This is a genomic window from Caballeronia cordobensis (genome assembly GCF_001544575.2).
GTDB lineage: Bacteria > Pseudomonadota > Gammaproteobacteria > Burkholderiales > Burkholderiaceae > Caballeronia > Caballeronia cordobensis.
The window spans coordinates 1-459522 of the sequence record NZ_FCNY02000001.1 but is presented as its reverse complement, the minus strand read 5'-3'; the positions used below and the strand labels follow the sequence as shown (position 1 = coordinate 459522).

Below are 459522 nucleotides of genomic sequence, written 5' to 3'. Positions count from 1 at the left end.
AGCATGTCCGCGACGTTCGACGGATTCACCACCGGCATGTGCCACGAAATCATCGTCTGGTCGCTCTGATGCGGCATCGACGACGACACGCAGCCGTGATCGTCGCCCGCGACGACGAGCACGCCGCCGTGCGGCGACGAGCCGTAGGCGTTGCCGTGCTTGAGCGCGTCGCCCGCGCGATCGACGCCCGGGCCCTTGCCGTACCACATCGCGAACACGCCATCGACGGTGCGTTCCGCGTCCGATTCCACGCGCTGCGTGCCAAGCACGGCCGTGCCGCCGAGTTCCTCGTTGATCGCGGGCAGAAAGCGCACGTCGTGCGACGCGAGCAGTTTCTTCGCCTTCCACAATTGCTGATCGACCATGCCGAGCGGCGAGCCGCGATAGCCGCTGATGAAACCGGCGGTGTTCAGGTTCGCGGCGCGGTCGAGTTCGCGCTGCATCAGCACGAGACGCACGAGCGCCTGCGTGCCGGTCAGGAAGATGCGTCCTTTGGTGGCGGACAGGTTGTCGCCCAACTGGTAATCGGACAAAGCGGGAGGCGAAAAGATATCGGCGGGGACGCGCGCGTTCATGGGTTCTCCGGTCTTTCTAGGTATGCGAGGCAATGCGACATTCTTTGTCGACAAATGCGGAATGTTTTTGCGCACTTGCCCGGATTCCGCGCGCATCGAGAAACATCCGGTCCATTTGGGCGAAGAGCGAGAGGAATTTTCTCGATTCGTCGCGGCTACGCGTATACCCGGATCAGGCGGCGGCGCGCGAAGGGACTAATCTGAACGCCTCGAAGCCGACAAAAAGCGACGCCGATGAAGCTCTTCTACTGGCCGAAGACGCGCGCATTTCGCGCGCTGTGGATGCTCGAAGAAATGCGCGTGCCGTATGAACTGGCGTTCGTGAACATTCGCGCGGGCGCGCAGAACGACGCCAGCTTCTGCCGCGTCAATCCGATGTCGAAGCTGCCCGCGCTCGAAGACGGCAGCGTGCGCGTCGCCGAATCGGGCGCGGTGCTGCTCTATCTCGCGGACCGGCATCCGGAAACCGGGCTCGGCGTGCCGCTGCACGATCCGTCGCGCGGCCGCTTTCTGCAATGGATGTTCTTCACCGGCTCGTGTCTGGAACCGGCAATGGCCGAGCGCATGACCGGCGCGCAGGGCAACTCCGTGAGCTTTGGATGGGGCGATCTCGGGCGCGTCGAGCACGCGATCGAAAGCGCGCTCGAAGAAGGCCCGTGGCTGCTCGGCGATCCGTTCACCGCCGCCGATATCCTCGTGGCGAGCACATTGCAGATCGCGTTCAAGGCGAAGCTGATCGAGCCGCAGGGCGTGCTCTTCGATTACGTCGAGCGCTCGCTCGCGCGCGAAGGCTACGAGCGCGCGTCAGCGATCGACCGGCGCGAGGCGGAGCGGCTCGCGCTCAATACGCACGTGGGCCTCGCGCACCCGTCGAACGAGATTTAGGGAAACGCGCGCGGCTTCGGAATGCCCGCGCCGGCTTCGATATCCGACACCGCGCGCTGGTGCGCGAGTTCGACCGCCTCGGCTTTGTCGGCGAGGCCGTCATCGCCGCCGACGGTCGTCCACGGCTGCACCGCCTTGTCGTGATGACGGATCTCGTATTCCGCGTCCCAGCGCGAGCCTTGCAGCTCGACCGGCCTCACGTGGATGGCGTAGACGCCATAAAGGAAGATCTGCTCCGGCATGATTTCCTCCGATGCATCTAGAGTTCGATTTCGCCGAGGATGCGGTGCGCGAGCGCCCGCGCTTCGTTCAGCGCTTCCTCTTCGTTCCCGGATGCGGCTTCCACTTCGTAGAGCGTCGCATCGGTATCCTCGCCGTCGTCGCGTGCGAGCGAGACGAGACCCTGGAACTTGCCGCCGTCGATGGCGCGCACGCCGATCGTCGCCGTATACAGGCCTTTCGTGTAGGTCGTGTCTTCCATGATGGCTGCGCCTCCCGGCAAGGACGAAATCCATGCTAGCACGCAGTTATTTAACGCGTGCGACAGCTTATTTCAGCAGATCTTCGACCTCTTCCAGCGACGGCGAATGCGCGCCCGAATGCCGGCACGCCGCCGCGCCCGCCGCGAGCGCGAACTTCAGGTGATCCGACCAGCCGCCGTGGCGCGTCATCAGGCTGTAGAGCAATCCGCCGATGGACGCATCGCCCGCGCCGACCGTATCCGCCACTTCGACGCTCGGCGGGCGTGCGCTGAATTGCTCGTCGCCGGCGTAGAGCGTGGCTTCGGCCGAACCGCGCGTGACGAGCACGGTGGCCTGGGGATTCATAGAACGGATTTTCGCGAGCGCGTCGGCTTCCGGCATGCCCTTGAACAGCATGTGCAGATCTTCGTCCGACACTTTGATGAGATCGGCGAGACCCGCCATGTTGCGCAGGATCGGCTCGTAGCCGTGCTCCATCAGATTGCGGTAGTTCGGATCGAAGCTGATCTTCACGCCATGTTCGCGCAACTGCGCGGCGAGCGCGGCGAGCGTGCGCCCGAGCGGCTGGCGCACGAGGCTGATGCAGCCGAAGTGCGCCCATTTCACGCGCTCCATCCAGCCTGGCGGCAGCCGCGACGGATCGAACGCCAGGTCCGCGCCGTTCTCGCCCATGAAGTAATACGTCGGCGGCTGCGTCTTGTGGACGATCGCGAGCAGCGGCGGGCGCTCCACGCGCTGCATGAAGCGCATGTCGAGACCGGATGCGGCGCTCGCTTCCCACAGGTCGTCGGAGAAATTGTCCGTGCCGAGCGAGCCGGCGCAGGCGGTCGGCAGGCCGAGCCGCGCCACGGCGCGCGCGACGTTCCAGCCCGCGCCGCCGGGACGAGAAAGCCAGCTCGACACGTCGGTGCGGATCATGTCGGTGAGGATGTCGCCCGCCGACACGAACTGCGGGAAGTTGGAATGCTCGCTTGCCATGGTGTTCACCGTGAGATTTGGGGCGAAGAAAGCGCGTTCAGCACTTCGTAGCACGCGCCCATCGTGTGATAGTCGGTCTTGCCGGCCGGACTCTTCTCGTCGCCGTACTTGCGGTTGTCGCACGTGAGGATGCGATACCACGCGCCGTATTCGTGATCGACGAAGTGCGCCCAGCTATAGCGCCACAGTTCGTCGTAGCAGTCCCAGAAACGTTCGCGGCCCGTGCGTGCGCCGAGCAGCGCCGCCGCGGCGAAACTTTCCGCCTGCACCCAGAAATATTTGTCGTGGTCGCAGATGCTGTCGTCCGGGCCGAAGCCGTAGTAGAGGCCGCCGTGACGGCTGTCCCACGCGCGGCTGAATCCGGCGTCGAACAGTTCGATGGCGCGGGGGCAAAGCCACGGCAGCGCGCGATGCCGCTCCAGAATCAACAGCAGCTTCGCCCATTCGGTCTGATGCCCCGGCTGAAAGCCCCACGGCCGGAAGATGTTCGAGCTGTCGGATTCGTTGTAGTGCCAGTCCACCGACCAGTCGCGGTGAAAATGCTCCCACACGAGCCCGTGCGACAGCTTCGCCTGCCGCAGCGTGATATTGCCCGCAATCTTTTCCGCGCGATCCAGATAGATGACGTGGCCGGTCGCCTCGTACGCGGCGAGCAGCGCCTCGGTCGCGTGCATGTTCGCGTTCTGCCCGCGATAGGCGGAAAGCTGCCAGTCGGGCGTGGCTTCGTCGGCGTAGAGGCCGGCGTCGGCGTCCCAGAAACGCTTTTCCATGAGCGCGAAGGTTTCGTCGATCATCGGCTTCGCTTCGTCGATGCCCGCCATCGCCGCATGCGCGCACGCGAGCAGCACGAACGCCATGCCGTAGCAGTGGCGCGTGCCGTCGAGCGTGCGCTTCTGTCCGTCGCGCCACTCGATTTCCCAGTCGTAGCCTTCGTTCGCGGCGTCCCAGTGGGCGTCGCGCAGGAATTTGAAAGCGTGGCGCGCGTCGTCCTGATAGGCGGCGTCGCCGAAATGGCGGTAGGCCATCGCGTAATTGAAGACGAAGCGCGTGCTGCTGACGAGATGGCGCGTCGTGCGGTCGTAGACGCTGCCGTCGTCCTTGAAATAATGGAAGAAACCGCCGGACGAATCGCGTGCGTTGGGCGCATAGAACGCGAGCGTGTCGCGCACGTGCGAGAGCAGGAAGTCGCGGCTGCGGAAATCGGTCGCGCGTTTCACTGACACTTCTTCCGCGAGGGCAGGTGAGGCGGTCATGTTCATGGCGTGCTGATGTCCTGTTTCGTGCCCGAGCTCGCGCGCGGAACGAAGGTGACGGCGACGAGCGTGTCGGCCTGGCTCGGCGGGCTCGATTGATCTTCCAGCAGCAACTCGACGCCGCGTCGCCCGAGCGCTTCCTTGTCGACGGTCACGGTCGAGAGCGGCGGCGTGCTTTGCGCGGCGGCCGGGATGTCGTCGAAACCGACGAACGCAATGTCGTCCGGCACGCGCAAGCCGTGCATGAGGCAGACGCGCATCGCGGCGAGGGCTGCTGCATCGTTATAGGCGAAAACGGCGTCGGGCAGCGGAGCGGATTGCGCGCGGGCGTCGGCGATCAGGCGCTCCATCGCATCGGCGGCGGCGAGATCGGCGGGCAGGCCGGGCTGCGTCATGATTTCCAGCGTTGGGTCGAAGAGCAGGCCGGCGTCGAAAAACGCCTTCCGATAGCCGAGCGCACGCTGCGCGATGCTGTGATGCGCGAGCGATCCGCCGATGAACGCGATGCGCCGCCGCCCCTGCGCGAACAAATGCTGCATCGCGAGCGACGCGCCCTTCACGTTGTCGATGTTGACGGAGCGAAAACCCGGCGCGCGAAGATCGATCAGCACGGTGGGCCGCGCGAGCGAATGCAGGTGCGCGAGCAGTTCGGGCTCGACGAAGCCCGCGACCGCGATGGCGTCCGGCGCATGCAGCCGCATTTGCTGCGCGAGATCGTGCGTCGGACCGGCGGTGAGCACCGACGGAACGAGACGCCGCTCGCGGCACGCTTCCTCAAAACCGTGCAGCACGTGCGAAAAAAACGGGCTGACGGCGAAATTGTTGTGCTGCCGGTGCAGCAAAAAAGTCACGCGTCGAATGCGCGTGCGCAACTGTCCCGAGTCATAGCCGAGCTGCTGCGCGACTTCGACGACGCGCACGCGCGTGGCTTCGGACAAACCCGGTTGATTCTTGAGCGCGCGCGACACCGTCCCGATCGAGACGCTTGCCGCACGCGCGACATCGCGAATGGTGGTGGCCATCGTGGTGTTCTCTGTCTCCGCCTGTTTCTCGGCTTTCTACCTCTTTCCCGCGGGGCAATGTTTACCGCGCCCGCCGGATTCGCTTTTCGAGAGCGATTGTATAGTAAAAAACCGGGAAAACAGCCTATATGAGATAGGAGAAAACCAGTAGATCCTTGTTATATATGAGATTCCTTGCGATTTGTTTGTTTAGTAAAAAAGGAGAAACATTAAGCCTCTGATGCTTCCCGGTCGTGGATCGAGCGCGTGTCGGGTGCCCAGACATCGAGAACCAGGTCGTCGTCCCAATAGTGGCAGAGCACGGGCATGCTCATGCGGCCGCGCAGCTTGGCGTGAACGTCGTCGCCGTTCTGACTCCAGCCTTCGATTGGCCTGCGCCAGTGGCACGCGACCACCGCGCCATGGCGCGACAAGCTCTGGTGAATATGCTCGACGATATGCCATAGCTGCGGCTCGTCAAGGTAATAGCCGATTTCGCTGATCACGACGAGATCGACCTTCCCGCTTGGCCATACATCGGGCAACAGCATCTGCTGAACCTCGACGTTCGGACAGTGTGCGACCCGTTGCCGCGTCAGCGCCACGGCATCCTCGGAAATATCGGTGGCGATGAGTTGGTCGCAGCGCGCCGCAAGCAGCGCGGTCAGTTCGCCGTTGCCGCACCCGGGTTCGAAACCGCGCGCGTAGTGCTCGTGCGGCAGTGAAGCGAGCGTGAGCGCGCGCTTTCGCCGTTCATACCAGCGATGGCGGATTTTCCAGGGATCGTCGTTTTCGCGATAAAGATCATTGAAGTACTGCTTAGTATTGTTAGTGTTGTTTTTCATATGAGTACGACTTCGAAAGGCCGCGTCAGCCGGGCCAGCACATGGTCTGGCAGTACTGGCGCCTGACCGGTTGCGGCGTCAGGTTCGAGTTGGCTTCGGAAAGCCTGCACGGCCCGAAGTTTCCGGGCGTGCGTTGCGCCGTCGAGAACGATGCGGCGGGCACGGCTCCATGGCACGCGCGTATCGTCCGGCGACGCCCAGTGCCAGGTCCAGAGCGGCACCTCCACGCAAGGCAATTCGAGCGCTTCGGCCGCTGCATGAACGGCGCGCCCGGCTGCCTCGTGGTCGGGATGCCCATCATAGCGCCAAGTCGTGAAAACGATATCACCCGGTTGAAGATGTTCGGATAGCATTCCTGATAAATTCGCATCGATACCGCCGGGCTCGCCATCCTGAAATCCGAGCCTGACCACCTGGGCATGACGCAGGCGCAGCCGTTGCAGCGCGGACCGCGTTTCCTGCGGCCGCACGCGTGCAAGGCGCTCGGGCGGCCATTCGGTCGAATCCGGGTGGCTCGCGGTGCCGTCCGTCACGGCGATGATGAGTATGTTCCGGCTGATTTCCGAAAGACGCGAGAGCAGTCCGCCGGTGCCGAGGATTTCGTCGTCGGGGTGTGGCGCGACTACGACAGCCCGCCCGCCGAATGGCACGAGTACCGCGGGATCGACTTCGGGCAATGCACCCAGACGCCCCCAACCCTGCCAGGCGGCTTCGGGTGTGCCATCGCCGGAAATGGTTCGATCGATTGCTGTCGGGTCGGCCGGCGCTCGCGTGCTCACACTTGCCATGAAATCCTTTCCTCCTCGATGACGCGTTCGGCGAGCGATGCTTCGTCGCGCTCGGCGTGGCTTTGTCGAATGAATACGGGCAGGTCGGCCATGAGCTGCGCGAAGTGCGCGTCCCGGCAGAGCGGGCCCGCGCCCAGCGCACGGCCCGCGTGCTCGACAACGAACGCCGCCGCACGCTCCGCCGCGAGACGTGCGCGCATGACGGGAAGGAGCGCGTCGGCGGCGGGTTGGCGGTCGATCAACGCGGCCGTTTCGCGCAGCAGCGCCGCCGTTGCGCTGAGCGTCGTGTCGATGGCGCCGAGATGCGCGAGCTTGTGCGGCCCGGCGCGCTGTTTCGCGTCGCGCGCGACGAATTCGGCGATACCGGCTGCCGCGCCGAACCAGCACGCGGCGATGCCTGCTCCGCCGTGCCAGAAGCCCGGACGCTCCAGATAGCCGCGCGGCGGTCCGATCAACCGCGCGCGCACGCGCTCGAACCGGACATCGACGCTCGCGCTCGCTCGCATGCCCACCGCTTGCCAGCCCGCGCCGGTGATTTGCACGCCATCCTCGCTCAAGTCGACGGCTGCGAGCACCGGTTCGCCGCGCTCGTTCCAGGCGGTCACGAGCGCATGCGTGACCGATGCCGCGCCGGAACACCAGAACTTAGTGTCTTGCAGCAGCACGGTCGCCGCGCCGGGGTCGCCCAGTGCCGAAAGACGCGCGTTCGGCGGTTCGGCGGCCCATACGGCCCATGCGCTGCCGTCGTTCGGCCGGTCTTCGTCGAGTTCGGCGAGAATCGCCAGCGCATCCGTATGACCTTCGTACAGCTTGACGAGCGACAAGTCGAAAGCGGCTACGGCGCCGAGCGCACGCCAGCGCTCGCTCGTTCTGCCGTGACCGGGCAAGGGCAGACGGTCCAGACCGGCATCGATCAGCGCGCGCAACGCACGGCCCGTGTCTTCGGCATTGCCGCGCTGAAACAGCATCTCGCCAAGAAAGGCGCGCAACGTGGATGCTGCCGCATGGTCTTCGACTTTATTCATCTTTCGTCCCGCATGACGTGTCCTGTATTCGCTTCCTGGCTTGCTATGAACAGGAGTGTGGCAAGGGACATGCCCGGCCGCCATTCAGCCAGAAGGAGTAGGCCAAAACGTCGGACGCGTGGCAGCGCCGAACCGCGATTCGATGCGAAAAGTCAGGCGTTCTGGCCTATTTCGTTTGGCCGAATCGACGTTGGCGCGAAACCGCGCTCAAATGACACGAAGGCCGCATGTCGCGGCCTTCGTCGGGGGAGGGGAAGGAGGATGAAGCAAGGAACGCCCAGCGTGGGCTGGCGTGAATCAGCGGCGCGCGGGCGCGCCGACGTTTTTGCCGTCGCGTGCCGGTTCGGGCGCGGTTTTGCGCGCACCCCACCGTTGCGCGAGCACGGCGCACACCATGAGCTGGATCTGATGGAACAGCATGAGCGGCAGCACGACCGCGCCCACCGCATGCGAAGCGAAGATCACCTTCGCCATGGGAATGCCGGAGGCGAGGCTTTTCTTCGAGCCGCAGAAAATGATCGTGATCTGGTCCGCGCGCGAGAAGCCGAGACGCTTCGCCACGAACGCCGTGATGGCGAGCGCGGCCGCCAGCAGCAGAATGTTGACCGCAAGCAGGCCCGCGAGCGTGGACAGCGAGATCGAATGCCAGATGCCTTCGTTCACGGCCTCGCTGAACGCCACGTACACCACGAGCAGAATCGAGCCTTGATCCACGAACTTGAGCATCGCCCGGTGCTTGTCGATCCATTTGCCGATGGCCGGCCGCAGCAGTTGCCCGGCGATGAACGGCACGAGCAGTTGCAGCGTGATGTTGCCGACCGTGTGCCACGGCGAGCCGGTCGTTGCGCCGTGATTGCTCACGACCAGCCCGACAAGCGCGGGCGTGATGAAAATGCCGAGCAAGCTGGACGCGGACGCGCTGCACACGGCGGCCGGCACGTTGCCCTTCGCCATCGAGGTGAAGGCAATCGACGACTGCACGGTCGAAGGCAGCGTGCAAAGGAACAGGATGCCGGTATAGAGCGCGGGCGTGACGAGCGGCGTGAGCACCGGCTTGAGCACGAGGCCGAGCAGCGGGAATAGCGCGAAGGTGCTGAGCAGCACCACGAGATGCAGCCGCCAGTGGGTCGCGCCCGCGATGATCGCCTCACGCGAGAGCTTCGCGCCGTGCAGGAAGAACAGCAGACCGATGGCGAAATCGGTGATCCAGTCGAACGCCACCGCCACGCCGCCGCGGCATGGCAGAAAGCTCGCGATGATGACCGTGCCGACGAGCGCCAGCGTGAAATTGTCGGGTAGGAGTTTAGGCCGTGCCATTCAGAGAGTCTCGTGCCTGGGCTTGCCGGGCGTGCTGCTCGGCGTGATGGGCGTCAAGTCGGGAAAAACCATGATTTTCGCTCGTACCCGATTAAATTGGCAAATTCATTTGCTGGATCGATTGATGATCAAAGCGCATGAGCGGCTGAGTTGAGCACTGGAATCGGCGTCTGGCGAGCAACATTCGGACCGTTGCGCATTGTCAAATCACGGGCAGAATTTCATCACATGATTGGGCGTCCGAAACGCCTGCCGAAAGCGAAAAACTCTGACGTAACATGGTGTTACAACCATCGAGCGGGCCTAACACTTTTTGGCTCGACTGCCGCCTCGACGCCCAATAAATTGTTGAATACACCGGTCGGCGGGTTTTTGCATCGTGTCGATGCCATACCTCGAATGCTCCGACTACGGCCGGGTGTCCCGTTGGCTCGCAGCCCCGCTTTCGATGCCACGGACGAGAATATGGGTCGGACGCAGGCAGTTTGGACATGGCGCTCACTGGCTTTCGCAAGACTACCCGGCTTTTCGCATCTGCCGCGCTCGGCGCGCTGGCGGTGGCGGGTTCGCTCGCGCTCGCCGGGCCGCGTGCCGAGTGGCTGTCGTCCACTGTATTCAGCGATACCGCCAGCAGCAGACAATCGCTGCACTACACGCCGGTCGCCGCGAAAGACGGTCTCACGCCGGTCAGCGCCGAAGTGCGCCCCGTACCGCGCGTCGAGCAAGCCGTTCCCATGCGCGGCTCCGGTTCCATTCGCGCCGACATTACGCGCTACAACGAAGAGCGCAGTCTGCCACGCCCGCCCGGGCGCCCGGCGGACGATGGCCGTACACCGGCCAACGCAAGCTACCGCAACTGACCAATTCGTTTCACCGACGACCCTAGTTCGGAACGCAAAAGTATTGGCGCGTCTAGTTCCGCTGTCACGATGACGTAATCTCACCACAGTTACGCATCGAATTTCCTCCAGACATTCCTCTCTTTTTTCCGTGCACGGACAATGCGCCGTGCGCGGCAATTAGCCACTTCCCAGCGTATTTCAAAAGACTTTCGACCTCTTAAAAGGCGCGCCGCTGCTCGCTTTGAAGGACGTCGATGCCGATGAAAATCCGGCGCGCGCGCACAACGGAATCCGCTTTGCCGCGTTTGTCACCGATCAGCATTATCCGAACCGCTATACCCGCAATAACCAAACATATTTTTGACCGGAAAAATGGTCCGTAAAGATGGTGTCGCTCCACACGCGACGCCCTTTCGCCCATTCGACCAACAGGCCCGGTCAGACGAGGCGAGTGCAACGCCCCTCGCCCGCCAAGCTTTCAATTTTCGACAAAGACAGGAGAGTTCATGAAGTCAATCGTCAACCGTGCGCCGAAGACCAGGGTGAAAGCAACGGTCAAGACCACCGTGGTCGCCGCAGCGATGCTCGGCCTCGTCGCCGCGGGCGCGGCACACGCGCAATCGAGCGTTTCGCTGTACGGGCAGGTCGACGAATGGGTCGGCGCAACCAAGTTTCCGGGCAGCGATCGCGCCTGGAACGTGAGCGGCGGCGGCATGTCGACGTCGTACTGGGGCATGAAGGGCGCCGAGGACCTCGGCGGCGGCTACAAGGCCATCTTCACCCTGGAAAGCTTCTTCCGCGCGCAGAACGGCCAGTACGGGCGCTTTCAGGGCGATACCTTCTTCGCGCGCAACTCGTACGTCGGCATCCAAGGGCCGATCGGCACGATCACGGCGGGCCGTCTGACGACGCAACTCTTCGTCTCGACGATTCTCTTCAACCCGTTCGTCGATTCCTACGTCTTCTCGCCGATGGTCTATCACGTGTTCCTCGGCGCGGGCACGTTCCCGACGTACCGGACGGATCAGGGCGTGATCGGCGATTCGGGCTGGAACAATTCCGTGCAGTACACGTCGCCGGACTTCAACGGTCTGTCGGGCAGCGTGATGTACAGCTTCGGCAACAGCGCCGGCGACGGCCGCTCGAAGAAGTACAGCGCGCAGTTCCTGTACTTCCACGGCCCGTTCGCGGCCACCGGCGTGTATCAGTATGTGAACTTCAACAACACGCCTGGCGACCTGACTTCGGTCGACGGTTTCGCCACGCCCGGCTACAAGAGCCAGAGCGTCGGGCAACTCGGCGCGTCCTACGACCTGAAGTACGTGAAGTTCTTCGCGCAGTACATGTACACGAAGAACGACTACGAAGGCCCGGGCACGTTCCACGTCAACACCGGGCAGGGCGGCGTGACGATTCCGCTCGGACCGGGCACGGTGATGGCGTCGTATGCGTACTCGCGCAGCAACGGCGGCCTCGACCAGACGCACAAGAGCTGGGCGCTCGGCTACGACTATCCGCTCTCGAAGCGCACCGACGTCTACGCCGCGTACCTCAACGACAAGTACACAAGCCTGTCGTCGGGCGATACCTTCGGCGTCGGCATTCGCGCGAAGTTCTGAGCCGCATCGATTCAAACGAAACACCGCGCCTTCGAGCGCGGTGTTTTGTTTTCTGCGGCAGAAAAATCAGCCGATCGCGAGGCGCGCTTTCGCATCGTCGTATTCGCGCCTGAGCCGCTGAACCAGTTCGGCGACGCTCGGCACGTCTTCCATCAGTCCGACGCCTTGTCCCGCGCCCCAGATGTCCTTCCACGCCTTCGCCTTGCTCGTGCCTTCGGCAAAATTCATCGCGGTTTTGTCCGACTGAGGCAGCGCGTCCGGATCGAGCCCGGACCTGACGATGCTCTCGCGGATGTAGTTGCCGTGCACGCCCGTGAAAAGATTCGTGTAGATGATGTCGGCGGCGGTCGAATCGACGATCGCGCGCTTGTAATCCTCCAGCGCGTGCGCTTCCTTGGTCGCGATGAAGCGCGTGCCCATGTAGGCGAGGTCCGCGCCCATCGCCTGCGCGGCGAGAATCGAGCCCCCGTTGGCGATCGCGCCCGACAGCACGATGGGGCCGTCGAACATGCGCCGCACTTCGCCGACGAGCGCAAACGGCGACGTGGTGCCCGCATGGCCGCCCGCGCCGGCCGCCACGAGAATGAGGCCGTCGACGCCCGCTTCGAGCGCCTTTTGCGCGTGCCGCAGATTGATGACGTCGTGCAGCACGATGCCGCCATACGAATGCACGGCGTCGATCATCTCCCTGACCGGCGCGCGCAGGCTCGTGATGAAGATCGGCACCTTGTGCTCCACGCACACGCGCACGTCCTGTTCGAGCCGCGCATTCGACTGATGCACGATCTGATTGACGGCAATCGGCCCGATGACCGCATCGGGATGCGCGGCCTTGTGCGCGGCGAGCTCGCCTTGAATCTGCGTGAGCCATTCGTCGAGCAATTCGGTGGGGCGCGCGTTCAGCGCCGGAAACGACCCGACGATGCCCGCCTTGCACTGCGCGAGCACGAGCTCGGGATAACTGACGATGAACATCGGCGAGCCGACGACGGGCAACGCGAGGTGCTGCAAGATGGCGGGCAGGGCCATGGCACGAGTCTCCTGATTGTGTCCGAGCAGCGTCGAGGTCCATTCTGGCACGCACCCTCATTCTGCGGAAAGCGCGTGGCTGTGACCAGCGAACGATCGTTCGATTATAGCCAGAGCATTCGCCGTGACATATCCGTCGAATCCCGAGGAAGTCTTCGGTTTCGGTGTTTGCGCGCATGCCGGCCCCCCGGCGAGCGCGGCGGCGCGCCTACAATCATCCGCAATGCCACGAACAAGAAAACCAATCATGTCTTTCGGAGACTACGCGCCGTTTCGTGTCGACGCGGCGGGCGTCGAGATCGTCGGAATGAAAGGCGGGGATGGGCCGCCGCTTCTGCTTCTGCATGGCCATCCGCAAACGCACGAGATCTGGCACAAGTGCGCTGGCGAGCTGGCGAAGCACTTCACCGTCATCGCGACGGACTTACGCGGCTACGGCGCTTCCGGCAAGCCGCCGAGCGACGCGCGCCACACGCCGTATTCGAAGCGCGCGATGGCCGTGGATCAGGTCGCCGTGATGCGCCACTTCGGCTTCGAGCGTTTTCTCGTCTGCGCGCACGATCGTGGCGCGCGTGTCGCGCATCGCATGGCGATGGATTTTCCCGACGCCGTCGATCGCCTGATGCTGCTCGATATCGCGCCGACACTCGCCATGTACGAAGCCACCGACCGCGAATTCGCGACCGCGTACTTTCACTGGTTTTTCCTGATTCAGCCGACGCCGCTGCCCGAACTGCTGATCGGCGGCAACCCGAATGCGTACATCGACCGCGTGATGGGTAATCGCCACGCGGGCCTCGCACCGTTCGCGCCGCACGCGTTGCAGGCGTATCGGGACGCGCTCGCGTCGCCGGGCGCGGTGTTCGCGATGTGCGAGGACTATCGCGCGTCGGCTGGCATCGACCTGGAGCACGATCGCGCCGATCTCGAACGCGGCCTGAAGCTCGCCTGTCCGTTGCGCGTGCTGTGGGGCAGGGAAGGCGTGATCGAACGATGCTTCGACGCGCTCGAAGAATGGCGGCGCGTCGCGCGCGACGTGAGCGGCCGCGCGCTGCCGTGCGGCCACTACATTCCCGAGGAACAGCCCGATATGCTGCTCGCGGAAATGCGCGCTTTCTTCGAGGCCGATGCGCCTTGAAACCCGCGCCGGCATTGGTTCTTACGCGGGTTCAGGTGAGCGTTGGAAGTTTGTAGGGAAAGCACCGATGCACGTGAAATAGTGTCGCGCTACGATACGCTGGACGTTGATCACGTCCATATGATTCTGCCGCTTGCCGTAGCTGACAAGCGGCTTTCTTTTTGGTTTTCCTGTTTACCGGCGCGTGTGCGTTACGCCGCCGAGACGACGTCGCCGCTCACCTTCACCGAGCCGCCGCGCGCCAGTTCCCCCACGATCTTTTCGACGAGCGCACGGCGTTCGTGAGACGCCGCGAGCGTGTCGGCGGCGGCGCGCATCGCGCGGGCGTGTTCCGTCATCGAGAGGATTGCGTCGAACGGCATGGCGCGCGCTTCCATCAACTTGAAGACGATCAGCACCTTGAGCGCGTTCTTCGCGTTGCGCGCGGGATCGGCCCGCAGATAGTCGAGGCGCGAAGCCGCCGTATCGAGCGCGCGCGCAATGTCGGTGAACGGCGCGCCGTGTCCCGGAATGACGATCTCCACGTCGAGCGTCGCGATGAGATCGAGCACGGCGCGCTCTTCCGCGAAGCCGCTTTCGCCTTCCAGTTCGGGAAAGATCACGCCGAAGCCGTTTTCCCACAACGCGTCCGCGCTGATGAGCACGCGCGTCTCCGGGCAATACAGCATCAGCGAATGCGGATCGTGGCCCGGCGCGCCGAGCACGTTCCAGTCGAAGCCGCCGAGCGCGAGCGTCATGCCGTTTTCGATCGTGCCCGTGAAGCCGAAACGATCGCAGCGCTGGCCGGTCGCGCGGAAAGTGAGCGCTTCTTCGTCCCACGCGCGCACGGCGTGCGCTTCGCTCGCGGGAATCAGCGTGTCGCACGCGTAGGTTTGCTGGAGCAGCGCATTGCCGCCGCAATGATCCGAATGCAGATGCGTGTTGACGATCAGATCGAGCCCGCGCGCGCCGAGCGTGCGCTGCACGAGCGCCAGCGTCTGCGGCGCATGCGACGCATAGCCCGTATCGACCATCGCCGTGCCCGCCGCGCTCGTGAACAGCACGTTGTTCGACGAGAGCCAGCCGCGTTCGAGCACCGTGATCGACTCGGGCAGCGCCTTCATGCGCCTTTCTCCAGTGGCATGACGACGATGGTCGCCGTCGCTTTCATTACGCTTTCGCCGAGCTGGTTGCGCGCGCCGCCTTCGAGCTTCACGAGATCGCCGTTCAGGCTCGGCTTCCACTTCGCTTCGGTGACGCGCCAGTGCATCGTGAGCACGTCGTTCGCCTTCACCGCGCGCGTCAGCCTGATGCCGAACTCCAGGCCGAGCGGTTGCGCGTCGCGTGAGAAATGCGCGGCGAGCATCGCCATCAGATGCGCGGTCGGCTGCGTGCCCGATGCGATCAGCGTGCCGAAGCGGCTCGCGCGCGCATAGGCGTCGTCGTGATGCAGCGGGTTCGTGTCGTTGACGAGCGTCGCGAAGTGCCTGATCGAGTCGGGCGGCAGTTCGAGCGTCGCGTCGAACGATTCGCCGATCGTCACGACGCGCGCGCCTTGCCGGCGGCTCTCGACGCGCGCGAGCACGGCGCGCTTTGCGTCATCGTCGCAGGCGGCCCACGCGGCGATTTCGTCGAGCGTGCGAAAACAGCCGTCGCAGAAGCCGGTTTCCGGATTCATGCGGCACACATCGACGCACGGCGATGCGACGGTCATGACTTCGCGCATTACGACACGACTTCGCGCAGCGCGACGTCCGCGACGGGCGCGCCCGTCAGCTCGATCAACTCCTGCGGCGACAGATTGAACACCGCGTGCGGATGCCCGGCGGCGGCCCACAGGCTGTCGAGCGCGAGCAAGTCTTCGTCGATGAGCGTGACCGGCGTGACCGCGTGGCCGATCGGGCACACGCCGCCGATCGCGTAGCCGGTTTTCTCGCGCACGAACTTCGCATCCGCGCGCGCCAATTCGCCGACGCGCGCCGCGACCTTGGCTTCATCGACGCGATTCGCGCCGCTCGCGATCACGAGCACCGGCGCGTCGTCTTTCTTGCGGCGAAAGAGAATCGACTTCGCGATCTGCGCGACCGCGCAGCCGAGCCCCGCCGCCGCTTCCGCCGACGTCTTGCCGGTCTCGGGCAGCATCACGACGTCGTGCGGATGCCCGCGTTCCTTCAACATGAGCGCGACGCGGCGCGCGGATTCGGGTAATGAATCGATCATCGTGTTCCTTTTCGGCTCAGGCTCAGGCGCAGGCGGCGGCGCCGTCGCGCTTCTTCGTGAGGATCGCACGGCCCGCGCGCGACGAACTCGGCTTGTTGATGGCGCGCGAAATGAAATCGCCGATCTCGACGAGCTGATCGAGATCGACGCCCGTCTCGATGCCGAGCCCGTTCATCAGATACACGACGTCTTCCGTCGCGACATTGCCGGTCGCGCCCTTCGCATACGGACAGCCGCCGAGACCCGCGACCGACGCGTGATAGATCTCGATGCCTTCGAGCAGCGCCGCATAAATGTTGCCGACGGCCTGGCCATACGTATCGTGGAAATGGCCGGACAGACGCTCGCGCGGAAACACCTTCTGCACCGCCGCCATCACTTCGCGCGTGCGTTTGGGCGTGCCGACGCCGATCGTGTCCGCGATGTCGATTTCATCGCAGCCGAGCGCCTTCATCCGCTCGACGACATCCACGACCGATTCGATGCTCACTTCGCCCTGATACGGACAGCCGAGCGCGCACGAGATGCTGCCGCGCAGCCGCATGCCCGCGTCTTTCGCGGCCTTGGCGACCGGCTCGAAACGCGCGATGCTCTCCGCGATGCTGCAATTGATGTTCTTCTGCGAGAACGCCTCGCTCGCCGCGCCGAAGATCACGATTTCGTCCGCTTTCGATTCGAGCGCGCCTTCGAAGCCGCGCATGTTGGGCGTCAGCACCGAGTAGATCGTGCCCGGACGGCGCTCGATGCCGGTCATGACGGCGGCGGCGTCGGACATTTGCGGCACCCACTTCGCCGACACGAACGAGGTCGATTCCACGTTCACGATGCCCGCCCGCGCAAGCCGGTTGACGAGCTCGATCTTGGTTTCGGTGGGCACGAATTCTTTCTCGTTCTGCAGGCCGTCGCGCGGCCCGACTTCGACGATTTTCACTTTTGACGGAATCATGGCTGTCTCCTTTTCCATGCGATGGGTTCAGTATCCGCGCCTGAAATCGACGATGCCGCTGATCGGCTCGCCGCGCGCGAGCGCCCTGATCTTGCCGGCGATCTGCACGATGCTTTCCTCGCGCAGCGTTTCCGCCGAAATGTGCGGCGTGACCGTCACGCGCGGATGCGTCCAGAACGCGTGATCCGGCGGCAGCGGCTCGGTGTGGAAGACATCGAGCGTCGCGGCGGCAAGCTGGCCGCTGTCGAGCGCGGCGATCAGGTCGTCATCGACGAGATGCGGGCCGCGCGCCACGTTCACGAGATACGCGCCGCGCGCGAGCCTCGCGAACGTGCGCGCGTTCAGCATGCCTTCGGTGTCCGGCGTATGCGGCAGCAGATTGACGAGCACCTTCACGCCGTCGAGGAAGGCGTCGAGCTGTTCCGCGCCCGCGTGGACCTGCACGCCTTCGATCGTCTTCGGCGTGCGGCTGTAACCGCGCACGGGCACGCCGAGTTTCAGCAAGCCCTTCGCCACTTCGCCGCCCAGCACGCCGAGCCCGAGCACGCCGACCGTGAACGATTCGCGCGCGTGCTGCGGCAGCTTCTGCCAGCGGCCTTCGCGCTTGAGCGCGTCGTATTCGTCGAAGCGGCGCAGATAGCGCAGCACGCAATACGTCGCGTATTCGACCATCTGCTGCGCCATGCCGGTGTCTTCGAGACGCACGAGCTTCGCGTTCGGCGGCAGTGTGCCGGGTTCCTTGCGCTCGACATCGAGGATCGCATCGACGCCCGCGCCGAGATTGAACACGGCCTGAAGATCGGGGCGATTCGCAAATAGCTCGTGCGGCGCGCGCCAGACGATCGCGTAATCGGCGGGAGCCGTGTCGCCCGGTTCCCAGACGCGCAGGTCCGCATCCGGCAACTCGCGGCGCAGGCCGCCGAGCCAGGCGTCGAGGTCCGCGTTCTGTTCGTAGAAGATGATTTTCATGGCCGCATCGATCGGGTTCAGTTGGCGTGCGTGTGTCCGCAGGCACGCTCCGCCTGCTCGACGCTCACGTTCTGCGCAGCGTCCGCGCGCATGCCCAGACGCTCGATCAGCTTGCGGTCGGCTTCGGCTTGCGGATTGCTCGTCGTCAGAAGCTGGTCGCCGTAGAAGATCGAATTCGCGCCCGCCGCGAAGCACAGCGCCTGCAGCGCTTCGTCCATCTGCTCGCGTCCGGCTGAGAGACGCACCATCGCCTTGGGCATCGTGATGCGCGCAACCGCGATCGTACGCACGAACTCGAACGGATCGAGCGCTTCCGTGCCGGTGAGCGGCGTGCCCGAGACCTGCACGAGATTGTTGATCGGCACCGATTCCGGATACGGCTCCATGTTCGCGAGCTGCGAGATCAGCCCCGCGCGCTCGCGCCGCGATTCGCCCATGCCGACGATCCCGCCGCAGCACACGTTGATGCCCGCGTCGCGCACGCGCTCCAGCGTGTCGAGCCGGTCCTGATACGTGCGCGTCGAGATGATCTGGCCGTAGAACTCCGGCGACGTATCCAGATTGTGGTTGTAGTAATCGAGGCCCGCGTCGCTCAGCGCTTGCGCCTGATGTGCTTCGAGCATGCCGAGCGTCACGCAGGTTTCGAGGCCCATCGCCTTGACGCCGCGAATCATGTCCTTGATCGGTTCCAGATGCCGGTCCTTCGGATTGCGCCACGCCGCGCCCATGCAGAAACGCGTCGCGCCATTGGACTTCGCGACTTCGGCCGCTTTCAGGACTTCATCGACGTCCATCAGCTTTTCGGCCTTCAGGCCCGTGTCGTGATGCACCGACTGCGGGCAATACGCGCAGTCTTCCTCGCAGCCGCCCGTCTTGATGGAGAGCAGCGTGGAAAGCTGCACCGCGTTCGGATCGAAGTTTTCGCGATGCACGGTCTGCGCGCGATACAGCAGATCGTTGAACGGCAGATCGTACAGCGCGACGACATCGGCGACGCGCCAGCGCTGCATCGGTTGCGGCGTGGCCGTGGAAGGGGTCTCGGCAGCGATTTGTTGCGTCATGGTTCAATCCTTTCGATGAAGCGGGTGAGTCAGAACGCCGATATCGAGCGCCTCGGCGGCGCGCTTTGCGTCGTTCGGCGCGAGATGCGGAATCACGCCGATGAGCGGCGCGTCGATGCGTTGTTTCAGTGAAGCGATGTTCTCTTCCGGGTACAGCATGGCCGGATCGATGCGATTCGCGACCCAGCCCGCGAGCTTCAACCCGCGCGAGGCGATCGCTTCGGCGGTCAGGAGCGCATGGCTGATGCAGCCGAGCCGCATGCCGACGACAAGCACCACCGGCAGATTCAGCGCGACGGCGAGATCGGCGGTGTCGTGCGTGTCGGTCAGCGGCACGCGAAAGCCGCCGACGCCTTCGACCACGACGATATCCGCTTTCGTGACGGCAAAGCGATGCGCGTCGACGATCCTTGAAATATCCAGCGTCATGCCTTCGCGCGCCGCCGCGATATGCGGCGCGATCGGCTCGCGCATCATGAACGGCGTGCGAATCTCGTTCGGCAGCGCGACGTTCGCGGCGGCGTCGAGCTGATCGGCGTCTTCGTTGTGCAGCACGCCGTCGCGTTCGATCGCGCCCGAGGCGATCGGTTTCATCGCGGCGGCGGAGAGGCCCGCGCGCGCGAAGCCGTGCAGCAGCGCGCACGAGACGAAGGTCTTGCCGATCTCGGTATCCGTGCCGGCGACGAAGAAAGATAAAGCGCTCATAGGCTGTTCAGGGCGTGATCGAGCCGCGCGAGATCGTCTTCGCTGTGTGCGGCGGAAAGCGAAATGCGCAGGCGCGACGTGTTCTGCGGAACCGTCGGCGGACGAATCGCGGGCACCCAGAGACCGTGCTTGTCGAGCGCGGCGGCAATGGCGAGCGTTTCGTCGTTGCCGCCGATCACGAGCGGTTGCACGGCGGTATGCGAATCGACCGGCATCCAGCGCGTGCGTTTGAGCATCGCACGCGTGGTTTCGATGAGCGACGCGAGATGCGCGCGCCGTTGGTCGCCTTCCTCGCCCGCGATGATTTCGATGCTCTTCGACACCGCATGCGCGACCGCGGGCGGCGACGCCGTCGTGAAGATATACGGACGCGCGCGCTGCACGAGCCATTCGACGACGGTTTCATCCGCCGCGACGAACGCGCCCGAAACGCCCGCCGCCTTGCCGAGCGTGCCGACATAGACGAGATGCGGCGAGCGCAACTGCAGCGCCGCGAGCGCGCCGCGACCTTGCGGGCCGAGCACGCCGAAACCGTGCGCGTCGTCGACGACGAGCCACGCGCCGTATTTTTCCGTGAGCTGCACCAGACGTTCGAGCGGCGCGATATCGCCGTCCATGCTGAACACCGTGTCGGTCACGATCAGCTTCGTCGCGGCTTCATCGCGCGAGGCGTCGAGCATGGCGTCGAGCGCCTGCATGTCCGCGTGCGGATAAATCTGCGTCTCGGCGCGCGAAAGGCGCACGCCGTCGATCAGCGACGCGTGATTCAGCGCGTCGGAGAACACGAGCGTGCCGCGTCCGGCGAGCGCCGTCACCACGGCGAGATTCGCCATGTAGCCGGTGCTGAAATAGAGCGCGCGCGGCGTGTCGACGAAACCGCCCGAGAACGCGGCGAGATCGTCTTCGAGTTGCGCGTGCGCGCGCGAATGGCCGCCGAGCAGATGCGAGCCGCCACTGCCGGCGCCGTAGCGCGACGCGCCCTCGGCCAGCGCCGCGCGGATCGCCTCGTGCGCGGCAAGGCCGAGATAATCGTTGCTCGCGAAGCCGACGATCTCGCGGCCATCGACGGTCATATGCGCCGAGCACGCGCTGTCGATGGTCTTGCGGCGGCGGCGCAGGCCGCGCGCGTCGATATCGGCGAGGCCCTGTTCGAGCGTGTCGTACAGCGCTTGCGAAGTGGCGGTGCTCATGCTGTCTCCGCAAGAGTGGCGTCGAGCGTTTCGCGCATGCGTCGCGCGAGGAGATGGAGTTCGTCGTCGGTGAGGATGTACGGCGGCATCGCGTAGACGGTCGTGCCGATCGGGCGCATCAGCAGTTCGCGCTGCAGTGCCTGAGCGAAGAAGCGGCGCGAGAACGTTTTGTCGGCGATATCGACGTCGAACGCGAAGATCGTGCCGCGATTGCGCAGGTTGCGCACGCGTTCGTGTTGCGCCAGCGGCTTCAGCGCTTCGTTCAACAGCGCCGATTTGCGGCGATTTTCCGCAAGCACGTTCGCGCTTTCGAACAGATCGAGCGTCGCCAGCGCGGCGCGGCACGCGAGCGGATTGCCCGTGTACGAATGCGAATGCAGAAAGCCGCGCGTGACGTCGTCATCGTAGAAGGCGGCGTAGATCGCGTCGCGCGTGAGCACGATCGAAAGCGGCAGATAGCCGCCGCTGATGCCCTTCGAGAGACACACGAAATCCGGCCAGATATTCGCCTGCTCGCACGCGAAAAACGTCCCGGTGCGCCCGCAGCCGACCGCGATTTCATCGGCGATCAGGTGGACGCCGAATTCGTCGCACAAGGCGCGCAGTTGCGTGAGATACGACGCGTCGTACATCGACATGCCGGCCGCGCATTGCACGAGCGGCTCGACGATCACCGCCGCGAGATGCGCCGCGCGTCGCTCGAACAGCGCGCGCATCGCGGCGATGGCTTCATCGACGCCCGCCGCGCCCGGCGACGCGACCACGTGCGCATGGCGAATCAGCGGATCGTAAGCGTCCTTGAAGAGGGCGACATCGGTGACGCCGAGTGCGCCGATGGTCTCGCCGTGATAACTATTCGCGAGACAGGCGAACTCGCGCTTGTCGCTCTGTCCGCGATTGCGCCAGTAGTGAAAGCTCATCTTCAGCGCGATCTCGACCGCCGACGCGCCGTCCGACGCGAAAAACGCATGGCCGAGCGTGTGCTGCGTGAGCGCGGAGAGGCGCTCGGCCAGCTCGACGGCGCTCGTGTGCGTGCAGCCCGCGAGCATCGCGTGTTCGAGCGTGTCGAGCTGATCCTTGAGCGCCCGGTTGATGTCGTCGTTCGCGTGGCCGAAGAGATTCACCCACCACGAGCTGATCGCATCGAGATAGCGCTTGCCTTCGTGGTCGTAGAGCCACGCGCCCTTGCCGCGTGCGATCGGCACGAGCGGCGCGCGTTCGTGATGCTTCATCTGGGTGCACGGATGCCACACGGCTGCAAGCGAGCGGGCAACCCAGTCCTGATTGGCTTCTGTGTTCAAAAACGGCTCCGAGGCCCGCGCGCGATGCCGGACCGGATACTTCGGGCAGGCATCGAAGCGCCTGCGTTGCTGGGAAAACTGCGTGCGTCAATTATCCCTAAAACATGCGCAACCTTCCGTATTCGGAAGGTTTTTGCGCCATGCGTGTGCGCGCAATGGAAATGCGAAAACGCGCTATCGCCTCTAACTTCGCCGATTTCGATGCGTTGTCGCGCGAAAGACGCAAAAACGCCGGCGCGAAGGCCGGCGTTCGAGACGTGCGGGAAAGCGCGTTTCAGCGCGAGGCGGTCTGCGTCTCGGCCGCCTGATCGTTCCAGACGACGCGATTGTTCACCGCATAGAGCTTGCACGGGTCCGCGCTCTGCTTCTGGCAACTCGCGATGGCGACGGCCATCGGATCGTCGCCGCCTTCGGCCCACGACCACGCGCCGGAATCCGACACGGCGAACGCGCGGCTCGAATACTGCGAAAGGAAGTTGCGATAGCCGGCGCGGCCATTGTCATCGAGAAAGGGCACGGACTGCACCGCGTCGAGATCGGCGAAGGTGGTCGCCTTCGGCATGTGCGGCTCGGAAACCTGATATTGCACGGACGTCGGCATGCCGATCTGCGCGAGGAACGCCTTCACGCGCGGCCACCAGACCTGCACGCCGTCGCGATCGCCGACCAGCCGGTGCGCGTCGTTCTTGTAGGTGCCGAAATCGACCATGCTCGAGCGCGCGCCGTGCGACGTGAACGCGGCGTACATCTGCGCGGAGAGATCGCCTTGCCAGACCGAATCGTTGTCGCCGTAAAGCCACAGCGAGGGCAGGCGCACATGCTCGCCGTAAGCGCCGAACGCGTTGACGAGATTCTTCTGCCAGCCCGCGCATTCGTCCTGACGCAGCCCACCCGAAAAGTTGATGAGACCGCGCACGCCGGGCGCCGCGACGGCATCGCGCGCGCCATAGGCGATCGTCGTCAGGCCGCCGTGCGACGTGCCCGCGACCACAATATGCGTCTTGTCCACATACGATTGCGCGCTCATGTACGCGACGGTCGCGGCGACGTCCTGCGCCTGCGCGAAGCCGTTCGCCTCGACGTTGCAGCCGTGACCGGTGTAATCGCCACCCGAGCCCGCGAAGCCGCGGCGGTTCGGCACGACCACCACGTAGCCGTGGCGCACGAACTCACGCGCGAGCGCGACCGGACGATTGCGCGGCTGCGCGTGCGAATCGCCGGGCAGCTTGCCGTGGTTGAAGACGATCATCGGGAACGGGCCCGCGCCGTCCGGCTTGAACACGGTGGTTTCGAGCGCGATATCGCCTTCGGGAATGTCGATGACGCTTTCATTCAGACCGTTGGCGACGGCGGGCAGGCCGGCGTCGAGCGAATCGGGGATGCGCGAGAGCGATTGCGTGAACGCGGGCGCCTGGAGACCTTCGGACTGACGCACGCCGCCGATGGGTTCGGCGCGCGCCGCGGATGTGACGAACGACGTCGCGAGCGAGCACACCATGCTGCATCCGACTAACCAGGTTCTGATCGCCATCCGTTGAACTCCGACCGCGCTTCCAATCAATGCGTTGATACGGCGTGACCCTGACAACTTTTGAAGTCAAACCTATCGCGCTGCTCGTATTGAGCAGTATCGGCTGCGGGTTCCGGGAGTCATGCCCGAATAAGGCATGACAATTGGCTTCAAAACGGGGCATCGCTGCGAACGTCCAGGCACGGAAATGACTGCGCCCTGACGTAACAGAGATTAACCGTTCAAAATTGCACTGCACAATAAGTGCAACCCCGTAACTGTTTAATCTGAAAGGAAATTCTTAGGAAATTACTACCGCGGCGCGGACTATATTTCTGAAGTCCATATTTACTTTTCTTTTATCTGACCATCGACATATATCCATCGTCCGGCGGCGTTGCGCGTGAAGCGGCTGGCTTCGTCGAGCCGATGCGCCCGCCCGCCCGTCTTGTAGCGCGCGACGAACTCGACTTCTTCGTGATCGGCATCGATTTTCGTATGGCGTCTGATTTGCAGGCCGAGCCAGCGCGTGCCGTCGCCGGAAGCGTCGAGGTCGGGCGGGCAGGTCGATTCGGCCCACGTCGCGCGCAGATACGCCGTGTCGCCGAGCACGTAGGCGGTGTAGCGCGAACGCATCAGTTCCATTGCGTTCGCGGGCGCTTCGCCGCGTTCGATGAAACGCCCGCAGCACTCGTCGTAACGCGGTGCGCGTGCATCCGGGCGCTGGCCGGGCGCGGCGCCGCCACAGGGGCAATCCACCGGTTTCATTCAACGACGCCCGGCATCTCGACGTGACGCGGCTGGCTGCGCACGCGATCGAGCCACGCGCGGATCGCCGGATAGCGCGACAAATCGACATTCGCCTGATCCGCGACGTGCGTGTACGCGTACAGCGCGATATCCGCAATCGTGTAGCGTTCGCCGACGAAGAAGGCGCGCGTCGCGAGATGCCGTTCCATCACGTCGAGCGCGCGGTACGAGCCCGCGATCCTGTCGGGCAGGCGGGCGTCGTCGGGCTGCTTCAGGAATTGCAGGATGAAGCGCGCCACCGCGACGAACGGCTCGTGACTGTACTGCTCGAAGAACATCCATTGCAGCACTTGCGCGCGTTCGAGCCGGTCGGCGGGAAGGAGTGGCGAACCGTCGGCGAGATAGGCGAGAATCGCGCCGGATTCGGCGAGCGTGGTGTCATCGTCGATGACGAGCACCGGCACCTTGCCATTTGGATTGAGCTTTTTGAAGGCGTCGGTGCGGGTCGCGCCGTTCATCATGTCGACCTCGTGCCAGACGTAAGGCAGGCCGAGCTGTTCGAGGACGAGGCGAACCTTGTAGCAGTTGCCGGATGCGGACACGCCGTGTACCTGATAAGTCACTTTCGCTCCTCGTTGAGGTTTCACCATTCGATCTTCGTGCCGTCGTACTGCACGAAGGTGCCGTTGAACTGTTCGCGCAGCGCGCCCGCTTCGGCGATGACCGCGCGCATGCCCGAGACGCTGTGCGCAACGTCGATTGCCGCCGACGGCCCGCCCATCTCCGTGCGCACCCAGCCCGGATGCAGCGCGATGCACGCCGAATGGCGCGATTCCAGCGCCGCCGACTTCAGCGCCGAATTGAGCGCCGCCTTGCTCGCGCGATACAGCCAGCCGGTCGTGCCGCTTGCCTCGGCGATGCTGCCCATCTTGCTCGACACGACCGCGAGCACGCCGCCGGCGGCATCGGTGAGCGGCAGGAGCACGGGAATCAGCTGCATCGGGCCGCGCACGTTGGTGTGCATCACCTGATCGAAATCCTCCGCGGCGATGGACTCGACGCCTTCCGTGCGCGGGCCGTACACGCCCGACACGACGATCGCCACGTCGAGCTTTTCTTCGTCGAGCTGCCATGCGAGCGCGGCGATCTGCTCGGGTTGCGTGACGTCGAGGGGGAAGGTTTGCGCGCCCATCGCGTCGAGCGCGGAGAGCGAGGCTTTGTCGCGGGCCGTGGCGAGCACGCGCCAGCCGTCGCGGACATATTCGCGGGCGAACTCGTGGCCGAGACCGCGCGACGCGCCGACGATCAATACCGTTTTCATGAGCGAACCATTCCGTGTGTGGGCGACCTTGCGACTATAGCGCGCGACCCGCTGTCGCGCCGCGTTCGCCGGCGTTTCGGCTATCGTTGTGCGCTTTCGAATACGTAAGACCACGAAGATGATGCATACCGATGTCGTGATCGTCGGCGCGGGGCCGGCCGGCTTGTGTCTCGCGAATGCGTTGAGCCGCACAGGTTTGTCGATCGTGCTCGTCGAGCAGCAGCGTATCGATGCGCTGGGCGAGCCCGCCTTCGACGGGCGCGAGATCGCCTTGACGCAAAAATCCGTCGCGTACCTGAAGACGCTCGGCGCGTGGGAGCGCATCGATGCGCACGCGAAATCGCAGCTTGCCGACGCGCGTGTCTTCAACGGATCGTCGCCGTTCTCGATGAAGATCGGCCACGCCTTGAGCGGGCACGCCGAACTCGGCTGGCTGGTATCGAACCATCTGATCCGGCGCGCGGCGTTCGAGGCGGTCGAGCATCTTCGCGATTCGGGCGCGGCGATTCGCGTGATGGCGTCGGAACGCGTGACCGATGTCGATACCGACGCGTGCGGCGCGCGCGTGCGGCTCGAAAGCGGCGCGACGCTCACGGCGCAACTGGTCGTGGCGGCGGACAGCCGTTTCTCCGCGACGCGCCGCATGATGGGCATCGCCGCCGAGATGCACGATTTCGGCAAGTCGATGCTCGTGTGCTGCATGACGCACGACGCGCCGCACGATCACGCAGCGTGGGAATGGTTCGGCCATCGGCAGACGCTCGCGCTTTTGCCGATGAATGCCGATCCGCAGAGCGGCGCGCATCGATCGTCGGTCGTGGTGACGCTCGGCGCGCGCGAGATCGAACAACTGAATCAGCTCGATGCCGATGCTTTCGATCGCGAGATCGAACGCCGTTTCGAACGACGCCTCGGCGCAATGTCGCTGCGCTCGACGCGGCATGTTTATCCGCTCGTGTCGGTTTATCCGAAGCGCTTCGTGGCGAAGCGTTTTGCGACGGCCGGCGATGCGGCGGTCGGCATGCATCCGGTGACGGCGCACGGGTTCAACTTCGGGCTGGCGGGCATAGAAACGTTGGCGAGTGCGATCGCGGATGCGCGCGCGGCGGGGCTGGATATCGCGAGCGATGCGCTGCTCGCGCGGTATGAGCGGGAACACAGGCAGGCGACGCGGCCGCTTTATCTGATTACGCGGTTCATCACGGAGGTGTATACGCGCGATTCGCTGCCGGCGAGGATTGCGCGCGATGCGATGCTGCGGATCGGCGAGCGATTGACGCCGTTCAAGCGCGTAGTGGCGACGTCGTTGGCGGGGTGAGTGAGATTTAGCCTATTTCGTTTGGATGACTAGGTATCTTTCGGGCGGGTTCGATAGAGTGATGGCTGTCGCAATGTCGAGAAGGAGCCGAATATGTCTGGAAAGATCGTCCAGCAAGAGTACCCTTGGAACTTAACTCCGGAGGAGTTACGCGAGATTCAGGAGCGCGCAGCCAAGGAGCGGGAAATCGAGCTCGAAGTCCGGCGCCGCATGGGGCATAAGGTCGATATCGACGAGGCCGCGTTCATCGACGCGCTTCTGAGTTTTCCAGCGGTCGACGTCGAAGATTGGATTTTCGATCGTAGTCTGGAGCGGGAGTTGATCGCAAAAGGAGCGCTGGATGTATCTCGCTGACACGAACGTCATCAGCGAGACTCGCAGGGAAGAACGTGCGAACAATGGCGTGCGCGCGTTCTTTCGTCGAAGCAGGCTCGAAGGTGAAACCGTTCATCTTTCGGTCGTCACGGTTGCGGAACTCCGGCGAGGCGTCTTTCGCCTGCGCAACAAGGGCGATGCGAAGCAGGCCGCAACGATCGAAGCCTGGACCGAAGGTGTTTTCGAGGCGTACGCCGAAAAAATCCTGCTGGTGAACGTCGAGATAGGCAGACTCTGGGGGCGGCTTCGCGTGCCGCACGCCGAGCCCGCCTTGGATAAGCTCATCGCCGCGACGGCTTTGGTTCACAACCTGACGGTCGTGACGCGCAACGAGAAGGATTTCAAGATCGCGGGCGTCAAAACGCTCAATCCGTTCGATTGAACCGGCCCGGCGTCTCCCGGGCCGCCCAAACAAAGCCTCAAACCAGCTCCACCCCCATCGCCGTAGCCTCCCCGCCACCGATACACAAACTCGCCACCCCACGCTTCAGCCCACGCGCCTTCAACGCCCCGATCAACGTAACAAGAATCCGCGCGCCCGAAGCGCCGATCGGATGCCCGAGCGCGCAAGCGCCACCATTCACATTGACCTTGTCGTGCGGCAGATCGTGCTCGCGCATCGCGGCCATCGTCACGACGGCGAACGCCTCGTTGATCTCGTAAAGATCGACATCGCCCGCGCGCCAGCCGTTCTTGTCGAACAGCTTGCGAATGGCGCCCACGGGAGCCGTGGTGAACAACGCCGGCTGCTGCGCGAACGTGCTATGCCCGACGACGCGCGCAACCGGATTCACGCCGAGCCGCGACGCCGTCGATTCCCGCATCATCACCAGCGCCGCAGCGCCGTCCGAGATCGACGACGAATTCGCCGCCGTCACCGTGCCGTCTTTCGCGAACGCCGGCTTGAGCGAGGCAATCTTTTCGATGTTGGCCTTGAACGGCTGCTCGTCGCGCTCGACGACGACATCGCCCTTCCTGCCCTGCACCGTCACCGGCGCGATCTCCCACTTGAACGAGCCGTCCTCGTTCGCCCGCTGCGCGCGCCGCAGCGATTCGATCGCGAACGCATCCTGCGATTCCCGCGAAAACGCATACGACGACGCGCATTGCTCCGCGAACGTGCCCATCAAACGGCCTTTCTCGTACGCGTCTTCGAGGCCGTCGAGGAACATGTGATCGAGCACCTGGCCATGCCCCATGCGCATGCCGCCGCGCGCTTTCGGCAGCAGATACGGCGCGTTCGTCATACTCTCCATGCCGCCCGCGACGATCACATCGACCGAGCCGGCGAGCAGCATGTCGTGCGCGAACATCGCGGCGCGCATGCCGGAGCCGCACATCTTGTTGACAGTCGTCGAGCCGGTCGAGAGCGGCAGCCCCGCGCCGAGCGCGGCCTGACGCGCGGGCGCCTGGCCTTGTCCCGCGGGCAGCACGCAGCCCATGATCGCCTCATCGATCTGCTCGGGCTTCACGCCCGCGCGTTCGATCGCCGCGGCAATCGCCGCAGCGCCGAGTTGCGGCGCGGTCAGCGCGGCGAAATCGCCCTGGAACGCGGCCATCGGCGTGCGCGCCGCCGAAACAATAACGATTGGATCTTTCTGTGTCTCACTCATGTTTCATCTCCTTGATGACGTCTCGAATGACGCCGGGAACGTCTCCCAGACGGGCCGCATCGGACGCGAGCACGTCGTTTTCCGTGGGATGCGCGCCGCCGCGCGTCAACGCGGCGATGCACGACCGGTACACCGGATCGATCTCCTCCTGGCCGCCGATCATCATGCCCATGTTGCGCAGGCGGCCGTCGTGCACGCCGTAAGTCCAGCCATGCACGGTGAGTTCTTGTCCGCGCGCCCAGGCATCGTTGACGACGGTCGTGCGGCATACGTTGATGGTCTGCTCGATCGTGTTCAGCTCGACGAGCCGGCGATGCCGCGCGTCGCCGATCGGCCAGTCTTCGAGCAGCGCGGCGTGCTTTTCGCGCACGTCCTCGACGTGACGCAGCCAGTTATCCGCGAGACCGACGCGCCGCCCGACCAGCGCCGCGCCCACGCCCGAACAGCCGTAATGGCCGACGACCATGATGTGCTTCACCTTCAGCAGATCGACGGCGAACTGGATCACCGAGAGACAGTTGAGATCCGAATGCACGACCACGTTCGCGATGTTCCGATGCACGAACACCTCGCCCGGAGGCAAGCCGATGATCTCGTTCGCCGGCACGCGCGAATCCGCGCAGCCGATCCACAAATATTCGGGCGTCTGCTGATGCGCGAGCCGCTCGAAGAATTTCGCGTCTTCGTCGAGCTTGTGCGCGACCCAGTTCTGGTTGTTCGCGAACAGATGGGCGAGGGGATTGTTGTCGTTGCTTTCGTTCATGTTCATTGAGTAATGCGGGGACGCACGCGCTCAGGCGGCGCGCGCGTCCGGTCGGCCGGGCAGCTCGAAGCGCTCCGGATAACGGATGCAGAATCGGACTTCCCGGTCATAGGGAAAGAAATCGGCGAGTTCGCCGCGCTGCAGTTGTTCCTTGTGATGCTGCCAGAGCGCGGGGTCGAAGAAATCCGCGTGATGGCGCATGAACGCCTCGCGCACGCGCGGATCGCCGAGCAAAAACGTGCCGTACGTCTCGGGGAAGATATCGTGCGGCCCGACGGTATACCACGGTTCGCCGGACATCTCGTCTTCCTCGAAGCGCGGCGGCGGGACGCGGCGCACGTTGCAATCGGTCAGGTACTCGATTTCGTCGTAGTCGTAGAACACCACGCGGCCGTGGCGTGTCACGCCGAAGTTCTTGTACAGCATGTCGCCGGGAAAGATGTTCGCCTGAATCAGCTGCTTGATCGCATCGCCATACTCTTTGATGCCGTGATCGATTTCGTCGGCGCTCGCGTTTTGCAGAAACAGATTGAGCGGCAGCAAGCGGCGCTCGATATACACGTGCCCGATGACGAGATTCTCGCCTTCGTATTCGATCATCGAAGGCGCTTCGTTTTCGAGTTCGCGGATGAGCGCGTCGTCGAGACGCGCGACGGGCAGCGCGACGCTCGAATATTCGAGCGTATCGGCCATGCGGCCCAGCCGGTCATGCCGCTTCACGAGCTGATACTTGTCCTGGATCTTCTGGCGCGTGGTTTCCTTCGGCGGCGGAAATGCGTCCTTGATGAGCTTGAACACATACGGAAACGAAGGCAGCGTGAAGACGATCATCACGAGGCCCTTGATGCCCGGCGCCACGATGAACTTATCGCTCGAATGCGACAGATGATGCAGCAGGTCGCGATAGAAATCGTTCTTGCCCTGCTTCTGCAAACCCACCGACGTATAGATCTCCGCCTTCGGCTTGCGCGGCATGATGGTGGCGAGGAACTGCACGAACGCCGACGGCACTTCCATGTCGACGAGAAAATACGAGTGCGAGAAGCTGAAGATGATGAGCACCTGCTCGCGCGTCAGCAGCACGGTATCGAGCGCGAGCAGGCCGGGCGACGTGTGCCGGATCGCGATGGCGAAAGGCAGGAGCGCATCGCCGTTGATGATGCGCCCGACGACATACGCCGCCTTGTTGCGAAAGAACAGCGACGACAGCACGTGAATCTGAAAATTCGGCGCGGGCGTGAGATTGCCGAACTCGTCCTGCAGCGCCTGCATCACGCATTGCACGTCGCGCGGCAAATCCTCGAAATGCGGCTCCAGCTGAAAATTGGTGACGATGCGTTCCAGCGTCGCGGCGAGGCCGTCGCGCTCCGGGTAATACGCGCGATACGTGGGCTTCGCGGCGGGCTCGTCGTTCTCGATGTATTCGGTCGAGATCGCCGGCCGCACGAAAATGAAATCGTTGTTGAAATACGAACGATGCAGGATCTTGCAGCACACCGAGTTGAAGAACGTTTCGGCGCATTCCGGCTGGCGGTGCGTCGTCAGCAAGCCGATGTAATGCAGCTTGATCTGCTGCCAGACGTCGTCGTCGATATTCTCGGCGTCGTATTCGTCTTCGAGCAGCGCCACGCACTCCGCGACGCGATCGTCATACGACGTGATGCGGTCGCGCGCAAGCTGCTGCACCGCATGCCATTGTGCGCGCTCGAACAGCGTCTTCGCCTCGATCGCGGCCTCGCGGAACACGCGGTAGTGGTGCTCGAAGCCTTCGAGTATCGTCTTCGCGACATCGAAGCCGATTTGCGACGAGAGCAGCTTGGGAAAGTGATTCATGTCGTCGGCCCTGCGCTTCGTAACGGCGTCGGATCACGCGGCTTTCGGCTTGCGCGTGCGCTTGTCGGCGCCCGAAGCGAGCAGCGCGCGGCCCTGTTCCTCGTAGGCGGCGAGCTCGGCGAGCGTCGTGTTCAGGTCTTCGAGCTGGCGCGTCAGCACTTCGCGATGCGCGGCGATCGTATCGACGAACGCCTGAAGCTGCGTCGCGGTGCCGGTGGGCGAATCGTAGAGATCGAGCAGCGTGCGAATCTCCGACAGCGTGAAGCCCAGGCGCTTGCCGCGCAGCGTGAGCTTCAGGCGCGTGCGGTCGCGCGGCGAATACACGCGCCGCAGGCCGTTCGAGCCTTCGCGTTTCGGCGCGAGCAGGCCCTGATCTTCGTAAAAGCGAATCGCCCGCGGCGTGATGTCGAATTCGCGCGCCAGTTCGGTGATCGTATAGTGCGTCGGTTGAGTCATCGCGGGCGGACAGCGCAAAAACGCGCGCAACGTTAGAATGGACGTTTACGTTATCGTCAACTTAGCCAAATTGCAACGCGGCGCAAACCCGGAGACGGCACCGAATGAACGCACTCGAACACCAGCTCGACTATGTTTTCGCCGATGCATTGCCCGAATCCGGCGGCGTCAGGGAAGTGGCGCCGGGCGTGTTCTGGCTGCGCATGCCCCTGCCGTTCGCGCTCGATCACATCAATCTCTGGCTGCTGCGCGATGAAATCGACGGTGAAAAGGGCTGGACCATCGTCGATTGCGGCATTTCGAGCGACAGCATCCGCGCGAACTGGGAGCGCGTGTTCGATACCGCGCTCGACAGCTTGCCGGTGCTGCGCGTGATCGTCACGCATTGCCATCCGGATCATCTCGGGCTGGCGGACTGGCTGTGCAAGGGCGGCGACAAGGCGCGCTGGAACGTGCGCCTGTGGATTTCGCTCGGCGAATACGCGATGGGCCGCGTGATGGCAGCGGGCGACGGCTCCAACGCGGGCGGCGCGCGCGCGGCGGCGCATTTCGCGGCGCACGGTCTGACGGACGAAGCCTCGCTCGATGCTTTGCGCGGCCGGGACAGCTACTATCCGACGCTCGTGCCGTCGATTCCGGCGGAATACCGGCGTATCCGCAACGGCGATGTCATCAGGATCGGCGCGCGCGAATGGGAAGTGGTGACGGGCTACGGACACTCACCCGAACACACCGCGCTGTTCTCTGCCGCGGACAAACTGCTGATTTCCGGCGACATGGTCTTGCCGCGCATCTCGACGAACGTCTCCGTGTTCGCGGTCGAGCCGGAAGGCAATCCGCTCGCGCTCTATCTGGAATCGCTCGGCCGCTACGAAACGATGCCCGCCGATACGCTCGCGCTGCCCTCGCACGGCAAGCCGTTTCGCGGCGTCGCGACGCGCATCGGGCAATTGCGGGAGCATCATCGCGCGCGGCTGGCGGAAGTGCGCGAGGCGTGCGCGCAGCAACCGTGCAGCGCCGCCGATATCGTGCCGATCATGTTCAAGCGCAAGCTCGACATTCATCAGATGACGTTCGCGCTCGGCGAAGCGCTCGCGCATCTGAATCTGCTCTGGCTCGATGGAACCCTCAAGCGCAAGACCGGCGATGACGGCGTGATCCGCTTCTCGCCGGCCTGATCCTCACTGCACCGACACGCCGCCGAAGTTCACGCGCCCGAACGGACTCACGCTATAGCCGCTGACGTTCGCGCGCGTAAGCGCGGCCGCAGTCGGATACACGAGCGGAATCCACAGCGCCTGATCGTGGATGATCTTCTGCGCGTCGACATACGCTTTCGTGCGTTGGGCGACATCCGCGGTGGCCTTGCCGTCGGCAATGAGCTTGTCGAGCTGCGGATCGCAAAAGCGCGCGAAGTTGATGCCCGACTTCACGGCATTGCAACTGAAGAGCGGCGACATGTAGTTGTCCGGGTCGCCGTTGTCCCCGGCCCAGCCCATGAACAGCATGTCGTGCTGGCCTTGCTTCGCCTCTTTGATCAGTTCACCCCATTCGATGATCTTCACCTGCGCCTTCACGCCGATCTTCGCGAGATCGGCCTGCAGCAACTCCGCGCCGGCCTTCGGATTGGGATTGAGCACGCTGCCGTTCGGACGCACCCAGATGGTCGTGTCGAAGCCATTCGGAAAGCCCGCGTCGGCGAGCAGCTTCTTCGCGTCATTCGCGGAATATTTGTACGCCGCGATGTTCTTGTCGTAGCTCCAGGTATTCGGCGGGTACGGATTCACGGCGGCCGTGCCCGTGTTGTCGAACACGGTCTTCATATACGTCGTGCGATCGAACGCCATGTTGATCGCCTGACGCACCTTCGGATTGTCGAGCGGCTTCTTTTGCGTGTTGAGCGCGACGAACGCCGTCATGAACGCGGGCGCTTCGCTGACTTTCAGCGACGTGTCCTTCTTCGCGTCGATGACGTCCTGCGGCTTGGGCGACAGCGCGATCTGGCATTCGCCGGCCTTGATCTTCTGCGCGCGCACGGCGGCATCGGGCGTGATCGCGTAGATCAGGCGATCGACTTTCGGTTTCGTGCCCCAGTACGACGGATTGACGTCGTAGCGAATGATCGAATCCTTCGTGTAGCTTTTGAGCACGAACGGGCCGGTGCCGATCGGCTTGCTGTTCAGATCGGTTTGCTGGTTCGCCTTCAGCAGCTTGTCCGCGTATTCCGCTGAGTAGATCGATGCGAAGCCCATCGTGAGGATCGGCACGAAGGTCGCGTTCGGCTCGTTGAGCTCGAATTTCACGGTGCGGTCGTCGACTTTCGTCACGGCCTTGATGAGCTTCACGAGGCCCATCGACTGCGCGTGCGGAAAACCGCTCGCGCCCGCGATCTTGTGCCACGGATTGCTGTCGGACAGCATGCGATCGAACGTGAAGACGACATCGTCGGCGGAAAGCGGTCGCGTCGGCTTGAAGTAATCGGTCGTCTGGAACTGAACGTTCGGACGCAGATGGAAGGTGTAAGTCAGGCCGTCGGCGCTCACGTCCCACTTCTCGGCGAGCGAGGGCGCGACTTTCTTCGCGGCTTCGTCGTAGGAGACGAGCGTGTTGAAGACGACGTCCGCGGAGGCGTTCGTCGTCACGAGCGAATTGAACTGCACGACATCGAAACCGTCCGGGCTCGATTCGGTGCAGACCGTGAGCGGCTTGGACATCGCCAGCATCGGCGCGGCGAGGCATGCAAGCGCCGTCGCCGTGGCGAGAATTTTCAAACGCATGAGATCTCCCGTGATCTTCATTCTTGTTCGTGGATAAAGTGGCGCATGCGCAGCAAGCGGCGCGCCCGGCGCGGCTAGGGTAGCGAATGCATCCGTCCGCGACAACGATTCGATCGGCATACGCTTATGCGACGCGCGAATCGCACGCGCGCGGCTTGCCGAAACGAGGCGCATCGGGCTAAACTTGCGCCGTCTTTGGGGAGTAGCCTTCCTTCGCGTGCGAAGGAGAACGCGTCAACATCCTCGGCTCTGCTGCCGTGGCGCGTTCGACCGGACCGGTTTGGCGAGACCATCGATGCGCAACGTCGTTCTTGGCCGGACGGCGCGTGGCGCATCGTGGTTCGCTCGACGTCCGGCCGTGGAATCATCCGTGTCCCCACAACTACAACATTCCTGTCGTTCGCGCACGCTTGCGCGCCCATCGTTTTTTTCGATGCGAGGCGCCGCATGACGATGCTCTTTATCGAACTCGCGCTCATGCTCGTGATCATTCTGATCGCGTCGGAGCTTTTCACGAACGCGCTCGAACATCTCGGCGAGCGGCTCGGCATATCCGAAGGCGTGACCGGATCGCTGTTCGCGGCGGTCGGCACGGCCTTGCCGGAGACGACCGTGCCGATCATCGCGTTGCTCGGCGGCACGCCCAGCCGTGCGGTCAACGAGGAGATCGGCGTCGGCGCGATCCTCGGCGCGCCGCTCATGCTCGCCACGCTTTCCACCTGCCTGATGACGGTCGCGATTCTCAAGTCGCGCGGTTTGCGCGGCCGGATCATGCCGGAGCGCAGCGGCTTCGTGCGCGATCTCAACTTTTTCCTGATCGCGTTTCTGATCGCCTGCGCCGCGATGTTCGTGCCGCATCATGCGTGGCAGGTGCGCGCGATGTTTGCGGTCGGCCTCGTCGCGCTTTACGTCGTGTATGTGATCGCGACGTTCAGGGCGTCGGCGCAGCTCGTCGAGGGCGGGCACGGCACGGAAGCGCCCGAGGCGCTGTTTGCGTCGCGGCTCGGATTGCGGACGTCGTTCGGCTCGATCATGTTGCAGTTCGTGGTGGGTATCGCGCTGCTCGTGGGCGGCGCGAAGGGCTTCATTCACGGGGTCGAGGGCGTGTCGCAGGCGCTGGGCATTTCGGCGCTGTTGCTGTCGCTCATCATCATTCCGATAGCGACCGAGCTGCCGGAGAAGGTGAACAGCATTCTCTGGGCGCGGCGCGGCAAGGACACGCTCGCATTCGGCAACATTACCGGCGCGATGGTCTTTCAAGGGACGCTGCTGCCGGCGATCGGCATCATGCTGACGCCGTGGGAGCCGCGGGTCGAAGTCTTGACCGGCGTGCTGATCACGTTGGCGGCGGCGGCGTGGCTCAGGTGCAATGCGAAGGCGAATGGGGTTGTGTTGTGGGCGCTGCTCGGCAATGGCGTGCTGTACTGCGCGTATCTCGTGCTGACCCTGACGCGCTAAAACCGCGCTGAAAGCCGGAAAGAAGAATGCCCGTCGAAACGGGCATTGAGAGCGAAGCAGCGCGCCGACAGATCGGCGCGTTGTTGTTCTTTGCTGGTTTATCGGCGCGGAAAAAGAAAACTTTAGACACGCGCCGCATGATCTCGCCTTGGGCTTCCGCAGGCAGCGTCATTTGCCGAAACTGGGGCGGTTTCCCGCCTTATCTCCGCGCTTTGAAACCGCGCCGCTGATCGGATAATTCGCCCGATACCGGCAATGCTGCCGCTCAATGAACTCAGCAAGGCCGTGCGACGACTCGCGCGGACGCTCCGGGTAACTCAAGCACACCATGAACAGCCTCGATCTGCCGCGCGCGGAAGCCGCGACGCCTGAACAACAATTCCAGCAGGATGTCGTCGTCATTCTGGAAGCGGCGCAACAGCACCGCCAGAACGGCGAATTCAGCGACGCCGAAACGCTTTACCAGACGATCCTCGAAGCGGTGCCCGGCCAGCCGGACACGAGCTTTCATCTCGGGACGCTGTACATCGAGACGAGAAATCCCTCCAAGGCATTGCCGCATTTCGAAGCCTGCATCGGCGCGATGCCGCAGAACAGTCACTACTGGTTCGCCTATATCAATGCGCTGATCGAGGACAAGCAGGACAAGGCGGCATGGATCGCGTTCGAAATCGGCCAGAAGCACGGGCTGAGCGGGCCGATGGCCGAGCATCTGATTCAACGAATGACGGGCGCGCCCGTTCTCACGCTGGCGCGCGCCGCGCAGCCGGCGAGCGCGCCGGTCACGGAATCGAAGCCGAACAAGGCGGGCATGAAGGGCGTGCGCCGCCCGTCGTCGCAGGATATCAATCGCTTTACGCAGGCTTTCAACAAGGGCGCTTTCAAGGATGCGGTCAAGATCGCGCAGACGCTGACGCAGCGTTATGCGCTGGACGGGGCGAGCTGGCGCTGTCTGGGCGTAGCGCTCAATCGCGATGGCCGGCATGCCGATTCGGTCGCGCCGCTGCGCAAGTCCGTCGAACTGATTCCGGACGATATTCAGACGCGCGTCCTGCTCGCCGATACGCTCGTCGTGTTGCAACAGCACGCCGCGGCGGAAGTGGAATGCCGCTCCATCATCGAAGCGCGAGCGGACGTTGCCGAAGCGCACCGTCTTCTGGGCATCGCGCTGGCGGGCACCGGCAAATTCGAAGAAGCCGCGGCGTCCTGCCGGCGGGCCATCGAGCTGGCGCCGACTTCGCCCGCGACGCACGGCACGCTCGGCATGCTGATGCTCGAAGCGGGCCGAATGACCGAAGCGGCCGAGTGCCTGCGCAATGCCGTCGATCTGAACGCCGACGACGTCGCGTCTCACAGCAATCTCTTGTTCAGCCTGGTGCATCGGATCGATATCGATCAGAAGTCGCTGTACATGGAGCATCTTAAATTCGCGGAGCGCCATGAGGCATCGATCGAAAGAGTGCCGCTGAACCCGAATATCGACCGGTCGACGGACCGGACATTGCGGATCGGTTTCGTCTCGGGCGACCTCTTCAATCACGCGGTCACGTCTTACGTGCTGCCCGTGTTGAAGAGCCTGGCGAACGATCCGAGCCTCCAAATTGTCGTCTATCAGAATCACACCGTCGAGGACGCGCACACTCAGCGCCTGCAAAGCTGCGCGTCGCAATGGCGCCGTGTGGCGAGACTGTCCGACGATCGGCTCGCGAGCACCATTCAGGCGGACGGCATCGATATTCTGGTCGATCTGTCGGGTCACACCGGCCGCAACCGCTTGCTCACCTTTGTGCGCAAGCCCGCGCCCGTGCAGGCGACGTGGATCGGTTATCCGGCTACGACCGGACTCGCGGCAATGGACTATTACTTCGCCGACCGTTTCTGCGCACCGTTCGAACTCGCCTCCGAGCAGTTCCGCGAAGCGCTCGTGCATCTCCCTGCGATCGCGCCTTTCATCGCGCCGGAAAACTGCCCGCCGGTCAATATCCTGCCTGCGTTGCATAACGGCTACGTGACCTTCGGCAGCTTCAACCGGATCAACAAGGTGCGCCCCGAAGTCATCGCGCTGTGGGCGAAGATTCTGCACGCCATGCCGTCATCGAAAATGCTGATCGGCGCCATTCGCAGGGAAGGCGACCGAAGCGACGAGGCGCACTACGCGGACCAATTCGCGAAGCAAGGCATTTCGCGAGACCGGCTGATGTTCGTGCCGCGTTCGGCGACGGCGGTTTATCTTCAGCAGCACCATCAAGTCGATCTGTGTCTGGACGCCTTCCCGTTCTCCGCATCGACCACGACGCTCAACGCACTCTGGATGGGCGTGCCGACCCTCACGATGGCCGGCAATTCGCTCGTCAGCCGCGGCGCGACGACCTGGCTGTCTCACGTCGGTCTCGAGTCTTTCGTCACGAAGGACAAGGATGATTTCGTGCAGTCGGCGTTGTCCATCGTCAGCGATCTTCCTGCGCTGAACGAACTGCGCCTTGGGCTGCGCGAGCGCTGCATTCAGTCGGCGGCTTTCCAGCCGGATGTGGTTGCGCAAGGCGTCGCGCGCGCGTTCAGAACCATGTGGCAACGCTGGTGCGAGGGGCAGCCGGTCTCGCATATCGATGTCTCGACGGCGCCCGGCGCGTGATGGTTTGAATCAATAAGAAAGGCCGTTCTCGTGGTAGAGAGAACGGCCTTACTCTTTGCAAATGCCGTTCAGCTAATCCGAACGGCATTTCACGAATGGCTAGTCTTGCCCGCGCTGATAGAAACGCTGCTCGACCGGCACATAGAATTCGTCGAGCGATTCCGGCACGCGAGCGTTGAAACCCAGCACCTGACGCATCCAGCCATTGCACGTGTCGATATTCGAATAACCGAACTGCCGCGCGTAATCGAGCTGCGGCTTGAAGAACGGGCTCGTGAAGGTGAGCGTCAGCGCCCGTCGCGGAAGATGCGTCACATTGCGTCCCGTGGCGTGCCACAGACGCGAATCGAACATGAGAACCGAACCGCGCGGGCCCGTGGCGCGCGACGATTCCTTGTAGAACGATTCGTCGTCCGGCTTCTCCTGCACATTCTGCGAGTGCGACAGAAGATGGGTCGCGCCGTTTTCCGGCGTGAAGTCGTCGAGCATCACGAGAATATTCAGCATGAAACGGCGGTGATCCGAACCGAAGCGAATGTCGCGATGAACCTGGTGCACATACGAGCGGGAATCGTGTTCGTTGACCACCCCGCCGTATGAGTTGAGGATGAAGTTGCCGCCGAAGTACTGCTTCAGAATCGGCTCGACGACGGAAAGCGCGTCGAGCAGGCCGACATAGCATTCATCGTCCATCAACAGGTGATGCAGCGTGCCGGTGGTGTTGTCGAGCACACCGTTGCGCTGCCTGATCTGGTTGCGCCGCTCGAGCGACGAAGGCAGCGCCGCCACCAGCGAATCGATCAAGTCTGCGCGAACGATGTTCGGCAGGACTGCCCAGCCTTGCGCGGCAAGGGCAGTATCCACTTCATTGATATTCATTGTTTAATCGCCAACGGGCGCGGAAGATGGCTCGGCGAAGTCGGTGGAAAGCAGAGCCATTGAAACGACATTGAGGTACTGGCCGTCTTTGAAAACAGCCTGTCTGTGCAGGCCTTCGGTGCGAAAGCCCAGCTTCTCGTAGAGGGCGATTGCGCGCGCATTGCCTTCCAGCACGTCCAGAGAAACGCGATGCAGATTGAGGTCGGTGAACGCATGCGCGAGTATCGAGCGCGCCGCGGCTTCGCCCATTCCCCGGCCGCGCGCGGATTCCGCGCCGATCTGTATCGAAAATTCGGCGCTTCGGTTGAGCCAGTCGATGCCAAGCAGATACGTCACACCGATGAGCGCGCCCGAACTCGCCATGCAGACGGCGAGCCGCACGTTATTGGCGCGCGAGCCGAGGTAAGCGTCGAACCATTTGTCGTCGATTTCACGGCCGACATGACGGAAGTTTCCGCCAAGAAGACTCACGAGCGACCGGTCGGCGCGCCACGCATTAATGGTGGAAAGGTCGCCGCGCTCCAGTTCTCGCAGGAAGATACCGTCTTTGCTCATGTGAGCTGCTCCAGAACACGTTGCACGATCGGCTCAAGGTCGCGAGGCGTGAGCCTTTGATCGCAAGGCAAAAAGATCGCGGATGCGGCAATGGCGCGTTCGAATTCGGGCGCGTCTTTCGCTTCCGCGACATCGGGCCAATACGTGGGCGTGTAGATGCGCTGTTGCCGCAAGCGATCGCGCAATGCGGCCGGCGCGCCAAAGAAGGGGTAGCAAAGCGGAACAGCCCGCTCGCGCTCGAAGTGCAGCGCGGAGCGATTGTGCGTGTGCAGCCGCTCGTGCAGATAGTTGAAATTCGCGACGCGCCGCGAACGCACAGCATCGAAATCGATGCCGCCGAGCATGCGCTGCGTGAGATCCGACATGCGCAGCGGCTCCTGATTCTTCAGGCTTTCTTCGGCGGCGGCGTAGGCGGCGTAGCCAGCCTCGGCATCGTCCGCGATACGGCGCAGAAGGTGCTCACAGCGTTGTATCGATGATCGATCGCTCGCCTCGGGCATGTCGATGCGCTCGCGCGTCACGAGCAGGCCGCCGTCGGGCACGCCGACGAATTTGCGCGGCGAGTAGATCGTCGCGAGGCAATCGCGAGGCTGCGCGAATAACGCCTGTGCGTTGTCGATCACGACGCGGTCGCGCGGAAAGCGGTCGAGCACGTCGTCGACCTGACGATCGCAGAGCCCGAAATAATTCACGTAGACGATCCATTCGCCTGGCGCCAGATCGACGGATTGCGGGCGCATGTTCCGATCGATCGCGTACCGTTTCACCGGTATGCGCGCCATGCGCAGCGGCTCCAGCATCGCGTCGCACATGAACCAGGGCATCCATACGGCTTTCGGACGCAGCGAACGCACGAGCGCGAGAAACGCGGCGCGCGACGACTGAAACCGCAGCGCGTTGTCATGGAGGAAGGATCGGGCCGGCGGCAGTTCCAGTTCGAAATATCCGCCAACCGCGCGCGGCATCGGAGCGGCGTTCACGAACGAGCCTCTACCGAAAGCATGGCTCTGACCCGGTCTTTGCTATTGAACATGAGGACATCGAGAATGGACAAGCCAGGCTGAAACGCATGATCGAACTGCGCATACGCGCTCAGATTCGGTTCGACGAACGCCAGTTCGACGCCGTTCGAGCGGAACGTGGCGTCATCGTAAAGATCGCGGCCGCCCGGGAGATTCACATAAATCCCGGCGCGCTCCTTCGCGCAAATATCCAGCACCCGATTCACGCCCTTGAGTTCCGAGTTGCCGAACTGCGTCGAGCTGGGGACGAACGCCGTATCGATATCGAGGTAGTGACAGACATCGACGACCGATCGCGAAGCAAGCGCCGAAATCTGCGCGACAGGCGCCGAGAGGCACTGCTCGATCAACGCGCTGACGGCCGCATAATGCGGCGCTTTCGCATACGCGTGCCGGATCGATTCGAGCATCTTGCGCAGCCAGATTTCTCGCGGCTGCACGGCAATGTCCCTGATCTTCAGCGACGGACTCGCGCCCGACAGCGGCACGGTCACATAACGGTTGCGCTCGCCGTCGAGCACGCGATTACGGTTGATCCAGCCGTTCTTGATGAAGTTGACGTCGTCATAGAAAACGAAGCGGTCGACGGCGGCCACGAGCTGAAAATAGCCGATATACGGGAAAAAATAAGGCTGCATGATAGCCAGCCTCATGATCAGCAATCCTTGATGATATCGACGATTCTGCCGATGTTGGCATCGGACAGTCCGGGGTAGATCGGCAGGCACAGCACGCTTGAAGACGCCTTTGCCGCGACCGGCAGATTGTCGCGATGCGCGGACGGCAGGCCGCGATACATCGGGAAATCCGAGATCAGCGGGTAGAAGTAGCGGCGAACCATGACTTCGCGGTCGCGGAACTTCTGATACAGCGCGTCGCGCGTCAGCGGGAAGCCGGACTCGACCAGAATCGGGAAATAGGAATAGTTGGAGACGGCTTCGCCGGCATCGCCGAGGCATCGAATGCCGGGCACGCCGCTCAGCAGTTCGCGATAACTCGCGTCGATGCGCTTGCGCGCGGCCAGCGCCTCATCGATATATTGAAGCTGCAGCAGCCCGAACGCCGCATTCACCTCGCTCATCTTGCCGTTGATGCCGGGCGCCACGACCGTGACTTCATCCACGAAGCCGAAGTTCTTGAGATGGTCGATGCGCTGCTTCGTCTTGGCGTCGGGGCATACGATCGCGCCGCCTTCGAACGTGTTGAAGACCTTCGTCGCATGGAAGCTGAGAACGGCCATGTCGCCGTATTGCAACACGCTGCCGGCGTCGGTCTGCACGCCGAATGCGTGCGCCGAGTCGTAGATCACTTTCAGGTTGTAGTTGTCGGCGATCTTTTGAATCGCCTCCACGTCGCACGGGTGTCCATAACAATGCACCGGCATGATGGCCGTGGTCTGCGGCGTGATCGCTTCTTCGATGCGCTTCGGATCGAGGTTCAGGGTCTTCGGATCGATATCGACGAAAACCGGCTTGATGCCGTTCCAGAGCAGGGAATGCGCGGTCGCGACGAACGAATACGGCGTCGTGATGACTTCGCCGGTGATGCGGTGCGCCTGCAGCGCCGTGACGAGCGCGAGCGTGCCGTTCGCAAACAGCGAGAGATATTTCACGCCGAGATAGTCGCACAGCGCTTTCTCGAGCTGCTGATGAAACGGCCCGCCGTTGGTCAGCACCTTGCTCGACCAGATTTCCTCCAGATACGGAAGGAACTCGTTGAGCGGCGGAAGATGCGGCTGGGTGACGTACAGACGCTCATCAACCAACTCGGCGACGGATTCAAAGGGAAGGCTGGCGGTCATGATAGGTGGGCTCACGCTTCTGCAATTGATCAGAATTATGAGATGCATCCCGCGTGTCCAATGCGGCGATGTGGCGGCCAAATACCCGCCAATTCAAGGCTTGCGGCGCGGTGTGAAGACGAGCGGGGGAGCGAATGAAAACGGGCCGCCGAAAGGCAGCCCGAGAGGGAAGAAGTGCAACGGGGCCGGCGCTCCGGCCCGTTCAGGCGCGGGTCAGAACCGCGCGGCCTGCTGATATCGCCCGGCGGCGTGAGCCTGATCCATCGCGCGCCGATAGCCCGTTCCGAGCAGCGATTGCGCGGCTTCCGCGCGGCCCGTCATCGATTCGATGCTAGCCTGAATCCGGCGGATGACGGCGAGCGCCTCCGCCGACTGATTCTTTTCGATCGCCATGACGAGCGGCGTGCGCGCCTGCGCGAGCTCGGCGGCCTTCAGCCAGTCCTGCGCGCCGACCGCCGCTTCCACGGCCTCCGTGAGCGCCCAGGCGCGCTGAACGATTTCATGCTGTTCCATGAGTCCTCTTCCTTACGACTTGTTGGTGGCCAGCGCGCCCGCGCTGTTCGTGCCGCCGAAGAGCGCGGTCAGATAGCTCGCCTGCGTCGCCATCTGCGACATCAGCGTGTTGAGCGCCGTGAACTGATCGTTGTACTGCGTCGTCAGTTGCTGCGTGTACGTGGTCAGCGCCGTCTGCTGATCGCCGATGCTGGTGAGGTCCTTGTTGAGCGCCGTCGTGCGGGCGTCAATGAGACCGCCCGTCGCGAGAAACGACGTCAGGCTGTTGTTCAGTTGCGCGGCCACGCCGTCGGTCGTGTTGAACAGCGAAGCCACCGCGTTGGTATTGCTGGTGAGGGCGTCGGTCAGCGCGTCTTCGTCGGTCTTCAGCGTGCCGTCCGGTTGCAGCGCAATGCCGATCGACGCGAGATTCACCTTGTTCGCGCCGCTGCCGATGCCCTTGCTGACCGTGCTCGAGATCGTGTTCTTGATCGTGTTCATCATCGAGTCGCCGAGCAGCGCGCCTTGCGAGGTGGCCGTCGCATCGAACGACGTGAGCGACGCCGCCGTGGTGATGAAATTGTTGTACGCCGTGACGAACGCTTCGATCGTGGTCTTCTGGCCGGTCACGTCCTGACCGATGGTCAGCGTTTGCGTGGTGCCGACCGAATCCGCGGTGAGCGTCATGTCGATGCCGGTGATCGAGCCTTTGATCGTGTTCGATGCGCTCGACACCGGCGTGCCCGCGACCGTCAGATGCGCGTCCACGCCCGCCGCCGACTGCGCCCAGCCATTCGCGCCGTCGATGATCGTATGTTCCGGCACCGCGATGGTGTTCAGCGGGTTGTTCGGATCGACATCCGTCGTCGTGGTCGAGGAGTGAACCGCGAGCTTGTTGATGGGCGAGCTGCCCGAACTCGCGTCCGGCGCGACATCCACGTTGATGGCGTTGTCGAGTCCCGTCGACGCGGAGCGCAGCACGAGGTGCGCGCCGTCCGTGCCGGTGACGATCGTCGCCGTGACGCCCGGGTTGTCGGACGCCGAATTGATCGCCGACGCGATGCCCGAAAGCGTGTTGTTGCTGTCGTCGAGCGTGATCGTGCTCGACTTGTCGCCGACCTTGATGGTCATCGTTCCCGAGCCGAGCTTGTCCGTCGTCGAAAAGACGCCGGAAGTCAGCGATTGCGCCGACGCGACGTTCGTCACGTTGACCGCATAGCTGCCCGCCACGGCGCCCTTGCCGGCGGTGGCGGTTAAGCCCTTGCCGTTCGTGGTCGCGGTGAAGGCGGACATCGTCGTGCCGTCGGCGAGTTTCGAGAGCGAGCTCTGCAGGAGCGAGAGCACGGATTTGAGCGAGCCGACCGCGGTGAGCTGCGTGGTGTCGGCCGTTTTCTTGGTGTTGAGCGCGTCGACCTGACCGGCGACCTTCGCATTGACGAGCGCCGAGACGAGCGAGTTCACGTCCACCGTCGAGTTGGTCGAACCGCTGATGATCGACTGCGCGGCCTGCTGCAGGGCGCTGTTCGGATCGACAGCGGCGCCCGATGAGGAGGTCGTGGCTACGGTGGTCATGTGTACTCCGTTCGTTTCGTCTGGCGATCGTCAGAAATTGGGCGGAAAACGCAGGTTTTCCGAAAACGCGAACCGGGAGACGAGCTCCCGGTGCGCTGACTTGCTTCTTTGCCGCGATGTTTCTTGATGCCCGGCGCGCGTTCCGCTGGGTTCGCGCGCCGGCTACTGCACGTGCGTCGTGGCTTAGCCGAGGAGCTTCAGCACTTGCTGCGGCATCGAGTTCGCTTGCGCCAGAACCGAGATACCCGCTTGTTGCAGCACTTGCGCCTTGCTCAGATTCGCCGTTTCCTGCGCGAAGTTCGCATCCATGATCTGCGACTGAGCCGACGACAGGTTCGTCGCCTGCGCCGACTGAGCCGACGCGACCGACGAGAAGCGGTTTTGCGTTGCGCCGAGGCTTGCTTGCAGCGTGTTGATCGTGGCGAGTGCGTTATCGACCGAGTAGATCGCCGCTGCCGCGCCGCCGGTTGCCGACACGTCGATGGCGTTGACGGAAGGCACGTTCGACGCCGTGTTCAGCGAAGCCAGTTCCGTAACTTGCGCGCCCGTCGTCGGAGCCGTACCGCCGCTGAACGCCGCGCCCTTGAGCGTGAAACCGCCAGCCGTTGCCGCCGTGAACAGATTCGTGCCGGTGAACGCTGCGCCGGTGTTGTCCTCGTAGGTGAAGCCGCCGCTGCCGTCGGCCTTGACCGTCACCGAGGTGATGGTCGCGCCGGTGGACGTGTACGCGCCGCTCGAATCCAGCGACAGACCGTCGATGGTGCCGAGCGTGGCGCCCTTGCCCGGGGTGCCGATCGCGCCTGCCGAGACGTTGGCCGTCGACAGATCGACAGAAATGCTCTGACCGACGTTCGCGCCGACCTGGAACGACAGGCTGCCAGCCGAGCCGTCGAGCAGGCTCTTGCCGTTGAACGTCGTTTGCGAGGAAACGCGGTTGATTTCGCTGATACGCTGGCTCACTTCCTGTTGCAGCGCGGACTGGTCCGACGCCGACAGCGAGCCGCTCGAAGCCTGCACGGCCAACTGACGAATACGTTGCAGATTGTCAGCGATTTGCGACAGGCCGCTGTTTGCCGTCTGAACGAGCGACACGCCGTCGTTCGCGTTCGACACGCCTTGATTCAGACCGTTGATCTGAGCCGTCATGCGGGTGGCGATGGCCAGGCCGGCTGCGTCGTCCGCGCCGCTGTTGACACGCTTGCCCGACGACAGGCGGGTGATGGCCGACGACAGTGCGTTTTGCGTGCCGTTGAGGTTCTGCTGGGCAACCAGCGAGTTGATGTTGCTATTGATACCGATCATTTTTTGCTCTCCTGGGAGACTTTGTCTGGCTTAGGCTTTGGCACCGAGTGTTGCCTGGCGGTCCTGCGCTCGGTGATAGCCGGCCGCCTACTTGTGGTTATCGGGCCCCTCGAAAAAAACTTAAGGCCTTCGCAAACGATTTGTGTAATGAATAACTTCGTAAGCCTTCGCTGCCCCGGCCGGCAAGGCTCGCGTTTCGCGCGTATGCTTTCCGGTCCGTTCTTTCGCGCACCCGGAGCACCCATGCAGACACGCAATATCGGCACATCGGACCTGAAAGTTGCGCCGCTCGTCTTCGGCGGCAACGTGTTCGGCTGGACCGCCGACGAGCGCACGTCGTTCTCGATCCTCGACGCGTTCGTCGATCACGGCCTCGATTTCATCGACACCGCAGACGTGTATTCCGCCTGGGTCGACGGGCATCGGGGCGGCGAATCGGAGACGATCATCGGCAAGTGGTTCAGGGACAGCGGCAAGCGGCACAAGGTCGTGCTCGCGACCAAGGTGGGCAAGCTCTCCACGCGCGCGGGCCTCACCGCGGCGAATATCGCGGCGGCGGTGGACGACTCGCTGCGGCGCCTCAAGACCGATTACATCGACGTCTACTTCTCCCATTACGACGACGCGAACACGCCGCTCGACGAAACCCTCGGCGCATATCAGAAGCTCGTGCAGGCGGGAAAGGTGAGAGTGATCGGCGCATCGAACTACACGGGCGAGCGGCTCGGCGACGCGTTGAAGATCGCGAAGGATTCGGGCCTGCCGGCGTATCAGATCCTTCAGCCGGAATACAACCTCTACGATCGCGAAGGCTACGAAACCGATCTCGAACCCGTGGCCGCGCAGCACGGGATTGCCGTCGTGCCGTATTACGCGCTTGCGAGCGGTTTCTTGTCGGGCAAGTACCGGTCGAAGGCGGATACGCAGCACAAGGCGCGCGGCTCGCGCGTCGAGAAGTATCTGAACCCGCGTGGTTTGAAGATTCTCGACGCGCTCGACGAAGTGGCGAAGCGCAATGGCACGACGCCGGCAACCATCGCGCTCGCGTGGATGATCGCGCGCCCGAGCGTGACGGCGCCGATCGCGAGCGCGACCTCGGTGCAGCAGCTCGAAAGCCTCGCCGCCGCGACGCGCCTTCAGCTTGCCGCGGAAGACATCGAACTGCTCGACCAGGCCAGCGCCTGGCAGACGTGAAGGCGGAAATAAATCTGCCGCATCAATGAGTTGGGCACACGCATGAGAGTTGGCAGCGGCGCGGCGTTCTGGTAACATCGCGCCCGAATCGAGAAATGTGCCCGATTTCCTGCCTTCGCCGCCAAGAATGACAACGTCATGACAAACGCGGCGGCGAACGGCTCCGAAATGCGCTTTCAAGTCCTTCTTCGAAGGCGCACGCCGCTCCCGCGGCCGAATCTCAAACTCTCTCTTTTCCGGCCTCCGTGGCCGCTTTGCTCGTGTCCGCCGCGCATGTCGTATCCGGCGGACGATCGGAGTGCCGGGGCGCGGCGCGTTTCGTCGCCGCGCGCTTAGAAATACGTTTAGCAAACAGGATTTACATGACCACTATCGTCCTCAAAGAAAACGAGCCGTTCGATGTCGCGATTCGGCGTTTCCGCCGCACCATCGAGCGCAATGGCCTGATCGCCGAACTGCGCGAGCGCCAATCGTACGAAAAGCCGACCACCGAGCGCAAGCGCAAGAAGGCAGCCGCCGTCGCGCGTCTGCGCAAGCGCCTGCGCAGCCAGATGCTGCCGAAGAAGATGCACTGAGCATCGTGTCCCCGCGAGGCGTCGCTCCTCGCGCCGGACGGCAAAACGGCGGTGCGACCCGTGAGGGCGCACCGCCGTTTTGTATTGATCGCGCGAAATCGCGTGTGAGTCAGACGAACGCGTGACGCTTGCCGAGCGCCGCGAGCAGTTCGGGCCACTCGTCGATCTCGGCGTAGTCGTGAACTTCTTCCAGTTCGATCAGCAGATCGATGATGTTCGGATCGTAAGCATTCACCTGCGACGCATAGAGCGCCCGCAGCAGCGTGCCGTCCTGCGCATGCCGATAGTAGGAAATCCCGACGCCTTCCAGTTCCGGCCGATACACATCGTCGCGCACCAGCGAACCGATCGCGCACTTGCGGCCCTCCGGACTGCGCAGCCGGCAGGAACCATTGTCGTCTTCCGACACCGCGCGCTGCGTCAGCAAATGTTCGCTGACGCGCTCGTAGATGTCCTTCGGGCTCAACATCGTAATGGGGCTCAACATCACAGCACCTGCAATAACTCAAGCAGCCGTTTTCAAAAGCTCGGCGGACAGCCCGAACTGACGCGCGATCGACGTAAGCCGCTCGCGCCACTCCCACTTGCCGAACACGTCGTGCACGTTCTGCAGGCAGGAAAGCAATTCGACGGTATTGGGATCGAACACATTGATGCGCGAACGCAGCAGCGCGCGCCTGAGCGCCGCGACGCCGACATCCATGTACGCCGGAATCTGCTCGGGCGGTTTCGCGATGTAGCGGATGGGCACGCCTTCCATCGCCGTGACATAGTCGCGCGGCTTGATGAAACTGCCGACAGGACAGCCGCCGCAGTAGCCGCGATACGCGCCGCCGCCGCGCGGCAGCAAGACCGCTTGCCCTTGCACGAAGAGATGCTGTACAGCGCTATTGAAAATCTCCTGATGGGTCAGGAAGTTCAGGCTTTTCATGATCTTCTCCCCTGCGCCCCTGCGCAGCGGCCATGCGTTTGAGTTCGAGAACCTGCGCTTGCTTCTCCGGAGCGGCGGCGTCGTTGCGAATGTGGCGCAACCTTGATCGACGCTTTTGCCGCCCGGACACTGCTTCGAGCACGACGGTTTTCCCGGCCTGGGCGTGAGGTCCCCACATCGCCCGATGTGCTCGCGTCGGATTCTCTAACACTCAGTGAACGATCCGTACACCGCCAGTTATAACGGTTCGGCCCGGTAAAAAGGTGCGCCAGCGCACGCGAGGACGCCATTTTTACACGAGCCGCACGTTCGTGCAGTGCGGAAAACCGGCCTGAAACCCTTGCAATTCGCGGCTTCGGGCGTGCTTCACTGCAATAAAAACGCGTTCTATCGGGATATACCCTTATTTTCGCGTTTTGCACTCACGGATGTTGTCGAAAAGCAAAAATCCCCTCCTTAGGAATACCTTCAATGTGAGGATTTCGCGACAGCCTTGCGTTTCGTCTTAGGTTTTCCTCGCGATATGCAACCGACGGCGTGATCGTTGACCATGCCCGTTGCCTGCATGAAGGCGTAGCAAATGGTCGTGCCGATAAACTTGCAGCCGTACTTCTTGAGCGCGCGGCTCATGGCATCGGATTCGGGCGTGGACGCTGGCGTGGGATTGTTCGCGTCGCGCGGGGTGTCGATGGGCGCGCCGCCGACGAACGACCAGACGAAGTCCGCGAACGAGCCGTGTTCCTGCTGGATCTGCTGCACGGCGCGTGCATTGAGCACGGCCGAAGCGATCTTCGCCCGGTTGCGCACGATGCGCGCGTCCAGCACGATTCGCTCGATGTCCTTTTCGGTGAAGCGCGCCACTTTGTCGATATCGAAGCCCGCGAAGAGCGCACGATAACCTTCGCGCTTGTTGAGAATCGTCGACCAGGAAAGGCCGGCCTGCGCGCCTTCCAGTATCAGCATCTCGAAAAGGTGCCGGTCGTCGCGCGAGGGCACGCCCCATTCGTGATCGTGGTACTGAATCATCGCGTCGGTGGTTGCCCAGGCGCAGCGGATGATCGGATCGGTGTCTGCCATCGCGAGTCCTCGTTATTTTCGATCGCGTGAGCATAACGGAATGCCCGCGCCGCGCCACCTCGTCCGTTCGGCTAATTGGCGGGCGTCGCGCGCGCCGGTAAGCTTGCGGCCATGACTCCAATCACCCATTCGGCATCTCAAGGTTTTCTGCTCGGCATCGACGGCGGCGGAAGCGGCACGCGCGTGATTCTGGCCGACGCGCAAGGCAACGAACTCGCGCGTGCGAGCGGCGGACCATCCGGCCTCGGGCTCGGCGTGTCGCTCGCGTGGCAGGCCATCGAGGACGCATGCCGGCGTGCGTTCGACGCCGCCGCACGGCCCTTCGACTGGCGCTACTGCGCGCTCGGCTGCGGGCTCGCGGGCGTCAACAACGCGGACTGGCTCGCGGCATTTCTCGCGGTGGCGCCAGCGGTGCGCGCGCTGAGCGTGAAAAGCGACGCCTACACGACCGTGCTCGGCGCGCATGGCGGCGAAGCGGGCGTGATCGTGGCGCTTGGCACGGGCAGCATCGCGGCGTCGCTGGACGAGAAGGGCGAGTGCCGCATCGCGGGCGGCTACGGTTTCCCGAGCGGCGACGAGGCCAGCGGCGCATGGCTCGGCTTGCGCGCCGTGGTCCACCTGCAACGCGTGCTCGACGGCCGCGCGCAGGAAGACGGCTGGTCGCGCGCGCTGCTTGCGCTGACGGGCGCGACGGATCGTGACAGTCTCGTCGTGTGGCTTTGCAACGCGAATCAGACAGCCTACGCGACGCTTGCGCCCACGGTGTTCGAGTTTCGCGATCATCCGGTCGCGGCGCGGCTGCTCAAGCGCGCGGGATTCGAGATCGAGCGGCTGGTCGCGGCGCTCGACCCCGCGGGCGCGCTGCCCGTCGCGCTGTGCGGCGGGCTCGCCGTGCCTTTCGAACCGTTCGTGCCGGCCGCGTTGCGCGAGCGCGTGCGGGCTGCGCGCGCCGATTCGGCTGCGGGCGCGCTCGAACTGGCGCGCCGCGCGGCGGCCGCGTCGGCGGTCCCCGGCGATCCACCGCGATAAAATAGCGAGCTTTGCGGCATCACAAAGGCAGTCATGTACTCGGTCATCGCTACAGATCTCGACGGGACGCTCCTCAACAGCGACCACCAGCTCGATCCCTTCACCGCTGAAACCGTGCGCACGCTGTCGGCGCGCGGCGTGCCGATCGTCATCGCGACGGGCCGGCATTATCGCGATGTCGCCGGCATCCGCGACGTGCTCGGCGTCGACGCGTATCTCATCACGTCCAACGGCGCACGCGTGCATGCGCCCGGCGACGAGCGCATCTACTCGCGCAACCTCGACCCCGACGCCGTGCGCCGCCTCGTCCAGCCCGAACTCGCGGGCAGCGAGCGCGTCATCGTCAACCTGTTCGCCGACGACGCATGGCTCATCGACCGTCACGCGCCCGAACTGCTGGTCTTTCACCAGGATTCGGGCTTCAAGTACGAGGTGATGGATCTGCGCGAGCATGATGGTGAAAACATCGCGAAAGTGCTGTATATCGGCGATCCGGCGGATTTGAAGGCCACCGCCGCGAATCTCGAGCGCGAGTTCGGCGATTCGCTCTATGTGACCTATTCGCTGCCGGACTGCCTGGAAGTCATGACGTCGGACGTATCGAAGGGACGGGCGCTGCGCTTCGTGCTGGAGCGGCTCGACGTGGATGTCGCGCAGTGCGTCGCGTTCGGCGACAACATGAACGACATCGATCTGCTCGAAACCGCCGGGCATCCGTTCATGATGAACAACGCCAACCCCGATCTCATGAAACGTCTGCCGAACGTGCCGCGCGTCGGGAACAACTTCGAGGCGGGCGTGGCGCACCAGTTGCGCAAGCTGTTCGGCATTCGCGACGAACTTGCGTCGCCGGGACAGACGCCCGACTGAGCGTGGATTGCCGAATGCAACGGGCCGCCCGCCTGCGCGAGCGGCCCGTTGTCACTTATCCGCGATGCGCCCAGTTGTTGCCGTAGCCGCCGTGGTTCCAGCCCGCGCGGTTCCAGCGGCCTTTGTCGTGGCCGTAGCGGCCATGCCAGCGCGGCGCTTCATGGCGATAGTACGGCGCGCCGCGGTAGACCGGCGCAGCGGGGCGCACATACACCGGAGCCGGCGCGACATAAGCGGGCGCGCCGAGATTGACGCCGATGTGCAGATCGCTGTGGGCCTGAGCCGCTCCGACAGCACCGATTGCAAGGCCGGTCGCGACGAGCATATGGGTGACGATGCGCTTCATTGTCTTTCTCCTTTAGGGCGACGTGTGTCGCATGAGTCCAATGTAAGCGCCCGCCGTCTTACACGCCTCGACGACTTGTTACGGTGTGCAAGGGCGGCGTAAGGGACGGAGAAAGCGGATTTCTAAAGCACAAATCGCTGGAAGCCTTGCCTGGCGGGGCTTCGCACGCGCCACCACCGCACGCGGATAGGCGCGTCGCAACAATTCATAAGCATGCTGCGTAATTCGGCATTACATTTGTCGCGCGCGTTTAATCAATCAACTGCGCGGTGTGGCGCAAAAACAAAAACGGGCGCATGGCGCGCCCGTTTTCCTTGCTGCTGATTTCGCTTACTTCTGACGCGTGAGCGACGGATAAAGCACGCCCGCGAGAATCGCGCCGATGATCGGTGCGATCCAGAAAAGCCACAACTGATCCAGCGCCCAGCCGCCGACGAAGAACGCCTGGCTCGACGAACGCGCCGGATTCACCGACGTATTGGTGACGGGAATCGAGATCAGATGGATAAGCGTCAGGCACAGGCCGATTGCGAGCGGCGCGAAGCCCTTCGGCGCGCGTTCGTCGGTGGCGCCGAGAATCACGAACAGGAAGAAGAACGTCATGGCGACTTCGCAGATCAGACCCGCGAGCATCGAGAAATGGCCCGGCGAGTGTGCGCCGAAGCCGTTCGCGGCGAAACCGCTCGTCGCGAAGTCGAAGCTCGGATTGCCCGTCGCGATCAGATAAATGACCCACGCACCGAGTGTCGCGCCGATCACCTGAGCGGCGATGTACGGCACGAGATCGCGCACCGGGAAGCGGCCAGCGGTCGCAAGACCGATGCTGACGGCCGGATTCAGGTGGCAGCCGGAAACGTGGCCGATGGCGTAAGCCATCGTCAGCACGGTGAGGCCGAACGCCAGGGCAACGCCCGCGAAGCCGATGCCGAGTTGAGGAAAGGCCGCGGCGAGAACGGCGCTTCCGCAGCCGCCCAGCACGAGCCAGAAAGTACCGAATAGTTCTGCGCCAAGACGCTTCGACAATTGCATGATCCTGCCCACGAAAAAGATGAAAACCGTTGATTTATAACAAGAACGCGGAGTGCGCTTTGCGCAGCGGAGTTTAAGCGCGGTCTCTTTTGCAAACTGTCAAAAATGGTCGATCGGTTCTCAATTCACGGGCTTTGGGCTGAATCTTCGGATTGCTCCTTGTCGGAGGATAAAAACGCGTCCGGCGCGCCAAAAAAAATGCCGCCCGGCAAGCGGGCGGCATTCCATGCAGTTTGAATCAGAAAGCGCGTGCGATTAGCCCACCGCAACCTGACGCAGCACCGGACGCTTCGCGGCCTGAAGCAGCGCGGTATAGCTCTCGACGTAATTCCGAGCCATCGTCTGCGCGCTGAAGCGACGCTCGAACTGCGCGCGGATTTCCGTGCGCGAGAGTTCGTCGAGGCGTTGCAGCGCGCCGACCGCGCCTTGCACGTCCTCGCAGATGAAGCCCGTCACGCCATGATCGATGACTTCCGGCACCGAACCGCGGTTGAACGCGATCACCGGCGTGCCGCAGGCCATCGCCTCGATCATCACGAGGCCGAACGGCTCGTTCCAGTCAATCGGGAAGAGCAGTGCCTTCGCGCCCGAGAGGAATTCCGGCTTCTGCGCCTCATTGATCTCACCGATGAATTCCACGTGCGCCTGCGAAAGCAGCGGCTCGATCGTCGACTTGAAATATTCCTGATCGACCTTGTCCACCTTGGCGGCGATCTTCAGCGGCAGACCGCTTTGCGCGGCGATCTTGATCGCGAGATCCGCGCGTTTTTCCGGGCAGATACGGCCAAGGAACGCCAGATATTCCGGCTTCTTGTGCGGCTGCGGCGTCAGCAGTTCGTCCGGCAGACCGTGATAAACGGTGTTCAGCCAGTTCGCCTGCGGCAGCGGACCGCGTTGATTGTCCGAAATCGAGACCACGTTCGCCTTCGTGAACGTGTCGAAGATCGGCTGCAGTTCCGGCAGGTCGAGACGGCCGTGCAGCGTCGTCACGAACGGCGTGTCCAGCTGCGTGAACAGCGGAAACGGCATGTAATCGAGGTGGAAGTGCAGCACGTCGAATTCGTGCGCGCGGCGGCGGACGTTTTCGAGCAGCAGCATGTGCGGCGCCAGCGCGTCGCGGATGGTCGGGTCCAGACGCAAGGCGCGCGGCCAGGCCGCTTCGAGCGTCGCCTTGGTTTGCGAATCGCCGCTCGCGAACAAGGTTACATCGTGGCCGAGGTCGACCAGCGCGTCCGTCAGATATGACACGACGCGTTCAGTGCCGCCGTAAAGCTTGGGAGGTACTGCTTCGTGCAACGGTGCAATTTGTGCGATTCGCATAACGTGACTCTCCTTTTGTTGGGCATCGCAGTCACGCTCCGGTCGAGCGCTCAACACATGCCATTCGGGCGGGCCGCGTATGGTATGACGCCGCCCGAGATCGGCCCGGAAATGAAGAAAACATCGCGACCGGGTTATCCCTTACTGCCCATTATCGGGATCGAGAGCGGCATTTCACGTCATTTTTCAATCGCTTATCGTTGTTACAGCGCGAAACATGTGCTGTTACGAAGTCAGAAATTGCACCGATGAGGATGATAGAGACGAGTCTGGTGCTTTGAAGCAGCCGCAGGGCACAGGTCAGCAAGTTTCGAACCCGGCCTCCAATGCCAAATACGTAGTAAGCCGTTAAGTCAGACAAATAAGTGCCGTTAATCATGAAGCGGCCGAATTCGAAGAATCGCCCGCTGTAGGAATTTTTCTTACGTCAAACTTCGCGAATGTCCGTCGCCGCGTCGGAAGCTTTGTCCGACAGGCGCGCCCTGGCGCATCGGCGACAATCGAATCGAAACCAAACCACATGCGCGGGGCCGGATTCGCCTTGTCCGTTGCGAATTCGCGCAAACGTTCCCCGCCGGGCCTGACCAGCCAACGTATCGATTCGGGGAAGAAGATGACGACCAGCAATACGAGTACGCTCGCGGAAATTCGCGAGGTGAATCTGTCGTACTTGCTCCTCGCACAGCGGCTCCTTCAGGAAGACCGCGTTTCGGCGATGTACCGCCTCGGCCTGTCCGAACAGGTCGCGCAAGTCCTGGCCTCGCTCACGCTCGCGCAGACGGTGAAAGTGGCGGCGTCGAGCCATCTGCTGTGCCGCTTTCGTTTCGACGATCACGCGATCCTCGCCTCGCTCGCCGACAAGGACAAGAGCGCGTCGCTCGCGCACGCCCACGCGGCGATCCTGCTGGCCGACGGTCCCGTCGAGCAGATCGGCTAAGGCGCGCGCGACCGTCCGATGGCGACGAAAAGCGTGGTCGCGGAAGTCCGCGAAATCACTCTGGCGATCGAGCTGATCGAGCTCGGCGCGCGCCTGCAACTGCTCGAAGCGGAAACGAGCCTGTCGCGCGACCGCCTCATCAAGCTCTACAAGGAGCTGAAGGGCGCGTCGCCGCCCAAGGGCATGCTGCCGTTTTCGACCGACTGGTTCATGACCTGGCAGCCGAATATCCATTCTTCGCTGTTTCACGCGATTTACCGCTTCATGGCGGACAACGACAAGGCCCAGCCGACGATCCAGTCGATCGTCAAAAGCTACCGCCTGTACCTCGAACACGCGGCGCTGCACGGCGACGAGCCTGTGCTGTCGCTCACGCGCGCCTGGACGCTCGTGCGCTACTTCGAATCCGGCATGCTCCAGACGAACGCCTGCACGCGTTGCGGCGGGCGCTTTGTCGCGCATGCGTACGATCTGCGCGCCGGCTACGTCTGCGGACTGTGCCAGCCGCCGTCGCGCGCGGGCAAGACGCGCAAGGCCGCGCCGCCCGCGAGCGCGGCAAACCAGACACCGCGCATCGCCGCCTGACGCGGCGAGAACGCCATATCTCAAAGTTTTTCAGTCGAGTGCCGTAAACCACTTAACGGCGGTCTTACCGCATCGAAACGTGAGGACTCGACTGTGCTGATTTTCATTGGATCGCTCGTGACATTGCTGTCCGTCTTCGGCGGCTACGCCATCGAAGGCGGGCACCTTGGCGCGCTCATGCAGCCGGTGGAGATCCTGATGATCGGGGGCGCGGGCGTCGGCGCGTTCATCCTCGGCAACAACGTCAAGACGATCAAGGCGACGATCCAGGTTCTCCCGACGCTCTTCAAGGGCGCGAAGTACGACAAGAGCATGTACATGGAGCTGATGGGCCTGCTCTACGTGCTGCTCGCGAAGGCGCGCAAGGAAGGCACGCTCGCGCTCGAAGCGGATATCGAAGATCCGTCGAAGAGCCCGGTTTTCAGCCAGTACCCGAAGATCGTCGCGGATCATCACATCGTCGAATTTCTGACGGATTACCTGCGCCTCATGGTGAGCGGCAACATGAATGCGTTCGAGATCGAAAGCCTCATGGACGAGGAAATCGAAACGCATCACGTCGAGGGCGAAGCGCCCGCGCACGCGCTCACCAAGGTCGGCGACGCGATGCCCGCGTTCGGCATCGTCGCGGCGGTGATGGGCGTCGTGCATACGATGGCCTCCGCCGACCAGCCGCCCGCGATTCTCGGCGAGATGATCGCGCAGGCGCTCGTCGGCACCTTCCTCGGCATTCTCCTTTCTTACGGCTTCATCGGGCCGCTCGCGAACGTGGCGGAACAGCGCGTCGCGGAGCAGACCAAGATGTTTCAGTGCATCAAGGTGACGATCCTCGCGAGCCTGAACGGCTACGCCCCCGCGATCGCGGTGGAGTTCGGCCGCAAGGTGCTCTTCTCGACGGAACGCCCGTCGTTCTCCGAACTGGAAGAACACGTGCGCCGGGTCAAGTCCAAGTGACCGGAGCACGCCAATGAGCAACGACAGCGGACGTCCCATTTTCATCAAGCGCGTGGTGGCCGGCAAGAAAGGGCATCACGGCGGCGCGTGGAAGCTCGCCTACGCGGACTTCATGACCGCGATGATGGCCTTCTTCCTGCTGATGTGGCTGCTTTCGTCGACCTCGCCGGTGCAGCGGCGCGGCATCGCGGAATATTTCCAGATGCCGCTCAAGGCGGCGATGGTCGGCGGCAAGTCCGTCGGCATGGACAACAGCATCCTCATCGGCGGCGGGCGCGACATTTCCAGCAACGAGCCCGGCGCGGCGCGCAGGACCGACGGCAGCACGCAGCTCGCGCAGCGCGCCTCGTCGAACGCGGACGAAGAACTGCTGAAGGCCGCGCAAGGCGAGCTCGAACGCCGTGAACAGGTGCGCCTGCACGATCTTCAGGTCAAGCTCATGGCCGCGATCGAGGCGAATCCGACGCTGCGCCAGTTCAAGCAGCAGATCCGCATCGAATCGACGCAGCAGGGCTTGCGCATCGAGATCGTCGATACACAGAAGCGGCCCATGTTCGCGCTCTCCAGCGACAGCGTGCAGCCGTACATGCGCGACATTCTGCGCGAGATCGGCAAGAGCCTGAACGACGTGCCGAACCGCATCGTCGTGCAAGGACACACCGACGCCGTGAAATACGCGGGCGGCGACAAGGGCTACAGCAACTGGGAACTGTCGGCGGACCGCGCGAACGCATCGCGGCGCGAACTGGTCGCGGGCGGCATGGACGAAGCGAAGGTGCTGCGCGTGCTCGGTCTTTCGTCGACGCAAAACCTGAACCGGAAGGACCCGATGGACCCGGAGAACCGGCGCATCAGCGTCATCGTGCTCAATCGCAAATCCGAAATATCGATGATGCGCGACGACGGCGCGCCAGGGGCCACGCTCGACAACGGCACGGACGCGTCGGGCGCGCCAGCGACGGCGCTCGGCCAGCTCATTCCCGGCATCGCGGCGAACCCCGCGGCGCGCTGAGCAAATTCCCCAAAAACACGCTCAAGACTCGACACGTTTCGACCGTCATCACGGCAAGAGACAAACATGATCAAACACATTCTGGCAATCGACGATTCAGCCGCGATGCGGCAAATCCTCTCGGCGACGCTGGCGACGGCGGGTTACGAAGTGACCGTCGCGTCCGACGGCGAAGAAGGCCTGGAGTGGGCGCTCGCGGAGCGCTTCGATCTCGTTCTGACCGATCAGCACATGCCGGGCAGAAGCGGGCTCGATCTGATCGTGGCGCTGCGCGCGAACCACGCCTACAAGGCCACGCCGATCCTGGTGCTCACCACCGAAGGCGGCGAGCCGTTCAAGGACGCGGCGCGCTCGGCGGGCGCGACCGGCTGGATCGAAAAGCCGCTCGATCCGGACCTGCTGACGGAGCTGGTCGCCGCGCTCTCGGAAGACACGCAGCACTGAACTGAAGTCAAAAGACAACTAGCGCACGCACGCGCCGATGGTGACTCAAGCATGACACTCGACATTACCCAGTTCTATCAAACCTTCTTCGACGAAGCCGATGAACTGCTCGCGCAGATGGAGCAGTTGCTGCTCGTGCTGGATATCGCGAATCCGGACCCCGAAGATCTCGCGGCCATCTTCCGCGCGGCGCACTCGATCAAGGGCGGCGCGGCGACGTTCGGCTTCACCGCGCTCACCGAAACCACGCACATCCTCGAATCGCTGCTGGACCGTGCGCGCAATAACGAGCTCGTCCTGCGCCGCGACATGATCGACACGTTCCTCGCGACGAAGGACGTGCTCTCGGATCAGCTCGCCGCCTACCGCGCGAGCGCCGAGCCGGACGCGGCCGCGGCCGCGGCGATCTGCGCGAAGCTGGAGCGCCTGAAGAACGAAAGCGCCGATGGCGCGCATGTCGAGGCAGCCGCGAAGACGGAACCGCCCTCGCTGCCGGGCGCGCAACACGAAGCGAAGAGCGTGAACGTCGCGCCGGCGTATGAAGGCCCGAACGCCCCGCCCGCGCACGTGCTCACGCAGGCGGCCGACGCCATCGAGGACGACGGCAACTGGGACGGCGCGTTCGAACTCGCCGATACGCATGCAGGAACCGCTGCCGACGCGACGCCGGGACACACCGGTGCGCCCGCGGCGGAAGTTGGACCCCACCTGAAAATTACGCTACGGGGGGTGGGCGAGAAGGACCTGGCGACTCTGATCGAGGAGCTGGGCAATCTGGGAAGCATCGTCGGAGAGAAGAAGACGGATGCCGAGTACGTGGTTTGGCTCGACTCGGACGTCCCGGCCGACGATATCGTCGCCGTGTGCTGTTTCGTAATCGACGAGAAGCAGATCACGATCGGCCGTGGCGACGCATCGGCGCCAGCCATCGAACATGCGCCCGCAAAGGCGCCTGCGATGCAACCCACGCTACACGAGGAACCGGAGCAATCGCAGGCGGCGGCGCCTGCATCCGCTATCGGCAATGAAGCAAGAGAAGAAACGGCAGCGGCGGCAGTGCAAACTGCCGCCCAGCCGTCCAAGGCAGCAGCGAGCGACGCGGACAAGAAAGCGCGTCCGCAAGCCGCCGCATCGGCGGAAGGCAGCTCGATTCGCGTCGGCGTGGAAAAGGTCGATCAGCTCATCAATCTGGTGGGCGAACTCGTCATCACGCAGGCGATGCTCGCGGAAACCACGAGCACCTTCGATCCGGCGCTGCACGACCGTCTTTTCAACGGCATGGCGCAACTCGAACGCAACGCGCGCGATCTGCAAGAGGCCGTCATGTCCATCCGCATGATGCCGATGGATTACGTATTCAGCCGCTTCCCGCGCCTCGTGCGCGATATCGCCGGCAAGCTCGGCAAGGAAGTGGAACTCGTCACGTTCGGTCAGGCGACCGAACTGGACAAGAGCCTGATCGAACGCATCATCGATCCGCTCACGCACCTCGTGCGCAATTCGCTCGATCACGGCATCGAAACCGTGGAAGCGCGCCGCGCGGCGGGCAAGTCCACGACCGGTCAGCTCGTGCTGTCGGCGGCGCATCACGGCGGCAATATCGTGATCGAAGTGAGCGACGACGGCGCGGGACTTCGCCGCGACAAGATTCTCGCGAAGGCGCAGAAGCAGGGCATGCAGGTCAGCGACTCGATGAGCGACGAGGAGGTCTGGCAACTCATCTTCATGCCGGGCTTCTCGACCGCCGAACAGGTGACGGATATTTCCGGCCGCGGCGTGGGCATGGACGTGGTGAAGCGCAACATCCAGTCGATGGGCGGTCATGTCGAGATCATGTCGCGCCAGGGCGCGGGCACGACGACCAAGATCGTGCTGCCGCTCACGCTCGCGATCCTCGACGGCATGTCGGTGAAGGTCGGCAACGAGATCTTCATTCTGCCGCTGAACTTCGTGATGGAGTCGCTGCAGCCGGTCGCCGAAGACATCTACACGGTCGCGAACGGCGAGCGCGTCGTGCGCGTGCGCGGCGAATATCTGCCGCTGGTCGCCTTGCATCGCGTATTCGATGTCGAAGGCGCGCGCACCGAACCGACGCAAGGCATCGTCACGATCATGCAGACGGAAGGCCGCCGCTTCGCCATGCTGATCGACGAGCTCGTCGGCCAGCAGCAGGTCGTCGTGAAGAACCTCGAAACGAATTACCGCAAGGTGCACGGCATTTCCGCCGCGACCATCCTGGGCGACGGCAGTGTCGCACTGATCGTCGACGTGGCCGCGCTCAATCGCGATTCGCGCGCACAGCACGGCGCGCATACCCACTAATACCGAAGGAGTTTTTCATGGCAGACGTCCAATCGATTCATACCGCTGCGCCTTCGCGACGTGACGCGCAACACGCCGAAGCCGCCGGACAGGAGTTTCTCGTGTTCACGCTCGGCGCCGAGGAATACGGCATCGACATCCTGAAAGTGCAAGAGATTCGCGGCTACGACAACGTTACACGTATCGCCAATGCGCCTTCGTTCATCAAGGGCGTGATCAATCTGCGCGGCATCATCGTGCCGATCGTGGATATGCGCATCAAGTTCAACCTCGGCCGCGTCGAGTACGACAACCAGACGGTCGTGATCATCCTGAACGTCGCGCATCGCGTGGTCGGCATGGTCGTGGACGGCGTCTCGGACGTGCTCACGCTCACGCAGGAACAAGTGATGCCCGCGCCCGAATTCGGCGGCACGCTCGCGACGGAATATCTGACGGGCCTCGGCACCGTGGACGGCCGCATGCTGATCTTGATGGACATCGAAAAGCTCATGACGAGCCGCGAGATGGAACTGATCGATTCCGTCGCCGCATAAAACGTAATCTGGAAAGCAGGAAGAAACCATGCTGAAGAAGTTGTCGATCCGCACGACGCTCACACTCGTGGGCCTGATGTTCACCGGATTCGCGGCGGTGATCGGCGCGCTCGCGCTCGTCGGCCTGAATACCGCCAGCACGTCGCTTACCGCGCTCGCGCAGGAAGACATGGTCGCGATGCGTGCGCTCGCGGAAACGTCGTCGTATCTGCTGCGCGCACGTATCACGCTCGACAAGGTGCGCTCGCTCGCCGAAGCGGGCAACGCGGAAGAAGCGAAGAAATCGGTCGATCGCGGCCAGGTTCTGGTCGACAAGAGCAACGAGAACTGGAAGCTCTATCTCGACACGCCGAAGCCGACGCTGCCGAAGGAGGCGCTCGATGCGCTCGTCGCGACGCGCGAGACGCTCGTCCGGAATGGCGTGGAACCGGAGTTCGCCGCGATCCGCGCGAACGACATGGCCGCGTACCACGCGATCGCCGACACGAAGATCAGCCCGATGTTCGTCGCGTTCGATCAGGCCGTGACCGCCGCCGTCGCCGCGCATCAGACGCGTGCCGAAGCGTCGCGCGCCAGCACGGCTTCGTATATCGCGACGCTCAGCGTGACGATCGGCGCGGTGCTCGCGCTCGCGGTGCTGATGCTGATCGGCTCGCGCATGGCGCTGTCGAGCCTGATCGTGAAGCCGATCAACGAGGCTGTCGATCACTTCGACCGCATCTCGCGCGGCGATCTCTCGCAATCGGTGCAGTCGGACAGCAACAACGAGATCGGGCGTCTGTTCGCGGGCATCGAACGCATGCGCGGCAATCTGACCGCGATGGTCGGCGCGGTGCGCCGCGGCTCGGAATCGATCGATGTCGGCGCGCATGAAATCGCGAGCGGCAACACGGATCTCTCGCAGCGCACGGAAGAGCAGGCGGCGTCGCTGCAAGAAACGGCGTCGAGCATGGAAGAGCTCACGAGCACGGTGAAGCAGAACGCCGACAACGCGCGCCAGGCAAGCCAGCTCGCGGTGAACGCATCGGATATCGCGTCGCGCGGCGGCGTGGTGGTCGAGCAGGTCGTCGAGACGATGCACGCGATCGCGTCGAGCTCGAACAAGGTGGTCGACATCATCGGCGTGATCGAAGGCATTGCGTTCCAGACCAACATTCTCGCGTTGAACGCGGCCGTCGAAGCGGCGCGCGCAGGCGAGGAAGGGCGCGGCTTCGCGGTCGTGGCGGGCGAAGTGCGCTCGCTCGCGCAACGCAGCGCCGCGGCGGCGAAGGAAATCAAGGCGCTGATCGGCGATTCGGCCGCGAAGGTGGACAGCGGCACGGAACTCGTCGCGCGCGCCGGTCAGACGATGGGCGAGATCGTGCAGGCGGTGCGCCGCGTGACCGACATCATGGGCGAGATCAGCGCGGCGTCGGAAGAGCAGTCCGACGGCATCGAGCAGGTCAATCGCGCCGTCACGCAGATGGACAGCGTCACGCAGCAGAACGCCGCGCTCGTCGAAGAGGCCGCCGCCGCTGCGGCGTCGCTGGAAGAGCAGACGCGCCAGTTGAAGGACGTCGTCGCGCAATGGCGCATCGACAGCGCGGCGCCGGTGCGTGCTTCGAGCGCTTCGGCCGCGGCGGCGCGCCTGTCGCAGCCCGCGCGCGTCGAGCCTTCCGCGCCTGCTGTCGCGGTCAAAGCCGAAAAGCACGCGAAGCCTGCCGAGAAAGCGAAAGTTGCGCCGGAAGCGGCCGTTATCAAGGAAGTAGCCAGCGAAGCGCCCAAGGCCGCGAGCAAGCCGGCGGCGAAACCGTCGGCGATGGCGAAGCCTGCGCCGCGCGCAAAGGCGACGACCGCCGACGACGGCGACTGGGAAACCTTCTGACACTGACTGGAACGAGACGGCCATGCTGACATCGCGCGGCATCGACACACAGGGAAAGCGCGAGCCCGCATGGTCATCGACTTCAACGCGAGGCGCGCGCGCGACGAACACGCCAAGGAAGCACGAAACATCATGACGGCAACGCGCAACGTGCGCATCGAACTGGCCGGCGGCGTACGCGGTCCGGAAGTCGAGCGCGATTTCGAATTTACGACGGCGGATTTCGCCCGGATTCGCGAGCTGATTCATCGGCGCGCGGGCATCTCCCTGTCGGACCATAAACGCGACATGGCGTATAGCCGGCTCGCGCGCCGCCTGCGCGCCTGCGGCATCGACACGTTCAAGCAGTATCTCGACCGCCTCGAAACCAACGAGGACAACGCCGAGTGGGAAGCGTTCGTCAACGCGCTGACCACGAACCTCACGGCGTTCTTCCGCGAGTCGCATCATTTTCCGATTCTCGCGGACTTCGTGAAGCGCCGGCAGCAGCCGTTCTCGGTGTGGTGCTCGGCGGCTTCCACCGGCGAGGAGCCGTATTCCATCGCGATGACGCTCGTCGAGGCGCTGGGCGAGCACGCCGCGCGCCAGTGCACGGTGTTCGCCAGCGATATCGACAGCCAGGTGCTCGCGAAGGCCGAAGCGGGCGTGTACTCGCTCGATCAGGTGAAGGCGCTGCCCGTCGAGCGGCTGAAGCGCTTCTTCCTCAAAGGCACGGGCTCGCACGCGGGCCTCGTGAAAGTGCGCCCCGAACTGCGCGCGATGGTGAACTTCGGCCGCGTGAATCTGACCGATGCGCGCTATGACGTCAAAGGCCCGTTCGACGCGATCTTCTGCCGCAACGTGATGATCTACTTCGACAAGCCGACGCAAGGGCAGGTGCTCACGCGCTTCGAGCCGTTGATGAAGCCGGGCGCGCTCCTGTTCGCGGGACATTCGGAGAATTTCACGTATGTGTCGCAGGCGTTCAGGCTGCGCGGCCAGACGGTCTACGAACTTGCGCGCGATGTGAAGGTGGCGGGCGCGTCCAAGCGTGTGCTTGCCGGAGAACCGGTATGAGCGCGCTGCCGATGGCGTCGAACCTGTATTTCGACAATCACTTCCAGAAGCCCGGCGTGAAGCTGCTGCCGAACGAGTTCTACATGACGAGCGAAGACATGGTGCTCGTCACGGTGCTCGGCTCGTGCGTGGCGGCGTGCATCCACGACCGCACGGCGGGCATCGGCGGAATGAATCATTTCATGCTGCCCGACGACGGCTCCGATGCGTCGCTGGCCGCGTCCGATTCGATGCGCTACGGCGCGTACGCGATGGAAGTGCTCATCAACGAACTGATCAAGCGGGGCGGGCGGCGCGAGCGCTTCGAAGCGAAGGTGTTCGGCGGCGGCGCGGTGCTCGCGGGCATGACGACCATCAACATAGGCGATCGCAATTCGGAATTCGTGCGGCGCTATCTCGCGCTGGAGAAGATCCGCATCGTCGCCGAGGATTTGCAGGGCGCGCATCCGCGCAAAGTCGCATTCATGCCGCGCTCGGGACAGGTGATGGTCAAGAAGCTCAAGACCGCGCACGACCCGGTCGTGGTCGAGCGCGAGCAGGCGCTCGTGCAGCGCACGCCCGAAGAACGCGCGGAGCGGCTCGCGAAGGCGCGTGCGCGCGTCGAGCTGTTCCAGTCGAATGCTTCGGCGAATTTGAAGCCGCGCGCCGAGTTGTTCTCGACGAACGCTGCGGCGGCCAGGCGCCCGCGCGTCGAGTTGTTCACGTCGCGGCTGAAGACGGCGGAGGAAGCATGAACTCAGCGCAAAAGATCAAGGTGTTGTGCGTCGACGACTCGGCGCTCGTGCGCAGTCTGATGACCGAAATCATCAACTCGCAGCCCGACATGCACGTGTGCGCGACCGCGCCCGATCCGCTCGTCGCGCGCGAGCTGATCAAGCAGCACAACCCGGACGTGCTCACGCTCGACGTCGAAATGCCGCGCATGGACGGCCTCGATTTCCTCGAAAAGCTGATGCGCCTGCGGCCGATGCCGGTCGTCATGGTGTCGTCGCTGACCGAGCGCGGCAACGAAATCACGCTGCGGGCGCTGGAGCTCGGCGCGGTCGATTTCGTCACGAAGCCGAAAGTCGGCATTCGCGACGGCATGCTCGATTACGCCGAAAAGCTCGCCGACAAGATCCGCGCGGCGTCGCGGGCGCGGGTGAAGCAGGCGCATCACGCGCCGGCGGCGCCCGTCGGCGGCGCGGCGAAACCCGCGCCGCACTTCAACAACCCGCTCGTGTCGACGGAGAAGCTCGTGATCGTCGGCGCATCGACGGGCGGCACCGAAGCGATTCGCGAAGTGCTCGTGCCGCTGCCGCCCGATGCGCCCGCGGTGCTGATCGCGCAGCACATGCCGCCGGGCTTCACGAAGTCCTTCGCGCAACGGCTGAACGGCCTGTGCCGCATCACGGTGAAGGAAGCGGAGCACGGCGAGCGCGTGCTGCCTGGCCATGCGTATATCGCGCCGGGCCACGCGCATCTGGTGCTCGCGAGAAGCGGCGCGAACTACGTCGCGCATCTGTCGGATGCGCCGCCGGTGAACCGGCACCGGCCTTCGGTCGATGTGCTGTTCCGCTCGGCCGCGCAGCACGCCGGCAAGAACGCGATCGGCGTGATCCTGACCGGCATGGGCCGCGACGGCGCCGCCGGTCTTCTGGACATGCAGCAGGCGGGCGCGTACACGCTCGCGCAGGACGAAGCGAGTTGCGTGGTGTTCGGCATGCCGCGCGAAGCAATTGCAATGGGCGGCGCAAGCGAGATCGCGTCGCTCTCCGAAATGAGCCGGCGCGTGATGGCGCGGCTTGCCTCGATGGGCGAACGCGTGCAGCGCGTCTGATTTTTCTGGATTGAATACGCGGCCCCGCCGCATTGAGAACTCAAGGGAGTAGTGATGGACAAGAACATGAAGATCCTCGTCGTCGACGATTTTCCGACGATGCGCCGTATCGTGCGCAACCTGCTGAAGGAACTGGGCTACGGCAACGTCGATGAAGCCGAAGACGGCGCGGCCGGCCTTGCGCGTCTGCGCGGCGGCGGCTTCGACTTCGTGATCACCGACTGGAACATGCCGAACCTCGACGGCCTCTCGATGCTGCAGCAGATTCGCGCGGACGCGAACCTCTCGCATCTGCCGGTGCTGATGGTGACGGCGGAATCGAAGAAGGAAAACATCATCGCGGCGGCGCAGGCGGGCGCGAACGGTTATGTGGTGAAGCCCTTCACGGCCGCCACGCTCGACGAGAAACTCACCAAGATTCTCGAGAAGTTGGCCAAAGCCGGGAGCTGATCGTGAACGATCTGACCACTGAACTCGCAGCGGCCGTCGCTGCTGTCGCCGAAGCCGAGGGCGATCCGTCGAGCGATCGCATTCTCGCGCGCATCGGCCAGTTGACGCGCACGCTGCGCGATTCGATGCGCGAGCTCGGCCTCGACAAGCAGGTCGAAGCCGCGGCGCAAGCCGTGCCCGACGCGCGCGACCGGTTGAAATATGTCGCGACGATGACGGAGCAGGCCGCCGAGCGCGCCTTGAACGCGATCGAGCTCGCCAAGCCGATGCAGGAAGCGATGCAGACCGACGCGCAGGCGCTCGACGCGCGCTGGGCCAAATGGTACGACGCGCCGCTCGCGCAGGGCGAAGCGGGCGCGTTGCTTGCTGAAACGAGAACGTTTCTGCAAAGCGTGCCGGAGCGCACTCAGGCGACCAACGCGCAACTGCTGGAAATCATGCTCGCGCAGGACTTTCAGGATCTGACCGGCCAGGTGATCAAGAAGATTACGGACGTCGTGTATCTGATCGAGCAGCAATTGCTCGGCGTGTTGCTGGAGAACATCGCGCCGGAGCGCCGCGAGCAGTTCGCGGCATCGGCGGCGGCGTTGATGTCGTCGGCGAGCGGCAGTCCGGAAGGCCTGCTCAACGGGCCTCAGATCAATCCCGAGGGACGCAGCGATGTCGTGCAGGATCAGTCGCAAGTGGACGATTTGCTCGCGAGTCTCGGCTTCTGACGCCTATTTGCAAATAAACGTCAATTCGACCTGCTCAGCGTTACTGGACAACGCGAAGCGCATACCATTGCGCTTCGCGTTTTTCTTATGTGCGCTTGCGAACGTTAGGACTATTCCGTGTGGCTGGCATACTAGATGGTATTCGCGCCGCAAAAAGCCGCGCGAAAAGCGGTGGCACATCTGTCACTCAATCGTCAAAAGCCGGTTCGCACGCTTAAAGCGCGGGGACGGCCGGCAACCGATAGGAGGCCCAGTGAAGGCACCGAAGCAATCCCGTCATGGGCATCTGGCAAGCGCGCTCGCGATCGTCGCAGGCGCGTTGAGCGTGTGCGCCGCGGCGCCCGCCTATGCCGTGCTCGGCGGCGAGCCGATGACCGCGCCGCAAGGCGCCACGTCCGCAAAAGCCGTCGTGCGTGCGGCCGTCGCAAGCGGTGCGTCGAACGCATCGGCGACATCGGCATCGAACTACACCGTCCGCTCCACGACGCTCGCGAGCGGCACCGTCGTCAACGAATATCTGTCCGCGGAGGGCACGGTGTTCGGCATCGCGTGGAACGGGCCGCGCGTGCCGGATCTCGCCAGCCTGCTCGGCAGCTACTTCCCGCAATATCAGCAAGGCCTCAAGGCGCAGCGCGCCGCGCGCGGCGGACGGGGGCCTGTGAGCGTGCAGGATTCCGGGCTCGTCGTGGAATCGGGCGGTCATATGGGCGCCTTCGCGGGCCACGCCTATTTGCCGCAATCGTTGCCGGCCGGCGTGGCCGCCAGCGATATTCAGTAAGCGACGGGAGACTTCAGTATGCATAGCAAGACACTCGGCCTTCCCGGCTCTTTCCTTCGACGCGGCGGTTTCGCGCGCTGGCTCGGCGTGCTCTGTCTTTCGGTCATGCTCGCTGCGTGCGGCGGTGGCGGCAGCGACAGTTCCAGTTCGAGCGGCGGCGGTTCGTCGGGCGGATCGGGCGGCGGCGGCTCGGGCGGCGGCGGCAGTTCGGGCACCAGCACCGCGAACGCGCAGCCGATTCAACCCAATGGCACGAACGCGGTGCCGATCAACGTCAATGCCGGCGTCGCGAACTTCGTGAACATTCCGAACGTGTCGGTCACGGTGTGCGCGCCGGGCTCCTCGGTGTGCCAGACGATCGACAACATTCAGGTCGATACGGCGTCCTTCGGCCTGCGCATTCTCGGCTCGGCGGCGCAGAACGTGCTCGGCAGCCTGCCCGGCACGCGCGCGTCGAACGGCGGCCAGCTCGCCGAGTGCGCGGGCTTCGCGGACGGCTACACGTGGGGCACCGTGCGCACGGCCGACGTGAAGATGGGCACCGAAGTGGCGTCGGGCGTGCCGATTCAGATCATCGGCGATCTCGACGCATCGGCCGCGCCGACGGGAAGCAACGGCTGCCCGTCCGGCAACGACGAGAACGACGTCGGCGATATCGGCGCGAACGGCATTCTCGGCATTGGCCCGCAGACGGTTGATTGCGGCCCGAGTTGCGCGAGCACGGCGCTCAACGCGATGTACTTCTCCTGCACCAACGGCACGAACTGCACGGGCGTCGCGACGCCGGTCGCCCAGCAGGTCACGAATCCCGTCACGAAGTTCGCGGTCAACAACAATGGCGTGATCGTGCAGTTGCCGCCGGTTCCGGACGGCGGCGCGGCGAGCGCGACCGGCGTGCTGATCTTCGGTATCGGCACGCAGAGCAACAACAGCATCAGCGGCGTGACGAAGTACGGCACGGACCCGTATGGCGACCTCACCGGCACCTACAAGGGACAAACGTACAAGACGTTCTTCGACTCGGGATCGAACGGCAACTTCTTCCAGGACAGCTTCCCGCTGTGTTCGAGTTCGAGCGCGTTCTATTGCCCGAGCTCGGAGCAGTCGCTTTCGACGACGATCCAGGGCACCGAAGGCAACAGCGCGAACGTGCCGTTCCAGCTGGTCAGCGCGCGCACGCTGACGCAAGGCGGCAACAAGTTCGCGTTCAACAGTCTCGGCGGCCAGTTGGGCATGTCCAACTTCTTCGACTTCGGCTTGCCGTTCTTCTTCGGACGGCACGTGTATGTCGGCTTCGAGTTGCCCAACAGTTCGGCGTATGTAGCGTTCTGACGGCTTTGAGCGGTCTGCAAGGAAAAACCGGCTGCGTTTTCGCGCAGCCGGTTTTTTTGCGTCACTCGCTTTCGTTTGCTCGCGGCTTGCGCGGCGCGCGCTCGGCGAGCGCGTCGTAGAGGCGGCGCGGCAGCATGTGCATCAGCATGCCGGCGATGCGCATCTGCCAGGGAAACGTCGCGTAGCGCACCTTGCGGGCGATGGCGTCGGCGGCTTTCGCGGCGAATCGGTCGGCGTCCATCAGAAACGGCATGCGATACGGATTGTGCGCGGTCATCTCCGAGCGCACGTAGCCCGGCGCGATCGTGACGACGGCCACGCCCAGCGGGCGCATTTCGACGCGCAACGACTCCAGATACTTCGCGACCGCCGATTTCGACGCGCTGTACGCGCCGCCGCCCGGCAGCCCGCGCACGCCCGCGACGCTCGCGATGCCGACGAGCGTGCCGTGCCGCGCGGCCGTCATCGATGCGACGAACGGCTCGAATGTCGCGACCATGCCGAAGTAGTTGACGTCCATCACGGTGCGGAAGGTGTCGAGATCGCCGTGACCCGTCAGCGCGCCGCGGCTCATGCCCGCATTGGCGATGACGACATCCGCCGCGCCGTGTTCCGCGATAAAGCGGCGCGCGGCGTCGGCAAGCGCATCGGGGTCGCGCACGTCGGCGGGATAGATCGAAATGGAGTTTTGCGGATGGCGCGCCGCGAAGGCGGCGAGCGCGTCGGCGCGGCGGGCGACGAGGCCGAGCACGGCCCCGCGCTTCACGTATTCCTCGGCCAGTGCGAGGCCGATGCCGCTCGATGCGCCGGTGATGAAGACCTTCAGGCGAACTGCATTCATGCCGGCGCGGGAGAGGAGGTTACTTCTTGTCGCGGGCTTGCTGGACGAGGAAGTCCATCACCTGCGTCGTGCCCGGCAGGCTGTTGGTCATTGCCGGACCGGTCTCGTACTTGCCCTGCACGACGACCGTCGGCACGCCGTCGATCTTGTAGTCCTGCATCAGCTTGGCGTCGCGCTGCACGGCGCTTTGCGTCGAGAACGAGTTATAGGCATCCATGTATTTCTTCGGATCGACGCCCTGCGTCTTGAGGAAGTCCGCCTGCGCCTGCGGCGTGAGCAGATAGTTCTTCTTCACGTGGATTTCGTTGAACACGGCCGGCGTGACTTTCTCCGCGACGCCGAGCGCGTCGAGCGCGTGATACATCTTCGAGTGCGGGATGAAGTCGTCGCGGAACGCCACCGGCACGCGCTTGAACACGACGTCCGGGCCCTGCTTCTTCGCCCATGCTTCCAGATACGGCTCGAACTCGTTGCAGTGCGGGCAGCCGTACCAGAAGAACTCGATGACCTCGACCTTGCCCGCGGGCGCGCCGACCGGCTGCGCGGCCTGCAGCACCGTGTAGTCCTTGCCGGCGGTGGGCGCGGCCATTGCCGTGCTCGCGACGGTCACGGAAGCGGCTGCGATGCCGAGGGAGAGAGCCAACGCGCTAAACAGTTTTTTCATGATGGAAGAATGGACGCAATGGGTACGCGACGGTACGAAAACAGGCCCATAAGTGGGACATACGACGCTTAAGCCACGCTTAAAAACCGTAGGTGCGCCCGCGCTTGCCGTGGAGCAAGCGCGAAGCGCGCTGACCTTATTGCTTCGAGAAACGGATGACGGCGGTATCGACGCCCGCATCGGACAGACGCTGGCGCGCGGTGTTCATGTCTTCGAACTTCGCGAACGGGCCGACGCGCACACGATAGTACGTCACGCCGCCCGCATCGCGCTGCGTGACCCGCGATTCGAAGCCCTGGAAACCGAGCCGCGCGCGCTGCTGCTCCGCATCCGCTTGCGTCTTGTACGCGCCCACCTGCAGGAAATAGCCGGTGTTGGGCTCGCCGGGCGCGGGCGGCGTGGTCTTGCCGGCCGTGGCTGCCGAGCCGCCCTTGGGCGGCGTGGCGTTGGCGTTGCTCGTGACGTTCGGCGCGGTGGGTGCGGCAGGCGCCGTCTCGGGCTTCTTCGCGATGGACGCGCTGCCGCTCTTCGGCGCGGAGGCCGTCGCGCCCGACGGCGGCACTTCAACGATCTGCGGCTCGTCAAGCATGCCCGACGACTGCGTCTGATTGTTGGTCTGGCCCGGCGCGGTGTTGGGCGGCGTGGGCTGCGCGGCTTGCGGGACCGCCTGGCCCGGCGACTTGCCCTGCAGCGGACGATTCGGATCGTAGGGCTGCGCGGCGGGCGGCGCGGAGTTCGCTTCCGACGGCGGCGGCGCGACCTTCGCCACGAACGGCGTGGGCGCGCGCGTGATGTAGAGCGCGACGATCACGGCGATCGCGAGCCCGACGATCAGGCCCAGCACGATGCCGATAAACGTTCCCCCGGTTTGCTTCGACTGCTTCGATGTGCGGCGTGGTTTTGCCATCGTATGAATCACCTGCGAGAGAGTCTTCTGGTTGGGCGACGATTATAGCGGCGGCTCGTGGCGAGCCCGCGCCAGGCATCTGTTCACGCACGCCGAAAAATCCTATTTTCCGTGCGTGCGTGGCAGGTTCACATTTTTTGAGGAGCGGAAACGCCGATGGTCGCGAGCCCGTTTTCGAGAATCTGGCGTGTCGCCGCGAGCAGCGCGATGCGCGCGGTGCGTTCCTTCTCTTCGTCCACGAGCACGCGCTCCGCATTGTAGAACGAGTGAAATTCGCCGGCGAGATCGCGCAGGTAGAACGCGACCGCGTGCGGCGCAAGTTCTTCCGCGGCGTGCGCGAGCATCTCGGGATACTCGGCGAGCTTGTTCAGAAGCGCCATCGCGCGGTCGCTCGACAGCGGCGAAAGATCGGCTTGCGCCGCCTTTGCGATGTCGCCGCCGTAGCGTTCCTTCCAGTCGTTCAGGATCGTGCAGATGCGCGCGTGCGCGTATTGCACGTAGTAGACCGGGTTCTCGTCGTTCTGCTTGAGCGCGAGATCGATGTCGAACACGAACTCGGTATCCGCCTTGCGCGAGATGAGGAAGAAGCGCACCGCGTCGCGGCCGCGGCGGATGGTCTCTTCGTCGATCTGGTCGGGCGCGGTTTCATGGCCGGGAGCCAGGCCGCCCGACCATTCGATCAGATCGCGCACCGTCACGTAGCTGCCGGCGCGCTTGGAAATCTTCACTTCCTCGCCGTCGCGCATGACTGTGACCATCTTGTGCAGCACGTAGTCGGGATAGCCCTTCGGAATGCCCACGCCGAGCCCTTGCAAGCCGGCGCGCACGCGCGCGATGGTGCCGTGATGGTCCGAGCCCTGGATGTTGATGACCTTCGTGAAGCCGCGCTCCCACTTGGTCACGTGGTACGCGACGTCCGGCACGAAGTACGTGAACGTGCCATCGGACTTCTTCATGACGCGGTCTTTGTCGTCGCCGTCGTCGGTGGTGCGCAGCCACAGCGCGCCGTCCTGCTCGTAGGTCTTGCCCGCATCGACGAGCGCCGCGACCGTCTTCTCGACGCGCCCTTCCTTGTAGAGCGACGACTCCAGATAGAACTGGTCGAACTTCACGCCGAACGCGGTCAGATCCATGTCCTGCTCGTGACGCAGATACGCCACGGCGAAATGACGGATGGCGTCGAGATCCTCGACGTCGCCCTTGCCCTTCACGGGCTCGCCATCTTTCGCGGCGACCGTTTCGCCCGCCATGTAGTCGCGCGCGATATCGGCGATGTACTCGCCGTTGTACGCGGCGTCGGGCCAGCCCGGCTCGTTCGGCTTCAGGCCGCGCGCGCGCAGTTGCGTGGAGGTGGCGAGGTTGCCGATCTGCACGCCGGCGTCGTTGTAGTAGAACTCGCGATGCACGTCGTAGCCCTGCGTTTCGAGCAGGTTCGAGAGCGCGTCGCCGAGCGCGGCCTGGCGGCCGTGGCCGACGTGCAGCGGACCGGTCGGGTTCGCCGACACGAATTCGACGAGCACGTGCCTGCCGGCCTCGCGCGCCGAGCGGCCGAACGCGGCGCCCGCGCCCAGCACGGCCGGGATCACGTCTTGCTTCGCCGACGCGGCAAGACGCAGATTGATGAAGCCGGGACCCGCCACTTCGGCGCTCTCGACGAGACCCTTCGCAGCCGGCAGCGCGAGCGCCGCATCGACGATCTGCTGCGCGAGCTGGCGCGGGTTGGCGCGCAGCGGCTTGGCGAGCTGCATCGCGACATTCGATGCCACGTCGCCGTGCGCCGCGACCTTCGGCCGTTCGAGAACGATCGCGGGCGCGACGAAGGCCGCTTCGCTGGCGCCCTGAGTGGCTAGCGCGACCTGCTTGACCGCGTCGGTGAGGAGCGTTTCGAGAGTGTGTTTATGTGCGGGCAGCATGCTGATGTGATCCGATGGAGCGAGTCCGATGGGGTATGGCGAGTGGATGGATGCTGGCGTGCGCCCGGAACCCGGAGGCGCGAGAAAAACGCCGTTCGCCATGTCTGCGAAGCCTCGCGGACATATGACCGTTCGCCGGGTCATATACCTGCAAAGTGGGGATTTTAGCAGGTGCTAATATGTCGAATCAGGGTGTTGTCACGTTGTCAGGGAGACCGGCTCGTCTGCGCGGTTTGTGTTCAAACCGGTTTGCAAACCGCCTATGACCCAACATAAACAAAAGGACCATGCCATGCTGATCACATTCAAAACCCCGGCCGCACCGGATGTCCTGATGCTGGACAATCTCGCCGAGTACCTGCTCGGCATCATCGGCAAGAAGCTTACGGAGCGCGGCGTCATCACGCACGAAGAGCTGCCTTCGGCCATTCAGAAACTCGAAGCGGCCGTCGTCACCGACAAGAAAGAGCGCGCCGAGCACGACGGCCATTTTCACGAGGGCGAGGCGGGGCACGAGCCGCACGAGATTCCCATCGGGCTCGCGCAGCGCGCGTATCCGTTCCTCGACATGCTGCGCCTCGCGCAGAAGGGCAACACGGACATCCTCTGGGGCGTCTGAGATCCGCCGCGCTGGAGCGTCGCGCCTGAAACGAAAAAACCCGCATCGGCGACGACGCGGGTTTTTTCTTCCGATGAAACCGGCTTACTGCGACTGACCGTTCGTCCCGGATTTCGGCGTGGCCGCTTTCTTCGGCTTCTTCGGTTTCTTCTTGTGCTCGGTCTGCGGCACCGAGTACGACGACGCGGTCGTGCTGCTGGCCGGCTGCGCGATCGCCGCCGAGCTTGCGGCGAGAACGGCGGCTGCGATCGCAACGCTTACGGCGGGCGTCAGCTTCTTCATGCGACTTATCTCCGTGACGAAAAATGCGTGTCCGTCCTCGTGACGGCGCATCGCATGAGCAAGTCTACGGAAGCCAAAAAATTCCCGCCTATTGCGTGGCGCTTTTCTTCGGCATCACGCGCCGCGTATGGTTTTTTCCAACGTTCCCGCGAAAGCCCTAGTACCGCCGCGCCTCGTTCAGCGCAGCGGCGCGAGCGCGCGTTCGGCGTCCGACGTGGACATCGCCATGCGTTCGGCATAGCTCGCCAGTTGATCGTCGCCGATCTTGCCCACCGAGAAATAGGTGCTGTCGGGATGCGCGAGGTAGAAGCCCGAGACGCTCGCGGCCGGCAGCATCGCGAGCGATTCGGTCACGCTCATGCCGATCTCCTCCGCCTGAAGCACTTCGAACATATCGCGCTTGACGAGGTGATCCGGACACGCCGGATAGCCCGGCGCCGGACGGATGCCCACGTATTTCTCGGCGATCAGCGCGTCGTTGTCCAGCGTTTCGCTCGCCGCGTAGCCCCACAAATCGCGGCGCACGCGCGCGTGCAGCGCTTCGGCGAAGGCTTCGGCGAAACGGTCGGCGAGTGCCTTCAGCATGATCGCGCTGTAGTCGTCGTGATCGGCTTCGAACTGTTGTTCCTTTTTATCGACACCAAGACCCGCCGTCACCGCGAAGATGCCGATGTAGTCCTTCACGCCCGAGTCCTTCGGCGCGATGAAATCGGCGAGCGAGCGGTTCGGACGCATCACGCCGTCGACGACCGGACGCACGCCTTGCTGACGCAGGTTGCGCCATGTCATCGCGACTTGCGAGCGTGATTCGTCCGTGTAGATTTCGATGTCGTCGTCGTTCACGGTGTTCGCGGGCAGCAGCATGACGACGCCGTTCGCCGTCAGCCAGCGGCCCTGAATCAGACGCGAGAGCATCGACTTGCCGTCGGAGAACACGCGCCGCGCCGATTCGCCCACGATCTCGTCGTTGAGAATCGCCGGATAGGGGCCGGCGAGATCCCACGTCTGGAAGAACGGAGCCCAGTCGATGTAATTCGCCAGTTCCGCGAGGTCGTAGTTCTTGAACACGCGCCGGCCGATGAAGCTCGGCTTCTTCGGCGTATACGCGTTCCAGTCGATCTTCGTCCGGTTGGCGCGCGCCTGTTCGTACGTGACCATCGGCAGCGCCTTCTTGTTGGCGTGCTGCGTGCGGATGCGGTCGTAGTCGCTCTTCAGGTCGTCGAGATACTTCGCCGCGCCTTCGTCCGACAGCAGGCTCGACGCCACCGACACCGAGCGCGACGCGTCCGGCACGTACACGACCGGGCCTTCGTAGTTCGGCGCGATCTTCACGGCGGTGTGCACGCGCGAGGTCGTCGCGCCGCCGATCAGAAGCGGGGTCTGCTTGCCGCGGAAATAGTCGTCGCGCTGCATTTCCGACGCGACGTAAGCCATTTCCTCGAGGCTCGGCGTAATCAGTCCCGACAGGCCGATGATGTCCGCGCCTTCATCCTTCGCTTTCTGCAGGATGGTCGCGCAGGGCACCATCACGCCCATGTTGACCACTTCGAAGTTGTTGCACTGGAGCACGACCGACACGATGTTCTTGCCGATATCGTGCACATCGCCCTTCACGGTCGCGATGACGATCTTGCCCTTCGGACGCACGTCCGCGCCGGCATCGGCGAGACGCTTTTTCTCTTCCTCGATGAACGGAATCAGATGCGCGACCGCCTGTTTCATCACGCGCGCCGATTTCACGACTTGCGGCAGGAACATCTTGCCCGCGCCGAACAGGTCGCCGACGACGTTCATGCCGTCCATCAGCGGGCCTTCGATCACGTTGATCGGACGGCCGCCGGCGGCGTCGATCTTCTGCCGGACTTCTTCCGTATCTTCGACGATGAAGTTCGTGATGCCGTGCACGAGCGCATGCGACAGACGCGCCTCAACCGGCTGATTGCGCCATTCGAGGTTTTCTTCCTTCTTCGCGGCGCCGGTCTTGAACTTGTCGGCGCTTTCGAGCAGGCGGTCGGTGGAATCCTCGCGGCGGTTGAGCACGACGTCTTCGACCATGTCGCGCAGTTCGGCGTCGAGATCGGCATAGACGCCGAGCTGGCCCGCGTTGACGATGCCCATGTCCATGCCCGCCTGAATCGCGTGATACAGGAACACGGTGTGGATGGCCTCGCGCACCGGGTCGTTGCCGCGGAACGAGAACGACACGTTCGACACGCCGCCGCTCACCTTCGCGTGCGGCAGGTTTTGCTTGATCCAGCGCGTCGCGTTGATGAAATCGACCGCGTAATTGTTGTGCTCTTCGATGCCCGTCGCGATCGCGAAGATGTTCGGATCGAAGATGATGTCTTCCGGCTCGAAGCCGACTTCGCTCACGAGAATGTCGTAGGAGCGCTTGCAGATCTGCGTCTTGCGCTCGAACGTGTCGGCCTGGCCTTGCTCGTCGAACGCCATCACGACGGACGCCGCGCCGTAGCGGCGGATCAGCTTCGCGTGATGTTTGAAGGCGTCTTCGCCTTCCTTCAGCGAGATCGAGTTGACGATCGCCTTGCCCTGCACGCATTTCAGGCCGGCTTCGATCACCTCCCATTTCGACGAGTCGATCATGATCGGCACGCGCGCGATATCCGGCTCCGATGCGATCAGATTCAGAAAGCGCACCATCGCCGCTTTCGAATCGAGCATGGCCTCGTCCATGTTGATGTCGATGACCTGCGCGCCGTTTTCGACCTGCTGGCGCGCGACGGCGAGCGCTTCGTCGAACTGGCCGTTCAGGATCATGCGCGCGAACGCTTTCGATCCGGTCACGTTCGTGCGCTCGCCGACGTTGATGAAAAGCGAGCCGTCGGTGACGTTGAACGGTTCGAGGCCCGAGAGACGCATCGTGTGGTCGGTCATTTCCTTGATCTCTTGTTCGATGTCAAGCTGCATCGCGATACTGCGACGGAAACGCGCGCGGCTTCACTTCCGCCAGCGCCTTCGCAATCTCCGCGATATGCTCCGGCGTCGTGCCGCAGCAGCCGCCCGCGATATTCACGAGGCCCGCCGTCGCGAATTCCTTCAGCAATCCGGACGTTACGTCCGGCGTTTCGTCGAAGCCGGTATCGCTCATCGGATTCGGCAGGCCGGCGTTCGGGTAGCAGGACACATACGTATCGCACAGCTTCGCAAGTTCGGCGATGTACGGCCGCATCAAAGCCGCGCCTAACGCGCAGTTCAGGCCGAAGGTCAGCGGCTTCGCGTGACGCAGCGAATTCCAGAACGCTTCGACCGTCTGTCCCGAGAGAATGCGGCCCGACGCATCGGTCACGGTGCCCGAAATCATGATCGGCACGAGTTCGCCGGTATCGTCGAAAAGCTGGTCGAGCGCGAACAGCGCGGCCTTCGCGTTCAGCGTGTCGAAGATCGTTTCGACGAGAAAGAGATCGCAGCCCGCATCGAGCAGCGCCTTCGCCTGCTCGTAGTACGCCTCGCGCAGTTCGTCGAACGTGACGTTGCGCGCGCCCGGATCGTTCACGTCCGGCGAAATGCTCGCGGTTTTCGGCGTCGGCCCGATCGCGCCCGCGACGAAGCGCGGCTTGTCAGGCGTCGAATATTTGTTGCAGGCCTCGCGCGCGAGCTTCGCCGACTCGATGTTCATCTCCGCCGCGAGGTCTTCCATGCCGTAATCGGCCTGAGCCACGCGCGTCGCGCCGAAGGTGTTCGTTTCGAGGATATCCGCGCCCGCCGCCAGGTATTGCTCGTGAATCTCGCGGATGACCTGCGGCTGCGTGATCGACAGCAATTCGTTGTTGCCCTTGATGTCGCGGCCATAGTCCTTGAAGCGCTCGCCGCGATAGGCGGCTTCATCGAGCTTGTAGCGCTGGATCATGGTGCCCATCGCGCCGTCGAGGATCAGGATGCGCTTTTGCAGCAGCGCGGGCAGCGCGGCGCCGCGCGTGTAAGCGCGCGCGGGCGCTTTCGGAATCGCGTTCTCGGTCATGACGGACAAGGCCTGCAGCAAATGTGAAATAGCCTGACATTGTAGCCGCAGCGCGAAGCGGTCGCTGTCGCGCCCCGCGGGGGATGCCAGAGAAAAAAACCCCGCCGTTCATGGGGCGGGGTCTTCGAGAAGCGGCGAGTGTCGCCTTGAGCCGCAGGATCGTGCGGCGGCCGGCGCGGGGCGGCGGGCCGCCCCGCGCAATGCAGATCAGTGAAGCACGACGGGTTGGTTCATCAAGATATCGAACTGGCCGAGGAATTCATCGACATCCTCCAGCGACGGTTCTTCCGCAATCAGTTGCTGCACGTGTTCCCGGAACTTCGCGGCGAGCTCTCCGTCGATGAAGATCTCACGCTGCGTGTTCTTGTCGACGATCTCGTAGCCGCCCGCCTTCATGGCGAGATGGTTGTCTTGCGGCGGAAATTCGACAACGCAATAGTTGGGGCTGTTGTAGATCATTTGCATGGCGACACTCCTTATTCCTTGTTGCTCCTGGCAATCCTGAAGCGTAGTTGGAGCGATTGGGTTGGAATTCAAGGGGTGGCCTCGATGTGATGCCGGTTGTATCGAGGCTTTCTCGTGTGCAGCAAAAACCGGAACAATCAGGCCGTCCCGCGTAAGAAGTTCCCCAGCAATGCGGAAAAGCGCTGCGATTCCTCCACCGGCGACAGGTGCGCTGCGTTGAGTAATTCGAATTGCGCGCCCGGAACCGTGTCTGCGACCACCTTTGAGGCAGCATGCGGCGTGCCAACATCGTGCTGGCCCGCGACGACCAGCGTGCGTTTGTTCACAGAGGCGAGCTTGTCACGCGCATCGAAACGGCTGACCGCCTCCGCCGCGCGCGCAAACCCTTCCGCGGGCGTGCGCGCGATCGATTCCCCGATCTGCTCGACCACTTCGGGATGCGCCTTGCGGAATTCGGGCGTGAGCCAGCGTTCGAGCGTCGCTTCCACGATACTCGCAGTCCCGTTTTCGCGCACGGATGCTGCTCTTTGCGCGAACGTCGGACGCGCCTCCTCGGGGATGAACGCCGGCGCGCCAACGACCGTCAGCGTGTCCACCTTGCCGGGGTGACGGATCGCGAGCTTTTGCGCGACCATGCCGCCGATCGACAAGCCGGCCACGTGCGCCGAAGGCGCGCCGAGCTTGTCGAGCAGCGTGGCGAGATCGTCGGCGAGGTCGTCGATCGTGAAGCCGTCGGGCGAGACGGCTGTGTCGCCGTGGCCGCGCAGGTCGTAGCGCAGCACGGTGAAATCGCGGCGAAAATAGCCCGCCATCTGATCCCATACGGACAGATCGCCCGCAAGCTGATGGATGAAGACGAGCCAGGGGCCGCCGCCTTCGTTGTCGAGAACGTAACGTGTATCGATGCGATTGATCGTCAACTGCATATCGGCTCCGTAAAGAATGCGGTTTGCGATGCTGTTTCCGATGACTGCATTGAATTGCGCGCTTTCGCCGTGCCCGATGTCACGAAGTGTGACAGCCGTGAGACGGCCGTTACGGATTGTCCGCGGGCGGCGCAGTCGGCTCGGGTGGCGCGGCGGGCGCGGATTTGTCTGACGCATCTTGCGTGCCCGGTGCCGCCGGCGGTGCGAGCGCGCCGGCCCAGAGCAGTTCGATCTGCATGCCGTTCGGCTCGGTTTGCAGAATCCGCACGGGCAGCCAGCCGATCGACGGCGCGAGCCAGATATCGAGCTTGCGGCGGTCACCTTCCTTGCGCGGCAGGCGCGTGAAGTGCCGCGCCGTCGTGAAGCCGCCGCGCGCCTGCACGGTTTCGTCGCCGACGGTTTCGATCGGCCAGATTTCGTTGCTGTCGTTATCCGCCACGCTGAACTGGCGCGTGACGCCCGGCTTGTATTTGTCCGGCGCGCCGCGCACGAGGCTCGCCAGTTGCATCACGACGCTGAAGCGGTCCTGCGCGCCGTCCGCGAGCGGCTGGCTTTGCGGCGTCTTCGTGTAGACGATCTGCTTCGTCTCGCGATTAAAGATGGCGATATCGGCGGCGCGGCGGCCGCGCTGCTCGGAATACTGTTCCGGCGCGATGCCGAATCCGTCGAGATGACCTTTGCTCGAATACACAAAGGGTCCGACGAAAGGCACCGGAATCGAAACGACCATCTCGTAATGTTGGCCGTCGTTGATCCAGTGGATGATGCCGGTCTGATTCATCATGCCGTTGACGAGCGTGTCGTAACGCAGCTCGCCGGTCGGCGGAACGCTGAATTTGTCGCCCGATGCGGCCGTGGCGGCGGCGGGCGGGGCGGGCGATGGCGTCGCGGCTGGCGCCGACGCCTCGGATGTTCCTGACGCGGCGACGCCGGAAGCGGAAACGGCGGCGGTCGCGTCGGGTTGCGGAGTCGCGGCGCTCAACACGGGCGCGGGTGCGGCGGGTACGGCGGGTTTCAGCTGAACGTGCGGGGCAGCGGCGGGTTTCGGCGGCGCAGCCGCGGGTGCGGGCGGCTGCGGCGCAGGCGGCGCAACCGGCTTCGGCGTCAGCAATTCGACCTGCACGGGCGGCGTTTCGGGCGGCGTGTTCACCGGCTGCCGGTTCCGGTCGATCCACCGCATCGCGCTCAAGTGCAGACCCGCGACGATCAGCACGGCCAGCGCCCAGCGCCCCCAGCGCCGTGGCGTGGCGGATTCGGCGGCGGCATCGGGCGGCTCGCCCGACGCGGGGCGAGGACGGCGAAAGGGAAACAGTGGCATCGTGCGGAGGTGAAAAGCGCGGAGCTTGCGTCTGGCGAAACGTATCAGACAAGCGCGATCGAAGCGATGTTCCTCACGCCGCCCACGCGTTTCGCAACGTTCGCGAATCAGCGCCCCTGCGCTTTGTACCCCAGTTCATACGACAGCCCGCGCGCGCATTCGCGCAACGCGGAATCGATTTCACCGCCCCAGCGCGTATCGAACGTGCCTTCGTGCCCGAGCGCGATGAGACCGAGCGCAAGTTCGCCCGTCGAATCGAAGACCGGTGTGCAGAACGCGTGGATGGTCGGCAGCAGCATGCCTTCGACGCGCGCCGCGCCATGTTCGCGCACCTCGGCGAATAGCGGTTCGACGTCGGCGATGGTCTGCTTCATGGCAGCGAGTTCGCGATCGAGCATCGGCTGCGTCTTGCTGCGCGGCAGATACGCGGCGAAAAGCAGGCCGGTCGCGGACGTGAGCAGCGGCATGACGTCGCCCAGCCTCAGCGATGCCTTCGCCGGATGGCTCGACTCCATCCAGTGCACGACCGTCGGCCCCTGATTGCCCCATACGGCAATGCCCACCGTCTGATCCAGCCGGTCGCGCAAGTCCGCGAGCGCGATGCGCGCAAGCCGCACGCCATCGACACGCGCGAGCCGCGCGAGACCCATCTGCAACGCGAAACCGCCGAGCTCGTAGCGCCCCGACACCGGGTCCTGCGACGCGACCCCGAGCCGCAGGAAACTCACGAGATAGCGATGCGCCTTCGCCGGGCTCATGCCCGCGCGGTGCGCGAGATCGCGCAGCATCATCGCGCGCGGCTCGTTGGTAAGCACGTCGAGCAGCCGGAAACCGACTTCTATCGACTGGATGCCGGAGCGGGTTTTCTCTTCAGCGGTGTCGTTGAGGTCTTCGTCGTCGTCGGAAGCGGCGGATTGGGTCGATTGCATGAAGCTCGAAGCACAGGCGAGGGATTCACCATCGTAAAATAGATTTCCCTTAACGTCATCTCAAGTCACCGAACCCCGCTCCATGAAACTCGCCACATTGAAGGACGGCACGCGCGACGGCCAGCTCATCGTCGTGTCGCGCGATCTGCGCACGGCGGCCATCGCCGACGGAATCGTATCGACGCTGCAACGCGCGCTCGACGACTGGGCCTTCTACGCGCCGCAGCTCATGGAAGTCTACGAAGCGCTCAATCTCGGCCGCGCGCGCAACACGTTCGCGTTCGATCCGAAGTCCTGCATGGCGCCGCTGCCGCGCGCGTTCCAGTGGGCGGACGGCTCGTCGTACGTGAATCACGTCGAACTCGTGCGAAAGGCGCGCAAAGCGGAGATGCCGCCCGAATTCTGGACCGATCCGCTGATGTATCAAGGCGGCAGCGATGATTTCATCGGTCCGACGGACGACATCGTCTGCGCAACGGAATCGTATGGCATCGACTTCGAAGCGGAAGTCGCGGTCATCACCTCCGACGTCCACATGGCCGCGATGCCCGACGAAGCGCTGAAGAGCGTGCGCCTGCTGATGCTCGCAAACGACGTCTCGCTGCGCAATCTGATCCCCGCCGAACTCGCGAAGGGCTTCGGCTTCTTCCAGAGCAAGCCGGCGACGTCGTTCTCGCCCGTCGCCGTCACGCCCGACGAACTCGGCGACGCGTGGCGCGAAGGCCGCGTGCACCGGCCGATGATCGTGCACTGGAACGGCAAGAAGGTCGGCCAGCCGGATTGCGGCACGGACATGGTGTTCCATTTCGGCCAGTTGATCGCGCACGCGGCGAAGACGCGCAACCTGCGCGCGGGCGCGATCGTCGGCTCGGGCACGATCTCCAACAAGGACGCGAAGCGCGGCTACTGCTGCATCGCCGAGAAGCGCTGTCTCGAGACCATCGAGCACGGCGCGCCGCAGACGGAATTCATGAAGTTCGGCGACAGCGTGAAGATCGAGATGTTCGACGAAGACGGCAAGTCGATCTTCGGCGCGATCGATCAGGCGGTCGTGCAGCCCGAGCATTGAACGGGTTTCGCCCGATGCGGCGTGCATGAACCACGCCTTACACTTTGCCGGGCTGCTTTCGTGCAGCATTAAAACCAACAAAAAAGGAGACTTTCGATGGCGGCAGGCAAGTGGAAATTCCTCGCGGGCGCGGTGCTGACGGTTGGCGCGCTCGCCGCGACGACGGCGGCAATCGCGCAGCAGGCGCAGCACGTGAAGATCGGCCTCGTGCTCTCGCTGACGGGGCCGGCCGCGTCGCTCGGCATTCCGGCGCGCGACACCGTCGCGCTCTTGCCGAAGGAAATGGGCGGCAGGCCCGTCGATTACATCGTGCTCGACGACGCCTCCGACACCACGCAGGCCGTGCAGACCACGAAAAAGCTCATCAGCGAGGATCAGGTCGATGCGATCATCGGCTCGTCGATCACGCCGAATTCGCTCGCGATGATCGATGTCGTCGCGCAAGGGCAGACGCCGATGATCTCGCTGGCGTCGTCGTCGAAGATCATCGAGCCGGTGGACGAAAAACGCCGCTGGGTCTTCAAGACGCCGCAAACCGACGCGATGATGGCCTCCGCGATCGCCGAGCACGCGAGCAATCACGGCGTGAAGACGCTCGCCTACATCGGTCAGGCGGACGCGCTCGGCGAGACCTTCTACGCCGAAGTCGCCAAGTTCGCGCAACTGCACAAGATCGAAGTGGTCGCGAACGAGCGCTTCAACCGCACCGACCCGAGCGTGACCGGGCAGATCCTCAAGATTCTCGCGGCCAAGCCCGATGCCGTGGTCGTCGGCGCGGCGGGCACGCCGGCCGCCTTGCCGCCGAAGACGCTCGCGCAGCGCGGCTACAAGGGCAAGGTCTATCACAATCACGGCGTCGGCAACCGCGACTTCCTGCGCGTGTGCGGCGCGGACTGCAACGGCACGTTCCTGCCCGCGAGCCCCGTGCTCGTCGCCGCGCAGTTGCCCGACGATCATCCGGCCAAGCGCCTTGCGCTCGAATACATCAAACTGTACGAGGCGAAGCAGGGCGCGGGCACGGTGTCGGCGTTCGGCTCGTATGCGTGGGACGCGGGCATGCTGCTGAACCGCGCGGTGCCGATCGCCATGAAAGCGGGCGCGCCCGGCACGCCGGCGTTTCGCGCCGCCCTGCGCGACGCGCTCGAAGGCACGAAGAATTTCGCCGACACCAACGGGCAGGTCAACATGACGCCCAACGATCACATCGGCCTCGATCAGCGCGCGCGCGTGATGGTCGAGATCCGCGACGGCAAGTGGATTTATCAGCCGCGCTAATCTTTCATCGACAAGACCATGAGCGATCTCTCCCTGTATGCGGGCTACAAGTCGCTGGCGTTGCGCCGCCATCCGCACGGCGTGCTCGAAGTGGTGATGCCCGGCGCGGGCGCGAACAAGAGCGGCCTCTCCACCGCCGACGCCAACATGCACCGCGAACTCGCGGACATCTGGCGCGACATCGACCGCGATCCGGACACGCGCGTCGCGCTGATTCGCGGCGAAGGCAAGGGCTTTTCGGCGGGCGGCGATCTTGCGCTCGTCGAGGAGATGGCGACCGACTTCGACGTGCGCGCGCGCGTGTGGCGCGAGGCCCGCGATCTCGTCTATAACGTGATCAACTGCGGCAAGCCGATCGTCTCCGCGATGCACGGCCCGGCGGTCGGCGCGGGCCTGGTCGCGGGGCTTCTGGCCGATATCTCGATCGCCTCGAAATCGGCGCGCATCATCGACGGGCATACGCGCCTGGGCGTCGCGGCGGGCGATCACGCGGCGATCGTCTGGCCGCTGCTGTGCGGCATGGCGAAGGCCAAGTACTATCTGCTGCTGTGCGAGCCGGTGAGCGGCGAGGAGGCGGAACGCATCGGGCTGGTGTCGCTCGCCGTCGACGAGAACGAACTGATGCCGAAGGCGATCGAAGTGGCGAATCGCCTGGCGCAAGGCTCGCAGACCGCGATCCGCTGGACGAAGTACGCCCTCAACAACTGGCTGCGCTCGGCGGGGCCGACCTTCGATACGTCGCTCGCGCTGGAATTCATGGGCTTCGCGGGCCCGGACGTGCACGAAGGCGTGCGCTCGCTGCGCGAGAGACGCGCGCCGGATTTTCCGGGCGGCGCGCCGTTCTGACCGAAGGGAACCGCGCCAACCTCACACGAAAACAAGGAGAGTCGAATGACCGATAACACTGGCGGTACGCCGCCCTACACGATTCCCGGTTTTCCCGGATTCGGCCAGGCCGACATGATGGGCAAGATGTGGGAACTGATGCGCCTGAATCCCTTCGCCGCCGCGATGCCGGGCGGCGGGCAGGGCGTGGGTCCCTCCCTCTCGATGATGTCCGACATGCTCGCTCCGCTCACGAACATCGAAGAACTCGACAAGCGCGTGACGGACATGCGCGCCGTCGAGCAGTGGCTCAAGCTCAATCTGAACATGCTGCAATCGGCGATTCAGGCGCTCGAAGTGCAGCGCGCGACGCTCGCAACCCTGCGTGCGTTCGGCGCGTTCGCGCAGACATCGGTGGAAAGCGCGCACAGCGCGGCGGCCGACAAGGCGAAGTCCGCCGCTGCGGGCTGGCCGATGAGCGGCGCGGCGAAGCAGGAAGCGAGCGCCCCGGCGCAGCCGCCCGAAGAAGCCCCGGAAGGGGACGAAGCGGGCGAAAAAGCCTCTGCGCCGCCGCCGGGCTTCGATCCGACCGGCTGGTGGAACGTACTGCAATCGCAGTTCAATCAGCTCGCGCATCTCGCGATGCTGCAACCCGGCATGAACGGCCCGCTCAACGCGGGCGCGGCAGCGGACGATCAACCGGAAGCCGCGTCCGGAAGCCGTGCCGAGCAGCCGCCGAGCGGCGGCGAAGACAAGCCCGAAGCCGCGGCGGCGAAGAAAGCGGCCGCCCGCAAGTCCGCGCCGCGCAAGAAACCCGTCTGATTTTCGTCTCCCGGTCCGGCGGCGCGCAACGCTCCGCCGGGCCCGACGGTTCACCCGGTTTCCTCCGATTTCCTCCGATGAATGAAGCCTCATCGGACCGCGTCCCGTGTCTTCACTCGCGCGCTGAAACGCATCTCAACCCACATGCCTGTTTCGATTCTGTCTATGATGAAATGTAGACGGCGCGAAAATTTGTCCACCGTCGAAGGCGGGCACGCAACGTGCATCGGATGGCGTGAGTACATCGGGAAAGATCTGTCCATGACAAACACATCAGAACAAGACTTCGATTCCGAACCGTCTTCCGACGCCCCGGACGCGCTGGAGCAAGCGCCGCAGGGCTTTGAGGCGCCGGGACTGTCGGGAATCGGCATCGGAGCAATCGCTCAGGAAATTGGTCTGACGAAGGACACACTGCGCGTCTGGGAGCGCCGCTATGGTTTTCCGCAGCCGATGCGCTCGCCCGGCGGCGAACGGCTGTATCCGCAGGATCAGGTGACAAAGCTGCGGCTGGTCAAGCGTCTGCTCGACGCAGGGCATCGCCCGAGCAAGGTGCTCGCGCAGCCGATCGACCTGCTGCAACATCTGGCCGAAAGCTCCGGGGTCGGGCAGGACGCCCCCGACGCCGAGCTCGATCATCTGGTGTCGCTGCTGCGCAAGAGCGCCTACGAGGAATTCCGCTTCGGGCTATTGAAGCGCGCCACGCGCGACGGCCTCGAACGCTTCGTGCTGGATGTCGCCGCGCCGCTCGCCGCGCGTGTCGGCAATGCATGGGCGGCGGGCACCTTGCAGGTTTATCACGAACATCTGTTCAGCGAGGCGATCCAGTCGACCATGCGCACGCTCATGCGCCCGCTCGGCGACGCGTTGCGCGGGCGCGGCGGGCGTCCTCGCGTCCTGCTCACGACGTTGTCCGGCGAAGGCCACGGCCTCGGCATCCTGATGGCGGAAGCGATGTTCACGCTCTCCGAGTGCGAGTGCATCCAGCTGGGGCTGCAAACGCCGCTGCACGATATCGTCGATGCGGTGACGGCCCATCACGTCGATATCGTGGCGCTGTCGTTCACGGCCGTGCTGCCCGCGCAGGCGATCACCAACGGCCTGACCGATCTGCGCAACCTGCTCCCGCCGCACGTGCGCATCTGGGTCGGCGGAAGCAGTCCGGCGCTGCGCCGCAAGCTGAACGACGGCGTGTTTCACGTCGCAGGGTTGACCCCGATCGATGAAACCGTCGCGGATTGGCGTCAATCTGCCATGCTATGATCGACGACGCTCGCTGCGGCGGGCACTGGCCGCTCGCTGCGGCGGGCACTGGCGCGGACATTCGCAAGCGTGCGCTTCGCATCGCTGTCACGCGAGCACGTCATACTGCGCGGCCGGCGTGGTCCGGCGCAGTCCGGCGGCCGGCTCGGCGCCACTTGAACTTACCTCAGGCACAGGTTTCGCTCCTCACCCACGGTAGAACAAGACGCACAACAGGCAACATTTGCACGGGAAGTGCATTGTTTTCGCGGGACGCGACGCGTTGCCGCAGCGCCCAATTTGAGCGCTCGTTGTCGCATTTCGTCTTTGGCCGACCGAATCCCGCGTAAAATTGAAAGCTTGGCTGCTCGCATGCAAGGTTATTTCGCACGCGTGAGCTGAAAGTCAAATAGATATAACGTCGCATAAGTGGCATCAGGGGTGGACCTATGAACACCATGCTTTATCCGGAACTTTATAAATCGCTGGAATCCGTCCGATGGGACATGGAGAAGGACATTCCATGGGACAAGTTCGATGCGTCCCTGCTCACCGACGAGCAGGCCAGGACCATCAAGATGAACGCGATCACCGAATGGTCCGCTCTTCCCGCAACCGAAATGTTCCTGCGTGACAACCACCATGACAGCGATTTCTCCGCTTTCATGAGCGTGTGGTTCTTCGAGGAGCAGAAGCATTCGCTCGTGCTGATGGAGTATCTGCGCCGCTTCAAGCCCGACATGGTGCCGACCGAAGACGAACTGCACGCGGTACGCTTCGAGTTCGATCCGGCGCCGCCGCTCGAAACGCTGATGCTGCACTTCTGCGGCGAAATCCGCCTGAATCACTGGTATCGCCGCGCGGCCGAGTGGCACACGGAGCCGGTCATCAAGCACATCTACGAAACCATTTCGCGCGACGAAGCCCGTCACGGCGGCGCGTATCTGCGCTACATGAAGAAGGCGCTCGCGAATGCGGGCGACACGGCGCGCGCCGCGTTCGCGAAGATCGGCGTGCTGATGGCGTCGGCGCGCCGCACCGAAAAGCCGCTGCATCCGACCAATCTCCACGTCAATCAGGCGCTTTTCCCGCGCGATACCGTGCAGTCGCGGCTGCCCGATCCGGAGTGGCTCGAACGCTGGCTGGACGACCAGATCCGCTTCGACGACAGTTGGGAGAGGAAGGTCGTCGAGCGCATCCTGCATAACCTGTCGATTCTTTTCGAGCGTTCGTTCGCGACCGCGCAGGAACTGAACCGTTATCGCAAGGAAGTTACGCAGCGTCTGCAAGCCGCGCCGGGCGGCGCGGCCGAACAGCCGGCCTGACGCATTCAAGCATCGCGAAATGAGACGGCCCGCCGGGTTGAACCGGCGGGCCGTCTGCATTTCAACGATTCATTCTTGCGTGAAGCGCCATGGCACAATGCGCGCTTTCAGTACACCGCAACGAGCGTCGCCATGCCCGCCATTTTCGAACGCAAGATCATCACGCGCGAGGCGCTCGCCGCGCGCCGCACGGCGCTTGCCGGCCCCGTCGTTTTCACCAACGGCGTCTTCGACATCCTTCATCGCGGACATGTCACTTATCTCGCCGATGCGAAGGCGCTCGGCGCGACGCTCATCGTCGGCGTCAACAGCGATGCATCCGTGCGCACGCTCGGCAAAGGCGACGATCGCCCGATCAATCGCGAGGACGATCGCATGGCGCTGCTCGCGGCGCTAGAAAGCGTCGACTGGGTCGTGAAGTTTGAAGAAACGACGCCGCTGCAACTGATCGACGCGCTGCACCCGGACGTGCTCGTGAAAGGCGGCGACTACGACATGGACAAGCTGGCCGAATCGGCGCTCGTGCGCGGATGGGGCGGCAAGGCGCTCGCCATCCCGTTCGAGCACGACCGGTCGACGACCGCGCTGCTCAGGAAGGTCCGCGAGCAGTCCTGATTCTCTCGATTTCCCCGCGCGCCGCTTATTGGCCGAGCGGCGTGCTCTGAACGTTCGCGGCCGGCGCCGGTCCGCCGACGCGCGGCTGGTCGAACGCTTCTTCCGGGCCGAGCGGACGCGTCGCGAGCGCTTCGGGACGCACTTGCTGCAACAGATGATGCGGCTCGCGCGCGCCGGCGGCGGGCAACGGTCCGAACATGCCGCGCATGACGGTGAACATCAGCAAGTTGGCGAGAATAAGGAGGGCGATCAGCCAGCGCAGCATTCCTGGGCTCCGTCCGTCTATCAATTCAGCGAATCAGGATGAATGGCGTGCCGCCGCGTCGCGCGCGATGAGCGCGAGGCCGGACAGCACGAGGGAATCGTGTCGAGTATGCGGCACGTCGAGCGCGCCGGCGATTTCATTGGCCGCGCCGCCGCCGAGCACGAGACGCACCTCGGCTTGCCAGTCCGCTTTCAGGTCGCGCCACGCGCGCTCGATCAGGCTCGCCTGCGCGAGCAGGCATCCGGCGGAAAGCGCGGCGGCGGTGTCGGTCGCGAACAGGTTGCGCTTCTGATTCAACGCTTCGCGCGCGGCCGCGGGGTCGAGCGTCGGTAGTTGTGCGGTGTGGCTGCCGAGCGATTCCATCATCAGCGACCAGCCGGGCGCGATCAGGCCGCCGGTGAAAACGCCGTCGGCGCGCAGCGCTTCGAGCGTGGTCGCGGTGCCGAAGGTCGCGACCAGCAGATGCTCGCCCGGATACGCGGCGCGCGCGGCGATGAGACCGGCCCAGCGATCGCTGCCGAGGCGCGTCGGGTCGGCGTAGTCGTTGGTCACGCCGCACTGCGCGGCGCGCGCCCGCACGACGGTGCGCGGCAACGTCGGCCAGCGGGCGTCGATGAGACGCTGGATGCGGTTCTGCACCGGCATGCCGGCGACGTTCGAAATCCACGCGCTCGCCGGCGTGGGCAGCGAGCCCCAGGCGTCGAGCGCGGCGTCGTCGGCGCTGGTGGAGTGATGCGCGTGCTCGAAGGCGCCGTTCGCGAGCGGCGCGCCGTCTTCCTCGACGAGCGACCATTTGATGCGGCTGTTGCCCGCGTCGATGAGCAGATAGCGCGCTTCGTTACCCGACGCTGTCACGGACGCTCCTTCGCGAGGCGCAGCGTCAGTTCGCCGGTCGCGACGGCGCGCGGGCCTTCGGGCGCGTCGATCAGCAACTGGCCGCCGTCGTCGACGCCCGCCGCGATGCCGCGCGTCACCTCCATGCCCTGATCGATGAGCGCGACTTCGCGGCCCGCCCAGGCGTGCGCGTCGAGCCAGCGCTGGCGGAACGGCCGGAAGCCTTCGGCTTCGAAACGCGGCAGCGCGCCGTCGAGCGCGTTGAGGAGCGCGGCGAGGGTATCGGTGAGATTCGCGTCGGGCCACGCGCGCGCGAGCGCGGCGGGCGTGGCGCCTTGTCCGGGCGATGCGGCGATGCGGTTGGCGTCGTCGACTTGCGCGGCGAGCTGCTCCGCGCCGTGCAAATTCAGGCCGATGCCGATCACGACCGCCGTCGCATCCGGCGCGTTCCACGCGGTTTCGATGAGAATGCCGGCGAGCTTGCCGTCGTCGAGCAGGACGTCGTTCGGCCACTTCAGCGCCGGACGAGCGGACGGCGAGAGCGGCAGGCGCGCGAGCGCGTCGAGCACCGCCGTGCCGATGGCGAGGCTCAGACCCGACAGCCCTTCGATGGGCCGCTTCAGCACGCATCCGACCGACATCAGCAGCGCATTGCCCGGTTCGGCGAGCCATGCGCGCCCGCGCCGGCCGCGCCCCGCGGTTTGCGAATATGCGACGCGGACCACGGGCGCGGGCGCACGTGCGCCATCGCGGCGCGATGCGCGCAACTGCTCCATCAGGTCCGCGTTGGTCGACCCGGTTTCATCGACGATGTCGATGGTCCAGTCGCGCGCCGGACGCTCGGCGAGCGCCGCGAGTCGCGGGAGATCGATGCGCCAGGGCGCGTCGGGGGCGAAGGGAGTGGAGTTCATGGCGGCTATTGTAGCGGCGGGAAGGGGGTGCGAAGCCCCCGAAAACGTCACACGAAGGCGATGCGCAGCGTCTTGCCGCACGCCGTGGCGTATTTGCGCAGCGTCGCCACGGACGGCGAGTGTTTTTCGCTGATCAGCGATCCTTCGAGCCGCGCGACCGCGGACGCGGTCGTGCCCATGCGCTCGGCGATCTGTGCCTGAGTGAGGCCGGCTTCCTTGCGCGCGCTTAGCAGTGCGTGGAGGGCTTCGTATTTCGGCCCCAGGGCGTCGTAGGCCGCCTTGAACTCGGGGTCGGCGAGCATGCGGCGGTCGTCTTCTTCGGTGTGGGGGACCGGGTTGTAGCGACGTGCCAATTCACGTTGCAATCGGGTCTTAGACATTACCTTTCACCTCCTTCATTCGTGCGTGTGCGATACGCAGTTCGTCTTCTGGCGTTTGCCGGGTCTTCTTGATGAACGAATGCAACATGACGATTCGCCTGCCGGTGCCCATACAGTAGAAGACGCGGCCAATGCCGTCTCTGCCGCGCGGTCGAAGTTCGAACAGACCGCCTCCCATCGCTCTCGAATGCGGCATTCGCAAGTTTGCGCCGTGTAGTTTCATGAGATCGACCAGCCGCCAATAGTCGGAGCGTATGCCGATTGGCAGATCGCGAATCTCGCGTTGAAGCTGTTCATCGTAGTAAGCGATCGTCCAGGAACGTTCATCCGAGAGTAGCATATTTGCTAAGTTGCACTGTAAAGAATGGTGCAACCCAGTCTTCCCGTTCCCCGCATTCCCGACCATTCATCCAATCGACATAGGCCCGCGGGCACCGTCCCCGCCTTCCCCCAACGCACTTCGCTACAATGTCCGTTCCCCTTCAACCGCGTTTCATCGCGCCATCGCTCCTTGGACTTCGACACGCCGCCGCGCCTTAGGGTGGAAGCCGGTCAGCAGGGCAAGGTGGTCCGGCTCTCCGGCCAGTGGACCGCGCTCGCGCTCGCCCGCGACCGCGCGAAGAGCGGCGTGACGCGGCGGCTGCGCGCGATCGGCCGCGAGGCAATCGGGCAGTGGGATCTGCTGTCGGTCGAGCGGCTCGATCACGTCGGCGGGCAGGCGCTCTGGCGCGTCTGGGGCCGCAAGATGCCCGCGACCATCGCGCTGTCGGACACGCAGCGCGAAATCTTCGAGCGCGTCGCGCTGCTCGACGCCGAGCGCGAAGAGCCCGAACCGGTCGATCGCATCGATCCGGTCACGAAGCTCGGGTCATTGATCTTCGCGTTCTTCGATCATCTCTACGACGGCCTCGCGATGTTCGGCGGTTTCCTGCTCGATCTCCTCGGGCTGGTGCGGCGGCCGAAGCGCATTCCGTGGACGGAAATCTCCGCCAATATCTACGCGGCCGGCGCGCAGGCGCTCGCGATCACCGCGCTCGTCGCGTTTCTGATCGGCATCGTGCTCAGTTATCTGTCCGCGCAACAGCTGCGCGCGTTCGGCGCGAATCAGTACATCGTCAATATTCTCGGGCTCTCGGTGATCCGCGAGCTCGGGCCCGTGCTTTCCGCGATTCTCGTCGCGGGGCGCTCCGGCTCCGCGATCACCGCGCAGATCGGCGTGATGCGCGTCACCGAAGAGCTCGACGCGATGCAGGTCATGGGCATTCCCCACGGCCTGCGGCTCGTGCTGCCGCGCGTGATCGCGCTCGGCATCGCGATGCCGCTGCTCGTCATGTGGACCAATATCGTCGCGCTGACCGGCGGCGCGCTCGCGGCGAAGCTCGTGCTGTCCATCGACGTCAATTTCTTCGTGCGCTCGCTGCCGTCCGTCGTGCCGATCGCGAATCTGTGGATCGGGCTCGGCAAGGGCGTCGTGTTCGGCATGCTGATCGCGCTCACCGCGTGTCACTTCGGCTTTCGCATCAAGGCGAATTCGCAGAGTCTCGGCGAAGGCACGACGACGTCCGTCGTGACCTCGATCACCATCGTGATTCTCGCGGACGCCGTCTTCGCGATCCTTTTCCAGAACGTAGGACTGTAATGTCGACCACGCTCGCCACCGCCGTGCGTCACCAGCCGCCGCCCGTCATCGCGGAGCCGGTGATCGAAGTGCGCGATCTGACAAAGCGCTACGGCCGCACGGTCATCCACGACCATCTGAATCTGGACGTGCGGCGCGGCGAGATCGTCGCGCTTCTGGGCGGCTCCGGTTCGGGCAAGACCACGCTCGTGCGGCAGATTCTCGGGCTCGAGTTTCCGACGTCGGGCACGATTCGCGTGCTCGGCGAGGAATGGGCGCAGATGGACGAGGAAACCGCGAAGATGCTGCGCACCCGCTCGGGCATGATGTTCCAGCAGGGCGCGCTGTTTTCGTCGCTGTCGGTCTATGACAACATCGCGCAGCCGTTTCGCGAGCTCGGCAAGATTCCGGAGGATCTGATCCGCGAGTTCGTCATGCTCAAGCTCGAGATGGTCGGCTTGTCGTGCAAGCACGCGACCAAGATGCCCTCGGCGCTGTCGGGCGGCATGGTGAAGCGCGTGGGTATCGCGCGGGCGATCGCGCTCGAACCCGAGCTGCTCTTTCTCGACGAGCCCACTGCCGGCCTCGATCCGAAGGCGTCGGACGAGTTCGTCGATCTGATCGCCACGCTGCATCGCGCGCTCGGTCTGACCGTCGTCATGGTCACGCACGATCTCGATACGATGGTCGCGCTCTCGACGCGCGTCGCCGTGCTCGCGGACCGGCGCGTGCTCGTCGCCGCGCCGGTGGAGGAGGCCTGCGCGGTGGACCATCCGTTCATCCGCGAGTATTTTCTCGGACGTCGCGGGCGGCGCGCGTTGCAGGCGCTGCCCGCCGAGCGCCGCGCGAAGCTGCCGCCGGCCGCGCTCGAAGACGCGCCGATCGCCGTCAACAAGTAGCCGCCGCCGCTCGCGAACCGAAAGCGCCAAAGGAACCTGCCGATGGAAAACAAATCACATGCGTTCTGGACCGGGCTCTTCACGATCGTCCTCGTGCTGGCCATCGCGTTCGCCGTGTTCTTCTTCAACGTGGACCGCACTGTGCGCGTGCCCTACGACCTGATCGCGCGCACCAACGTCACCGGGCTTTTCTCGGACGCGCCCGTGCGCTATCGCGGCCTGGGCGTCGGCAAGGTGCAGTCGATCGCGTTCGACAGGTCGCATCCGGGGCAAATCCGCATTCGCATCCTCGTCGACAAGAACGCGCCGATGACGCACTCCACCTTCGCGACGCTCGGCTTTCAGGGCGTGACGGGCATCGCCTTCGTGCAGCTCGACGACACCGGCACCGACACCGCGCCGCTTGCGTCGTCGCCGCAGCACGTGGCCGAAGTGCCGATGCGGCCCGGTCTTTTCGAGCAATTGCAGCAACGCGGCGACGTCATCTTGAAGAAGTTCGAGCGCCTCGCCGACGACGCCGACAAGTTCCTCTCCGACGACGTCCGCAATCAGCTCATGGACACGACGAAAAGCCTGCAAGGCGCGGCGGACGGCATCGCGACGCTCGCGAGCCAGGTGCAGCCCGCGACGGCCCATCTGCCGCAGACGCTGAAGCAGATCGACGCCACGCTTGCCTCGACCAACCAGCTCATGCAGAGCCTGAACCGTCCGGACGGCCCGCTCGTCGTCAATCTGAACAAGGCGGGCAAGGCCGCGGAGGACGCGGGCGCCGCGCTCGCGGACATGAACGAGTCGCTGCGCTTCATCACGGCGCGCGTCGGCTTCGAGGCGCTACCGCGTTTCTACTCGTTTTCCGACGACGTGAGCGCGGCCGCCCGTTCGGTCGATCGCGCCGCCGATGCATTCAGCACCAATCCGCGCAGCGTGCTCTTCGGCGCGCCGAAACGCGAGCCGGGGCCGGGCGAGCCGGGCTTTACGTGGCCCGCGAAAGCAGCACACTGAGCCGCGCACTGAACGAGAAGAAAACATGGCAAAGATCGATTTGAGAGCAGCAACCGCGATGTTCGCGCTCGCCTGCGTCACCTGGCTCGCGGGCTGCGGATCGGCGCCTAGCGCAATGCCGAACGCGCGCTACGACCTGGGCTCGCCGCCCGCCGCGAACGCGGCCGCGAACGCCGCGCCGATGCCGCCCGTGAAAGTGCTCGCGGTCGGCGCGCCGCGCAATCTCGAAACCGATTCGTTCGCGTACCGGCTGAGTTATGTCGATGCGCAGCGCACCGGCAGCTATTCGGACAGCCACTGGACGATGCCGCCCGCGCAACTCCTGACGCAGCGCCTGCGCGAGGCGCTCGCGGCGCGCGGCCCGATCCTCTCCGGCGCGGACCCCGTGCGCGCCGTGCCGCTGCTCGAAGTCGAACTGACGAGCTTCGAGCAGGTGTTCGACGCGCCCGAGCAGAGCCACGGCGCGGTTTCGGTCCGCGCAACGCTCACGCAGCAAGGCCGCGTGGTCGGCCAGCGCAGTTTCGCCGCGAATGCGCCCGCGCCTTCCGCGGACGCATCCGGCGGCGCGCGGGCGCTCGCGGCCGCATCGGATGACGTGATCGCGCAGCTATCCGCGTGGCTCGCCGCGCAACCGCTTTCCGCCGCGCGATGACGGTCCGCGGTTTCATCGTCCGCCGCGCACGGAGGCGTCCGCGCGACTCATGACGATCAAGCAATGGCAGCGCCGCCCGTCGGCGTTTTCCCGGCAGGCGCTCGCGGCGTATGCGGCGCTCGTCGTCTATGGGTCGCTGTATCCGTTTTCCGGCTGGCGCTCGCTGGGCCTGAGCCCGTTTGCGTTTCTCGCCGATCCGCTCCCGCAATATCTGACCGCGTTCGATGTCGTCACGAACGTGCTCGGCTACATGCCGCTCGGCGCGCTGATCGTGCTTGCGCTGTATCCGCGCTTTCGCGGCACGCTCGCCGTGGGCGCGGCGCTCGCCGGCGGCGCGCTGCTCTCCGGCGCGATGGAAGCGATCCAGACGTATCTGCCGACGCGCGTCGCCTCGAATCTCGATCTCGCCGCGAATGCGTTCGGCGCGCTCCTCGGCGGCGTGCTGATCGCGCCCGCGACAAGCGCGCTGCTCGACCGCGGCCTGCTCCGGCGCATCCGCTTCACCTGGTTCGAGCGCGACGCGGCCTATGTGATCGGCCTCACGGCGCTATGGCCGTTCGCGGCGATGTTCCCCGCGCCATATCTCTTCGGCGGCGGCGACCTGCCGCGCGTGCTGTGGGACGCGCTCGATCCGGCGATGCAGGACGCGATCCTCGCGTGGACGCCCGCTTCATGGGACGTCGAAAGCTGGCCCGACCGGCTCGGCGCGCTCTTGCCGGACGACGCCTGGGAAGCGCTCATCACCTCGACGAGCCTGTTCGCCGCGCTCGTGCTCGCGACGCTCCTCACGCGCGCCCGCGCGCCGCGCATCCGGCTGATGCTCGGTCTGGTCGCGCTGACGCTGTTTGCGAAGGCGGGCGCAACCTTTCTGCAATCGCGCGCGGGCCTGACCTTCGACTGGGCCACGGACGGCGCGCTCGAAGGCATCGCGGTCGCGACGCTGGCGGGCGCGCTCGCGGTCTCGCTGCCGCGGGGCTTGAGGGCCGCGCTCGCGGGCGGGGCGCTCGTCGTGTCGCTCGCGCTCGTCAATCTGCTGCCGGTGAATCCGTACTTCGACATCGTGCTGGCCGACTGGCGGCAAGGGCGTTATCTGCATTTCAACGGCCTCGCGCACTGGCTCGCGTGGGTGTGGCCGTATGCGGCGCTCGGCTGGCTCGCGTCGTCGGCGGAACGCGCGCTGTTGGCGCGGCGGCGGGCGAGAAAGGCGGCGCAGCGCTGAAAGGCGGGCACGAACATCGCTCGCTATAATCGACCGACACTCTCACCGCACCCGCTCATGGATTCCTTCTACAAGTACCACGTGTTCTTTTGCCTGAATCAGCGCGACGCCGACGCGCCGCGCCCGAGTTGCGCGAACTGCAACGCGCAGGCCATGCAGGAACACGCGAAAAAGCGCGTGAAGCAACTGGGCCTCGCGGGCGAAGGCAAGGTGCGCATCAACAAGGCGGGGTGTCTGGACCGCTGCGAACTGGGGCCGGTCGTCGTCGTGTATCCGGAAGGCACGTGGTACACGTATGTCGATGAAACCGACATCGACGAGATCGTCGAATCGCATCTCGCCAACGGCAAAGTCGTCGAACGTCTTCTGATCGATCAACCCGCATAAGAGCAGCATGAACGCGCAAACCGAAAAATTCCTCATCGACGGGCCGGTCGGCAAGATCGAATGCGCGCTCGATCGCACCGACCAGACGCCGCGCGGCATCGCGCTCGTCGCGCATCCGCATCCGCTCTTCGGCGGCACGATGGACAACAAGGTCGCGCAGACGCTCGCGCGCACCTTCGTGCAGCTCGGCTACACCACGTATCGCTCGAACTTTCGCGGCGTCGGCGAGACGGCGGGCGAACACGACAACGGCATCGGCGAGCAGGACGACCTGCTCGCGCTGATCGACCACATGCGCGCGCAGCCGGGGCAGGCCGATACGCCGATCGTGCTCGCGGGCTTTTCGTTCGGCACCTTCGTGCTGTCGCACGTCGCGAAGCGCATGCTGGAGGCGGGCAAGCAGATCGAGCGCATCGTGTTCGTCGGCACGGCGGCGAGCCGCTGGGAGGTCGCGCCCGTGCCCGACACCACGCTCGTGATCCACGGCGAAACGGACGACACCGTGCCCATTCAATCCGTCTACGACTGGGCGCGGCCGCAGGAACTGCCGGTCGTCGTCATTCCGGGCGGCGAGCACTTCTTTCATCGCAAGCTGCATATTTTGAAGCGGGTGATCGTCGATGCGTGGCGTTGAACGGCGCAAGCCATTCGAAGGCCTTCACGCGCGCATCGATTGCGATCGGTAAAAGGGGCTAGGCGCAGCCTGAAAAACGTTAAAACGCGCGGCAATTGCGCAGATTCAAAGGAAACGGCCAGCGGGCCGCGCGTATAATGGCGCAGATTTTTTACGCTGTTTCCGGCCACGCGATGCGCCCGTCCATGCGTCTCGCGGTCTTCGGACTCCGGCTTTCGAGAACCGTTTTCGCGTCCGTCTGTCGAACGAGCGCTTTTCGCCGCGGCGCCACGCGCACTCCTGTCACGGCGAAAGGCCCGACCAACAACGACGGTCTGCCTGTTCAACCCGTGCTTCGCCGATCTTCCGATCCTTATCGGCATCGTCGCAGCCTGCTTTTTCCGCCGATCGATCCTATGCGCTTTGTCCCTTCCGGCCTGTCTCTTCCGTCTGGTTCCACTTCCGTTTCCGTTCGCGCCAAAGCCGCTTTCGTTCTGCCCGCCCTGCTGGCGGCAGCGAGCGCCTTCGCGCAAGTGCCGCCGCCCGACGTCACCGCGCGCTCGTGGGTGCTCGTCGATGCAACCAGCAATCAGGTGCTCGCCTCGGGCAATCCTGACGAGCGCGTCGAGCCGGCGTCGCTCACGAAGCTGATGACCGCGTATCTCGTCTTCGACGCGCTCAAGTCGAAGAAGATCAACATGGAACAGACCGTCATGCCGAGCGAGGCCGTGCGCCGCGTGCGCACGGACGAGTCGCGCATGTTCATCGAGGCGAACAAGCCGGTCACGGTGCACGATCTCGTGTACGGCATGATCGTGCAGTCGGGCAACGACGCGGCCATCGCGCTCGCGGAGCTCGTGGGCGGCAGCGAAAGCAACTTCGTGCAACTGATGAACGCGGCAGCCAAGCGCATCGGCATGAAGAACACGAATTTCGCCGATGTGAACGGCATGCCCGATCCGCAGCACTACACGACCGCAGGCGATCTCGCCGTGCTGTCGACGCGCCTCATTCGCGACTTCCCCGAGCAGTACAACATCTTCTCGGTGAAGGAATTCACATACAACAAGATCAAGCAGCCGAACCGCAATCGCCTGCTGTGGCTCGATCCCACCGTCGACGGTCTCAAGACCGGCCACACGAAAGCCGCCGGCTACTGCCTGATTGCGACCGCCAAGCGTTCGCTTCCCAACGTGCCGGACGCGAGCCGCCGTCTCGTCGCCGTGATGATGGGCGAGCCGAAAGAGCACAATCGCGTGCAGGACAGCCTGAAGATGCTGAACTACGGCTACACCGCGTACGACGCGCTGCGCCTGTACAAGGCGAATCAGGTGATCGAATCGCCGCGCGTGTACAAAGGTGCAACCGACAACGTGCAGGCCGGGGTCGCGACGGATCAGTACATCACCGTGCCGAAGGGTCTGGGCGAAAAGGTCAAGCCGACCGTCACGCACAACGACCTGATCGTCGCGCCGATCAAGAAGGGACAGCAGGTCGGCACCGTCAAGATGATGGCGGACGGCAAGGAAGTCGCGCAGTTCCCGCTCGTCGCGCTGCAGGACGTGCCGGAAGCGGGCATGTTCGGCCGCCTGTGGGATTCGGCGCTGCTGTGGTGGCAAAAACGTAAATAAGGAGTTGCGATGAGTCACGCCGAAGCCTTCGATCCGGTCGTCTACCTGAACGGCGAGTGGGGGCCGCTTTCCGAAGCGCGCATTCCCGTGCTCGACCGCGGGTTCATCTTCGGCGACGGCGTGTACGAAGTCGTGCCGCTTTACGCGCAGCCTGACGGCGCGCGCCTGCCGTTCCGGCTCAAACAGCATCTCGCGCGGCTGAATCGCAGTCTCGGCAAGATTCGCATCGACAATCCGTTCGACGACGCCGGCTGGCGCGCGCTGATCGATCGCGCGATCGCCGAGAACGCGGGCGCCGGCGATGCGCTCGTCTACATCCAGGTCACGCGCGGCGTCGCGAAGCGGCGCGGCCACGCGTTTCCGGCGGGCATCACGCCGACCGTGTTCGTCATGCTCGGCCAGCTCGTGTTTCCGAGCGCGGCCGATCGCGAGCGCGGCGCGGTCGCCGTGACCGCCGAAGACAAGCGCTGGCTGCATTGCGATATCAAATCGGTGTCGCTGCTCGGCAACGTGCTGATGGCGCAGCACGCCGCCGAGAACGACGCGCTCGAAACCATTCAGTTGCGCGACGGCCTGCTGACCGAAGGTTCATCGTCGAACGTGTGGGTCGTGAAGGGCGGCACGCTGCTAGGCGCGCCGCGCGGACCGCGCATTCTGGAAGGCATCCGCTACGGGCTCGTCGAGGAACTGGCGCGCGAAACGGGCATCGCCTTCGAGGAACGCGAGATCACCGAAGCCGAATTGCGTTCGGCCGACGAAATCATGATCAGCTCAGCGACCAAGGAAGTCATGCCGATCACGACGCTCGACGGCGAGCGCGTCGGCGACGGCCGTCCCGGTCCGGTCTATGCTGCACTGTACGACGCCTACCAGCGGGCGAAGGCGCGCGAATTCGCCGAAGAGGCGGGGCGCGCCAAGTGAAGGAGAAAACCATGACCGACAAGCCCCAGTCCACCGATCCGACCGATTCCGCCGCGCACAGCGCCGACGAGCTCTTCGACTTTCCCTGCGATTTCCCGATCAAGGTGATGGGCAAGTCGCATCCCGACTTTCACGACACGATCGTCGGCGTGCTCAAGACCTTCGACCAGGACTTCGACGCCTCGCGTGTCGAGTCACGGCCGTCGTCCGGCGGCAACTACACGGGGCTCACGTGTACCGTGCGCGCGCAGAATCGCGCCCATCTCGACGATATCTACCGCGCGCTCACTGGCCACCCGATGGTCAAGGTAGTGCTCTGATCTTGCCCGCGGGCGCATCGCACACCGCTGGCGTGCGCTCGTAGAGCAGCCTGAACTGCTCGGCTTCGTCGAAAATCCATTCCCGGAATGCCTGCACGCGCTTTGTCTGAAGAAGCGCCGTGGGGCACACGAAGTAGTATTTCCACGGGCTCGGGCCGTCGACGTTGAAAAGCCGCACGAGCCGCCCCGCGATGATCTCCTGCATCGCGAGCGAGCGGCGCACCAGCGCGATGCCCTGACCGTCTATCGCCGCCTGCAGCAAATTCGACGAATCCTCATACAAGACGCCACGCTTCGGTTCCGCCAGATCGGTCATCCCGGCGGCGTCGAACCACGGCCGCCAGAGCTCGTCGTCCGAGCGCAATAGCGGCAGCGCCGCGAGATCGCGCGGCACACGGGGCAGCGCGCCGCCGCGAAAATTCGGCGCGCAGGCTGGAAAGAACACTTCGTCCATCAACTCTTCCGAGTGCAGACCGGCGTATTTGCCGTAGCCGAAGCGGATCGCAACGTCCGCGTCGTCGCGATGGAAGTCGATGAGCGCGCTCGTCGTCAGCAATTCCAGATCGACGTCCGGATGCTGCTCGATGAACCTGCCGACCCGCGGCGTGAGCCAGCGCGCCGAAAACGACGGAATCGTCGAGACGATCAGCCGACGATCGCGGTCGCCCGAGCGGATGCGACGCGTCGATTCGGCCAGCGCGACGAGCGCCGCGCGCACGTCGGCGGCGTACTGCTTGCCGCGATCGGTCAGGCGCACGCGCTTGCCGTCGCGCGCGAAGAGCGGCACGCCGAGTTCTGCCTCCAGCGCGCGAATCTGATGACTGACCGCGCCGTGCGTGACGAAAAGCTCGTCGGCGGCGCGGGAGAAGCTCTCGTGACGGGCGGCGGCCTCGAAGGCGCGCAGCGCGTTCAGGGCGGGAAGCTGTCGGAGGTCCATGTGGATTGTCGGCGTTGTCGTTGTCAATACAGCTCACATAGCAGTGAAAATTGATCGTTTTGCCTGATGCCTTGCCACGCCTAGGATTGTAGTCATCGAAACGTTCCCTGGCGGAGTGGATCATGCGAGAAATTTCAACAAGCGTCACCTTCGAAATCAAGCCCGGCGAAACCGTGCCGATGCGCATCGCGCGCGGCACGCGCCTCGCGGTCAACGGCGCCCCGGTGTGGGCGACGCGCAGCAACGACATCGAGGACTACTGGCTCGTTCCGGGTGACCACCTCAAGCTGCGTGAGCGCGAGCGGCTGTGGCTGTCCGTCGAAGGCGACCGGCCGGCGTACGTCGTCTTCACGATCCTGCCCCGTTGCGACGAACGGGCGATGCACTGGCTTTCGACGCGCATCGAGCGAATCGCGCAGCGTTTGCGGTCGGGCTGGAGAACGGTTTGAGTGCGTCTGACCGCAACTATTCGTAATTGCCATCGAAGGCATGCGAATTCACCATCGGCGGGCATGGGGCTATTTCGGTAAACTACCGGCACCATGTCCGCCACACCGCTCGCAGTCCCACAAGAATTTCAAGACGCGCCCGACACCGTGCTCAGTTCCGGTGACTATCCGGTCGCGTTGCGCTGGCGCGGCCTCGAACAGTATGACGAAAGCTTCGACGCGATGCGCGCCTTCACCGACGCCCGCACGCCCGACACGCCCGACGAAATCTGGCTTGTCGAGCATCCGCCCGTCTTCACGCTCGGGCTGGCGGGCGATCCGGCGCATCTGCTGCTCGCGCAAAGCGGCATCCCGCTCGTCAAAGTGGATCGCGGCGGACAGATCACGTATCACGGACCGGGCCAGATCGTCGCGTATCTGCTGATCGATTTGCGCCGTCGCAAGCTGATGGTGCGCGAGCTCGTGCGTCGCATTGAAGAGGCCGTGATCGAAACCCTCGCGACGTATAATCTCCCGACCGATCGCAAGGCCGGCGCGCCCGGCATATATGTCGCGCCGCATCCGTCGGGCGCGAACGATCGTATTCAGGCGCATCAGGGCGCGAAGATCGCCGCGCTCGGACTCAAGATTCGCAACGGCTGCAGTTATCACGGCGTCAGCCTGAACGTGGACATGGACTTGCAGCCGTTCCTCGCCATCAACCCGTGCGGCTACGCGGGACTCGAAACGGTCGACATGGCGACGCTCGGCGTCGCGGCCGACTGGCGCGACGTAGCTCTCGTGCTGGCCGAACGGCTGGCGCTTCAAATCGGCGGCGTCCCCGCAACAGCCGCTGGAACAACCGGATCGACCGAATGACTGACGCAACCGCAAACCTGGCTGGCGACACCGCTGCTTCACCTTCGTCGCCTTCCGCTTACGACGCCACTGCGAAGCAGAAGGCACAGGCGAAGACGTCGCGCATTCCGATCAAGGTCATTCCGATCGAAAAGCTGAAGAAGCCGGAGTGGATTCGCGTGCGCACGGCGACGGGCAACTCGCGCTTCAACGAGATCAAGAAGATTCTGCGCGAGCACAGCCTGCATACGGTGTGCGAGGAAGCGAGCTGCCCGAACATCGGCGAATGTTTCGGCAAGGGCACCGCGACGTTCATGATCATGGGCGACAAGTGCACGCGCCGCTGCCCCTTCTGCGACGTCGGCCACGGCCGCCCCGATCCGCTCGATCCGGACGAGCCGCTGAACCTGGCGCGCACGATCGGTGCGTTGAAGCTGAAGTACGTGGTGATCACGTCCGTCGATCGCGACGATCTGCGCGACGGCGGCGCGGCGCATTTCGTCGAGTGCATTCGCCATGTGCGCGAGCATTCGCCGGAAACGCGCATCGAGATTCTGACGCCCGATTTCCGTGGCCGCCTCGACCGCGCGATCAACATTCTGACCGCCGCTCCGCCCGATGTGATGAACCACAACCTCGAAACGGTGCCGCGTCTTTACAAGGAAGCGCGTCCGGGTTCGGATTATTACCATTCGCTGAAGCTGCTGAAGGATTTCAAGGCGCTGCATCCGGAAGTCGCGACGAAATCGGGCTTGATGGTCGGCCTCGGCGAAACGGAAGAGGAAATCCTCCAAGTGATGCGCGATCTGCGCGCGCACGACGTCGACATGCTGACGATCGGCCAGTATCTGCAGCCGTCGGAACATCATTTGCCGGTGCGGGCTTATGTGCATCCCGATACCTTCAAGATGTACGAGGAAGAGGCGTACAAGATGGGCTTCACGCACGCGGCCGTCGGCGCGATGGTGCGTTCGAGCTATCACGCCGATGAGCAGGCGCATGGGGCCGGCGTGGTTTGAGGTCGTTTCCGCGCTTTGTGAAAAACCCACGGGTGACCGTGGGTTTTTTTATGGGCGCTTCATCCGCCGAACGGCTAACGCGGCGAGCCGTGTTGATCTCGAAATGAATTTTCGGCCAAGATGACGACACGATTTTCGGAGCCGAAGATGAACCAGCAGCAGACGAAGGCAGAACTGGTCTTGTATGAAACCGACGATGGAAGCGCGAGATTCTTCCTGCGGGCGGCGGACAGTTCGGTCTGGCTGACGCAGAGCGAACTGGCCGCGTTGTTTCAGACCACTGTCGCCAACATCAATATTCACGTCAGGAACCTGATCGATGAAGGGGAGTTGAGTGAAGATCGAACTATTAAAGAAGACTTAATAGTTCAATTCGAGGGTACTCGTGAGGTTCGGCGGAGCGTCAAGCACTACAACCTCGACATGATTCTGGCCATTGGCTATCGCGTGAAATCACGGCGCGGCACCCAATTTCGCCGATGGGCCACGACACACCTGCGCGAATACCTCATCAAAGGCTTCGTCATGGACGACGAGCGCCTGAAGAGTCCGGAACGCTGGGACTACTTCGACGAGCTGCTCGAACGTATCCGGGACATTCGTTCATCGGAGAAGCGCTTTTATCAGAAGGTGCGAGACCTGTTTGCGCTCTCGACCGATTACGCCGACGACGCTGAAGCCACGCGTGAGTTCTTCGCCGAAGTTCAGAACAAGCTCTTCTTTGCGGTTACGGGCCACACGGCGGCGGAACTCATCGTGCAGCGCGCCGACGCCAACCGACCCAACATGGGCCTGACCACATGGAAGTGCGGCCGTGTGCGCAAAGGAGACGTCACGGTGGCCAAGAACTACTTGGGCCAGGAAGAACTCCACGACCTCAATCGCATCGTCAGCCTGTTTCTCGATTTCGCGGAATTGCGAGCGGTGCAGCGACAGAACCTGCGCATGGCTGACTGGAAAACGTACGTCGATAGCTTCGTGACGTTCAACGAGCAGCCGCTGTTGCAGGGCAATGGGCAAATGAGTCAGGCGTCCATGAGCACGATCGTTTCCGGGATATATGAAAAGTTCGATTTGGCGCGGCGTAAAGCAGAAGCCGAGAGCGCGGATGAAGCGGATTTGCGTGAGCTAGACGAGCTCGAAAGGCAACTGAGCGACCGTGCCAAAGTTCAGCGGTAGCACCGCGTCTCACCGCCGCCACCTTCCAGATCGCCAGACACCCCCATTCCGGATTTCCGGAAACTCGGATTCGGCCTAAACGCGCACGCATAAAAAATCAACAAAATCATAGACTTATAAAGTTAGCAACCTGGCATCGCCCTTGCAATATAAGCGGCACGGCCACCGAGCCGCCCATAAAAGTTAGGAGACAAGCCGATGACCCCTCTCGCATCCCAACGTCCCTGAATCCGTCGACGAAGCGGCTATCGCTTACGCGGCGCGATTCGACGTGCGCATCCCACACACTCGCGCACCACAAACGCCCACCGCGCGTCATGCTTGCCGCTGGCCCCTTTCGCCAACTGCTTGTTATTGCCTGGAACCATCGTGAAAAAACCTCTCTATAAAGTCCTGTACGTGCAGGTGATCGTTGCGATCATCATCGGTATCGCGCTCGGGCACTTCTATCCGACGCTCGCCACCGACATGAAGCCCCTCGGCGACGCCTTCATCAAACTCATCAAGATGGTGATCGGGCCGATCATTTTCTGTACGGTCGTGACCGGCATCGCCGGCATGGAAGACATGAAGAAGGTCGGGCGCGTCGGCGGCAAGGCGCTGCTCTACTTCGAAATCGTCTCGACGTTCGCGCTGATCCTCGGCCTGTTCGCGACGCACCTGCTCAAGCCGGGTGTCGGCTTCAACGTGGACCCGGCCACGCTCGACCACAAGGCGATCGATGCTTTCGCCACCAAGGCGCACGGTCAGACCACGGTCGATTTCCTGATGCACCTGATCCCGGATACGCTCGTTTCGGCGTTCGCGCAGGGTGAAATCCTCCAGATCCTGCTGATCGCGCTGCTGTTCGGCGCGGTGCTCGCGCATATCGGCGAGCGCGGCAAGGTCGTGACGAACTTCATCGAAGGTCTGTCGAGCATCCTGTTCGGCATGGTCGGCATCATCACGAAGCTCGCCCCGATCGGCGCGTTCGGCGCGATGGCGTTCACCATCGGCAAATACGGCATCGGCTCGCTGCTGCCCATGCTCAAGCTCATCGGCACGTTCTATCTGACGTCGATCGTGTTCGTCGTCGTGGTGCTCGGCGCGATCGCGCGCATGGTCGGCTTCAACATCCTGAAGTTCGTGGCGTACATCAAGGAAGAGATGCTGATCGTGCTCGGCACGTCGTCGTCGGAAGCCGCGCTGCCGCAACTGATGCTCAAGCTCGAAAAGCTCGGCTGCTCGCGCTCGGTCGTGGGTCTCGTCGTGCCGACCGGCTATTCGTTCAATCTCGACGGCACCAACATTTACATGACGATGGCCGTGCTGTTCATCGCGCAGGCGACGAACACCGATCTCACGTGGGGCCAGCAGTTGACGCTGCTCGCGGTGACGATGCTCACGTCGAAGGGCGCGAGCGGCGTGACCGGCGCGGGCTTCATCACGCTGGCCGCGACGCTCGCCGTGGTGCCGACGATTCCGCTCGCGGGCATGGTGCTGATTCTCGGCATCGACCGCTTCATGTCCGAGTGCCGCGCGCTGACGAACATCGTCGGCAACGGCGTGGCGACGGTCGTCGTGTCGGCGTGGGAGAAGGAGCTGGATCGCAGCAAGCTGAAGGCGGCGCTGTCACGCGATGTCGACGTGAGCGACCGCAACGAAGCCGAAACGGTCTGACGCGAGCTTCATCATGAACGCGGCGAAGCCTCAACCTGCGAGCGCTTCGCCGCGTCCGCTTTCGGAGCCGTACCCTGAAGGCGCGTATGCCACAATGAGCGATTCTCATCCGCGGGAATTTGCTCACGTGACGCGCCGCATCCTCGTGTTCTTCGCGCTCCTCGCCGCGCTCGTGGCGTGCTGCGCGCTCACGTGGCACGTGGCCTGGCGAAGCGGCATCGACGAATTGCGCCTCAATGCCGCCGCGCGCGTCGATCGCACCACGAACACGCTCAAGAGCACGCTCGACCGCTACGAATATCTGCCGTATCTGTTGTCGCGGCATCCGGTCGTGCAGAATGCGCTCGATCATCCGGACGCCGCCAACGTCGAACGCGCGAACCGCTATCTCGAAGACCTCAACGAACGCGCCCACGCCACCGTCACGTATCTGATCCGGGCGAACGGCATTGCTGTCGCCGCGAGCAACTGGAGCGCGCCGGACAGCTTTGTGGGCGTGGACTACAACTTCCGGCCGTATTTCATCGACGCGATGAAAGGCGGCGTCGGCCGGTTCTTCGGCATCGGCACGATCTCGACGGAACCCGGCTATTACATCTCGCAGCCCGTGCACCGGGAAAACGATCGCGACGGCACGAAAGAGATCATCGGCGTCGTGGTGGTGAAGCTCAATCTCGAATGGCTGCAAGGCGCCGATGCGTCCGAGCCGCTCATCGTCACCGACGATCACGGCGTGATCTTTCTGTCGTCGGTGCCGGCATGGAAATACCACACGGTGCGGCCGCTGCCGCAGAACATCGAAGCGTCCGTCTACGCGACGCGCCAGTACGCGCAGCAGGCGATCACGCCGCTGCCGATGACCATCGTGAAAACGCTCGAAGGCGGCGCGCAGATCGTGCGCGTCGGCGGCGGGCGGGACGGACGCCGCGCGCCGGCGTATCTCGCGACGCATCGCTCGATCGGCGAGCCCGACTGGCAACTGATCACGATGGCCGCGCTCGATCCGGTCGAAAGCGCCGCGCAGAACGCGGTCATCGTCACGGCGCTCGTGTTCGTCTCGCTGTGCCTGCTCGCGTTTTACTGGCGCATGCGCCGCTCGCGCGTGCGCGACATGATCCGCAGCCGCGAGCTTTTGCAGACCGCGTATGCGGAGCTGAACCAGCGCGTCGCGGAGCGCACGGCAGATTTGTCGGAAGCGAACGCGCAACTCATCCGCGAAGTTAACGAGCGCACGCGCGCCGAACAGGATTTGCGCGCGGCACACGACGAACTCATTCAGGCGAGCAAGCTCGCCGCGCTCGGCCAAATGGCGGCCGGCATCACGCATGAACTCAATCAGCCGCTCGCCGCGCTGCGCAGTTTCTCCGACAACACGCGGGTGTTGATCGACCGCGGCGATCAGGCGGCGGCGCGCGAGAATCTCGAAGCGATCGCGTCGCTGACCGAGCGCATGGGCAACATCACCAATCAGCTCAAACTGTTCGTCACGAAGGCGCGGCCAAAGAATGCGCGCGCCGACATTGCGCGCGCGCTGCGCAACGTGTTTTCGATGCTTCGCCCGCGCATGAAGAACGTGACGGTCGATATCGCGCCGGAACTCGCGGAGGGCGCCGCGCCGATCTTCGCGCGCTGCGAGGATTTGCGGCTGGAGCAGGTGTTCATCAATCTGATCGGCAATGCGCTCGATGCGGTCGCATCGTGCGACCGGCCGCGGATCGTCGTCGAACTGGACGCGCGCCAGGACGCGATCGAGATCGTCGTGCGCGACAACGGCCCCGGCATTCCCGCCGACGCGCTGCCGCGTCTTTTCGAGCCGTTCTTCACGACCAAGGAAATGGGACACGGCCTCGGCCTCGGGCTCGCGATTTCATCGGCGATCGCGCGTGACTACGGCGGCTCGCTGATCGCGCGCAACCGCGTCGCGCCGATCGTCGCGGACGGTCCCGAAGGCGGCACGCAAGCCGACGCCGACGGTTCCTACGGCGCAGAATTCGTATTGACGCTGCGCCGCGCGTAACACTGGATGGAGTAACACATGAGCACCGGTTTGCAGGTGATCTTCATCGAAGACGACGAACTCGTGCGCCGCGCGAGCGTCCAGAGTCTTCAACTCGCGGGCTTCGACGTGACCGGGCACGGCAGCGTGGAATCCGCCGCGCGCGCGATCGACGCGAGTTTTCCCGGCGTGATCGTGAGCGATATCCGTCTGCCCGGCGCGAGCGGCCTCGATCTGCTCGCGCAGTGCCGCGAACGCGCGCCCGAAGTGCCGGTGATTCTCGTCACCGGCCACGGCGATATCTCGATGGCCGTGCAGGCGATGCGCGACGGCGCGTACGACTTCATCGAAAAGCCGTTCGCCTCCGAGCGATTGATCGAAGCGGTGCGCCGCGCGCTGGAGCGCAGGTCGCTGGTGCTTGAAAATCAGGCGCTGCGGCGCGAACTCGCGGGCGCGGGGCAAAGCCGCATCATCGGGCGCAGCGCGGCGATCGAGCAGGTGCGGCGGCTGATCGCCAACGTCGCGCCGACGGACGCCGCCGTGCTCATCAACGGCGATACCGGCGCGGGCAAGGAACTGATCGCACGCAGCCTGCACGAGACATCGCCGCGCCGCGACAAGCCGTTCATCGCGGTGAATTGCGGCGCGCTGCCGGAACAGATGTTCGAATCGGAGATGTTCGGCTACGAGGCGGGCGCGTTCACGGGCGCGCAGAAGCGGCGCATCGGCAGGCTGGAGGCGGCGTCGGGCGGCACGCTCTTTCTCGACGAAATCGAGAGCATGCCGCTTTCGTTGCAGGTGAAGCTGCTGCGCGTGCTGCAGGACGGCGTGCTGGAGCGGCTCGGCTCGAATCAGCCGGTGCGCGCGAATCTGCGCGTGGTCGCGGCCGCGAAGGGCGACATGAACGAACACGTTGCCGACGGCACATTCCGGCGCGATCTGCTGTACCGGCTGAATGTCGTGACGATCACGCTGCCGCCGCTGAACGAGCGCCGCGAGGATATCGTCCCGCTCTTCGAGCACTTCCTGCTCGATGCCGCCGTGCGTTACGACCGGCCCGCGCCGCTCATCACGGACCGTCAGCGCACGGAGCTGATGCAGCGCGACTGGCCCGGCAACGTGCGCGAGCTGCGCAACGCGGCGGATCGCATGGTGCTCGGCATTCTCGACGACGGCGGTGCCGCGGCGCTGGATACATCGATGCAACCGCTCAAGGAACGCATCGAGCAGTTCGAGCGCGCGGTGATCGCGGGGGCGCTGGAGCAGTGCGGGGGTGCGGTCGCGGTGGCGGCGGACAGGCTTCAGCTCGGCAAGGCGACGCTGTACGAGAAGATCAAACGGTATGGGATCGTTGTGAAGGGCGATTCGGACCGTGGATGAAAAACGCCCGCATCTGCGGGCGTTTGCTTATGTTTAGTGCTGCACTCACGCAGCCGACCCCAGCGCCTTGTCGAGCAGTTGATCCAGCTCCGCGAACGTCGGCTCACCGACATAGCGCTTCAAAATCTTGCCGTTCTTGTCGATGACGAACGTGGTCGGCGTCAGTTGCACGTTGCCGAACTGCTTCGCGGCGCTGCCGTCGTCCATCGCGACCTTGAACGGCAGATTGCGCGTCTGCGCGTAGTTATTCACGTACATCGGCGCGTCGTAGCTCATCGCGACCGCGACGAACTCCAGGCCGCGGCCCTTGAACTTGTTGTACGTGTCGATCATCTGCGGCATTTCCTTCATGCAGGTTTCGCAGCTCGTCGCCCAGAAGTTGACGAGATAAACCTTGCCCTTGAGATCGGCCGATGTCGAAATCTTTTGTCCCGACAGCAGCGTGAACGTGGCGTCGGGCGCCTTCTGCTGGCCGCCGAAAGCGAAATAGCCGGTGCAGGCGATCACGCCCGCGACGAGCGCCATCAGGATATAGCGCAGCGGACTCTTGGCGCGCGTGGTGGTGTCTTGCGTGGCTTGGGACATGTGGAACCTCGGAATGCTCTCCGGCCGAGCGGAGACTGCCGCATATTTTAGCGCCAATTTCGCGATGGGTTCGTGACGCGCCGATAAGCCCGGCATCGCAGCGCGATAATGATGGTTTTCACGCATCCGTCCGTCATGAAACGAGTTTTTCCGCTTTTTTTTCGTCTGAGAAATGCGATGCGCGTGGCACTGTGCGCATCGGTCGCATGCGGCGCACTGCTCGCGTGCACGCCGTCCTACGACTGGCGCACCGTGATGAATAACGACGATGGCTACGAAGTGACGCTGCCGGCCAAACCGCGCTCGGACGAAAGAAAGATCGATATCGCCGGCCAGTCGATGACGATGCGCATGCAGACCGCCGAAGCCGGCGATGCCGTGTTCGCGGTCGGCACCGTCGTTCTGCCGAGCGCCGATCCCGCCTTGCAGCGCGCGACGCTCGATTTCCTCCAGCAAGGTCTCGCGCGCAACGTGAACGCGAAGCCCGAAGCGCGCGCGACGCAGTTCGATCTTGCGGCGGGCGGCCGGGTAGCGGGCAGCGCGATGGACGTAAAGGGAGAAGGCGGCTCGAAGCGCGAATCGCGGACCATCCAGGCGCGATTCGTCGCGCGCGGCGTGCATGTCTATCAGCTGGCGATCGTGTCAGATAAATCGCCGCCGCAGGAGCAGGCCGATCAATTCTTTATGTCCTTCAAACTCTTTTAGAGGGAAGCCTCGAATTCTGCGAGTACTGACTTAAGAGGCGTCTTAGTCCGTCTGAAAGAGCCAAAGTTCATTCGCAAGTTTACGCGCTAATTCGCGGATTCGTATGGACTTTTTCCACTATCCACAATGTCTGTGGATAACTATGTGGAAAAGAGTGTGCGGCAACGCGCAAAAGCCCGCTTCACGCGGTTTACCTTACTTTGCCTTCGTTCACGGCAAGTTAAATAATTCAATAAAATCAATAATCTGTGAAATGAGTGCAAATCAGGGTCTTGGTCATACCAAAACACGGTGCAGAGCGCTTCATTGTGCATAAGTCAAGTCTTGACAAGCGCTTTTTCGCCCAGCACACCGCGGACCAGCACTCGCGCCCGCTTTACGCGACCGTGAGCGCGCGCCGGTACTGCACCGCCTCGGCGACGTGCGAGACTTCCGGCATCTCCGCGCCGGCGAGATCCGCAATCGTGCGCACGACCTTCAGCACGCGGTAGTACGCGCGCGCCGACCAGCCGAACCGCTCGCCTGCCGCGCGCAACAACGCCTCGCCGGCTGAATCCGGGCGGCATACGTCGTCGGCCTGGCGGCCGTCCAGTTCGCGATTGGTTTTGCCCTGACGCCGCGCCTGAATGTCGCGGGCGGCGGCGACGCGCGCCGCGACCATCGCGCTCGATTCGCCACGCTCCGCGCCCCGCGCCGACAATTCGGCGGGCGACAGCGCCGGCAATTCGATCTGAATGTCGATGCGGTCCATCAGCGGTCCCGATAGCTTGCGCAGATAGCGCGCGGCGACATCGGGCGAGCATCGGCAGCGTCCGCCCGGATCGCCGCGCCAGCCGCACGGGCACGGATTCATCGCCGCAACGAGCTGACACGCGGCGGGAAAATCCGCCTGCTGTGCAGCGCGCGAGATCGTGATTTGTCCGACTTCGAGCGGCTCACGCAGGGTTTCGAGCACCTTGCGATCGAATTCCGGGAGTTCGTCGAGGAACAGCACACCGAGATGCGCGAGCGTGATTTCGCCCGGCTGCGGCGGATTGCGCCCGCCGACGAGCGCCGCCGCACTCGACGAATGATGCGGCGCGCGAAACGGCCTGCGCCGCCATTGCTCGGGCGTAAAGCCTGCCGCGCTCGCCGAGAGGATTGCGGCGGACGTGAGCGCTTCGTCGTCGCTCATGGGCGGAAGCAAGCCCGGCAGGCGCGCGGCGAGCATCGACTTGCCCGCGCCGGGCGGGCCGACCATCAGCAAGTGATGACCGCCCGCGGCTGCGACTTCGAGCGCGCGCCGTGCCGCTGGATGACCGATCACGTCGGAGAGATCGGCGCTCGACGCTGGCTGGGGCGCGAGCGTCGCCGCTTCGACCGGTCTCAGCCGCGCATCCGGCACGCCGTTGAGATGCGCGCAGAGCGTCGGCAGATCGGCCGCGCCGAAGACGTCGATGCCGGGCACGAGCGCCGCCTCCGCCGCGCTCGCGAGCGGCACGTAGATTTCGGGGATGCGCGCGTCGGGCTCTCGCAGCGACGCGTATTGGCGCGCCGCGCCGCAGACCATCGCGAACGCGCCGCGCATGGGGCGCAGCGCGCCGGTCAGCGACAGCTCTCCGGCGAATTCGCGATGCGCCAGCGACTCCGCCGGAATCTGCCCGCTCGCGGCGAGAATGCCGAGCGCGATCGGCAGATCGAAGCGGCCGGATTCCTTCGGCAAATCCGCGGGCGCGAGATTGACGGTGATTCTGCGTACGGGAAAGTCGAAGCCGCAGTTCTGCAGCGCGGCGCGCACGCGCTCGCGGCTTTCGCGGACTTCGAGATCGGGCAGGCCGACGATGGAAAACGACGGCAACCCATTAGCGAGATGAACTTCGACGACGACTTCGGGCGCGCGCCCAGGAGCGGGCGCGCGGCTGCGGACCACGGCAAGCGACATGATTTCACCTAAATCGGCGCAACGACCGCGCCGGCAATAAAACTAGAAACTCACGGCTCGCTAGCCGAGGTATGCGTTAGGCGCTCCCGGCGCCGTTAGTCTTGCGCGGAGGATGCTCCACCGCCCGCGAGGCGCTGTTCGAGCTGCGCGACGCGCTTTTCGAGTTCTTCCAGGCGGGCGCGGGTGCGCACGAGCACCTGCGTCTGCGTGTCGAATTCCTCGCGCGTGACGAGATCGAGCTTCGAAAAGCCCTGCGACAGCATCGCCTTCATGTTCCGTTCGACATCTTTCGCGGGCGAGTTCTTGAAGAGTTCGCTCATCTTCTGCTGCAAATCGTTGAACACGTCGTTGGGCTGCTTCATTGTTTTCTCCCTTCTTGCACAAAGAAAGTGCATTCATTGTTAGGTCAGTGCCCCGAATTATCGAATGATCGATATTGGTGCGCGCCGCATGGCGACCGGACGCACCTCGAAGCACCTTTGAGGCGCCGCGATTTTAGCGCTGCCGCGCCCTCGCGTTGTCCGCCCATGCCCCTTTTTACGGGACCCTGCGACCACTCTAGCAATGAACCTACCCCGGCGCCAGCACGCGAGACGCGCGTTGGCCGTTCGGCCGACCCCTCCGCTGAAGGTTTCGTAAAAATCGCGCAAAGCCGCATGAATACTCGCATGGCATACGAGTTGCATAAATGGCGCGCGGCATTTCAGCACGCTTCTCTGAGCGGCCCGGCAGGGCGGACGTGGCGGTAACACCCAGCGCATCCCGCTTTAGAAGGCAACGAAGGAACACACCACAGCGAGGGATACATGAAGCTCATTACCGCAATCATCAAGCCGTTCAAGCTGGACGAAGCGCGTGAAGCGCTGTCGGCCATCGGCGTGTCGGGCATCACCGTGACCGAGGTGAAAGGCTTCGGCCGGCAGAAAGGGCACACCGAGCTCTACCGGGGCGCGGAGTACGTCGTCGACTTCCTGCCGAAAGTGAAGATCGAAGCGGCCGTCTCGGACGACATCGTCGATCAGGCGATCGAAGCCGTCGAACGCGCCGCGCGCACGGGAAAGATCGGCGACGGAAAGATTTTCGTCACCGCGATCGAGCAGGTCATCCGCATCCGCACCGGCGAGACCGGCGCCGACGCGCTCTAACAAGAAATTGGCGATAAGAGGAACCAGAAGAATGCGTAACTTTTTGATGTCACTGTGCATGGCGGCCGCGCTGCTCGGCGCCAATGCCGGCACCGCGCTCGCTCAGGATGCGTCCGCGCCGGCCGCCGCGTCGGCGGCTGCATCGTCGGATACGGCTGCAAGCGCGCCCGCAAGCGCCAACACGGCGATGGCGTCGTCGGCGGACGCTGCCGCGGCCGCATCGGACGCCGCGCCTGCCGCGCCGACCGAGCCGTTCATGGTCGATTCGTCGAAGATCAGCTCCGGCGACACCGCCTGGATGCTCACTTCCGTCGCGCTCGTGCTGTTCATGACGATTCCCGGCCTCGCGCTCTTCTACGCGGGCATGGTCCGCAAGAAGAACGTGCTCGCCACCGTGATGCAGAGCTTCGCGATCTGCTGCCTGATCACGATTCTCTGGACGGTGGTCGGCTATAGCATCGCGTTCACACCGGGCGGTTCGTTCCTCGGCGGCTTCTCGCGCGTGTTCCTGCACGGCATGGCCTACATCAAGGGCGACAAGGCGACGACGCTCTCCGTGAGCCACCTCGCCTCGACGATTCCGGAGTCGGTCTACTTCGCGTTCCAGCTCACGTTCGCGATCATCACGCCGGCGCTCATCACCGGCGCGTTCGCCGACCGCATGAAGTTCTCCGCGATGCTCGTGTTCATGACGCTGTGGTCGCTGATCGTCTATTCGCCGATCGCGCACATGGTCTGGGAACCGACCGGCTGGCTGGCATCGGCGGGCGTGCTCGACTTCGCGGGCGGCACGGTGGTGCACATCAACGCGGGTATCGCGGGCCTGATGTGCTGTCTCGTGCTCGGCAAGCGCGTCGGCTATGGCCGTGAGGTGATGGCGCCGCACAATCTCGTGCTCTCGCTGATCGGCGCATCGATGCTGTGGGTCGGCTGGTTCGGCTTCAACGCGGGCTCCGCGGTCGCCGCAGACGGCCGTGCCGGCTTCGCGATGCTCACGACGCAGATCGCCACCGCGTTCGCCGCCTTCGGCTGGATGTTCGCGGAGTGGATCACGAAGGGCAAGCCTTCGGTGCTCGGCATCATTTCGGGCGCGGTCGCGGGTCTGGTCGCCGTGACGCCGGCTTCGGGCTTCGTCGGCGTGACGGGCGCGATCGTGATCGGCATCGTCGCGGGCGTGGTCTGCTTCTGGTCGGCAACGTGGCTCAAGCACAAGTTCAACTATGACGATTCGCTCGACGCGTTCGGCGTGCACGGCGTCGGCGGGATCATCGGCGCGCTGTTGACGGGCGTGTTCGCGGTGAAGGATATCGGCGGCTTCGACGGCAGCGTGCTGGTGCAGGCGAAGGGTGTCATTGTCACGCTGGTCTATAGCGGTGTCGTGAGCTTCATCCTGCTCAAGGTCATCGACATGACGATGGGCCTGCGCGTCACCGAAGAACAGGAGCGCGAAGGCCTCGACGTCACGCTGCATGGCGAGCACGTCGAGTAAGACAATCGCTGCGACCGGCGCGCCGGTCGCGGCGCAAAGCAACGAGCGCAGCGACTTTGCCCGCCTTTCCAGGCGGGCATTTTTTTGGCCGGAGGTTTTCGTCCGGGTTTCGTCGAAGGCCGGACCGGCACTATGGGAACGATAGTCGGATTTCCTTGCGAGCATTGCGCTGCAAGGCCGGGAAACCTTGTCAATTGGCGGTTCATACCCAATTAGGCAAAGCAATTGCTCTACAATCTTTCCCTCCCGGTGTTCGGCGAAAGCCGCTTCCGGTTCCACGCAAAGCTCGCGAGAAATTCATGGTTCCGCACTTAGTTACGGCGTTAAGTGGCCCGCTGCTCGATCTCGAGCGGAAAATTCTCGAGGCCATGCCCGCCATCGAACGGTGGTTCCGGCTCGAATGGCAAGAGCACACGCCGCCGTTTTACTGTTCGGTCGATCTGCGCAACGCGGGGTTCAAGCTCGCGCCGGTCGATACCAATCTCTTTCCCGGCGGCTTCAACAATCTGCCGCAGGAAGTGCTGCCGCTCGCGGTGCAGGCCGCGATGGCGTCCATCGAGAAAATCTGCCCCGACGCGAAGAATCTGCTGGTCATTCCCGAGCGCCACACGCGCAACGCGTTCTATCTGGAGAACGTCGCGCGGCTCGCGCTGATCATGCGGCAAGCCGGACTGCACGTGCGCTTCGGCACGCTCGACGAGAACATTCACGGCCCCGTGACGATCGCGCTCGCCGACGGCCAGAAGATCGTGCTGGAACCGCTCGAACGCACGCCGCGGCGTCTCGGACTGAAGAATTTCGATCCGTGCTCGATCCTGCTCAACAACGATTTGTCCGCCGGCATTCCGCCCGTGCTGGAAAATCTGCACGAGCAGTATCTGCTGCCGCCGCTGCACGCGGGCTGGGCCGTGCGCCGCAAGTCAACGCATTTCTCCTGCTATGACGACGTCGCGAAGAAGTTCGCGAAGATGGTCGAAATCGATCCGTGGATGGTGAATCCGTACTTCGCGCACGTCGAAGGGGTCGATTACGAAGCGCGCACGGGCGAGGAAGCGCTCGCGGAAGCCATCGACGGCGTGCTCAAGAAGATCGCGAAGAAGTATCGCGAGTACGGCATCAGCGAGCGTCCTTATGTGGTGATCAAGGCCGACGCCGGCACCTACGGCAAGGGCGTGATGACCGTGCACGACGCGAGCGAGGTCGCCGCGCTGACCAAGCGCGAGCGCACGAAGATGAACGACGCGAAGGAAGGCCTGCAAGTACACGACGTGATCGTGCAGGAAGGCGTGCACACCTTCGAGCGCGTGGAAGACGCGGTCGCCGAGCCAGTGGTGTACATGATCGACCGGTATGTGGTCGGCGGCTTCTATCGCGTGCACGAGTCGCGCGAGCGCGATCAGAACCTCAATGCGCCGGGCATGCATTTCGTCCCGCTCGGCTTCGAGCACACGGCGCTGCCCGACACGCACGCCAAGCCCGGCGCGGCGCCGCCGAACCGCTTCTACATGTATGGCGTGGTGGCGCGGCTCGGGTTGCTGGCGGCGTCGGTCGAACTCGAAAAGACCGATCCCGAAGCCATTCAGGTGTGATCAGGTGCGAAAGTGCGGCTTGCGGTAAGCTCGCAGGCCGCGCACCGAACTAGCAAATTGCCATGAACATCCTCTTTATCGCCGATCCGCTCGATCGCTTCAAGATCTACAAGGACACGACCTACGCGATGATGGCCGAAGCCGCGCGGCGGGGCCACGTGCTCTACGCGTGCGAGCCGCAGCATCTCGCGTGGACGGGCGCGACGGTCGAGGCGAGCGCGCGGCGCTTCGCGATCGTCGGCGACGAGGCGAACAGCGACCGCTTTCCGTGGTACGCGGCCGAGCAGGCCGAGTATCTGCCGCTCACGCATTTCGATGCGGTGCTGATGCGCAAGGACCCGCCGTTCGATCTCGAATACGTGAACGCGACCTGGCTGCTGGAGATCGCCGAGCGCAACGGCGCGCGCGTCTTCAACAAGCCGCAGGCGATCCGCGATCACTCGGAGAAGCTCGCCATCGCGGAATGGCCGCAGTTCGTCACGCCGACGCTCGTCACGCGCGACGCCGCGCGTCTGCGCGCATTCCATGCCGAGCACGGCGACGTCATCCTGAAGCCACTGGACGGCATGGGCGGCATGGGCGTCTTCCGCGTGAAGGCGGACGGCATGAATCTCGGCTCGATCGTCGAGATGCTGTCCGAAGACGGCGCGCGTACGGTGATGGCGCAGAAGTTCATTCCCGAGATCAAGGACGGCGACAAGCGCATTCTCGTGATCGGCGGGCAGCCGGTGCCGTATTCGCTCGCCCGCATTCCGCAGGGCAGCGAAGTGCGCGGCAATCTCGCGGCGGGCGGCCTGGGCCGCGCGCAGCCGCTGTCGGCGCGCGATCGCGAAATCGCCGAGACGCTCGGGCCAGTGCTGCAGGCGCGCGGTCTCTTGCTGGCCGGGCTCGACGCCATCGGCGACTATCTGACCGAAGTCAACGTCACGAGCCCCACGTGTTTCCGCGAGATCATGGATCAGACCGGCTTCGACGTCGCGGGCATGTTCATCGACGCGCTCGAACGCGCGGCGCAGTGAGTCCGCCGGCGCACGGAACGCGTTCGGACGCCGCGTCAGACTGGCTCCGGCGAGACTGTTAGAATTGATGTCCCGGCGCCTGGGTTGTGGGGCGCAATCATGTCTTTACGCATATCGGATAACGAAGGCGCGGGGCGGTTGATTTCCGCCCGGGCAGCGCCACGTTAGTTTTGTGGTCCGCGCCGCTCGCGCGCTTTCGAGCGAAATCGGGCGTAATCGTCTGATTTTTGTCGCTAAATCGTCGCTTGAGGCAACATCCTGACATGGCTGGCATCCTGATCATCGCGCACGCACCTTTCGCCACCGCACTACGCGAATGCATCGCGCATATTTACGGCGGCTTGCCCGCGCGCATCGGCGTCATCGACGTGACGCCCGACTGCGATCCCGTCGAAGTCCGCGCGTTCGCGCGCTCCGAAATCGATCGCCTGAAAGAAGACAATGGCGCGATCGTGCTCACCGACGTCTTCGGCGCGACGCCCGCAAACATCGCGGCGAGCCTGCACGACACCGATGTGCGCGTGCTCGCCGGCTGCAATCTGCCCATGTTGGTGCGTGCTGTCTGCTACCGCGCGACGCCGCTCGACACGCTCACCGAAAAGATTCTGCAGGGCGGCTCGAAGGGCATCCAGGAACTGGATTCGTCCACGCCGCTCAATCCCTGCGCGCTCGCGACCAAAGCCGCCGGTTCGCCCGATCCGGCATGCTCGGCAAGCGCCGATCTCGTCAGCGCCAAGGCTGCCGCCAGCCACTGACGCCGCTCATTTTTTCCATTTAGCGTTTCGGAGCATCATGCTGCAACAAGAAACAACGATCGTGAACAAGCTGGGGCTCCACGCACGCGCTTCGGCCAAGCTCACGCAACTGGCGGGCAATTTTCAATGCGAAATCTGGATGAGCCGCAATGGCCGCCGGATCAACGCGAAGAGCATCATGGGCGTGATGATGCTGGCGGCGGGCATCGGCAGTTCGGTGACGATCGAAACCGAAGGCTCCGACGAAGCCGAAGCCATGCAGGCGATCCTCGCGCTCATCGCCGATAAGTTCGGGGAAGGGCAGTAAGCGCTTCATCGCCTTAATGGTTTTCCGTGAAAAGCCGCGCATCGACGCGGCTTTTTCGTATCCGCACGTCCAACTCGCCCGCAATGGGCAATTGGCCCGGCCCTGCCGCCGCCGTGTGTTCAGGGACTCATCGGCGTATTCGAATTTATAATGAACGCGCGGTTGCGCCCGACGAGGGGGCGCTAAAGATCGCGACAATCAAAAATGAGAGGAGGTGCGCGTGTCGTTCACGCTGCATGGAATTCCCGTCTCGCGCGGTATCGCCATCGGGCGCGCGTACCTGATCGCGCCCGCGGCGCTCGACGTAGACCATTACCTGATCGAACCCGATCAGATCGACGCGGAAATCGCCCGGTTTCACGCGGCGCAGGCGGCCGTGCTCGCGGAGCTCGAAGCGCTGCGCGAAGACCTTTCCGCCGACGCGCCCAGTGAAATGGGCGCGTTCATCAATGTCCATATGATGATCCTGAACGACGCCATGCTCGTGCAGGAAACCATCGATCTCATTCGCACGCGCCGCTACAACGTGGAGTGGGCGCTCACCGAACAGCTGGAAATTCTCGGCGGCTACTTCGACGAAATCGAAGACGAATACCTGCGCGAACGGAAAGCCGACGTCGAACAGGTCGTCGAACGGCTGCTGAAGGCGCTCGCGGGCGCGCCGACGGCCGCGTCACTCGTCGTGCACACGGCGGCGAGCAACGGCCACAACGAGATGATCGTCGTCGCGCACGATATTGCGCCGGCGGACATGCTCCAGTTCAAGACCCAGGCGTTCAAGGGCTTCGTCACGGATCTGGGCGGCCGCACGTCGCACACGGCGATCGTGGCGCGCAGTCTCGGCATTCCGGCCTCAGTCGGCGTGCAGCAGGCGAGCGTGCTGATTCGCCAGAACGATCTCATCATCGTCGACGGGGATCACGGCATCGTGATCGTCGATCCGGCGCCGATCGTCCTCGAAGAATATTCGTATCGGCAAAGCGAAAAGCTGCTCGAACAGCGCAAGTTGCAGCGCCTGAAATTCTCGCCGACGCAAACGCTCTGCGGCACGAAGATCGAGCTGTGCGCGAACATCGAGTTGCCGGACGACGCGCAGGTCGCCGTCGAAGCGGGAGCGATGGGCGTGGGCCTGTTCCGCACCGAATTCCTCTTCATGAATCACAAGAATCAGTTGCCCGAAGAAGAGGAGCAGTTCGAGGCGTACAAGCGCGCGGTCGAGCTGATGAACGGCAAGCCGGTGACGATCCGCACGATCGACGTCGGCGCGGACAAGCCGCTCGATTCGATGAGCGGCGGCGATGGCTACGAAACCGCGCCCAATCCGGCGCTCGGCCTGCGCGCGATTCGCTGGAGCCTGTCCGAGCCGCAGATGTTCATCACGCAACTGCGCGCGATCCTGCGCGCGTCGGCGTTCGGCCCGACCAAGATCCTGATTCCGATGCTGGCGCACGCGGGCGAAATCGATCAGACGCTCGATCTGATTCGCGAGGCCAAGCGTCAACTGGACGAAGAAGGCGCCGCCTACGACCGCCAGATTCAGGTTGGCGCGATGATCGAGATTCCCGCGGCTGCCATCGCGGTGAGGCTGTTCCTCAGCCGGCTCGATTTTCTGTCGATCGGCACGAACGATTTGATCCAGTACACGCTCGCGATCGATCGCGCCGATAACGCCGTCGCGCATCTGTACGATCCGCTGCATCCGGCGGTGCTGAATCTGATCGCGTTCACGCTGCGTGAGGCGAAGCGCGCGGGCGTGCCGGTTTCGGTGTGCGGAGAAATGGCGGGCGATCCCGCCGTCACGCGGCTGTTGCTCGGGCTCGGGCTCACCGAGTTTTCGATGCATCCGAGCCAGTTGCTCGTCGTGAAGCAGGAAATTCTGCGTTCGAGCCTCAAGGCGCTGGAAAAGCCCGTCGCGGACGTGCTTGCCGCTTACGAACCCGCGGAACTGGAGGCGGCGCTCGCCGCGTTGCAGAAGGCCTGATTCACCGCGGGTCTGCATGACGCGCGCCGCAGACCGGGCAATCCGGCTGGCGCGCGATCTTCATCGTGTTCCATTCCATGCGCAGCGAGTCGAGCATCATCAGGCGTCCGCTGAGCGTTTCGCCGAATCCGCCGACCACGCGCAGCGCTTCCGCGGCCTGCATCGCGCCGATGATGCCGACCGTCGGCGCGAACACGCCCATCGTCGAGCAGGCGACTTCCTCGAACGGCTGATCCGGCGGAAACACGCACGCGTAGCAGGGCGAGTCCGGCGCGCGGAAATCGAACGTGCTGATTTGCCCGTCGAAGCGCAAGGCCGCGCCCGACACGAGCGGCACGCCCTGTGCAACGCACGCCGCGTTGATCGCGTGACGGGTCGCGAAGTTGTCGCTGCAATCGAGCACCACGCTTGCCCGGCTTACGTTCGCCGCGAGCCACGCCGCGTCCGCGCGCGCGTTCACCGCTTCCACGGCGACATCCGGATTCAGCGCGTTCAGGGTCTCGCGCGCCGATTCCACCTTGGGCGCGCCCACCGAACGCGTCATATGCACGATCTGCCGCTGCAGATTCGTGAGATCGACGGTATCGGCATCGACGAGCGTGATTGTCCCGACGCCCGCTGCCGCGAGATACATCGCGGCGGGCGCGCCGAGCCCACCCGCGCCGACGATGATCGCGTGCGCGTCGAGAAAACGCTGCTGCGCTTCGATGCCGATTTCATCGACGAGAATATGGCGGGAATAGCGGAGGAGTTGGTCGTCGTTCATCGCGAATGAAAGCGGCTTGCCGGAACGAAGCATTCTAAGCGCGCAAAAGACAAAAGGCTTCGCAGCGTCATGCTGCGAAGCCTTTGGAAGAACTACCGGCGGGTTACTTCGTTTGCTGCGCGGTCGGCGACGAAGCCGGCTGCGCACCCGACGCCGGCGACGAGCCGGGCGTAGCGGGCAGCGCCGGCGGCGCGACGACCGGCGCGGACGCCGAGCGCGGCGGCTTGTTCTGCGCGAGCTTGCGTTCGCTGTACGACTTCGATTCGACCACCTGCTTGCCTTCGAGCTTGTTCAGACCCTGCTGAAGCATGAAGTCGTCGGCGCTGCCGAACTCGACGGGCTTGCGTTCGCGATCCTTGCGGCGCTGCTCCGGCGTCTTCTTGTCGTTCTGCTCTTCGAGAATGCGCAACTGCTCCAGGCGATCCGCCTCGCGCTGTTCCTGTTCCTTCTTCTCGTTCGGATCCTGCGTGTTCGCGAGGTGGTTCGAGTAATCGACTTCGCGCGTGACGAGCGCGTCGTCCGGATCGCCGTCGGCGTATTGATCGACCGGAACGTCCGGGCGCACGCCCTGGTTCTGGATCGACTTGCCGCTCGGCGTGTAGTAATACGCCGTGGTCAGGCGCAGCGCGGTGTCGGCGGTCATCGGGCGGACGGTCTGCACCGAGCCCTTGCCGAATGTCGTCTTGCCGACGATCAGCGCGCGATGATGATCCTGCAGCGCGCCCGCGACGATCTCCGACGCGGAGGCCGAGTAGGCGTTCGTCAGCACGACCATCGGCACCTTCTTGAAGATTTCCGGCACGCTCTTCAGCGGATCGGAATCGAAGGACGGCAGACGGTAGTTGTCGTAGGTGTCGCGGAAAGTCTGCTTCGCGTCCGCGATTTGTCCATTGGTCGACACGACCACCGCGTTATCCGGCAGGAATGCGCCCGCGACGCCGACCGCGCTTTGCAGCAGGCCGCCGCCGTTGTTGCGCAGGTCGAGCACGAGACCCTTCAGGTTCGGCTGCTGGCGCGCGAGATCCTGCAGCTTCGCGGCGAGATCCGGCACCGTGCGCTCCTGGAAGCTCGTGATGCGGATATAGCCGTAGCCCGGCTCCGGCACCTTCATCTTCACGGACTGCACGCGGATCACGGCGCGCGTCACGGTGAGCGGGAACGTGCGGTCGTCGCTCTTGCGGAAGATCGTGAGCGTGACCTTCGTGCCCGGCTCGCCGCGCATCTGCTTCACGGCTTTGTCGAGCGTCATGCCGCGCACGGGCTTGTCGTTGATGCGCGTGATGAGGTCGCCCGGACGGATGCCGGCGCGGAACGCGGGCGTGTCTTCGATCGGCGAGATCACCTTGATGAGCCCGTCTTCCGACGAGATTTCGATGCCGAGGCCCGCGAAGCGACCTTTGGTCTGCTCCTGAAGTTCTTCGTAATCGGTCTTGTCGAGGTAGGACGAGTGCGGGTCGAGGCTCGACACCATGCCCTTGATGGCGGCGGTGAGGAGCTTTTTGTCGTCGACCGGTTCGACGTATTCGTGCTTGATTTGCCCGAAGACTTCGGCGAAGAGCCGCAATTGTTCGAGCGGCAGGGGCGTGGAGGCGGTTTGCTGGGCAGATGCGGAAATCTGCAGGGTCGCGAGTGCGCCGGCAGCAACGCCAACGGCGACCAGGCCGAAGTTTTTCAGGTTCTTTCGCATAGAGAGTGCGGTCGGAATCGGATGAGCTGCATCGTAGGTGTGACGGGCCAGTATACCTGCTCGTCTCGATCGACGACTTAATCGCAACTTAAATGCCCGAGGTTTCGCTGCACGGCGGCGCGGGATTGCGCACGTTTTGGGAGAACCTGTCGAGCGCGCTGACGCGCCGTCAGACGCGCGTCATGCGCGACGACGGCCCGTGTTTCAGCGGCTTGGTCCGGCGAGTCGCCTTCAGCCCGCCTTGCCCTGCTTGGCGACAGCCGCCTGCGCGGCGGCGATGGCTTCCGGATCGCCCAGGTAGTAGTGCTTGATGGGCTTCAGGTTCTCATCGAGCTCATAGACGAGCGGCACGCCGTTCGGGATATTCAGCCCGACGATGTCCTGGTCGGAAATGTTGTCCAGATACTTCACGAGTGCGCGGATCGAATTGCCGTGTGCCGAAATCACGATCTGCTTGCCCGACTTGATGGCCGGCGCGATCGACTCGTTCCAGAACGGCAGCACGCGCGCGACGGTGTCCTTCAGGCACTCGGTGAGCGGCAGTTGCTCGCGCGGCACCTTCGCGTAGCGCGGGTCGCCGAAGGATGCGCGCTCGTCGTCCGGTGCGAGCGCGGGCGGCGGCGTGTCGTAGCTGCGGCGCCAGACGAGCACCTGGTCGTCGCCGTATTTCTTGGCCGTTTCGGCCTTGTTCAGGCCCGCGAGCGCGCCGTAGTGCCGCTCGTTCAGCCGCCACGAATGCACGACGGGGATATACATCTGGTCCATCTCGTCCTGCACGTGCCACAGCGTGCGGATCGCGCGCTTCAGCACCGACGTATAGGCGATGTCGAACTTGTAGCCAGCTTCCTTGAGCAGCACGCCGGCCTGGCGCGCCTCGCGGTTGCCCTGCTCGGTCAGGTCGACGTCGACCCAGCCGGTGAAGCGGTTTTCCTTGTTCCACGTCGATTCGCCGTGGCGGATGAGCACTAGCTTGTACATGATGTCGGTCGGTCAGTTGGAAAAGCGGGTGCGCCGATCGCGCCCCGTCATCCTGCCATGCGCGGGCGGGGCGCGGCCATCGGCCGGACGGCGGAGGCCATCGCGGGAAACGGTTATTTTATAATGCCCCGATTGCCCTCATTTCCCTTTCTCCCTTTTCTACTCAATTTCGGCGGCCCTCGACGTGAAGTTTTTCACTGATTACACGAATATCGCACTCATCGTCATCGCGCTGGTGTCCGGCGCGCTGCTTCTCTGGCCCGCCATCTCGCGGCGCGGGCGCGGCGGCGTAAGCGCTGCGGAAGCCACGACGCTCATCAACCGGCGCAACGCGGTGGTGGTCGATCTGCGGCCCGCCGCGGAGTTCGCGAAGGGTCATCTGCCGTCGGCGCGCAATATCGAGCTGGCGGAGCTCCAAGCAAAAATCGGCCAGATCGCAAAGAATAAGAGCAATCCGGTCGTGCTTGTATGCCAAACCGGTCAAGAATCGCAACGTGCGAGCCGCACCGTGTCCGAGGCGGGTTACGCCGAGGTCCACGTTTTGCAAGGCGGAGTTGACGCCTGGCAAAAGGCAGGCATGCCGGTGGTGAAACAAGGAGCAGTCAAGTGAATAAAGTCGTCATGTACAGCACGGTCGTGTGCCCGTATTGCCAGATGGCCGAACGTCTTTTAAAGTCCCGCGGGGTCGACGCCATCGAGAAGATCCTGATCGACCGTGAACCGGGCCGGCGCGAGGAAATGATGACGCGCACCGGCCGGCGCACCGTGCCGCAGGTTTATATCGGCGATACGCATGTCGGCGGCTATGACGATCTGTCCGCACTCGACCGCAAAGGCGGGCTCGTGCCGTTGCTCGAATCCGCCTGACGACACACCCGCGGCGCGCGTTTGACCGTGTTTTGCGCGCGCCGCATACCGATTTACTAGGAAATCAATATGTCCGACGAGAACAATCAGCCGTTTTTCAACATTCAGCGCATCTACTTGAAGGACATGTCGCTCGAACAGCCGAATTCGCCCGCGGTCTTCCTCGAACAGGAAATGCCGTCGGTGGAAGTCGAAGTCGACGTGAAGGCTGACCGCCTCGCCGAAAGCGTCTTCGAAGTGCTGGTCACGGGCACCGTCACGGCGAAGGTCGCAAGCAAGGTCGCTTTCCTGATCGAAGCGAAGCAGGCAGGCATCTTCGATATCCGCAACATTCCGGCCGAGCAGATCGATCCGCTCGTCGGCATTGCGTGCCCGACCATTCTGTTCCCGTATCTGCGCTCGAATATCGCCGACGCGATCACGCGCGCCGGTTTCCCGCCGATCCACCTCGCGGAAATCAACTTCCAGGCGCTGTACGAGCAGCGCGTCGCGCAACTCGCGGGCGGCCAGGACGGCGCGGCGAACGGCGCAACGCACTAACACTTCTCCAATCTGCCGGACCGGAGCCGAGCATGAAAGTAGCCGTTCTCGGCGCCGGCGCGTGGGGCACCGCACTTGCGGGCCACCTCGCGACCCGGCACGACACGAAGCTCTGGGCGCGCGATGCCGCGCTCATCGAATCACTCTCCCGCACGCACGAAAACACGCGCTATCTGGAAGGCGTGACGCTGCCGTCCACGCTCGGTTTCGAGACGGATCTGGCCGCGGCGCTCGCGCACGCCTCGGCGGACGAGGCGCTGTGCGTCGTCGCCACGCCCGTCGCCGGCCTGCGCGAACTGTGCCGTGCGATGCGGCAATCCGGCATCGTGCCGGCGCATTTCGTCTGGCTCTGCAAAGGCTTCGAGGCCGACACCCAGAGCCTGCCCAATGAAGTCGTCGCGGCCGAATTGCCGGCGCATCGCAGCAACGGCACGCTTTCCGGACCGAGCTTCGCGCGCGAAGTGGGGCGCGGCCTGCCGGTTGCGCTGACGGTCGCGAGCGCGTCGCCGGAGCTTGCCGCGCGTACGGTCGCGGCGTTCCATCACGGCGCGATGCGCATCTACACCGGCGACGACGTCATCGGCGTCGAAGTGGGCGGCGCGGTGAAGAACGTGCTCGCCATCGCGACGGGCATTTCCGATGGCCTCGGCCTCGGTCTCAACGCACGCGCGGCGCTGATCACGCGCGGGCTCGCGGAGATGTCGCGGCTGGGCGTCGCGCTCGGCGGCCGCGCGGAGACCTTCACCGGGCTGACCGGCCTGGGCGATCTCATCCTCACCGCGACCGGCGATCTCTCGCGCAACCGCACCGTCGGCATGCAACTGGCGAGCGGACGCACGCTCGACGAGATTCTCGCGGCCCTCGGCCATGTCGCGGAAGGCGTGCGTTGCGCGCGCGCCGTGCTGGGCATCGCGCAGGCGCGAGGCATCGAAATGCCGATTACGCAGGCGGTATGCCGTGTGCTGTTCGAAAACGTGGCGCCGCGCGACGCCGTGCAAGCGCTGCTCAGCCGGGACGCGAAGGCGGAGTAATCGAAAGGGGCGAGTGCGATGGTCAAGCTCGAAGCGCTGAAAGCCGACATCACGACACTCGACGTCGACGCCATCGTCAATGCGGCGAACAAGTCGCTGCTCGGCGGCGGCGGAGTCGATGGCGCGATCCATCGCAAGGCGGGAAAAGGGTTGCTGCGCGAATGCGAGACGCTCGGCGGCTGTGAAACCGGCGATGCGAAAATCACCGGCGGCCACGATCTTCCGGCGAAGCATGTCATTCATGCGGTCGGGCCGCGCTGGAGCGGCGGCCGCAAGAACGAGGCGGAATTGCTCGCGAACTGCTATCGGCGTTCGCTGCAACTCGCCGAAGATGCCGGCTGCGGGTCGATCGCGTTTCCCGCGATAAGCTGCGGCATCTATCGCTTTCCGGTGAAAGAGGCCGTGCCGATCGCGGTGCACACGGTCGTCGAAACGTTGCCCTCCACGCCATCCATCACGCATGTCATTTTTGCGTGCTTCCAGGACGACCTGCTCGCGCTCTATCGCGCCGAGCTCGACGCGGCACAGACTTAAGCGCCGCCTTCGAAGCCCGCCTGACGCCACGCTTCAAACGTCACGATCGCCACGGTATTCGACAGATTCAAACTGCGGTTGCCCGGCCGCATCGGCAGGCGCACGCGCTGTTCGGTCGGAAAGCGTTCCAGCAACGCGGACGCGAGGCCGCGCGTTTCCGCGCCGAACACGAACCAGTCGCCGGGCGCGAACGCGTGGTCGAAAAAGGGCGTCGAGCCTCGCGTCGTGAAGGCGAACATGCGCGTGGCATCGGGCGCTTCCTTCGCGATGAAGGCATCCCAGCTCGCATGCACGTTCATTTCGGCGTACTCGTGATAATCGAGACCGGCGCGGCGCAGCTTTGCATCGTCGAGCGGGAAGCCGAGCGGCTCGATCAGATGCAGCCGCGCGCCCGTGTTCGCGCACAGGCGGATCACGTTGCCGGTATTCGGCGGAATTTCGGGTTCGACGAGTACGACGTTGAACATGGATTGCTGTAATTAAAGAGGGTTAATCCTTCGGTGTGCGCAGCGCCACGAAATTGGTCACGCGCCGCGCACCGGCGAGTTTGAGCGTGCGCGCGAGCGCGTCGAGCGTCGCGCCGGAAGTCATCACATCGTCGACGACCCCGAGATGCTTGCCGCGCACATCACCCGAAATCGAGAACGCGCTCGCGACGTTGCGGCGGCGCGCATCCCGATCGAGCCGCGATTGTGCCGGCGTATGCCGCACGCGCGCGATGATCGAGGCATCGGCGCGCACGCCCATCGCCCGCGCGAGCGGACGCGCGATCGCCCATGCCTGGTTATAGCCGCGCGCGACGAGCCGTGCGCGCGAAAGCGGCACGGGCACGATCACGTCGGGCACGGACAGGTCGCTGTCTTCGAACAGCGCATGCAGATGATGCGCGAAGGCTGCGCCCGCGGCCAGCCGTGCGCGAAACTTCAGTTCGACGGCGAGCGTGTCGAGCGGCGCGCGGTAGTCGGCGAGCGCCAGCGTGTCGTTGAAAGCGGGCGGCGATTCGAGGCACGCGGCGCAATGCACGCGCGTATCTTCGCGTTCGCGTCGCAGGTCCGGCGCAGCGAGCGGCAGCGCGCAGGTCGCGCAGCGCAGGCGAGGCTCGTTCCAGTATTGCGCGTCGCAACCTTTGCACAGCAGCGCTTGCGACAAATTGCCGCATAACGCGCACTGACTCGGCATGGCGGCATCGACGAGCCGTTTCATCGCCGACGCGAATTCGCGCGCGCACGTCGTCACGGGCGTTCGGAACGGAAGGCGAAGACGGTCGGCTTTCATGACGGCGGAATCGGGAAAATCGCGGCTCGAAGCGCTAAACACGCGCAATCGTTGCGCCTCAGAAGGCTTTTATGCCTCGTATCAGCGCTTCGCATGGGTTGTTTTCGAGACGACCGAGTATACTTCGCACTCTCCGCAAAAAGATCGACATGTCCCCGACATCCCCCAACACTAGCCGTCCGGCCTATGATCCGCGCCGTCTGCGCGCGATCTTCGACGGACGCGCCGACAGCTTCGACGACGTCGCCTTCCTGCCGCGCGAAATCGCGCAGCGCATGCGCGAGCGGCTCGACTACATCAAGGTCGCGCCGGTGCGTGTCCTCGATGCGGCGTGCGGCGTCGGGGCGGACCTGGGCGGTCTGCGGGAGCGCTTTGCCGAGGCGTCTGTGACAGGCGTCGACATTTCGTCCGCGATGCTCGCGCGCGCCCGCGCCGCCGAAGCCGCGGATGGCGATAGCGGCGCGGGCTGGCGGCGCTTTCTCCCGTCGACGCTCGCCAAGGCGTTCGGCGCACGCGGCCCGCAACTCGCGCAGGCGGATTTTTCCGCGCTGCCGTTCGCGGCGGGCGCCTTCGAATTGCTGTGGTCGAATCTCGCGCTGCACTGGCACGCGCGCCCCGACCTCGTTTTCCCGGAATGGCAGCGCGTGCTGAAGGTGAACGGCCTGCTGATGTTCAGCACCTTCGGTCCCGACACCTTGCGCGAGCTGCGCGCCGCATATCGCGAAGCCGAGCGCACGCTCGGGCTCGAACCGGCGCCGCACGCGATCGATTTCGTCGACATGCACGACCTCGGCGACATGCTCGTGGAAAGCGGCTTCGAAATTCCGGTGATGGATCAGGAAGTCCTGACGATCACGTACAAATCGCCCGAATCGCTTTTCGCCGACGTGACGCGTTGGGGCGCGTATCCCTTCGAACGCGTGTTCGAGGCGGGCCGCGCCGACGCGCAAGCCTTGCGCGGCGCGGTGCATCGCGCGCTCGAAGCGCTGCGCCGCGACGACGGCACGATACCGCTCACGTTCGAAGTGATCTACGGGCACGCCTGGAAAGCGGTGCAGCGCACGACGGCCGAAGGACACGGCATCGTGCGGCTGGAAGATATCGGACGAGGCTCGAAACCGAAACGCTGACGGGGTAAAGAGCGCGGTTGTTATGTCTGAAATTTGCGCAAAAAAAGCGCGCAAAAAGGTGCGTCAAAAGGGCGCAGAAGCTTGTGGCGCTTGGCTTTGCGACGTTACGACCCTTGCTTGTGGATGCCACTTAAGACGCCTATAATGCGTCAGTTTGTCGCCCGGACTGACACAAATTTGGGCGAAATCCGAGCAAAAGTGTGTGATTGCGTGCGGATCGATGGAGGCAGCGATGCAGGCCAGCCAGACGCTGACGGAATCCGAGCCGGTCATCAAAGACTGGCTCATGAAGCGAAACTGCTCGGTGTCGCCGCGTCAGTTCGTGGGCTTTTACCTGTCGCTTGCGCTGTTTTCGCTGGCGATCGCAACGCCGCTGTTCCTGAACGGCGCCTGGCTGGTGCTGCCGTTCACCGGAGTCGAATTGACGGTCGTGGGCATCGCGTTCGTGATTTACGCGCGCCATGCCGTCGACTACGAGCGAGTCCGGCTGTATCAAAACCGGTTGTTGATCGAACAGATGAACGCCGAAGTGCTGACGCAGTTCGAGTTCAACCCGCGGTGGGTGCGGGTCGAAGCGGGCGCGACGCCGAGAGAGCCGCTCACGATCGTATCGCGCGGTCAATCGGTGAAAATCGGACAACACCTTGCACAGCATCGTCGCAAACAATTTGCAGCCGAGTTGCAGGCGTCATTGAGACGTCTTTGAGAGGAGCCGGCGCTGCCGCGATGCAACGGGGGGTCGAGGGTTTGAATGGAAAATTTGGGTAAGGATGCTATGAAAACAATCAAGCGAGCCCTGTCGGGCGTGCTGGCGGCAGGCGCACTGCTCAACGCCGGCGTGGCCCTGGCGGTCAGCGACGCTCCTGGCGGTCCTCGTGTGAACGAGATCAACTTCCAGCAGCCTGTGACGAAGATCGCCGAGGAGCTCTACGGCCTCCATATCTTCATGCTCATCATCTGCACCGTCATTTTCGTCGGCGTGTTCGGGGTGATGTTCTATTCGATGTTCGTGCATCGCAAGTCGAAAGGCTTCAAGCCGGCCAATTTCCACGAAAGCACCACCGTCGAAATCATCTGGACGATCGCGCCGTTCATCATCGTCATTCTGATGGCGCTGCCGGCAACGAAAGCCGTCGTCGCCATGAAGGACACGAGCAACGCCGATCTCACCGTGAAGGTCACGGGTTATCAGTGGAAGTGGGGCTACGACTACGTGAAGGGGCCGGGCGAAGGCATCAGCTTCCTCTCGACGCTTTCCACGCCGCGCAGCGAGACGAACGGCCAGAAGCCGATTTCGAATCTCTATCTGCAGGAAGTCGACAACCCGCTCGTCGTGCCCGTCGACAAGAAAATCCGCATCATCACCACGGCGAACGACGTCGTGCACTCGTGGTACATCCCGGCGTTCGGCGTGAAGCAGGATGCGATTCCGGGCTTCGTGCGCGACACCTGGTTCAAGGCCGAGAAGGTCGGCACGTTCCGCGGCTTCTGTACTGAACTGTGCGGCAAGGAGCACGCGTATATGCCGGTGGTCGTCGAAGTGCTGTCCACCGACGACTACGCGAAGTGGGTCGATGCGCAAAAGAAGAAGATGGCCGCCGGCCAGGACGATCCGCTCAAGACCTACACGAAAGAAGAGCTGATGGCGCGCGGCCAGCAGGTCTACACGTCGAACTGCGCGGTCTGCCACCAGCCGACCGGCAAGGGCGCGGGCCAGTTCCCGGCGATCGACGGCTCGAAGATCGCGACCGGCTCGATCGCCGAGCACCTGAACATCGTGCTGCACGGCAAGGGCGCGATGCCGCCGTGGCAGGGCGTGCTGAACGACGTCGAGCTCGCATCGGTCGTCACGTTCGAGCGCAACAACTGGAGCAACCATACGGGCGATCTGCTGCAACCGAAGCAGGTCATCGACGCCAAGGCCGGCAAGATGCCCCAGGGCGGCGGCACGACGGCAGCGGCGGCGGCGCCTGAAGCGGCGAGCGCAGCGCCTGCAGCCGCGGAAGCGAGCGCGCCGGCGGCATCGGGCGCGGCAGCCACGCAGGCAGCCGGTCTGCCCGCCAGCATCTATTTCGAGACGGGCAAGGACACGCTGCCCGCCGACGCCAGCAACGCCGTGCAGGCCGCGGCCGCTTACGCGAAGGCCCACCCGGACGCGAAGCTCGCGCTGTCGGGCTTCACGGATGCGACCGGCGGCGCCGACCTGAACGCCGATCTCGCCAAGCGCCGCGCGCAAACCGTGCGCGACGCGCTGAAGGCAGCAGGCGTGCCGGAAGACCGCATCGTGCTGAAGAAACCCGAGTCGATCACGGGCGGCACGGATGCCAAGGAAGCACGCCGCGTAGAAATCAGTCCGGCTGCTTGACGTGACTCGCGCCTGCTCTTCCTTCGCACATCGGATGCAACGGAAGAGCAAGCGGGAAGCCCAAGTGCCCCGAGTATTCGCTTTAGGAGATGATTGTCATGTCTAGCATCGGACACGATGTAGGCGCAGGCCACGACCACGCGCACGACGACCATGAGCACCATGTGCCGCATGGCTGGCGCCGGTGGCTGCTCGCCACCAACCACAAGGACATCGGTACGCTGTACCTGTTGTTCTCTTTCATCATGTTCCTCTCCGGAGGCGTGATGGCGCTCGGCATCCGTGCCGAGCTGTTCGAGCCGGGCCTGCAGATCATGCGCCCCGAGTTCTTCAATCAGCTGACCACCATGCACGGCCTCATCATGGTGTTCGGCGCGATCATGCCGGCGTTCGTCGGATTCGCGAACTGGATGGTGCCGCTGCAGATCGGCGCATCGGACATGGCGTTCGCGCGCATGAACAACTTCAGCTTCTGGCTGCTGCCGGCCGCCGCGGTGCTGCTCGTCGGCTCGTTCTTCGTGCCGGGCGGCGCGACGGCCGCGGGCTGGACGCTCTACGCACCGCTCTCCACGCAGATGGGCCCGGGCATGGACTTCGCGATTTTCGCGGTCCACATCATGGGTGCGTCGTCGATCATGGGCGGCATCAACATCGTCGTGACGATTCTGAACATGCGCGCGCCGGGCATGACGCTCATGAAGATGCCGATGTTCGCGTGGACGTGGCTCATCACCGCGTACCTGCTGATCGCCGTCATGCCGGTTCTCGCGGGCGCGATCACGATGGTGCTGTTCGACCGTCACTTCGGCACGTCGTTCTTCAACGCGGCGGGCGGCGGCGATCCGGTCATGTACCAGCACATCTTCTGGTTCTTCGGCCACCCCGAGGTGTACATCATGATCTTGCCGGCGTTCGGGATCGTGTCGCAGGTGATTCCGGCGTTCTCGCGCAAGCCGCTGTTCGGCTATAGCTCGATGGTGTACGCAACCGCATCGATCGCGATTCTCTCGTTCATGGTGTGGGCGCACCACATGTTCGCGACCGGCATGCCGGTGACGGGCCAGCTCTTCTTCATGTACGCGACCATGCTGATCGCGGTCCCGACGGGCGTGAAGGTGTTCAACTGGGTCGCCACGATGTGGCGCGGCGCGCTGTCGTTCGAAACCCCGATGCTGTTCGCGATCGGCTTCCTGTTCGTGTTCACGATGGGCGGCTTCACCGGCCTGATCCTGTCGATGGCGCCGCTCGACATCCAGATGCACGGCACCTACTACGTGGTGGCGCACTTCCACTACGTGCTGGTGGCGGGGTCGCTGTTCGCGCTGTTCTCGGGCTGGTACTACTGGGCGCCGAAGTGGACCGGCTGGATGTACAACGAAATGCGCGGGAAGATCCACTTCTGGGCGTCGATGATCTTCTTCAACATCACGTTCTTCCCGATGCACTTCCTGGGTCTCGCGGGCATGCCGCGCCGCTACGCGGATTACCCGGCGCAGTTCACCGACTTCAATCAGGTCGCGACGATCGGCGCATTCGGCTTCGGCCTCGCGCAGGTGTACTTCCTGTTCGCGGTCGCGCTGCCGACGTATCGCGGCGGCGGCGAGCTCGAAAAGGCGTCCGACAAGCCGTGGGATGGCGCGGAAGGCCTCGAATGGACCGTGCCGAGCCCGGCGCCGTTCCACACCTTCGAGCATCCGCCGACGGTCGAGTAAATAGTTCGATGAGTTCGCGGGGCGTCCGGAAGGATGCTCCGCGAGCGGAAAGCAAGGAAAGCATGGCCCCGAATCCACAAAAAAGACGCACGCCCGAGGACATCCGCGCGGGCAACAAGCGGCTCGGAATCATCATGATGTTGATTGCCGCCGTCTTCTTTCTGGGTATCGTCGTCAGGCAATACCTGTTGTCGCGAGGGTAGGAAAGCAACGTGTCGACTCCGCAGGAAAATTCGCATATCGACCGGTCCTTCAACCGGTCGATGCTGGTGAAACTCTTCGTCGTGGCCGCGCTGATGTTCGGCTTCGGCTTCGCGCTCGTGCCGATGTATCGCGCGATCTGCGAGATCACCGGCATCAACAATCTCGTGCAGCGCGACGTCAGCGCGCGCGAGGCGAAGAACACGCAAGTGGACATGAGCCGCACGATTTCGATCGAATTCGATGCGAATGCGCGCGGCCCGCTGCAGTTCAAGCCGGAGCAGCACAGTCTCGATCTGCACCCCGGCGAAGTGACGACGGTGATGTACGAAGTGACCAACGAGCAGAATCGCACGGTGAAGGCGCAGGCCATCCCGAGCTATGCGCCGAAGCAGGCCACCGAGTATTTCAACAAGATCGAATGCTTCTGCTTCACGCAGCAGACGCTCGCACCGAAGGAAACGAAGCGCATGCCGGTGGTGTTCGTCGTGGATCCGAAGCTGCCTAAGGATGTGAAGACGATCACCTTGTCATACACGTTTTTCGAACTGGACGCGCCGAAGCAGGCGTCGAACTGACGATGAACGAACCGCGCCCAAAGAGCGGCTTTCTCAAGCTCGTGAAGGCGGTGTTCTGGTCGTTTTTCGGCGTGCGCCGCCGGGCCGACCTCGAAAGCGATGCGGCGCAGCTCAATCCGCTGCATCTGATCGCGGCGGGCGTCATCGGCGCGGCGCTGTTCATCGTCGTGTTGCTGCTGATCGTGCGCGCGGTAGTGGGATAGACGGAACGCCGGGCGTATCGGTTGAACGCGCGGCGTCGAAAAAATTCAAGCAACTGGATCGAAGTGGAGAATCAACAATGAGCGGTCAAAACGAGAGCCCGTACTATTTCGTGCCGCATCCGTCGCGGCATCCGGTCATGGCCGCGACCGGCCTGCTGGTGATGCTCGCATCGCTGGCCATGTGGGTGAACGGGCACACCTGGGGCCCGGCCGGCACGTTCGTCGGCCTGCTGTTCGTGCTGTTCGTGCTGTGGCATTGGTTCGGCGACGCGATCTCCGAATCGGAAGGCGGCATGTACGGCAAACGCGTTGACGTGTCGTACCGCTGGAGCATGAGCTGGTTCATCTTCTCCGAAGTGATGTTCTTCGGCGCCTTCTTCGGCGCGCTGTTCTACGCGCGCGCCATCGCGATGCATCAGCTCGGCAGCCTCGACTACAAGCTGATCTGGCCGGACTTCACCGCCGTGTGGCCCAACACCGGCCCCGCCGCGCTCGTCGGTCACTTCCGCGCGATGGTGCCGTGGCCGCTGCCGACCATCAACACGGCGCTGCTGCTGTCGTCCGGCGCGACGCTGACGGTGGCGCACCACGCGCTGCGCGAAGATCATCGCAAGAAGGCGATCATCTGGCTGGGCGCGACGGTTCTGCTCGGTATCATCTTCCTGTTCTGCCAGGGCTACGAGTATTTCCACGCGTACAACGAACTGAACCTGACGCTCAATTCCGGCGTGTACGGCTCGACGTTCTTCCTGCTGACCGGCTTCCACGGCTTCCACGTGTTCCTGGGCGGCACGATGCTGGCGGTCGTGATGTTCCGTCTGATTCGCGGGCACTTCACGGCGGAGCATCACTTCGCGTTCGAGGGCGCCGCGTGGTACTGGCACTTCGTCGACGTGGTGTGGCTGGGCCTGTACGTCGTCGTCTACTGGCTGTAAGCGGATTATCGAAAGCGGGCGCGCGCTGCATGGCGCGCGACGCAAGACCGGCGGCGACGCCGGTCCGGGAGCAAAGAAGCTGTGATCAACACGCCGCCCTCGCTGTCTCAAGGGGCGGCGTTGTCGTTTAGAGGGACGTGATGAAAGTGCCGCGCCGCGACAATACGTCTCGTAGGGTAGAACCCGCGCGCGGGGTTATTGTCCGAACAGCGTCGCGAGTCAGCGTCCGATGGGAATGCCGGACGACTCGATCCAGCCCATCCAGTGCGCGAACAGGATGAAGAGGAAGAGCGTAATGGACAGCCCGACGCGCATGGCGAGCGACCACACCATCCGCTTTGTCCTGCCGCGGTCGGTCATCATGAAGTAGAGCGCCGAACCCAGGCTGCCGATGATCAGGATGAATGCAATAGCAACGATGATGTGCATGAAACCAGCCAGCATTGGTGCTCAGAAACTACGATGAGCAGTATTGAATTGGATCATCTCATTATCTCACTCGATGCCCTGCGCCGTGCGGCGCCTCCATGGATGCCGCGCATATGAAGATTCGTTTCTGGCCCACGCTGCTGATTCTCGTGGTGGTCGCGGTGACGGTGCGGCTCGGCTTCTGGCAGCGCGATCGCGCGCATCAGAAGGAGGCGCTCAACGCGCAGATCGTCGCGTTCGAGAATGCACCCGCGCGGGACGTCGGCGCGCAGATGTTGCCGCTCAAGTCCATCGAATTTCATCGTGTGGAGGCGCGCGGGGAGTTCATGCCGGAGCGCGTCGTGTATCTGGACAATCGTCCGTATAACGACCAGCCAGGCTTTTATGTCGTGATGCCGCTTAAACTTGAGGGCGGCGGTTACGTGCTCGTGAATCGGGGATGGCTGCCGCGCAACATGGCGGACCGCACGGGCATCGAGCATTACGAGACGCCGAAGGGCGTCGTCGAGGTGAAGGGCATCGCGCGCGCGAACGCGTCGCAGGCGTTCGAGCTGGGGCAGGGCGGATCGGCCGCGCACGCGCAGATTCGCCAGAACCTGGACATTGCGTCGTATGCGAACGAAACCGGGCTCGCGTTTCAGCCGTTCGTGATCCAGCAGACCAGCGACACCGGCGACAAGCTCGTGCGCGACTGGCCCGCGCCGACGCTCGGCGTCGAGCGCAATTACGGCTATATGTTCCAGTGGTGGGGCATGGCCGCGGCGGCGGTCGCGTTCGGCCTGTATGCCGCGCGTCGCGCCGCGAAGAAAGGCGACGGACTCGACGACGAAGCCGGACACGACGACGAAGCCGAACACCACGCCTGAAATTTGACCGAACAGAGGCAGTTTTTCCGATGCAATCACAACGCTCCACCGCCGACGCAGACAAGACGCGCACGCGGCAACGCACGCCCGGCAAGGGTTCATGGATCAGCGGCCGCTGGATGCTGCTTCTGCTTGCGCTCGTGTGCGCCGCGCCGGTGATCGCCTCGTACCTGATGTACTACGTGTTCAAGCCGGCGGGCGGCACATCGAGCTACGGCACGCTGATCGATCCGCAGCGGCCGATTCCCGCGCAACTCGTCGTCACCGACGAAAAAGGGCAGAGCCTGCCGTTCAAGTCGCTCGAAGGCAAATGGCTGATGGTCATCGTCAACGGCAGCGACTGCGACGAGTCATGCGCGACGCGTCTCTACTTCATGCGCCAGGTGCGCGCGCTGCAATCGGGCGAGCGCGAGCGCGTCGTGAACGTCTGGCTGCGCACCGATGACAAGCCCGTTGCCGACGTCATCAAGACCGCGTATCCGCAGCCCGACACGCGCATGCTCGTGGCCGACGAAAAAGCCGTCGCCGCGTGGCTGCCGGTCGATGACGGCACGAAGCTCACGGATCACATCTTTCTCGTCGATCCGAACGGCAATCTGATGATGCGTTTCCCGAAGAACCCCGATCCGAAGAAGATCAACGCGGACGTGGCGAAGTTGCTGAAGTGGTCGCGGATCGGTTAAACGCGGGTTGAGGTAAGCGAATATGTTTCTGTTGCAACTGGGTCTGATCGGCATCTGCATCGCGCTCTTGCCGCTCTCGTACGTCTGGGTCAAGGCCGACGACGACAAGTTCAGGAAGCTCGTCTGGCTGACGACGTTCCTGACGCTCGATCTCATCATGTTCGGCGGCTTCACGCGCCTGACCGATTCCGGGCTCGGCTGCCCCGACTGGCCCGGCTGCTACGGCACGTCGTCGCCGTTCATCGCGCATGCGCAGATCGCAGCCGCGTATCAGGCGATGCCGACCGGCCCGGTGAGCATGGTGAAGGCGTGGATCGAAATGCTGCATCGCTATTTCGCGATGGCGATCGGCGTGCTGATCATCGCGCAGGTGATCATCGCGTGGACGGCGCGCATCAAGAAGCGCCCGCTGCACGTGTCGCCGTGGTGGCCGACGGGCATTCTCGCGCTCATTCTCCTGCAGGGCGCGTTCGGCGCGTGGACGGTCACGCTGAAGCTGCAGCCGGTGATCGTCACGACGCATCTGCTGCTCGGGCTGGCGCTGCTTGGCGTGCTTGGCTGGCTCGCGGCGCGCATGACGCCGATTCCGTCGCTCGATTCGGCCGCCGCGCGCTGGATGCCCGCTGCGGCATTCGGCCTGCTGCTGCTGATCGTGCAGGTGGCGCTCGGCGGCTGGGTCAGCACGAACTACGCGGTGCTCGCCTGCACGGACTTCCCGCTGTGCAACGGTCAATGGATTCCGCCGATGAACTTCGAGCACGGCTTTCATCTGTGGCGCGCGCTCGGCATGACCGGCGACGGCGATGTGATCTCGCAGGACGCGCTCGTCGCGATTCACTGGACGCATCGCATGTTCGCCGTGGTCGTCGTGCTGTATCTGCTCTGGCTCGCCCTGCGGCTGCGACGATTCGAATCGCTGAAGAAGCCCGCAAACGGCGTATTGTTGATGATCGTGATCCAGTTCCTGACGGGCATGTCGAACATCGTGCTGCAATGGCCGCTGCCGGTCGCCGTGGCGCACAACGGCGGGGCCGCCATCCTGTTGCTGCTGCTCGTTATGCTAAACTTTCGAATCTCTTCTAGCCGTCCCGGCCGCGCCGCAGTTCCCGCGCGCGACGTCGTTTCAGCGTGACTCCACATTCTCATGGATAGCACGACACTCCACTCCCACCTCGGCAGCCGCGTCTCGCAATACCTTGCGCTGACCAAGCCGCGCGTCACGCAACTCGCGGTCTTTTGCGCGGTCATCGGCATGTTTCTGTCCACGCCCGGCATGGTGCCCTGGGACAAGCTGATCGGCGGCGCCGTCGGCATCTGGCTGCTGGCCGGCGCGGCGTTCGCGATCAACTGCCTCGTCGAACAGAAAGTCGATGCAAAGATGCGCCGCACCGCGTGGCGGCCGTCCGCGCGCGGTCAGATCACCACGGCGCAGATTCTGACGTTTTCGGCGGTGCTCGGCGGCATCGGCATGTGGACGCTCTACACGTTCACCAATCCGCTCACGATGTGGCTCACCATCGCCACATTCGTCGGCTATGCGGTCATCTATACGCTGTTGCTCAAGCCGTACACGCCGCAGAACATCGTGATCGGCGGCGCGTCCGGCGCGATGCCGCCCGCGCTCGGCTGGGCGGCCGTCACCGGCACGGTGCCTGGCGACGCGTGGATTCTCGTGCTCATTATCTTCGTGTGGACGCCGCCGCATTTCTGGGCGCTCGCGCTGTATCGCCGCAAGGATTATGAGAACGCCGGCCTGCCCATGCTGCCGATCACGCACGGCGAGAAATACACGCTGCTCAATATCTTCCTGTACACGCTGGTCCTGTTCGCCGTCACGCTGATGCCGTATATCTCCGGCATGAGCGGCGTGGTGTATCTGGCCAGCGCGATCGTGCTCGGCGCCGTGTTCATCGGTTATGCGTGGAAGATGTACCGCGACTATTCGGACGCGCTCGCGCGCAAGACCTTCCGTTATTCGATCGTGTACCTGTCGCTGCTGTTCGGCGCGCTGCTGGTCGATCATTACGTGCGCACGGTGATCGGCGCATGATGACCGTTCTTCGTCGCTTATTTGCGCTGCTAGTTCTCGCGGCGCTGCTCTCGGCGTGCGAGAAAGCCCCGAACTTCAAGAATCTCGATATCACCGGCAACAAGCAGTTCGGCGCCGATTTCTCCTTGCCCGACACGCACGGCAAGACCCGCACGCTCGCGGACTTCAAGGGTAAGGCTGTCGTGCTGTTCTTCGGCTACACGCATTGCCCGGACGTCTGTCCGACGACGCTCGCCGAACTCTCGCAGGCCATGCAGCAACTCGGCGACAAGTCGAAGGACGTGCAGGTGCTGATGGTCACGGTCGATCCGGCGCGCGACACGCCCGAGTTGCTCGGTCAGTACGTCGCGGCATTCAATTCGTCGTATGTCGGCTTGCGGCCGGCGAACGATGCGCAGCTCGCGCAAGTCGCGAAAGACTTTCGCGTGTTCTATGCGAAGTCGCAGGGCAAGACGCCCGACGACTACACGATGGACCACACCGCCGCCAGCTACGTGTTCGACAAGGACGGCAAGCTGCGTCTTTTCGCCCGCGACGGGCAAGGCGTCGATCCGTGGGTCCACGATCTGAAGCTGCTGGTGGACTGATCGCTCGCTTCAGCTATCCAGCAACGGCTCAGGCAGATTCAGCCCCGGCGCAAGGCGCGTGGCCTCGAATTCGATGACGTCGTAATGCGCAAGTCCCTGCCGGGCAAACGGATCTTCCGCGATGATCGCATCGAGCCGCTCGCGCTCGATGTCCGACGCCAGAATGACGCCGCCTTCACGCGGCACCTTCGGCCCCGCCACCACGAACACGCCCGCCGCGAAATAGCGTTCGAGATACACGCGGTGCGCCTCGAGCGCGTCATCGATTTCGGCGAGCGCGCCGGTATATCGCAGATTGATCACATACATGACGGGGTCGGCCTCCGGCGTGCGAGAGATTGTGACTTTCGTTTGCGATTTTATCCGCCTCTTGCCGCGCGTGATATTCACATGAACATTCTGTATTTCCCCTCGCACCAACGCTGTGCGAATATCCGTCGCCTCGGTCCGAATGACTGACCGAAGACGAAAACTGGCAATCCCGCAGCAAGAACGTATCGAAACAGGAACACCATGCAGCGCAGAAATTTGCTCAAAGCCGTTGCCGCCGTCGCGGCGTCCGCCTCCTTGCTCACGAGCTTCGCCGTTCACGCCGATGACAAAGTCATCAAGGTCGGCACCATCAGCGGCCCCGATGCGCAGATCTGGCAGGTCGTGCAGAAGGTCGCGAAGCGCGAAGGACTGAACGTGAAGGTGATCGAATTCAATGATTACGTTCAGCCGAACGCCGCACTCGATGCCGGCGATCTCGATGCGAACAGCTTCCAGCATCAGCCGTATCTGGACAGCCAGATCAAGCAGCGCGGCTACAAGATCGTGAACGCGGGCCTCACGTACATCTCGCCGCTTGGCGTGTATTCGAAGAAGCTGAAGTCGCTGAAAGACTTGCAGCAAGGCGCGAAGGTGGCGGTGCCGAACGATCCGTCGAACGAGAATCGCGCGCTTCTGCTGTTGCAGAGCCAGGGCGTGATCAAGCTGAAGGCGGGCGCGGGCACGAACGGCAACAACGCGACGGCGCTCGACGTGGCGGAGAATCCGAAGAAGATCAAGCTCGTCGAACTCGACGCTGCTCAATTGCCGCGCACGCTCGCCGACGTCGATGCCGCCGCGATCAATACGAACTTCGCGCTTGCCGCAGGCCTGCAACCGACGAAAGATTCCATCGCGCTCGAAGACGTTCACAGCCCGTACGCGAACCTGATCGCCGTGCGCGCGAAAGACAAGGATCAGCCCTGGGTGAAGAAGCTGGTCGCGGCGTATCAGTCCGAAGACGTGCGCCAGTTCCTCAAGAGCGAGTTCAAAGGCTCGGTCGTGCCGTCGTTCTGATAGCGCGATTACATACGGCAGCTTTCAACGGCGTCCCGCGGGACGCCGTTTTTCATGATGCGCGCGTTCAGTCGATGCAGATCGGCTGCAACGCTCTCTGCCACAGGATGTCCGTGCCGTCCTGCACCGGATTGAAACCGGTTCGCTGAAACAACCCGCAAAGATCGCTCTGCGATGCGTCGAGGCGGCAGACCACCTGATCGTAGCGCGCGCCGTGCGCGAAGTTCATGCATGCCGCGATGAGTTGCTCACCGAGTCCGCGCCGCCGCGCACCCGGCTCGACGAACAGCAACTCGATGCTTGCCTGCTCCTGGGTTTTCGCCGCGAGTACCGCCGCACCGACGCGCGTTGAATTGGTCTGTTCCGCCACCCAGCATGCGATGCGCGGCGTGTTCGCCTGCATCGCCGAGAGGAAGTTCGACACCATCTTTGCCGCGCGCGTTTCGCTGAGAAGCTTCGGTCTGTCGCCGGAGTAGAGATGCGTGTAGCGCTCGATCATCCAGCCGAAGTCGCCGGTGCGCGGCACCCGCAGCTGCGTTTCGTTGTCGGAGTGGTTGGGCGAGAGCAGCCGTTCGACATCCCCCATTGCCGTGCACAACTGATCGATTTCCGCGGACGTCAGGCACTTGAGCAACGAGGCGGTTTCGACGGAAACGTGGAGGTCGATCTCGTCGACCTGCGTTTTCGCCTCGGGCGTGATTCGCAACAGATGCGCTCGACCGTCCGCTTCGTTCTTCCGCCGCACGATGAGGCCGAGCTTCTGGAAGTTGTTGATGAGCCGGCTCAGATAACCGGTGTCTAGCCCCAGCGTGCGTGAAAGGTCCGCCGCCGTGCTGGCGCGCCCTTGCGCGAGCTCGTGCAGGATGCGCACCTCGGTGAGTGAAAAGCGGCTTTTATGCAGCCGCTCGTGAAGCGCACCCGTATGGCGTGCATAAAAACGATTGAAGCGGCGTACCGCCTCGACGGCCCGGCCCGGATCTGAATTGCCCATTTCGTTAATCTCTCTCAGAGTTTCGTTAATTAATTTTGATTCCGAACTAATCCGAGTATTGTGCCAAAGAAGAACGACCGTGCGAATGCGAATATGCCCGAAAAACGGGTAGTCCGGCAACTAAGACCGCGGGGTGGCAACTGGATCGGCCATGCGGGTATGTCCCGATGGCGAAGTTGTTTCCATCGCGTTTCTAAAAATTCTGTAACACATTGATTTGTAGAGAATTTTGCCGTTTCTGCTCAAGTCGAATCTTAGAATTGACTGGTATTATGTTGGTTATATAATGGGCTCCGATTCGAGCGATGAGCACGTCGTCGCGAGGCGAGAACGTCGCTTTTTCATCACACCGCACGTCGAAGAACCCTGTCCCGGCTCACCGTTTCACTCGAGAGACGGCGCGGCCGGTTTCGACCGCGGACTGCAGGCAGCGAATCGCGACAAAACCTTGCTTCTGGCTCAAGCCGCCGCGCGCGGCGCTGCATCGACAAGCGTCGGCACAGACGCGCATCACCTTAAGAGCATCACGAAAAGCGGAAAACAGAACGAGAGGACCCAAGGAAGCCGTTCGCATCTTTCTAACGAAAGCCTGCTCGCAGCACGGCGCGGACGGCGCTGAACCTCATCCAGGCATCGCGTACTTCCAGAGAACTTCATGCTGAAAGGAAACATACTCACCACCGACGGGTGGATCCACGGCTCCGTGTGTTTCGAGAATGGCCGCGTGACGGCGCTCGAAGGCCATATCGTGGATCCGCTCGCGAACGACGCGCCCTTCATCCTGCCCGGCTTCATCGATCTGCACGTGCACGGCGGCGGCGGACGCGACATCATGGAAGGCGGCGACGCGGCGGACACCGTCGCGCGTCAGCATGCGCAGCACGGCACCACGAGCCTGCTCGCCACAACCATGACCGCGCCGCGCGACGAACTGATGCAGGTCGTCGCCGGCCTGGGCGAACAGGCGAAGCAACGCGCGGCGGGCGGCGCGCGCATGCTCGGCGTGCATCTGGAAGGCCCGTATATCAATCCCGGCAAGCTCGGCGCGCAGCCGGACGCCGCCGCCGTCGCCGTGCGCGACGAAGTGCTGAAATACCTCGAACTCGCGCCGATCCGCGTCGTCACCATCGCGCCGGAGATTTCCGGGCATCTCGACATCATCTCGGACATGGCGGCGCGCGGCGTGCGCGTGCAACTCGGCCATTCGCTCGGCACGTATGACGACGCCGTCAACGCGCTCAAGCACGGCGCGCGCGGCTTCACGCATTTGTTCAACGCAATGTCGCCGCTGCATCACCGCGATCCCGGCATGGTCGGCGCGGCGCTCGCGCATGCGGAGTACGCCGAACTGATTCCGGACCTGCTGCACGTTCATCCGGGCGCCATCCGCGCCGCGATGCGCGCGATTCCCCGCCTGTACGTCGTGACCGACAGCACGTCGGCGGCCGGCATGCCCGACGGCGAATATCGCCTCGGCAGCCAGCACGTCACCAAATGCATGGGCGGCGTGCGTCTCGCGGACGGCACGCTCGCCGGCAGCACCCTGACGATGGATCAGGCGCTGCGCAATCTCGTCTCGCTGGGCATTCCGCTCGCGGACGTCTCGAATCGCCTGTCGCGCTATCCCGCCGACTATCTCGGGCTCGAAGACCGCGGCCGCATTGCGCGCGGCGCATGGGCCGATCTCGTCGTGCTCGACCGGGAACACGCGCTGACCGCCACGTATGTCGAAGGAGAATCAATTGTCGAATATGCTTAACGAGGCGCTGGAGTCCGCCGATGTCGTCGCGGCCCAGCTCGCCGATACCTCGCGTGTCGAGGCGCTCGCGGAAAAGCTCAAGGAGCAGCCGCGCAATGTCGCGCTGACGGTCGCGCGCGGCAGTTCCGACCACGCCGCCAGTTATTTCGCCAGCCTGACGATGAGCCGCATCGGCGTGCCGGTCGCCTCGCTGCCGATGTCGGTCGCCACGCTCCAGCAGGCGCCGTTGCGCGTGTCCGGCCAGCTTGCGGTCGCGTTTTCGCAATCGGGCAAGAGCCCCGATCTCGTCGGCACGATGCAGGCGTTGCGCGACGCCGGCGCGTTCACGGTCGCGGCTGTCAACGTCACCGGCTCGCCGCTCGAAAACGCGTGCGAATACTTCCTGCCGCTGCTCGCCGGGCCTGAGTTGTCGGTGGCCGCCACCAAGAGCTATATCGCGATGCTGTCGCTTTCGGCCATCGTGATCGCGCATGTTCAGCGCGACGTCGAACTGCTCAATGCGCTCAAGACGCTGCCGGACGCGCTGCGCGCCGCGGGCAAGCTCGACTGGACGCGCGCCGTGGACGAACTGAAGAACGTCGATCGCATGATCGTGATCGGGCGCGGCCTCGGGCTTGCCATCGCGCAGGAAGCGGCGCTCAAGCTGAAGGAAACCTCGGGCATCCAGGCCGAAGCGTTTTCCAGCGCGGAAGTGCGTCACGGTCCGATGGAAATCATCGACAAGGACTATCCGCTGCTCGTGTTCGCGCCGCGCGGGCCGGAGCAGGCGGGCCTCGTTCAGCTCGCCGCCGATATGCGCGCACGCGGCGCGCGCGTGCTGCTCGCCGCGCCCGACGACGTCGCGGAAGCGGAATTGCCGCTCGTCGCGACCGATCACCCGGCGCTCGATCCGATCGCTGCAATCCTTTCCTTCTATGTGATGGCCGCGGGTCTGGCCGCCGCGCGCGGGCGCAATCCCGATGCGCCGCGCCACCTGAACAAGGTCACTGAAACCCACTGAGCGAGATAGCCGATGCGCCGTGCCGAGGAGTCCCTGTTGAATCATTCCACCGATAACCCGAACGACGTCGTCCTGCTCGCGCCGTTCACCGGTCCTGTCGTGCCGCTGGCCGACGTGCCCGATCCCGTGTTCGCCGAAGGCATGTTCGGCGATGGCATCGGCATCGATCCGCTCGATAACGTGCTCGTTTCGCCCTGCGAAGGCACCATCACGCACCTCGCTCGCACGCATCACGCGGTCACGCTGCGCACGAAGGAAGGCGCGGAGATTCTGGTGCATATCGGCATCGATACGGTCGAGCTGGGCGGCGAAGGTTTCGCGCCGCTGGTCGAGCAGGGTGCGACGGTGCGCGCGGGCCAGCCGCTGATCGAATTCCATGCCGATTACGTCGCGCAGCACGCGCCGAGCCTCGTCTCGGTGATCGCGATCGCCAACGGCGACGCGTTCGATGTCGCCGAGCGCGCGGGCCGCGGCGTGGTGAAGGCGGGCGAGCGATTGCTCGTGCTGCGCGCGAAGCGCGGCGAAAAGGCGGACTCGGCGCGTAACGGCGCGGTCGTGCTGGAAGAAGCGCGCCGCAGCCTGACGCTGGCGCACGCGGGCGGCCTGCACGCGCGTCCGGCTGCGCGGGCGCGCGAAGCCGCGCGTGGTTTCGACGCGAAGGTCGAGATTCGTTACGAAGGCAAGAAGGCGCCGGTGGAAAGCGTGGTCGGTCTGCTCGGCCTCGGCGCGGGCGAGGGCGCGACGATCGAACTGGTCGGCATCGGCTCGCAGGCACAACAGGCGGTGGAAGCCGTCGCCGTCGAATTGTTGCGCGCCGCGCATGGCGAAGTCGAAGAGACGCCCGCGCGCCAGAAATCGCCGGCGCCGCTCGCGAAGCCCGCCGCATCGGGCGAACCGCTGCCGCCGAACACGCTCGCGGGCGTGTGCGCGGCGCCGGGCATCGCCGTCGGCACGCTGGTGCGCTGGGACGATCAGGAGATCGTGCCGCCCGAACAGGCAAGCGGCTCGTCGGCGGCGGAAAGCCGTGCGCTCGATAAAGCCATCGCGCAGGTCGACGCCGAACTCGGCGAAACCGTGCGCACCGCGTCGCAGCGCGGCGCGGTCGGCGAGGCTGGCATTTTCGCGGTGCATCGCGTGCTGCTCGAAGACCCGACGCTCGTCGACGCCGCGCGCGATCTGATCAGCCTCGGCAAGAGCGCGGGCTTCGCATGGCGCGAGGCGATCCGCGCGCAGATCGCGCTGCTCTCGAACGTGCAGGACGATCTGCTCGCCGAGCGCGCGGCCGATCTGCGCGACATCGAAAAGCGCGTGCTGCGCGCGCTCGGCCTCACCAACACGACGGCGCGCGAGCTGCCGGCGGAAGCGGTGCTCGCGGCCACTGAATTCACGCCGTCGGATCTTTCGTCGATCGACCGCACGCGTGTCACGGCGCTCGTGATGGCGCGCGGCGGCGCGACCTCGCACGCGGCGATCATCGCGCGGCAGGTCGGCATTCCGGCGCTCGTCGCGATCGGCGATGCGTTGCACGCCATTCCCGAAGGCACGCAGGTCGTCGTCGATGCATCGGCGGGCCGCATCGAGCATGCGCCGACGCAACTCGACGTCGAGCGCGCGCGCGCCGAACGCGAGCGTCTCGCGAACGTGCGCGAGGCGAACCGCAAGCTGTCGCAGGAAGCGGCATCGACCAAGGATGGCCGCGCGATCGAAGTCGCCGCGAACATCGCGACGCTCGACGACGCGAAGGCCGCTGTCGAGAACGGCGCGGACGCGGTCGGCCTGCTGCGTACGGAACTGCTGTTCATCCATCGCCAGTCGGCGCCGACGGTGGCCGAGCATGCGCAAAGCTATCAGGGCATCGTCGATGCGTTGCAAGGCCGCACGGCGATCATCCGCACGCTGGATGTCGGCGCGGACAAGGAAGTCGATTATCTGACGCTGCCGCCCGAAGAGAATCCGGCGCTCGGCCTGCGCGGCATTCGCCTCGCGCAAGTGCGCCCCGATCTGCTCGACGATCAGTTGCGCGGCCTGCTCGCCGTGAAACCCGAAGGCCACGTGCGCATCCTTCTGCCGATGGTGACGGATGCCGGCGAACTGCAACGCCTGCGCGCGCGCATCGACGAATTGTCGCGCGAGGCCGGCCGCACCGAGCCGATCGAAGTCGGCGTGATGATCGAAGTGCCGTCGGCGGCCTTGCTTGCCGACCAGCTCGCGAAGCACGCGGACTTTCTCTCGATCGGCACCAACGATCTTACGCAATACACGCTAGCGATGGACCGCTGCCAGCCCGATCTCGCCGCGCAGTCCGACGGTCTGCATCCGGCCGTGCTGCGTCTCATCAAGGCGGCGGTGCAGGGCGCGGAGAAGCACGGCAAGTGGGTCGGCGTGTGCGGCGCGCTCGGCGGCGATCCGGTCGCGGCGCCCTTGCTCGTCGGACTCGGCGTGACGGAATTGTCGGTCGATCCGGTGTCGGTGCCCGGCATCAAGGCGCGTGTGCGCACTCTCGATTACCAGCTTTGCCGTCAGCGCGCCGAGGACTGCCTCGCGCTCGAATCGGCACAGGCAGTAAGAACGGCAAGCCGCGAAATCTGGCCGCAGGACTGAACTGACGTCCGTTCTGCACTCAGCGCCGGCAAGCTTTTTCAGCAATCCCCGAAGCAGTAACGACAAGACTTATATTTTTGGAGAACCCGATGGACGCCAACCCGTTTGCAAAAATGCAGCGACTAGGCCGCGCGCTGATGCTGCCGATCGCCGTACTACCGGTGGCCGGCCTGCTTCTGCGTCTTGGCCAGCCCGATGTGTTCAACATCAAGATGATCGCCGACGCCGGCGACGCGATCTTCACCAACCTGCCGCTGCTTTTCGCCATCGGCATCGCGGTGGGCTTTGCGAAGGACAACAACGGCACGGCGGGCCTGGCCGGCGCAATCGGCTATCTCATCGAAGTGGCCGTGATGAAGGACATCGACGCCAAGCTCAACATGGGCGTGCTGTCGGGGATCATCGCCGGTATGGTGGCCGGCTATCTGTACAACCGCTACAAGGACATCAAGCTGCCCGAGTATCTGGCGTTCTTCGGCGGCAAGCGCTTCGTGCCGATCGCCACAGGCGTCGCTTGTCTGATACTCGGCATCATCCTCGGCCACATCTGGCAGCCGGTGCAGGCGGCCATCGACACCGCCGGCAACTGGCTCACGACGGCGGGCGCGCTCGGCACCTTCGTATTCGGCGTGCTGAACCGCATTCTGCTGGTCACGGGTCTGCATCACATCATCAACTCGCTCGCGTGGTTCGTGTTCGGCTCGTTCACGCCGCCGGGCGGCGGCGCGGTGGTGCACGGCGACCTGCACCGCTTCTTCGCGGGCGATCCGACCGCGGGCGGCTTCATGACCGGCTTCTTCCCGATCATGATGTTCGGCCTTCCGGCCGCATGTCTCGCGATGTTCCATGAAGCCCCGAAGGAGCGCCGCGCGATCGTCGGCGGCCTGTTGTTCTCGATGGCCCTGACCGCGTTCCTCACGGGCGTGACCGAGCCGATCGAATACAGCTTCATGTTCCTCGCGCCGGTTCTCTACGCGATCCACGCGGTGCTCACCGGTCTGTCGCTCGCGATCTGCTCGGCGCTCGGCATCCATCTGGGCTTCACGTTCTCGGCGGGCGCGATCGACTATGTGCTGAACTACGGTCTGTCGCAGCGCGGCTGGCTGGCGCTCGTGATCGGCGCGATCTACTTCGTCGTCTATTACGGTCTGTTCCGTTTCTTCATCCGCAAGTTCAACATGGCGACGCCGGGCCGCGAACCGGCCACGACCGACGCGCAAACCGATGCTGACGTCACGGTCGAAGGCGGCCTGATTCCGCCGGTTCCGGGCGTGGCGGCAACGTCCGCGAACACGCGCGCTGGAAAGTACATCGCGGCACTCGGCGGCGCATCCAACCTGACCCTCGTCGATGCCTGCACGACGCGCCTGCGCCTGTCGGTGGTGGATTCGGCGAAAGTGTCGGAACCGCAACTGAAGAACATCGGCGCGCGTGGCGTGCTCAAGCGCGGGGCGACCATCGTGCAGGTGATCATCGGGCCGGAAGCAGATCTGATCGCCGATGAAATCCGCACCGAACTCGAGCATTCTTCGACGCGCGGCGCGACGCCGGCCTCGTCCACGCCGGCGCAACCGGTAGCGGCAGCGGCTGCCGCGAACGTCGATCAGACGCCCGGCCCGCTCGATCCGGACCCGTTCCGCTGGCTCGCGGTGTTCGGCGGCGCGACCAATGTCGTTTCGCTCGACGCGGTCGCCGCGACGCGCCTGCGCGTGGTCGTGCGCGATCCGTCGTCGGTGGACCGCCAGCGTCTGTCGTCGCTGGATGTGGCGTGGGTGTCGGCCGATACGTTCCATATCGTCGTGGGCGCAACGGCGCAGCGTTATGCCGAACAACTCTTGACGCGACTGTCGTCCAAAGGCGGCGGCGCGGCACCGCTGCCCGCCTGATGCGGTAGCCGATGCAGTAGTCGATGCATGATTGCGGACGGCGCCTTCGGGCGCCGTTTGCTTATAAGCGCGCGATCAAATAAAAAGCCCGCCGTCTCGATGACGGCGGGCTTCGCAATTACTGCTACAGCACAGTCAGGTTTTACGCGTAGTCGTGCAGCGCCGAGCGCATTTTCTTCATGGCGCTCGCCTCGATCTGGCGAATGCGCTCCGCCGAGACGCCGAATTCGTCGGCCAGCTCGTGCAGCGTCTTGCCGCCCGATCCGTCGTCCTGCACGTCGAGCCAGCGCGCCTTGATGATGCGGCGGCTGCGTTCGTCCAGCGATTCGAGCGCTTCGGCCAAGCCGTCGCTTTGCAGCTTGTCGAACTGGCGCGCCGCGATCACGTTGGTCGGCTCGTTGTGCGAGTCAGCCAGATAGGCGATAGGCGCGAATGCTTCCTCGCCATCTTCCACCTGGCCTTCCAGCGCGATGTCGCCGCCGGACAGGCGCGTTTCCATTTCAGCCACTTCTTCGCGCTTCACGTTCAGCTCGTTCGCCAGACCTTCGATTTCGTCCGGCGTAAAGGCCGAATGATTGGTCTTGTGGCTGCGCAGGTTGAAGAACAGCTTGCGCTGCGCCTTGGTCGTCGCGACCTTCACCATGCGCCAGTTGCGCAGGATGTACTCGTGGATCTCCGCCTTGATCCAGTGCATTGCGTACGAAACCAGGCGCACGTTTTGCTCAGGGTCGAAGCGCTTCACCGCCTTCATCAGACCGATATTGCCTTCCTGGATCAGATCGGCGTGCGGCAGGCCGTAGCCCAGATAATTGCGGGCGATCGACACGACGAGACGCAGGTGCGAAAGCACGAGCTGGCGCGCCGCGTTGAGGTTGCCCTGCTCGCGGAATTCGGTGGCGTACTGACGTTCCTCTGCCGGCGACAGCATGGGAATACGGTTCACTGCTTGTATGTAGGAATCGATGTTGCCGATCTGGCCGGTCAGCATCGACGACTGTGCGTACGTCAGCGCGCCTGCCGATGAGGCCTTGGCAGGTGCCGAGCTCAATACATTCGGAAGGGTCATCGCATTGGTCACGCTCATAAGCTCCTTATCAACAATTCGCGTGCCGCCAGACGACGGCGGCAAGTCAGACACGATATTAGCACTCCGGTTCATCGAGTGCTAAGTGTTAGAGGGCCCGGGAATGAGGGAGTTCCCACAAAAGCTATCGAATTTGCGGGTTTGATAGAACAGACTGTTGTGCCGAGCGCGGTAGATGATACCGATTCGTCCGATGGTTTCGAACGGATTACCGTTTTTGTGCGCTGCGGCGAAAGAAAATTCAACAAATAGGCTAGGTGTATGCGATTTCTGCAAAGGTGGCGGAAGATCACTAAAATCCGCAGACGACATCGTTAGTGAAACACGCCCGTCTTCCGAGTAAGTAATTGGGGTGCTCATGCATAAAAACAAGACTCTCTGGCAACGTCCGCTCGCGCGTCTGACGGTTTGCGCCGCGCTCGGTGTTGCATCCACGGCCGCTCACGCAGACCGGTTCGGCGTGCAGATCGCCGGCGGCATGTCCGATCGCGACATCAATAAAGTCGATCTCGGCCTCGTCTGGGACCCCGATCTGACCTGGTGGGAAATCGGCGGCTTTCACTTCACGCTCGTCGGCGAGGGGCACGTGTCGTACTGGCACTCGACCATGCCCTACACCACCAACCCGGATATCTGGGAGTTCGGGGTGACGCCGATGGTGCGGTTCGTGAAAAGCTCGGGCTATTTCCGGCCGTTCATCGAGGCGGGCGTCGGCGTGCGGCTGCTCACGCACGCACGTTTCTCGCCGTTTTTCACCGCGTCGACCGCATTCCAGTTCGCGGACGTGGTGGGCATCGGCGTGATCTTCGGCCAGAAGCAGAGCTATCAGGCCGGCTTTCGCTACCAGCATGTGTCGAACGCGGGTATCAAAGAGCCGAATCCTGGTATAAATTTCAGCCAGCTATATCTGCAATACAACTTCTGACGAGGCGCCGGCGCATCGGTTTCCTCGACACAAGGGGAATCGACAGATGCCGGCAAAAACCATTGAGGCCATACGCGGCCTCGAGCGCGATCGCTTCCGGGCGATGGTCGAGGGCGACGGCGCGGCGCTGGACACGCTGCTGGCCGAAAACGTCAGCTACGTGCACACGAACGGCAAGCGCGAAACGAAGCGTCAGTTCATCGACGCCATCGTTGCGGGCCGCCGCCGCTATCGCCAGATCGAAATCCAGTCGCAGGACGTGCTGCCCGCCGGCCGCGATACCTGTCTGGTATCGGGCCGCGCGCTGGTCGAAATGGAGTCGAAGAACGGCGCGCTGCTCTTTCCGATCGCCTATACCGCCGTGCACGTTCAGACCGAAGGCCAGTGGCAACTGCTCGCGCTGCAGGCGACGCGCGTGGCGCTCGAATAGCCACGCACGCCTTTTTCTTACGCTTCGAGCGCTTCGTCCTGCGCTTGCGGCGCGCGCTCCACGATCCGTCCCGACCGGTTCACCGCGCTCACGACCGCATCCGCGACCGCCAGCGCCGGACTTTCATGCACCGCGACGCCGAAGCGCGTCGGACCGTCGCCGACCCGGCAGCCGACGAACGCAGCGGTATCGCCGCTCGCCGTGACCGCCGTTTCGAACCAGTTGACGGCCGCATCGACATCGAGCGCGGCCGCGACGGTCTGCGCCCACGCGTCGCCGCCTGCCGCGCTTGCCGCGGGTGAAACTGCGACGCGCCTTTCGAACACCGCCAGCGTCGCCGCATCGATGCGCGACACCGGCCCGCCCGCATCGAAATATTCGCGCCGGAAGAGTTCGCAGATCGCTTCGCCGCCGATCTCCGCGCCGGACGCGTCGGTCACTTTCTGGACGGCGTGGCTGAATTCGATCTGCACGCGGCGCGGCGGCGTGAAGCCAAGCCCGCGTTCGAGCAGATACGTCGAGCCGCCTTTGCCGGACTGGCTGTTCACGCGGATCACGGCGTCGTAGCTGCGGCCGAGATCGGCCGGATCGATCGGCAAATAGGGCACTTCCCACACCGTGCCCGGCGCGCGCTGCGCGAAGCCCTTGCGGATCGCGTCCTGATGCGAGCCCGAGAACGCGGTGAACACGAGATCGCCCGCATACGGATGGCGCGGATGCACCGGAATCTGGTTACAGCGCTCGACGACGCGGCGCACGGCGTCGATATCGGAGAAATCGAGGCCCGGATCGATGCCCTGCGTATAGAGATTCATCGCGAGCGTGACGAGATCGACGTTGCCGGTGCGCTCGCCGTTGCCGAACAGGCACCCTTCGATGCGATCCGCGCCCGCAAGCACCGCCATTTCCGCCGCCGCGACCGCCGTGCCGCGATCGTTGTGCGGGTGAACGGAGAGCACGATGCTGTCGCGATAGCCCATGTTGCGGTCCATCCACTCGACCTGGTCGGCGAACACGTTCGGCATGGCGGCTTCGACCGTCGCGGGCAGATTCACGATCATTTTGTGATCGGGCGTCGGACGCCAGGTTTGCGCAACGGCGTCGCACACTTCGCGCGCGAACGAGAGCTCCGTCATGCTGAAGGTCTCGGGCGAATATTGATAGATCCAGTGCGTATCCGGCCGCGCCGCCGCGCATTCCTTGATGATGCGCGTGCCTTCGACCGCCAGCGCCTTGACTTCGTCCATCGACTGATTGAACACGATCTTGCGGAACGAGGGCGCGATCGCGTTATAGAGATGCACGATCACACGGCTTGCGCCCTCGACGGCTTCGAACGTGCGCTCGATCAGTTCGCGGCGCGACTGCACGAGCACTTCGATGGTCACGTCGGCGGGAATGCGGTTTTCGTCGATCAGCTTGCGCACGAAATCGAAGTCCGTCTGCGATGCCGACGGGAACCCCACCTCGATCTCCTTGAACCCGATTTTCACCAGCATCTCGAAGAATTCGAGCTTCGCGGCGATGCTCATCGGCTCGATGAGCGACTGGTTGCCGTCGCGCAGATCGGTGCTCATCCAGATCGGCGCGCGCTCGATCGTGCGGGTCGGCCAGCGGCGGCCATTCAGACGGACTTGCGGAAACGGGCGGTATTTCTCGGCGGGGTTCGGCATCATGATCGTCGATCTCTCTTCGGACGGTTTGCGTAGCGTCTGCGAGAGAGTCCGTGTCCGGCGGCTGGCCGGGCGTGGCGGCATGCACGTACGACGAAGCTGCGCGCGCGGACACACGAATCACCAGCGATGGTGACGCCTGTGACCAACGTGAACGTGCGCGAAGCAGCGTGCATGTGACCCTCGCGTTTTCGTTTCGCGGGATGAGCGAACGAAAAGCTGACGACTACAGGTGGTAAGAAAAGGAACTGCGGGACTGCTGGCAGGACCGCGCTTGGCCGGAAGACCCGACAACGCGCGGCGCTACGTCTGGCGACTTACGCTAGACGTAGCGATAGGGGCCGCGCTAGGCGGCCCGAAATAATTCGGAGGGAGGAAGACTGGGTGAAGCGCATGCGTTCGACTTTAAACCAGCGTTGAATACCGTGTCAAATGGGGTTTGTCTGATCGACGACCGGTTTGCGCACGGTTTGCGCGATGACTTCGACCTGGCGCGCCACCGCGGGCGGCACGGGCACGTCGCCGCGCAGCACGCTTTCGGTCCAGCGCGCGGTCGTCGCGGCGTCGAGCGCTTCGGGAAGTTCGATGTGCGGCGCGTGCGGCTGCGAGTGCTCCGGCGAGATGAGCGTTTCGACGCGGCCGTCGTGAAACCAGTCCACCTGCACCTGGCGGCGCGTGTCGGCGACGGCTTCGCCTTCCGTGCCGCGCGCGAGCAGCGCGCCGCCCGCCGCCGCGTCGGGATGTTCGGCGAGCAGCCCCGTCAGACTCTCGCGATACTCCGGATGCGTGTAGTTGACGAGCCGCAGGCCCGGCTCCGCGAACGGCTGCAGAATCTTCACGAGCGTATGCGTGGAGTTGCGCACGCCCATGCGCCGCCGCAGCGCGAGCAGGCGAGCGAGCTTGGGCGCGAGCACGGCGATCGGCGCGAAGGCGAGGCGGCGCGACGCGAGGCTGTCTTCGATTTCATCGTGCGAAGCCGCGTGCGCGATGCCTAGCTCGGTAAAGATTTCAGCGCTCGTCACGCGGCCGGGATCGGCGGTGACGCCATGCACCAGCACCGGCACGCCTTCGCGCGCGAGCAGCAGCGACAACAGCGGCACGAGGTTCGGCGTCTTGCGCGCGCCGTTGTAGCTCGGAATCGACACGGGGCGCGCGTGCTCGCGTCCGTCCTGCACGTGCAGCGGCTCGAACGAGCGATGCGCGGCCGACAGCATCGCCGCGAGTTCGGCCGACGTCTCGCCTTTCACGCGATACGCGAGCAGCACCGCGCCGAGTTCGAGCTCGGGCACGCGGTCTTCGAGCATCGCTTCGTAGAGCGCATAGGTGTCGTCGTGCGAGAGGGCGCGCGCGCCGTTCGGCCCGCGGCCGATTTCCTTGATGTAGCGTGCGCAGGCGAAAGTGGGGGAAGCGGATTCGGTCATCGGGAAAAAGAGGCGCGGATCGGGCGCGCAGTTCCGCTTGGTTTCCGAAGCGGGAGCGATGCCGTCGCGCGTTTCAAGGTACAGGAGCTTATTGAGTACCGCATTTGACGAGCGCTGGCAAGGTGCCGCGGCGCGACGTTTCGCGCGGATATCGTCGTTTGCTTACTAACGGGGACCCTTCGGGCGATCACGCGAAGGCTCGTCGAAAGCTCGCAGAGCCGCGTCCCGCAAGCCTTCAGGCCTCGCCACGATTTCAGCGCGCGCGTTAAACTCGCTCTTCTCGCCGGCGGTTCGCGCCAGCGCGTTCGTCCATCAATCTGCATATCGAAAACAGCAACAGGAGAGCGGGATGAGTTACGTATTTCCTCCGGCGCCGGCCGCAGCGGTGCCCGTCGACGGTTCGAACGAGCGGTTTCCCGTTCGCCGCATCTATTGCGTCGGACGCAACTACGAAGCCCATGCGCGCGAAATGGGCCACGATCCCGACCGCGAGCCGCCGTTCTTCTTCAGCAAGCCCGCCGATGCCGTGCTGTACGTCGCGCCGGGCTCGACGGGCGAATTTCCGTATCCGTCGCAGACCGGCAATCTGCACTTCGAGATGGAGCTGGTCGCCGCGATCGGCAAGCAGGGCAAGGACATTCCGGCCGAAAAAGGGCTCGACTATGTCTACGGCTACGCGCTCGGCCTCGACATGACGCGCCGCGATCTGCAAGCCGAAGCGAAGAAGCTGGGCCGTCCCTGGGACACCGCGAAGGGCTTCGACCGCTCCGCGCCGATCGGCCCGATCCATCCGGTGTCGAAGGTCGGTCATCTGGAAAAGAGCGCGATCTGGCTCTCCGTCAACGGCGAGGAAAAGCAGCGCTCGGACATCTCGCAACTGATCTGGTCGGTCGGCGAGACGGTTGCGTATCTGTCGACGCTTTTCGAGCTTTTCCCCGGCGATCTCATCTTCACCGGCACGCCCGAAGGCGTTGGCGCGGTCGTGAAGGGTGATCTGCTCAAGGGCGGCGTCGAGGGCATCGGCGAGTTTTCGGTGCGCGTCGTATGAAGCTTTACAGCTATTTCCGCAGCTCGGCGGCGTATCGCGTGCGCATCGCGCTGAATCTGAAAGGGCTCGATTACGAGTACGCGCCGATTCACCTGCTGCGCGACGGCGGCGAGCAACTGAAGCCAGCGTATCGCGCGGTGAATCCGGACGGCATCGTGCCCGCGCTCGTCGATGGCGACGACGTGCTCACGCAGTCGCTCGCGATCATCGAGTATCTGGAGGAGACGCATCCCGAGCCGGCGCTTCTGCCGAAAAGCCCGTCCGATCGCGCGTTCGTGCGCTCGGTCGCGATGCAGGTGGCGTGCGAGATTCATCCGCTCGACAATCTGCGCGTGCTCAAGTACCTGAAGCACACGGTGAAGGTGCCGGACGAGGCGAAAGACGCGTGGTACCGGCATTGGGTCGAAAGCGGTTTCGAATCGCTCGAAAAGCGCCTCGCCGCCGATAAGCGCGTGGGCGCGCTCACCTTCGGCGACACGCCGACCGTCGCCGATCTGTGCATCGTGCCGCAGGTGTTCAACGCGCGGCGCTTCGGCATCGACGTGAGCCGCTATCCGACGATCGAGCGCATCGCCGATCACGCCGCCGCCATCGACGCCTTCGCGCGCGCGGAGCCCGGCGCTCAGCCCGACGCCGAATGACGGGAGCGTTTGGCAGTTATCTGTCGGGCGCGGGGCTGGGCGCGAGCCTCATCATGGCGATCGGCGCGCAGAACGCGTTCGTGCTGAAGCAGGGACTGAAGCGCAGGCACGTGGGCATCGTCGTTTCGATCTGCGCGTTCATCGACGTTCTGTTGATCGCGCTCGGCGTCGGCGGCATGGGCGCGCTCATCGCGCGTGCGCCGTTTCTGCTCGACGTGATTCGCTGGGCGGGCGCGATCTTCGTGTTTCTGTACGGGCTGCGCGCGTTTATCGCGGCGTGGCGCGGGCCGGGGCATCTGAACGCGTCCGACGGCGAATCGCAGACGGCCGTCGGCGCGGCGTCCACCGTGCTTGCGTTGTCGCTGCTCAATCCGCACGTCTACCTGGATACCGTCGTGTTGCTCGGCGGCATCGGCGCGCGTCGCGGCTGGCCCGGCAACGCATGGTTCGCGGCGGGCGCGATGTGTTCGTCGATTGTCTGGTTCACCGCGCTCGGCTACGGCGCGCGCCTGCTCGAACCGTGGTTCGAGAAGGACGTGTCGTGGCGCGTGCTCGACGTGATCGTCGGCTGCGTGATGTGGTGGATTGCCGCTTCGCTGGTGTTCTCGCGATGAAAAAAGGCGTCCACGCGGACGCCTTTTTGCGTTCTAGCCGAGCAGCGCGTCGGCGAACTCTTCCGCGCTGAACGGCTGCAGATCCTCGACCTTTTCGCCCACGCCGATGAAATACACCGGAATGGGCCGCTGCCGCGCGATCGCGGCGAGAATGCCGCCTTTCGCGGTGCCGTCGAGTTTCGTGACCACGAGGCCGGTCAGGCCCAGCGCGTCGTCGAACGCCTTCACTTGCGCGAGCGCGTTCTGGCCCGTGTTCGCGTCGATGACGAGCAGCACTTCGTGCGGCGCATCGGGCATCGCCTTCGCGATCACGCGGCGCACCTTGCGCAGCTCTTCCATCAGATGCAACTGCGTCGGCAGGCGGCCGGCGGTGTCGGCCATCATCACGTCGATCTTGCGGGCGCGCGCCGCACCGACGGCGTCGTAGATCACCGCGGCGGCGTCGCCGCTTTCCTGCGCGATCACCGTGACGTTGTTGCGCTCGCCCCAGACCGTGAGTTGCTCGCGGGCGGCGGCGCGGAAGGTGTCGCCTGCGGCGAGCAGCACGGACTGGTTGAATCGCTGCAAATGTTTCGCCAGCTTGCCGATGCTCGTGGTTTTGCCGACGCCGTTGACGCCCGCGATCATCATCACGAGCGGTTGCGCGCGCCCCAGCATCAGCGATTTTTCGAGCGGGCGCAGCAGGTCGATCAGCAGTTCGCGCAGCGCCGCCTTCACCTGCGTCGCGTCGGTCAGGCGTTCGGCGCGCACTTTCTCGCGCAGCGATTCGAGCAGGAATTCGGTGGCGTCGACGCCGGCGTCCGACATCAGCAGCGCGGTTTCGAGTTCTTCGTACAGGTCTTCGTCGATCTTCGCGCTGACGAAAATGCCGGTCAGGTTGTTGCTCGTCTTCGAAAGACCATGACGCAGGCGCGAAAGCCACGACTTTTTCGCGGCGGCATCGAGCATGGGCGGCGGCACGATTTCTTCGCTCGCCTGATCCGTTTCGGGCGCGCGCAACCATTGCGACGTCGTGCGGCCTTGCCAGTATTCCTTCGATTCCGCCGTGGAGGGAGCGGCGGGTTTTACGGGCTCGGGCGCGACCGGCGCGGCTTTCTCATGAATCTCCGGCGCGGCTTCTTCCGGCTCAGCCTCAGCGCCGAGCGCCTGCCGTTCCAGTTCGGCCTCGGAGATTTCTTCGTCCTCGGCGGCCTCGACGGATTCGTCCTGAGGCGTATCGAGCGGCTCGTCGGCCGGCTTTTTGAATCGTTTGAAGAAGCTGAACATGGGTGTGTGACGATGATGCGCGTGTGATCCGACGGCCCCGTGCGCGCTGTCGAGCCGCGTTGCGCGAGGCCCGCGCATTGGAATAGGAGGCGCATATTTTATCAGGCGCGGCCGCGCGCGCCCGTGCGGCTCCCGGCATGGCGCGCGCGTGTGGTAACGTTGGCTTTCATTGCCCGCGCCGGCCGGTCTCCAAGTAAAAACGCCCCGGCGCGTCCGACTCCACCAATCCATTCCATGTCTCGCTCGTCCGCTACTCGAACCGTATTGCCCAGCCACACGCCGTCGCGCGGAGGCAAACCGCACACGATCCGCATCATCGGCGGAGACTGGAAGCGCACGCCGCTGCCCGTGCTCGATCTCGACGGGCTCAGGCCCACGCCGGATCGCGTGCGCGAGACGCTCTTCAACTGGCTCGGCCAGGACCTGACCGGACAAACCTGCCTGGACATGTTCGCCGGCAGCGGCGCGCTCGGTTTCGAAGCCGCGTCGCGCGGCGCCGCGCGCGTGCTGATGATCGAGCGCAGCGCGAAGGCGGCCGCGCAGATTCGGGCGAATCAGTCGAAGCTCGGCGCGCGCAATACCGAGGTCGCGGAAGCGGACGCGCTGCGCCTCGCCGCCAGCCTCGCGCTCGGCTCGTTCGACGTGATCTTTCTCGATCCGCCCTTTGGCGATCAGGCGCTTTTGCTACGCGCGCTGGACATCGCCGCGCCGCTCGCCGCGCCTGATGGCGCGATTTACGTCGAATGCGGCGACGCGCTTGACGTTGCGAACATCGGCGCGCTCGCCGGCTGGGCAATCGTGCGCGAAGGCAAGGCGGGCGCGGTCCGCTATCATTTGCTGCGCCGCGAAAATGAGGAATAATGCGCGTTCTCCATTTTGGCGCAGCCAATCTGGCGGGGAATGAGGCACAGTTGGTCGTCGCAGCCACGCGGCCCAATGTAAATAGAAGAGGAGAAAGCTCATGGTTGTCGCCGTGTATCCGGGTACGTTCGACCCGCTCACTCGCGGGCATGAAGACATCGTCCGGCGCGCATCGAGCATTTTCGATCAGCTCGTCGTCGGTGTTGCAGACAGCCGCGCCAAGAAGCCGTTTTTCACGCTGCAGGAGCGGCTCGATATCGCACACGATGTACTCGGGCACTACCCGAACGTGCAGGTGAGCAGTTTCACGGGGCTATTAAAGGATTTCGTGCGCAAGAACAACGCGCGCGTGATCGTGCGCGGTCTGCGCGCCGTCTCGGATTTCGAGTATGAGTTCCAGATGGCCGGGATGAACCGCTATCTGCTGCCCGATGTCGAGACGATGTTCATGACGCCGTCCGATCAGTATCAGTTCATTTCGGGCACCATCGTGCGCGAGATCGCGCAACTGGGCGGCGATGTGAGCAAATTCGTGTTCCCGTCGGTCGAAAAGCGTCTGATCGACAAAGTCACCGAGCAGACGCAGAAAGATCCGGCGGCGCCTTGATACGCGGGGCCCGCGCGCTTATCTTCAAAGCTGCGCGGGTTTATGCCGGAGCTTGTCCGGCGCAAGAGAGTGAAGCATGTCCCTGATCATTACCGACGAGTGCATCAACTGCGACGTTTGCGAGCCCGAGTGCCCGAACGACGCCATTTCGATGGGTCCGGAAATCTACGTCATCGACCCGAACAAATGCACGGAATGCGTCGGCCATTTCGACGAGCCGCAGTGCCAGCAAGTCTGCCCGGTGGAATGCATTCCGCGCGATCCGGCGCACGCCGAAACGCCCGAGCAGTTGCTAGCCAAATATCACGCGCTGATGGCGGCGAAGGGTTCCGCCTAAGCCAGGATCTCGCTCAGCGCCGTGACGAGCGCGTCGCATTCGTCCGGCGTGCCGATCGAGATGCGCAAATGCTGGTCGATGCGCGGCAGCTTGAAATGGCGCACGAAAATCTCCTTCGCCTTGAGCGCGGCGGCGAGCGTCGCGGCGTCGTGCGCCGGATGCTTCGCGAACACGAAGTTGGCCGCGGACGGCACGACATCGAATCCTAGGGGCTGCAACTGGGCGGTTAGCTTCTCGCGGCTCGCCACCACTTTCGCGCAGCTTTGCTCGAACCACGCGTCATCCTCGTACGACGCGAGCGCTGCCGCCTGCGCGAGCCGGTCGAGCGGATACGAGTTGAAGCTGTCCTTCACGCGCGTGAGCGCTTCGATCAGCGCCGCATCGCCGAACGCAAAGCCGACGCGCATGCCGGCGAGCGAACGCGCTTTCGACGTCGTCTGCACGACGAGCAGATTCGGATACGCATCGATTAGATTCACGGCCGATTCGGCGCCGAAATCGACATACGCTTCATCGACGATGACCGGCGCGTCCGGATTCGCCTTCAGCAGCACCTCGATTTCCGAAAGCGGCAGGGCGCGGCCCGTCGGCGCGTTCGGATTCGGCAGCAGCACGCCGCCGCTGGGCGCGCGGTAGTCGTCGACATCGATGGCGAAATCGGAGTTCAAAGCCACCGTTTCGTACTCGACGCCATACAACTGCGCGTAGACCGGATAGAAGCTGTAGGTGATGTCCGGAAAGCGGATCGGCCTGTCGTGCTTGAGCAGCGCGGCAAAGGCGTGCGCGAGCACTTCATCGGAGCCGTTGCCCGCAAACACCTGATCGACGCGCACGCCATGATGCTTCGCCACGGCTTCGCGAAGCGCGCGGGCGGTCGGATCGGGATACTTGCGCAGCGACGCGCCGTCCTCGCCGAGCTCGCGGCGAATCGCCTCGACGGCGCGCGGCGACGGCGGGTACGGATTTTCGTTCGTGTTCAGCTTGACGGGGTGCGCCAGCGCGGGCTGCTCGCCCGGCACATACGGCGTCAGACCATGGACGATTTCGCTCCAGAAACGGCTCACTTTATTCGACTCCAGTTCAAGAGTTGCGATGCAGGTTCATCACGGCGCGCTCGGTTTCGCCGGCGACGACGAAAGGCATCACGGCGAGCGCGCGCTCGATCGACTGATCGATCACATCCTGTTCTTCGCGGCGCGGCGGCTTGAGCACGAAGTTCGCGACATCGGGTTTTGCGCCGGCGCGCGCGCCTTCGGGAATCAGATCGCGCGGATGTCCGATGCCGATGCGCAGCCGCCAGTATTGCTGCGACGACAGATGCGCGGAGATGTCCTTCAGACCGTTGTGCCCGCCGCTGCCGCCGCCGAGTTTCATCTTGACGGTGCCGGGCGGCAGGTCGAGTTCGTCGTGCGCGACGAGAATCTCGTCCGGCAGGATCTTGAAGAACTGCGCGAGCGCGACCACCGATTGTCCCGAGCGGTTCATGAAGGTCTGCGGTTCGAGCAAGTGGATTTCGTGGCCGTGCAGGCGTCCCTTGCCGTAGAAGCCGTGAAAACGGCGTTCGTCGCGCAGCGTTGCGCCGGCGTCGCGTGCGAACTGGTCGACGAACCAGAAGCCCGCGTTGTGCCGCGTCGCGGTGTATTCGGCGCCCGGATTGCCCAGGCCGACGATCAGCTTGATCATGTCAATTTCGTCTAGTGCGAAAAAAACCCGCCGGGCTTGCGCTCCGGCGGGTCACGTCGACCGTTCCTGAGAACGAATCGAGAGGATAGCGTATTTCTGCGTGCTTACTCGGCAGCCGGCTTTTCGCCTTCAGCAGCTTCGCCCGCTTCCGACTGCACAGCAGCCGGAACGGTCGCCGATGCCACCACCGGGTTTTCCGCTTCGACCGACACCGTCAGGCTCACGCCCTTCGGCAGTGCGATGTCCTTCGCGTGCATCGTCTGGCCGGCTTCGATCTTCGCCAGATCGATTTCCAGGAACTCAGGCAGGTCTGCCGGCAGGCATTCCACTTCCAGTTCCGTCACGACGTGCGAGATCACCGCGCCCGACAGCTTCACGGCCGGGTTCGTTTCCTGGTTCATGAAGTGCAGCGGCACCTTGGTGTGCAGCTTCTTCTTCGCGTCGACGCGCTGGAAGTCCACGTGCAGCACGAGCTGCTTGAACGGGTGGTATTGCACGTCGCGCAGCAGAACCGGTTGCGACTTGCCCGCCACTTCCAGATCCAGAATGGACGAGTGGAAAACTTCTTTCTTCAGGGCGTGCCACAGGGCGTTATGGTCGAGTTCGACCAGTTGAACGTCCGTTTCACCGCCGTACACGATACCCGGGGTCTTGCCCGAGTTACGCAGGCGGCGGCTCGCACCCGTACCTTGCTTGCTACGCTCGAAAGCGACGACTTTCATGTTTGACTCCTCTATCTGCCCGCGACCAGGCAGGGAAACCGGGATCGTCGAAAATATGCGATCCCAAAACAAGCAGCACGAACCTTCGTCCGTTCGCGCTGATCATGCAAAAACGCGAAGCGTCTGCTTCGCGTTCCTTGCTCAATTCTGATTAACCTTCGGCGAAGAGCGACATCACCGAGTCGCCGCGCCGGATTCGCGAGAACGTCTCCGCGAGCAGACCCGCGCTCGACAGCGGGCGGATCTTGGGGCACGCGAGCGATTCGGCCGACAGCGGAATGGTGTCCGTGACGACGAGTTCGTCGAGTTCCGATGCCGCGATACGTTCGGCCGCACCACCCGAGAGCACCGGATGCGTCGCGTAGGCAAAAACCTGCTTTGCACCGCGCGCCTTCAGCACTTGCGCGGCCTTGCACAGCGTGCCGGCGGTGTCGACCATGTCGTCCATGATCACGCAGGTGCGGCCTTCGACTTCACCGATGATGTTCATCACCTCGGCGACATTCGCCTTCGGACGGCGCTTGTCGATGATCGCGAGGTCGGTGTTCAACTGCTTGGCGAGCGCACGCGCGCGCACCACGCCGCCGACGTCCGGCGACACGACCAGCAGATGGTCATGGTTCTGCTTGCGCAGGTCGCCGAGAAGAACGGGGGTAGCGTAGATATTATCGACGGGGATGTCGAAGAAACCTTGAATCTGGTCGGCGTGAAGGTCCATGGTGATCACGCGATCGACGCCGGCAATTTCCAGCATGTTCGCGACGACCTTCGCCGAGATGGCCACTCGCGCGGAACGCGGACGGCGGTCCTGGCGCGCATAGCCGAAGTAGGGAATGGCTGCGGTGATCCGGCCTGCGGATGCGCGCTTGAGCGCATCGACCATGATCATCAGTTCCATCAGGTTGTCGTTCGTGGGGGCGCAGGTGGACTGCAGAACGAATGCGTCTTTGCCCCGAACATTTTCCTGAATCTCGACCATGATCTCGCCGTCTGAGAAACGGCTGACCATCGCTTTACCGAGAGGAATTCCAAGGATCTTGACGACTTCCTGTGCAAGCGCGGGATTTGCGTTGCCAGTAAAAACCATCAGGCCGTCACTGCTCATCGTGCACCTGTCTGCGGCTGGAGGCGAGAGGAAAAACGCGAGAAAAGGAATGGCAGGGGAGGAAGGACTCGAACCCTCGCATGCCGGAATCAAAATCCGGTGCCTTGACCAACTTGGCGACTCCCCTACACAACTCTGAGTCTCGCCGGGAAGTGTAGGACATACCCGGCAAAACAAAACCTATGACGCGAAAGCGAAGAGAGGATGAGAATCCAGACTTGCCGCTACCACGCTCTTCCAGCTTGCCGGCAGTTTGGCTTGCGCCATTTCTGCTTCGGCTCGGCTTTGGAACGCAGCAAACACGCTTGCTCCAGATCCGGTCATTCGCGCTGGTGCGAGGTTCGAGAACCATTCGAGCACCTTTGCAACTTCCGCGTACTTCCCAGTCACAACTGCTTGCATGTCGTTTCGACCGAAGCTGTCAGGCCAACTAGCGTCTGACGTTTGCTGCACTAGGAAGTCCGCTATTGTGACGACTTTCGTATCCCGCGTCAAGCTTTTTTCGGAGAAAATCGCCGCGGTGGGGACGTGAGCATCGGGCGTTACTACGAGGAAGAAACGTTTCGGCAGATCGACTGCCTGAAGCGCTTCGCCCACCCCTTCTGCGAATGCATTCTGTCCGAAGACAAAAAACGGCACGTCCGCGCCGAGTTGCAGGCCGAGATTCTGCAGAATCTCACGCGGAAGCGCAAGCCCCCAGAGACGATTCAACGCTAAAAGTGTGGTTGCCGCGTCGGAACTGCCTCCACCGAGGCCCGCGCCCATCGGCAGGCGCTTGTCGATTTCAATCTCGATGCCGAACTGCGTGCCCGTGTGCGCCTGAAGCAGGCGCGCGGCGCGCACGATGAGATCGCCGGCTTCGGGCACGCCCGGCACGTCCGTCTTGCGTGCGATGACGCCGTCGTCGCGACGCGTGAAGTGCAGCCGGTCACCCCAGTCGAGAAGCTGGAAGACGGTCTGCAGCGCGTGATAGCCGTCCGGGCGGCGGCCCGTGATGTGCAGGAAAAGGTTCAGCTTCGCGGGCGCGAGACAGTCACGAAGCGATTCGGTCGATGAAGCCATACGTGATGCTTGGAAACGAATGCGGCAGGGTTATTGATCGAGCACGAGCTTGATGTCGAGCGGCGGTTCGTTGCGCACGAGATTCACGCGCTTCACGCCCGCGGCGGGCGCATCGGCGTAGGCGAGGTAGTCGATCGTCCATCCGTCCTGCCTGATCTCCTTCGGACGGCCATTGGCCGCTTCGGGATCGAGCGTGGTCTGCGCGCGCGAAGTCGGCGCGGCGGACGGCTGGAGCCAGTAGCGCAAGCCTTCCACCGGCAGGGCGAAGCCGAGCGTGTTCTGCATGAGCTGCGAGACGTTGTCGGCGCTCACCGGTTGCCGGTTGGGCAATTCGAGCGTCGCGAGCGACGGCGACGACGTGACGATCGCCATCGTCTGGCCGAGCGGATTGCGCAGTTGCAACGTGACGGTGTCGCCCGTTTCCTGCCAGTCGAAGTTGCCGTACGCGTTGCGCTGCACACCGTTCTGGTCGTTGTACTGCACGGCGAAGCGTCCGTGATACGCGCGGCTCGTCTGTGTCGCGAGCGAGGTGCTGGCGGCTGATGTCGTCGGCAGGCGCGGCTGCATCGCGCAACCGGACAAAATCAGCGCGGCGAGCGTGGTGAAACCGAGCGCGCCACGTCGGAGCGACGCGCCGTTGAAGAACTCGAATGCCATCAAAGGTCGTTTACCTGGAGTCGTTTTAGCGTTTTGACGAGCGTGTCGTTGTCCGGTTCGAGCTTTTGCGCCTGCCGCCAGGTGGCGCGCGCCAGATCCTGTTGCCCGGACTTCCACTGGACTTCGCCCAGATGCGCGCCGATCTCGGCATTCGGCTGAAGGTTGTAAGCGTTCTTGAGAATCTTCTCCGCTTCGGCCGAATTGCCCTGACGGAAGCGCGCCCAGCCAAGGCTGTCCATGATGAACGCGTCGTTCGGCGCGAGCGACACGGCCTTTTCGATCAGCTTCACCGCTTCGTCGAGCCGCTGATTACGATCGACGAGCGAATAGCCGAGCGCGTTGTACGCCTGCGGATTGTTCGGCTGCGTGCGCATCAACGTGCGCAACTGCGCTTCCATGACGTCGTAATGGCCGTTCTTTTCCGCGGCCATCGCGTAGTCGTAGATGAGATCGGGATCGTCCGGGAACGCGGCCACGGCCTTGGCGAGATTCGCTTCGGCCTCCTTGTAGCGATGCGCCTCGAACAGAATCGCCGAATCCGTGCGCGCGAGCAGCGCGAGATCGCGCGGATCGGAGCTTTGCAGATTGCCGATCAGCGCGCGGGCGTCATCGACCTTGCCTTGCTTCGCGAGCAGTTGCGCGCGCGTGATCTGAGCGGGCAAATACTGCTGGCTCGTGCGCGGAATCTTGTCGAGCCACTGGCTCGCGGCGGCATCGTTCTTTTGTTCGAGCGCGAGTTGCGCCAGATAGATGTACGCCTGGCCAGGGTCCGCGCCGGGCGTACTTTCCGCCGTCTTCGCGTAGAGATTCAGAAAGTCCTGCGCCTTGTCGAACTGCTTCTTCTGAATGTTGATGAGCGCGAGCGCCATCAACGGCGTCAGGTCTTTCGGATCGTTCTTGCGCATGATCTCGAACTGCTTCTGCGCATCGTCGAGCCTGTCGGCCGACAGATACAACTGCGCGAGCGCGAGCCGTGCGTCATGCGATTTCGGATTCTTGTCGAGATACTTCTCGAATGAAGCGATGCCTTCCTTGCGCTCGTCCGGGCCCATGCGCGCGAGCGTCAGCGCGGCGGGCAGATAATCCGGCTTGAGTTGCAACGCCTTTTCGAGCGATGCTTTCGCGCCCGGCGGATCGTCGGCGATGAGTTGCTGACGCGCGAGCGCAAGCTGCGTCTCGGGACGGTCGAGATCGTTTTTCGTCAGATCTTTGAGCACGTTCAACCCGCCGACGCGATTCGGTCCGCGCGCGAGCAGGCTCTGCAACGAGAGAATGGCTTCGCCGCGCTGCTCGGGCGCGACCTTCGCGAGTTCGCGTTCGAGCGTGGGCTTCGCATCTTCCGGCTTGCCGGCGACGATCAGAAGCGATGCGCTCAACTGCGCCGCGCGCTCCGAATGCGGCGCGAACTGCTGCCAGAGTTGCGCCGACGTGAGCGCATCGTTCGGGCTTTGCGCGGCGATCGCGATCTCGGTCGCGCGCTGCGCGAAACGCGGATCGTGGGTGTCGCGGGCGAGCGCGAGGTACGTCTGATAAGCGGGCGCGGGCTGGCCACGCTGCAACGCGACTTCCGCGGCCAGAACCTGAAACACGATCTGGCTGGACATCGAGACGTTCGGCAGGTCCTGCTTTTCCGCTCCGCTCACCGGCGCGGTCAGCAGATCGGCCGCGCTTTGCGCGTCGGACTGGTCATCGGCGCTCGGAACGGGTGTCGCGTTCGGCGACTGAGCGTGCGCGGGCGCAAACGCCAGCGCGGCCATCGCGAGCGCGACGGCGCCGGCGATGCGCGACATGGGCACGGCGAACGAATGCGTCAAGCCGGCCTGACGCTTCGCAAACAGCTTCATGACGAACGAGTTCATGGAAATCCAGACGATGTTTCGGTCGATTGTAACGCGGTGGCTAAAATACCGGCACACTCGCCCCAGCAAGACTCTCTCCAGAAAAATGCCCGAACTGCCGGAAGTCGAAGTCACCCGCCGGGGAATCGAACCCTACGTCGCCGGAAGGCGCGTCGAGCACGTCGATGTGCGCACGCCCGCGCTGCGCTGGCCCATCCCGAAGCATCTTCCGAAGACGCTCGGTCATCTTAAGATCGACAAGGTCGAGCGGCGCGGCAAGTATCTGCTGTTCGAAACCGTCGAAGGCTGGCTGATCGTGCACCTCGGCATGACGGGCACGCTGCGCGTGCTGCGGCACGTGCCGAAGCCGCCCGAGGCGGCGAGGCACGATCACGTCGATATCGTGTTCGACGATTTCATCCTGCGCTTTCGCGATCCGCGGCGCTTCGGCGCGATCCTCTGGCATCCGCGCGCGGACGGCGACGTGCTCGATCATCCGTTGCTCGCGACGCTGGGCGTCGAGCCGTTCTCACCGGAGTTCTCCGGCGCGCTGCTGTTTCGCGAGACGCGCGGACGCAAGGTGTCGGTGAAGCAGGCGCTGCTCGCGGGCGGCATCGTCGTGGGCGTCGGCAATATCTATGCGTCGGAGAGTCTGTTTCGCGCGGGCATCAGGCCGACGACCGCCGCGGGCCGCATCTCGCTCGTGCGCTACGACCTGCTCGCGGACGCCGTGCGCGTGACGCTCGCCTCCGCCATCGAAAAGGGCGGCAGCACGTTACGCGATTTCGTCGGCAGCAACGGGGAGTCGGGCTACTTCCAGCTCGACTATTTCGTCTATGATCGCGCGGGCCTGCCGTGCCATGTCTGCGGCACCGCCATCAAACAGATCGTTCAAGGGCAGCGCTCGACTTACTTTTGTCCGCGCTGCCAACGCTAATTTCCGATGCTCGCTCTCACTGATTTTTCCTCGCGCCTCATCGCGTGGCAACGCATTCACGGCCGTCACGACCTGCCGTGGCAGAACACGCGCGACGCGTATCGCATCTGGCTTTCGGAGATCATGCTGCAGCAGACGCAGGTCTCGACCGTCATTCCGTACTACGCGCGTTTTCTCGAACGCTTTCCGACGGTGACGGCGCTCGCCGATGCGCCCATCGACGACGTCATGGCGCTCTGGGCCGGCCTCGGCTACTACTCGCGCGCGCGCAATCTGCATAGCTGCGCGAAGGCCGTCGCGCACGAGCACGGCGGCGCGTTTCCGCAAACCGTCGACGACCTCGCGATGCTGCCCGGCATCGGGCGCTCGACGGCGGCGGCGATCGCGTCGTTCGCTTTCGGCGCGCGCGCGACGATCCTCGATGGCAACGTCAAGCGCGTGCTCGCGCGCGTGTTCGGCGTCGAGGGCTTTCCGGGCGAGAAGAAGGTCGAAAACGCGATGTGGGCGCTCGCCGAATCGCTGCTGCCCGACGCCGCGCACAAGGACGACGTGACCGCGTACACGCAAGGACTGATGGACCTCGGCGCCACGCTTTGCGTGCGCGGCAAGCCGGATTGCGCGCGCTGCCCGTTCGCATCGGACTGCGTGGCGAAGATCGAAGGGCGTCAGCGCGAGTTGCCTGCCGCGCGCCCCAAAAAGGCCGTGCCGACGCGCAAGACATGGATGCTCGTCCTGAAGGACGGCGATTCGATCCTGCTTCAGAAGCGTCCGGCAATCGGCATCTGGGGCGGGCTGTGGAGCCTGCCCGAGGCCACGGACGAGGCTGCGCTCGCCGAAGTCGCGCTGAATCTCGGCGCCGATGCGCAGTTGGAGCGGCTTGCGCCGCTGTCGCATGCGTTCACGCACTTCAAGCTGGATATCGAGCCGCGGCTGGGCGTTGCGCGCCATGCGCCGCGCGAGCTGGCGAGCACCGAAACGGTCTGGGCGCCGCTCGCGAAAATCGATGCCTACGGCGTGCCGGCTCCGGTGCGCAAACTGATCGACGCGCTCTCGGGCTCGCTCATTTAAGGCTAAAGCAACTGGTGGTGCTGCATATAGTGATGCACCACGTCGATGCGCGCGCCGGCGTCCATCAACTCCATGAGTTTCTGGCGGGCGCGCATGGGAATCGGCAGGATTTCGGCGAGACGGTTCGACACCCACGTCGGGTCGTCATAGAGAAACGGTTCGACGAAAGGCAGGTTCTGCGGCTCGCGTTCCTTGATCGTGTCGACGATCCGTTCCAGCACTTCCGCGCACGCGCCGAACTTGGCGAGCGTCTCGGCGCCTTGCAGCGGCTGATCCTCGCCGAGCAATTCCGCCGTGCCGACGAGCAGATTGCTCGGCTCCACGCGATGATCCGTCAGCCTGAAGCGTGCCGTCCCGCGCGCCTGCACGAGCAGCAGACCGAAGGTATCGACATCGCATTCCGAGATCTCGGCAAGACAGCCGATATTCTCCGGCACGGACGGATCGCCCGGCGACGCGACCTCGTGCCCGCTCTTCAGCAGGCACACACCGAACGGCGTCTGTTCGCGCAGGCACTCGCGCGCCATGTCCAGATAGCGCGCCTCGAAGATCTTGAGCGGCAGCAGGCCACCCGGAAACAGCACGGTGTGAAGCGGGAACAGCGGCAAGTCGGACAAAACCGGATTTGCGGACATCGCGCCCCTCCAGAATGGACCGCCGGCGCGGCGATCGGGTTCGCGCGTGAACCGCGCCGTCATCCAGCGAGGATGGGCGCGTCACGATGCCGCACGATCACATTTGCCGTCTCGCAAAAGCGCGCGGCGAGCGCCTCTGCGATGAACACCGAGCGATGCTGGCCGCCCGTGCAGCCGATCGCGACGGTGAGATAGCTACGATTGTCGTCGCGAAAACGCGGCAGCCATTTGCCGACGAACGCGCCGATGTCGTCGATCATCTCGCCGACCAGCGGCTGCGCGTTGAGAAAGTCGATGACCGGCCGGTCGAGACCCGTGAACGGGCGCAACTCGCGATCGTAATACGGGTTGGGCAGCGTGCGCACGTCGAACACGAGATCGGCGTCGAGCGGCACACCGCGCTTGAAGCCGAACGATTCGAACATCAGCGTGAGGTCGGCGGCGTCGGTCTCGACAAAGCGCTTGACCCACGCGCGCAGCACGTTCGCGCGCAGATTGCTCGTGTCGATCTGATGGCCGAACTCGGCGAGGCCCGCGACCAGTTCGCGCTCGCGTTCGATGGCCTCCGCGAGCGAGTTCAGCACGCCGACGTCGGCTTCGTGCTTCGGCGGTCCGGAGAGCGGATGACGCCGGCGCGTTTCCGAGAAGCGCTGAATGAGGGACTGCGTGCTCGCGTTGAGGAACAGCACGCGCAGATCGTAATCGTGCGAGAGCGTGTTGATGATGGCGGGCACTTCGTCGAGCAGAAGGCTCGAACGCGCGTCGATCGCGACGGCGAGACGCGTCTGGCCTTCCTTCGCGAGATAGGCGGCGAGCTCGGGCAGAAAACGCGGCGGCAGATTATCGACGCAGTAATAGCCGCCGTCTTCCAGGGCGTTCAGCGCTACGGACTTGCCGGAACCGGAGATGCCGGTGATCAGAATGATACGCATGGGTCTTCGGAGTTCGCTTTCCCTTAGCTTAGCACCTGCGCCCGATTCGTTTCGGCACGCGCAACGTCTTGCCGCGCGCGCTCAGATCAGCTTGCCGGGAAACTGGCTGTCGGGATCCTGCATCGCAAGGCGTTGACGATCCATGAAGTCGCGCAAGGTATCGATCCCGCGCAGTTGCAGAATCGTGTTGCGCACGGCGGCTTCGACCAGCACGGCCAGGTTGCGGCCCGCGGCCACTTGAATCGTCACTTTGCTGATCGGCAGGCCGAGCACGTCGACAGTCTGGCTTTCGAGCGGCAGGCGCTGAAATTCGCCGTCCGGCCGCCGCACGAGCTGCACGATCAGCTTGAGCTTCATTTTCCGGCGCACGGCCGTTTCGCCGAAGATCGTCTTGATGTCGAGCAGCCCGAGGCCGCGCACTTCGAGCAGGTTTTGCAGGAGCGGCGGGCAGCGGCCTTCCACGAAGTCGGGACCGAGGCGCACGAAATCCACGGCGTCATCCGCAACGAGACCGTGACCGCGACTGATCAGTTCCAGCCCGAGCTCGCTCTTGCCGAGGCCCGAGTCGCCGGTGAGCAGCACGCCCATGCCGAGAATGTCGATGAACACGCCGTGCAGCGTCGCGCGCGGCGCGAGTATGCGCGACATGTACGCGCGCAGGCTGTCGATGACGGCGGCGGCGGACATGCGTGTCGTGAACAGCGGCGTGGATGAGCGCGTGCAGCGCAGGACGAGTTCCGGCGGCGCGCCGACTTCGCCCGCGACCACCAGAAACGGCGGTTCGAGCGCGATCAGCTCGGCCATGTGGCGCGAGCGGTCTTCATCCGATTGACGTTGGTAGTAGTTGATCTCGGCGTCGCCGAGCACCTGGATACGGTTCGGGTGAATCAGGTTCAGGTGGCCGACGAGGTCGGCGCTCGATGTCGCGTTCGCGACCGTCTCACTCGAAAAACCGCGCTCCCAACCCTCGTGCCCGGTGAGCCAGCTGAGCTTCAGGGCGGCGGCGTTGTCGTCGAAAATGCTTTGGGCGTTGATGCTGGACGTATCCATGAGGCCGGAACTCCGTTGGAAGCCGGGAGCAGCCTTCGCGTGCGGACGAAGCGGGTTGCTTCACTCTTTCGCATGGCGCTGCGTTTGACCGATTGTGCCCCAGAAGCCTTGCGTAAGCGAGGCGCGCCGGGCGCGAAAGCCGCGCGGGCGCGCCTCGGGCGCGATTCGCTATGTCCGGGCGGCTATCACGGTTGCCATTGCGTGAGCACTTGATAAAGCGCATCACGATCTTCTTCCTTGTGCAGACGCTCGCGCGCCTCGCTGTCGGACAGCAGCTGCGCGATCTCCGAGAGAATTTCCAGATGCTGTTGCGTCGCCTGTTCGGGCACGAGCAGGAAGATCAGCAGGGAGACCGGCTGGCCGTCGGGCGATTCGAACGCGACGGGTTCGGCGAGGCGCACGAAGGCGGCGAGCGGTTGCTTCAGCCCCTTGATGCGGCCGTGCGGAATGGCGACGCCCTCGCCGAGGCCGGTCGAGCCGAGGCGCTCACGAGCGAAGAGATTGTCGGTGACGATGCTGCGGGCGATGCCGTTCTGGTTCTCGAAAATCAGGCCCGCTTGCTCGAATACGCGTTTCTTGCTTGTAACGGACAGTCCGAGAACCACGTTCTCGATGGGAAGAAATTTGGCTAAACGATTCATGTTGGCAGGCTGATGCGTGGCCTGATAGCTCCTCATCGTGGCCGCTGTCTGAAAGCGCTCACGGCGATGGTGAAACGAAAAGTGCGCTGGCGGCGTTTTTCCTGCAGCGTGCGTTCGTAACCGAAATTAACCGGACCATTATAGAACAGCGCACCGTTCGATGGTGCGCCGCGCCATTGCCGCGTCGTCGATCCAATGTGCAGGACAAAGCCCTGAAAATCAATGGCTTGTGCCTCGCTACGGCGAAAATCCAACAAAAAAGCCGCCAGTCGGGGCGGCTTCGGTTCCGTGCATGCTTTCGTTGACCGTTTTCGGATAGTCGAGGACTTCCTCGAATCATGCCCGCCGTCCCGTGGCGGCGGGTCTCGCTGTCATCCGTCGGTGAGCGCCAGCATGCGAGCAGCGCGTTCAGGGCGACGGCGCTTCCAGTTCCTGCGGTTCGCCACGGTACTTCACGGATTCGTGAGCGTGGCCCTGAATCTTGTCCTTGTGCTTGATGACTTGCCGGTCCAGCTTGTCGACCATCAGGTCGATCGCCGCGTACATATCAGCGTCACAACTCTCGATGAAAATGTCCTTGCCCTTCAGGTGCAGGTTGATTTCCGCCTTCTGCCTCTTTTCCTTTTCCCTATGATTGTCGACCGAGAGGACAACGTTGCCGTCGATAACTTGATCGAAATGACGGAGCACCCTGTCCAGCTTCGTGATCACGTACTCGCGCAACGCAGGCGTCAATTCGAGATGGTGTCCACTGATCTTCAGATTCATAGTTGCTCTCCAAGCTGATGGCCGTTAGATCACGTCGGCTCGTCCGATACCGGTCGGCTGTGCTTCCCGTCTGCGCGTCAACCTGACGCGGCTGAAAAACGGGATGCAGCGGCCGGCACGTCCGCGCTTTCGCAATGCGGCCGGTAAACGCCCACCGCAACACGCGATGGACTACAGAGACGGGTCATAGAGACTTGCGCAGATTCACTGCGGGGATCCTGAGGGCTTCGCGATACTTGGCGACGGTGCGCCGCGCGACCACGAATCCTTGCTCCGCCAGCAGTTCGGCGATGCGGCTGTCTGAAAGAGGAGTTTTGGTGTCTTCCGCTCCTATCAGTTGCTTGATGAGTGCGCGGATCGCCGTTGACGATGCCGCGCCTCCTGTGTCGGTCGAAACGTGCGATCCAAAGAAGTACTTAAATTCAAGCGTCCCGAATGGGGTGAGCATGTACTTGCCTGTGGTCACACGAGAAACCGTCGACTCGTGTAATCCCAGCGTATCAGCAATCTCCCGCAAAACCAAGGGCCGCATGGCGATTTCGCCATGTGCAAAAAAGTTCTTCTGACGCTCCACGATCGCCTGCGCGACGCGCAGGATCGTCTCAAACCTCTGCTGAATATTCTTGATCAGCCAGCGTGCTTCCTGGAGCTGCTGACGCAGCGAGCCACTGCCGGGATCGCCCCGGTTGTTGCGCAGAATGTTCGCGTACAAATGATTGATGCGCAGCTTCGGCACGATTTCCGGATTGAGCTCCGCCGTCCATCCGCTCGCGGTCTTTCTCACGAGAATGTCCGGCACCACGTAGTCCGCTTCGCTCTTGCCATACGCCGCGCCCGGAAACGGCTCCAGCGACTTGATCAGCAAATGCGCGTCCCGGAGGGAGTCGTCGCTCGCCTTGAGTTGCTTACGCAGACGCGTGAAGTCGCGCGCCGCGAGCAATTCCAGATGATTCATGACGATCTCGAGCGCGAGCGTGCGCGTGGGCGAGCCGTCGAGCCGCAGCAATTGCAGCTTCAGGCACTCCGACGCCGAGCGCCCGCCGACGCCGGGCGGATCGAAACTTTGCAGCAATGCGAGTGCCGCGCTGAGTTCTTCGATCTCGACTTCGAGTTCTTCCGGCAGATCGGTTTGCACCTCGTCGAGCGACGAAGTCAGATACCCGTCCTCGTCCAGCGATTCGATCAGGAACGTGACGAGCGCGCGATCGCGCTGATTCGCCGCAGTCATGCGCAACTGCGCGGTCAGATGGTCGCGCAGCGTCGTGGTCGATTCGTGGATTTGCAGCGGCGGGAGATCGTCGTCGTCGGACGCGTTGTTCGCGCGGCCATAGTCTTCGAGATTCCACGAACTGGAATCCTGTCCGCTATCCGAACCCAGCCCGTTGTATTCGTCGACGCCCTGCGGCTCGCTGCTTTCCGAACGTTCGGAACTCGACGTGGACGATGTCGAGCCGTTGCTCATCATCGGCTCGGAAGGCGTGCTGGGCGCACCTTGCTGCGCGATCAGCGAGCCGTCGGCGGCCACGCGCAGCGGGCTCGCGATCCAGTCGTCGTCGTTCTCGAGCAGCGGGTTCTGGGCGACGGCCATCGCGACTTCCTGCTGCAGTTCGAGCGTAGACAACTGCAGCAGCCGGATCGACTGCTGCAGTTGCGGGGTCAGCGCAAGATGCTGCGAGAGGCGGAGTTGGAGGCTGGCTTTCATGGCAAAGTTTTAATCATTGTAGAGAGTTTGCCACGCGCGCGAAACCTCGCGGGGATTCCAAAAAAGCCGTGCCGCCCGGAAGAGGCGGCACGGCTTTTTTTGCGTTTCGGCGTGGTGCGGCGCACGATGCGCGCCGCGACGTTGCACTGCGCGGGATCACATGCGGAAATGTTCGCCGAGATAGACGCGCCGCACGTTTTCGTTCTCGATGATCTCGCCGGGCGCGCCCGCCGCAAGCACGGAGCCGTCGCTGATGATGTACGCATGATCGCAGATGCCGAGCGTCTCGCGCACGTTGTGGTCGGTGATCAAGACGCCGATGTTGCGCTGCTTCAGAAACTTCACGATCTTCTGAATTTCGAGCACGGCGATCGGATCGACGCCCGCGAACGGTTCGTCGAGCAGAATGAAGCTCGGATTGGTCGCGAGCGCGCGCGCGATCTCGACGCGCCGGCGCTCGCCGCCCGAGAGCGACAGCGCCGGGTTGTCGCGCAGATGGGCGATCTGCAATTCGTCGAGCAAGGCTTCCGCGCGCTGGGTTATGGCGTCTTTGGACAGGCGTTTGCCGGCCTCGTCCGTTTGCAACTCCAGCACGGCGCGAATGTTTTGTTCGACCGTGAGCTTGCGGAACACCGACGCTTCCTGCGGCAGATACGACAGGCCGAGGTGCGCGCGTTCGTGGATCGGCAGAAGGCTGATCGAATTGCCGTCCAGATCGATTTCGCCGGCATCGAGCGGCACGAGTCCGACGATCATATAGAACGACGTGGTCTTGCCCGCGCCGTTGGGCCCGAGCAGTCCGACCACTTCGCCGCTCTTCACGTCGAGCGACACGTCCTTCACCACGGTGCGTGACCCGTAACGCTTCTTCAGATTGCGGACGACGAGTGAACTGGACTCGCCTTCCGGCTTGCGGTGGGGCATGGCGGGCGAATTCACTGCTGCGGCTGTCCTTGAATGGTGTTCGACGGAGTGAGCGTGGCGGGCGCGCCGTTCAGCGGCGCGGCGCCGCCGGAACGCGGCGCGAGCATCGCGCGCACGCGCCCGCTCGGATTGCCGGGACCGGCCTGGTCCTTGCCCGCGCTTGCCGTGTAGAAATCTTTCTGACCGTCGTAGGTGATCACGCTGCCGTGCACTTCGTCCTGCACTTTCGTCAGGCCTTGCAGACGGCGCACGACGGCGCGCGTCGTGAGCTTGGTGAAGTCGTTCTTGCCGTCGTAGTCGATGCGCACGGCGTTGCCGTCGATATATTCGTCCACGCCGTCGCGCTTCTGGCGGAAGTACGAGAGGGTGTTGCCGCTCGACGTGCCTGTCGCGTATTGATAGCCCTGCGGGTCTTGCGTGACCTCGACGCGATCCGCCTTGATCATGATCGTGCCCTTGGTCGCGACGACGTGACCGGTGAAGATGTTCTTCTGGTTGAGGTCGTCGTAGGACATGTTGTCCGCTTCGATGTTGAGCGGCTTGTCGCGGTCCGCCTTTTCGGCGTGCGCCGGCAGCGCGACGAGCGCCACGGCGATGGAGAGCGCGGCCGCGAGTCCGGTCCGCGCGGGCGTTGCGCGCGCAGGACCGCCATCGGGACGAGGGAACCTTTCGTTCATGCAGTCACAATTGGATGGGAGTGCCGGGGTTATTTGGACGATCCGCCGTTGATATCCGTGGCGGCGATCGCGCCGCGCACGTTACCGAAGAGCTTCATTACCCGGGTCACGTTGTTGTAGTTCATGCCGTCGGCCGTCATCACGGACGGGCCGCGCTGAAGTCTAACCGGTTTTTCCGTTTCGATGACATCGTCGTTCACCAGCACGCGAAAATGCTGCGAATCCGCCTGCATCTGCGGATCTCCGTAACCGGCCGCGCGCAGGATGCGGGCGTCGTCGTAGAGATCGACGATCGAGACGTCGCCGTTGACCGTGCCGCGCAGCGCCGTGGCCGTGACGGTCGGCTTTTGCGGCTGGAACATGCGGATCGCGGGCAGCGTCAGATCGCTGATTTCGTCGTCTTCGTAATGCACCATCGACTTCGCGGTCAGACGATATTGCGTCGAACCGGTCGCGTCCAGCTCGGACACGGAAAAGTTGTTCGCGAAGTAGTCGGGCGTGTGGCGCTTCTCCGGCGTCGGCGCCTGCTGGGCCGGGGGCAGGGTGGCCTGCAAGAGCCAGTACGTGATGCCCGCGAGCGCGGCCATTGCGAGGAGCGGCAAAAGCGAGGCGAGGCGGCCGGGACGGTGCATGCCTTCAGCCTCCGAGCGCCGCGGCGAGCAGCGCATCGTAACGGTGCTGCGCGCGCAGGATCGCGTCGCAGACTTCGCGCACCGCGCCGTGGCCGCCGCGCGCTTCCGCGACCCAGTGCACGCGCTGGATCACTTCCGGATGCGCGTTCGCGGGCGCGGCCGCGAAGCCGCAGCGGCGCATGACCGCGAGGTCGGGCCAGTCGTCGCCCATGTAGCCGCATTCGTCGGCGGCGATGCCGGTGGTTTTCAGCAGTTCGGCGAGCGCGACGGTTTTGTCCGAGACGCCCTGAAAGAGATGCGTGATGCCCAGCTCGCGCGAGCGCGCCGCGACGATGCCCGATTGCCGTCCCGTGATGATCGCCGTCTGCACGCCGACGGACTGCAGCATCTTCACGCCGTGGCCGTCGAGCGAATTGAACGATTTCATCGTGTCGCCGTCGGCGGAGAAATAGAGGCTGCCGTCGGTGAACACGCCGTCGACGTCGAACACCATCAGCTTCAGCCGGCTCGCGCGCTCGGCGGCGGTGGGAGGCGTGTGCGCCATCAGATTACCTTCTTGGAGAAGAGGTCGTGCATGTTCAGTGCGCCGATCAAAGTGGCGTCGGCATCCACGACCAGCATCTGATTGATGCGATAGCGCTCCATCAGTTCCACGGCCTCGACCGCCAGATGGTCCGGCGCGATCGTGCGCGGATTACGGGTCATGACATCGGCGAGCTTCAGCGCGCGAAAATCGCCGTCGCGCTGGAGGATGCGGCGCAGGTCGCCATCGGTGAAAATGCCGTGTACGTGGCGATTTTCGTCGATGACGGCCGTCATGCCCATGCGTTTGTCGGTGATTTGGAAGAGCGCGTCGGAAACGGTGGCGTCGAGCGGCACGACCGGCACTTCGTCGCCTACGCGCATCACGTCGCGCACGTAGGTGAGCAGGCGCCGGCCGAGCGCGCCGCCCGGATGCGAGCGCGCGAAGTCGTCGGGGCCGAAGCCGCGCGCATCGAGTACGGCAACGGCGAGCGCGTCGCCGAGCGCCAACGCGGCGGTCGTGCTGGCCGTGGGCGCGAGATTCATCGGGCAGGCTTCTTTTTCGACGCGCGCGTTCAGGTGCATGTCCGCCAGTTGCGCGAGGCTCGATTCGGGACGGCCGGTGATTGCGATGAGCTTTGCCCCGAGTCGCTTGATGAGCGGCAAAATGGCAACGAGCTCTTCCGTTTCGCCCGAGTTGGACAGCGCGATGAAAATGTCGTCGGCGGTGACCATGCCGAGGTCGCCGTGGCTCGCTTCCGCCGGATGCACGAAAAACGCCGGCGTGCCCGTGCTGGCGAGCGTCGCGGCGAACTTGCGCGCGACATGGCCCGACTTGCCGATGCCCGACACGACCACGCGGCCGCGGCAGCCGAGCAGCGTTTCGACCGCGTTCGTGAAGTTTTCGTCGAGGAGTTCGGAGAGCCCGCGAACGGCGTCGGCTTCGATCTGAATTACGTTGCGAGCCAGCGCCAGTGCCCGGTCGCCATTGATTTTCGCTATCATTCGCGGAGTATAGCAAAGGCGATTCCGAGCCGCCCCCGCGGGGACCCGGTGCGCCGCCGCCTATCCGCCCCCGCAAGCCCTGTCGTCAGGGGCCATTTTCAAGATGCCGGAGCGCGCGAGCAGCGCCTCGGAAACTGACGAACGAGGACGCTAGACGGATGACTTCTCCGCTCGAACTGACGCTCTTGCTGCTGCTCTGCTCCGTGGCAGGCGTCGTCGTATTCCGCTATTTCAATCTGCCGCCGATGCTCGGCTATCTGGCGGTCGGCATCATCGTGGGCCCGCACGCGGCGGGCATCGCGCCGGACGCGGATCAGGCGCAGCACCTCGCCGAATTCGGCGTCGTCTTCCTGATGTTCTCCATCGGGCTCGAATTCTCGCTGTCGAAACTGCGTTCGATGCGGCGCATCGTGTTCGGCCTCGGCGCGAGCCAGGTCGCGGCGACCATCGCGCTCTCGATGCTGTTCGGCTGGATCGCGAACCTCTGGACCGAGATGTCCTGGCAGGCGAGCTTCGCGCTCGGCGGCGCCATGTCGATGTCGTCCACGGCCATCGTCAGCAAGCTGCTCGCGGAGCGGCTCGAACTCGAATCGGAGCACGGGCGCAACATCTTCGGCGTGCTGCTCTTCCAGGATCTCGCCGTGGTGCCGCTGCTCATCATCATCGCGGCGTTCGGCAACGGCCAGTCGTCGCAGCTCGCGATGTGGCTCGGCATCGCCGCCGTGAAGATCGTCGTCGCGCTGACGGTGCTGCTGTTCATCGGCCAGAAATTCATGACGCGCTGGTTCGATCTGGTCGCGCGCCGCCGCTCGCAAGAGCTCTTCATGCTGAACCTGCTGCTGGTGACGCTGGGCGCGGCGTTCATCACCGACAAATTCGGCCTGTCGCTCGCGCTCGGCGCGTTCATCGCGGGCATGCTGATTGCCGAAACGCCTTACCGGCATCAGGTGGAAGAGGACATCAAGCCATTTCGCGACGTGCTGCTCGGCCTCTTCTTCGTGACGACCGGCATGCTGCTGAACCCGCGCGTGATCTGGGAGCATCCGTTTCTCGTGCTCGGCTTTTTCGTCGTGCCGATCCTGCTCAAGGCGGTGATGATCACCGGCCTTGCGCGGCTCTTCGGCGCGTCGCCGGGCGTCGCGATGCGCACCGGGCTCGGGCTCGCGCAGGCCGGCGAATTCGGTTTCGTGCTGCTGAACCTGATACTCGATTCGCATCTGGTGAATCCGACGGTCCTTCAGGCGATGCTTTCCGCGATGTTGCTGTCCATGCTCGCCGCGCCGTTCATCATCCAGAATGCGGACCGGATCGTGCTGCGGCTTTCCTCGACGGAATGGATGCTGCAATCGCTGCAAATGACGAAGATCGCGACGCAAAGCCTCAAGCAGAGCGGCCACGTCATTATTTGTGGCTACGGCCGCGCCGGGCAGAACCTCGCGCGCATGCTGGAGCAGGAAGGCATTTCCTATGTCGCGCTCGATCTCGACCCGGACCGTGTGGCGGCGGCCGCGGCGGCGGGCGAATCGGTCGTGTTCGGCGATGCAGGGCGGCGCGAGTCGCTGCTCGCGGCGGGTCTGCATCGCGCGGCGACGGTCGCGATCACCTACGCGAACACGCCTTCCGCGATGCGCGTGCTGCACAACATCCACGAGCTCGCGCCGACGCTGCCCGTGATCGTGCGCACGGTGGACGACGCCGATCTCGAAAAACTCACCGCGGCGGGCGCGACCGAAGTGATTCCGGAAATCGTCGAGGGCAGCCTGATGCTCGCGTCGCACACGCTCGTGCTGATGGGCGTGCCGATGCGCCGCGTCGTGCGGCGCGTCGAGGAAATGCGCGACGCGCGCTACAGCCTCCTGCGCGGGTATTTCCGCGGCGCCGACGACCTCGACGACGACGATGGCCACGAGCAGGTCCGGCTACAATCCGTACCGATCGACGCGAATTCCGAAGCCGTCGGGCATTCGCTCGACGATCTCGGGCTCGTCGGCAATGGTGTCGAAGTGACCGCGATCCGGCGCCACGGCATCCGGGGTGTCGCACCGGACCCCGACACCAAGCTGCGCGCGAACGACATCGTCGTGCTGCGCGGCCTGCCCGAAGTGTTGGCGCTTGCCGAGGAACGGCTCTCGCGCAACCGCCGGGCAGCGTAATTTCCTCTTTTTGTCACCAAGGCGAACGCGCGGCCTCACGGCGCGGACTCCGGAGAAGTCATGTCCATTACCCCATCGAACGCTCAGCTCGACGCCGCGCGTTTCATCAAGGAGCGCGTGCGCACCGTCGAAAACTGGCCGCAGCCCGGCGTGCAGTTCCGCGACATCACGACGATCCTGCAAGACCGAAAGGCGCTGCGCCTCCTGATCGACCTGTTCGTGCAGCGTTATATCGATGAAAACGTCAACGTGATCGCGGGCATGGATGCGCGCGGCTTCATCATCGGGCCGATTCTCGCGTATGAACTGAGTCTCGGGTTCGTGCCGATCCGCAAGAAGGGGAAGCTGCCGTACAAGACGATCTCGCAGTCGTATGACCTGGAATACGGCAGCGCGACCGTCGAGATTCACGAGGACGCCTGCAAGCCGGGCGATCGCGTGGTGATCGTCGACGATCTCGTCGCCACCGGCGGCACGATGATGGCCGGCAAGATCCTGCTCGAGCGTCTCGGCGCGGAAGTGGTCGAGGCGGCGGCGATCATCGATCTGCCGGATCTCGGCGGCTCGAAGCTGCTGCGCGACAACGGCGTGCCGCTCTATACCGTGTGCGAATTTGGTGGACATTGAGATGCCGAACTTCCTGCTCTTTCTCGCCGCATCCGTCGCGATCACGGTCGCGCCCGGCCCCGACAACCTGCAAGTGCTCGCGCGCGGCATCTCGCAAGGGCGGCTCGCGGGCGTGGTCGCGGCGCTCGGCTTCGCGTTCGGCGTGATCTTCCACACGACGCTCGCCGCGTTCGGCATCGCGGCGCTGCTGAAGTCGTCGCCGGTCGCGTTTCAGGCGGTGAAGCTCGCGGGCGCGGCGTATCTCGTGTGGATCGGCATCAAGGCGCTGCGCAGCCACGGTCTCGCGACCGCGCACGCGCGACCGAGCCAGCCGCTTTCGACCGTGTTCCGGCAGAGCGTGATCGGCAACATGCTGAATCCGAAAGTCACGCTGTTCTTCATCGTGTTCCTGCCGCAGTTCGTCGATCCGCACGGCGCGCAAAGCGTCATGTTGCAGATGTTCGAACTCGGCGGCCTTTTCATGCTGCAGACGGTCGTCGTGTTTTCGGCGTTCGGCATCGGCGCGGGCATGATCGGCGTGTGGCTGAAGCGCCGTCCGCGCGTCGGCGTGTGGCTCGACCGGCTCGCGGGCGTGACGTTCATCGCGCTCGGCATTCGCGTCGCGCTGCGCGACTGAGGTTTCGCCGATGACATTGCCCGCCATCGTCGCCGCGCGCCGTTTCGACGCGGCCGCCCACGCGCCGTTTTTCATCGACGACGAGCGCGTCGGCTGGATTCGCCGTTCCGATCTCGATGCGCTGCGCCGCTGGCCTTTTTTTGCGATCGACGATGCCGTGCGATTGCACATGGAAAGCGTCGAAGCGCGCACCGAAGCGCTCCGCGAAGTCGTCGCCGTGCTGCACGCCGAAGGCAAGATTCCCGGCTGGCGCGACGAGATCTACGCGATCCGCAATCGCTTTGACGCGCCGCCGCTCGCGTTCATCGAGCGCGCGGCGTCGCGCTTTTTCGGCACGATGACCTACGCGGTGCATCTGAACGGCATCGTAAAATATCAAGATAGCGCGCCGCAGTTGTGGATCGCGCGCCGCAGCGACACGAAGGCGACCGATCCCGGCATGCTCGACAACGTCGTGGCGGGCGGTATCGGCTGGGGGCTGGACCTCATGCCGACGCTCGTGAAGGAGTGTTGGGAAGAGGCCGGCATGAGCGCCGAACTCGCTTCCACGGCGACGCCCGGCGGCACGTTTCACGTCCTGCAGACGCTGCCCGAAGGCACGCAGGCCGAGCAGATTTTCGTTTTCGACGTCTCGCTGCCGCCCGATTTCACCCCGCGCAATCAGGATGGCGAAGTCGGCGAGCACCGCCTCGCGCGCATCGAGGACGTCGCGCGCTGGATCGAGGAGGGCGCGCTCACCGTCGACGCGAGTCTCGCCACGCTCGATTGCATGCTGCGCCATCGGTGGCTCGACGAAGACGCGTGCGAAGGCATCGCCGCGCTGTACGAGCCGCCGCACATCTAAAAGAACCGAACGAGGACAGGGTCATGTCGACCGAACATAGTTTTTACCTGAAATTGTCGTGCCCGGACCGCCCGGGAATCGTGCATGCCGTGTCGGGCTTTCTGTTCAACCTGGGCGCGAATATCCTCGACTCCGCGCAGTTCGGCGACAGCCGCACCGGCGAATTCTTCATGCGCGTGCACTTTCAGGAAGTCGGCGGCGATCCCGGCATCGATGCGCTGCGCAAGGCTTTCGCCGATCTCGCCGAGGAATTCGGCATGCGCTGGGAGTTGCACGATGCATCGGTGAAGCCGCGCGTCGTCATCATGGTGTCGAAGATCGGGCACTGCCTGAACGATTTGCTGTTTCGCTATCGCACGGGCCAGTTGCAGATCGAGATTCCGGCGATCATCTCGAATCACAAGGATTTCTATCAGCTCGCCGCGAGCTACGACGTTCCGTTTCACCATCTGCCGCTGTTGAAGGCCACGCCGGAAGCCAAGGCCGCGCAGGAAGCGCGCGTGCTGGAAATCGTCGATCAGCACGACACCGATCTCGTCGTACTCGCGCGCTACATGCAGATTCTGTCGGCGAACATGTGCGAGAAGCTCGCGGGCCGCGCGATCAACATCCATCACTCGTTCCTGCCGAGCTTCAAGGGCGCGAAGCCGTACTATCAGGCGTTCGACCGCGGCGTGAAGCTGATCGGCGCGACCGCGCATTACGTGACCTCGGATCTTGACGAAGGTCCGATCATCGAGCAGGAAGTGGAGCGCGTCGATCACAACATGACGCCGGATCAGCTCACCGCGATCGGCCGCGACGTCGAGTGCGTGACGCTCGCGCGCGCGGTGAAATGGCACGCGGAGCATCGCATCTTGCTGAACGGGCACAAGACCGTCGTGTTCCGTTGAGCCTGTACACTTTCTGAAGCCTCAAAAGCAGAACGCCCGCGCAAGCGGGCGTTCTGCTTTCCGGCCAGCGCTCAAACGAGCCGCAGATAAATCAGCTCGCGCTTGATATACGCGTAGAAAATCGGCGCGGCGATCACGCCTGGAATGCCGAACGCGGCCTCCATCGCGAGCATCGCGAGGAGCAGTTCCCACGCGCGCGCCTCGATCTGTCCGCCGATGATGCGCGCGTTCAGGAAATACTCCAGCTTGTGGATGAGGGTCAGAAACGCGAGCGACGCAACCGCCGTGCCGAACGACACTGACAGCGAAATGCCGACGATGATCGTGTTGGAGATCAGATTCCCGATCACCGGCATCAGTCCGACGATGAACGTGATGAGCACGAGCGTCTTGGAGAGCGGCAGCTTCTCGTGAAAGAGCGGCAGCGCGACGAGCAGATACAGCGCGGTGAAAACGGCGTTGATCGCGGAAATCTTGATCTGCGCGAACACGATGCGGCGAAACGCGTCCGAGAAGCGCGACACGCGGGCGACGAGCGCGGTCGAAAGCGGCAGACGGTGATTCGACTGCTTCGGCGCACTGACCGCGATGATCGCACCGATGATCATGCCGATCAGGATATGGCCGAAGCCGCGCGCCATTTCCTTGCCGCCTTGCTGCAGCATCTCGGCGTGCCTGTGCATCAGGTCGGTCGCCTTTTCCTTCATCTGGATGGAATCGACGGGCAGGTAGTTCGCGATCCAGTCCGGCACGGAAAGACGCGCGCTCGACGTGATGCTCATGAGTTGATCGAGCAGTTTTTGCATGCTCGGGAAATCGTGCTCGAAGTGCTCGATCGTCGCGACGGTCGCGCCCGTGAGCCCGCCGACGATGATCGCGGAGATCAGCCCGACCGAAATGAGCCGCGCGCCCTTGCTGACGACGTGGCGCTCGATGACCGGCGCGATCATGTGCGTGAGCTGATACACGAGCATGCCGGCCAGCATCCCGCCGAGCAGTTGCAGCCTGAGCGTGAGATACAGCGCCAGCAGCGCGAGCAGGTAGCTGCCTATTTCCACCGCCGACAGTTTGGGCGAACTCATGTCGCTCGTCAGCCTGACATGGCGAGTAGGCAAGTCCCGTACTCGCCCTTCCTCATTGGCCGCTTCGTTGCGCTTCGCCATGACTGCGTTCCTTTCCCTGCTGCATACGACAGTTATTCGTGCCGCGGCGTGCGCGGCGCATTCGACAGTCCGGTTGGCGGCATCCGGTTCCCGGTTCCCGAGTCCGGGGCCGCGGATCAGGCCGCCGATTTAGCTCGTTGCAACAAGGGTGCCAGATATCTGCCGGTAAAGCTCGCCTTCGATTTCGCGACCTGTTCGGGCGTCCCCTGCGCAATGATCTGCCCGCCGCCCGCGCCGCCTTCCGGACCGAGGTCGATGACCCAGTCGGCGGTTTTGATCACGTCGAGATTATGCTCGATGATTACGACAGTATTACCCTGATCGCGCAGCCGATGGATCACTTCCAGCAAAAGTGCGATGTCGTGAAAGTGCAGACCGGTGGTCGGTTCGTCGAGGATATACAGGGTCCGACCGGTATCGCGCTTGCTCAGTTCCAGCGAAAGCTTGACGCGCTGGGCTTCTCCGCCCGACAGCGTGGTCGCCGACTGACCCAGCCGGATATAGCCGAGACCGACGTCGAGCAGCGTTTTCAGCTTGCGCGCGACTACCGGCACCGGCTTGAAGAACTCGTGCGCGGCCTCGACCGTCAGGTCCAGCACTTCGCTGATGTTCTTGCCCTTGTACTGCACTTCGAGCGTTTCGCGGTTGTAACGCTTGCCGTGACATACGTCGCAGGGCACGTAGACGTCCGGCAAAAAGTGCATTTCCACCTTCAGCACGCCGTCGCCCTGACACGCTTCGCAGCGTCCGCCCTTCACGTTGAACGAGAAGCGGCCGGGATCGTAGCCGCGCTCCTTCGCCGCCGGCACGCCCGCGAAGAGTTCGCGGATCGGCGTGAAAAGGCCGGTGTAGGTGGCCGGATTCGAGCGCGGCGTGCGGCCGATGGGCGACTGATCGACGGCAATCACCTTGTCGAAGTGTTCCAGACCTTCGATCGACTCGTACGGCGCGGGCTCCGTCGACGAGCCGTACAAATGCTGGGCGACCGCGTGCTGCAGCGTGTCGTTGATGAGCGTGGACTTGCCCGAGCCGGAGACGCCCGTCACGCAGGTCAGAAGCCCCACCGGGAGATCCAGCGTCACGCGCTTCAGATTGTTGCCGTGCGCCTCGGCGATGCGCAGCATGCGCTCGTCCGGCGCGGTGCGCTCGGCGGGGTAGCTGATCGTGCGCTTGCCGGACAGATACTGGCCGGTGATCGAATTCGCGTCCTTCTGCACTTGAATGGGCGTGCCCTGCGCGACGATCACCCCGCCGTGCTCGCCCGCGCCCGGCCCCATGTCCACGACGTAATCGGCCATGCGGATCATGTCCTCGTCGTGCTCGACGACGATCACCGAATTGCCGATATCGCGCAGATGCTTGAGCGTATTGATGAGCCGGTCGTTATCGCGCTGATGCAGGCCGATGGACGGCTCGTCGAGCACGTACATGACGCCCGTGAGCCCCGAGCCGATCTGCGACGCGAGCCGGATGCGCTGCGCCTCGCCGCCGGAAAGCGTCTCGGCGCTGCGTTCCAGCGACAGATAATCGAGCCCGACATTGTTCAAAAAGGAGAGCCGCGCGACGATTTCCTTGATGACCTTGTCGGCGATTTCGCCTTTCGCGCCTTCGAGCCGCAGGGTCTGAAAATAGCCGAGCGCGTCGCGCAGCGGCCAGCCGCTGATTTCGTAGATGCCGCGCGCCTGATCTTCCGCGCCGACCTTGACGAAACGCGCCTCGCGCCGCAGACGCGTGCCTTCGCACGCCGGGCAAGGCTGATTGTTCTGATACTTCGCGAGCTCCTCGCGCACGGCGGCCGAATCCGTTTCGCGATAGCGCCGCTCCAGGTTCGGGATGATGCCTTCGAACGCGTGCTCGCGCACCGAAGCGCGCCCGCGCTCGTTGATGTACGAGAACGGAATCGACTGCTTGCCCGAGCCGTACAGCAAGGTCTTGCGCACTTTTTCGGGCAGATCCTCGAACGGCGCGTCGATATCGAATTCGTAGAACGCCGCGAGACTCTGCAGCATCTGAAAGTAGAACTGGTTGCGCCGGTCCCAGCCTTTCACCGCGCCCGCCGCGAGCGACAGCGACGGATGCGCGACCACGCGCTTCGGATCGAAGAACGTGATCTGGCCGAGGCCGTCGCATTCGGGGCACGCGCCCATCGGATTGTTGAAGGAGAAAAGGCGCGGTTCCAGTTCCGGCAGCGAATACGAGCAGATCGGGCACGCAAACTTGGAACTGAAGAGCTTTTCCTTCTCCGTGTCCATTTCGAGCGCGATCGCGCGGCCATCGGCGAGGCGCAGCGCGGTTTCGAACGATTCCGCGAGACGCTGCTTCACGTCCGCCCGGACTTTCAGGCGGTCGATCACGACATCGATCGTGTGCTTGTCGTTCTTTTTCAGCTTGGGCAGCGAATCGACTTCATAGATTTTCGCCACGCCCTCGTTCGCTGTGCCGCCGCCCGAGCGAATGCGAAAGCGGATGAAACCCTGCGCCTGCATTTCCTCGAACAATTCGACATGCTCGCCCTTGCGATCCGCGACGACGGGCGCGAGGATCATCAGCTTCGTTTCCTCGGGCAGCGCGAGCGCGGCGTCGACCATTTGCGAGACGCTTTGCGCTTCGAGCGGAATCAGGTGATCCGGGCAATACGGCGTGCCGACGCGCGCGTACAAAAGACGCAGATAGTCGTGAATTTCCGTGACGGTGCCGACGGTCGAACGCGGGTTATGCGAAGTGGCCTTTTGTTCGATGGAAATGGCCGGCGACAAACCTTCGATCAGATCGACGTCCGGCTTTTCCATCAATTGCAGAAATTGCCGCGCATACGCCGAAAGACTTTCCACGTAACGGCGCTGGCCTTCCGCGTACAGCGTATCGAACGCGAGCGACGACTTGCCCGACCCGGACAGCCCCGTGATCACGATCAGCTTGTGGCGCGGCAAGTCGAGATTGACGTTCTTCAGATTGTGGGTGCGGGCCCCACGAATGCGAATTTCTTCCACGAGTTGGTTCCGGCGTTTTTTCGGATGCTTTCGGGTGTTTTCAGCGGCTTTTTTCCCGTCCCGGCAGGGCGGGTTGCCTGCGCCGGGCGGAAAGGAAGGGGGCCAAACCTGCTACTATAACGACTTTTAAAGGGCGCAGCGCCCGGGCCCGCAGGGCCGGATGCGCGCCGGTCGGCCGGCGCGGGGACTTGCTGGCCCACGTGCGGCGTTTTCGGGCCGTGCGTCCCATATAGTGCCGTTTCGAGCAAGAACAAGGCGGCCGCGCCTGGCTGCGCCGCAGGCCAGGCCAGACGCGACCCTCATCCATTTCCCGTTTCTGATGTCCAATCCGTCTGCCACGTCCACACGTCTGAGCGCGCCGGAACTGCGCGCGACCGTGTCGCTCGCCGCCATCTTCGCGCTGCGCATGCTCGGGCTCTTCATGATCATGCCGGTGTTTTCCGTCTACGCGAAAACCATCCCCGGCGGCGACAACGTGCTGCTCGTCGGCATTGCGCTCGGCGCATACGGCGTGACGCAGTCGATGCTCTATATCTTCTACGGCTGGGTTTCCGACAAGTTCGGGCGCAAGCCGGTCATCGCGTTCGGCTTGCTGGTGTTCGCGCTCGGCAGTTTCGTCGCGGCGGTCGGGCATTCGATGGCGTGGATCATCGCGGGGCGCGTCATTCAGGGCATGGGCGCGGTGTCGTCGGCGGTGATCGCCTTCATCGCCGATCTCACGCACGAAGAAAATCGCACCAAGGCGATGGCGATGGTCGGCGGCAGCATCGGCGTGTCGTTCGCGGTGGCGATCGTCGGCGCGCCGATCGTGTTCCATTGGGTCGGCATGAGCGGCCTTTTCACGGTGATCGGCGTGCTCTCGATTCTCGCGGTGGGCGTGGTGTTCTGGATCGTGCCGGACCCGCCCGCGCCGCCGGTGCACGTCAAGGCGCCTTTCGCCGAAGTGCTGCACAACGTCGAATTGCTGCGCCTGAACTTCGGCGTGCTGGTGCTGCACGCCACGCAGACAGCGCTTTTTCTCGTCGTGCCGCGCATTCTCGTCGATGGCGGACTGCCGGTCGCGTCGCACTGGAAAATCTACCTGCCCGTGATGGGGCTCGCGTTCGTCATGATGGTTCCGGCCATCATCGCCGCCGAGAAACGTGGAAAAATGAAGAGCGTCATGCTGAGTGCGATCGGGCTTATCCTGATCGGTCAGTTGTTATTAGGCGCCGCTCCCCATACGCTGTGGTCCGTGGCCGCCATTCTGTTCGTGTACTTTCTCGGCTTCAACGTGCTGGAGGCGTCGCAGCCGTCGCTGGTGTCGAAGCTCGCACCGGGCACGAGAAAGGGCGCGGCGGCAGGCGTCTACAACACGACGCAGTCCATCGGCCTGGCGCTCGGTGGCGTGATCGGCGGCTGGCTGCTGAAGCTCGACGGGCCGAGCGCGGTCTTTTACGCCTGCTCCGCGCTGGTGCTCGCATGGCTCATCGTCGCGGCGAGCATGAAAGCCCCGCCGCGCAGAACCGGGCGCACGGCCTGAGCGCATTGTTGAATCATCGAATCAAACCGGCACGGTGCAGCCGAATCCGCGTCTGAAAGACGGGATCGTTCGATCGCACCGTACGGTTGACAGTTTGCAAGGAATTTACCGGAGAAATCATGGCATCAGTCAACAAGGTCATTCTCGTGGGCAATCTGGGCGCCGACCCGGAAACCCGCTACCTCCCGAGCGGCGACGCCGTGGCCAACATCCGTCTCGCGACGACGGACCGATACAAGGACAAGGCCTCCGGCGAATTCAAGGAACTCACCGAGTGGCATCGCGTGGCGTTTTTCGGCCGGCTCGCGGAAATCGTCAACGAATATTTGAAAAAAGGCTCGTCGGTTTATATCGAAGGGCGTATTCGCACGCGCAAATGGACCGATCAAGCGGGCCAGGAGCGTTATTCGACAGAAATCGTCGCGGACCAGATGCAAATGCTTGGCGGACGCGGCGGCGCGGGCGGCGGCGGCGATGAAGGCGGCTATAGCCGCAGCGCCCCGATGGAGCGTTCCGGCGGCGGCGGCGGGCGTGCCCCGGCTGGCGGCCGGGCGAGCGGCGGCGGCGCGGGCGGCGGTTCCAGCCGTCCGAGCGCGCCGGCGGGCGGCGGTTTCGACGACATGGACGACGATATCCCGTTCTGACGCTGCGCCAACTTTTAGCGCATCCATCGATGGGTCTCGGGCTGTAAAGCCCGGGACCCATTTTTCATTCCAGCAAGGCGCTTTCCGAATTGTGGCGCGCGTACTCCCTTTTTTCGCCGCGAAATATTAATCTTTCGAAATCGCGTGGATGACGAAGTTCAGCCCCGATTCAAGTTTGAGCGCGCGAGGAAGATTAATCGGATTTTTCCTATGGTCTGCGAAATATCCGCATTTTATTTTTGAAGTGAATTCAAGAATTAGAGGCGAATATTTATTTGCTTGTTGGCATTGAGTAAGACGCGTGGATAAGTTGTTTATCGAGATCTGCTAAATGCGGGTTCGAAAACAAGTCCAAGGATGAGGAGTGCAGAAGAACATCCGGCGTTTTCCATGCACGCACCAAAAAGAGAATCAAGACCTAACAATCAATCGGGGACCTCCGTGAAGCTTCGAATTATATTGGCTGACGATCATCCTTTCGTTCTACTTGGGATGAAAGCGCTCTTTGCCGCCGACGCTGGAATGAAAGTCGTCGGCGAGGCGAACAACGCAAGCACGCTGTTGGCTGAACTCGCCATCAAGCCGTGCGATGTGCTGGTCACCGACTTCGCCATGCCCGAACCGGGCGTCGATGCAAACGACGGGCTTCGGCTTATCCGTCAGGTGCGCCAAGATTTCGCGAACGTCAGTATCGTGGTGCTGACGAGCGTCAGCAATGTCGCGATTCTGCGCTCGATTCTGAACGCCGGCGCGATTAGCCTCGTTAACAAGGCCGAGCCGATCGAGCTCGTGGCGACAGCGGTGCGGCATGCGAGCTTCGGAAGGCGCTTCGTGAGCGCGTCCTTCGTCACCGCGCTCGCGGAGGCGGGCGCGGAAACCGAGTTTTCCTCGGAAGAGCCGCGTCTCTCGTCCAGGGAGATTGAAGTGGTTCGATTGTTTGCCAAGGGCCATTCGATTACTGAAATCGCGAAGGAACTCGATCGCGATGTCCGCACCATCAGCCGTCAGAAGCGCGATGCCATGAACAAGCTCGGCGTGCGGAACGATCCTGGATTGTTTGCCTTTATTCGCGCACGCGGTCTTGGCTGAATTTTTGTTTTATTTATTTGAATTCGGATGCATCTTATGTATCGCAAGGTTTCGGTATCTCATGCTTCTAATTCGCCTGTTGATATCGATTTGAATTCGCGCAAAGCAATGAGGTTGGAGTCGATGGAATTTGAGAACGGGGAGCGCGTGTTCTCGCACGCCAAACGAATCAGAGTGGCCATAGCGGACGACCATCCGCTGGTCATTCTCGCCATCGAGCGGCTCGCCGGGCATTTTCCGAATGTTGAAGTGGTCAGTCGGAACACGAACTCCACGCAACTCGACGAGGCGCTCGCGCGGCGCGAATTCGACGTTGCGATCATCGATTTCTTCATGCCGGGCGGCCGCTTCGGCGACGGAATCGAGTTGATTGAGCATATCTCGACGCATTACCCGGAGGTCCGCATCGTCGTCCTGTCGCGCAGCGACGACGCCTCGCTCGTCAAACAGGCGCTTGAAGCGGGCGCCCATGCGTTCCTCAGCAAAGAGGACCGGCTCGATTTGATTTACGTCGCGATTGTCTCCGTCATCGCCAACGAAACGTATCTCGGACCTGCGGTGCGCCGCATGCTGGCTTTGGCGGACGCCGAAAGCCACGCGCGTTTCATTCGTCAGAGACTCACGAATCGCGAACTGGAAGTCATCGAGCGCTATGCGCGGGGCGCGAACGTGACTGAAATCGCCCGGGAACTCGGGCGCAGCGTGAAGACGATCAGTGCGCAGAAATGCGCGGCAATGCGCAAGCTGGATCTATCCACCGACACTGATTTGTATCGATTCATCGCGGACAGCCATTCGATATAGACCGCTTGTACCGCAAGACACGGGTTTTACGAGGCCGGCTAGGAGACGACGCTCAATCGATCAAAGAATGATGCGTGCCGGATTGATTGTCTCTAGATAACGCATAAAAAAATGAGAATTAACACGCCGCTACGAGCGATTGTTGCCGACGACCATCCGGTTGTCGTTAAAGGAATTCAAGCGTTTCTCGAGCGTGACGGGGCGGTCCAGGTTGTCGCGACCGCACGCGACACGCTGGAACTCGCCAACGCACTCGATACAACGCCGTGTGACTTCGTCTTTTCGGACATCGGCATGCGTGGGATCGACGGTGAAAGCAGTTCTGTCTCGTTTCTCAAGCGACTGGCGTGGCGGGAACACAGGCCGAAAGTGATCGTGGTCACCATGCTGTCGCAGGCACGGATGCTGGCGGGGCTCGTGCAAGTCGGCGTGGACGCCGTGGTCGACAAGCGCGACGGGCTCGAATCTCTGGCTGACGCGATTTCCACGGTTGAGGCAGGCGGCTGCTTTCTTTCGCCATTCGTCGAAGCAGCGGTGAGGCGCCTGCCGCTTACATCGCCCGCGCGCGCCGGCGTGCTGAGCCGGCGCGAGTGGGAAGTATTCCAGATGTACGCCCGCGGGTTGCTGGTCCACGAGATCGCGGATCACTTCGGGCGAAGCCGCAAAACGATCGCCACTCAAAAACGCAGCGGCATGCGCAAACTCGGACTCGAGAGCGAAACCGAACTCGTCAGCTACTTGCAGCAAATCGGTTTGATCTGAACCTAAATTCCTAATGGCGCCGCGCATTTACGGGGCAAATTGGGATCGCTCTGATTCGATCTCGATGCGTTGCGGCTCAGACTCAAGACACTAGCCTTCGACAGGCAGGCACGAAGCGCGCGGACGCCCACGGCGTTCCCGCGCTCCTGCTCAGCCGGCGAAGCAACTGTCGTTGCAAGCGTCGGCCCGCATCTAGGGGTTCGAATTGAGATCATTCTTCGCGCGTTGCCTTCTTCTTCTCTGGCTTTTTGCGCCTCTGTATTGTCACGCCGCCGAGTCCGGCATCCACGCCAGCGCCGCATCGCGTTCCGTTCAGCCAAACGCGGATGCCCAAAGCGCAACGGCTTCAGTCGATCTCGACGATTCCGAGCGCGGTTATCTGCGCTCGCTGAAGCCGATCGTCGTGGGCGTTATCGAGGGGGCAGAGTCCACGGACGCGAACCTGGAATCGCCGCGAGTCGCGCTCGAGAAAATCGAGAAGGCGCTCGGCGTGACATTCGACGCGCAACACTTCAACGACTGGACCATGGCCGGATTGGCACTCCAGCGTGGCGACATCGACATGATCGTGACGCCGAGCCCGCCGGGACGCCTGAATTACGCCATGCGCTCCGAATTGCATCCGCTCGATCAGCTTGTCAGGCGCGCGTTCGTGCAGCTTCCCGAATCGAACGCTCCCGTTGCACAGAACGGTCTGTCTGTCGCCACGGTCTGGAACGTCACGGCCTTGCGTCTGCTGCCGGCCCTCATCGGCATTGCGGCGGTGTTGTTCGTGACGCTGCGCGCGCTTCTCCGGCTGCAACACGAAATGAGCCGGCGCGTGGAGACAGAGCAGCGTCTCGCCACGCAGCTGAGTTTTCAGCAAACCATGATGGAGGTCGTGCCGTATCCGCTCGTCGCGAAGGACATGCAGAATCGCTACGTCGCGGTGAATCGCGCGTTCGAGCAGGCGCTCGGCGTGCGGCGCGAAGACATTCTTGGGCGGACCAGCGTCGATGTGGCCGCGTGGGGCACGGAACATAGCGGCGTGCTGCACGAACTGACCGCGGTGACGCTCGCCACCGGCCAGCGGCAGGAGGTCGAAACAGAATTCCTCGATAACGACAATCATGCACGCTGCGGACTGTTCTGGACCGGAGCGTTCACGGCGTCGAACGGAGAGCGCGCGGGCGTCGTCGGCACGATGATCGACATCACCGATATCCGCGATGCCGAAACGCGCGCACGCCAGACCGAGCGCCGTCTTCACGACGTCACGCGATCGCTGCCGGCGGTCGTCTTCCAGTTGCGGCGCGCGCACGATGGCACGTACAGCCTTCCCTATATCGACGGCGATACGCGTCAATTGCTCGGGCTCAACGTTGCCGCGCTCGCCGACGACCCGATTCACGCGTTGACGCACGTTCACGCCGAGGACAGCGCCCGTCTGCTGGGCGAAATCGAGATGTCCGCGCGCACGCTGGAACCGTTGCACACCGAATTCCGTTCGACCATCGACGGCGTCATGCGCTGGATTCGCGCCGATCTCGTGGCGCATCGCGAAGACGAAGGCGCCGTTGTCTGGAGCGGCTATTGGGCCGATGCCAGCGTGGAGCGCGCCCGAGCGGACGAACTCTCTCGCGCGCGCGACACCGCAGAAGCCGCGTCGCGCGCGAAGGACAATTTTCTGGCGATGATGAGCCACGAGATTCGTACGCCGATGAACGGCGTCCTGGGGCTCGTCGAAGTGCTCGAAAACACACGGCTGAATTCGGACCAGTCGCAGATGCTCGGCATGATTCAGGATTCCGCGAGCGCGCTCCTGCAGATCCTCGACGACCTTCTCGACTATTCGAAGATCGAGGCCGGGCGGCTGGCGATCGAGTCGACGCCCATCGACCTGCGTGAACTCGTTGATAGCGCGGTCGGCCTGCTTGCCGGGCGAGCGCATGAGAAGGGGCTGCGCGTGCGAGTCGACGTGGCGCCGGAAGTGGCGGCGTCCGTGCGAGGCGACAGCGTGCGCCTCAGGCAGATTCTCTTCAATCTGATGAGCAACGCCATCAAGTTCACGATCAAGGGCGAAGTCGGGCTTCAAGTTCGCGCAGTTGAACAACGCGACTCTGAGCAGGTTATCGAACTGTGCGTCAAGGACACGGGAATCGGCATTGCCGCCGAGGCTCAGCAGAGCCTCTTCGAGCCGTTCGTGCAAGCGGAGACTTCCACGACGCGCCGCTTCGGCGGCACCGGGCTCGGACTGACGATCTGCAAGCGCCTCATCGAACTGATGGGCGGAACGATGAGTCTGGATAGCGCGCTTGGCGTCGGAACCGCGATGACCGTTCGCCTGACTATGCCCGTCGAAACCCTGCATTATCAGATCGAAGGGCTGCGGGGCAAGCGCGGCATCGTCGCAATCGACGACGATCGCGTCGCGGCGGCGCTGATGCACTATGGCGAAGCGCTCGGTCTCGTGTTGCAGCGTCATGCTTCCTGCGAACTGGCTCGGAAGGAATCGCAGTTGCTCGAAGAGGTCGATATCGTCTTCCGGAGTGATGCGCAAAAGAGTCCGGCGCCACTCGGCTCGCGTGTGATTCACGTGACCGAGAAGCCGAAGCCAACCGGTTACAGGATTCTCGAAGACGACATCCGCGTGAGCGTCAATCCAATCTCGTGGCACGGTCTCGGCGCTGCGTGCGTCGCCGCGCTGACGGGCATGCCGCAGATCGCATCCGGCGTGACGCTCGGGCCGGATACGAAGATGGCGCCGCCGGACCGCGAAGACGCATTGCGTCGCGGCAAGCTCGTGCTTGTGGCCGAAGATCATCCGGTGAATCAGGAGTTGATTCGCCATCAGTTGTCGCTGCTCGGTTTTGCTTGCGACGTCGTGCACGACGGGGCCGAGGCGCTCACGGCGCTGGCCTATACGCGCTACGGCTTCCTGATCACCGATTGTCACATGCCGAACATGACGGGCTATGAGCTCGCGCGCCGCATCCGCGCCGACGAAGCCGGCACGTCGCGTCGATTGCCGATTCTCGGCATTACGGCAAGCACCGCGCCGGATGAACTGCGCCGATGCCGCGAAGCCGGCATGGACGACTGTCTCGTCAAGCCTACCCGGCTCGCCACGTTGCGCGAGCATTTGAATCGCTGGTGGGTGACGACCGATTGCGCGGTGCCCGAAGCCGTCGCGCACGCAGGGAAAATCGCCGCCGACCCGCCGCACGACGCGGACGAGCTCGATCTGAATGCGATGGCGCAACTCTGGGGCACTGAATCGACGGTCAAGGCGTTGCTGGACGCGTTCGTGTCGTCGTTTCGCGAGGATCTCGTCGCGCTTGAACCCTTGCTCGATCGTGGCACGGTGGACGATCTGCGCGAATGGCATCATCGCGTGATCGGTGCGGCCAGTGTGTTGCAGTATCGGCCGCTGATTCGGGCGCTCGAAGACTTTCGTCGCGACTTGTCGAAGAAATCGCGGGAAGAGCGTCGTTGTGAAGGTTTGGCATTGATTACGCGATGCGAGCACCTGCTCGAACGGATCGACGCGCAGGGCGCCACGATTCTCTAGATCCATTCGCCGTGTGCGAGGCGGTGCAGAACCGCCGCTTCGCGCTTCAGTCTATCGGCGAATCGGCACTTTCGCTTGCCGCTTCGGTGTCGCGAAAAAATCCCAGCGCGAAGTCCACGAACGAGCGCGTCTTGGCCGGCACGTGCTTCCGTCCGGGGTAGACGATCGACACCTCTTTGTCGGCGTCCTTCAGTGCGTAATTCGGCAGAAGCCGGACGAGTGCGCCCGTCTCGAAGTCCTGCGTGACGTGGCTCTCCGGCACCACGGCGATGCCCATTCCCGACAAGGCCGCTTGCCGCAGCATCTGCGAACTGTTGACGGAATAGGCCGGATCGAGCACGACGCTTTCCAATGCGCCCGACGGCCCGATGAACGACCACGCAGCCCCGTGGATGTCGACGGACGGCGCGAGAAAGTCGTGCGTCGCCAGCGCGGCGGGGCGAGCGGGAGTGCCTTGCCGCGACAAATATTCCGGCGACGCCGCGAGCACTGCGGCGACCCTGAGCAGCGGGCGATTGATGAGCGTCCCGCTGTTGACGAGGTGAGGCACGACGATGCCGACATCGAAGCCCTCCGCGACGAGATCGACCGGACGATGCAACAACGAAAGGCGCAGTTTCACGCCTGGGTAGCGCTCGCGAAAGGCGCGCAGCATCGGCGTAAGACCGAGCACGGAAAACGAAGCCGATGCGACGAGCTTGAGCGTGCCGGATGGATCCGCGGAGCTGTTTGATACCGACGCCTCGATGCTTTCGACTTGCTCGATCACCGCGCGGCAGCCTTCCGCATACGTGCGGCCGGCTTCTGTGAGCGAGACGCTGCGTGTCGTCCGGTTCAGCAAGCGAGTATTGAGGCGTGCTTCCAGCAGAGACACGTAGCGCGTGACCACCGCGTTGGACAAGTCGAGGGCGGCGGCGGCGCGGCTGAAAGATTCGGTTTCCGCGACCTCGAGAAAGACGCGCATCGCGTTGAGTTGATTCATGCAGAGAGCGATCAGAAAAGCATTCGATGAACGCGCCGTAACGACTGTTCCGGACGAGACATAACGAGGTTGCCTCGCGTGCGCGATGGTAGCGGCATCGTGGCAATGCTCGAATCGGACCCTTCTGAACTTAGCTGACTGTGGCATGTTTGGCACTGTCGCGTGAATGCAACTAATGTTTCGCCGTGCCTGGACGTTCACGCGTTCTGACCGATCGTAAGTATAGGTAAGCTAAGCGTTTCCTCATATTGAAATTAGTCTTTTCGAATTTTTCGAAAAGATTTTTGTGTTTCTCTCTTCGGTTTCTCAAAAAAGCAGGCCAATACACTTCGACGTGCCGAATAAAGGTGTAGGGCAGCGCGATTGAAGAGGCGCTTTCGCCCGATGCATGCCTTGGGCCTAAAGCAACCATCGAGTCACATGACTCTCAAGAGGGAACACTCATGAAAAAGCATCTGATCGGAGCAGCAGTGACTGCTCTGGCCGCATCGTTCGCGACTGGCGCGAGCGCACAAAGCAGCGTTACGTTGTACGGCATCGTTGACGCCGGTTTCACGTACGTGAATAACGTGTTCAATGAAAACCCGAACCGCGATGGGATCAAGGGCACCTACATCGGCATGAGCGGCGGCAACGTGCAGCAAAGCCGTTGGGGTATGCGTGGCGCAGAGGATCTGGGCGGCGGCATGAAGGCGATCTTCGTGTTGGAGAGCGGCTTCAATCTGGGCAACGGTACGCTCGCAAACGGCGGTGGACTCTTCAATCGCCAGGCTTACGTTGGTGTGTCCTCGCAGGCCGGTACCCTCACGCTGGGTCGTCAATACGACTCCACGATCGACTACCTGGCTCCGATCAGCGCGGCAGGTACGTGGGGTGGCACGTATTTCGGCCATATCGCGGGCAACGATAACCTGAACAGCAATTTCAGCATCGCAAACTCTGTCAAGTTCCAGACCGCCAACTACGCCGGCTTCTCCGCGAGCGCGCTGTATGGCTTCTCGAACCAAGGCGGTAACTTCAGCAACAACCGTGCGTACAGCGTCGGCGCGGGTTATGCCAATGGTCCGTTCAAATTCGGTCTTGCTTATATGCAAGCGAATGGCGTGAATTCGGCGACCAACCAAGGTGGTGCAGTCGTTGGCAACCAGTATGCCTCGTTGGCTGACGATCAAATCGCGTCTGTGCCCGGTCGCCGTCTGCGCACGTTCGGCGCTGGTGCTGGCTACTCCTACGATGCGATGACGTTCGGTCTTCTCTGGACTCAGTCGCGCCTGGATAGCTCGTATTTCAGCGGCAATTCGACGTACGTGAACAACTACGAAATCAATGGCCGCTACATGCTGAGCCCGGCACTCTCGCTCGGCGCTGCGTACACGTACTCCCAAGGCCGGACCGCAATCGCGGGTAACTCGGCGGAAACGTTCCGCTGGCATCAGTTCGGTATTCAGGCCGACTACTCGCTGTCCAAGCGCACCGACGTCTACGTCGAAGGCGTTGGTCAGCTTGGTTCTGGCGGCGCTGCGGCATGGGTCTCGAACAACGGCACGTTCGGTCCGTCGAGCAGTTCGCGTCAGGTCGTCGTGAGCACGGGTATGCGTCACCGCTTCTAAAAGTGGTTGAGTTGTAAGCTGTAACAAAAGGGCACCGCAAGGTGCCCTTTTGCATTGGTTTGAGAGACGGGAAAGGTATGCATCGCGAGGCCGTATGCTCTACGATGAGATCGCGGCACACGTCCGTGCGGAGATCGATCTTCGAGTTCCGGCCGCTACGAGGAGAGCAGGCATGATCGCGTTACGCAGATTGCATCGTCGTTGGGCTGCTGGAATAGTGTGTTCGCTCATTGCTTCGAGCGCCGCACTGGCCGATACCGTCGCACTCAAAGCCAACCTGCAACCTTCGAGCGAGGTCCCGCCGCGTGTCAGCAAAGGCCACGGCGTGCTCGACGCCACCTTCGACACCGACACGAAATTGCTTGCCTGGACTGCGACCTACGCCGAGCTATCCGGCCCGGTGACGATGGCCCATTTCCACGGCCCCGCGCCCGTCGGACAAAACGGCAAAGTGCAGGTGCCCGTCGACAAAAAGGCGCTCGCAAGTCCGATGACAGGCCAAGCGACGCTCACCGAGCAGCAAGTGATCGACCTCATGGCCGGGCAGTGGTACTTCAATGTCCACACGCAGGAGAATCCGACTGGCGAGATACGTGGCCAGGTGATGCCCGTCAATTGAAACAGGCAAAGCGAGTCAAACGCCGATGAGCTGGCAAAGCGCCCTGGCTTGCTTGTGCGTGCGCACCGGCGTGCGTCCACAATCGGCGAAACCGGAACTGGATATCGCCCTCGCGCGCAAATACGCGTCCCGCCGGCTCTGGTCGCCGCGCGTTCCGAAAGGCTGGCGCTTCGAGATCCGAGATAACGGCGAATGGCTCGCGCCCGCAACCCGCGCCAGCGCAACGATCCTCTATCTTCATGGCGGCGGCTATTATTTCTGCTCGCCGCGCAGCCACCGCGCCATCACCTTCGGCCTGGCCACGCGGGCCCATGCGAGCGTGGTCTCGCTCGATTACCGCCTCGCGCCCGAGCATCGCTTTCCGGCTGCGCTCGACGACAGCGTCGCGGCCTATCGCCGCTTGCTCGCCGACGGCGTTCCCGCGCAATCGATCGTCATCGCAGGCGATTCGGCCGGTGGCGGCCTCGCGCTCGCGACGCTGCTCGCATTGCGCGACGCGGCCGATCCATTGCCCGCGGCGGCGGTTCTGTTCTCGCCATGGACGGACCTGACCTGCAGCGGTGAATCGATGCGATTCAACGAGGGCCGCGATCCGATGTATCACGCGTCGGTGTTTCCGCGCGTGGCCGCGCAGTATCTCGGTGGCGTCGACGCGCGCGACCCGTACGCATCGCCGCTATTCGGCGACTTTACGGGCTTGCCGCCGCTCATGATTCATGTCGGCGACACGGAATTGCTACTCGACGATTCGACGCGCGTCGCCACGAAAGCCCGCGCGGGCGGCGTTCGAGTCGAGATAGAAATCTGGCGCGACGTCCCGCATATCTTCCAGATCTGGGCGCCGTTCATGCCCGAAGCGCGCGAATCGCTGACGCGCGCCGCCGCGTTCATCGATGCGGCGACATGCGCCGCGCGGCCTCATCGCCCGCTCAAGACCTCGATCGTCTGATAAGCGCGCTCGACGGCCGATGCGCCATAGCGCCGCTCCAGCCTGCGCACGGTGAAGTGACCATGCGCCATCTGCTGAAAGTGATCGATGAACACGGTGTTGACCATCGCGCCGAGCACCGCGCCGATCGCGGGAATCGACTTGGCCGCGACCTGCTCGCTGACCTGCACCGAGAACCGCGACGCGATCGTCTGGAGGAACTTGAGGAGCGCCGTCGATCCATGACTGCTCAGCCCCTTCGACGCGATGTCGCTGGTCGCGCGCGAAACCGACTGCGCGAGCGCGCCGCGCACGATGAAATAGCCGAGATCGGCGTTATCGTCGCTGGCTCGGGTGCCGCCCATGCCGAGCACCATCAGGCATTGCAACTGCGTTTCGACGCGATGCACGTCCTCGCCCTCGCTGCGGGCGATGTCACAGATCGAGCGGAACATCAGCGTGGTCGTGACCGGCAGTTCGACCGGCAGCGCGAAGAGACCGAACGCGCCGCCCGCCGCGCCCGTCGTCGCGACGGCCAGCTTGTGCATCAGGTTATGCGGTTTGTCCGGCGGCGGCGCGAGCAAGGAATCCGATGGCGAACTTCTGCCCAGGGTGCGCAGCGCGAGTTGCAGACACTTCTTGAGCGCGATCTGCGTCGCTTCGTCGACTTTTTCCTGCGCGACGCCCGGCAGGCGGCCCATCAGCTTTTCGATAGGCGCGCCCACGACGCTCGCGAGCTTCATCGTCAACGACGGACTTTCCAGCAGCTCCTTCGCGCGCGAAAGGGCCGCGAAGTCTTCGGGCGTGAGCGGCGAAGTGATGATCGGCGTCGGTTCCATGCGATGTTTCGGTCCGGAAAAGGGTGACTTGTCTTGCAGATTAGAGCATGTACGCGTGCTATGATTCCCTTTCCGTTGACTTGTCAATCATTGCGCCCTCAAAGATGGCCGTTCACACAGCCGCGCACCATTCCAGCGGACAGGTTCTGCCTTTTCGCGAATCCCTCATGGCGATGCTGGGCGTCTCGTTCGTCACGATGCTCGTCGCGCTCGATCAGACCGTGGTCGGCACCGCGCTGCCGACGATCGTCGCGGAACTCAAGGGTTTCGATCTCTACGCGTGGGTCGCCACGTCATATCTTCTGACTTCCGTCATCACCGTGCCGATTTTCGGCCGGCTCGGCGATTACTACGGCCGCAAGCCGTTCGTGATCGCGTCGATCATCGTGTTCACCGTCGCCTCCGTGCTGTGCGGACTGGCCAACAGCATGATGTTTCTCGTGCTCGCGCGCGGACTGCAGGGCATCGGCGGCGGGATGCTGGTCGGCACTGCATTCGCGTGCATCGCCGATCTTTTCCCAGACAATGTCGTTCGCCTGCGCTGGCAAGTCATGATGAGTTCCGCGTTCGGCATCGCGAACGCAGTCGGGCCGTCGCTCGGCGGTCTTCTCACGCAGTACACCGGCTGGCGTTCGGTGTTCTACGTGAACTTGCCGGTGGGCATCGTCTCGCTCTTTTTCGTGTGGCGTTTTCTGCCGCATCTGCGTCACGTCGCGCACGAAGGCAAGATGCGCCTCGACTGGCCGGGCGCCGCGCTGATCGCGGTGGCGCTCGGCGCGCTGCAACTATTCGTCGAAATGTTGCCGAAGTACGGCGTCGGTGCGGAAACCGCCGCGCTGCTCGCAATGAGCATCGCCGCCGGCTTCGCGCTGTGGAAATGGGAGATGCGCTGCGACTACGCGATCCTGCCCGTCGACATGTTCCGCAACCCGGCGCTCGCCGCGCTCTTCAGGCTCGCGATTCTCGGCGGCTTCACGATGTTCTCGCTGCTGTTCTACGCGCCGCTGCTGTTTCAGGGCGGATTCGGCATGTCGCCGAAGGACGCGGGCATGATGATCACGCCGCTCGTCGTGTTCATCACGATCGGCAGTATCGTGAACGGGCGCATCGTGACGCGCCTCAAGAACGCGAATCTCATGCTGTATCTCGGTTTTGCGCTGCTTGGCGTATCGTGTCTCGGCGTGGTCGTCGCGACGCACAACATGCCGCGCGCGCTGCTGCTCGTGATCATGCTGCTCGGCGGCCTCGGTCTCGGCTTCGTGATGCCGAATCTGACCGTGTTCGCGCAACAGACGGCGGGCCGCGCGCATCTGGGCATCGCGACGGCGCTCCTGCAATCGCTGCGCATGATCGGCGGGATGATCGGCACCGCGCTCACCGGCACGCTCGTCAGTCATCTTTATGCGAGCGGCGTGAATCTCGCGCTCGAAAAGGATCACGCGCTGCGCTGGGCGAGCGATCTGTCCGATCCGCAAATTCTCATCAATCGCGAAGGTCAGCAGACGCTGCTCTCGCAACTGGCCGCCGCAGGCCACAACGGCGCCATGCTGCTCGAAGCCGCGCGCGAGGCGCTCGTCGCGGCGATCCACATCGGGCTCGCGCTGGCGGCGCTGGTCGCGTTGGTGTCGTTGTGGCAATCGCGCCGCGTGCCGCCGGTGCGCCTGAAGGGACCGCAGGAACCGGTCATCCTCGCCGAATGACTACGGAAGCAGAAAGCATGAATGAACAGGACCGTATCGCCGTGGTGCAGCAGTTCGGGCGCACGTATCGCGCGTTCATGTCGGCGTTCGAGGCGGCTGTCGGCCAGCCGATGCCGCGCTGGCGCATCCTGCTTGCGCTGCACGAGCATGCGGGCGTGCTGTCGCAGAAGAAGCTCGTCGAGCGGCTCAAGGTCGATCCGGGCGCGTTGACGCGTCAATTGAAGACGCTGGAAGGGCTCGGCTGGATCGTGCGCAGCGTCGATGCGCGCGACAACCGCGTATCGAACGTCGCGCTGACCTCGCAAGGGCGCGCGATCGCCGAAGAAAGCCTGCCGCGCCGCAATGCGTTCCTGCACGACACCATGGCGTCGTTGCCCGATGAGGCCATCGAAGCCCTGTCGAGCGCGCTGCACATGTTCGAGGGACGCATTCAGGAAGTGGCGGCCGCGAATGCGTCGCAAGCGGCCGCCATCGAAGACCGGGCTTAGAAGAACGTTTCGATCACTTCGGTGACGCGATACTTCGGATCGACGACGAGAATCTGACGCCACTTGTCGAACGTCAGGCACGGATGCGAGATGTCGAACGCGATCATGTCGCCCACTTTCAGATCGTCGCCCGGCTTGATGCGCAGATACGCGTGCTGATCCATCAGGCCGAAGATTTCCCAGCCTTCGTCGGGCGACACGTCGCGAGGCGCCTCGTTGCCCGGACGGAAATGCTTCGCCGGCTCGGGCATGCCCGCATCGAACGCGGAATCGCGCTTGCCGAGCCCGATGATCGCGCGGTCCGGTTCCGGAATCGACTGCACGTACGCCCACAGTTGCAGCGCCGGCTTCAAACCCTGCCCCATCTTCTTCGCGATCGGGTTGCGCGCGAAAATCTCGTTTTGCGCCTTCTTGTAGATGCCGACGTCATGCGTCAGATAGCAGCCCGGACGCAGCACGACTTCGATGGCGTCGCTGTTGGCCTTGGCGAATTCATCCGCGACGACGTCGTACCACGCCGAGCCCGCGCCCGACAGAATGGCCGGCTTGCGCGCGATCTTGCCGTCCGCGATCAGCTTGCGCGTGACGTCCACCGCGCTTTTCAAAAACTCGCGCACCTTCGTTTCGTCCTGCAGCACGCCTTCATACAGTTCGATGCCCGCGAGCTCGATCGTGCCCTGCCAGCGCGCGATCGCGGCGAGCACGGCATCGCGCTGGGCGTCGTCGCGCACGCCGGTGCGGCCGCCCGGCACGCCAAGCTCGATCAGCACGTTCAGCTTCTTGCGCACCGAGCTGAAGAACTCGCCGAGCTGATCGACGCCATCGGCTGAATCGACCAGACAGAAGAACTCGAAGTTCGCGTCCGTGAGCAGTTCCGCGATCATGCCCATGTTGCGTTTGCCGACGAGCTGATTCGCCATCAGGATGCGATGCACGCCGCCGCGATACGCCGCGCGCACCTGATGCGCCGTCGCCAGCGTGATGCCCCATGCGCCGGTGTCGAGCTGGCGGCGAAAGAGTTGCGGCGCCATCGTCGTCTTGCCGTGCGGCGCGAGCTTCACGCCGTATTCGCCGACGAACGCCTGCATCCATTTCAGGTTGTGCTCGATGCGATCGGAATAGAGCACGGCGGCGGGCAGGCTCACGTCCTCTTCGAGCAGATTCCATTGCAGGCGCGACGCGTCGTTTAACTGGATGCTCGTGCCCGGCACCATGCCGAGGCCCTTGCCGAACGGGTCGATCGTCGCGTTCTGATAGTTTGTAACTTTCATGTGCTGCTACTCCATCGTCCGTTTAAATAAACCTCGTGCACGATCCGATGCGCATCAAGGTTGACGGCACTATGTTAACCAAAGTAGCATCGCAGATGGAAATGTTATTTAGTAACACGGGCTCATCGTAAACCATGAACGGCCACGCCGACTCGCTCAGCATCGATATCGTCGCACGCATCGCCGAACGCGCGCCGGAATTGCGCAGCGCGGAGCGCAAGGTCGCGGCGCTGATTCTCGACGACATCGTGAGCGCGTCGCGCGCGAGCATCGGCGCGCTGGCGGACAAGGCGGACGTCAGCATCGCAACCGTCACGCGCTTCGCGAAGGCCGTCGGCTGCGAGGACGTGCGCGAGCTGAAGCTGCGGCTCGCGCAGGCGGCGGGCGTCGGGCAGCGCTTTTTCAACCGTGATCCGGACGCCGTCCCCGATTCGCTCGCCGCGCGCATCTTCGACGAAGTGCAGGCGACGCTCGCGCAGAATCAGGGCGCGCTGGCCGCTGCGCCGATCGCCGACGCCGCCGATGCACTCGCCGCGGCGTCGATGATCTACGTGTTCGGCATGGGCGGCGGCTCGACCGCGCTCGCCGACGAGATGCGCTTTCGCCTCGTGCGGCTCGGGCGGCCCGTCGCGTCGTATCAGGACGGGCTGTTGCAGCGCATGGTGGCGTCGACCTTGTCGAAGGAGCATGTGGTCATCGCGCTTTCCGTGACGGGGCAGACACCGGAAATCGTTGAAAGCTGCGGGCTCGCGAAGCAGTACGGCGCACGCGTGATCGCGCTGACCGCGCCCGCGTCGCCGCTCGGGGCGCTGGCGGACTGGCTGATTCCCGTCATCGCGATCGAGACGGACTTCATCTACAAGCCGTCGTCGTCGCGCTACGCGATGATGATGGCGCTCGATTTGCTCGTCACCGAACTGGCCGTCAAACAGGCCGACCACAGCCGCGAACTGCTGCGCCGCATGAAGCACGCGCTCGATTCGCACCGCGGCGGCGGCGAGCGTCAACCCTTGGGAGACTGATCATGGAAAAGGCCGACACGCTGATCATCGGCGCGCGATTGATCGACGGCACGGGCGCGCCTGCCGTCGAGCGCGATATCGCGCTGCGCGACGGGCGCATCGTCGCGATCGAGGCGCCGGGCGGCTTGTCCGCGTGGAGCGCCGATCACGTGTTCGACGCGCAGGGCAAAGTACTCGCGCCGGGTTTCATCGACGTCCACACGCATGACGACACGCACGTCATCCGCTCGCCGCAGATGATGCCGAAGATTACGCAGGGCGTGACGACCGTGATTGTCGGCAACTGCGGGATCAGCGCGTCGCCGGTGACGCTGAAGGGCGACCCGCCCGACCCGATGAACCTGCTCGGCGATGCCGCCGCGTTCAGGTACCCGACCTTCGCCGCGTATGTCGATGCCGTGAACGAGGCAAAGCCGACCGTGAACGTCGGTGCGTTGATCGGGCATACGGCGTTGCGCAACAATCACATGGACCGGCTGGATCGCGGGGCGTCGAGCGATGAAGTCGCGGCCATGCGCGCGCAGCTGGAAGAAGCGCTCGACAACGGCGCGCTGGGGCTGTCGAGCGGGCTCGCGTATGGATCGGCGTTCAGTGCGCCGCCGGAAGAAGTGCAGGCGCTGGCCGAGCCGCTCGCGAAGGCGGGCGCGCTCTACACGACACACATGCGCACCGAATTCGACGCCATTCTCGACGCGATGGACGAGGCGTACCGCGTCGGACGTCACGCGCGCGTGCCGGTGGTGATTTCGCATCTGAAGTGCGCGGGGCCGTCGAACTGGGGGCGCAGCGCGGAAGTGCTGAAGTCGATCGAGGCCACGCGCGAAGGGCAGCCGATCGGCTGCGACTGTTATCCGTACAACCGCAGTTCGTCGACCCTGGACCTCAAGCAGGTGACGGGCGACATCGACATCACGATCACGTGGTCGACGCCGCATCCGGAGATGGCGGGCAAGCTGATTCGCGAAGTCGCCGACGAATGGCAGGTCACGCAGCAGGAAGCGGCGAAGCGTCTGCAACCGGCCGGCGCGGTGTATCACAACATGTCGGAAGACGACGTGCGGCGCATCCTCTCGCATCCCGCGACGATGGTCGGTTCGGATGGCCTGCCGAACGATCCGCTGCCGCATCCGCGCTTGTGGGGCGCATTTCCGCGTGTGCTCGGGCACTACGCGCGCGACGAAGGCGTGCTGACGCTCGAAGAAGCGGTGCGCAAGATGACGAGCCTGTCGGCGCGGCGCTTCGGCTTGACGGAGCGCGGCGAAGTGAAGGTCGGCTATCACGCGGATCTCGTCGTGTTCGATCCGGATCGCGTGATCGATTCCGCGACGTTCGCCAATCCGCAGCAGGCGGCGGACGGCATCGACGCGGTGTGGGTGAATGGTGTGTTGACGTATCGCGAGCAGGCCGTGACCGGCGCGCGCGCGGGACGTTTCGTGGCGCGCGGCGCGGCATCGAAGCTCGATGCGGCCGGCGCGTTCTGACTATTGATTGCTTTGGTAAAGGAGTGAAACGATGAAGCGTTATGGCGTGGAAGGCGGCAAGGGACAAGGCGGCGCGCATATGCCGTTCGCACGCGCGGTGGAGGCGGACGGCTGGCTGTTCGTATCGGGCCAGACGCCGATGGAAGACGGCGAAGTGATCAACGGCGGCATCGTCGAGCAATCGCACAAGGCGATTCAGAATGTCATCGCCATTTTGAAAGAGGCGGGTTACGGCACGGAGCACGTCGTGCGCTGCGGCGTGTGGCTCGACGATCCGCGCGATTTCGCGTCGTTCAACAAGGTGTTCAAGGAGTACTTCGGCGCAAATCCGCCGGCGCGCGCTTGCGTGGTCTCGTCGATGGTCATCGACTGCAAGGTCGAGGTGGATTGCGTGGCTTACAAGAAGGCGTCTGCCTGATTGCGTCAGCGGAATCAGGCGGCTGCGCGGCGGACCCGCCGCGCAGCCGCGCGCCTTATCCCTTCAACGGCTGCACCGCGAACTGAAGCCCGCTCACGCAAGCGCGGCTTTGTTCGACCATCTTCTGGAATTCCGCGCTGACGATCTCGTCGTGCGCGAGCCACGCCACCTTGCGCGTCAGGCTGTATCGATAGCGATAACCATCGGACGACGGCTTGCCCGACAGTTCGAGATCGAACCAGCGGTTGTGCACCGCGCATTCGCGCGCTTGTCCATCCGTGCGTTTCGCGACGAGCGTGACATCCGCCTTCGTGGTTTCCGGCGCGCCCAGATAAATGTCCGATAACTGGCCGTTGCGCTTGTAGCGCGCGAGGGAATCCCAGAGCTCCAGCATGCCCGGACGGCTGAACGAATACTGGTTTCCGCGCGTCTCGACTGCCCGCAGATCGACTACGCGCGCTTTCGTCTTGTATTGCTCCGGAATGAGGAAGCCGGTCGCCTGACGCTGCACATCGCAGCGGCCGGGCTCGGTCGCGACGATATTGCAGATCACGGTGTCGCTCGCGCTCTTGCCGTCGTTGCGATCGGCGACCGTCAGGTCCATCAGCGGGTTGCCGCTCAGTGCGAGCGCGGCATCCACGTCGCCCTGATCGCCGTTCGTGAAACGCATCTTCATCGTTACGTCGAGGTTCGTGCGCGGCGCGGCGAGCGGAATCGCGTCCTGCCGCACGACGCCATCGGCGCCGATGACGAGCACCCAGCGGTCCTGAATGTCCGGCATCGCGATGCCGGGCGCGAACACGGGATTGGTCGCATCGAGCCACCAGACGGCGCCATCGACTTCCGCGCGCACGATGACGTGATTCACCGCGTAGATGCTCGGCGCGATCAGCGGCGCAGCGTAGCTGCCGCGTTCCAGCCAGACCGGCTCGGCCTTGATGCCGGATGCGCGCAGCATCGCGGTGAGGAGCATCGACAAGTCCTTGCAATCGCCGTAACCGTGCCGCTCGATTTCGGCGAGCGAGAACGGCACGATGCCGCGCTCGCTCGCGCGCCAGTCGTTCAGATAGCGGAAGTTCTGATTCAGATATTGCATGAACGCGCTGACGCGCTCGCGCGGCGCAAGGCTTTTCGTCTTCGTCACGACCGCCGCGGCGCGCGCGGGCAGGGGCGCGGCGAGCAGCGCGTTATAGCGCTTTGCAAACGGCCCGATGTTTTCCTGCAAGTCGAGCGAGCTGCCGAGTTCCAGACGCGGATAACGGCGCACGGCGCCGCTGGCCGGCTCGTTGACGTAGCTCTGAAAACGCGGCGCCTTCAGGTCGATGGTGAGCTTCTTCGCATCGGCGGATGGCGTGATCGTGAAATCCTCCATCTTGTCGCTGCGATATTTGATCGGCCGCTCGGCGCTGAATTCCGCGTGGAAGCGGTCGTAGCGGATCGCCGACGGCGCGAACGCCTGCGAAAAGTGGAACTGCGTGGCGAAGGGCACAGGCGTATTGCGCTGCCGCACGCTGTACACGGCCGTCGATCCGACGCGCAAGTTCGGGAATGCCAACGATATCTGCTTGTCGCTGGAGAAACCCTGCGCAGGATTGGGCGCCGTGCGCGTTTCGATTTGCGATTTCGTCAGCGCGACGGGCTTCTGCCCCGGCTGTACAAGCTCGGCCTTTTCGATCTTGACGGTATCCGTTTCCGGAAAATCGATATCGATGCGTGAGAGCGCCTCGCGCCCGGCGTCGGTGAGAATCGTGTAGCGGAAGGTGTTGACGCATTCCGTGGCGCCATCGGCGAGAAAGCGGCATTCTGCGCGCTGGTCGAGTGCGAGCGGCGCTTCGGAGACGGGCTGCAGCGCGGCGAATGTATGCGTCGCCGCGAGCAAGGTGAAGCTGGACAGTGTTGCGCCGAAACTTCCTGCGAGGAAGGCGCGCGGGCGAGAGGTCATGCAAGGCTCCTGCGATGGATAAGCGGCCTCGGACGAGGCTGGGCCGCATTATCCCGAGCGCAGGCGGTCAAACGGTAAAAGAGTGTGGTAGTGCTTACTGCCGCGCGAGCCGCGCGTTATCCGGCATCGGCAAGTTGAAATTCGTGCGGAACGGGTTGATATCGAGCCCGCCGCGTCGCGTGTATCGCGCGTAGACGGCGAGCCGCTCCGGCCGGCATTCGCGCATGACATCCATGAAAATGCGCTCGACGCATTGCTCATGAAAGCCGGTATGCCCGCGGTACGACACGATATACCGCAGCAGCGAAGCATGATCGATCTGCCCGCCGTAATAGCGGATCTGCACGCTGCCCCAATCGGGCTGCCCGGTTACCGGGCAATTCGATTTCAGCAGATTCGAGAACAGCGTCTCGTCGACGGGCACTTCATCGTGCGCCGCCTTCAACAAGGACGGGTCCGGCGAGAAAACCTCGCAATCGAGATCGAGCCGGTCCAGCGACAAGCCATCGAATTCTTCCATGACCAGCTTGCCGAAATCGCCCGGCGCAGAAAGCTGCACCGACACCGTCGCGCCGCAAATCGCGGAAACATCGCGCTTGATGGCGGCGCGCACGTCATCGATCGAATTGAACTGCGTCTGCGCAAACGAACCGAGATAGAGCTTGAACGACTTCGACTCCACGATGTTCGGCGAATCCGCCGGCACGAAGAACGTCGCGACGGCGATCTGCGGCTTGCCGCGCGCGTTCAGCCACGACAGCTCGTAAGCGTTCCAGATGTCCGTGCCGAAGAAGGGCAGGCGCGCAGGCACGCCGATCGCATCGCGCGCGCGCTTGCGGTCGATCGGAAACAGCAGCGACGCATCGTACTGTTCGGTGTAATGGACGGGCTTGCCGAGCGGAGATTGATCGGGTGTCATGATGCGTTCGCTATGCCGCTGAGAACGTGCCCGGTCGCGGTCACGACGCGAGCCGATTCGCAGTGGCGAATTTGATCGTCGAAGAAAAAGTCGGGCTCGAATTCACGCAGGAATTCGCCCTTGTCCAGTCCGCCGAGAAACATCGCTTCGTCGATTTCGATGTCCCAGGCCATCAGCGTGCGGATTGCGCGCTCGTGCGCGGGCGCGGAGCGCGCGGTGACGAGCGCGGTGCGGATGTGCATCGGCGACTTGCGCTCGGTGTCGTCGGCAATGCGTTGCAGCTTGTTCAGCGCCGCGAGCAGCGGCTTCAGCGGCCCGCCCGGCAGCGGCTCTTCGCGCCTGGTCGTCTCGTGACCGACGAACGCGCTCAACCCATCGCTCTGAAATACGCGCTCGGCTTCGTCGGAGAAGAGCACGGCGTCGCCATCGAACGCAATGCGGATCTCGTCGGCGTAACGGCTCGCCGCGCGCGGCGTTTCCGGCAGCACGCGCGCGGCGGGAAATCCGGCGGCGAGGGCGTCGCGCACATCGTCCGGATTCGCCGACAGAAACAGCGACGCATGCAGCGGCTTCAGATAGGCAAACGGCGAGCGGCCGCGCGTGAACACGCCGCGCTCGATCGCGAGCCCATGCTCACGGCACGAATGAAACGCGCGCAGACCGCTGATCGGATCGCTGCGCGACAGAATCACCACTTCCACGCGCTGCGCGCCCGCGTTCAGCGCGAGCAGCTTGCGAATCAGACCGAACGCGACGCCCGGCTTCGCGGGCGTGTCGAGCCGCGAGCGCTGCAGCGCTTCGTAGCGCGCCAGATCGCCGGTTTCGAAGACGCGGTTCTCGTCCTCGAAATCGAACAGCGCGCGCGACGAAATCGCGACGACGAGCTTGTCTTCGAGCGTGAACTTGGGCATTGCTCAAGCCAGAAACAGCTTGTAGACCGGATTGGCCTGCTCGTCCCACCACGGATAGCCGAGCGTCGCGAGAAAGCGCTCGAACTCCGCGTTGTCCGACTGCGGCACCTGAATGCCGACGAGAATCGAGCTGGTGTCCGCGCCCTGATTCCGATAGTGAAAGAGGCTGATGTTCCAGTCCGGCGCCATCGACGACAGGAACTTCATCAGCGCGCCCGGACGCTCGGGAAACTCGAAGCGCAACAGGCGCTCGTCGCGCGCGAGCGGCGAACGGCCGCCGACCATATAGCGGATGTGCTGCTTCGAGAGCTCGTCGTGCGAAAGATCGACGGTCGCGAAACCGTGTTCGATGAACGCCGACATCATCTGCGCCGTTTCCTTGCGCGCCTTGATCTGCACGCCGACGAAGATATGCGCGGCGTGCTCATCGGCGATGCGGTAGTTGAACTCCGTCACGCTGCGGGTGCCGACGAGTTCGCAGAAGCGCCGGAAGCTGCCGCGCTCTTCGGGAATCGTCACGGCGAACACGGCCTCGCGCGCCTCGCCGACTTCCGCGCGCTCCGCGACGAAGCGCATGCGGTCGAAGTTCATGTTCGCGCCGGACGTCACCGCGATGAGCGTCTTGCCCTCGATGCCCTCGCGCTCCGCATACAGCTTCGCGCCCGCGACCGCGAGCGAACCGGCGGGCTCCAGCACGCTGCGCGTGTCCTGGAACACGTCCTTGATCGCGGCGCAGAGCGCATCGGTATCGACGGTGACGACTTCGTCGAGCAGTTCGTTGCACAGCCGGAAGGTTTCCTCGCCGACGAGCTTCACCGCCGTGCCGTCCGAAAACAGGCCGACTTCGGAGAGCGTCACGCGCTCGCCCGCCTTGATCGACTGCGCCATCGCGCAGGAATCCTCGGTCTGCACGCCGATTACCTTGATCTCGGGCCGCACCGCCTTGATGTACGCCGCGACGCCCGCCGCCAGCCCGCCGCCGCCGATCGGGCAGAATATCGCGTGAATCGGGCCCTGATGCTGCCGCAGGATTTCCATGGCCACGGTGCCTTGCCCGGCGATGACATCGGGATCGTCGAACGGATGCACGAAGGTCAGGCCACGCTCTTCCTGAAGCTGCACGGCGCGCGCGTAGGCGTCGCTGTACGATTCGCCCGCAAGCACCACTTCGACCGTCGGACCGCCGTGCGCGCGGATCGCGTCGATTTTCACTTGCGGCGTCGTGGTCGGCACGGCGATGACCGCGCGGCAGCCGAGCCGCGCCGCCGAGAGCGCCACGCCCTGCGCATGATTGCCCGCCGACGCCGTGATCACGCCGCGCGCGAGTTCGTCCGCGGTGAGGTTCGCCATCTTGTTGTACGCGCCGCGAATCTTGAACGAGAAAACCGGCTGATTGTCCTCGCGCTTCAGGAACACGGAATTGTGCAGACGCGCGGACAGGTTGTGCGCGGGCTCCAGCTCGCTTTCGCGCGCGACGTCGTACACACGCGCGGTCAGCACTTTCTTCAGGTAGTCGGGATGTGTCATGCGAGAAATCGTCACGCGGCAGCGACGCGCGCGGGTTTTTGAGGGCGAAAGCATCAATGATAGCGCCAACCGCGCGGTTTCCGGATGCGCCGTGTGGTTCGACCGTCCGGACGGTCGTGCAAAAAAGTGTCGAAAATGACATGAACGCGTCGCGAATATGCACGCAAAAGCCCCTTCTGGCTGCTAGCGTCCGCCGACGCGCGCCATCGCGATGGGTTAGAATTTCCTTTTACGAATCAGCAATCAGGATCGGCAGATGCACCGGCAGCTTCGGATCGATTTTCTGGCGCATGTTTCCCGCGGGTTGCATCCCGCGGCGGAAAAGCATGCGCGCCACGCGCGATCGTGGCGTTGATCCAGGGCACACCGAAGGCGCCGTGATGAGCCCCGGCGGCCTTCGCCAAGATAAGTCTCATTCGAAAATTTGCGCCCCCACGCGCATCGCCGGCATTTCCGCTTTTCGAAGCGCGAAGGCCGGCACACCGAACCGTCGAACATGAACGCACCTCAAGCCTTCGATCCGAACGGCGCCCATGCCGCCTTGGCGCTCGATAACGAGCCCCGTCTGCGCGAAATTCCCTATAACTACACGTCGTTTTCCGATCGCGAAATCGTCATGCGGCTTCTGGGCGACGAAGCCTGGGCCGTGCTCGACGAACTGCGCAACGAGCGCCGCACGGGCCGCTCGGCGCGCATGCTGTATGAAGTGCTCGGCGATATCTGGGTCGTGCGCCGCAATCCTTATCTGCAGGACGACCTGCTCGACAATCCGAAGCGCCGCGCGCTTCTCGTCGAAGCACTGAATCACCGTCTCGCCGAAATCGAGAAACGCCGCAGCGCCGATCTTTCCGCGCACAGCGACGAAGCCGGCAGCCGCGAGCGCGCCGGGCGCGTGCAATTGCTGATCGCCGCAGCACGCCGCGCCGTCGACGACTTCGCCGCCGAATTCGGCCACATGTCCGACTTGCGCCGCCGCGCATCGCGCGTGCTGGGCAAGGAAACGCAGAAGGACAACATCAAGTTCGACGGTCTCTCGCGCGTCGCGCACGTCACGGACGCCACGGACTGGCGCGTCGAATATCCGTTCGTCGTGCTGACGCCCGACAGCGAAGCCGAAATCGCCGGCCTGATCAAGGCGTGCTTCGAACTCGGCCTGACCGTGATCCCGCGCGGCGGCGGCACCGGCTACACCGGCGGCGCGATTCCGCTCACGCCGTTCTCGGCCGTCATCAACACGGAAAAGCTCGAACAGCTCGGTCCGGTCGAAATGACGGATCTGCCGGGCGTCGATCACAAGGTCGCGACGATTTTCTCGGGCGCGGGCGTGGTCACACGGCGCGTCACCGAAGCCGCGGAGCAGGCGGGCTTCGTGTTCGCCGTCGATCCGACTTCGCTCGATGCATCGTGCGTCGGCGGCAATGTCGCGATGAACGCGGGTGGCAAGAAAGCGGTGTTGTGGGGCACGGCGCTCGACAATCTCGCGTGGTGGCGCATGGTCGATCCCGAAGGCAACTGGCTCGAAGTCACGCGTCTGGATCACAACTGCGGCAAGATTCACGACGTCGAAGTGGCGCGCTTCCGGCTCGACTGGTTCGACGGCAATCGTCCGCCGGGCGAGAAGCTCCTGCGCACCGAAACGCTCGACATCGCGGGCCGCACGTTCCGCAAGGAAGGCCTCGGGAAAGACGTCACCGACAAATTCCTCGCCGGTCTGCCCGGCGTGCAGAAGGAAGGCTGCGACGGCCTCATCACGTCCGCGCGCTGGATTCTGCACAAGATGCCCGCGCACACGCGCACCGTCTGCCTCGAATTCTTCGGCCAGGCGCGCGACGCGATTCCGAGCATCGTCGAGATCAAGGACTATCTGTTCGAGACGTCGAAGCAGGGCGGCGCGATCCTCGCCGGTCTCGAACACCTCGACGAGCGCTATCTGCGCGCGGTCGGCTATGCGACGAAAAGCAAGCGCAACGCGTTCCCGAAGATGGTGCTGATCGGCGATATCGTCGGCAATGACGCCGATGCCGTCGCCTCGGCCACATCGGAAGTCGTGCGCATGGCGAACGGCAAGAGCGGCGAAGGCTTCGTCGCGGTGAACGCCGAGGCGCGCAAGCGTTTCTGGCTCGACCGCTCGCGCACGGCGGCCATCGCCAAGCACACGAACGCGTTCAAGATCAACGAAGACGTCGTGATTCCGCTCGATCGCATGGGCGAATACACGGACGGCATCGAGCGCATCAACATCGAGTTGTCGATCAAGAACAAGCTGCAACTGGTCGATGCGCTCGAAGCGTTTTTCCGCACCGGCAAGCTGCCGCTCGGCAAGACCGACGACGCCAACGAAATTCCGAGCGCGGAACTGCTCGAAGACCGCGTGACGCAGGCGCTCGATTTGTTGAAGCGCGTGCGCGAGCGCTGGACTTTCGTCGGCGACAAGCTCGACATGTCCTTGCGCGAGGCGCAGCACTATCTCGTGAATCTCGGCTACGAAGCGCTGGCGGAGAAATTCGCGGATCGCGTCGACGTGCAGCCGGACGCCAACGTGTTTCACGTTGCGCAGGACCGCACCGTGCGCATTTCGTGGAAGCAGGAAATTCGCGCGGAACTGCGTCAGATCTTCAACGGCGGCGAGTTCAAGCCGATCCTCGACGAGGCGCAGGCCATCCACAAGCAAGTGCTGCGCGGCCGCGTGTTCGTCGCGCTGCACATGCACGCGGGCGATGGCAACGTGCACACGAACATCCCCGTCAACTCCGATAACTACGAGATGCTCCAGGACGCGCATCACGCGGTCGCGCGCATCATGAAGCTCGCGCGTTCGCTCGATGGCGTGATCTCGGGCGAGCACGGCATCGGCATCACGAAGCTGGAGTTTCTGACGGAAGAGGAAATCGGCGATTTCCGCGCGTACAAGCAGCGCGTCGATCCGCACGGGCGCTTCAACAAGGGCAAGCTGTTCGATGGCGCGGACCTGCGCAACGCGTACACGCCGTCGTTCGGCCTGATGGGCTACGAGTCGATCATCATGCAGCAGTCGGATATCGGCGCGATTTCCGATTCCATCAAGGACTGCCTGCGCTGCGGCAAGTGCAAGCCGGTGTGCGCCACGCACGTGCCGCGCGCGAATTTGCTGTACAGCCCGCGCAACAAGATTCTCGCCACGTCGCTGCTGGTCGAAGCGTTCCTGTACGAGGAGCAGACGCGCCGCGGCGTGTCCATCAAACATTGGGACGAATTCAACGACGTCGCCGATCACTGCACGGTCTGCCACAAGTGCGTGACGCCGTGCCCGGTGAAGATCGATTTCGGCGACGTCACGATGAACATGCGCAATCTCTTGCGCAAGATGGGCAAGAAGAAGTTCAACGCGGGCAACGCGGCCGGCATGTTCTTCCTCAACGCGACGAATCCGCAGACGATCAACCTCGCGCGCACCGCGATGATGGGCGTCGGCTACAAGGCGCAGCGTCTGGGCAACGAATTGCTGAAGAAGGTCGTGAAGAAGCAGACGGCGAAACCGCCCGCGACGGTCGGCAAACCGCCGGTCGTGACGCAGGTCATTCACTTCGTCAACAAGAAGATGCCGGGCAATCTGCCGAAGAAGACGGCGCGCGCGCTGCTGGATATCGAGGACAACAAGATCGTCCCGATCATCCGCAATCCGCAGACGACCACCGTCGATTCGGAAGCCGTGTTCTATTTCCCCGGCTGCGGCTCGGAGCGCCTGTTCTCGCAAGTCGGACTCGCGACGCAAGCCATGCTCTGGGAAGCGGGCGTGCAGACCGTGCTGCCGCCGGGCTATCTGTGTTGCGGCTACCCGCAGCGCGGCTCGGGCCAGTACGACAAGGCCGAGCAGATCGTCACGGACAATCGCGTGCTGTTCCACCGCGTCGCGAATACGTTGAACTATCTCGATATCAAGACCGTGGTCGTGTCGTGCGGCACGTGCTACGACCAGCTCGCGGGCTACGAATTCGAGAAGATCTTTCCGGGCTGCCGGATCATCGACATTCACGAGTTCCTGCTGGAAAAGAACATCAGGCTCGAAGGCGTGAAGGGCACGCGCTACATGTATCACGACCCGTGCCACTCGCCGATCAAGACGATGGACCCGGTCAAGCTCGTCAATCAGCTGATGGGTTCGGAAAACGACGGCTACAAGATCGAGAAGAACGATCGCTGCTGCGGCGAATCGGGCACGCTCGCGGTGACGCGTCCGGATATCTCGACGCAGGTGCGCTTCCGCAAGGAAGAAGAGATCCGCAAGGGCGCGGCCAAGCTGCGCGGCATTCCGCTCGTCGCGGAAGCGGGCGCGAACGCGATCAATCTCGCGAACGCGTCGGCGGGTGCGGCGGGCGCACAGCCCGGTTCCGTGCTGAAGGCCGGCGACGGTCCTCAGACCAATGGCGCCGACGTGAAAATCCTGACGAGCTGCCCGTCCTGCCTGCAAGGCCTCTCGCGCTACAACGAGGACGCCAACGTCGAGGCGGACTATATCGTCGTGGAAATCGCCCGCAAGGTGCTCGGCGAAAACTGGATGGAACAGTACGTCGAACGCGCGAACAATGGCGGTATCGAGCGCGTGCTGGTGTAATAGCGAAATCGAGGTTTGATTCGCTAGAGGTACGAGATGGACTGTGTGTTTTGCCGTGAAGACGGCGGCGAAGTGCTGTGGTCGGACGACGCATTGCGCGTCGTCCTCGCCGACGAGCCCGACTGGCCGGGCTTTTGCCGTGTGATCTGGCGCGCGCACGTCGCCGAAATGTCCGATATGGCGGACGGCGACCGCGCGCGCGTGATGACCGCCGTCAACGGCGTCGAGCGCGCGATGCGCCGCGTGCTCGTGCCCGAGAAGATCAATCTGGCGAGCCTCGGCAATCAGGTGCCGCACGTTCACTGGCACGTCATTCCGCGTTTTTCCAACGATTCCCGCTTTCCTCTGCCGATCTGGGCGCCGCGCCAGCGCACGGTCTCCGAGTCGCAGCTCTCGAAGCGGCGCGCGCAGGCCACGCTTTTGCGCGAACAGGTGCGCAACGAGCTGAACCAGGCGTTCGGCACTCACTAAGACCATTCCATCATGAGCGGACTCACCTCCACGACGCCGATTCCCACCGGCGTCGTCGTGCATTCGAAATCCCGTGTGCTCGAACTGCAATACGGCGACACGTCGTATCGCGTGCCGTTCGAGTTGCTGCGCGTCTATTCGCCGTCGGCGGAAGTGCAGGGGCACGGGCCGGGACAGGAAACGCTGCAAACCGGCAAGCGCGAAGTGACGATCATCGGCATCGATCCGGTCGGGCATTACGCGTTGCAACTCAATTTTTCTGACGGTCACAATACCGGCATCTATTCTTGGGACATCCTTCACGACCTGGCGACGCGTCAGGACGCGTTGTGGAGCGAGTATCTGGCGAAGCTGCAAGCCGCGGGCGTGGACCGCGATACGCCGATGGCCGCGAAGCCGTCCGGCGGCGGGCATTGCCACTGAGCATCCAACAATATCGATGCGGCATAACGCCGCACAGCCGGCGCGATGATTGCGCACACTAGAACGAACAAAACAGGCGAGGAAGAAGCGCGATGAGCAAGACCCACTTCGGATACGAAACGGTCGACGAGCAGGACAAGGCGAAGAAAGTGGCGGGCGTGTTCCACTCCGTCGCGAGCAACTACGACTTGATGAACGACCTGATGTCCGGCGGACTGCATCGGATCTGGAAGCACTTCACGATCGGGCAGGCCAAGGTGCGGCCGGGCTACAAGGTGCTGGACATCGCGGGCGGCACGGGCGACCTGGCCATGGCCTTCGCCAAGCAGGCGGGCGAGACCGGCGAGGTGTGGCACACGGACATCAACGAATCGATGCTGCGCGTGGGCCGCGACCGGCTGATCGACAAAGGCGTGCTGACGCCCACGCTGCTATGCGACGCCGAGAAGATTCCGTTCCCGGACAATTATTTCAATGTGGTTACGGTTGCCTTCGGTTTGCGCAACATGACCCACAAGGACGGCGCGCTGGCCGAAATGACGCGCGTCATCAAGCCGGGCGGCAAGCTGCTGGTGCTGGAATTCTCAAAAGTGTGGGAACCGCTGAAGAAGCCGTACGATATCTACAGTTTCAAGATTTTGCCGTGGCTTGGCGAAAAAGTAGCCAAAGATGCGGAGAGCTACCGGTACCTTGCCGAGTCCATCCGCATGCACCCGGACCAGGAAACTTTAAAAACGATGATGGAACAAGCGGGCCTGGATCGAGTCGAATATTACAATTTGTCAGGTGGCGTGGTAGCGTTACACGTCGGGACCAAATTTTAGTGTTCCACTCTTCAAAGGATTCGATATGTTCGATTCGCGCAAACCCCAATCCCGGGGTTTCCTGAACATCTTCTTCAGGAAGGCCGGAATCTTGGCGCTGGCTGGCGTTATTGCGGCTGGCGCAATCTTCGCGGAAACGGCGGAAGCCAAGCGCATGGGCGGCGGCCGCAGCATGGGCCGTCAGTCGGCCACGGCGACGCAGCAGCATCAGGCGACGCCGCCGTCGCAGTCCATGCAGCAGGGTCAGCCGGGACAGGCCGCGCAGGCCCAGCGCGCGCAGCCCGCGCCGGCCACCCCGGCCGCGGCGCAACCCGCGCGCAACCGCTGGCTCGGGCCGATCGCCGGTCTCGCCGCGGGCCTGGGCATCGCGGCGCTGCTGTCGCACTTCGGGCTCGGCGAGGCGTTCGCCGGCGCGATGGCCAACATGATCATGATCGCGTTGATCGTGCTGGCGGCCGTCATGCTGTTCCGCTTCATCATGCGCAGGCGTCAGGGCAACCAGGCCAGCAACACGCCCGCCTATGCCGGCGCGGGCTCGGCCTCGCCGTACGGCGCGACCGCGCGCACGAGCCTGAATCAGGACCCGCCTCAGGTGCCGCAGCAGCCTACGGGTTTCGGCGCGAACTACATCGAGTCCGCGGCGCAACCGGCCGTTCCGGCGAACGTGCCGGCGGGCTTCGACACCGAGGCGTTCGTGCGTAACGCGAAGGTCTACTTCGTGCGGCTGCAGGACGCGTGGGACCGCGGCAACGTCAACGACATCCGCGAGTTCACGACGCCCGAAATGTTCGCCGAAGTGAAGCTCGACGTCGACGCACGCGGCAGCGCGCCGAATCGCACGGACGTGGTGCAACTCAACGCCGATGTCCTCGGCGTCGAGGATCGCCCGGCCGAGTATCTCGCGAGCGTGCGCTTCCACGGCCTGATCCGCGAGTCGGAAGGTGCGGCGGCGGAACCGTTCGTCGAGGTCTGGAACCTGTCGAAGCAGAAGGCGGGCAACGAAGGCTGGCTGCTGGCGGGTATTCAGCAAGTCAGTTGAGCGTGGCCGCGCGCCGGAGTGCAAGGCTCCGGCGTCCCGCCCCTGGTCGAATGGCCAGCAGCCGGCAACCGTCAGTGTGATCGTCGGCTGCGGCGTTAGAATAGAAACCCGCGCGAGCTTCTCGCGCGGGTTTTTTCATCTCATAGCCGATGACGAACGCAGACGAATCCGCCCGTTCCGCAGCAAATCCCGCCTTGAAGACCGCGTCCAGTGGGTTCGCGGCCGCCGTGAATCATCTGCTCGTGCGCGAGCCGTGGGCTCGTGAACGCGTGAAGCCGTACGCCGGCAAGCGCGTCAAGCTGTCGTGCACGCCGGTTTCGATCGCGCTCGTGGTGCAACCCGAGGGACTTTTCGCCGCGACCACCGCCGCGGAAGCCGGCGAGTTCGACGTCACCATCGCCGTGCCGCTCGACGCGCTGCCCGCGTTTTTGCAAGGCGGTCAGGCGGCCGTGATGAAGCACGTTCGCATCGAGGGCGACGCCGAATTCGCGACCACGCTTGCCAAGCTGGCCGAACATCTGCGCTGGGACCCGGAGGAAGACCTTGCACGCGTGATCGGGGACGCGCCCGCGCATCGCGTCGGGCTCATCGCGCGCGCGGTGCAGGAGCAGGCGCAGCGCACCGGCCGTAATCTGCTGGACACATTCACCGAATATTTCCTCGACGAGCGTCCGCAACTCGTGCGCAAGAGCGCGCTCGACGCGTTCAACGCCGAACTGTCGAAGGCGCGCGATGCGCTGGCGCGTGTCGAAAAGCGCATCGAGCGAATCGAGCAAAACGCTGATCAATCAAGACCGGGTCGCGGCGCTTCAGCGCGAACCGGTGGCGAGTCCGTGCGCGACTCGCACAAATAACGAGCTGAAGCGAACCCGAACATGCGTTTTCTGCGTTTCCTCAAGATTTTTTTCACGATCGTCCGCTTCGGGCTCGACGAGCTCGTGATGAGCGGCATCGACGATCGCCGTGTGCGCTTTCTCATGCGCATCACGACGTTCGGCCGCAGCTTCAACATCGAGCGCGGCATTCGGCTCAGGCTCGCGCTGGAAAGTCTCGGCCCGATTTTCGTGAAGTTCGGCCAGGTGCTGTCGACGCGGCGCGACCTGTTGCCCGTCGATATCGCCGACGAACTCGCGAAGCTCCAGGATCGCGTGCCGCCGTTCGATTCCGCGGTGGCCGTGTCGATCATCGAAAAATCGCTCGGCGCGCCGATCGACGTCCTGTTCGACGATTTCGAGCGCGTGCCGGTGGCGAGCGCCTCGATCGCGCAGGTGCATTTCGCGAAGATCAAGACCGGCGAGCATGCGGGCAAGCCCGTCGCGGTGAAGGTGCTGCGCCCGGGCATGCTGCCGGTGATCGATTCCGATCTGGCGCTGCTGCGCGATATCGCGATCTGGGCCGAGCGCTTGTGGGCGGACGGCCGGCGTCTGAAGCCGCGTGAAGTGGTCGCCGAATTCGACAAGTATCTGCACGACGAGCTCGACTTGATGCGCGAGGCCGCCAACGGCAGCCAGTTGCGCCGCAATTTTCAGGGGCTCGATCTGCTGCTCGTGCCGGAAATGTACTGGGATCTGTCCGCGCCGACGGTGCTCGTCATGGAACGCATGGTCGGCGTGCCGATCAGCCAGGTCGATACCTTGCGCGCGGCCGGCGTCGATATTCCGAAGCTCGCGCGCGAAGGCGTCGAGATTTTCTTCACGCAGGTGTTTCGCGACGGCTTTTTCCACGCCGACATGCACCCCGGCAACATTCAGGTCAGCCTCGATCCGGCGACGTTCGGGCGGTATATCGCGCTGGATTTCGGGATCGTCGGGGCGCTGTCGGACTTCGATAAAAACTACCTCGCGCAGAACTTTCTCGCGTTCTTCAAGCGTGACTATCATCGCGTCGCGACGCTGCACCTCGAATCCGGCTGGGTGCCGCCGAGCACGCGCGTCGAGGAACTGGAAAGCTCCATTCGCGCCGTCTGCGAACCGTACTTCGATCGCGCGCTGAAAGACATTTCGCTCGGGCAAGTGCTGATGCGCCTTTTTTCGACGTCGCGCCGCTTCAACGTCGAGATTCAGCCCCAGCTCGTGCTGCTGCAAAAGACGATGCTCAACGTCGAAGGGCTCGGGCGCTCGCTCGACCCGGAACTCGATCTCTGGAAAACGGCCAAGCCTTATCTCGAGCGCTGGATGAACGAGCAGATCGGCTGGCGCGGCTGGTACGAGCGACTGCAAATGGAAGCGCCGCAATGGAGCAAGACCATTCCGCAGTTGCCGCGGCTCATTCACCACATTCTGGCTGAGCACCACGACGCGCCGAAAAGCGGCAGCGACGAACTCATGCGTCTTTTGCTCGCCGAGCAGAAACGCACGAACCGTCTGCTCGTGACGCTGCTCGTCGGCGGCCTCGTCGCCATTGCGGGCGTGGGCGTCGTGATCGCGCAGTGGTGGTTCGTTCATCCCTGAGGACATCCGCACCATGAGTGATCCGACGAATCCCGACGTGCCCGATTTCGAGAACCGCGATCCGAATTCGCCGGGGTTCTGGGACGAGCGCTTCGAGCATCGATTCACACCGTGGGATCAGGCCGGCGTGCCGGAGATGTTCAAGACTTTCGTCGCCGGGCGGCAACCGCTGAACGTTCTCATTCCCGGCTGCGGCAGCGCTTACGAAGCGCTTTATCTGGCCGAACGCGGCTGGCCGGTCCGCGCGATCGATTTCGCGGCGGGCGCGGTCGAGGTGGCGCGCGCGCAACTGGGTGCGCACGCGGGTATCGTCGAAGAGGCGGATTTTTTCACCTACGAACCGCCTTTTGCGCCCGGCTGGGTGTATGAGCGCGCGTTTCTCTGTGCATTGCCGAAAAGCCGCTGGCAGGACTACGCCGACCGCATGGCGGCGATCCTCAAGCCGGGCGCGCTGCTCGCGGGCTTCTTTTTTATCGGATCGACGCCGAAAGGACCGCCGTTCGGCATCGCGCGCGACGAACTGGACGCGTTGCTGTCGTCGCGCTTCGAACTCGTCGATGACCGCGAGGTGAGCGGCTCGCTACCCGTCTTCGCTGGCCGCGAACGCTGGATGACCTGGCGGCGAATTTGACCGGCGCGGCTTGAAATTCGCCGACTGCGCCCTGAAATAATCCGCGATCAAACTTGCGTCGGGAATCCCGAAAATCGCGGGTCAATATTGGTTTGCGGCTATAATTCAAGGCTTTGCAAGCGTCGACAGATAATTGTAGGAAGAGTGCCATGCCGATTTACGCGTACCGCTGCGCAGACTGCGGCCACGAAAAAGACGTGCTTCGAAAACTGAGCGATGCGCCGCTCACGCAATGTCCTGCCTGCGGAAAGGACACGTTTTCGAAGCAAGTGACCGCCGCCGGATTCCAATTGAAGGGTTCGGGCTGGTATGTCACCGATTTCCGTGGCGGCAACAGCGCATCGAAAGATGCGAGCAACGCGTCGAACGCGCCGGCAGCGAAATCGGACGAGGCTTCTTCCAGTTCCGCCAGCCCCGCCAGCTCGAATAGCGGCGACAGCGCGGCGCCGGCAAGCACGTCCTCGCCGGAGGCAGCCAAGCCCGCCACGGGCGCGTCCGCCTCGTCGGGCGCCGCCTGAAGCGCAAGACGGCCGGCTCGTCCGGCCGCATATTGCAGATGCTGCAGATGCCATCGCCGACCGCGCGTGAAACCAGCGCGGCCCGCCCAAGCCGAATCTCCCATGCAGCCGAGAGCCGGCGCAGCCTTCGCCCCGTGTAAATGACGACGAAAAAGACTACGCTGAAATCCGTGTTCCTCACCGGCCTGCTCGTGCTGGTGCCGCTCGCCATCACGTTGTGGGTGCTGGGCCTCGTCATCGGGACGATGGACCAGACGCTGCTCCTCCTGCCGCAGTCGTGGCAGCCCGAGCGCGTCGTCGGGTTTCATCTGCCGGGCGTGGGCGCGGTGCTCACGCTCGCGTTCATTTTCATCGTCGGATTGCTGACGCAGAATTTCGTCGGCCAGAAGCTCGTGAAATGGTGGGACGCGATCCTGCGTCATATCCCGGTGGTCGGGCCGCTTTACACCAGCGTGAAACAGGTGTCGGACACGTTGCTGTCTTCGAGCGGCAACGCCTTCAGAAAAGCGCTATTAATCGAATACCCGCGCAAGGGCTCGTACACCATCGGTTTTCTGACGGGCATCCCGGGCGGCGACGTGCTGAATCATCTCGACGAAGATCACGTGAGCGTCTACGTGCCGACGACGCCGAATCCGACGTCCGGCTTTTTCCTGATGATGCCGAAAAGCGAAGTCGTCGAACTGGACATGACCGTCGACGCCGCACTGAAGTACATCGTCTCGATGGGCGTGGTGGCTCCCGCGCCGAGCGCGCCGGCATCGGTTGCGCCCGCCCGCCGCCCCACCGAGCCGCCGATGTAATGCCGGCGCGCGCATTCGAGAGTCTGCCGAAGAAAGAGCGAGACCCGAACGCGCGAGCCGTTGATCAACGAACAACGAAAGACACAACATCATGTCGATGCGATCTGAATACTGCGGTCTGGTGACCGAGGCCCGTCTGGGCGAAACCGTCTCGCTGTGCGGCTGGGTGCATCGCCGCCGCGATCACGGTGGCGTTATCTTCATCGACTTGCGCGATCGCGAAGGGCTCGTTCAGGTCGTCTGCGACCCGGACCGCGCCGAGATGTTCAAGGTGGCCGAAGGCGTGCGCAACGAGTTCTGCGTGCAGGTGAAGGGCGTCGTGCGCAATCGTCCCGAAGGCACCATCAACGCCAATCTGACGAGCGGCAAGATCGAAGTGCTGTGCCATGAGCTGAACGTGCTGAACGCGTCGGTGACGCCGCCGTTCCAGCTCGACGACGACAACCTCTCCGAAACCACGCGCCTCACGCATCGCGTGCTCGACCTGCGCCGTCCGCAGATGCAAAAGAATCTGCGCCTGCGCTATCGCGTCGCGATGGAAGTGCGCAAATATCTCGACGCGCAAGGCTTCATCGACATCGAAACGCCGATGCTCACCAAGAGCACGCCGGAAGGCGCGCGCGATTACCTCGTGCCGTCGCGCGTGAACGCGGGCCAGTTCTTCGCGCTGCCGCAATCGCCGCAGCTTTTCAAGCAGCTTTTGATGGTCGCGAACTTCGACCGTTACTACCAGATCACCAAGTGCTTCCGCGACGAAGACCTGCGCGCCGACCGTCAGCCGGAATTCACGCAGATCGACTGCGAAACCTCGTTCCTGACCGAACAGGAAATTCGCGATCTGTTCGAAGCGATGATCCAGCACGTCTTCAAGGAGACGATGGACGTCGAACTGCCCGCGAAATTCCCGGTCATGCTGTACTCGGAAGCCATGCGCCGCTTCGGTTCGGACAAGCCCGACCTGCGCGTGAAGCTCGAATTCGCCGATCTCACGGATGCCGTGAAGGACGTCGACTTCAAGGTGTTCAGCATGCCGGCGAATTCGAAGGACGGCCGCGTGGCTGCGTTGCGCGTGCCGAAGGGCGGCGAGCTCTCGCGTGGCGACATCGACGGTTATACGGAATTCGTGCGCATCTATGGCGCGAAGGGCCTCGCGTGGATCAAGGTCAACGACAAGACCAAGGGTCGCGACGGCCTGCAAAGCCCGATCGTCAAGAACCTGCATGACGCGGCGATCGCGGCGATTCTCGAGCGCACGGCGGCGGAAGACGGCGACATCATCTTCTTCGCGGCGGATCGCGCGAAGGTCGTCAACGACAGCCTCGGCGCGCTGCGTCTGAAGATCGGTCATTCGGAGTTCGGCAAGGCGAACGGTCTGCTCGAAACCGGCTGGAAGCCGCTGTGGGTCATCGACTTCCCGATGTTCGAATACGACGAAGACGAAAACCGCTTCGTGGCCGCGCATCATCCGTTCACGAGCCCGAAGGACGAGCACCTCGAATACCTCGAAACCGATCCGGCCCGCTGCCTCGCGAAGGCATACGACATGGTGCTGAACGGCTGGGAAATCGGCGGCGGTTCGGTGCGTATCTTCCAGGAAGACGTGCAGAGCAAGGTGTTCCGCGCGCTCAAGATCGGCGCGGAAGAAGCGCGTCTGAAGTTCGGCTTCCTGCTCGACGCGCTGCAGTACGGCGCGCCGCCGCACGGCGGCATCGCGTTCGGCCTGGACCGTATCGTCACGCTGATGTCCGGCGCCGATTCGATCCGCGACACCATCGCCTTCCCGAAGACGCAGCGTGCGCAAGATCTGCTCACGCAAGCGCCGAGCGAAGTCGACGAACGCCAGTTGCGCGAGTTGCACATTCGCCTGCGTCAGCCGGAGCAGAAGGCGCACTGAGCGCGTTCGGTTTGTCGTGATGAAAAAGGCGCCGGGTGCGCCTTTTTCGTTTTTTGCGTTACAGTCTTTGGCAAAGTGCAGACAAAGAAAACGCGCGTTCCAAACGACATGCTCAAGCCGCCGAAAATTCCCGAATCCGTACTCGTTGTCATCCATACGCCGGACCTGGACGTGCTCATCATCGAACGCGCGGATCACCAAGGCTTCTGGCAATCGGTGACGGGCTCGAAGGATCGCATCGACGAGCCGTTCACCGAGACCGCCACGCGCGAGGTGCAGGAAGAGACGGGCATCGTGATCGGCAGCGCGCTCGTGCCAGAGAAAGCGCTCATCGACTGGCATCACAGCATTCAGTACGAGATCTATCCGCAGTGGCGGCATCGGTATGCGGAAGGCGTCGTGCAGAACACCGAACACCAGTTCAGCCTTTGCGTGCCGCATTGTCTCGAAGTGACACTCGCGCCGCGCGAACACACCGCACACTTGTGGCTGCCGTTTCGCGAGGCAGCCGACCGGTGCTTCTCGTGGTCGAACCGGGAAGCGATCCTGCAACTGCCCGAGCGCCTCGCGGCGCATAGCCGATGATCGGACTGCGTCCGCGGCGCAGTTTCAAGCGGCTGCGTCAGGCGCTGTTCTCGGGCCGCCGGCCGCTGCGCTTCTGCTTCACGTCCGGCAACCATGTTCGGCTCTTCAAGAACGGCGAGCAGTTTTTTCCGGCCCTGATCGAGCGCATCGACAACGCGAAGCAGTCGGTGTCGCTGGAAACCTACATCTTCGCCAACGACGACATCGGCCGCGCCGTCTCCGATGCGCTCGTGCGCGCGGCCGAGCGCGGCGTCGCGGTGCGCGTGATCACCGATGGCATCGGCACCGAAAGCAATCTGCCGATGTTCAAGCTGTGGCAGGAGCGCCGCGTCGAGCATCGCATCTACAACCCGCATCTGCTGTTCGGACCGCAAGGCTGGTCGCGCACGCATCGCAAGCTCGCGCTGATCGACGAAATCTACGCGTTCTGCGGCGGCATCAATATCGTCGACGACTACGATCAGAACGGCACGCGCCTCGAACGGCCGCGCTGGGATTTCGCGATGGAAGCGCAAGGCCCCGTCGTCAAGGACGTGCGCGAGGCGTTCGACCTGCAATGGCAACGCATTCGTCTCGGCGTGAAGCCGCGTCAGCCGTCACAGCCGGGCTGCGAGCCGCAGCAGGAAGACGAGCGCGCGCCGGGCCGCTGGAACGCCCGCCGCGCGATGCTGGCGCGACGGCGCGCGCGGCTCGGGGAGATCCACGCGGTCGACAGGCCGTGCATCGCGTTCGTCGCGCGGGACAATCTGCTGAATCGCCGCGCCATCGAGAAGGCGTATCTGCGCGCCATCGCGCATGCCGAGAGTGAAGTGCTGCTTGCGAATCCTTACTTCATGCCGGGGCGCAAGCTGCGGCGTGCGCTCGTTTATGCGGCGCAGCGCGGGGTGCGCGTGTCGCTCGTCATCGGTCGCAAGGAGTTCGTTGCGCTGGATTACGCAACGCCCTTTCTCTACGGCAACCTGCTCAAGCACGGCGTGCGCATCGCCGAATACGAAAAGACGATGCTTCACGGCAAGGTCGCGGTCGTGGACGCGGACTGGGCGACGATCGGCTCGTCGAACCTCGATGCGCTCTCGCTCGTGCTCAACAACGAGGCCAACATGGTGCTCGTCAATCATCCGGAGATCGCCGGGCTGCACGACGCCATTCTCCAGGCCTTCGACGAAGGGCGTCCCATCGACGAAAAGCATTATGCTTCGCGGCCGATTACGGAGCGGGCGCTTAACTGGTTGGCCTACAACAGCTATCGTCTGATGATGAAAATGATCACGATCGGTCAGTACGATTAATCTGGCAAAACACTCACACTGCGCAAGATAATGGCGGCGAGCTGACGCAAGCGCGACCTCCCATGAAATGGGAACTCGGGCAGTCACTTACAGGCAGTCCGTATATAAAAACGAGACAATGGCTGCGGGCATTATTGAGATTTATCCTACATACAAGCCCTGCGTTTTAGAAACGCGTATCTAAAATTTTGCTTGTAACACCAACGTTCGGCCACAATAATAGAACGGCCGTTCGATTTTACGGGTCACATAAGAACGGTAGGGACATCATGCGAAAAGGCGAACAGACGCGGGCCGCGATTCTCGACGCAGCACTGGAATTGGCGAGCCGTGACGGTCTTGAAGGGCTGACGATCGGCCTGTTGGCCGAACGGATGCAGATGAGCAAGAGCGGTGTGTTTGCGCATTTCGGCTCGCGAGAGGATTTGCAGGTGGAAGTGGTGCGCGAGTACCACCGGCGCTTCGAGGATGAAGTGTTCTTCCCCAGCCTGCGCGAAGCGCGCGGCTTGCCGCGATTGCGCGCGATGATGAATCGCTGGATGGAGAAGCGCATCCAGGAAGTGACCACGGGTTGTATCTACATCAGCGGAGCGGTGGAGTACGACGACCGCGCCGCGAGCGCCGTGCGCGAGCAGTTGGTGCACAGCGTGAGCATGTGGCGCGAAGCGCTGTTGCGCGCGATCCGCCAGTCGAAGGACGAAGGGCATCTGAAGGCGGAGACCGATCCGCATCTGATGCTTTTCGAGTTGTACAGCTTCACGCTCGGCCTGCATCACGACGCGCGCTTCCTGCATCTGCCGGAGGCGGTGCAACTGACGCGGGACGCGCTGGAGAAGACGATCGTGTCCTATCAGACGCCGAATGCGAACGCCGAAGTGGGCGCGCCGCAACCCGCGCCGAATGGGGCGACGAACGTGACTTCGCATCAAACCGACAGCCGTTAGCGGCGCCGTTCGCATCGACAAGGTGGTTCGGCGGCGCGCAAACCAGAAGCCCGAGGAAACTGGAGAAATACATGGGACAGTACGCCGCCCCCCTTCGCGACATGCAGTTCGTGCTGCACGAAGTGCTGAAGGTCGAAGCCGAATTGAAGAGCATGCCCAGGCATGCCGACCTCGACGCGGACACCATCAATCAGGTGCTCGAAGAAGCCGGCAAGTTCTGCTCGGAAGTCGTGTTTCCGCTCAACCAGAGCGGCGATCGCGAAGGCTGCACTTACGAGGGCGACGGCGTCGTGAAGACGCCCGCCGGCTTCAAGGAAGCTTACCGCCAGTACATCGATGCAGGCTGGCCCGCGCTCGGGTGCGATCCCGAGTACGGCGGCCAGGGCTTGCCCGCGTTCGTGAACAATGCGCTTTACGAAATGCTGAACTCGGCGAATCAGGCCTGGACGATGTACCCCGGCCTCTCGCACGGCGCGTACGAATGTCTGCACGCGCATGGCACGCCCGAACAGAAATCCACGTATCTGCCGAAGCTCGTCTCGGGCGAGTGGACCGGCACGATGTGCCTCACGGAACCGCATTGCGGAACGGACCTCGGCATGTTGCGCACGAAGGCCGAGCCGAACCCCGATGGTTCGTACGCGCTCACCGGCACGAAGATCTTCATTTCGAGCGGCGAGCACGACATGGCGGAGAACATCGTTCATCTGGTGCTCGCGCGTCTGCCGGGTGCGCCGATGGGCACGAAGGGCATTTCGCTCTTCATCGTGCCGAAGTTCGTGCCTGACGCGAGCGGCGCGGTGGGCTCGCGCAACGACATCAAGTGCGGCTCGATCGAGCACAAGATGGGCATTCACGGCAATGCGACCTGCGTGATGAATCTCGACGGCGCGAAGGGCTGGCTCGTCGGCGAGGCGAACAAGGGCTTGAACGCGATGTTCGTGATGATGAACGCCGCGCGCCTGGGCGTCGGCATGCAGGGGCTCGGGCTGACCGAGATCGCCTATCAGAACTCGCTCGTGTACGCGAAGGAGCGTCTGCAGATGCGCGCGCTCACGGGTCCGAAGGCGCCCGAGAAGGCGGCCGATCCGATCATCGTGCATCCGGATGTGCGCCGCATGCTGCTCACGCAGAAAGCCTACGCCGAAGCGGGGCGCGCGTTCACGTACTGGGCGGCGTTGAACATCGACAAGGAACTCTCGCACGCGGACGAAGCCGTGCGCGCGGAGGCCGCCGATTTCGTCGCGCTGCTCACGCCGGTCATCAAGGCCTTTCTGACGGACAACGCGTTCGAAGGCACGAACATGGGGATGCAGATTTACGGCGGGCACGGCTTCATCTCCGAGTGGGGCATGGAGCAATACGTTCGCGATGCGCGCATCAACATGATCTACGAGGGCACGAACTCGATTCAGGCGCTGGATCTGCTCGGCCGCAAGATTCTCGGCGACATGGGGGCGAAGCTGAAGCGCTTCGGCAAGCTCGTGTCGGATTTCGTCGAGCAGGAAGGCGTGAAGCCGGAGATGCAGGAGTTCATCAATCCGCTCGCCGATATTGGTGGGAAGGTGCAGAAGCTCACGATGGAGATCGGCATGAAGGCCATGCAGAATCCCGACGAGGTCGGGGCGGCTGCGGTGCCTTATTTGCGGACCGTCGGGCATCTCGTGTTCTCTTACTTCTGGGCGCGGATGGCGCGGGTTGCGCTTGATGGCGCAGCCTCTGGGGATGCGTTTTATGTCGCCAAGCTGGCGACTGCGCGGTTCTACTTTGCCAAGCTTTTGCCGGAGACGGCTTCGACGATTCGGGCCGCTCGTGCAGGTGCCAAGCCGATGATGGATTACGACGAAGCGTTGTTTTAAGGTTTTTTTCGGCGGATCTTGTGATCGTGTCGGTTTATCAGCGCTGCCCCTGTGCGGGGCGGCACCTACTTTCTTTGCTGCTGCAAAGAAAGTAGGCAAAGAAAGCAGCTTCTCACCGCCCGCGGTCACACGCAGTTTGACCATGCTTGCCAGCCCACAGCGGCACTCGCCTAAGTGTCGCCCTCGGAGGACTAATCGGGCTTGGATCGCACACGGTCTGACACGCCATAACTTTGAAAGCGCTGGTTCAGCACGAAATAGCTTCGGCACAGCGCTGCGCGCTGCCGCGGGGTATGCGAGGGAAACCAACGGAACACGAAGGCGCACGCAAACCCGCTCTTCCCATCGGCCGCGAAGCGGGCTGGAGCTTGATATGGCTGTACCGGTTCGTTAAGCGGTGCGATGTGACGGACCGTGCGCGATCCAAGCCCGATTGGGCCTTTGAGGGCACTCTTTAGGCGAGGGCCGTTCCCCGAGGAGAAGAGTGGCCAAACTGCGTGTGACCGCGGGCGGTGAGAAGCTGCTTTCTTTGGTGACTTTCTTTGCAGCAGCAAAGAAAGTTACCCCCGCCCCGGGGAGGGGCAGAGCCAATAGACCGACACGAAATCAGGATTCCCCGAAAACAGAATTTCACGAAAAAAGCAGAATCAAAATTTTCACGAACATCAGGAGTGACCCCCTCGTGAGCAATCTGACAATCAAGAAAGTTGCCGTCCTCGGCGCAGGCGTAATGGGCGCGCAGATCGCTGCCCATCTCACCAACGCCCGCGTCCCGGTCATGCTCTTCGACCTTCCAGCCAAGGAAGGCCCGAAGAACGGCATCGCGCTGAAGGCGATAGAAAACCTCAAGAAGCTCTCCCCAGCACCGCTAGGGACAAAAGACGACGCCCACTACATCGAACCAGCCAACTACGACGACGACATCGAGAAGCTGAAAGAATGCGATCTCGTGATCGAAGCCATCGCCGAGCGCATGGACTGGAAGCACGATCTCTACAAGAAGGTGTCGCCGCATATCGCGCCGCACGCGATCTTCGCGAGCAACACATCGGGCCTGTCGATCACGGAACTGTCGAACGGTTTCTCCGATGAACTCAAGGCGCATTTCTGCGGCGTGCATTTCTTCAACCCGCCGCGGTATATGCACCTGGTCGAACTGATCCCGACCGCGCAAACCCAACACGACATCCTCGACCAGCTCGAAACCTTCCTGACGAGCGTGATCGGCAAGGGCGTCGTGCGCGCGAAGGACACGCCGAACTTCATCGCGAATCGCGTCGGCGTGTTTTCGATCCTCGCGGTGATCGCCGAAGCGGAAAAGTTCGGCCTGCGCTTCGACGAAGTCGACGATCTCACCGGCGCGCGCCTGGGCCGCGCGAAATCCGCGACCTTCCGCACGGCGGATGTCGTCGGTCTCGACACGATGGCGCACGTCATCAAGACGATGCAGGACAACCTGCCCGACGATCCGTTCTTCGCGGTCTACAAGACGCCGCCCGTGCTCGAAGCGCTCGTAAAGAACGGCGCGCTCGGCCAGAAAACCGGCGCCGGTTTCTATCGCAAGGAAGGCCGTGCGATCAAGGTGCTCGACGCGAAGACGGCTTCTTATGTCGATGGCGGCGCGAAAGCCGACGAACTCATCGGCCGCATTCTGAAGCGTCCGCCTGCGGAGCGCTTCAAGCTCCTGCGCGAAACCGACAACAAACAGGCACAGTTCCTCTGGGCGATTTTCCGCGACGTGTTCCATTACATCGCGGTGCATCTCGAATCGATCGCCGACAACGCACGCGATGTCGATCTCGCGATCCGCTGGGGCTTCGGCTGGAATCAGGGGCCGTTCGAAAGCTGGCAGGCGGCGGGCTGGCAGCAGGTCGCGCAGTGGGTGCAGGAAGATATCGATGCAGGCAAGGCGCTCTCGAACGCGCCGCTGCCCGCGTGGGTGCTCGACGGTCCCGTCGCGCAGGCGAACGGTGTGCACACGAACGAAGGCTCGTGGTCGCCCGCCGCGCGCCGTTTCATGCCGCGTTCGACCTTGTCCGTGTATGAGAAGCAAGTGTTCCGCGCGCCGCTCGAAGGTGAGTCGGGCGCCGATCCGAAGACCTTCGGCAAGACGCTCTTCGAAACCGAAAACGTGCGCGCATGGCTGGACGACGATCAGAGCGACGTCGTCATCGTGTCCTTCAAGACGAAGATGAACACGATCGGTCCCGGCGTGATCGACGGCCTCACGCAAGCGATCGAACTCGCCGAGAAGGCGTACGCGGGCGTCGTGATCTGGCAGCCGACGTCGCTGCAGCTCGGCGCGCCGGGCGGCCCGTTCTCGGCGGGCGCCAACCTTGAAGAAGCCATGCCCGCGTTCATGATGGGCGGCGCGAAGGGCATCGAGCCGTTCGTCGCGAAATTCCAGCAAGGCATGCTGCGCGTGAAATACGCGAATGTGCCGGTCGTGTCGGCGGTATCGGGCATTGCGCTCGGCGGCGGCTGCGAATTGCTGCTGCAATCGGCGAAGCGTGTCGCGCATGTCGAAAGCTATATCGGGCTCGTCGAAGTGGGCGTGGGTCTCGTGCCGGCGGGCGGCGGTCTCAAGGAAGCCGCGTTGCGCGCAGCGGAAGCCGCGAGCGCCGTCAACGCCACGAGCGACCTGCTCAAGTTCCTGCAGAAGTCTTTCGAAAACGCGGCGATGGCGAAGGTCTCGTCGTCCGCATTCGACGCCCGCGCGATGGGCTATCTAAAGCCGTCCGACACGATCGTCTTTAACGTGCACGAGTTGCTCGACATCGCGAAGAAGGAAGCGCGCGCGCTCGCCGCATCGGGCTATCGGCCGCCGTTGCGCGTGAAGCAGGTGCCCGTCGCGGGCCGCTCGGCGATCTCGACCATCAAGGCGTCGCTCGTCAACATGCGCGATGGCCGCTTCATCAGCGATCACGACTATCTAATCGCGAGCCGCATCGCTGAAGCAATGTGCGGCGGCGAGGTCGAAGCGGGCAGTCTCGTCGACGAGGAATGGCTGCTGGCGCTGGAGCGCCGCGCGTTTGTCGACCTCCTCGGCACGCAGAAGACGCAAGAGCGAATCATGGGCATGTTGCAGACCGGCAAGCCGGTGCGTAACTAATCGCGGAGCACAGAATGAGCCATAAACAACTTCAAGACGCATACATCGTCGCCGCGAGCCGCACGCCGATCGGCAAGGCGCCGCGCGGTGTGTTCAAGAACACGCGGCCGGACGAGCTGCTCGTCCACGCGATCAAATCCGCCGTCGCGCGCGTGCCGGGGCTGGACACGAGCGTGATCGAAGACGCGATCGTCGGCTGCGCGATTCCCGAAGCCGAGCAAGGCCTGAACGTGGCGCGCATGGGCGCGTTGCTCGCGGGCTTGCCGAACACGGTCGGCGGCGTGACGGTGAACCGCTTCTGCGCGTCGGGTCTCACGGCGCTCGCGATGGCGGCGGACCGCATCCGTGTCGGTGAAGCCGACGCGATGATCGCGGGCGGCTGCGAGTCGATGAGCATGGTGCCGATGATGGGCAACAAGCCGTCGCTGTCGCCGCATATCTTCGATCGCAACGAGGACGTCGGCATCGCTTACGGCATGGGCCTGACGGCGGAAAAAGTCGCGGAGCGCTGGAAGGTGAGCCGCGAGGCGCAGGACGCGTTCGCGGCGGAGTCGCATCGGCGTGCGCTGGCGGCGCAACAGTCGGGCGAATTCGCCGATGAAATCGCGGCCTACATGCTCAACGAGCGCTTTCCCGATCTCGCATCGGGCGAAGTGCGCGTGAACGCGCGCGAGATCGCGCTCGACGAAGGTCCGCGCGCGGAAACCTCGGTCGAAGGTCTCGCGAAGCTGCGTCCGGTGTTCGCGAACAAGGGCTCGGTCACGGCCGGCAACAGCTCGCAGACGTCGGACGGTGCGGGCGCGCTGATCGTCGTGTCGGAAAAAATCCTGAAGCAGTTCAGCCTGACGCCGCTCGCGCGCTTCGTGAGCTTCGCGGTGCGCGGCGTGCCGCCGGAAATCATGGGCATCGGTCCGAAAGAGGCGATTCCGGCCGCGCTGAAGGCGGCAGGGTTGAAGCAGGACGACATCGACTGGATCGAGCTGAACGAAGCGTTCGCGGCGCAGGCGCTCGCCGTCATCGGCGATCTCGGTCTCGATCCGTCGAAGGTCAATCCGCTCGGCGGCGCGATCGCGCTCGGCCATCCGCTCGGCGCGACGGGCGCGATCCGCGCATCGACGGTCGTGCACGGCCTGCGCCGGCGCAACCTGAAGTACGGCATGGTGACGATGTGCGTCGGCACCGGCATGGGCGCGGCGGGCATCATCGAGCGGCTTTGATCGAGGCGCGTCCACGCGTCGGCAAAGGCGCGTGGACGCAATACAGGAGACAGCGGATGGAGATTCAGATCGAACGCGCGGACGGCGTGCTGAGCATCGTGCTCAACCGTCCGGAGAAGAAGAACGCGATCACCGCGGCGATGTATCAGGAAATGGCCGATGGCCTCTACGAAGCCGAGATGGACCCGACGGTGCGCGCGGTGTTGATCCGCGCCATCGGCACGACGTTCAGCGCGGGCAACGATCTCGACGACTTCCTGAACGATCCGCCGAAAGGGCTGGACGCGCCCGTGTTCCAGTTCCTGCGGCGCATCGCCGCTTTCCCGAAGCCGATCGTGGCGGCGGTGGCGGGCACGGCCGTGGGCATCGGCACGACGATGCTCCTGCATTGCGACATCGTCTACGCGAGTGCGAACGCGAAATTCTCGCTGCCGTTCTCGCAGCTCGGGCTGTGTCCGGAAGCGGCGTCGAGTCTGCTGCTGCCGCGCACGGCGGGCTATCAGCGCGCGGCGGAAAAGCTCCTGCTGGGCGAAGCGTTCGACGTGAACGAAGCGATCGGCATGGGCTTCGTCAACGGCGCGATCGATGCCGCCGGGCTCGATGCCTACGCGCTCGACAAGGCGAAGCGGCTTGCGCTGCTGCCGGCGTCGTCGCTGCGCGTGACCAAGTCGCTGATGAAAAGCGCGCAAGCCGGCGAAGTGACCGCGCGCATGGAAGACGAAGCCGGGCATTTCGCGCGGATGCTCGTCGCGCCGGAAGCGCGCGAGGCGTTTCAGGCGTTCTTCGACAAGCGCAAGCCGAACTTCAGCCAGTTCGAATGAGCCGCGTCATTCCACGTCGTATTCGACGAAGCTGTTTTCGCGCGCGAAGCTGACGAGCCGCAGGCTCGCCTGCTTCGCAATCGCGATGGCGAGCGAGGTCGGCGCGGAGATCGTCGCGATCATTGGCACGCCGACGCGCGCCGATTTGCGCACGAGCTCGTAGCTCGCGCGGCTCGACAGGAACACGAAGCCCTGCGTCGTGTCCTCGCGCGCGAGGATCAGCTGGCCGATGAGCTTGTCGAGCGCGTTGTGGCGTCCGACATCCTCGAACGCATGGCGCACGGCGCCGGTCTCGTCGCACCACGCGGCGGCGTGCAGGCCGCCCGTGAGCTTCGTCAACCGCTGATGCGCGGGCAATTCGCGCGCGGCGCGCTCGATGGCATCGGGCGCGAGACGGTTCAAGAAGCCCGTGTCCGGCACGCGCTCGGGCTGAAGATCCAGCAAGTCGATGCTCTCGATGCCGCACACGCCGCAACCCGTGCGGCCCGCGAGCGCGCGCCGCTTGTCCTTGAGTGCCGCGAACGCCTGCTGCACGACCTGCAGATGCACTTCGGCATGCGGCAAGGCGACGCCGTCGTCGCGGAAATAGACTTCGATATCGTGGATATCGCTGCCGCGCTCGACGATGCCTTCGGTCAGCGAAAAGCCCACCGCGAAGGCTTCGAGATCGCGCGGCGTGCACATCATCACCGCGTGCGAGATGCCGTTGTACACGAGCGCGACGGGCCATTCCTGACCGACGTTATCCGCCGCGATCGCGCTCTCGCCGTGACGGTGCCGGCGCACCTGGCGCTCGACGAAGCCGGGTTGATCGTCGGTTTCGAGTTGGTTCACTTCAATGCTCCTGACCGCGCACTTCGAGTAAAGTCGGGTATGTGACTTGCTGCCTATTGTTGCTGTTCGGTTGCTGTCCGCACGCATCGAACCGCGAACAGCGGCTAGATTGCAATGGTTCCAGCCAGATCCTAGGCCCTACAATAACTTAAGCGGGCAATGCGCGCCGCGCACCCCGCGCAATCCAACGAGGCTTGTTATGGGACTCTACGACGCCGCCCGTCTCTTTGGATTCGAAGTCGAATCCTCGGACAATCTGCGCTTCATTCCGCTCGCCGTGCGTTTCAATCTCGATCGCTTCGGCATGCGCATCACGCTCGACCAATGGCAGCAGCTTCCGCACGCCGATCGCGTGCTGCTCGCGCGCTTTCCGGTCGAAGACGACGCCGAACTCGAAAAGAACTTCGATCTCGCGCTCGAAGAGATGATGAAGACGCATGCCAACGCCGCGCCCGAGCAGATCGAGCGCGATCCCGAGCCCGTCTGGGCGCATGCCGACGCCGTGCCGGAAGCCGTGATCCGGCAAAGCAGCCTGTGCGGCATCAGCGCGCCGAGCCTCGACGGCTGGGGCAAGCTCGACCGTTTCCAGCGCTATGCGCTCGCGAAACTCTCGCGCAACACGGACAAGGTCAATCACGACTTTCTGCCCGCGATGCGCGAATTCGGCCTCGCCGACTGATCCGCACACCGGGAGCAGGGCACGCAAACGTTAAGCGTGCGCTTTAGTCGGATTATTTGCGGACAAGCCCTAAATATAGGGCGAGCGGTGCCGTTATTGGGCGTTATCCATTAATCGCGGCGTGGAATGCTTTCACGCCGCGCATTCGCGTGGACGCGCTCAGGCCTTGATGCGCGTCCGACGCGCATCCAAGGATTCAGCCCGCCGCTCATGACCCGATTCCTCTCCAGAGGTTTGCTCGTCAACATCGCCGTCGTTCTGGCCGCGCTCGGCGCGAATGCGTTCGTCGCGTGCGAACGCATCGGCGGATTGCGCGACAGCGACGCCCGCACGTTGCGCTCGATGAGCCTCCTGCGCGATCTCGCGGCGTATCGCGGCTCGCTCGGCGAATCGCTCACGCAACTGAGCCGTTTCGAAGCGACCGGCATCGCCGACACCGAAGCGCGCCATCAGGAGCGCGTCGCGCATCTCGATGCGCTCGAAAGCGGCCTGCGCGCGCAATTCGCGATGGAGCCCGGCCTGAGCGCCGCCTTCGATGCGCTCGCCGCACGCGCCGCCGTGATGCGCCGTGACGCCGATCAGGCGTTCGAGAAAGCGAAGCACGCCCGCCCCGACGACTCCCGCGCCTGGGCCGATGCCGCGTTCGTCACGCTGGGCGAAGATCAGCAGGCCGTCGACGAAGAAATCGCCGCCATGCGCACGCGCATCGACAACGCGACGATCAGCGCGCTCGATGAGTCCGCGCAGGCGTCGAGCGGCACCATGCTGCTGCTCGTCTTCACGATGCTCGCGGGCAGCGGCGTGCTCATCTATCTGTTTGCGAGCCACGAGCGCCAGTCGCGCGAAAAGCTCGGCGTCGTGCGCGCGAGGCAGCGCAGCAACGAACGCTTTCGCGGCATGTTCGAGGCGCATCCCGTGCCGATGTGGATCGTCGATCGCGAAACGATGCGCTTCATCGCCGTGAATCCGGCCGCGATCGCACGCTTCGGCTTCAACGAGCCGGAGTTCATGAACATGACGCTGCGCGATCTGCACCACGCCGACGACTTCGACAGCTTCGCCGCGCGGCTCGCGCGCAGCGGCCGCGAAACGGGCGACGGGCCGATGTCGGCGATCTCCGGACAAGGCCCGGCGGGCGTGTGGCGCTATCGCTGCAAGGACGGCTCGATCGTCAGCGCCGATGTGTCGCATCACGCGCTCGCCTATTCGAACCGGCCCGGCATCTTCATGCTGGCCAACGACGTCACGGATCGCATCAACGCGGAAGCCGAGGCGCGCCGCTCGAACGAGATGCTCGAAGCGGTCATCGACAATATTCCGCAGCGCGTGTTCTGGAAAGACCGCGAGTTGCGCTATCTCGGCTGCAACAACGCGTTCGCGCGCGACGCGGGTCTTGCGTACAACGAGCAGGTCATCGGCAAGACGGATTACGAACTGCCGTGGAGCGCGCTCGCGGATGTCGTGCGCGCCGACGACGAAGAAGTCATCGTCACGACGGTGCCGAAGATGCATCACGAGCGCGACATCGTGATGGGCGACGAGTTGCGCACCGTGGTCTCCAGCAAGCTGCCGCTGCTCGATGGCGAAGGCCAGACGATCGGCATACTCGGCTCGTATCACGACGTCACCGATCACAAGCGCGCCGAGCTCGCGCTGCGCCTGCAAAGCCGTGCGCTCGACGCGAGCGTGAACGCGATCCTGATTACGGGCGTGGTCGACGGCGCGAACGTGATCGAGTACGCGAATCCGGCGTTCAAGCGCATCACCGGTTATGACCCGAGCGAGGTCATCGGCCACGATTGCCGCTTCCTGCACGGACCGGACGGCGATCAGGACGGGCTCACCGCAATTCGCCGCGCGCTCGCCGTCAACACCGAGGCGAGCGTCGTGGTGCGCAACTATCGCAAGGACGGCGCGCTTTTCTGGAATCAGCTTTTCGTCGCGCCCGTGCCGAACGCGCAGGGATTGACCACGCATCACATCGGCATCATCAACGACGTGACCGACCTGATGCGCTATCAGGAAGAGCTCGAATATCAGGCGAATTACGACACGCTCACGCGCCTGCCGAACCGCAATCTGCTGCGCGACCGGCTGCAGCATGCGATCGAGACGGCGCGGCGGCGCGAGACGAAGATCGCCGTCGTGTTCATGGATCTCGACGGCTTCAAGAACGTGAACGACAGCCTCGGCCACAGCGTCGGCGACCGGCTGCTCGCGGTGATCGCGGATCGGCTCGCACGCTCGGCGCGGTCGAGCGATACCGTGGCGCGTCACGGCGGCGACGAGTTCGTGGTCGTGCTGCCCGATCTCACCGACGAAGCCGGCCTGATCGCGTGGATGGAGCGCACGCGCGCGGCGATCTCCGAACCGGTCTGGCTCGACGACACCGAGCTGTACGTGGGCTGCAGCATGGGCGCGAGTCTCTTCCCGCAAGACGGCGACGATGCCGAAACCGTCATGAAGAAGGCCGATCTCGCGATGTACCGCGCGAAAGACATGGGCCGCAATACGTACCAGTTCTATCAGCCGGAGATGAACGCGAGCGTCGGCGCGCGCATGAATCTCGAACGCCGCCTGCGCCGCGCGCTGCGCGACGGCGAGTTCCTGCTGCACTATCAGCCGCAGGTGGACATGACGACGCGCGCGATCGTCGGCATCGAGGCGCTCGTGCGCTGGCACGATCCCGAGCAGGGACTGGTCTCGCCGGCGTCGTTCATTCCGGTGGCGGAGGAGAGCGGGCTGATCGGGCCGCTGTCCGAATGGGTGCTGCGCGAGGCGTGCCGGCAGAACAAGGCGTGGCAGGATGCGGGACTGCCGCCGGCGCGGGTTTCGGTGAATCTGTCGGCGCGGCATTTTCAGCAGCGCAACATTGCGCGGCTCGTGACGTCCGTGCTCGAAGAGACCGGCCTCGCGCCGCGCTATCTCGAACTCGAACTCACCGAAAGCGCGATCATGCGCAACGCCGAGGAAGCCATCACGATGCTTTCGGAGCTATCGGCGCTGGGTATCGGCATTGCCATCGACGACTTCGGCACGGGCTATTCGAGCCTTTCGTATCTGAAGCGCTTTCCGGTGCATCGGCTGAAGATCGACCGCTCGTTCGTCGCGGATATCGGCGCGTCGAGCGACGACGAAACCATCACGTCGGCGATCATCGCGCTCGCGCATTCGCTGGAATTGCAGGTGATCGCGGAAGGCGTGGAAACGCACGCGCAGCACGACTTCCTGCGCGAGCGCGATTGCGACGAGATGCAAGGCTATCTGTTCTCGCGCCCGATGCCGCACGAGGCGATTCCCGGCCTGCTACAGCAAGGCGTACTGCCTCACTGAGTCTCTTCAGTCGAGCGACGGCAGCACGCGCGGACGGCGGTCGCGGTCGGTCGCGACGTAGGTGAGCGTGGCTTCCGTCACCTTGACGACTTCTTCGGCGAGGCTCATGCGCTGCGCATACACCTCGACCGATACCGTCACGGACGTGTTGCCGGTCTTCACGATATCGGCGTAAAAGCTCAGCAGATCGCCGACGAACACCGGATGTTTGAACAGAAACGAATTCACCGCGACGGTCGCGACGCGGCCATTCGCGCGGCGGCTCGCCGGAATGGCGCCGGCGATATCCACTTGCGCCATGATCCAGCCGCCGAAGACGTCGCCGTGGACGTTGGCGTCGCTGGGTTGGGGCACGACGCGCAGCGCGACGTGCTTGTCGGGAAGTGTCGATGGTTCGGCCATGAAGAGAGTCCGGTTTGCGCGGCATGGGCCGAGGCTCGCGGCGCCAAGCGGCCCCTTGAAGCTTCTGCGACAATGCCTATTTATGAAGAGGCCCGCGGGCGCGAGGCAATGACCTCGAAAGCGCCAGGGGCTTCCAGTAAATTGTACGGGAAAGCATGTGGCCGACGTGCTCCCGCTTCGACTATAAGCGTCCCCGACGCCGCGCCCCCACGCGACGCGCTCACACAATACGACTCATGCGCCGCTATTCCAACAGCGAGCCCGGGCCCATGCCCCAGGGCCCGCGCAACGACTGGCAGACGATCCGCTCGCTGCTGCCTTATCTCACCACGTACAAATGGCGCGTCGCGTTCGCGCTGACCTGCCTGATCGGCGCGAAGGTCGCGAATCTCGGCGTGCCGATCGTGATGAAGCATATCGTCGATGGTCTCGCCTCCGTGCAGCATCTCACCGCGCTCGGGCGCGCGAACGATGCGCCGGGCATCGTCCTCATCGGCGGTATCGGGCTGCTGGTGGTCGCGTATGCGGGCGTGCGGCTGTCGACTTCGCTCTTTACCGAGCTGCGCGAACTGCTCTTCGCCAAAGTCACCGAAAGCGCCGTGCGGCAACTCGCGCTGCAGGTGTTTCGCCATCTGCATTCGCTGTCGCTGCGTTTTCATCTGGAGCGGCAGACGGGCGGCATGTCGCGCGATATCGAACGCGGCACGCGCGGCATTCAGCAACTCGTCTCGTATTCGCTGTACAGCATCTTGCCGACGCTCGTCGAAGTCGGGCTCGTGCTCGCGTTCTTCGTGACGAAATACGAGGCGTACTACGCCATCGTCACGTTCGTTGCGCTCGTGACGTACATCGTGTTCACGGTGAAAGTGACCGAGTGGCGCACGCACTTTCGCCGCACGATGAACGATCTCGATTCGAAGGCAAACTCGCGCGCGATCGATTCGCTGCTCAACTACGAGACCGTGAAGTACTTCGGCAACGAAGCGTGGGAAGCGCGCCGTTACGATGAAAACCTGCAGCGTTATCGCACGGCGGCGATCAAGTCGCAGCGCTCGCTGTCGATGCTGAATTTCGGGCAGCAGACGATCATCGGCCTCGGGCTCGTGTTCATTCTGTGGCGCGCGACGCAGGGCGTGATGGCGGGGCGGCTCACGCTCGGCGATCTCGTGCTCATCAACACGTTCATGCTGCAGCTTTATATCCCGCTGAATTTTTTAGGCGTGGTGTATCGCGAACTGAAGCAGGCGCTGACCGACATGGATCGCATGTTCACGCTGCTATCCGCGGGCCGCGAAGTGCCCGATGCGCCGAACGCGCCGCCGCTCGCCGTGCGTGGCGGCGAAGTGCGTTTCGAGAACGTGAGCTTCGCGTATGAGAAGGCGCGGCAGATTCTGCATGGCGTCGATTTCACGATTCCGGCCGGTACGACGACCGCGGTGGTCGGACACAGCGGTTCCGGCAAATCGACGCTCGGCCGCCTGCTTTTTCGCTTCTACGATCTCGATCGCGCGCAGGGCGGAAGCATCACGATCGACGGGCAGGATATTCGCGACGTGACGCAGGATTCGTTGCGCACGGCAATCGGCATCGTGCCGCAGGACACGGTGCTCTTCAACGATTCGATCTACTACAACATCGCGTACGGACGGCCGTCGGCGAGCCGCGAGGAAGTCATTGCGGCGGCGCGCGCGGCGCATATCCACGAGTTCATCGAGGCGCTGCCGGCGGGCTACGACACGGCGGTCGGCGAACGCGGGCTGAAGCTGTCGGGCGGCGAGAAGCAGCGCGTCGCGATCGCGCGCACGCTGCTCAAGAATCCGCCCATTTTGATTTTCGACGAAGCCACGTCCGCGCTCGATTCGAAATCCGAGCGCGCGATTCAGCGCGAACTCGATTCGATCGCGCGCGAGAGGACGACGCTCATCATCGCGCACCGGCTTTCGACGGTCGTGCACGCGCAGCAGATCATCGTGATGGATCACGGACGCATCGTGGAGCGCGGCACGCACGCGGAATTGCTGAGCGCGGGCGGGTTGTTTGCGCAGATGTGGGCGTTGCAGCAGCAACGGGCGGTAGAGGCGCACAACAGTGCAGCGACCGAGCACGCGCACACTGCGGGCGTGTAGAACCGGTCGCGTGCGCTGTCTGCTTTACGGATGGTTGTTCGAATACCAGTACCGAAGCTCGAATGCCGCGCCCAACCCGATCTTTTGCTGCAAGTAATATTGCTCGCGGCTCATCAGCTCATCGGAATCGGCTGCGAAGCAGCAATTGCCGTTGATGGTCGTGTACTGTCCGACGTTCATGCCGAGCATCGTGAAAGGATACAGGCCGTTCAGGAAGAAATACCAGTTCGCGGCGTCCTCCTTAGTCATGGTTGGCGAGGAGCTGGCCATCGAGCCGACGTGATCCTGCATATGAAGCCAGATCGGGCCGCCGTCGTTCGCGTGATAGGAATTGAACGGATGCACACCTGCTCGCACGGCGTTGAAGAAGGTTTTGAGGTGGCTCTCCAGCAAGGTTTTGTCTGAAGCAGTCACGTTGTAGGGCAACACCTGAAAACCGGGCGACCAGACAAACGCGCGATTGGGCGCCACGCTCGACAGATCCTTGATGTGCTCGATCATGAAGGCCTCGTAGCCTTGTTCGACAGCGGGATCGGTGAACAAGTCGAGCAGGCTTTCCTGAGAGACATACCAGTGATAGAGCACCTTCGGGTTGTTCGATTTGCTCACATAGTCCTGAAAGGCCTGTGCGACCTTCAGCGAGCGCTGCAGCATGTTCGTGCGGAAGTTCGGATCTTTGATGCCCTCGCGATACGTGATCCACGAATCGCCCGCACCCGCAGGCTTCGCGCCGTTCAGATCGATCGTTCCGACGAAGACGTTATCGAAATTGCATGGCCCGTTGCCGCCCGGAAAGTAAGGCAGCAACGCGTTGAGCCTATCGGTTAGCAGAACGTCATTGGCCGTCGGCGTGGTTTCCAGCGGCGAAGCGTTCGGATCGGCGGACGCGACATCGGTCAGCACGAGGTTCTGAATCAGGCCCGGATTGGCGGGATTGCGATGCTCCGAGCAAACGTAGTTCATCTTCGAGACCAGATCGCTCGTTGAAGTGCTCCATGTTGATACCTGGATCATCAGACTCTTGGGCTGTCCTCCGGTCGTGGCCGACGCGGCGGAAGCGTTGCCCGAGCAAACGGAAACAAGCATCGCGGCGAGCGCCACGATGCGTAATGTTTTGACGATGCGCATTTGATTTGATTCGCCTTGTATGGATTGGTCTGCGGCGAACGAGCAATGAATGCGGGGCCTGTTCGCTGCATCGGCCAATCTATCGAGAACGGACAAATCAGATAACCAGAAAACTCCCATCCATATTGGTTCGCCGACAATATGTCGCGCAGCCCATGAGCGACTGCCTCACTCCATCGCGTGCGCCCCGCCGATCGCGACGCCATCGTGCGCATGCGACGAAGTCGACGACCAGCGCAGCCACTGCCCGCGCAGCACGAACAAGGCGCCGAACGCGCAGGTCGCGAGCACGCCGAAAGTGGCGAAGCCCATCTGATAGCTGCCGGTGCTTTCCTTGGCGATGCCCATGATCACCGGCAGATAGAACCCGCCGATCCCGCCCGCCGCACCGACGATCCCCGACAGCAGCCCCGTCTTGCCCTTCCAGCGATGCGGCACGAGCTGGAACGTCGAACCGTTGCCCAGCCCGAACGCGATATACAGGCAAACGAGGATCGCGAGACCGCCCGCAACCGGCGGCATGAAGATCGCGAACGCGAAGTCGCCGGCGGCAATCGCGGCGAGCAGCACGAGCAGCGCGCGCACGCCCGTCACGCGATCCGCGACATAGCCGCCGAACGGCCGCACGATCGCGCCGAGAAACGCGAGCAGCGACATGAAGAGGCCGGCTTCGAGCTTCGGCATCTGATACAGCGACGTGAGCAGGAGCGTCACATACGACGACATCCCCACGAACCCGCCGAACGTGATGCTGTAGATGAGCATGACGACCCACGTATCGCGTTCGCGCAGCACCGACCGGTAGCGCCGCGGCAGCACCGCGATGGCGATCAGCGCGCCAATCACAGGCAACAGCAGCACGCCGGCCCTGCCGCCGCCGAACACGCCGCCGTGCACCGCGAGCACGAGCACGATCAGGCTGAAAAGCGTCACCGCGAAGCTGGACAGCGCGCGCATCGTGCTGCCGGTTTTCTCGCCCGCATCCGCCGCCCACGCGTAGAGCGCGACCGCCGTGATCGCGAGCAGCGGCAAGGCGGCGGCGGTCGACATCCGCCAGCCGAAGGCATCGGCGAGATGCGGGAACAGGAAGCCGTCGAGCACCGCGCCGATATTGCCTGCGGCGGCGAGACCGAGCACAAGTCCTTGCACCTTCGGCGGATAGTTGCTGCCGGCCATCGGCAGCGCAACGGCGAAGCTCGCGCCGCCCATGCCGAGAAACACGCCGAGCACGAGCAGAAGCGAATACGACGGCGCGCCGGACATGAGCGGCAGCACGATCGATGGAATCGACGACAGCGCGACGCCCATCAGCGCGACGCGCCGTCCGTCGGCGGATTGATAGAGATTGCCGAGCGTCACGCGCAGGATCGCCGCGGCGAGCACCGGCACCGCGACCAGAAAGCCCTGTTGCGCGGCGGACATCGTCACGTCGCGGCCGATGAACGGCGCGAGCGGTCCGTACAACACCCAGACGGTGAAGCCCGTGTCGAAGTAAAGGAAGCAGGCGAGCAGCGAGCGCCAGTTGCCGCTCTTGAGCGATGCGATCAGATTGGACATTGCATGTACCGTGAATGCGCGCGCTGCCGAACCGGCACGCGACGGCCCTGAAAATTGCAAGCATCATGCCAATGGAATGCCCATTCGAGCGATGCGACATGTCGCGCCAGCGCTGACGCGGCACGCGAGCGAAAGCCCGGGCGGAGTCGTCCGGACACGAGAGCACCGCGCGTGTGCGTCGCCGCCTGGCGTTGGTGCGCCGCGCCTTCGCACGGTTCATGCGCCCGCTAGAATGTGCGGTCTTGGTCCTCACGCGCGCATCGACATGGAACTCAAATGGCTGGAAGACTTCGTCTCGCTTGCGGAGACGCGCAGCTTTAGCCGCTCCGCCGAACTGAGGCACATCACGCAGCCCGCATTCTCGCGACGCATCCAGGCGCTGGAAGCGTGGCTCGGCACGGAGCTCATCGACCGTTCCGTGTATCCGACGCGCCTCACGCAAGCCGGCAACGTGTTCTACGAACAGGCGCTCGCGATGCTCTCGCAGTTCCACGAGGCGCGCACGCTGCTGCGCGGGCAGGGCGGCGTGCCGTCGGCGACCATCGAATTCGCCGTGCCGCACACGCTTTCGCTCACGTACTTTCCGCGCTGGCTCGAACACATCGAGGCGCGGCTCGGGCGCATCCGCACGCGGTTGCGCGCGCTGAACGTGCACGATGCGGTGCTGTCGCTCGTCGAAGGCGGCTGCGATCTCGTGATGGGCTATCACCATCCGAGTCATCCGGTCGCACTCGATCCCGCGCGCTACGACATGCTCACGCTCGGCGCGGAGCCGATCAGCCCGTTCTCGGCGGTCACGAAAGGCGGCCGCGCGCGCTTCACGCTGCCCGCGACGGCCGAGTCGCCGGCGCCGTATCTGTCGTACACGCCGAACGCGTATCTCGGGCGCATGACGGAAGTGATCATCGCGACCGCGCCCGCGCGGCTCTATCTCGACAAGGTCTATGAAACCGATATGGCCGAAGGACTGAAAGCGATGGCGCTCGCGGGCCACGGCGTCGCGTTTCTGCCGCACAGCGCGGTCGAGGACGCGGTGGAAGAGGGGCGGCTCGTGCGCCTCGATCGCGGCACGCGCGGCACGCCCGCCGGCCAGTTCACGCTGACCATGGAAATCCGGCTTTATCGGGACAAGCTCGCCGCCGCCGGCGAGGAGCCACGTCAGGCGTTGATGCGCGCGCTCTGGGATGCCGTCGGCGAGGAATTGCAGAAGGAATCCGCGGAAAAGCCCGCCGCGTAAGGCGCTCCGACGTTATGCACAAAATGCATGATGGGATGACCAAACGGCATTGGATTTGGAAACGCCGTTTTTCGACAATGAGCGCATTCCTTCACCGCTGGAGCCTCAATGTCTGCCTCGAAGCAACCTGTGCAAGCGCCGGACGCAAAACACGCCATTCCGTCGTATCTCCATGCCGACGATCTCGGACCGTGGGGAAACTATCTGCAGCAGGTCGACCGCGTCGCCCCGTATCTCGGTTCGCTCTCCCGCTGGCTCGAAACGCTCAAGCGCCCGAAGCGCATTCTCGTCGTCGATTGCCCCATCGAACTCGATAACGGCACCGTCGCGCACTTCGAAGGCTATCGCGTGCAGCACAACACGTCGCGCGGTCCCGGCAAGGGCGGCGTGCGTTACCACCAGGATGTGACGCTCTCCGAAGTGATGGCGCTGTCCGCGTGGATGTCGGTGAAGAACGCGGCCGTGAACGTGCCGTACGGCGGTGCGAAGGGCGGCATCCGCGTCGATCCGCGCACGCTGTCGCGTGGCGAACTCGAACGCGTGACGCGTCGTTATACGAGCGAGATCGGCATCATCATCGGGCCGAACACGGACATTCCCGCGCCGGACGTGAACACGAACGAGCAGATCATGGCGTGGATGATGGACACGTACTCCATGAACCAGGGCCAGACGGCGACGGGCGTCGTGACCGGCAAGCCGATCTCGCTCGGCGGTTCGCTCGGCCGCAAGGAAGCGACGGGGCGTGGCGTGTTCGTCGTCGGCACGGAAGCGGCGCGGCGCATCGGCATGGAAATCGAAGGCGCACGCATCGCGGTGCAGGGCTTCGGCAACGTCGGCGGCATCGCGGCGAAGCTGTTCCAGGAAGCGGGCGCGAAGGTGATCGCCGTGCAGGATCACACGGGCACGATTCATAACTCGAAGGGCCTCGATACCATCGCGCTGCTCGATCACGTTGCGAAGAACGGCGGCGTGGGCGGTTTCGCGGGCGCGGACCCGGTGCAGGCGGAAGAATTCTGGATGATCGAAAGCGACATCCTGATTCCGGCGGCGCTGGAAAATCAGATCACCGAGAAGAACGCGGCGAAGATTCGCACGAAGATCGTCGTGGAGGGCGCGAACGGCCCGACCACGACCGCGGCGGACGACATCCTCACCGACAAGGGCATCCTCGTCATTCCCGACGTGATCGCGAATGCGGGCGGCGTGACCGTGTCGTACTTCGAGTGGGTGCAGGATTTCTCCAGCTTCTTCTGGACCGAGGACGAGATCAACCAGCGTCTCGAGCGCGTGATGCGCGAAGCGTTCGCCGGCGTGTGGCAGGTCGCGAGCGAGCACCAGGTGTCGGTGCGCACGGCGGCGTTCATCGTCGCGTGTACGCGGATCCTGCAGGCGCGCGAAATGCGCGGTCTGTATCCCTGATCCGATGCGCTTCGAAGCGTGTCCGGCGAGCAGCTCGCGGCAAGCGGGCTGCGATCGCGCCCTTTAAAAATGCGGGCGGTATTCCCACGGGAATGCCGCCCGCATTTGCATTAAAACTACAGGTCGGCGGCCTAGCTGTATTCGGTCAAGCATCTGCGTTAAAACGCCAGTAATATGCGCGCTCGCAGCGGGTTGCACCGACCGTCTCGCAAATAAGACGACGTGGGTTAACAATCATTCTTTCAGAATAATTACCCTGCTAAACTTGCCCCGTTTTTTGCCACAGGAGATCGAACAATGAAGATTAAAAAGGCTGCGCTGCTCGTCGCCGCGCTCGGGTTCATCGCAACGAGCGCTTACGCTCAGGACGCCGGCACGCTCAAGAAGATCAAGGACACGGGTGTGATCTCGCTGGGGCATCGCGAATCGTCCATTCCGTTTTCCTACTATGACGACAAGCAGAACGTCGTCGGCTATTCGCACGAGTTCGCGCTGAAAGTCGTGGAAGCGGTCAAGCAGAAGCTCGGCATGCAGGACCTGAAGGTGAAGCTCACGCCGATCACCTCGCAGAACCGCATTCCGCTCGTGCAGAACGGCACCGTGGATATCGAGTGCGGCTCGACCACGAACAACGCCGAGCGCCAGCAGCAGGTTTCCTTCTCGAACACGATCTTCGTCATCGGCACGCGCCTCATGACCAAGAAGGATTCCGGCGTGAAGGACTGGGCCGACCTGAAGGGCAAGACCGTCGTGACGACCGCCGGCACCACGTCCGAGCGCCTGCTTCGCAAGATGAATCAGGACAAGAACATGGGCATGAACATCATCAGCGCGAAGGATCACGGCGAATCGTTCCTGACGCTGTCGACCGGCCGCGCCGTCGCGTTCATGATGGACGACGCCTTGCTCGCCGGCGAGCGCGCCAAGTCGAACAACCCGAACGATTTCGTGATCGTCGGCGCGCCGCAATCGCATGAAGCGTACGGCTGCATGATCCGCAAGAACGATCCGGAATTCAAGAAGGTCGTCGACGACGCGATCGCCAAGGTCGAAACGTCGGGCGAAGCGGACAAGATCTACAAGAAGTGGTTCGAAAGCCCGATCCCGCCGAAGGGTCTCAACCTCAACTTCCCTGAAAGTGACGACATGAAGGCTCTCTACAAGAGCCCGAATGACAAGGCAATCGACTAACCGGTTCGGTAATCGAACAGACGAAACGGAAGGAGCTTGCTTCTTCCGTTTCTTTTTGGAGTGAGTCCATGTCTTATCACTGGAACTGGGGCGTACTGCTGAGTCCGGTTTCGACCGGCGAGCCCACCACTTATCTCGGCTGGCTGATCTCCGGCTTCTGGGTGACGATTACCGTGTCGCTCGCGGCGTGGGTGATCGCGCTCGTGGTCGGCTCGTTGTTCGGCATCTTGCGCACGGTCCCGAATCGCACGCTGGCAGGCATCGGCACCGTCTACGTCGCGATCTTCCGTAACATTCCGCTGATCGTGCAGTTCTTCGTCTGGTATCTCGTGATACCGGAACTGCTGCCCGTCTCGTGGGGCAACTGGTTCAAGCAACTGCCGCCTTCCGCGCAGTTCTTTTCGTCGTCGATCATCTGTCTCGGGCTCTTCACCGGCGCGCGCGTGTGCGAACAGGTGCGCTCGGGCATCAACGCGCTGCCGCGCGGACAGCGCAACGCGGGCCTCGCGATGGGCTTCACGCAATGGCAGACGTATCGCTATGTGCTGATGCCGGTCGCGTACCGCATCATCGTGCCGCCGCTCACGTCGGAATTCCTCAACGTGTTCAAGAACTCGGCGGTGGCATCGACCATCGGTCTGCTCGATCTGTCCGCGCAGGCGCGCCAGCTCGTGGACTACACGGCGCAGACGTATGAGTCGTTCATCGCGGTGACGATCGCCTACATGATCATCAACCTCGTCGTGATGCAGCTCATGCGCTGGGTCGAGGCGAAGACGCGGCTGCCTGGCTACATCGGAGGCAAGTAATGCATCAGTTCAACTGGAGTGACATTCTCACGCAGTGGCCCACGCTGATGACGGGCGCCAAGATCACGCTGCAGATCACCGTGCTCGCCATCGTGGTCGGCATCATCTGGGGAACGGTGCTCGCGCTTTTCCGGCTGTCGGGCGTGAAGCCGCTGCAATGGTTCGCGAGCGCGTATGTCACACTGTTCCGCTCGATCCCGCTCGTGATGGTCCTGCTGTGGTTCTTCCTGATCGTGCCGCAGCTGCTGCAGAACGTGCTCGGGCTCTCGGCGGATATCGACATCCGTCTCGCCTCGGCGATGGTCGCGTTCTCGCTGTTCGAAGCCGCGTACTATTCGGAAATCATCCGCGCCGGCATTCAGGCGGTGCCGCGCGGCCAGGTGAACGCGGCGTTCGCGCTCGGCATGACCTACGGCCAGGCGATGAAGCTCGTCGTGCTGCCGCAGGCGTTCCGCGCGATGGTGCCGCTTCTGCTCACGCAGGCCATCGTCTTGTTCCAGGATACGTCGCTCGTGTACGTCATCAGTCTCGCGGACTTCTTCCGCACGGCGACGAACATCGGGGACCGCGACGGCACATCCGTCGAGATGATCCTGTTCGCGGGCGCGTGCTATTTCGTGATCTGCGTGGTGGCGTCGGCCCTCGTCAAAAGTCTTCAGAAAAAGGTCGCAAGATGATCTCTATCAAGAATGTTTCCAAGTGGTACGGGCAGTTTCAGGTGCTGACGGACTGCACGACCGAAGTGAAGAAGGGCGAGGTCGTCGTGGTGTGCGGCCCGTCGGGTTCGGGCAAGTCGACGCTCATCAAGACCGTGAACGGCCTGGAGCCGTTCCAGAAGGGCGAGATCACGATCAACGGCCAGTCGCTCACCGACAAGAAGACGAATCTGTCGAAGCTGCGTTCGAAGGTCGGCATGGTGTTTCAGCACTTCGAGCTGTTTCCGCATCTGACGATCACGCAGAACCTGACGCTCGCGCAGGTCAAGGTGCTCGGCCGTTCGAACGACGAAGCCGCGCAAAAGGGCATGAAGCTGCTCGATCGCGTCGGCCTGCGCGCGCATGCGGACAAGTTTCCGGGCCAGCTTTCGGGCGGTCAGCAGCAGCGCGTGGCGATTGCGCGCGCGCTGTCGATGGACCCGATCGCGATGCTCTTCGACGAACCCACGTCCGCGCTCGATCCCGAAATGATCAACGAAGTGCTCGACGTGATGGTCGAACTCGCACAGGAAGGCATGACCATGATGTGCGTGACGCACGAAATGGGCTTTGCGAAGAAAGTGGCGAACCGCGTGATCTTCATGGACCGCGGGTTGATCGTGGAGGACGATCAGAAGGAAGCGTTCTTCGCAAATCCGAAGTCCGACCGGGCGAAGGATTTTCTGGCGAAAATCCTGCACTGATCTCGTTGCAGGAAAAAACGGCGCTTCAAGAAATGAAGCGCCGTTTTTTTATTCAATACCGAGTTCGCTTTCCACCGCCGCCGTCGAGCGGATTTCGTCGATCTTCAACGCCGAACCGACGCACGCCTTCGCAAGCGGCACCGCGGCCTTCTTCGCGACTTCCTCCGGCACCGGAATGTTCACCGAACGCGCAAGATCGCCGCCCTGGAACATGGCGAGATCGCCGGGCGCGAAGCGTGTCCAGACTTCATTGTCGGTGAGCGGCGACGTGGCGATCACCGCGACGCGGTCTTCCGGCGTCGTGTACTTGGCGAAGTCGATCGACATGTCCGCGTCGATCAGATGCGCCGTCGAGAACGGCCAGCTCCGCACCAGATAGTACAAATGCGTCGAGCAGTGCGAGAAGAGCGCCTGCCCGTTCGACATCAGGAAGTTGAACACGCCGTGTTGCGTGATGCCGCGCGTGAGCTCGGCGAGCGCGTCGAAGAGTTCTTCGAGCGGCGGCTGCGAGCAGGGAAACGCGCGGCGCAAGCCTTGCAGCAGCGCGCAGAACGCAAGTTCGCTGTCCGTCGTGCCGACCGGCTGATACACGCCCGTGAGTTCCGGCGCATGGCCGACGAGATCGCCGTTGTGCGCGAAGATCCAGTGCCGTCCCCACAGCTCGCGCATGAACGGATGGCAGTTTTCGAGCAGGATGTGCCCCTGCGTCGCCTTGCGGATATGCGCGATCGTGTTCTTCGATTTGATCGGATAGCGCTTCACCATGTCCGCGAGCGGCGAACTGGCGGACGACTGATGATCGATGAAAAGCCGGCAGGCCTTGTCCTCGAAAAACGCGATGCCCCAACCGTCCGCGTGATGATCCGTCACCCCGCCGCGCGCCGCGAAACCGGTGAACGAGAAGGTCACGTCCGTGGGTTCGGCGCAGTTCATTCCAAGAAGTTGGCACATGATGCTGGGGCGGGCGGCTAATGGAGCGGCTCAGGGCCTGGTTGTTACAATACGTCCGACAAGCATATCACCGAGGTCAGTGCGAAAAAATCGCGCGAGCGCTCCCAGGCGGGCGCGTTGTGGATTTTCCACGGCGATTTTTCCCATTCTTCGCGTGGACTTGCGCCATTCCAACGTCTCCCGTCATTTCGCCATGTCCGCTACCTCTTCCTCGCCTCAATCGCTCACGATCGCGCGCCCCGACGACTGGCACCTGCATGTGCGCGACGGCGCGACCCTCGCGGCGGTGCTCCCGCACACGGCACGCCAGTTCGGCCGCGCAATCATCATGCCGAACCTGAAGCCGCCCGTGACGACCACCGAGCTGGCATCGGCGTATCGCGGCCGCATTCTCGCGGCGCTGCCCGCGGGTGCGCGCTTCGAGCCGCTGATGACGCTCTATCTCACCGACAACACGCCGCCCGACGAAATCCGCCGCGCGAAGGAAAGCGGCTTCGTGCACGGCGTGAAGCTCTATCCGGCGGGCGCCACGACCAATTCCGACGCGGGCGTGACGGATCTTCTCGGCAAGTGCGCGAAAACGCTCGAAGCGATGCAGGAAGTGGGCATGCCCTTGCTCACGCACGGCGAAGTGACGGATGGCGACATCGACGTGTTCGATCGCGAAAAGGTGTTCATCGATCGCGTGATGACGCCGCTGCGCCGCGATTTTCCGGCGCTGAAGGTCGTGTTCGAACACATCACGACGAAGGATGCCGCGGACTACGTGCGCGAGGCCGATGGCCCGATCGGTGCGACGATCACCGCGCATCATCTGCTCTATAACCGCAACATCATGCTGGTCGGCGGCATGCGGCCGCATTACTACTGCCTGCCGGTGCTCAAGCGCGAGACGCATCGCGTGGCGCTCGTCGAAGCCGCAACGTCGGGCAATCCGCGTTACTTCCTCGGCACCGACAGCGCGCCGCATCCGAAGGGCCTGAAGGAGCACGCGTGCGGCTGCGCGGGCTGCTATACGGCGCTGCACGCGCTCGAACTCTACGCGGAAGCGTTCGACCAGGCCGGCGCGCTCGACAAGCTCGAAGGCTTCGCGAGCTTCCACGGCGCGGACTTCTACGGCCTGCCGCGCAGCGCGGAAAAGGTGACGCTGGACCGCGCCGCGTGGACGCTGCCCGCCGAATTCAACGCCGGCGACGCGACGATCGTCCCGTTGCGCGGCGGCGAGTCGATCGGCTGGCGTTTCTCCGACGCGCATTGATACGACGCACGTGAGCGCGGGTTTCGCCGATATCGACTGGGCGCGGCCCTGGCTCGCGCCGATCGAGACGCGCGGCAGGCGCTGGCAGGCGGCTGCACTCACGGGTTACAGCGGCTATCTCGCGACGCTGAACGAAGACGCGTCCGCCGCCGGGTTGCTCACAGGCCGTGGCCAGCCGCTTGCGTTCATCGCGCAGGAAGAACTGCCCGCGGGCGCTTCCTACGAAGGTCACATCGCGCAGAGCGGCCGCGTGCCGACGCGCCACAATCTCCACGATTTCTTCAACGGTTCGATGTGGTTCGCGTATCCGCGCATCAAGGCGGCGCTCAACGCGCGCCAGGCGGAACAGATCGACGAGCACGGCATCGGGCCGACACGCGGCGGCGTACGCGACGCGCTCACGCTCTTCGATGAAAACGCGGTGCTCTTCGCCTGCGCCGATGCATCGCTTGGACGTGCGCTGCGCGGCTTCGACTGGCGCACGCTGTTCATCGACGAACGCGCCGCGTGGGGCGTGCGCTGCGAGGCGCGCATCTTCGGCCATGCGCTGCTCGAAAAGCTCGTCGCGCCGTACAAGGCGTGCACCGGCCACGCCTGGATCGTCGACGTTCCCGCGGAATATTTCACGCTCGACGATGCCGGCCGCCGCGCGCTCATCGACGAGCGCATCGCGCACGGCATTCTCGCCGAGCCGCTCGAGAGCCGTGCCTTCGCGCCGCTGCCGGTTCTGGGCGTGCCGGGCTGGTGGGCGGCGAACGCGTCGCCCGGTTTTTATGACGACGTGTCCGTGTTCCGCCCGGGCCGGCGCAACCGCTGATGGTAAAATCGAAGACGCAAAGCAGGCCAGGCAATCGCGGCTTCGGCGTTTCGGCGCAGAGGGCGAGGAAAGTCCGGACTCCACAGGGCAGGGTGATGGCTAACGGCCATCCGTGGCGACACGCGGAACAGGGCAACAGAAAGCAAACCGCCGATGGCTTCGGGCGCAAGTCCGGAGATCAGGTAAGGGTGAAACGGTGCGGTAAGAGCGCACCGCGGACGTCGCGAGACGTTCCGGCACGGTAACCTCCACCCGGAGCAATTCCAAATAGGCAGGCGCGCATCCTCGCGATGCAGGACGGGGCCCCCGTTTCGTCTGCGGGTAGGAAGCTTGAGCGCGTCAGCAATGGCGCGCCTAGAGGAATGATTGCCACGCGCGTCCGGCTTCGGCCGGCGCGTGCACAAAATCCGGCTTATCGGCCCGCTTTGTCGTCATTCAAAAAGAAAGAGCCGGCGTCTCGCGACGCCGGCTCTTTTCGTTTCCCGCGTGCTTCGAGCGTTACGCTTCGACGATCTCGAACGAATGCGTGAGCTCCGCCGATTTCGCCAGCATGATCGACGCCGAGCAGTACTTGTCGTGCGACAGGTTGATCGCGCGTTCGACCGTCGCCGGATTCAGGTTCTTGCCCGTCACCGTGAAATGGAAGTGGATCTTCGTGAAGACTTTCGGATCTTCGCTCGCGCGGTCCGCTTTGAGCGTCACGGAGCAGCCCTGGATTTCCTGACGGCTCTTCTTGAGGATCATCACGACGTCGTAGGCGGTGCAGCCGCCGGTGCCGAGCAGCACCATTTCCATCGGGCGGGGTGCGAGATTGCGACCGCCGCCTTCAGGCGCGCCGTCCATGTTCACGAGATGGCCGCTTCCCGTTTCGGCGGCGAAGGCCATGCCGTCTTGTCCCATCCAGCTAACTTTGCATTCCATGCTCAGGCTCCAGCTGCTCGACGCATCGTTACAGAGGCGTCCATTGTAGCGGCACATTGCGTTTGATTCTGGCGCTGCTTACGAGCAAGCACTGGTTGACGAAGCGGAAATCGACGTGGCGATTCTTTCTTCGGACGTTCGAGCGAATCCTCTAGACGTAGAAAGCTCGCGATCGGAGACTGGAGATTACGGGTAAGTATATGAATTTACGTAGAAAATAGTGTGAATCTTTGATCGAGTCGATATTTCAAATAGTGAAATTCATTTTCACCATGCAAATCTTCTTGCCTCGCAGCATGACCGTGCCTATACTCGTCTCTGTCTCCTCCACCTCCTCCTTTGGTGGATTAAGCCCGAGCCACAGCTGCCCGGGCTTTTTTTCGTCCCTACGCCGCGCGAAATCAAATCTTTGACGCGACAGCGGAAATCCCTTTATAATTCAAAGTTCTCTTCGCCCTACGCCCGCGGAGGGAGGCCTGTGAGAGCCTGCAAGCGCCGGATTCACGAATCCTGGCGTCCATATAAGCAGGGCCGAGCAGCGTTCAAATCAGTTCAAGGGCAATTCAATTTTTTGGATCGATCATGAAGACGTTTTCCGCAAAAGCCGAAGAGGTGACGCGCGAATGGTACGTGATTGACGCGACGGATAAGGTTCTCGGCCGTGTCGCCAGCGAAGTGGCACGCCGTCTTCGCGGCAAGCACAAGCCTGAATTTACTCCGCACGTCGACACCGGTGATTTCATCATCATCGTCAATGCCGGCAAGCTGAAGGTCACGGGCAACAAGACCACGGACAAGAAGTACTATCGTCACTCGGGCTACCCGGGCGGCATCTACGAAACGACGTTCGGCAAGATGCAAGAGCGCTTCCCGGGCCGTGCGCTCGAGAAGGCTGTCAAGGGCATGCTTCCGAAGGGTCCGCTCGGCTACGCGATGATCAAGAAGCTGAAGGTCTACGCCGAAGCTACGCATCCGCACTCGGCGCAACAGCCGAAGTCGCTCGAGATCTAAGGGGAGCCCACATGATCGGTAACTGGAACTACGGTACGGGCCGCCGCAAGAGCGCGGTCGCTCGTGTCTTCATCAAGTCGGGCAAGGGCGAGATCGTCGTCAACGGCAAGCCCATCGCCGACTACTTCTCGCGTGAAACGTCGCTGATGATCGTGCGTCAGCCGCTGGAACTCACGAACCACGGCACCACGTTCGACATCAAGGTCAACGTGTCGGGCGGCGGCGAAACGGGTCAGGCAGGCGCGGTTCGCCACGGCATCACCCGTGCGCTGATGGACTACGACGCAACGCTTAAGTCGCAACTGTCGAACGCTGGCTTCGTGACGCGTGACGCGCGTGAAGTGGAACGTAAGAAGGTCGGTTTCCACAAGGCACGCCGCCGGAAGCAGTTCTCGAAGCGTTAAGCGCTTGGGGCATCGCTCTGGGCTGGTCTGCCGGATCGGAGCGAAACTGCCGCAAAAGCCGCCCGCACTCTGTGCCGGCGGCTTTTTCGTTTTGGCGCGCGCTGGCTGAACGATGTCGAATTTTCATATAGCCCATTGATTCCATGGACATTCGGCACGATATTGAGATCAGCCCTACAATAGCGGTAAGAAGCTTAATTGGAGAATTCGAATGAGCGCTGTCAGCGACACCCCCACGACCGAAATGCCGATGCCGTTCGTCTTCACCGACGCGGCCGCGGACAAGGTCAAGCAATTGATCGACGAAGAAGGCAATCCGGATCTGAAGCTGCGCGTGTTCGTGCAGGGCGGCGGATGCTCGGGTTTCCAGTACGGTTTCACGTTCGACGAGGAAGTCAACGAAGACGACACCGTGATGGACAAGGCGGGCGTGCAACTGCTCGTCGATTCGATGAGCTACCAGTACCTCGTCGGCGCGGAGATCGACTATAAGGACGACCTCAACGGCGCCCAGTTCGTCATCAAGAATCCGAACGCCACGACCACCTGCGGTTGCGGTTCGTCGTTCTCGGTTTAAGCGCGCGTTTTTGGCGCAGTGGAAACCGGAGCCTCGGTGGCTCCGTTTTTCGTTTACCGCGGGTAGATCGCACCGAGCACGCGCGCGCCCGCTGCGCCCGTCACCGCGGACAGATTGCCCGGCTCGCGCGCGACGCAGCGCATCGCAAGCCACGCGAAAGCGAGCGCTTCGACCTGCTGCGGCGGCACGCCGAGCGCTTCGGTCGTCATGACGGGCACGCCCGGCACCGCATTGTCTTCGAGCGCCTGCTGAAGCATCTGCATCAGCACCGGATTTCGCGCGCCGCCGCCGCACACGTACACGGCGCGCGTGTCGGACGCGTGGCGCGCGATTTCGCGGGCGACCGTCGTCGCGGTGAGCGCGGTGAGCGTCGCCTGAACATCGGCGGGATCGAGACCCGCGAAGGCCGCGAGCTTCGTGTCCATCCAGGCCGGATTGAACAGATCGCGGCCCGTGCTCTTCGGCGGCGCGAGATCGAAAAACGGTTCGTCGAGCAAGGCGTTCAGAAGCGGCTGGCTGATCCGGCCTTGCGCCGCGAACTGTCCGCCATCGTCGTAGGCACGCTGCGTGTGACGCAAAGCCCATTCATCGATGAGCGCGTTCGCCGGCCCGCAATCGAAGCCGCGCACTTCGCCGCTTGCCGCGAGAATCGTGATGTTGCTGATGCCGCCCAGATTGCACAGAACGCGCGTCTCGTTCGGCGCGCCGAACACCGTCGCGTGAAACGCCGGCACGAGCGGCGCGCCCTGGCCGCCCGCGGCGACATCGCGGCTGCGGAAATCCGCGACCACGTCGATGCTGGTCATTTCCGCGAGCAGCGCGGGGTTGTTGATCTGCCGCGTGTAGCCCTTTTCCGGCCGATGCCGCACCGTTTGCCCGTGCACGCCGATCGCGCGCACTTTCGACGCCGAATAGCCGCTCATGCTCTGCAATTCGTGACAGCAGACGGCGTAGCGCGTCGCGAGCGCATTGGCGGCGAGGGCTTCGCGCTCGATTTCGTTCTCGCCGGGCGATTGCAGCTCGAAGAGCGCATCGCGCAGGCCTTTCGAGAAAGACACGTGCGCCTCGCCGAGCACGACAGGCGGTTTGCCGGTCGTGAACTGGACCGCGACGCCATCGACGCCGTCCATGCTGGTGCCCGACATCAAACCGAAGTACACGCCGTCCCACTTGCCGGTTTCCAATGCTTCGGTTTTCTTTCCCACGCTGCTCTCCTCTTCGATGCGGTGCTGCCGGTTTTCGCTCAAGCGGCGATTATCCGCGTTAAGGATCGAATCGTTAAGAATTTCCAGCGGTGAACGGGATGGGTGGCGCGCTAACACAGCGCAAAACGGCGCGAACAGGCGCGTCATCGCGTAAAATCCTCAGCCTGAACAAGCAATTGCGCGCGATTTTCGGCGCGCGCCGCTCGACTGAGCGGCCTTCCTTCCGGCACGGCGCCTGCCGCCACCTCGCCAGTCATCGAACCCTTTTGACTTCACAAGCCGCAAGCATGACCACTGATTCCAACGCCTCCGCCGCGCAGCGCTTCCCGATCACCGATGACGTGAAGAGCGCGCTCGCCATCGCCAAACGCGGCTGCGACGAACTGCTGATCGAAGACGAATTCGCGCAGAAGCTCGCGAGGAGCGCCGCCACGGGCAAGCCGCTGCGCATCAAGCTCGGTCTGGATCCGACCGCGCCCGATATTCACATCGGCCATACGGTCGTGCTGAACAAGATGCGCCAGTTGCAGGACCTCGGCCATCACGTCATTTTCCTGATCGGCGATTTCACGTCGCTGATCGGCGATCCGTCCGGCCGCAACGCGACGCGCCCGCCGCTCACGCGCGAACAGATCGAAATGAACGCGAAGACGTATTTCGAGCAGGCGTCGCTCGTGCTCGACCGCGAAAAAACCGAGATTCGCTACAACAGCGAATGGTCGATGCCACTCGGCGCCGACGGCATGATCAAGCTCGCTTCGCGCTATACGGTCGCGCGCATTCTCGAGCGCGAGGATTTCACCAAGCGTTTTCAGGGCGGCGTGCCGATCTCGATCCACGAATTCCTGTATCCGCTGATGCAGGGTTACGACTCCGTCGCGCTGAATTCGGACCTCGAACTCGGCGGCACGGACCAGAAGTTCAACCTGCTCGTCGGCCGTGAATTGCAGAAGCAGTACGGCCAGGAGCAGCAGTGCATTCTGACGATGCCGCTGCTCGAAGGCCTCGACGGCGTCGAGAAGATGTCGAAGTCGAAGCACAACTACGTCGGCATCAGCGAGAAGCCGACCGAGATGTTCGGCAAGCTGATGAGCATTTCGGACACGCTCATGTGGCGTTATTTCGAACTGCTGTCGTTCCGTCCGATGAGCGAGATCGAACGCTACAAGAGCGAAGCCGAAGGCGGGCGCAATCCGCGCGACTTCAAGGTGATGCTCGCGCAGGAAATCGTCGCGCGCTTCCATTCGTCGGCGGACGCGGAGCGCGCGCTCGACGACTTCAACCATCGCGCGAAGGGCGGCGTGCCGGACGACATTCCCTCGGTGACGCTCGCCGGCGCGCCGCTTGCGATCGGCCAGTTGCTCAAGCAGGCGGGCCTCGTGCCGTCGACGAGCGAAGCGCTGCGCAACATCGAGCAGGGCGGCGTGAAGATCGACGGCGCGACCGTTTCCGACAAGGCGCTGAAGATCGAAGCGGGCGAGTTCATCGTGCAGGTGGGCAAGCGCCGCTTCGCGCGCGTGACGTTGACGGCATGATCGCGCTGATTCAACGCGTGAAGCGCGCCGATGTGCGCGTAGGCGAACGCGTGACCGGCGCAATCGACGCGGGCCTGCTCGCGCTCGTCTGCGCTGAACGCGACGACAACGAAGCCGCCGCCGACAAGCTCCTCGCCAAAGTGCTCTCCTACCGCGTGTTCAGCGACACAGCGGGCAAGATGAATCTCTCGGTGCAAAGCACCGGCGGCGGTTTGCTGCTCGTCTCGCAATTCACGCTCGCCGCCGACACAAACAGCGGCCTGCGCCCGAGTTTCACGCCGGCCGCGCCGCCGGACGAAGGCAAACGGCTCTTCGACTACTTCGTCCAGCAAGCTCGCGCGAAGCATCCGATCGTCGAGACCGGCGAATTCGGCGCGGAAATGCAGGTGTCGCTCGTCAACGACGGGCCGGTGACTTTCTGGCTTCAGGTGCGACCATGACGACTCAGGTTCTCTTCATCCGCCACGGCGAAACCGGCTGGAACGCCATCAAGCGCATTCAAGGGCATATCGACATTCCTTTGTCCGAGCATGGCTTGCTGCAGGCGGAACAGCTCGGTCAGCGGCTCGCGCGCGAAGGGCGGATCGATGCGGTCTATTCCAGCGACCTGCAACGCGCGCAGCAGACGGCGCGGCCTTTCGCGGATGCCCTCGGTCTCGACTTGCGTCTGTCGGAAAGCCTGCGCGAGCGTTTCTACGGCGCGTTTCAGGGCCACGACAGCGACGAGATCAACGACAAGTTTCCCGCCGAATACATCGAATGGCAGACGCGCGACCCCGGTTTCGCGCCGCCCGGCGACGGCGAATCGCAGCGCGTCTTCTATCACCGTATCGTGCATGCGATGGAACCGATCGTCGCCGCGCATCCGGACGGCCGCATCGCGGTGGTGGCGCACGGCGGCGTGCTCGACTGCGTGTATCGATTCGCGAAGAAGCTGTCGCTGCAGGAGCCGCGCAACTGGCCGCTCCTCAATTGCAGCGTCAACGTAGTGGACTATGCGGACGGCGGCGCGGCGGTCGTGTCGTGGGGCGATATCGCGCATCTTTCGACCGATACCGACGACGACAATCTGCGCAAGCGCGCCTAGCCCTTGTTGGTATCCCAGAGATCGCGGATGGGCCCCGCGTCCGGCGCGGCGAGGCCGAAGTGCCGATAGGTGAGCATGGTCGCGACACGCCCACGCGGCGTGCGCTGCAAAAAGCCTTGCTGGATCAGATACGGTTCGAGCACGTCTTCGATCGTATCGCGCTCTTCGCCGATGGCCGCGGCGAGATTGTCCACGCCAACCGGCCCGCCGTCGAACTTGTGCAGGATCGCTTCGAGCAGCTTGCGGTCCATCAGGTCGAAGCCGACGGGATCGACGTCGAGCATCTTCAGCGCTTTATCGGCAACGTCGGCGGTGATCATGCCGTCCGCCTTCACTTCGGCGTAGTCGCGCACGCGCCGCAGCAGCCGGTTCGCGATACGCGGCGTGCCGCGTGAACGCTTCGCGATTTCCAGCGCGCCCTCGTTGACGATATCCGCCTTCAACAGCGACGCCGACCGCGCGACGATGCGCGCCAACTCACTTGCGTTGTAAAACTCCAGCCGCGACACGATGCCGAAGCGGTCGCGCAGCGGATTCGTCAGCATGCCCGCGCGCGTAGTCGCGCCGACGAGCGTGAACGGCTGAAGATCGAGCTTCACGCTGCGCGCGGCCGGCCCTTCGCCGATCATGATGTCGATCTGATAATCCTCGAGTGCCGGATACAGGATTTCCTCGACGACCGGCGAAAGCCGGTGAATTTCGTCGATGAACAGCACGTCGTTCGCTTCGAGATTCGTGAGCAGCGCGGCGAGGTCGCCCGCGCGCTCCAGCACCGGCCCCGACGTCTGCCGCAGATTCACGCCCATTTCCCGCGCGATGATATGCGCGAGCGTCGTCTTGCCGAGACCCGGCGGCCCGAACAGCAGCACATGATCGAGTGCTTCGGAACGGCGCTTCGCCGCCTCGATGAAGATTTCGAGCTGGCCGCGCGCCTTCTCCTGCCCGATGTATTCGTCGAGCTTGTGCGGACGCAGCGCGCGTTCGAACGCTTCCTCGTTCGGCGAGACGGGCGTGGCCGAGATGACGCGTTCGGCGGCGAGTTTGTCGGTTTCGATCATGGGTCGATTGTAACTCGCCTCCCGCGCCGGCACGCGGGGCCTCCGGCGTACTACGGCGGGCAGCGCTAGTCGAGCTTAATGCACAAAGCGGACTTGTGACGAGGATAGAGTTTTACCAGTTTCACGGGCTTCAGTTGCTGCGTGGCGTCGTCCATTTCGGTCACTCCAATGATGACCTGCCGCTTCTCGCCGCGCGTGATCGCCTGGAAAAACGTTTCGTCGGGATCGCGCTGAACGGGACCTTCGACCGATGTGAGCCAATAGCGACCCTTCTCACGCGGCGTGAAAGCTACTGTCATCACGATCACATTGTCGGATTCGATGACGAGGCGCTGGTTCGGCACCACTCTCACTGGCGTGAACGCTGCGTCGGGTTGCAAGCGAGTCTTTCCTGCATAACAGCCATTCTCGTCGAACGTCAGCAGATACAGAGATCTTCCCTGAGCCTGGAGCGATGCGAAAGCGTCTTCCCTGGTCGGGAACGGATAGGCTTGTCCTAACGAACTACAGCCCGCGAGGAGCGTGAGGGCGCAGACTGCGGTGACGGCAAACTTCATGATTTTCTAACTGCGTTGTTGTGATTCCGGATTGCCGCGGCGGCCGGACGCGCCAGTCGCCGCTTCAAGTGTCACCCTTTCGACAGCGCCTTCAACGCCATCTTGATGCCTTCCGACACGCCCGTTCCCGAAGGCACGTTCTTGATCGCAGCGAGTGCTTCCTTCTCGGAATAGCCGAGCGCGAGCAGCGCATTGAGAATATCCGACGCGTGATCCGACTGCGAAACTGTCGCCGCGATCGCGCCGAGATCCGCGCCGAGCTTGCCTTTCAGTTCGAGCAAAAGGCGCTCCGCCGTCTTCTTGCCGATGCCCGGCACGCGCGTGAGGCGTGCGGCGTCCTGCGTGGTGACGGTTTGCGAGAGTTCGTGCACGCTCATGCCCGAGAGCACGGCCAGCGCCATGCGCGCGCCAATGCCGCTGATCTTCAGCAACTCGCGGAACGTCGAGCGTTCCTGCGCGGTGAGAAAGCCATACAGCAGATGCGCATCCTCGCGCACGATCAACTGCGTGAGCAGCACGACTTTCTCGCCGGCGTTCGGCAGGTTGTAGAACGTGCTCATCGGCACGTCGATTTCGTAGCCGACGCCGTTGCAGTCGACGAGCAGATGCGGCGGATTTTTTTCCAGCAGAACGCCGGCAATGCGACCGATCATAGTTCGAGCTTAAGAGAAGTGTTAACCGATGAGACGCCCGCGCCGCACGCGCAAGCCTTTCTTCGCAAGCGACGGCGCGATGCCGCCGAGCGCTGCGAGCCCCGTGCCGCCGTGCGCGTGACAGATCGCCATGCCGAGCGCGTCGGCGGCGTCGGTGCCTGGCACGCCGGACAGGTTCAGGAGCCGCACGACCATCTGCTGCATCTGTTCCTTGGTCGCGCGTCCATAGCCGACGACCGCCTGCTTCAATTGAAGCGCGGTGTACTCGGCAACCGGCACGCCGCTCGCGACGAGCCCGCAGATCGCGGCGCCGCGCGCCTGCCCGAGCAGCAGGGTCGATTGCGGATTGACGTTGACGAAGACTTTTTCGATCGCGGCCTGATCCGGATTGTGCTGCGCGACGAGCGTGGAAATGCCGCTGAAAATCGTGTTGAGACGCGAAGGCAGATCGGCGTCCGATGTCTTGATGACGCCGCTCGTCACGTAATGGAGCGTGTGCCCGTGCTTCTCGATGATGCCGAAGCCGGTCACGCGCAGGCCGGGATCGATGCCTAGTATTCTCATTCGTTCGCGTTTTACGCTGGTTCAAAACATAAGGCCTGTTTGCGCCGTGCTCAGCGCAAACAGGCCCATGTTATCTGGAAATACGCGAATTAATGACGGAAGTGACGTGTGCCGGTGAAGATCATGGCGATGTTGTGCTCGTCGGCGGCGGCGACCACTTCGTCGTCGCGCATCGAGCCGCCCGGCTGGATCACGCACGTCGCGCCCGCGTTCACGACGACATCGAGGCCGTCGCGGAACGGGAAGAAGGCATCCGAAGCCACCGCCGTGCCGTTCAGCGTCAGACCGGCGTTCTGCGCCTTGATGCCCGCGATGCGCGCCGAGTCCACGCGGCTCATCTGGCCCGCGCCGACGCCCATCGTCATGCCGTTCGCGCAGAACACGATGGCGTTCGACTTCACGAACTTCGCCACGCGCCACGCGAACATCAGATCGTCCATTTCCTTCGGCGTCGGATGGCGCTTGGTCACGACGCGCAGTTCGTGCGGCTGCACGTTCTTCGCATCGAGCGATTGCACCAGCAGGCCGCCGCCGACGCGCTTCAGGTCGAACGTGTTGTGACCGTCGCCGAGCGCGATTTGCAGGAGGCGCACGTTCTGCTTCGCCGCGAAGACGGCGCGCGCCTCAACGCTGAACGCCGGCGCGATCAGCACTTCGACGAACTGCTTCGCGACGGCCTGCGCCGCGGCTTCGTCCACTTCGCGATTGAACGCGATGATGCCGCCGAACGCGGAAGTCGGATCGGTCTGGAACGCCTTCGAGTACGCTTCGAGCGAATTCGCGCCGAGCGCCACGCCGCACGGATTCGCGTGCTTGATGATGACGCACGCGGGCGCGTCGAACGTCTTCACGCATTCCCACGCGGCGTCCGAATCGGCGATGTTGTTGTACGACAGCTCCTTGCCCTGCAACTGTTCGTAGTTGGCGAGCGCGCCGGCGGGCACCGACACGTCGCGATAGAACGCTGCGCTCTGGTGCGGGTTCTCGCCGTAGCGCAGGTCCTGCACCTTCTCGAACGCCAGATTGAACGTGGCCGGATACGTATTGCGGTCCGAGTGCTGAAGCGCCTCGGTCAGGCTCGTCAGATAGTTCGTGATCGCGCCGTCGTACTGCGCGGTGTGCGCGAAGACCTTCGTCGCGAGACGGAATTTCGTGGTGTAGCCGACGCTATTGCTGTTCGCGCGCATTTCGTCGAGCACGGTGGCGTAATCGGCCGGATCGACGATCACCGTCACGTCGCGATGATTCTTCGCCGCCGAGCGCAGCATGGTCGGCCCGCCGATATCGATGTTCTCGATCGCGTCTTCCAGCGAGCTTTCCTGCTTCGCGACCGTCTGCACGAACGGATACAGATTCACGACCAGCAAGTCGATGGTCGGAATGTCGTGTTCTTCGAGCGCAGCCACGTGCTCGGGCAAGTCGCGGCGCGCGAGAATGCCGCCATGAACCTTGGGATGCAGCGTCTTCACGCGCCCGTCGAGCATTTCCGGAAAGCCGGTGTAGTCGGCGACTTCGGTCACGGGCAGGCCTGCGTCGGCGAGCAGTTTCGCCGTGCCGCCGGTCGAAAGGAGCTTGACGCCGAGCGCCGACAGCGATTTGGCGAAATCGACGATGCCGGATTTGTCGGAAACGGAGAGGAGCGCTTGCTTGATCATGATGAACACTGAAACCGAAAAGGGAAACCAGGCCGGACCAAGGCGCTCGCCTCAGTCCGATGAATCAAATCAATCCGTGCTGCTGAAGCTTCTTGCGTAGCGTGTTGCGGTTGATGCCGAGATACTCGGCCGCGAGCGATTGATTTCCGCCCGCCTGCTCGAGCACGACTTCGAGCATCGGTTTTTCCACGCACGAAATCACCATGTCGTACACGTCGTGCGGGTTGGAGCCGTCCAGGTCCTGAAAGTAGTTGTCGAGGCTCTGGCGGACGCATTGTTCGATGTTATGTCTGCTCATGCGGCAATCAGTCGGTCTGTCGTATTGTTGTGCCCGCCACACGATTCTTCCCCGTCCGCATCTTCGGCGTCACCGCATTCGTCCACATAGACGAGACGGTCCGACAACGCCTTTTGTGCGTCAAAGAATTCGTTGACAGCGAGCAATTGTTCTTTGGTCGTGTCCAGCGTATTCATCCGGTGCCGGAAGGTGTTGGCGCCGGAAAGGCCGCGAGTGTACCAGCCGATGTGCTTGCGCGCAGTCCGAACGCCCGTGAATTCCCCGTAAAAGGCGTAGTGATCTTCCAGGTGCTCGTTCATCACCTGCTGGATCTCGTCGATGCGCGGCGGCGGCAGGCGCTCGCCCGTCTGCAGAAAATAGTCGATCTCGCGGAACAGCCACGGACGGCCCTGCGCCGCGCGGCCGATCATGATGGCGTCGGCGTGCGTGGCGGCGAGCACCTCGCGCGCTTTTTCCGGCGTGGTGATGTCGCCGTTCGCGACGACGGGAATTTTCACCGACGCCTTCACGGCCGCGATGGTTTCATACTCCGCGTCGCCCTTGTAGAGATCGGCGCGCGTGCGGCCGTGGACGGTGAGCATGGCAATGCCGGCGTCCTCGGCGATCCTGGCGATGGTGAGCGCGTTCTTGTTCTCGCGGTTCCACCCCGTGCGAATCTTGAGCGTGACGGGCACCGCGTCCGGCCCGATGCCGACCGCCTGCACCACCGCCGTCACGATCTGCGCGACGAGCGGTTCGTTCTGAAGCAGCGCGGACCCCGCCGCGACGTTGCAGACCTTCTTGGCCGGGCAGCCCATATTGATATCGATGATCTGCGCGCCGTTCGCCACGTTGTGCCGCGCGGCTTGCGCGAGCATCTGCGGGTCGGCGCCTGCGATCTGCACCGAAATCGGCTCGACCTCGCCCGCGTGGTTCGCGCGGCGCATCGTCTTCTCGCTTTTCCAGAGCTGCGCGTTCGACGCGACCATCTCCGACACCGCGTAGCCCGCGCCCATGCGTTTGCACAGTTGCCGGAACGGGCGATCGGTGACGCCTGCCATCGGGGCGACGAACAGGTTATTGCGCAGGACGTGTGAACCGATGGTGGGCATAAAGGCTAAAGGATCCGCTCGGTCGTCACGCGGTGACGCCGCGTCCGGCGGATGCAACATTGCTGAAAGGGAAACGCGTATTTTAGCGCGAATAGGCTGCTGAATTTAAGAGCAATCTCATGCAAGTCTTTAAATCTTCTATGAAAGAGCGCGCGTTCATAGAGGATAAGTTCCTGACTTCAGCGCAGACGATTGCCCTTTTTCCGTGCTAGCCGTGCCGGCTCAGCGCCGCTGGCCGAACATCATCTGGCGGGCGAGCGCCGTTTTTACCGGCGGCAGGAATTCCAGCGCGGTCAGCGCGAGGCCGCGCATCGCGGCGAACGGCGGGAAATCGACCGTGAAAATGCGCGCGAGCGTGTCGGTGGCGCCGATCGTCAGACGCCGGTCCAGCGCGCGGCGTTGAGCGAAGCGCGCCAGCGCGAGCGGACCGGCGCCGTCGGCGGAAAGGGCGTCGGTGAGCGCGAGCGCGTCGCGCAGGCCGAGGTTCAGGCCCTGTCCCGCGACCGGATGCAGCGTCTGCGCGGCATTGCCGATCGCCACCGTGCGCCGGTCGACGAGCACATCGAGCGCGCTCAGCCCGAGCGGGAACGCGGCGCGCCCGGCAATGTGCGTGAAGCGCCCCATGCGCGTGCCGAAGGCGGCGCCGAGTTCGGCGAGGAACGTGTCGTCGTCGAGTTGCGTGCGGCGCGCGGCTTCTTCGGGCGAGCAGCACCAGACGAGCGAATAGTCGGCGTGGCGCTGGCCGCCGCACGGCAAGAGGGCGATCGGCCCCTGGTTCGTGAAGCGTTCCCACGCGACGTTCGCGCGCGGATCGGAGACGCTCACCGTCCCGACGATGGCCGTCTGGCCGTAATCGCGCGCGCGGCGATCGTCGGCTGACTCGCCTTTCTGATACAGGCCGCCTTCCGCATTCACCAGCACCTTCACGCGGATCGCGCGCTCGCCAACTGCCGATTGCAGCGGCAGCGTGACGCCGTCGTTATCCTGCAGCGGGGCGAGCGCGGAAGTATCGGTGAGCCAGTCGGTGCGGGTCGCGCGCACGGCCTCGGCGAGCGCGCCGACCAGCGAGCCGTAGCGCACGACATAACCCAGCTCGGGCAACTCGTGTTCGTCGTGCTCGATCAGCGTGCGGCCGAAGTGCCCGCGCTGCGAAACGTGAATGCGGCGGATGGGCGTGGCATCGGCGGGAAAGCCGAGCGGCTGGAGCATCACGCGGCTGCCGTGCGAGAGCGCGAGCGCGCGCGGGTCGTTCGCGGCGGATTCGGGCGTGCGTGCGTCGATGAGCGCGACCGACAGCCGCGAGGTCGCGCTGCGCCGTGCGAGCCATCCGGCCAGCGCGAGCCCGACCGGCCCCGCACCGACGATGGCGATGTCGTAGTCGAAGTGCGCCTCGGCGCCTTGAACGTCGTTCATGGTCAGTTTGCGTTCGTTTCGCGCATCAGCGCTTCGATTTCGTCGGCGGCGACGGGCACTTCGCGTGTCAGCAGCTCACAGCCGTTTTCCGTGACGACGGCGTCGTCCTCGATGCGGATGCCGATATCCCAATACCGTTCCGGCACGTCCTCGGCGGCGCGCACATAGAGTCCCGGCTCGACCGTGAGCGCCATGCCGGGCACGAGCGTGCGCCAGGGACGCGCGCCTTGCTCGTCGAGCGGGCCTTCGGCGTCGCGATACTCGCCCGCGTCATGCACGTCCATGCCGATCCAGTGTCCCGTGCGATGCATGTAGAAGCGTGCGTAGGCGCGTTGCGCGAGAACGTCGTCGACGCTGCCGAACTTCGACTTGTCGAGAATGCCGGTGTCGAGCAAACCTTGCGACAGGACTTTCAACGCGGCCTGATGCGGCGCGTCGAAGCTGACGCCGGGGCGTGTCGCCTCGACCGCCGCGGCCTGCGCGGCAAGCACGATGTCGTAAAGCTCGCGCTGGGCAGGCGTGAAGCGGCCGCTCGCGGGAAAGGTGCGCGTGATGTCGGACGCGTAGCCGTCGAGCTCGCACGCGGCGTCGATGAGAATCAGATCGCCGTCACGCGCGACCGCGTTGCCCGCCGGATAGTGCAGCACGCAAGCGTTCGCGCCCGCCGCGACGATCGAGCCGTACGCCGGCGCCTGCGCACCGTGTCGGCGGAACGTGTACAGCAGTTCGGCTTCGATCTCGAACTCGCGCATGCCGGGGCGGCAGGCGCGCATTGCGCGGCGGTGCGCTTCGGCGGAAATCGAAGCGGCGCGGCGCATGATCGCGATTTCATGCGCGTCTTTCACGAGGCGCATTTCGTCGAGAATCGGCAGCAGATTTTCCGCGCGGGTGGGCGCTCGCACGCCGCTGCGGCTCTGCGCGCGCACGGCGGCGAGCCAACCGCGCACTTGCGCATCCAGTTCCGCCGAGGTGCTGAGCGCGTAATGCAGCGCGGGCTTGTCGGCGATCAGGCGCGGGACTTCCTCGTCGAGCGCGGTGATGGGCAAGGCGGCATCGAAACCGAAGGCGTCGCGCGCGGCGTCCGGGCCGAAGCGAAATCCTTCCCACGTCTCGCGCTCCGCGTTCTTCTCGCGGCAAAACAGCAGCGATGCGGGCTCGCCGTCTTGAGCGCTCGCGTTCAGCACGAGCGTTGCCTCGGGTTCGTTGAAGCCCGTCAGATAGTAGAAGTAGCTGTCGTGACGGAAGGGGTAGTCCGTGTCGCGATTGCGCATGACTTCCGGCGCGGTCGGCACGATGGCGACGCCGCCGCCTTGCGCACGCAGCGCGGCGAGCACGCGCTCGCGACGCGCGCGGTAGATATCGACGGCGATGGGACTGGCGAGTTCGGTCGGTGAGTTCATGCGCCGATTGTAGCGCCGGCTCTCACCCGCCGACACTCGGCCGTTCGGCATAGGCCGAAACACATGAAAGGGCGACGCCGTGTCGGCTGCGATTCGTGCAATTTGCTTATGCCATTTGGCCGAATGGCGTCAGGCGCGCCGCCGCTGCATACTCGTTTCGAAGGCGGCGCTTATTCGTCGGCGGGGCGGTTGCGCACGCTGCCCGCGATCAGGTCGAAGCGGAACAGGCGGCATTCGAGCGCGCCGTTGAAGAGCGGCGTTTTCGTCGACTCGCGCAGGCGCAGCATGCCCGGAAGCTTGCGGTCCGAGGTGAGCACATAGGCACGCCAGCCCGGAAAGCGCTGCTTGAGCGCGTTGCCGAAGTTGACGAAGAACTCCGTGTCGGCGGGATCGGGCTGCGCGCGGGCGAAGGCGTCGTCGTCCTCGCGGCGGGAGCGCGCCGTGTCGCGGATTTCGCCTCGCGGGCCGCGTCCACGCACTTCGATCCGCTCGCCGTACGGGGGATTCGCGATCAGGATGCCGGGCGCATCGGTCGGCGGCACCATGTTGCGGGCGTCCACCTGCTTGAGCGACAGGCCGGACACGCCCGCCCGGTTCAAATTCGCGCGCGCTTTTTCCAGCATGTCGCCGGAAATGTCGCTGCCGAAGATATTCAGTTCGGTTTGCGCGGCGCGTGCGGCGCGGCGTCGTTCGAGCGCGGCCGTCTTGAGCTTCTGCCACATGCCGGGGTGGAAAGGCTTGAGCTTCTCGAAGCCGAAGCGCCGCTCGCTCCCGGGCGCGATGTCGAGCGCCGTTTGAGCCGCTTCGGCGAGGAAGGTGCCGCTGCCGCACATCGGATCGAAAAGCGGCGTGCCGGGCGTCCAGCCGGTGAGGCGCAGAATGCCGGCGGCGAGATTTTCCCGCAGCGGCGCGGCGCCTTTGTCCATGCGCCAGCCGCGCTTGAAAAGCGGCTCGCCGGAGGTGTCGAGATAGAGCGTGCACTCGTTCATCGTGAGAAACGCGAACACGCGCACGTCGGGCTGCGCGGTGTCGATGCTCGGACGCGCGCCAGCTACGTCGCGCAGACGGTCGCAGACGGCGTCTTTCACGCGCAGCGTCGTGAATTCGAGGCTCTTGACCGGCGATTTGATCGCGGTGAGATCGACGCGCATCGTCTGGCTCGGCGTGAACCATTGCTCCCAGCGCTGCCGATGCGTGAGTTCGTAGATGTCGTGCTCGTTGCGATATGGGCCTTGCGCGACTTTCAGAAGCACGCGGCTCGCGATGCGCGAATGCAGATTCACCGCCATGCCCGCAACCCAGCCGCCCCGGAAATGCACGCCGCCGGGCACTTGCGCACCGACGGCGAGCGACCCGCCACCCGACAGCGGCGCGCCGGCCACATGCCGTTCACCGATCTCCGCGAGCTCGGCGGCGAGCGGGGCTTCGAGACCGCGCGGGCAGGGGACAAACCAGTCGAAGAGAGGGGAGGACATGTGGTGCTTTTCTGACGTTCAAAGGCGGTATTGTACGCGGGGTGGTCAAAACAAAAGCGCCAGCCTCTGCGAGAGCAGGCTGGCGCTGACTTTTCGACGACTTCGATCGCGGCTACGCCATGATCGTCACTCCACCGCCTTCATCATCTCCTCCACCACCTTCTTCGCGTCCCCGAACACCATCATCGTCTTGTCCATATAGAACAGTTCGTTGTCGAGGCCGGCATAGCCCGCCGCCATCGACCGCTTGTTCACGATGATGGTCCGCGCCTTGTACGCCTCCAGAATCGGCATGCCCGCGATCGGCGATTTCGGATCGGTCTTCGCGGCGGGGTTCACCACGTCGTTCGCCCCGAGCACCAGCACGACGTCTGTCTGGCCGAACTCGCTGTTGATGTCCTCCATCTCCTGGACCATTTCGTACGGCACTTCGGCTTCGGCGAGCAGCACGTTCATGTGCCCCGGCATGCGCCCCGCGACAGGGTGGATCGCGTAACGCACATCGATGCCTTTCTCGACGAGCTTGTCCGTCAGCTCCTTCAGCGCATGCTGCGCGCGCGCGACCGCAAGGCCGTAGCCCGGCACGATTACCACGCTTTCCGCATTGCCGAGCATGAACGCGGCGTCATCGGCGGAACCGGATTTGACGGGACGCTGCTCCGTCGAACCGCCCGCCGTCGCACCGCCCGCTTCGCCGCCGAAGCCGCCGAGAATCACGTTGAAGAACGACCGGTTCATCGCCTTGCACATGATGTACGACAGAATCGCACCCGACGAACCGACCAGCGAGCCCGCGATGATCAGCATCGGATTGTTCAGCGAGAAGCCGATGCCCGCCGCCGCCCAGCCCGAGTACGAGTTCAGCATCGACACGACCACCGGCATGTCCGCGCCGCCGATCGGAATGATGATCAGCACGCCGAGCAAAAACGCGATGATCGTCATGATGATGAACGGCAGCCACGATTCGGTGACCATGAAGATTACGCCGAAGCCGACCATCGCGACGGCCAGCAGCAGGTTGATCAGATGCTGCCCCGAGTACACGACCGGCGCGCCCTGAAACAGCCGGAACTTGTACTTGCCCGACAGTTTCCCGAACGCGATGACCGAGCCCGAGAACGTGATCGCGCCGACGAACGTGCCGATGAACAACTCGACGCGATTGCCGTACGGAATCGGCTCGCCGAGCGGCGCAAGCCCGAACGCGGCCGGCTCCGCCACCACGCCGTACGCGATACACACCGCCGCAAGACCGATCAGCGAGTGCATCGCCGCGACCAGTTCGGGCATCTTCGTCATCTCGACTTTCGCCGCGATATACGCGCCCGCGCCGCCGCCCACGATCAGCGCGACGAACAGCAGCGACAGCCCGAGCGCCAGATTCGCTTCGAGAAACGCAGCCTGCTTCACGATCAGCGCGAGCGTGGTGAGAATGGCGATCGCCATGCCCGCCATGCCGAACGTATTGCCGATGCGCGCAGTCTTCGGATTGGACAAGCCCTTCAACGCCTGGATGAAGCACACCGAGGCGACGAGATACAGGAGAGTAACGACGTTAAGGCTCATTTACGCGCCCTCCTTGCTCGTGATCTTCTTGGGCTCTTTCTTCTTGAACATCTCGAGCATTCGCCGTGTGACGAGAAAGCCGCCGAACACGTTCACCGCCGCGAGCAGCACGGCGAGCGTGCCGAAGAACTTGCCCGCCGCGCCGACCGTCAGACCGACCGCGAGCATCGCGCCGACGATGACGATCGCCGAAATCGCATTGGTCACGGCCATGAGCGGCGTGTGCAGCGCGGGCGTGACGTTCCACACCACGTGATAGCCCACGTAAATGGCCAGCACGAAGATGATGAGGTTGATCACCGTGTGATTGATGACATCCATGTGCGTCTCCGTGTTAGGCGGTGGCGCGCGCCACTTGACCGTCGCGGCACTGAAGCGTGGCCGCGACGATGTCGTCCGCGAGATCGATGTTGAGCGTGCCTTCCTTGGTGATGATCAGCTTCAGGAAGTCCAGGAGATTGCGGGCGTAGAGTGCGGAGGCATCGGCGCCGACCATCGAAGCGAGATTCGTGTGGCCGACGATATGCACGCCGTGCTTCATCACCACCGTATCGACTTCGGTGAGCGGGCAGTTGCCGCCTTTTTTGCCCTCGAACTCGGGGCCGCGTCCGGCGGCGAGATCGACGATCACGCTGCCCGGCTTCATGTGCTTCACCGTTTCGACGGAAATGAGCGTCGGCGCGGGACGGCCCGGAATCAGCGCCGTCGAAATGACGATGTCCGCCGCCTTCGCACGTTCGTGCACCTGCGCCGACTGCCGCGCGAGCCAGCTTGGCGGCATCGGGCGCGCGTAGCCGCCGACGCCTTCCGCCGCTTCGCGTTCCTCATCGGTTTCGAACGGCACGTCCACGAACTTCCCGCCAAGCGATTCGATCTGCTCCTTCACGGCCGGACGCACATCGGACGCTTCGACGACCGCGCCGAGACGCTTGGCCGTCGCAATCGCCTGCAGGCCCGCGACGCCCGCGCCGAGCACGAGCACACGCGCCGCTTTCACGGTGCCGGCGGCGGTCATCAGCATGGGCATGAAGCGCTGGTAGTACTGGCAGGCCATCAGCACGGCTTTATAACCGGCGATGTTGGCCTGCGACGAGAGCACGTCGAGACTTTGCGCGCGCGTGGTGCGGGGCGCGGCTTCGAGCGCGAACGCGGTCACGTTCGCGGATGCGAGCCGTGCGGTGTTCTCGGTGTTGAAGGGATCGAGCATGCCGATGAGCACGGCGCCCGGCTTGAGCATCACCAGTTCTGTTTCGCTCGGCGATTGCACCTTGAGGACGATTTCGGCGGAAAAGGCCGTGGCGGCATCGACGAGATCCGCGCCCGCCTGAGCGAACGCATCGTCGATATAGCTTGCCGGCAAGCCCGCGCCGCTCTGGACAGAAACGCGATGTCCTTGCGTGACGAGCTTTTTGACCGTTTCGGGCGTAGCGGCGACGCGCGCCTCGTTCGCCCGCGTTTCAGCAGGCACTCCAATATGCATCTTCAAATCTCCTGTCTTTGTTGCCTTCGTCACCGGGCAAGGCTTAGGAAGGCTTAAGGCTGAGTTTTATATTTCAAATGCTGGAACTTACGGCTATCGCAACTGTAACCGAAGAATGCGCGCGCAAGAATCCGATCCGGCACTCGTTCCGTTTTGCCCACACTCGGCGCTAACCCTTAGGGCGGCTGCGCGGGAACTGTGCGAGGACGGTAAAATATCTGACCATGAAATCAGATACTTGGGCCCCCCACGTTACGGTGGCTGCCATCATCGAGCGGGACGGCCGTTTTCTCGTCATCGAGGAGCACACCTCGGCAGGGCTGCGAATCAACCAACCGGCCGGTCATCTCGAAGCGGGCGAAACGCTCGTCGAAGCCGTGATCCGCGAGACGCTCGAAGAAACTGCGCATCGCTTCGAACCCGAAGCGCTCGTCGGCGCCTATATGACGCACTTCGCGCGGCCGGGCCGCGATGTCACGTACCTGCGGTTCACGTTCTGCGGCAGGTCGTCGGGAGAAGAGTCCGGCCGTTCGCTCGATGAAGGCATCGTGCGCGCGATGTGGCTCACCGCGGACGAATTGCGGGCGTCGTCGGACCGGCACCGGACACCCCTCGTGATGAAGTGTGTCGACGATTATTTATCCGGGCGGCGCGTGCCGCTCGATTTCATTCATACGCATTCGGTCGCGCCGATAGTGCGGAACTGAGGCGTTCGTTCCTATGAGCAAGCGAAGAGTAGTGGTGGGCATGTCGGGCGGCGTGGATTCGTCGGTGACGGCATGGCTTCTGAAGGAGCAGGGCTACGACGTGGTCGGCCTCTTCATGAAGAACTGGGAAGACGACGACGACGGCGAATATTGCTCGACGCGGCAAGACTGGATCGACGTCGTTTCGGTCGCGGACCTGCTCGGCATCGACGTCGAGGCGGTCAACTTCGCCGCCGAATATAAAGACCGCGTGTTCGCGGAATTCCTGCGCGAGTATTCGGCGGGCCGCACGCCCAATCCCGACGTGCTCTGCAACGCCGAAATCAAGTTCAAGGCGTTCCTCGACCACGCGATGTCGCTCGGCGCGGAAACCATCGCGACCGGACATTACGCACGCGTGCGCGAGCAGAACGGGCTTTTCCAGCTACTCAAGGCCACCGATTCGACCAAGGATCAGTCGTATTTCCTGCATCGGCTGAATCAGGCGCAACTCTCGAAGACGCTCTTTCCGCTCGGCGAGATTCCGAAGACGAAGGTGCGCGAAATCGCCGCGCAGATCGGCCTGCCGAACGCCAAGAAGAAAGATTCGACCGGCATTTGCTTCATCGGCGAACGGCCGTTCCGCGAATTCCTGAATCGCTATCTGCCGACCAAACCCGGCCCGATGAAGACTGCGGAAGGCAAGATCGTCGGCGAGCATATTGGACTTGCGTTCTACACGTTCGGGCAGCGCAAGGGCATCGGCATCGGTGGCGCGAAGGACGGCAGCGGCGAGCCGTGGTTCGTCGCCGGCAAGGACATGGCGACGAATACGCTTTACGTCGTGCAGGGGCACGATCACCCGTGGCTGCTGTCGCCGACGCTCGTCGCGGGCAACACGAGCTGGGTCGCGGGCTTCGCGCCGGAAGAGGGCGCGGCGTGCGGCGCGAAGACGCGTTATCGTCAGCAGGATGCGGCGTGCCGCTTCGCGCATGCCGACGACGGCCGCTTCGCGCTCCATTTCGATGACGCGCAGTGGGCCGTGACGCCGGGGCAATCCGCGGTGCTGTATCAGGGCGACGTCTGCCTGGGCGGCGGCATCATCGAGCATGCGGCGGCGGGCCGCGAGCCGGCGGACGCCGCAGTACTTTCCGCCGCGCGCTGAAGTCGGCGTATGCGCCCTGGCTACGGTCAGGGCGTTTTGCATTTTTCCTATCGATTCGATAAAAACTATTTTGATACAAGTGCTTGACCGTCTATCTAGTGATAGATAAATTAAACACATCGAACGCAGGGACAATGACCGAAATGGACCGCAACACCGTACGCGAAGCGCTGCTGGATCATGCTCAGACGCTCTTGATGACGCGCGGCTACAACGGGTTCAGCTACCGCGACTTGTCCGAACTGGTCGGGGTGAAGACGTCGAGCATCCACTACTACTTTCCGACCAAGGAAGACCTCGCGCTCGAAGCGGTGAACGCCTACAGCGCGGATGTCATGTCATCGATCTACGCCATCGACAGTTCGGCCCCGGCGGACAAGAAGCTCGATCGTTACGCGAAGCTGTTCGGACGGATCATCGGCGGGGGGAACCAGATTTGCCTGTGCGGGATGCTCGCGGCGGACATCGAATCGTTGCCGGAGAAGGTTCGGCACGCGGTGCAGTCGTTCTACAAGGCGAACGAGAACTGGCTGGCGAAAGTGCTCGCCGAAGGCGAAGCGCAGGACACGCTCGTGGCCGGCGGCAATCCCGAGGCGGCGGCGCGCACGTTGTACGCCGCGTTTCAGGGAAGCCTGCTTGCTTGCCGGCTGTTTCAGACGCGTACGCGGCTGGAAGAAGTCGCAAATGCCGTCCGCCGGTAGATAAACGGTAGATAAGCCTGTGGATAACCTTGTGAAAATCGCGTGAATTGTCGTTTGAAAAACTATCTTCAGGTAGATAGATTTTGGCGACCGACATTGCCTTGATCGAATTCTGGCGCTTCTGTGCGCTCTTGCGGGCTTAAACCGGCTTTCCGTCGACGAAAGAAGCGCTAAAGGTCGCACATCATATGTTCGACATGCGCTCGATTGTCTATCTAGTAGTAGATGTAATTGGTCATGCAGTTTGCGTTTTCGACAACTCAAAAGGAAGGAGTGCATCAATGAAAGAACTCAAAGCCGCTGTCATCGCCGCCGCCGTCGCAACCGCCGTGTGGGCGCAACCCGCAGCGCATGCGCAATCCGCCGCGCCGGTTTTGGAGCCCGCGACGCAGCAGTTCATCGACGCCCTTGCCGCGAAAAACCTGCCGCCGATCTACACGCTCTCGCCCGCCGATGCGCGCAACGTGCTCGCCGGCGCGCAAGCGCAGCCGGTAAAGAAGCAAGCCGCGAAGATCGAGGATCGCGTGATCGACGCAGGACCGACTGGCAAGATCGCGCTGCGCATCGTGCGCCCCGAGCACGCGAAGGGCGCGCTGCCCGTCGTCATGTATTTCCACGGCGGCGGCTGGGTGCTCGGCGACAAGAACACGCATGACCGCCTCGTGCGCGAAATCGCGAATGGCGCGCAGGCGGCCGTCGTGTTCGTCGATTACGACCGTTCGCCCGAGACGAAATATCCCGTGCCGATCGAAGAGGCGTACGCGGCGACGCGCTACGTCGCGGATCACGCACGCGAATTCGGCGTCGATGCGTCGCGCATGGCTGTTGCGGGCGATAGCGTCGGCGGCAACATGACGGCGGCGGTCACGCTGCTCGCGAAGGAGCGCGGCGGCCCGGCATTGCGCGCGCAAGTGCTCTTCTATCCGGTGACGGACGCGAGCTTCGACGACGGCTCGTACACCCGCTTCGCGAACGGGCCCTGGCTCACGCGCGACGCGATGAAGTGGTTCTGGGACGCCTACGCGCCGAACGAAGCCGACCGCGCGAAGATCACGGCATCGCCGCTGCGCGCGAGCATCGATGAGCTGAAGGGATTGCCGCCCGCGCTCGTCATCACCGATGAAAACGACGTGCTGCGCGACGAAGGCGAAGCCTATGCCCGCAAGCTGACGCAGGCAGGCGTGCCGGTCACGTCGGTCCGCTACAACGGCACGATCCACGACTTCGTTATGCTCAACGCGCTGGCCGACACGCCCGCCACGCGCGCGGCCATCGGTCAGGCGAACGCGACGCTGCGAGCCGCGCTTCAGAAGTAAAGGCGACGCGCCCTTAGACGGGCGCGGTGTCGATGAACGACGGGCGCTGCGAGATGCGCGCGAAGTATTTGTCGAGGTTCGGATGCGCGTCGCGCCAGTTCAGGTCCGGCATCCGGAAATCGAGATAGCCGAGCGCGCAGCCGCATGCGATGTCCGCGAGCGTGAAGCGGTTCGCCGAGCACCATTGCTTCGAGCCGAGGCCGCGCGCCATCGCGCGCAGGCCGTCTTCCACCTTGCGCTGCTGCCGCGCCGTCCACTTTTCGCTGCGCTGCGCCTCTTCACGCACCACGCCTTCGAGCCGGATCAGCACGGCGGCGTCGAGCATGCCGTCGGCGAGCGCTTCCCAGCAACGCACTTCGGTGCGCTCGCGCCGCTCCTGCGGCAAAAGCTTGCCGACCGGCGTGAGCGTGTCCACGTACTCGCAGATGACGCGCGAATCGAACACCGCTTCGCCGTCGTCCAGAATGAGGCAGGGCACCTTGCCGAGCGGGTTGTAGTCGTGGATCTTCGAATCGGATGCCCAGACGTCTTCGAGCACCAGTTCGCAATCGATCTTCTTTTCCGCCATGACGATCCGCACCTTGCGGACGAATGGGCTGGGGTGCGAACCGATCAGTTTCATCATCTATTCTTCGCTGTTGATCCGGAATGCGGGCGACGACGATCTTAACCGGGCGCGCTCGAACCATCGGCAATTTAGAGATAGCGGCGGACGACAATGTCGCCTGCCCACAACATGCGACGACGCGCCCGGCGCGCTGCGGCGCGCGGCAAATTATTGCGAACTGGCGGTCGTCGCCGCGCTTGCCACGGGACACGGCAGCACCGGCGCGGACGCGGGTTTTGCCGCCGTGCCGCCGCCTTTGCCCTTCGCGGACGCGGCCGGCGCGCTCGCCGTCGCGGTCGCGTGCGGCAGCGAGCCCAGGCTGCGCATACCTGCGGAGATCGCCGACCCGAGTTCACCGACCGCCTTGCGATGACCCTCCACGAGCGCGTCGTAGCCCGAGGCCACGCGCTCCTGCGCCACGGTCCGGCAGGTCAGCACGATGTCGGAGCCGGCGGCGCGCACGCTCCACACGGCGTCGATCACGGCTTGCGCGCCCGGCCACGATTCGAAGCGCTGCACGTTCACCTTGACGCGATACACCGGCACGGCGTCCGGATGCGGCGTGCCGTAGACATCGATCGCGCCGAGTTGCTGCGTCAGATCGGCCGACAGCGCGCGACGCACTTCATCGCCGGGCAGCGACGCCCAGCGCTCTTCTTCGAGCACGCGTACCTGCGCGGGGCTCGTCTGCACCACCAACTGATTGCGCGCGACCTGCTGCGGCATGTCGACCGGCGCGAGCTCGAAATAGAACGAAGCGGGCGCGGACGACACCGGGCGCGCGTCGCTGCCGCCGAGCGTATAGAAACGGCTCGCCGGCGAAGCGCAGGCGGCGAGCATCGCGGCCGCGCCCAGGGTCGATATCAACGAGCCGAACTTCATGGTTTGTCTCCCGATTTGCCGCGCACGAGCGATTCCGGATGACGTTCCAGATAATCCGCGAGCGAATTGAGCGATTGCAGCGTGCGCGTGAGTTCCTGCAGCGCCTGATGCACGTCCGATTGCAGCGGCGAATCCTGCTGCAAGGTGGATTGCGCATCCCCGAAAGTCTTCTTCGCCTGCGTGAGCGTGTCCTTCATCTCCGGCATGACTTCCTTGTCGAGCCGGTTGAACAGCGCGTTGGCGTTCTTCAGCGAGCCGTTCAGGTTCGTGCCGATTTCGTCGAACGGAATCTTGTCGATCTTGCGCGCGATATCCGCGATCTGCAGTTGCAGTTCGTCGAGCGTATTCGGAATCGTCGGCAACTCGACCGGATCGGTGCTCGCGCTCACCTTAGCGGCGGGCGCCTTCGGGAAGAAGTCGAGCGCGATATACAGCTGGCTCGTCAACAGGTTGCCGGTGCGCAATTGTCCGCGCAGGCCGCGTTTCACCAGCAATTGCAGCATGTCCTGGTTGGCGGTCGAACCCTGTTCCGGAAGCGCGCGGCTCACGCGACTGCCGAGACGATCGGGATAGATGTCAATCGTGACCGGCATTCTGAACTGATGCGAGACCGGATCGTATTGCACGCCGATGCCCGTCACCTGACCGAGCACGATGCCGCGGAAATCGACCGGCGCACCGACCGACAGCCCGCGTAGCGACTGATTGAAGTTCATCACGACATGCAGGGCCTGGCCGTCGGGATCGCGCATCGCGTCGGCCTGATCGCCAGCGAGACGGAAGGTGGCGTTGTTCTGCGCCTGCGGGCCGGACTGCTGGTTGGGCGGCGTCTGGAAGGCGATGCCGCCGAGCACCACAGTCGAGAGCGATTGCGTGTTGAGCGTGAAGCCGCTCGAATCGAGCCGCAGATCGACGCCGCTCGCATGCCACCAGCGCGAATTGGTGCCGACGTACTGATCGTAAGGCGCGGTGACGAACACCTGCAGCGTGACGCCGGTGCCGTCCTTGTCGAGCGAAAACGCGACGACCTGGCCCACCTGCACGCGCCGGTAATACACCGGCGAGCCGATATCGAGCGAGCCGAGCGATTCGCCATGCAGCGTGAACGTGTGGCCCTTCTGGTCGCCGGTGACGGCGGGTGGCGTTTCGAGCCCGACGAAATAGGACTCGTCGACGGTCGATTTGCCCGCATCGACGCCGATATACGCGCCGGACAAGAGCGTCGACAAGCCGGTCACGCCGCTTGCCGCGACGCGCGGACGCACGACCCAGAAGCGCGTGTCCTTCACGGCGAAGTCGGTGGCTTCCTTGGTGAGCTGCACATCGACGAGCACGTGCGAATGATCCTTCGACAACGTGATGGAATTGACCGTGCCGATATCCACGTCTTTGAACTTCACCTTGGTCTTGCCGGGTTCGAGCCCTTCCGCGGAGATGAAGCTGATGGTGACGGTCGGTCCGCGGCTCGACACCGTCTTCACGACCAGAATCAACCCGATCAACGCCGCGACGAGCGGAATGACCCACACGAGCGAGGGCAGCCAGCGGCTGCGCGGCTCGATCACGGGTTCGGGGAGATTCGGCGGCAGTCCGCCGCCTTTGCCTTGAACGCCGTTGCTGCCGTCGGCGGACGGCGGCGCGGGCTGCTTCGGGTCGTTCGGACCTTGGGCACTAGTCATGTTTCTTTCCTGACGGTTCTATGTTGTCCCAGATGAGGCGCGGGTCGAATTGCATGGACGCGATCATCGTCAGTACGACGACCGATGCGAACGCGAGCGCGCCCGGTCCCGGCGTGATGACGGCGAGCGACTTGAAGCGCACGAGCGCGATGGTGAGCGTGATCACGAAGACATCGAGCATCGACCAGCGGCCGATGCCTTCGACGATGCGAAACAGCGTCGTGCGCTGGCGCGGTTGCCATTGCGAACGCCGCTGCACGCTGACGACGAGAAAGCCGAGCGTGAAGAGCTTGAGCATCGGCACCAGAATGCTGGCGATGAAAATCACGGCGGCGAGCGGATAGTCGCCGTCGTTCCAGAACAGCGCGACGCCGCTCATGATGGTGTCGTCCTCGGAGCCGAGGATCGACGACGTATGCATGATCGGAAACAGGTTCGCGGGAATATAAAGAATCGCCGCGCTGATGAGCAGTGCCCAGGTGCGCGCGATGCTGTCGGGATGGCGCCGGTGCACGACCGCGTCGCAGCGCGTGCAGCGCTGCTTCTCGATGGTATGCGCGAGCGGCTGCACGAGCCCGCACGCGTGGCAGGACACGAGATGCGCGCGCGAGGCGGTCGTCAATTGCGGCTGCGGCGCATCGACGCCTGCCGGCTGTTCCATGGTGTCGCTCATTGCTTTGGCCTCGTGGCGGGGCGCGGCCCGAGCCGGCTCGCGATGTCCCATAGCGCGCGCGGATCGAAGCTCACGACGACTGCGAACATCAGCGTGAGCGCGCCGAATGCGAAGAGCGCCGCTTCGGGGATCACGCGCGCGATGCTCACCATTTTCACGAGCGTGACCAGCACGCCGAGCATGAAGACTTCGATCATCCCCCACGGGCGCACGAACTGGATCGCGCGCAACAATGCGTGAAAGCCGGGCGGCACGTAGCCTGAGCGCAGCGGGATCAGCACGTACAGCAGCGCGATGAGTTCGCTCAACGGAAAGAGGACCGTCGAGCAGAAGACGAGGACGGCCATGATCTCCATCTGCTCGTTCCACAGCGCGACGATCGCGCCGATGAGCGTCGTCTGCGAGGTCAGCCCGTTGGCATCCAGTTCGACGATGGGAAAGGCCTGCGCGATCACGAACGTGACGAGCGCGGCGAGCGTCATCGCGGAGATCTTGTCGAGATTCGACGAGATGCTGCGATAAAGCAGTGAACCGCAGCGCGGGCATTTCGCCGATGTGCGCCGGGGCAATGTACGTTTATGAAAAAGCGCGTCGCATTCGTGACACGCGATGAGTTCGTCCGGTTCGTTCGCGTTCATGGTCGGAGGCCCGAGAAGGTCGAGCGGATTTTTCGGACGCCGCGAGAGCGTAGCAAGCCGCGGGCCAGCGCAATGCGCAGCAGCATGTTATCAAATGACGCATGGATGTCGGCCCCATGGCAGCCGGGCATGACGCTTCATTACAAGCGGAATGAAATCATCTCGTGGCTCGTTAACTCTTCCAGGCCGGATTGCGGCGCTGTTCACGCTGCCTCTTTGCGTTTCCATCGACCGTTGCACGCGTGAAATAGTTCGTTGCATGCGTGATACGCGAGGGCACACAAGCGTGGTTCGGCAGCCCGCAAAGCCACGCCGCACGGGGCTTTGCGCCGTTGCGAGGCGCATTTTGCGCGCGCTGGCAAATCGTTATCGTTGATGTAGCATGGCGGCCTACGCTACTCGTCGCCGGCTGACGGCGAGCCGGGAACCATCGAACACACTGGGTGAAAGCAATATGGAAAGCAGTGCGCGCATCGCGGCGACAGCGCCGGAGCAAGGTTACAGCGCCACGGCGATCGGCTTGCACTGGCTGATCGCGTTGTTGATCATCGGCGGCTTCGGCCTTGGCTGGATCATGACCGATATCCCCGGCATCACGCCCACGAAGCTCAAGTACTTCTCGTGGCACAAGTGGATCGGCGTGACGGTCTTCGCGCTCGCGCTGCTGCGCGTGCTGTGGCGCGCCACGCACCCGGCGCCGCCGATGCCCGGCGGCATGCCGCGCTGGCAGCAGAGCGCGGCCAATCTCACGCACTTTCTGCTTTACGTGCTGATGCTTGTCATTCCCGTGTCAGGTTATCTGTACAGCTCGGCGGCGGGGATTCAGGTCGTGTATCTCGGCGTGCTGCCGTTGCCGACGATCATCGGTCCGGACAAGGCGCTGAAGGCCACGCTGCGCATCGTGCATGTCGCGTTGAACTACACGCTGCTGTTCTTCGTCGTCATGCACGTGCTCGCTGCGCTCAAGCACCATTTCGTCGATCGCGACGGCTTGCTCGGGCGCATGCTGCCGTTTCTCAGATAAGCGCGCCGATTGTTTCCTCGCCGTTGGCAGGACGTTTCCCGGCGGCTGATTGTTCTTGCGTTCTTTTGATTTCCAATACCGGTTTGCCTTTTCAAACCGCATCGAATCGTTTCAACAGGGCACACATGAAAGTGAAACTCAATCGTTGGATGGCCGTGGCCGCTACGCTCGCAATCGCAGCCGCCGCGCATGCGCAGGTGGATGTCAGCAAGAGCACGGTGATCGCCACCTCGAAGCAGATGAACGTGCCTACCGACGGCAAGTTCAACAAGTTCAGCGCGCAGATCGCCTTCGATCCGGCCAAGCCGGCGGCGGGCACGGCGAACATCACGATCGACACCGGCAGCTACGACCTCGGCGACGACGAGTACAACAAGCAGGTGCGCGGCGCGGAATGGTTCGATGCGGGCAAGTACCCGACCGCGACCTTCGTCTCCAGCGCGATCGCGCCCGCGGGCGGCAACAAGTACAACGTCACGGGCAAGATCACGATCAAGGGCAAGTCGCAGACCGTCACGGTGCCGGTGACGGTCACGCAGCAGGGCGCGACGGAGACCTTCGACGGCGCGCTGCCGATCAAACGCACCCAGTTCGATGTCGGAACGGGTGAATGGAAGGATACGTCGATCGTGGCGGACGACGTCGTCATCAAGTTTCACATCGTCGCCGCGAAGAAGTGAGCGGTGCATTTTTCGCGTATCTGCGCGTATCTGGTTAGTCAGGAGAACAACTTGAAAAAGCTTTCGATCATCGCGGCGGGCGCGCTCGCAATGGGTCTTTCGTTCGGCGCAATGGCGGCGGACACGTATCAGCTCGACCCGAACCACACGTATCCGAGCTTCGAAGCGGATCACTTCGGCGGCATCTCGACGTGGCGCGGCAAGTTCAACAAGAGCAGCGGCACCGTCGTGCTCGATCGCGCGGCCAAGACCGGCACGGTCGACGTGACGATCGACATCGCTTCGGTGAACACCGGCAACGTGAAGCTGGACGAGCATCTGCAAAAAGCCGAGTTCTTCGATGTCGCGAAGTACCCGACGGCCGTGTACAAGGGCACGTCGATCAAGTTCGACGGCGACAAGCCTTCGGAAGTGATCGGCACGCTGACGATGCACGGCGTGACCAAGCCGATCAACCTGAAGGTCGAAAGCTTCAAGTGCTTCGTGAACCCGATGATGAAGAAGGAAGTGTGCGGCGTGGAAGCCACCACGACCTTCGATCGCGGCGACTTCGGCATGGATTACGGCAAGGCGTATGGATTCAGCCTGAAGACGGTGCTGCATATTCAGGCGGAAGGCGTGAAGCAGTAAATCTCCGCGCCTGAAAACAAAGCGGCCGGTCTGTGAAGACCGGCCGCTTTTTTACGTCCTGACGACACGCGCGCCGCTCAAACCTGCGCGCCGGCGTTCGGATCGTTCGGATCGAACTTGTCCTTCTTGTCCTTCACGAGATCCTCGCGCTTCACGCCGAACCACATGGCGAGCGCCGCCGCGACGAACACCGACGAATAGATACCGAACAGGATACCCACCGTCAGCGCCAGCGCGAAGTAGTGCAGCGTCGGGCCGCCGAAGAAGAACATCGACAGCACCATCATTTCCGTACAGCCGTGGGTGATGATGGTTCGCGACATCGTGCTCGTGATCGCGTGGTCGATGACTTCCTTGACCGTCATCTTGCGCTGCTTGCGGAACGTCTCGCGAATCCGGTCGAAGATAACCACCGACTCGTTCACCGAATAGCCGAGCACCGCGAGAATCGCCGCCAGCACCGACAGCGAGAACTCCCACTGGAAGTAAGCGAAGAAGCCGAGAATGATCACCACGTCGTGCAGGTTCGCGATGACGCCCGCCACCGCGTACTTCCATTCGAAGCGAAACGACAGGTAAATGACGATGCCGATCACCACGCACGCGAGCGCGAGCAGGCCGTTCGTGACGAGCTCCTTGCCCACCTGCGGTCCGACGAACTCCACGCGCTGCAGCTTCACTTGCGCGTTGTCGGCCTTGAGCGCGGTCATCACCTGATCGCTCTGCTGCGCCGAGGTCAGGCCCTGCTTGAGCGGCAGACGGATCAGCACGTCCTGCGAGGTGCCGAAGTTCTGCACCTGCGCGTCGGCATAGCCGAGCTTTGCCATCGACGCGCGCACGGGTTCGAGTTGCGCGGCTTGCGGATACTGCACTTCGACGACCGTGCCGCCGGTGAACTCCACCGACAGATGCAGGCCGCGATGCATGAGGAAAAACACGGCCACGAGGAACGTCACGAGCGAAATCACGTTGAAAATCAACGCGCGCTCCATGAACGGCAAGTCGCGGCGGATGCGGAAAAATTCCATGTCTTGTCTCTCCGGACTAGAGCGGGATCAGTGCGACTGGCCCGGTTTCTGTTGATCGATGCCGGGACCGGAGCGGCGGCGCACCGACGGCTTGCCGGTGCGCGGGCTCGCCTGAGTGGCCGGTTCCGGTGCGCGCGGCGCGGCCACGGCGGTCTTCGTCTTGCCCTTGGCCGTCTTCACGATTTCGTCCACGGGCGAGTCGTCGCCGCGCTGCGCCGCGAGATAAGCCGCCGCGGCCGCTTCGGCATTCGCGCCGTCCGGACGCCACACCTGACCGATCGCGAGCGACTTCAGCTTCTTCTTGCCGCCGTACCACAGGTTCACGAGGCCGCGCGAGAAGAACACGGCCGAGAACATCGACGTGAGAATGCCGATGCAGTGCACGACCGCGAAGCCGCGCACCGGGCCCGAACCGAAAGCGAGCAGGGCGAGACCGGCGATCAGCGTGGTGACGTTCGAGTCGAGAATCGTCGCCCAGGCGTGCTTGAAGCCTTCCTGAATCGCGGTCTGCGGCGGCGCGCCGTTACGCAGTTCTTCGCGGATACGCTCGTTGATCAGCACGTTGGCGTCGATCGCCATACCGAGCGCGAGCGCGATAGCCGCGATGCCCGGCAACGTCAGCGTGGCCTGCAGCAGCGAAAGCACCGCGACCAGCAAGAGCAGGTTGACCGACAACGAGAGCATCGAGAACAGGCCGAACAGCAGGTAGTACGCGATCATGAAGACGGCGATCGCGGCGAAACCGTACGTGACCGAATCGAAACCCTTCTTGATGTTGTCCGCGCCGAGGCTCGGGCCGACCGTGCGTTCCTCGATGATATCCATCGGCGCCGCGAGCGAACCGGCGCGCAGCAGCAGCGCGAGATCGGTGGCGGCTTGCGGCGTCGGCTGGCCGGTGATCGAGAAGCGGTCGCCGAGTTCGGACTGGATGGTCGCGACCGTCAGCACTTCGCCCTTGCCCTTTTCGAAGAGCACCATGGCCATCGGCTTGCCGATGTTGTCGCGCGACACCGCCGACACCGCGCGGCCGCCAGCGGAATCGAGACGGATGTTGACGGACGGGCGCTGATGCTCGTCGAAGCCCGCGGATGCATCGACGATGCGGTCGCCGGTGAAGATCACCTGCTTGCGCAGGAGCACGATGCGGTCGCCCTGCTTGAACGCCTCGTCGCCGGGCGGCACCGCGTCGTTCGGGCCGATATAGGTGTTGATCGGGTCGGCGAGACGCGCTTCGAGCGTCGCCGTGCGGCCGATGATGTCCTTCGCCTTCGCTGTGTCCTGCACGCCCGGCAGCTCGACCACGATGCGGTCCGAGCCCTGCTGCTGGATCACCGGCTCCGCGACGCCGAGCTCGTTTACGCGGTTATGCAGCGTGGTGATGTTCTGTTTGAGCGCGGCATCCTCGACGGTCTTCTGCGCGTCCGGCGCGAAGGTGCCGACGACCTGGAAGCCGTCGCCGCCCTGGCGCGTGGTCCACTGCAGTTCGGACACGCCCGTCTGGAGCAGCGTGCGCGCGTTGTCCGCCGCGGCCTGATCCGAAAAATTCACGGCGACCGATTGCCCGACGCGGTTCACGCCGCCGTCGCGGATATTGCGGTCGCGCAGGTACGTGCGCGCGTCGGCGGCGTCGGAGTCGAGCTTCTTGTTGAGCGCGCCGGCCATGTCGACCTGCAGCAGGAAGTGCACGCCGCCGCGCAGGTCGAGACCGAGGTACATCGGCAGCGCGTGCAGGGCCGTCAGCCAGCGCGGCGAGGCGCTCTGCAGGTTCAGCGCGACGATGTACTGCGGATCGGACGGATCGGCGTTCAGCGCTTTCGTGAGCAGATCTTTCACGTGCAGCTGCGTGTCCGTGTCCTTCAGGCGCACGCGGATGTTCGCGTTCAGCTGCGCGTTGTCGAAGGTGACTTCGTCGGCCTTGATGTTGCTCGCGGCGAGCGCGGCTTCGACGGTCGAGAGCGTCGACGAATCGAGCTTGACCGTCGCCTTGCCGCTCGACACCTGAACTGCGGGCGCTTCGCCGAAGAAGTTGGGGAGCGTGTACACGAGGCCGATGACGAGCGCCACCAGCATCACGACATACTTCCAGAGGGGATAACGATTCATGGGGATGGCCGACCGGAAAGTTGGCTTCGGGGGAGAGGGCGTCCGGCGATATGCGCTGCGGGCCGGTCGGAAGACGCGGATGGCTCGCCAAGCGAGGCCGCGCCGGACGCGATGGAACGATTGGCCTTACCGCGGGCCTTACAGCGACTTGATCGTGCCCTTCGGGAGAATGGTCGTGACGGCGGCCTTCTGCACGGTGATTTCCGTGCCTTCGGCGATTTCCACGCCCACGTACGCGTCCGACACCTTCGTCACCTTGCCGACGATACCGCCGTTCGTCACGACTTCGTCGCCCTTTGCCATCGCAGAGAGCATGTTGCGATGCTCCTTCTGACGCTTCATCTGCGGACGGATCATGATGAAGTACAGCACCGCGAACATCAGGATCAGCGGCAGGAAGCTCATCAGGCTCGATTCCGCGCCACCGGTTGCGCCTTGTGCAAAGGCATTGGAAATGAACGACACGTTGGTCTCTCCGTTAAAAACGTCAGAAATACGTTCGAAAAACTCGAATAGAAATTAGCCCGGTATTCTACCACCCGCCCATGCCGCGAGACCCCGGGAATGCTTTGGCATCAAGCCGTTACGGCAGCTTTTCCCGAAATTCCGCGGCATTTTCCGCAAGCGATAGAAAGCAGATTGTAAACCCCGTCGCGCCGTTTCGAGACGCGCCTCAATCGACGCCGCGCGCCCGGTTTTCCGCAAAGGTCTTGCGGAACGCATCGAACGTGTGATTCTCGATCGATTCGCGCACTTCGCCGATCAGTTCGAGGTAGTAGTGCAGGTTGTGAATCGTATTGAGTTGCGCGCCGAGAATTTCGCCCACGCGATGCAGATGATGCAGATAGCCGCGCGTGAAGTTCCGGCACGTATAGCAGCCGCAGGATTCGTCGAGCGGCTTCATCGAGTTCTTGTGCGTCGCGTTCTTGATCTTCAGGTCGCCGAAGCGCGTGAAGAGCCAGCCGTTGCGCGCGTTGCGCGTGGGCATCACGCAGTCGAACATGTCGACGCCCGCCGCCACGCCCGCGACGAGATCTTCCGGCGTGCCGACGCCCATCAGGTAATGCGGCTTGTCGGCGGGCAGCTTCGGGCCGATATGGTTCAGCACGCGCATCATGTCTTCCTTCGGCTCGCCGACCGACAGGCCGCCGATCGCGAGGCCGTGAAAGCCGATATCGGAGAGGCCCGCGAGCGATTCGTCGCGCAGGTCCTCGAACATGCCGCCCTGCACGATGCCGAAGAGCGCATTCGGATTGCCGAGCCGGTTGAATTCGTCGATGGAGCGCTTCGCCCAGCGCATCGACATGCGCATGGAGTCGGCGGCGTCCTTGTGCGAAGTCGCAATGCCGTTGGTCGAGTAGGGCGTGCATTCGTCGAACTGCATGACGATGTCCGAGTTCAGCACCTTCTGGATCTGCATCGACACTTCGGGCGAGAGGAACAGCTTGTCGCCATTGATCGGTGAGGCGAACGTAACGCCATCTTCGGTGATTTTGCGCAGATCGCCCAGCGAAAACACCTGAAAGCCGCCGGAGTCGGTGAGGATCGGCCGATTCCATCCCATGAACTTGTGCAGGCCGCCGTGTGCGCCGATGACTTCGAGCCCCGGACGCAGCCAGAGGTGAAACGTGTTGCCGAGGATGATTTGCGCGCGGATTTCTTCCAGTTCTCGCGGCTGGATCGCCTTGACGGTGCCGTAGGTGCCGACCGGCATGAAAATCGGCGTTTCGACGACGCCGTGATTGAGCGTGAGACGGCCGCGGCGCGCCTGGCCGTCAGTCGTGAGCAATTCGAACTTGAGCCCGTTTTCGGGCGGATTATGTTGACCTTCGGTCATCTTCTGAAGCTCCTGCAACCGGAGAACAGTCCGGCGCAAAGTGTGTTGATGAAACGGGTTAAGCGCGCGTCAGCAACATCGCGTCGCCGTAACTGAAAAAGCGATAACGCTGCTCGATCGCGTGTTTGTATGCGTCGCGGATCGTCTCCATGCCGGCGAACGCGGACACGAGCATCAGCAGCGTCGATTTCGGCAAGTGGAAATTCGTCACCAGCCGGTCGACGACGCGGAATTCGTAGCCCGGCGTGATGAAGATGTCGGTTTCCGCCTGCGTCGCGGCAAGCGGTTTGCCCGCCTGCGCGGCGTCGCGGGCGGCGGCTTCCAGCGCGCGCATCGACGTGGTGCCGACCGCGATCACCTTATTGCCGCGCGCCTTCACCGCCGCGATGCGCTCGGCGAGCGATTGCGGCAGGTCGTACCACTCGCTGTGCATCTTGTGCTCGGCGATATTCTCCACGCGCACCGGCTGAAACGTGCCCGCGCCGACATGCAGCGTCAGGGTCGCGCGCTCGACGCCACGCGCGTCCAGTTCGGCGAAAAGCGCGTCGTCGAAATGCAGGCCGGCGGTCGGCGCGGCCACCGCGCCCGGATTGGCCGCATAGACCGTCTGATAGCGCGTTTCGTCGTAGGCGTCGGCGTCGTGCTCGATGTACGGCGGCAGCGGCAAGCGCCCGTATTGCTCGATGAGCGTCAGGCATTCGGCCGGGAAATGCAGCGTGTAGAACGGCTCGACGCGCTCGCCGACGGTCACGTCGAACGCATCCGCGAGGCGGATCGTGCCGCCTTCGGCCGGGCTCTTGCTCGCGCGGATCTGCGCGAGCGCCGTGGTCGCGCCGGTCAGACGCTCGACCAGCACTTCGACGCGCCCGCCGCTGGCCTTCTGGCCGAAGAAGCGCGCCTTCAGGACTTTGGTATCGTTGAACACCAGCAGGTCGCCGGCATCGACGAGATTCGGCAACTCGGAGAAGCGCCGGTCGACGAGCCGGGTTGTCGTCGGGCCGCCGGACACGTCGAGCAGGCGGCTTGCGCTGCGCTCGGCGAGCGCACTCTGCGCGATCAGCTCGGGCGGCAGATTAAAATCGAAATCGGAAAGCGTGAACATGGCTTGAACGTTGCGCGAACGGGCGCGAACGAAGTGTTATCAAATTCAATCGCGCCGAACAAACCTCATATTGTACTTGCGAAGAGAGTCAATGCCCTTGTCCGACCGCCGTTTGGCCTCGACCGATCCGCTGCCCGTGGAGGAAAGCGAAGCCCCGCGCGCTCCCGCCGCCGCGCGCAAGAAGGCGAAAACGGAGGAAAAGCCGAAACCTGTCGTGAAAACGGCGGACAAGCTCGCCAAGCTCGGCCTCAAATCCGACATCGATCTCGTGCTGCATCTGCCGATGCGCTACGAGGACGAAACGCAGCTCACGCCCATCGGTGAATTGATTCCCGGCGATATCGCGCAGACCGAAGGCGTCGTGTTCGATAACGAAATCGCGTACCGGCCGCGCCGCCAGTTGCTCGTGAAAATTCACGACGAGGCCGGCGACGAGCTCACGCTGCGCTTTCTCAATTTTTACGGCTCGCAGGTCAAGCAAATGGCCATCGGCGTGCGGCTGCGCGTGCGCGGCGACGTGCGCGGCGGCTTCTTCGGGCTCGAGATGGTGCATCCGGCGGTGCGTCCGGTCGACGAAGATACGCCGCTGCCGCAAGCGCTCACGCCGGTGTATCCGTCGACGGCGGGCGTCTCGCAGGCGTATTTGCGCAAGGCGATCGATTCGGCGATCTCGCGCGTGTCGCTGCCGGAGCTTTTGCCGGAACCGATCGCGCATGCCTATCTGAAACCGCTCGACGTGCCCGGCCTGCTCGACGCCGTCAAGACGCTGCATCATCCGCGCGCGGATTCGGACGAAACCGCGCTCATCGACGGCACGCATCCGGCGTGGACGCGCATCAAGTTCGAGGAACTGCTCGCGCAGCAACTGTCGCTCAAGCGCGCGCACGAAGAGCGCCGCACCCGCGCCGCGCCCGCCATGCCGCGCCGTCTGGCCGGCGACGAACAATCGCTCGTCGTGCGGCTGCTCCAGGCGCTGCCCTTCGCGCTGACCGGCGCGCAGCAGCGCGTGGTCGCGGAAATCGCAGGAGAGCTCACGCTCGCGCATCCGATGCAGCGTCTCTTGCAGGGCGATGTCGGCAGCGGCAAGACGATCGTCGCGGCGCTCGCGGCGGCGCAGGCCATCGACGCGGGTTATCAGGCCGCGCTCATGGCGCCGACCGAAATTCTCGCGGAACAGCACGCGCGCAAGCTGCGCGGCTGGCTGGAGCCGCTCGGCGTGTCGGTCGCGTGGCTCGCGGGCAGTCTCAAGGCGAAGGAGAAGCGCGCCGCGCTCGAAGCGGCCGCGCTCGGCACGGCGCAACTGATCATCGGCACGCACGCGATCATTCAGGACGCGGTGGAGTTCGCGCGCCTGGGCCTCGTGATCGTCGACGAGCAGCATCGCTTCGGCGTCGCGCAGCGGCTTGCGCTGCGTGCCAAGGCGGCCAACGCGGCGGACGGCGCACGCGATTTCCAGCCGCATCAACTGATGATGTCCGCCACGCCGATCCCGCGCACGCTCGCCATGACCTATTACGCCGATCTCGACGTGTCCACGATCGACGAACTGCCGCCCGGCCGCACGCCGATTCTGACGAAAGTCGTCTCGGACGGCCGCCGCGACGAGATCATCGGCCGCGTGCGCGAGGCGGCGCTGACCGGGCGGCAGGTCTACTGGGTCTGTCCGCTGATCGAGGAAAGCGAAACGCTGCAGTTGCAGACAGCCGTGGAAACCTACGAGACGCTTGCCGCCGCGCTGCCTGAATTGCGCGTCGGGCTGGTGCACGGCCGTCTCGCGCCCGCCGAAAAGGCCGCCGTCATGGACGCGTTTTCGCGCAACGAAGTGCAACTGCTCGTCGCGACGACGGTGATCGAAGTCGGCGTCGACGTGCCCAACGCGTCGCTGATGGTGATCGAGCACGCGGAGCGTTTCGGGCTCGCGCAGTTGCATCAGTTGCGCGGGCGCGTGGGGCGCGGCAGCGCGGCGTCCATCTGCGTGCTGATGTATGCGAATCCGCTGTCGCAGACGGCGCGCGAGCGCCTGAAGACGATGCGCGAAACCACCGACGGCTTCGAGATCGCCCGGCGCGATCTGGAAATCCGCGGTCCGGGCGAGTTTCTCGGCGCGCGGCAGTCGGGCGAAGCCATGCTGCGTTTCGCCAGTCTCGAAAACGACGGCTGGCTGATCGAACCCGCGCGCGAAGCCGCCGATCGGATGCTCAAGTCCTTTCCAGACGCGGTCACGCGCCATCTCGCGCGCTGGCTCGGCGCGCGCGAGCATTATTTAAAGGCCTAGTCGCTGAACTTGCGGGCGTCGCGTCGGTCCCTAATTGGGCGTTACAGCCTCGCTGTTGTCGAAGTGCGGTCAGCGGGTGTATAAGTCAAACCTATCGAATCAATGTATTTCATTGGCCTCCAATGACGCTCACTGAACTGAAGTACATCGTCGCGGTTGCGCGCGAACGGCATTTCGGCCGCGCGGCCGAGGCGTGCTTCGTCAGCCAGCCGACGCTGTCGGTGGCTATCAAGAAGCTCGAAGACGAATTGAACGTGCAGATCTTCGAGCGCGGCACGAGCGAAGTCAGCGTGACGCCCATCGGCGAGCAGATCGTCACCCAGGCGCAGCGCGTGCTCGAACAGACGCTCGCCATCAAGGAAATCGCCAAGCAGGGCAAGGATCCGCTGGTCGGGCCGCTCAGGCTGGGCGTCATCTACACCATCGGACCGTATCTGCTGCCCACGCTCGTCAAGCAGATGATCAAATCCGTGCCGCAGATGCCGCTGATGCTTCAGGAGAATTACACGCTCAAGCTGATCGAGCTGCTGAAGCAGGGCGAAATCGATGTCGCCATCATGGCGCTGCCGTTTCCCGAAACCGGTCTGATGGTGCGCGCGCTCTACGACGAGCCGTTCGTCGTCGCCATGCCGTCGGGCCACGCGTGGGAAAACCGCGCGAAGATCGATCCGGACGATCTCAAACAGGAAACCATGCTGCTGCTCGGCAGCGGCCATTGCTTCCGCGATCACGTGCTCGGCGTCTGTCCCGAGCTCATGCGCTTTTCGCAGAACGCGGACGGCATCCAGAAGACGTTCGAAGGCTCGTCGCTGGAAACGATTCGCCATATGGTTGCGAGCGGCGTCGGCATCACGGTGCTGCCGCGCATGTCGGTGAGCGAAGTGAAGCCGCATGCCCCCGGCATCGATTCCGGTTTGCTCAGCTACGTGCCGTTCGACGAGCCCGTGCCGGACCGGCGCGTCGTGCTCGCGTGGCGCAAGAGCTTCACGCGCATGCCCGCCATCGACGCCATTTCGGAAGCGATCGCCAATTGCGATCTGCCGGGCGTGAAGAAGCTCGATATGCCCGTCGCGGTCAACTGATCGCATCTCGCTTCGCTTGAACGAACGCCGCGCGCCGGAAACGGAGCGCGGCGTTTTCGTTTATGGTGCCGCATCGCAGCTATCGAATAGATAAAAATAATCGATTTATAAAAATCGATAGCTTTCTATACGATCCTCTTCAAGCTCACACAGAAAGAGGATTCCATGACCGCCACGACCTTCTTCGACCGCTGGAACAGCCTGCGCGACATGGCGGTGTCGATCCTCGCCGATTTCGCCCGCGTTGCCTGAGCACGCGCCGCGCATTCATCCAACGCCAACGCAAAACAGGAGCATCACGATGACGACCCAACGACTCACGACCGCAGCAGGCGCACCCGTCGGCGACAACCAGAACGCGCAGACCGCCGGCCCGCGCGGTCCCGTCACGCTTCAGGACTTCTGGCTCGTCGAGAAGCTCGCGCACTTCGACCGCGAGGTGATTCCCGAGCGCCGTGTGCACGCGAAAGGTTCCGGCGCGTTCGGCACGTTCCGCGTGACGCACGACATCTCGCGCTACACGAAGGCGAAGCTGTTCGCGGGCGTCGGCAAGGAAACGCCGATCTTCATGCGCTTTTCGACCGTCGCGGGCGAGCGCGGCGCCGCCGATGCCGAGCGCGACGTGCGCGGCTTCTCGATCAAGTTCTACACGGAAGAGGGTAACTGGGACGTGGTCGGCAACAACACGCCGGTGTTTTTCATCCGCGACCCGCTCAAGTTCCCCGACTTCATCCATACGCAAAAGCGCGATCCGTACACGAATCTGCGCAGCAATGTCGCGGCGTGGGATTTCTGGTCGCGTCATCCGGAATCGCTGCATCAGGTCACGATTCTCATGAGCGACCGCGGCATTCCGAAGAGTTACCGTCAGATGCACGGCTTCGGCTCGCATACGTTCTCGTTCATCAACGAGGACAACGAACGCTTCTATGTGAAGTTCCACTTCAAGGCGCAGCAGCCGCTCGAGAACTACACGGACGCCGAAGCCGCGGCTGTCGTTGCGGGCGATCGTGAAAGCGCGCAGCGCGACCTCGTGAACAACATCGACGACGGCAATTTCCCGCGCTGGAATTTCCGCATTCAGGTGATGACGGAAGAGCAGGCCGCCAACTCGGCGATGAACCCGTTCGATATCACGAAGGTGTGGCCGCACAAGGACTATCCGCTGATCGACGTCGGCGTGATCGAGCTGAATCGCAACGCGCAGAACTATTTCGCGGATGTCGAGCAGGCCGCGTTCACGCCGGCGAACGTGGTGCCGGGCATCGGCTTCTCGCCGGACCGCCTGTTGCAAGGGCGTCTGTTCTCGTATGGCGACACGCAGCGTTATCGGCTTGGTATCAACCATCATCAGATTCCGGTGAATGCGCCCCGTGCGCCGGTCGCGAATTCGTTTCATCGCGATGGCGCGATGCGCACCGACGGCAATCTCGGTCAACGCGTGAACTACGAGCCGAACCGCTACGGCGAATTCGCGCAGGACGCGAGCGTGAACGAGCCGCCGCTCGCGGCCGGCGCGGTGTATCGCTACGACCATCGCGAGGACGACGATTACTACAGCCAGCCGGCCGCGCTTTTCAGGCTGTTCGACGATGCGCAGCGTGAACGCTTCTTCGGCAACATCGCGCGGCATATTCACGGCGTGCCGAACGAGATCGTCGCGCGGCAGGTCGAGCATTTCCGGCGCATCGATCCGGCTTACGCGCAGGGCGTCATCGATGCGCTCGCGAAGCTCGGCCAGATCGTCGACGAGAAAGACACGGCCGCCGTCTGAAGGCGGCGCAACCGAACACCGGGAGAAAACATCATGTCTCAAGCGCTGGTTCACATCGCACAGGCCGTCGAGCAGATCGAAGCGACGAGCCGTCAGGCCTCGCGCGGCGTGCGCGTCGCGATTGCGTTCGGCATCGTTGCGGCGGGCTATGGGCTCGTCGTCGCGAGCGGCGTGGCCGGCGCGTGAGCGTGATTGCGTCATCAAGGCGCAGCCGGAACGCTTCGAAGTCTCGCCGTGCAATAAAGCGTTCCCCGTTTCTAAGATAAACTGTCGGACGCTCGAAACGCCGCGCGACAAGACGTTGCGCGCGGCGCCCGCACCGTTCGAATCACTCTCTCACGGAGTCATCATGGCGAAGAAAGGCACGGCACCTGCCGTCAATATCGGCATCAGCGACAAAGACCGCAAGAAGATCGCCGAGGGCTTGTCCCGGCTGCTGGCCGATACGTACACGCTGTATCTGAAGACCCATAACTTCCACTGGAACGTGACGGGTCCGATGTTCAACACGCTGCATCTGATGTTCGAGACGCAATACAACGAGCTCGCGCTCGCCGTCGATTCGATCGCGGAACGCATCCGTGCGCTGGGCGTGCATGCGCCGGGCAGCTACAAGGAGTTCGCGAAGCTGTCGTCGATTCCGGAAGCGGACGGTGTGCCGGCTGCCGAAGACATGATCCGGCAACTGGTCGAAGGCCAGGAAGCCGTGGTGCGCACGGCGCGCGAAATCTTCCCCGCGACCGAAGCGGCGAACGACGAGCCGACCGCGGACCTGCTCACGCAGCGCATGCAGACGCACGAAAAGACCGCGTGGATGCTGCGCGCGATGCTGGCCTGATCGCACCGGCCGTTCGTAGAAAACCCCGCTTTCGCAGCGGGGTTTTTGCTTTTGAGGCAGTCGCGACGCGCTGATCTAAAATAGTCCGTCGTGCTCTTCGGTCTGACTTCCATGCTCGCCCGTCTTCCGCTCTACATGCGCCTCGTGCGCCTCGACAAGCCCATCGGCAGTCTGCTGCTGCTGTGGCCGACGCTCAACGCGCTGTGGATCGCGTCGGAGGGAAGGCCGTCGCCGATGCTGCTCGTCATCTTCATCGTCGGCACCATTCTGATGCGCTCGGCGGGCTGCGCGATCAACGACTACGCCGACCGCGATTTCGACAAGCACGTCAAGCGCACGGCCGAGCGTCCGATCACGTCGGGCAAGATCAAGGCCTGGGAGGCGGTGGCGCTGGCGGCGGCGCTCGCGCTAGTCGCGTTTCTGCTGATCCTGCCGCTCAATACGCTGACGAAGGAACTGTCGGTGTTCGCGCTCTTCGTCGCGGGCACGTATCCGTTCACCAAGCGCTTCTTCGCGATTCCGCAGGCGTATCTCGGCATCGCGTTCGGCTTCGGCATTCCAATGGCCTTCGCCGCCGTGCTGAACCACGTGCCGATGCTCGCGTGGATCATGCTCGCCGCGAACGTGTTCTGGTCCGTCGCGTACGACACCGAATACGCGATGGTCGATCGCGACGACGACATCAAGATCGGCATTCGCACATCGGCGCTCACGTTCGGACGTTACGACGTGCTTGCCGTCATGCTGTGCTACGCGGCGACGCTCGCGATCTACGTGGGTATCGGCTTCGCGCTGGGCTTCGGCTGGCTTTACTGGCTCGGCTGGCTCGCGGCGGCGGGTTGCGCGGTGTACCACTATGGGCTCATCCGGAATCGCGACCGCATGGCGTGCTTTGCCGCGTTCAAACATAACAACTGGCTGGGCGGGATGCTGTTCGCGGGCATTGCGCTGCACTACGCGCTTTCGAATTAAACCCTCCCGCTGCGCCGGCACTGTGCGTGTGCAATGCACGTCACGCGAGCGCAGCGGCGCGCCTTTGTGCCGTTTCCCGACACGCGCCAGGAACGACAAATTTTGTCGAGCCGCTGCATCGCGGCGATATTTCTTGATAATTTCGACCGGTCATATTTCTGGGAACGCTGGAATGCGCGTCCAGACCGCCCGGTGATTCAGTCGCGAACGCGCCGGCCCTTTCCTCCACGAGTCGATTGACCGCCGCGCACTTCCCCCGCGACGGCGTTCAGATCGCCCGTCTCGCTTCATTGGGTTCTTTATGGGCTTGCTTGCCCGCTTCGATCTGTCCGATCTCCTCAACCGGAATCAGGTGACTCATTTCATCGAGCCCGGTTTGCGAGATGGCGCTAATTGCCGCGCCGCCTTGAGCGCCGGCTTCAAAAAGGCGCTGTCGTGCGCGATTTCCGAGCCGCTTGTTGCCGAGACGGAGCCGAGTGAACAGCTTCACGTTGTCAACGCGGATAGTCTCACCTTCCTGCAATCGACGCCGGTGACGAGTGCGCTCGCCAAGCATCGCTGCGTCGTCTTTCTCCATGCGCACGACGCGACCGGGCGTCTGCCGATGCTCGCCGAACTCGAACGGTTGCACCAATCGGCTGCGAACGCGCTGATCGTTATGGAAGACGTACGTATCTACCGGTGTACCTTCGAGACGAGCGCAGGGCCGTTGCCGGATTCCGCGGAAAACGCATTCCACGAAGAAGCGCGGTTCCTGAAACTGCTCGGATCGTTCGGGCAAACGCACACGTTACATTGGCACGCCGAGGATGCGGGTTACGCGGTGTTGTGGCCGCTCGGCTGGGGCGAGTACGCGCTGAAGAAGTGGGTGCTGCCCGGCGACCGCACGCAGCCCTTCATGCTGAGAACGGGCGTGCCGGGTACGACCTGCATGTCGGTCAATCGCCGCTTGCTGGACGCGCGCTTCAGCAATCGCTGGCTGGTGGGCAACGGACTTGATATCGGCGGCGGGACAGACAGCATCGCGCTCTATCGGTCGCTGTTTCCGCGTATCGCGAACGTGACGGTCTACGAATGGGAACAGGGCGACGCACAATATCTCGACAATGTGCGGGACGACAGCTTCGATTTCGTCTATTCGGCGCACTGCCTGGAGCACATGGTCGATCCGCGTGTCGCGCTGCGCCATTGGCTGCGCGTGCTCAGGCGCGGCGGCCATCTCGTCATCACCGTGCCGGACGAGGATATGTACGAGCAGGGCGTGTGGCCATCCACGTTCAACAGCGATCACAAGCACACATTTACGCTTTTCAAGCGCAAGAGCTGGTCACCGGTTTCGATCAACGTGCTCGATTTGCTGCGCGAGTTCGAGGGTGAAGTCAACGTGAAGAAGGTCGAGAGTCTCGATCACAGCTTCCTTCACGGAATCCAGCGCTGCGATCAGACGCGTTTCGCGTTTGCGGAATGCGGCATCGAATTCATCGTGCAGAAAATTTGAACAAGCGCGGCGCGTGTGCACCCCTGACGCGCGCCGCCTCGAGATTCGCCGCTTCAAGCCCCGCCCAGTTCATCCCCCATCTCTTTCGCTCGCGCTTGCGCCGCCAGCGCGCCGCGCACGATGGCCTCCTTCACGCCTTGCGCATCGAACGAGGCGAGCGCCGCCGCCGTCGTGCCGCCCTTCGACGTCACGCGCTCGCGCAGCACGCTCGCGGGCTCGCCGGACTGCGCCGCCAGTTGCGCCGCGCCGGTGAACGTGGCGACGGCGAGCGCGCGGCTCTGTTCTTCGTCCATGCCGAGCTGGCGCGCGGCTTCCTGCATCGCTTCGATGAAATAGAACACGTAGGCCGGGCCGCTGCCGGAAATCGCGGTGACGGCGTCGAGCTTCGATTCGTCGTCGAACCAGACCGCCGTGCCGACCGCTTCCAGCACTTGCGATGCGAGCGCCTTCGCCGCATCGGAGACGCCGGGCAGCGCCGCGAGACCCGTCACGCCCATGCCGATCAGCGCGGGCGTGTTCGGCATCGTGCGCACGATCTGCGTGTAACCGTTGAGCCAGCGGCTGAGGTCCGTCGCGCGGATGCCCGCCGCGATGCTGATGACCGTTTGCGTCGACAGATGCGGCGCGAGCGCTTCGGCCACGCTCTTGAGCACTTGCGGCTTCACCGCGATCACGATGGCGTCGTAACCGGCGAGCGCCGCATCGACCGCCGCGCCCGTCGCGATGCCGAATTGCTTCGCGGTGCGTGCGCGCGCTTCGTCGTTGATGTCCACGGCGTAGATGTCCGCGGGCGAGGCGCCGCGCTTGATCAGACCGCCGATGAGCGCCGCGGCCATGTTGCCGCCGCCGATGAATGCAATTTTCATGATGGAAGGTGAGGTCAGGTGGTGTAAGTGCGTGCGCCGAAGATCGCCGTGCCGATGCGCACCATCGTCGCGCCTTCGAGCACGGCGGCTTCGAGATCGGCGGACATGCCCATCGAGAGCGTGTCGAGATCGAGGCCGTCGGCGCGCAAGGCGCTCATCAGTTCACGCAGGCGCGCGTGCGGTGCGCGTTGTGCATCGAGCGTATCGGCGGGTTCGGGAATCGCCATCAGACCGCGCAGCCGCAAGCCGGGCAGCGCGGCCACCGCATGGGCGAGCGCGGCGGCGTCATGCGGCTCGACGCCGCTTTTCGACGCTTCGCCGCTCACGTTCACCTGCACGCACACGTTGAGCGGCTTCGCGCCCTCGGGACGCTGCGCGGAGAGCCGCTCGGCGATCTTCAGCCGGTCGATGGAATGCACCCAGTCGAACTGCTCCGCGACGAGCTTCGTCTTGTTCGACTGCAGCGGCCCGATGAAATGCCATTCGATTTCGCCGCGCAGATCGGCGAGCGAAGCGATCTTCGCGAGGCCTTCCTGCACGTAGTTTTCGCCGAACGCGCGCTGGCCGGCCTCGAAGGCGGCGCGCACGTCGTTCGCGGGAAAGGTCTTCGAGACGGCGAGCAGCGCGACCGAAGACGGATCGCGCGATGCGTCCTCTGCGGCCTTCGCGATGCGTTGGCGGACTTCTTCTAAATGTTGAGCGATGGACATGTGACAGCCTTCGGAAGCATCCGGGCATTATACGAATCGCTCATCCGTACAGCAGATGCTCCAGCAGTTGGATCCAGTGCGTGACGGGCGTCGATGTGCCGCTCTGCAGATGCGCGATGCAGCCGACGTTGGCCGACACGATCAATTGCGGCTCCAGCTTTTCCAGCCGGTCCAGCTTTTGATTGCGCAACGCGTACGAGAGCTTCGGCTGCAAGACCGAGTATGTGCCGGCCGAGCCGCAGCACAGATGCGAGTCGGCGGGCAGACGCACTTCGAGCCCGAGCGCGGTCAGCAGATGCTCGACGCGCCCGCGAATCTGCTGCCCGTGCTGCAACGTGCACGGCGGATGATAGGCCACCGTATGCACGCCGCGCCGGCGCGCGAGCGACACGAGTTCTTCCTCGTACAGCGGCAGGATTTCGGCGAGATCGCGCGTCAGATCGACGATGCGCCGCGCCTTCTCCGCATACGCCGGATCGTGACGCAGCAAGTGCGCGTATTCCTTCACGGTCGCGCCGCAGCCCGAGGCGTTCATCACGATCGCCTCGACGCCGCTTTCCACATACGGCCACCAGGCGTCGATGTTGTTGCGCACGTCGTCGAGCGCGTCGTCGTTGTAGCCGAGATGCAGGCGGATCGCGCCGCAGCAGCCCGCGCCCGGCGCCGTGACGATCTCGATGCCGAGCGCATCGAACACGCGCGCGGTCGCCGTGTTGACGTTGGGCATCATCGCGGGCTGCACGCAGCCGGCGAGCATCAGCATCTTGCGCTCGTGCTTGTTCGTGGGCGGAACCAGCGGCCGCTCAGGCACGGGAATCTTCGCGCGCAGCTTGCGCGGGAGAATGCCGCGGACCTGCTGGCCGAGCTTCATCGCAGGCGTAAAAAGCGTGCTGTTGGGCAGGAAACTCGCGAGAAAGCGCCGTTGCAGCCGGTGCCGCATCGGCCGCTCCACTTTCTCTTCCACTACTTTGCGCCCGATCTCGACGAGCTTGCCGTACTGTACGCCCGAGGGGCACGTGCTTTCGCAGTTGCGGCAGGTGAGGCACCGGTCCAGATGCAGTTGCGTGCTGCGCGTGACCGGCGCGCCTTCGAACATCTGCTTCATCAGATAGATGCGGCCGCGCGGCCCGTCGAGCTCGTCGCCGAGCAACTGATACGTCGGGCAGGTCGCCGTGCAGAAGCCGCAGTGCACGCACTTGCGCAAGATGGCGTCGGCCTCGTCGCCATCGGCCGTGCCGCGGATGAAATCGGCGAGATTGGTTTGCATCGAGGCGCCTTAGGGTCTGTTCACATATAAAACGGCCATGCGTTGCCCCGTAAAGGGCCGATCGCAAGGAATGCGACGAAGCTAATACAGGCGTATTCGCAAGGAGCATGACGCCGCGGGCGGCCCTTTACGGGGCAACCCCTGACTAGAAAAAAAACTCTTGGGGAACGCCCGAAATCGGCCGCATTGCGGCGTCGCGCGTCGCTTGTTTGGGGCGGCCAAACGGCGCGCCGCACTTCTTGCACTGCAGCCGATTTCGGGCGTTCGCATGGCCGTTTTATATGTGAGCAGACCCTAGAAATCGGGATACAAACGCGCGCGATTGAAGATGCGCGCCGGATCGAAAGCCTGCTTCAGCCCGCGATGAATCTTCATCAGCGGCGCGGGCAGCGGCGTGAACACGCCCGCATTGCGGTCGTAGGCGGAGCCCGCGCGAAAGATCGTCGCGTGGCCGCCGGCCTGCTTCGCGCTGATGCGCACGGTCTGCGGGTCGGTGTCGGTGATCCACCAGCGCTGCGCGCCGCCCCATTCCATCAACTGCGCGCCCGGCAGATGCAGCGGCTCCGCAATCGACGGCAACGCGAGCCGCCACAGCGCCGAGCGCGGCTCGATGACCGCGAAGAACGGGTCGGTCTGTTCGCGCATGCCGATCCAGAAACGGTCGGCTTCGACGGCATCGACGACTTCGCCGCCGAGCGTGTTGCGCGCGGTCTTCACGGCCGCTTCCGCGCCTGCGAGACGTAACGCGAGCGTGCCGTCGCGCCACGCGCTGCCGCAGATCGGCAGGGGATGGCCGCCCCATTCGTTGAGCTTGCGCACGCCGTCGGTCGCGTGCATGTCGAACTTGAGCGTGGCCTCGGCGACGGGGCGCGGCAGCACCTTGATCGACAGTTCGAGAATCAGGCCGAGCGTGCCGAGCGATCCCGCGAGCAGGCGCGATACGTCGTAGCCCGCGACGTTCTTCACCACTTGCCCGCCGAAGCGCAGCACTTGCCCGTGCCCGTTCATCACGACCGCGCCGAGCACGAAGTCGCGCGGCGCGCCGGTCCACGCGCGCCGCGGTCCCGCGAGCCCCGCGGCGATGCAGCCGCCGAGCGTCGCGTTGCGTCCGAAGTAGGGCGGCTCGAACGGCAGCATCTGATTGTGCTCGCGCAGCGCGGCTTCGATCTCGGCGAGCGGCGTGCCGCTCCTCGCGGTGATGACGAGCTCCGCCGGATCGTAAGCGATGATCCCGCGATAGGCGCGCGTGTCGAGGATTTCTCCCTGGAGCGTCTGACCGTACCAGTCCTTCGTGCCGCCGCCGCGGATGCGCAGCAGCGTGCCGGCTTCGGTTGCCCGGGCGATCCTCTCCGACCAGCCGGCGACGATGTCGTCCTGTTCCATGCGTGTCCCGCTCGTGTTTCGATTTCTGTTGGGCTGCCCGGTCGATTGTACCGGCCGCTTAACGGCGCAATACCCGGTGAAACGTGGATAGCGGAACGTAATCCGCCGCCTAGAAGCGCGGCAAGTCCGGATGCGGCAGAAGCCCGCCCCGCACATGCATCTTGCCGTATTCGGCGCAGCGCGAGCGCGTCGGGATGCCCTTGTCCGGATTGAGCAGGCCGGGCGGATCGAACGCGCGCTTCACGGCGAAGAACGCATCGCGCTCTTCGGGCGAAAACTGCACGCACATCGAATTGATTTTTTCGATGCCCACGCCATGCTCGCCCGTTACCGTGCCGCCGAGTTCGACACACGTCTCCAGAATGTCCGAGCCGAACGCTTCCGCGCGATGCCACTCGTCCAGATCGTTGCCATTGAAGAGGATGAGCGGATGCATGTTGCCGTCGCCCGCATGAAACACGTTGATGCAGCGCAACGCGTACTTCTTTTCCATCTCTTCGATGCGCGCGAGCAGCGGCCCGATGGCGCGGCGCGGCACGGTGCCGTCCATGCAGTAGTAGTCCGGTGAGATGCGGCCCGCCGCGGGAAACGCGTTCTTGCGGCCCGACCAGAACTTGAGGCGCTCGGTCTCCGACCGCGATATCTGGATGCGCGATGCGCCGTGCTCGCGCAGCACGGCCGTCATGCGGACGATTTCCTCCGCGACTTCGTCGTGCGTGCCGTCGGATTCGCACAGCAGGATGGCGGCGGCGTCGAGGTCGTAGCCCGCGTTGACGAATTCCTCGACGGCGCGCGTCGCGGGTTTGTCCATCATTTCGAGGCCGGCCGGGATGATGCCCGCCGCGATGATCGCCGCGACGGCGTTGCCGCCTTTCACGACATCGTCGAAGCTCGCCATGATGACCTGCGCGGTCTGCGGCTTCGGAATCAGCTTGACGGTGATTTCGGTGACGATCGCGAACATGCCTTCGCTGCCGATCAGCACCGCGAGCAGATCGAGGCCGGGCGCGTCGGGGCCGAGCGAGCCGAACTCGACGACATCGCCGTCCATCGTCACCGCGCGCACGCGCAGGACATTGTGCACGGTGAGCCCGTATTTCAGGCAATGCACGCCGCCGGAGTTTTCGGAGACGTTGCCGCCGATCGTGCAGGCAATCTGCGACGACGGATCGGGCGCGTAATACAGCCCGTATGGCGCCGCGGCTTCCGAAATGGCCAGGTTCCGGACGCCGGGCTGCACGGTTGCGGTGCGCGCGTACGGATCGACTTCGATGATCTTCCGAAAGCGCGCGAGCGACAGCACGATGCCGTGGCGAATCGGCATGGCGCCGCCCGACAGACCGGTGCCCGCGCCGCGCGGGACGATCGGAACGGCGAGGCGCGCGCAGATCTGCACGACGCGTTGCACCTGCGCCTCGGTTTCCGGCAGCGCCACCGCGAGCGGCAGGCGGCGGTACGCGGCGAGGCCATCGCATTCGTAGGCGGCGGTGTCTTCCTCGCGAAAGAGCAGACAGTGCGTCGGCAGCACGGCCATCAGCGCCTGCACGACTTCACGCTGGCGCGCGGCGAGCTGATCCGCGGTGAGCGCTTCGGCTTCTTCGTGCGGCAGATTCGGCGACGCCGGTGTCGACATCTGCTCGGGCTTGAGCTCGTCGGGTGCGTTCATGTCTCCTCCGTTGCGGCGCTCGTTGCGCTCATCAGGCTATCTTGCTCGAACCGTTCAGCCTTCGAAAGCGAAGATTTTCCCCGGGTTCATCAGGTTCTTGGGGTCGAGCGCCTGCTTGATCGAGCGCATCACGGCGACCGCGCCGGCGCCGTGCTCGTCGATCAGAAAGCCCATCTTGTGCAGCCCGACGCCGTGTTCGCCGGTGCAGGTGCCGCCCATCTCCAGCGCGCGTCCGACGATGCGCCGATTGATGCGCTCCGCTTCTTCCAGCTCTTCGGGCTTGGCCGGATCGAGCAGCATCGCGACGTGGAAATTGCCGTCGCCGACATGGCCGACGATCGGGCTCGGCAAATACGAGCCCTGCAAGTCCTTCTCCGTTTCCTCGACGCATTCGGCGAGGCGCGAGATCGGCACGCAGACGTCGGTCGTGACGGCGCGGCAGCCGGGCTTCAGTTGCAGCATCGCGAAGTAGGCGGAGTGGCGCGCGTTCCAGAGGCGGCTGCGGTCTTCGGGGCGCGTCGCCCATTCGAAGTCTTCGCCCTTGTTTTCCGCGACGATGTCCTGCACGGTCTGCGCCTGTTCCTGCACGCCGGATTCGGTGCCGTGGAATTCGAAGAACAGCATCGGCGATTCGCGCAGCGTCAGATTCGAATGCTTGTTGATGGCGCGCACCGCGAGCTTGTCGACGAATTCGACGCGTGCGATCGGCACGCCCATCTGAATCGTCTCGATGACGGCGCGCACGGCGTCGCCCATCGACGGGAAGGCGCACACGGCCGCCGAGATCGCTTCGGGCTGCGGATAGAGCCGCACGGTGATTTCGGTGATGACGCCGAGCGTGCCTTCCGAGCCCACGAAAAGGCGCGTGAGGTCGTAGCCCGCCGACGATTTGCGCGCGCGCGTGCCGGTTTTGATGGCGCGGCCATCGGCGGTGACGACCGTGAGGCCGAGGACGTTTTCGCGCATCGTGCCGTAGCGCACGGCGTTGGTGCCCGAGGCGCGCGTCGCCGACATGCCGCCGATGCTGGCGTCCGCGCCGGGATCGATCGGGAAGAAGAGGCCGGTGTCTTTGAGCGCTTCGTTCAGTTGCTTGCGGGAGATGCCGGGTTGCACGGTGACGGTGAGGTCTTCGGCGTTGATCGAGACGACCTGGTTCATCTCCGACAGGTCGATGGACACGCCGCCCTGCACCGCGAGCAGATGCCCTTCGAGCGACGAGCCGTTGCCGTAGGGGATGATCGCAACGTCGTGCTGGGCGCAGAGCTTGACGATGGCCTGCACTTCCTCCGTGCTGCGCGCGAAGACGACGGCGTCCGGCAGCTGCGGGTCGAACGGCGATTCGTCACGGCCGTGGTGTTCTCTAACGGCTTGCGACGTCGAGACGCGCTCGGCGAATCGTTCTTTCAACGCGTCCAGAAGCGCGGCGGGGAAGGGGCGTTTCTGGAGTGCGGCGTGTTCGGTGGGGTGGTTCACAAGGTGTCTCCGGGCGGGGCGGCTTTGTGTTGTTTTGCTTCGCTGTTCGATCGTTCTATCTCATTTTACGCCGTCGCGGTGATGCCCGGCGGGCGGGCTTTCGGACGCTGGGACGTGCCTATAATGGGCTTTGATCTCGGAGGCAGTGATGGGAAACCGCTTGAGCAAAATCGCGACGCGCACTGGGGATGATGGAACGACCGGATTGGGTGATGGCAGCCGCGTATCGAAGGACGATGCGCGTATTGCCGCGATCGGAGATGTGGATGAGTTGAATTCGTGTATCGGGGTGTTGCTTTGCGAGCCGATGCCTTCGGACGTGCGCGATGCGTTAACGCGGATTCAGAACGATTTGTTCGATCTGGGCGGGGAGTTGTCGATTCCTGGGCATTCGATGATTCAGACTTCTCATCTTGCTCAACTCGATGCCTGGCTTGCAGAGTACAACGCGACGCTGCCGCCGTTGAAGGAGTTTATTTTGCCAGGTGGGTCGAGGGCGGCGGCTCTTGCGCATGTGGCGAGGACGGTTTGTCGGCGGGCGGAGCGGTCCATCGTTGCGCTCGGGCGTGTGGAAACGGCTGGGGTTAATGAGGCGCCGCGGCGGTATGTGAATCGGTTGTCGGATTTGATGTTTGTGATTGCTCGAGTCCTAAATCGAGCGGACGGAGCAAAGGAGGTTTTGTGGGAGCGACGGGGCGATTAGTAATAGTTGCTCCAAGGAAAGCTCGCCCAACCGCTTCATAGATGGCTTTGAAGGACGTAAACGGTGCCTGTAAGTATAACTGCAACCCTAGGAGCTCAGGTGTTAGCTCCGCTGATAAAGGATCTTTACAATGGAGCGAAAGGAGCTTTATCAAATAAATTCAAGAAATGGCAAGGAGAGCAAGCGCCTAAGAAAGTCGCACAGAAAATCTTGATGATCGGAATGGTCAAAACGCTTTGGCAAGTTGATAAAGAGGTATGGCTAGGAAATTTCTATTACCCTGCATCGATTTTCTCAGTCAGTCACGAATATAGACAATTGAACAGTCTCGCTGACATTCAATTCCAGCGCATAGTTATTCAGGGTGTGGTTGGGCAAGGGAAGTCAATGCTTCTGCGCCACCTATGCGTGCAAGAGTTGACGGGGCGTGGAAGCGGGAAAATCCCGCTGTTCATCGAATTGAGAGAAATTCGTGGCGAAAAGCGATTATTATCCTTAATTTTAAGGGAGCTTGGCAACTATGGCCTTGTGGAGGACGTTGATGTTTTCAAGTATCTTGCGAAAACGGGGAGGCTGGCCCTCTTGCTTGACGGTTTCGACGAGATTGATATCGGAAATGTGCCTAGTGTACTTGAAGAACTTGAACAACTTTCTTTCAACTTCGAAGATCTGACAGTTGTCGCGACGTCGCGACCGGATTGTGCCATTCAACATAGTGCGGCTTTCAGGCGTGTCTATCTATCAATGCTCGCGCAGAGTGATCACCTTCCCTTTCTAACTCGCTTAGGACTGGATCGAGTTCATGCTAATGATATTGCGACAGCAATCGAGAATAGTCCGTCGCATGTCGCTGAGTTGATTAACACGCCCCTCATGCTCACGCTCACCGTGACAGTCTATAGATCGGAGAAGTCTATTCCGGCTGAACTTCCAGAATTCTTTGAGGCTCTATTCACCACTGTCTTCACGCGACATGATCGAAGCAAACCTGGATTTGTGCGAGAACACCGCACAGGGCTTGGAGAACGGGCGTTGCAAAAGCTATTCGAAGGCTTCTGCTTCATGGCTGCTCAGCGAAGCAAAACCCGCACGCTCACGAACGAAGAGTTTTCGAGTTTTTTTGAAAAAGCGAGTCATTATTTTCCAGAAACTATATGTTCCGTGGAGAGCTTTAAACACGACGTGTCGAAGGTGGCGTGTCTGATGTTAGAAGACGGGATTGGTGAGATAACTTTTTTACATAAAAGCATCGCGGAGTATTTTGCTGCCTCGTTTGTGAGGCGTCAGCAGGAAAGGGCTGCGAAAAAATTTTACACCGCTGCTCGTGAGTGTTATCGCGAGTGGCAGCAGGTCCTTCGCTTCCTCGCCGTAATCGATAAATATCGCTATCTGAAATTCTACAGAATTGGAATCATCGAAGGATTCATTGAGCGTTACGATGAAAATAATGCTCGCGCTGGCGATCATCGGTCCAAGACTCTGATTAAAAGGACTTTGTGGAATGTCACTCTGCGATACGATCGGCGTAACCGGCCGATTCCGCTAAGGGAAATCCGTAGAGAAGCTTTGGATTCAGATGAAATAGATGAGATTTTGTTTGATAAGTTTATTGATGTGCTAAAGGAGCATGTTCCTGCCAGGCTCTCAAAGGGTAACGAGCAAGTCAAAATCGAGCCATTAATTTCAGGATTGCACGAACGTGAAACCCAGGTGACTGCAATTGAAATGGTAAATGAAATTGGTTTTGATTCATTTATTAAGATTGCCGAACAATTCTTAACGGATCTACGAAAAGAAGTTGAGATAGCGCGTGCATCAATCGCAATTGAAGAACGAAACGCCGATATCTTTTGAAGTCAAATACGATGAGAACTTCAAGAGACGTGGGACGGTCCCTTGAAGTTCTCCTCTCAACTGACTCTAATTGCCCCCACCCCTCACAACCCTTCTCTGCTTAACCGCCTCCGCCAACCCCTCCAGCACCCCCAAACTCTCCTCCCATCCAATACAGGCATCGGTAACACTCTGCCCAAACGTCAACTCACACCCTTCCCGCAAATCCTGCCGTCCAGCAACAAGATGCGACTCCACCATCACGCCAACAATCCGCTCATCGCCAGCCGCCAATTGCCGTCCGATATCTTCACAAACCGGAATCTGATTCTCATGCTTCTTCGAGCTATTAGCATGACTCGCGTCAATCATTAACCGGGCAGCAAGACCCGCCTTCCCGATATCGCTACAAGCCGCATCCACACTCGCCGCATCGTAATTCGGCGCCTTCCCGCCGCGCAGAATGATGTGGCAATCTTCATTACCCGCCGTCGACACAATCGCCGAATGCCCACCCTTCGTAACCGACAGAAAATGGTGCGGCTGCGACGCCGCCTTGATCGCATCGACCGCAATCTTCACATTCCCGTCCGTGCCATTCTTGAACCCGACAGGGCACGACAATCCCGAAGCCAGCTCGCGGTGAACTTGCGATTCCGTCGTCCGCGCCCCAATCGCACCCCACGAGATCAGATCGGCGATGTACTGCGGGCTGATCATGTCGAGATACTCGGTTCCGGCCGGCAGCCCCATCTCGTTGATGTTCATCAGCAACTCACGCGCAGCCCGCAAGCCATCGTTGATCTTGAAGCTGTTATCCATATACGGATCGTTGATGAGCCCCTTCCAGCCGACCGTCGTGCGCGGCTTCTCGAAGTACACGCGCATCACGATTTCCAGTTCCGAGGCAAAGCGGCGCCGCTGCTCGATCAACCGCGAAGCGTATTCGAGCGCAGCCTTCGGATCGTGAATCGAGCAGGGCCCGATGATGACGATCAGCCGGTCATCCATCCCGTGAAGAATGCGATGCATCGACTGACGCGCGTTGAAGATGAGCTCCGAAACCGGCTCCGCGCATGGGAACTCGCGGATCAGGTGCGCGGGCGGGGTCAGTTCTTTCAACTCGCGGATGCGAACGTCATCGGTATTGTGCGGGGGCATTTCTGTTCTCCTACAGCGGCGTGCCATTCGAACTAAAAAGCGAAAAAAAACCGCCAGACTCGCTGGCGGTTTTTCGGGAATTTCGGTCTGTCCGACCTGTGTACGACTTACCCCTCTCGATCCGCCAGCGGCTTGAGATGCCAAAAGAAATAAAAATAAAACTTGGCGGACATGATGGGTCGAGAAGGAATCGAACGTCGGTCGAAAAAGTTGTGACTGCTTTTATAACCGCAAACAGGCGGCGCTGACAAGCCTGAGCCAGGCAAAACGCGGACAATCCGCACCGGAGAACGCGGCAACGCCGCAAACAATCGTCTCCGATGCGGAAAACCCGCATAAAAATCACACCGTCCCGCCCACCGTCATCTTCTCGATACGCAGGGTCGGCTGGCCGACGCCCACCGGCACGCTCTGGCCTTCCTTGCCGCACACGCCGACGCCGCTATCGAGCGACATATCGTTGCCGATCATCGTCACGTACTTGAGCGATTCCGGCCCGCTGCCGATCAGCGTCGCGCCCTTGACCGGATACGTGATCTTGCCGTTCTCGATCATGTACGCCTCGGACGCCGAGAACACGAACTTGCCGTTGGTGATATCGACCTGACCGCCGCCGAAATTCACCGCGTACAGCCCGTTCTTCACGGAAGCGAGAATCTCGCCGGGGTCCTTGTCGCCGTTGAGCATGTAGGTGTTGGTCATGCGCGGCATCGGCAGCGCGGCGTACGACTCGCGGCGCGCGTTGCCCGTCACCGGCATCTTCATCAGGCGCGCGTTGAGCGAATCCTGAATGTAGCCCTTGAGAATGCCGTCCTCGATCAGCGTCGTGCACTGCGTCGGATTGCCTTCATCGTCGATATTGAGCGAGCCGCGGCGATTCGGCAGCGTGCCGTCATCGACGACCGTCACGCCCTTCGCCGCCACCTGCTCGCCGATCATGCCCGCGAACGCCGACGATCCCTTGCGGTTGAAATCGCCTTCCAGACCATGTCCGACCGCCTCGTGCAACAGCACGCCCGGCCAGCCCGGCCCGAGCACGACGGTCATGGCGCCTGCCGGAGCCGGGCGCGCTTCGAGATTCACCAACGCGGCGTGCACGGCGTCATCGACATATTTGGACAGCACGGCGTCGGTGAAATAGCCGTAGTCGAAGCGTCCGCCGCCGCCGCCCGTACCGATCTCGCGGCGGCCGTTCTGCTCGGCGATCACCGTCACCGAGACGCGCACGAGCGGGCGCACGTCCGCTGCGAGCGCGCCGTCGCTGCGCGCCACGAGCACGACATCGTATTCGCCGGCGAGACCCGCCATGACCTGCGTGATGCGCGGGTCCTTGCCGCGCGCCATTTGCTCGACGCGCTCCAGCAGCTTGACCTTTGCGGTTGCATCGAGCGAATGCAGCGGATCGGCGGGCAGATACAGATCGCGGCCCGAGACGCCGGTCAGCGTGCTCGCCGGCTTGATCTTCTGCTTGCCGCCGCCCGCCTTGGCGATCGCGCGCGTGGCGATCGCGGCCTGACGGATGGAGTCGGGGGAAAGGTCGTCGGAATAGGCGAAAGCCGTGCGCTCGCCGGACACGGCGCGCACGCCGACGCCCTGATCGATGCTGAAGCTGCCCGATTTGACGATGCCTTCTTCGAGGCTCCACGCTTCGCTTCGCGTCGACTGGAAATAGAGGTCGGCGTAATCGACGCGATGCGTGAAGATTTCCGCGAGCGTGCGGGTGATCAGCGCTTCGTCGAGGCCGTAGGGCGTGAGCAGAACGTCCTTCGCCGTGACCAGATTGCGGATGCCGGGTTCGATGATGTTCATGTGGTGCCTTGTGGTGCCTATTGCGTGTTCGATGATGTTCCAGACGGATTTCAGACTATTCTACGGTCTGATCAGACAGGTTATGTGCGGGAAAGCAACCAAGTCTTCAAGTCGTCCGTCCGGTCGAGTGCGCGATCATCCGATCACGCGATGCCGGTAAGCCGGCAAGCTCTGCCGCACGGCGGCGATGCGTTGCAGGTCGATGCCGCCGGACACGACGCCCGGCCCTTCGTCTTTCACATCGACGATTTCGCCCCACGGGTCGATCAACATGCTGTGGCCCCAGGTGCGGCGTCCGTTCTCGTGCTGGCCGCCTTGCGCCGCCGCGAGCACGTAGCATTGATTCTCGACGGCGCGCGCCGTGAGCAAGGTCTGCCAGTGCGCGCGGCCGGTCGTATAGGTGAACGCGGACGGCACGACCATCAGCGCGCAATCGCCGAGCTTGCGGTACAGCTCCGGAAAGCGCAGGTCGTAGCACACCGAGAGCCCCACGCGCCCGAACGGCGCATCGAAGCTGCGGGGCTCGCTGCCGGGAAAGATCGTGCGCGCTTCGTCGAACGATTCCTCGCCGCGCTCGAAATTGAACAGATGAATCTTGTCGTAGCGCGCGACCTGCGCGCCGCGCGGATCGAACACGAGCGTGGTGTTGAGCACGCGGTTCTCTTCAGGCGATTGCAGCGGCAACGTCCCGCCGATGATCCACACGCCATGCTCGCGCGCCGCGTCGGAAAGAAACTGCTGGATCGGGCCCGAGCCGGGCGTTTCGCGGATCGCGAGCTTGTCGGTGTCCTTGAAGCCCATGTAGCAGAAATATTCGGGCAGGAGCACCAGTTTCGCGCCGCCGCGCGCCGCTTCGCCGATGAGGCGTCCGGCGTCGGCCAGATTGCGGTCGCGGTCCGGCGTGCTGACCATCTGCAACGCGGCCACCTGAAACGGCGCCGCGCTTTCGCTCGATCTTTCGCTCATGTCTCTCTGCGCTGTCGGGAAAATGGGGACGAACTGGGGGACGAAAACTGCGCCGGCGACGTCGCGGCGAAGGCCCCTTGTCAGCGGGCAGCGGACGGAACCACGGCGGCGGCGGGTGTTTCGATCTTACCCTGATCGCCCTTCAGACGCTGGATGACGGGTTTGCTCCACGAGCCGGTGATCGAATAGTCGCGAGCGAACGCCTTCTGGATCGATGCCGACAGCGCGATATCCGCCGCCAGCACGCCCAGCCCGAGCAGCGGATTGATCACCGCCGCGCCGATCGCCGCCGCGCCCGCGCCGACGGTCGGAATCACCTTGACGTGCAGATCCTGCGTCTTCTGCGGCATGTCGACGATGCCCTGCATCTGCACGCGCGCGGGGGACGTCACCATCAGGAAGTCGTCGGTGTGGCTGATGCCGTTGGCGATTCGCGCGTTGCCCGTGATCTTCTCGAACGGCAGCCCCTTGCCCACGACATCCTCGAAATGCAGCGTCATCAGATTCGCGAGACTGCGCAGGCTGAAGATGCCGAGCCACTTCGCCGCGCCCGGCGCACGCAGGATTTGCCCGTGATGCAGATCGACGGCGACGTGGCCGTCGAGCGTGTTCACATCGACGGCGGTCGGGCCGCCGTTCCAGGCCGCGTGGCCCGAGACCGTGCCGTTGCCCGAATTGACGACGCGCGGCGCGCCGAAGCGGTCGATCAGCTGGCCGCCGTTTTTCACGTCGAGCTTGAAATCGAGCGACGTGCGGCGCGCCACGCTATCGTCCGCGTCGCCGGGCGGCGTGCCCGCTTGCGCCGTCCGGATCACGTCGCCCGGCAGCGTGCGCCAGGTCGCGTTGGCGGTGAGCGTGGCGTCGGGGTTGGTGAGTTCGAGCTTGTCGAGCGTCCAGATCGGCTCGTCGGCGATGACTTCGTTGTGCGCATCGACCTGCAGCCGCCCGAGGCTATGACCGCGGAACACGAGCTCGTCGACGATGAGATCGATCGTCGGCATGTTGCGCGGCGGCCGTCCCATGGGCTTCTCGGCGGGAGCGTCGCCCGTCTTGTCCGGAATCACGACCTTCGCGAAGCGCGCCTGCAACGCGCCGGGGCTGTCCTTCGTCGCGCCCGGCGTCCACGCGGCGTCGCCCGTGATCTGATCCGACGCGATGTTCGCGCGCCACTTGCGGTCCTGCGCTTCGCTCGCGCCGATATCGACGTTGTCCCAGCGCCGGTCGAGCAGCGTGAGCGTCGTGAAGTGGATGTCGGCGCGCGTCGGGATGAACTGGCGGACGGCCTCGTTCATCGGCGGGCGCGGCGTATCGGCCGGGGACGAAGATGGCGATGAAGAAGCGGACGCGCTGATTTCGGCGAAGAGCTTGCGCCAGGCGTCGGCATCGAATTCGTTGAAATCGGCGGCGGCGCTCACGCCTTCGGCCGGCAGCTCGGCCGGCTTGTTCAAGCCGATCGCGCCGCGTGCGACCTTGAGGCGCGCGCGCATGTTCATCGGCTCGGCGGCGTTCTGCGGATCGATCTTCACTTGCGCACGGCCGATCTGCTGCATGACGTAACGCGCGTCCAGCGCGCCGAACGAGAGCCGCGCGTCGTGCAGGTCCGGCGCGCCGCCCGCCGCGGGCCGGAAGGTGAAGGAGAAGGGCATCGGCGCGCCTTTCGCCTTGCCGAAAGGCGCGGGCAGATCGATGCCCAGGCCCGTCAGATCCGAGCTCGCCTGCACGTTCGGCAACGCGTTTCTCACGCCGCGCACGTGCAGTTCGTAGGGCGCGGCGCCGTCGATGTGCTTCAGGAACTGCACCACCTGCGGGCTCATGCGCGTGTTCAGGCGCTCGGCCGCATCCGCGCCGATGCGCCCGTTCACATCGAGCGCATAGCTGCCGTCGGGCTGCACGCCGCCTTTCGCGCGCACGTCGCCGCCGAGCAGTTGCGCGGTCATGTCATTGAGCGTGACGGTCTTCGCGGCAAAGTCGGCGCGCCCGCGCAGATGCGTGAGCGGCGGCAGCTTGCCGTAGGCGACTTCGTTGTCGATGAAAGTGAGCGAGCCCTTGTATTCGGGCTTGATCGGCGGCAGCGGCGCGGGCGGCCGGTAGCGCGGAATGCCGAGCGTGAGCGCGAGATCGGCGTTACCTTTCGCATCGATCTTGCGCGTGGCGTGCTTCGCCATCAGGCCGAGCGAACTGTCGTCGACGTAGCGGAGCATGTCGGCGAGCGGGCCGCGCGCACGGCCATCGATCCACAGCTTCGTTTCGCGATTGCCCGTGTCGTCGATCCGCCCGATGACCCGCGACACGCGCACGCCGCGGTAATGCCCCTTGCCGATATCGAAGCCGAGCTTGTTCTGCGCGAGCGTGAACGTGCCGTCGATGCCTTCGAACGCCGGCCAGAAGTTCGGCAGGCCGTTGGCCATCTTGCGCGGCGGGAACGGCGTCGGATCGAACTTGCCGCCCGAAAACGGCGCGTTGATGCGAAAGATGCCCGCGTCGGGAAACTTGTTGTACGGAAAGCGCGTGAGGTCGCCGTGGATCTCGATCGTGCCGTTTCTCGCGACGCCCGCCTGCAGCGCGTGGCCGAGATACACGCGCACGCGTTCGTTCAGGCTCGTCGGCAGATAGCGCACGAGGCGCGTCGCTTTCAGATGAGCGACCTTCGCCTTCAGATCGAGATTGCCGCGCCCGTGGCCCTGATTCCAGTAATCGGCGGTGACTTCGCCTTCGGCGTCCGCGTTTTTCACGCGCAGCGTCTCGAGATGGATCGTGAAGGCGCGCCGCAGCTCGCCCGGCGCGATCGCGTCCGCGACGCTCCAGCGCGCGTTGCCCTGCAGGGAATCGAAAGTGAGGCGCGGGTCGTCGAACGCGCCGGGAACGATGACGGCCGCGTTCTTCGTGTCGATGGTGATGCGGCCTTCCTTCTCGTTGGCATCGACGGTTCCCCACAGATTGTCGACGCCCGGAATGCCCGCGCGCGGACGATTGTTGATCGTGAGACCGGGCGGCGGCTCCTGAGCCTGCACGCTGATGCCTTCGAGATTGGCCTTGAGCGCGTAATGCACGAGCGGCGCGTCGCCCTTCTTGCGCTGCTGCTCCGCTTCTTCCTCGGTCTTCGGCGCGGCGCGCTCGGAGTAGATCGTGTAGTTCGACACCTGGCCGCGCGGATTGAAGCGCACGAGTTCGTTGAGCACGCGCGCCGGCACGGGCAGCGCGCGCACGAATTCCGCGAGGATGCCGATATCGACGGTATCGCCCGTCAGCCGCAGCAGTTGCCCCTTGCCCACGCCCGGCGGCCGGTACGTGCCCGTGAGCGAGCGCGACACGAGCAGGCGCGAGACCGGCGTGCCGTCATCGAGCGGCAACTGGCCGAGTTCCGCGTGCAGGTTGCGCAGATCGAGGGTGTATTCGGTGTCCCGCTTCTCGACGCTCCAGCCGAAACGCGCGACCGGCAGATCGAGACGCGGCTGCGTCGCGCGCACGCGCAGCGCGACGTTCGAGCCGGTCAGCTCGCCGGTCGCGTTCTGCAACTGCCCGCCCGCGAAGTTGAGCCAGATCTCGTTGTTGACGCGGCCGCCGTACATCTGGAACGGCGTCTTCACGTAGCGCGCGAGCGTGGGCAGATCGACGGGGCCGGTCGATACATACAGCCGGCCCGTCCAGTTCGCGGGCGCGCCCATCGCGGAGAACGGCTGATGACGGAAGTCCGCGCGGAGGTCGAGCGGGCCGTGCAGCACTTCGCCGTCAGCGGGCGCCTTGAGCGCGAGCCGATGCCGCGTGCCGTCGTTGACGATCGCGAGATGCAGCCGCTTGAACGCGATCTCCGGCGCGGCGCGCTCGGCGTCGCGCCAGCGCAGCGTGCCGTCGCGCAAAAGGATGTGATCCTGGCCAAGCAGCCAGGTCGTGAATGCGTTCGAACCCGTGCGTTGCCGGGGGATGGGCACGCCCGCGACCGAGAGCGCGCCGTCGGCATTGCGCGCGATGATCACGTCGGGGCCATCGACGGTCAGGTCGGCGAGCTTCGGCCTCAGGTGCAGCAGCGACGCCCACGCGATGCTCGCGCTCGCATGCGGCACGGCGAGGCCCGGCGCGCCGTCGGCGGCGTCGATGCGCAGATTGTCGATATCGAGTGTCGGCGAGAGCCCGGACCATCGCGCGGAAATCCTGCCGATATGCAACTGCGCGTGAATCTTCGACGACACCAGTTGCTCGATGCGCGGCCGGAACGAATCGACCTGCGGCATGACGATGTAGCGCAGGCCCACGTACACGCCCGCGACCGCGAAATACGCGATGGCGGCAATGACGAGAACGAATTTGAAGACGCGTGAAAGCACGCGCTCGGCGTTGCCGCTGGGCTTGGCTTGTCCAACTTCGGTCGGGTCGACGGATCGTCTGCTGTCGGACATGCTGCGGCTGTTCGGCGATATGGTAGTTTTGCGTGTTTGACGCTGAAATGTAACACGGGCATTGCGGGGACGGCCGCTGCCTGCGCACTCGTAGACGCTCGCGAAGCCGCGCCCGGCAAGACTCGCGGCGCGTTGTGCGAACTGCTGTGTCTTTCCGGAAGCAATGAGCGAACCCAATCTTTCATGACCGACGCCACTCTTCTCAGTTCCGATTATTCCAACTATGCGGCGCGCGCCTATGCAGCGCGTCCCGAACTGGCGTCGAACGTCGCGCAGTGGTCGCAGGCGCCCATCACGCGTGCATGGATCGAAGCGCGGCTCGATACGCACTGCACGCCGTGCACCGAAAAAGGCGTGCTCGACGAACCCGCATTGAAGACCGCGCTGCGCCGCTTGCGAACCGATGTCTTCTGCACGGTGATGGAGCGCGATCTTACCGGCGCGGCGGATGTCGCCGAAGTCACCGGCGCGATGACCGACCTCGCCGAAGTCACCGTGCAGCGCGCGCTCGCGGTGCTGTCGGCGGATCTCGAAGCGCTCTTCGGCGAGCCGCGCGGCCCCGATGGCGAGCGGCTCACGCTCGGTGTCGTCGGCATGGGCAAGCTGGGCGGGCGCGAGCTGAACGCATCGTCGGATATCGACCTGATCTTCGTGTATGAAGAAGACGGCGAAACCTCGGGCGGCACGCGCTCGCCGCTGCCGACGCAGGAATTCTTCACACGGCTCGGCCGGCGGCTGATCGGCGCGCTCGCCGAGATCACGCAGGACGGTTATGTGTTTCGCGTGGATATGCGGCTGCGGCCCAATGGCGATTCCGGGCCGCTCGTGTGCAGCCTCGGCATGCTCGAAGAATATTTCTACGTGCAGGGCCGCGAGTGGGAGCGCTACGCGTGGATCAAAGGGCGGCTCGTGTCGGAGACGCAAAGCGATTCGGCGAAGCGTCTCGTGAAGCAGCTCGAAGCCATCGCGACGCCGTTCATCTACCGGCGTTATCTCGATTACGGCGTGATCGCGGCGATCCGTTCGCTGCATCAGCAGATCCGGCAGGAAGCGCGGCGGCGCGCGTCGATGCGCCCCGACAAGGCCGACGACATCAAGCTCGGGCGCGGCGGTATCCGCGAAATCGAGTTCAGCGCGCAGGTGTTCCAGTTGATTCGCGGCGGTCAGGCAGCCGATTTCCGCATTCGTCCGACGCTCGCGGTGCTGGAACGCGCCGCGGCGCACGGCCTGCTCGCGCCGAACATCTGCGCGGCGCTCTCCGAGGCGTATCTCTTCTTGCGCACGATCGAGCATCGGCTGCAATACCGCAACGATGCGCAGACGCACGCGATGCCCGTCGCCGACGACGAACGCGTGCTGCTCGCGAAATCGCTCGGCTTCGCGGACTATGCCGCGCTGATGGAAAAACTCGACGCGCATCGCGAGCTCGTCGAGCAGCAGTTCGACGCGATCTTCGCCGACAAGGTGAGCGGGCAGGGCGGCTGCGGCGTCGCGGAAGATTCGGTGGCGTCGTGGATCTGGAGCAGCGCGCTCGCCGACGACTCCGCGCAGGAAGAACTCGCCGCGCGTCTCATGGAGCTCGGCTTCGCCGATCCCGCGCCAGTGTTATCGCGTCTCACGGGCGTGTGGAATTCGGCGCGCTATGCGGGCTTGCCGTCGCAGAGCCGCGAGCGCTTCGATATCGTCGCGCAGCGGGCGCTCGAAGCCGTGCAGTCCATCGACGCGGCGCGGCGCGGCGACACCATCACGCGGCTTTTCGATCTGCTCGAAGCCATTGGCAAGCGCGGCGCCTATCTCGCGCTTCTGACGGAGTATCCGGCGGCGCTCGCGCGCGTGCTCTCGGTGCTGTCGGGCTCGCGCTGGGCGGCGGGCTATCTGATCCGCCATCCGCAGTTGCTCGACGAACTGCTCGACGACGAAGCCATCGCGAGCCCGTTCGACTGGGCCGCGTTCAAGCGCTCGCTGACCGCGCGCCTCGACGCCGCGGAGGACGCCGAACATCAGATGGATCTGCTGCGTCACGCGCATCAGGCTGAAGTGTTCCGCATTCTGCTGATCGATCTCGCCGGGCGTCTGAGCGTCGAGCATGTGAGCGACCGCCTGTCCGAACTCGCCGACGCCGTGCTCGACGTCACGGTGCATACCGTGTGGAAGCACTTCCCGAAGCGGCATCGCGAGACGCCGCGCTTCGCGGTCATCGCTTACGGAAAGCTCGGTGGCAAGGAGCTGGGCTATGCATCGGATCTCGATCTCATCTTTCTCTACGATGACCCGCACGATTCGGCCGCCGACCTCTACGCGATGTTCACGCGCCGTCTCATTACGTGGCTCACGGCCGCGACCGGCGCGGGCACGCTGTTCGACGTCGATCTGCGCTTGCGGCCCAATGGCGAGTCCGGCCTGCTCGTGACCGATCTCGCGTCGTTCCGCCGCTATCAGATTCGCGAAGGCGACGCGGCGAACACCGCATGGGTATGGGAGCATCAGGCGCTGTCGCGCGCCCGTTACAGCGCCGGCGACGCCGAAATCGGCGAGCAGTTCGAAGCGATTCGCGCCGACGTGCTCGTCATGGAGCGCGATGCGGCCGCGCTCGCGCGCGAAATCGTCGCGATGCGTGAGCGGGTTTTCGCGGGCCATCCGAACCACAGCGAGCTTTTCGACCTGAAGCACGATCGCGGCGGCATGGTCGATATCGAGTTCATCGTGCAGTACTGGGTGCTGCTGCATGCGCGCGAGCATCGCGAGTTCTTGCGCAACGCGGGGAATATCACGCTGCTGAAGATCGCGGCGCGAAGCGGTTTGATCGCGGAGGACGAGGCCGACGTGATCGGCGCGGCGTACCGGCATTACCGCAAGCTCCAGCACACGTTGCGGCTCGACGGCATGGAAAAGGCGCGCGTCGATCCGGCCGAGGTTCAGGCCGAACGCGACGCGGTGACGGCGTTGTGGGAGCGGGTGTTCGCGGTGGCGGCGCAGTAAGACGGCTTACGCCGCCAGCATTTCCTTCGCGTGCTTGCGCGTGGTCGCGGTGATTTCGATGCCGCCGAGCATGCGCGCGACTTCCTCGATGCGCTTGCCCTTGTCGAGCGACGTGACGGTGCTGACGGTGCCGCCCGCGTCGTCGGAAGACTTCGCGACCTGGAAGTGCTGATCACCGCGCGCGGCCACTTGCGGCAAGTGCGTGACGCACAGAACCTGGCGGTCGCGGCCGAGCTGATGCAAGAGACGCCCGACCACTTCCGCGACGCCGCCGCCGATGCCCGTGTCCACTTCGTCGAAGATCAGCGTGGGCGTGGGGCTCGCGGTACTCGCGATCACGGCGAGCGCGAGGCTGATACGCGCGAGTTCGCCGCCGGAAGCCACTTTCGCGAGCGGCCTGAGCGCCACACCCGCGTGACCCGCGACGCGGAATTCGATCTGCTCCAGACCGTTCGCGCCGCCTTCGGCGAGCGGCACGAGCGCGACTTCGAACCGTCCGCCGGCCATCGACAATTCCTGCATGCCTTCCGTGACCGCTTTCGACAGATTCTTCGCGGCCTTGGCGCGCGCCTTCGACAGCACTTTGGCCTGGTCGAGGTACGCGCTCTTCGCCTTTTCAGCGGCGGCGTTGAGCGCGTCGAGATCGGCGGCGGCGTCGAGATCGGCAAGCTGTTTGCGGCGCGCGTCGTGTTCCTCGGGCAGCGTTTCGGGCTGAAGCCGGAACTTGCGCGCCGTCGAATGCAATTGATCCATGCGCCGCTCGACCTGCGCGAGCCGGTCGGGATCGAGCTCCAGCCGCTGCGCGTAATGCGAGAGCGAGTACGACGCCTCCTGCAACTGGATCTCGGCCGGTTCGAGTGACGCGAGCACGTCGTTCAGCGCCGGATCGATATCGGCGAGGCCGCGCAGCTTCGAGACGATCGCGGCGAGCTGAGAGATCATGGCTTCGTCGGATTCGGAGAGCGCGCCGAGCGCACCTTGCACGCCGTCGATGAGACTCGCCGAATGCGACAGCCGATGATGCTCCGCGCTCACTTCTTCCCATTCGCCGGGCTGCGGCGCGAGCTTGTCGAACTCGCTCAGTTGCCACGCGAGCCGCTCGCGTTCCAGTTGCAGTTCGCGGTCGCGGCTCTGCGCGGCCTCGACCGCCTGCTGCGCGTCGCGCATCGCGCGCCACGCGCGGTTCACGGCGCCGGCGGTGTCGAGCAGTTGCGCGTGCGTGTCGAAGAGTTCGCGTTGCGCATCCGGGCGCATCAGCAATTGATGCGCGTGCTGCCCGTGAATGTCGACGAGCATTTCGCCCACTTCGCGCAGTTGCGCGAGCGTCGCGGGCGTGCCGTTGATGAACGCGCGAGAGCGGCCACCCGAATCGATCACCCGGCGCAGCATGACCGAATCGCCGTCCTGCGTGAGCGCATGCTCGTCCAGCCAGTGCGTGACGAGCGGATGCGTTGCGAATTCAGCGGTGATGTCCGCGCGTGCCTGACCGGTGCGCACGACGCTCGCGTCGCCGCGCGCGCCGAGCGTGAGCGCGAGGGCGTCGATCAGAATCGACTTGCCCGCGCCGGTTTCACCCGAAAAGACCGTGAAGCCTGGATCGAAATCGATATCCAGTGTTGCGACGATGACGAAATCTCGAATCGAAAGATGACGGAGCATGGACGCTTCGGAAGGGGAAATCGGTAGTTCAGAGAGAAGAGGCGTCCTGCGACGGATGCTCGTTCCAGTGCAGCTTCTTGCGCAGCGTCGCGTACGTGCTGTAGCCGACCGGATGCAGCACCGGCACCGTATGCTTGGAGCGCCGCACTTCGATGGCATCGTTCAGCTCGACGGCGGTGAACGACTGCATGTCGAAGTTCACGTTCACGTCGCGCCCGCCGATGATCTGAATGGTCACTTTGGAGTCGTCGGACAGCACGATCGGACGATTCGACAGCGAGTGCGGTGCGATCGGCACGAGCACGAAGCCCTGCAACTGCGGATGCAGGATCGGCCCCGCGGACGACAGCGCATAGGCGGTCGAGCCGGTCGGCGTAGCGACGATCAGGCCGTCCGAGCGCTGGTTGTACATGAAGTGGCCATCGACGGACACGCGCAGCTCCGCCATGCCGGAGAAGCCGCTGCGGTTCACGACGACATCGTTGAAGGCGAGCGCGTGGTAGATGGGCTTGTCGTTGCGCACGATGCGCGCTTCGAGCAGGCTGCGCTCCTCGCGCTCGAACTGGCCGGCGAGCAGCTGCGGCACGATCTCGCGCATGGCCTTGAGCGGAATGTCCGTGATGAAGCCGAGCCGCCCGTGATTCACGCCGATGAGCGGCGTCTTGTACGGCGCGAGTTGCCGGCCGATGCCGAGCATCGTGCCGTCGCCGCCGAGCACGATCGCGACATCCGCGCGCGCGCCCATCTCCGCGATGGACAGCGCCGGGAAATCCGTGACGCCGACGTCCTTCGCGGTGCCCGCCTCGAACACGACCTCGAACCCTTGCTGCGCAAGGAGATCGGCGAGCGCTCTCAGCGGCGCCTCGATGCCCGGCGTGTTGGTGCGCCCCACGAGGGCGACGGTCTTGAATTGGCCAATTTCCATGCCGGCATTACACCATAGTCAGAGAGCGAAAAGAACCGTGGGCGACGGCCTCCGGGCGCGCTTTCGCGGGGCCGCGCGGCGCCGCACGGGCGGCCCCGCCGTTTCTCGCTAGAATGGAGCGGACGTTGAACGCAGCGCACGCGGCGCGGCTCGCCGCCCCCCGACTCGTTGAGCTAGAATTTGCCCATGCTAGACCCACGTGCACAAACCCTCCTTAAAACGTTGATCGAGCGCTACATCGCCGAAGGTCAGCCGGTCGGTTCGCGCACGTTATCACGTCATTCGGGCCTCGAACTGAGCCCCGCGACGATCCGCAACGTCATGTCGGACCTGGAAGAGCTCGGCCTGGTCGCGAGTCCGCATACGTCGGCGGGCCGCATTCCCACGCCGCGCGGCTACCGGCTCTTCGTCGACACGATGCTGACTGTAGAAGGCCCCGAAGACGAAGCGATGACCACCGCGGTCAAGACCCGCCTGCAAGGCGAGGAGCCGCAGAAGATCGTCGCGGCGGCGGCGAGCGTGCTGTCCAATCTCTCGTCGTTCGCGGGCGTCGTGCTCACGCCGCGCCGCAGCCACATGTTCAAGCAGATCGAGTTCATGCGGCTGTCGGACAAGCGCATTCTGCTCATCATCGTGACACCCGAAGGCGATGTCCAGAACCGCATGATGGCCACGCAGCGCGACTACTCGCCCTCGCAGCTCGTCGAGGCCTCCAATTACATCAACGCGCATTTCGCGGGCCTGTCCTTCGACGAAGTGCGCCGGCGTCTGCGCGAGGAAATCGACCAGTTGCATGGCGACATGACCGCGCTCATGCAGGCCGCCGTGGTCGCGAGCACCGCCGAGACGGACCCCACGGACACCGTGCTGATTTCCGGCGAGCGCAACCTGCTGGAAGTGGCGGACCTTTCGTCCGACATGGCGCGGCTGCGCAAGCTGTTCGACTTGTTCGACCAAAAGACGAGCCTCCTGCAATTGCTGGATGTTTCGAGTCACGCGCAAGGCGTGCAGATTTTCATCGGCGGAGAATCGAATCTCGTGCCGATCGAGGAAATGAGCGTCGTGACCGCGCCGTACGAAGTCAACGGCAAGATCGTCGGCACGCTCGGCGTGATCGGCCCGACGCGCATGGCGTACAACCGCGTCATTCCGATCGTGGACATCACCGCGCGTTTGCTGTCGATGTCGCTCAGTCATCAGTGACATCCTGGCGCATCGCGCACGGGTCCGCCACTAGGCCGTTCGGCCAATGATGCGTCGAGAAGCGCGCCGCTATAATGGTCTTCACCTTTTCCGACGACGACCTTCCGGCCCGCTTCCCCTATGCGTTTCGACCTCGAGTTGCCCTCGCAGCCCAGCGCTTCGCATCGCGTCGCGGTGCTGCTGATCAATCTCGGCACGCCGGACGCGCCCACCCCGCGAGCGGTGCGCAAGTATCTGGCGCAGTTTCTGTCCGATCCGCGCGTCGTCGAAATTCCTGCGTTCGTCTGGCAGATCATTCTGCGCGGCGCGATCCTGCCGTTCCGCTCGCGCGCGTCGGCCAGGAAATACGCGCAAGTGTGGATGCCGGAAGGCTCGCCGCTGCGCGTGCACACGGAAAAGCAGGTCGAAGGGCTGCGGCGGCTTTTCGCGGCGAACGACTATCACGTGATCGTCGATTACGCGATGCGCTACGGCACGCCCGGCATCGGCGCGATGCTCAATCAACTGAAGCTCGAAGGCGCGGACCGCATTCTGCTGCTGCCGATGTATCCGCAGTATTCGTCGTCCACGACAGCCACCGCGTTCGACGACGCGTTCGCTGCGCTCAGGCGCGTGCGCAATCAGCCCGAGATCCGAACGATCCGCCATTACGCGGATCATCCGGCGTATATCGCCGCGCTCGCGGAGCAGGTGCGCGATTACTGGCGGCATCACGGCGCGCCGGACTTCGCCGCCGGCGACAAGCTCGTGCTGAGCTTTCACGGCGTGCCCAAGCGCACGATGGACCTTGGCGATCCCTATCACGACCAGTGTCAGCAGACCAGTTCGCTGCTGACGTCCGCGCTCGGGCTCACGCCGGTCGAGTGCCGCGTGACGTTCCAGTCGCGCTTCGGCCGCGCGGAGTGGCTGCAGCCGTACACCGCGCCGACGGTCGCGGAGCTGGGCGCGGGCGGCGTCGCGCGCGTGGACGTGTTCTGCCCCGGCTTCACGGCCGATTGCCTGGAGACCATCGAGGAAATCGGCATCGAGGTGCGTGACGAATTCTTGAAGGCCGGCGGCAAGCATTTTCACCGCATCGCCTGCCTCAATTCGTCGCCCGCGTGGATCAAGGCGCTGGGAGAGATCGCCGCGCAGCATCTTCAGGGATGGCCGGTGCAGACCGTGCAGCCGCTCACGGCCGTCGGCTGAATGCGGCTTTAGGAAAGATTCGCTGATGAACTACAAGATTTCGACGGAACCCGGCGCGCGTTTGCGCATCGACAAATGGTTATGGGCGGCGCGCTTCTTCAAGACGCGTTCGCTTGCGAGCGATGCGGTCGAAAAAGGTCGCGTGAAGATTGGCGGTGCGAACGTGAAGCCGTCGAAGGACGTGCGTATCGGGGATATCGTCGAGATCGATATCGAGCGGCTCGTCTGGCAGGTCGAAGTGCTCGGCGTGTGCGACGTGCGCGGCCCGGCGACGGTCGCGCAGACGCTTTATGCCGAAACCGAAGAAGGGCGCGCCAAGCGCGTGGCCGAAGCCGAACGCCGCAAGCATTTCCGCGAGCCCGCGTCCAACTTGCAAGGCAGGCCGACGAAGCGCGACCGGCGCGTCATCGACAAATTTTCAGATCCGGACTGAAGAAGCTTTCCATGGTCGCGTGAACGCCGCCGTACTCGATGTTACGGTCGGTCACGGCGCCGGACATGCAAATGGTGGTCGTTCCCGCGACGAGTACCAGGGCGACCACCGCGATAGCAAAGGTCAGTTTCATGGTACCCCCAAGAGCGGGTTGCCCGGTCAGTGTTCGGCCGGGTCAGGAAACGGGCATGGGCTGAAGCGGATTGAAGCATTCGTAGGATTAGGGTTAACGTGCTTCCTGCGGTGCTTTTTCGAAGTGTAGGCGACTTAGGGCTTTCCCTCAATCTGAAGTTGGCGCGGCGCGCTGAAGTGTCTGTTCCGGGTCATTTTCGCGCCACCGAGGGGCGGATAAATTCATCCGAAGCCTTGAAAAAGTCCTGGACGCCCCAATTTCCGCCGCTAGTGCGAAAAACGCGGCCCCGGTGATCAACGGCCGCTTTCGCATCCGACTCAACTCACAGCAATACACATTCAGCGACATGGAAAACACGCAAGAGAATTCAGCGAGCCAGAACCCGGCGCCCGCCGACGAAAACGCGCGCCAGGCCGCCGACACGACCAACGCCACGGCTCAGCAGCCGCAGGCCGCACCGGCGGACGCGGCTGCCGCGCCGCAAGCGGCGCCGAACGAGGCCGAAAGCGCCCTCGCCGAAGCGCAGGCCACGATCGCCGCGCTCAAGGAAGATTTCCTGCGCGCCAAGGCCGAAACGGAAAACGTGCGCCGCCGCAGCCAGGAAGACGTCGCGAAGGCGCATAAATTCGCCATCGAAAATTTCGCGGAAAATCTGCTGCCCGTGCTCGACAGCCTCGAAGCCGCGCTTGCGGATCAATCGTCGGATCTCGCCAAGGTGCGCGAGGGCGTCGAACTGACGCTGCGCCAGTTGACCGGTGCGCTGGAGAAAGGCCGCGTGATCGCGGTGAATCCGGTCGGCGAAAAATTCGATCCGCATCGCCACCAGGCCATTTCGATGGTGCCGGCGGAGCAGGACCCGAATACCGTCGTCACGGTGCTGCAAAAGGGCTACGTCATCGCCGACCGCGTCTTGCGCCCGGCGCTCGTGACGGTCGCCGCGCCGAAGTAACGCGCATGACCCGCGTCGCCGCCGGCGAACGTCGGCGGCCGGCCGGCATGGCGTCCTGCGCAAAAAAAGTTATAGACCGCATCGCTTTCAGGGTCTTGAAATCGAAACTGGCGCTCTTATCTTGCGTACAGGTATGAATTTTGGGCGTTCGGCCCGGTAAATCGGCATAAGCCGGCGTGGGGCGCATCGCCCCGCCCGCCGCAACGCCACCGCGATCAAAGTTAGGAGAGTGATAAAAAATGGGCAAAATCATCGGTATCGACCTCGGCACCACGAACTCGTGCGTGGCGCTGATGGAAGGCAATCAGGTCAAGGTCATCGAGAACTCGGAAGGCGCGCGCACCACGCCGTCGATCATCGCGTACATGGATGACAACGAGATCCTCGTCGGCGCGCCCGCCAAGCGCCAGTCGGTCACGAACCCGCGCAACACGCTGTACGCGGTCAAGCGCCTGATCGGCCGCCGCTTCGACGAAAAGGAAGTGCAGAAGGACATCGGCCTGATGCCGTACAAGATCGTCAAGCACGACAACGGCGACGCATGGGTCGAAGCGCACGGCGCGAAGCTCGCGCCTTCGCAGGTTTCCGCCGAAGTGCTGCGCAAGATGAAGAAGACCGCTGAAGACTACCTCGGCGAGCCGGTGACGGAAGCCGTCATCACGGTTCCGGCGTACTTCAACGACAGCCAGCGTCAGGCAACGAAGGACGCGGGCCGCATCGCCGGTCTGGAAGTCAAGCGCATCATCAACGAACCGACGGCGGCCGCGCTCGCGTTCGGTCTGGACAAGGCCGAAAAGGGCGACCGCAAGATCGCCGTGTTCGACCTGGGCGGCGGCACGTTCGACATTTCCATCATCGAAATCGCGGATGTGGACGGCGAAATGCAGTTCGAAGTGCTCTCGACGAACGGCGATACGTTCCTCGGCGGTGAAGACTTCGACCAGCGCATCATCGATTACATCATCGGCGAGTTCAAGAAGGAGCAGGGCGTCGATCTGTCGAAAGACGTGCTCGCGCTGCAACGCCTGAAGGAAGCCGCTGAAAAGGCGAAGATCGAGCTGTCGTCGACGGCGCAGACCGACATCAACCTGCCGTACATCACGGCGGACGCGTCGGGTCCGAAGCACTTGAACCTCAAGTTCACGCGCGCCAAGCTCGAAGCGCTCGTCGAAGAGCTGATCGAACGCACGATCGAACCGTGCCGCATCGCGATCAAGGACGCGGGCGTGAAGGTCGGCGAAATCGACGACGTGATCCTCGTCGGCGGCATGACGCGCATGCCGAAGGTGCAGGAAAAGGTGAAGGAGTTCTTCGGCAAGGACCCGCGCCGTGACGTGAACCCGGACGAAGCCGTGGCCGTGGGCGCCGCGATTCAAGGCCAGGTTCTGTCCGGCGACCGCAAGGACGTGCTGCTGCTCGACGTGACGCCTTTGTCGCTCGGCATCGAGACGCTCGGCGGCGTGATGACGAAGATGATCAACAAGAACACGACCATCCCGACGAAGCACGCGCAAGTGTATTCGACGGCGGACGACAACCAGGGCGCCGTGACGATCAAGGTGTTCCAGGGCGAGCGTGAAATGGCCGCGGGCAACAAGCTGCTCGGCGAATTCAACCTCGAAGGCATTCCGCCCGCACCGCGCGGCACGCCGCAGATCGAAGTGACCTTCGACATCGACGCGAACGGCATTCTGCACGTCGGCGCGAAGGACAAGGCGACGGGCAAGGAAAACAAGATCACCATCAAGGCGAACTCGGGTCTGACCGACGCGGAAATCGACAAGATGGTGAAGGACGCCGAAGCCAACGCCGAGGAAGATCACAAGCTGCGCGAACTGGCCGATGCCCGCAATCAGGGTGACGCGCTGGTGCACAGCACGAAGAAGGCCGTTGCCGAGTACGGCGACAAGGTCGACGCTTCGGATAAGGAGAAGATCGAAGCCGCGCTGAAGGACCTCGAAGACGCGCTGAAGGACAACGCGTCGGACAAGGCCACGATCGACGCGAAGGTCGAAGCGCTGTCGCAAGCCTCGCAGAAGCTCGGCGAGAAGATGTACGCCGACATGCAGGCGCAGCAAGGCGCGGCGGGCGCGGCCGCGGGTGCGGCAGGCGCGGGTGCATCGGCGGAAGCGGGCGCGAGCCAGCAGCACGACGACGTCGTGGATGCCGACTTCAAGGAAGTGAAGAAGGACTAAGCCGGGTGAGGCGCGTGGGCGGCAACGTCCACGCGCCTTTTCGGTGGTGTCACCGGGACGCGTTTGGCGTCTGACGTGGAACGCGCCTGGCGAGCCTTTTGGGCTCTCCGGGCACGTTGTTTTTAGAGGCGCGTTGCTTCAGGCGAGGCGCAAGAGTTTTACGCGCGGGTTGCAGCATGGAACCCGCAGCATCTGAGAGGAACCGTCGCGTGACGCGCGGCGGGATCGAACCGACATGGCGAAACGGGATTACTACGACGTTCTGGGCGTGGCGAAGAACGCGAGCGACGACGAGATCAAGAAGGCGTATCGCAAGCTCGCGATGAAGTATCACCCTGACCGCAATCCGGACAACAAGAAGGCGGAAGAGAATTTCAAGGAGGCGAAGGAAGCCTATGAAATGCTCTCCGACCAGCAGAAGCGCGCCGCGTACGATCAGTACGGCCACGCGGGCGTGGATCCGAACATGGCGGGCGCGGGCGCGCAGGGCTTCGGCGGTTTTGCCGATGCCTTCGGCGATATCTTCGGCGACATCTTCGGGCAGGCGGCGGGCGGCGCGGCGCGCGGCGGTCGCGGCGGTCCGCAGGTGTATCGCGGCGCGGACTTGCGCTACAGCATGGAGATCACGCTCGAACAGGCGGCGCACGGTTACGACACGCAGATCCGCGTGCCGAGCTGGACAAACTGCAACGTCTGTCACGGTTCGGGCGCGAAGCCGGGCACCAAGCCCGAAACCTGCCCGACCTGTCACGGCCAGGGCCAGGTGCGCATGTCGCAGGGCTTTTTCAGCATCCAGCAGACGTGCCCGAAGTGCCACGGCAGCGGCAGCTACATTCCCGATCCGTGCGCGAACTGCCACGGCGCGGGCAAGGTGAAGGAAACGAAGACGCTGGAAGTGAAGATTCCGGCGGGCATCGACGACGGCATGCGCATCCGCTCGGCGGGCAACGGCGAGCCGGGCATCAACGGCGGTCCGAGCGGCGACCTGTATGTAGAAATCCACATCAAGCAGCATTCGGTGTTCGAGCGCGACGGCGACGACCTGCATTGCCAGATGCCGATTCCGTTCACCACGGCGGCGCTCGGCGGCGAGATCGAAGTGCCGACGCTGGCGGGCCGCGCGAGCTTCACGGTGCCGGAAGGCACGCAGTCGGGCAAGACGTTCCGTCTGCGCGGCAAGGGCATCAAGGGTTTGCGTTCGAGCATCGCCGGCGATTTGTACGTGCATGTTCAGGTGGAAACGCCTGTCAAGCTGACCGAACAGCAGCGCGATCTGCTGAAGCAGTTCGAAAAGTCGCTCGAGCAGGGCGGCGCGCGGCACAGTCCGCAAAGCAAAAGCTGGTTCGACCGCGTGAAGAGCTTCTTCGACTGATGCGGTCAGTTTGCGACGTAAGGCCATGACGACCGAAGCGGAGCGCGGCGCACTCTTTGCGCTGCTCGACGATTGCGATGCGACCGCCGAAAGGCGGTCGAGTCGTTTGTACACGGACTTCGCGCACGAACGCGTGTGCGTGGACGGCCATGCGCTCGACGCGGTGTGCGCCGCCATCGAAGGCGATCTGCGACGCGGATTGCATGCGGTCGTCGTCGCGGATTACGAGTTCGGGCGCAATCTTCAGTTCGGCACGATCGGGCGTGGGGACGAACATGCGTTGCGCGTGCTGATGTTTCGATCGCGCGCGTTCCTCTCCCGCGATGAAGCGAGCGCGTGGCTTGCGTCGCATGAAGTCGAAGACATCGCGGGCATCGCGGGGATCGAAGCGAGCGTCACGCGCGGCGAATTCGACCAGGCCATCGCCGCCGTTCAGGAAGCGTTGAGAGAGGGCGAGTCGTATCAGATCAACTACACATACCGGCTGAACTTCGATGTGTTCGGCGCGCCGCTCGCGCTCTATCGGCGCTTGCGCGAACGGCAGGCCGTGCACTACGGCGCGTTCATCGTGTTGCCGGATGGCAGGTCGGTCGTGTCGTGCTCGCCGGAACTCTTCGTCGAGAAAGCGGGTGATCTGTTGCGCGCGCGGCCCATGAAAGGCACCGCGCCGCGTGAATCCGATCCCGAAGCGCTCCACAACGACCCGAAGAACCGCGCCGAGAACGTGATGATCGTCGACTTGCTGCGCAACGACATGTCGCGCGTGGCGGTCACGGGCTCGGTGAACGTGCCGGCACTGTTCTCGGTCGAGCCGTATGCGTCGGTCTGGCAGATGACTTCGACCATCGAGGCGCGCGTGATTCCGGGCACGTCGTTCGCCGATATCGTGCGCGCGCTGTTTCCGTGCGGCTCGATCACCGGCGCGCCCAAGTACCGCACGATGCAACTGATCGACGAGATCGAAAGCACGCCGCGCGGGCTTTACACGGGCGCGATCGGATGGCTCGATGCGAGCGGCGATTTCTGCTTGTCGGTGGCGATCCGCACGCTCGTCGTCGATGCTTCGAAGCAGCGCGGCGTGCTGGGCATCGGCGCAGGCATCGTGCTCGACAGCATCGCCGCCGACGAATACGAGGAGTGTCTGTTGAAAGCACGCTTTCTGACCGGCGCGGATCCCGGCTTCGAGCTTTTCGAGACGTGCTTTGCCACGCGCGATGCAGGCGTGCGCCACTACGCGCGTCACGTTGCGCGGCTGAAGGCGAGTGCGGCCTATCTCGGTTTTGCGTTCGATGAAACGGCGCTCGGCACGCAGGTCGCGCAGCAGTGCGCGGGATTCGATTCGGACGAACCGCATAGATTGCGTATTGCGCTGGACAAGAGCGGTCGCATCGCGATCACGAGTGCGCGGCTCGCGCCTTTGCCATCGAGTTCGGTCGATGTGCTGCTGGCGTCGGAACGCGGCTTCGCGCCGCAATCGTCGAGGGATGCTCTGCTCAGACACAAGACCACGCGTCGCGCCGACTACGATCGCGCGTGGAAAGCCGCCGAGGCCGAAGGCGCATTCGACATGCTGTTCGTCAACGAACGCGGCGAGCTGACCGAAGGCGGGCGTTCGAGCGTCTTCGTGCAACTCGGCGGCACATGGTTCACGCCGCCCATCGACGCGGGCGTGCTGCCGGGCGTGATGCGCGCGGTGTTGATCGAAAAGCTTGGCGCCGTCGAGCGTGCGCTGACGCTCGACGAGCTGCTAAAAGCGCAAGACGTGCTCATCAGCAACGCGTTACGCGGCGCGGTGAAAGCGCGTCTCAGGCGCTAAACCCACATCACCACTCGGCCACGCTGCCGTCCGCGTGACGCCACACCGGATTGCGCCAGCGGTGGCCGATCTTCGCCATCTCGCGCACCTTCTCCTCGTTCACCTCGATCCCGAGGCCCGGCCCCTGCGGTATCGACACCATGCCGTCCTCATACTTGAAGACTTCCGGATTCCTGATGTAATCGAGCAGATCGTTGCCCTTGTTGTAGTGGATGCCGAGGCTCTGCTCCTGGATGAACGCGTTGTAGCTCACCGCATCGATTTGCAGACAGGTTGCGAGCGCGATCGGCCCGAGCGGGCAGTGCAGCGCAAGCGCGACATCGTAGGCTTCGGCCATCGTCGCGATCTTGCGGCATTCCGTGAGACCGCCCGCGTGCGACGCGTCCGGCTGAATGATATCGACGTAACCGCCCGCCAGAATGTGCTTGAAATCCCAGCGCGAATAGAGCCGCTCGCCGAGCGCGATCGGCGTGCTCGTCTGATTCACGATATCGCGCAGCGCCTCGACGTTCTCCGACAGCACCGGCTCTTCGATGAACATCAGCTTGAACGGGTCGAGCTCCTTCGCGAGCACCTTTGCCATCGGCTTGTGCACGCGCCCGTGAAAATCGACGCCGATGCCCACGTTCGGTCCGACCGCCTCGCGCACCGCCTGCACGTTGTCGATCACGCCCTGAACCTTGTCGAACGTGTCGATGATCTGAAGCTCTTCCGAGCCGTTCATCTTCACGGCCTTGAAGCCGCGCTCGACCACCGCGCGCGCATTGTTCGCGACATCGCTCGGCCGGTCGCCGCCGATCCACGAATACACCTTGATCTTGTCGCGCACCTGGCCGCCGAGCAGCGCGTGAACGGGCACGCCGTGGTGCTTGCCGAGAATGTCCCACAGCGCCTGATCGACGCCCGCGATCGCGCTCATGCCGATAGGACCGCCACGATAGAAGCCCGCGCGATACATCACCTGCCACAAGTCCTCGATATGACGCGGATCCTTGCCGATCAGATAGTCCGCGAGTTCATCGACGGCGGCGGCCACCGTGTGCGCGCGGCCTTCGACGACCGGTTCGCCCCAGCCCGCGATGCCTTCGTCGGTTTCGATCTTGAGGAAGCACCAGCGCGGCGGAACGACGAAGGTCTCGAGTTTCGTGATTTTCATTGAGCGTCTCCAGAAGGGTTTTACATGGTAGCAAAATCCGTCGTGTGAGCATATTAATAGTATTATTGGAAGCGTATCGGGCTATCGAAACATCAGTCGAATACCCGATAATCGTGGCGAAACCGAGAAGGAGATCATCATTCACCGCGATCTGCATGGCCACGTGGCCCACGAACTGGGCACGGCGATTCTGCGAGGCGACTTCCAGCCTGGCCTGTCGCTGCCGCGCGAGGCGGAACTCATGGAGCGCTTCGGCGTGAGCCGCACGGTGCTGCGCGAGGCGTTGCGCACGCTCACGTCGAAAGGGCTGATCGAGTCGCGACCGAAGGTCGGCACGCGCGTGCGCGCCAAAGACGCGTGGAATCTGCTCGACGCCGACATGCTCGACTGGTATTCGCGCGTCACGCCGCCGCTGCAATTCGCGCTCAAGCTGCAGGAAATGCGCGAGATGATCGAGCCGTATGCGGCCGCGCTCGCCGCCGGCAATCACGAGGCGCGTACGCGCGAGCGCCTCACGCGCGCGCATCAGGCCATGGCGGACGCGCAGAACGTCGACGAATGGGTGCGCGCCGATCTCGACTTCCATCTGTGCGTGCTCGCCGCGTGCAGCAACGAATTGCTGATTCCGCTCGGCGCGCTCATCGAACGCACGCTCGAAGGCCAGTTGCGACTGAACGCGAAACGCGCTGAGGTCTACAACGCGTCGCTCGCGGAGCACAGCGCCGTGTTCGAAGCGATCATCGCGCGCGACGCCGGTGCGGCCCGCCGTGCGATGGCTGATCTGCTCGGCGTGACGCGCGGACGAATTGAAGGATGAAACGCGAAGGTTAAAGCGCGTTCAGCGGAATCTTCAGATATGTCGTGCCGTTGCCGGACGCTTCGGGAAAGCGGCCCGCGCGAATGTTCACCTGAATCGCGGGCAGGATGAGCGTCGGCATGCCGAGCGTGGCGTCGCGCGCTTCGCGCATCGCGACGAACTCGTCTTCCGTCTTGCCGCCGCCGACATGAATGTTGTTCTCGCGTTGCTCGCGCACGGTGGTCTCCCATCGCGGGCCGCGCGTGTCCGGCGGATAGTCGTGGCAGACGAAGAGCCGCGTCTCGGGATCGAGCGCGAAGAGACGCTGAATCGAGCCATATAGCCTGCGCGCGCTGCCGCCGGGAAAGTCGCAGCGCGCGGTGCCGACGTCCGGCATGAAAAGCGTATCGCCGACGAACGCCGCGTCGCCGATCCGGTACGCCATGTCGGCGGGCGTGTGGCCCGGCACGAAGAGCGCGCTCGCCTCGACCGCGCCGACCATGAAGCGCTCGCCGTCGGAGAAGAGATGATCGAACTGCGAGCCGTCGAGCCGAAACTCGGGTTCGAGATCGAAGATCTTCTTGAAGACGCCTTGCACCGTGCGGATCGATTCGCCGATGCCGATCTTTCCGCCGAGCATGCGCTTCAGGTACGGCGCCGCCGAAAGGTGATCGGCGTGCGCGTGCGTTTCCAGAATCCATTCCACCGCGAGCCGTTCCTCGCGCACGAAGGCGATGACGGCGTCGGCGGAGCGCGTCGAGGTGCGCGCGGCGTTTGGATCGTAGTCGAGAACCGGATCCACGATGGCCGCCGGCGCGCCGGCCTGCTCGTAGACGACGTACGTCATCGTGCCGGTGTTGAGATCGAAGAAAGGCTGAACGATGGGTTGCACGGTGATTCTCCCCGGTGCGGTGCGAAACACGGCCTGTCAATGTGTCGGACGGCTGGTCTGGGCCTGTTCGTCGGCTTCGCACCACAGTGTAACTCTTTGCGCCAGCCGGTCTTCCGCTGACTGCCATCACCATGACAAATCGCTCCAAGAGGAGCGAATGCCGCTAGCTTCGACTTCGCGCGTCGTCGTGGGGACGTGGAGCATGCTCGTCTGCGTCGGCGGCGCATCGTTCTGCGCGGATGCTCGCCGGCATGGTCGCGGATTCGAAAGTGTCCGGGGGTAAACGAACAGGCGGCGCGTGACTCGATGGCCAACGCGCCGCCCCGTGCGCGCTCATTGCAAGCGCGCATTCCAACGATCGACAGTGCTTACCAGCGATAGCCCGCCTGGACCTTGTAAGCGGTCGAACCGCCCGAAGAGCTTGAAACACCCGCGCCGACATTCAGACTAGCCGTTGCCTGATACGCCGCCGCGAGGCCGACCGCCGCCGAACCGCCGTATCCGCCGACCGCGGCTCCGACCCACTTGTCGCCTGCCTGCAGGAACGGAATGCTCGGAATGGCCAGCGCGGACGACACGGCGCGATCCGTGTAACGGTTCGAATCGTGTACGCCTTGCGAGACGGCGCTGTTCATCTGGTTGACGTTGACCGCATCGGTGCCATTGACGCCGGGTGCGACGTTGCTGATCGTGCGCGTCATGCCGGTCGACGCATTGCCGACCGACACGGTGTTCGGATCGCTTGCAACGGAGCCTTGGCCCAGCGCGACCGAGTTCGCGCCGCTCGCGACCGTATTGGCGCCAAGCGCCATTGCGTTATCGGCTGATGCGTTCGCGTTAAATCCGATCGCGATCGAATTTGCCCCGCTTGCCGACGAGTTTCCGCCCAGCGCAACCGATTCGCTGCCCGACGCGCTCGCGTCGGCGGCAGTCGAATTGACCGCGACGAACTTGAGCTTGTTGAGCGTTGCCTGGTCGATATTCGTGTTGTTCGTGATGTTGATGACCGTCGGGTTGATGGACGCGATGGCGGCATCCGTTGCCGCCTGGTTCGCCGCGATCTGCGAAACGAGGTCGAACAGTTGGGCGCCGTTGACTGCGTCGGTGCTGCCAGCCGCGACCAAACCCGCGGCAACGTTCGTCAGCGCGACGGCTGAAGACGCGCCCACGCCGCCGAGCGTGACGCTCGTGTGCTCGACATTGTCGTACTGTACGCCGTTGGTATAGGACGTCGTGGCCGCGTTCAACTGGCTCACGTTCACCGCGTCGGTGTCGTTGACGCCGGCTGCGACGCCCGTGAGGCGGCGATCGCCCTCGGTTCCCGTGAAGTTGACGGCGGTGCCGCCGGTAGCCGCGCCCACGGTGACGATGCCGCTGCCCGGTGCGCCGCCGACCTGCTGCACGAGACCGAGCGTGCCGTTTTTGATCGACGTGATGTCCGTGGTGTTCTGAGCGACGTTGGCGGTGGCTGTGTTCAACTGGCTTACGTTCACCGCGTCGGTGTCGCTGACGCCGGCTGCGACGCCCGTGAGGCGGCGATCGCCCTCGGTTCCCGTGAAGTTGACGGCGGTGCCGCCGGTAGCCGCACCGACGGTGACGATGCCACTGCCCGGTGCACCGCCGACCTGCTGCACGAGACCGAGTTCGCCATTTTTGATCGACGTGATGTCCGTGGTGTTCTGCGCGACGTTGGCGGTGGCTGTGTTCAACTGGCTCACGTTCACCGCGTCGTTGTTGGCCGTGCCGTCGGCAACGTTCGTGACGCGCACCGGATTGGCGTTGCCGCCGGTGGCCTTCGTGTTGCCCATCATGACGACGCCTTCTCCGCCCGCGTAACTGAGCGTGCCAGGCAGTTGCGAGACGGTCGCGGCGTCTGAGCCGGCCGTCCCTTCTGTGACGTTGATGATCGCACGCCGCTGAGTGGTCGACCCCACACTCACCACATTCTGACGTCCGCCGTCGTTGCTGTTTGTGCCTAGAGCAATGGAATTCGTGCCCGAGGCCCGGGAACCCGAGCCGAGCGCCATGGCGTTAGGGCCCGTCGCGGCCGCACCCTGACCGACGGCAGTAGTATTCGCGCCGCCGGCCTTCGCATCACTGCCGACCGCAACGCCATAGTCCAAGGAGGTTGCACCGCTTCCGAATACGGCCGCATTCGTGGCGCCCATTGCTCCGGCGCCTACGACGACCGATTTTTCGCGTGCGGCCGCCTGGAAGCCGATGGCAACCGCGGCCTGATCGTCTGTGGTGGTGCTGCCGTTAACGCCTGCCTGGTTGCCAATCACCACGCTCTGATCGACCGTATTGTTCACGCCCACTCCAACGACCACGCCTGTCTGGGGGCTGTTGATGTAATCACCAACGATGACGTAGTCCCCACTCGGAGGCGTGATGTTATTCGTGCCGTTATCAGGATAGGCAAAGGCTGACCCGGAGAGGATCAGCCACGCTCCCAGTATCAGCCGGTGAAGGTGTTTCTTTTTAAAATTCACTTGTTAGACCTCTGCGTTAGGGGGCTTCAAACGAACCGTTGGGCGCTGGGCTCGAAGGCGGAATTGCCGCAGGACCAGTCGCTGGTCGCATGTGAAGCATAAAATCAGTTATGCGAAGCAAATAATGCAGAAGGTGCCCCGGTGCTACTGCGCCGATGAATCCTCATCGGAAAAGAGCGGATGCGGCGCGCTTACATGCACGAACGCTCTAGTTCAATAGAGCAGCAGAGAAGATAGGTGCACACTTAGTTTGACTGAATAAGTGTAGTCCGAACTAAATTTGTTTTTCGGCAATAATTAGAAGTGGAGTTGTTGCCTAGATGCGAGTTTGGTGCCTATGACTAGTCATTGTTTGCGCGCCGGCCGGTTCACCAGCGCGATGCCCGCGAGCACCATCGCCGCGGCGGCCATGAAGCGCGCGGTGAAATGCTCGCCGAGCAGCAGCACGCCAAAGGCGACGCCGAAGATCGGCGTGAGAAACGAGAACACCGAAAGCCGCGACGCCATATAGCGCGTGAGCAGCCAGAACCACGTCAGATAGCTGATGAACGCCACGACGATCGCCTGATACGCGAGGCTCGCGATCGTGAGCGGCGACACCGCTTCGACGTGCGTCTGCCCGATGCCCGCCGCGAGCACGAGCAGCAAGACCGCCGATACCGCCAGCTGATAGAACAACGTCTTGCTCGCGCTCGCGTGCGCCAGCGTGGACGCCCGCACGACGACCGTCGTCGCGGCCCAGAAGAGGCCGGCGAGAATGCCGAGCGCATCGCCCGCGATGCCGTGCAGCGTCGACGCGCTGTTCGGATTGCCGTGCAGGAAGCCATCGGCGAAGGCCAGCGCGATGCCGCAGAACGCGAGCGCGATGCCGCTCCACTGCGCGCGCGACAGCCGCTCGCCCGCGACGAACCAGTGCAGCCCGAGCGCGGTGAAGCACGGCGCGGTGTAGAGAAACACGGCCATACGCGTCGCGGTCGTGAGGCTCAGGCCGAAGAAAATGCAGACGAACTCGCCGCCGAACAGCACGCCCGCGAGCAGGCCGGCGGGCAGGGTGTCGTCGCGCTGGAAAAGCGGCACGCCGCGCGTGCGCGTCCAGATCCAGACGAGAAACGTTGCGATCAGCGAGCGGATGCCGGCTTGGAGCATCGGCGGAATCGATGCGTTCGCTTCCTTGATCGCGACTTGCTGGAATCCCCATGCGCCGCACAGCGCGATCATCACGATGATGGCGGTGGCGTCCGGGGCGCGGCGCAGGGCGAGAGAGGGCGTGCTCATCGGCGGGCTCGGTCAGGCGTGCACTGATTTGGAGCGTCGATTGTGCCAGCGAACGGGCGCCGATGAGCGAAAGGTCGGGACGAGCCCGTGGAGATTGCGAAGTTTTGCGCGCCGCGGCGAACGTGCGGCGCGCGAGGGTCCGGCGTGACTCAGGAATGCTTTTCGATCAGCTCCACCTTGTAGCCGTCCGGATCTTCGACGAACGCGATCACGGTCGTGCCGCCCTTCACCGGACCGGCTTCGCGCGTGACCTTGCCGCCCGCCTGACGAATGCGCTCGCACGCATCGGCGGCGTCATCGACTTCGAGCGCGATATGGCCGTATGCCGTGCCGAGATCGTACTTGTCGGTGCCCCAGTTGTAGGTCAGTTCGAGCACGCTGTTCTCGGTTTCCGGGCCGTAGCCGACGAACGCGAGCGTGTACTTGTACTCGGTGTTTTCGCTTTGACGCAGCACTTTCATGCCGAGAATGCGCGTGTAGAAATCGATGGAACGCTGCAGATCGCCGACGCGCAGCATCGTATGGAGGAGTCGCATGGTGGGTTCCTGTTTATGTGATTGCGGGGGGGCAGGAAGGAAATTGTACCGTCGGCGCTTTTTATACGCTGACGACGCTCACAGCGCCGGCAGCAGATCCGGCGGATGATGCTTGAGCGTATGCCGCGCCTCGCGGAACTCCGGAAAGATGGATTCGACCGTTTGCCAGAAGCGCGGGCTGTGATTCATCTCACGCAGATGCGCAAGCTCGTGCGCGACCACGTAGTCGATGATCGACATCGGGAAATGGATGAGCCGCCAGTTCAGGCGGATTTTGCCGTCGCTGGAACAACTGCCCCAGCGCGTCGCCGCCGCCGACAGCGCATACGCGCGATACTCCACGCCGAGCTTCGCCGCGTACACCGCGAGCCGATCCCCGTAGATGCGCTTCGCCTCGGATTGCAGCCAGCCTTGCACGCGGTCCTTGATCTGCTGCGCGTCCGCGTGTGCGGGCAGGGCGATCGAAAGGACGTTGGTTTGGTCATCGAAGGACAGCGCGCTTGCGGACGAGCCGAGCGACACGCTGATCGTCTTGCCGAGATACGGAAACTGCGCGCCGTCCTTCCACACGATCCGCGGCAGCGCGCGCTGCTCGACGCGCGTCTGCCATTCCGTGATCTTCTTGACGATCCAGTTCTGCTTGTCGAGGATCGCGCTCTCGATGTCCGCGATCGTCACCCAGCGCGGCGCGGTGATCGCGAGCCCGGTGCCGTCGATGCAAAAGCCGATCGTGCGCCGCGACGAGCGCTTCAACCGATATTCGAGCGCGCCCGCCTTGAGCGCGATGCGGCGCAGGCGCACGCCATCGGGCAGCGGCGCTGCGGGCGTTGCGGGTGTCGCGGGGGTGAGGATGGGAACGGGATCGGCGCCCGGAACGTCGCCGCGCAAAGGCGCGGGACTGCTCGCGGGCGGCGCGCCGGAGTAGGCCGGCGCATGCTCGAACGGCAGATCGAGTTGCAGGGTGTCGAGCGCGACGGCGGGGCGCTGTCGCGAGGGGGCTTTCTGCATCGGCTCGGCTTTGCGCTCACGGCGCAGGAATGACGAGAAGAACGAGTAAGGCACGCCGCGGCTCGTAAGACTTAAGCGTGAGCCGCTCAGCGGCCCGCGCCCGCGGCGCCGGCTTCACCCGGCTGCGCGTTCGGCGCGGCGTAAGCTTGCGGATCGATGCGGCGCATTTCCGTTTCGATCCAGCTTTCGACGCGCGTGTTCACTTCTTCGGGCGTGAGGCCCGCCGTATCGATCGGCTTGCCGATCGACACCGTGACTATACCCGGATATTTGATGAACGAATTGCGCGGCCATACGTGCCCCGCGTTATGCGCGATCGGCACGACGGGCGCGCCGGTCGCGACCGCGAAGCGCGCGCCGCCCGTCTTGTACTTGCCCTGGCTGCCCACGCGCGTGCGCGTACCTTCGGGAAACATGATGACCCACGCGCCGTCATCCATGCGCGCGCGGCCCTGGCGCGTGACCGACGCGAACGCATCGCGGCCCTGCTTGCGGTCGATGTGCACCATCTTCAGGAGCCCGAGCGCCCAGCCGAAGAACGGCACGAACAGCAGCTCGCGCTTGAACACGTAGCAGAGCGGACGCGGCATGAGCGCGGGGAACGCGAGCGTTTCCCATGCGGACTGATGCTTCGAGAGCAGCACGGCCGGCCCGTTCGGCAGATTCTCCATGCCTTCGATCGTATAGCGGATGCCGATGAGATGCCGCAGCACGACGATCGTCGATTTGCACCAGCCCGCCGCCATCCAGTAGCGCTTGTCGGCGCGCATGAACGGAAACGCGATGAAGCACGCGACCGCGTACGGCGCCGTGTACACGATGAAGTAAAGCATCAACAGCAACGAACGGATGAAGCGCATGAATGAAGCCGGAATCAGTCTTGATGACGTGCGAGGAAATGCAGCGCGAACGCGCGCAGATCCTTGTGCACGAGCGTGCCTTCGGGCAGTTCGCCTTCCGCGAGCGTCTTTTCGCCTTTGCCGGTGAGCACGAGATGCGTGGGAAAGCCGAGTGCCGCGCCCGCCTGAAGATCGCGCAGCGAATCGCCGACGACCGGCGTGTCCTCCGGATCGATCTCGAAGCGGTCGATGATCTGCTGCAACATGCCGGGCCGCGGTTTTCTGCAATCGCACTGGTCTTCGGCCGTGTGCGGGCAGAAAAACACCGCGTCGATGCGCCCGCCGACAGCCGCCGCCGCGCGATTCATCTTCTGATGCATCGCGTTGAGTGCGGCCATGTCGAAGAGCCCGCGCCCGATGCCCGACTGGTTCGATGCGATCGCCACGCGATAGCCCGCCTGATTCAGACGCGCGATCGCTTCGAGGCTGCCGGGAATGGCGACCCATTCGTCCGGCGACTTGATGAACGCATCCGAATCGACGTTGATGACGCCGTCGCGATCGAGGATGACGAGCTTTCTGTTCATGACCATGATCGGCGCTCTATGCGGCGAGCTTCGAGATGTCCGCGACGCAGTTCATCTGCTGATGCAGCGCGCTCAGCAACGCGAGACGGTTGTTGCGAAGCGCGGGGTCTTCGGCGTTGACCATCACGTCGTCGAAGAAGGTATCGACGCTTTCGCGCAGAGCGGCGAGCGCCGTGAGCGCTTCCGTGTAGTTGCGCGCGGCGAGCTGGCTTTGCACGCGCGGCGCAACCGCTTCGATCTGCGCGTACAGATTCTTCTCGGCCGCTTCGACGAGCAGCGCCTTGTTCACCGTGGACGGCGCGCCCTGTTCGGACTTCTTGAGAATGTTCGAGATGCGCTTGTTGGCGGCCGCGAGCGCCGCGGCTTCCGGCAGCGCGCCGAACTCGCGCACGGCGTCGAGGCGCGCGACGATGTCGTCAAGCCGCGTCGGGTTCAGGCTCAGCACGGCTTCGATATCGTTCGCTTCGAAGCCGCGTTCGCGCAACAGCCCGCGCAAACGGTCGATGAAGAACGCGTACACCGCTTCCTGCGAATCGGCGACGTGCGGCACGCCGGCGAACTGACGCTGCGCCGCGCCGACGAGATCGCGCAGATCGACCGGCAGCTTCTTTTCCAGCAGGATACGCAGCACGCCGAGCGCGTGACGGCGCAGCGCGAACGGATCTTTTTCGCCGGTCGGCGCAAGCCCGATGCCCCAGATGCCGACGATGGTTTCCAGCTTGTCCGCGAGCGCGACCGCCGCGCCGACGCCCGTCGACGGCGTTTCATCGCCCGAGAAGCGCGGCTGATAATGCTCTGAGCACGCGAGCGCGACTTCTTCCGGCTCGCCGTCGTGGCGCGCGTAGTACGTGCCCATCGTGCCTTGCAGTTCGGGGAATTCGCCGACCATGTCGGTCAGCAGATCCGCCTTCGCGAGACGCGCGGCGCGGCGCGTCAATGCGGCATCGACGCCGACCATCGGCGCGATTTCGCCCGCGAGCGCTTCCAGGCGCTCGACCCGTTGCAGCGTGGAGCCGAGCTTGTTGTGATACACGACGTTCGCGAGCAGCGGCACGCGGTCTTCGAGACGCTTCTTCTTGTCCTGCGTGAAGAAGAACTTGGCGTCGGCAAGACGCGGGCGCACGACGCGCTGGTTGCCTTCGACGATCTCGCCGGGCGTCTTCGTATCGATATTCGAGACGATCAGAAAGCGCGAGCGCAGCTTGCCGTTCTGATCCGTGAGCGCGAAGTACTTCTGGTTGGTCTGCATCGTGAGGATCAGACATTCCTGCGGCACTTGCAGGAATTCCTCGTCGAAGCGGCATTCGTAGACGACCGGCCATTCGACGAGCGCGTTCACTTCGTCGAGCAGCGCTTCGGGCATCACGACGCGGTCTTCGCCCGCGAAGGCCTGAAGCTGCGTGCGGATCGATTCGCGGCGATCGTCGAAGTTCGCGACGACGTGGCCCTTGTGACGCAGCGTGTCGGCGTAGTCATCGGCGTGAGCGATGGCGACGAAGCCGTGCGACATGAACCGATGACCGATGGTCGTATCGCCCGAATCGACGCCGAGCGCGCTGACCGGCACGACCTCGCGGCCGTGCATCGCGACGAGGCGCTGCACCGGACGCACGAACTGCACGCTAGTGCCGTCCGGGCGCTGATACGTCATGACCTTCGGAATCGGCAGCTTGCCGAGCGTTTCATCGAGCGCGGCCTGCAGGCCGTCGGCGAGCGTGGCGCCGGGCGCGGCGTAGCGCAGGAAGAACGCTTCGGCCTTGCCGTCCTGCGCGCGTTCGAGCTCGGAGAGCGGAAAGTCGGGAAAGCCGAGCGCCGCGAGCTTCTTTGCGAGCGGCGGCGTGGGATTGCCTTCCTTATCGAGCGCGACCGTGACCGGCAGCACTTTCTCGCGCACCTGCTTTTCCGGCGCGACATCGCGCACGTTCTTGATGAGCACGGCAAGGCGGCGCGGCGTTGCGTACTTCTCGAACACAGGCGTTCCGTCGATGAGATCGCGCGCGGCGAGCCGCTCCACGATGCCATCGGCGAAAGCGGTGCCGAGACGCGCGAGCGCCTTCGGCGGCAGTTCTTCGGTCAGGAGCTCGACGAGGAGCGAAGCGTTGTTGGATTGCGTCATTGTTCTGTCGAGCCTCGTCAAACCTGTTCGTTGTTGCGGGTTTCGCCCGGCGGCGCGCTTTCGACCTTGAGCGGCGGCGCCCATGCGGGACGCTGCGCTTCCTGCTCGTCGGTGACGAGATCGCGATCGCCCCTGACCGGATTGCCGAGCATCGGGAAGCCGAGCGCTTCGCGCGAATCGTAGTAAGCCTGCGCGACGAGACGCGACAACGCGCGGATGCGGCCGATATACGCCGCGCGCTCCGTTACGGAAATGGCGCCGCGCGCATCGAGCAGATTGAACGTGTGGCCGGCCTTCAGCACGAGTTCATAGGCGGGCAGCGCGAGCTTCGCTTCGATCATCTTCTTCGCTTCTTCTTCGTAGCTCTTGAAGAAAGTGAAGAGCAGATCGACGTTCGCGTGCTCGAAGTTGTAGGTGGACTGCTCGACTTCGTTCTGGTGATAGACGTCGCCGTAGGTCAGGCGGCGCAATTCCTTGCCATTCGGGCCGTCTTCTTCCCATTCGGTCCAGATGAGGTCGTACACGTTCTCGACCTTTTGCAGGTACATGGCGAGGCGTTCGAGACCGTAGGTGATTTCGCCGAGCACGGGCTTGCAGTCGATGCCGCCCGCCTGCTGGAAATACGTGAACTGCGTCACTTCCATGCCGTTCAACCACACTTCCCAGCCGAGACCCCACGCGCCGAGCGTTGGGTTTTCCCAGTCGTCTTCGACGAAGCGCACGTCGTTCTGCTTCAGGTCGAAGCCGAGCGCTTCGAGCGAGCCGAGATACAGATCGAGGATGTTGTCGGGCGCGGGCTTCAGCACGACCTGATACTGATAGTAGTGCTGCAGGCGGTTCGGATTTTCACCGTAGCGGCCGTCTTTCGGGCGGCGCGACGGTTGAACGTAGGCCGCGCGCCACGGCTCGGGGCCGATCGCGCGCAGGAACGTATGGACGTGCGAGGTGCCCGCGCCGACTTCCATGTCGATCGGCTGGAGGAGCGCGCAGCCCTTCTCGTTCCAGTAGGACTGCAGCGTCAGAATGATTTGCTGGAAAGTGAGCATGATTGCCTTGTGCGGGGCGCGGCCATCGTCGTGACGACGCGACTCGGAGGCTCGGCCGAAGTGCTGAAACGTTGAATTTTAGCCGAATGGAGTGGCGGGTGCGGCTTTTTGGGAGGAGGGTGAAGCGTACGCGCCGCGCCGCAGCGCGCGACGCGGCTTTGTTTCAAGCGGTGTTCAGCGCGTGCCGGAGCGTTTCCGGTTCGGCGCAAACGCGAACCCGAACGCCAGCAGCACGAGCGACACCGCGATCACCGTCATATTCCCGCTCGTCACATACGGCGTGTTGCCCGACGTGCCTTGCACACGCGCTTCGAGCACGCCGGTCGTGAATGTCGGCAGCTTCGACATGACATCGCCGTTCGCCGCGATCGCCGCCGTCATGCCGGTGTTGGTCGCGCGCAGCATCGGCCGGCCGGTTTCGATCGAACGCATGCGCGCGATTTGCAAGTGCTGGTCGAGCGCAATCGTATTGCCGAACCATGCGAGATTCGTCGAGTTGATGAGAATGCCCGCGGGCGTTTCCTGATCGCGAATCGTCTTTGCGATCTCTTCGCCGAAGATGTCCTCGTAGCAGATATCGACGGCGACCGGCTGGTTATGCACGAGGAACGCCTTCTGCGCGATCGGCCCGCGCGCGAGATCGCCGAGCGGAATGCCCATCATGCGGACGAACCAGTGAAAGCCGAGCGGCACGAATTCGCCGAAGGGCACGAGATGATGCTTGTCGTAGCGATACACGCCGTTCACGTGCGGCGTGACGCCGAAGAGGCTGTTGGTGAAATCGGTCGCGCGGCCATCGGGAAGGATCGTGACGCCGATCGCGCCGAACAGGATCGACGAGTTCGTATCGTCCGCGAAGTTGCGTATCGCCACTGCGAAATCCTGCGGAATCTGCACGGACAAAATGGGCAGCGCGGTTTCCGGCGTGACGATCAGATCGGCGGGTTTCGCGGTGATGAGCCGCTTGTAGAGCGCGAGCGATTCATCGACGCCCGCCTGTTCGAACTTCATCTCCTGCTTCACGTTGCCTTGCAGAAGCCGCACGTCGAGCGGCGCGTTGGCGGGCGTGGTCCATTGCACGAGCGACAGCAGCATGCCCGCGACGATCAGAAGAAGCGCGACGACACCCGGCGCGAACGCGAGCCGCCGTGTCTTGCGAACGTGATACACCGCCTGCACGACGAGCGCCGCGACGAGCGCGAGCACCCAGCCGACGCCATACACGCCGACGATCGCGCCGAAGCCCTTGAGCGGCCCGTCGACCTGCGCATAGCCGCTCGCGAGCCACGGAAAGCCGGTGAACACCAGACCGCGCAGCCATTCGCCGAGCGCCCACGCGCTCGCGAACGCGAACGCGCCGTGCCACGTCGGCGCATGACGCGGCGATGCGTCGATGTCGCGCGCGGTGGCGGCGTCTTCATCGCCGAAACGCGCGCGCCCCGCGACGAACGACCACGCCACCGCGGACAACGCCGGATAGAGCGCGAGATACAGCGAGAACAGCGCGACCGCGGCGGCGGCGAGCGGCGCGGCCATGCCGCCGTACACGTGCATGCTCACGTAGAGCCACCACACGCCCGTCACGAAGTTGCCGAAGCCGAACGCCCAGCCGGTTGCGGCGGCGCTCTTCCAGCCGTTCGTGCGCGAAAGCCACGCGAAGAACAGCGCGAAGATGACGAGTTCCATCCAGCCGCCATGCGGCGTCGGCGCGAACGAGAGCGTGTTGACGGCGCCGAGCACGGCGGCGACGAGGTAATGCCAGAACGGCAGCGCGCGCGGCGCCGTGGCGGTCACGGAGACGTCGCGTTGACGGGAGAGAAAGGGAAACGATGAATCGGCCATTGATGACGGTCGAGATGAAACGGAAGCGGGCGAATGGATTAGGGCGAACGGATGAGGGCGGGCGCCCTTCGATCGGGTCGCCCGCCGTGCGCTTAGTCGCGCAATTCGTCTTCGTCGTCGCCCGATTGATGATGTTGCTGCGCCAGATTCGGCACGCGCCTCACGAGGATAACGTGAATCTGCCGGGCGTCGCCGCGCAGGATCTCGAACACGAAATCGTCGATGCGCACCTTTTCGCCGCGATGCGGTACGCGCCCGAAGCGATGCGTGACGAGACCGCCGATGGTGTCCACTTCGTCGTCGGAGAAATCGGTGCCGAATTCGTCGTTGAACTGTTCGATGCCGGTGAGCGCGCGCACGCGATACTTGCCGTCGGGCGTCGCGATGATGTTGCCGGCTTCCTCGTCGAAATCGTATTCGTCCTCGATATCGCCGACGATCTGCTCCAGCACGTCCTCGATGGTGATGAGGCCCGCCACGCCGCCGTATTCGTCGACGACGATCGCGATGTGATTGCGGTTCACGCGAAAGTCGTGCAGCAGCACGTTCAGGCGCTTCGATTCCGGAATGAAGACGGCGGGGCGCAGCATGCCGCGCACGTCGAATTCCTCTTCGGCGTAGTAGCGCAGGAGGTCTTTCGCGAGCAGCACGCCGATGACGTTGTCGCGATTGCCTTCGTACACGGGATAGCGCGAGTGTGCTTTTTCGAGCACGAAGGGGATGAACTCGGCGGGCGTGTCCGCGATATTGATGGCGTCCATCTGGGCGCGCGGAATCATGATGTCGCGCGCGCAGAGATCGGACACCTGAAAGACGCCTTCGATCATCGAGAGCGAATCGGCGTCGAGCAGGTTGCGCTCATGCGCGTCCTGAAGCACTTCGAGAAGCTCGTCGCGGGATTCGGGCTCGTGCGAGATGAAATCGGTCAAGCGTTCGAGAAGCGAGCGCTTTTCCTGCGGTTTGTCGGAATGGCGTCGACTGGGATAGGGTTCGTTCATAGCGGGGCGCCCGGAAGCGACCGGGCGCGGGTTTGCGGAAAGTTAAGCATACACCAGGGAAAAACGCGGGCTGCGTGGCGCGGCGCGCATGTTTCGGTTTGTGTTGAGAAGCATCTTGTCACGATGAGGCGGAATCACAGGAAAGCGCTGACATCGGTGCCGAATCGTTCGGCCAACGCCTTCGCGACGCTCTTGCTGATGGCGCGGCGGCCGGCGAGGATGTCGCTGATAACGGTTGGCGAAGCGATGTCGGCCAGGTCCTTCTGCTTCAGGTCGTGCGTGTCCAGCAAATAGCGAAGGACGTCCTTCGGCTCGGCTCTCGGCAGGTCCGGATGATGCGATTCCCACACTTCGATGAGGTCCGTGACCACGCCGAACAAATCGGCGAGCGATCCTTCTTCGTCGTCGAGGTGATCGGCCAGTTCGTTGGCGAGCGCAACCATCCTGCGATAGTCGTCGTCGCTGCGAATCGGCTTGAGGAAGACCTGGCCTTGTAACGTGGACCAGGTTTTCGCGAATTCGGGAATGCCTCCCGAATGGCTATGAGCTTTCATTTGCCTCTGTTTGCTTCGGTCCATTGATCGTACTGTTTGTGTGTGAACACATGACGAACGAACAACATTTGCCGATTGAAGTGAATCGCGGCGATGACGCGAAAGTTGTTGCCGCCGATATCGAACACGTAGTACTGGGGCGGAACGTAGTCGATGGAGCTGAAAGTTTTCCTGAGCCCGCTCAGGTCGTCTGCCTGACACTTACTTGCCAATCTATACCAAGCGAAGAGAGAACTCCTGGCGGCCGAGTGCTTATCAACGAATTCTTCCAGCACCTTCTTCGAAATCACCCGCATCCTGCCTTCCCTTCCCGAAAGATCTCGCTTTGAATTCCACTTTATTCGCAAAACGCGAAGTTCGCAAGATGCGAAGTTCGCGTGGCGTTCATCGTGCCTCTGGCGAAGACCTTAACGGAAAGAATGGGCGCGATGAAGGTCCGCCCCCCACCGCTGGCCGAACGGCCGATGCACAACAACAAATTTCATACGGATCACTGCGGCTTTTGCGCCTGGCATCGCCTCAACAACGCCTCCAGCGCCCGGTCCGGCATGCCGCTTTCTCTCAGCGCCTCGACCGTCCGGCTGACGTAATCGAGTGTCGTGCCGTAGCGGCCGCTCGCGCATCCCAGCACCGTGCGCACGATCGGATCGGCGAGCTTGCCCGTGTATGAGGCCGCTTCGCGCCGCATCACGAATGCGAGCGCCTCGACGCGCCGTCCGTCCGCAAGCGTGCACGGCAGCCACGCGGGCCGGTACGAGCCCATCGCCATTTCACGGCGCCACAATACGTCGAGATGTTCGGTCGCGCCGGCGCCCTCGAGACGAAACGCCATGCCGGTGCACGAGCCGCCGCGATCGAGCGCGAGCACGAGGCCCGGCTGCTCCGGCGTGCCGCGATTCACCCGCGACCACAGATACAGCCCGCGATGATAGCCATGCACCTTCCCGCGCACGGCTTCGACCGTCGGCAGCCCGGGGTTCCAGATCAGCGATCCGTAGCCGAAGAGCCACACGTCCGACTGGCCATCCCAATGCGCGAACGCCGCTTCGCGAGACGCCGCGAGTTCGGCCTCCGTCCACAGTGCGGAATCGCCGAGCGCGGGCGGATAGCCGGCGTCGGGCGCAGACGCAATGTCAGTGAGTGAAGGGGAGTCGGGCGTCTTGTCGTTCACGGCGTTTTCAACACATCGAGGACATCGGACGGGCTCAGGTCAAGGGCACGTAAGGATCGGAAAATCCCAGAGATTGCATGATATCCGTCTCGATCGATTCCATCTCTTGCGCCTCGCTCTCGACTTCATGGTCGTAGCCCTGCGCATGCAGCGTGCCGTGGACGATCAGATGCGCGTAATGCGCCGCGAGCGGCTTGCCCTGTTCGGCCGCCTCGCGCTCGACCACCGGACAGCACAGAATCAGGTCGCCCGCGACGGGATCGTCCTCGGACTCCGCATAGGCGAAGGTGAGCACGTTCGTCGCGTAATCTTTCTGCCGATACGTGCGGTTGAGCATGCGGCCTTCTTCCTCGCTGACGAAGCGCACGGTCAGTTCGGCGTCGGCGAAGAGCGACGCCTTGATCCAGCGCACGACCGTCGCGCGCGGCAGGATTGCCTTGTGCGACGGAAACGCCTTCGCGGCGGGAAACTGCAAGGTGAGCGTGAGGCGCGGCGTCATTCGGACTTGTGCTGCGACTGTTGCGCCTGGCGCGCGGCCTCGGCCAATGCGGCGTCTTTCTGCGCCTGCGCATCGTAAGCCTCGACGATGCGCGCGACGAGCGGATGCCGCACCACGTCCGCCGAGGTGAAATGCGTGATCGCGATGCCGCGCACTTCCGACAGCACGTGCTGCGCCTCGATGAGCCCGCTCTTCTGTCCGCGCGGCAAATCGACCTGCGTCGTGTCGCCGGTGACGACCGCCTTCGAGCCGAAGCCGATACGCGTCAGGAACATCTTCATCTGCTCCGGCGTGGTGTTCTGCGCCTCGTCGAGAATGATGAACGCGTGGTTCAGCGTGCGGCCGCGCATGTAGGCGAGCGGCGCGATTTCGATCATCTGGCGCTCGAACATCTTCGCGGTCTTGTCGAAGCCGAGCAGATCGTAGAGCGCGTCGTACAGCGGTCGCAGATACGGATCGACCTTCTGCGCGAGATCGCCCGGCAGGAAACCGAGCCGCTCGCCCGCCTCGACGGCCGGACGCGTGAGCACGATGCGCTTCACCTGATCGCGTTCGAGCGCATCGACCGCGCACGCCACCGCGAGATAGGTCTTGCCCGTGCCCGCCGGCCCGATGCCGAAGGTCACGTCGTGCTGAAGAATCTGCTTGAGATATTCGCGCTGCGCCGGCGTGCGGCCGCGGAGATCGGCGCGTCGCGTGTAGAGCTTCGGACCGTGATCCTCGTCTTCGCCGAGATCCATCGTGGCGCTCGGTTCATCGAAGGGATGATCCGGATCGTCGCCGCGAAAACGCGGATCGACTTCGCCGCCTTCGCCGTTGGCCTCGCGCGCTTCCCGCGCACGGCGGGTGGCATGGCGCGCCTCGACCAGCGCAAGTTGAATATCGTCGACGGAAATCGGATCGCGCGCGCGATTGTAGAAGTTTTCGAGCGCGGCGAGCGCGACTTTCGCGCCACGGCCACGAATCGAAATCTTGTGGCCGCGCCGCGAAAGCGTCACGTCGAGCGCCTGCTCGATCTGCCGCAGGTTCTCGTCGAGCGGGCCGCAGAGGTTGGCGAGCCGCGCGTTGTCCTCGCGCGGTGCGGTGAATTCCAGATGCTGCGTAGGAGCGTTCTTCAAAGTGTGCTGTCTTCAATAAGCGACTGCGGTCGTCTCTGGCGCGAGCACCAGTTCGCCGCGCAGCGAATGCGGATACGCGTGCACGATCTTCACGTCGATCATCTGCCCGATCAGGCGCGCGTGCGATGCCGCCGGCGCGGGGAAATTGACGACGCGATTATTCTGCGTGCGGCCCGCGAGCTCGTTCGGATCCTTGCGCGCCGGGCGTTCGACCAGAATGCGCTCGGTTTTGCCGACCATCGAAGCGCTGATGCGCTGCACGTTTTCCTCGATCGTCGCCTGAAGATGTTGCAGGCGTTTGAGCTTGACTTCGCGCGGCGTGTCGTCGTGCAGATTCGCGGCGGGCGTGCCGGGGCGCGGGCTGTAGATGAACGAGAAGCTCGTGTCGTAGCGCATCTCGTCGACGAGCGCCATCATCTTGTTGAAATCTTCCTCGGTCTCGCCGGGAAAGCCGACGATGAAGTCCGTCGACAGCGACAAATCCGGGCGAATCGCGCGCAGCTTGCGGATGACTGACTTGTATTCGAGCACGGTATAGCCGCGTTTCATCGCCATCAGGATGCGGTCGGAGCCGTGCTGCACCGGCAAATGCAGATGCGACACGAGCTTGGGCACCTTCGCGTAGGTGTCGATGAGACGCTGCGTGAATTCCTTCGGATGCGACGTGGTGTAACGAATGCGTTCGATGCCCGGCACTTCGGCGACGTACTCGATGAGCGTCGCGAAATCCGCGATTTCGGACGAACCGAGCGTCAGCGCGCCGCGGTAAGCGTTCACGTTCTGGCCGAGCAGCGTGACTTCGCGCACGCCCTGATCCGCCAGGCCGGCGATTTCGGTGAGCACGTCGTCGAGCGGGCGCGAGACTTCTTCGCCGCGCGTGTACGGCACGACGCAATAGCTGCAATATTTCGAGCAGCCTTCCATGATCGACACGAACGCGCTCGGGCCGTCGACGCGCGCGGGCGGCAAGTGATCGAACTTCTCGATTTCCGGGAACGAGATGTCGACCTGCGCGCGGCCGGTGGCGCGGCGCTGATCGATCATCGCGGGCAGGCGATGCAGCGTCTGCGGGCCGAATACGAGATCGACATACGGCGCGCGCGCGACGATCGACGCCCCTTCCTGGCTCGCGACGCAACCGCCGACGCCGATCAGAAGATTCGGGTTGGCTTCCTTGAGCTCGCGCACGCGGCCGAGATCGGAGAACACTTTCTCCTGGGCCTTCTCGCGCACCGAGCACGTGTTGAACAGAATGACGTCCGCGTCTTCGGGCGTGTCCGTCTTGACGAGTCCTTCCGCCGCGCCGAGTACGTCGACCATCTTGTCGGAGTCGTACTCGTTCATCTGGCAGCCAAAGGTCTTTACATAAACTTTCTTGGTCATGAATCGTCGCCGGTCGCAGTGGTTAACCTGGGGGCGCTGGTTAGGGATTGAAGGGTTTTGCGAGCGCTTCTACCGTGAACGGCCCGCTTTTTACTGCAATTTAGCCCGATATTATAGCGCCGGCGGCCATTCCTGACGGCGTTAGGCGCTTGTCCGGCGGATAGGCAAGCTCGCCGAGCAACTCGTCCGTGTTGGTGCGGAAGCGCTCGACCAGAAAGTCCAGCAGCACGCGCACGCGCGGCGCCATGTAGCGGTTCGCGTGGAAGAGGGCGTGGACGGCGGCCTCGTGCGTGCACCAGTCGGGCAGCACCATCCTGAGCGTGCCGGCGCGGACATCGGCCGCGATATCCCAGATCGACTTGTGCGCGATGCCGTGCCCGGCGAGCGCCCACTCGCGCAGCAGGGCGCCGTCGTTGGTTTCCCAGGCGTCCGCGAGCGGGATCGTGTACGCGTAACGCTCGTCGCCGCGCACGAAACTCAGTTCGTTGAGCGGCCCCGCAGCCGTGACCACGACCAGGAAATCGTGCCCGACGAGTTCGGCGGGCGTCGCCGGCACGCCTTTCTTCGCGAGATAGTCCGGCGACGCGCACAGCACCCGGCGATTCGGCGCGAGCGCGCGCGCGGCGAGCCCGCTGTCGGGCGGCGCGCCGAAGCGGATCGCGAGATCGATTTCTTCCTGCAGCAGATTCGACACCGAATCCGACAGCGTGAGCGCGAACCGCACGTCCGGATGCAGCGCGCTGAATTCGTCGAGCCAGCCGCGCAGCAGCGAGCGCCCGAAATTCGAGGTCGCCGAAATGCGCACCTTGCCGCGCACGACGTTCTGGCCGGCCTGAAGCGCGGCTTCGGCGTCGTCGATCGCCTGCAGCGCGATGCGGCAATGCTGCAGATACAGACGGCCTTCGTCGGTGACGCGCAACTGGCGCGTCGTGCGCTCGAAGAGCCGCGTGTGCAGCGCCTTTTCGAGCTTGATGAGGCGCGCGCTTGCCGCCGCCGGCGATAGCCCGAGCTTGCGCCCAGCCGCCGACAGGCTCCCCGCCGCCGCCGCTTCCACGAAAAGGCGCATGTCGCCGAGCCGATCCATCGTCATTTTCAATCTGCCTTTGATAATGATTCAAAGCGTAGACCAATTCTCAAAAACGTGCGCGGCTCGCACAATGCACGGCAATCGCAACCTTCACGCGGTTCACGGAGCGTTCAAGCCATGCAACTCGATCACGTCACGCTCGTCGCGCCCGACTGCGATCCGCTCATGCGCTTTTTCGTCGATATCGCCGGGATGCGCGTCGGGCCGCGGCCGCCTTTCGGCGTCGGAGGCTACTGGCTGTATCTCGGCTCGCGCCCGGCGGTGCATCTGATCGCCTCGGGCGTCGGCGCTTCGGCCAGCAGCCCGGCCGCGACGCGCATCGACCATCTGGCGCTGCGCATCGACGAAGAAATCGAGTGGCGCGCCTTGCTCGAACGCCTCGACTGTCACGGCTACGCCTATCAGCTCGCCGACGTGCCGCTCACGCGCGAGCGGCAGCTTTTCGTGCGGCTGGCGCCGGCTGTCGTCATCGAATTCGTGACCGCGGAATCCTGAATCTGAACTGGAGTCACCATGCCTCTTCCGCTTCTCGCGCTGGCGATCAGCGCTTTCGCCATCGGCACGACGGAGTTCGTCATCATGGGCCTGCTGCCCGACGTCGCGCGCGATCTCGCCGTGTCGATTCCGTCGGCGGGCCTGCTCGTCACCGGTTACGCGCTGGGCGTCGCGGTCGGCGCGCCGCTGCTCGCCGTGCTGACCGCCAGAATGCCGCGCAAGCTTGCGCTGCAACTGCTGATGGCCGTGTTCATCGTCGGCAATGTGCTGTGCGCGGTCGCGCCGGGTTACGGGCTGCTGATGGTCGCGCGCGTCGTGACCTCGTTCGCGCACGGCTCGTTCTTCGGCATCGGCGCGGTCGTGGCCGCGTCGCTCGTGCCGGCGGACAAACGCGCGAGCGCCATCGCGCTGATGTTCACCGGGCTCACGCTCGCGAACGTGCTGGGTGTGCCGTTCGGCACGTTCATTGGTCAGGAACTGGGCTGGCGCGCGACGTTCTGGATCGTCGCGGGCCTCGGCGTGCTCGCGGCGCTCGGCGTCACGGCGCTGGTGCCGAACCGGCACGACGCCGCGCCGAGCGGCCTGGGCCGGGAAGTGCGCGTGCTGCGCGACCCGCAAGTCTGGCTCGCATTGACGATGACGGTGCTCGGCTTCGGCGGCGTATTCGTCGTGTTCACCTACATCGCGCCGATTCTCGAACAGGTCGGCGGTTTCTCGCCGCGCGCCGTCACGCTGATTCTGGTGCTGTTCGGCGCCGGTCTGACGATCGGCAATACGATCGGCGGCAGGCTCGCCGACCGCGCGCTGATGCCCTCGCTGATGGGCATTCTCGCCGCGCTCGCCATCGTCATGGCGGTGTTCGCGAAGACGAGCCACAGCCAGATCGGCGCGATCGTCACGATTTTCGTGTGGGGCATCGCGGCGTTCGCGACGGTGCCGCCGCTGCAGACGCGCGTCGTCGAAAAAGCGAAAGACGCGCCGAATCTCGCTTCGACGCTCAATATCGGTGCATTCAACGTGGGCAATGCCGGCGGCGCGTGGCTCGGCGGCGCGGTCCTGACGCACGGCCATGCGCTCGATGCGCTGCCGTGGGCCGCGGCGCTCGTCGCGCTGGCCGCGCTCGGCGTGACGTTCTGGGCCGCGCGGCTGGACGCGCCGCGCATTACATCCGAAGTAAAAGCGGCCGACGCCTGCTGAGCGCTTATCATGTTGGCTCAACGTAATCCGAGCCAACATGATCGATCATCTCATCTGCGATTGCGACGGCGTGCTCGTCGATAGCGAAGTCATCGCGGATCGCGTGATGCTGGACGTCCTCACCGAGACGTTTCCCGGCATCGACTTCAAACCGGTCGTCAAGACGGCCTTCGGGCAGCAAACGTCGCGCTTTCTCGCGCATCTGGAGACCCGGTTCGGCATTGCCATGCCGCCGAATTTCGTCGATACGATCGAGGCGCGCGTCTCCGTGGAGCTGGCGCGCTCGGTCGGACCGATCGCGGGCGTGCGCGCCGCGCTGGAAGGCTGCGGCCTGCCGGTCGCGGTCGTGTCGAACAGCCGGATGGAGCGCGTGCGCGCGTCGGTGCGGCGCGCGGGGCTGGCCGAGATCGTCGGCGCGCGGGTGTTCAGCGCGCAGCAGGTCGAGCGGCCGAAGCCTTATCCGGATGTTTATCTGCTCGCGGCGCGCACGCTCGAAGTCGATCCGGCGCGCTGCCTCGTCGTGGAGGACAGCGTCGCCGGCCTGACGGCGGCGCGCGCGGCGGGCATGAAGACCATCGCGTTCGTCGGCGCGAGCCATATTCCGTCCGGCTACGCTCAGGTGCTGCGCGAAACCGGCATCACGCGGATCATGGAGCACATGAACGAACTGCCCGCGCTCGTCGCGGCGGGCGTGCGCGGGGATTTCGGCGACGTGCTTTCCTGAGTTTTAAGCCACTTCTTCGACCGCTTCGACAGCCGATTCACGCGCGGCCGCCAGCGCCGCGCGGAATTCGACCAGTTCCGCGATGGTCAGCATCGGCAGGCCGTGTTCCTTCGAGAAGCGCTCGACTTGCGCGCCGCGCGTCATCGTGCCGTCGGCGTTCATCAGTTCGCACAAAACGCCTGCGGGCTTGAGGCCGGCGAGGACGGCCAGATCGACCGTGCCTTCCGTGTGGCCGCGCCGCGCGAGCACGCCGCCCGGCATCGCGCGAAGCGGGAAGACATGACCGGGACGGACGATATCGCCCGGCTTCGCGTGATCGGCGATGGCCGCGCGAATGGTCGTCACGCGATCGGCCGCCGACACGCCCGTGGTCACGCCTTCGCGCGCTTCGATCGACACGGTGAACGCGGTGCCGTAGCGGCTGCCGTTGGCGGCGGCCATCGGCGGGAGTTCGAGCGCGCGCACTTTTTCGTCGGGCAGGCACAGGCACACGATGCCGCTGCATTCGCGGATCAGAAGCGCCATCGTGGCGTCGGTGAGCTTTTCGGCGGCGACGATCAGATCGGCTTCGTTCTCGCGATCGTCGTCGTCCTGCAACACGACGGGGCGGCCTTCGCGCATGGCGTCGAGCGCGGCGGCGATGCGCGACGGAATATCGAACGATGCGAGTTGCGGGAGATCGGCGGAGGCGTCATCGGCGATGACGGCGGGTGCGGCGAACGACAGGCTGCTGGTGGCTTGGGTCTGGGACATGTGAAACGCTCTCGCGCAAAAATTAAGCGAAAAACGTTTCAGGGCATTGCAAACAGACAGAACGGCACCCCACGGCGACGCTTGAGCGGCGTCGTCCGGATAGACGCGATGGATGGATCGCGACGGGGAACGAACATGACCATCTGCACATCTTCTCTCATCCGGACTATGACCGTCGGCTCTGGCGTCTCACCAGATCTGCTGACCCCGCGCATGGTGCCGGCGCGGGCGCTCGCGGGCTCATGGTCCGGCCGCGAAGCCTCGCCACATACCGCCGGTGGGGAATTGCACCCCGCCCTGAAGACGTACTGAATGCCTTCGGGCCGAATGACCCGTCAGCTTTTTTAGGATACCGCACGCGCCGGTTTTTTGCACCGCCGCATGCGTCATATGCTTTGCGCAAAGCGACATATGCGATTCGGCCCTCAGCTATCCGCCCAGGCCTTCGCCGCGTTGACCGCGCGCCGCCACCCGGCAAGACACGACTTGATCTCGCGTGCGGGCATCGACGGCGCGAAACGCCGTTCGAGCTGCCATTGCGCCTTCAGCTCGTCGATATCTTTCCAGTAGCCGACCGCGAGCCCCGCGAGATAGGCCGCGCCGAGCGCTGTCGTCTCGGCGACGCGTGGGCGCGCCACATCGACGCCGAGCAGGTCCGCCTGAAACTGCATCAGCAGATCGTTCGCGCAGGCGCCGCCATCGACGCGCAATTCGCCGATCCGCATGCCCGAGTCCGCCTCCATTGCCTTCAGCACGTCGAGCGATTGATACGCGATCGAATCGAGCGCCGCGCGCGCGATATGGCTCGACGTGGTGCCGCGCGTGACGCCGAACAGCGAGCCGCGGGCGCGCGCGTTCCAGTGCGGCGCGCCGAGTCCGGCGAACGCGGGCACGAAATAGACGCCGTCGCTATGCGGCACGCCGCGCGCGAGCGTTTCTATTTCGCTCGCGCGGCGGATGATGCCGAGCCCGTCGCGCAGCCATTGCACGACCGCGCCCGCGATAAAGATGCTGCCTTCGAGCGCATAGTTCACCCGATCGCCGATCTGCCACGCGATCGTCGTGACGAGGTTGTTGCGCGACTCGATCGGCTTCTCGCCGGTGTTCATGACGAGAAAGCACCCCGTGCCGTAGGTGTTCTTCACCATGCCGGAGTCCGTGCACATCTGGCCGAAGAGCGCGGCGTGCTGATCGCCGGCAAGCGACGCCAGCGGGATGTCCGCGGCGAACACCGTGCCTTGCGTCGCGCCGTACACCTCGGACGACGTGCGCACTTCGGGCAGCAGGTTGCGGGGAATATCGAATGCGTCGAGCAGTTCGTCGTCCCAGCGCCGCTCGTGGATATTGAAGAGCATGGTGCGCGAGGCGTTCGTGATATCGGTGACATGCAGGCCGTGCCGCGTGAAATTCCACATGAGCCAGCTATCCACGGTGCCGAAGGCGAGCCGTCCTTGCCGCGCTTTGTCGCGCGCGCCTTCGACGTTGTCGAGAATCCAGCGGATCTTCGTCGCGGAAAAGTAGGCGTCGATGGGCAGGCCGGTCTTTGCGCGTACCATCGCTTCGAGCCCGCGCGACTTGAGTTCGTCGCAAAATCCGGCCATGCGCCGGTCCTGCCAGACGATCGCGTTATAAACCGGCTTGCCCGTTTCTCGGTCCCAGACGATCGTGGTTTCGCGCTGGTTCGTGATGCCGACCGCCGCAATCGACGAGGCATGCACCCCCGCGCGCGTGACGGCTTCAGCGGCGACGCCCGCCTGCGTCGACCAGATCTCCAGCGGGTCATGCTCGACCCAGCCCGCTTGCGGATAAATCTGCCGGAATTCCTTTTGCGCCACGGACACGACGTTGCCATGCCTGTCGAACAGCATGGCGCGCGAACTGGTGGTGCCCTGGTCGAGCGCGAGAACGTACTGATCCTGCATGGTCTCCTCCGGTCTGGTCGGACGTGGATGCGTTGTCCGTCTGCGCAATCTATCGGAGCGAGGCCGCGCGGACAACCTGGCCGAATGGCATAGGCCGCGCGACGTCTTTCGCATTGTGCGCAAAATGCCTATGCCGTCTGGACGAGTGGCGCACCCGTGCCGATGGGCCGATACTGGCGGCACCAGATCGAACGAAGGGTGAGTGCGATGCAAATGAGGTTGGTTTCAGGCCTGCTCGGCGCGGCGTTGCTAGCGGGCTGCGTGGGTACGCCGAGTCTCGATGGCTCGATGGGCGCGCCGTCGTTCAGCGCGCTTCAAGGCATGTGCGCAACGTCGCTGGTCGATTACGGCCCGGACGCGCAATCCGTCTACTCGGCCTTCTTCGATGCTTATGTGGCCGAGCGGCGCGGCGGGCTGTCGAAAGAGCGTTTCTGCGCGTTCCAGACGGCGATCGCCGAACGGTATCGCGCCTATCGCGCGAATCCCGGACCTGAGGCGCAAAGCGCCTGGGCGAGCTTCTTCCTCGATCAGCGCGCGCAGGCGTTGAGCTGGCGTGCAGCGGTCGACCCCACGCTGCGAGCCGGTTGACGGGTTTGCTTCGAAGTGAGGAGAGATGAAACGGACGCGGCGGCCTGCCGCGCCCTGAGTCCCTGCTGCGCGTGCTACGAGTAACGCTTGAAAGCCTTGACGGTGGAGTCGCCGGTGGCGGTAAGGCGCCACTGTTGACGTCCGGAGGCGAGATTCTCGAGCTGAACGAGCTGGCGTTCGAGCAGGGCATCGAGTTCTTCGCGTTCCATGTCGACCTGATTGGGTGCTTCCTGAACCAGTAGCAGCGTGGCAAATTCGTGCGGACTCAGCATTGTGTTCTCCATGACGACCGAACGGCATAAGCAGCCGGCTTTGTAAGCCGGATCTTTTTGCTTCGAAACGTTGTACGGGGAAACTGAAAAAACCGCCGGGCAAAGGCGTTGATTTTGTGCTGCATTTGCCGGGAATTGTGATTGTAGGCAAGCGTCTGACAAGTGCCAAATTTGCAGCGAAAATTTTGGCTTTGACTTTTTGTCCATGCGGAGGCGGTCCTCTGCGCGCGCGATTTCGGAGAATCAACCTTAACTTCGTGCGGCGGCGCACACAAAGACGGCGGTCTGCGCGGAGCGCGAGTCGGCCAAGCTTCGAGCGATTCATGCGCACCACTCATTAATTTATACGATAAATGAATTTGTTTTGGATTAAGCGGACAATGCAATATTCATCTTTCGCCCTGATGCAACGTAAAACCCTTCGGCACGCTTCGCCTGCTCGTAATTCGGACTTTCTTCAATGACTCGCTTCAACTGGCAAAACCCGTATCCCACGCCGCGCCTGCCGGTGTTCGCCCGTAATATCGTTTCGACATCGCATCCGCTCGCCGCGCAAGCGGGCCTGCGCATGCTCTGGAAGGGCGGCAATGCCGTCGATGCGGCCATCGCGGCGGCGGCGGCCATCACCGTCGTCGAGCCTGTTTCGTGCGGTCTGGGCGGCGACGCCTTCGCGCTCGTCTGGGACGGCAAGAAACTCCACGGCCTGAACGCATCGGGTGTGTCGCCGGCGGCCTGGAACGTCGATTACTTCCGGCGCAAATACGGCGAGGAAAACGGTCTTGCTCGTCAGCCCAAGCGCGGCTGGGACACGATCACCGTGCCGGGCGTCATCGCCGGTTGGGAAGCATTGCATACGAAGTTCGGCTCGCTGCCGTTCGCCGATCTCATGGAACCCGCCATCGAGATCGCCGAGCGCGGTCATGCGGTGGCGAGCATCGTCGCTTACAAATGGGCCGCCGCGGTGCCGGAGCTGAAGGATCAGCCGGGCTTTGCGGACGTCTTCATGCCGCGCGGGCGCGCGCCCGAGGTGAGCGAGCTCGTGCGCTTTCCCGGCCACGCGAAGACGCTGCGGTTGCTCGCGCAGCACGGACCGCGTGCGTATTACGAAGGCGAGAGCGCCGAGCGTATCGCGTCGTTTGCGCGCGAGGGCGGCGCCGCGCTCACGATGGACGACCTGCGCAACTATCGCGCGGAGTGGGTCGAGCCGATCAGCAAGGACTATCGCGGCCACACGGTGCATGAGATTCCGCCGAACGGGCAGGGTATCGCGGCGCTGATCGCGCTCGGCATTCTCGACAAGTTCGACGTGGGCGCGCTGAGCGTCGATCGCATCGAGTCGCAGCATCTGCAGATCGAGGCGATGAAGCTTGCATTCGCGGATGTGTATCGCTACGTCGCCGATCCGCGCTCGATGGAAGTCACGCCCAAGCAGATGCTCGACGACGCGTATCTGACCGAGCGCGCGAAGCTCATCGACCCGTCAAAGGCCACGCAATTCGACTTCGGCATGCCGAAGGCGGGCGGCACCATCTACATGTCGGTCGCGGACGAGCGCGGCATGATGGTGAGCTTCATCCAGTCGAACTACATGGGCTTCGGTTCGGGCGTGGTCGTGCCGGACACCGGCATTTCGCTGCAGAACCGCGGCTGCGGCTTCTCGATGGATCCGAAGTCCGCGAACGTCGTCGAAGGCGGCAAGCGCCCGTTCCATACGATCATTCCCGCGTTCCTGACGCAGGAAGTCGACGGCCGCCGCGAAGCGGTCATGAGCTTCGGCGTCATGGGCGGCGACATGCAGCCGCAGGGCCATCTGCAATCCATCGTGCGCATGCTGGACTACGGCCAGCAGCCGCAGGCGGCGTGCGATGCGCCGCGCTGGAAGGTCAACCGCGACTTCACGATCGACATCGAGGCCACGCTCGATCGCGAAACCGCGCGCGCGCTCGAAGGCCTCGGCCATACGATCAAGTCCGTCGACGATCCCTATATGGACTTCGGCTCCGGCCAGTACATCTGGAAGCTCGACCGCAACGATCCCGAGCGCGGCTATGTCGCCGCCAGCGACAGCCGGCGCGACGGGCTCGCCGCCGGGTTCTAAATCCGCTGCGGGGGCCGCGTCGCATGACCGGCCTCCAATCACCACGACCTGGGTTCATTCGCTGCTTTTAGACCAGCGAATGGGACCGTGCGCGCCCGCGTCGGGCGAAGAATAAGGAGACGGCATGAACGAAGACGTGTACCGGGCGCGGAATATCGAAGCGCCCGCAGAAAAAACAGCGCTTTCCCGCGCGATGATCCGGCGCATCGTGTTCTCGTCGTCGGTCGGCAATGCGCTCGAATGGTTCGACTTTCTCGTCTACGGCTACTTCGCGACGGTCATCGCGAAGGCGTTCTTTCCGTCGAACGACGAGTGGCTCTCGACCATGCTGGCGATCGGCACGTTCGGCATTTCGTTTCTGATGCGCCCGCTCGGCGCAGTCGTGCTCGGCATCTACGGCGACCGTAAAGGGCGCAAGGCCGCGCTCACGCTCGCCATTCTGCTGATGATGGTCGGCACGTTCACGATGGCCGTGATGCCGTCGTATCAGCATATCGGTCTCGCCGCGCCGCTTTTGATTCTGCTCGCGCGGCTCGTGCAAGGCTTCGCGGTCGGCGGCGAATTCGGCAGCGCGACGGCGTTCATGGTCGAGCACAGCGAAGGGCGGCGCGGCTATTACGCGAGCTGGCAGTTCGCGAGCCAGGGACTCGCCGCGATCATGGCCGCGGCGTTCGGCTCGGTGCTGAGCGCCTGGCTGCCGCAGCCGCAGCTCGAAAGCTGGGGGTGGCGCATTCCGTTCGTGTTCGGCCTGCTCGTCGGGCCGGTGGGCTACTACATCCGCTCGCATCTGGACGAAACGCCGGAGTTTCTCGCGACGCGCGCCGCACAGAAAACGAGCGCGCCCGGCGTCTCGTTCTCGAACCAGTGGCTGAATCTCTTGCTCGCGGTCGGCATCGTCGCGCAATCGACGGTCGGCGTGTATGTCTTGCAACTCTACATGCCGATGTACGCGGTCAAGCAACTGCATCTGCCGGCGACGGCTTCCTTCGCCGTCGTCGTGCTCAATGGCGGACTTCAGTTCATCTTTTCCCCAGTCATGGGCGCGCTGTCCGACCGGCTCGGGCGCATCCGCATCATGCTCGCCACGTCGGTGTTCATGGGCGTCACGATTTATCCGATGTTTGCGTGGCTGCAAGCGCATCCGACGGTCGCATCGCTCGTCGTGCTGCAAGCGGTCGCGGGCATTCTGAAAGCCGCCTACTCCGGCCCGATGCCCGCGCTCATGTCGGAAATTTTCCCGACGCGCGTGCGCTCGACCGGTCTTTCGATCGGCTACGCGCTCGGCGTGACGCTCTTCGGCGGTTTCGCGCCGACGATCGTCGAGACGTTCATTCACGTCACCGGCGACAAGCTCGCGCCGAGTTACTACGTGTTGCTGGCGGCGGCGTTGTCGGGCGTGTCGCTGGCGATCGTCGCATGGCGTATGCATGCGGCGCGGCGCGCGGCGTAGAGGCGCATCGGCACTGCCTTTCCCGTTTCCAGGCTTCTGCTTCGAGGGCGACTGACCGGCACGTTTCATGCTGCACTGCACCGTTGGCCGCTCGCACGGCTTGCAAGAATTTGGTGCAGACGGAACCGGCGCGTTCCGCATGAGTCTGTCCCCATGTCTGCAAACTCGTTGCAGGGCGGCTAAGATGGAAAAACAAGCCGCTAATACTCGAAGTCGAGGGCACCAGGAACAGCGTTCCCGGTGTCACCTGAACCTCGGCCGTCTTGTTGGCCGATGGCGCGTTCAGTCCAGCCTGGGAGCGCGATATATGCAAACACTCAGTACTCACGTGATGCCGTGGCGCATCGAAGACATCGATCTCACGCGGATCGATCTCAAGAAGGCGGCATCCAACGAGCACCTTCTTTTGTTGTTATGCGCGTGCTCGTTCATCGAGAGCGGCACCGATCTCTACACGAGCAATCTGAGCAAGTATTTCCATGACGACCCGGAAATCTCGGCGTGGCTCAACAATGAGTGGGAGCCCGAAGAGATGCAGCACGGCAGGGCGCTCAAGACTTACATCAATCACGTGTGGCCGGAGTTCGACTGGGACACGGCGTTCAAGAACTTCTTCGAAGAGTATTCGCTCACGTGCTCCTACGAGGCCTTCGAGAAGAAGCGTGCGCTCGAAATGGTGGCGCGATGCGTCGTCGAGACGGGCACCGCGACGCTTTACCGCGCGATCAACGATTGTTCCGATGAACCGGTGCTCAAGGAAATCACCGACAACATTCGCACGGACGAAGTGCGGCACTACAAGCACTTTTTTCACTTCTTCAAGAAGTGGAACAAGATCGAAGGCAATGGGCGCATTGCGGTGCTGGGCGCGCTCGTCCGGCGCGTGGCCGAGCTGAAGAGCGAGGATTCGGAGATCGCGCTGCGGCATGTCTTCGCCATTCGTTATCCTGAGCATGCGCACGATGCCGAGTACAACCGTGAGTTGTCGGCGCGCGTGAATGCGCTCGTGCGGCGTAATCTGTCGGCGGATCAGTGCATCAAGATGTTGCTCAAGCCGCTCGATTTGCCCGCGCGCATCCAGCCCGGCGTGCATTATCCGCTTGCCAAGATGACGCAGCTTTTCTTCCGCTAACCCTCACCCAACGATGCCGGCCCGACGCCGGCATCCTCTCATGACCGACTCCAAAACGACGCCTTCGCTCGCTTCGCACGCCATTTTCGATGAATGGCCGCCCGAGTTGCGCGCGCTCTTCGACGGCACGTTCGCAAGCGCCGATGCCGGTTTCACCGCATCGCTATGCGCCGCCGATCAGGGTCATCGCGTGCGCACCGCATTGTTGAGCGCCGGCGAGCTGCTCGCGCCCGACGCGCGCACGCTCGCATTTGCGCTGTGGCCGACTTCGCGGACCGCGCAGGCCGTCGCCACGACGGGCCGTGCGACGCTGACTTTCGTTTTCGACGAGGCGTTCTATCAGGTGCATCTCGACGTGCGCCGCGTGCCGCTCGACGACGTGCCGCTCGCGTGCTTCGTCGGCACGATCGAGAGCGGTGAAGTGCAGCGGGTGGGATATGCGCGACTCACGAATGGAATCGCGTTCGAACTGACCGATGCGCAATCGGCGCTCACGCGTTGGCGCGAGCAACTCGACTGGCTGAAGCGGGCGGCGAGCGCCGCCGCCTGAAACAACTCCGGTGCGGCGCACCGGAGCATGTCCAACTTGATTAACGGCTGCGATCGCCCGAACGCAGGCCGTCGCGCCGTCCGCCGCTGAGCAGCGCGCCCGGATTGGCCGCCGGCTTGCGCGGATTCGCGGCATGGCCCGCTTGCTGCGATTCCGCGCGTCGCGGCGTCGGGTTTGCGTTGGCGTTCGGCTTGTTCGGGCTGCGCGCTTCGCGGTCGCGCGAAGGCGGAGCGCCGGGCTTGCCGCTGTTCGCGCTCTTGCCCGCATTGCCGCCATTCGCAGGCCGCGCGCCGCGCGCTTCGCCGTTCGGCCGGCCGCCGTCGCGACGCGGCTCGCCGCTGCGACGCGATTCGCCGCCCGAACGCGCTTCGCCATTCGCACGTCCTTCGCCGTTGCGCGGACCCTGACGCCCTTGGCCTTGACCCTGACCGCGTCCCTGGCTGCGGCGCTGGATCGGCTCCGGCTTCGCGCTCGGATCGGGCTCGAATCCGGCAACGACTTCTTGCGGAATCGGCCGCGTGATCAGGCGCTCGATATCCCGCAGCAATTGATGCTCGTCCACGCACACGAGCGACACCGCTTCGCCTTCCGCGCCCGCGCGCCCCGTGCGGCCGATGCGATGCACATAGTCTTCCGGCACGTTCGGCAGATCGAAGTTGACGACGTGCGGCAGTTGATCGATGTCGATGCCGCGCGCGGCGATGTCCGTCGCGACCAGCACCTGCAGCGTCTCGGCCTTGAATTCGGCGAGCGCGCGCGTGCGGGCCGACTGGCTCTTGTTACCGTGAATGGCGAGGGCGCTGATGCCGTCCTTCGTCAATTGCTCGGCGAGACGATTCGCGCCGTGCTTCGTGCGCGTGAAAACCAGCACCTGGAACCAGTTGTTTCCGCGGATGAGATGCGTGAGCAGTTCGCGCTTGCGGTCGCGATCGACCGGATGGATCTTCTGCTCGACCGTCTCGGCGGTCGTATTGCGGCGCGCCACTTCGATCAGCGCGGGCGAATCGAGCAGGCTGTCGGCGAGCGCCTTGATTTCATCGGAGAACGTGGCCGAGAACAGCAGGTTCTGGCGCTTGGCCGGCAGCTTCGCGAGCACGCGCTTGATGTCGTGGATGAAGCCCATGTCGAGCATGCGATCGGCTTCGTCGAGCACGAGAATTTCGAGCTGCGAAACGTCGATCGTCTTTTGCTGCATGTGATCGAGCAGACGTCCCGGCGTCGCGACGACGATATCGACGCCGCGGCGCAGCGCATCGATCTGCGGATTGATGCCGACGCCGCCGAACATCACCGTCGACTTGAGTTTCAGATACTTGCCATACGCGCGCACGCTTTCTTCGACCTGCGCGGCGAGTTCGCGCGTCGGCGTGAGGATCAGCGCGCGCACCGGACGTTTCGCGCCGCTCGCGGCCGGGGCCGAGACAGGCCCAAGCTGCGACAGGCGTTGCAGGATCGGCAGCGTGAAGCCGGCGGTCTTGCCGGTGCCGGTCTGCGCGCCCGCGAGCAGGTCGCCGCCTTTCAGAACGGCGGGAATCGCCTGAAGCTGGATCGGAGTGGGAGTGGAATAGCCGAGTTCGTTGACGGCGCGAAGCAAAGGTTCGGACAAGCCGAGCGAATCAAAAGACATAAATTGAACGTTCTATTCGTTATATCGAACGTCGCGCATGCGAATCGAGGCTGCGGCGAATCGGGTTCGGCCGGCAGAGCGCATGTGCGACGCTCGGAAATGAATCGGGCGGCGGGCCTTTAGCGGCGATCACTGATCGCCCGGCGCTGCCGCGAAGTTCGACGTGCTATCAAGACACGTCATCTGGCGCTAAGTTGCATCGAAGACACTTCGACGCTGCGGCGCTCGCTCAGTCCGGCGCTCACGCGACATAGCGCGCGACGCTCACGAACTGGCACAGGCTGCCTGCGAGCACGAACAGATGCCAGATTCCATGTCCGTGCCGGATGCGCTCGTCGTTGATGAAAAAGTAAATGCCAGCGCTGTATATCACGCCGCCCGCTACCAGCCATGCGGTTCCCGCGGCCGGCAGCGTGGTCACGAGCGGATGAACGGCCACGAGCGCGAGCCATCCCATCAGCACGTAAAGCACCATCGACACGCTGCGGGTTCGGCGCCCGAGCGTGAGTTCCTGCGTGATGCCGAGCGCCGCGAGCCCCCAGCTTACGCCGAAGAGCGACCAGCCCCACGGGCCACGCAAGGTCACCAGTGTATACGGCGTGTAGCTGCCGGCTATCAACAAGTAGATGGCCGAGTGATCGCACTTTTGCAGTATCGCTTTCAGGCGCGGCGTGCGCGCCCAGTGATACAGCGTGGAGATGATGTAGAGGACGCAGAGCATCGCGCCGTACACCGCGAAGCTCACGACCTTGTAGGCGTCGCCGTCGAGCGCGCCCATCGTGACGAGCGCGGCGAGCCCGGCCACGGACAGCACTGCGCCGACCAGATGGCTGATGCTGTTGAAACGCTCACCGACATGCATATCGAATCCACCAAAAGACAAGGGGCGCGGCCCCAACTACGAAGGCTGCGCCCCAGACGCGTATTGTACGCTGTCCCGGTGAATGACTTACGAAACCATCAATCGAGCGGCGCCGAACGCAGATTGCTCACCTGCTGCGGCGACACCGGCGTGCCGTGGTTGCCCCACGACATACGGATGTACGTCACGACCGCGGCGACTTCCGTATCCGACAGCGCCTGCGCGAAAGGCGGCATGCCGTGCGGCATCGGGTTGCCTTCCGTGCTCGGCGGATAGCCGCCGTTCAGCGTCATGCGGATCGGGTTGACGGCCGACTGCATCTGGATCGACTGGTTGTTGGCGAGCGGCGGGTAAGCCGGCGGCTTGCCGAGACCGTTCTCCGCGTGACACTTCGCGCAGTTCTCGGTGTACACCTTCTTGCCCAGCGTAAGCAGTTCGCCGCCGAACTTGTCGGAGGTTTCGAGCTGCATGACTTCCGGCGCTTCCTTCTTCTGCGGGATCGACTTGAGGTACGTCGAAATCGCGTTGATGTCCGCGTCGGTCATGTATTGCAGGCTGTTGTGAACCACTTCGGCCATCGGACCGAACACCGCGCCGCGCTGCGACACGCCGGTCTTCAGCAGATCGTTGATGTCCTTCAGGTCCCAGTCGCCGAGGCCCGCTTCCTTGTTCGACGTGAGCGACGGCGCATACCAGTTCTGCAGCGGGATCAGGCCGCCGGCGAACGCCGCCGAGCTGACCGGGCCGCCCATCGCGTTGATCGACGTATGGCACATGCCGCAGTGGCCGAGGCCTTCGACCAGATACGCGCCGCGGTTCCACTCGACCGACTTGGTCGGGTCCGGCTTGTATTCGCCTTCCGAGAAGAACAGCGTGCGCCAGCCGATCAGCAGGTTGCGGTTGTTGAACGGGAAGCGCAGTTCATGCGGACGGCTCGGCTCCGACACCGGCGCCACCGAGCGCAGGTACGCGTAGATCGCGTCCGAATCGGCGCGCGTGACCTTCGTGTAGCTCGTGAACGGGAAGCCCGGATAGAGCAGGGAGCCGTCTTTCGAGCGGCCCGTGTGCATCGCGCGATAGAAGTCGTCGGAGGTCCACTTGCCGATGCCGTATTGATCGTCCGGCGTGATGTTCGGCGTGAACATCGTGCCGAACGGCGTGGCCATCGGCAGGCCGCCCGCGAACTGCTTGCCGCCACGGACCGTGTGGCACGCGATACAGTCGCCGGCGCGCGCGAGATACTCACCTTGCTTGATGAGCGCGGCCTTGTCGGCAGGCGTCGCGGCGATGGCGCCGCCCGAATGCAGATTGTCGCCGCCCGACCAGAGGACGGCGCCGGCTGCGAGGGCTGCCACCACGACAGCCGAGGAAAGTGCGAACAGGGACTTGCGTTTCATTATGTTGTCGCTCCAGACGCCTTATTGCGGTTCGCTGCCGCACTTGAGCGGCATCTTCAACGAGCCAGCGGGCGCGGGCACCGGGTTGGCGGGTGCTTGTTGCGTGGACAGCCAGGCGGCGACGGCGGTCACGTCGTCATCCGTCAGGCGCGAGGCGATCTGCTGCATGCAATCGGGCGCCTTGGCGTGACGCGTGCCCGACTTCCATGCGCCGACTTGCGCGCTGATGTAGTCCGAATGCAGGCCGACGAGACCCGGGATGGCCGGCTGCATGCCGGTCAGGCCCTTGCCGTGGCAGGCCGCGCACGCGGGAATATTTTTCGCCGTATCGCCGTTCAGTACGAGTTGCTGGCCGCGCGCGAGCGTCGTGGCCGACACGTTCGACTTGGCAGGCGGCGGATACGGAGGACGCTGGTTCGAGAAGTACGTCGCGATCTGATGAAGGTAATCGTCCGAGAGATACGTGACGAGGTAGTTCATCGGCGGATACTTGCGCCGGCCTTCGCGGAAATTCTGGAGCTGGTTGTACAGATAGTCGGCGGGCTTGCCGGCAAGACGCGGGAAGTAGTCGTTGTCCGTGCCTTCACCGTGAACGCCGTGGCACGCCGTGCAGCCTTGCACGCGCGCGGCCATGCTGTCGGTCGCCGGCTGATTGGCGGTCTGGGCTTGCGCTTGTGCGCCGAAAACGCCAGCGCTGCCGATCAGTGCCAATGCGAGCAGCGGACGAAAAATGCGTCTTGAAAACACGCGACACTCCATGAAATTCGGGGACCTGCCGAGCTTCGTGCGGCTCGGTGCGAAGGTGGCGAACCACGGCCACGCAGGGGGCGGTGGGTGGCGGACCACGGCCACAGCGGCTCGAAGAGCCTCTGATGCGACGCGGCATTCTATCATCGATGCATGATGGTGACTATTTGACACAATCTCGCTCTAAGTCCTGCTGCAGCGCATTCGCGACAATTTGCCGCGCGGCTATTGACCCTCCGCGACGAACTTCTCCAGCGCGGCCGGTTCATTGCCTTTCGACAAATCTTCGACCGTTATTCGACGGATGACCCACGCCAGTCCGATGTGCTTCATGCAGTTTCGGAAGCGCCCGGCAAAAATTCAAGGCGTTTCGTTCGCGTTCGATGCTGTGCCGCATCGTGCGCGCCCGTTCACTTTCCACGAGATCGATTCTTCGATGACCTTTGTTTCAGTACCGCGCGATCACGCCGCGCCGCCTTCAGCATGATGAACGACGATCCGCTCTGGTTCGCGCAGACCGCGTTCGCGGCGCTCGGCGATCTGTCGTTCGCGTGCGCGCTCGGCGCGCTCATCCTCAAGACATGGCTGTCCGGCGAACAGGCGTTCGCGCCCGTCTCACCCGCGCGAGGCGGCTGGCGCAGCGCCGCACGGGGCGGCGCGGTTGCCGCGCTCGTGCTTGCGTTGTGCTGCTTGGTCTCCCTGTGGCTCGAATCGGCGGCGATGAGCGGCGCGCCGGTTACAGAAGCGGGCGCGTCCCTGTGGCTCGTCGCCACCGGCACGCATGCGGGCGTCGGCTGGTCGGTGGCGCTGGCGGGCGCGCTGCTCCTGTCGCTCGCGGCGGCAAGCGGCGGACCGCTATCGGTTTCGCGCAACGGATTGGCGATGCTCGCGGCGCTGATCGTCGCGGCGGGCAAGTCGGCGATCGGTCATGCCGCCGACGCCGGCGCGTTTTCCTTCGCGGAAGGCGTCCAGACGCTGCATCTGCTCGCGACCGCGGTGTGGGGCGGCATCGTCATCGCGGGTGCGTTCGTGCTGCCGGCGCTCGACACGTCGATGGCGCGCGCGTGTCTGATCCGCATCGTCGCGCGCATGTCGCGGATGGCGGCGATCGCGGTCGCGTTCGTGATCGTGACGGGCGTGTTCAATGGATGGCGCGGCATCGGCGGCTCGCCCGCGGTGCTGGGCGCGAGCACATGGGGTCACGCGCTGATCGTGAAAATCGCGCTGGTCGCGATGGCGCTCGCGTTCGGCGCGCTGAACCGATGGTCGGCGCTCCCGCGCCTGCAACGCTCGGCATCGACGATGGACGCGCACACGGTCATCAACGTGATGCGCCTCGAAGCGGTGATGATGGCGAGCGTGTTCGTTGCGGCCGCGGTGCTGTCGCACAGCATTCCGGGCTCGGCGCTCGCGGGATGAACGCGGCGCGCGTTATTCGTAGCCGAGCTTGTGACTGACGATCGGCGCGCAAAAGAGCGCGACCGCGCAGCCGATCACCTTGCCTTGCAGTTCGACGAAGGCCGTATGCGAATCGGCGACGAACATCACTTCGAGAAGTTGCGGCAGGCAGAAAACCGCCGCCGCGCCGATGAACCAGCGCGTCACGGCCGCAATGCGCCAGCCGTGCTGCGCGCCGATGCCCGCCGCCACCACGCGCGCGACGCCCAGCGCGACGAGCGAGCCGACCGCCAGTTGGGCCCGGACGTATTCATCGGGAAGGACGTGCCACATGATCGTTCTCGCTTTTCTAATTGACCGGTTTCGAGCCTATGCGCAAGAAGCTCGCCAGTATGTACGAGAAAACGCAGATCGTGAAGCGCGGCGCCCGCGCGCTCAGAACGTGTGCTCGGGTCCGGGAAACGAACCGTCTTTCACCGCGCGCACGTAGGCATCGACGGCTGCGAAAATGCTCGGCTGACCCTGCATGAAATCCTTGACGAAGCGCGGGCGCTTGCCGTGGAAAATGCCGAGCATGTCGTGCAGCACGAGCACCTGCCCCGAGCAGTCGATGCCCGCGCCGATGCCGATGGTCGGAATCGCGAGGGCTTCGGTGACTTCGCGCGCGAGCAGTGTCGGCACGGCTTCGATCACGATCAACTGCGCGCCCGCTTCCTGCAGCGCCATGGCGTCGCGCTTCATCTGTTGCGCCGCCGCTTCGGACTTGCCCTGCACCTTGAAGCCGCCGAACGCGTGCACCGATTGCGGCGTGAGCCCGACGTGCCCGCACACCGGAATCGAGCGCTCGACGAGAAAGCGCACGGTTTCAGCGAGCCATTCGCCGCCTTCGATCTTCACCATCTGCGCGCCGGCGCGCATCAACTGCACGGCGTTCGCATAGGCCTCTTCTTTCGAGCCGATCGTGCCGAAGGGCATGTCCGCGACGATCAGCGCGCTGCGGTTGCCGCGCGCCACCGACGCCGTGTGATACGCGATGTCGGCGAGCGTGACGGGCAGCGTCGTGTGATGCCCTTGCAGCACGTTGCCGAGCGAGTCGCCGATCAGCATGACATCGACGCCCGCGCGTTCGAGCAGCGCCGCGAAGCTCGCGTCGTAGCACGTGAGCATCGCGATGCGCTCGCCGGTCTCGCGCATGGCCTGGAGCTTGGGGACGGTGATCGTCGAGCGATTCGTTTCCTGCAGATACGTCATGATGGTTTCGCTAGAGAGAGCAGATCGGCCAGCGCGTTCAGGCCGGTCAGGCCGACACGCCTTTGACAAAGAATTCCTTGCGCCCGCGCATGGACCCGATGCGCTCCAGGAGGAGCGCGAGATCTTCATCCGATGCGAGCGGATTCAGATGCTCGGCGTTGACCGTGAGCACCGGCGTCGCGTCGTAGTGATAGAAGAACTCGTTATAAGCATCGCAGAGCGCGCGCAGATAGGAATCGGAGATTTGCAGTTCCATCGGCAGCGCGCGTTTCTGGATGCGTGCGAACAGCACTTCCGGGCTCGCCTGCAGATAGATGACGAGATCGGGCGCGGGGCCGCTCGAACGAATGTGCGAGGCCATGTCCCTGTAAAGCTGGAACTCGTCGTCGGGCAGCGTGAGGCGCGCGAACAACTCGCTTTTCTGCGTGAGGAAGTCGGTCATGAGCGTGGAGCCGCTCGTGACGATATCGGCGGCTTCCCGCGTCTGCGCCGCGCGCTGCAAGGCGAAGCTTAGTTGTGTGGCGAGCGCATGACGCGTGGTGTCGCGATAGAAGCGCTCGAGAAACGGATTGTCCTGCGGGCGCTCGAACAGCGTGCGCATCGACCAGCGTTCGGCGAGCAAGGTCGCGAGCGTGGTCTTGCCGACGCCGATCGGCCCTTCGATTGCAATGTAGCGATGCGGCGGCCGCAGTTGCGGCGCGGTGACGGTCAGTGGCGGAACACTCATCGGCAGTCTGTCTTGTTGGAAGGGGCGGTGTCGGCGTTCGCGTCGCGCGCTGGCGCGCCGGCCATGCACTGGCACGTCGCCACTTTCTCGATGCGCTGATCGGCGACGCCGGCGATGAAGGCATCGGCGCGGCCGCGTTGAGGAAGAATGAGCTCCGGTTCGAGCTCGACGAGCGGCACGAGCACGAAGGCGCGTTCGGTCATGCGCGGATGCGGCACGACGAGATCCGCTTCGTCGATGCTCGATGCGCCGTACAGCAGAATATCGAGGTCGAGCGTGCGCGGCGCATTGCGATAGGGCCGCTCGCGGCCGAACTGCTCCTCGATGTGATGACACAGACGCAGAAGCGACCGCGCCGGCAGACTCGTTTCGAGTTTGACGACGCAATTGAAATAATCGTCGCCCGAAGCGTCGATCGGCGCGGTGCGATACAGGCTCGATTTCGCGAGCACGGTGATCGTGTGCTGCTGGGCGAGACACACGACTGCGTCTTTCAGGGTCTGGCGCGCATCGCCGAGATTCGCTCCCAGGCCCAGATAAGCAATCGTCATGGCAGAAGTCCTACGCGTAGGTTGCAGCGAAAAACGGGAAAGCCACAGCGCTTTCTCGCTACTGTAACCAAATCCGGCCTTACTCGTTGTCGGCGTCTTCGCGCTGAGTCGCCGCACCGGGACTTGCTTCGCCTTCGCTTCCCTGTGCGGGCTGCTCCGCCGACTCGCCCGAGCGGCGCTTCGCGTTGCTGCGACGCCGCCGCTTCTTCGGGCCGCTCTTCTCCTTGCCGCCTTGCGACAACAGCGCTTCGCGTTCGGCGTGATCGCCGCTGATGAAGTCGCTCCACCATTGGCCGACTTCGGCGTCGAGCTCGCCCGATTCGCAACGCAGTAGCAGGAAATCATACCCCGCTCTGAATCTTTGGTGTTCCAGCAGCTTCAGCGCGCTGCGGCCGCGTTTTTCCAGCCGATGCTGAAGACCCCAGATCTCGCGCATGTCCGACGAGTAGCGCTTGTGGATGGCGAGCTTCTCGGTCTGCATGTCGAGCACGTCGTCCATCGCGCGATGCAACGCGGGCACCGGATACTCGCCGTTCGCGGTGAATTGCTGCCAGCGCGTCTGCACGTCGTGCCACAGCAGCGTGGCGAAGAGAAAGCCCGGCGAAACCGGCTTGCCCGCGCGCACGCGCTCGTCGGTGCTGGTGAGCGCGAGCGTGACGAACTTCTCGCCGTGCGGCTGTTCGAGCACGACATCGAGCAGCGGCAGCACGCCGTGATGCAGGCCTTCCTGACGCAGCCGCGTGAGACACGCGAGCGCGTGACCCGAGAGCAGCAGCTTCAGCATCTCGTCGAAGAGACGCGCGGCCGGCACGTTGTTCATCAGGTCCGCGAGATCCTTGATAGGCGCGCGCGTGGCTTCGTCGATCTCGAAGCCGAGCTTCGCCGCGAAGCGCACGACGCGCAGCATGCGCACCGGGTCTTCGCGATAACGCGTGGCCGGGTCGCCGATCATGCGCAACAGCCGCGCGCGGATATCGGCCATGCCGTCGTGATAATCCAGCACGGTTTGCGTGGCCGGATCGTAGTACATCGCGTTGATGGTGAAATCGCGCCGCGTGGCGTCTTCGTGCTGCTCGCCCCAGACGTTGTCGCGCAGCACGCGGCCGCTTGCGTCGACGGCATGCGTGCGGCCATCGAGTTCGCCGCGCTTCAGCCGCCGCGGCGGTTCGGCGGACGGCTCCGGCGGCACATCCATGAGTGCGCGGAACGTCGATGTCTCGATGATCTCCTGCCCGAACTGCACATGGACGATCTGAAAGCGCCGCCCGATGATGCGCGCGCGGCGAAAGAGCTTTTGCACCTGATCGGGCGTGCCGTCGGTGGCGACGTCGAAGTCCTTGGGCGCGACGCCGAGCAGCAGGTCGCGCACCGCGCCGCCGACGATGAACGCGCGGTGTCCCGCGTGCTGCAGGCCTTCGGTGACGCGCACGGCGTTCTTCGAGATCAGCGACGGATCGATGCCGTGGATCTCCGAGGACAGGATCACCGGCACGTTCGGATCGCGCTTCACGTGCGGGGCGGCTTTCTTGCGCGTGCTCTTGCGAGCGGGTTTTGCTTCTTGCGAAGCGTTCGGCATGTCGTTGGCTGCGCCTGCGTTGCCTTCGTCGGCGGAGGCGCTTTCTTGCCCGAACAGCTTGCGGATGAGTTTTTTAATCACGTGTGTCGAACAGGTTCAGGATGCGCCAGCCTTGGGCTTGCGCGTGCGCGCGCAGGGTGTCGTCGGGATTGGTCGCGACAGGGTCGGTGACGCGCGCAAGCAGCGGGATGTCGTTGTGCGAGTCGCTGTAGAAATAGCTGTGCTTGAAGTCGCCGAGTGTCTTGCCGATCGATGCGAGCCATTGCTCGACCCGCACGATCTTGCCTTCGCGATAGCTCGGCGTGCCCGTGGGCCGGCCGGTGAGCGCGCCCGCCGGATGGTTGTCGACCGTTTCCACTTCGCACGCGATCAGCGTTTCGATGCCGAACGCCTCGGCGATCGGCGCGGTGATGAACGCGTTGGTCGCGGTGACGAGGCAGCAGAGATCGCCGTTGTCCTGATGCTCGCGCACCAGCGTCACGGCGGCCGGCACGATGCGCGGATTGATCACTTCGCGCATGAACTGGGCGTGCCAGTCGGTCAGTTGCTCGCGCGAATATTTCGCGAGGGGCGCGAGCATGGCATGCAGATACGCGTTGATATCGAGCACGCCCGCCTTGTAATCGGCGTAGAAGGCGTCGTTCTGACGGGCGAAAGATTCCGCTTCGACGATGCCGAGCTTCACCATGAAGCGGCCCCATTCGTGGTCGCTGTCGGTGGGGATGAGCGTGTGGTCGAGATCAAACAGGGCGAGGTTCATGGGTGCGCATTTTACTTGAAGCGGGTCGGATCGTTGTCCGGCGCGGCGGACGCGCCATCCGCGCCCGAATTCCGGGCCGGCGCGTCGTCGGTTGCGACCGGTGCGAGCGGGGCGGCGCGGCCGGTTTGCTGGAGCATCGCGCGCAGAAGAGGGCGCGTCACCGCGCGCTTTTGTTCGAGCGAGAAGCGGTCGAGTTCGTCGAGCAGCGCCATCAGGCTCGGCATGTCGCGGCGAAAGTGCGTGAGCAGATAGCCCGGCACGTCGTCCGCCAGCACGATGCCGCGCTCGCGCGCCGCGTGCTTGAGCACCGACGCCTTCGCCTCGTCCGACAGCGGCTGGAGATGGAACACGAGGCCCCAGCCGAGCCGCGTGCGCAGGTCTTCGCGCACGGTGAGCGCGAGCGGCGCGTCGTTGCCGGTGGCGACGAGCGCGCTGGTGGGCTGCGCGCGCACTTCGTTGAAGAGATTGAAGAGCGCGATCTGCTGCGCGGGCGAAAGGCGGTCGCAGTCGTCGATGGCATAGAGCGTCACGCGCGGATCGAAGCCGAACGCGTTGAGCGCGCTTTGCGGGCTCAGATAGCGCGCGTGGCCGTTCGCTTCGTGCGTGAGCGCCTGCAGCAAGTGGCTGCGGCCGCTGCCCGGCTCGCCCCACACGTAGAACGTGCGGTCCGCGACGGGGCCGGCCGCGAGCGCGCCTTCGAGCTCGCGCAGCCGCGCGATCAGCTCGTGGTTGCCGGCGGCGAAGAAATTGTCGAACGTGGCGGGCGGCGGCGTGCCCAGATCGAGCGTCAGTTGGCGTTGCACGGGAGATCGGTGTCGTCGGGCCTTGCGTCGGGCATATCTTGAAAACCGGCGGATGAGCCGTGCGCGAGACGCGCAAAGCCGCATCGGACCGTTTCGCGGGCATTTCGCGGCTGCGCTCGGGTTTTCGGGCTGAATCTCGAAAACAGCGTTGCCGGCGCGTGCGCCGCGTGCGGGAAATCCGGTCGTCGGGTCATCATCGGGTAAAATCGCATTTTACCGACCTTCTCGCACTCCCCCCATGAATCAACCGAAATCCGCCTCCGGCACCCAGGGTCTGTCGTATCGCGACGCGGGTGTGGACATCGACGCGGGCGACGCGCTCGTCGATCGCATCAAGCCGTTTGCCAAAAAGACGCTGCGCGAAGGCGTGCTGGGCGGCATCGGCGGATTCGGCGCGCTTTTCGAAGTGCCGAAGAAGTACAAGGAGCCGGTGCTCGTGTCGGGCACGGACGGCGTCGGCACCAAGCTGCGCCTCGCCTTCACGCTGAACCGCCACGACACGGTCGGCCAGGATCTCGTCGCGATGAGCGTCAACGATATTCTGGTGCAGGGCGCCGAGCCGCTCTTTTTCCTCGATTACTTCGCGTGCGGCAAGCTGGATGTCGATACCGCCGCGGACGTCGTGAAGGGCATCGCGCAGGGCTGCGAATACGCGGGCTGCGCGCTGATCGGCGGCGAGACGGCGGAAATGCCGGGCATGTATCCGGACGGCGAATACGACCTCGCCGGTTTCGCGGTCGGCGCGGTGGAAAAAAGCAAGATCATCGATGGCAGCACGATCAAGCCGGGCGACGTCGTGCTGGGTCTCGCGTCGAGCGGCATTCATTCGAACGGTTATTCGCTGGTGCGCAAGATCATCGAGCGCGCGAATCCCGATCTGAACGCCGATTTTGACGGCCGCTCGCTCGCCGACGCGCTGATGGCGCCCACGCGCATCTACGTCAAGCCGCTGCTTGCCGCGATGCAGAGCGTCACGGTGAAGGGCATGGCGCATATCACGGGCGGCGGTCTCGTCGAGAACATTCCGCGCGTGCTGCGCGAAGGGCTGACGGCTGAGCTGGATCATCGCGCGTGGCCGCTGCCGCCGCTTTTCGCGTGGCTGCAGAAGCACGGCGGCGTTGCGGATGCGGAGATGCATCGCGTGTTCAATTGCGGCATCGGCATGGCGGTGATCGTCGCGGCCGAAGATGCCGATGCGGCTACCGGTTTGCTGTCGGGTGCTGGCGAGCAGGTCTGGAAGATCGGCGTCGTGCGCGAAAGCAAGGAAGGGGAGGCGCAGACGGTGGTGGTTTGAGTCGCTTGCCGTTCGGTTGCAGCCAAAACCCTCGCCCGGTGCGAGGGTTTTTTGTTTCTAGCCCGGATGTTGCAATAGTAGCTGCTCGAGATCAGGCAAAGCGGTTTTCACCGTTTCCCATACGATTTCGAGGTTCGTATCGAAGTAACCGTGTGTCATTCGATTGCGCATGCCGCGCAGTTTCTTCCAAGGCACGCCCGGCGTGGCCGCTGCGAATTCGGGAAACTCTGCTTCGATCTGAACCGCCGCCTCGCCGATCACGATTAGATTCAGAATGACGGCTTGCTGGATCATGCGGGTTTCGAGGAATTCGGATTTGTCGATTCCATCGAGGTACCCGCGCGCGGTTCTCGATGCGTCCCGCATGTGTTCCAGATAGTCCCCGAGACGCAATTGTCGCTGCTTTGCGTTCATACGATGCGCGCCTCGTCGAGCACTTCGCCGCGAAATGCCGCGGGCAGATCCTGCGGCGTCACGACGTCGACCGATACGCCGAGCAGATCTTCGAGTTCGACCTGAATCGCGCCGAGATCGAGCAATGTCGCTCCGGGCAGCGGGTCCACGAGAATATCGAGATCGCTGTCGTCGTCGTCGTCGCCATGCAACACGGAACCGAAGACGCGCGCGTTGGCCGCGCGATTGGCGGCGACAATGCGAAGGATGTCGTCGCGATGGGCGTATAGGGCCGCGGAAGGTCTGCTCATATCGAATCCGAATGGCGCGGTAGGGGCCCGTTAATCATAGCGCGTGTGAGCGTTCAGGGCCTACCCGCAAAGCGGCGTTGGCCTCAGCGCCCTAAAATCCGCTCCACCGCCTCCACCACCCGCTCCGTCGCATCCCCCGCACAACAATCCACGACGACTCTTTCAGGCATCGCCCTCAACCACGTCAACTGCCGCTTGCACAACTGCCGCGTCGCGAAGATGCCTTTGTCGCGCATTTCATTGTAGCCGCATGCGCCGTCGAGATACTCCCACGCTTGCCGATAACCGACGCAGCGCATCGATGGCATCGAGAGATCCAGATCGCCGCGCGCACGCAACGCACGCACTTCGTCGATGAAACCGTGCGCGAGCATCGCATCGAAACGCGCCTCGATGCGCTTGTGCAGCACCGCGCGATCCGACGGCTCCAGCGCCACCGGCACGAAGCGGTACGGCGCTTCCCGATCCTGAATGCGCGGCGCGGCGAGCAGCGCGGACATCGGCTTGCCGGACAGCATGAACACTTCCAGCGCGCGCTGGATACGCTGCGAGTCGTTCGGCGCGAGGCGCGCGGCGGTCTGCGGATCGACTTCGGCCAGGCGCGCATGCAACGCGGGCCAGCCGTCGCGGGCGGCGTCGGCATCGAGCGCGGCGCGCACCTCAGCATCGGCGGAGGGAAGATCGTTGAGTCCTTGCGTCAGCGCCTTGTAGTACAGCATCGTGCCGCCGACCAGCAACGGCACGTTGCCGCGCGCGACGATCTCGCCCGCGAGCCGCAGCGCGTCCGCGCGAAACTGCGCGGCGGAATAGGCATCGGCGGGATCGATGATGTCGATCAGATGATGCGGCGCGGCCGCGCGCTCCTCCGCGCTCGGCTTGGCCGTGCCGATATCCATCTCGCGATAGACGAGCGCCGAATCCACGCTGACGATCTCGACAGGATGCCGCGCCGCGAACGCCAGCGCGGCGGCGGTTTTTCCAGACGCCGTCGGGCCAAGCAGACACGCTACCGGCAAGGCGCTCATTGGCCGCGCATGAAAAGCCGGTCGAGATCGGCGAGGGTGAGCTGATACCACGTCGGCCGGCCGTGATTGCACTGGTCCGCGCGCTCGGTCGCTTCCATCTGACGCAAAAGCGCGTTCATTTCGTCGAGCGTGAGCCGCCGGTTCGCCCGCACCGCGTTGTGGCAGGCGAGCGTGCCGAGCAGCTCGTGCTGGCGTTCGGTCAGCACGCGCGAGCCGCCGTAAGCATGCAGGTCCGCGAGCACGGCGCGCGCAAGCGCTTGCAGATCGGCGTCTTTCAAAAGCGCGGGCACGGCGCGGATCGCGATCGAGGTCGGCGAGAGCACGGCGAGATCGAAGCCGAGCGCGTCGAGCGTCTCGCGCTCTTCCTCGACGATGCCGATTTCGACCGGCTCGGCCGTCATCGAGACGGGAATCAGCAGCGGCTGCACGGCGATCGCGCGATCGGCGAGCGCGTGCTTGAACTGCTCGTAGAGAATGCGCTCGTGCGCGGCGTGCATGTCGACGATCACGAGCCCGCGCGCGTTCTGCGCCAGCACATAGATGCCGTGAATCTGGCCGACGGCGAAACCGAGCGGCTGTTCGTCGTGGCTATCGAGCGGCGAGTTGTAAGCCGGCGTGTCCTCCGACGCCCACGCCACCGCCGGCGACGGCTCGTCGCGCGTGGTCGTGGCATCGGGCGTGCCGGCGCCGGCATCCTTGCGGCCGAAGAGCGCATCGTAGAGCGCGAGCGGCTGCGCGACCGGCAGCGTGCCTTGCGTCATGCGCGACTGACGCATCCAGTTCGTGCCGTTCTCGCTTTTCAACGAGAGCGTCTCAGGCGTGCCGGAAAAAGGCTTCGCGCTGAACGACGATTCGCCCGTGGGCGTGAGTTGCGCTGCGTGCCCGCCCGAGGTCGTTTCCGGCGATGCGCCCGCATGCCGCGCGAGCGCACGCTGCACGGCGTGAAACACGTACTGGTGAATCGAGCGCGAATCGCGAAAGCGCACTTCGATCTTCGACGGATGCACGTTCACATCGACCGATTCGGGCGGCAGGTCGAGAAACAGCACGTACGCCGGGTAGCGGTTGCCGTGCAGCACGTCTTCGTATGCGGCGCGCACGGCGTGCGTGAGCAGCTTGTCGCGCACGAAACGGCCGTTCACGAAGAAATACTGCTGGTCGGCGCGGCCGCGGCTCGCGGTCGGCAAACCCGCGCAGCCATAGACGGCGAGCGGACCCGCGCGCTCGTCGAGCGGCAGATGCGCGGTCTCGAACACCTCGCCGAGAATCTTCGCGACGCGCGCCTGCGGATCGCTCGCGTTCCAGTGCTCGACGGCGCGGCCGTTGTGCATCACCGAAATCGCGACGTCGGGCCGCGCGAGCGCCGTGCGGCGGATCACATCGAGGCAATGGCCGAGTTCGGTTTGCTCGCTCTTCAGGAACTTGCGGCGCGCGGGCGTGTTGAAGTACAACTCGCGCACTTCCATCGTGGTGCCGACGGTGCCCGCGGCGGGCGAGATCACGCCGGTCTGCGCGTCGATGCGCGTCGCGTGCGGGCAGCTTTCGGTGCGGCTCGTGATGAACAATTCGGCGACGGACGCGATCGATGCGATCGCCTCGCCGCGAAACCCGAGCGTGGCGACGGCTTCGAGTTCGGCGAGCGAGCGGATCTTGCTCGTCGCGTGGCGCATGAGCGCGAGGGGAAGTTCGTTCGGCGGCATGCCATAGCCGTCGTCGGCGACCACGATGCGCTTCACGCCGCCTTCGTCGAGCGTGATGCGCAGCGTGCGCGCGCCCGCGTCGAGCGCGTTTTCCAGCAGCTCCTTGACGACCGACGCCGGCCGCTCCACGACCTCGCCCGCGGCGATCTGGCTGATGAGCTGGTCGGGCAGCGGGGCGATGGCGCGCGAACGGCGCGCGTCGCCGGCTGTCAAAGCGGCTGCCGGGCCGTCGATGGCGGCGCTGGCGGTGGGTTCGTTGAGATCGGCCATGACGAAATTATAGCGTTCGCGACCGGGCGCCTTCTTCGCGCACCGCATCTGTCCACGGCCGCCAACTGAACGCAGGTTGGCGCTTCGACACGGTTTTTTAACCGGCGCGCCGCGTCACTTCGGTATCATGGCGCGACTCCCCTGTTCATTGCCGACGCGCAATTTTTTGCCGCGCCGGTGCAATTTTTTCGAGGAAAGCTTTTTTGGACACGCTGCTGCAATTCCTGGGACTCATCCTTCACATCGACAAGTCGCTCGGTGTCTTCATCCAGAATTACGGCGCCTGGGTCTACGCGGTCTTGTTCCTGATCGTGTTCTGCGAAACCGGGCTCGTCGTGTTTCCGTTTCTGCCGGGCGATTCGCTGCTGTTCATCGGCGGGGCGTTCGCCGCATCGCACGAGATGGATCTGTTCGCGCTGATCGCGCTGCTGCTCGTCGCGGCGATCGTCGGCAATACGGTGAATTACTGGATCGGGCGCGCCATCGGGCCGAAGGTCTTCGACACGAACATTCCCGTGCTCGAACGCTTTCTCGACCGGGCGGCGCTGCAAAAGACGCACAACTTCTACGAGAAACACGGCGGCAAGACCATCGTGATAGCGCGTTTCGTGCCGGTGGTGCGGACCTTCGCGCCGTTCGTCGCGGGGGTGTCGTCGATGAGTCACGCGCGCTTTCAGCTCTTCAATATTCTGGGCGCGCTCATCTGGGTGCTGCTGCTCGTGTTGCTCGGCTATTTCTTCGGCAACATTCCGTTCATCAAGCAGTATCTGAATGTGATCGTGCTGGTGGGGATCGGTGCGGCGATCGTGCCGATTGCGATCGGCGCGCTGTGGAAAATGAGCCGCCGCAACTCGAAGGCCTGAGTCCGGATGCATTCCCCCGCGAGGCCGCCGGACGGCCGCCTCGCGAGCGCTGTGCAGCGGCGTTATCCGCGGCGGAACAGGCGGATGACGAAAATCAGCACCACCGCGCCGATCACAGCGGTGATCAGCGTGCCGAGGATGCCGCCGCCGAACGAGACGCCGAGCATGCCGAAGAGCCATCCACCGATGACGCCGCCCACGATGCCGACGAGGATATCGACGATCACGCCGAAACCGCTGCCGTTCATGATGAGGCCGGCGAGCCAGCCGGCTACGCCGCCGATGATCAGACTGAGGATGATGCCGTGTTGCAGGATTTGCATGCGTTGAGACTCCAGTGAGATTGAGAATTGCGGGTTGCAGGCGGACCTGCAACCGGGCGCGGAAAATGTAGCGGAAAGGGCGGCCTGCTGACTGTCAAAGATTGTCGGCGCAGTGGTGCGCGATTTGCCCCGGTGGCTCGCGCCACGAGGTCCCGCGATTTACGTCAAAAATTTAGAATGCCAAACGGTTACGTCGGCGGTTTTCAAAGTGAATCGTTTAGATCACAGCGACGAAATTGTTTCTGTAATGTTTTATGCTGGCGGGGTTTGTGTTTCTTCAGAGTTTGGAATTCGTTCGGAGCATCGCTCTGAGCATGTGTGCATAACGAGGGCGCCGCGTGCGAGCGCGGCCGGACTAGTCAGAAGAGTCAAGACGAAGAGCATGGAAAAGCTGGTTGTGGTGCATAAAAGCGCTTTCGGAGCGAAGCCGTGGGCGGCGATCGCGGGCATGGCGCTCGTGGCGGGATTCGCCGGATGTTCATCGACGCCGCGCACGCCCGCGCCGATCGTCGAGAATTCGGCGTTGAGCGCGCCGCCGGTCGTGCAGACCACGTCGCAGAGCGTGACGCCCGCGCCGGTCGTGCCGCTTGGTCCGGCCACGTCCGCGGCCGTCGAGCCGGGCTTCTACCGCGTGAAGCCGGGCGACACGCTCTACGCCATTTCGCGCAACTTCAAGCAGAAGCCCGCCGATCTGGCGACGTGGAACAATCTGCCAGAAAGCAGGCAGGTCAATGTCGGGCAGGTGTTGCGCGTGACGCCGCCGGGTGCATCCGCGACTGCAAGCAACGCCGCCGCGGCATCCACGGGCGCGAAGATCGCGCAGCCGCCGCTTTTGCCCACGCCGGAGAAATCCGTGGCGCAGAAAGCCGCGGCGGAAAAGCCGGCCGCGAGCGAAGAGCATCAGCCCGCCGTCACCGCCTCCGCTGCGAAGGGCACGTTCGTCTGGCCCGTGCGCGGCGAAGTCGTGCGCAAGTTCGGCGCGAGCGGCAACAAGGGCATCGATATCGAGGGCAAGGTCGGACAGCCCGTGAAGGCGGCGGCCGCTGGCAAGGTCGTCTATGCGGGTAGCGGCTTGCGTTCTTACGGGCGCATGATCATCGTCAAGCACAGCAACGACTATCTGACCGCATATGCGTATAACGATAAGCTGCTCGTGAAGGAAGGCGATTCCGTCAAGCAGGGCGCGACGATCGCGGATATGGGCACGGCACCCAGCGGTACGCCGGCCCTGCATTTTGAAGTCAGAAAGTCCGGCGCCGCGGTCGATCCGATGCCGCTGCTCGGCGCGGGCGGCTAATCCGGCGCACGCGGAAGGAGTTACCCATGAAGAAGACCGTGATTGCCGCGCTGGCCGCGGCAGTGTCGATGTCGCTGTTGCTGTCCGGCTGCGATCAGCAGCAAAGCGAGGAAGGCTTGAACAAGTTGAAAGCGCTTTTCAACGCCGTGAAGCCGGACAATTTGCTGCTCAAGAATCTGCAGCCGGGCGTGACGACCGAAGCGCAGATCCGCGAGCAGATGGGCGAGCCCGAAACCGAACGTAACTACACGGACGGCAGCAAGCGGCTGGAATATCCGCGTGGACCGGCGGGCACGAACACCTATATGGTCGATCTCGACGCGAGCGGCCGTTTCGTTTCCGTGACGCAGGTGCTGACCGCCGCGAACATCGCCAAGGTGCGGCCCGGCATGACGATGGACGAAGTCCGCAGGCTGCTCGGCAAGCCGACCGAGGTCGCGGAATACCGGCTCAAGAAAGAGCGCGTCTGGAGCTGGCATTGGCTCGAAGACGGCGTCAATCAGGACGCCATGTTCAACGCGCATTTCGATCCTGACGGCATCGTCGTGACGACATCGCGTTCCGAGTCCATCCGCGGCGCCCAGCGCTGATTCCACGCATACGATGAGCGAATTTCCTCTCTCCGAAACGCGCCTTCGCCTGATGGACGAGGCGGCGACCTATCGCGATCAGATGCTGCAAAGCGCCGGCGCGACAGTGATACCCGTATGGGAATGCGGGCGCGGCCATCACTGGGACACCGCGCTCGACATCGCGCAGAACGTGCGCTGCATGAACTGCGCGTCCGAGCGGATGACCCTGGAGACGAAGCGCCTGCGCGAAGTGGCGCGTGTGCGCGGCGGCATGCTGCTCTCGAGCAGCTATGTGGACGCCGCGACGCCCCTGCGCTGGCAATGCGCCTACGGTCACGTCTGGGAAGCGCGTTCCGATGCGGCGTCGCGTCGCTGGTGCGCCGAATGCGCGCGGACGGTGTTCGCCGCCTATCGCTGATCCCGGTTCCGCCGTCGCCGGGAGCGCGTGCGCGAAACGACGAACCGTGCCTCGACGCAAAAAGAAAAAGCCGGCGAATGCCGGCTCTTGAACTTCTTTGTCGGGACGATGGCTTCCTTCACCTGCGACTCGCCGCGTCGTTGGCAAAAACTCGCGCTTTGATTCTTGTTGTTGCGCTTTGCTTTCACCCACACCGCGGCAGAGTGCCGCCCATCCTGTTTTTCGGTCTCTCAGCGCGTTCTGCTGCTTCCCCCCGTGCGCTGGAACAGAGTATTGCGAACCTTGCGTCGTAACAATGTACGTTCGCAAACACATTCGCAATTTGATCAGCCTATTGGGGGAAAGCCCTGATTCGCAATCGATATTTCAGCCTGCCGACGACACGGCTTGCGCGCGTCCGATGCCCGAGCGCAGGTTCGCCGCGACGAGCGATTGCGTGACCATGCTCGCCTCCGCCTGCGCGATATGTTCGAGCGTCGCGTCGTCGAGTTGCGCCGCAAAGAGGTCGAGCGCCTCGCACAGCACGGCATGTTCGTCCGGGCTCAACGACCACGCCGCTTCCGCCGCATGGCGCGCATCGAGCGCGACGAGCGCTTCATGCGCGAGCGTGATCTCGTGACCAGCGTCCGGCGCATGGCCGAGCTGACACAACTCCTCGGCAACGAGCATGTGACGGCAGAGCGTCATGAAAAGCGGCTGCGATCCCTGTCCGCGATGAAACGCATCGAGCGCCACATAGCATTGCAGCAGCATCGCGTCGATCATCGGCTCGCGCGCCGTGCGGCTATAGGTCAGCGCGCGCAAGAGCGGCGACATCGCCGTACGGCTGGACTTCTTGTTCGTCGTCTTTTTCTTCACGACAGTGCTCCCGAAGCTATGCGGATTGGTGCGTTGAACGTGGGAAACATCATCGCACCGGAAAATTAGCCGTGTCTTAAGGCGCGTCGCCGCGTGCTCAGGCGGGCGTCAGCGTCTCGCCGGACACATGCACTTTCTGGCCGACCGCCACGCCGGGCGCGGTCTCGTAATTGAAGCTGCGCACGCTGCCGTCGTTCATGCGGACCTGCACCTGATACGTCGTCGCTTTGTGGACCACGCGCTCGATCTGATTGCCCGCGAGTCCGCCGCCGATCGCACCGATGATCGTCGCCGCCGTGCGCCCGCGGCCGTTGCCGATCTGCGTGCCCGCGAGCCCGCCCGCCACCGCGCCGCCGATCGCGCCCAGGCCGGTCGTCGGCTGCGCGGTCTGCACGGCGTTCACGGCGGTCACTTCGCCGGCGTAGGGATCGTAGGCGGGCGCTGCGGCCGGTGTGTAGGACGTGTTCTGAGCGGGCGCGGGCGCGGGCCGGTGAACCGGCGTCGGATGATGTCCGCGCACGGCGCGCGGCAGCGATGCGGCTTCCTGCGCCGGGGCCTGCGCCGAAGCCTGCGTCACGGGCTTGGTCGTTTGCACATCGACGAGCGGCGAGGCCGTGACCGCGGCGGCCGTTGCCGTCGCTTTCGACAAGGGCAGCAGGCCCGTCATGGCCGCGATACCCGTTCCGCACGCGAGGATGACCGACACGGCGGCCGCCGCGACGAGCGGATGAATGCGGGACGGCTTCGTTTGAATCTCGGTAGCGACGTTCATGGCAGCGACTCCTGTGGATGCCTGTCAGCTATAACGCCGCGCGACGCGCACGGTGGACGCGCCGGCTGTGACATTTGTAAGCAAAAGTCGCGGCATCTCGCGTCACGAATCGGCTAAGGGTGAATACATATGTTGTTCGGTATTTTGAAATGGCAACATATGTATCATTCCATCCGAAAAGGAAATGCCATGCACTCCACGCCGCTCGCCGCATCCGTCGTCGCGTTCGCCGCGCTTTCGCTCGTCGCGGGCGCAAGCCATGGCCAGGAGGGCCAGGGCACGCTCGCCAAGATTCAGCACGTCAATCTGATCGCGATCGGCCATCGCGAAACGTCCGTGCCGTTCTCTTATGTCGATGCGAACAACGATGTCATCGGTTTTTCGCAGGACTTGTGCAACAAGGTGATCGACGCCGTGAAGGCGAAGACGAAGCATCCGGACTTGCGCGTGCGCTTCATTCCGGTCACGTCGCAGAACCGCATTTCACTGGTGCAGAACGGCACGGTCGATCTCGAATGCGGCGTGACGACCAATCTCACGTCGCGGCAGAATCAGGTCGCGTTTTCCGACACGTTTTTCGTCGCGACGACGCGCCTGCTCACGAAGAAGGATTCGGGCATCAAGGATTTTCCCGATCTCGCAGGCAAGACGGTGGTCACGAATCAGGGCACGACGTCCGAGCGCATTCTTCGAAAGATGAACGAAGAGAAGAAGATGAACATGAGCATCATCAGCGCGAAGGATTACGGGGAAGGGCGCGCGACGCTCGAAACCGGGCGCGCGGTGGCTTACATGATGGACGACGTGCTGCTCGCCGGCACGCGCTCGCTCACGGCGAAGCCTTCGGACTGGGTGATCGTCGGCACGCCGCAGTCGTCGGAGGCGTACGGGTTCATGCTGCGAAAGGACGATCCCGAATTCAAGAAGCTCGTCGACGACGCCATGGCCCAGGTGATGAAAAGCCCCGAGATCAGGACGATGTACGACAAGTGGTTCATGAAACCCGTGCCGCCGAAGAACATCAACTTCGATTTCCCCATGAGCGAGACGATGCAGAAGCTCTACGCCGAGCCTAACGACAAGGCGTTCGAGTGACCGTCATTCGGCGAAGGGCAAACTGGTTTGCCCTTCGGCGCGCATGCCGAAGGTATTGAGCGTCATGGCGACGAGCGCGTAATAGCCCAGCAGGCCGACGAGATTCACCACCACCGTATGACCGAACCGCGCGACGGCGGCGTCGAACGTCGCGTCGCTCACGCGTTTCGTTTCATAGAGCTCGGCCGCGAAATCGTGGATGAGCTTGTCGTCGGCATCGGCGAAGACGGGAGTCTGGCTCGTGCGCAATGCTTCGGCGAGTTCGGCGGGCAGGCCGGCATCCAGCGCGATCGGATGATGAATATGCCATTCCGCCTGCGAGCGCCAGCGCGCCGCGGTCACGAGAATCGCAAGTTCCGAGAGGCGCAGCGGCAGGCCCGTGTTGTAGCGGCAGAACGCGCCGAGCTTCTGCGCGTTCTGCGCCAGGTCCGGACTGAAGATCCAGCCGAGAAACGGACCGTTGAGATTGCCGCGCGGGCCGCTCAGGATGTCCTGCAGCACGGCCTTTTGCGCATCCGAAGCCTGCGCGATGTCGAAATCGGGAAGTCGCTTTTTCATGTTCGTTCTCAGCGGATGAGCGCAAGCGCGCCGTCGATCGCATCGGACAGCCGCTCGACGATGGTTTCGATTTGCGCGCTCGTCGTGATGAACGGCGGTGCGATGAGCACGTGATCGCCGATCCGGCCGTCGACCGTGCCGCCCATCGGATAGACCATGAGGCCGCGTTCCATCGCCTCGCGCTTGATGAGCGCGTGAAGCTTGTGCTTCGGATCGAACGGCGTCTTGCTCGCGCGATCCTGCACGAGCTCGACGCCGGTGAAGAGGCCGCGCCCGCGCACGTCGCCGATGTACGGATGATTCGCGTGCCGCTCGCGCAACAGCGCGCGCAGTTGCTCGCCGCGCGCCTTCACGTTGTCGAGCAGCTTGTCTTCTTCGATGACCTTCTGCACTTCGAGCGCCGCCGCGCAGGCGGTCGCGTGCCCGATATAGGTATGACCGTGCTGGAAGAATCCCGAGCCGCCGACGATCGTATCGAAAATTTCGTTGCTGACGAGCGTCGCGCCGATCGGCTGATAGCCCGCGCCAAGCCCTTTCGCGATGGCGAGAATGTCGGGCGCGACGCCGTCTTCCTCGCACGCGAACAGATGGCCGGTGCGGCCCATGCCCGACATCACTTCGTCGAGAATCAGGAGCACGCCGTATTGGTCGCAGACCGCGCGGATCTTGCGGAAGTACTCGCGCACCGGCGGCACCGCGCCCGCCGTTGCGCCGACCACCGTTTCCGCGACGAACGCCGCGACCGACTCCGGCCCGAGTTCGAGAATCTTCGCTTCGAGTTCGTCGGCGAGACGCTGCGCGAAGGCTTCATCGCTCTCGCCGGCCTGCTGCTCGCGATACGCGAAGCAGGGCGTGACGTGATGCGCTTCGATGAGGATCGGCAGGAACGGCTCGCGACGCCATGCGTTGCCGCCGATTGCGAGCGCGCCGAGCGTGTTGCCGTGATAGCTCTGCCGCCGCGCGATGAAATGCCGCCGCTCGTGCTCGCCCTTTTCGACGAAATACTGGCGCGCGAGCTTGAGCGCCGCTTCCATCGCTTCGGAGCCGCCGGACACGAAATACACGTGGCCGAGATTTTTCGGCGCGTGTCCGACGAGAAAATCCGCGAGTTGTTCGGCGGGTTCGGTCGTGAAGAACGACGTGTGCGCGTAGGGCAGTTTCTGCACCTGGCGCTGGATGGCCTCGATCACGCGCGGATGGCTGTGGCCGAGACACGAGACGGCTGCGCCGCCGCACGCGTCGATATAGCGCTTGCCGTCCGAATCGACGATCTCGATGCCGTCGCCACGCACGGCGACGGGAAGCCTGGCGCGCGGCGCGCGATGAAATACCGTGGTCATGATGCCCTGCCTTTTAAGTGCGCGCACAACACGCGATGTATAATTCTAGACTAAAAACAACATATGTTGTCAAGTGCGCGTGTTGGCGACCCGGCTCGCGCGCGGCGGGAAAAACGCGGTCGGCTAGTTTGCCGCGTAGGCGCCCTGCGAGTGGAGCGCGGCTTCGGCCTGTTCCAGATTCGCGATGGCGTCCTTGCCTTCGAGCGCGAGCAGTTGCGCGACGAGCATCTCGGCGAGCGCCGAGGCCGCGACGAGCGACGGAAAGAACGAGGGCGACTCGTGCGAGAAGATCAGCGTGTGATCCGCGTTCAAGGCGATGGGCGACACGGCGCTGTCGGTGAGCGCGATGAGTTTCGCGCCGCGCTCGATCGCCGCCTGCGCGACGCGCACCGCTTCGACGGAATACGGCGCGAAGCTCACGACCACCACCGCGTGCCGTTTCTCGATGCCGCGCAATTGCATTTCGAGCGTGCCGGCTTCGCCCGAGATCAGGCTCACGGAGGGGCGAAACAGCCGATAGCCGTAGAGCAGGCCGAATGCCACGGGATAGCACGAACGAAAGCCCGCGACGTGGATCTGCGGCGCCTTCTTCAAGGCCTTGGCCGCTTCGATGACGCTTTCGGCATTTTGCGCCAGCGTGAGTTCGAGGTTGTGCGCCTGGGCGCTGGCCAGGTCGCGGCTCAGATGGTTGTCCGCGCCGCCTTTGACGAGCGAGCGCGCGCGGGCCGTCAGCGGCTCGGGGCGCGTGCGCACGCGGCTCACGAAGATTTCGCGCAGCTCGTTCCAGCCGGGAAAACCGAGCTGCTGTGAGAGACGGACCATGGCGGCGGGCTGGACTTTCGCGCGCTCGGCGACCTTGCGCATCGAGAGGACGGCGACTTCGTCGGGATAGTCGAGCAGGAATGCGGCGCCGGCCTGGAATTGCGGGCTCAGGTCAGGGAAGCGGTCGCGGATGGTCGCGGCGAGTTGGTCGAAGGTGGGCACGTTTGGCTCGTGAAGGGCGCAGCGGATTGCGCTATTTAAACACGGGGTGGGTGGTCGAACGGCGTTTGATGGCTCTGCCTGGAGCGGGAGCGGCTTCTTGACTGACGTCAAACGCATGGCCGAATTTTGATCCGAAGAACCTCCGACGAATCGGAAAATAGTGTTCCGATAGCTATCTGCGCCACCGGTACGAGATATAGTTCTGCGCTCGCACCGTTGCTCGACGGCAATTTCTTTTTTGTAAAAAACTAAGGATAACGATTTAGTTTTCGGAGTAAGTCGTAGCGCAAACACAAATATCAACATTTCGCACGACATACCTGAACGAGTGCATATCGTGCGAGCTCAGCGTTGACCTTCCGCCGAGAAGCGTCGACTGAGAACATTCCATCGCATTGTTTATGAAGCTCAACAAAAGGCTCGCGGCCCTTCCGCTCACAGCCCTCGTATCCCTTACGTCCAACGCGCAAGTCGGTCCGACGCCCGCCGACGAAGCCGCAGCCGCGCGCGCCAACGCCGAACAAAACCAGCAGATTCAGCAACAACGCGAGGCGCAGCAGCGCGAAGCCGCTGTGCAGGCGCCCGCCGTGCGTTCGAGCGTCTCGGAGAAGGAGACGTATCCCGAATTGCCGCAGGAAGCGCCATGCTTTCGCATCGACTCGTTCGTGCTCGACGTGCCGGCGACGTTGCCCGAAGCCTTGCGCGCCAAAGGCGCATCGGCGCTGCCGCTCGACCCGTTCGCGTTCGCGCGTGACTGGCTCGCGCACTACGCGGGCCAATGTGTCGGCAAGAACGGCGTGAATCTGCTGACCAAGGGATTGCAGCAAGTGATCCTGAGCCGCGGCTACATCACGACGCGCGTGCTCTTGCCCGAGCAGGATCTGTCGCGCGGCGTGCTGAAGGTTGCGCTCGTGCCGGGCGTGATTCGCAATGTCCGTTTTGCCGAACCTGTGTCGTGGGGAACCTGGAAGAGCGCCTTTCCGACGAGACCCGGCGATGTGCTCGATTTGCGCGATCTGGAGCAGGGGCTTGAGCAGATGAAGCGCGTCTCGAACCAGGACGTCGACATGAAGATCGAGCCGACCGACATCCCCGGACAGAGCGACGTCGTGTTGACGCTCAAGCGCACGAAGCCCTGGTCGCTCGTCGCTTCGGTCGATAATTCGGGCAGCCGCGCCACGGGCAAACTGCAAGGCAATCTGAGCTTCGGCCTGAACAATCCGCTCGGCTTGAACGACGTGCTGACGCTCGGCGCGAATCAAGACCTCCAACTCGCCGACAAGGCCCTTGGCTCGCACGGATTCAACGGCGCCTATTCCGTGCCTTGGGGTTACTGGACAGCCACGCTGTTCGGCAACACCAACACGTACTACCAGCAGATCGCGGGCGTGAATCAGACGTTCGTCTCCAGCGGCAATTCGCAGACGGCCGGTTTCAAGCTGGCGCGCGTGCTGCGCCGAAGCCAGAACGACGTGCTCGGCGCATACGCTCAACTGTCGAAGCGTTTCGGCGCGAGTTTCATCGACGACACAGCGATCGAGCTGCAGCGGCGCAACAACACGTTCCTCGAACTCGGCATGACGGACCGCCACTACTTCGGCGGTGCGCAGTTCGACGGCACGCTCGCGTATCGGCAGGGCATCGGTGCATTCGGCGCGACGCCGGACCCGTCGCTGCCGCCCGATCCGGCAATCGCGCCCACGCCCGCAACGAAGCCGGACGGACCGACGTATCGTTTCCATATGGCCGTGCTCGACATGAATGTGTCGGTGCCGTTCGCCGTGGCGAATCAGGCGTTGCGCTACGTGACGACGTTTCACGGTCAGTACACGAACGACACGCTGTTCTATCTCGACGATCTGACCATCGGCAGCCGCTACACGGTGCGCGGTTTCGATGGCGAACATATGCTGGCGGCCGAACGCGGCTTCTACTGGCGCAACGAATTGCAAGCGCCGATCGGAAAGACCGGGCAGTCGCTCTATGCGGGCATCGATTATGGTCGCGTGTTCGGACCGAACACCGCGTTTCTGGCGGGCACGCAGCTCGTAGGCGCGGTCATCGGCATTCGTGGCGGCGTGCCGTTGAAGGCGGTCGGCGTGAGTTACGAGTTGTTCGCCGGCACGCCGCTCTACAAACCGTCCGGATTTCCGACGGCTCGTGTGACGGTCGGCTTCCAACTGACGGCGCAGCTTTGAGCCGTCGTGCGTCGCGTGCCCATCCGGCGCGCGGCGCCGCTCGGGGACTAGACTGGAATAGGGAAGGGATAGGGCGCGAGGCGAAAAAAAAGCGGCTCACATTGCTGTGAGCCGCTTTCCACATCTGGTGGCGAATCAGGGACTCGAACCCCGGACCTGCGGATTATGATTCCGTCGCTCTAACCGACTGAGCTAATTCGCCGAAAGAAGACGAGATTATGGCGAGCAGTGAACGCGCTGTCAACCCCTTCCACGCGATTTGTTAAAAGCTCGCCAAACCCGCGCCGATCAATCCTCGTGATAGACATTCGACTTGCGCGTGTCCTTCACGAACAGCATGCCGATCACGAACGTAATGAGCGCGATCACGATCGGATACCACAAGCCCGAGTAGATATCGCCCTTCGCCGCGACGATCGCGAACGCCGTGGCCGGCAGGAAGCCGCCGAACCAGCCATTGCCGATGTGATACGGCAGCGACATCGACGTATAGCGGATTCGCGCCGGGAACATCTCGACGAGCATCGCCGCGATCGGGCCGTACACCATCGTCACGAAGATCACGAGGATCGTCAGGATCACGATCGCCATCGGCCAGTTGATGAGCGCCGGGTCCGCCTTCGCCGGATAGCCCGCGCTCTTCAGCGTGCCGGAGAGCGTCTTGTCGAACGCCGCGCCTTGCGCCTTCGCATCGGCGGCCTTGCCGTCATAGGTGTTCACCACCGTTTCGCCGACCTTGATCTGCGCCTGCGTGCCCGCCGGGGCCGCCACGTTCTCGTAGTTCAAACCGGCCTTCGACAGCGCGCTCTTCGCGATATCGCACGAGCTCGTGAACTTCGCCGTGCCCACCGGATTGAACTGGAACGAGCACTCGTCCGGATTGGCGATCACGACGATCGGCGATTTCTGCGTCGCGGCTTCGAGCGTCGGGTTCGTGTAGTGCGCGAGCGCCTTGAAGAGCGGGAAGAAGCTCAATGCGGCGATCAGGCAGCCCGCCATGATGATCGGCTTGCGCCCGATGCGGTCCGACAGCGAACCGAAGAACACGAAAAACGGCGTGCCGATCAGAAGCGCCACGGCGACCATGATGTTCGCGCTGGTGCCGTCGACCTTGAGCGTCTGCGTAAGGAAGAAGAGCGAATAGAACTGGCCCGTGTACCACACGACCGCCTGGCCCGCCGTCAGACCGAAGAGCGCGAGCAGCACGATCTTCAGGTTCTTCCACTGGCCGAACGCTTCCGTGAGCGGCGCCTTCGACGTCTTGCCTTCGGCCTTGATGCGCTCGAACACCGGCGATTCGTGCAGCTTCATGCGAATCCACACGGAAATCGCGAGCAGCAGGATCGACACGAGGAACGGAATGCGCCAGCCCCACGCGCTGAACTGCTCTTCGCCCATGATCGTGCGCACCGCCAGAATCACGATCAGCGAGATGAAGAGGCCGAGCGTCGCCGTCGTCTGGATCCATGCCGTCCACGCGCCGCGCTTGTTCGAAGGCGCGTGTTCCGCGACGTAGGTCGCAGCGCCGCCGTACTCGCCGCCGAGCGCGAGGCCTTGCAAGAGACGCATCGCGATGAAGATGATCGGCGCCGCGATGCCTATCGTCGCGTAACCGGGCAAAAAGCCGATCAGAAACGTCGACAGACCCATGATCACGATCGTCACGAGGAACGTGTACTTGCGCCCGACCATGTCGCCGAGCCGCCCGAACACGATCGCGCCGAACGGCCGCACCGCGAAGCCCGCCGCGAAGCCGAGCAGGGTGAAGATGAAGCCGGCCGTCGGGTTGACGCCTGAAAAGAACGTCTTGCTGATGTAGACGGCGAGCGAACCCGCCAGATAGAAGTCATACCACTCGAACACCGTGCCGAGCGACGAGGCGAAGATGACTTTCTTCTCCTCCGACGTCATCGGTGCGTGCGAAACGCGCCCCTCAACCGTAGCCATGTATCGTCTCCTGATTTGATATTCGAATACGACGGTCCGCGGCAACGCGGCTCCGGTGCATGGATTATTGGAACGAAAACTTACGGCGTTCTGACGCGTCGCGCGGACGGCGAGATCACAGCGAAAAACGCGAACTTACGCGAAATTGCCGCAAAGCTGATTCGAACGATCGTTTAAATTCGTTTAAGTTCGTTCTTCGCGCGTGGTTCTTCGCCGCACTCCGCGCCTGCGCTCAGGGTTTGTCCCGGGCAGGAAAAACCCGCTGCAGGCTGACGCGGACGAGCGTTCCGGCAAGGCGCGGGTTCTCCTGATACACGTGATCCTCGATCGCGAGCGCGCCGCCGTGCATCGCCGCGATCTCCTTGACGATTGCGAGGCCGAGACCGCTGCCGTCGCCCTCGCGACCGAGAATGCGATAAAAACGCTCGACCACGCGAGCGCGCTCCGCCGGCGGGATGCCGAGGCCGGTGTCTTCCACTTCCAGATGCACGAGATCGAGATCGTTCTCGTCGGTCCGCACGCGCACGGTGATGCGCCCGCCGGCTGGCGTGTAGCGGATCGCGTTGTCGATCAGGTTCGAGAGCATCTCGCGCAGCATGACGACGTTGCCTTCCACGTCGACCGGAAACGGCGGTTCTTCATAGCCCAGGTCCATGCGCTTCGCGAGCGCGGCCTGCACCCAGTCGCGCACGGCGAGCCGCGCGAGCGTCGTCAGCTCGATGCGCGAGAAGATCTGTCCCGTCGCGCGATTCTCCGCCCGCGCGAGCGCGAGCAGTTGCGTGACGAGGCGCGCGGCGTGCTCGGAGCTCGTCGCGATCTGTTCGAGCGAGCGCTGCACTTCCGCCGACACGTCCTGTCGCATCGCCAGTTCCGCCTGCATGCGCAGGCCCGCGAGCGGCGTTTTCATCTGATGCGCGGCATCGGCGATAAAGCGTTTCTGAAACTCCATGTTCTGTTCGAGGCGCGTGAGCAGATCGTTGAACGACGCGACGAGCGGCGCGATCTCCGGCGGCGCGCGGTCGGCTTCGAGCGGCGAGAGATCGTCGGGGCGGCGCGCGCGGATATTCGACTGCAGCGCGTGCAGCGGCGCGAGCCCGCGCGAGAGCCCGAACCACACGAGGATGATCGCGAGCGGCAGGATCACGAACTGCGGCAGGATCACGCCCTTGATGATGTCGTTGGCGAGCTGGCTGCGCTTGTCGAGCGTCTCGGCGACCTGCACGAGCACCGGCTGCGCATTGTCGGGATCGCGTCCGGGCACGAGTCCGGGCAGATCGACGGTCGTGTAAGCGACGCGAATGTCGTTGCCGCGCAGAACGTCGTCGCGAAATTCGACGATGCCCGGCTGCGGACGGTCGTCGTCATGCGGCAAAGGCATGTCGCGGTCGCCGCCGACGAGTTCGCCGCGCGTGCCGAGCACCTGAAAGAACACGCGATCGACGTTATCGGCGCGCAGGAAATCGCGCGTTGCGTCGGGCAGCCGCAATTCGGCGACGCCGTTGACCGGCTGGATCTGACGCGCGAGCACGTAGGCATCGGCTTCGAGCGCGCGGTCGAACGGCCCGTTCGCGATCGACTTCGCGACCAGATACGTCACTGCGATGCTCATCGGCCAGAGCAGCAGAAGCGGCGCGAGCATCCAGTCGAGAATCTCGCCGAAGAGCGAGCGCGGATGCGCTTCGTTGTCGGGCTCCAGCTCGTCGGGCGGCGCGAACGGATTGGCGTAACGGGCGTCGCGTTCGGCGTCGGAATCGGCGTTCGCTTCTTCTTTTCGATGAGCTTCCGTGGACGCGTGCGACGCCATGCGGCTTACTTATAGTGATGGCTGGCGGTTTCGACGCTCGCCCCGCTGGATGGCGCGACAGCCTTCTCCAGCGTATAACCCAGGCCGCGTACCGTGATGATCTTCGCGCCGCTCGGCTCGATCTTCTTCCTCAGCCGATGCACATAGACTTCGATCGCGTTGTTGCTGACTTCCTCGCCCCATTCGCATAAATGATTGACGAGCTGTTCCTTCGACACGAGCCGGCCGGTTCGTTGCAGCAGCACTTCGAGCACGCCGAGCTCGCGTGCGGAAAGGTCGATGACCTGATCTCCGATTGTCGCGATACGCCCGACCTGATCGAACGAGAGCGAGCCGTGCTTGACGACGGTCGGACCGCCGCCCGCGCCGCGGCGCGTCAGCGCCCGCACGCGCGCTTCGAGCTCGTTGAGCGCGAAGGGCTTGGCCATGTAATCGTCGGCGCCGAGATCGAGGCCTTTCACGCGCTCGTCGACGCTGTCGGCCGCGGTGAGGATCAAGACGGGCATCTGCGAATTGCGCGCGCGCAGGCGTCGCAAGACTTCGAGGCCGGGCATGAGCGGCAGGCCGAGATCGAGGATCAGCAGGTCGAAGGTCTGCAGGGAGAGCGCGGTGTCCGCCTCGACGCCATGCTTGACATGGTCAACGGCGTATCCCGATTGGCGGAGTGATCGGACGAGACCGTCCGCGAGTATGCTGTCGTCTTCGGCAATGAGGATTCGCATCGTCGTGTGCGCCTTTGTACGCCTTTCGTGCGCGATGAAGCGCATCGGCATTGCCGGCACCGTTCGTCGCCCGGTGCGGCGGTCTCCAGGTGTTTAGTGGTTTTTGCGCGGCGCGCGCAAGCGTGGAAAAAAAGCAGCACCACGCAGTTGCGAGCTTGCAAAAACTACTGTTTTTTTATACAGTGTCTGCGTGAGTGTAAAGGACGGCTTCGAGAAGCTCAATGAGCAGTCGAAAAGCCCGCGAACACTGCCTCAGACGCCGTTCATCATAGCAAAGGACGATTCATGGAAGAAAGCAAGAAAGGCCCGGCTGGAATGACTGCGGACAAGAGCAAGGCCCTGGCCGCCGCGCTCTCGCAGATCGAAAAGCAATTCGGCAAAGGGTCGATCATGCGGCTCGGCGCGGGTGAGGCGGTCGAAGACATTCAAGTGGTGTCCACCGGTTCGCTCGGCCTGGACATCGCGCTCGGCGTCGGCGGCTTGCCGCGCGGCCGTGTGGTGGAAATCTACGGTCCCGAGTCGTCGGGCAAGACCACGCTCACGCTGCAAGTGGTCGCGGAGATGCAGAAGCTCGGCGGCACCGCGGCGTTCATCGACGCGGAACACGCGCTCGACGTGCAGTACGCGGGCAAGCTCGGCGTGAACGTGCCGGAACTGCTGATCTCGCAGCCGGACACGGGCGAGCAGGCGCTCGAAATCGTGGACGCGCTGGTGCGCTCCGGCTCCATCGACATGATCGTCATCGACTCGGTCGCGGCGCTCGTGCCGAAGGCGGAAATCGAAGGCGAAATGGGCGACTCGCTGCCGGGTCTGCAAGCGCGTCTGATGTCGCAGGCGCTGCGCAAGCTCACCGGCTCCATCAAGCGCACGAACTGCCTCGTCATCTTCATCAACCAGATCCGCATGAAGATCGGCGTGATGTTCGGCAACCCGGAAACCACCACGGGCGGTAACGCGCTGAAGTTCTACTCGTCGGTGCGTCTGGATATCCGCCGCATTGGTTCGATCAAGAAGAACGACGAAGTCATCGGCAACGAGACGCGCGTGAAGGTCGTGAAGAACAAGGTGTCGCCGCCGTTCCGCGAAGCCATCTTCGACATTCTTTATGGCGAAGGCATCTCGCGTCAGGGCGAAATCATCGATCTCGGCGTGCAGGCGAAGCTGGTCGACAAAGCGGGCGCCTGGTACAGCTACAACGGCGATCGCATCGGTCAGGGCAAGGACAACGCGCGGGAATTCCTGCGCGAGAATCCGGACATCGCGCGCGAGATCGAGAACAAGATCCGCGAATCGCTGGGTGTGGCCGCATTGGGCGAGACGGTCGTCGCGGGCGCTGAAGCGGCCGACGGCGAGTAAGCGTCGAGCTTGAAGGACGATGCAGACGCGCCGCTCCGGATCGAAGGCTGATACGGCGGATCAAGGAACCGGCGACGGCTCCGACTCCGCCGACCGCTACGAACGAAGCAGCGAGCGGCGTGGCGCATCGTCGAAGCAGGGCAGATTCAAGCGCAGTGACAAGGAACGCGCCGACGCGGAGCCATTCGCGTCGGCGCGTCGCGTTTCTGGCGCGGTTCTCGGTGAGACCGTCGACGGGGCGCGAGGCGCGTCCGGCTCCCAGACGAATGCAGACGACCGGTCAGCGCGGCTCGAACAAGCGCGCGCATTGCTCAAGCAGGCGACCGCGCAACCCAAGGCGCCAAGCATCAGCAGTGCGCCCGCCGAGTCCGCAAGCAACATCGACAAAGCGGACTTCACACCTTTTACGGACCCATTCGAAGAAGCCGATCCCTTCGAGCCCTTCGAACAATGCGCGCCGGCAGCACCCGCACGCGAGGAAACGGTCTACAGCCGCTCCAGCCAGCGCACGCGCAAAACCTCGGCAAGCGAAGCCAACAATCCCCGACGTCCGCAACGCTCGCTCAAAGGGCGCGCGCTCGCGTTCCTGTCGCGGCGCGAATACAGCCGCGCGGAACTGTCGAGGAAGCTGCGCCCGTACGTCGAAGAAGCCGGCTTGCTCGAAACCCTGCTCGACAGCCTGGAGCGCGATGGCTGGCTGTCGAACGAACGCTTCGTCGAGAGCGTCGTGCATCGGCGGGCTTCGCGCATGGGCGGCAGCAGGATCATTAGCGAACTGAAGCGCCATGCCGTCGGCGACACGCTCATCAGCGAAACCGCCGACAAGCTCGCGCAGTCCGAAACCGCGCGCGCGCAGGCCGTCTGGGAAAAGAAGTACGGCGTATTGCCCGAAACGCCCGCCGAACGGGCCAAGCAGGCGCGCTTTCTGGCCGCGCGGGGTTTCTCGGGCGGCACGATCGGCAAAATTCTGAAGGGCGGCGAGGAAGACTGGACCGACGAGCCCATCGACGATTGAGCGCCGCGCCCGTTGCTCGCCACGGCCCGATCTGCACGCACGTGCCTTTCGTCAGGCGCATGCCCGGCCAGGAATACCCAATATGCTAAAATTGCACGGTTTTCCCCGTACCGGCTCACTCCCAGCATGCCTCTTTCCCCTCCCGCTTCCCGACAGCTGCGTCATCGTCGCGCGATTCGGCTGGAAGCGTTCGAGCGCGAAGACGGCCTCTGGGACATCGAAGCCTGTCTAACCGATGAGAAGCCGCGCGACGTTCGACTCGCGGCGGGCGTCCGGCCCAACGGCCTGCCGATCCATGAACTCTGGCTGCGCATCACCATCGACCGCAAGCTCACCATCGTCGACGCCGAGGCGTCGTCCGACTGGACGCCCTATGGCGGTCAGTGCGCCGAGTCCAATTCCGCCTATCGCCAGCTCATCGGCCTCAATCTGCTCCAGAGTTTTCGCCGCGAAGCCAATAAGGTATTGCGCGGCACGGCCGGCTGCACGCATCTCACCGAGTTGTGCGGCGTCCTCCCGACCGCGGCCGTCCAGGCATTCGCCGGCGACGTCTGGAAGATCGAGGACGGCAATCCCTTCAAGCGAACTGACGAAACGAGCCCCGGCGCGGCCGCGCCTCAGGACGAGCCGCCGTTTCAGCTCGGCCGGTGTTACGCATTGCGTTTCGACGGCCCCGCGGTCAAGGAGCATTACCCGCGCTGGTTCGATTACGCGCCCGCGGACAAGACAGACTCACCGACAGCGGTGCAGGACAGGCCGGAGACATAGCCCGATTCATCGCGCGTGAGCAGCGCTCGCGCGTACGCACGGCATTCGAAAAAAAAGAATCGAAGAATCAGCGGTTCAAGCAAACAGAAGTTCACTCCAACTCTCAGACTGAAGGAATCACGCATGAAGATTCACGAGTACCAGGGTAAGGAAATCCTGCGGAAATTCGGCGTCGCGGTCCCGCGCGGCAAACCCGTGTTCTCGGTGGATGATGCGGTCAAGGCCGCGGAAGAGCTGGGCGGCCCGGTCTGGGTCGTCAAGGCGCAGATCCACGCGGGCGGCCGCGGCAAGGGCGGCGGCGTGAAGGTCGCGAAGTCGATCGAGCAGGTCCGCGAATACGCGAACCAGATCCTCGGCATGCAGCTCGTCACGCACCAGACCGGCCCGGAAGGCCAGAAGGTGAACCGCCTGCTGATCGAAGAAGGCGCTGACATCAAGAAGGAACTGTACGTCGGCCTCGTGCTCGACCGCGTTTCGCAGAAGATCGTCGTGATGGCGTCGAGCGAAGGCGGCATGGACATCGAAGAAGTCGCGGAAAAGACGCCGGAACTGCTGCACAAGTTCGCCGTCGAGCCGTCGACGGGTCTGCAGGACAAGGACGCCGACGACCTCGCACGCAAGATCGGCATTCCGGACGCATCGATTCCGCAAGCGCGCGCGATCCTGCAGGGCCTCTACAAGGCGTTCTTCGAAACCGACGCATCGCTCGCGGAAATCAACCCGCTGATCGTGACCGGCGACGGCAAGGTCATCGCGCTCGACGCCAAGTTCAACTTCGATTCGAACGCGCTCTTCCGTCATCCGGAAATCGTCGCGTACCGCGATCTGGACGAAGAAGATCCGGCTGAAGTCGAAGCGTCGAAGTTCGACCTCGCGTACATCTCGCTCGACGGCAACATCGGCTGTCTGGTGAACGGCGCGGGTCTGGCGATGGCGACGATGGACACCATCAAGCTCTTCGGCGGCGAACCGGCCAACTTCCTCGACGTCGGCGGTGGTGCGACGACCGAGAAGGTCACGGAAGCCTTCAAGCTGATGCTGAAGAATCCGAACCTGAAGGCGATTCTGGTGAACATCTTCGGCGGCATCATGCGCTGCGACGTGATCGCGGAAGGCGTGATCGTTGCGTCGAAGGCGGTGGACCTGAAGGTGCCGCTCGTCGTGCGCATGAAGGGCACGAACGAGGACCTCGGCAAGAAGATGCTGGCCGACTCGGGTCTGCCGATCATCTCGGCGGACAGCATGGAAGAAGCCGCACAGAAGGTCGTCGCGGCAGCCGAAGGCAAGTAAGCGCGTTCGCTTGACGAGCCTAAGAGAGCGTTCCACCAGATACGAATGGCGGCGCAAAGCCCAGGCTTTGGCGACGCCAAACGAACAGAGGTCACTACATGTCGATTCTGATCAACAAAGACACGAAGGTCATCACGCAGGGCATCACCGGCAAAACCGGTCAGTTCCACACGCGCGCCTGCCGCGAATACGCGAACGGCCGTGAAGCCTACGTCGCGGGCGTGAACCCGAAGAAGGCCGGCGAAGACTTCGAAGGCATTCCCATCTACGCGTCCGTGAAGGAAGCGAAGGCCGAAACCGGCGCGACCGTTTCGGTCATCTACGTGCCGCCCGCGGGCGCCGCAGCCGCAATCTGGGAAGCCGTCGAAGCCGATCTCGATCTCGCGATCTGCATCACGGAAGGCATTCCGGTTCGCGACATGCTCGAAATCAAGGACCGCATGCGCCGCGAAAATCGCAAGACGCTGCTGCTCGGACCGAACTGCCCCGGCACGATCACGCCGGACGAGCTGAAGATCGGCATCATGCCGGGTCACATCCACAAGAAGGGCCGCATTGGCGTCGTGTCGCGTTCGGGCACGCTGACGTATGAAGCGGTCGGCCAACTGACGGCGCTGGGTCTGGGCCAGTCGTCGGCGGTCGGTATCGGCGGCGATCCGATCAACGGTCTGAAGCACATCGACGTGATGCAGATGTTCAACGACGATCCGGACACGGACGCCGTCATCATGATCGGCGAGATCGGCGGTCCGGACGAAGCGAACGCCGCTTACTGGATCAAGGACAACATGAAGAAGCCGGTCGTCGGCTTCATCGCGGGCGTGACGGCGCCTCCGGGCAAGCGCATGGGCCACGCCGGCGCGCTGATTTCGGGCGGTGCTGACACGGCTGACGCCAAGCTGGAAATCATGGACGCGTGCGGCATCAAGGTCACGAAGAATCCGTCGGAAATGGCGCGTCTCCTGAAGTCGGTTCTCTAATCGAAGCGGGCAAAATACGCGAGGCTTTGGTACTCTTACTGATTCCTTTCGTATAAGCCGACAAAAAGCGAGGGAGCGCTGCTTCCTCGCTTTTTTATTTTTGCCTCATGCTTGAATTCTTCTCGACGCTTCATTGGGGCGCGGTCGTTCAGATCATCGTGATCGACATCCTGCTCGGCGGCGACAACGCCGTCGTGATCGCGCTCGCGTGCCGCAATCTGCCCGATCGGCAGCGCACGCGCGGCATCGTCCTCGGCACGCTCGGCGCGATCCTGTTGCGCGTGGTCTTGATCGCCTTCGCGGTCATGCTCCTCGACGTCCCGTTCCTCAAGTTCGTCGGCGGCGTGCTGCTGCTGTGGATCGGCGTGAAGCTGATGCAGCCGGATCACGACGAGCATCACATCGACGCGTCCGACCGGCTGTGGGCGGCTGTGAAGACGATCGTCATCGCCGATGCCGTGATGAGCCTCGACAACGTGATCGCGATCGCGGGCGCGGCCGAGGCGGCGGACCCGCGTCATCGGCTCGCGCTGGTGATCTTCGGTCTGATCGTAAGCATTCCGCTGATCGTGTGGGGCAGCACGCTGGTGCTGAAGCTGCTCGACCGCTTTCCTGTCGTCGTGCTGCTCGGCGCCGCCTTACTCGGGTGGATCGCGGGCGGGCTGATCATCGACGATCCGTTCATCGACCGTTGGCCGGCGCTCAATACCGACATCGTCGGATATGCGGCGCGCGTGGCCGGGGCGCTCTTCGTCGTCGGGGTGGGCTGGTTGCTCAGACGCCGCGCGCTCGCCGACGGCAATCGCGCGACTGGGTAAATACGCCTAGGCCGTCCGGCCGACTGTCGCTCGTCCCACGCTCTCAATACGATCGAAGCGTCTGTCCGCATTGCGCGGCGGACGCTTTTCGATCTTCTGGGAGCAGCAATGACGACGATGGTGTGTGATGTGAGCGTGCCGCGGCAGCGGTGCGCAGTATGGCTTGGACGTGCGCGGGCAGCGCTTTCGCGCGGCTTCACCCTGATTGAACTGATGATCGTGCTGGCGATCGTCGGCGTGATCGCGGCGTATGCGATACCCGCGTATCAGGATTATCTGGCGCGCAGCCGCGTGGGCGAGGGCATGGCGCTCGCGGCGTCGGCGCGCCTCGCGGTGGCGGAAAACACGGCGAGCGGCGCGGATCTCGCGGGCGGCTATGCGTCGCCGCCGGGCACGCGCAACGTCGAATCCATTCATGTGGACAGCGACACGGGACAAATCACGATCGCCTACACGACGCGCGTCGCGCCGGCCGGGTCGAACACGCTGGTGCTCGTGCCATCGACGCCCGACAACGCCGATACGCCGACCGCGCGCATCGCGCTCAGTCGCGGCACGGTGCAGGCGGGTTCGGTGACATGGGAATGCTTCGCGGGCGCGAAGACCGCATCGTCGCTGCCTGCCCCGGGCGCGGGGCCGCTACCGGCGCTGGCGCCGACCTTGCCGGGCAATCTGGCGCCGCCGGAGTGCCGTGCCTGAGCGTGGAGGAGCGGAGGAGCGCGCATGAAGGCGTGAGGCGTGACGCGCGGCGGCAGGAATTACGGCGCCGCCGCGCGCTCGCACACGTCGTTTTTGCGGGAAAGGCGGCAATTTCGTAGCAAATCCGGCCGTTCGCCGGACAGCCGGGGCAAAGTTTTGTATAGTGCGCCGGTCGCCGACGTTCCCAGTCCCTCATGCCTTCCCAATCGTCCCAATCGTCCCAATACGCGCGCTTTCTCTGTTTTGCCGTTCTGTGCCTTGCGCTGACGTTCCCTTACGCGGTCGTCAACCACACGTATCCGATTCCGACCTTCTACGCCGAGTACAGCGCGCTGGCGCTCTATCTGGCGCTCGGCGCGACGGTCGCGCTGCTCGTGCGCGTATCCGAGCCGAAAGTGCCGTTCGCCTCGCCGGTCGTTGCGCTCATGCCGCTCGCCTTCGGCTTGCTGCTCGTCGCGCAGACGGTGCTGTTGCCGGTCGCCCAGCCGTCGATGAACTGGCTCGGCGGCGCGTTCCTGCTCGCGTCCTTCGTCGCGGTGCATACGGGCTTCGGGCTCGTGCGCGCGGGCCTTGCGGAGAAGACGCTGCGTGTCGCCGCCGCCGCGCTGATGGTCGGCGGCCTGTTCGCGGTCTTCTGTCAGATCGTGCAGTTGCTGCATCTCGAGGTGAAGTTCACGCCGTTCGTGGTCGCGTACAACGTGATGATCGAAAGGCGTCCGTTCGGCAACATGGCGCAGGCGAACCATCTCGCCACCGTCATTGCGTTCGCGCTGGCGGCGGCGTTGTACTTCGTGCAGACGCGGCGGCTGCCGGTGGTGCTGTGGCTGATTCTGTCCACGGTGTATTCGCTCGGGCTCGCGCTCACGGTGTCGCGCGGGCCGTGGCTGCAAACGGCGGTGATCGTCGTCGCCGGATTCTGGATGGCGTTCGTCCTGGGCCGCCCGATCGCGTCGGAAGGCTTCGACGGGCCGGGCCGCCGCGACACGCGCGCGTGGATCGTCCCGATCGTGCTCGCGATCCTGTTCGTCGCCGTCAATGCCGCCGTGCGCTGGGCGAACGTGCGCTACGGATTCGGCCTCGCGCAGTCGGCGGCGGAGCGCATGCAGGACGCCAACCAGATCGCGCCGCGTCTCGCGCTCTGGAAGTACGGCTGGACCATGTTCAAGACGCATCCGCTGCTGGGCGTCGGCTGGGGCGAGTTTCCGCGCTATCAGTTCGATCTCGTGCGCGATCTGGGCGGCGTCGAGATTGCGAACAACGCGCACGACATCTTCATCGATCTGCTCGCGAAGACGGGCGCGCTCGGCGTCGCGATTCTGGTCGCGGGCGTCGTGTTCTGGCTGATTCGCGTGCTGCGCGCACCGCAGGCGCCGGCGCGCATTTTCGCGCTGTCGCTCCTCGGCGTGTTGATGATGCACGCGCTCGTCGAGTATCCGCAGCAGTACATGTTCTTCCTGATGCCGGCGATGTTCATCATCGGTTTGCTGGAGACGCGGCCGTTGCGGCTCGTCGCGCGGCCGCTGTCGTATGGCGTGTATGTCGTGCTAGTGCTGGGCGGGCTCGCGGCCCTCTATCCGACGATGCGCGATTACAACCGCGCGGAAGTGCTGTACTACGGCGCGCGGCCGGCGGAGCAGTATCGCGACGATCCGTCGTTTCTGTTCACGGCATGGGGCGAGTACGGCGCGGCGACGCTCTTGCCGATCAATGCGCAGAACGTCGAAGAGAAGCTCGCGGCGCATCGCAAGGCGATCGCGCTGTTGCCGGGCGAAACCGTTTTGCGGCGCTACGCGGTGCTTCAGGCGCTCGCCGGTCAGAAGGCCGAGGCGCTCGACACGATGGCCCGCCTGAAGATCTTCGCGATGCAGCTGCATGACTGGCCGAAGCAGCTTGCGGCCGTCTACCAGATGGTGGATGAGGCGGGCAAGCCGCTGGAGTCGTTCAAGGCCGATCTGCTGAAGCTGTACGGCATGCCGGCGCAGACGGAGACGCCTGCGGCGGAGGATGAGGACGAGTGAGGAAAGCGGGTCAGGCTGCGGGCGGCGTGGGGTGTCCCGCCACCCAATCCCCCGACTTCCCCCCATGCTTCTCCATCACCTTCACATCGGTGATGACCATCCCCCGATCCACCGCCTTGCACATATCGTAGATGGTGAGCAGCCCGACCTGCACCGCGGTCAGCGCTTCCATCTCGACACCCGTGCGCCCGACCGTTTCCACGCGCACTTCGCAATGCACGCCGGGCAGGGTTTCATCGATCGTGAAATCCACCGCGACGCGCGTCAGCGCCAGCGGATGACACAGCGGAATCAGATCGGCGGTGCGCTTCGCGCCCTGAATCGCGGCGATGCGGGCTACGCCGAGCACGTCGCCCTTCTTGGCGCGGCCCTCGCGAATCAGCGCGAGCGTGCCTTCGAGCATCGCGATCGAGCCGCGCGCCACGGCAATGCGCCGCGTTTCGCCTTTCGCGCCGACATCGACCATGTGCGCCTCGCCGGCGGCATCGAAATGAGTGAGTCCCGACATAGCATCTCCTTCGAATGGGCGCCTATCATACCAGCGTGAATTCGCGCGTTTTTTCGCGGAACGCCCCGGTCGCGCAGGCCGCACGCCGCGGATGAGACGCCCCATGCGCAACACTTGATACGATAAGCTCGTTTTCATCGTCGAGCCGACCATCGGCGCCCCGAACGTTCCGCGCCATGCATCCGACACGTCCGAGCCGCGCGCTCGCCTCCTTCCTGTGCATCGTCCTCGCCATGCCGCCCGCGGTGCTGGCGCAGACCGGCGCGCCGGCAGCGGGAGCGAACGCCGTGAGCGGAAGCGGCACGCTCGCGGCATCGCAACTGCGCGCATCGCAAGAGAAAAGCGACGTGCCCGGCAATGTGGCGGAAGGCGTATTCGGCGTCTACGGCGGCGCGGAAAGCCGCTTCGCGAACCGCCCCGGCACGATGTCCGGCCTGCGCGCGCCGCTTGCCTCGGTGCAACTGCCCGATCTGGGGGACGGCTCCGGCGGCTCGCTCACGCCGCAGGCCGAGCGCAAACTCGGCGAGCGGATGATGCGCGAAGTGCGCGCCGATCCCGATTATCTCGACGACTGGCTGCTGCGGGATTATCTCGACTCGATTTCGTCCAGGCTGTCCGCGGCGGCGGCCACGCAGTATCTCGGCGGCTATCAGCCCGATTTCGACCTCTTCGCGGTGCGCGATGCGCAGATCAACGCGTTCTCGATGCCGGGCGGCTTCATCGGCGTGAATACGGGGCTGATCGCGGCGACGCAGACCGAATCGGAACTGGCGTCGGTCGTCGGCCACGAAATGGGGCACGTGCTCCAGCGCCATATCGCGCGAATGCTCGGCACGCAGGAAAAGAGCAGCTATGCCGCGCTTGCCGGCATGCTCGCCGGTCTGCTCGCCGGCCTGCTCGCGCACAGCGGCGATCTCGGCATGGGCATCGCGATGGGCGGCCAGGCGTTCGCCGTCGACAATCAACTGCGCTTCTCGCGCGCGGCCGAACACGAAGCGGATCGCGTCGGATTCCAGATGCTCACGGCCGCCGGCTACGATCCGTACGCGATGACCACGTTTTTCGAACGCCTCGACCGCTCGACGATGGGCGATAACGGCGTGCCGCCCTACGTGCGCACGCACCCGCTGACGACCGAGCGCATCGCGGACATGGAAGGGCGCGCGCGCCGCGTGCCGTACCGGCAGCCGCGTCAGTCGGCGGAATACGCGTTCGTGCGCGCCCGCGCGCGCGTGCTGCAGGTGAGCTACGCGAGCGATTATCGCGACGTCGCGAGCCGGCTCAAGACGGAAATCGAGGATCAGACGGCGCTCAATCCGGCGTCGAACTGGTATGGCATTGCGCTCGCGCAATCGCTGATGGGCAACTACGACGCCGCCACCGATGCGCTCGCGAAAGCGCGGCGGCTGTTCGAAAGCGACGAGGCGAGCGCGGCGGCGGCATCGGCGCAGGTTCAGCAGGAAGATCGCGCGCGCACGCCGAAGCCGGTCGAAACCGCGAAACTGCCCGCGCCGCCGTCGCGCAGCCTGGATGCGTCGATGACCGCGACGCCGCTCAATAACGCGCGCGCGACGCTCGACCTCGGCAACACATCGACACCAAAACCGCCGCGCGCCGCGAGCGATATCGCGTTGCCGCCGGTTTACGTGTCAGGCGGGACGGCGCCGCGGAGCAAACCGTCGCCATCGCCGACACCGGCCACCGCGCCGGCGCCGCTGCGCAGCACGCCGAGTCTCGACGTGCTCGCGGCCGACATCGCGCGCCGCGCCGGCCGCAGCGACGACGCGATCCGGCTTGCCGATCTCGCGCAGAAGCGCTGGCCCGATTCTCACGCGGCCATCGACGTGCATTTGCAGGCGCTGCTTGCCGCGCGCCGCTTCGCCGAAGCGCAGGCGCTCGCGCGTCACGAAACGCGCGCCGAACCGGCGCGGCCCGACTGGTGGCTCTATCTCGCGCAGGCGAGCAAGGGACTCAACGATCCCTTGCAGCAGCATCAGGCGATGGCCGAGAAATTCGCGCTCGACGGCGCGTGGCCGTCCGCGATCCGCCAGCTCAAGGAAGCGCGCGACGTGAAGAACGCGAGCTTTTACGATTTATCGGCGATTTCCGCGCGTCTGCACGACTTCGAGACGCGCTACAAGGAAGAGCGCGAGCAAGAGAGAAACGGCTAGCTTTTCGATGCCGCGCGCGCGGCGGGACTCGCGACGAAGCCAAAACGCTCCGCCACGCGGGCGCGGGCGATCGGTTGCACGGGCAGATCGACGCCGTCGCGCCAGTGGAAAACGCCGCCTGAGCCCGCATCGTCGAGCGATGCGTGATCCGCGAACAGTTCGAGATCGTGATCGTGCAGGGCGGCGACGCGCGCGGGCGATGCGTCGTCGGAAAAGAGAATGCCGCCTTCGTCGTCGATCCAGGCGTGCGCGGCTTCGAACGGCGCGCCGGACTGATCCGTCAGATTCAACGCGCCGTCGGCGGTATTCAGACGCACGATCGACGGCGTGTACACGAGTTCCACATACACACGCTGCGGCCCGTTCTGAAAGAACCACTGGCCTGTTTCATCGCACTCATAGTTGCGATTGATGAAACCCAGCAGCGCTTCATGCCGGATCGGCGTGCCGAGTTCGCCCGCGGCTTGCGCGGCGTCGTCGCGCATGCGCCACTGCCCGCGCCGGTCGAGCAGCAGCCAGCCCGTGCAATGCGGAACGTCGGGCCATTTGGCGAGCGCCTGCTTGACGATGTCATCCATGATGGTTCACGAAACAAAGTTCTCCAGATAACCGAACACGCGCTGCGACAGCCAGTCGATCCGCCCCGGAAACGGCCCCGTCATGAAGCCGACATGCCCGCCGTGGTTCGGCTGATCGAGCGTCACGCGCGCGGAGACTTCCGCCATCGACGGCAGCGCAAACTCGGGCAAAAACGGATCGTTGCGCGCGTTCAGAAGCAGCGCCGGCACCTCGATGTCCTTCAGATGCGCGCGCGTCGTCGCGGTGGACCAATAATGGTTCGTATCGCGAAAGCCGTGCAAGGGCGCGGTGACGACGTTGTCGAATTCGTACAGCGTGCGCGCGGCCAGCACCGCGTTGCGGTCGTAGAGGCCGGGATACTGGCCGAGCTTCGCGAGCGCCTTGCGCTTGAGCGACTTCATGAAGCTGCGCGTATAGACCATGCCGAAGCCCTGCGAGATCGCCATGCCGCCCGCGTGGACGTCGAGCGGCGCGGAGATGGCCGCGGCCGCGCTGATGATCGATGCATCCTTGCCGCGCTCGCACAGCCAGTGCAAGAGCACGTTGCCGCCGAGCGAGACGCCCGCCGCGACGACCGGCCCGCGATGCGCCGCCGCGAGCCGCCGCAGGATCCAGTCGGCTTCGGCGCTGTCCGCGAGATGGTAGAAGCGCGGCAGCAGATTGAGCGGCCCGCTGCAGCTGCGAAAGTGCGGCACGACGCCGTGCCAGCCGCGCGCTTTCGCGGCGGCCATCATCGTGCGGGCGTAGTGCGAGTCGGAATTGCCTTCGAGGCCGTGAAAGAGCACGAAGAGCGGGGCGTTCGCGGCAGGTTCGGCGGCGGGGTCGTGCGCGAGGAAGTCGAGATCGATGAAATCGCCGTCGGGCGTATTCCAGCGCTCGCGCCGGTAACGCACGGCGGGTTTGCGCCCGAAAAGCGCGGGAACGATGGTCTGCGCGTGGCTCGTCGGCAGCCAGCGCGGCGCGCTGTAGAGCCACTCGGTGCCCGGCAGCGCGAGCACGCGCGCCGCTTCTCTCAGCGCCACGGCAGGCGCCTTGTCCACGAACGACGAATCGTGTTTCAACAACGGATCGCGCTTCATGGCCCCTCCCCGACAAACGTCTTCTTCAGTGCTTCAAATCTTCAGTGCAGCGGTCCCTGACCGTGACGCATTTTTGCGGCGAACTGGCCCGCCGTCTCTAGCGGCATCTCGCTCGCGTGAATGTGCGCGATGCGCCACTCGCCGCGCTCGTGAACCATCACGTAGGTCGTGTAGATCATGCGCGGCACGCTCGCCGGCTGGGCCGGCTGATGCGCCTCCGCGATCGCATACACGACCGTGCCGAGACTGTCGTACACGCGAATGTCGAGCGGCTCGATGGTCACGGGCTGCGTTTCGAATTGCTTGCCGAGACCGGCGCGGATGCTTTCCAGCCCATGCAGATGCGTGCCGTCCGCGCAGACGCAGGTGGCGAACTCCTCGTCGATCCACAACGACATCATCGTGTCGATGCTGTTGTCCGCGACTGCCTGATAGTAAGCGTTGAGAGTATCGGCGGCGGCTTCGAAGAGGCGGGCGAAACGTGGCATGGCTCGTGGGTCTCTGGCATTCGGTGCGCACGCCGCGCGAAGCCGCTCGTGGCGGCATGACGAAACGGCGTGCTGCATCGGTCATTGGTCAAAGCATGCCCCCGTTCGGAGACATTCGCGTGTCCGCACCCGCACACACGGCTGGAAACCGCCCGAAAACCCGCTCGAACGACGCTGCGCACGCGCATTTTCGACGCGCGCACGCAACATCAACGATGCGCGAGCAGCATCCCGCGCAGATCGCCGAATACCTGTTCGGCCGACAGTTCGCGAAGGCAGTTCAGATGGCCGAGCGGACACTCGCGGGCAAAGCACGGACTGCATTCAAGATGCAGCCATTGTACCTTTGCGAGATCGGACAAGGGCGGCGTGTGGCGCGGATCGGTCGAGCCGTAGACCGCGACGAGCGGCCGGCGCGACGCGGCCGCGACGTGCATGAGGCCCGAGTCGTTCGTGACGACCGCGCTCGCCCGCGAAATCAGCGCGCAGGCCTCGCCGAGCGAGGTCTGGCCGCACAGATTGCGCACCATCGGCGCGAGATCCGCGATGGCCTGCGCGATCGGCGCATCCTTCTTGGAGCCGAGCGCGATGATGCGCGCATACGGAAACGACTGCGCGATGAACTGCGCGAGCGACGCGAAATGCTCCGGCGGCCAGCGCTTGGCCGGGCCGTACTCCGCGCCGGGGCAGAACACGACGAGCGGCGTGCGCGTATCGAGATTGAAGCGCGCCGACACGCGCGCGGCTTCGTTCGGATCGGATTCGAGGCGCGGCACCGGGAGCGTCTGGGCCTCGGGCTGCGCGGCGGCTTCCGGCTGCGCGAAGCGGTCGACGAAAGGCAGCTTCGCGCCCGGCGTGTACGCGAGCGCGGCGTAGTGCGCGGTCATCGGCGGACGTTCGGTCTTCGGCGGATTCGCGTGCCGCACGTTCAAGAGCCCGTAGCGGCTCTCGCCCGTGTAGCCGATACGCAGATTGATGCCCGCCATCCACGGGATCAGCGCGGATTTCACGGAGTTGGGCAGCACGTAGGCGGCGTCGTAGCCGACATCGCGCAAATCGCTCGCGAGCTGCCAGCGGCGCAGCAGTTGCAGCTTGCCGTGGGCGAGGTCGGTGGCGTACACGTCGCGGATTTCCGGCATGCGTTCGAGCACGGGCGCGACCCAGGTGGGCGCGACGGCGTCGATCGCGATGCGCGGATGCTGCTTGCGCAAGAGCGTGAAGAGCGGCTGCGCCATCAATGCGTCACCGATCCAGTTCGGTGCTATAACCAGCGCACGGCGCATCTTTCGTTATCCGATCTCAAAATGAACGCGGCCCGCCGCCTTGGGGCGGGCCGTCTGTTGTCGTGGGTGTGAGCCGCGCCGGCGGGGCGCGGCGCAAAGCGGGCGCCAAGCCGGGTCGCGGCTCGCGCGCGGCGTGTCTTAGTGACCGCCCTTGAGCACTTCGCCGTCTTTCAGCTTGTAGCGCGTGCCGCAATACGGGCAGCGCGCTTCGCCGTGCGTCACGTCGATGAACACGCGCGGATGCGTGCTCCAGCGTTGCATCTTCGGGTTCGGGCAGAAGGCGGGCAGGTCCTTCGCCGACAATTCCACCAGCGGCATTTCCTTCAGGTCGCTCATTGCACTCTCTTTTCCTGATGTCCAGCGGACGGCGAGCCGGCGGCCCGCCGCGTTGCATGCGATCGATTAAACCTTCGCGAGCCAGCTCGCGTACTTCTCGTTCTTGCCGCCGACGACGTCGAAGAACGCGCTTTGCAGCTTTTCCGTGATCGGACCGCGCGCGCCCGAGCCGATGGTGCGGTTGTCGAGTTCGCGGATCGGCGTGACTTCGGCGGCGGTGCCGGTGAAGAACGCTTCGTCGCAGGTGTAGACCTCGTCGCGGGTAATGCGCTTTTCGATGACCGGGATGCCGAAATCGCGCGCCAGCGTGATGACCGTGTCGCGCGTGATGCCGTCGAGGCACGAGGCGAGATCCGGCGTGTAGATCTTGCCGTTGTTCACGAGGAAGAAGTTTTCGCCGGAGCCTTCGGAGACGTAGCCGTCCACATCCAGCAGAAGGGCTTCGTCGTAGCCGTCGGCGACGGCTTCCTGGTTCGCGAGAATCGAGTTCACGTACCAGCCGGACGCCTTCGCGCGCACCATCGACACGTTCACGTGATGGCGCGTGAACGACGACGTCTTCACGCGGATGCCCTTGGCGAGGCCGTCTTCACCGAGATACGCGCCCCACGGCCACGCGGCGATGGCCACGTGGATCGTGTTGCCCTTGGCCGAGACGCCGAGCTTTTCCGAGCCGACCCAGATGATCGGGCGGATATAGCAGCTTTCGAGTTCGTTCGCCTTGACGACTTCCAGTTGCGCGGCTTCGAGCGTGGCGGCGTCGAACGGGACGTCCATCTGGAAGATCTTCGCCGAGTTCAACAGGCGCTTGGTGTGCTCTTTCAGGCGGAAGATCGCCGTGCCCTGCGCGGTCTTGTACGCGCGCACGCCTTCGAATACGCCCATGCCGTAGTGCAACGTGTGCGTCAGGACGTGGATCTTGGCGTCACGCCAGTCGATCAGCTTGCCATCCATCCAGATCTTGCCGTCGCGGTCGGCCATTGACATACGGTTCTCCTAGCTGTCTCGTTCAAGTGTTTCGGGCTGGCCGCCCCGCGGGGTCGGGCGGCGACGCTCGTGCGCCGCGTCTTGCGTGCTTCCGCGCGGAACTTGCTGCCGGGGAACGCGCGCATCGAAGGCGCAAAGGCGGTGAAAGTCCGTCATTTTAGCGTCTTTTCGCGACGAAACCGATCTTGAAGCGCCTTTCACGACGCTATAATTTGCCTTTCGCCGTCCGCTTAATTGGTGGGATGAAAAGGCGAAGCTGCACTAATCCCGGTTTTCCCGGTTCTTCCCGATCCGCCGCGCAATCGGTCGAGGCCGCGCGGTGGCGTCACGGGCTCGCTCTTTCGCCTCGCTTTCGCCTCTTTTTGCCGCCTCTCACTGGCCTCGAATCCGCTCATGCCCGACCGGTTGTCCGACACGAATCGCCGCGCATTCTTCGAAGGCGTGCGCACGTTCTCGCCCGCCGTCCTCGCCACGTTCTCCTGGGGCCTCGTCACCGGCGTAGCGATGACGAAGTCCGTGCTCACCGTGCCGCAGGCGCTCGGCATGTCGTTTCTGGTGTACGCGGGCTCGTCGCAACTGGCGGTGCTGCCGCTCTTCGCCGCGAAGCTGCCGCTCTGGACCGTGCTTCTCACCGCCGCAATGGTCAATCTGCGCTTCGTCATCTTCAGCGCGGGGCTTGCGCCGCATTTCGCATATCTGTCGCTGCGGCGGCGCTTGCTGCTCGGCTATTTCAACGGCGACATCATCTATCTGATGTTCTCGAAGCGGAATTTCCCGACTGGCTGGCAGCCCGGCAAGGAAGCGTTTTTCTGGGGCCTCGCGGTCTCGAGCTGGCTGTCGTGGCAGGTTTCGTCCGTGCTCGGGATTCTGCTCGCGAGCCTGATTCCCGATAACTGGGGCCTCGAGCTCGCCGGCACGCTCGCGCTGATTCCGCTCATCGTTTCGGCGATCGCGACGCGCTCGACGCTCGCGGCCGTCGCCGTGGCAAGCGTCGTCGCGCTGCTGACCTTCGACCTGCCGTACCGCTTCGGCTTGCCGCTCGCGGTGTTCGCGGCGCTCATCGCCGGCACGCTCGCCGACGTCATCACGGAAAAGCGGGACAAGCGCAACAAACCCGCCGCCTCGGGGAATACGCGATGAGCACGCTGCAAGTCTGGCTCGCCATCATCGGCATGGGGCTCGTCACGGCGGTGACGCGCGCGCTCTTTCTGATCGGCGGCGAGCGCATGGTGCTGCCGCCGCGCGTGCAGCGCGTGTTGCGCTATGCGCCGGCCGCGGCGCTCGCGGGCGTCGTCGTCCCGGACCTGCTCGCAACACCTTCGGGCATTTCGCTCGGGCTCGGCAATCACGCGCTGTGGGCGTCGGTGGCCGGGCTCGCGTATTACCTCAAGCGGCGCGGCATGATGGGCACCATCGCCGTCGGCATGATCGTGTTCACGGTGCTGCGGCTCGCCGCATGAAGCAGCGCCCGCGTTGCGGCAAATACGCGTCATCAACGATTGCACGCTAAAAGCGGTCAGGTTGATCGGTTAAAATGGCGGTCTTTCCCGAGTGAGCGAGGTCGAAAGTGTGTCCGGCAGTCACCGCGCCACGGTTGTCAAGGTCGTACAACCCGCCGTCGCTCCCGGCTGCATCGCCGTGTCCGCGCGATCCCTTTCTTCCGCTTTCCGCACGCGCGTTCTTCTCCGCGCGGCCCTCGCCTCCAGCTTGATCCGCGCGCGTGCCGTCCTGCCCGGCGGCCCGCGCGCGGCAAATCCACGAACCGGCCGCCCCCGACGGCCGTATCCGCCCGAACCGCTTCTCTATCTACGTTGACTCCCATGACGAAAGTACTGCGTTTCACCGATCTGATCGCCGAAGGCAAAGTCTCCGGCAAGCGTGTGTTCATCCGCGCGGATCTCAACGTGCCGCAAGACGATGACGGCAACATCACCGAAGACACGCGCGTGCGCGCCTCGGTACCGGCGATCAAGGCCGCCCTCGACGCGGGCGCGGCCGTGATGGTCACGTCGCACCTCGGCCGTCCGACCGAAGGCCAGTTCAAGCCGGAAGACTCGCTCGCGCCGGTCGCCAAGCGCCTGTCGGAGCTGCTCGGGCGCGACGTGCCGCTTGTCGCCGACTGGGTCGATGGCGTGAACGTGCAGCCGGGCAACGTCGTGCTGCTGGAAAACTGCCGCGTCAACAAGGGCGAAAAGAAGAACGACGACGGCCTCGCGCAAAAGCTCGCGAAGCTCTGCGACATCTACGTGAACGACGCCTTCGGCACCGCGCACCGCGCCGAAGCCACGACGCACGGCATCGCCAAGTACGCGCCGGTTGCCTGCGCGGGCCCGCTGCTCGCCGCCGAACTCGACGCGCTCGGCAAGGCGCTCGGCAACCCGAAGCGTCCGCTCGTCGCGATCGTCGCGGGCTCGAAGGTCTCCACGAAGCTGACCATCCTCAAGTCGCTGGCCGAGAAGGTCGATCAGTTGATCGTCGGCGGCGGCATCGCCAACACGTTCATGCTCGCGTCGGGCCTCAAGATCGGCAAGTCGCTCGCGGAAGCCGATCTCCTGGGCGAAGCGAAGGAAATCATCGAGCAGGCGCGCACGCGCGGCGCATCGGTGCCGATTCCGAGCGACGTCGTCACCGCGAAGGAATTCGCCCCGACGGCGAAGGCGCAAACCAAGCCCGTCGCGGATGTCGCCGACGACGACATGATCCTCGACATCGGCCCGGACACCGCGAAGGCGCTCGCCGCGCAACTGGAAACGGCCGGCACGATCGTCTGGAACGGCCCGGTCGGCGTGTTCGAGTTCGACCAGTTCGGCAACGGCACGAAGACGCTCGCCGCGGCCATCGCGAATTCGTCGGCGTTCTCGATCGCGGGCGGCGGCGACACGCTCGCGGCCATCGCGAAGTACGACATCGCCGACAAGGTGAGCTACATCTCGACCGGCGGCGGCGCGTTCCTCGAGTTCCTGGAAGGCAAGACGCTGCCCGCGGTCGAAGTGCTCGAATCGCGCGCAGGGGCCTGAGGCCTTGGCCGCCCGACAGAATCCGGCGAAAGCAGGGCAGAAGGGCGCGCCAGCCGGCGGCGCGCAAGAGGACGGTCTCGACAACGGTAATCAACTCGACGCGGCCGCCGAAGCGGCCCTGGTGATCGCGCAGGCCGCGCAGCCAGAAAGCGAAGCGGCGCTTCCGAAGACGGAAACGCCGCCGGTCATCATCGGCGGCGTGCCCGCCCATGCCTTGAAAGATATCGACAAAGCGACGCCGGCACGAACCGGCGCGCGCGCGCAACCGGTGAGCAACAGCTCACTGCAAGCGCAACGTGCTCGCAGCAGCGTTGTTACGGGCAATCCTACTGAGACGAGGAATTCCATGCATCGCGCTACCAAGATTGTTGCCACCATCGGTCCGGCTTCCACGAGCCCGGACATCCTGCTGCAAATGCTGCAGGCGGGGCTCGACGTCGTTCGCTTCAACTTCTCGCACGGCACCGCCGACGATCACCGCCAGCGCGCCGAAATAGTCCGCGAGGCGGCTCGCCAGGTGGGCCGCGAAGTCGCGATCATGGCGGACCTGCAAGGTCCGAAGATCCGCGTCGGCAAGTTCGAAAACAACAAGACCATGCTGGTCGCGGGCAATCCGTTCATCCTCGATGCGGGTTGCGAGCTCGGCAACAGCGAGCGTGTCGGCCTCGACTACAAGGATCTGCCGCGCGACCTGCGCGCGGGCGACGTGCTGCTGCTCAACGACGGCCTGATCGTGCTCGACGTCACGCGCGTGATCGGCGAAGAGATTCACACGACGGTGAAGGTCGGCGGCGAGCTGTCGAATAACAAGGGCATCAACCGTCAGGGCGGCGGGCTGACCGCGCCCGCGCTGACCGAGAAGGACATGGAGGACATCAAGACGGCGATGTCGCTCGGCGCGGATTTCGTCGCGGTGTCGTTCCCGAAGAATGCGACCGACATGGAAATGGCTCGGCAGCTCGCGAACATCGCGGGCGCGCCGTACGGCATCAAGCCGAAGATGATTGCGAAGATCGAGCGCGCCGAAGCCATTCCGGCGCTGCAAGGCATTCTCGATGCGTCCGACGGCATCATGGTCGCGCGCGGCGATCTCGCGGTGGAAGTCGGCAACGCGGCGGTGCCGGCGCTGCAAAAGCGCATGATCCGCATGGCGCGCGAGTCGAACAAGCTCGTGATCACCGCCACGCAGATGATGGAATCGATGATCCACGCGCCCGTGCCGACCCGCGCCGAAGTGTCCGACGTGGCGAACGCCGTGCTGGACGGCACCGACGCCGTGATGCTGTCCGCCGAAACCGCGGCGGGCAAGTATCCGGTGACGACCATCGAAACGATGGCGGCGGTCTGTATCGAAGCGGAGAAGTCGGAAGAGTCGCAACTCGACCGCGATTTCCTCGACCGCACGTTCACGCGCATCGACCAGAGTATCGCGATGGGCGCGCTCTTCACGGCGTATCACCTGGGTGCGAAGGCCGTGGTCGCGCTGACGGAATCCGGCTCGACGGCGCTGTGGATGTCGCGTCACTGGACGCACGTGCCGATCTTCGCGCTGACGCCGCGCGTGGCGAGCGAACGCACGATGTCGCTGTACCGCAACGTCACGCCGCTGCATGTCGACACCAACATGGACCGCGACGCCGCGTTGAATTCGGCGCTGGAAGTGGTCGTGTCGAAGGGTTACGCGGCGCGCGGCGACATGGTGGTGCTGACCGTCGGCGAGCCGATGGGTCAGGCGGGCGGCACCAACACGCTCAAGATCGTGCGTGTGGGCGACCACTTCTAAGCCTTATCGAGAAAGAGGCGCGGTCAATGACCGCGCGGTTTGCCGCAGTTCCGAGGCGCGCGCCGTACCGGCAGCGGCGCGTGCCTCATCAAGCGCGCAAGACGGCGAACGAGCCGACCACCGCCACAGAGCGGCATCGCGCTGAAGAATTCGTTTCACATCATGGAGTCTCACCACAATGCCTCTCGTATCAATGCGTCAACTGCTGGATCACGCTGCGGAACACGGTTACGGCCTCCCGGCGTTCAACGTCAATAATCTGGAGCAGGTGCAGGCGATCATGTCGGCCGCGAACGAAGTGAACGCGCCCGTGATCATGCAGGCGTCGGCCGGCGCGCGTAAGTACGCGGGCGAGGCGTTCCTGCGCCATCTGATCGAAGCGGCCGTCGAGTCGTATCCGCATATTCCCGTCGTGATGCATCAGGATCACGGCCAGTCGCCGGCGGTGTGCATGGCCGCGATCCGCTCCGGTTTCACGAGCGTGATGATGGACGGCTCGCTCGAAGCCGATGGCAAGACCGTCGCATCCTACGAGTACAACGTCGCGGTGTCGAAGCAGGTCGTGGAGTTCTCGCATTCTATCGGCGTGACCGTCGAAGCCGAACTGGGCGTGCTCGGCTCGCTCGAAACCATGAAGGGCGACAAGGAAGACGGCCACGGCGCCGAAGGCACGATGACGCGCGAGCAGCTTCTGACGGACGTCGAGCAGGCCGCCGACTTCGTCAAGCAGACGCAGTGCGATGCGCTCGCCATCGCGATCGGCACGTCGCACGGCGCGTACAAGTTTTCAAAGAAGCCCACGGGCGATATCCTCGCCATCGACCGCATCCGCGAGATTCACCAGCGCATTCCGAACACGCACCTGGTGATGCACGGTTCGTCGTCGGTGCCGCAGGAACTGCTGGCCGAAATCCGCGAATTCGGCGGCGACATGAAGGAAACCTACGGCGTGCCGGTCGAAGAGATTCAGGAAGGCATCAAGCACGGCGTGCGCAAGGTGAACATCGACACCGACCTGCGCCTCGCGATCACCGGCGCGATTCGCCGCTATCTGTTCGAGAATCCGTCGAAGTTCGATCCGCGCGACTATCTGAAGCCCGCGCGCGAGGCGGCCAAGGAAATCTGCCGCCAGCGTTACATGCAGTTCGGCTGCGAGGGCATGGCGGGCAAGATCAAGCCGGTTTCGCTCGACAAGATCGCCGAGAAGTACAAGTCCGGTGCGCTTTCGCAGATCGTCAAATGAGACTCTTCTGAGTCGGTCGGCATTTGTAAAGTAAAATCAACGGGTTCCGGGTTCGGAGCCCGTTCGTCTTTTTCGGTTTTGTCTCTTGCCCTTTTGTTGATTCCGCGCCGCTTTGCAATTCGAAAGCGGCGAATCACTTTTTTCCGGTACACGACGATGTCCACGCTATACGAATCCACGATCAAATCGCTGCCCCTGCTTGGCCGCGGCAAGGTCCGCGACAACTACGCAGTCGGTCAGGACAAGCTCCTGATCGTGACGACCGACCGCCTTTCCGCGTTCGACGTCGTCATGGGCGAGCCGATTCCGAACAAGGGCCGCGTGCTCAACACGATGGCCGATTTCTGGTTCGAGAAGCTCGGTCACATCGTGCCGAACCACAACACGGGCATCGACCCCGCGACGGTCGTCGCGCCCGGCGAAGCCGAGCAGGTCAAGGGCCGCGCGGTTGTCGTGAAGCGCCTGGAGCCGATTCTCGTCGAAGCGGTCGTGCGCGGCTATCTCGCGGGCAGCGGCTGGAAGGACTATCAGGCGACCGGTTCCGTGTGCGGCGTCGAACTGCCGCCCGGTTTGCAGAACGCGCAAAAGCTGCCCGAGCCGATTTTCACGCCCGCCGCGAAGGCCGAAATGGGCCATCACGACGAAAACATCACCTACGATGAGATGGAACGCCGCATCGGCACGGAGCTTTCCGCGACGATCAAGCGCATTTCGATTCAGTTGTACGAGGAAGCCGCTGCGTACGCGGCCACGCGCGGCATCATCATTGCGGATACGAAGTTCGAATTCGGGCTCGACGACAAGGGCGAGCTGTATCTGATGGACGAAGTGCTCACCGCCGATTCGTCGCGTTTCTGGCCCGCCGACGGCTATCAGGTCGGCACGAACCCGCCTTCGTTCGACAAGCAGTTCGTGCGCGACTGGCTCGAAACGCAGCCGTGGAAGAAGGAGCCGCCCGCGCCGAAGCTGCCCGATGACGTGATCGCCAGGACGTCGGAGAAATATCAGGAAGCGCTGCAGCGTCTGACCGGCAAGACGCTCGACTGAGTAGAAGAGACATGACGAACGAAGTTCATACGCATAAAGCGCCGCTCGTCGGCGTGTTGATGGGCTCCAGCTCCGACTGGGACGTGATGAAGAACGCGGTCGCGATTCTTCAGGAATTCGGCGTGCCGTACGAGGCGAAGGTCGTGTCGGCGCATCGCATGCCGGACGAAATGTTCGCCTACGCCGAAAGCGCGCGCGAGCGGGGCGTGCGCGCGATCATCGCGGGCGCGGGGGGCGCGGCGCATCTGCCGGGCATGCTGGCCGCGAAGACGACGCTGCCGGTCCTCGGCGTGCCGGTGGCAAGCAAGTATCTGAAGGGCGTCGACTCGCTGCATTCGATCGTGCAGATGCCCAAGGGCGTGCCGGTCGCGACGTTCGCCATCGGCGAGGCGGGGGCGGCAAACGCGGCGCTGTTCGCGGTATCGATTCTGAGCGCCACCGATTCGAAGTACGCCGATGCGCTCGCCGCCTTTCGCGTGAAGCAGAATCAGGCCGCGCGCGACATGGCGCTGCCGCCGCTTTGAGTCTCGCCGTTCCCACTTTCATGGCGCGACGAAGCCGTATCGGACCGCCCGCCAGCATCCAGACTCCACGATGAACCCACAAAACTCCCCGATCTCTCCCATTCTGCCGGGCGCGTGGCTCGGCATGGTCGGCGGCGGCCAGCTCGGCCGCATGTTCTGCTTCGCCGCGCAATCGATGGGTTATCGCGTCGCCGTCCTCGATCCGGACGAGACGAGTCCCGCGGGCGCCGTCGCGGACCGCCACATCCGTGCCGCCTACGACGACCGCGCCGCGCTGACCGAGCTCGGCCGGCTGTGCGCGGCGGTATCGACGGAATTCGAGAACGTGCCGTCCGCGAGCCTCGAATTTCTCGCGTCGTGCACGTTCGTGAGTCCGGCGGCGAGTTGCGTGGCGATCGCGCAGGATCGCGTGGCGGAGAAGCGTTTCATCGCGGAATCGGGCGTGCCGGTCGCCCCGCATGTGGTGATCGAATCGGCGGACGCGCTCGCCGCGATCCCCGACGAGAAAATCGCAGCCGTGCTGCCGGGCATTCTGAAAACCGCGCGCATGGGCTACGACGGCAAGGGGCAGGTCAATGTGCGCAATGTCGATGAAGTGCGCCACGCGCACGCATCGCTCTCGGGCGTGCCTTGCGTGCTGGAAAAGCGCATGCCGCTCAAGTACGAAGTGTCGGTGCTGATCGCGCGCGGCGGCGACGGCAAGTCGGCCGTGTTTCCGCTCGCGCAGAACGTGCACACGAGCGGCATTCTCGCGAAGACGGTCGTGCCCGCGCCCGATGCATCCGCTGCGCTCGTCGCTCAGGCGCAGGACGCGGCGCTGACCATCGCGGCGAAGCTCGGCTACGTGGGCGTGCTGTGCGTCGAATTCTTCGTGCTGGAAGACGGCTCGCTGATCGCCAACGAGATGGCGCCGCGTCCGCACAATTCTGGCCACTATACGGTCGATGCCTGCGCGACGAGCCAGTTCGAGCAGCAGGTGCGCGCGATGACCGGCATGCCGCTTGGCGACACGCGCCAGCATTCGCCTGCCGCGATGCTGAATCTGCTCGGCGATATCTGGTTCGACGGCAATAAGGCGCGCGCCCCCGCGTGGGCGGAAGTCGCCGCGATGCCGTCGGCGCGGCTGCATCTGTACGGCAAGGAAGAGGCGCGCCGCGGCCGCAAGATGGGCCACATCAATTTCACGGCGGCGACGCTCGAAGAGGCGCGCACGGCGGCGCGCGACTGTGCGCGCATGCTGCACATCACGATTGATTGAGTTTTTCTCGTAGTTGTTGACGCAATGACCATCATTTATCCGGGTGCGGCGCAGATCGACGAAGCCGCCGCCTTGCTCGATGCGGGCGAACTCGTCGCGTTTCCCACTGAAACCGTCTACGGGCTCGGCGGGGACGCCGAGAATCCCGACGCCATCGCGCGCATCTATGCGGCGAAAGGGCGGCCGGCGAATCATCCGGTGATCGTCCATCTCGCGCCCGAGGCCGATCCGGGCTACTGGGTGCGCGAGATGCCCGCCGATGCGCAAAAGCTCATCGATGCGTTCTGGCCCGGCCCGTTGACGCTGATTTTGAAGCGCGCCGCGCATATTCCGGCGGCGGTGAGCGGCGGGCAGGATTCGGTCGGCGTGCGGTGTCCGTCGCATCCGGTGGCGCAGCAGTTGTTGTCGGCGTTTCACGCGCGGCGTCGCGGCACGGGCAAGCAGGGCGGTGTCGCGGGGCCGTCGGCGAATCGCTTCGGGCACGTCAGCCCGACGACCGCGCAGCATGTTCGCGATGAATTCGGCGGCGCGGTGCATGTGCTCGATGGCGGCGCGGCGGATGTCGGCATCGAATCGACGATTCTGGATTTGTCGCGCGGCTTTCCGGCGCTGCTGCGGCCGGGGCACGTGAGCCCGCAACAGATCGCGGATGTGATCGGCATTGCGCCTCGCTTGCCCGATGGTTCGGATGCGACTGCGCCGAGGGCGTCGGGGACGTTGAAGGCGCATTACGCGCCGAGGACGCCGCTCGTGCTGCTGCCGTTTTCGGCGATGGAACCGCTGCTTCGTCGTGATGGCGACAAGAAAATCGCACTGGTGGCGCGGGCGTCGAGCGCGGGGGAGTGGGCGCGCGCCTCGCATGTTCACTTCGTGGCGGCGCCGGAAGATCCGCAGTCTTATGCCCGGGATCTTTATGGTTTGCTGCGGGCGCTGGATCGGGCGAATGTGGAGCGGATTCTGATCGAGAAGCTGCCGGAGACGGTGGAGTGGATTGCGGTGAATGACAGGTTGGGACGGGCGGCGGCGGCGTTTGAGGCTGAGGAGTGATTCGCTGCGGGTTTTGGGTGAATGTGAAGATCGGTTGTCGGGATTCCGCTTTTGGATCAGTTGGTTATGATCTAGGGTTTCCTCCGCGTGGGCGGAGATAGGCCCGCCTTCGTCATCAAAAGCGCCTACAGCGAAATGTTTCCTCCGCGTGGGCGGAGATAGGCCTTGCGCGAGCAACGCAAAGATTCTAAGTTGGTCGTTTCCTCCGCGTGGGCGGAGATAGGCCCTTTCCGGAATGCGCGCTCGATTCCGCGAGCACGTTTCCTCCGCATGGGCGGAGATAGGCCCAAGATTCCTCGCGGCGAGTTGCGGCCGCATCAGTTTCCTCCGCGTGGGCGGAGATAGGCCCAACGTCGGTGACGCCCTGAGCGCTGTCGATAACTTTCCTCCGTGTACGCGGAGATAGGCCCGGCGTATCGGGCACGGTGCGGCCTTCTGCGGGGTTTCCTCCGCGTGGGCGGAGATAGGCCGTATTCGAGCGTGCAATCCATGTGCACATCGCCGTTTCCTCCGCGTGGGCGGAGATAGACCTCCGCTTGCTGAAGGGAAGCCCATGATTCGCACGTTTCCTCCGCGTGGGCGGAGATAGGCCCACCCGATGTAACAGCTAAACGGGCTGTTACAGGTTTCCTCCGCGTACGCGGAGATAGGCCTCCCAAGGGAACCGCGAGCCAGCAGCACCTCGCCCTTCCTCCGCTCCTGCGGAGACAAAAAACAAAAACCGCCCGGACAATCCCTCATCCGGGCGGCTTCCCCATCTCAAAGAGAATCGCTTACTTCCCCAACCCCGACTTCGCCACCACCTGTTCCGCCGCTTGCGCGTACAACGCACCCAGATGCGTCGTCGGATGCACGGTATCGGCGTACATGTAGGTCTGATCCGCGCCTGCCACAGTCAAAGTCTCCGGCGAGCAAAACAGGGAAGTCGCGAAAGCAGCCGGGTTGGGTTCGCCGAACTTCTGCGCCGCCGCCGCCATCGCCTGCAGATTACAGGCCGTACCGGTATTCGACACCGTGAATCCGAACTGCCCAAAATTCGCCGTGACATTGGCAAGCACCGGCACGATGTCGAGATAGATCACCTTCGACATCAGCCCCGCTTGCGTCAGCGCCCCGGCAAGCGCCTGGTTGAATCCGAGCGATGCCTGCGTGAGCAACGCCCGATTCGCCGCCGAACTCATCATGCCCTGCGGCGTCGTGCCGATGTCCGGCACATTCGACACCAGCACGTGCGTCGCGCCGCTCTGCAAGACTTTGCCGATTATGCCCGCAAGATCGATAGCCGCCTTGCCGATCGCCGCGCTAGCCTGAGCCGGCGTGATCGCCCCCGTCTGCGCCAACTGGAAGTTGTACAGGATATCGTTACCGCCGCCATTGACGATCACGAGCTGGTTCGAATTGAAGCTGCCGTGCGCGCTGAGATAGTTCGTCACCTGCTGGACGACCGGCACCGTCAGCGCGCCCTGAAAATTCGCAGGATCGTTCGACACGTGATTGATACCGATCGGGTTCGTCACCAGTGCGCCACCCTGCGCATACCCCAATCCCGACTGCGCCGCCGGCGGGACCCCAAAACCGCCGGTCATCGCGGGCGTCAGCGTGTCGCCGTAATACTGCGCGACGTTCTGCACCCAGACCTGGCCCGGATTCGTCGTGAAGCGCCCGCCGCCGAAGTTCGCCGCCGCGACGGGTGCGTACGTGCCGACATCGGAAAGGCTGTCGCCGAAGGACACGATCTGCAGCTTGACGCCGCCCGGCGGGGTGGAATTGTTGTCGTCACCGCCGCCGCCGCACGCGGCGATCAGGGCAAACGCGGCGCTGGCCGTCGCGACTTGAGCAAAGCGCGTCAGGGCGGCGCGCATCGAGCGTTGCTTCTTCATGGACCTCGTCTCCGTTCTTCGGTGTTTTCTAGTTCGATTGCGGTGTCCGACCGTCGTGCGGTCTTCACGCCGCGTAGCTGCCATTTTAGGCGATGCAACACGCCCCTCCTGATACGCGTCGCACCCGGCCAAAGCGCCGTGCCCGACAGCGTACACGGCGCGCGCGCCTTCCCGGGCGCGACTTCGTAGAAGAAATCTTCGGTCACGCCGGGCGGCCGTGCCCGGCGCCGCGTTCACTCCGCCAGATCCGCCCTGCGCGCGCCCTCGTAGACCCATTCGAGCAGCGCGTCGTGGGCGGCGCGCGCGGCCTCGGCGCGCGGATCGTTGATGAAGCTCACGATCACGTAACTCTCGCCGTTCGCCGCGCCGACATAGCCCGCGATCGCGCGCACGTCGCGCAGCGTGCCGGTCTTGATGTGCGCATTGCCGAGCGCGCCCGCGTTGGTGAGACGGTTGCGCATCGTGCCGTCGACGCCCGCGATCGGCAGCGACTCGACGAACACCTGCGCGACCGGACTCGCGTTCGCCGCCTGCAGCAGATCGGCGAGCGAAGCCGCGCTGATGTGCTCGTCGCGCGAAAGGCCCGAACCGTTGTCGAGCGCGAGGCCGTTCATCGGCAAGGCGCTGCGCTTAAGGAACGACTGGATCGCCGCGGCGGACTTCGCCGTCGTCGCGGGCGGCTTCAACTGCGACGCGCCGATCGTGAGGAACAGGTTGCGCGCCATCACGTTGTTGCTGAACTTGTTGATGTCGCGCACGACATCCGAGAGCACCGGGCTGCGATGCGTGCCGACGAGCCGCGCGCCCGACGGCGTCGGGCCTTCACGCGTCGCGCCCTGGAACGTGCCGCCGGCCTGCTTCCACAGCGCGAGAAAGCCGCCCGCGAAGAACGTCGAATGATCGAGCGCGGCGACGTTGACGGTGCGCGAGCCGCAGCGCAGCGGATAGTCGCCGATGAACGACGCCTGCACGAAACCGCCCTGCGTCTGCGCGACGCTCGGTGACGCCGCCGAAAGCGAGCCGACGCACGCGCCGCGCGTGACGCGCAATTCGTTGTCGATCTGCAGTTGCGCGAGCTGCGGCAAGACGTCGATGGACACTTGCCCGTCCGCGTTCGGCGTCAGGGTGAAGGACAGCGACTTGAACGCATAGAGCAACGGATCGGGACCGACGTTGTAGGGCGCGCTGTCGTCGTTGTCGAAGGCGGGCAGGTCGCGCGTGGAGGCGTCGAAATAGCGCTTGTCGAGCACGAGCGCGCCGTCGATGCCGGTGATGCCGTTCTTGCGGACCTGGTCGACGAGATCGATCAGTTCTTCCGGCACGAGCTTGGGGTCGCCCGTGCCCTGAATGTAGAGATTGCCGTGCAGCACGCCTTGCGTGTCGATCTGGCCGTCGGCGTAGGCGGTCGTCTTCCAGCGATAGTCGGGCCCGAGTATCGAGAGGCCCGCGTACGTGGTGACGAGCTTCATCGTGGAAGCGGGCAGCATCGGCTCGTTCGCGTTGATCGAGACGAGCGGCGTGGGCGCGCCGATACGTTGCACGACGACGCTCATCGACGAGAGCGGCACGTGCGCGCGCGCGAGCGCCGTCATGACCGATGCGGGCAGCGGTCCGGCCGGCACGCTCGCTTTCGCGATGCGCGCGGCTTTCCCGTTCTTCGCGGCGCGCTTGCCTTTCGCCGCGCGCTCCGGCGACTGCGCCTGCGATTCGGCTTTCGTGCCGCCGCGGGCGAAGGCTGCGGGCGCAGGACCGAACGCCGCGCAGGCGAGAACGGCGGCGAGCGCGAACGAGGAAAGACGGCGGGACGCGAAACGGGAAGCGAGCGGCATGGACGAGCGTTGTTCTTGGGCTGATAACGGGCTGCGGCGCGCGCACGGGCGGGCGTCGCGGCGCGGGAAGCGGCTATTGTAGACAAGCTGGCTTGCGGAAATCGAAAGGACGGAAATCGAACGGGCCGAGCGGGCAGATTCGCCGCCGTTCTCTGCAAATGGACGATGTGCGCGGTTAAGTCCCGTTTAAGCCTGTGGCGCGGCCTCGCGGCTACAATGAACCGCGCATCACCACGCCAACCACCAACAGACATGTGCCATGCGAATCCTGCTTGTCGAAGATGACCGGATGATCGCCGAAGGCGTGCGCAAGGCGCTGCGCGCGGACGGCTTCGCAGTCGACTGGGTGCAGGACGGCGAAGCCGCGCTCACCGCGGTGGCCGGCGAGTCCTACGACCTGATGCTGCTCGATCTCGGCCTGCCCAAGCGCGACGGCCTCGACGTGCTGAAGACGCTGCGCGCGCGCGCCAATGCGCTGCCGGTGCTGATCGTCACGGCGCGCGACGCCATCGCGGATCGCGTGAAAGGCCTCGACGCCGGCGCGGACGATTACCTCGTGAAGCCCTTCGATCTCGACGAGCTCGGCGCGCGCATGCGTGCGCTGATCCGCCGTCACGCGGGGCGCGGCGAGTCGCTCGTGCGTCACGGCGAACTGACGCTCGATCCCGTGGGCCATCAGGTGACGCTCGCGGGCAATCCCGTGGCGCTGTCGGCGCGCGAGTTCGCGCTGCTCGAAGCGCTGATGGCGCGGCCCGGCGCGGTGCTGTCCAAGAGCCAGCTCGAAGAGAAGATTTACGGCTGGGGCGAGGAAATCGGCAGCAATACCGTCGAGGTGTATATCCACTCGCTGAGAAAGAAGCTCGGCGCCGATCTCATCCGCAACGTGCGTGGCCTCGGCTACATGGTTGCGAAGGACGCCTGATGCGGTCGATTCGCCGGCAATTGCTGATCTGGCTGCTCGCGCTCGTGATCGTCGGCGTGGGGTTCGCGGGGTGGCTCATCTATCGGCAGGCGCTCGCCGAAGCCAACGAACTGTTCGATTATCAACTGCAGCAGATCGCGGCGGCGCTGCCTTCCGAGCCGTTCTCGTCGGTGCTCTCGTCGCGCAGTGAAAGCGACGAAGGCGTCGTCATCCAGATCTGGAACCGCAATGGCGTGCTGATGTACTACTCGCATCCGCGCGTGCCGCTCGCGCCGCATGCGGAACTCGGCTTCTCCACCGAAATGACGCCGCGCGGCGAGTGGCGCGTGTATAGCGCGATCGTCGGCGATAACGTCGTGCAGCTCGCGCAGCCGCTGTCGATCCGTAATCGCGTCGCGGCGGGCGTCGCGTGGCGCACCTTGTGGCCGCTCGTGCTGTTGCTGCCGCTGCTCGGCGTCGCGATCTGGGTGATCGTCGGACGCGGGCTCGCGCCGTTGCAGCGCGTGACGCGCGCACTCGACACGCGTCATCCCGAGGCGCTCGATCCGCTCTCCGATCAACGACTGCCGCAGGAAGTGCGGCCCGTGGTGCGCGCGTTGAATGCGCTGCTCTCGCGCTTGTCGGCGGCGCTCGATACGCAGAAGGCCTTCGTCGCCGATGCCGCCCACGAACTGCGCACGCCGCTTGCCGCCGTGCAGATTCAGGCGCAGCTCGTTGGCCGCGCGCAGGACGACGACACGCGGCGCGAGGCGCTCGCGGACCTGAACGAAGGCATCGCGCGCGCGACGCGGCTCGCCGAGCAATTGCTCGCGCTGGCGCGATCGGAGCCGGATGGCAAGGCGGTCGAAACGCGCGTCGATCTCGACGAACTGCTGGAAGGCTGCGTGCGCGGCTACGTGCTCGTCGCGCAGGAACGCGGCGTCGATCTCGGCATCGAGGCAAGCGAATCGGCGAGCGTCAAGGGCGATCCGGATTCGCTGCGGGTGATGTTCAACAATCTCATCGACAACGCGACGAAGTACACGCCGAAAGGCGGCAAGGTCGATGTCTGCGTGAAGCTCGAAGGCGGTCATCCTCTCGTCGAGATCGCCGACACCGGCCCCGGCATTCCCGGCGAAGAGCGCGAACGCGTGTTCGACCGTTTCTATCGCGTGGGCGAAGGCGTGAATCGCCCGCGCACCGATGTCGCCGGCAGCGGCCTCGGTCTCGCGATCGTGCGGCGCATCGCGGTTCAGCACGGCGCATCGGTGTCGCTCGGGGAGTCGGAAGCGGGCGGGCTCAAGGTCGCCGTCAGGTTCTGAAGCCGCGTTCGCGGTGTCGCGTTCCGCAACCGATTTTCGGAGTTATCGACTTCGAATAAGAATTCCTAATCGCTAATATCTCTCTCGTCGGTCGAAGTTCTGAAGCAGCAAAGCAGTTGAGTTGAAGTTGAAGTTGGCAGCATCGCAGTGATGAAGTAATGGGGTGCAGTAAAGCAGTAAGTCGGTCGTAGTGCGAAGGGCGCTCGTTCATTGGAACGAGCGCCCTTTTTATTGGCCTTTCCCGCGCGAAATTCAATTTTTAAGAAAGGTTTAAGCGACGCCCCGTAAGCTCCTTTCATCGATATAGCGCGCTCTTCGGGAGCGCATCCCTCGTCAGGAGCACACGATGAAAGCAAAGATCCTCACCCGTAGCGCCGTCGCGGCGGCCGTCGCCGTTGCCTTGTCGGCGGGCTATGTGGCCGGTCATAACAACGTGCCTGCGCCGCAGGTCATCGCGCCCGCGCAAGCCGCCGCGCTGATGCCCGCCGAAGCCGCAGCCAAGACGGGCATCCCCGATTTCTCCGGCCTCGTCGAGACCTATGGTCCGGCGGTGGTGAACATCAGCGCGAAGCATGTCGTCAAGGAAACCTCGGCGCGCAGCAGCCGGAACCAGTTGCCGATGGACCCCGACGATCCGCTCTACCAGTTCTTCAAGCGCTTCGGCGGCTTCCCGGGCTTCGGCGGCGGGCAGGGCGGCCCTGGCGGCCCCGGCGCAGATCGTCCGAGCGAAGGCCTCGGCTCGGGCTTCATCGTGAGCAGCGACGGCTACATCCTCACGAACGCGCATGTGGTCGATAACGCCAACGTCGTCACCGTAAAGCTCACCGACAAGCGCGAGTACCGCGCGAAGGTCATCGGCGCGGACAAGCAGTCGGACGTCGCCGTGCTGAAGATCGACGCGAAGGACCTGCCGACCGTGAAGATCGGCGATCCCAACGGCAGCAAGGTCGGGCAGTGGGTCGTCGCGATCGGCTCGCCCTACGGCTTCGACAACACCGTGACCTCGGGCATCATCAGCGCGAAGTCGCGCGCGCTGCCCAACGAGAACTACACGCCGTTCATCCAGACCGACGTGCCCGTGAACCCCGGCAACTCGGGCGGCCCGCTCTTCAATCTGCAGGGCGAAGTCATCGGCATCAACTCGATGATCTATTCGCAGACGGGCGGCTTCCAGGGTCTTTCGTTCGCTATCCCGATCAATGAAGCGATCAAGGTGAAGGACGCGCTGATCAAGACGGGTCACGTGGATCGCGGCCGCCTCGGCGTGACGGTGCAGGGCATGAACCAGACGCTCGCCAATTCGTTCGGCATGAAGTCGCCGCAGGGCGCGCTCGTGAGCTCGGTCGAGCCGGGCGGACCGGCCGCGAAGGCGGGCTTGCAGCCGGGCGACGTCATCACCGCGCTCAACGGCGTGCCGGTGTCGGATTCGACTTCGCTGCCCTCGCAGGTCGCGGGCCTTTCGCCGGGCAGTTCGGCGAAGGTGACCGTGTGGCGCGACAAGAGCGCGAAGGATCTGAGCGTGACGATCGGCGCGCTCAAGGACGCGAAGACCGCGAGCGCGAAGACGGGCGCGGGCGGCGACGAGGCGTCGGCGCAGGATGCGCGGCTCGGCGTCGCGGTGCGCCCGCTCACGCCGGAAGAGAAGCAGAACGATTCGCTCTCGCGCGGCCTGCTGGTGCAGCAGTCGGGCGGCGCGGCGGCGAGCGCGGGTATCCAGCCCGGCGACGTGATCCTCGCGGTCAACGGCCAGCCGGTCACGTCCGTGCAGCAGTTGAAGTCGATGGTGGAGCACGCCGGCGACAGCATCGCGCTCCTGATCCAGCGCGACGACGCGCAGATTTTCGTGCCGGTAGATCTCGGCTGAGCGCGGCACTCTGAACGCGATGCGGGCACGAACCATGCTCCGGGGTTCCCGGGTGCCCCATCGCGCGATACCGGCGCATCGGGCGTGACGCCGCTGGCGCGCTTTCAAGGCGCGGCGGCATCGGATAAAGGAGCACGAAGATGACGAACAAAACCACGGGCAGGCTGGCGGCCGCACTCGTCGTTGCGGCCATGAGCGCGGGCATGACGGGCGGCGCCTGGGCGCAGGCATCGGGCACGACAGGCGGCACCACGGCCGATACGTCGAGCGCCGGCAACACGAACGGCGGCGGCCTGCCGCAAGTCCAGCAGCAAGGCGACGTCTCCTACACCTCGGGCGGTGTCGGACTCGACGAATCGCGCGCATTGTTGCGCGAACAGGCGCACTGGCCGCTATCGCTGCGCTTCACGGGACCGACCGCCGAGTACCTGTCGGGCGTCACCGTGCGCATCGCCGGCGGCAAGGGCGGCGACGTGCTCTCCACCGAGGCGATGGGCCCGTACATGCTCGTCAAGCTGCCGCCGGGCAACTACACGGTCTACGCGAAGTACAAGGATCAGGAGAAGAAGCAGTCGGTGAACGTCTCCGGGCCGGGCAAGGCCAAGGCGGCGTTCCACTGGAACATTCAGTAAGCGCAAGCGTCCAAGGGGGACACGCGCGAGGCATCGAAAGCGCTCACCCAGCATCGTCAGTTTGTCTCATAATTAAGCCACGGGTATTCGATGCCCCGTGGCTTTTTCTTGGGCATTTCGTTCGGACGCGGGAGGCGCATCAGGATGGGCACGGAACTCAAAGACGGGCACGAGGCGGCGCACGGCATCGAAATCACGCTGAACGGCCGGCGTTGCCGCGTGATCCATCAGGGCGTCACTTACGCCGATACCCACGCGTCCTTCACGCTCGTCGAGGCGGGCGCGGAGAAAGTGCACTACTTCCCGCGCGCCGACGTCAACATGGCGCGGCTCGAACGCTCGATTCACACCACGCAGTGCCCGATGAAGGGCCAGGCGACGCACTATCATCTGCTGACGGAAGACGGCCCGATCGAAAACGCCGCGTGGAGCTACGAAACGCCGCTCGACGCTGCCGTGAAAATCAAGGGCTATCTCGCGTTTTACGGGTCGCGCGTCGATCGCATCGACGAAACGTCTTAGCGTGCCGTCGAACAGACACCGCCACGCCACTCAGCCATAACGAACGCATGCGGACCTTGTAAGCGGAGGCTCGAATGGAAGTCACCGATGCATTGCGCGTTCCGCTCGACCCGGCGCATGTCCGGGACGCGCTCGGCGATCTCGCGCTCTTGCGGGCGAGTCTGGACAACTGCGAATCGTTCACGCGCACGCCCGGCGGCGAGTATGTCCTCACGCTGATCGTGCCGCTCGGCGCGCTGCGGGCGCGCTACGAGATCCGCGCGCATGCCGCCGGGCGCACGCGTCAGGCGGCGCACGCGGAAGGCGAACCCGCCGAACCCGCCGACGCCGCCGATACCGCTTACGCCCGCACGCTGAGCTTCAAGGCGCGCGGCGAGGGCGTGGGTTCGCTGCGCGGGCAGATCGCGGTCGCGCTCAATCCCGACGAAGACGACAGCGATTCGACCTGGATCGAGTACACGGTCTGGGCGACGGTCTCGGGCCCGCTCGCCGGCTTGCCGTCGCGGCAGATCGAGAACGCGCTGCGCGAGGGCGCCGACGATTTCTTCGCCGAATTCTGCGAAGTGGTGCGGGCGAAGCACGGCCTGCCGTCGATGCGCGCGGCGGGCGAAAACGCCGCGCGCCGCCATGTGTTTCTTCGCCCGAGTTCGATGTCGGCGGCCTTCTCGCGCCGCCCGGGCGCGATGCGCGCGCCATCCGCCGATGCGCACGCGAGCGGCGTGCTGCGGCATCGTCTGCACGGTCATGGCTTCGTGCATCACGACCGCGATCATTCGCACGATCCGCATCCGCTTGGCCTGCCGGCCTGGGCGTGGGCCGCGATGCTGGTGTGCATCGCACTGTTCGCGTATCTGGCGCAGCACGTGGGGTTAGGTTAGACCCCGCGAAACGCGCGCCGGTACGCCGAGGGCGACGTCTTCAACGTCTGCGCAAATTGCTGGCGCAGCGTCGCGCCGGTGCCAAACCCGCACGTCTGCGCAATGCGATCGACCGGCAAGTCCGTATCTTCGAGCAGCCGTTGCGCCAGCGCCACGCGCTGCCCGACGAGCCACGCGCCGACCGTCGTGCCCGTCGTCTGCCGAAAGCGCCGTGTAAAGTTGCGGCGGCTCATCGCCATGCGCGCAGCCAGCGCATCGAGCGAATGATCCGTTTGCAGATTGGCGCGCAGCCAGTCGAGCAGCCCGGCGAGCTTTTCGCCGTTCGCGCGCCCGGGCAGCGGCTCGTCGATGAACTGCGCCTGCGAGCCCTGGCGATGCGGCGGCACCACGAGCCGCCGCGCGACCTGATTCGCCGCGTGCGAGCCGGCGAGCGCGCGCAGCACGTGCAGACAGCAATCGAGCCCCGCCGCGGTGCCGGCGGAGGTCGTGATGTTTTCATCGTCGATATAGAGCACGTTCGGGTCGAGCCGCACGCGCGGATAGCGGCGCGCGAAGTCGTCCGCCCATGCCCAGTGCGTCGTCGCCGCGCGGCCGTCGAGCAGCCCCGCCGCCGCGAGCACATACGAGCCGAGACACAGCCCGACGATGCGCGCGCCCCGTGCATGCGCCGCGCGCAACGCATCGAGCAGCGCGTCGGGCGGCGTTTCAGCGGGATCGCGCCAGGAAGGGACGATGACGACATCGGCCGAATCGAGCGCATCGAGCGAATGCCGGGCCGCGATCGTGAAGCCCGCCGATGTCGCGAGCGCCCGCGGCTCGGCGGCGCACACGCGGAAGTCGAACGGCGACACGCCGATCCCGCCGCGCTCCTCGCCGAACACGATGCACGGCACCGCGAGATGAAACGGGCTGATGCGGTCGAACGCGACGACGGCGATCGAATGGCGATTCATGGGCGGCCCTTTGAAAACGATGGTTCAGGCCATTTTGGCCCGAATCCATCGAAAGTTGGCGATCGGGCCACTTCTGGCGTTGCGCGCGCGCGGCGACAATGCGCTCAATCGACCGAAGGAGATGAACCATGCCGCGCCGCGCCCTGATCGTCATCGACGTGCAGAACGAGTATGTCGAAGGCAATTTGCTGATCGAATATCCCGACGTGAACGTGTCGCTCGCCAATATCGGCCGGGCGATGGACGCCGCCCAAGAGCACGGCGTTCCCGTCGTCGTCGTGCAGAATTTCGCGCCGGAGAGCGCGCCGGTCTTCGCGCGCGGCTCGGCGATGGCCCAACTGCATGAAACCGTGGCGTCGCGGCCGCGCGCGCATTACGTCGAGAAATCGCTGCCGAGCGCGTTTGCGGGCACCGATCTCGCCGAATGGCTGACGGCCAACGACATCGACACGATCGTGATCGCGGGCTACATGACGCACAACTGCGACGATTCCACCGTGAAGCACGCGGTTCACGCGGGGCTTTCAGTGGAATTTCTCGCGGACGCGACGGGCGCCGTGCCCTATGAGAACCGCGCGGGGAAGGCGAGCGCGGAAGAGATTCACCGCGTGTTCACGGTGGTGATGCAATCGCGCTTCGCCGCCGTGCTCAGCACCGATGAATGGCTCGCCGCGCTGGAAAGCGGCGAGCCGCCCGCGCGCGACAACATCTACGCGTCGAATCAGCGGGCGCGCGCCGGTTCAGCCGCCAGCCGGTGACAGCAGCGCGGCGCTGCAACGCAAGGCGTCGAAGCACGCGTCGATGAGCGCTTCGGCGTCGCGCTCGGGATGGACGAGGTCCGGCAGCATCAGCGAATCGTGCAGGATGCCGGTGAAGAGGCAGTGAAGCATGGTGGTCGCGCGGTTCGTATCGAGCGTCGCGGGAAGCTGCTTCTTTTCGACGGCGTTACGCAGCGCGCGCTCGATGCGCTCCATGCCGTCGCGCATATTGTTCTGATGCCGCTCGCGCACCGGCCCCATCTCTTCGACGAATTCGCACTTCATGAACAGGATGTCGAAGACGCGGCGGCGCTGCTCGTCGCTCGTGATGTTGCGCATGCACCAGACGAAAAGCTCGCGCAGGCGCGCGAGCGGATCCTCTTCCTTGCCGTCGAGTGTCGCTTCGACGAGTTCGTCGAGCGGCAGCAGGCTGCGGTCGAACATCGCGTTGAAGAGATCGCCCTTGTTCGCGAAATGCCAGTAGATCGCGCCGCGCGTCACGCCCGCAGCCTGCGCGATGTCCGCGAGCGTCGTGCGCGACACGCCCTTTTCGTAAAAGACGCGCTCGGCGGCATCGAGTACACGGTTGCGCGTCGCCTGCGCTTCTTCCTTGGTTCGTCTGACCATATCCTGCGGCCTGGGGCCGTCTGTTCCTGCTGCTGCCGTTAAAAAGCCGCTTGTCCGCGGTCTTGTCGAAGGTTCGTCGAACGTAATCGATTCCCCGGAGCGGTTTGTTCTTCGCCTCTAATGGGGAAAAACACGTACAGTTTTTTACATTCATTCGTGAATGTATATACAATACCACCCGTCAACAAATTTCGACAAATTGAATCGGCGAGCAGATTTCCGTAAGCTTTCAATCCGTTGTCCGTTCTGACCTTCCTTGGGTCAAGCGCCGGCGCCTCGGGCGCCCAAGCACGGACATGAAGCGCCGGCCGAACGGCCGCCGCTTAGCTCACTCGTCGAACCGTTGATTTGTCGGACAGCGTCTCACGACGCTCGTGCGCGGCATTGCCCGGGGAAGGCCGCCGCGCACCCAACTTCACTCTCAGTCTTAGACAGAGGTCGCTCCATGCGCGTCGAACGGGTTCCACTCCGCTTAATCACCGCCGCGACGGCTGCCGTGTTCCTGGCAGCGTGCGGGCAAAAACAATCAGCACCTCCGCCGCAAACGCCCGAAGTGGGCATCGTCACCGTGCAGCCGACGAGCGTGCCGGTCGTCGTCGATCTGCCGGGCCGCACCAACGCGTATCTCGTCGCGCAAGTGCGTGCGCGCGTCGATGGCATCGTGCTGCGCCGCGAATTCACCGAAGGCGCCGAGGTCAAGGCCGGTCAGCGGCTCTACAAGATCGATCCGGCGCCGTACATCGCGCAGTTGAACAACGCGAAGGCGTCGCTCGCGAAGGCGCAGGCGAACGTCGCGTCGCAGAACGCGCTCGTGTCGCGCTACAAGATCCTCGTCGCGGCGAACGCCGTGTCGAAGCAGGACTACGACAACGCCGTGGCCGCGCAAGGCCAGGCCGTCGCCGATGTCGCCGCGGGCAAGGCCGCCGTCGATACCGCGCAGATCAATCTGGGCTACACGGACGTCGTCTCGCCGATCACCGGCCGCACCGGTCTGTCGCAAGTCACGCCGGGCGCGTACGTGCAGGCGAGCGCGGCGACCCTGCTCACGACCGTGCAGCAGCTCGACCCGATCTACGTCGATCTGACGCAATCGAGCGTCGAGGGCCTCAAGCTGCGCCGCCAGATTCAGGAAGGGCGCCTGCAGACCGAAGGCATTCACGCCGCGAAGGTGTCGCTCGTGCTGGAAGACGGCCGCACTTATACCGAGCAGGGCAAGCTCCAGTTCTCCGACGTGAGCGTCGATCAGAGCACCGGCTCCGTCACGGTCCGCGCGATCTTCCAGAACAAGGACCGCGTGCTGCTGCCGGGCATGTTCGTGCGCGCGCGCATTCAGGAAGGCGTGAACGACCACGCGCTCGTCGTGCCGCAGATCGGCGTCACGCATGACCAGAAGGGCCAGCCGACGGCGCTCGTCGTGGGCAAGGACGACAAGGTCGAACTGCGCCAGCTCGTCACGGGCGGCACCTACGGCAACAACTGGGTCGTCGATAACGGTCTGAACCCCGGCGATCGCGTGATCGTCAACGGCGTCGACAAGGCGAAGCCGGGCATGCAGGTGAAGCCGGTCGCGGCGAAATTCCCGTATCCCGCCTCGGACGCGCAGGTCGCGCAGGCGCCGGGCGCGGCTTCGGGCGCGCAGGGTGCGGCATCGGCCCCGGCATCGGCCCCGGCGAACGCGAGCGGTGCGCAAGCCGCATCGGCCGCTTCGGGCGCGCAATAAAAGGGAGCCTGTTATATGGCAAAGTTTTTTATCGATCGGCCGATCTTCGCATGGGTGATCGCGATCATCCTCATGCTCGCGGGGATGGCGTCGATCTTCACGCTGCCGGTCTCGCAGTATCCGACCATCGCGCCGCCCGCGATCCAGATCAGCGCGAACTATCCGGGCGCATCCGCGAGCACCGTCGAAAACACGGTGACGCAGGTGATCGAGCAGCAGATGACCGGCCTCGACCACTTGCTGTATCTCTCGTCCACTTCCGATGACTCGGGCACGGCCACCGTCACGCTGACGTTCGCGGCCGGCACGAATCCGGACATCGCGCAGGTGCAGGTGCAGAACAAGCTGCAGCTCGCCACGCCGCTTCTGCCGCAGGTCGTGCAGCAGCTCGGCACGAAGGTCACGAAGTCGAGTTCGAGCTTCCTGCTCGTGCTCGCGTTCGTGTCCGAAGACGGCAGCATGAGCAAGTACGACCTCGCGAACTACGTGGCGTCGAAAGTGGCGGACCCGCTTTCGCGTCTCGATGGCGTCGGCACCACGACGCTGTTCGGCTCGCAGTACGCGATGCGCATCTGGCTCGACGCGACCAAGCTCACGAACTACGCGCTCACGCCGGTGGACGTGAAGAACGCCATCAGCAATCAGAACGTGCAGGTGGCGGCGGGCTCGCTCGGCGGCACGCCGTCGGTGCCGGGGCAGATGCTGCAGGCGACCATCACCGAAGCGACGCTGCTGCAGACGCCCGAGCAGTTCGGCAACATCCTGCTGAAGGTGAATCAGGATGGCTCGCAGGTGCGCCTGAAGGATGTGTCGCACATCGAGCTCGGCGGCGAAAACTACAACTTCGACACAAAGTACAACGGCCAGCCGACCGCCGGTTTCGGTATTCAGCTCGCCACGGGCGCGAACGCGCTCGCCACCGCCAAGGCGGTGCGCGCCAAGATCGACGAGCTGTCGAAGTACTTCCCGAACGGTCTCGTCGTGAAGTACCCGTACGACACCACGCCGTTCGTGCGCCTGTCGATCGAGGAAGTGGTCAAGACGCTGATCGAAGGCATCGTGCTCGTGTTCCTCGTGATGTATCTGTTCCTGCAGAACCTGCGGGCGACGATCATCCCGACCATCGCGGTGCCGGTCGTGCTGCTCGGCACGTTCGCGATCATGTCGGCGGTGGGCTTTTCGATCAACGTGCTCTCGATGTTCGGCCTCGTGCTCGCGATCGGTCTGTTGGTGGACGATGCGATCGTGGTCGTGGAGAACGTCGAGCGGGTGATGTCGGAAGAGCATTTATCGCCGCGCGAGGCGACCCGGAAAGCGATGGGCCAGATCACCGGCGCGCTGATCGGCGTGGCGCTCGTGCTGTCGGCGGTGTTCGTGCCGGTGGCGTTCTCGGGCGGCTCGGTGGGCGCGATCTACCGGCAGTTCTCGCTGACGATCGTGGCGGCGATGGTGCTGTCTGTGATGGTCGCGCTGATTCTGACGCCGGCGCTGTGCGCGACGCTCCTGAAGCCGCATCCGGAAGGGCACGAGCCGGAAAAGAAGGGCTTCTTCGGCTGGTTCAACCGCAACTTCAACAAGAGCCAGGACAAGTATCACAAGGGCGTGCAGCATGTGATCCGGCGCTCGGGACGATGGCTCATCATCTATATCGTCGTGATCGTCGCGGTGGGCATGCTGTTCCTGCGCCTGCCGAAGTCCTTCCTGCCCGATGAAGACCAGGGCACGATGTTCGTGCTCGTGCAGGCGCCGCCGGGCTCCACGCAGGAGTACACCGCGCACGTGCTGAAGGACGTGCAGGACTGGCTGCTGACCGACCAAAAATCGATCGTCGAATCGGTGTTCACGGTGAACGGCTTCTCGTTCGCGGGACGCGGCCAGAACTCCGGTCTCGTGTTCGTGCGGATGAAGGACTACGCGGAGCGCCAGCACAGCGACCAGAAAGTACAGGCGCTGGTCGGCCGGATGTTCATGCACTTCGCGCCCTACAAGGACGCGCTGATCTTCCCGGTCAACCCGCCGTCGATTCCGGAACTTGGCACTGCCGCGGGCTTTGACTTCGAGCTGCAGGACCGCTCGGGCGTGGGTCACGCGAAGCTGATGGAAGCGCGCAACATGCTGCTCGGCATGGCCGCGAAGGACCCGACGCTTGCGCAGGTGCGCCCGAACGGCCTGAACGACACGCCGCAGTTCAAGGTGAACATCGACCGCGAGAAGGCGAATGCGCTCGGCGTCTCGGTATCGGACATCGACCAGACGTTCTCGATCGCGTGGGCCTCGCAGTACGTGAACAACTTCCTCGATGTCGATAACCGGATCAAGAAGGTCTACGTGCAGGGCGACGCACGATTCCGCATGAATCCGGAAGATCTCGAAAAGTGGTACGTGCGCAACGGCGCGGGAACGATGGTGCCGTTCGGCGCGTTCGCGACGGGCAACTGGATCTACGGCTCGCCCAAGCTCGAACGCTACAACGGCATTTCGGCGGTGGAAATCCAGGGCGCGGCAGCTCCCGGCAAATCGACCGGCCAGGCGATGAGCGCGATGGAAGCGATCGCGGCGAAGCTGCCCGCGGGCATCGGCTACGAATGGACGGGCTTGTCGTATCAGGAGCGCCAGTCCGGTTCGCAGGCGCCGATCCTGTACGGCATCTCGATCCTCGTCGTGTTCCTGTGTCTCGCGGCGCTGTATGAAAGCTGGTCGATTCCGTTCTCGGTGATCATGGTCGTGCCGCTCGGCGTGCTCGGCGCGCTGCTCGCGGCGACCTTGCGCGGGCTGGAAAACGACGTGTTCTTCCAGGTCGGTCTGCTGACCACGGTCGGCCTCTCGGCCAAGAACGCGATTCTGATCGTGGAGTTCGCGCGGGAGTTGCGCATGCAGGGCATGTCGACGGTCGAGGCGGCAATGGAAGCGGCGCGCCTGCGGTTGCGCCCGATTCTCATGACCTCGCTCGCGTTCATTCTCGGCGTGCTGCCGCTCGCGATCAGCAACGGCGCGGGCTCGGCGAGCCAGCACGCGATCGGCACCGGCGTGATCGGCGGTATGTTGACGGCGACGTTCCTTGCCATTTTCATGATCCCGATGTTCTTCGTCGTGATCTCGAAGTTCAGCAAGAGCAAGGATGTGCCGTCGGTCGGCACGTCGGAAGGTCCGCACGGCGGCGAACCGTCCTCGGACAAGGAAGGACACTGAGATGATTAAACATTCGTTGATCGCGGCCGCCGCGGCCATGCTCGCCGCCGGCTGCACGCTGCAGCCGAAGTACGAGCAGCCGGCGGCGCCCGTCGCGCAGACGTTTCCGGAGGGTGGCGTGTACGCGCACCAGCCGGATGCGTCGTCGACGGCGAGCAATGGCCGCACCGCGAACGGGCAGAGCGCGCCGGACATCGGCTGGCGCGACTTTTTCGCCGATGCGCGCCTGCAGCGGATCGTCGAGCTCGCGCTGAAGAACAACCGCGACCTGCGCGTCTCGGTGCTCAACGTCGAGGCATCGCGTGCGCAGTATCAGATCACGCGCGCGGCGCTCTTCCCGACGCTCGATGCCAGCGCGTCGCAGAGCAAGCAGCGCACGCCGAAGAATCTCTCGTTCTTCGGCAACACGATCTCCAACACGTATTCGGTCGGCCTGAACGCGTCGTGGGAAATCGACTTCTTCGGGCGCATCCGCAGCCTGAAGGATCAGGCGCTCGCGCAATATCTGTCGACGGCGGAATCGCGCAAGGCGGCGGAGATCGCGCTGGTGTCGTCGGTGGCGGACCAGTATCTGACGATGCTCGCCTTCGACGACGCGCTCACCGTCACGCAGAACACGCTCAAGACCGCGCAGGAGTCGTTCCGCATCACGAAGCTGCAATACGAGAACGGCACCGGCACCGAGCTGGATCTGCGCCAGTCGGAAGGCGTCGTCGAAGAGGCGCAGGCGAATCTGCAAACGCAGTCGCGTCTGCGCGCGCAGGCGGAAAACGCGCTCGTGCTGCTGGTGGGCGAGCCGCTGCCGGCCGATCTGCCGGCGGGCATGCCGCTCGACACGCAGAATCTGCTCTCCGACATTCCCGCGGGCCTGCCGTCCGATCTGCTCGCGCGCCGTCCCGACATCGCGGCGGCCGAGCAGTCGCTGCTCGCGGCGAACGCGAACATCGGCGCGGCGCGTGCGGCGTTTTTCCCGCGCGTTTCGCTGACGGGCAGCTTCGGCACGCTCTCGCCCACGCTCGGCGGTCTCTTCAAGCCGGGGTCGGCGGCGTGGTCGTTCGCGCCGCAGATCACGGTGCCGATCTTCGAGGGCGGCCAGAACAAGGCCAATCTCGATCTCGCGAACGTGCAGAAGCGCATCGAGATCGCCAATTACGAGAAGGCGATCCAGACGGCCTTCCGCGAAGTCGCCGACGGTCTCGCCGCGCGCGGCACCTTCGACGAGCAGATCAAGTCGCTCGAACGCTTCGTGAATTCGCAGAGCCGCCGGCTGGAGCTGTCGGACTTGCGCTATCGCAACGGCGTGGACAGCTATCTGGCGGTGCTGACCGCGCAGACGGCGCTCTATGAGGCGCAGCAGTTGCTGATCACGGCGCGCCTGAACCGCCTGACCAACCTCGTCGATCTGTATCAGTTCCTGGGCGGCGGATGGATCGAGCGTTCCGGCGATGTCCCGCGCCCGGCGGATGCGCCCGTCGACTACGGCTCGCAAGGCGCGCCGCAACCCGCCTCGGCGCCCGCGGCGAGTTGAAGCCGCGTCGGCACGATGCAACAGAGCCCGGCCCCGCGCCGGGCTTTTTCATGCGCGCTCGCAATCGCGCGGGAATTCGCCGTGCGGTATAGGCCGCTGCGCGCCTTTACCGCATTTGTTTTAATCAGAGTCAAATTATCACAGTTATGCCTGCCGTTTAGTCAGTCTCGGCGCGGGCGATCTCTATAATCGGCTGCTTGTCTCAGCCATCGCTGCATCCGGCTCGAAGACTGTCGCCCGAGAGCGAATTTCATTTAGGTATCCAAAAAACATGGCTTTCATCCCGAGGCGGGGATGACTCCGCCGGATGGTCCGGCGGCGCTTTGCCATGCGACGCGGTGAACAGCCACTTACGACGCGCATCCGGCCCATTGGTTCGGCCAGCGCCGCCTTCTGTTCGCCCGCATCGCACTGAACACGTCGCGTGCGCGTCCCGCCATGAGCGGGGGGCGCGCGCTCGTCTTTCATTTTTAGCACTTACGGAGGTCTGCGTTCCATGCGTCCCAAACGGATTCCATTCCGCCTCATCGGTGTCACGACGGCCGCTCTGCTGGCGGCCGGCTGCGGAGAGAAACATGCCCCGATGGCGCAACACACGCCGGAAGTGGGCGTCGTCACGCTCGACACGGCGGCCGTGCCCGTCACCGCGGAACTGACGGGCCGCACGAGCGCGTTCCTCGATGCGCAGGTGCGTGCGCGCGTCGATGGAATCGTGCTGCGCCGCGAGTTCACCGAGGGCAGCGTCGTCAAGGCCGGTCAGCGTCTGTACAAGATAGACCCCGCACCGTTCATCGCACAACTGAACAACGCGAAGGCGTCGTATGCGAAGGCGCAGGCGAATCTCGTTTCGACGAACGCGCAGGCCGAACGCTACAAGGTGCTAGTCGCATCGAGCGCGGTGAGCAAGCAGGACTACGACAACGCGGTCGCGGCGCTGGGTCAGGCGCAGGCCGATGTCGCTTCGGCGAAGGCGGCCATCGAAACCGCGCAGATCAACCTGGGCTACACGGACGTGAAGTCGCCCGTGACGGGGCAGGTCGGGATCTCGCAGGTCACGCCGGGCGCCTACGTGCAGGCGGCGCAGGCCACGCTGATGGCGACCGTCCAGCAGCTCGATCCGATGTACGTCGATCTCACGCAGTCGAGCCTCGACGGTCTCAAGCTGCGTCGCCAGATTCAGGAAGGCCGTCTTTCGACGAGCGGCCCGCACGCCGCGAAAGTCACGCTGATTCTCGAAGACGGCCGTGTCTATCCCGAGCAGGGCAAGCTGCAATTCAGCGATGTGACCGTCGATCCGTCCACCGGCTCGGTCGCGGTGCGCGCCGTCTTTCTGAATGCGGATCGCGTGCTGCTGCCGGGCATGTTCGTGCGCGCGCGCATCGAGGAAGGCGTGAATCCCAAGGCGATCGTCGTGCCGGTCCAGGGCGTCACGCACGACCAGAAGGGCACCGCGCTCGCGATGGTCGTCGGAAAGGACAACAAGGTGGCGCTGCGTCCGCTCGTGACGTCGGGCACCTACGGCCAGAGCTGGGTGGTCGACAGCGGCCTGAATGCGGGTGAGCGCGTGATCGTCGAGGGCATCGACAAGGTGCGGCCGGGCATGGAAGTGAAGGCGGTGCCCGCGCATCTGCCCGCCGCGCCGAACCCGGGCGCGGACCAGACCGCTGCCAAGCCCGCGGACAAGCCCGCGGCGGCCTCGGGCGCTTCCGGCGCTGCCGGCGCTGCCGGCGCATAAGGACGGGAGGCACGCCACATGGCCAAGTTTTTCATCGATCGCCCGATCTTCGCGTGGGTGATCGCCATCATTCTGATGCTCGCGGGCGTCGCGTCGGTTTCGACGCTGCCGGTCGCGCAGTATCCGACCATCGCGCCGCCCGCGATTCAAATTTCCGCGATGTACCCGGGCGCATCGGCCAAGACCGTCGAAAACACGGTCACGCAGGTGATCGAGCAGCAGATGAGCGGTCTCGACCATCTGCTGTATCTGTCATCGACTTCCGATGACAGCGGCACCGCGACCGTCACGCTCACGTTCGCGGCGGGCACCAATGCCGACATCGCGCAGGTTCAGGTGCAGAACAAGCTGCAGCTCGCCACGCCCAATTTGCCGCAGGTCGTGCAGCAGCTTGGCATCAGCGTGACGAAGTCGAGCAGCAGCTTCCTGCTCGTGCTCGCGTTCGTGTCGGAAGACGGCAGCATGAGCCGCGACGACCTCGCGAACTACGTGGCCTCGAACGTTCAGGACCCGATCAGCCGTCTCAACGGCGTGGGCACGGTGACGCTCTTCGGCACGCAGTACGCCATGCGCATCTGGCTCGATCCCAACAAGCTCGCGAATTACGGCCTCACGCCGGTCGATGTGCAGAATGCGCTGCAAGCGCAGAACGTGCAGGTCGCGGGCGGTCAGCTCGGCGGCGCGCCGTCCGTGCCGGGCCAGTCCATGCAGGCGACCATCACCGAGGCGACGCTGCTGCGCACGCCCGAGCAGTTCGGCAACGTGCTGCTGAAGGTGAATCAGGACGGCTCGCGAGTGCGCGTGAAGGACGTCGCGCGCGTCGCGCTAGGCGGCGAGAACTACACGTTCGAGACGCAGTACAACGGCAGCGTGGCCGCGGGCTTCGGCATTCAGCTCGCGACGGGCGCGAACGCGCTCGCGACGGCGACCGCGGTGCGCGCGAAGATCGACGAACTGTCGAAGTACTTCCCGCCCGGTCTCGTCGTGAAGTATCCGTACGACACCACGCCGTTCGTGAAGCAGTCGATCGCCGACGTGGTGAAGACGCTGTTCGAAGCCATCGTGCTCGTGTTCCTCGTGATGTATCTGTTCCTGCAGAACCTGCGGGCGACGATCATCCCGACCATCGCGGTGCCGGTCGTGCTGCTCGGCACGTTCGCGATCATGTCGGCGCTGGGCTTCTCCATCAACACCTTGTCGATGTTCGGCCTCGTGCTCGCGATCGGCTTGCTGGTGGACGACGCAATCGTGGTCGTGGAAAACGTCGAGCGCGTAATGTCGGAAGAAGGCCTGCCGCCCAAGGAAGCCACGAAGAAGGCGATGGAGCAGATCACCGGCGCGCTCATTGGCGTGGCGCTCGTGCTGGCGGCGGTGTTCGTGCCGGTCGCGTTCACGGGCGGGTCGGTAGGCGCGATCTACCGCCAGTTCTCGCTGACGATCGTCTCCGCGATGGGCCTATCCGTGTTCACCGCGATGGTCCTGACGCCCGCGCTGTGCGCGACGCTCCTGAAGCCGCTGCCGAAGGGGCACGAGGAGAAAACGACCGGCTTCTTCGGCTGGTTCAACCGCACGTTCAAACGGAGCCAGGAGAAGTATCACACCGGCGTGTCGCACGTCATCAAGCGCTCGGGGCGTTTTCTGATCCTCTATCTCGTGATCATCGCGGCGGTCGCGCTGATGTTCACGCGCCTGCCCAAGGCGTTCCTGCCCGATGAAGACCAGGGCACGATGTTCGTGCTCGTCGCGACGCCGGCCGGCTCGACGAAGGAAATGACGCAGCGCGCGCTCGACGACGTGTCCGGCTATCTGCTGAAAGACGAGCATTCGATCGTCGAGTCGGTGTTCACGGTGAACGGCTTCAGCTTCGCGGGCCGCGGACAGAACTCCGGCCTCGTGTTCGTGCGCCTGAAGGACTTCGCGCAGCGCACGGCCGCGAACGAGAAGATCCAGGCGCTCGTCGGGCGCACCTTCGGCCGCTTCGCGGGCTACAAGAACGCGCTCGTGTTCCCGGTGAATCCGCCGTCGATTCCCGAACTCGGCACGGCGTCGGGCTTCGACTTCGAGTTGCAGGATCGCGCCGGTCTCGGTCACGAGAAGCTCATGGACGCGCGCAACATGCTGCTCGGCATGGCGGCGAAAGACCCGTCGCTCGCGCAGGTGCGTCCGAACGGCCTGAACGACACGGCGCAGTTCAAGGTGAACATCGACCGCGAGAAGGCGCTCGCGCAAGGCATCGAGCCGTCCACGATCGACCAGACGTTCTCGATCGTGTGGGCCTCGAAGTACGTGAACAACTTCCTCGACACCGACAGCCGCATCAAGAAGGTGTACATGCAGGGCGACGCGCCGTTCCGCATGTCGCCCGAAGACATGAATCGCTGGTACGTGCGCAATTCATCGGGCTCGATGGTGCCGTTCTCGTCGTTCGCGACGGGCGAATGGAGCTACGGCTCGCCCAAGCTGGAGCGCTACAACGGGCTTTCGTCGACCGAGATTCAGGGCATTGCCGCACCGGGCAAGTCGACCGGCCAGGCGATGGCCGCGATGGAAGCGCTCGCGGCGAAGCTGCCGGCGGGCGTGGGCTATGAATGGACGGGGCTGTCGTTCCAGCAGATCCAGTCCGGCTCGCAGGCGCCGGTTCTGTACGGCATCTCGATTCTCGTCGTGTTCCTGTGTCTCGCGGCGTTGTACGAGAGCTGGTCGATTCCCTTCTCCGTGATCATGGTCGTGCCGCTCGGCGTGATCGGCGCGCTGCTGGCCGTATCGCTGCGCGGTCTGGAGAACGACGTGTTCTTCCAGGTCGGCCTGCTGACCACGGTGGGCTTATCGGCGAAGAACGCGATTCTGATCGTCGAGTTCGCGCGTGACCTTCAGGTCTCGCAGAAGATGGGTCCGGTCACGGCGGCGATAGAAGCGGCGCGCCTGCGCCTGCGTCCGATCCTGATGACATCCCTCGCGTTCATTCTCGGCACGATGCCGCTCGCGATCAGCAACGGCGCGGGCGCGGCGAGCCAGCACGCGATCGGCACGGGCGTGATCGGCGGGATGATCACCGCGACCTTCATCGCGATCTTCATGGTGCCGATGTTCTTCGTCGTCGTGCGCGCGCGTTTCGGCGGCGACAAGGAGGACGCGGCTGCCGCGATCGCGCGCTATGACGCGCAGCGGCGCGCCCAGCAGGGCAACGAAGGACATTGACATGCGTAGACTTTCCTTGATTGCGGCGGCCATCGCCGCACTGGCGACCGGCTGCACGATGGCGCCGAAGTACGAGCGTCCGGCGGCCCCGGTGTCGTCGAGCTTTCCGACGGGCGGCGTCTACGCGACGCAGCCAGCCGCGGCGCATGACGGCGCGCGCTCAGCGAACGGCGCGTTCGCGGCGGATATCGGCTGGCGCGATTTCTTCGTCGATGCGCGCTTGCAGCGGCTCATCGACATCGCCTTGAAGAACAACCGCGATCTGCGCGTGGCGATGCTCAACGTGCAGGCCGCGCAGGCCCAATACCGCATCACGCGCTCGGAGCTGTTCCCGACGCTCGGGGCGCAGGCCAGCCAGTCGAAGCAGCGCACGCCGGCGAACATGTCGTTGTTCAACCAGACGATTCAGAACACGTATTCGGTGGGACTGAACGCGTCGTGGGAGATCGACTTGTTCGGCCGCGTGCAGAGCCTGAAGGATCAGGCGCTCGCGAAGTACTTCGCGACGGGCTACGCGCGCAAGGCGGTGGAGATTTCGCTGGTGTCGCAAGTGGCGACGCAGTATCTGCAAGTGCTGCAAGCCGATGATCTGCTCGCCGTCACGCGTCAGACCTTGAAGAGCGCGAGCGACTCGTACCGCATCGTGAAGCTGCAATTCGACAATGGCGCGGCGTCGGAACTCGATGTGAGCCAGGCGAGCACGGTGATGGAGAGCGCGGCGGCGAACCTTCAGGCGCAGGAGCGCGCGCGGGCGCAGGCAGTGAACGCGCTCGTGCTGCTGCTCGGCGAGCCGATGCCCGCTGACCTGCCGGGCGGCATGCCGCTCGACGGCCAAAAGCTGCTCACGGACATTCCGGCGGGCGTGCCGTCGGATCTGCTGCTGCGGCGGCCGGACATCATGGAGGCGGAGCAGAACCTGCTCGCGGCGAATGCCAACATCGGCGCGGCGCGCGCGGCGTTTTTCCCACGCATTTCGCTGACCGGCAGCTTCGGCACGCTGAGCCCGTCGCTCGGCGGATTGTTCGCTGCGGGCTCGGCGGCGTGGGGTTTCGCGCCGACCATTACGTTGCCGATCTTCGAAGGCGGGCAGAACCTGGCGAATCTCGATCTCGCGAACATCGAGAAGAAGATCGAAGTCGCGCAGTACGAGAAGACGATTCAGTCGGCGTTCCGCGATGTCGCGGACGGGCTCGCCGCGCGTGGCACGTTCGATCAGCAAATCGCGGCGCTCGAGCGCGATACGGCCGCGCAGCAGCGGCGTCTCGATCTTTCGGCGCTGCGCTATAGACAGGGCGTCGATAGTTATCTCGGTGTGCTGACCGCGCAGCAGGATCTCTACGCGGTGCAGCAGACCTTGATTGCGGCGCGGACGCAGCGGCTCGCCAGTCTCGTGACGCTGTATCAGGCGTTGGGCGGCGGGTGGATCGAGCGGACGGGGGATGTGCCGCGGGAGGTGGGGGCGGGCTAGCGCTTCGCCTCAAGTCGCGCTTCGCCCCATTGGAACACCCCAGACGATCGAACTTCGGCGTCTGGGGTGTTGTTCATTTCGTCAGCAAAAAAAACGCCGCGGCTCCCACCGCGGCGCACAACGCAAACACCCAGCAAGCACAGCCCAAACTCCTCAATGCGCATCGCCCGCATGCGCCGCGCCTTCGAACTCGTGCGCGGCTTCGTGCGCTTCGCGGCGCGCCTGGCGTTCCTTGCGCACGCCGTTGAACACGATGTTCAGCACCACCGCCGTCACCGAAGCCAGCAAAATCCCGCTATGCAGAATCGGTTCGAGCGCGTGCGGCAGTTGCGTGAAGAACTTCGGCGCGACGACCGGCACCATCCCCATGCCGACGCTCACCGCGACGATGAACAGGTTGTGCTGGTTCTTCGAAAAGTCCACGCGCGAAAGCGTCTTGATGCCGTTCGCCGCCACCATGCCGAACATCACGATGCCCGCGCCGCCGAGCACGAACGGCGGCACCGAAGCCACGACCTGCGCCATCTTCGGAAAGAGGCCAAGCGCCACGAGAATCACGCCGCCCGTCGCGCAGACGAAACGGCTCTTCACGCCCGTCACGCCGATCAGACCGACATTCTGCGAAAACGAGGTGTGCGGAAACGAGTTGAAGATGCCGCCGATCAACGTGCCGAGCCCATCGACACGCAAGCCGCGCACGAGCGCCTTCTGATCGACGGGACGCTCGACCAGATCGCCGACCGCGAGGAACATGCCGGTCGATTCGATGAACGTCACGAACATGACGATGACCATCGTCGCCACGGAAAGCGCGTCGAAATGCGGCATGCCGAAGTGAAACGGCAGCACGATGCCGACCCACGGTGCGTGCGCGACGCCTTCCATATTCACGCGGCCGAGCATCGCGGCAATGCCGAAGCCCACGACGATGCCGAGCAGCACTGAAATATTCGCGATGAAGCCGCGCGCGAACTTGTTGATGAGCAGAATCAGCGAAAGCACGACGAGCGAGAGCAGCAGATACACCGGATTGCCGTAGTCGGGATTGCCGATGCCGCCCGCCGCCCAGTTGATGCCCACGCCCATCAGCGAAAGCCCGATCACCGCGATCACGGTGCCGACCACGACCGGCGGGAAGAAGCGCAAGAGCTTGCCGATCATCGGCGCGAGCACGATGCCGATCACGCCCGCCGCGATCGTCGCGCCGAACACGTCGAGAATGCCGAGCGAGGGATTCGTGCCGATCGCGACCATCGGGCCGACGGCGGCGAAGGTGCAGCCCATGATGACGGGCAGGCGAATGCCGAAGATCCACAAACCGAGCGTCTGGATCAAGGTGGCGATGCCGCACGAAAACAGATCCGCGCTGATGAGGAACGCGATCTGGTCTTTCGGCAGGTTCATCGCGGCGCCGAGGATCAGCGGCACCGCGACGGCGCCCGCGTACATCACGAGAACGTGCTGAATGCCGAGTGTCAGCAACTGGCCGGTCGGCAACCGCTCGTCGACGGGATGCACCCTGGAATCTGTCGAACCCAACGCCATGTCTCTCTCCTTGTTTGCCAATCCGTTTGAATGGCCTCCAAGTTACGGGCATAAAAAAGCACGAACAAGACCGCACGGCGCTATACGTCGCGTTCGCGGGGCGATATGGGTTTCGCGCGCCACCGGTGGCGCAAACGTGCGCAAGCCCTTGCCACAAGGCGTTCGACGCATGCGCAAGGAATTTCGTCGCGTGACGGAAGGTCGCAATCTTCGGACGCTCGTTATGATGTGCATCACGCCGCGCGTATAGTCCATTTTTCGCCTTCCTCGCGCGATGGCGGGGTAAACCCGCGATTTACGCGTTTTCCCTAACGTCTTTTCAGACTCGACATCCCATGCGTTTTTTAGGCATCGATCTCGGTACGGGCTCTCTCAAACTCGCCATCGTCGACGAAGACGGGCGCGAAATCGCGTTCGCCAATGCGGCGTACGCGGTCACGAGCGCGCATCCCGGCTGGGCCGAAACCACCGTCGATGCGTGGTACTCGGCGCTCGTCGATGCCGCTTCGCGTCTGCCCGCGAACGAGCGCGACGCGGTGAGTGCAATCGGTTTCTCCGGACAGATGCACGGCGTCGTGCCGACCGCCGCCGATGGCCGCGCATTGCGCGCCGCGATGCTCTGGCCCGACACGCGCGCCCGCGATCTGCTCGACGCGTGGGGCCCGCCGCAGCCCAATCCGGTCGCGCCCGGCATGGCGGGGCCGTTGCTGCGCTGGCTCGCGCAAAACGAACCGCAGGTCGCGGCCGAAACCCGCTGGGCCTTGCAGCCGAAAGACTGGCTGCGCGCGAAGCTCGGCGGCGGTGCGCCCGCGAGCTTCGTCACCGATGCGTCCGATGCCTGTGCCACCGCGCTCGCGACGCCATCCGGCGCGTGGGACGACGCGCTCATCGGGCGGCTCGGCTTGCCGCGCGCATGGTTCGCGCCGCTTGCGGCATCGCATGAACGCGGCGGCGCGTTGTCGAAGGAAGCGGCTTCGGAACTGGGCTTGCGCGCGGGCATTCCGATGGCCGTCGGCGCGGGCGATACGCCGTGCGCCGCGCTCGGCAGCGGTCTGTCGTCCGATGGCGATGCGCTGCTCACCACCGGCACCGGCGGGCAGATCGTCGTCCTGTGCGCCGACGCGCCGGCGCCCGTGCACGGCCTGCATACCTATCGCGCGGCGACGCCCGCGTGGTATCGCATGGCGGCGATGCAGAACGTCGGCGTGGCGCTGGAGGCGGTGCGCGGCTGGCTCGGCTATGCGTCCTGGCACGACACGTATGACGACGCGTTCGGCGCGAACGCCAGCGCATCGGTGAGCTTCCTGCCGTACCTGAGCGGCGAGCGTTCGCCGTGGATGAACCCGGACGCGCGAGGCGGCTGGCTCGGCCTCGGTCTCGACGACACGCGCGGCACCTTGATGCGCGCCGCGTTCGAAGGCGTGGCATTCGCATTGCGTGCGGGACTGGACGCCATCCGCGAGAACGGCACGCCGCTCGACGCGATGCGGCTTGCGGGCGGCGGCTCGGTCGATCCGCGCTGGCGGCAACTGCTTGCGGATGCGCTGCGCGTCGAGCTGCACGCCGTCGATTGCCCGAACGCCGCGACGCGCGGCGCGGCGATGCTCGGCGGCATCGTGGCGGGGCACTGGCGCGTCGACGATCTCGGTTCGCTCGCGCCTGGCGCCACGCTCGCCGCGACGCCGCGCGCGGATGCATCCCTCGACGAACGGTTCGCGCGTTTCATCGGTCTGTACAAGCGTGCCGAAGACTGGTTCGCGCCGAATCGCAAGTCCGCTTAAACTTGGGGCGCTCTGCGGTAGCGCGTCGTCCCCGCTCATGAAGCGCGGCTTCATATGGGCGCTCACGACGCCCGCTTCATCACGATCACATCGAAATCTGCCATGGCCGCATCCACACCGTCGCATCCTGATTTCCGTTCGCGCGCGTTCCTGCTCGATCACGCATTGCGCACGATGACCTTCTATCACCCGCACTGCATGGACCCGGCGGGCGGCTTCTATCACTTCTACAAGAACGACGGCACGGTCTATGACCGCACGTCGCGGCATCTCGTGTCGAGCACGCGCTTCGTCTTCAACTACGCGATGGCGTACAAGCATTTCGGGCTCGACGAATATCGCGGCGGCGTGGCGCATGGCATCGAATATCTGCGCGCGTTTCATCGCAATCCGCAGACGGGCGGCTATGCGTGGACGCTGAACGGCCGCGACGTCACCGATGCCATCAATCATTGCTACGGCCTCGCGTTCGTCGTGCTCGCCTATGCGAAAGCCGTCGAAGCCGGTTTCGACGAAGCGCGCGCGTATCTCGACGAAACCTGGAACGTGATGGAATCGCGCTTCTGGGACGCGCAGCATGGTCTTTATAAGGACGAAGCGAGCGCGGACTGGCGCGTGTCGGACTATCGCGGCCAGAACGCGAACATGCATGCCTGCGAGGCGCTGCTCGCCGCATTCGAGGCGACGGGCGAGGCGCGCTATCTCGATCGCGCGGCCCTGCTCGCGGACAACATGGTGAACCGTCAGGCGTCGCTCGCGGGCGGGCTCGTCTGGGAGCACTACAAGCCGGACTGGTCGATCGACTGGGACTACAACAAGGGCGATCGCAGCAATATTTTCAGGCCGTGGGGCTTTCAGCCGGGCCATCAGACCGAATGGGCGAAGCTGCTGCTGATTCTCGACCGTCACCGGCCCGCGCCGTGGCATGCAACGCGCGCGCGGGAGTTGTTCGATCGCGCGCTGGCGCTTTCATGGGACCACGAGCACGGTGGCATGGTGTACGGCTTCGATCCCGACGGCAAGTTCTACGACGAGGACAAGTACTTTTGGGTGCAGGCGGAATCGCTCGCGGCGGCGGCCTTGCTCGCGGATCGCGCGCAACGCGATGGCGACGCCGCGCTTGCCGCGCGCTACTGGAGCGATTACGACCGCTTGTGGGCCTATAGCTGGGCGCATTTCGTCGATCACAAGTGGGGCGCGTGGTATCGCATCCTCACGCGCGACAACCGCCAGTACAGCGACGAGAAAAGCCCGGCCGGAAAGACCGACTATCACACGATGGGCGCATGCTACGAAGTCCTGAACGTCGTGCGCTGAAGACATTCATAACCTGGGAGTCGAACGATGAAGACGAAAGCAGCAATCGCATGGAAGGCGGGCGCGCCGCTCACGATCGAGGAAGTCGATCTCGAGGGCCCGCGCGCGGGTGAAGTGCTGATCGAGGTGAAAGCAACGGGCATCTGCCATACCGACTACTACACGCTGTCGGGCGCCGATCCCGAAGGCATTTTCCCGGCGATTCTCGGGCACGAAGGCGCGGGCGTGATCGTGGACGTGGGCCCGGGCGTCGGCACGCTGAAGAAGGGCGATCACGTCATTCCGCTCTACACGCCGGAATGCCGGCAATGCAAGTTCTGTCTGTCGCGCAAGACGAATCTCTGTCAGGCGATTCGCGCGACGCAGGGCAAAGGCCTGATGCCCGATGCGACCTCGCGCTTTTCGCTCGACGGCAAGCCGCTCTTTCACTACATGGGGACCTCGACGTTTTCGAACTACATCGTCGTGCCCGAGATCGCCGTGGCGAAAGTGCGCGAAGACGCGCCGTTCGACAAGATCTGCTACATCGGTTGCGGCGTGACCACGGGCGTCGGCGCGGTCGTGTATTCGGCGAAGGTGGAGGCGGGCGCGAATGTCGTCGTGTTCGGTCTTGGCGGCATCGGCCTGAACGTGATTCAGGGCGCGAAGATGGTCGGCGCGGACAAGATCATCGGCGTCGATATCAATCCGGGGCGCGTCGAGCTCGCGAAGAAGTTCGGCATGACGCACTTCATCAACCCGAAGGACGTGGAGAACGTCGTCGATCACATCGTGCAGCTCACCGATGGCGGCGCCGATTATTCGTTCGAATGCGTCGGCAACGTGAAGCTCATGCGTCAGGCGCTCGAATGCACGCACAAGGGCTGGGGCCAGTCGTTCATCATCGGCGTGGCGGCGGCGGGCGAAGAGATTAGCACGCGTCCGTTTCAGCTCGTCACGGGCCGCGAATGGAAGGGCTCGGCATTCGGCGGCGCGCGCGGCCGGACCGACGTGCCGAAGATCGTCGACTGGTACATGGAAGGGAAGATCAACATCGACGATCTGATCACGCATCATCTCAAGCTGGAGCAGATCAACGACGGCTTCGACCTCATGAAGAAGGGCGAGTCGATCCGTTCCGTCGTCATCTATTGATCGAGGAGAAGTCGATGCTGGAACTGGTGGAAGAACATCGTTGTTTCGATGGCGTGCAGCGCATCTATCGTCACGATTCGAAGACGATCGGCCTGCCGATGCGGTTCTCGGTTTTCCTGCCTGCGGGCGCGGCTTCGGGCAAGGTGCCGGCGCTGTTTTATCTCGCCGGCCTCACATGCACGGAAGAGACGTTCCCGATCAAGGCGGGCGCGCAGCGTTACGCGGCGGAGCATGGCATCGCGCTGATCGCGCCGGACACGAGCCCGCGCGGCGCGGAGATTCCCGGCGAGAAGGATGCGTGGGATTTCGGCGTCGGCGCGGGGTTTTATGTCGATGCGACGCGTGAGCCGTGGGCGGGGCGTTATCGGATGTATTCGTACGTGACGCAGGAGTTGCGGGAAGTCGTGTTGGCGGAGTTGCCGGTGCGTGGGGACCGGCTTGGCATCTTCGGGCATTCGATGGGCGGGCACGGGGCGCTCGTGCTTGCGTTGCGCAATCCGGATGTGTATTGCAGCGTGTCGGCGTTTGCGCCGATCGCGGCGCCTTCGAAGTGTCCCTGGGGGGTGAAGGCTTTTACCGGCTATCTCGGTGATGATCGTGCGGCGTGGGCGCAGTACGATGCCAGCGAGTTGATTTCCGGCGATGCTGCGTCACGGTTCGAAGGGGGGATTCTGATCGATCAGGGATTGGCGGATCAGTTTCTTGCCGAGCAGCTGCATCCTGAGGTGCTGGAGCGGAATGCGCAGGCGGCGGGGCATGATCGGGTGGTCGTGCGGCGGCACGAAGGCTACGATCATGGGTATTTCTTTATTTCGACTTTTGTCGGGGAGCATGTGACGCATCATGCGCGGGTTTTGTGTCGGTGAGTTTTTTTTGTCGTGAAGCTTGTATTCGTGTCGGTCTATTGGCTCTGCCCCTCCCCGGGGCGGGGGTAACTTTCTTTGCTGCTGCAAAGAAAGTCACCAAAGAAAGCAGCTTTTCAGGCCCGCGGTCACACGCAGTTTGGCCACTCTTCTCCTTCAAAGCGGCACTCGCCTAAGTGTCGCCCTCGAAGGACCCATCGGGCTTGGATCGCGCACGGTCTGTCGCATCGCGCCGTTCAACAAACGGGTACAGCCATTCCAAGCTCCAGCCCGCTTCGCGGCCGATGGGTAAATCGGGTTTGCGTGCACGCTCGTCTTCCGTTGGTTTCCCTCGCAAACCCAGCGGCAGCGCGTAGCGCTGTGCCGGTGCTATTTTGTGCTGCACCAGTGCGCTCGAAGTTATGGTTTGTCAGACCGTGCGCGATCCAAGCCCGGTTGGTCCTGTGAGGGCACTCTTTAGGCGAGGGCCGTTCCCCGAGGAGAAAAGTGGCCAACGTGCGTGTGACCGCGGGCGGTGACAAAGCTGCTTTCTTTGGTGACTTTCTTTGCAGCAGCAAAGAAAGTTACCCCCGCCCCGGGGAGGGGCAGTGC

The 459522-nt window shown here is 64.0% G+C and carries 431 protein-coding genes, 2 tRNA genes, 1 other RNA gene, 1 CRISPR repeat array and 2 riboswitches (1 of these 437 only partly in view); of the genes, 227 read left to right on the top strand and 207 right to left on the bottom strand.

Annotated features, from left to right (window positions below):
- Positions 1–575 carry the beginning of an indolepyruvate ferredoxin oxidoreductase family protein gene (locus AWB70_RS02155; RefSeq protein WP_053567291.1) on the bottom strand. Its footprint begins 2995 nt before the window's first position, so 575 of the gene's 3570 nt are visible here — the first part of the coding sequence; the start codon lies at positions 573–575; the stop codon falls past the left edge of the window.
- Between the two features lie 234 nt (positions 576–809).
- Here AWB70_RS02155 and AWB70_RS02150 point away from each other — a divergent pair, with 234 nt between their 5' ends.
- Positions 810–1460, top strand: coding sequence for a glutathione S-transferase family protein (locus tag AWB70_RS02150; protein WP_053567292.1), 651 nt, complete (start codon positions 810–812; stop codon positions 1458–1460).
- Here AWB70_RS02150 and AWB70_RS02145 read toward each other — a convergent pair.
- From AWB70_RS02145 to AWB70_RS02105, 9 genes are all read right to left on the bottom strand, one after another.
- The gene (locus tag AWB70_RS02145; RefSeq protein ID WP_014190139.1) at positions 1457–1702 is read right to left on the bottom strand and encodes a hypothetical protein; all 246 of its coding nucleotides are present in this window, start codon (positions 1700–1702) and stop codon (positions 1457–1459) included. The two genes, AWB70_RS02150 and AWB70_RS02145, sit on opposite strands and share 4 nt — an antisense overlap.
- 17 nt (positions 1703–1719) lie before the next feature.
- Positions 1720–1941 carry a hypothetical protein gene (locus AWB70_RS02140; RefSeq protein ID WP_041730052.1) on the bottom strand — a complete coding sequence of 74 codons (222 nt, stop codon included), beginning with the start codon at positions 1939–1941 and terminating at the stop codon, positions 1720–1722.
- Between the two features lie 67 nt (positions 1942–2008).
- On the bottom strand, positions 2009–2920 hold the full coding sequence (locus AWB70_RS02135; protein WP_045450183.1) for a carbohydrate kinase family protein: 912 nt from the start codon (positions 2918–2920) through the stop codon (positions 2009–2011).
- 5 nt (positions 2921–2925) lie between these two features.
- Positions 2926–4179, bottom strand: a complete 1254-nt coding sequence (locus AWB70_RS02130) for an AGE family epimerase/isomerase (RefSeq protein ID WP_053567293.1) — start codon at positions 4177–4179, stop codon at positions 2926–2928.
- Positions 4176–5195: a LacI family DNA-binding transcriptional regulator gene (locus AWB70_RS02125; protein WP_045450185.1), complete on the bottom strand. Its 1020-nt coding sequence runs from the start codon at positions 5193–5195 to the stop codon at positions 4176–4178. Before AWB70_RS02125 ends, AWB70_RS02130 begins: the two co-directional genes overlap by 4 nt.
- Positions 5196–5404: 209 nt before the next feature.
- A complete protein-coding gene (locus AWB70_RS02120) occupies positions 5405–6019 on the bottom strand; it encodes a class I SAM-dependent methyltransferase (RefSeq protein ID WP_053567294.1) in 615 nt (204 codons plus the stop codon).
- Positions 6016–6807, bottom strand: a complete 792-nt coding sequence (locus AWB70_RS02115; protein WP_053567295.1) for a PIG-L deacetylase family protein — start codon at positions 6805–6807, stop codon at positions 6016–6018. Before AWB70_RS02115 ends, AWB70_RS02120 begins: the two co-directional genes overlap by 4 nt.
- Complete coding sequence (locus AWB70_RS02110; protein ID WP_053567296.1) at positions 6795–7832, bottom strand: acyl-CoA dehydrogenase family protein; 1038 nt, start codon at positions 7830–7832, stop codon at positions 6795–6797. Before AWB70_RS02110 ends, AWB70_RS02115 begins: the two co-directional genes overlap by 13 nt.
- A 297-nt stretch (positions 7833–8129) precedes the next feature.
- Positions 8130–9149 (bottom strand): bile acid:sodium symporter family protein, encoded by a 1020-nt coding sequence (locus AWB70_RS02105; protein ID WP_053567297.1) that lies wholly within the window; start codon positions 9147–9149, stop codon positions 8130–8132.
- A gap of 491 nt (positions 9150–9640) precedes the next feature.
- On the opposite strand from AWB70_RS02105, the gene AWB70_RS02100 reads away from it, so the two are divergent.
- The gene (locus tag AWB70_RS02100; protein ID WP_014190148.1) at positions 9641–10009 is read left to right on the top strand and encodes a hypothetical protein; all 369 of its coding nucleotides are present in this window, start codon (positions 9641–9643) and stop codon (positions 10007–10009) included.
- 488 nt (positions 10010–10497) lie between these two features.
- Complete coding sequence (locus tag AWB70_RS02095) at positions 10498–11610, top strand: porin (RefSeq protein WP_041730057.1); 1113 nt, start codon at positions 10498–10500, stop codon at positions 11608–11610.
- Between the two features lie 66 nt (positions 11611–11676).
- On the opposite strand, the gene AWB70_RS02090 is transcribed toward AWB70_RS02095, so the two are convergent.
- The gene (locus tag AWB70_RS02090) at positions 11677–12639 is read right to left on the bottom strand and encodes an NAD(P)H-dependent flavin oxidoreductase (RefSeq protein ID WP_053567298.1); all 963 of its coding nucleotides are present in this window, start codon (positions 12637–12639) and stop codon (positions 11677–11679) included.
- Positions 12640–12886: 247 nt separating this feature from the next.
- Between AWB70_RS02090 and AWB70_RS02085 the strand changes: the two genes are divergently transcribed.
- Positions 12887–13777, top strand: a complete 891-nt coding sequence (locus tag AWB70_RS02085; RefSeq protein ID WP_053567299.1) for an alpha/beta fold hydrolase — start codon at positions 12887–12889, stop codon at positions 13775–13777.
- A 191-nt stretch (positions 13778–13968) separates the two neighbouring features.
- Here the strand turns inward: AWB70_RS02085 and AWB70_RS02080 are convergent, their stop codons facing one another.
- The 13 genes from AWB70_RS02080 to AWB70_RS02015 all read right to left on the bottom strand — a co-directional run bounded on the left by AWB70_RS02080 (position 13969) and on the right by AWB70_RS02015 (position 25729).
- Entirely contained in the window at positions 13969–14880 is a 912-nt protein-coding gene (locus AWB70_RS02080) for an MBL fold metallo-hydrolase (protein ID WP_053567300.1), read from the bottom strand.
- Entirely contained in the window at positions 14877–15434 is a 558-nt protein-coding gene (locus tag AWB70_RS02075) for a DUF1289 domain-containing protein (RefSeq protein WP_235024135.1), read from the bottom strand. Before AWB70_RS02075 ends, AWB70_RS02080 begins: the two co-directional genes overlap by 4 nt.
- Positions 15435–15481: 47 nt before the next feature.
- On the bottom strand, positions 15482–15976 hold the full coding sequence (locus AWB70_RS02070) for a YbaK/EbsC family protein (protein WP_014190154.1): 495 nt from the start codon (positions 15974–15976) through the stop codon (positions 15482–15484).
- Positions 15977–15998: 22 nt separating this feature from the next.
- Positions 15999–16922, bottom strand: coding sequence for a hydroxymethylglutaryl-CoA lyase (locus AWB70_RS02065; protein WP_014190155.1), 924 nt, complete (start codon positions 16920–16922; stop codon positions 15999–16001).
- A 27-nt stretch (positions 16923–16949) separates the two neighbouring features.
- Entirely contained in the window at positions 16950–17891 is a 942-nt protein-coding gene (locus AWB70_RS02060) for a 2-hydroxyacid dehydrogenase (RefSeq protein WP_053567301.1), read from the bottom strand.
- Positions 17892–17908: 17 nt separating this feature from the next.
- The gene (gene bioB, locus AWB70_RS02055) at positions 17909–18952 is read right to left on the bottom strand and encodes a biotin synthase BioB (RefSeq protein WP_053567302.1); all 1044 of its coding nucleotides are present in this window, start codon (positions 18950–18952) and stop codon (positions 17909–17911) included.
- 3 nt (positions 18953–18955) lie between these two features.
- A complete protein-coding gene (bioD, locus tag AWB70_RS02050; RefSeq protein ID WP_053567303.1) occupies positions 18956–19657 on the bottom strand; it encodes a dethiobiotin synthase in 702 nt (233 codons plus the stop codon).
- On the bottom strand, positions 19654–20847 hold the full coding sequence (gene bioF / locus AWB70_RS02045) for an 8-amino-7-oxononanoate synthase (protein ID WP_053567304.1): 1194 nt from the start codon (positions 20845–20847) through the stop codon (positions 19654–19656). The genes bioD and bioF overlap by 4 nt, the downstream gene beginning before the upstream one ends.
- Positions 20844–22148, bottom strand: coding sequence for an adenosylmethionine--8-amino-7-oxononanoate transaminase (locus tag AWB70_RS02040; protein ID WP_053567305.1), 1305 nt, complete (start codon positions 22146–22148; stop codon positions 20844–20846). Before AWB70_RS02040 ends, bioF begins: the two co-directional genes overlap by 4 nt.
- A 274-nt stretch (positions 22149–22422) precedes the next feature.
- Entirely contained in the window at positions 22423–23679 is a 1257-nt protein-coding gene (locus AWB70_RS02030; RefSeq protein ID WP_053567306.1) for a dienelactone hydrolase family protein, read from the bottom strand.
- Between the two features lie 327 nt (positions 23680–24006).
- Positions 24007–24426, bottom strand: coding sequence for a YchJ family protein (locus AWB70_RS02025; RefSeq protein WP_053567307.1), 420 nt, complete (start codon positions 24424–24426; stop codon positions 24007–24009).
- Positions 24423–25031 (bottom strand): glutathione S-transferase family protein, encoded by a 609-nt coding sequence (locus AWB70_RS02020; RefSeq protein WP_082378021.1) that lies wholly within the window; start codon positions 25029–25031, stop codon positions 24423–24425. The genes AWB70_RS02025 and AWB70_RS02020 overlap by 4 nt, the downstream gene beginning before the upstream one ends.
- 20 nt (positions 25032–25051) lie before the next feature.
- Complete coding sequence (locus AWB70_RS02015) at positions 25052–25729, bottom strand: SDR family oxidoreductase (RefSeq protein ID WP_053567583.1); 678 nt, start codon at positions 25727–25729, stop codon at positions 25052–25054.
- Positions 25730–25817: 88 nt separating this feature from the next.
- On the opposite strand from AWB70_RS02015, the gene ubiM reads away from it, so the two are divergent.
- The 3 genes from ubiM (at position 25818) to AWB70_RS02000 (ending at position 27804) form a co-directional block, all read left to right on the top strand.
- Positions 25818–27047 carry a 5-demethoxyubiquinol-8 5-hydroxylase UbiM gene (gene ubiM / locus AWB70_RS02010; RefSeq protein WP_268760488.1) on the top strand — a complete coding sequence of 410 codons (1230 nt, stop codon included), beginning with the start codon at positions 25818–25820 and terminating at the stop codon, positions 27045–27047.
- A gap of 93 nt (positions 27048–27140) precedes the next feature.
- Positions 27141–27401: a hypothetical protein gene (locus AWB70_RS02005; RefSeq protein WP_053567310.1), complete on the top strand. Its 261-nt coding sequence runs from the start codon at positions 27141–27143 to the stop codon at positions 27399–27401.
- Complete coding sequence (locus AWB70_RS02000) at positions 27388–27804, top strand: type II toxin-antitoxin system VapC family toxin (RefSeq protein ID WP_053567311.1); 417 nt, start codon at positions 27388–27390, stop codon at positions 27802–27804. The genes AWB70_RS02005 and AWB70_RS02000 overlap by 14 nt, the downstream gene beginning before the upstream one ends.
- Positions 27805–27841: 37 nt before the next feature.
- Here the strand turns inward: AWB70_RS02000 and AWB70_RS01995 are convergent, their stop codons facing one another.
- Genes AWB70_RS01995 through AWB70_RS01980 form a run of 4 tightly spaced genes read right to left on the bottom strand, consistent with a single transcriptional unit; the run spans position 27842 to position 32087 of the window.
- Complete coding sequence (locus AWB70_RS01995) at positions 27842–29035, bottom strand: acetyl-CoA C-acetyltransferase (protein WP_053567312.1); 1194 nt, start codon at positions 29033–29035, stop codon at positions 27842–27844.
- Entirely contained in the window at positions 29028–29804 is a 777-nt protein-coding gene (gene can / locus AWB70_RS01990) for a carbonate dehydratase (protein WP_014190168.1), read from the bottom strand. Before can ends, AWB70_RS01995 begins: the two co-directional genes overlap by 8 nt.
- 24 nt (positions 29805–29828) lie before the next feature.
- On the bottom strand, positions 29829–31631 hold the full coding sequence (gene aceK / locus AWB70_RS01985; RefSeq protein ID WP_014190169.1) for a bifunctional isocitrate dehydrogenase kinase/phosphatase: 1803 nt from the start codon (positions 31629–31631) through the stop codon (positions 29829–29831).
- Positions 31632–31664: 33 nt separating this feature from the next.
- On the bottom strand, positions 31665–32087 hold the full coding sequence (locus AWB70_RS01980; protein ID WP_014190170.1) for a MerR family transcriptional regulator: 423 nt from the start codon (positions 32085–32087) through the stop codon (positions 31665–31667).
- Between the two features lie 104 nt (positions 32088–32191).
- On the opposite strand from AWB70_RS01980, the gene AWB70_RS01975 reads away from it, so the two are divergent.
- The gene (locus tag AWB70_RS01975) at positions 32192–33265 is read left to right on the top strand and encodes an MBL fold metallo-hydrolase (protein WP_053567313.1); all 1074 of its coding nucleotides are present in this window, start codon (positions 32192–32194) and stop codon (positions 33263–33265) included.
- A 3-nt stretch (positions 33266–33268) separates the two neighbouring features.
- Here the strand turns inward: AWB70_RS01975 and AWB70_RS01970 are convergent, their stop codons facing one another.
- Positions 33269–34864, bottom strand: a complete 1596-nt coding sequence (locus AWB70_RS01970; protein WP_053567584.1) for an ABC transporter substrate-binding protein — start codon at positions 34862–34864, stop codon at positions 33269–33271.
- Between the two features lie 178 nt (positions 34865–35042).
- Positions 35043–35222: riboswitch (yybP-ykoY riboswitch) on the top strand.
- Positions 35223–35311: 89 nt separating this feature from the next.
- Between AWB70_RS01970 and AWB70_RS01965 the strand changes: the two genes are divergently transcribed.
- The 3 genes from AWB70_RS01965 to AWB70_RS01960 all read left to right on the top strand — a co-directional run bounded on the left by AWB70_RS01965 (position 35312) and on the right by AWB70_RS01960 (position 38954).
- A complete protein-coding gene (locus AWB70_RS01965) occupies positions 35312–36322 on the top strand; it encodes a sodium:calcium antiporter (protein WP_053567314.1) in 1011 nt (336 codons plus the stop codon).
- Positions 36323–36348: 26 nt separating this feature from the next.
- Positions 36349–36552, top strand: a complete 204-nt coding sequence (locus AWB70_RS38150) for a hypothetical protein (protein ID WP_143281593.1) — start codon at positions 36349–36351, stop codon at positions 36550–36552.
- Positions 36553–36650: 98 nt separating this feature from the next.
- Entirely contained in the window at positions 36651–38954 is a 2304-nt protein-coding gene (locus AWB70_RS01960; RefSeq protein ID WP_053567315.1) for a tetratricopeptide repeat protein, read from the top strand.
- A 99-nt stretch (positions 38955–39053) separates the two neighbouring features.
- Here the strand turns inward: AWB70_RS01960 and AWB70_RS01955 are convergent, their stop codons facing one another.
- From AWB70_RS01955 to AWB70_RS01920, 8 genes are all read right to left on the bottom strand, one after another.
- Complete coding sequence (locus AWB70_RS01955) at positions 39054–39833, bottom strand: phytanoyl-CoA dioxygenase family protein (RefSeq protein ID WP_053567316.1); 780 nt, start codon at positions 39831–39833, stop codon at positions 39054–39056.
- Between the two features lie 3 nt (positions 39834–39836).
- Positions 39837–40388 (bottom strand): GNAT family N-acetyltransferase, encoded by a 552-nt coding sequence (locus AWB70_RS01950; RefSeq protein ID WP_045450215.1) that lies wholly within the window; start codon positions 40386–40388, stop codon positions 39837–39839.
- Positions 40385–41368 (bottom strand): hypothetical protein, encoded by a 984-nt coding sequence (locus AWB70_RS01945; protein ID WP_235024125.1) that lies wholly within the window; start codon positions 41366–41368, stop codon positions 40385–40387. Before AWB70_RS01945 ends, AWB70_RS01950 begins: the two co-directional genes overlap by 4 nt.
- Positions 41365–42063, bottom strand: coding sequence for a WbqC family protein (locus AWB70_RS01940; protein ID WP_053567317.1), 699 nt, complete (start codon positions 42061–42063; stop codon positions 41365–41367). The genes AWB70_RS01945 and AWB70_RS01940 overlap by 4 nt, the downstream gene beginning before the upstream one ends.
- Before the next feature lie 2 nt (positions 42064–42065).
- Entirely contained in the window at positions 42066–43211 is a 1146-nt protein-coding gene (vioA, locus tag AWB70_RS01935; RefSeq protein ID WP_053567318.1) for a dTDP-4-amino-4,6-dideoxy-D-glucose aminotransferase VioA, read from the bottom strand.
- A gap of 213 nt (positions 43212–43424) precedes the next feature.
- Positions 43425–43724 carry a hypothetical protein gene (locus tag AWB70_RS01930; RefSeq protein ID WP_053567319.1) on the bottom strand — a complete coding sequence of 100 codons (300 nt, stop codon included), beginning with the start codon at positions 43722–43724 and terminating at the stop codon, positions 43425–43427.
- A gap of 12 nt (positions 43725–43736) precedes the next feature.
- Complete coding sequence (gene fliD, locus AWB70_RS01925; protein WP_053567320.1) at positions 43737–45275, bottom strand: flagellar filament capping protein FliD; 1539 nt, start codon at positions 45273–45275, stop codon at positions 43737–43739.
- A gap of 183 nt (positions 45276–45458) precedes the next feature.
- Positions 45459–46577, bottom strand: coding sequence for a flagellin (locus AWB70_RS01920; RefSeq protein WP_014190182.1), 1119 nt, complete (start codon positions 46575–46577; stop codon positions 45459–45461).
- A 243-nt stretch (positions 46578–46820) separates the two neighbouring features.
- On the opposite strand from AWB70_RS01920, the gene AWB70_RS01915 reads away from it, so the two are divergent.
- Both AWB70_RS01915 and rpsU read left to right on the top strand, forming a co-directional pair.
- On the top strand, positions 46821–47771 hold the full coding sequence (locus AWB70_RS01915; RefSeq protein ID WP_053567321.1) for an aldo/keto reductase: 951 nt from the start codon (positions 46821–46823) through the stop codon (positions 47769–47771).
- Between the two features lie 362 nt (positions 47772–48133).
- On the top strand, positions 48134–48346 hold the full coding sequence (rpsU, locus tag AWB70_RS01910; RefSeq protein WP_008351904.1) for a 30S ribosomal protein S21: 213 nt from the start codon (positions 48134–48136) through the stop codon (positions 48344–48346).
- Between the two features lie 109 nt (positions 48347–48455).
- Here rpsU and AWB70_RS01905 read toward each other — a convergent pair whose 3' ends face one another.
- From AWB70_RS01905 to AWB70_RS01895, 3 genes are all read right to left on the bottom strand, one after another.
- Positions 48456–48833, bottom strand: a complete 378-nt coding sequence (locus AWB70_RS01905) for a hypothetical protein (protein WP_235024124.1) — start codon at positions 48831–48833, stop codon at positions 48456–48458.
- Positions 48834–48851: 18 nt separating this feature from the next.
- On the bottom strand, positions 48852–49277 hold the full coding sequence (locus AWB70_RS01900) for a hypothetical protein (RefSeq protein ID WP_014190185.1): 426 nt from the start codon (positions 49275–49277) through the stop codon (positions 48852–48854).
- Positions 49278–49745: 468 nt separating this feature from the next.
- On the bottom strand, positions 49746–50354 hold the full coding sequence (locus AWB70_RS01895; RefSeq protein ID WP_053567323.1) for a DNA-3-methyladenine glycosylase I: 609 nt from the start codon (positions 50352–50354) through the stop codon (positions 49746–49748).
- 111 nt (positions 50355–50465) lie between these two features.
- Between AWB70_RS01895 and AWB70_RS01890 the strand changes: the two genes are divergently transcribed.
- On the top strand, positions 50466–51383 hold the full coding sequence (locus tag AWB70_RS01890; RefSeq protein ID WP_053567586.1) for a glucosamine kinase nucleotide-binding domain-containing protein: 918 nt from the start codon (positions 50466–50468) through the stop codon (positions 51381–51383).
- 33 nt (positions 51384–51416) lie between these two features.
- Positions 51417–52253: a Cof-type HAD-IIB family hydrolase gene (locus tag AWB70_RS01885; RefSeq protein ID WP_053567324.1), complete on the top strand. Its 837-nt coding sequence runs from the start codon at positions 51417–51419 to the stop codon at positions 52251–52253.
- Positions 52254–52308: 55 nt separating this feature from the next.
- Here the strand turns inward: AWB70_RS01885 and AWB70_RS01880 are convergent, their stop codons facing one another.
- The 3 genes from AWB70_RS01880 to AWB70_RS01870 form a co-directional block, all read right to left on the bottom strand.
- Positions 52309–52599 (bottom strand): hypothetical protein, encoded by a 291-nt coding sequence (locus tag AWB70_RS01880; protein WP_053567325.1) that lies wholly within the window; start codon positions 52597–52599, stop codon positions 52309–52311.
- Between the two features lie 330 nt (positions 52600–52929).
- Positions 52930–53628: an aquaporin Z gene (aqpZ, locus tag AWB70_RS01875; RefSeq protein WP_014190189.1), complete on the bottom strand. Its 699-nt coding sequence runs from the start codon at positions 53626–53628 to the stop codon at positions 52930–52932.
- Positions 53629–53883: 255 nt separating this feature from the next.
- On the bottom strand, positions 53884–54948 hold the full coding sequence (locus AWB70_RS01870) for a glycosyltransferase family 4 protein (RefSeq protein WP_053567326.1): 1065 nt from the start codon (positions 54946–54948) through the stop codon (positions 53884–53886).
- A gap of 613 nt (positions 54949–55561) precedes the next feature.
- Between AWB70_RS01870 and flhD the strand changes: the two genes are divergently transcribed.
- The 15 genes from flhD to AWB70_RS01795 all read left to right on the top strand — a co-directional run bounded on the left by flhD (position 55562) and on the right by AWB70_RS01795 (position 69753).
- Positions 55562–55885: a flagellar transcriptional regulator FlhD gene (gene flhD / locus AWB70_RS01865; RefSeq protein WP_014190191.1), complete on the top strand. Its 324-nt coding sequence runs from the start codon at positions 55562–55564 to the stop codon at positions 55883–55885.
- Positions 55886–55903: 18 nt separating this feature from the next.
- Positions 55904–56470, top strand: coding sequence for a flagellar transcriptional regulator FlhC (gene flhC / locus AWB70_RS01860; protein WP_014190192.1), 567 nt, complete (start codon positions 55904–55906; stop codon positions 56468–56470).
- A gap of 93 nt (positions 56471–56563) precedes the next feature.
- A complete protein-coding gene (gene motA / locus AWB70_RS01855; RefSeq protein ID WP_014190193.1) occupies positions 56564–57424 on the top strand; it encodes a flagellar motor stator protein MotA in 861 nt (286 codons plus the stop codon).
- 13 nt (positions 57425–57437) lie between these two features.
- Positions 57438–58436: a flagellar motor protein MotB gene (gene motB / locus AWB70_RS01850; protein WP_014190194.1), complete on the top strand. Its 999-nt coding sequence runs from the start codon at positions 57438–57440 to the stop codon at positions 58434–58436.
- A gap of 66 nt (positions 58437–58502) precedes the next feature.
- Positions 58503–58880, top strand: coding sequence for a response regulator (locus AWB70_RS01845; protein WP_053567327.1), 378 nt, complete (start codon positions 58503–58505; stop codon positions 58878–58880).
- 51 nt (positions 58881–58931) lie between these two features.
- Complete coding sequence (cheA, locus tag AWB70_RS01840) at positions 58932–61202, top strand: chemotaxis protein CheA (protein WP_053567328.1); 2271 nt, start codon at positions 58932–58934, stop codon at positions 61200–61202.
- Between the two features lie 17 nt (positions 61203–61219).
- Entirely contained in the window at positions 61220–61738 is a 519-nt protein-coding gene (cheW, locus tag AWB70_RS01835; RefSeq protein WP_014190197.1) for a chemotaxis protein CheW, read from the top strand.
- 28 nt (positions 61739–61766) lie between these two features.
- Positions 61767–63602: a methyl-accepting chemotaxis protein gene (locus AWB70_RS01830; protein ID WP_053567329.1), complete on the top strand. Its 1836-nt coding sequence runs from the start codon at positions 61767–61769 to the stop codon at positions 63600–63602.
- A gap of 132 nt (positions 63603–63734) precedes the next feature.
- A complete protein-coding gene (locus tag AWB70_RS01825; RefSeq protein WP_045451777.1) occupies positions 63735–64658 on the top strand; it encodes a CheR family methyltransferase in 924 nt (307 codons plus the stop codon).
- Positions 64655–65392 carry a chemoreceptor glutamine deamidase CheD gene (gene cheD, locus AWB70_RS01820; protein ID WP_045450230.1) on the top strand — a complete coding sequence of 246 codons (738 nt, stop codon included), beginning with the start codon at positions 64655–64657 and terminating at the stop codon, positions 65390–65392. Before AWB70_RS01825 ends, cheD begins: the two co-directional genes overlap by 4 nt.
- Positions 65389–66477, top strand: a complete 1089-nt coding sequence (locus AWB70_RS01815; RefSeq protein WP_053567330.1) for a protein-glutamate methylesterase/protein-glutamine glutaminase — start codon at positions 65389–65391, stop codon at positions 66475–66477. The genes cheD and AWB70_RS01815 overlap by 4 nt, the downstream gene beginning before the upstream one ends.
- Positions 66478–66531: 54 nt before the next feature.
- Positions 66532–66927 carry a chemotaxis response regulator CheY gene (gene cheY / locus AWB70_RS01810; RefSeq protein ID WP_014190202.1) on the top strand — a complete coding sequence of 132 codons (396 nt, stop codon included), beginning with the start codon at positions 66532–66534 and terminating at the stop codon, positions 66925–66927.
- A gap of 2 nt (positions 66928–66929) precedes the next feature.
- Positions 66930–67643: a protein phosphatase CheZ gene (gene cheZ / locus AWB70_RS01805; protein WP_014190203.1), complete on the top strand. Its 714-nt coding sequence runs from the start codon at positions 66930–66932 to the stop codon at positions 67641–67643.
- Between the two features lie 253 nt (positions 67644–67896).
- Complete coding sequence (locus AWB70_RS01800) at positions 67897–68421, top strand: DUF2844 domain-containing protein (RefSeq protein ID WP_053567331.1); 525 nt, start codon at positions 67897–67899, stop codon at positions 68419–68421.
- An 18-nt stretch (positions 68422–68439) separates the two neighbouring features.
- On the top strand, positions 68440–69753 hold the full coding sequence (locus tag AWB70_RS01795) for a DUF3443 domain-containing protein (RefSeq protein ID WP_053567332.1): 1314 nt from the start codon (positions 68440–68442) through the stop codon (positions 69751–69753).
- A 61-nt stretch (positions 69754–69814) separates the two neighbouring features.
- On the opposite strand, the gene AWB70_RS01790 is transcribed toward AWB70_RS01795, so the two are convergent.
- The 4 genes from AWB70_RS01790 to argS all read right to left on the bottom strand — a co-directional run bounded on the left by AWB70_RS01790 (position 69815) and on the right by argS (position 74078).
- The gene (locus AWB70_RS01790; protein WP_053567333.1) at positions 69815–70594 is read right to left on the bottom strand and encodes an SDR family oxidoreductase; all 780 of its coding nucleotides are present in this window, start codon (positions 70592–70594) and stop codon (positions 69815–69817) included.
- Between the two features lie 19 nt (positions 70595–70613).
- The gene (locus tag AWB70_RS01785; protein ID WP_053567334.1) at positions 70614–71258 is read right to left on the bottom strand and encodes a thiol:disulfide interchange protein DsbA/DsbL; all 645 of its coding nucleotides are present in this window, start codon (positions 71256–71258) and stop codon (positions 70614–70616) included.
- Between the two features lie 136 nt (positions 71259–71394).
- Entirely contained in the window at positions 71395–72165 is a 771-nt protein-coding gene (locus AWB70_RS01780; RefSeq protein WP_045450236.1) for an SPOR domain-containing protein, read from the bottom strand.
- A gap of 128 nt (positions 72166–72293) precedes the next feature.
- Positions 72294–74078 carry an arginine--tRNA ligase gene (argS, locus tag AWB70_RS01775; RefSeq protein ID WP_045451783.1) on the bottom strand — a complete coding sequence of 595 codons (1785 nt, stop codon included), beginning with the start codon at positions 74076–74078 and terminating at the stop codon, positions 72294–72296.
- Positions 74079–74370: 292 nt separating this feature from the next.
- Here argS and AWB70_RS01770 point away from each other — a divergent pair, with 292 nt between their 5' ends.
- Positions 74371–74697 carry a DUF1840 domain-containing protein gene (locus tag AWB70_RS01770; protein ID WP_014190210.1) on the top strand — a complete coding sequence of 109 codons (327 nt, stop codon included), beginning with the start codon at positions 74371–74373 and terminating at the stop codon, positions 74695–74697.
- An 84-nt stretch (positions 74698–74781) separates the two neighbouring features.
- Here AWB70_RS01770 and AWB70_RS01765 read toward each other — a convergent pair whose 3' ends face one another.
- From AWB70_RS01765 to AWB70_RS01735, 7 genes are all read right to left on the bottom strand, one after another.
- Positions 74782–74979, bottom strand: a complete 198-nt coding sequence (locus tag AWB70_RS01765; protein WP_081478133.1) for a hypothetical protein — start codon at positions 74977–74979, stop codon at positions 74782–74784.
- 177 nt (positions 74980–75156) lie between these two features.
- The gene (gene metH, locus AWB70_RS01760) at positions 75157–77907 is read right to left on the bottom strand and encodes a methionine synthase (protein ID WP_053567335.1); all 2751 of its coding nucleotides are present in this window, start codon (positions 77905–77907) and stop codon (positions 75157–75159) included.
- Positions 77897–78958 (bottom strand): homocysteine S-methyltransferase family protein, encoded by a 1062-nt coding sequence (locus AWB70_RS01755; protein ID WP_053567587.1) that lies wholly within the window; start codon positions 78956–78958, stop codon positions 77897–77899. Before AWB70_RS01755 ends, metH begins: the two co-directional genes overlap by 11 nt.
- Before the next feature lie 207 nt (positions 78959–79165).
- On the bottom strand, positions 79166–79423 hold the full coding sequence (locus AWB70_RS01750; protein WP_014190215.1) for a BTH_I0359 family protein: 258 nt from the start codon (positions 79421–79423) through the stop codon (positions 79166–79168).
- Positions 79424–79560: 137 nt separating this feature from the next.
- Positions 79561–80349 (bottom strand): alpha/beta fold hydrolase, encoded by a 789-nt coding sequence (locus AWB70_RS01745; RefSeq protein ID WP_053567336.1) that lies wholly within the window; start codon positions 80347–80349, stop codon positions 79561–79563.
- Between the two features lie 109 nt (positions 80350–80458).
- Positions 80459–81667: a DUF3108 domain-containing protein gene (locus tag AWB70_RS01740; protein WP_053567337.1), complete on the bottom strand. Its 1209-nt coding sequence runs from the start codon at positions 81665–81667 to the stop codon at positions 80459–80461.
- A gap of 107 nt (positions 81668–81774) precedes the next feature.
- Positions 81775–82596 carry an IclR family transcriptional regulator gene (locus AWB70_RS01735; RefSeq protein ID WP_045450240.1) on the bottom strand — a complete coding sequence of 274 codons (822 nt, stop codon included), beginning with the start codon at positions 82594–82596 and terminating at the stop codon, positions 81775–81777.
- A gap of 82 nt (positions 82597–82678) precedes the next feature.
- Here AWB70_RS01735 and AWB70_RS01730 point away from each other — a divergent pair, with 82 nt between their 5' ends.
- From AWB70_RS01730 to rfaE2, 7 genes are all read left to right on the top strand, one after another.
- Positions 82679–83665: a fumarylacetoacetate hydrolase family protein gene (locus AWB70_RS01730; RefSeq protein WP_053567338.1), complete on the top strand. Its 987-nt coding sequence runs from the start codon at positions 82679–82681 to the stop codon at positions 83663–83665.
- Positions 83666–83761: 96 nt separating this feature from the next.
- Complete coding sequence (locus tag AWB70_RS01725) at positions 83762–84940, top strand: ABC transporter substrate-binding protein (protein WP_014190220.1); 1179 nt, start codon at positions 83762–83764, stop codon at positions 84938–84940.
- Positions 84941–84958: 18 nt separating this feature from the next.
- Positions 84959–85786, top strand: a complete 828-nt coding sequence (locus AWB70_RS01720) for an enoyl-CoA hydratase/isomerase family protein (RefSeq protein WP_014190221.1) — start codon at positions 84959–84961, stop codon at positions 85784–85786.
- 45 nt (positions 85787–85831) lie between these two features.
- Entirely contained in the window at positions 85832–86587 is a 756-nt protein-coding gene (locus AWB70_RS01715; RefSeq protein WP_053567339.1) for a PhaM family polyhydroxyalkanoate granule multifunctional regulatory protein, read from the top strand.
- Between the two features lie 144 nt (positions 86588–86731).
- Positions 86732–87850, top strand: coding sequence for a MerR family transcriptional regulator (locus AWB70_RS01710; protein ID WP_235024123.1), 1119 nt, complete (start codon positions 86732–86734; stop codon positions 87848–87850).
- 428 nt (positions 87851–88278) lie between these two features.
- A complete protein-coding gene (locus tag AWB70_RS01705) occupies positions 88279–89154 on the top strand; it encodes a ferritin family protein (RefSeq protein WP_053567340.1) in 876 nt (291 codons plus the stop codon).
- 132 nt (positions 89155–89286) lie between these two features.
- Positions 89287–89769 carry a D-glycero-beta-D-manno-heptose 1-phosphate adenylyltransferase gene (rfaE2, locus tag AWB70_RS01700; protein WP_053567589.1) on the top strand — a complete coding sequence of 161 codons (483 nt, stop codon included), beginning with the start codon at positions 89287–89289 and terminating at the stop codon, positions 89767–89769.
- A gap of 25 nt (positions 89770–89794) precedes the next feature.
- On the opposite strand, the gene AWB70_RS01695 is transcribed toward rfaE2, so the two are convergent.
- The 5 genes from AWB70_RS01695 to AWB70_RS01675 are packed head-to-tail and all read right to left on the bottom strand — an operon-like array spanning position 89795 to position 92499.
- Positions 89795–90034: a hypothetical protein gene (locus tag AWB70_RS01695; protein ID WP_045450245.1), complete on the bottom strand. Its 240-nt coding sequence runs from the start codon at positions 90032–90034 to the stop codon at positions 89795–89797.
- Positions 90035–90067: 33 nt separating this feature from the next.
- Positions 90068–90889 carry a type III pantothenate kinase gene (locus AWB70_RS01690; RefSeq protein ID WP_053567341.1) on the bottom strand — a complete coding sequence of 274 codons (822 nt, stop codon included), beginning with the start codon at positions 90887–90889 and terminating at the stop codon, positions 90068–90070.
- Complete coding sequence (locus AWB70_RS01685) at positions 90886–91779, bottom strand: biotin--[acetyl-CoA-carboxylase] ligase (RefSeq protein ID WP_053567342.1); 894 nt, start codon at positions 91777–91779, stop codon at positions 90886–90888. The genes AWB70_RS01690 and AWB70_RS01685 overlap by 4 nt, the downstream gene beginning before the upstream one ends.
- Before the next feature lie 47 nt (positions 91780–91826).
- On the bottom strand, positions 91827–92144 hold the full coding sequence (locus AWB70_RS01680) for a helix-turn-helix domain-containing protein (protein ID WP_053567343.1): 318 nt from the start codon (positions 92142–92144) through the stop codon (positions 91827–91829).
- 7 nt (positions 92145–92151) lie between these two features.
- The gene (locus AWB70_RS01675) at positions 92152–92499 is read right to left on the bottom strand and encodes a type II toxin-antitoxin system RelE/ParE family toxin (protein ID WP_014190230.1); all 348 of its coding nucleotides are present in this window, start codon (positions 92497–92499) and stop codon (positions 92152–92154) included.
- Positions 92500–92670: 171 nt separating this feature from the next.
- Here AWB70_RS01675 and AWB70_RS01670 point away from each other — a divergent pair, with 171 nt between their 5' ends.
- From AWB70_RS01670 to AWB70_RS01625, 10 genes are all read left to right on the top strand, one after another.
- Positions 92671–93798: an MlaE family ABC transporter permease gene (locus tag AWB70_RS01670; RefSeq protein WP_014190231.1), complete on the top strand. Its 1128-nt coding sequence runs from the start codon at positions 92671–92673 to the stop codon at positions 93796–93798.
- Positions 93798–94676 (top strand): ABC transporter ATP-binding protein, encoded by an 879-nt coding sequence (locus tag AWB70_RS01665; protein WP_014190232.1) that lies wholly within the window; start codon positions 93798–93800, stop codon positions 94674–94676. The genes AWB70_RS01670 and AWB70_RS01665 overlap by 1 nt, the downstream gene beginning before the upstream one ends.
- Positions 94677–94718: 42 nt before the next feature.
- Entirely contained in the window at positions 94719–95678 is a 960-nt protein-coding gene (locus AWB70_RS01660) for an MlaD family protein (protein WP_053567344.1), read from the top strand.
- 25 nt (positions 95679–95703) lie between these two features.
- Positions 95704–96330 (top strand): ABC-type transport auxiliary lipoprotein family protein, encoded by a 627-nt coding sequence (locus AWB70_RS01655; RefSeq protein ID WP_014190234.1) that lies wholly within the window; start codon positions 95704–95706, stop codon positions 96328–96330.
- A gap of 49 nt (positions 96331–96379) precedes the next feature.
- Positions 96380–97549 (top strand): VanZ family protein, encoded by a 1170-nt coding sequence (locus tag AWB70_RS01650; protein WP_053567345.1) that lies wholly within the window; start codon positions 96380–96382, stop codon positions 97547–97549.
- A gap of 57 nt (positions 97550–97606) precedes the next feature.
- Positions 97607–97936 (top strand): (2Fe-2S) ferredoxin domain-containing protein, encoded by a 330-nt coding sequence (locus AWB70_RS01645; protein ID WP_014190236.1) that lies wholly within the window; start codon positions 97607–97609, stop codon positions 97934–97936.
- A gap of 7 nt (positions 97937–97943) precedes the next feature.
- Positions 97944–98570: an alpha/beta hydrolase gene (locus AWB70_RS01640; RefSeq protein WP_053567346.1), complete on the top strand. Its 627-nt coding sequence runs from the start codon at positions 97944–97946 to the stop codon at positions 98568–98570.
- A 395-nt stretch (positions 98571–98965) separates the two neighbouring features.
- Positions 98966–100180 carry a D-alanyl-D-alanine carboxypeptidase family protein gene (locus tag AWB70_RS01635; protein WP_014190238.1) on the top strand — a complete coding sequence of 405 codons (1215 nt, stop codon included), beginning with the start codon at positions 98966–98968 and terminating at the stop codon, positions 100178–100180.
- 9 nt (positions 100181–100189) lie between these two features.
- The gene (locus tag AWB70_RS01630) at positions 100190–101101 is read left to right on the top strand and encodes a D-amino acid aminotransferase (RefSeq protein ID WP_053567347.1); all 912 of its coding nucleotides are present in this window, start codon (positions 100190–100192) and stop codon (positions 101099–101101) included.
- Between the two features lie 11 nt (positions 101102–101112).
- On the top strand, positions 101113–101421 hold the full coding sequence (locus AWB70_RS01625) for a DUF493 family protein (RefSeq protein WP_045451796.1): 309 nt from the start codon (positions 101113–101115) through the stop codon (positions 101419–101421).
- On the opposite strand, the gene AWB70_RS01620 is transcribed toward AWB70_RS01625, so the two are convergent.
- Positions 101405–102358, bottom strand: a complete 954-nt coding sequence (locus AWB70_RS01620) for a transcriptional regulator GcvA (RefSeq protein WP_053567348.1) — start codon at positions 102356–102358, stop codon at positions 101405–101407. The genes AWB70_RS01625 and AWB70_RS01620 overlap by 17 nt on opposite strands.
- A 122-nt stretch (positions 102359–102480) precedes the next feature.
- On the opposite strand from AWB70_RS01620, the gene AWB70_RS01615 reads away from it, so the two are divergent.
- The 7 genes from AWB70_RS01615 to AWB70_RS01585 all read left to right on the top strand — a co-directional run bounded on the left by AWB70_RS01615 (position 102481) and on the right by AWB70_RS01585 (position 110877).
- Complete coding sequence (locus AWB70_RS01615; protein WP_053567349.1) at positions 102481–102807, top strand: DUF2917 domain-containing protein; 327 nt, start codon at positions 102481–102483, stop codon at positions 102805–102807.
- Positions 102808–102900: 93 nt separating this feature from the next.
- Complete coding sequence (gene lipB / locus AWB70_RS01610; RefSeq protein WP_053567350.1) at positions 102901–103665, top strand: lipoyl(octanoyl) transferase LipB; 765 nt, start codon at positions 102901–102903, stop codon at positions 103663–103665.
- Positions 103662–104663: a lipoyl synthase gene (gene lipA / locus AWB70_RS01605; RefSeq protein ID WP_053567351.1), complete on the top strand. Its 1002-nt coding sequence runs from the start codon at positions 103662–103664 to the stop codon at positions 104661–104663. The genes lipB and lipA overlap by 4 nt, the downstream gene beginning before the upstream one ends.
- Before the next feature lie 147 nt (positions 104664–104810).
- Entirely contained in the window at positions 104811–105842 is a 1032-nt protein-coding gene (locus AWB70_RS01600) for a virulence RhuM family protein (RefSeq protein ID WP_053567590.1), read from the top strand.
- Between the two features lie 369 nt (positions 105843–106211).
- Entirely contained in the window at positions 106212–107501 is a 1290-nt protein-coding gene (locus tag AWB70_RS01595; protein WP_014190246.1) for a dicarboxylate/amino acid:cation symporter, read from the top strand.
- Between the two features lie 13 nt (positions 107502–107514).
- Positions 107515–109518, top strand: a complete 2004-nt coding sequence (locus tag AWB70_RS01590) for a sensor histidine kinase (RefSeq protein ID WP_014190247.1) — start codon at positions 107515–107517, stop codon at positions 109516–109518.
- A gap of 18 nt (positions 109519–109536) precedes the next feature.
- Positions 109537–110877: a sigma-54-dependent transcriptional regulator gene (locus AWB70_RS01585; protein ID WP_053567352.1), complete on the top strand. Its 1341-nt coding sequence runs from the start codon at positions 109537–109539 to the stop codon at positions 110875–110877.
- 45 nt (positions 110878–110922) lie between these two features.
- On the opposite strand, the gene AWB70_RS01580 is transcribed toward AWB70_RS01585, so the two are convergent.
- A complete protein-coding gene (locus tag AWB70_RS01580) occupies positions 110923–111462 on the bottom strand; it encodes a peroxiredoxin family protein (RefSeq protein ID WP_014190249.1) in 540 nt (179 codons plus the stop codon).
- Positions 111463–111639: 177 nt separating this feature from the next.
- Between AWB70_RS01580 and AWB70_RS01575 the strand changes: the two genes are divergently transcribed.
- The gene (locus tag AWB70_RS01575; RefSeq protein WP_235024122.1) at positions 111640–112167 is read left to right on the top strand and encodes a hypothetical protein; all 528 of its coding nucleotides are present in this window, start codon (positions 111640–111642) and stop codon (positions 112165–112167) included.
- Between the two features lie 376 nt (positions 112168–112543).
- Here the strand turns inward: AWB70_RS01575 and AWB70_RS01570 are convergent, their stop codons facing one another.
- A complete protein-coding gene (locus AWB70_RS01570; protein ID WP_053567353.1) occupies positions 112544–114088 on the bottom strand; it encodes a YifB family Mg chelatase-like AAA ATPase in 1545 nt (514 codons plus the stop codon).
- A gap of 95 nt (positions 114089–114183) precedes the next feature.
- The gene (locus AWB70_RS01565; RefSeq protein WP_053567354.1) at positions 114184–114450 is read right to left on the bottom strand and encodes an accessory factor UbiK family protein; all 267 of its coding nucleotides are present in this window, start codon (positions 114448–114450) and stop codon (positions 114184–114186) included.
- 444 nt (positions 114451–114894) lie between these two features.
- On the opposite strand from AWB70_RS01565, the gene AWB70_RS01560 reads away from it, so the two are divergent.
- The 7 genes from AWB70_RS01560 to ptsP (AWB70_RS01530) all read left to right on the top strand — a co-directional run bounded on the left by AWB70_RS01560 (position 114895) and on the right by ptsP (AWB70_RS01530) (position 122373).
- Positions 114895–115233 (top strand): P-II family nitrogen regulator, encoded by a 339-nt coding sequence (locus AWB70_RS01560; RefSeq protein WP_014190273.1) that lies wholly within the window; start codon positions 114895–114897, stop codon positions 115231–115233.
- Between the two features lie 31 nt (positions 115234–115264).
- Positions 115265–116722: an ammonium transporter gene (locus AWB70_RS01555; protein WP_053567355.1), complete on the top strand. Its 1458-nt coding sequence runs from the start codon at positions 115265–115267 to the stop codon at positions 116720–116722.
- A gap of 299 nt (positions 116723–117021) precedes the next feature.
- Positions 117022–118311 carry a glutamate--cysteine ligase gene (gshA, locus tag AWB70_RS01550; protein WP_053567356.1) on the top strand — a complete coding sequence of 430 codons (1290 nt, stop codon included), beginning with the start codon at positions 117022–117024 and terminating at the stop codon, positions 118309–118311.
- Positions 118312–118373: 62 nt separating this feature from the next.
- A complete protein-coding gene (gene gshB / locus AWB70_RS01545; RefSeq protein WP_014190276.1) occupies positions 118374–119330 on the top strand; it encodes a glutathione synthase in 957 nt (318 codons plus the stop codon).
- Between the two features lie 263 nt (positions 119331–119593).
- Positions 119594–120085 carry a PTS sugar transporter subunit IIA gene (locus tag AWB70_RS01540; RefSeq protein ID WP_014190277.1) on the top strand — a complete coding sequence of 164 codons (492 nt, stop codon included), beginning with the start codon at positions 119594–119596 and terminating at the stop codon, positions 120083–120085.
- 37 nt (positions 120086–120122) lie between these two features.
- Entirely contained in the window at positions 120123–120392 is a 270-nt protein-coding gene (locus AWB70_RS01535; RefSeq protein ID WP_014190278.1) for an HPr family phosphocarrier protein, read from the top strand.
- 220 nt (positions 120393–120612) lie between these two features.
- Positions 120613–122373, top strand: coding sequence for a phosphoenolpyruvate--protein phosphotransferase (ptsP, locus tag AWB70_RS01530; protein WP_175585587.1), 1761 nt, complete (start codon positions 120613–120615; stop codon positions 122371–122373).
- A 1-nt stretch (position 122374) separates the two neighbouring features.
- Here the strand turns inward: ptsP (AWB70_RS01530) and AWB70_RS01525 are convergent, their stop codons facing one another.
- The 3 genes from AWB70_RS01525 to gpmA form a co-directional block, all read right to left on the bottom strand.
- Complete coding sequence (locus AWB70_RS01525; protein WP_053567592.1) at positions 122375–123139, bottom strand: HesA/MoeB/ThiF family protein; 765 nt, start codon at positions 123137–123139, stop codon at positions 122375–122377.
- Between the two features lie 103 nt (positions 123140–123242).
- The gene (locus tag AWB70_RS01520; protein WP_014190281.1) at positions 123243–124826 is read right to left on the bottom strand and encodes a S41 family peptidase; all 1584 of its coding nucleotides are present in this window, start codon (positions 124824–124826) and stop codon (positions 123243–123245) included.
- Positions 124827–125057: 231 nt separating this feature from the next.
- A complete protein-coding gene (gene gpmA, locus AWB70_RS01515) occupies positions 125058–125804 on the bottom strand; it encodes a 2,3-diphosphoglycerate-dependent phosphoglycerate mutase (RefSeq protein WP_014190282.1) in 747 nt (248 codons plus the stop codon).
- 184 nt (positions 125805–125988) lie between these two features.
- On the opposite strand from gpmA, the gene AWB70_RS01510 reads away from it, so the two are divergent.
- The 5 genes from AWB70_RS01510 to AWB70_RS01490 all read left to right on the top strand — a co-directional run bounded on the left by AWB70_RS01510 (position 125989) and on the right by AWB70_RS01490 (position 128776).
- Positions 125989–126414, top strand: a complete 426-nt coding sequence (locus AWB70_RS01510; protein ID WP_014190283.1) for a rhodanese-like domain-containing protein — start codon at positions 125989–125991, stop codon at positions 126412–126414.
- On the top strand, positions 126411–126671 hold the full coding sequence (gene grxC / locus AWB70_RS01505) for a glutaredoxin 3 (protein WP_014190284.1): 261 nt from the start codon (positions 126411–126413) through the stop codon (positions 126669–126671). The genes AWB70_RS01510 and grxC overlap by 4 nt, the downstream gene beginning before the upstream one ends.
- 69 nt (positions 126672–126740) lie before the next feature.
- Positions 126741–127211: a protein-export chaperone SecB gene (gene secB / locus AWB70_RS01500; protein WP_045450264.1), complete on the top strand. Its 471-nt coding sequence runs from the start codon at positions 126741–126743 to the stop codon at positions 127209–127211.
- Between the two features lie 32 nt (positions 127212–127243).
- The gene (locus AWB70_RS01495; RefSeq protein WP_045450266.1) at positions 127244–128242 is read left to right on the top strand and encodes an NAD(P)H-dependent glycerol-3-phosphate dehydrogenase; all 999 of its coding nucleotides are present in this window, start codon (positions 127244–127246) and stop codon (positions 128240–128242) included.
- Between the two features lie 18 nt (positions 128243–128260).
- A complete protein-coding gene (locus AWB70_RS01490; protein WP_053567357.1) occupies positions 128261–128776 on the top strand; it encodes an O-acetyl-ADP-ribose deacetylase in 516 nt (171 codons plus the stop codon).
- Here the strand turns inward: AWB70_RS01490 and trmL are convergent.
- Together trmL and AWB70_RS01480 are read right to left on the bottom strand one after the other, a co-directional pair.
- On the bottom strand, positions 128773–129243 hold the full coding sequence (gene trmL, locus AWB70_RS01485; protein WP_053567358.1) for a tRNA (uridine(34)/cytosine(34)/5-carboxymethylaminomethyluridine(34)-2'-O)-methyltransferase TrmL: 471 nt from the start codon (positions 129241–129243) through the stop codon (positions 128773–128775). The genes AWB70_RS01490 and trmL overlap by 4 nt on opposite strands.
- Positions 129244–129265: 22 nt before the next feature.
- Positions 129266–130051 carry a phosphoribosyltransferase family protein gene (locus tag AWB70_RS01480; RefSeq protein WP_053567593.1) on the bottom strand — a complete coding sequence of 262 codons (786 nt, stop codon included), beginning with the start codon at positions 130049–130051 and terminating at the stop codon, positions 129266–129268.
- Positions 130052–130200: 149 nt separating this feature from the next.
- Here AWB70_RS01480 and AWB70_RS01475 point away from each other — a divergent pair, with 149 nt between their 5' ends.
- From AWB70_RS01475 to AWB70_RS01440, 8 genes are all read left to right on the top strand, one after another.
- Positions 130201–131181 carry a methyltransferase domain-containing protein gene (locus AWB70_RS01475; protein WP_053567359.1) on the top strand — a complete coding sequence of 327 codons (981 nt, stop codon included), beginning with the start codon at positions 130201–130203 and terminating at the stop codon, positions 131179–131181.
- Between the two features lie 232 nt (positions 131182–131413).
- On the top strand, positions 131414–131887 hold the full coding sequence (locus AWB70_RS01470) for a DUF2244 domain-containing protein (protein ID WP_014190291.1): 474 nt from the start codon (positions 131414–131416) through the stop codon (positions 131885–131887).
- 45 nt (positions 131888–131932) lie between these two features.
- Positions 131933–133546, top strand: a complete 1614-nt coding sequence (gene coxB / locus AWB70_RS01465) for a cytochrome c oxidase subunit II (RefSeq protein WP_053567360.1) — start codon at positions 131933–131935, stop codon at positions 133544–133546.
- Positions 133547–133644: 98 nt separating this feature from the next.
- A complete protein-coding gene (gene ctaD, locus AWB70_RS01460) occupies positions 133645–135258 on the top strand; it encodes a cytochrome c oxidase subunit I (protein ID WP_014190293.1) in 1614 nt (537 codons plus the stop codon).
- 62 nt (positions 135259–135320) lie between these two features.
- Positions 135321–135461 (top strand): cytochrome oxidase small assembly protein, encoded by a 141-nt coding sequence (locus AWB70_RS38925; RefSeq protein ID WP_014190294.1) that lies wholly within the window; start codon positions 135321–135323, stop codon positions 135459–135461.
- A 9-nt stretch (positions 135462–135470) separates the two neighbouring features.
- Positions 135471–136037, top strand: a complete 567-nt coding sequence (locus AWB70_RS01450; protein ID WP_014190295.1) for a cytochrome c oxidase assembly protein — start codon at positions 135471–135473, stop codon at positions 136035–136037.
- A 2-nt stretch (positions 136038–136039) separates the two neighbouring features.
- The gene (locus AWB70_RS01445; RefSeq protein WP_045450274.1) at positions 136040–136240 is read left to right on the top strand and encodes a DUF2970 domain-containing protein; all 201 of its coding nucleotides are present in this window, start codon (positions 136040–136042) and stop codon (positions 136238–136240) included.
- 77 nt (positions 136241–136317) lie between these two features.
- The gene (locus AWB70_RS01440) at positions 136318–137175 is read left to right on the top strand and encodes a cytochrome c oxidase subunit 3 (RefSeq protein ID WP_014190297.1); all 858 of its coding nucleotides are present in this window, start codon (positions 136318–136320) and stop codon (positions 137173–137175) included.
- Positions 137176–137394: 219 nt separating this feature from the next.
- Here the strand turns inward: AWB70_RS01440 and AWB70_RS01435 are convergent, their stop codons facing one another.
- Positions 137395–137604, bottom strand: a complete 210-nt coding sequence (locus AWB70_RS01435; protein WP_041730903.1) for a twin transmembrane helix small protein — start codon at positions 137602–137604, stop codon at positions 137395–137397.
- Between the two features lie 113 nt (positions 137605–137717).
- Here AWB70_RS01435 and AWB70_RS01430 point away from each other — a divergent pair, with 113 nt between their 5' ends.
- Genes AWB70_RS01430 through AWB70_RS01410 form a run of 5 tightly spaced genes read left to right on the top strand, consistent with a single transcriptional unit; the run spans position 137718 to position 141790 of the window.
- On the top strand, positions 137718–138470 hold the full coding sequence (locus AWB70_RS01430) for an SURF1 family protein (protein WP_053567594.1): 753 nt from the start codon (positions 137718–137720) through the stop codon (positions 138468–138470).
- A 29-nt stretch (positions 138471–138499) separates the two neighbouring features.
- Entirely contained in the window at positions 138500–139153 is a 654-nt protein-coding gene (locus AWB70_RS01425; RefSeq protein WP_014190300.1) for an SCO family protein, read from the top strand.
- A gap of 22 nt (positions 139154–139175) precedes the next feature.
- Positions 139176–140285, top strand: a complete 1110-nt coding sequence (locus tag AWB70_RS01420) for a COX15/CtaA family protein (protein ID WP_053567361.1) — start codon at positions 139176–139178, stop codon at positions 140283–140285.
- Positions 140286–140297: 12 nt separating this feature from the next.
- Complete coding sequence (gene cyoE, locus AWB70_RS01415) at positions 140298–141203, top strand: heme o synthase (RefSeq protein WP_053567362.1); 906 nt, start codon at positions 140298–140300, stop codon at positions 141201–141203.
- Positions 141200–141790 carry an SCO family protein gene (locus AWB70_RS01410; RefSeq protein WP_014190303.1) on the top strand — a complete coding sequence of 197 codons (591 nt, stop codon included), beginning with the start codon at positions 141200–141202 and terminating at the stop codon, positions 141788–141790. The genes cyoE and AWB70_RS01410 overlap by 4 nt, the downstream gene beginning before the upstream one ends.
- A 9-nt stretch (positions 141791–141799) precedes the next feature.
- Here the strand turns inward: AWB70_RS01410 and AWB70_RS01405 are convergent, their stop codons facing one another.
- Positions 141800–142099, bottom strand: a complete 300-nt coding sequence (locus tag AWB70_RS01405; protein WP_053567363.1) for a YciI family protein — start codon at positions 142097–142099, stop codon at positions 141800–141802.
- 204 nt (positions 142100–142303) lie between these two features.
- On the opposite strand from AWB70_RS01405, the gene AWB70_RS01400 reads away from it, so the two are divergent.
- On the top strand, positions 142304–143116 hold the full coding sequence (locus AWB70_RS01400) for a MetQ/NlpA family ABC transporter substrate-binding protein (protein WP_053567364.1): 813 nt from the start codon (positions 142304–142306) through the stop codon (positions 143114–143116).
- A 67-nt stretch (positions 143117–143183) separates the two neighbouring features.
- Here the strand turns inward: AWB70_RS01400 and AWB70_RS01395 are convergent, their stop codons facing one another.
- Positions 143184–144227, bottom strand: coding sequence for a bifunctional helix-turn-helix transcriptional regulator/GNAT family N-acetyltransferase (locus AWB70_RS01395; protein WP_235024121.1), 1044 nt, complete (start codon positions 144225–144227; stop codon positions 143184–143186).
- A 535-nt stretch (positions 144228–144762) separates the two neighbouring features.
- On the opposite strand from AWB70_RS01395, the gene nagA reads away from it, so the two are divergent.
- The 4 genes from nagA to nagE all read left to right on the top strand — a co-directional run bounded on the left by nagA (position 144763) and on the right by nagE (position 151353).
- Complete coding sequence (gene nagA, locus AWB70_RS01390; RefSeq protein ID WP_053567366.1) at positions 144763–145866, top strand: N-acetylglucosamine-6-phosphate deacetylase; 1104 nt, start codon at positions 144763–144765, stop codon at positions 145864–145866.
- Positions 145859–146866 carry an SIS domain-containing protein gene (locus AWB70_RS01385; protein ID WP_053567367.1) on the top strand — a complete coding sequence of 336 codons (1008 nt, stop codon included), beginning with the start codon at positions 145859–145861 and terminating at the stop codon, positions 146864–146866. The genes nagA and AWB70_RS01385 overlap by 8 nt, the downstream gene beginning before the upstream one ends.
- A 12-nt stretch (positions 146867–146878) precedes the next feature.
- A complete protein-coding gene (gene ptsP, locus AWB70_RS01380) occupies positions 146879–149467 on the top strand; it encodes a phosphoenolpyruvate--protein phosphotransferase (RefSeq protein WP_053567368.1) in 2589 nt (862 codons plus the stop codon).
- 89 nt (positions 149468–149556) lie between these two features.
- Positions 149557–151353 (top strand): N-acetylglucosamine-specific PTS transporter subunit IIBC, encoded by a 1797-nt coding sequence (nagE, locus tag AWB70_RS01375; protein WP_053567369.1) that lies wholly within the window; start codon positions 149557–149559, stop codon positions 151351–151353.
- Between the two features lie 142 nt (positions 151354–151495).
- Here the strand turns inward: nagE and rpoH are convergent, their stop codons facing one another.
- Positions 151496–152431 carry an RNA polymerase sigma factor RpoH gene (gene rpoH, locus AWB70_RS01370; protein WP_014190311.1) on the bottom strand — a complete coding sequence of 312 codons (936 nt, stop codon included), beginning with the start codon at positions 152429–152431 and terminating at the stop codon, positions 151496–151498.
- Between the two features lie 364 nt (positions 152432–152795).
- Here rpoH and AWB70_RS01365 point away from each other — a divergent pair, with 364 nt between their 5' ends.
- A complete protein-coding gene (locus tag AWB70_RS01365; RefSeq protein WP_014190312.1) occupies positions 152796–153362 on the top strand; it encodes an acyloxyacyl hydrolase in 567 nt (188 codons plus the stop codon).
- 46 nt (positions 153363–153408) lie between these two features.
- Positions 153409–153792: a nuclear transport factor 2 family protein gene (locus AWB70_RS01360; protein ID WP_014190313.1), complete on the top strand. Its 384-nt coding sequence runs from the start codon at positions 153409–153411 to the stop codon at positions 153790–153792.
- 17 nt (positions 153793–153809) lie between these two features.
- On the opposite strand, the gene leuA is transcribed toward AWB70_RS01360, so the two are convergent.
- Together leuA and ybiB are read right to left on the bottom strand one after the other, a co-directional pair.
- Positions 153810–155468 (bottom strand): 2-isopropylmalate synthase, encoded by a 1659-nt coding sequence (leuA, locus tag AWB70_RS01355; protein WP_053567370.1) that lies wholly within the window; start codon positions 155466–155468, stop codon positions 153810–153812.
- A gap of 425 nt (positions 155469–155893) precedes the next feature.
- On the bottom strand, positions 155894–156886 hold the full coding sequence (gene ybiB, locus AWB70_RS01350) for a DNA-binding protein YbiB (protein ID WP_041730098.1): 993 nt from the start codon (positions 156884–156886) through the stop codon (positions 155894–155896).
- A gap of 349 nt (positions 156887–157235) precedes the next feature.
- Here ybiB and AWB70_RS01345 point away from each other — a divergent pair, with 349 nt between their 5' ends.
- From AWB70_RS01345 to AWB70_RS01335, 3 genes are read left to right on the top strand one after another with little or no spacing between them, the layout of a single operon-like run.
- Positions 157236–157934 (top strand): fumarylacetoacetate hydrolase family protein, encoded by a 699-nt coding sequence (locus tag AWB70_RS01345; protein ID WP_014190316.1) that lies wholly within the window; start codon positions 157236–157238, stop codon positions 157932–157934.
- Positions 157931–158575 carry a maleylacetoacetate isomerase gene (maiA, locus tag AWB70_RS01340; RefSeq protein WP_014190317.1) on the top strand — a complete coding sequence of 215 codons (645 nt, stop codon included), beginning with the start codon at positions 157931–157933 and terminating at the stop codon, positions 158573–158575. Before AWB70_RS01345 ends, maiA begins: the two co-directional genes overlap by 4 nt.
- A complete protein-coding gene (locus tag AWB70_RS01335) occupies positions 158572–159189 on the top strand; it encodes a LysE/ArgO family amino acid transporter (RefSeq protein ID WP_014190318.1) in 618 nt (205 codons plus the stop codon). Before maiA ends, AWB70_RS01335 begins: the two co-directional genes overlap by 4 nt.
- 33 nt (positions 159190–159222) lie before the next feature.
- Here the strand turns inward: AWB70_RS01335 and ftsY are convergent, their stop codons facing one another.
- The gene (gene ftsY, locus AWB70_RS01330) at positions 159223–160455 is read right to left on the bottom strand and encodes a signal recognition particle-docking protein FtsY (RefSeq protein ID WP_053567371.1); all 1233 of its coding nucleotides are present in this window, start codon (positions 160453–160455) and stop codon (positions 159223–159225) included.
- 234 nt (positions 160456–160689) lie between these two features.
- On the opposite strand from ftsY, the gene rsmD reads away from it, so the two are divergent.
- From rsmD to AWB70_RS01315, 3 genes are all read left to right on the top strand, one after another.
- Positions 160690–161316 carry a 16S rRNA (guanine(966)-N(2))-methyltransferase RsmD gene (gene rsmD, locus AWB70_RS01325; protein ID WP_053567372.1) on the top strand — a complete coding sequence of 209 codons (627 nt, stop codon included), beginning with the start codon at positions 160690–160692 and terminating at the stop codon, positions 161314–161316.
- A gap of 100 nt (positions 161317–161416) precedes the next feature.
- Entirely contained in the window at positions 161417–161923 is a 507-nt protein-coding gene (coaD, locus tag AWB70_RS01320; protein ID WP_014190321.1) for a pantetheine-phosphate adenylyltransferase, read from the top strand.
- 76 nt (positions 161924–161999) lie between these two features.
- The gene (locus tag AWB70_RS01315) at positions 162000–162260 is read left to right on the top strand and encodes a YfhL family 4Fe-4S dicluster ferredoxin (protein WP_014190322.1); all 261 of its coding nucleotides are present in this window, start codon (positions 162000–162002) and stop codon (positions 162258–162260) included.
- On the opposite strand, the gene hisC is transcribed toward AWB70_RS01315, so the two are convergent.
- The 8 genes from hisC to AWB70_RS01275 all read right to left on the bottom strand — a co-directional run bounded on the left by hisC (position 162257) and on the right by AWB70_RS01275 (position 169348).
- Positions 162257–163324, bottom strand: a complete 1068-nt coding sequence (hisC, locus tag AWB70_RS01310) for a histidinol-phosphate transaminase (protein ID WP_053567373.1) — start codon at positions 163322–163324, stop codon at positions 162257–162259. The two genes, AWB70_RS01315 and hisC, sit on opposite strands and share 4 nt — an antisense overlap.
- 16 nt (positions 163325–163340) lie before the next feature.
- A complete protein-coding gene (pth, locus tag AWB70_RS01305) occupies positions 163341–163943 on the bottom strand; it encodes an aminoacyl-tRNA hydrolase (protein WP_014190324.1) in 603 nt (200 codons plus the stop codon).
- A 104-nt stretch (positions 163944–164047) separates the two neighbouring features.
- Positions 164048–164665, bottom strand: coding sequence for a 50S ribosomal protein L25/general stress protein Ctc (locus AWB70_RS01300; protein WP_014190325.1), 618 nt, complete (start codon positions 164663–164665; stop codon positions 164048–164050).
- Between the two features lie 151 nt (positions 164666–164816).
- Positions 164817–165770 carry a ribose-phosphate pyrophosphokinase gene (locus tag AWB70_RS01295; RefSeq protein WP_014190326.1) on the bottom strand — a complete coding sequence of 318 codons (954 nt, stop codon included), beginning with the start codon at positions 165768–165770 and terminating at the stop codon, positions 164817–164819.
- Between the two features lie 50 nt (positions 165771–165820).
- Positions 165821–165897 (bottom strand) — tRNA-Gln (locus tag AWB70_RS01290).
- Positions 165898–165950: 53 nt separating this feature from the next.
- On the bottom strand, positions 165951–166832 hold the full coding sequence (gene ispE, locus AWB70_RS01285) for a 4-(cytidine 5'-diphospho)-2-C-methyl-D-erythritol kinase (RefSeq protein ID WP_053567374.1): 882 nt from the start codon (positions 166830–166832) through the stop codon (positions 165951–165953).
- Positions 166833–166862: 30 nt separating this feature from the next.
- Complete coding sequence (gene lolB, locus AWB70_RS01280; RefSeq protein WP_041730104.1) at positions 166863–167489, bottom strand: lipoprotein insertase outer membrane protein LolB; 627 nt, start codon at positions 167487–167489, stop codon at positions 166863–166865.
- On the bottom strand, positions 167489–169348 hold the full coding sequence (locus AWB70_RS01275) for a tetratricopeptide repeat protein (RefSeq protein WP_053567375.1): 1860 nt from the start codon (positions 169346–169348) through the stop codon (positions 167489–167491). The genes lolB and AWB70_RS01275 overlap by 1 nt, the downstream gene beginning before the upstream one ends.
- Before the next feature lie 85 nt (positions 169349–169433).
- Between AWB70_RS01275 and mutM the strand changes: the two genes are divergently transcribed.
- Both mutM and mutY read left to right on the top strand, forming a co-directional pair.
- Positions 169434–170264: a bifunctional DNA-formamidopyrimidine glycosylase/DNA-(apurinic or apyrimidinic site) lyase gene (gene mutM, locus AWB70_RS01270; RefSeq protein WP_053567376.1), complete on the top strand. Its 831-nt coding sequence runs from the start codon at positions 169434–169436 to the stop codon at positions 170262–170264.
- 6 nt (positions 170265–170270) lie between these two features.
- Positions 170271–171332, top strand: a complete 1062-nt coding sequence (gene mutY, locus AWB70_RS01265; protein ID WP_053567377.1) for an A/G-specific adenine glycosylase — start codon at positions 170271–170273, stop codon at positions 171330–171332.
- Positions 171333–171334: 2 nt separating this feature from the next.
- Here mutY and AWB70_RS01260 read toward each other — a convergent pair whose 3' ends face one another.
- The 12 genes from AWB70_RS01260 to kdsD form a co-directional block, all read right to left on the bottom strand.
- The gene (locus AWB70_RS01260; RefSeq protein ID WP_053567595.1) at positions 171335–171967 is read right to left on the bottom strand and encodes an LON peptidase substrate-binding domain-containing protein; all 633 of its coding nucleotides are present in this window, start codon (positions 171965–171967) and stop codon (positions 171335–171337) included.
- 59 nt (positions 171968–172026) lie between these two features.
- On the bottom strand, positions 172027–172899 hold the full coding sequence (gene rapZ / locus AWB70_RS01255) for an RNase adapter RapZ (protein WP_053567378.1): 873 nt from the start codon (positions 172897–172899) through the stop codon (positions 172027–172029).
- Positions 172900–172980: 81 nt separating this feature from the next.
- Positions 172981–173949: an HPr(Ser) kinase/phosphatase gene (gene hprK / locus AWB70_RS01250; protein ID WP_008351692.1), complete on the bottom strand. Its 969-nt coding sequence runs from the start codon at positions 173947–173949 to the stop codon at positions 172981–172983.
- A 185-nt stretch (positions 173950–174134) separates the two neighbouring features.
- Positions 174135–174590, bottom strand: coding sequence for a PTS IIA-like nitrogen regulatory protein PtsN (gene ptsN / locus AWB70_RS01245; RefSeq protein ID WP_045451816.1), 456 nt, complete (start codon positions 174588–174590; stop codon positions 174135–174137).
- A 32-nt stretch (positions 174591–174622) separates the two neighbouring features.
- Positions 174623–174847: a hypothetical protein gene (locus AWB70_RS38145; protein ID WP_143281592.1), complete on the bottom strand. Its 225-nt coding sequence runs from the start codon at positions 174845–174847 to the stop codon at positions 174623–174625.
- A 151-nt stretch (positions 174848–174998) separates the two neighbouring features.
- Positions 174999–175358 carry a ribosome hibernation-promoting factor, HPF/YfiA family gene (hpf, locus tag AWB70_RS01240; protein ID WP_014190335.1) on the bottom strand — a complete coding sequence of 120 codons (360 nt, stop codon included), beginning with the start codon at positions 175356–175358 and terminating at the stop codon, positions 174999–175001.
- Positions 175359–175542: 184 nt separating this feature from the next.
- A complete protein-coding gene (locus AWB70_RS01235) occupies positions 175543–177060 on the bottom strand; it encodes an RNA polymerase factor sigma-54 (RefSeq protein WP_045450299.1) in 1518 nt (505 codons plus the stop codon).
- 156 nt (positions 177061–177216) lie between these two features.
- Positions 177217–177984: an LPS export ABC transporter ATP-binding protein gene (lptB, locus tag AWB70_RS01230; protein WP_085952622.1), complete on the bottom strand. Its 768-nt coding sequence runs from the start codon at positions 177982–177984 to the stop codon at positions 177217–177219.
- Between the two features lie 11 nt (positions 177985–177995).
- Complete coding sequence (gene lptA / locus AWB70_RS01225) at positions 177996–178661, bottom strand: lipopolysaccharide transport periplasmic protein LptA (RefSeq protein WP_053567379.1); 666 nt, start codon at positions 178659–178661, stop codon at positions 177996–177998.
- A 29-nt stretch (positions 178662–178690) separates the two neighbouring features.
- Positions 178691–179293 carry an LPS export ABC transporter periplasmic protein LptC gene (gene lptC / locus AWB70_RS01220; protein ID WP_014190339.1) on the bottom strand — a complete coding sequence of 201 codons (603 nt, stop codon included), beginning with the start codon at positions 179291–179293 and terminating at the stop codon, positions 178691–178693.
- A gap of 4 nt (positions 179294–179297) precedes the next feature.
- Positions 179298–179837 carry a KdsC family phosphatase gene (locus AWB70_RS01215; protein ID WP_053567380.1) on the bottom strand — a complete coding sequence of 180 codons (540 nt, stop codon included), beginning with the start codon at positions 179835–179837 and terminating at the stop codon, positions 179298–179300.
- Complete coding sequence (kdsD, locus tag AWB70_RS01210; protein ID WP_014190341.1) at positions 179837–180820, bottom strand: arabinose 5-phosphate isomerase KdsD; 984 nt, start codon at positions 180818–180820, stop codon at positions 179837–179839. The genes AWB70_RS01215 and kdsD overlap by 1 nt, the downstream gene beginning before the upstream one ends.
- A gap of 158 nt (positions 180821–180978) precedes the next feature.
- Here kdsD and AWB70_RS01205 point away from each other — a divergent pair, with 158 nt between their 5' ends.
- Genes AWB70_RS01205 through purU form a run of 5 tightly spaced genes read left to right on the top strand, consistent with a single transcriptional unit; the run spans position 180979 to position 185953 of the window.
- Complete coding sequence (locus AWB70_RS01205; protein WP_014190342.1) at positions 180979–182973, top strand: monovalent cation:proton antiporter family protein; 1995 nt, start codon at positions 180979–180981, stop codon at positions 182971–182973.
- Positions 182974–183033: 60 nt separating this feature from the next.
- Positions 183034–183600, top strand: coding sequence for an adenine phosphoribosyltransferase (locus AWB70_RS01200; RefSeq protein ID WP_014190343.1), 567 nt, complete (start codon positions 183034–183036; stop codon positions 183598–183600).
- 1 nt (position 183601) lies between these two features.
- Entirely contained in the window at positions 183602–184216 is a 615-nt protein-coding gene (locus AWB70_RS01195) for a LysE family translocator (protein WP_053567381.1), read from the top strand.
- Positions 184217–184226: 10 nt separating this feature from the next.
- Positions 184227–185060 carry an NUDIX hydrolase gene (locus AWB70_RS01190; protein ID WP_053567382.1) on the top strand — a complete coding sequence of 278 codons (834 nt, stop codon included), beginning with the start codon at positions 184227–184229 and terminating at the stop codon, positions 185058–185060.
- Positions 185061–185083: 23 nt separating this feature from the next.
- Positions 185084–185953: a formyltetrahydrofolate deformylase gene (gene purU / locus AWB70_RS01185; protein ID WP_053567383.1), complete on the top strand. Its 870-nt coding sequence runs from the start codon at positions 185084–185086 to the stop codon at positions 185951–185953.
- A 71-nt stretch (positions 185954–186024) separates the two neighbouring features.
- Here purU and AWB70_RS01180 read toward each other — a convergent pair whose 3' ends face one another.
- Both AWB70_RS01180 and uvrA read right to left on the bottom strand, forming a co-directional pair.
- Positions 186025–187116 carry an AI-2E family transporter gene (locus AWB70_RS01180; protein WP_053567384.1) on the bottom strand — a complete coding sequence of 364 codons (1092 nt, stop codon included), beginning with the start codon at positions 187114–187116 and terminating at the stop codon, positions 186025–186027.
- 116 nt (positions 187117–187232) lie between these two features.
- The gene (gene uvrA, locus AWB70_RS01175) at positions 187233–190106 is read right to left on the bottom strand and encodes an excinuclease ABC subunit UvrA (RefSeq protein ID WP_014190348.1); all 2874 of its coding nucleotides are present in this window, start codon (positions 190104–190106) and stop codon (positions 187233–187235) included.
- Positions 190107–190425: 319 nt separating this feature from the next.
- On the opposite strand from uvrA, the gene AWB70_RS01170 reads away from it, so the two are divergent.
- From AWB70_RS01170 to AWB70_RS01145, 6 genes are all read left to right on the top strand, one after another.
- Positions 190426–191628: an MFS transporter gene (locus AWB70_RS01170; RefSeq protein WP_014190349.1), complete on the top strand. Its 1203-nt coding sequence runs from the start codon at positions 190426–190428 to the stop codon at positions 191626–191628.
- Positions 191629–191747: 119 nt separating this feature from the next.
- Positions 191748–192272: a single-stranded DNA-binding protein gene (locus tag AWB70_RS01165; protein WP_053567385.1), complete on the top strand. Its 525-nt coding sequence runs from the start codon at positions 191748–191750 to the stop codon at positions 192270–192272.
- A 459-nt stretch (positions 192273–192731) separates the two neighbouring features.
- Positions 192732–193361, top strand: a complete 630-nt coding sequence (locus AWB70_RS01160) for a response regulator (protein WP_235024120.1) — start codon at positions 192732–192734, stop codon at positions 193359–193361.
- 36 nt (positions 193362–193397) lie between these two features.
- Complete coding sequence (locus tag AWB70_RS01155) at positions 193398–194165, top strand: response regulator (RefSeq protein WP_235024119.1); 768 nt, start codon at positions 193398–193400, stop codon at positions 194163–194165.
- Between the two features lie 111 nt (positions 194166–194276).
- Entirely contained in the window at positions 194277–194927 is a 651-nt protein-coding gene (locus AWB70_RS01150; protein WP_053567387.1) for a response regulator, read from the top strand.
- A gap of 205 nt (positions 194928–195132) precedes the next feature.
- A complete protein-coding gene (locus AWB70_RS01145; RefSeq protein WP_053567388.1) occupies positions 195133–198477 on the top strand; it encodes an ATP-binding protein in 3345 nt (1114 codons plus the stop codon).
- A 46-nt stretch (positions 198478–198523) separates the two neighbouring features.
- Here the strand turns inward: AWB70_RS01145 and AWB70_RS01140 are convergent, their stop codons facing one another.
- Positions 198524–199459, bottom strand: coding sequence for a LysR family transcriptional regulator (locus AWB70_RS01140; RefSeq protein ID WP_053567389.1), 936 nt, complete (start codon positions 199457–199459; stop codon positions 198524–198526).
- A 443-nt stretch (positions 199460–199902) separates the two neighbouring features.
- Here AWB70_RS01140 and AWB70_RS01135 point away from each other — a divergent pair, with 443 nt between their 5' ends.
- From AWB70_RS01135 to AWB70_RS01125, 3 genes are all read left to right on the top strand, one after another.
- Entirely contained in the window at positions 199903–201069 is a 1167-nt protein-coding gene (locus AWB70_RS01135; RefSeq protein WP_053567390.1) for a porin, read from the top strand.
- A 172-nt stretch (positions 201070–201241) separates the two neighbouring features.
- Complete coding sequence (locus AWB70_RS01130) at positions 201242–201688, top strand: CHRD domain-containing protein (RefSeq protein WP_053567596.1); 447 nt, start codon at positions 201242–201244, stop codon at positions 201686–201688.
- A 25-nt stretch (positions 201689–201713) separates the two neighbouring features.
- Positions 201714–202637 (top strand): alpha/beta hydrolase, encoded by a 924-nt coding sequence (locus AWB70_RS01125; RefSeq protein WP_053567391.1) that lies wholly within the window; start codon positions 201714–201716, stop codon positions 202635–202637.
- Here the strand turns inward: AWB70_RS01125 and AWB70_RS01120 are convergent.
- A complete protein-coding gene (locus AWB70_RS01120; protein WP_014190359.1) occupies positions 202607–203455 on the bottom strand; it encodes an EcsC family protein in 849 nt (282 codons plus the stop codon). The two genes, AWB70_RS01125 and AWB70_RS01120, sit on opposite strands and share 31 nt — an antisense overlap.
- Positions 203456–203559: 104 nt before the next feature.
- Here AWB70_RS01120 and AWB70_RS01115 point away from each other — a divergent pair, with 104 nt between their 5' ends.
- A complete protein-coding gene (locus AWB70_RS01115; protein WP_053567392.1) occupies positions 203560–205155 on the top strand; it encodes an MFS transporter in 1596 nt (531 codons plus the stop codon).
- 17 nt (positions 205156–205172) lie between these two features.
- Positions 205173–205643 (top strand): MarR family winged helix-turn-helix transcriptional regulator, encoded by a 471-nt coding sequence (locus AWB70_RS01110; RefSeq protein ID WP_045450315.1) that lies wholly within the window; start codon positions 205173–205175, stop codon positions 205641–205643.
- Here the strand turns inward: AWB70_RS01110 and AWB70_RS01105 are convergent.
- Positions 205640–206914 carry an amino acid deaminase gene (locus AWB70_RS01105; protein WP_045450316.1) on the bottom strand — a complete coding sequence of 425 codons (1275 nt, stop codon included), beginning with the start codon at positions 206912–206914 and terminating at the stop codon, positions 205640–205642. The two genes, AWB70_RS01110 and AWB70_RS01105, sit on opposite strands and share 4 nt — an antisense overlap.
- 134 nt (positions 206915–207048) lie before the next feature.
- Between AWB70_RS01105 and AWB70_RS01100 the strand changes: the two genes are divergently transcribed.
- Genes AWB70_RS01100 through AWB70_RS01090 form a run of 3 tightly spaced genes read left to right on the top strand, consistent with a single transcriptional unit; the run spans position 207049 to position 209835 of the window.
- Positions 207049–207936 (top strand): MurR/RpiR family transcriptional regulator, encoded by an 888-nt coding sequence (locus AWB70_RS01100; protein ID WP_053567393.1) that lies wholly within the window; start codon positions 207049–207051, stop codon positions 207934–207936.
- Positions 207937–207938: 2 nt separating this feature from the next.
- Complete coding sequence (locus tag AWB70_RS01095; RefSeq protein ID WP_053567394.1) at positions 207939–209417, top strand: N-acyl-D-amino-acid deacylase family protein; 1479 nt, start codon at positions 207939–207941, stop codon at positions 209415–209417.
- 31 nt (positions 209418–209448) lie between these two features.
- The gene (locus AWB70_RS01090; protein ID WP_014190365.1) at positions 209449–209835 is read left to right on the top strand and encodes a RidA family protein; all 387 of its coding nucleotides are present in this window, start codon (positions 209449–209451) and stop codon (positions 209833–209835) included.
- Positions 209836–209890: 55 nt separating this feature from the next.
- On the opposite strand, the gene AWB70_RS01085 is transcribed toward AWB70_RS01090, so the two are convergent.
- The 4 genes from AWB70_RS01085 to ilvA form a co-directional block, all read right to left on the bottom strand.
- Entirely contained in the window at positions 209891–211777 is a 1887-nt protein-coding gene (locus tag AWB70_RS01085) for a DUF3857 domain-containing transglutaminase family protein (RefSeq protein ID WP_053567395.1), read from the bottom strand.
- A 94-nt stretch (positions 211778–211871) separates the two neighbouring features.
- The gene (gene queF, locus AWB70_RS01080) at positions 211872–212696 is read right to left on the bottom strand and encodes an NADPH-dependent 7-cyano-7-deazaguanine reductase QueF (protein ID WP_053567396.1); all 825 of its coding nucleotides are present in this window, start codon (positions 212694–212696) and stop codon (positions 211872–211874) included.
- A complete protein-coding gene (locus tag AWB70_RS01075) occupies positions 212693–213607 on the bottom strand; it encodes a 5'-nucleotidase (protein ID WP_014190368.1) in 915 nt (304 codons plus the stop codon). The genes queF and AWB70_RS01075 overlap by 4 nt, the downstream gene beginning before the upstream one ends.
- Before the next feature lie 3 nt (positions 213608–213610).
- Positions 213611–215134 (bottom strand): threonine ammonia-lyase, biosynthetic, encoded by a 1524-nt coding sequence (gene ilvA, locus AWB70_RS01070; RefSeq protein WP_014190369.1) that lies wholly within the window; start codon positions 215132–215134, stop codon positions 213611–213613.
- Positions 215135–215630: 496 nt separating this feature from the next.
- Here ilvA and AWB70_RS01065 point away from each other — a divergent pair, with 496 nt between their 5' ends.
- The 18 genes from AWB70_RS01065 to AWB70_RS00980 all read left to right on the top strand — a co-directional run bounded on the left by AWB70_RS01065 (position 215631) and on the right by AWB70_RS00980 (position 238605).
- The gene (locus AWB70_RS01065) at positions 215631–219725 is read left to right on the top strand and encodes a DUF3683 domain-containing protein (protein WP_053567597.1); all 4095 of its coding nucleotides are present in this window, start codon (positions 215631–215633) and stop codon (positions 219723–219725) included.
- A gap of 36 nt (positions 219726–219761) precedes the next feature.
- The gene (locus AWB70_RS01060) at positions 219762–220196 is read left to right on the top strand and encodes an HIT family protein (protein ID WP_014190371.1); all 435 of its coding nucleotides are present in this window, start codon (positions 219762–219764) and stop codon (positions 220194–220196) included.
- A gap of 12 nt (positions 220197–220208) precedes the next feature.
- Entirely contained in the window at positions 220209–220619 is a 411-nt protein-coding gene (locus AWB70_RS01055; RefSeq protein WP_014190372.1) for a gamma-butyrobetaine hydroxylase family protein, read from the top strand.
- A gap of 92 nt (positions 220620–220711) precedes the next feature.
- Complete coding sequence (gene ubiE, locus AWB70_RS01050; protein ID WP_053567397.1) at positions 220712–221443, top strand: bifunctional demethylmenaquinone methyltransferase/2-methoxy-6-polyprenyl-1,4-benzoquinol methylase UbiE; 732 nt, start codon at positions 220712–220714, stop codon at positions 221441–221443.
- Positions 221444–221468: 25 nt separating this feature from the next.
- Positions 221469–222482, top strand: a complete 1014-nt coding sequence (locus tag AWB70_RS01045; protein ID WP_053567398.1) for a Tim44 domain-containing protein — start codon at positions 221469–221471, stop codon at positions 222480–222482.
- 194 nt (positions 222483–222676) lie between these two features.
- On the top strand, positions 222677–223336 hold the full coding sequence (locus AWB70_RS01040) for a ubiquinone biosynthesis accessory factor UbiJ (RefSeq protein ID WP_087086218.1): 660 nt from the start codon (positions 222677–222679) through the stop codon (positions 223334–223336).
- 21 nt (positions 223337–223357) lie between these two features.
- Positions 223358–224932 (top strand): ubiquinone biosynthesis regulatory protein kinase UbiB, encoded by a 1575-nt coding sequence (gene ubiB / locus AWB70_RS01035; RefSeq protein ID WP_014190376.1) that lies wholly within the window; start codon positions 223358–223360, stop codon positions 224930–224932.
- A 13-nt stretch (positions 224933–224945) separates the two neighbouring features.
- On the top strand, positions 224946–225563 hold the full coding sequence (locus tag AWB70_RS01030) for a methyltransferase domain-containing protein (RefSeq protein WP_053567400.1): 618 nt from the start codon (positions 224946–224948) through the stop codon (positions 225561–225563).
- Between the two features lie 149 nt (positions 225564–225712).
- On the top strand, positions 225713–226081 hold the full coding sequence (locus tag AWB70_RS01025) for an FmdB family zinc ribbon protein (RefSeq protein WP_075644195.1): 369 nt from the start codon (positions 225713–225715) through the stop codon (positions 226079–226081).
- Between the two features lie 140 nt (positions 226082–226221).
- Entirely contained in the window at positions 226222–226884 is a 663-nt protein-coding gene (locus AWB70_RS01020; protein ID WP_014190379.1) for a DUF502 domain-containing protein, read from the top strand.
- Positions 226885–226975: 91 nt separating this feature from the next.
- Positions 226976–228778, top strand: a complete 1803-nt coding sequence (gene aspS / locus AWB70_RS01015) for an aspartate--tRNA ligase (protein WP_053567402.1) — start codon at positions 226976–226978, stop codon at positions 228776–228778.
- A 108-nt stretch (positions 228779–228886) separates the two neighbouring features.
- A complete protein-coding gene (gene nudB / locus AWB70_RS01010) occupies positions 228887–229363 on the top strand; it encodes a dihydroneopterin triphosphate diphosphatase (RefSeq protein ID WP_053567403.1) in 477 nt (158 codons plus the stop codon).
- Positions 229360–230652 carry a phospholipase D-like domain-containing protein gene (locus AWB70_RS01005; protein ID WP_053567404.1) on the top strand — a complete coding sequence of 431 codons (1293 nt, stop codon included), beginning with the start codon at positions 229360–229362 and terminating at the stop codon, positions 230650–230652. Before nudB ends, AWB70_RS01005 begins: the two co-directional genes overlap by 4 nt.
- A gap of 269 nt (positions 230653–230921) precedes the next feature.
- Entirely contained in the window at positions 230922–231596 is a 675-nt protein-coding gene (locus AWB70_RS01000) for a TetR/AcrR family transcriptional regulator (protein ID WP_014190383.1), read from the top strand.
- Positions 231597–231667: 71 nt separating this feature from the next.
- The gene (locus AWB70_RS00995) at positions 231668–233455 is read left to right on the top strand and encodes an acyl-CoA dehydrogenase C-terminal domain-containing protein (protein WP_053567405.1); all 1788 of its coding nucleotides are present in this window, start codon (positions 231668–231670) and stop codon (positions 233453–233455) included.
- A gap of 682 nt (positions 233456–234137) precedes the next feature.
- A complete protein-coding gene (locus AWB70_RS00990; protein ID WP_053567406.1) occupies positions 234138–236567 on the top strand; it encodes a 3-hydroxyacyl-CoA dehydrogenase/enoyl-CoA hydratase family protein in 2430 nt (809 codons plus the stop codon).
- Between the two features lie 14 nt (positions 236568–236581).
- Positions 236582–237784, top strand: coding sequence for an acetyl-CoA C-acyltransferase (locus AWB70_RS00985; RefSeq protein ID WP_053567407.1), 1203 nt, complete (start codon positions 236582–236584; stop codon positions 237782–237784).
- 56 nt (positions 237785–237840) lie between these two features.
- Entirely contained in the window at positions 237841–238605 is a 765-nt protein-coding gene (locus AWB70_RS00980) for an enoyl-CoA hydratase (RefSeq protein WP_053567408.1), read from the top strand.
- Positions 238606–238611: 6 nt separating this feature from the next.
- On the opposite strand, the gene fdhD is transcribed toward AWB70_RS00980, so the two are convergent.
- Positions 238612–239439 (bottom strand): formate dehydrogenase accessory sulfurtransferase FdhD, encoded by an 828-nt coding sequence (gene fdhD / locus AWB70_RS00975; RefSeq protein ID WP_014190388.1) that lies wholly within the window; start codon positions 239437–239439, stop codon positions 238612–238614.
- Between the two features lie 199 nt (positions 239440–239638).
- Between fdhD and AWB70_RS00970 the strand changes: the two genes are divergently transcribed.
- Both AWB70_RS00970 and AWB70_RS00965 read left to right on the top strand, forming a co-directional pair.
- The gene (locus AWB70_RS00970; RefSeq protein ID WP_014190389.1) at positions 239639–240118 is read left to right on the top strand and encodes a nitrate reductase associated protein; all 480 of its coding nucleotides are present in this window, start codon (positions 239639–239641) and stop codon (positions 240116–240118) included.
- Positions 240119–240328: 210 nt separating this feature from the next.
- A complete protein-coding gene (locus tag AWB70_RS00965) occupies positions 240329–243451 on the top strand; it encodes a sensor domain-containing protein (protein ID WP_053567598.1) in 3123 nt (1040 codons plus the stop codon).
- Positions 243452–243457: 6 nt separating this feature from the next.
- On the opposite strand, the gene AWB70_RS00960 is transcribed toward AWB70_RS00965, so the two are convergent.
- A complete protein-coding gene (locus AWB70_RS00960) occupies positions 243458–243853 on the bottom strand; it encodes an acyl-CoA thioesterase (RefSeq protein WP_014190391.1) in 396 nt (131 codons plus the stop codon).
- Positions 243854–244089: 236 nt separating this feature from the next.
- On the opposite strand from AWB70_RS00960, the gene AWB70_RS00955 reads away from it, so the two are divergent.
- The gene (locus AWB70_RS00955; RefSeq protein WP_053567409.1) at positions 244090–245979 is read left to right on the top strand and encodes an ABCB family ABC transporter ATP-binding protein/permease; all 1890 of its coding nucleotides are present in this window, start codon (positions 244090–244092) and stop codon (positions 245977–245979) included.
- Between the two features lie 24 nt (positions 245980–246003).
- Here the strand turns inward: AWB70_RS00955 and AWB70_RS00950 are convergent, their stop codons facing one another.
- Both AWB70_RS00950 and AWB70_RS00945 read right to left on the bottom strand, forming a co-directional pair.
- Positions 246004–247107 (bottom strand): hypothetical protein, encoded by a 1104-nt coding sequence (locus AWB70_RS00950; protein ID WP_053567410.1) that lies wholly within the window; start codon positions 247105–247107, stop codon positions 246004–246006.
- A gap of 168 nt (positions 247108–247275) precedes the next feature.
- Positions 247276–248664 carry an MFS transporter gene (locus tag AWB70_RS00945; RefSeq protein WP_053567411.1) on the bottom strand — a complete coding sequence of 463 codons (1389 nt, stop codon included), beginning with the start codon at positions 248662–248664 and terminating at the stop codon, positions 247276–247278.
- Positions 248665–248929: 265 nt separating this feature from the next.
- On the opposite strand from AWB70_RS00945, the gene AWB70_RS00940 reads away from it, so the two are divergent.
- The 6 genes from AWB70_RS00940 (at position 248930) to AWB70_RS00915 (ending at position 254722) form a co-directional block, all read left to right on the top strand.
- Positions 248930–249901 (top strand): LysR family transcriptional regulator, encoded by a 972-nt coding sequence (locus AWB70_RS00940; RefSeq protein WP_053567412.1) that lies wholly within the window; start codon positions 248930–248932, stop codon positions 249899–249901.
- 108 nt (positions 249902–250009) lie between these two features.
- Positions 250010–251323, top strand: coding sequence for a Glu/Leu/Phe/Val family dehydrogenase (locus AWB70_RS00935; RefSeq protein WP_041730119.1), 1314 nt, complete (start codon positions 250010–250012; stop codon positions 251321–251323).
- 297 nt (positions 251324–251620) lie between these two features.
- Positions 251621–252514 (top strand): glutamate/aspartate ABC transporter substrate-binding protein, encoded by an 894-nt coding sequence (locus AWB70_RS00930; RefSeq protein ID WP_014190396.1) that lies wholly within the window; start codon positions 251621–251623, stop codon positions 252512–252514.
- Between the two features lie 68 nt (positions 252515–252582).
- Positions 252583–253323, top strand: a complete 741-nt coding sequence (locus tag AWB70_RS00925) for an amino acid ABC transporter permease (protein ID WP_014190397.1) — start codon at positions 252583–252585, stop codon at positions 253321–253323.
- The gene (gltK, locus tag AWB70_RS00920) at positions 253323–254000 is read left to right on the top strand and encodes a glutamate/aspartate ABC transporter permease GltK (protein ID WP_014190398.1); all 678 of its coding nucleotides are present in this window, start codon (positions 253323–253325) and stop codon (positions 253998–254000) included. The genes AWB70_RS00925 and gltK overlap by 1 nt, the downstream gene beginning before the upstream one ends.
- The gene (locus AWB70_RS00915) at positions 253997–254722 is read left to right on the top strand and encodes an amino acid ABC transporter ATP-binding protein (RefSeq protein ID WP_014190399.1); all 726 of its coding nucleotides are present in this window, start codon (positions 253997–253999) and stop codon (positions 254720–254722) included. Before gltK ends, AWB70_RS00915 begins: the two co-directional genes overlap by 4 nt.
- 48 nt (positions 254723–254770) lie before the next feature.
- Here AWB70_RS00915 and AWB70_RS00910 read toward each other — a convergent pair whose 3' ends face one another.
- Positions 254771–255673, bottom strand: coding sequence for a class II glutamine amidotransferase (locus tag AWB70_RS00910; protein ID WP_075644196.1), 903 nt, complete (start codon positions 255671–255673; stop codon positions 254771–254773).
- 193 nt (positions 255674–255866) lie between these two features.
- On the opposite strand from AWB70_RS00910, the gene pyrC reads away from it, so the two are divergent.
- The 3 genes from pyrC to rnpB all read left to right on the top strand — a co-directional run bounded on the left by pyrC (position 255867) and on the right by rnpB (position 258179).
- Positions 255867–256931, top strand: a complete 1065-nt coding sequence (pyrC, locus tag AWB70_RS00905) for a dihydroorotase (RefSeq protein WP_053567414.1) — start codon at positions 255867–255869, stop codon at positions 256929–256931.
- On the top strand, positions 256927–257748 hold the full coding sequence (locus tag AWB70_RS00900) for a DUF3025 domain-containing protein (RefSeq protein WP_374730222.1): 822 nt from the start codon (positions 256927–256929) through the stop codon (positions 257746–257748). Before pyrC ends, AWB70_RS00900 begins: the two co-directional genes overlap by 5 nt.
- A gap of 18 nt (positions 257749–257766) precedes the next feature.
- Positions 257767–258179: RNase P RNA component class A (rnpB, locus tag AWB70_RS00895), an RNA gene on the top strand.
- 67 nt (positions 258180–258246) lie between these two features.
- On the opposite strand, the gene AWB70_RS00890 is transcribed toward rnpB, so the two are convergent.
- Entirely contained in the window at positions 258247–258669 is a 423-nt protein-coding gene (locus AWB70_RS00890) for an OsmC family protein (RefSeq protein WP_014190403.1), read from the bottom strand.
- 582 nt (positions 258670–259251) lie between these two features.
- Here AWB70_RS00890 and rplM point away from each other — a divergent pair.
- The 3 genes from rplM (at position 259252) to erpA (ending at position 260661) form a co-directional block, all read left to right on the top strand.
- Positions 259252–259680, top strand: coding sequence for a 50S ribosomal protein L13 (gene rplM, locus AWB70_RS00885; protein ID WP_041730123.1), 429 nt, complete (start codon positions 259252–259254; stop codon positions 259678–259680).
- Positions 259681–259691: 11 nt separating this feature from the next.
- Positions 259692–260084: a 30S ribosomal protein S9 gene (gene rpsI, locus AWB70_RS00880; RefSeq protein WP_014190405.1), complete on the top strand. Its 393-nt coding sequence runs from the start codon at positions 259692–259694 to the stop codon at positions 260082–260084.
- A gap of 211 nt (positions 260085–260295) precedes the next feature.
- Positions 260296–260661, top strand: a complete 366-nt coding sequence (gene erpA, locus AWB70_RS00875) for an iron-sulfur cluster insertion protein ErpA (protein ID WP_014190406.1) — start codon at positions 260296–260298, stop codon at positions 260659–260661.
- Between the two features lie 53 nt (positions 260662–260714).
- Here the strand turns inward: erpA and AWB70_RS00870 are convergent, their stop codons facing one another.
- Positions 260715–261845: an anhydro-N-acetylmuramic acid kinase gene (locus tag AWB70_RS00870; protein ID WP_087086217.1), complete on the bottom strand. Its 1131-nt coding sequence runs from the start codon at positions 261843–261845 to the stop codon at positions 260715–260717.
- A gap of 308 nt (positions 261846–262153) precedes the next feature.
- Here AWB70_RS00870 and tyrS point away from each other — a divergent pair, with 308 nt between their 5' ends.
- From tyrS to AWB70_RS00855, 3 genes are read left to right on the top strand one after another with little or no spacing between them, the layout of a single operon-like run.
- A complete protein-coding gene (gene tyrS / locus AWB70_RS00865; protein WP_014190408.1) occupies positions 262154–263401 on the top strand; it encodes a tyrosine--tRNA ligase in 1248 nt (415 codons plus the stop codon).
- Positions 263398–263841: a D-aminoacyl-tRNA deacylase gene (gene dtd / locus AWB70_RS00860; protein WP_053567416.1), complete on the top strand. Its 444-nt coding sequence runs from the start codon at positions 263398–263400 to the stop codon at positions 263839–263841. Before tyrS ends, dtd begins: the two co-directional genes overlap by 4 nt.
- Positions 263838–264488 (top strand): histidine phosphatase family protein, encoded by a 651-nt coding sequence (locus AWB70_RS00855; RefSeq protein ID WP_053567417.1) that lies wholly within the window; start codon positions 263838–263840, stop codon positions 264486–264488. Before dtd ends, AWB70_RS00855 begins: the two co-directional genes overlap by 4 nt.
- Here AWB70_RS00855 and ruvB read toward each other — a convergent pair.
- From ruvB to AWB70_RS00790, 13 genes are all read right to left on the bottom strand, one after another.
- On the bottom strand, positions 264485–265546 hold the full coding sequence (gene ruvB, locus AWB70_RS00850; RefSeq protein ID WP_041730125.1) for a Holliday junction branch migration DNA helicase RuvB: 1062 nt from the start codon (positions 265544–265546) through the stop codon (positions 264485–264487). The two genes, AWB70_RS00855 and ruvB, sit on opposite strands and share 4 nt — an antisense overlap.
- A 65-nt stretch (positions 265547–265611) precedes the next feature.
- Entirely contained in the window at positions 265612–266103 is a 492-nt protein-coding gene (locus AWB70_RS38140; protein ID WP_143281591.1) for a hypothetical protein, read from the bottom strand.
- 71 nt (positions 266104–266174) lie between these two features.
- Positions 266175–266756 (bottom strand): Holliday junction branch migration protein RuvA, encoded by a 582-nt coding sequence (ruvA, locus tag AWB70_RS00840; protein WP_014190412.1) that lies wholly within the window; start codon positions 266754–266756, stop codon positions 266175–266177.
- 21 nt (positions 266757–266777) lie between these two features.
- A complete protein-coding gene (ruvC, locus tag AWB70_RS00835) occupies positions 266778–267320 on the bottom strand; it encodes a crossover junction endodeoxyribonuclease RuvC (RefSeq protein ID WP_014190413.1) in 543 nt (180 codons plus the stop codon).
- An 89-nt stretch (positions 267321–267409) separates the two neighbouring features.
- Positions 267410–268975, bottom strand: coding sequence for a bifunctional phosphoribosylaminoimidazolecarboxamide formyltransferase/IMP cyclohydrolase (gene purH, locus AWB70_RS00830; protein WP_053567600.1), 1566 nt, complete (start codon positions 268973–268975; stop codon positions 267410–267412).
- 64 nt (positions 268976–269039) lie between these two features.
- Positions 269040–269273, bottom strand: coding sequence for a Fis family transcriptional regulator (locus AWB70_RS00825; protein ID WP_008351548.1), 234 nt, complete (start codon positions 269271–269273; stop codon positions 269040–269042).
- Positions 269270–270364 (bottom strand): tRNA dihydrouridine synthase DusB, encoded by a 1095-nt coding sequence (gene dusB / locus AWB70_RS00820; RefSeq protein WP_053567419.1) that lies wholly within the window; start codon positions 270362–270364, stop codon positions 269270–269272. Before dusB ends, AWB70_RS00825 begins: the two co-directional genes overlap by 4 nt.
- Positions 270365–270586: 222 nt before the next feature.
- Positions 270587–271777, bottom strand: coding sequence for a UbiH/UbiF/VisC/COQ6 family ubiquinone biosynthesis hydroxylase (locus tag AWB70_RS00815; RefSeq protein WP_053567420.1), 1191 nt, complete (start codon positions 271775–271777; stop codon positions 270587–270589).
- Positions 271778–271779: 2 nt separating this feature from the next.
- Positions 271780–273177: an aminopeptidase P N-terminal domain-containing protein gene (locus tag AWB70_RS00810; protein WP_053567601.1), complete on the bottom strand. Its 1398-nt coding sequence runs from the start codon at positions 273175–273177 to the stop codon at positions 271780–271782.
- Between the two features lie 170 nt (positions 273178–273347).
- Positions 273348–274652, bottom strand: a complete 1305-nt coding sequence (locus tag AWB70_RS00805) for a THUMP domain-containing class I SAM-dependent RNA methyltransferase (RefSeq protein ID WP_053567421.1) — start codon at positions 274650–274652, stop codon at positions 273348–273350.
- 126 nt (positions 274653–274778) lie between these two features.
- Complete coding sequence (locus tag AWB70_RS00800) at positions 274779–276221, bottom strand: NAD(P)(+) transhydrogenase (Re/Si-specific) subunit beta (RefSeq protein ID WP_053567422.1); 1443 nt, start codon at positions 276219–276221, stop codon at positions 274779–274781.
- A complete protein-coding gene (locus tag AWB70_RS00795) occupies positions 276222–276542 on the bottom strand; it encodes an NAD(P) transhydrogenase subunit alpha part 2 (RefSeq protein WP_008351539.1) in 321 nt (106 codons plus the stop codon). It lies immediately after the preceding gene.
- Between the two features lie 13 nt (positions 276543–276555).
- Positions 276556–277701 (bottom strand): Re/Si-specific NAD(P)(+) transhydrogenase subunit alpha, encoded by a 1146-nt coding sequence (locus AWB70_RS00790; protein WP_053567423.1) that lies wholly within the window; start codon positions 277699–277701, stop codon positions 276556–276558.
- Positions 277702–277925: 224 nt separating this feature from the next.
- Between AWB70_RS00790 and AWB70_RS00785 the strand changes: the two genes are divergently transcribed.
- The 4 genes from AWB70_RS00785 (at position 277926) to AWB70_RS00770 (ending at position 281569) form a co-directional block, all read left to right on the top strand.
- Positions 277926–278408 (top strand): NUDIX hydrolase, encoded by a 483-nt coding sequence (locus AWB70_RS00785; RefSeq protein ID WP_053567424.1) that lies wholly within the window; start codon positions 277926–277928, stop codon positions 278406–278408.
- A 13-nt stretch (positions 278409–278421) separates the two neighbouring features.
- Positions 278422–279552, top strand: a complete 1131-nt coding sequence (gene mnmA / locus AWB70_RS00780) for a tRNA 2-thiouridine(34) synthase MnmA (protein ID WP_053567425.1) — start codon at positions 278422–278424, stop codon at positions 279550–279552.
- Between the two features lie 143 nt (positions 279553–279695).
- Positions 279696–280253, top strand: a complete 558-nt coding sequence (locus AWB70_RS00775) for a TetR/AcrR family transcriptional regulator (RefSeq protein WP_053567602.1) — start codon at positions 279696–279698, stop codon at positions 280251–280253.
- A gap of 281 nt (positions 280254–280534) precedes the next feature.
- Positions 280535–281569 carry an alpha/beta hydrolase gene (locus tag AWB70_RS00770; RefSeq protein WP_053567426.1) on the top strand — a complete coding sequence of 345 codons (1035 nt, stop codon included), beginning with the start codon at positions 280535–280537 and terminating at the stop codon, positions 281567–281569.
- A 13-nt stretch (positions 281570–281582) separates the two neighbouring features.
- Here the strand turns inward: AWB70_RS00770 and AWB70_RS00765 are convergent, their stop codons facing one another.
- The 5 genes from AWB70_RS00765 to AWB70_RS00745 all read right to left on the bottom strand — a co-directional run bounded on the left by AWB70_RS00765 (position 281583) and on the right by AWB70_RS00745 (position 286048).
- On the bottom strand, positions 281583–282194 hold the full coding sequence (locus AWB70_RS00765; protein WP_014190426.1) for a glutathione S-transferase family protein: 612 nt from the start codon (positions 282192–282194) through the stop codon (positions 281583–281585).
- A 150-nt stretch (positions 282195–282344) separates the two neighbouring features.
- The gene (locus tag AWB70_RS00760; protein ID WP_053567427.1) at positions 282345–283058 is read right to left on the bottom strand and encodes a PqiC family protein; all 714 of its coding nucleotides are present in this window, start codon (positions 283056–283058) and stop codon (positions 282345–282347) included.
- On the bottom strand, positions 283055–284737 hold the full coding sequence (locus tag AWB70_RS00755) for a PqiB family protein (protein WP_014190428.1): 1683 nt from the start codon (positions 284735–284737) through the stop codon (positions 283055–283057). Before AWB70_RS00755 ends, AWB70_RS00760 begins: the two co-directional genes overlap by 4 nt.
- Positions 284730–285410, bottom strand: a complete 681-nt coding sequence (locus AWB70_RS00750) for a paraquat-inducible protein A (protein WP_053567428.1) — start codon at positions 285408–285410, stop codon at positions 284730–284732. Before AWB70_RS00750 ends, AWB70_RS00755 begins: the two co-directional genes overlap by 8 nt.
- The gene (locus AWB70_RS00745) at positions 285407–286048 is read right to left on the bottom strand and encodes a paraquat-inducible protein A (RefSeq protein WP_053567429.1); all 642 of its coding nucleotides are present in this window, start codon (positions 286046–286048) and stop codon (positions 285407–285409) included. Before AWB70_RS00745 ends, AWB70_RS00750 begins: the two co-directional genes overlap by 4 nt.
- A gap of 454 nt (positions 286049–286502) precedes the next feature.
- Here AWB70_RS00745 and AWB70_RS00740 point away from each other — a divergent pair, with 454 nt between their 5' ends.
- From AWB70_RS00740 to AWB70_RS00730, 3 genes are all read left to right on the top strand, one after another.
- Positions 286503–287072, top strand: coding sequence for a cytochrome b (locus AWB70_RS00740; RefSeq protein ID WP_053567430.1), 570 nt, complete (start codon positions 286503–286505; stop codon positions 287070–287072).
- A 125-nt stretch (positions 287073–287197) separates the two neighbouring features.
- Entirely contained in the window at positions 287198–287752 is a 555-nt protein-coding gene (locus AWB70_RS00735) for a YceI family protein (protein ID WP_014190432.1), read from the top strand.
- Between the two features lie 51 nt (positions 287753–287803).
- A complete protein-coding gene (locus tag AWB70_RS00730) occupies positions 287804–288382 on the top strand; it encodes a YceI family protein (RefSeq protein ID WP_053567431.1) in 579 nt (192 codons plus the stop codon).
- Positions 288383–288459: 77 nt separating this feature from the next.
- On the opposite strand, the gene secF is transcribed toward AWB70_RS00730, so the two are convergent.
- The 5 genes from secF to queA all read right to left on the bottom strand — a co-directional run bounded on the left by secF (position 288460) and on the right by queA (position 294452).
- A complete protein-coding gene (secF, locus tag AWB70_RS00725) occupies positions 288460–289410 on the bottom strand; it encodes a protein translocase subunit SecF (RefSeq protein ID WP_014190434.1) in 951 nt (316 codons plus the stop codon).
- Between the two features lie 27 nt (positions 289411–289437).
- Complete coding sequence (gene secD / locus AWB70_RS00720) at positions 289438–291513, bottom strand: protein translocase subunit SecD (RefSeq protein ID WP_053567432.1); 2076 nt, start codon at positions 291511–291513, stop codon at positions 289438–289440.
- Between the two features lie 138 nt (positions 291514–291651).
- Entirely contained in the window at positions 291652–291978 is a 327-nt protein-coding gene (yajC, locus tag AWB70_RS00715; protein WP_014190436.1) for a preprotein translocase subunit YajC, read from the bottom strand.
- A 208-nt stretch (positions 291979–292186) separates the two neighbouring features.
- Complete coding sequence (gene tgt / locus AWB70_RS00710; protein WP_053567433.1) at positions 292187–293350, bottom strand: tRNA guanosine(34) transglycosylase Tgt; 1164 nt, start codon at positions 293348–293350, stop codon at positions 292187–292189.
- A 58-nt stretch (positions 293351–293408) separates the two neighbouring features.
- On the bottom strand, positions 293409–294452 hold the full coding sequence (queA, locus tag AWB70_RS00705) for a tRNA preQ1(34) S-adenosylmethionine ribosyltransferase-isomerase QueA (RefSeq protein ID WP_053567434.1): 1044 nt from the start codon (positions 294450–294452) through the stop codon (positions 293409–293411).
- A 91-nt stretch (positions 294453–294543) separates the two neighbouring features.
- Here queA and recG point away from each other — a divergent pair, with 91 nt between their 5' ends.
- The 6 genes from recG (at position 294544) to ubiA (ending at position 301393) form a co-directional block, all read left to right on the top strand.
- Complete coding sequence (gene recG / locus AWB70_RS00700) at positions 294544–296727, top strand: ATP-dependent DNA helicase RecG (protein ID WP_053567435.1); 2184 nt, start codon at positions 294544–294546, stop codon at positions 296725–296727.
- A 122-nt stretch (positions 296728–296849) separates the two neighbouring features.
- Positions 296850–297809: a hydrogen peroxide-inducible genes activator gene (locus tag AWB70_RS00695; RefSeq protein WP_014190440.1), complete on the top strand. Its 960-nt coding sequence runs from the start codon at positions 296850–296852 to the stop codon at positions 297807–297809.
- Positions 297810–298110: 301 nt separating this feature from the next.
- Positions 298111–299583: a catalase gene (locus tag AWB70_RS00690; protein WP_053567436.1), complete on the top strand. Its 1473-nt coding sequence runs from the start codon at positions 298111–298113 to the stop codon at positions 299581–299583.
- Positions 299584–299616: 33 nt separating this feature from the next.
- Positions 299617–299769, top strand: coding sequence for a hypothetical protein (locus AWB70_RS38635; RefSeq protein ID WP_156902982.1), 153 nt, complete (start codon positions 299617–299619; stop codon positions 299767–299769).
- Between the two features lie 163 nt (positions 299770–299932).
- Entirely contained in the window at positions 299933–300421 is a 489-nt protein-coding gene (locus AWB70_RS00685) for a Dps family protein (RefSeq protein ID WP_014190442.1), read from the top strand.
- A 111-nt stretch (positions 300422–300532) separates the two neighbouring features.
- Positions 300533–301393, top strand: a complete 861-nt coding sequence (gene ubiA, locus AWB70_RS00680; RefSeq protein WP_053567603.1) for a 4-hydroxybenzoate octaprenyltransferase — start codon at positions 300533–300535, stop codon at positions 301391–301393.
- Between the two features lie 268 nt (positions 301394–301661).
- Here the strand turns inward: ubiA and AWB70_RS39155 are convergent, their stop codons facing one another.
- A complete protein-coding gene (locus AWB70_RS39155; protein WP_235024118.1) occupies positions 301662–302024 on the bottom strand; it encodes a hypothetical protein in 363 nt (120 codons plus the stop codon).
- Positions 302025–302051: 27 nt separating this feature from the next.
- On the opposite strand from AWB70_RS39155, the gene AWB70_RS00675 reads away from it, so the two are divergent.
- Entirely contained in the window at positions 302052–302891 is an 840-nt protein-coding gene (locus AWB70_RS00675; RefSeq protein ID WP_235024117.1) for a class I SAM-dependent methyltransferase, read from the top strand.
- A gap of 53 nt (positions 302892–302944) precedes the next feature.
- On the opposite strand, the gene proC is transcribed toward AWB70_RS00675, so the two are convergent.
- The 6 genes from proC to AWB70_RS00640 all read right to left on the bottom strand — a co-directional run bounded on the left by proC (position 302945) and on the right by AWB70_RS00640 (position 310256).
- Positions 302945–303757: a pyrroline-5-carboxylate reductase gene (gene proC / locus AWB70_RS00670; protein WP_053567437.1), complete on the bottom strand. Its 813-nt coding sequence runs from the start codon at positions 303755–303757 to the stop codon at positions 302945–302947.
- Positions 303758–303771: 14 nt separating this feature from the next.
- On the bottom strand, positions 303772–304467 hold the full coding sequence (locus AWB70_RS00665; protein ID WP_053567438.1) for a YggS family pyridoxal phosphate-dependent enzyme: 696 nt from the start codon (positions 304465–304467) through the stop codon (positions 303772–303774).
- Between the two features lie 40 nt (positions 304468–304507).
- The gene (gene glcF, locus AWB70_RS00660; RefSeq protein ID WP_053567439.1) at positions 304508–305734 is read right to left on the bottom strand and encodes a glycolate oxidase subunit GlcF; all 1227 of its coding nucleotides are present in this window, start codon (positions 305732–305734) and stop codon (positions 304508–304510) included.
- Positions 305735–306028: 294 nt separating this feature from the next.
- Positions 306029–307117, bottom strand: a complete 1089-nt coding sequence (gene glcE / locus AWB70_RS00650) for a glycolate oxidase subunit GlcE (RefSeq protein ID WP_014190447.1) — start codon at positions 307115–307117, stop codon at positions 306029–306031.
- Positions 307118–307226: 109 nt separating this feature from the next.
- Entirely contained in the window at positions 307227–308750 is a 1524-nt protein-coding gene (locus AWB70_RS00645) for an FAD-linked oxidase C-terminal domain-containing protein (protein WP_053567605.1), read from the bottom strand.
- An 87-nt stretch (positions 308751–308837) separates the two neighbouring features.
- Positions 308838–310256 carry an FAD-binding oxidoreductase gene (locus tag AWB70_RS00640; RefSeq protein ID WP_053567440.1) on the bottom strand — a complete coding sequence of 473 codons (1419 nt, stop codon included), beginning with the start codon at positions 310254–310256 and terminating at the stop codon, positions 308838–308840.
- Positions 310257–310404: 148 nt separating this feature from the next.
- Between AWB70_RS00640 and AWB70_RS00635 the strand changes: the two genes are divergently transcribed.
- Together AWB70_RS00635 and AWB70_RS00630 are read left to right on the top strand one after the other, a co-directional pair.
- The gene (locus tag AWB70_RS00635; RefSeq protein ID WP_053567441.1) at positions 310405–310959 is read left to right on the top strand and encodes a cob(I)yrinic acid a,c-diamide adenosyltransferase; all 555 of its coding nucleotides are present in this window, start codon (positions 310405–310407) and stop codon (positions 310957–310959) included.
- Between the two features lie 99 nt (positions 310960–311058).
- On the top strand, positions 311059–312813 hold the full coding sequence (locus tag AWB70_RS00630; RefSeq protein ID WP_143281590.1) for an NACHT domain-containing protein: 1755 nt from the start codon (positions 311059–311061) through the stop codon (positions 312811–312813).
- Between the two features lie 66 nt (positions 312814–312879).
- Here AWB70_RS00630 and aroG read toward each other — a convergent pair whose 3' ends face one another.
- From aroG to AWB70_RS00610, 4 genes are all read right to left on the bottom strand, one after another.
- Positions 312880–313953 (bottom strand): 3-deoxy-7-phosphoheptulonate synthase AroG, encoded by a 1074-nt coding sequence (gene aroG, locus AWB70_RS00625; protein WP_053567443.1) that lies wholly within the window; start codon positions 313951–313953, stop codon positions 312880–312882.
- Positions 313954–314295: 342 nt separating this feature from the next.
- Positions 314296–315762, bottom strand: coding sequence for a metalloprotease TldD (tldD, locus tag AWB70_RS00620; RefSeq protein WP_014190451.1), 1467 nt, complete (start codon positions 315760–315762; stop codon positions 314296–314298).
- Positions 315763–315897: 135 nt separating this feature from the next.
- Positions 315898–316728: a carbon-nitrogen hydrolase family protein gene (locus tag AWB70_RS00615; RefSeq protein ID WP_053567444.1), complete on the bottom strand. Its 831-nt coding sequence runs from the start codon at positions 316726–316728 to the stop codon at positions 315898–315900.
- Between the two features lie 80 nt (positions 316729–316808).
- Positions 316809–321122 (bottom strand): YhdP family phospholipid transporter, encoded by a 4314-nt coding sequence (locus tag AWB70_RS00610; RefSeq protein WP_053567445.1) that lies wholly within the window; start codon positions 321120–321122, stop codon positions 316809–316811.
- A gap of 183 nt (positions 321123–321305) precedes the next feature.
- Here AWB70_RS00610 and glnE point away from each other — a divergent pair, with 183 nt between their 5' ends.
- Positions 321306–324101, top strand: a complete 2796-nt coding sequence (gene glnE / locus AWB70_RS00605; RefSeq protein ID WP_053567446.1) for a bifunctional [glutamate--ammonia ligase]-adenylyl-L-tyrosine phosphorylase/[glutamate--ammonia-ligase] adenylyltransferase — start codon at positions 321306–321308, stop codon at positions 324099–324101.
- A 6-nt stretch (positions 324102–324107) separates the two neighbouring features.
- On the opposite strand, the gene recN is transcribed toward glnE, so the two are convergent.
- Together recN and AWB70_RS00595 are read right to left on the bottom strand one after the other, a co-directional pair.
- Positions 324108–325760: a DNA repair protein RecN gene (recN, locus tag AWB70_RS00600; protein WP_053567447.1), complete on the bottom strand. Its 1653-nt coding sequence runs from the start codon at positions 325758–325760 to the stop codon at positions 324108–324110.
- 28 nt (positions 325761–325788) lie between these two features.
- Positions 325789–326685, bottom strand: coding sequence for an NAD kinase (locus tag AWB70_RS00595; protein WP_053567448.1), 897 nt, complete (start codon positions 326683–326685; stop codon positions 325789–325791).
- Between the two features lie 186 nt (positions 326686–326871).
- Between AWB70_RS00595 and hrcA the strand changes: the two genes are divergently transcribed.
- From hrcA to AWB70_RS00580, 3 genes are all read left to right on the top strand, one after another.
- The gene (hrcA, locus tag AWB70_RS00590; RefSeq protein ID WP_014190457.1) at positions 326872–327888 is read left to right on the top strand and encodes a heat-inducible transcriptional repressor HrcA; all 1017 of its coding nucleotides are present in this window, start codon (positions 326872–326874) and stop codon (positions 327886–327888) included.
- A gap of 120 nt (positions 327889–328008) precedes the next feature.
- Positions 328009–329076, top strand: coding sequence for a ferrochelatase (gene hemH, locus AWB70_RS00585; RefSeq protein ID WP_053567449.1), 1068 nt, complete (start codon positions 328009–328011; stop codon positions 329074–329076).
- Between the two features lie 25 nt (positions 329077–329101).
- The gene (locus AWB70_RS00580; protein ID WP_053567450.1) at positions 329102–329509 is read left to right on the top strand and encodes an Hsp15 family ribosome-associated heat shock protein; all 408 of its coding nucleotides are present in this window, start codon (positions 329102–329104) and stop codon (positions 329507–329509) included.
- Here the strand turns inward: AWB70_RS00580 and AWB70_RS38920 are convergent.
- A complete protein-coding gene (locus AWB70_RS38920) occupies positions 329481–329642 on the bottom strand; it encodes a hypothetical protein (protein ID WP_167350973.1) in 162 nt (53 codons plus the stop codon). The two genes, AWB70_RS00580 and AWB70_RS38920, sit on opposite strands and share 29 nt — an antisense overlap.
- 346 nt (positions 329643–329988) lie before the next feature.
- Between AWB70_RS38920 and grpE the strand changes: the two genes are divergently transcribed.
- The 4 genes from grpE to pabB all read left to right on the top strand — a co-directional run bounded on the left by grpE (position 329989) and on the right by pabB (position 335974).
- Positions 329989–330591 carry a nucleotide exchange factor GrpE gene (gene grpE / locus AWB70_RS00575; protein ID WP_014190460.1) on the top strand — a complete coding sequence of 201 codons (603 nt, stop codon included), beginning with the start codon at positions 329989–329991 and terminating at the stop codon, positions 330589–330591.
- A gap of 239 nt (positions 330592–330830) precedes the next feature.
- Positions 330831–332786 carry a molecular chaperone DnaK gene (gene dnaK, locus AWB70_RS00570; protein WP_045450331.1) on the top strand — a complete coding sequence of 652 codons (1956 nt, stop codon included), beginning with the start codon at positions 330831–330833 and terminating at the stop codon, positions 332784–332786.
- 235 nt (positions 332787–333021) lie between these two features.
- Positions 333022–334158: a molecular chaperone DnaJ gene (dnaJ, locus tag AWB70_RS00565; protein ID WP_014190462.1), complete on the top strand. Its 1137-nt coding sequence runs from the start codon at positions 333022–333024 to the stop codon at positions 334156–334158.
- Between the two features lie 25 nt (positions 334159–334183).
- Positions 334184–335974: an aminodeoxychorismate synthase component I gene (pabB, locus tag AWB70_RS00560; protein ID WP_053567451.1), complete on the top strand. Its 1791-nt coding sequence runs from the start codon at positions 334184–334186 to the stop codon at positions 335972–335974.
- A gap of 7 nt (positions 335975–335981) precedes the next feature.
- Here pabB and dgoD read toward each other — a convergent pair whose 3' ends face one another.
- The gene (gene dgoD / locus AWB70_RS00555; RefSeq protein ID WP_053567452.1) at positions 335982–337130 is read right to left on the bottom strand and encodes a galactonate dehydratase; all 1149 of its coding nucleotides are present in this window, start codon (positions 337128–337130) and stop codon (positions 335982–335984) included.
- A 136-nt stretch (positions 337131–337266) separates the two neighbouring features.
- Between dgoD and AWB70_RS00550 the strand changes: the two genes are divergently transcribed.
- Entirely contained in the window at positions 337267–337947 is a 681-nt protein-coding gene (locus AWB70_RS00550; protein WP_374730221.1) for a FadR/GntR family transcriptional regulator, read from the top strand.
- 10 nt (positions 337948–337957) lie between these two features.
- Here AWB70_RS00550 and AWB70_RS00545 read toward each other — a convergent pair whose 3' ends face one another.
- The 18 genes from AWB70_RS00545 to AWB70_RS00460 form a co-directional block, all read right to left on the bottom strand.
- Entirely contained in the window at positions 337958–338818 is an 861-nt protein-coding gene (locus AWB70_RS00545) for an MBL fold metallo-hydrolase (protein WP_053567454.1), read from the bottom strand.
- A gap of 368 nt (positions 338819–339186) precedes the next feature.
- Positions 339187–341310, bottom strand: coding sequence for a YadA family autotransporter adhesin (locus AWB70_RS00540; protein ID WP_143281588.1), 2124 nt, complete (start codon positions 341308–341310; stop codon positions 339187–339189).
- 345 nt (positions 341311–341655) lie between these two features.
- Positions 341656–342585 (bottom strand): DMT family transporter, encoded by a 930-nt coding sequence (locus tag AWB70_RS00535; protein ID WP_053567456.1) that lies wholly within the window; start codon positions 342583–342585, stop codon positions 341656–341658.
- A gap of 149 nt (positions 342586–342734) precedes the next feature.
- On the bottom strand, positions 342735–343121 hold the full coding sequence (gene gloA / locus AWB70_RS00530; RefSeq protein WP_014190469.1) for a lactoylglutathione lyase: 387 nt from the start codon (positions 343119–343121) through the stop codon (positions 342735–342737).
- Positions 343122–343199: 78 nt separating this feature from the next.
- Positions 343200–344129: a M48 family metallopeptidase gene (locus AWB70_RS00525; protein WP_053567606.1), complete on the bottom strand. Its 930-nt coding sequence runs from the start codon at positions 344127–344129 to the stop codon at positions 343200–343202.
- An 86-nt stretch (positions 344130–344215) separates the two neighbouring features.
- Positions 344216–344989, bottom strand: coding sequence for a lysophospholipid acyltransferase family protein (locus AWB70_RS00520; protein WP_014190471.1), 774 nt, complete (start codon positions 344987–344989; stop codon positions 344216–344218).
- Positions 344990–345003: 14 nt separating this feature from the next.
- Positions 345004–345561, bottom strand: a complete 558-nt coding sequence (gene gmhB, locus AWB70_RS00515; RefSeq protein WP_014190472.1) for a D-glycero-beta-D-manno-heptose 1,7-bisphosphate 7-phosphatase — start codon at positions 345559–345561, stop codon at positions 345004–345006.
- Between the two features lie 10 nt (positions 345562–345571).
- Positions 345572–347671 carry a glycine--tRNA ligase subunit beta gene (glyS, locus tag AWB70_RS00510; protein WP_053567457.1) on the bottom strand — a complete coding sequence of 700 codons (2100 nt, stop codon included), beginning with the start codon at positions 347669–347671 and terminating at the stop codon, positions 345572–345574.
- A gap of 17 nt (positions 347672–347688) precedes the next feature.
- A complete protein-coding gene (gene glyQ / locus AWB70_RS00505; RefSeq protein ID WP_014190474.1) occupies positions 347689–348717 on the bottom strand; it encodes a glycine--tRNA ligase subunit alpha in 1029 nt (342 codons plus the stop codon).
- Between the two features lie 174 nt (positions 348718–348891).
- Positions 348892–350559, bottom strand: coding sequence for an apolipoprotein N-acyltransferase (gene lnt / locus AWB70_RS00500; RefSeq protein ID WP_053567458.1), 1668 nt, complete (start codon positions 350557–350559; stop codon positions 348892–348894).
- Positions 350560–350651: 92 nt separating this feature from the next.
- Positions 350652–351557 carry a CorC family transporter gene (locus AWB70_RS00495; RefSeq protein ID WP_014190476.1) on the bottom strand — a complete coding sequence of 302 codons (906 nt, stop codon included), beginning with the start codon at positions 351555–351557 and terminating at the stop codon, positions 350652–350654.
- A gap of 134 nt (positions 351558–351691) precedes the next feature.
- Positions 351692–352111, bottom strand: a complete 420-nt coding sequence (locus AWB70_RS00490; protein WP_053567459.1) for a helix-turn-helix domain-containing protein — start codon at positions 352109–352111, stop codon at positions 351692–351694.
- Positions 352108–352407 carry a type II toxin-antitoxin system HigB family toxin gene (locus AWB70_RS00485; RefSeq protein WP_053567460.1) on the bottom strand — a complete coding sequence of 100 codons (300 nt, stop codon included), beginning with the start codon at positions 352405–352407 and terminating at the stop codon, positions 352108–352110. Before AWB70_RS00485 ends, AWB70_RS00490 begins: the two co-directional genes overlap by 4 nt.
- 194 nt (positions 352408–352601) lie before the next feature.
- A complete protein-coding gene (locus tag AWB70_RS00480; protein WP_082378026.1) occupies positions 352602–353282 on the bottom strand; it encodes a gamma-glutamylcyclotransferase in 681 nt (226 codons plus the stop codon).
- 34 nt (positions 353283–353316) lie between these two features.
- Positions 353317–353781, bottom strand: coding sequence for an rRNA maturation RNase YbeY (ybeY, locus tag AWB70_RS00475; protein WP_053567461.1), 465 nt, complete (start codon positions 353779–353781; stop codon positions 353317–353319).
- Positions 353778–354899, bottom strand: coding sequence for a PhoH family protein (locus AWB70_RS00470; RefSeq protein ID WP_053567462.1), 1122 nt, complete (start codon positions 354897–354899; stop codon positions 353778–353780). Before AWB70_RS00470 ends, ybeY begins: the two co-directional genes overlap by 4 nt.
- A 12-nt stretch (positions 354900–354911) precedes the next feature.
- Positions 354912–356282, bottom strand: coding sequence for a tRNA (N6-isopentenyl adenosine(37)-C2)-methylthiotransferase MiaB (miaB, locus tag AWB70_RS00465; protein WP_053567463.1), 1371 nt, complete (start codon positions 356280–356282; stop codon positions 354912–354914).
- Between the two features lie 100 nt (positions 356283–356382).
- On the bottom strand, positions 356383–357366 hold the full coding sequence (locus AWB70_RS00460) for a LysR family transcriptional regulator (RefSeq protein WP_053567464.1): 984 nt from the start codon (positions 357364–357366) through the stop codon (positions 356383–356385).
- A gap of 120 nt (positions 357367–357486) precedes the next feature.
- On the opposite strand from AWB70_RS00460, the gene AWB70_RS00455 reads away from it, so the two are divergent.
- The 3 genes from AWB70_RS00455 to AWB70_RS00445 are packed head-to-tail and all read left to right on the top strand — an operon-like array spanning position 357487 to position 359785.
- Positions 357487–357864, top strand: coding sequence for a VOC family protein (locus AWB70_RS00455; RefSeq protein ID WP_053567465.1), 378 nt, complete (start codon positions 357487–357489; stop codon positions 357862–357864).
- An 18-nt stretch (positions 357865–357882) separates the two neighbouring features.
- Positions 357883–359061, top strand: a complete 1179-nt coding sequence (locus tag AWB70_RS00450) for an MFS transporter (RefSeq protein WP_053567466.1) — start codon at positions 357883–357885, stop codon at positions 359059–359061.
- 37 nt (positions 359062–359098) lie between these two features.
- Complete coding sequence (locus tag AWB70_RS00445; protein ID WP_014190484.1) at positions 359099–359785, top strand: HAD family hydrolase; 687 nt, start codon at positions 359099–359101, stop codon at positions 359783–359785.
- Between the two features lie 3 nt (positions 359786–359788).
- Here AWB70_RS00445 and ribB read toward each other — a convergent pair whose 3' ends face one another.
- Both ribB and glpK read right to left on the bottom strand, forming a co-directional pair.
- On the bottom strand, positions 359789–360538 hold the full coding sequence (gene ribB, locus AWB70_RS00440) for a 3,4-dihydroxy-2-butanone-4-phosphate synthase (protein ID WP_053567467.1): 750 nt from the start codon (positions 360536–360538) through the stop codon (positions 359789–359791).
- A 145-nt stretch (positions 360539–360683) separates the two neighbouring features.
- Positions 360684–360847, bottom strand: a riboswitch (FMN riboswitch).
- A 116-nt stretch (positions 360848–360963) separates the two neighbouring features.
- Positions 360964–362460, bottom strand: coding sequence for a glycerol kinase GlpK (gene glpK / locus AWB70_RS00435; RefSeq protein ID WP_053567468.1), 1497 nt, complete (start codon positions 362458–362460; stop codon positions 360964–360966).
- A 207-nt stretch (positions 362461–362667) separates the two neighbouring features.
- Between glpK and AWB70_RS00430 the strand changes: the two genes are divergently transcribed.
- Positions 362668–363048, top strand: coding sequence for a hypothetical protein (locus AWB70_RS00430; protein ID WP_053567469.1), 381 nt, complete (start codon positions 362668–362670; stop codon positions 363046–363048).
- A gap of 74 nt (positions 363049–363122) precedes the next feature.
- On the opposite strand, the gene AWB70_RS00425 is transcribed toward AWB70_RS00430, so the two are convergent.
- Entirely contained in the window at positions 363123–363320 is a 198-nt protein-coding gene (locus AWB70_RS00425) for a hypothetical protein (protein ID WP_008351420.1), read from the bottom strand.
- A 460-nt stretch (positions 363321–363780) separates the two neighbouring features.
- Here AWB70_RS00425 and AWB70_RS00420 point away from each other — a divergent pair, with 460 nt between their 5' ends.
- The 4 genes from AWB70_RS00420 to AWB70_RS00405 all read left to right on the top strand — a co-directional run bounded on the left by AWB70_RS00420 (position 363781) and on the right by AWB70_RS00405 (position 368550).
- Positions 363781–365418, top strand: coding sequence for a gamma-glutamyltransferase family protein (locus AWB70_RS00420; RefSeq protein ID WP_053567470.1), 1638 nt, complete (start codon positions 363781–363783; stop codon positions 365416–365418).
- 124 nt (positions 365419–365542) lie between these two features.
- Positions 365543–366868 carry an MFS transporter gene (locus AWB70_RS00415; protein WP_053567471.1) on the top strand — a complete coding sequence of 442 codons (1326 nt, stop codon included), beginning with the start codon at positions 365543–365545 and terminating at the stop codon, positions 366866–366868.
- Between the two features lie 307 nt (positions 366869–367175).
- A complete protein-coding gene (locus tag AWB70_RS00410) occupies positions 367176–368000 on the top strand; it encodes a ferritin-like domain-containing protein (RefSeq protein ID WP_014190490.1) in 825 nt (274 codons plus the stop codon).
- Positions 368001–368040: 40 nt separating this feature from the next.
- Entirely contained in the window at positions 368041–368550 is a 510-nt protein-coding gene (locus AWB70_RS00405) for a PNPOx family protein (protein ID WP_053567472.1), read from the top strand.
- A gap of 40 nt (positions 368551–368590) precedes the next feature.
- On the opposite strand, the gene AWB70_RS00400 is transcribed toward AWB70_RS00405, so the two are convergent.
- The 4 genes from AWB70_RS00400 to AWB70_RS00385 all read right to left on the bottom strand — a co-directional run bounded on the left by AWB70_RS00400 (position 368591) and on the right by AWB70_RS00385 (position 373195).
- Entirely contained in the window at positions 368591–370177 is a 1587-nt protein-coding gene (locus tag AWB70_RS00400) for a DEAD/DEAH box helicase (protein ID WP_053567473.1), read from the bottom strand.
- Positions 370178–370418: 241 nt separating this feature from the next.
- Positions 370419–371039 carry a PAQR family membrane homeostasis protein TrhA gene (gene trhA / locus AWB70_RS00395; protein ID WP_053567474.1) on the bottom strand — a complete coding sequence of 207 codons (621 nt, stop codon included), beginning with the start codon at positions 371037–371039 and terminating at the stop codon, positions 370419–370421.
- Between the two features lie 98 nt (positions 371040–371137).
- A complete protein-coding gene (locus AWB70_RS00390) occupies positions 371138–372436 on the bottom strand; it encodes a c-type cytochrome (RefSeq protein WP_014190494.1) in 1299 nt (432 codons plus the stop codon).
- 21 nt (positions 372437–372457) lie between these two features.
- Positions 372458–373195, bottom strand: a complete 738-nt coding sequence (locus AWB70_RS00385; protein WP_041730139.1) for a c-type cytochrome — start codon at positions 373193–373195, stop codon at positions 372458–372460.
- A gap of 474 nt (positions 373196–373669) precedes the next feature.
- On the opposite strand from AWB70_RS00385, the gene AWB70_RS00380 reads away from it, so the two are divergent.
- Entirely contained in the window at positions 373670–374602 is a 933-nt protein-coding gene (locus AWB70_RS00380; protein WP_053567608.1) for a CopD family protein, read from the top strand.
- 12 nt (positions 374603–374614) lie between these two features.
- Here the strand turns inward: AWB70_RS00380 and AWB70_RS00375 are convergent, their stop codons facing one another.
- The 7 genes from AWB70_RS00375 to hda form a co-directional block, all read right to left on the bottom strand.
- Positions 374615–374914 carry a hypothetical protein gene (locus AWB70_RS00375; RefSeq protein WP_014190497.1) on the bottom strand — a complete coding sequence of 100 codons (300 nt, stop codon included), beginning with the start codon at positions 374912–374914 and terminating at the stop codon, positions 374615–374617.
- Between the two features lie 102 nt (positions 374915–375016).
- Complete coding sequence (panB, locus tag AWB70_RS00370; RefSeq protein ID WP_053567475.1) at positions 375017–375832, bottom strand: 3-methyl-2-oxobutanoate hydroxymethyltransferase; 816 nt, start codon at positions 375830–375832, stop codon at positions 375017–375019.
- A gap of 46 nt (positions 375833–375878) precedes the next feature.
- Positions 375879–376559 (bottom strand): deoxynucleoside kinase, encoded by a 681-nt coding sequence (locus AWB70_RS00365; protein ID WP_053567476.1) that lies wholly within the window; start codon positions 376557–376559, stop codon positions 375879–375881.
- The gene (gene folK, locus AWB70_RS00360; RefSeq protein WP_014190500.1) at positions 376556–377110 is read right to left on the bottom strand and encodes a 2-amino-4-hydroxy-6-hydroxymethyldihydropteridine diphosphokinase; all 555 of its coding nucleotides are present in this window, start codon (positions 377108–377110) and stop codon (positions 376556–376558) included. Before folK ends, AWB70_RS00365 begins: the two co-directional genes overlap by 4 nt.
- Positions 377111–377189: 79 nt before the next feature.
- Entirely contained in the window at positions 377190–378767 is a 1578-nt protein-coding gene (pcnB, locus tag AWB70_RS00355; protein ID WP_053567477.1) for a polynucleotide adenylyltransferase PcnB, read from the bottom strand.
- Positions 378760–379446 (bottom strand): histidinol-phosphatase, encoded by a 687-nt coding sequence (locus tag AWB70_RS00350; RefSeq protein WP_053567478.1) that lies wholly within the window; start codon positions 379444–379446, stop codon positions 378760–378762. The genes pcnB and AWB70_RS00350 overlap by 8 nt, the downstream gene beginning before the upstream one ends.
- A gap of 11 nt (positions 379447–379457) precedes the next feature.
- Positions 379458–380249, bottom strand: coding sequence for a DnaA regulatory inactivator Hda (gene hda, locus AWB70_RS00345; RefSeq protein ID WP_014190503.1), 792 nt, complete (start codon positions 380247–380249; stop codon positions 379458–379460).
- A gap of 238 nt (positions 380250–380487) precedes the next feature.
- On the opposite strand from hda, the gene purM reads away from it, so the two are divergent.
- The gene (gene purM / locus AWB70_RS00340) at positions 380488–381543 is read left to right on the top strand and encodes a phosphoribosylformylglycinamidine cyclo-ligase (RefSeq protein ID WP_014190504.1); all 1056 of its coding nucleotides are present in this window, start codon (positions 380488–380490) and stop codon (positions 381541–381543) included.
- Positions 381544–381600: 57 nt separating this feature from the next.
- Here purM and AWB70_RS00335 read toward each other — a convergent pair whose 3' ends face one another.
- From AWB70_RS00335 to mutL, 4 genes are all read right to left on the bottom strand, one after another.
- Positions 381601–381957, bottom strand: a complete 357-nt coding sequence (locus AWB70_RS00335) for a HepT-like ribonuclease domain-containing protein (RefSeq protein ID WP_053567479.1) — start codon at positions 381955–381957, stop codon at positions 381601–381603.
- Positions 381954–382247, bottom strand: a complete 294-nt coding sequence (locus tag AWB70_RS00330) for a nucleotidyltransferase domain-containing protein (protein WP_053567480.1) — start codon at positions 382245–382247, stop codon at positions 381954–381956. The genes AWB70_RS00335 and AWB70_RS00330 overlap by 4 nt, the downstream gene beginning before the upstream one ends.
- 83 nt (positions 382248–382330) lie before the next feature.
- Positions 382331–383272: a tRNA (adenosine(37)-N6)-dimethylallyltransferase MiaA gene (gene miaA / locus AWB70_RS00325; RefSeq protein ID WP_053567481.1), complete on the bottom strand. Its 942-nt coding sequence runs from the start codon at positions 383270–383272 to the stop codon at positions 382331–382333.
- Positions 383269–385242: a DNA mismatch repair endonuclease MutL gene (gene mutL, locus AWB70_RS00320; protein WP_053567609.1), complete on the bottom strand. Its 1974-nt coding sequence runs from the start codon at positions 385240–385242 to the stop codon at positions 383269–383271. Before mutL ends, miaA begins: the two co-directional genes overlap by 4 nt.
- A 203-nt stretch (positions 385243–385445) precedes the next feature.
- Here mutL and AWB70_RS00315 point away from each other — a divergent pair, with 203 nt between their 5' ends.
- Positions 385446–386105 carry a DedA family protein gene (locus AWB70_RS00315; protein ID WP_014190509.1) on the top strand — a complete coding sequence of 220 codons (660 nt, stop codon included), beginning with the start codon at positions 385446–385448 and terminating at the stop codon, positions 386103–386105.
- A gap of 62 nt (positions 386106–386167) precedes the next feature.
- On the opposite strand, the gene AWB70_RS00310 is transcribed toward AWB70_RS00315, so the two are convergent.
- Positions 386168–386419, bottom strand: coding sequence for a GlsB/YeaQ/YmgE family stress response membrane protein (locus AWB70_RS00310; RefSeq protein ID WP_045451842.1), 252 nt, complete (start codon positions 386417–386419; stop codon positions 386168–386170).
- A gap of 391 nt (positions 386420–386810) precedes the next feature.
- Here AWB70_RS00310 and AWB70_RS00305 point away from each other — a divergent pair, with 391 nt between their 5' ends.
- From AWB70_RS00305 to AWB70_RS00295, 3 genes are read left to right on the top strand one after another with little or no spacing between them, the layout of a single operon-like run.
- Positions 386811–387725, top strand: coding sequence for a peptidoglycan DD-metalloendopeptidase family protein (locus tag AWB70_RS00305; protein ID WP_053567482.1), 915 nt, complete (start codon positions 386811–386813; stop codon positions 387723–387725).
- 26 nt (positions 387726–387751) lie between these two features.
- Complete coding sequence (bamE, locus tag AWB70_RS00300; protein WP_053567483.1) at positions 387752–388315, top strand: outer membrane protein assembly factor BamE domain-containing protein; 564 nt, start codon at positions 387752–387754, stop codon at positions 388313–388315.
- A gap of 13 nt (positions 388316–388328) precedes the next feature.
- Positions 388329–388715: a hypothetical protein gene (locus AWB70_RS00295; RefSeq protein WP_053567484.1), complete on the top strand. Its 387-nt coding sequence runs from the start codon at positions 388329–388331 to the stop codon at positions 388713–388715.
- 366 nt (positions 388716–389081) lie between these two features.
- On the opposite strand, the gene AWB70_RS00290 is transcribed toward AWB70_RS00295, so the two are convergent.
- Both AWB70_RS00290 and AWB70_RS00285 read right to left on the bottom strand, forming a co-directional pair.
- Complete coding sequence (locus AWB70_RS00290; RefSeq protein WP_082378027.1) at positions 389082–389573, bottom strand: hypothetical protein; 492 nt, start codon at positions 389571–389573, stop codon at positions 389082–389084.
- Positions 389574–389670: 97 nt separating this feature from the next.
- Positions 389671–390345, bottom strand: a complete 675-nt coding sequence (locus tag AWB70_RS00285; protein ID WP_053567485.1) for a glycine zipper 2TM domain-containing protein — start codon at positions 390343–390345, stop codon at positions 389671–389673.
- Between the two features lie 189 nt (positions 390346–390534).
- On the opposite strand from AWB70_RS00285, the gene AWB70_RS00280 reads away from it, so the two are divergent.
- The gene (locus AWB70_RS00280) at positions 390535–391440 is read left to right on the top strand and encodes a glutamate/aspartate ABC transporter substrate-binding protein (protein ID WP_053567486.1); all 906 of its coding nucleotides are present in this window, start codon (positions 390535–390537) and stop codon (positions 391438–391440) included.
- 3 nt (positions 391441–391443) lie between these two features.
- On the opposite strand, the gene AWB70_RS00275 is transcribed toward AWB70_RS00280, so the two are convergent.
- From AWB70_RS00275 to AWB70_RS00265, 3 genes are all read right to left on the bottom strand, one after another.
- Positions 391444–391998, bottom strand: coding sequence for a carboxymuconolactone decarboxylase family protein (locus AWB70_RS00275; RefSeq protein WP_053567487.1), 555 nt, complete (start codon positions 391996–391998; stop codon positions 391444–391446).
- An 8-nt stretch (positions 391999–392006) separates the two neighbouring features.
- Positions 392007–393338: an aspartate aminotransferase family protein gene (locus AWB70_RS00270; RefSeq protein WP_053567488.1), complete on the bottom strand. Its 1332-nt coding sequence runs from the start codon at positions 393336–393338 to the stop codon at positions 392007–392009.
- A gap of 123 nt (positions 393339–393461) precedes the next feature.
- Entirely contained in the window at positions 393462–394322 is an 861-nt protein-coding gene (locus tag AWB70_RS00265) for a MurR/RpiR family transcriptional regulator (RefSeq protein ID WP_053567489.1), read from the bottom strand.
- 401 nt (positions 394323–394723) lie between these two features.
- On the opposite strand from AWB70_RS00265, the gene AWB70_RS00260 reads away from it, so the two are divergent.
- Positions 394724–396520, top strand: coding sequence for a ShlB/FhaC/HecB family hemolysin secretion/activation protein (locus tag AWB70_RS00260; RefSeq protein ID WP_053567490.1), 1797 nt, complete (start codon positions 394724–394726; stop codon positions 396518–396520).
- A 125-nt stretch (positions 396521–396645) separates the two neighbouring features.
- Here AWB70_RS00260 and AWB70_RS00255 read toward each other — a convergent pair.
- From AWB70_RS00255 to AWB70_RS00240, 4 genes are all read right to left on the bottom strand, one after another.
- A tRNA-Met gene (locus AWB70_RS00255) sits at positions 396646–396722 on the bottom strand.
- A gap of 86 nt (positions 396723–396808) precedes the next feature.
- Positions 396809–398467, bottom strand: coding sequence for an MFS transporter (locus AWB70_RS00250; RefSeq protein WP_053567491.1), 1659 nt, complete (start codon positions 398465–398467; stop codon positions 396809–396811).
- Between the two features lie 232 nt (positions 398468–398699).
- On the bottom strand, positions 398700–400271 hold the full coding sequence (locus tag AWB70_RS00245) for a sensor histidine kinase (protein ID WP_053567492.1): 1572 nt from the start codon (positions 400269–400271) through the stop codon (positions 398700–398702).
- Between the two features lie 5 nt (positions 400272–400276).
- Complete coding sequence (locus AWB70_RS00240; protein WP_053567611.1) at positions 400277–400993, bottom strand: response regulator transcription factor; 717 nt, start codon at positions 400991–400993, stop codon at positions 400277–400279.
- Between the two features lie 285 nt (positions 400994–401278).
- Here AWB70_RS00240 and recA point away from each other — a divergent pair, with 285 nt between their 5' ends.
- The 8 genes from recA (at position 401279) to AWB70_RS00200 (ending at position 409937) form a co-directional block, all read left to right on the top strand.
- Positions 401279–402349: a recombinase RecA gene (gene recA / locus AWB70_RS00235; protein WP_014190524.1), complete on the top strand. Its 1071-nt coding sequence runs from the start codon at positions 401279–401281 to the stop codon at positions 402347–402349.
- A 19-nt stretch (positions 402350–402368) separates the two neighbouring features.
- Complete coding sequence (gene recX / locus AWB70_RS00230) at positions 402369–403364, top strand: recombination regulator RecX (RefSeq protein WP_053567493.1); 996 nt, start codon at positions 402369–402371, stop codon at positions 403362–403364.
- Positions 403365–403490: 126 nt separating this feature from the next.
- Entirely contained in the window at positions 403491–404132 is a 642-nt protein-coding gene (locus AWB70_RS00225) for a DUF2889 domain-containing protein (protein ID WP_053567494.1), read from the top strand.
- 108 nt (positions 404133–404240) lie between these two features.
- A complete protein-coding gene (gene sucC / locus AWB70_RS00220; RefSeq protein ID WP_309243196.1) occupies positions 404241–405422 on the top strand; it encodes an ADP-forming succinate--CoA ligase subunit beta in 1182 nt (393 codons plus the stop codon).
- Positions 405423–405520: 98 nt separating this feature from the next.
- Positions 405521–406402, top strand: a complete 882-nt coding sequence (gene sucD / locus AWB70_RS00215; RefSeq protein ID WP_053567495.1) for a succinate--CoA ligase subunit alpha — start codon at positions 405521–405523, stop codon at positions 406400–406402.
- A gap of 107 nt (positions 406403–406509) precedes the next feature.
- Positions 406510–407220: a TerC family protein gene (locus AWB70_RS00210; RefSeq protein ID WP_053567496.1), complete on the top strand. Its 711-nt coding sequence runs from the start codon at positions 406510–406512 to the stop codon at positions 407218–407220.
- Between the two features lie 108 nt (positions 407221–407328).
- Positions 407329–407919 (top strand): pilin, encoded by a 591-nt coding sequence (locus AWB70_RS00205; protein WP_075644197.1) that lies wholly within the window; start codon positions 407329–407331, stop codon positions 407917–407919.
- Positions 407920–408113: 194 nt separating this feature from the next.
- Positions 408114–409937, top strand: coding sequence for a PglL family O-oligosaccharyltransferase (locus tag AWB70_RS00200; protein WP_053567497.1), 1824 nt, complete (start codon positions 408114–408116; stop codon positions 409935–409937).
- A gap of 10 nt (positions 409938–409947) precedes the next feature.
- Here the strand turns inward: AWB70_RS00200 and moaC are convergent, their stop codons facing one another.
- Complete coding sequence (moaC, locus tag AWB70_RS00195) at positions 409948–410445, bottom strand: cyclic pyranopterin monophosphate synthase MoaC (RefSeq protein ID WP_053567498.1); 498 nt, start codon at positions 410443–410445, stop codon at positions 409948–409950.
- A 176-nt stretch (positions 410446–410621) separates the two neighbouring features.
- Between moaC and AWB70_RS00190 the strand changes: the two genes are divergently transcribed.
- The gene (locus AWB70_RS00190; RefSeq protein ID WP_053567499.1) at positions 410622–412616 is read left to right on the top strand and encodes a M48 family metalloprotease; all 1995 of its coding nucleotides are present in this window, start codon (positions 410622–410624) and stop codon (positions 412614–412616) included.
- Here AWB70_RS00190 and AWB70_RS00185 read toward each other — a convergent pair.
- The 6 genes from AWB70_RS00185 to AWB70_RS00160 form a co-directional block, all read right to left on the bottom strand.
- A complete protein-coding gene (locus tag AWB70_RS00185) occupies positions 412613–413194 on the bottom strand; it encodes a DUF2946 family protein (protein WP_053567500.1) in 582 nt (193 codons plus the stop codon). The two genes, AWB70_RS00190 and AWB70_RS00185, sit on opposite strands and share 4 nt — an antisense overlap.
- A 6-nt stretch (positions 413195–413200) precedes the next feature.
- A complete protein-coding gene (locus AWB70_RS00180) occupies positions 413201–414274 on the bottom strand; it encodes a YheT family hydrolase (RefSeq protein WP_053567501.1) in 1074 nt (357 codons plus the stop codon).
- A gap of 41 nt (positions 414275–414315) precedes the next feature.
- Positions 414316–414762: a nuclear transport factor 2 family protein gene (locus AWB70_RS00175; protein ID WP_053567502.1), complete on the bottom strand. Its 447-nt coding sequence runs from the start codon at positions 414760–414762 to the stop codon at positions 414316–414318.
- Positions 414763–414971: 209 nt separating this feature from the next.
- Entirely contained in the window at positions 414972–416045 is a 1074-nt protein-coding gene (gene waaF / locus AWB70_RS00170) for a lipopolysaccharide heptosyltransferase II (protein ID WP_014190538.1), read from the bottom strand.
- Positions 416046–416183: 138 nt separating this feature from the next.
- A complete protein-coding gene (locus AWB70_RS00165) occupies positions 416184–416381 on the bottom strand; it encodes a zinc-finger domain-containing protein (protein WP_008351333.1) in 198 nt (65 codons plus the stop codon).
- 66 nt (positions 416382–416447) lie between these two features.
- Complete coding sequence (locus tag AWB70_RS00160; protein ID WP_075644198.1) at positions 416448–417368, bottom strand: branched-chain amino acid transaminase; 921 nt, start codon at positions 417366–417368, stop codon at positions 416448–416450.
- A 393-nt stretch (positions 417369–417761) separates the two neighbouring features.
- Between AWB70_RS00160 and AWB70_RS00155 the strand changes: the two genes are divergently transcribed.
- The 9 genes from AWB70_RS00155 to AWB70_RS00115 all read left to right on the top strand — a co-directional run bounded on the left by AWB70_RS00155 (position 417762) and on the right by AWB70_RS00115 (position 427287).
- Positions 417762–418508, top strand: coding sequence for an AzlC family ABC transporter permease (locus AWB70_RS00155; RefSeq protein ID WP_053567503.1), 747 nt, complete (start codon positions 417762–417764; stop codon positions 418506–418508).
- A complete protein-coding gene (locus tag AWB70_RS00150) occupies positions 418505–418828 on the top strand; it encodes a branched-chain amino acid transport AzlD family protein (protein ID WP_014190541.1) in 324 nt (107 codons plus the stop codon). Before AWB70_RS00155 ends, AWB70_RS00150 begins: the two co-directional genes overlap by 4 nt.
- Positions 418829–419188: 360 nt before the next feature.
- Entirely contained in the window at positions 419189–420385 is a 1197-nt protein-coding gene (locus AWB70_RS00145; protein ID WP_053567504.1) for a phosphoglycerate kinase, read from the top strand.
- A 346-nt stretch (positions 420386–420731) separates the two neighbouring features.
- Positions 420732–422168, top strand: coding sequence for a pyruvate kinase (gene pyk / locus AWB70_RS00140; RefSeq protein WP_014190543.1), 1437 nt, complete (start codon positions 420732–420734; stop codon positions 422166–422168).
- Between the two features lie 178 nt (positions 422169–422346).
- Positions 422347–423411: a class II fructose-bisphosphate aldolase gene (fba, locus tag AWB70_RS00135; protein WP_014190544.1), complete on the top strand. Its 1065-nt coding sequence runs from the start codon at positions 422347–422349 to the stop codon at positions 423409–423411.
- Between the two features lie 156 nt (positions 423412–423567).
- Positions 423568–424458, top strand: coding sequence for a phosphoribosylaminoimidazolesuccinocarboxamide synthase (locus tag AWB70_RS00130; RefSeq protein ID WP_014190545.1), 891 nt, complete (start codon positions 423568–423570; stop codon positions 424456–424458).
- Positions 424459–424469: 11 nt separating this feature from the next.
- Positions 424470–424982, top strand: coding sequence for a 5-(carboxyamino)imidazole ribonucleotide mutase (gene purE, locus AWB70_RS00125; protein ID WP_014190546.1), 513 nt, complete (start codon positions 424470–424472; stop codon positions 424980–424982).
- 70 nt (positions 424983–425052) lie between these two features.
- On the top strand, positions 425053–426240 hold the full coding sequence (locus AWB70_RS00120) for a 5-(carboxyamino)imidazole ribonucleotide synthase (protein ID WP_014190547.1): 1188 nt from the start codon (positions 425053–425055) through the stop codon (positions 426238–426240).
- 24 nt (positions 426241–426264) lie between these two features.
- Positions 426265–427287: an L-threonylcarbamoyladenylate synthase gene (locus AWB70_RS00115; protein WP_053567505.1), complete on the top strand. Its 1023-nt coding sequence runs from the start codon at positions 426265–426267 to the stop codon at positions 427285–427287.
- Positions 427288–427363: 76 nt separating this feature from the next.
- A CRISPR array of direct repeats spans positions 427364–427940; the repeat unit is 28 nt; unit sequence GTTTCCTCCGCGTGGGCGGAGATAGGCC.
- A 120-nt stretch (positions 427941–428060) separates the two neighbouring features.
- Here the strand turns inward: AWB70_RS00115 and AWB70_RS00110 are convergent.
- Positions 428061–429167, bottom strand: coding sequence for an SGNH/GDSL hydrolase family protein (locus AWB70_RS00110; protein ID WP_053567506.1), 1107 nt, complete (start codon positions 429165–429167; stop codon positions 428061–428063).
- Between the two features lie 233 nt (positions 429168–429400).
- Positions 429401–430996 carry a D-alanyl-D-alanine carboxypeptidase/D-alanyl-D-alanine endopeptidase gene (gene dacB / locus AWB70_RS00105; protein ID WP_053567507.1) on the bottom strand — a complete coding sequence of 532 codons (1596 nt, stop codon included), beginning with the start codon at positions 430994–430996 and terminating at the stop codon, positions 429401–429403.
- 259 nt (positions 430997–431255) lie between these two features.
- Here dacB and AWB70_RS00100 point away from each other — a divergent pair, with 259 nt between their 5' ends.
- The 6 genes from AWB70_RS00100 (at position 431256) to AWB70_RS00075 (ending at position 437115) form a co-directional block, all read left to right on the top strand.
- Positions 431256–431918: a response regulator gene (locus tag AWB70_RS00100; protein WP_014190551.1), complete on the top strand. Its 663-nt coding sequence runs from the start codon at positions 431256–431258 to the stop codon at positions 431916–431918.
- The gene (locus AWB70_RS00095) at positions 431918–433219 is read left to right on the top strand and encodes an ATP-binding protein (RefSeq protein ID WP_053567508.1); all 1302 of its coding nucleotides are present in this window, start codon (positions 431918–431920) and stop codon (positions 433217–433219) included. Before AWB70_RS00100 ends, AWB70_RS00095 begins: the two co-directional genes overlap by 1 nt.
- Positions 433220–433565: 346 nt before the next feature.
- Positions 433566–435083, top strand: coding sequence for a DegQ family serine endoprotease (locus AWB70_RS00090; protein WP_014190553.1), 1518 nt, complete (start codon positions 433566–433568; stop codon positions 435081–435083).
- A 140-nt stretch (positions 435084–435223) separates the two neighbouring features.
- On the top strand, positions 435224–435715 hold the full coding sequence (locus AWB70_RS00085; protein WP_014190554.1) for a peptidase associated/transthyretin-like domain-containing protein: 492 nt from the start codon (positions 435224–435226) through the stop codon (positions 435713–435715).
- 144 nt (positions 435716–435859) lie between these two features.
- Entirely contained in the window at positions 435860–436237 is a 378-nt protein-coding gene (locus tag AWB70_RS00080; protein ID WP_053567509.1) for a DUF427 domain-containing protein, read from the top strand.
- A 74-nt stretch (positions 436238–436311) separates the two neighbouring features.
- Complete coding sequence (locus AWB70_RS00075) at positions 436312–437115, top strand: SRPBCC family protein (RefSeq protein WP_014190556.1); 804 nt, start codon at positions 436312–436314, stop codon at positions 437113–437115.
- Here AWB70_RS00075 and AWB70_RS00070 read toward each other — a convergent pair.
- Complete coding sequence (locus AWB70_RS00070; protein WP_053567510.1) at positions 437112–438068, bottom strand: helix-turn-helix domain-containing protein; 957 nt, start codon at positions 438066–438068, stop codon at positions 437112–437114. The two genes, AWB70_RS00075 and AWB70_RS00070, sit on opposite strands and share 4 nt — an antisense overlap.
- A gap of 128 nt (positions 438069–438196) precedes the next feature.
- On the opposite strand from AWB70_RS00070, the gene AWB70_RS00065 reads away from it, so the two are divergent.
- Positions 438197–438826, top strand: a complete 630-nt coding sequence (locus AWB70_RS00065; RefSeq protein WP_053567511.1) for a cysteine hydrolase family protein — start codon at positions 438197–438199, stop codon at positions 438824–438826.
- On the opposite strand, the gene AWB70_RS00060 is transcribed toward AWB70_RS00065, so the two are convergent.
- On the bottom strand, positions 438809–439453 hold the full coding sequence (locus tag AWB70_RS00060) for a TetR family transcriptional regulator (RefSeq protein ID WP_053567512.1): 645 nt from the start codon (positions 439451–439453) through the stop codon (positions 438809–438811). The two genes, AWB70_RS00065 and AWB70_RS00060, sit on opposite strands and share 18 nt — an antisense overlap.
- A 445-nt stretch (positions 439454–439898) precedes the next feature.
- Between AWB70_RS00060 and AWB70_RS00055 the strand changes: the two genes are divergently transcribed.
- The 6 genes from AWB70_RS00055 to AWB70_RS00030 all read left to right on the top strand — a co-directional run bounded on the left by AWB70_RS00055 (position 439899) and on the right by AWB70_RS00030 (position 452291).
- Entirely contained in the window at positions 439899–441173 is a 1275-nt protein-coding gene (locus tag AWB70_RS00055; protein ID WP_014190560.1) for an efflux RND transporter periplasmic adaptor subunit, read from the top strand.
- 15 nt (positions 441174–441188) lie between these two features.
- A complete protein-coding gene (locus AWB70_RS00050) occupies positions 441189–444362 on the top strand; it encodes an efflux RND transporter permease subunit (RefSeq protein ID WP_060854043.1) in 3174 nt (1057 codons plus the stop codon).
- Position 444363: 1 nt separating this feature from the next.
- Positions 444364–445890, top strand: a complete 1527-nt coding sequence (locus AWB70_RS00045) for an efflux transporter outer membrane subunit (RefSeq protein WP_014190562.1) — start codon at positions 444364–444366, stop codon at positions 445888–445890.
- A gap of 496 nt (positions 445891–446386) precedes the next feature.
- Positions 446387–447625: an efflux RND transporter periplasmic adaptor subunit gene (locus AWB70_RS00040; RefSeq protein ID WP_053567514.1), complete on the top strand. Its 1239-nt coding sequence runs from the start codon at positions 446387–446389 to the stop codon at positions 447623–447625.
- Positions 447626–447643: 18 nt separating this feature from the next.
- Positions 447644–450823 carry an efflux RND transporter permease subunit gene (locus AWB70_RS00035; protein WP_060854042.1) on the top strand — a complete coding sequence of 1060 codons (3180 nt, stop codon included), beginning with the start codon at positions 447644–447646 and terminating at the stop codon, positions 450821–450823.
- Position 450824: 1 nt separating this feature from the next.
- A complete protein-coding gene (locus tag AWB70_RS00030) occupies positions 450825–452291 on the top strand; it encodes an efflux transporter outer membrane subunit (RefSeq protein WP_053567613.1) in 1467 nt (488 codons plus the stop codon).
- A gap of 153 nt (positions 452292–452444) precedes the next feature.
- On the opposite strand, the gene AWB70_RS00025 is transcribed toward AWB70_RS00030, so the two are convergent.
- Positions 452445–453836: a nucleobase:cation symporter-2 family protein gene (locus AWB70_RS00025; protein WP_053567516.1), complete on the bottom strand. Its 1392-nt coding sequence runs from the start codon at positions 453834–453836 to the stop codon at positions 452445–452447.
- 335 nt (positions 453837–454171) lie between these two features.
- On the opposite strand from AWB70_RS00025, the gene AWB70_RS00020 reads away from it, so the two are divergent.
- The 4 genes from AWB70_RS00020 (at position 454172) to fghA (ending at position 458934) form a co-directional block, all read left to right on the top strand.
- The gene (locus AWB70_RS00020; RefSeq protein ID WP_053567517.1) at positions 454172–455617 is read left to right on the top strand and encodes a xylulokinase; all 1446 of its coding nucleotides are present in this window, start codon (positions 454172–454174) and stop codon (positions 455615–455617) included.
- 102 nt (positions 455618–455719) lie between these two features.
- Entirely contained in the window at positions 455720–456934 is a 1215-nt protein-coding gene (locus tag AWB70_RS00015; protein WP_053567518.1) for an AGE family epimerase/isomerase, read from the top strand.
- Between the two features lie 27 nt (positions 456935–456961).
- A complete protein-coding gene (locus AWB70_RS00010) occupies positions 456962–458068 on the top strand; it encodes an S-(hydroxymethyl)glutathione dehydrogenase/class III alcohol dehydrogenase (protein WP_014190570.1) in 1107 nt (368 codons plus the stop codon).
- A 14-nt stretch (positions 458069–458082) separates the two neighbouring features.
- A complete protein-coding gene (gene fghA, locus AWB70_RS00005; RefSeq protein WP_053567519.1) occupies positions 458083–458934 on the top strand; it encodes an S-formylglutathione hydrolase in 852 nt (283 codons plus the stop codon).
- Positions 458935–459522: the final 588 nt, after the last annotated feature.

Coding starts and splice junctions, on each gene's coding strand:
- AWB70_RS02150 (WP_053567292.1), top strand. CDS start 810: ATGAAGCTCTTCTACTGGCCGAAGACGCGCGCATTTCGCGCGCTGTGG.
- AWB70_RS02145 (WP_014190139.1), bottom strand. CDS start 1,702: ATGCCGGAGCAGATCTTCCTTTATGGCGTCTACGCCATCCACGTGAGG.
- AWB70_RS02140 (WP_041730052.1), bottom strand. CDS start 1,941: ATGGAAGACACGACCTACACGAAAGGCCTGTATACGGCGACGATCGGC.
- AWB70_RS02135 (WP_045450183.1), bottom strand. CDS start 2,920: ATGGCAAGCGAGCATTCCAACTTCCCGCAGTTCGTGTCGGCGGGCGAC.
- AWB70_RS02130 (WP_053567293.1), bottom strand. CDS start 4,179: ATGAACATGACCGCCTCACCTGCCCTCGCGGAAGAAGTGTCAGTGAAA.
- AWB70_RS02125 (WP_045450185.1), bottom strand. CDS start 5,195: ATGGCCACCACCATTCGCGATGTCGCGCGTGCGGCAAGCGTCTCGATC.
- AWB70_RS02120 (WP_053567294.1), bottom strand. CDS start 6,019: ATGAAAAACAACACTAACAATACTAAGCAGTACTTCAATGATCTTTAT.
- AWB70_RS02115 (WP_053567295.1), bottom strand. CDS start 6,807: ATGGCAAGTGTGAGCACGCGAGCGCCGGCCGACCCGACAGCAATCGAT.
- AWB70_RS02110 (WP_053567296.1), bottom strand. CDS start 7,832: ATGAATAAAGTCGAAGACCATGCGGCAGCATCCACGTTGCGCGCCTTT.
- AWB70_RS02105 (WP_053567297.1), bottom strand. CDS start 9,149: ATGGCACGGCCTAAACTCCTACCCGACAATTTCACGCTGGCGCTCGTC.
- AWB70_RS02100 (WP_014190148.1), top strand. CDS start 9,641: ATGGCGCTCACTGGCTTTCGCAAGACTACCCGGCTTTTCGCATCTGCC.
- AWB70_RS02095 (WP_041730057.1), top strand. CDS start 10,498: ATGAAGTCAATCGTCAACCGTGCGCCGAAGACCAGGGTGAAAGCAACG.
- AWB70_RS02090 (WP_053567298.1), bottom strand. CDS start 12,639: ATGGCCCTGCCCGCCATCTTGCAGCACCTCGCGTTGCCCGTCGTCGGC.
- AWB70_RS02085 (WP_053567299.1), top strand. CDS start 12,887: ATGTCTTTCGGAGACTACGCGCCGTTTCGTGTCGACGCGGCGGGCGTC.
- AWB70_RS02080 (WP_053567300.1), bottom strand. CDS start 14,880: ATGAAGGCGCTGCCCGAGTCGATCACGGTGCTCGAACGCGGCTGGCTC.
- AWB70_RS02075 (WP_235024135.1), bottom strand. CDS start 15,434: ATGAATCCGGAAACCGGCTTCTGCGACGGCTGTTTTCGCACGCTCGAC.
- AWB70_RS02070 (WP_014190154.1), bottom strand. CDS start 15,976: ATGATCGATTCATTACCCGAATCCGCGCGCCGCGTCGCGCTCATGTTG.
- AWB70_RS02065 (WP_014190155.1), bottom strand. CDS start 16,922: ATGATTCCGTCAAAAGTGAAAATCGTCGAAGTCGGGCCGCGCGACGGC.
- AWB70_RS02060 (WP_053567301.1), bottom strand. CDS start 17,891: ATGAAAATCATCTTCTACGAACAGAACGCGGACCTCGACGCCTGGCTC.
- bioB (WP_053567302.1), bottom strand. CDS start 18,952: ATGACGCAACAAATCGCTGCCGAGACCCCTTCCACGGCCACGCCGCAA.
- bioD (WP_053567303.1), bottom strand. CDS start 19,657: ATGAGCGCTTTATCTTTCTTCGTCGCCGGCACGGATACCGAGATCGGC.
- bioF (WP_053567304.1), bottom strand. CDS start 20,847: ATGAGCACCGCCACTTCGCAAGCGCTGTACGACACGCTCGAACAGGGC.
- AWB70_RS02030 (WP_053567306.1), bottom strand. CDS start 23,679: ATGGCGATCAGAACCTGGTTAGTCGGATGCAGCATGGTGTGCTCGCTC.
- AWB70_RS02025 (WP_053567307.1), bottom strand. CDS start 24,426: ATGAAACCGGTGGATTGCCCCTGTGGCGGCGCCGCGCCCGGCCAGCGC.
- AWB70_RS02015 (WP_053567583.1), bottom strand. CDS start 25,729: ATGAAAACGGTATTGATCGTCGGCGCGTCGCGCGGTCTCGGCCACGAG.
- AWB70_RS02005 (WP_053567310.1), top strand. CDS start 27,141: ATGTCTGGAAAGATCGTCCAGCAAGAGTACCCTTGGAACTTAACTCCG.
- AWB70_RS02000 (WP_053567311.1), top strand. CDS start 27,388: ATGTATCTCGCTGACACGAACGTCATCAGCGAGACTCGCAGGGAAGAA.
- AWB70_RS01995 (WP_053567312.1), bottom strand. CDS start 29,035: ATGAGTGAGACACAGAAAGATCCAATCGTTATTGTTTCGGCGGCGCGC.
- can (WP_014190168.1), bottom strand. CDS start 29,804: ATGAACATGAACGAAAGCAACGACAACAATCCCCTCGCCCATCTGTTC.
- aceK (WP_014190169.1), bottom strand. CDS start 31,631: ATGAATCACTTTCCCAAGCTGCTCTCGTCGCAAATCGGCTTCGATGTC.
- AWB70_RS01980 (WP_014190170.1), bottom strand. CDS start 32,087: ATGACTCAACCGACGCACTATACGATCACCGAACTGGCGCGCGAATTC.
- AWB70_RS01975 (WP_053567313.1), top strand. CDS start 32,192: ATGAACGCACTCGAACACCAGCTCGACTATGTTTTCGCCGATGCATTG.
- AWB70_RS01970 (WP_053567584.1), bottom strand. CDS start 34,864: ATGCGTTTGAAAATTCTCGCCACGGCGACGGCGCTTGCATGCCTCGCC.
- AWB70_RS01965 (WP_053567314.1), top strand. CDS start 35,312: ATGACGATGCTCTTTATCGAACTCGCGCTCATGCTCGTGATCATTCTG.
- AWB70_RS38150 (WP_143281593.1), top strand. CDS start 36,349: ATGCCCGTCGAAACGGGCATTGAGAGCGAAGCAGCGCGCCGACAGATC.
- AWB70_RS01960 (WP_053567315.1), top strand. CDS start 36,651: ATGAACAGCCTCGATCTGCCGCGCGCGGAAGCCGCGACGCCTGAACAA.
- AWB70_RS01955 (WP_053567316.1), bottom strand. CDS start 39,833: ATGAATATCAATGAAGTGGATACTGCCCTTGCCGCGCAAGGCTGGGCA.
- AWB70_RS01950 (WP_045450215.1), bottom strand. CDS start 40,388: ATGAGCAAAGACGGTATCTTCCTGCGAGAACTGGAGCGCGGCGACCTT.
- AWB70_RS01940 (WP_053567317.1), bottom strand. CDS start 42,063: ATGAGGCTGGCTATCATGCAGCCTTATTTTTTCCCGTATATCGGCTAT.
- vioA (WP_053567318.1), bottom strand. CDS start 43,211: ATGACCGCCAGCCTTCCCTTTGAATCCGTCGCCGAGTTGGTTGATGAG.
- AWB70_RS01930 (WP_053567319.1), bottom strand. CDS start 43,724: ATGGAACAGCATGAAATCGTTCAGCGCGCCTGGGCGCTCACGGAGGCC.
- fliD (WP_053567320.1), bottom strand. CDS start 45,275: ATGACCACCGTAGCCACGACCTCCTCATCGGGCGCCGCTGTCGATCCG.
- AWB70_RS01920 (WP_014190182.1), bottom strand. CDS start 46,577: ATGATCGGTATCAATAGCAACATCAACTCGCTGGTTGCCCAGCAGAAC.
- AWB70_RS01915 (WP_053567321.1), top strand. CDS start 46,821: ATGCAGACACGCAATATCGGCACATCGGACCTGAAAGTTGCGCCGCTC.
- rpsU (WP_008351904.1), top strand. CDS start 48,134: ATGACCACTATCGTCCTCAAAGAAAACGAGCCGTTCGATGTCGCGATT.
- AWB70_RS01905 (WP_235024124.1), bottom strand. CDS start 48,833: ATGTTGAGCCCCATTACGATGTTGAGCCCGAAGGACATCTACGAGCGC.
- AWB70_RS01900 (WP_014190185.1), bottom strand. CDS start 49,277: ATGAAAAGCCTGAACTTCCTGACCCATCAGGAGATTTTCAATAGCGCT.
- AWB70_RS01895 (WP_053567323.1), bottom strand. CDS start 50,354: ATGGCAGACACCGATCCGATCATCCGCTGCGCCTGGGCAACCACCGAC.
- AWB70_RS01890 (WP_053567586.1), top strand. CDS start 50,466: ATGACTCCAATCACCCATTCGGCATCTCAAGGTTTTCTGCTCGGCATC.
- AWB70_RS01885 (WP_053567324.1), top strand. CDS start 51,417: ATGTACTCGGTCATCGCTACAGATCTCGACGGGACGCTCCTCAACAGC.
- AWB70_RS01880 (WP_053567325.1), bottom strand. CDS start 52,599: ATGAAGCGCATCGTCACCCATATGCTCGTCGCGACCGGCCTTGCAATC.
- aqpZ (WP_014190189.1), bottom strand. CDS start 53,628: ATGCAATTGTCGAAGCGTCTTGGCGCAGAACTATTCGGTACTTTCTGG.
- AWB70_RS01870 (WP_053567326.1), bottom strand. CDS start 54,948: ATGCGAATCGCACAAATTGCACCGTTGCACGAAGCAGTACCTCCCAAG.
- flhD (WP_014190191.1), top strand. CDS start 55,562: ATGACGACCAGCAATACGAGTACGCTCGCGGAAATTCGCGAGGTGAAT.
- flhC (WP_014190192.1), top strand. CDS start 55,904: ATGGCGACGAAAAGCGTGGTCGCGGAAGTCCGCGAAATCACTCTGGCG.
- motB (WP_014190194.1), top strand. CDS start 57,438: ATGAGCAACGACAGCGGACGTCCCATTTTCATCAAGCGCGTGGTGGCC.
- AWB70_RS01845 (WP_053567327.1), top strand. CDS start 58,503: ATGATCAAACACATTCTGGCAATCGACGATTCAGCCGCGATGCGGCAA.
- cheA (WP_053567328.1), top strand. CDS start 58,932: ATGACACTCGACATTACCCAGTTCTATCAAACCTTCTTCGACGAAGCC.
- cheW (WP_014190197.1), top strand. CDS start 61,220: ATGGCAGACGTCCAATCGATTCATACCGCTGCGCCTTCGCGACGTGAC.
- AWB70_RS01830 (WP_053567329.1), top strand. CDS start 61,767: ATGCTGAAGAAGTTGTCGATCCGCACGACGCTCACACTCGTGGGCCTG.
- AWB70_RS01825 (WP_045451777.1), top strand. CDS start 63,735: ATGACGGCAACGCGCAACGTGCGCATCGAACTGGCCGGCGGCGTACGC.
- cheD (WP_045450230.1), top strand. CDS start 64,655: ATGAGCGCGCTGCCGATGGCGTCGAACCTGTATTTCGACAATCACTTC.
- AWB70_RS01815 (WP_053567330.1), top strand. CDS start 65,389: ATGAACTCAGCGCAAAAGATCAAGGTGTTGTGCGTCGACGACTCGGCG.
- cheY (WP_014190202.1), top strand. CDS start 66,532: ATGGACAAGAACATGAAGATCCTCGTCGTCGACGATTTTCCGACGATG.
- AWB70_RS01795 (WP_053567332.1), top strand. CDS start 68,440: ATGCATAGCAAGACACTCGGCCTTCCCGGCTCTTTCCTTCGACGCGGC.
- AWB70_RS01790 (WP_053567333.1), bottom strand. CDS start 70,594: ATGAATGCAGTTCGCCTGAAGGTCTTCATCACCGGCGCATCGAGCGGC.
- AWB70_RS01785 (WP_053567334.1), bottom strand. CDS start 71,258: ATGAAAAAACTGTTTAGCGCGTTGGCTCTCTCCCTCGGCATCGCAGCC.
- AWB70_RS01780 (WP_045450236.1), bottom strand. CDS start 72,165: ATGGCAAAACCACGCCGCACATCGAAGCAGTCGAAGCAAACCGGGGGA.
- argS (WP_045451783.1), bottom strand. CDS start 74,078: ATGCTGCCCGCACATAAACACACTCTCGAAACGCTCCTCACCGACGCG.
- AWB70_RS01770 (WP_014190210.1), top strand. CDS start 74,371: ATGCTGATCACATTCAAAACCCCGGCCGCACCGGATGTCCTGATGCTG.
- AWB70_RS01765 (WP_081478133.1), bottom strand. CDS start 74,979: ATGAAGAAGCTGACGCCCGCCGTAAGCGTTGCGATCGCAGCCGCCGTT.
- metH (WP_053567335.1), bottom strand. CDS start 77,907: ATGCAGCTTGACATCGAACAAGAGATCAAGGAAATGACCGACCACACG.
- AWB70_RS01755 (WP_053567587.1), bottom strand. CDS start 78,958: ATGACCGAGAACGCGATTCCGAAAGCGCCCGCGCGCGCTTACACGCGC.
- AWB70_RS01750 (WP_014190215.1), bottom strand. CDS start 79,423: ATGCAAATGATCTACAACAGCCCCAACTATTGCGTTGTCGAATTTCCG.
- AWB70_RS01745 (WP_053567336.1), bottom strand. CDS start 80,349: ATGCAGTTGACGATCAATCGCATCGATACACGTTACGTTCTCGACAAC.
- AWB70_RS01740 (WP_053567337.1), bottom strand. CDS start 81,667: ATGCCACTGTTTCCCTTTCGCCGTCCTCGCCCCGCGTCGGGCGAGCCG.
- AWB70_RS01735 (WP_045450240.1), bottom strand. CDS start 82,596: ATGCAATCGACCCAATCCGCCGCTTCCGACGACGACGAAGACCTCAAC.
- AWB70_RS01730 (WP_053567338.1), top strand. CDS start 82,679: ATGAAACTCGCCACATTGAAGGACGGCACGCGCGACGGCCAGCTCATC.
- AWB70_RS01725 (WP_014190220.1), top strand. CDS start 83,762: ATGGCGGCAGGCAAGTGGAAATTCCTCGCGGGCGCGGTGCTGACGGTT.
- AWB70_RS01720 (WP_014190221.1), top strand. CDS start 84,959: ATGAGCGATCTCTCCCTGTATGCGGGCTACAAGTCGCTGGCGTTGCGC.
- AWB70_RS01715 (WP_053567339.1), top strand. CDS start 85,832: ATGACCGATAACACTGGCGGTACGCCGCCCTACACGATTCCCGGTTTT.
- AWB70_RS01710 (WP_235024123.1), top strand. CDS start 86,732: ATGCCTGTTTCGATTCTGTCTATGATGAAATGTAGACGGCGCGAAAAT.
- AWB70_RS01705 (WP_053567340.1), top strand. CDS start 88,279: ATGAACACCATGCTTTATCCGGAACTTTATAAATCGCTGGAATCCGTC.
- rfaE2 (WP_053567589.1), top strand. CDS start 89,287: ATGCCCGCCATTTTCGAACGCAAGATCATCACGCGCGAGGCGCTCGCC.
- AWB70_RS01695 (WP_045450245.1), bottom strand. CDS start 90,034: ATGCTGCGCTGGCTGATCGCCCTCCTTATTCTCGCCAACTTGCTGATG.
- AWB70_RS01685 (WP_053567342.1), bottom strand. CDS start 91,779: ATGAACTCCACTCCCTTCGCCCCCGACGCGCCCTGGCGCATCGATCTC.
- AWB70_RS01675 (WP_014190230.1), bottom strand. CDS start 92,499: ATGCTACTCTCGGATGAACGTTCCTGGACGATCGCTTACTACGATGAA.
- AWB70_RS01665 (WP_014190232.1), top strand. CDS start 93,798: ATGTCGACCACGCTCGCCACCGCCGTGCGTCACCAGCCGCCGCCCGTC.
- AWB70_RS01660 (WP_053567344.1), top strand. CDS start 94,719: ATGGAAAACAAATCACATGCGTTCTGGACCGGGCTCTTCACGATCGTC.
- AWB70_RS01655 (WP_014190234.1), top strand. CDS start 95,704: ATGGCAAAGATCGATTTGAGAGCAGCAACCGCGATGTTCGCGCTCGCC.
- AWB70_RS01650 (WP_053567345.1), top strand. CDS start 96,380: ATGACGATCAAGCAATGGCAGCGCCGCCCGTCGGCGTTTTCCCGGCAG.
- AWB70_RS01645 (WP_014190236.1), top strand. CDS start 97,607: ATGGATTCCTTCTACAAGTACCACGTGTTCTTTTGCCTGAATCAGCGC.
- AWB70_RS01640 (WP_053567346.1), top strand. CDS start 97,944: ATGAACGCGCAAACCGAAAAATTCCTCATCGACGGGCCGGTCGGCAAG.
- AWB70_RS01635 (WP_014190238.1), top strand. CDS start 98,966: ATGCGCTTTGTCCCTTCCGGCCTGTCTCTTCCGTCTGGTTCCACTTCC.
- AWB70_RS01630 (WP_053567347.1), top strand. CDS start 100,190: ATGAGTCACGCCGAAGCCTTCGATCCGGTCGTCTACCTGAACGGCGAG.
- AWB70_RS01625 (WP_045451796.1), top strand. CDS start 101,113: ATGACCGACAAGCCCCAGTCCACCGATCCGACCGATTCCGCCGCGCAC.
- AWB70_RS01620 (WP_053567348.1), bottom strand. CDS start 102,358: ATGGACCTCCGACAGCTTCCCGCCCTGAACGCGCTGCGCGCCTTCGAG.
- AWB70_RS01615 (WP_053567349.1), top strand. CDS start 102,481: ATGCGAGAAATTTCAACAAGCGTCACCTTCGAAATCAAGCCCGGCGAA.
- lipB (WP_053567350.1), top strand. CDS start 102,901: ATGTCCGCCACACCGCTCGCAGTCCCACAAGAATTTCAAGACGCGCCC.
- lipA (WP_053567351.1), top strand. CDS start 103,662: ATGACTGACGCAACCGCAAACCTGGCTGGCGACACCGCTGCTTCACCT.
- AWB70_RS01600 (WP_053567590.1), top strand. CDS start 104,811: ATGAACCAGCAGCAGACGAAGGCAGAACTGGTCTTGTATGAAACCGAC.
- AWB70_RS01590 (WP_014190247.1), top strand. CDS start 107,515: ATGAACGCGGCGAAGCCTCAACCTGCGAGCGCTTCGCCGCGTCCGCTT.
- AWB70_RS01585 (WP_053567352.1), top strand. CDS start 109,537: ATGAGCACCGGTTTGCAGGTGATCTTCATCGAAGACGACGAACTCGTG.
- AWB70_RS01580 (WP_014190249.1), bottom strand. CDS start 111,462: ATGTCCCAAGCCACGCAAGACACCACCACGCGCGCCAAGAGTCCGCTG.
- AWB70_RS01575 (WP_235024122.1), top strand. CDS start 111,640: ATGCGCGTGGCACTGTGCGCATCGGTCGCATGCGGCGCACTGCTCGCG.
- AWB70_RS01570 (WP_053567353.1), bottom strand. CDS start 114,088: ATGTCGCTTGCCGTGGTCCGCAGCCGCGCGCCCGCTCCTGGGCGCGCG.
- AWB70_RS01565 (WP_053567354.1), bottom strand. CDS start 114,450: ATGAAGCAGCCCAACGACGTGTTCAACGATTTGCAGCAGAAGATGAGC.
- AWB70_RS01560 (WP_014190273.1), top strand. CDS start 114,895: ATGAAGCTCATTACCGCAATCATCAAGCCGTTCAAGCTGGACGAAGCG.
- AWB70_RS01555 (WP_053567355.1), top strand. CDS start 115,265: ATGCGTAACTTTTTGATGTCACTGTGCATGGCGGCCGCGCTGCTCGGC.
- gshA (WP_053567356.1), top strand. CDS start 117,022: ATGGTTCCGCACTTAGTTACGGCGTTAAGTGGCCCGCTGCTCGATCTC.
- gshB (WP_014190276.1), top strand. CDS start 118,374: ATGAACATCCTCTTTATCGCCGATCCGCTCGATCGCTTCAAGATCTAC.
- AWB70_RS01540 (WP_014190277.1), top strand. CDS start 119,594: ATGGCTGGCATCCTGATCATCGCGCACGCACCTTTCGCCACCGCACTA.
- AWB70_RS01535 (WP_014190278.1), top strand. CDS start 120,123: ATGCTGCAACAAGAAACAACGATCGTGAACAAGCTGGGGCTCCACGCA.
- AWB70_RS01525 (WP_053567592.1), bottom strand. CDS start 123,139: ATGAACGACGACCAACTCCTCCGCTATTCCCGCCATATTCTCGTCGAT.
- AWB70_RS01520 (WP_014190281.1), bottom strand. CDS start 124,826: ATGCGAAAGAACCTGAAAAACTTCGGCCTGGTCGCCGTTGGCGTTGCT.
- gpmA (WP_014190282.1), bottom strand. CDS start 125,804: ATGTACAAGCTAGTGCTCATCCGCCACGGCGAATCGACGTGGAACAAG.
- secB (WP_045450264.1), top strand. CDS start 126,741: ATGTCCGACGAGAACAATCAGCCGTTTTTCAACATTCAGCGCATCTAC.
- AWB70_RS01495 (WP_045450266.1), top strand. CDS start 127,244: ATGAAAGTAGCCGTTCTCGGCGCCGGCGCGTGGGGCACCGCACTTGCG.
- AWB70_RS01490 (WP_053567357.1), top strand. CDS start 128,261: ATGGTCAAGCTCGAAGCGCTGAAAGCCGACATCACGACACTCGACGTC.
- trmL (WP_053567358.1), bottom strand. CDS start 129,243: ATGTTCAACGTCGTACTCGTCGAACCCGAAATTCCGCCGAATACCGGC.
- AWB70_RS01480 (WP_053567593.1), bottom strand. CDS start 130,051: ATGAAAGCCGACCGTCTTCGCCTTCCGTTCCGAACGCCCGTGACGACG.
- AWB70_RS01475 (WP_053567359.1), top strand. CDS start 130,201: ATGTCCCCGACATCCCCCAACACTAGCCGTCCGGCCTATGATCCGCGC.
- AWB70_RS01470 (WP_014190291.1), top strand. CDS start 131,414: ATGCAGGCCAGCCAGACGCTGACGGAATCCGAGCCGGTCATCAAAGAC.
- coxB (WP_053567360.1), top strand. CDS start 131,933: ATGGAAAATTTGGGTAAGGATGCTATGAAAACAATCAAGCGAGCCCTG.
- ctaD (WP_014190293.1), top strand. CDS start 133,645: ATGTCTAGCATCGGACACGATGTAGGCGCAGGCCACGACCACGCGCAC.
- AWB70_RS38925 (WP_014190294.1), top strand. CDS start 135,321: ATGGCCCCGAATCCACAAAAAAGACGCACGCCCGAGGACATCCGCGCG.
- AWB70_RS01445 (WP_045450274.1), top strand. CDS start 136,040: ATGAACGAACCGCGCCCAAAGAGCGGCTTTCTCAAGCTCGTGAAGGCG.
- AWB70_RS01440 (WP_014190297.1), top strand. CDS start 136,318: ATGAGCGGTCAAAACGAGAGCCCGTACTATTTCGTGCCGCATCCGTCG.
- AWB70_RS01435 (WP_041730903.1), bottom strand. CDS start 137,604: ATGCACATCATCGTTGCTATTGCATTCATCCTGATCATCGGCAGCCTG.
- AWB70_RS01430 (WP_053567594.1), top strand. CDS start 137,718: ATGAAGATTCGTTTCTGGCCCACGCTGCTGATTCTCGTGGTGGTCGCG.
- AWB70_RS01425 (WP_014190300.1), top strand. CDS start 138,500: ATGCAATCACAACGCTCCACCGCCGACGCAGACAAGACGCGCACGCGG.
- AWB70_RS01420 (WP_053567361.1), top strand. CDS start 139,176: ATGTTTCTGTTGCAACTGGGTCTGATCGGCATCTGCATCGCGCTCTTG.
- cyoE (WP_053567362.1), top strand. CDS start 140,298: ATGGATAGCACGACACTCCACTCCCACCTCGGCAGCCGCGTCTCGCAA.
- AWB70_RS01410 (WP_014190303.1), top strand. CDS start 141,200: ATGATGACCGTTCTTCGTCGCTTATTTGCGCTGCTAGTTCTCGCGGCG.
- AWB70_RS01405 (WP_053567363.1), bottom strand. CDS start 142,099: ATGTATGTGATCAATCTGCGATATACCGGCGCGCTCGCCGAAATCGAT.
- AWB70_RS01400 (WP_053567364.1), top strand. CDS start 142,304: ATGCAGCGCAGAAATTTGCTCAAAGCCGTTGCCGCCGTCGCGGCGTCC.
- nagA (WP_053567366.1), top strand. CDS start 144,763: ATGCTGAAAGGAAACATACTCACCACCGACGGGTGGATCCACGGCTCC.
- AWB70_RS01385 (WP_053567367.1), top strand. CDS start 145,859: ATGCTTAACGAGGCGCTGGAGTCCGCCGATGTCGTCGCGGCCCAGCTC.
- ptsP (WP_053567368.1), top strand. CDS start 146,879: ATGCGCCGTGCCGAGGAGTCCCTGTTGAATCATTCCACCGATAACCCG.
- nagE (WP_053567369.1), top strand. CDS start 149,557: ATGGACGCCAACCCGTTTGCAAAAATGCAGCGACTAGGCCGCGCGCTG.
- AWB70_RS01365 (WP_014190312.1), top strand. CDS start 152,796: ATGCATAAAAACAAGACTCTCTGGCAACGTCCGCTCGCGCGTCTGACG.
- AWB70_RS01360 (WP_014190313.1), top strand. CDS start 153,409: ATGCCGGCAAAAACCATTGAGGCCATACGCGGCCTCGAGCGCGATCGC.
- leuA (WP_053567370.1), bottom strand. CDS start 155,468: ATGATGCCGAACCCCGCCGAGAAATACCGCCCGTTTCCGCAAGTCCGT.
- ybiB (WP_041730098.1), bottom strand. CDS start 156,886: ATGACCGAATCCGCTTCCCCCACTTTCGCCTGCGCACGCTACATCAAG.
- AWB70_RS01345 (WP_014190316.1), top strand. CDS start 157,236: ATGAGTTACGTATTTCCTCCGGCGCCGGCCGCAGCGGTGCCCGTCGAC.
- maiA (WP_014190317.1), top strand. CDS start 157,931: ATGAAGCTTTACAGCTATTTCCGCAGCTCGGCGGCGTATCGCGTGCGC.
- AWB70_RS01335 (WP_014190318.1), top strand. CDS start 158,572: ATGACGGGAGCGTTTGGCAGTTATCTGTCGGGCGCGGGGCTGGGCGCG.
- ftsY (WP_053567371.1), bottom strand. CDS start 160,455: ATGTTCAGCTTCTTCAAACGATTCAAAAAGCCGGCCGACGAGCCGCTC.
- rsmD (WP_053567372.1), top strand. CDS start 160,690: ATGTCTCGCTCGTCCGCTACTCGAACCGTATTGCCCAGCCACACGCCG.
- coaD (WP_014190321.1), top strand. CDS start 161,417: ATGGTTGTCGCCGTGTATCCGGGTACGTTCGACCCGCTCACTCGCGGG.
- AWB70_RS01315 (WP_014190322.1), top strand. CDS start 162,000: ATGTCCCTGATCATTACCGACGAGTGCATCAACTGCGACGTTTGCGAG.
- pth (WP_014190324.1), bottom strand. CDS start 163,943: ATGATCAAGCTGATCGTCGGCCTGGGCAATCCGGGCGCCGAATACACC.
- AWB70_RS01300 (WP_014190325.1), bottom strand. CDS start 164,665: ATGAAAGTCGTCGCTTTCGAGCGTAGCAAGCAAGGTACGGGTGCGAGC.
- AWB70_RS01295 (WP_014190326.1), bottom strand. CDS start 165,770: ATGAGCAGTGACGGCCTGATGGTTTTTACTGGCAACGCAAATCCCGCG.
- ispE (WP_053567374.1), bottom strand. CDS start 166,832: ATGGCTTCATCGACCGAATCGCTTCGTGACTGTCTCGCGCCCGCGAAG.
- lolB (WP_041730104.1), bottom strand. CDS start 167,489: ATGGCATTCGAGTTCTTCAACGGCGCGTCGCTCCGACGTGGCGCGCTC.
- AWB70_RS01275 (WP_053567375.1), bottom strand. CDS start 169,348: ATGAACTCGTTCGTCATGAAGCTGTTTGCGAAGCGTCAGGCCGGCTTG.
- mutM (WP_053567376.1), top strand. CDS start 169,434: ATGCCCGAACTGCCGGAAGTCGAAGTCACCCGCCGGGGAATCGAACCC.
- mutY (WP_053567377.1), top strand. CDS start 170,271: ATGCTCGCTCTCACTGATTTTTCCTCGCGCCTCATCGCGTGGCAACGC.
- AWB70_RS01260 (WP_053567595.1), bottom strand. CDS start 171,967: ATGTCCGCAAATCCGGTTTTGTCCGACTTGCCGCTGTTCCCGCTTCAC.
- rapZ (WP_053567378.1), bottom strand. CDS start 172,899: ATGCGTATCATTCTGATCACCGGCATCTCCGGTTCCGGCAAGTCCGTA.
- hprK (WP_008351692.1), bottom strand. CDS start 173,949: ATGGATACGTCCAGCATCAACGCCCAAAGCATTTTCGACGACAACGCC.
- ptsN (WP_045451816.1), bottom strand. CDS start 174,590: ATGAATCGTTTAGCCAAATTTCTTCCCATCGAGAACGTGGTTCTCGGA.
- hpf (WP_014190335.1), bottom strand. CDS start 175,358: ATGAATCTGAAGATCAGTGGACACCATCTCGAATTGACGCCTGCGTTG.
- AWB70_RS01235 (WP_045450299.1), bottom strand. CDS start 177,060: ATGAAAGCCAGCCTCCAACTCCGCCTCTCGCAGCATCTTGCGCTGACC.
- lptB (WP_085952622.1), bottom strand. CDS start 177,984: ATGCCCCACCGCAAGCCGGAAGGCGAGTCCAGTTCACTCGTCGTCCGC.
- lptA (WP_053567379.1), bottom strand. CDS start 178,661: ATGAACGAAAGGTTCCCTCGTCCCGATGGCGGTCCTGCGCGCGCAACG.
- lptC (WP_014190339.1), bottom strand. CDS start 179,293: ATGCACCGTCCCGGCCGCCTCGCCTCGCTTTTGCCGCTCCTCGCAATG.
- AWB70_RS01215 (WP_053567380.1), bottom strand. CDS start 179,837: ATGGCGCACACGCCTCCCACCGCCGCCGAGCGCGCGAGCCGGCTGAAG.
- kdsD (WP_014190341.1), bottom strand. CDS start 180,820: ATGATAGCGAAAATCAATGGCGACCGGGCACTGGCGCTGGCTCGCAAC.
- AWB70_RS01205 (WP_014190342.1), top strand. CDS start 180,979: ATGACTTCTCCGCTCGAACTGACGCTCTTGCTGCTGCTCTGCTCCGTG.
- AWB70_RS01200 (WP_014190343.1), top strand. CDS start 183,034: ATGTCCATTACCCCATCGAACGCTCAGCTCGACGCCGCGCGTTTCATC.
- AWB70_RS01195 (WP_053567381.1), top strand. CDS start 183,602: ATGCCGAACTTCCTGCTCTTTCTCGCCGCATCCGTCGCGATCACGGTC.
- AWB70_RS01190 (WP_053567382.1), top strand. CDS start 184,227: ATGACATTGCCCGCCATCGTCGCCGCGCGCCGTTTCGACGCGGCCGCC.
- purU (WP_053567383.1), top strand. CDS start 185,084: ATGTCGACCGAACATAGTTTTTACCTGAAATTGTCGTGCCCGGACCGC.
- AWB70_RS01180 (WP_053567384.1), bottom strand. CDS start 187,116: ATGGCGAAGCGCAACGAAGCGGCCAATGAGGAAGGGCGAGTACGGGAC.
- AWB70_RS01170 (WP_014190349.1), top strand. CDS start 190,426: ATGTCCAATCCGTCTGCCACGTCCACACGTCTGAGCGCGCCGGAACTG.
- AWB70_RS01165 (WP_053567385.1), top strand. CDS start 191,748: ATGGCATCAGTCAACAAGGTCATTCTCGTGGGCAATCTGGGCGCCGAC.
- AWB70_RS01155 (WP_235024119.1), top strand. CDS start 193,398: ATGTATCGCAAGGTTTCGGTATCTCATGCTTCTAATTCGCCTGTTGAT.
- AWB70_RS01150 (WP_053567387.1), top strand. CDS start 194,277: ATGAGAATTAACACGCCGCTACGAGCGATTGTTGCCGACGACCATCCG.
- AWB70_RS01140 (WP_053567389.1), bottom strand. CDS start 199,459: ATGAATCAACTCAACGCGATGCGCGTCTTTCTCGAGGTCGCGGAAACC.
- AWB70_RS01135 (WP_053567390.1), top strand. CDS start 199,903: ATGAAAAAGCATCTGATCGGAGCAGCAGTGACTGCTCTGGCCGCATCG.
- AWB70_RS01130 (WP_053567596.1), top strand. CDS start 201,242: ATGATCGCGTTACGCAGATTGCATCGTCGTTGGGCTGCTGGAATAGTG.
- AWB70_RS01125 (WP_053567391.1), top strand. CDS start 201,714: ATGAGCTGGCAAAGCGCCCTGGCTTGCTTGTGCGTGCGCACCGGCGTG.
- AWB70_RS01120 (WP_014190359.1), bottom strand. CDS start 203,455: ATGGAACCGACGCCGATCATCACTTCGCCGCTCACGCCCGAAGACTTC.
- AWB70_RS01115 (WP_053567392.1), top strand. CDS start 203,560: ATGGCCGTTCACACAGCCGCGCACCATTCCAGCGGACAGGTTCTGCCT.
- AWB70_RS01110 (WP_045450315.1), top strand. CDS start 205,173: ATGAATGAACAGGACCGTATCGCCGTGGTGCAGCAGTTCGGGCGCACG.
- AWB70_RS01105 (WP_045450316.1), bottom strand. CDS start 206,914: ATGAAAGTTACAAACTATCAGAACGCGACGATCGACCCGTTCGGCAAG.
- AWB70_RS01100 (WP_053567393.1), top strand. CDS start 207,049: ATGAACGGCCACGCCGACTCGCTCAGCATCGATATCGTCGCACGCATC.
- AWB70_RS01095 (WP_053567394.1), top strand. CDS start 207,939: ATGGAAAAGGCCGACACGCTGATCATCGGCGCGCGATTGATCGACGGC.
- AWB70_RS01090 (WP_014190365.1), top strand. CDS start 209,449: ATGAAGCGTTATGGCGTGGAAGGCGGCAAGGGACAAGGCGGCGCGCAT.
- AWB70_RS01085 (WP_053567395.1), bottom strand. CDS start 211,777: ATGACCTCTCGCCCGCGCGCCTTCCTCGCAGGAAGTTTCGGCGCAACA.
- queF (WP_053567396.1), bottom strand. CDS start 212,696: ATGACACCCGATCAATCTCCGCTCGGCAAGCCCGTCCATTACACCGAA.
- AWB70_RS01075 (WP_014190368.1), bottom strand. CDS start 213,607: ATGCCCAAGTTCACGCTCGAAGACAAGCTCGTCGTCGCGATTTCGTCG.
- ilvA (WP_014190369.1), bottom strand. CDS start 215,134: ATGACACATCCCGACTACCTGAAGAAAGTGCTGACCGCGCGTGTGTAC.
- AWB70_RS01065 (WP_053567597.1), top strand. CDS start 215,631: ATGAACGCACCTCAAGCCTTCGATCCGAACGGCGCCCATGCCGCCTTG.
- AWB70_RS01060 (WP_014190371.1), top strand. CDS start 219,762: ATGGACTGTGTGTTTTGCCGTGAAGACGGCGGCGAAGTGCTGTGGTCG.
- AWB70_RS01055 (WP_014190372.1), top strand. CDS start 220,209: ATGAGCGGACTCACCTCCACGACGCCGATTCCCACCGGCGTCGTCGTG.
- ubiE (WP_053567397.1), top strand. CDS start 220,712: ATGAGCAAGACCCACTTCGGATACGAAACGGTCGACGAGCAGGACAAG.
- AWB70_RS01045 (WP_053567398.1), top strand. CDS start 221,469: ATGTTCGATTCGCGCAAACCCCAATCCCGGGGTTTCCTGAACATCTTC.
- ubiB (WP_014190376.1), top strand. CDS start 223,358: ATGCGTTTTCTGCGTTTCCTCAAGATTTTTTTCACGATCGTCCGCTTC.
- AWB70_RS01030 (WP_053567400.1), top strand. CDS start 224,946: ATGAGTGATCCGACGAATCCCGACGTGCCCGATTTCGAGAACCGCGAT.
- AWB70_RS01025 (WP_075644195.1), top strand. CDS start 225,713: ATGCCGATTTACGCGTACCGCTGCGCAGACTGCGGCCACGAAAAAGAC.
- AWB70_RS01020 (WP_014190379.1), top strand. CDS start 226,222: ATGACGACGAAAAAGACTACGCTGAAATCCGTGTTCCTCACCGGCCTG.
- aspS (WP_053567402.1), top strand. CDS start 226,976: ATGTCGATGCGATCTGAATACTGCGGTCTGGTGACCGAGGCCCGTCTG.
- nudB (WP_053567403.1), top strand. CDS start 228,887: ATGCTCAAGCCGCCGAAAATTCCCGAATCCGTACTCGTTGTCATCCAT.
- AWB70_RS01005 (WP_053567404.1), top strand. CDS start 229,360: ATGATCGGACTGCGTCCGCGGCGCAGTTTCAAGCGGCTGCGTCAGGCG.
- AWB70_RS01000 (WP_014190383.1), top strand. CDS start 230,922: ATGCGAAAAGGCGAACAGACGCGGGCCGCGATTCTCGACGCAGCACTG.
- AWB70_RS00995 (WP_053567405.1), top strand. CDS start 231,668: ATGGGACAGTACGCCGCCCCCCTTCGCGACATGCAGTTCGTGCTGCAC.
- AWB70_RS00985 (WP_053567407.1), top strand. CDS start 236,582: ATGAGCCATAAACAACTTCAAGACGCATACATCGTCGCCGCGAGCCGC.
- AWB70_RS00980 (WP_053567408.1), top strand. CDS start 237,841: ATGGAGATTCAGATCGAACGCGCGGACGGCGTGCTGAGCATCGTGCTC.
- AWB70_RS00970 (WP_014190389.1), top strand. CDS start 239,639: ATGGGACTCTACGACGCCGCCCGTCTCTTTGGATTCGAAGTCGAATCC.
- AWB70_RS00965 (WP_053567598.1), top strand. CDS start 240,329: ATGACCCGATTCCTCTCCAGAGGTTTGCTCGTCAACATCGCCGTCGTT.
- AWB70_RS00960 (WP_014190391.1), bottom strand. CDS start 243,853: ATGGCCGAACCATCGACACTTCCCGACAAGCACGTCGCGCTGCGCGTC.
- AWB70_RS00955 (WP_053567409.1), top strand. CDS start 244,090: ATGCGCCGCTATTCCAACAGCGAGCCCGGGCCCATGCCCCAGGGCCCG.
- AWB70_RS00950 (WP_053567410.1), bottom strand. CDS start 247,107: ATGCGCATCGTCAAAACATTACGCATCGTGGCGCTCGCCGCGATGCTT.
- AWB70_RS00945 (WP_053567411.1), bottom strand. CDS start 248,664: ATGTCCAATCTGATCGCATCGCTCAAGAGCGGCAACTGGCGCTCGCTG.
- AWB70_RS00940 (WP_053567412.1), top strand. CDS start 248,930: ATGGAACTCAAATGGCTGGAAGACTTCGTCTCGCTTGCGGAGACGCGC.
- AWB70_RS00935 (WP_041730119.1), top strand. CDS start 250,010: ATGTCTGCCTCGAAGCAACCTGTGCAAGCGCCGGACGCAAAACACGCC.
- AWB70_RS00930 (WP_014190396.1), top strand. CDS start 251,621: ATGAAGATTAAAAAGGCTGCGCTGCTCGTCGCCGCGCTCGGGTTCATC.
- AWB70_RS00925 (WP_014190397.1), top strand. CDS start 252,583: ATGTCTTATCACTGGAACTGGGGCGTACTGCTGAGTCCGGTTTCGACC.
- gltK (WP_014190398.1), top strand. CDS start 253,323: ATGCATCAGTTCAACTGGAGTGACATTCTCACGCAGTGGCCCACGCTG.
- AWB70_RS00915 (WP_014190399.1), top strand. CDS start 253,997: ATGATCTCTATCAAGAATGTTTCCAAGTGGTACGGGCAGTTTCAGGTG.
- AWB70_RS00910 (WP_075644196.1), bottom strand. CDS start 255,673: ATGTGCCAACTTCTTGGAATGAACTGCGCCGAACCCACGGACGTGACC.
- pyrC (WP_053567414.1), top strand. CDS start 255,867: ATGTCCGCTACCTCTTCCTCGCCTCAATCGCTCACGATCGCGCGCCCC.
- AWB70_RS00890 (WP_014190403.1), bottom strand. CDS start 258,669: ATGGAATGCAAAGTTAGCTGGATGGGACAAGACGGCATGGCCTTCGCC.
- rplM (WP_041730123.1), top strand. CDS start 259,252: ATGAAGACGTTTTCCGCAAAAGCCGAAGAGGTGACGCGCGAATGGTAC.
- rpsI (WP_014190405.1), top strand. CDS start 259,692: ATGATCGGTAACTGGAACTACGGTACGGGCCGCCGCAAGAGCGCGGTC.
- erpA (WP_014190406.1), top strand. CDS start 260,296: ATGAGCGCTGTCAGCGACACCCCCACGACCGAAATGCCGATGCCGTTC.
- tyrS (WP_014190408.1), top strand. CDS start 262,154: ATGACCACTGATTCCAACGCCTCCGCCGCGCAGCGCTTCCCGATCACC.
- dtd (WP_053567416.1), top strand. CDS start 263,398: ATGATCGCGCTGATTCAACGCGTGAAGCGCGCCGATGTGCGCGTAGGC.
- AWB70_RS00855 (WP_053567417.1), top strand. CDS start 263,838: ATGACGACTCAGGTTCTCTTCATCCGCCACGGCGAAACCGGCTGGAAC.
- ruvB (WP_041730125.1), bottom strand. CDS start 265,546: ATGATCGAAACCGACAAACTCGCCGCCGAACGCGTCATCTCGGCCACG.
- AWB70_RS38140 (WP_143281591.1), bottom strand. CDS start 266,103: ATGAAGTTTGCCGTCACCGCAGTCTGCGCCCTCACGCTCCTCGCGGGC.
- ruvA (WP_014190412.1), bottom strand. CDS start 266,756: ATGATCGGTCGCATTGCCGGCGTTCTGCTGGAAAAAAATCCGCCGCAT.
- ruvC (WP_014190413.1), bottom strand. CDS start 267,320: ATGAGAATACTAGGCATCGATCCCGGCCTGCGCGTGACCGGCTTCGGC.
- purH (WP_053567600.1), bottom strand. CDS start 268,975: ATGATCAAGCAAGCGCTCCTCTCCGTTTCCGACAAATCCGGCATCGTC.
- AWB70_RS00825 (WP_008351548.1), bottom strand. CDS start 269,273: ATGAGCAGACATAACATCGAACAATGCGTCCGCCAGAGCCTCGACAAC.
- dusB (WP_053567419.1), bottom strand. CDS start 270,364: ATGCCCACCATCGGTTCACACGTCCTGCGCAATAACCTGTTCGTCGCC.
- AWB70_RS00815 (WP_053567420.1), bottom strand. CDS start 271,777: ATGAACGACGTTCAAGGCGCCGAGGCGCACTTCGACTACGACATCGCC.
- AWB70_RS00810 (WP_053567601.1), bottom strand. CDS start 273,177: ATGAACTCACCGACCGAACTCGCCAGTCCCATCGCCGTCGATATCTAC.
- AWB70_RS00805 (WP_053567421.1), bottom strand. CDS start 274,652: ATGTCCTCCCCTCTCTTCGACTGGTTTGTCCCCTGCCCGCGCGGTCTC.
- AWB70_RS00800 (WP_053567422.1), bottom strand. CDS start 276,221: ATGAGCCTTAACGTCGTTACTCTCCTGTATCTCGTCGCCTCGGTGTGC.
- AWB70_RS00795 (WP_008351539.1), bottom strand. CDS start 276,542: ATGGATGTCATCAATCACACGGTGATCAACCTCATCATCTTCGTGCTG.
- AWB70_RS00790 (WP_053567423.1), bottom strand. CDS start 277,701: ATGCATATTGGAGTGCCTGCTGAAACGCGGGCGAACGAGGCGCGCGTC.
- AWB70_RS00785 (WP_053567424.1), top strand. CDS start 277,926: ATGAAATCAGATACTTGGGCCCCCCACGTTACGGTGGCTGCCATCATC.
- mnmA (WP_053567425.1), top strand. CDS start 278,422: ATGAGCAAGCGAAGAGTAGTGGTGGGCATGTCGGGCGGCGTGGATTCG.
- AWB70_RS00775 (WP_053567602.1), top strand. CDS start 279,696: ATGGACCGCAACACCGTACGCGAAGCGCTGCTGGATCATGCTCAGACG.
- AWB70_RS00770 (WP_053567426.1), top strand. CDS start 280,535: ATGAAAGAACTCAAAGCCGCTGTCATCGCCGCCGCCGTCGCAACCGCC.
- AWB70_RS00765 (WP_014190426.1), bottom strand. CDS start 282,194: ATGATGAAACTGATCGGTTCGCACCCCAGCCCATTCGTCCGCAAGGTG.
- AWB70_RS00760 (WP_053567427.1), bottom strand. CDS start 283,058: ATGAAGTTCGGCTCGTTGATATCGACCCTGGGCGCGGCCGCGATGCTC.
- AWB70_RS00755 (WP_014190428.1), bottom strand. CDS start 284,737: ATGACTAGTGCCCAAGGTCCGAACGACCCGAAGCAGCCCGCGCCGCCG.
- AWB70_RS00750 (WP_053567428.1), bottom strand. CDS start 285,410: ATGAGCGACACCATGGAACAGCCGGCAGGCGTCGATGCGCCGCAGCCG.
- AWB70_RS00745 (WP_053567429.1), bottom strand. CDS start 286,048: ATGAACGCGAACGAACCGGACGAACTCATCGCGTGTCACGAATGCGAC.
- AWB70_RS00740 (WP_053567430.1), top strand. CDS start 286,503: ATGGAAAGCAGTGCGCGCATCGCGGCGACAGCGCCGGAGCAAGGTTAC.
- AWB70_RS00735 (WP_014190432.1), top strand. CDS start 287,198: ATGAAAGTGAAACTCAATCGTTGGATGGCCGTGGCCGCTACGCTCGCA.
- secF (WP_014190434.1), bottom strand. CDS start 289,410: ATGGAATTTTTCCGCATCCGCCGCGACTTGCCGTTCATGGAGCGCGCG.
- secD (WP_053567432.1), bottom strand. CDS start 291,513: ATGAATCGTTATCCCCTCTGGAAGTATGTCGTGATGCTGGTGGCGCTC.
- tgt (WP_053567433.1), bottom strand. CDS start 293,350: ATGACCGAAGGTCAACATAATCCGCCCGAAAACGGGCTCAAGTTCGAA.
- queA (WP_053567434.1), bottom strand. CDS start 294,452: ATGTTCACGCTTTCCGATTTCGATTTTAATCTGCCGCCCGAGCTGATC.
- recG (WP_053567435.1), top strand. CDS start 294,544: ATGCCCTTGTCCGACCGCCGTTTGGCCTCGACCGATCCGCTGCCCGTG.
- AWB70_RS00695 (WP_014190440.1), top strand. CDS start 296,850: ATGACGCTCACTGAACTGAAGTACATCGTCGCGGTTGCGCGCGAACGG.
- AWB70_RS00690 (WP_053567436.1), top strand. CDS start 298,111: ATGACGACCCAACGACTCACGACCGCAGCAGGCGCACCCGTCGGCGAC.
- AWB70_RS38635 (WP_156902982.1), top strand. CDS start 299,617: ATGTCTCAAGCGCTGGTTCACATCGCACAGGCCGTCGAGCAGATCGAA.
- AWB70_RS00685 (WP_014190442.1), top strand. CDS start 299,933: ATGGCGAAGAAAGGCACGGCACCTGCCGTCAATATCGGCATCAGCGAC.
- ubiA (WP_053567603.1), top strand. CDS start 300,533: ATGCTCGCCCGTCTTCCGCTCTACATGCGCCTCGTGCGCCTCGACAAG.
- AWB70_RS00675 (WP_235024117.1), top strand. CDS start 302,052: ATGGAAGACGTACGTATCTACCGGTGTACCTTCGAGACGAGCGCAGGG.
- proC (WP_053567437.1), bottom strand. CDS start 303,757: ATGAAAATTGCATTCATCGGCGGCGGCAACATGGCCGCGGCGCTCATC.
- AWB70_RS00665 (WP_053567438.1), bottom strand. CDS start 304,467: ATGTCCATCGCTCAACATTTAGAAGAAGTCCGCCAACGCATCGCGAAG.
- glcF (WP_053567439.1), bottom strand. CDS start 305,734: ATGCAAACCAATCTCGCCGATTTCATCCGCGGCACGGCCGATGGCGAC.
- glcE (WP_014190447.1), bottom strand. CDS start 307,117: ATGGAACAGGACGACATCGTCGCCGGCTGGTCGGAGAGGATCGCCCGG.
- AWB70_RS00645 (WP_053567605.1), bottom strand. CDS start 308,750: ATGTCGACACCGGCGTCGCCGAATCTGCCGCACGAAGAAGCCGAAGCG.
- AWB70_RS00635 (WP_053567441.1), top strand. CDS start 310,405: ATGGGAAACCGCTTGAGCAAAATCGCGACGCGCACTGGGGATGATGGA.
- aroG (WP_053567443.1), bottom strand. CDS start 313,953: ATGCCCCCGCACAATACCGATGACGTTCGCATCCGCGAGTTGAAAGAA.
- tldD (WP_014190451.1), bottom strand. CDS start 315,762: ATGAACATCATCGAACCCGGCATCCGCAATCTGGTCACGGCGAAGGAC.
- AWB70_RS00615 (WP_053567444.1), bottom strand. CDS start 316,728: ATGAGCGAAAGATCGAGCGAAAGCGCGGCGCCGTTTCAGGTGGCCGCG.
- AWB70_RS00610 (WP_053567445.1), bottom strand. CDS start 321,122: ATGTCCGACAGCAGACGATCCGTCGACCCGACCGAAGTTGGACAAGCC.
- glnE (WP_053567446.1), top strand. CDS start 321,306: ATGACCGACGCCACTCTTCTCAGTTCCGATTATTCCAACTATGCGGCG.
- recN (WP_053567447.1), bottom strand. CDS start 325,760: ATGCTCCGTCATCTTTCGATTCGAGATTTCGTCATCGTCGCAACACTG.
- AWB70_RS00595 (WP_053567448.1), bottom strand. CDS start 326,685: ATGGAAATTGGCCAATTCAAGACCGTCGCCCTCGTGGGGCGCACCAAC.
- hrcA (WP_014190457.1), top strand. CDS start 326,872: ATGCTAGACCCACGTGCACAAACCCTCCTTAAAACGTTGATCGAGCGC.
- hemH (WP_053567449.1), top strand. CDS start 328,009: ATGCGTTTCGACCTCGAGTTGCCCTCGCAGCCCAGCGCTTCGCATCGC.
- AWB70_RS00580 (WP_053567450.1), top strand. CDS start 329,102: ATGAACTACAAGATTTCGACGGAACCCGGCGCGCGTTTGCGCATCGAC.
- AWB70_RS38920 (WP_167350973.1), bottom strand. CDS start 329,642: ATGAAACTGACCTTTGCTATCGCGGTGGTCGCCCTGGTACTCGTCGCG.
- grpE (WP_014190460.1), top strand. CDS start 329,989: ATGGAAAACACGCAAGAGAATTCAGCGAGCCAGAACCCGGCGCCCGCC.
- dnaK (WP_045450331.1), top strand. CDS start 330,831: ATGGGCAAAATCATCGGTATCGACCTCGGCACCACGAACTCGTGCGTG.
- dnaJ (WP_014190462.1), top strand. CDS start 333,022: ATGGCGAAACGGGATTACTACGACGTTCTGGGCGTGGCGAAGAACGCG.
- pabB (WP_053567451.1), top strand. CDS start 334,184: ATGACGACCGAAGCGGAGCGCGGCGCACTCTTTGCGCTGCTCGACGAT.
- dgoD (WP_053567452.1), bottom strand. CDS start 337,130: ATGAAAATCACGAAACTCGAGACCTTCGTCGTTCCGCCGCGCTGGTGC.
- AWB70_RS00535 (WP_053567456.1), bottom strand. CDS start 342,585: ATGAGCACGCCCTCTCTCGCCCTGCGCCGCGCCCCGGACGCCACCGCC.
- gloA (WP_014190469.1), bottom strand. CDS start 343,121: ATGCGACTCCTCCATACGATGCTGCGCGTCGGCGATCTGCAGCGTTCC.
- AWB70_RS00525 (WP_053567606.1), bottom strand. CDS start 344,129: ATGCAGAAAGCCCCCTCGCGACAGCGCCCCGCCGTCGCGCTCGACACC.
- AWB70_RS00520 (WP_014190471.1), bottom strand. CDS start 344,989: ATGCGCTTCATCCGTTCGTTGCTGTTGATGCTTTACTTCATCGTGTAC.
- gmhB (WP_014190472.1), bottom strand. CDS start 345,561: ATGGTCATGAACAGAAAGCTCGTCATCCTCGATCGCGACGGCGTCATC.
- glyS (WP_053567457.1), bottom strand. CDS start 347,671: ATGACGCAATCCAACAACGCTTCGCTCCTCGTCGAGCTCCTGACCGAA.
- glyQ (WP_014190474.1), bottom strand. CDS start 348,717: ATGCTCACTTTCCAGCAAATCATTCTGACGCTGCAGTCCTACTGGAAC.
- lnt (WP_053567458.1), bottom strand. CDS start 350,559: ATGGCCGATTCATCGTTTCCCTTTCTCTCCCGTCAACGCGACGTCTCC.
- AWB70_RS00495 (WP_014190476.1), bottom strand. CDS start 351,557: ATGAACGAACCCTATCCCAGTCGACGCCATTCCGACAAACCGCAGGAA.
- AWB70_RS00490 (WP_053567459.1), bottom strand. CDS start 352,111: ATGAAAGCTCATAGCCATTCGGGAGGCATTCCCGAATTCGCGAAAACC.
- AWB70_RS00485 (WP_053567460.1), bottom strand. CDS start 352,407: ATGCGGGTGATTTCGAAGAAGGTGCTGGAAGAATTCGTTGATAAGCAC.
- ybeY (WP_053567461.1), bottom strand. CDS start 353,781: ATGACGCCGCGCCTCACGCTCACCTTGCAGTTTCCCGCCGCGAAGGCG.
- miaB (WP_053567463.1), bottom strand. CDS start 356,282: ATGACCAAGAAAGTTTATGTAAAGACCTTTGGCTGCCAGATGAACGAG.
- AWB70_RS00460 (WP_053567464.1), bottom strand. CDS start 357,366: ATGGATCGGCTCGGCGACATGCGCCTTTTCGTGGAAGCGGCGGCGGCG.
- AWB70_RS00455 (WP_053567465.1), top strand. CDS start 357,487: ATGCAACTCGATCACGTCACGCTCGTCGCGCCCGACTGCGATCCGCTC.
- AWB70_RS00450 (WP_053567466.1), top strand. CDS start 357,883: ATGCCTCTTCCGCTTCTCGCGCTGGCGATCAGCGCTTTCGCCATCGGC.
- AWB70_RS00445 (WP_014190484.1), top strand. CDS start 359,099: ATGATCGATCATCTCATCTGCGATTGCGACGGCGTGCTCGTCGATAGC.
- ribB (WP_053567467.1), bottom strand. CDS start 360,538: ATGTCCCAGACCCAAGCCACCAGCAGCCTGTCGTTCGCCGCACCCGCC.
- glpK (WP_053567468.1), bottom strand. CDS start 362,460: ATGCAGGATCAGTACGTTCTCGCGCTCGACCAGGGCACCACCAGTTCG.
- AWB70_RS00430 (WP_053567469.1), top strand. CDS start 362,668: ATGCAAATGAGGTTGGTTTCAGGCCTGCTCGGCGCGGCGTTGCTAGCG.
- AWB70_RS00425 (WP_008351420.1), bottom strand. CDS start 363,320: ATGCTGAGTCCGCACGAATTTGCCACGCTGCTACTGGTTCAGGAAGCA.
- AWB70_RS00420 (WP_053567470.1), top strand. CDS start 363,781: ATGACTCGCTTCAACTGGCAAAACCCGTATCCCACGCCGCGCCTGCCG.
- AWB70_RS00415 (WP_053567471.1), top strand. CDS start 365,543: ATGAACGAAGACGTGTACCGGGCGCGGAATATCGAAGCGCCCGCAGAA.
- AWB70_RS00410 (WP_014190490.1), top strand. CDS start 367,176: ATGCAAACACTCAGTACTCACGTGATGCCGTGGCGCATCGAAGACATC.
- AWB70_RS00405 (WP_053567472.1), top strand. CDS start 368,041: ATGACCGACTCCAAAACGACGCCTTCGCTCGCTTCGCACGCCATTTTC.
- AWB70_RS00400 (WP_053567473.1), bottom strand. CDS start 370,177: ATGTCTTTTGATTCGCTCGGCTTGTCCGAACCTTTGCTTCGCGCCGTC.
- trhA (WP_053567474.1), bottom strand. CDS start 371,039: ATGCATGTCGGTGAGCGTTTCAACAGCATCAGCCATCTGGTCGGCGCA.
- AWB70_RS00390 (WP_014190494.1), bottom strand. CDS start 372,436: ATGAAACGCAAGTCCCTGTTCGCACTTTCCTCGGCTGTCGTGGTGGCA.
- AWB70_RS00385 (WP_041730139.1), bottom strand. CDS start 373,195: ATGGAGTGTCGCGTGTTTTCAAGACGCATTTTTCGTCCGCTGCTCGCA.
- AWB70_RS00380 (WP_053567608.1), top strand. CDS start 373,670: ATGAACGACGATCCGCTCTGGTTCGCGCAGACCGCGTTCGCGGCGCTC.
- AWB70_RS00375 (WP_014190497.1), bottom strand. CDS start 374,914: ATGTGGCACGTCCTTCCCGATGAATACGTCCGGGCCCAACTGGCGGTC.
- panB (WP_053567475.1), bottom strand. CDS start 375,832: ATGACGTATCTGCAGGAAACGAATCGCTCGACGATCACCGTCCCCAAG.
- AWB70_RS00365 (WP_053567476.1), bottom strand. CDS start 376,559: ATGAGTGTTCCGCCACTGACCGTCACCGCGCCGCAACTGCGGCCGCCG.
- folK (WP_014190500.1), bottom strand. CDS start 377,110: ATGACGATTGCTTATCTGGGCCTGGGAGCGAATCTCGGCGATGCGCGC.
- AWB70_RS00350 (WP_053567478.1), bottom strand. CDS start 379,446: ATGAACCTCGCCCTGTTTGATCTCGACCACACGCTCATCCCCACCGAC.
- purM (WP_014190504.1), top strand. CDS start 380,488: ATGAATCAACCGAAATCCGCCTCCGGCACCCAGGGTCTGTCGTATCGC.
- AWB70_RS00335 (WP_053567479.1), bottom strand. CDS start 381,957: ATGAACGCAAAGCAGCGACAATTGCGTCTCGGGGACTATCTGGAACAC.
- AWB70_RS00330 (WP_053567480.1), bottom strand. CDS start 382,247: ATGAGCAGACCTTCCGCGGCCCTATACGCCCATCGCGACGACATCCTT.
- miaA (WP_053567481.1), bottom strand. CDS start 383,272: ATGAGCGCCTTGCCGGTAGCGTGTCTGCTTGGCCCGACGGCGTCTGGA.
- mutL (WP_053567609.1), bottom strand. CDS start 385,242: ATGGCCGATCTCAACGAACCCACCGCCAGCGCCGCCATCGACGGCCCG.
- AWB70_RS00305 (WP_053567482.1), top strand. CDS start 386,811: ATGGAAAAGCTGGTTGTGGTGCATAAAAGCGCTTTCGGAGCGAAGCCG.
- bamE (WP_053567483.1), top strand. CDS start 387,752: ATGAAGAAGACCGTGATTGCCGCGCTGGCCGCGGCAGTGTCGATGTCG.
- AWB70_RS00295 (WP_053567484.1), top strand. CDS start 388,329: ATGAGCGAATTTCCTCTCTCCGAAACGCGCCTTCGCCTGATGGACGAG.
- AWB70_RS00285 (WP_053567485.1), bottom strand. CDS start 390,345: ATGAACGTCGCTACCGAGATTCAAACGAAGCCGTCCCGCATTCATCCG.
- AWB70_RS00280 (WP_053567486.1), top strand. CDS start 390,535: ATGCACTCCACGCCGCTCGCCGCATCCGTCGTCGCGTTCGCCGCGCTT.
- AWB70_RS00275 (WP_053567487.1), bottom strand. CDS start 391,998: ATGAAAAAGCGACTTCCCGATTTCGACATCGCGCAGGCTTCGGATGCG.
- AWB70_RS00270 (WP_053567488.1), bottom strand. CDS start 393,338: ATGACCACGGTATTTCATCGCGCGCCGCGCGCCAGGCTTCCCGTCGCC.
- AWB70_RS00260 (WP_053567490.1), top strand. CDS start 394,724: ATGAAGCTCAACAAAAGGCTCGCGGCCCTTCCGCTCACAGCCCTCGTA.
- AWB70_RS00250 (WP_053567491.1), bottom strand. CDS start 398,467: ATGGCTACGGTTGAGGGGCGCGTTTCGCACGCACCGATGACGTCGGAG.
- AWB70_RS00245 (WP_053567492.1), bottom strand. CDS start 400,271: ATGGCGTCGCACGCGTCCACGGAAGCTCATCGAAAAGAAGAAGCGAAC.
- AWB70_RS00240 (WP_053567611.1), bottom strand. CDS start 400,993: ATGCGAATCCTCATTGCCGAAGACGACAGCATACTCGCGGACGGTCTC.
- recA (WP_014190524.1), top strand. CDS start 401,279: ATGGAAGAAAGCAAGAAAGGCCCGGCTGGAATGACTGCGGACAAGAGC.
- recX (WP_053567493.1), top strand. CDS start 402,369: ATGCAGACGCGCCGCTCCGGATCGAAGGCTGATACGGCGGATCAAGGA.
- AWB70_RS00225 (WP_053567494.1), top strand. CDS start 403,491: ATGCCTCTTTCCCCTCCCGCTTCCCGACAGCTGCGTCATCGTCGCGCG.
- sucD (WP_053567495.1), top strand. CDS start 405,521: ATGTCGATTCTGATCAACAAAGACACGAAGGTCATCACGCAGGGCATC.
- AWB70_RS00210 (WP_053567496.1), top strand. CDS start 406,510: ATGCTTGAATTCTTCTCGACGCTTCATTGGGGCGCGGTCGTTCAGATC.
- AWB70_RS00205 (WP_075644197.1), top strand. CDS start 407,329: ATGACGACGATGGTGTGTGATGTGAGCGTGCCGCGGCAGCGGTGCGCA.
- AWB70_RS00200 (WP_053567497.1), top strand. CDS start 408,114: ATGCCTTCCCAATCGTCCCAATCGTCCCAATACGCGCGCTTTCTCTGT.
- moaC (WP_053567498.1), bottom strand. CDS start 410,445: ATGTCGGGACTCACTCATTTCGATGCCGCCGGCGAGGCGCACATGGTC.
- AWB70_RS00190 (WP_053567499.1), top strand. CDS start 410,622: ATGCATCCGACACGTCCGAGCCGCGCGCTCGCCTCCTTCCTGTGCATC.
- AWB70_RS00185 (WP_053567500.1), bottom strand. CDS start 413,194: ATGGATGACATCGTCAAGCAGGCGCTCGCCAAATGGCCCGACGTTCCG.
- AWB70_RS00180 (WP_053567501.1), bottom strand. CDS start 414,274: ATGAAGCGCGATCCGTTGTTGAAACACGATTCGTCGTTCGTGGACAAG.
- AWB70_RS00175 (WP_053567502.1), bottom strand. CDS start 414,762: ATGCCACGTTTCGCCCGCCTCTTCGAAGCCGCCGCCGATACTCTCAAC.
- waaF (WP_014190538.1), bottom strand. CDS start 416,045: ATGCGCCGTGCGCTGGTTATAGCACCGAACTGGATCGGTGACGCATTG.
- AWB70_RS00165 (WP_008351333.1), bottom strand. CDS start 416,381: ATGAGCGACCTGAAGGAAATGCCGCTGGTGGAATTGTCGGCGAAGGAC.
- AWB70_RS00160 (WP_075644198.1), bottom strand. CDS start 417,368: ATGTCAATGGCCGACCGCGACGGCAAGATCTGGATGGATGGCAAGCTG.
- AWB70_RS00155 (WP_053567503.1), top strand. CDS start 417,762: ATGCCCGACCGGTTGTCCGACACGAATCGCCGCGCATTCTTCGAAGGC.
- AWB70_RS00150 (WP_014190541.1), top strand. CDS start 418,505: ATGAGCACGCTGCAAGTCTGGCTCGCCATCATCGGCATGGGGCTCGTC.
- AWB70_RS00145 (WP_053567504.1), top strand. CDS start 419,189: ATGACGAAAGTACTGCGTTTCACCGATCTGATCGCCGAAGGCAAAGTC.
- pyk (WP_014190543.1), top strand. CDS start 420,732: ATGCATCGCGCTACCAAGATTGTTGCCACCATCGGTCCGGCTTCCACG.
- fba (WP_014190544.1), top strand. CDS start 422,347: ATGCCTCTCGTATCAATGCGTCAACTGCTGGATCACGCTGCGGAACAC.
- AWB70_RS00130 (WP_014190545.1), top strand. CDS start 423,568: ATGTCCACGCTATACGAATCCACGATCAAATCGCTGCCCCTGCTTGGC.
- purE (WP_014190546.1), top strand. CDS start 424,470: ATGACGAACGAAGTTCATACGCATAAAGCGCCGCTCGTCGGCGTGTTG.
- AWB70_RS00120 (WP_014190547.1), top strand. CDS start 425,053: ATGAACCCACAAAACTCCCCGATCTCTCCCATTCTGCCGGGCGCGTGG.
- AWB70_RS00115 (WP_053567505.1), top strand. CDS start 426,265: ATGACCATCATTTATCCGGGTGCGGCGCAGATCGACGAAGCCGCCGCC.
- AWB70_RS00110 (WP_053567506.1), bottom strand. CDS start 429,167: ATGAAGAAGCAACGCTCGATGCGCGCCGCCCTGACGCGCTTTGCTCAA.
- dacB (WP_053567507.1), bottom strand. CDS start 430,996: ATGCCGCTCGCTTCCCGTTTCGCGTCCCGCCGTCTTTCCTCGTTCGCG.
- AWB70_RS00100 (WP_014190551.1), top strand. CDS start 431,256: ATGCGAATCCTGCTTGTCGAAGATGACCGGATGATCGCCGAAGGCGTG.
- AWB70_RS00095 (WP_053567508.1), top strand. CDS start 431,918: ATGCGGTCGATTCGCCGGCAATTGCTGATCTGGCTGCTCGCGCTCGTG.
- AWB70_RS00090 (WP_014190553.1), top strand. CDS start 433,566: ATGAAAGCAAAGATCCTCACCCGTAGCGCCGTCGCGGCGGCCGTCGCC.
- AWB70_RS00085 (WP_014190554.1), top strand. CDS start 435,224: ATGACGAACAAAACCACGGGCAGGCTGGCGGCCGCACTCGTCGTTGCG.
- AWB70_RS00080 (WP_053567509.1), top strand. CDS start 435,860: ATGGGCACGGAACTCAAAGACGGGCACGAGGCGGCGCACGGCATCGAA.
- AWB70_RS00075 (WP_014190556.1), top strand. CDS start 436,312: ATGGAAGTCACCGATGCATTGCGCGTTCCGCTCGACCCGGCGCATGTC.
- AWB70_RS00070 (WP_053567510.1), bottom strand. CDS start 438,068: ATGAATCGCCATTCGATCGCCGTCGTCGCGTTCGACCGCATCAGCCCG.
- AWB70_RS00065 (WP_053567511.1), top strand. CDS start 438,197: ATGCCGCGCCGCGCCCTGATCGTCATCGACGTGCAGAACGAGTATGTC.
- AWB70_RS00060 (WP_053567512.1), bottom strand. CDS start 439,453: ATGGTCAGACGAACCAAGGAAGAAGCGCAGGCGACGCGCAACCGTGTA.
- AWB70_RS00055 (WP_014190560.1), top strand. CDS start 439,899: ATGCGCGTCGAACGGGTTCCACTCCGCTTAATCACCGCCGCGACGGCT.
- AWB70_RS00050 (WP_060854043.1), top strand. CDS start 441,189: ATGGCAAAGTTTTTTATCGATCGGCCGATCTTCGCATGGGTGATCGCG.
- AWB70_RS00045 (WP_014190562.1), top strand. CDS start 444,364: ATGATTAAACATTCGTTGATCGCGGCCGCCGCGGCCATGCTCGCCGCC.
- AWB70_RS00040 (WP_053567514.1), top strand. CDS start 446,387: ATGCGTCCCAAACGGATTCCATTCCGCCTCATCGGTGTCACGACGGCC.
- AWB70_RS00035 (WP_060854042.1), top strand. CDS start 447,644: ATGGCCAAGTTTTTCATCGATCGCCCGATCTTCGCGTGGGTGATCGCC.
- AWB70_RS00030 (WP_053567613.1), top strand. CDS start 450,825: ATGCGTAGACTTTCCTTGATTGCGGCGGCCATCGCCGCACTGGCGACC.
- AWB70_RS00025 (WP_053567516.1), bottom strand. CDS start 453,836: ATGGCGTTGGGTTCGACAGATTCCAGGGTGCATCCCGTCGACGAGCGG.
- AWB70_RS00020 (WP_053567517.1), top strand. CDS start 454,172: ATGCGTTTTTTAGGCATCGATCTCGGTACGGGCTCTCTCAAACTCGCC.
- AWB70_RS00015 (WP_053567518.1), top strand. CDS start 455,720: ATGGCCGCATCCACACCGTCGCATCCTGATTTCCGTTCGCGCGCGTTC.
- AWB70_RS00010 (WP_014190570.1), top strand. CDS start 456,962: ATGAAGACGAAAGCAGCAATCGCATGGAAGGCGGGCGCGCCGCTCACG.
- fghA (WP_053567519.1), top strand. CDS start 458,083: ATGCTGGAACTGGTGGAAGAACATCGTTGTTTCGATGGCGTGCAGCGC.